General features: G+C 71.5%; 414 protein-coding genes, 2 tRNA genes and 4 riboswitches (2 of these 420 running past the window's edge). Of the genes, 218 read left to right on the plus strand and 198 right to left on the minus strand.

Going from position 1 to position 453,074, the window contains the following annotated elements:
- Together IZR02_RS04270 and IZR02_RS04275 are read left to right on the plus strand one after the other, a co-directional pair.
- Positions 1–37, plus strand: partial view of a hypothetical protein gene (locus IZR02_RS04270; RefSeq protein ID WP_025103767.1) — the end only. Its footprint begins 446 nt before the window's first position; 37 of the gene's 483 nt are visible here — the last part of the coding sequence; the start codon falls outside the window, past its left edge; its stop codon occupies positions 35–37.
- On the plus strand, positions 37–588 hold the full coding sequence (locus IZR02_RS04275; RefSeq protein ID WP_025103768.1) for a GNAT family N-acetyltransferase: 552 nt from the start codon (positions 37–39) through the stop codon (positions 586–588). Before IZR02_RS04270 ends, IZR02_RS04275 begins: the two co-directional genes overlap by 1 nt.
- Here IZR02_RS04275 and IZR02_RS04280 read toward each other — a convergent pair.
- From IZR02_RS04280 to IZR02_RS04315, 8 genes are all read right to left on the minus strand, one after another.
- Positions 585–1,820 (minus strand): acyl-CoA dehydrogenase family protein, encoded by a 1,236-nt coding sequence (locus tag IZR02_RS04280; RefSeq protein ID WP_025103769.1) that lies wholly within the window; start codon positions 1,818–1,820, stop codon positions 585–587. The genes IZR02_RS04275 and IZR02_RS04280 overlap by 4 nt on opposite strands.
- 67 nt (positions 1,821–1,887) lie before the next feature.
- Positions 1,888–2,553, minus strand: coding sequence for a TetR/AcrR family transcriptional regulator (locus IZR02_RS04285; RefSeq protein WP_025103770.1), 666 nt, complete (start codon positions 2,551–2,553; stop codon positions 1,888–1,890).
- Positions 2,554–2,562: 9 nt separating this feature from the next.
- Positions 2,563–2,850, minus strand: coding sequence for a hypothetical protein (locus IZR02_RS04290; protein ID WP_025103771.1), 288 nt, complete (start codon positions 2,848–2,850; stop codon positions 2,563–2,565).
- Complete coding sequence (locus tag IZR02_RS04295; RefSeq protein WP_025103772.1) at positions 2,847–3,290, minus strand: glycohydrolase toxin TNT-related protein; 444 nt, start codon at positions 3,288–3,290, stop codon at positions 2,847–2,849. The genes IZR02_RS04290 and IZR02_RS04295 overlap by 4 nt, the downstream gene beginning before the upstream one ends.
- A complete protein-coding gene (locus IZR02_RS04300) occupies positions 3,287–3,571 on the minus strand; it encodes a hypothetical protein (RefSeq protein ID WP_025103773.1) in 285 nt (94 codons plus the stop codon). Before IZR02_RS04300 ends, IZR02_RS04295 begins: the two co-directional genes overlap by 4 nt.
- Positions 3,568–5,046, minus strand: coding sequence for a TNT domain-containing protein (locus IZR02_RS04305; protein ID WP_025103774.1), 1,479 nt, complete (start codon positions 5,044–5,046; stop codon positions 3,568–3,570). Before IZR02_RS04305 ends, IZR02_RS04300 begins: the two co-directional genes overlap by 4 nt.
- Entirely contained in the window at positions 5,043–5,372 is a 330-nt protein-coding gene (locus tag IZR02_RS04310) for a type VII secretion target (RefSeq protein ID WP_025103775.1), read from the minus strand. The genes IZR02_RS04305 and IZR02_RS04310 overlap by 4 nt, the downstream gene beginning before the upstream one ends.
- On the minus strand, positions 5,372–5,785 hold the full coding sequence (locus tag IZR02_RS04315) for a YbaB/EbfC family nucleoid-associated protein (RefSeq protein WP_025103776.1): 414 nt from the start codon (positions 5,783–5,785) through the stop codon (positions 5,372–5,374). The genes IZR02_RS04310 and IZR02_RS04315 overlap by 1 nt, the downstream gene beginning before the upstream one ends.
- A 170-nt stretch (positions 5,786–5,955) precedes the next feature.
- Here IZR02_RS04315 and sucC point away from each other — a divergent pair, with 170 nt between their 5' ends.
- Complete coding sequence (gene sucC, locus IZR02_RS04320; RefSeq protein ID WP_025103777.1) at positions 5,956–7,122, plus strand: ADP-forming succinate--CoA ligase subunit beta; 1,167 nt, start codon at positions 5,956–5,958, stop codon at positions 7,120–7,122.
- Positions 7,123–7,150: 28 nt separating this feature from the next.
- Positions 7,151–8,053 (plus strand): succinate--CoA ligase subunit alpha, encoded by a 903-nt coding sequence (sucD, locus tag IZR02_RS04325; protein WP_025103778.1) that lies wholly within the window; start codon positions 7,151–7,153, stop codon positions 8,051–8,053.
- 146 nt (positions 8,054–8,199) lie between these two features.
- Here the strand turns inward: sucD and IZR02_RS04330 are convergent, their stop codons facing one another.
- A complete protein-coding gene (locus IZR02_RS04330; RefSeq protein WP_025103779.1) occupies positions 8,200–9,675 on the minus strand; it encodes an NCS2 family permease in 1,476 nt (491 codons plus the stop codon).
- Between the two features lie 91 nt (positions 9,676–9,766).
- Between IZR02_RS04330 and IZR02_RS04335 the strand changes: the two genes are divergently transcribed.
- From IZR02_RS04335 to IZR02_RS04370, 8 genes are all read left to right on the plus strand, one after another.
- Positions 9,767–11,146, plus strand: a complete 1,380-nt coding sequence (locus IZR02_RS04335; RefSeq protein WP_062766264.1) for a cell division protein PerM — start codon at positions 9,767–9,769, stop codon at positions 11,144–11,146.
- A 61-nt stretch (positions 11,147–11,207) separates the two neighbouring features.
- On the plus strand, positions 11,208–11,795 hold the full coding sequence (gene purN / locus IZR02_RS04340; RefSeq protein ID WP_062766268.1) for a phosphoribosylglycinamide formyltransferase: 588 nt from the start codon (positions 11,208–11,210) through the stop codon (positions 11,793–11,795).
- A 32-nt stretch (positions 11,796–11,827) separates the two neighbouring features.
- A complete protein-coding gene (purH, locus tag IZR02_RS04345) occupies positions 11,828–13,435 on the plus strand; it encodes a bifunctional phosphoribosylaminoimidazolecarboxamide formyltransferase/IMP cyclohydrolase (RefSeq protein WP_062766271.1) in 1,608 nt (535 codons plus the stop codon).
- Between the two features lie 144 nt (positions 13,436–13,579).
- Complete coding sequence (locus tag IZR02_RS04350) at positions 13,580–15,088, plus strand: DNA-3-methyladenine glycosylase 2 family protein (protein ID WP_062766274.1); 1,509 nt, start codon at positions 13,580–13,582, stop codon at positions 15,086–15,088.
- Positions 15,085–15,582, plus strand: coding sequence for a methylated-DNA--[protein]-cysteine S-methyltransferase (locus IZR02_RS04355; RefSeq protein WP_062766277.1), 498 nt, complete (start codon positions 15,085–15,087; stop codon positions 15,580–15,582). Before IZR02_RS04350 ends, IZR02_RS04355 begins: the two co-directional genes overlap by 4 nt.
- A 306-nt stretch (positions 15,583–15,888) precedes the next feature.
- A complete protein-coding gene (locus IZR02_RS04360; RefSeq protein ID WP_062766280.1) occupies positions 15,889–17,835 on the plus strand; it encodes an ABC transporter ATP-binding protein in 1,947 nt (648 codons plus the stop codon).
- On the plus strand, positions 17,832–19,643 hold the full coding sequence (locus tag IZR02_RS04365) for an ABC transporter ATP-binding protein (RefSeq protein ID WP_062766283.1): 1,812 nt from the start codon (positions 17,832–17,834) through the stop codon (positions 19,641–19,643). Before IZR02_RS04360 ends, IZR02_RS04365 begins: the two co-directional genes overlap by 4 nt.
- Positions 19,644–19,750: 107 nt before the next feature.
- Entirely contained in the window at positions 19,751–20,572 is an 822-nt protein-coding gene (locus tag IZR02_RS04370; protein WP_062766286.1) for a hypothetical protein, read from the plus strand.
- 85 nt (positions 20,573–20,657) lie between these two features.
- On the opposite strand, the gene IZR02_RS04375 is transcribed toward IZR02_RS04370, so the two are convergent.
- Positions 20,658–21,116: a GNAT family N-acetyltransferase gene (locus IZR02_RS04375; RefSeq protein ID WP_025103788.1), complete on the minus strand. Its 459-nt coding sequence runs from the start codon at positions 21,114–21,116 to the stop codon at positions 20,658–20,660.
- 153 nt (positions 21,117–21,269) lie between these two features.
- Here IZR02_RS04375 and IZR02_RS04380 point away from each other — a divergent pair, with 153 nt between their 5' ends.
- A complete protein-coding gene (locus tag IZR02_RS04380; RefSeq protein WP_025103789.1) occupies positions 21,270–23,489 on the plus strand; it encodes an NADP-dependent isocitrate dehydrogenase in 2,220 nt (739 codons plus the stop codon).
- Positions 23,490–23,574: 85 nt separating this feature from the next.
- Here IZR02_RS04380 and IZR02_RS04385 read toward each other — a convergent pair whose 3' ends face one another.
- Both IZR02_RS04385 and IZR02_RS04390 read right to left on the minus strand, forming a co-directional pair.
- Complete coding sequence (locus tag IZR02_RS04385; protein ID WP_231729407.1) at positions 23,575–25,062, minus strand: L,D-transpeptidase family protein; 1,488 nt, start codon at positions 25,060–25,062, stop codon at positions 23,575–23,577.
- Positions 25,063–25,177: 115 nt separating this feature from the next.
- A complete protein-coding gene (locus IZR02_RS04390) occupies positions 25,178–25,582 on the minus strand; it encodes a RidA family protein (protein ID WP_025103791.1) in 405 nt (134 codons plus the stop codon).
- A 25-nt stretch (positions 25,583–25,607) separates the two neighbouring features.
- Between IZR02_RS04390 and IZR02_RS04395 the strand changes: the two genes are divergently transcribed.
- The 5 genes from IZR02_RS04395 (at position 25,608) to nagB (ending at position 33,121) form a co-directional block, all read left to right on the plus strand.
- Positions 25,608–26,825: an alanine racemase gene (locus IZR02_RS04395; protein WP_082758484.1), complete on the plus strand. Its 1,218-nt coding sequence runs from the start codon at positions 25,608–25,610 to the stop codon at positions 26,823–26,825.
- Positions 26,816–30,085 (plus strand): family 20 glycosylhydrolase, encoded by a 3,270-nt coding sequence (locus IZR02_RS04400; RefSeq protein ID WP_062766289.1) that lies wholly within the window; start codon positions 26,816–26,818, stop codon positions 30,083–30,085. The genes IZR02_RS04395 and IZR02_RS04400 overlap by 10 nt, the downstream gene beginning before the upstream one ends.
- A 79-nt stretch (positions 30,086–30,164) precedes the next feature.
- A complete protein-coding gene (locus tag IZR02_RS04405) occupies positions 30,165–31,352 on the plus strand; it encodes an ROK family transcriptional regulator (protein ID WP_025103794.1) in 1,188 nt (395 codons plus the stop codon).
- Between the two features lie 31 nt (positions 31,353–31,383).
- The gene (locus IZR02_RS04410; protein ID WP_062766292.1) at positions 31,384–32,349 is read left to right on the plus strand and encodes an ROK family protein; all 966 of its coding nucleotides are present in this window, start codon (positions 31,384–31,386) and stop codon (positions 32,347–32,349) included.
- Positions 32,342–33,121 carry a glucosamine-6-phosphate deaminase gene (nagB, locus tag IZR02_RS04415; protein ID WP_025103796.1) on the plus strand — a complete coding sequence of 260 codons (780 nt, stop codon included), beginning with the start codon at positions 32,342–32,344 and terminating at the stop codon, positions 33,119–33,121. Before IZR02_RS04410 ends, nagB begins: the two co-directional genes overlap by 8 nt.
- Before the next feature lie 9 nt (positions 33,122–33,130).
- Here the strand turns inward: nagB and IZR02_RS04420 are convergent, their stop codons facing one another.
- From IZR02_RS04420 to IZR02_RS04445, 6 genes are all read right to left on the minus strand, one after another.
- Positions 33,131–33,538 carry an NUDIX hydrolase gene (locus tag IZR02_RS04420; protein WP_025103797.1) on the minus strand — a complete coding sequence of 136 codons (408 nt, stop codon included), beginning with the start codon at positions 33,536–33,538 and terminating at the stop codon, positions 33,131–33,133.
- Positions 33,531–34,895: an FAD-binding oxidoreductase gene (locus tag IZR02_RS04425; RefSeq protein WP_062766295.1), complete on the minus strand. Its 1,365-nt coding sequence runs from the start codon at positions 34,893–34,895 to the stop codon at positions 33,531–33,533. Before IZR02_RS04425 ends, IZR02_RS04420 begins: the two co-directional genes overlap by 8 nt.
- Positions 34,896–34,905: 10 nt before the next feature.
- Entirely contained in the window at positions 34,906–35,277 is a 372-nt protein-coding gene (locus tag IZR02_RS04430; protein ID WP_062766298.1) for a YrdB family protein, read from the minus strand.
- A 9-nt stretch (positions 35,278–35,286) separates the two neighbouring features.
- Positions 35,287–37,386: a sigma-70 family RNA polymerase sigma factor gene (locus IZR02_RS18020; RefSeq protein ID WP_217316570.1), complete on the minus strand. Its 2,100-nt coding sequence runs from the start codon at positions 37,384–37,386 to the stop codon at positions 35,287–35,289.
- Between the two features lie 519 nt (positions 37,387–37,905).
- Positions 37,906–39,078, minus strand: a complete 1,173-nt coding sequence (locus tag IZR02_RS04440; protein ID WP_062766304.1) for an N-acetylglucosamine-6-phosphate deacetylase — start codon at positions 39,076–39,078, stop codon at positions 37,906–37,908.
- A complete protein-coding gene (locus tag IZR02_RS04445) occupies positions 39,075–40,586 on the minus strand; it encodes a family 20 glycosylhydrolase (RefSeq protein ID WP_081811575.1) in 1,512 nt (503 codons plus the stop codon). Before IZR02_RS04445 ends, IZR02_RS04440 begins: the two co-directional genes overlap by 4 nt.
- A 117-nt stretch (positions 40,587–40,703) precedes the next feature.
- Positions 40,704–40,788, plus strand: a riboswitch (ZMP/ZTP riboswitch).
- 38 nt (positions 40,789–40,826) lie between these two features.
- Here IZR02_RS04445 and glyA point away from each other — a divergent pair.
- Together glyA and IZR02_RS04455 are read left to right on the plus strand one after the other, a co-directional pair.
- The gene (gene glyA / locus IZR02_RS04450) at positions 40,827–42,101 is read left to right on the plus strand and encodes a serine hydroxymethyltransferase (RefSeq protein ID WP_025103803.1); all 1,275 of its coding nucleotides are present in this window, start codon (positions 40,827–40,829) and stop codon (positions 42,099–42,101) included.
- The gene (locus IZR02_RS04455) at positions 42,098–42,976 is read left to right on the plus strand and encodes a bifunctional methylenetetrahydrofolate dehydrogenase/methenyltetrahydrofolate cyclohydrolase (protein ID WP_062766308.1); all 879 of its coding nucleotides are present in this window, start codon (positions 42,098–42,100) and stop codon (positions 42,974–42,976) included. The genes glyA and IZR02_RS04455 overlap by 4 nt, the downstream gene beginning before the upstream one ends.
- Before the next feature lie 80 nt (positions 42,977–43,056).
- Here the strand turns inward: IZR02_RS04455 and IZR02_RS04460 are convergent, their stop codons facing one another.
- The 8 genes from IZR02_RS04460 to IZR02_RS04495 form a co-directional block, all read right to left on the minus strand.
- The gene (locus IZR02_RS04460; protein WP_025103805.1) at positions 43,057–43,779 is read right to left on the minus strand and encodes a DUF6882 domain-containing protein; all 723 of its coding nucleotides are present in this window, start codon (positions 43,777–43,779) and stop codon (positions 43,057–43,059) included.
- Positions 43,780–43,801: 22 nt separating this feature from the next.
- Positions 43,802–45,046: an MFS transporter gene (locus tag IZR02_RS04465; protein ID WP_197426447.1), complete on the minus strand. Its 1,245-nt coding sequence runs from the start codon at positions 45,044–45,046 to the stop codon at positions 43,802–43,804.
- An 81-nt stretch (positions 45,047–45,127) separates the two neighbouring features.
- Complete coding sequence (locus IZR02_RS04470; RefSeq protein WP_062766314.1) at positions 45,128–45,931, minus strand: HpcH/HpaI aldolase family protein; 804 nt, start codon at positions 45,929–45,931, stop codon at positions 45,128–45,130.
- On the minus strand, positions 45,916–46,701 hold the full coding sequence (locus IZR02_RS04475; RefSeq protein ID WP_062766317.1) for a fumarylacetoacetate hydrolase family protein: 786 nt from the start codon (positions 46,699–46,701) through the stop codon (positions 45,916–45,918). The genes IZR02_RS04470 and IZR02_RS04475 overlap by 16 nt, the downstream gene beginning before the upstream one ends.
- Before the next feature lie 9 nt (positions 46,702–46,710).
- Positions 46,711–47,877 (minus strand): 3,4-dihydroxyphenylacetate 2,3-dioxygenase, encoded by a 1,167-nt coding sequence (gene hpaD, locus IZR02_RS04480; RefSeq protein ID WP_025103809.1) that lies wholly within the window; start codon positions 47,875–47,877, stop codon positions 46,711–46,713.
- A 30-nt stretch (positions 47,878–47,907) separates the two neighbouring features.
- Positions 47,908–49,407, minus strand: a complete 1,500-nt coding sequence (gene hpaE, locus IZR02_RS04485) for a 5-carboxymethyl-2-hydroxymuconate semialdehyde dehydrogenase (RefSeq protein WP_025103810.1) — start codon at positions 49,405–49,407, stop codon at positions 47,908–47,910.
- Positions 49,404–50,090, minus strand: coding sequence for a GntR family transcriptional regulator (locus tag IZR02_RS04490; protein ID WP_025103811.1), 687 nt, complete (start codon positions 50,088–50,090; stop codon positions 49,404–49,406). Before IZR02_RS04490 ends, hpaE begins: the two co-directional genes overlap by 4 nt.
- A complete protein-coding gene (locus IZR02_RS04495; protein WP_025103812.1) occupies positions 50,087–51,559 on the minus strand; it encodes a fumarylacetoacetate hydrolase family protein in 1,473 nt (490 codons plus the stop codon). The genes IZR02_RS04490 and IZR02_RS04495 overlap by 4 nt, the downstream gene beginning before the upstream one ends.
- A 143-nt stretch (positions 51,560–51,702) precedes the next feature.
- On the opposite strand from IZR02_RS04495, the gene IZR02_RS04500 reads away from it, so the two are divergent.
- Positions 51,703–53,082 carry an MFS transporter gene (locus IZR02_RS04500; protein ID WP_025103813.1) on the plus strand — a complete coding sequence of 460 codons (1,380 nt, stop codon included), beginning with the start codon at positions 51,703–51,705 and terminating at the stop codon, positions 53,080–53,082.
- 57 nt (positions 53,083–53,139) lie between these two features.
- Here IZR02_RS04500 and IZR02_RS04505 read toward each other — a convergent pair whose 3' ends face one another.
- Positions 53,140–53,847: an IclR family transcriptional regulator gene (locus IZR02_RS04505; protein ID WP_025103814.1), complete on the minus strand. Its 708-nt coding sequence runs from the start codon at positions 53,845–53,847 to the stop codon at positions 53,140–53,142.
- 128 nt (positions 53,848–53,975) lie between these two features.
- Between IZR02_RS04505 and IZR02_RS04510 the strand changes: the two genes are divergently transcribed.
- The 6 genes from IZR02_RS04510 (at position 53,976) to IZR02_RS04535 (ending at position 59,902) form a co-directional block, all read left to right on the plus strand.
- Positions 53,976–55,847 carry an FAD-dependent monooxygenase gene (locus tag IZR02_RS04510; protein WP_025103815.1) on the plus strand — a complete coding sequence of 624 codons (1,872 nt, stop codon included), beginning with the start codon at positions 53,976–53,978 and terminating at the stop codon, positions 55,845–55,847.
- A gap of 80 nt (positions 55,848–55,927) precedes the next feature.
- Entirely contained in the window at positions 55,928–56,902 is a 975-nt protein-coding gene (locus IZR02_RS04515) for an ABC transporter ATP-binding protein (protein ID WP_025103816.1), read from the plus strand.
- A 1-nt stretch (position 56,903) separates the two neighbouring features.
- Positions 56,904–57,665: an ABC transporter permease gene (locus IZR02_RS04520; RefSeq protein ID WP_025103817.1), complete on the plus strand. Its 762-nt coding sequence runs from the start codon at positions 56,904–56,906 to the stop codon at positions 57,663–57,665.
- A 29-nt stretch (positions 57,666–57,694) separates the two neighbouring features.
- Complete coding sequence (locus IZR02_RS04525; RefSeq protein ID WP_025103818.1) at positions 57,695–58,822, plus strand: sensor histidine kinase; 1,128 nt, start codon at positions 57,695–57,697, stop codon at positions 58,820–58,822.
- Positions 58,819–59,445, plus strand: coding sequence for a response regulator transcription factor (locus tag IZR02_RS04530; RefSeq protein ID WP_036292686.1), 627 nt, complete (start codon positions 58,819–58,821; stop codon positions 59,443–59,445). Before IZR02_RS04525 ends, IZR02_RS04530 begins: the two co-directional genes overlap by 4 nt.
- 76 nt (positions 59,446–59,521) lie before the next feature.
- Entirely contained in the window at positions 59,522–59,902 is a 381-nt protein-coding gene (locus IZR02_RS04535; RefSeq protein WP_025103820.1) for a VOC family protein, read from the plus strand.
- 541 nt (positions 59,903–60,443) lie between these two features.
- On the opposite strand, the gene IZR02_RS04540 is transcribed toward IZR02_RS04535, so the two are convergent.
- Positions 60,444–61,292: a PhzF family phenazine biosynthesis protein gene (locus IZR02_RS04540; protein WP_025103821.1), complete on the minus strand. Its 849-nt coding sequence runs from the start codon at positions 61,290–61,292 to the stop codon at positions 60,444–60,446.
- A 26-nt stretch (positions 61,293–61,318) separates the two neighbouring features.
- Entirely contained in the window at positions 61,319–63,046 is a 1,728-nt protein-coding gene (locus IZR02_RS04545) for a thiamine pyrophosphate-binding protein (protein WP_025103822.1), read from the minus strand.
- Between the two features lie 160 nt (positions 63,047–63,206).
- Between IZR02_RS04545 and IZR02_RS04550 the strand changes: the two genes are divergently transcribed.
- Complete coding sequence (locus IZR02_RS04550; protein ID WP_025103823.1) at positions 63,207–63,716, plus strand: phosphoribosyltransferase; 510 nt, start codon at positions 63,207–63,209, stop codon at positions 63,714–63,716.
- On the opposite strand, the gene IZR02_RS04555 is transcribed toward IZR02_RS04550, so the two are convergent.
- From IZR02_RS04555 to IZR02_RS04590, 8 genes are all read right to left on the minus strand, one after another.
- Positions 63,717–65,255, minus strand: coding sequence for an ATP-dependent DNA ligase (locus IZR02_RS04555; RefSeq protein ID WP_025103824.1), 1,539 nt, complete (start codon positions 65,253–65,255; stop codon positions 63,717–63,719).
- 67 nt (positions 65,256–65,322) lie between these two features.
- On the minus strand, positions 65,323–66,093 hold the full coding sequence (locus IZR02_RS04560; RefSeq protein WP_025103825.1) for an enoyl-CoA hydratase/isomerase family protein: 771 nt from the start codon (positions 66,091–66,093) through the stop codon (positions 65,323–65,325).
- Positions 66,094–66,102: 9 nt separating this feature from the next.
- Positions 66,103–67,266 carry a 1,2-phenylacetyl-CoA epoxidase subunit PaaE gene (paaE, locus tag IZR02_RS04565; protein ID WP_025103826.1) on the minus strand — a complete coding sequence of 388 codons (1,164 nt, stop codon included), beginning with the start codon at positions 67,264–67,266 and terminating at the stop codon, positions 66,103–66,105.
- Positions 67,266–67,769, minus strand: coding sequence for a 1,2-phenylacetyl-CoA epoxidase subunit PaaD (paaD, locus tag IZR02_RS04570; protein WP_025103827.1), 504 nt, complete (start codon positions 67,767–67,769; stop codon positions 67,266–67,268). Before paaD ends, paaE begins: the two co-directional genes overlap by 1 nt.
- Complete coding sequence (paaC, locus tag IZR02_RS04575) at positions 67,763–68,545, minus strand: 1,2-phenylacetyl-CoA epoxidase subunit PaaC (protein WP_231729604.1); 783 nt, start codon at positions 68,543–68,545, stop codon at positions 67,763–67,765. Before paaC ends, paaD begins: the two co-directional genes overlap by 7 nt.
- Positions 68,546–68,649: 104 nt before the next feature.
- Positions 68,650–68,979 (minus strand): 1,2-phenylacetyl-CoA epoxidase subunit PaaB, encoded by a 330-nt coding sequence (paaB, locus tag IZR02_RS04580; RefSeq protein ID WP_025103829.1) that lies wholly within the window; start codon positions 68,977–68,979, stop codon positions 68,650–68,652.
- Positions 68,979–69,974: a 1,2-phenylacetyl-CoA epoxidase subunit PaaA gene (gene paaA, locus IZR02_RS04585; protein ID WP_025103830.1), complete on the minus strand. Its 996-nt coding sequence runs from the start codon at positions 69,972–69,974 to the stop codon at positions 68,979–68,981. The genes paaB and paaA overlap by 1 nt, the downstream gene beginning before the upstream one ends.
- 87 nt (positions 69,975–70,061) lie before the next feature.
- On the minus strand, positions 70,062–70,481 hold the full coding sequence (locus IZR02_RS04590; RefSeq protein ID WP_025103831.1) for a pilus assembly protein CpaE: 420 nt from the start codon (positions 70,479–70,481) through the stop codon (positions 70,062–70,064).
- Positions 70,482–70,570: 89 nt separating this feature from the next.
- Here IZR02_RS04590 and IZR02_RS04595 point away from each other — a divergent pair, with 89 nt between their 5' ends.
- Entirely contained in the window at positions 70,571–72,697 is a 2,127-nt protein-coding gene (locus IZR02_RS04595; protein ID WP_025103832.1) for a RecQ family ATP-dependent DNA helicase, read from the plus strand.
- Positions 72,698–72,728: 31 nt separating this feature from the next.
- Here IZR02_RS04595 and IZR02_RS04600 read toward each other — a convergent pair whose 3' ends face one another.
- On the minus strand, positions 72,729–73,496 hold the full coding sequence (locus IZR02_RS04600) for an IclR family transcriptional regulator (protein ID WP_025103833.1): 768 nt from the start codon (positions 73,494–73,496) through the stop codon (positions 72,729–72,731).
- A 148-nt stretch (positions 73,497–73,644) separates the two neighbouring features.
- Here IZR02_RS04600 and dhaK point away from each other — a divergent pair, with 148 nt between their 5' ends.
- The 7 genes from dhaK to IZR02_RS04635 all read left to right on the plus strand — a co-directional run bounded on the left by dhaK (position 73,645) and on the right by IZR02_RS04635 (position 81,718).
- Positions 73,645–74,637, plus strand: coding sequence for a dihydroxyacetone kinase subunit DhaK (dhaK, locus tag IZR02_RS04605; protein ID WP_025103834.1), 993 nt, complete (start codon positions 73,645–73,647; stop codon positions 74,635–74,637).
- On the plus strand, positions 74,637–75,278 hold the full coding sequence (gene dhaL / locus IZR02_RS04610) for a dihydroxyacetone kinase subunit DhaL (RefSeq protein WP_025103835.1): 642 nt from the start codon (positions 74,637–74,639) through the stop codon (positions 75,276–75,278). Before dhaK ends, dhaL begins: the two co-directional genes overlap by 1 nt.
- Positions 75,275–77,812 carry a phosphoenolpyruvate--protein phosphotransferase gene (ptsP, locus tag IZR02_RS04615; protein ID WP_025103836.1) on the plus strand — a complete coding sequence of 846 codons (2,538 nt, stop codon included), beginning with the start codon at positions 75,275–75,277 and terminating at the stop codon, positions 77,810–77,812. The genes dhaL and ptsP overlap by 4 nt, the downstream gene beginning before the upstream one ends.
- Positions 77,813–77,870: 58 nt before the next feature.
- Positions 77,871–79,169 (plus strand): sensor domain-containing protein, encoded by a 1,299-nt coding sequence (locus IZR02_RS04620; RefSeq protein WP_025103837.1) that lies wholly within the window; start codon positions 77,871–77,873, stop codon positions 79,167–79,169.
- Positions 79,170–79,272: 103 nt separating this feature from the next.
- Positions 79,273–79,698: a hydroxyphenylacetyl-CoA thioesterase PaaI gene (paaI, locus tag IZR02_RS04625; RefSeq protein ID WP_025103838.1), complete on the plus strand. Its 426-nt coding sequence runs from the start codon at positions 79,273–79,275 to the stop codon at positions 79,696–79,698.
- Positions 79,699–79,729: 31 nt separating this feature from the next.
- Positions 79,730–81,046: a phenylacetate--CoA ligase PaaK gene (paaK, locus tag IZR02_RS04630; protein ID WP_029989374.1), complete on the plus strand. Its 1,317-nt coding sequence runs from the start codon at positions 79,730–79,732 to the stop codon at positions 81,044–81,046.
- Positions 81,047–81,109: 63 nt separating this feature from the next.
- Entirely contained in the window at positions 81,110–81,718 is a 609-nt protein-coding gene (locus IZR02_RS04635) for a TetR/AcrR family transcriptional regulator (protein ID WP_025103840.1), read from the plus strand.
- A gap of 84 nt (positions 81,719–81,802) precedes the next feature.
- Here IZR02_RS04635 and paaZ read toward each other — a convergent pair whose 3' ends face one another.
- The 8 genes from paaZ to IZR02_RS04675 all read right to left on the minus strand — a co-directional run bounded on the left by paaZ (position 81,803) and on the right by IZR02_RS04675 (position 91,829).
- Positions 81,803–83,884, minus strand: a complete 2,082-nt coding sequence (gene paaZ / locus IZR02_RS04640; RefSeq protein WP_025103841.1) for a phenylacetic acid degradation bifunctional protein PaaZ — start codon at positions 83,882–83,884, stop codon at positions 81,803–81,805.
- 14 nt (positions 83,885–83,898) lie between these two features.
- Positions 83,899–84,774, minus strand: coding sequence for a 3-hydroxyacyl-CoA dehydrogenase family protein (locus tag IZR02_RS04645; protein WP_025103842.1), 876 nt, complete (start codon positions 84,772–84,774; stop codon positions 83,899–83,901).
- Complete coding sequence (locus IZR02_RS04650) at positions 84,771–85,517, minus strand: enoyl-CoA hydratase/isomerase family protein (protein WP_082758488.1); 747 nt, start codon at positions 85,515–85,517, stop codon at positions 84,771–84,773. Before IZR02_RS04650 ends, IZR02_RS04645 begins: the two co-directional genes overlap by 4 nt.
- On the minus strand, positions 85,514–86,704 hold the full coding sequence (locus IZR02_RS04655; RefSeq protein ID WP_025103844.1) for a thiolase family protein: 1,191 nt from the start codon (positions 86,702–86,704) through the stop codon (positions 85,514–85,516). Before IZR02_RS04655 ends, IZR02_RS04650 begins: the two co-directional genes overlap by 4 nt.
- A gap of 119 nt (positions 86,705–86,823) precedes the next feature.
- A complete protein-coding gene (locus IZR02_RS04660) occupies positions 86,824–88,143 on the minus strand; it encodes an MFS transporter (RefSeq protein WP_025103845.1) in 1,320 nt (439 codons plus the stop codon).
- A 133-nt stretch (positions 88,144–88,276) separates the two neighbouring features.
- Positions 88,277–89,695 carry a dihydrolipoamide acetyltransferase family protein gene (locus tag IZR02_RS04665; protein WP_025103846.1) on the minus strand — a complete coding sequence of 473 codons (1,419 nt, stop codon included), beginning with the start codon at positions 89,693–89,695 and terminating at the stop codon, positions 88,277–88,279.
- Complete coding sequence (locus tag IZR02_RS04670; protein WP_025103847.1) at positions 89,692–90,720, minus strand: alpha-ketoacid dehydrogenase subunit beta; 1,029 nt, start codon at positions 90,718–90,720, stop codon at positions 89,692–89,694. Before IZR02_RS04670 ends, IZR02_RS04665 begins: the two co-directional genes overlap by 4 nt.
- Positions 90,717–91,829: a thiamine pyrophosphate-dependent enzyme gene (locus IZR02_RS04675; RefSeq protein ID WP_025103848.1), complete on the minus strand. Its 1,113-nt coding sequence runs from the start codon at positions 91,827–91,829 to the stop codon at positions 90,717–90,719. Before IZR02_RS04675 ends, IZR02_RS04670 begins: the two co-directional genes overlap by 4 nt.
- 150 nt (positions 91,830–91,979) lie before the next feature.
- Between IZR02_RS04675 and IZR02_RS04680 the strand changes: the two genes are divergently transcribed.
- The 4 genes from IZR02_RS04680 to IZR02_RS04695 all read left to right on the plus strand — a co-directional run bounded on the left by IZR02_RS04680 (position 91,980) and on the right by IZR02_RS04695 (position 97,307).
- Complete coding sequence (locus IZR02_RS04680; protein WP_025103849.1) at positions 91,980–92,417, plus strand: Lrp/AsnC family transcriptional regulator; 438 nt, start codon at positions 91,980–91,982, stop codon at positions 92,415–92,417.
- A 253-nt stretch (positions 92,418–92,670) separates the two neighbouring features.
- Positions 92,671–94,287: an HNH endonuclease signature motif containing protein gene (locus IZR02_RS04685; RefSeq protein ID WP_025103850.1), complete on the plus strand. Its 1,617-nt coding sequence runs from the start codon at positions 92,671–92,673 to the stop codon at positions 94,285–94,287.
- Positions 94,288–94,335: 48 nt separating this feature from the next.
- Positions 94,336–95,814, plus strand: a complete 1,479-nt coding sequence (locus IZR02_RS04690) for an aldehyde dehydrogenase family protein (protein ID WP_025103851.1) — start codon at positions 94,336–94,338, stop codon at positions 95,812–95,814.
- Between the two features lie 26 nt (positions 95,815–95,840).
- Complete coding sequence (locus IZR02_RS04695; RefSeq protein WP_025103852.1) at positions 95,841–97,307, plus strand: FAD-dependent oxidoreductase; 1,467 nt, start codon at positions 95,841–95,843, stop codon at positions 97,305–97,307.
- Between the two features lie 66 nt (positions 97,308–97,373).
- Here the strand turns inward: IZR02_RS04695 and IZR02_RS04700 are convergent, their stop codons facing one another.
- Genes IZR02_RS04700 through IZR02_RS04720 form a run of 5 tightly spaced genes read right to left on the minus strand, consistent with a single transcriptional unit; the run spans position 97,374 to position 102,134 of the window.
- The gene (locus IZR02_RS04700; protein WP_025103853.1) at positions 97,374–97,760 is read right to left on the minus strand and encodes a DUF202 domain-containing protein; all 387 of its coding nucleotides are present in this window, start codon (positions 97,758–97,760) and stop codon (positions 97,374–97,376) included.
- A gap of 13 nt (positions 97,761–97,773) precedes the next feature.
- Positions 97,774–98,130 carry a YidH family protein gene (locus IZR02_RS04705; RefSeq protein WP_025103854.1) on the minus strand — a complete coding sequence of 119 codons (357 nt, stop codon included), beginning with the start codon at positions 98,128–98,130 and terminating at the stop codon, positions 97,774–97,776.
- Positions 98,131–98,155: 25 nt separating this feature from the next.
- Positions 98,156–99,799: an amidohydrolase gene (locus tag IZR02_RS04710; protein ID WP_025103855.1), complete on the minus strand. Its 1,644-nt coding sequence runs from the start codon at positions 99,797–99,799 to the stop codon at positions 98,156–98,158.
- 1 nt (position 99,800) lies between these two features.
- Positions 99,801–100,640 (minus strand): molybdenum cofactor biosynthesis F family protein, encoded by an 840-nt coding sequence (locus tag IZR02_RS04715; RefSeq protein WP_025103856.1) that lies wholly within the window; start codon positions 100,638–100,640, stop codon positions 99,801–99,803.
- A gap of 39 nt (positions 100,641–100,679) precedes the next feature.
- The gene (locus tag IZR02_RS04720) at positions 100,680–102,134 is read right to left on the minus strand and encodes an APC family permease (RefSeq protein ID WP_025103857.1); all 1,455 of its coding nucleotides are present in this window, start codon (positions 102,132–102,134) and stop codon (positions 100,680–100,682) included.
- 243 nt (positions 102,135–102,377) lie between these two features.
- Between IZR02_RS04720 and IZR02_RS04725 the strand changes: the two genes are divergently transcribed.
- Positions 102,378–103,127 (plus strand): SDR family NAD(P)-dependent oxidoreductase, encoded by a 750-nt coding sequence (locus IZR02_RS04725; protein ID WP_025103858.1) that lies wholly within the window; start codon positions 102,378–102,380, stop codon positions 103,125–103,127.
- A gap of 53 nt (positions 103,128–103,180) precedes the next feature.
- Entirely contained in the window at positions 103,181–103,996 is an 816-nt protein-coding gene (locus IZR02_RS04730; RefSeq protein ID WP_025103859.1) for an SDR family NAD(P)-dependent oxidoreductase, read from the plus strand.
- 7 nt (positions 103,997–104,003) lie between these two features.
- Here the strand turns inward: IZR02_RS04730 and IZR02_RS04735 are convergent, their stop codons facing one another.
- Positions 104,004–104,561 (minus strand): TetR/AcrR family transcriptional regulator, encoded by a 558-nt coding sequence (locus IZR02_RS04735; protein ID WP_025103860.1) that lies wholly within the window; start codon positions 104,559–104,561, stop codon positions 104,004–104,006.
- A 118-nt stretch (positions 104,562–104,679) separates the two neighbouring features.
- Between IZR02_RS04735 and IZR02_RS04740 the strand changes: the two genes are divergently transcribed.
- Positions 104,680–105,714: an aldo/keto reductase gene (locus IZR02_RS04740; RefSeq protein WP_025103861.1), complete on the plus strand. Its 1,035-nt coding sequence runs from the start codon at positions 104,680–104,682 to the stop codon at positions 105,712–105,714.
- A gap of 27 nt (positions 105,715–105,741) precedes the next feature.
- On the opposite strand, the gene IZR02_RS04745 is transcribed toward IZR02_RS04740, so the two are convergent.
- The 8 genes from IZR02_RS04745 to IZR02_RS04780 all read right to left on the minus strand — a co-directional run bounded on the left by IZR02_RS04745 (position 105,742) and on the right by IZR02_RS04780 (position 114,402).
- The gene (locus IZR02_RS04745; protein ID WP_025103862.1) at positions 105,742–106,392 is read right to left on the minus strand and encodes an HAD-IA family hydrolase; all 651 of its coding nucleotides are present in this window, start codon (positions 106,390–106,392) and stop codon (positions 105,742–105,744) included.
- A gap of 111 nt (positions 106,393–106,503) precedes the next feature.
- Positions 106,504–107,196 (minus strand): ABC transporter ATP-binding protein, encoded by a 693-nt coding sequence (locus IZR02_RS04750; RefSeq protein ID WP_025103863.1) that lies wholly within the window; start codon positions 107,194–107,196, stop codon positions 106,504–106,506.
- A complete protein-coding gene (locus IZR02_RS04755; RefSeq protein ID WP_025103864.1) occupies positions 107,193–108,965 on the minus strand; it encodes a branched-chain amino acid ABC transporter ATP-binding protein/permease in 1,773 nt (590 codons plus the stop codon). The genes IZR02_RS04750 and IZR02_RS04755 overlap by 4 nt, the downstream gene beginning before the upstream one ends.
- The gene (locus IZR02_RS04760; RefSeq protein WP_025103865.1) at positions 108,952–109,812 is read right to left on the minus strand and encodes an ABC transporter permease subunit; all 861 of its coding nucleotides are present in this window, start codon (positions 109,810–109,812) and stop codon (positions 108,952–108,954) included. Before IZR02_RS04760 ends, IZR02_RS04755 begins: the two co-directional genes overlap by 14 nt.
- A gap of 196 nt (positions 109,813–110,008) precedes the next feature.
- The gene (locus IZR02_RS04765) at positions 110,009–111,175 is read right to left on the minus strand and encodes an ABC transporter substrate-binding protein (RefSeq protein ID WP_025103866.1); all 1,167 of its coding nucleotides are present in this window, start codon (positions 111,173–111,175) and stop codon (positions 110,009–110,011) included.
- Between the two features lie 33 nt (positions 111,176–111,208).
- Complete coding sequence (locus tag IZR02_RS04770) at positions 111,209–111,631, minus strand: nuclear transport factor 2 family protein (protein ID WP_025103867.1); 423 nt, start codon at positions 111,629–111,631, stop codon at positions 111,209–111,211.
- 157 nt (positions 111,632–111,788) lie between these two features.
- Positions 111,789–112,577 (minus strand): MoaF C-terminal domain-containing protein, encoded by a 789-nt coding sequence (locus IZR02_RS04775; RefSeq protein WP_029989382.1) that lies wholly within the window; start codon positions 112,575–112,577, stop codon positions 111,789–111,791.
- An 868-nt stretch (positions 112,578–113,445) separates the two neighbouring features.
- Positions 113,446–114,402: a helix-turn-helix domain-containing protein gene (locus IZR02_RS04780; RefSeq protein ID WP_025103869.1), complete on the minus strand. Its 957-nt coding sequence runs from the start codon at positions 114,400–114,402 to the stop codon at positions 113,446–113,448.
- A 104-nt stretch (positions 114,403–114,506) separates the two neighbouring features.
- Between IZR02_RS04780 and IZR02_RS04785 the strand changes: the two genes are divergently transcribed.
- Positions 114,507–115,649 carry a DUF998 domain-containing protein gene (locus tag IZR02_RS04785; protein WP_254385426.1) on the plus strand — a complete coding sequence of 381 codons (1,143 nt, stop codon included), beginning with the start codon at positions 114,507–114,509 and terminating at the stop codon, positions 115,647–115,649.
- A gap of 15 nt (positions 115,650–115,664) precedes the next feature.
- Here the strand turns inward: IZR02_RS04785 and IZR02_RS04790 are convergent, their stop codons facing one another.
- Positions 115,665–116,522: a MurR/RpiR family transcriptional regulator gene (locus IZR02_RS04790; protein ID WP_025103870.1), complete on the minus strand. Its 858-nt coding sequence runs from the start codon at positions 116,520–116,522 to the stop codon at positions 115,665–115,667.
- A 102-nt stretch (positions 116,523–116,624) separates the two neighbouring features.
- Between IZR02_RS04790 and IZR02_RS04795 the strand changes: the two genes are divergently transcribed.
- Together IZR02_RS04795 and murQ are read left to right on the plus strand one after the other, a co-directional pair.
- Positions 116,625–117,515, plus strand: coding sequence for a BadF/BadG/BcrA/BcrD ATPase family protein (locus tag IZR02_RS04795; RefSeq protein ID WP_025103871.1), 891 nt, complete (start codon positions 116,625–116,627; stop codon positions 117,513–117,515).
- On the plus strand, positions 117,505–118,437 hold the full coding sequence (gene murQ / locus IZR02_RS04800) for an N-acetylmuramic acid 6-phosphate etherase (RefSeq protein ID WP_025103872.1): 933 nt from the start codon (positions 117,505–117,507) through the stop codon (positions 118,435–118,437). The genes IZR02_RS04795 and murQ overlap by 11 nt, the downstream gene beginning before the upstream one ends.
- 104 nt (positions 118,438–118,541) lie before the next feature.
- Here the strand turns inward: murQ and IZR02_RS04805 are convergent, their stop codons facing one another.
- Complete coding sequence (locus IZR02_RS04805; RefSeq protein ID WP_029989386.1) at positions 118,542–120,527, minus strand: primary-amine oxidase; 1,986 nt, start codon at positions 120,525–120,527, stop codon at positions 118,542–118,544.
- Between the two features lie 103 nt (positions 120,528–120,630).
- Entirely contained in the window at positions 120,631–121,215 is a 585-nt protein-coding gene (locus tag IZR02_RS04810) for a TetR/AcrR family transcriptional regulator (protein WP_025103874.1), read from the minus strand.
- A 66-nt stretch (positions 121,216–121,281) separates the two neighbouring features.
- Here IZR02_RS04810 and IZR02_RS04815 point away from each other — a divergent pair, with 66 nt between their 5' ends.
- On the plus strand, positions 121,282–121,821 hold the full coding sequence (locus IZR02_RS04815) for a hypothetical protein (RefSeq protein ID WP_025103875.1): 540 nt from the start codon (positions 121,282–121,284) through the stop codon (positions 121,819–121,821).
- 36 nt (positions 121,822–121,857) lie between these two features.
- Positions 121,858–122,523, plus strand: a complete 666-nt coding sequence (locus IZR02_RS04820; protein WP_017204020.1) for an SDR family oxidoreductase — start codon at positions 121,858–121,860, stop codon at positions 122,521–122,523.
- Here the strand turns inward: IZR02_RS04820 and IZR02_RS04825 are convergent.
- The 6 genes from IZR02_RS04825 to IZR02_RS04850 form a co-directional block, all read right to left on the minus strand.
- Positions 122,517–123,737 carry a multidrug effflux MFS transporter gene (locus tag IZR02_RS04825; protein WP_240183565.1) on the minus strand — a complete coding sequence of 407 codons (1,221 nt, stop codon included), beginning with the start codon at positions 123,735–123,737 and terminating at the stop codon, positions 122,517–122,519. The genes IZR02_RS04820 and IZR02_RS04825 overlap by 7 nt on opposite strands.
- Positions 123,734–124,717 (minus strand): alpha/beta hydrolase, encoded by a 984-nt coding sequence (locus IZR02_RS04830; protein WP_025103877.1) that lies wholly within the window; start codon positions 124,715–124,717, stop codon positions 123,734–123,736. Before IZR02_RS04830 ends, IZR02_RS04825 begins: the two co-directional genes overlap by 4 nt.
- Positions 124,714–125,685 (minus strand): alpha/beta hydrolase, encoded by a 972-nt coding sequence (locus IZR02_RS04835; RefSeq protein ID WP_025103878.1) that lies wholly within the window; start codon positions 125,683–125,685, stop codon positions 124,714–124,716. Before IZR02_RS04835 ends, IZR02_RS04830 begins: the two co-directional genes overlap by 4 nt.
- A gap of 23 nt (positions 125,686–125,708) precedes the next feature.
- A complete protein-coding gene (locus tag IZR02_RS04840) occupies positions 125,709–126,668 on the minus strand; it encodes an aldo/keto reductase (RefSeq protein WP_025103879.1) in 960 nt (319 codons plus the stop codon).
- An 8-nt stretch (positions 126,669–126,676) separates the two neighbouring features.
- Entirely contained in the window at positions 126,677–127,777 is a 1,101-nt protein-coding gene (locus IZR02_RS04845; RefSeq protein ID WP_025103880.1) for a zinc-binding dehydrogenase, read from the minus strand.
- A gap of 95 nt (positions 127,778–127,872) precedes the next feature.
- A complete protein-coding gene (locus tag IZR02_RS04850; RefSeq protein ID WP_025103881.1) occupies positions 127,873–128,607 on the minus strand; it encodes an SDR family NAD(P)-dependent oxidoreductase in 735 nt (244 codons plus the stop codon).
- A gap of 100 nt (positions 128,608–128,707) precedes the next feature.
- Between IZR02_RS04850 and IZR02_RS04855 the strand changes: the two genes are divergently transcribed.
- The 8 genes from IZR02_RS04855 (at position 128,708) to IZR02_RS04890 (ending at position 138,406) form a co-directional block, all read left to right on the plus strand.
- Positions 128,708–129,670: an aldo/keto reductase gene (locus IZR02_RS04855; protein WP_025103882.1), complete on the plus strand. Its 963-nt coding sequence runs from the start codon at positions 128,708–128,710 to the stop codon at positions 129,668–129,670.
- 1,145 nt (positions 129,671–130,815) lie between these two features.
- Positions 130,816–132,345 carry an ABC transporter substrate-binding protein gene (locus tag IZR02_RS04860; RefSeq protein ID WP_025103883.1) on the plus strand — a complete coding sequence of 510 codons (1,530 nt, stop codon included), beginning with the start codon at positions 130,816–130,818 and terminating at the stop codon, positions 132,343–132,345.
- A 73-nt stretch (positions 132,346–132,418) separates the two neighbouring features.
- Positions 132,419–133,360 carry an ABC transporter permease gene (locus tag IZR02_RS04865; RefSeq protein ID WP_025103884.1) on the plus strand — a complete coding sequence of 314 codons (942 nt, stop codon included), beginning with the start codon at positions 132,419–132,421 and terminating at the stop codon, positions 133,358–133,360.
- Complete coding sequence (locus tag IZR02_RS04870) at positions 133,357–135,153, plus strand: dipeptide/oligopeptide/nickel ABC transporter permease/ATP-binding protein (RefSeq protein WP_025103885.1); 1,797 nt, start codon at positions 133,357–133,359, stop codon at positions 135,151–135,153. The genes IZR02_RS04865 and IZR02_RS04870 overlap by 4 nt, the downstream gene beginning before the upstream one ends.
- A complete protein-coding gene (locus IZR02_RS04875; protein ID WP_029989391.1) occupies positions 135,150–135,998 on the plus strand; it encodes an ATP-binding cassette domain-containing protein in 849 nt (282 codons plus the stop codon). Before IZR02_RS04870 ends, IZR02_RS04875 begins: the two co-directional genes overlap by 4 nt.
- Before the next feature lie 47 nt (positions 135,999–136,045).
- Positions 136,046–136,633: a TetR/AcrR family transcriptional regulator gene (locus IZR02_RS04880; protein ID WP_126894330.1), complete on the plus strand. Its 588-nt coding sequence runs from the start codon at positions 136,046–136,048 to the stop codon at positions 136,631–136,633.
- Positions 136,634–136,667: 34 nt separating this feature from the next.
- Complete coding sequence (locus IZR02_RS04885) at positions 136,668–137,342, plus strand: alpha/beta fold hydrolase (RefSeq protein ID WP_029989394.1); 675 nt, start codon at positions 136,668–136,670, stop codon at positions 137,340–137,342.
- A 74-nt stretch (positions 137,343–137,416) separates the two neighbouring features.
- Complete coding sequence (locus IZR02_RS04890) at positions 137,417–138,406, plus strand: methyltransferase family protein (RefSeq protein ID WP_025103889.1); 990 nt, start codon at positions 137,417–137,419, stop codon at positions 138,404–138,406.
- A gap of 87 nt (positions 138,407–138,493) precedes the next feature.
- Here the strand turns inward: IZR02_RS04890 and IZR02_RS04895 are convergent, their stop codons facing one another.
- Positions 138,494–139,837 carry an amidohydrolase family protein gene (locus IZR02_RS04895; RefSeq protein ID WP_025103890.1) on the minus strand — a complete coding sequence of 448 codons (1,344 nt, stop codon included), beginning with the start codon at positions 139,835–139,837 and terminating at the stop codon, positions 138,494–138,496.
- Between the two features lie 164 nt (positions 139,838–140,001).
- Here IZR02_RS04895 and IZR02_RS04900 point away from each other — a divergent pair, with 164 nt between their 5' ends.
- Together IZR02_RS04900 and IZR02_RS04905 are read left to right on the plus strand one after the other, a co-directional pair.
- The gene (locus IZR02_RS04900; protein ID WP_025103891.1) at positions 140,002–141,444 is read left to right on the plus strand and encodes a glyceraldehyde-3-phosphate dehydrogenase; all 1,443 of its coding nucleotides are present in this window, start codon (positions 140,002–140,004) and stop codon (positions 141,442–141,444) included.
- A gap of 98 nt (positions 141,445–141,542) precedes the next feature.
- Complete coding sequence (locus IZR02_RS04905) at positions 141,543–142,586, plus strand: winged helix DNA-binding domain-containing protein (RefSeq protein ID WP_025103892.1); 1,044 nt, start codon at positions 141,543–141,545, stop codon at positions 142,584–142,586.
- Between the two features lie 90 nt (positions 142,587–142,676).
- On the opposite strand, the gene IZR02_RS04910 is transcribed toward IZR02_RS04905, so the two are convergent.
- On the minus strand, positions 142,677–144,119 hold the full coding sequence (locus tag IZR02_RS04910; protein ID WP_025103893.1) for an XRE family transcriptional regulator: 1,443 nt from the start codon (positions 144,117–144,119) through the stop codon (positions 142,677–142,679).
- Positions 144,120–144,228: 109 nt separating this feature from the next.
- On the opposite strand from IZR02_RS04910, the gene IZR02_RS04915 reads away from it, so the two are divergent.
- Complete coding sequence (locus IZR02_RS04915) at positions 144,229–146,091, plus strand: phosphoenolpyruvate carboxykinase (GTP) (protein ID WP_025103894.1); 1,863 nt, start codon at positions 144,229–144,231, stop codon at positions 146,089–146,091.
- Between the two features lie 241 nt (positions 146,092–146,332).
- On the opposite strand, the gene IZR02_RS04920 is transcribed toward IZR02_RS04915, so the two are convergent.
- Positions 146,333–148,219 carry an ABC transporter ATP-binding protein gene (locus IZR02_RS04920; protein WP_025103895.1) on the minus strand — a complete coding sequence of 629 codons (1,887 nt, stop codon included), beginning with the start codon at positions 148,217–148,219 and terminating at the stop codon, positions 146,333–146,335.
- Between the two features lie 76 nt (positions 148,220–148,295).
- On the minus strand, positions 148,296–148,502 hold the full coding sequence (locus IZR02_RS04925) for a hypothetical protein (RefSeq protein WP_025103896.1): 207 nt from the start codon (positions 148,500–148,502) through the stop codon (positions 148,296–148,298).
- Between the two features lie 118 nt (positions 148,503–148,620).
- Between IZR02_RS04925 and IZR02_RS04930 the strand changes: the two genes are divergently transcribed.
- Together IZR02_RS04930 and IZR02_RS04935 are read left to right on the plus strand one after the other, a co-directional pair.
- Positions 148,621–148,866 (plus strand): FitA-like ribbon-helix-helix domain-containing protein, encoded by a 246-nt coding sequence (locus IZR02_RS04930; RefSeq protein WP_025103897.1) that lies wholly within the window; start codon positions 148,621–148,623, stop codon positions 148,864–148,866.
- Positions 148,863–149,249, plus strand: coding sequence for a type II toxin-antitoxin system VapC family toxin (locus tag IZR02_RS04935; RefSeq protein WP_025103898.1), 387 nt, complete (start codon positions 148,863–148,865; stop codon positions 149,247–149,249). Before IZR02_RS04930 ends, IZR02_RS04935 begins: the two co-directional genes overlap by 4 nt.
- Before the next feature lie 72 nt (positions 149,250–149,321).
- Here the strand turns inward: IZR02_RS04935 and IZR02_RS04940 are convergent, their stop codons facing one another.
- Positions 149,322–150,782 carry an MFS transporter gene (locus tag IZR02_RS04940; protein WP_025103899.1) on the minus strand — a complete coding sequence of 487 codons (1,461 nt, stop codon included), beginning with the start codon at positions 150,780–150,782 and terminating at the stop codon, positions 149,322–149,324.
- Positions 150,783–150,926: 144 nt separating this feature from the next.
- Here IZR02_RS04940 and IZR02_RS04945 point away from each other — a divergent pair, with 144 nt between their 5' ends.
- Both IZR02_RS04945 and IZR02_RS04950 read left to right on the plus strand, forming a co-directional pair.
- Positions 150,927–151,424: a metallophosphoesterase family protein gene (locus IZR02_RS04945; protein ID WP_025103900.1), complete on the plus strand. Its 498-nt coding sequence runs from the start codon at positions 150,927–150,929 to the stop codon at positions 151,422–151,424.
- On the plus strand, positions 151,421–151,924 hold the full coding sequence (locus IZR02_RS04950; protein WP_217316571.1) for a GAF domain-containing protein: 504 nt from the start codon (positions 151,421–151,423) through the stop codon (positions 151,922–151,924). Before IZR02_RS04945 ends, IZR02_RS04950 begins: the two co-directional genes overlap by 4 nt.
- Positions 151,925–151,932: 8 nt before the next feature.
- Here IZR02_RS04950 and IZR02_RS04955 read toward each other — a convergent pair whose 3' ends face one another.
- The 7 genes from IZR02_RS04955 to IZR02_RS04985 form a co-directional block, all read right to left on the minus strand.
- On the minus strand, positions 151,933–152,292 hold the full coding sequence (locus IZR02_RS04955) for a hypothetical protein (RefSeq protein WP_025103902.1): 360 nt from the start codon (positions 152,290–152,292) through the stop codon (positions 151,933–151,935).
- An 85-nt stretch (positions 152,293–152,377) separates the two neighbouring features.
- A complete protein-coding gene (gene ribH, locus IZR02_RS04960) occupies positions 152,378–152,851 on the minus strand; it encodes a 6,7-dimethyl-8-ribityllumazine synthase (protein WP_025103903.1) in 474 nt (157 codons plus the stop codon).
- On the minus strand, positions 152,848–154,116 hold the full coding sequence (gene ribA / locus IZR02_RS04965) for a GTP cyclohydrolase II (RefSeq protein WP_025103904.1): 1,269 nt from the start codon (positions 154,114–154,116) through the stop codon (positions 152,848–152,850). The genes ribH and ribA overlap by 4 nt, the downstream gene beginning before the upstream one ends.
- Positions 154,113–154,817 carry a riboflavin synthase gene (locus IZR02_RS04970; protein WP_025103905.1) on the minus strand — a complete coding sequence of 235 codons (705 nt, stop codon included), beginning with the start codon at positions 154,815–154,817 and terminating at the stop codon, positions 154,113–154,115. The genes ribA and IZR02_RS04970 overlap by 4 nt, the downstream gene beginning before the upstream one ends.
- A complete protein-coding gene (gene ribD, locus IZR02_RS04975; RefSeq protein ID WP_025103906.1) occupies positions 154,817–155,875 on the minus strand; it encodes a bifunctional diaminohydroxyphosphoribosylaminopyrimidine deaminase/5-amino-6-(5-phosphoribosylamino)uracil reductase RibD in 1,059 nt (352 codons plus the stop codon). Before ribD ends, IZR02_RS04970 begins: the two co-directional genes overlap by 1 nt.
- 65 nt (positions 155,876–155,940) lie before the next feature.
- Positions 155,941–156,085: riboswitch (FMN riboswitch) on the minus strand.
- 67 nt (positions 156,086–156,152) lie between these two features.
- Positions 156,153–157,016 carry an Fpg/Nei family DNA glycosylase gene (locus tag IZR02_RS04980; RefSeq protein ID WP_025103907.1) on the minus strand — a complete coding sequence of 288 codons (864 nt, stop codon included), beginning with the start codon at positions 157,014–157,016 and terminating at the stop codon, positions 156,153–156,155.
- 49 nt (positions 157,017–157,065) lie between these two features.
- Entirely contained in the window at positions 157,066–157,629 is a 564-nt protein-coding gene (locus IZR02_RS04985; protein ID WP_217316572.1) for a GNAT family N-acetyltransferase, read from the minus strand.
- 143 nt (positions 157,630–157,772) lie between these two features.
- Between IZR02_RS04985 and mfd the strand changes: the two genes are divergently transcribed.
- Positions 157,773–161,339, plus strand: a complete 3,567-nt coding sequence (gene mfd / locus IZR02_RS04990) for a transcription-repair coupling factor (protein ID WP_025103908.1) — start codon at positions 157,773–157,775, stop codon at positions 161,337–161,339.
- Positions 161,340–161,400: 61 nt separating this feature from the next.
- Positions 161,401–161,997 (plus strand): gamma carbonic anhydrase family protein, encoded by a 597-nt coding sequence (locus IZR02_RS04995; RefSeq protein WP_025103909.1) that lies wholly within the window; start codon positions 161,401–161,403, stop codon positions 161,995–161,997.
- Between the two features lie 73 nt (positions 161,998–162,070).
- On the opposite strand, the gene gdhA is transcribed toward IZR02_RS04995, so the two are convergent.
- Positions 162,071–163,441 (minus strand): NADP-specific glutamate dehydrogenase, encoded by a 1,371-nt coding sequence (gene gdhA, locus IZR02_RS05000; RefSeq protein WP_025103910.1) that lies wholly within the window; start codon positions 163,439–163,441, stop codon positions 162,071–162,073.
- Positions 163,442–163,573: 132 nt separating this feature from the next.
- Positions 163,574–166,219, minus strand: coding sequence for a phosphoenolpyruvate carboxylase (locus IZR02_RS05005; protein ID WP_430623515.1), 2,646 nt, complete (start codon positions 166,217–166,219; stop codon positions 163,574–163,576).
- Positions 166,220–166,393: 174 nt separating this feature from the next.
- On the opposite strand from IZR02_RS05005, the gene nhaA reads away from it, so the two are divergent.
- The 4 genes from nhaA (at position 166,394) to IZR02_RS05025 (ending at position 170,425) form a co-directional block, all read left to right on the plus strand.
- Positions 166,394–167,560: a Na+/H+ antiporter NhaA gene (gene nhaA / locus IZR02_RS05010; RefSeq protein WP_025103912.1), complete on the plus strand. Its 1,167-nt coding sequence runs from the start codon at positions 166,394–166,396 to the stop codon at positions 167,558–167,560.
- A gap of 19 nt (positions 167,561–167,579) precedes the next feature.
- Entirely contained in the window at positions 167,580–168,242 is a 663-nt protein-coding gene (locus tag IZR02_RS05015; RefSeq protein ID WP_025103913.1) for a MazG family protein, read from the plus strand.
- 67 nt (positions 168,243–168,309) lie between these two features.
- A complete protein-coding gene (gene hisS / locus IZR02_RS05020; RefSeq protein ID WP_029989396.1) occupies positions 168,310–169,560 on the plus strand; it encodes a histidine--tRNA ligase in 1,251 nt (416 codons plus the stop codon).
- Positions 169,561–169,630: 70 nt separating this feature from the next.
- A complete protein-coding gene (locus tag IZR02_RS05025; RefSeq protein WP_378871825.1) occupies positions 169,631–170,425 on the plus strand; it encodes an SGNH/GDSL hydrolase family protein in 795 nt (264 codons plus the stop codon).
- On the opposite strand, the gene IZR02_RS05030 is transcribed toward IZR02_RS05025, so the two are convergent.
- Positions 170,394–170,921, minus strand: a complete 528-nt coding sequence (locus IZR02_RS05030; RefSeq protein ID WP_025103916.1) for a VOC family protein — start codon at positions 170,919–170,921, stop codon at positions 170,394–170,396. The two genes, IZR02_RS05025 and IZR02_RS05030, sit on opposite strands and share 32 nt — an antisense overlap.
- A 92-nt stretch (positions 170,922–171,013) precedes the next feature.
- On the opposite strand from IZR02_RS05030, the gene IZR02_RS05035 reads away from it, so the two are divergent.
- Complete coding sequence (locus IZR02_RS05035) at positions 171,014–171,793, plus strand: helix-turn-helix domain-containing protein (RefSeq protein WP_025103917.1); 780 nt, start codon at positions 171,014–171,016, stop codon at positions 171,791–171,793.
- Between the two features lie 6 nt (positions 171,794–171,799).
- Here the strand turns inward: IZR02_RS05035 and IZR02_RS05040 are convergent, their stop codons facing one another.
- Both IZR02_RS05040 and IZR02_RS05045 read right to left on the minus strand, forming a co-directional pair.
- Positions 171,800–173,038 carry an APC family permease gene (locus tag IZR02_RS05040; RefSeq protein ID WP_025103918.1) on the minus strand — a complete coding sequence of 413 codons (1,239 nt, stop codon included), beginning with the start codon at positions 173,036–173,038 and terminating at the stop codon, positions 171,800–171,802.
- A 41-nt stretch (positions 173,039–173,079) separates the two neighbouring features.
- Positions 173,080–173,550, minus strand: coding sequence for a PaaI family thioesterase (locus IZR02_RS05045; protein ID WP_025103919.1), 471 nt, complete (start codon positions 173,548–173,550; stop codon positions 173,080–173,082).
- 99 nt (positions 173,551–173,649) lie between these two features.
- Here IZR02_RS05045 and IZR02_RS05050 point away from each other — a divergent pair, with 99 nt between their 5' ends.
- The 11 genes from IZR02_RS05050 to IZR02_RS05100 all read left to right on the plus strand — a co-directional run bounded on the left by IZR02_RS05050 (position 173,650) and on the right by IZR02_RS05100 (position 184,434).
- On the plus strand, positions 173,650–174,057 hold the full coding sequence (locus tag IZR02_RS05050; RefSeq protein ID WP_025103920.1) for a GntR family transcriptional regulator: 408 nt from the start codon (positions 173,650–173,652) through the stop codon (positions 174,055–174,057).
- Complete coding sequence (locus IZR02_RS05055; RefSeq protein WP_025103921.1) at positions 174,044–175,096, plus strand: hypothetical protein; 1,053 nt, start codon at positions 174,044–174,046, stop codon at positions 175,094–175,096. Before IZR02_RS05050 ends, IZR02_RS05055 begins: the two co-directional genes overlap by 14 nt.
- A complete protein-coding gene (locus tag IZR02_RS05060) occupies positions 175,093–176,055 on the plus strand; it encodes a CPBP family intramembrane glutamic endopeptidase (protein WP_025103922.1) in 963 nt (320 codons plus the stop codon). The genes IZR02_RS05055 and IZR02_RS05060 overlap by 4 nt, the downstream gene beginning before the upstream one ends.
- Positions 176,056–176,059: 4 nt before the next feature.
- A complete protein-coding gene (locus tag IZR02_RS05065; RefSeq protein WP_025103923.1) occupies positions 176,060–176,719 on the plus strand; it encodes an O-methyltransferase in 660 nt (219 codons plus the stop codon).
- Positions 176,720–176,831: 112 nt separating this feature from the next.
- Positions 176,832–178,112, plus strand: coding sequence for a phosphopyruvate hydratase (gene eno, locus IZR02_RS05070; protein ID WP_025103924.1), 1,281 nt, complete (start codon positions 176,832–176,834; stop codon positions 178,110–178,112).
- Positions 178,113–178,189: 77 nt separating this feature from the next.
- Positions 178,190–178,723, plus strand: a complete 534-nt coding sequence (locus IZR02_RS05075; protein WP_172400116.1) for an FtsB family cell division protein — start codon at positions 178,190–178,192, stop codon at positions 178,721–178,723.
- Between the two features lie 47 nt (positions 178,724–178,770).
- Complete coding sequence (locus IZR02_RS05080; RefSeq protein ID WP_025103926.1) at positions 178,771–179,313, plus strand: DUF501 domain-containing protein; 543 nt, start codon at positions 178,771–178,773, stop codon at positions 179,311–179,313.
- Positions 179,310–180,629, plus strand: coding sequence for a S8 family serine peptidase (locus tag IZR02_RS05085; protein WP_036292654.1), 1,320 nt, complete (start codon positions 179,310–179,312; stop codon positions 180,627–180,629). The genes IZR02_RS05080 and IZR02_RS05085 overlap by 4 nt, the downstream gene beginning before the upstream one ends.
- A gap of 25 nt (positions 180,630–180,654) precedes the next feature.
- Entirely contained in the window at positions 180,655–182,151 is a 1,497-nt protein-coding gene (locus IZR02_RS05090; protein WP_025103928.1) for an NAD(P)/FAD-dependent oxidoreductase, read from the plus strand.
- 196 nt (positions 182,152–182,347) lie between these two features.
- Positions 182,348–183,370 (plus strand): hypothetical protein, encoded by a 1,023-nt coding sequence (locus IZR02_RS05095; protein WP_085606664.1) that lies wholly within the window; start codon positions 182,348–182,350, stop codon positions 183,368–183,370.
- Between the two features lie 197 nt (positions 183,371–183,567).
- On the plus strand, positions 183,568–184,434 hold the full coding sequence (locus IZR02_RS05100; RefSeq protein ID WP_025103930.1) for a hypothetical protein: 867 nt from the start codon (positions 183,568–183,570) through the stop codon (positions 184,432–184,434).
- Between the two features lie 3 nt (positions 184,435–184,437).
- On the opposite strand, the gene IZR02_RS05105 is transcribed toward IZR02_RS05100, so the two are convergent.
- A tRNA-Leu gene (locus IZR02_RS05105) sits at positions 184,438–184,510 on the minus strand.
- Positions 184,511–184,574: 64 nt separating this feature from the next.
- On the opposite strand from IZR02_RS05105, the gene IZR02_RS05110 reads away from it, so the two are divergent.
- The 3 genes from IZR02_RS05110 to IZR02_RS05120 all read left to right on the plus strand — a co-directional run bounded on the left by IZR02_RS05110 (position 184,575) and on the right by IZR02_RS05120 (position 187,782).
- Positions 184,575–185,819 carry an alanine racemase gene (locus tag IZR02_RS05110; protein WP_025103931.1) on the plus strand — a complete coding sequence of 415 codons (1,245 nt, stop codon included), beginning with the start codon at positions 184,575–184,577 and terminating at the stop codon, positions 185,817–185,819.
- On the plus strand, positions 185,816–187,129 hold the full coding sequence (locus IZR02_RS05115) for a D-arabinono-1,4-lactone oxidase (protein WP_025103932.1): 1,314 nt from the start codon (positions 185,816–185,818) through the stop codon (positions 187,127–187,129). The genes IZR02_RS05110 and IZR02_RS05115 overlap by 4 nt, the downstream gene beginning before the upstream one ends.
- An 86-nt stretch (positions 187,130–187,215) precedes the next feature.
- On the plus strand, positions 187,216–187,782 hold the full coding sequence (locus IZR02_RS05120) for a LemA family protein (RefSeq protein WP_025103933.1): 567 nt from the start codon (positions 187,216–187,218) through the stop codon (positions 187,780–187,782).
- 9 nt (positions 187,783–187,791) lie between these two features.
- On the opposite strand, the gene IZR02_RS05125 is transcribed toward IZR02_RS05120, so the two are convergent.
- Positions 187,792–188,691 carry a hypothetical protein gene (locus IZR02_RS05125; RefSeq protein WP_025103934.1) on the minus strand — a complete coding sequence of 300 codons (900 nt, stop codon included), beginning with the start codon at positions 188,689–188,691 and terminating at the stop codon, positions 187,792–187,794.
- Positions 188,688–189,947 (minus strand): winged helix-turn-helix domain-containing protein, encoded by a 1,260-nt coding sequence (locus tag IZR02_RS05130; RefSeq protein ID WP_025103935.1) that lies wholly within the window; start codon positions 189,945–189,947, stop codon positions 188,688–188,690. Before IZR02_RS05130 ends, IZR02_RS05125 begins: the two co-directional genes overlap by 4 nt.
- A gap of 85 nt (positions 189,948–190,032) precedes the next feature.
- On the opposite strand from IZR02_RS05130, the gene IZR02_RS05135 reads away from it, so the two are divergent.
- Both IZR02_RS05135 and ilvA read left to right on the plus strand, forming a co-directional pair.
- Positions 190,033–191,229: an AI-2E family transporter gene (locus IZR02_RS05135; protein WP_025103936.1), complete on the plus strand. Its 1,197-nt coding sequence runs from the start codon at positions 190,033–190,035 to the stop codon at positions 191,227–191,229.
- Entirely contained in the window at positions 191,226–192,455 is a 1,230-nt protein-coding gene (gene ilvA, locus IZR02_RS05140) for a threonine ammonia-lyase (RefSeq protein WP_025103937.1), read from the plus strand. Before IZR02_RS05135 ends, ilvA begins: the two co-directional genes overlap by 4 nt.
- 61 nt (positions 192,456–192,516) lie before the next feature.
- On the opposite strand, the gene greA is transcribed toward ilvA, so the two are convergent.
- Together greA and IZR02_RS05150 are read right to left on the minus strand one after the other, a co-directional pair.
- Positions 192,517–193,008: a transcription elongation factor GreA gene (greA, locus tag IZR02_RS05145; protein ID WP_025103938.1), complete on the minus strand. Its 492-nt coding sequence runs from the start codon at positions 193,006–193,008 to the stop codon at positions 192,517–192,519.
- A gap of 97 nt (positions 193,009–193,105) precedes the next feature.
- Entirely contained in the window at positions 193,106–193,492 is a 387-nt protein-coding gene (locus IZR02_RS05150) for a DUF4307 domain-containing protein (protein ID WP_025103939.1), read from the minus strand.
- Positions 193,493–193,560: 68 nt separating this feature from the next.
- On the opposite strand from IZR02_RS05150, the gene IZR02_RS05155 reads away from it, so the two are divergent.
- On the plus strand, positions 193,561–193,848 hold the full coding sequence (locus IZR02_RS05155; RefSeq protein ID WP_025103940.1) for a hypothetical protein: 288 nt from the start codon (positions 193,561–193,563) through the stop codon (positions 193,846–193,848).
- Between the two features lie 7 nt (positions 193,849–193,855).
- On the opposite strand, the gene trhA is transcribed toward IZR02_RS05155, so the two are convergent.
- A complete protein-coding gene (gene trhA / locus IZR02_RS05160; protein WP_025103941.1) occupies positions 193,856–194,587 on the minus strand; it encodes a PAQR family membrane homeostasis protein TrhA in 732 nt (243 codons plus the stop codon).
- 96 nt (positions 194,588–194,683) lie between these two features.
- Here trhA and IZR02_RS05165 point away from each other — a divergent pair, with 96 nt between their 5' ends.
- From IZR02_RS05165 to IZR02_RS05175, 3 genes are all read left to right on the plus strand, one after another.
- The gene (locus tag IZR02_RS05165) at positions 194,684–195,463 is read left to right on the plus strand and encodes an isoprenyl transferase (RefSeq protein WP_025103942.1); all 780 of its coding nucleotides are present in this window, start codon (positions 194,684–194,686) and stop codon (positions 195,461–195,463) included.
- 33 nt (positions 195,464–195,496) lie between these two features.
- Positions 195,497–196,627: an aminotransferase class V-fold PLP-dependent enzyme gene (locus IZR02_RS05170; RefSeq protein WP_217316573.1), complete on the plus strand. Its 1,131-nt coding sequence runs from the start codon at positions 195,497–195,499 to the stop codon at positions 196,625–196,627.
- A 158-nt stretch (positions 196,628–196,785) separates the two neighbouring features.
- Positions 196,786–198,168: a PhoH family protein gene (locus IZR02_RS05175; protein ID WP_217316574.1), complete on the plus strand. Its 1,383-nt coding sequence runs from the start codon at positions 196,786–196,788 to the stop codon at positions 198,166–198,168.
- Positions 198,169–198,562: 394 nt separating this feature from the next.
- Here IZR02_RS05175 and IZR02_RS05180 read toward each other — a convergent pair whose 3' ends face one another.
- From IZR02_RS05180 to xseA, 6 genes are all read right to left on the minus strand, one after another.
- Positions 198,563–199,399 carry a type IV toxin-antitoxin system AbiEi family antitoxin domain-containing protein gene (locus tag IZR02_RS05180; RefSeq protein WP_025103945.1) on the minus strand — a complete coding sequence of 279 codons (837 nt, stop codon included), beginning with the start codon at positions 199,397–199,399 and terminating at the stop codon, positions 198,563–198,565.
- A 339-nt stretch (positions 199,400–199,738) separates the two neighbouring features.
- Positions 199,739–201,133 carry a class II fumarate hydratase gene (locus tag IZR02_RS05185; RefSeq protein ID WP_025103946.1) on the minus strand — a complete coding sequence of 465 codons (1,395 nt, stop codon included), beginning with the start codon at positions 201,131–201,133 and terminating at the stop codon, positions 199,739–199,741.
- Positions 201,130–201,804, minus strand: a complete 675-nt coding sequence (locus IZR02_RS05190; protein WP_025103947.1) for a carbonic anhydrase — start codon at positions 201,802–201,804, stop codon at positions 201,130–201,132. Before IZR02_RS05190 ends, IZR02_RS05185 begins: the two co-directional genes overlap by 4 nt.
- Complete coding sequence (locus tag IZR02_RS05195) at positions 201,801–202,445, minus strand: DUF4245 family protein (protein ID WP_025103948.1); 645 nt, start codon at positions 202,443–202,445, stop codon at positions 201,801–201,803. The genes IZR02_RS05190 and IZR02_RS05195 overlap by 4 nt, the downstream gene beginning before the upstream one ends.
- Positions 202,442–202,675 carry an exodeoxyribonuclease VII small subunit gene (locus tag IZR02_RS05200; RefSeq protein ID WP_025103949.1) on the minus strand — a complete coding sequence of 78 codons (234 nt, stop codon included), beginning with the start codon at positions 202,673–202,675 and terminating at the stop codon, positions 202,442–202,444. The genes IZR02_RS05195 and IZR02_RS05200 overlap by 4 nt, the downstream gene beginning before the upstream one ends.
- 36 nt (positions 202,676–202,711) lie before the next feature.
- The gene (xseA, locus tag IZR02_RS05205; RefSeq protein WP_217316575.1) at positions 202,712–203,989 is read right to left on the minus strand and encodes an exodeoxyribonuclease VII large subunit; all 1,278 of its coding nucleotides are present in this window, start codon (positions 203,987–203,989) and stop codon (positions 202,712–202,714) included.
- Positions 203,990–204,089: 100 nt separating this feature from the next.
- Between xseA and IZR02_RS05210 the strand changes: the two genes are divergently transcribed.
- The 3 genes from IZR02_RS05210 to IZR02_RS05220 all read left to right on the plus strand — a co-directional run bounded on the left by IZR02_RS05210 (position 204,090) and on the right by IZR02_RS05220 (position 206,685).
- Complete coding sequence (locus IZR02_RS05210; protein WP_164498174.1) at positions 204,090–205,136, plus strand: 4-hydroxy-3-methylbut-2-enyl diphosphate reductase; 1,047 nt, start codon at positions 204,090–204,092, stop codon at positions 205,134–205,136.
- A gap of 2 nt (positions 205,137–205,138) precedes the next feature.
- On the plus strand, positions 205,139–205,930 hold the full coding sequence (locus IZR02_RS05215; RefSeq protein ID WP_025103952.1) for an IclR family transcriptional regulator: 792 nt from the start codon (positions 205,139–205,141) through the stop codon (positions 205,928–205,930).
- Between the two features lie 233 nt (positions 205,931–206,163).
- Positions 206,164–206,685 (plus strand): DUF6264 family protein, encoded by a 522-nt coding sequence (locus IZR02_RS05220; protein ID WP_025103953.1) that lies wholly within the window; start codon positions 206,164–206,166, stop codon positions 206,683–206,685.
- Between the two features lie 64 nt (positions 206,686–206,749).
- Here the strand turns inward: IZR02_RS05220 and fbaA are convergent, their stop codons facing one another.
- Positions 206,750–207,778, minus strand: a complete 1,029-nt coding sequence (gene fbaA, locus IZR02_RS05225) for a class II fructose-bisphosphate aldolase (protein WP_025103954.1) — start codon at positions 207,776–207,778, stop codon at positions 206,750–206,752.
- A 187-nt stretch (positions 207,779–207,965) separates the two neighbouring features.
- Between fbaA and glpX the strand changes: the two genes are divergently transcribed.
- Together glpX and IZR02_RS05235 are read left to right on the plus strand one after the other, a co-directional pair.
- On the plus strand, positions 207,966–208,952 hold the full coding sequence (gene glpX, locus IZR02_RS05230; RefSeq protein WP_025103955.1) for a class II fructose-bisphosphatase: 987 nt from the start codon (positions 207,966–207,968) through the stop codon (positions 208,950–208,952).
- Between the two features lie 171 nt (positions 208,953–209,123).
- Positions 209,124–209,411 carry a hypothetical protein gene (locus IZR02_RS05235; protein WP_025103956.1) on the plus strand — a complete coding sequence of 96 codons (288 nt, stop codon included), beginning with the start codon at positions 209,124–209,126 and terminating at the stop codon, positions 209,409–209,411.
- 36 nt (positions 209,412–209,447) lie between these two features.
- Here IZR02_RS05235 and rmuC read toward each other — a convergent pair whose 3' ends face one another.
- Positions 209,448–210,716, minus strand: a complete 1,269-nt coding sequence (gene rmuC / locus IZR02_RS05240) for a DNA recombination protein RmuC (RefSeq protein ID WP_025103957.1) — start codon at positions 210,714–210,716, stop codon at positions 209,448–209,450.
- A 51-nt stretch (positions 210,717–210,767) separates the two neighbouring features.
- On the minus strand, positions 210,768–211,361 hold the full coding sequence (locus IZR02_RS05245) for an exonuclease domain-containing protein (RefSeq protein ID WP_025103958.1): 594 nt from the start codon (positions 211,359–211,361) through the stop codon (positions 210,768–210,770).
- 59 nt (positions 211,362–211,420) lie between these two features.
- Between IZR02_RS05245 and IZR02_RS05250 the strand changes: the two genes are divergently transcribed.
- From IZR02_RS05250 to IZR02_RS05270, 5 genes are all read left to right on the plus strand, one after another.
- On the plus strand, positions 211,421–212,161 hold the full coding sequence (locus IZR02_RS05250) for a class I SAM-dependent methyltransferase (protein ID WP_025103959.1): 741 nt from the start codon (positions 211,421–211,423) through the stop codon (positions 212,159–212,161).
- A gap of 113 nt (positions 212,162–212,274) precedes the next feature.
- Positions 212,275–213,348: a redox-regulated ATPase YchF gene (gene ychF, locus IZR02_RS05255; protein WP_062766410.1), complete on the plus strand. Its 1,074-nt coding sequence runs from the start codon at positions 212,275–212,277 to the stop codon at positions 213,346–213,348.
- 14 nt (positions 213,349–213,362) lie between these two features.
- Positions 213,363–213,701, plus strand: coding sequence for a hypothetical protein (locus IZR02_RS05260; protein WP_025102903.1), 339 nt, complete (start codon positions 213,363–213,365; stop codon positions 213,699–213,701).
- A gap of 172 nt (positions 213,702–213,873) precedes the next feature.
- A complete protein-coding gene (locus IZR02_RS05265; protein ID WP_157544441.1) occupies positions 213,874–214,416 on the plus strand; it encodes a hypothetical protein in 543 nt (180 codons plus the stop codon).
- Positions 214,417–214,481: 65 nt separating this feature from the next.
- Positions 214,482–214,823 carry a hypothetical protein gene (locus IZR02_RS05270; RefSeq protein WP_025102905.1) on the plus strand — a complete coding sequence of 114 codons (342 nt, stop codon included), beginning with the start codon at positions 214,482–214,484 and terminating at the stop codon, positions 214,821–214,823.
- A gap of 11 nt (positions 214,824–214,834) precedes the next feature.
- Here the strand turns inward: IZR02_RS05270 and IZR02_RS05275 are convergent, their stop codons facing one another.
- From IZR02_RS05275 to IZR02_RS05300, 6 genes are all read right to left on the minus strand, one after another.
- Complete coding sequence (locus tag IZR02_RS05275; protein WP_025102906.1) at positions 214,835–215,119, minus strand: hypothetical protein; 285 nt, start codon at positions 215,117–215,119, stop codon at positions 214,835–214,837.
- Positions 215,116–215,610, minus strand: coding sequence for a BLUF domain-containing protein (locus IZR02_RS05280; protein WP_051582182.1), 495 nt, complete (start codon positions 215,608–215,610; stop codon positions 215,116–215,118). The genes IZR02_RS05275 and IZR02_RS05280 overlap by 4 nt, the downstream gene beginning before the upstream one ends.
- Positions 215,607–215,864: a hypothetical protein gene (locus IZR02_RS05285; protein WP_025102908.1), complete on the minus strand. Its 258-nt coding sequence runs from the start codon at positions 215,862–215,864 to the stop codon at positions 215,607–215,609. The genes IZR02_RS05280 and IZR02_RS05285 overlap by 4 nt, the downstream gene beginning before the upstream one ends.
- Before the next feature lie 84 nt (positions 215,865–215,948).
- Entirely contained in the window at positions 215,949–218,309 is a 2,361-nt protein-coding gene (locus IZR02_RS05290; RefSeq protein ID WP_025102909.1) for a glycoside hydrolase family 65 protein, read from the minus strand.
- A 145-nt stretch (positions 218,310–218,454) separates the two neighbouring features.
- Positions 218,455–219,507, minus strand: coding sequence for an SDR family oxidoreductase (locus IZR02_RS05295; protein ID WP_025102910.1), 1,053 nt, complete (start codon positions 219,505–219,507; stop codon positions 218,455–218,457).
- Position 219,508: 1 nt separating this feature from the next.
- Positions 219,509–220,390 (minus strand): manganese catalase family protein, encoded by an 882-nt coding sequence (locus IZR02_RS05300; protein ID WP_025102911.1) that lies wholly within the window; start codon positions 220,388–220,390, stop codon positions 219,509–219,511.
- Between the two features lie 194 nt (positions 220,391–220,584).
- Here IZR02_RS05300 and IZR02_RS05305 point away from each other — a divergent pair, with 194 nt between their 5' ends.
- Entirely contained in the window at positions 220,585–221,982 is a 1,398-nt protein-coding gene (locus IZR02_RS05305) for a M20/M25/M40 family metallo-hydrolase (protein WP_025102912.1), read from the plus strand.
- Positions 221,983–222,126: 144 nt separating this feature from the next.
- Positions 222,127–222,696, plus strand: coding sequence for an alpha/beta fold hydrolase (locus IZR02_RS05310; protein ID WP_025102913.1), 570 nt, complete (start codon positions 222,127–222,129; stop codon positions 222,694–222,696).
- Positions 222,697–222,711: 15 nt separating this feature from the next.
- On the opposite strand, the gene IZR02_RS05315 is transcribed toward IZR02_RS05310, so the two are convergent.
- The 3 genes from IZR02_RS05315 to IZR02_RS05325 form a co-directional block, all read right to left on the minus strand.
- Entirely contained in the window at positions 222,712–223,374 is a 663-nt protein-coding gene (locus IZR02_RS05315) for a hypothetical protein (protein WP_025102914.1), read from the minus strand.
- 121 nt (positions 223,375–223,495) lie between these two features.
- Positions 223,496–223,795 (minus strand): Fe-S cluster assembly protein HesB, encoded by a 300-nt coding sequence (locus IZR02_RS05320; RefSeq protein ID WP_025102915.1) that lies wholly within the window; start codon positions 223,793–223,795, stop codon positions 223,496–223,498.
- Positions 223,796–223,903: 108 nt separating this feature from the next.
- Positions 223,904–224,359: a GNAT family N-acetyltransferase gene (locus IZR02_RS05325; RefSeq protein WP_025102916.1), complete on the minus strand. Its 456-nt coding sequence runs from the start codon at positions 224,357–224,359 to the stop codon at positions 223,904–223,906.
- A 152-nt stretch (positions 224,360–224,511) separates the two neighbouring features.
- On the opposite strand from IZR02_RS05325, the gene IZR02_RS05330 reads away from it, so the two are divergent.
- A complete protein-coding gene (locus tag IZR02_RS05330) occupies positions 224,512–225,072 on the plus strand; it encodes a Dps family protein (RefSeq protein WP_025102917.1) in 561 nt (186 codons plus the stop codon).
- Positions 225,073–225,106: 34 nt separating this feature from the next.
- Here IZR02_RS05330 and IZR02_RS05335 read toward each other — a convergent pair whose 3' ends face one another.
- Positions 225,107–225,652: a DUF6328 family protein gene (locus tag IZR02_RS05335; protein WP_025102918.1), complete on the minus strand. Its 546-nt coding sequence runs from the start codon at positions 225,650–225,652 to the stop codon at positions 225,107–225,109.
- Positions 225,653–225,733: 81 nt separating this feature from the next.
- Here IZR02_RS05335 and IZR02_RS05340 point away from each other — a divergent pair, with 81 nt between their 5' ends.
- Positions 225,734–225,937, plus strand: coding sequence for a hypothetical protein (locus IZR02_RS05340; RefSeq protein ID WP_025102919.1), 204 nt, complete (start codon positions 225,734–225,736; stop codon positions 225,935–225,937).
- 4 nt (positions 225,938–225,941) lie between these two features.
- Here IZR02_RS05340 and IZR02_RS05345 read toward each other — a convergent pair whose 3' ends face one another.
- Entirely contained in the window at positions 225,942–226,526 is a 585-nt protein-coding gene (locus tag IZR02_RS05345; protein ID WP_025102920.1) for a 1-acyl-sn-glycerol-3-phosphate acyltransferase, read from the minus strand.
- A gap of 23 nt (positions 226,527–226,549) precedes the next feature.
- On the minus strand, positions 226,550–227,143 hold the full coding sequence (locus tag IZR02_RS05350; protein WP_217316576.1) for a carboxymuconolactone decarboxylase family protein: 594 nt from the start codon (positions 227,141–227,143) through the stop codon (positions 226,550–226,552).
- A gap of 127 nt (positions 227,144–227,270) precedes the next feature.
- Between IZR02_RS05350 and IZR02_RS05355 the strand changes: the two genes are divergently transcribed.
- The gene (locus tag IZR02_RS05355) at positions 227,271–227,417 is read left to right on the plus strand and encodes a hypothetical protein (protein ID WP_197426449.1); all 147 of its coding nucleotides are present in this window, start codon (positions 227,271–227,273) and stop codon (positions 227,415–227,417) included.
- A gap of 30 nt (positions 227,418–227,447) precedes the next feature.
- Here IZR02_RS05355 and IZR02_RS05360 read toward each other — a convergent pair whose 3' ends face one another.
- Positions 227,448–228,923 carry an MDR family MFS transporter gene (locus tag IZR02_RS05360; protein ID WP_025102922.1) on the minus strand — a complete coding sequence of 492 codons (1,476 nt, stop codon included), beginning with the start codon at positions 228,921–228,923 and terminating at the stop codon, positions 227,448–227,450.
- A gap of 165 nt (positions 228,924–229,088) precedes the next feature.
- Between IZR02_RS05360 and IZR02_RS05365 the strand changes: the two genes are divergently transcribed.
- Positions 229,089–231,164 carry an ABC transporter ATP-binding protein gene (locus tag IZR02_RS05365; protein WP_025102923.1) on the plus strand — a complete coding sequence of 692 codons (2,076 nt, stop codon included), beginning with the start codon at positions 229,089–229,091 and terminating at the stop codon, positions 231,162–231,164.
- Between the two features lie 12 nt (positions 231,165–231,176).
- Here IZR02_RS05365 and IZR02_RS05370 read toward each other — a convergent pair whose 3' ends face one another.
- Genes IZR02_RS05370 through IZR02_RS05400 form a run of 7 tightly spaced genes read right to left on the minus strand, consistent with a single transcriptional unit; the run spans position 231,177 to position 238,506 of the window.
- On the minus strand, positions 231,177–231,950 hold the full coding sequence (locus tag IZR02_RS05370) for an SDR family NAD(P)-dependent oxidoreductase (protein ID WP_025102924.1): 774 nt from the start codon (positions 231,948–231,950) through the stop codon (positions 231,177–231,179).
- A gap of 22 nt (positions 231,951–231,972) precedes the next feature.
- Positions 231,973–232,920, minus strand: coding sequence for a glycosyltransferase family 2 protein (locus IZR02_RS05375; protein WP_025102925.1), 948 nt, complete (start codon positions 232,918–232,920; stop codon positions 231,973–231,975).
- Positions 232,921–232,943: 23 nt separating this feature from the next.
- Complete coding sequence (locus IZR02_RS05380; protein WP_025102926.1) at positions 232,944–234,080, minus strand: cysteine desulfurase family protein; 1,137 nt, start codon at positions 234,078–234,080, stop codon at positions 232,944–232,946.
- A 4-nt stretch (positions 234,081–234,084) separates the two neighbouring features.
- A complete protein-coding gene (nadC, locus tag IZR02_RS05385; protein ID WP_025102927.1) occupies positions 234,085–234,936 on the minus strand; it encodes a carboxylating nicotinate-nucleotide diphosphorylase in 852 nt (283 codons plus the stop codon).
- Positions 234,936–236,459, minus strand: a complete 1,524-nt coding sequence (gene nadB / locus IZR02_RS05390) for an L-aspartate oxidase (protein ID WP_025102928.1) — start codon at positions 236,457–236,459, stop codon at positions 234,936–234,938. The genes nadC and nadB overlap by 1 nt, the downstream gene beginning before the upstream one ends.
- Positions 236,456–237,793: a quinolinate synthase NadA gene (nadA, locus tag IZR02_RS05395; RefSeq protein ID WP_025102929.1), complete on the minus strand. Its 1,338-nt coding sequence runs from the start codon at positions 237,791–237,793 to the stop codon at positions 236,456–236,458. The genes nadB and nadA overlap by 4 nt, the downstream gene beginning before the upstream one ends.
- Entirely contained in the window at positions 237,790–238,506 is a 717-nt protein-coding gene (locus IZR02_RS05400; RefSeq protein WP_025102930.1) for an NUDIX hydrolase, read from the minus strand. The genes nadA and IZR02_RS05400 overlap by 4 nt, the downstream gene beginning before the upstream one ends.
- Positions 238,507–238,771: 265 nt before the next feature.
- On the opposite strand from IZR02_RS05400, the gene IZR02_RS05405 reads away from it, so the two are divergent.
- From IZR02_RS05405 to IZR02_RS05465, 13 genes are all read left to right on the plus strand, one after another.
- Entirely contained in the window at positions 238,772–240,469 is a 1,698-nt protein-coding gene (locus tag IZR02_RS05405) for an ABC transporter substrate-binding protein (RefSeq protein ID WP_025102931.1), read from the plus strand.
- A gap of 39 nt (positions 240,470–240,508) precedes the next feature.
- On the plus strand, positions 240,509–241,504 hold the full coding sequence (locus tag IZR02_RS05410; RefSeq protein ID WP_025102932.1) for an ABC transporter permease: 996 nt from the start codon (positions 240,509–240,511) through the stop codon (positions 241,502–241,504).
- Positions 241,497–242,477 carry an ABC transporter permease gene (locus tag IZR02_RS05415; protein ID WP_025102933.1) on the plus strand — a complete coding sequence of 327 codons (981 nt, stop codon included), beginning with the start codon at positions 241,497–241,499 and terminating at the stop codon, positions 242,475–242,477. Before IZR02_RS05410 ends, IZR02_RS05415 begins: the two co-directional genes overlap by 8 nt.
- Complete coding sequence (locus IZR02_RS05420) at positions 242,474–243,328, plus strand: ABC transporter ATP-binding protein (protein WP_025102934.1); 855 nt, start codon at positions 242,474–242,476, stop codon at positions 243,326–243,328. The genes IZR02_RS05415 and IZR02_RS05420 overlap by 4 nt, the downstream gene beginning before the upstream one ends.
- Positions 243,325–244,182 (plus strand): ABC transporter ATP-binding protein, encoded by an 858-nt coding sequence (locus IZR02_RS05425; RefSeq protein WP_025102935.1) that lies wholly within the window; start codon positions 243,325–243,327, stop codon positions 244,180–244,182. The genes IZR02_RS05420 and IZR02_RS05425 overlap by 4 nt, the downstream gene beginning before the upstream one ends.
- A 49-nt stretch (positions 244,183–244,231) precedes the next feature.
- Positions 244,232–244,326: riboswitch (glycine riboswitch) on the plus strand.
- 1 nt (position 244,327) lies between these two features.
- A riboswitch (glycine riboswitch) is annotated at positions 244,328–244,424 on the plus strand.
- 51 nt (positions 244,425–244,475) lie between these two features.
- Entirely contained in the window at positions 244,476–245,591 is a 1,116-nt protein-coding gene (gene gcvT / locus IZR02_RS05430; RefSeq protein WP_025102936.1) for a glycine cleavage system aminomethyltransferase GcvT, read from the plus strand.
- On the plus strand, positions 245,588–245,965 hold the full coding sequence (gcvH, locus tag IZR02_RS05435; protein WP_025102937.1) for a glycine cleavage system protein GcvH: 378 nt from the start codon (positions 245,588–245,590) through the stop codon (positions 245,963–245,965). Before gcvT ends, gcvH begins: the two co-directional genes overlap by 4 nt.
- 61 nt (positions 245,966–246,026) lie before the next feature.
- The gene (gene gcvP / locus IZR02_RS05440) at positions 246,027–248,867 is read left to right on the plus strand and encodes an aminomethyl-transferring glycine dehydrogenase (RefSeq protein ID WP_051582200.1); all 2,841 of its coding nucleotides are present in this window, start codon (positions 246,027–246,029) and stop codon (positions 248,865–248,867) included.
- Positions 248,868–249,082: 215 nt separating this feature from the next.
- On the plus strand, positions 249,083–250,732 hold the full coding sequence (locus IZR02_RS05445) for a peptide ABC transporter substrate-binding protein (RefSeq protein WP_025102939.1): 1,650 nt from the start codon (positions 249,083–249,085) through the stop codon (positions 250,730–250,732).
- A gap of 102 nt (positions 250,733–250,834) precedes the next feature.
- Entirely contained in the window at positions 250,835–251,761 is a 927-nt protein-coding gene (locus IZR02_RS05450; protein WP_025102940.1) for an ABC transporter permease, read from the plus strand.
- Positions 251,754–252,695, plus strand: coding sequence for an ABC transporter permease (locus IZR02_RS05455; RefSeq protein ID WP_025102941.1), 942 nt, complete (start codon positions 251,754–251,756; stop codon positions 252,693–252,695). The genes IZR02_RS05450 and IZR02_RS05455 overlap by 8 nt, the downstream gene beginning before the upstream one ends.
- A complete protein-coding gene (locus tag IZR02_RS05460) occupies positions 252,692–254,365 on the plus strand; it encodes a dipeptide ABC transporter ATP-binding protein (protein ID WP_025102942.1) in 1,674 nt (557 codons plus the stop codon). Before IZR02_RS05455 ends, IZR02_RS05460 begins: the two co-directional genes overlap by 4 nt.
- A gap of 1 nt (position 254,366) precedes the next feature.
- Positions 254,367–254,933 (plus strand): PH domain-containing protein, encoded by a 567-nt coding sequence (locus tag IZR02_RS05465; protein WP_029989178.1) that lies wholly within the window; start codon positions 254,367–254,369, stop codon positions 254,931–254,933.
- 7 nt (positions 254,934–254,940) lie between these two features.
- On the opposite strand, the gene IZR02_RS05470 is transcribed toward IZR02_RS05465, so the two are convergent.
- Positions 254,941–255,684 (minus strand): CPBP family intramembrane glutamic endopeptidase, encoded by a 744-nt coding sequence (locus IZR02_RS05470; RefSeq protein ID WP_036292450.1) that lies wholly within the window; start codon positions 255,682–255,684, stop codon positions 254,941–254,943.
- A 191-nt stretch (positions 255,685–255,875) separates the two neighbouring features.
- On the opposite strand from IZR02_RS05470, the gene typA reads away from it, so the two are divergent.
- The 4 genes from typA to IZR02_RS05490 all read left to right on the plus strand — a co-directional run bounded on the left by typA (position 255,876) and on the right by IZR02_RS05490 (position 261,638).
- Complete coding sequence (typA, locus tag IZR02_RS05475) at positions 255,876–257,789, plus strand: translational GTPase TypA (RefSeq protein WP_025102945.1); 1,914 nt, start codon at positions 255,876–255,878, stop codon at positions 257,787–257,789.
- A 184-nt stretch (positions 257,790–257,973) separates the two neighbouring features.
- Positions 257,974–258,858, plus strand: a complete 885-nt coding sequence (locus tag IZR02_RS05480) for an outer membrane phospholipase A (RefSeq protein ID WP_025102946.1) — start codon at positions 257,974–257,976, stop codon at positions 258,856–258,858.
- A gap of 105 nt (positions 258,859–258,963) precedes the next feature.
- Complete coding sequence (gene glsA, locus IZR02_RS05485; protein ID WP_029989180.1) at positions 258,964–260,016, plus strand: glutaminase A; 1,053 nt, start codon at positions 258,964–258,966, stop codon at positions 260,014–260,016.
- A complete protein-coding gene (locus IZR02_RS05490; protein WP_217316577.1) occupies positions 260,013–261,638 on the plus strand; it encodes an MFS transporter in 1,626 nt (541 codons plus the stop codon). Before glsA ends, IZR02_RS05490 begins: the two co-directional genes overlap by 4 nt.
- 3 nt (positions 261,639–261,641) lie before the next feature.
- Here the strand turns inward: IZR02_RS05490 and IZR02_RS05495 are convergent, their stop codons facing one another.
- A complete protein-coding gene (locus tag IZR02_RS05495; RefSeq protein WP_025102949.1) occupies positions 261,642–262,190 on the minus strand; it encodes a helix-turn-helix domain-containing protein in 549 nt (182 codons plus the stop codon).
- A gap of 105 nt (positions 262,191–262,295) precedes the next feature.
- Between IZR02_RS05495 and IZR02_RS05500 the strand changes: the two genes are divergently transcribed.
- The 6 genes from IZR02_RS05500 to IZR02_RS05525 all read left to right on the plus strand — a co-directional run bounded on the left by IZR02_RS05500 (position 262,296) and on the right by IZR02_RS05525 (position 266,700).
- Entirely contained in the window at positions 262,296–263,006 is a 711-nt protein-coding gene (locus IZR02_RS05500) for an AzlC family ABC transporter permease (protein ID WP_025102950.1), read from the plus strand.
- Complete coding sequence (locus tag IZR02_RS05505) at positions 263,003–263,317, plus strand: AzlD domain-containing protein (protein WP_025102951.1); 315 nt, start codon at positions 263,003–263,005, stop codon at positions 263,315–263,317. The genes IZR02_RS05500 and IZR02_RS05505 overlap by 4 nt, the downstream gene beginning before the upstream one ends.
- A gap of 40 nt (positions 263,318–263,357) precedes the next feature.
- Positions 263,358–263,768, plus strand: coding sequence for a hypothetical protein (locus IZR02_RS05510; protein WP_060922743.1), 411 nt, complete (start codon positions 263,358–263,360; stop codon positions 263,766–263,768).
- 9 nt (positions 263,769–263,777) lie between these two features.
- Positions 263,778–264,098, plus strand: coding sequence for a ferredoxin (gene fdxA / locus IZR02_RS05515; RefSeq protein WP_017203330.1), 321 nt, complete (start codon positions 263,778–263,780; stop codon positions 264,096–264,098).
- Positions 264,099–264,107: 9 nt separating this feature from the next.
- Entirely contained in the window at positions 264,108–265,220 is a 1,113-nt protein-coding gene (gene dapC, locus IZR02_RS05520; RefSeq protein WP_025102953.1) for a succinyldiaminopimelate transaminase, read from the plus strand.
- A 190-nt stretch (positions 265,221–265,410) separates the two neighbouring features.
- Complete coding sequence (locus IZR02_RS05525) at positions 265,411–266,700, plus strand: citrate synthase (RefSeq protein WP_025102954.1); 1,290 nt, start codon at positions 265,411–265,413, stop codon at positions 266,698–266,700.
- Between the two features lie 79 nt (positions 266,701–266,779).
- On the opposite strand, the gene IZR02_RS05530 is transcribed toward IZR02_RS05525, so the two are convergent.
- Together IZR02_RS05530 and dapD are read right to left on the minus strand one after the other, a co-directional pair.
- Positions 266,780–268,147 (minus strand): DEAD/DEAH box helicase, encoded by a 1,368-nt coding sequence (locus IZR02_RS05530; RefSeq protein WP_062766414.1) that lies wholly within the window; start codon positions 268,145–268,147, stop codon positions 266,780–266,782.
- A gap of 237 nt (positions 268,148–268,384) precedes the next feature.
- Positions 268,385–269,338, minus strand: coding sequence for a 2,3,4,5-tetrahydropyridine-2,6-dicarboxylate N-succinyltransferase (dapD, locus tag IZR02_RS05535; protein WP_025102956.1), 954 nt, complete (start codon positions 269,336–269,338; stop codon positions 268,385–268,387).
- A gap of 66 nt (positions 269,339–269,404) precedes the next feature.
- On the opposite strand from dapD, the gene dapE reads away from it, so the two are divergent.
- From dapE to IZR02_RS05550, 3 genes are all read left to right on the plus strand, one after another.
- Positions 269,405–270,478: a succinyl-diaminopimelate desuccinylase gene (gene dapE, locus IZR02_RS05540; protein WP_025102957.1), complete on the plus strand. Its 1,074-nt coding sequence runs from the start codon at positions 269,405–269,407 to the stop codon at positions 270,476–270,478.
- Positions 270,460–271,677 carry a hypothetical protein gene (locus IZR02_RS05545; RefSeq protein WP_025102958.1) on the plus strand — a complete coding sequence of 406 codons (1,218 nt, stop codon included), beginning with the start codon at positions 270,460–270,462 and terminating at the stop codon, positions 271,675–271,677. The genes dapE and IZR02_RS05545 overlap by 19 nt, the downstream gene beginning before the upstream one ends.
- Positions 271,678–271,769: 92 nt before the next feature.
- On the plus strand, positions 271,770–271,943 hold the full coding sequence (locus tag IZR02_RS05550; protein WP_071328210.1) for a DUF3117 domain-containing protein: 174 nt from the start codon (positions 271,770–271,772) through the stop codon (positions 271,941–271,943).
- Positions 271,944–272,025: 82 nt separating this feature from the next.
- On the opposite strand, the gene IZR02_RS05555 is transcribed toward IZR02_RS05550, so the two are convergent.
- A complete protein-coding gene (locus IZR02_RS05555) occupies positions 272,026–272,664 on the minus strand; it encodes an O-methyltransferase (RefSeq protein ID WP_025102959.1) in 639 nt (212 codons plus the stop codon).
- A 90-nt stretch (positions 272,665–272,754) separates the two neighbouring features.
- Here IZR02_RS05555 and IZR02_RS05560 point away from each other — a divergent pair, with 90 nt between their 5' ends.
- Positions 272,755–273,129 carry a twin-arginine translocase TatA/TatE family subunit gene (locus IZR02_RS05560; RefSeq protein ID WP_025102960.1) on the plus strand — a complete coding sequence of 125 codons (375 nt, stop codon included), beginning with the start codon at positions 272,755–272,757 and terminating at the stop codon, positions 273,127–273,129.
- 9 nt (positions 273,130–273,138) lie between these two features.
- Here IZR02_RS05560 and IZR02_RS05565 read toward each other — a convergent pair whose 3' ends face one another.
- From IZR02_RS05565 to IZR02_RS05580, 4 genes are read right to left on the minus strand one after another with little or no spacing between them, the layout of a single operon-like run.
- The gene (locus IZR02_RS05565; RefSeq protein WP_025102961.1) at positions 273,139–273,633 is read right to left on the minus strand and encodes a YcxB family protein; all 495 of its coding nucleotides are present in this window, start codon (positions 273,631–273,633) and stop codon (positions 273,139–273,141) included.
- 22 nt (positions 273,634–273,655) lie between these two features.
- Complete coding sequence (locus IZR02_RS05570) at positions 273,656–274,777, minus strand: Mrp/NBP35 family ATP-binding protein (RefSeq protein WP_062766417.1); 1,122 nt, start codon at positions 274,775–274,777, stop codon at positions 273,656–273,658.
- Positions 274,774–275,295, minus strand: coding sequence for a DUF1003 domain-containing protein (locus tag IZR02_RS05575; RefSeq protein ID WP_025102963.1), 522 nt, complete (start codon positions 275,293–275,295; stop codon positions 274,774–274,776). The genes IZR02_RS05570 and IZR02_RS05575 overlap by 4 nt, the downstream gene beginning before the upstream one ends.
- Entirely contained in the window at positions 275,295–276,563 is a 1,269-nt protein-coding gene (locus IZR02_RS05580; RefSeq protein ID WP_025102964.1) for a magnesium transporter MgtE N-terminal domain-containing protein, read from the minus strand. Before IZR02_RS05580 ends, IZR02_RS05575 begins: the two co-directional genes overlap by 1 nt.
- Before the next feature lie 87 nt (positions 276,564–276,650).
- On the opposite strand from IZR02_RS05580, the gene IZR02_RS05585 reads away from it, so the two are divergent.
- Both IZR02_RS05585 and IZR02_RS05590 read left to right on the plus strand, forming a co-directional pair.
- Entirely contained in the window at positions 276,651–277,361 is a 711-nt protein-coding gene (locus tag IZR02_RS05585) for a general stress protein (RefSeq protein ID WP_025102965.1), read from the plus strand.
- A complete protein-coding gene (locus IZR02_RS05590; RefSeq protein ID WP_231729422.1) occupies positions 277,358–278,035 on the plus strand; it encodes an alpha/beta hydrolase family protein in 678 nt (225 codons plus the stop codon). Before IZR02_RS05585 ends, IZR02_RS05590 begins: the two co-directional genes overlap by 4 nt.
- Positions 278,036–278,068: 33 nt before the next feature.
- Here the strand turns inward: IZR02_RS05590 and IZR02_RS05595 are convergent, their stop codons facing one another.
- Positions 278,069–279,490: an aminopeptidase P family protein gene (locus IZR02_RS05595; RefSeq protein ID WP_025102967.1), complete on the minus strand. Its 1,422-nt coding sequence runs from the start codon at positions 279,488–279,490 to the stop codon at positions 278,069–278,071.
- 35 nt (positions 279,491–279,525) lie between these two features.
- Positions 279,526–280,548, minus strand: a complete 1,023-nt coding sequence (locus IZR02_RS05600) for an endonuclease/exonuclease/phosphatase family protein (RefSeq protein ID WP_025102968.1) — start codon at positions 280,546–280,548, stop codon at positions 279,526–279,528.
- Positions 280,549–280,662: 114 nt separating this feature from the next.
- On the opposite strand from IZR02_RS05600, the gene IZR02_RS05605 reads away from it, so the two are divergent.
- Together IZR02_RS05605 and IZR02_RS05610 are read left to right on the plus strand one after the other, a co-directional pair.
- A complete protein-coding gene (locus IZR02_RS05605; RefSeq protein WP_025102969.1) occupies positions 280,663–281,526 on the plus strand; it encodes a PHP domain-containing protein in 864 nt (287 codons plus the stop codon).
- Between the two features lie 62 nt (positions 281,527–281,588).
- Complete coding sequence (locus tag IZR02_RS05610) at positions 281,589–282,497, plus strand: DUF817 domain-containing protein (protein WP_025102970.1); 909 nt, start codon at positions 281,589–281,591, stop codon at positions 282,495–282,497.
- Positions 282,498–282,503: 6 nt separating this feature from the next.
- On the opposite strand, the gene IZR02_RS05615 is transcribed toward IZR02_RS05610, so the two are convergent.
- Positions 282,504–284,024 (minus strand): DEAD/DEAH box helicase, encoded by a 1,521-nt coding sequence (locus tag IZR02_RS05615; protein ID WP_025102971.1) that lies wholly within the window; start codon positions 284,022–284,024, stop codon positions 282,504–282,506.
- A 193-nt stretch (positions 284,025–284,217) separates the two neighbouring features.
- On the opposite strand from IZR02_RS05615, the gene IZR02_RS05620 reads away from it, so the two are divergent.
- Entirely contained in the window at positions 284,218–284,931 is a 714-nt protein-coding gene (locus IZR02_RS05620; RefSeq protein ID WP_025102972.1) for a ferritin-like fold-containing protein, read from the plus strand.
- 1 nt (position 284,932) lies between these two features.
- Here IZR02_RS05620 and IZR02_RS05625 read toward each other — a convergent pair whose 3' ends face one another.
- Both IZR02_RS05625 and IZR02_RS05630 read right to left on the minus strand, forming a co-directional pair.
- A complete protein-coding gene (locus tag IZR02_RS05625) occupies positions 284,933–285,220 on the minus strand; it encodes a hypothetical protein (RefSeq protein ID WP_025102973.1) in 288 nt (95 codons plus the stop codon).
- 7 nt (positions 285,221–285,227) lie between these two features.
- Positions 285,228–285,452: a DUF3107 domain-containing protein gene (locus IZR02_RS05630; protein ID WP_025102974.1), complete on the minus strand. Its 225-nt coding sequence runs from the start codon at positions 285,450–285,452 to the stop codon at positions 285,228–285,230.
- 151 nt (positions 285,453–285,603) lie between these two features.
- Between IZR02_RS05630 and IZR02_RS05635 the strand changes: the two genes are divergently transcribed.
- Together IZR02_RS05635 and IZR02_RS05640 are read left to right on the plus strand one after the other, a co-directional pair.
- On the plus strand, positions 285,604–288,813 hold the full coding sequence (locus IZR02_RS05635) for an ATP-dependent helicase (RefSeq protein ID WP_025102975.1): 3,210 nt from the start codon (positions 285,604–285,606) through the stop codon (positions 288,811–288,813).
- Complete coding sequence (locus IZR02_RS05640; protein WP_062766426.1) at positions 288,810–292,292, plus strand: ATP-dependent DNA helicase; 3,483 nt, start codon at positions 288,810–288,812, stop codon at positions 292,290–292,292. The genes IZR02_RS05635 and IZR02_RS05640 overlap by 4 nt, the downstream gene beginning before the upstream one ends.
- Here IZR02_RS05640 and IZR02_RS05645 read toward each other — a convergent pair.
- Entirely contained in the window at positions 292,238–293,584 is a 1,347-nt protein-coding gene (locus IZR02_RS05645) for a hypothetical protein (protein ID WP_025102977.1), read from the minus strand. The genes IZR02_RS05640 and IZR02_RS05645 overlap by 55 nt on opposite strands.
- A 64-nt stretch (positions 293,585–293,648) precedes the next feature.
- On the opposite strand from IZR02_RS05645, the gene nudC reads away from it, so the two are divergent.
- Together nudC and IZR02_RS05655 are read left to right on the plus strand one after the other, a co-directional pair.
- Positions 293,649–294,530, plus strand: coding sequence for an NAD(+) diphosphatase (nudC, locus tag IZR02_RS05650; RefSeq protein WP_025102978.1), 882 nt, complete (start codon positions 293,649–293,651; stop codon positions 294,528–294,530).
- The gene (locus IZR02_RS05655) at positions 294,527–296,248 is read left to right on the plus strand and encodes an ATP-dependent helicase (RefSeq protein ID WP_025102979.1); all 1,722 of its coding nucleotides are present in this window, start codon (positions 294,527–294,529) and stop codon (positions 296,246–296,248) included. The genes nudC and IZR02_RS05655 overlap by 4 nt, the downstream gene beginning before the upstream one ends.
- 821 nt (positions 296,249–297,069) lie before the next feature.
- Here the strand turns inward: IZR02_RS05655 and IZR02_RS05660 are convergent.
- Positions 297,070–298,470, minus strand: a complete 1,401-nt coding sequence (locus IZR02_RS05660; RefSeq protein WP_025102981.1) for a zinc-dependent metalloprotease — start codon at positions 298,468–298,470, stop codon at positions 297,070–297,072.
- Positions 298,471–298,588: 118 nt separating this feature from the next.
- Here IZR02_RS05660 and IZR02_RS05665 point away from each other — a divergent pair, with 118 nt between their 5' ends.
- The 3 genes from IZR02_RS05665 to IZR02_RS05675 all read left to right on the plus strand — a co-directional run bounded on the left by IZR02_RS05665 (position 298,589) and on the right by IZR02_RS05675 (position 303,843).
- Positions 298,589–299,680, plus strand: coding sequence for a YlbL family protein (locus IZR02_RS05665; protein WP_025102982.1), 1,092 nt, complete (start codon positions 298,589–298,591; stop codon positions 299,678–299,680).
- Positions 299,681–299,754: 74 nt separating this feature from the next.
- The gene (locus IZR02_RS05670) at positions 299,755–302,661 is read left to right on the plus strand and encodes a UPF0182 family membrane protein (protein ID WP_025102983.1); all 2,907 of its coding nucleotides are present in this window, start codon (positions 299,755–299,757) and stop codon (positions 302,659–302,661) included.
- A 339-nt stretch (positions 302,662–303,000) separates the two neighbouring features.
- Positions 303,001–303,843, plus strand: a complete 843-nt coding sequence (locus IZR02_RS05675) for a universal stress protein (RefSeq protein ID WP_025102984.1) — start codon at positions 303,001–303,003, stop codon at positions 303,841–303,843.
- Positions 303,844–303,858: 15 nt separating this feature from the next.
- Here the strand turns inward: IZR02_RS05675 and IZR02_RS05680 are convergent, their stop codons facing one another.
- From IZR02_RS05680 to IZR02_RS05695, 4 genes are all read right to left on the minus strand, one after another.
- Positions 303,859–304,734, minus strand: a complete 876-nt coding sequence (locus IZR02_RS05680; RefSeq protein ID WP_025102985.1) for an aminoglycoside phosphotransferase family protein — start codon at positions 304,732–304,734, stop codon at positions 303,859–303,861.
- A gap of 61 nt (positions 304,735–304,795) precedes the next feature.
- On the minus strand, positions 304,796–305,482 hold the full coding sequence (locus IZR02_RS05685) for a TMEM175 family protein (RefSeq protein ID WP_025102986.1): 687 nt from the start codon (positions 305,480–305,482) through the stop codon (positions 304,796–304,798).
- A 24-nt stretch (positions 305,483–305,506) separates the two neighbouring features.
- Entirely contained in the window at positions 305,507–306,667 is a 1,161-nt protein-coding gene (locus tag IZR02_RS05690) for a glutathione-independent formaldehyde dehydrogenase (RefSeq protein WP_025102987.1), read from the minus strand.
- A 224-nt stretch (positions 306,668–306,891) separates the two neighbouring features.
- Positions 306,892–306,965: transfer RNA gene (locus IZR02_RS05695), tRNA-Met, on the minus strand.
- 78 nt (positions 306,966–307,043) lie between these two features.
- Between IZR02_RS05695 and IZR02_RS05700 the strand changes: the two genes are divergently transcribed.
- A complete protein-coding gene (locus tag IZR02_RS05700; RefSeq protein WP_029989311.1) occupies positions 307,044–307,853 on the plus strand; it encodes a carbon-nitrogen hydrolase family protein in 810 nt (269 codons plus the stop codon).
- A 10-nt stretch (positions 307,854–307,863) separates the two neighbouring features.
- Here IZR02_RS05700 and IZR02_RS05705 read toward each other — a convergent pair whose 3' ends face one another.
- The gene (locus IZR02_RS05705; protein WP_025102988.1) at positions 307,864–309,066 is read right to left on the minus strand and encodes an aminotransferase class I/II-fold pyridoxal phosphate-dependent enzyme; all 1,203 of its coding nucleotides are present in this window, start codon (positions 309,064–309,066) and stop codon (positions 307,864–307,866) included.
- Positions 309,067–309,161: 95 nt separating this feature from the next.
- Between IZR02_RS05705 and IZR02_RS05710 the strand changes: the two genes are divergently transcribed.
- Genes IZR02_RS05710 through IZR02_RS05720 form a run of 3 tightly spaced genes read left to right on the plus strand, consistent with a single transcriptional unit; the run spans position 309,162 to position 313,468 of the window.
- Positions 309,162–310,736: a S1C family serine protease gene (locus IZR02_RS05710; protein ID WP_029989186.1), complete on the plus strand. Its 1,575-nt coding sequence runs from the start codon at positions 309,162–309,164 to the stop codon at positions 310,734–310,736.
- A 45-nt stretch (positions 310,737–310,781) separates the two neighbouring features.
- The gene (locus IZR02_RS05715; protein ID WP_025102990.1) at positions 310,782–312,035 is read left to right on the plus strand and encodes a CDP-glycerol glycerophosphotransferase family protein; all 1,254 of its coding nucleotides are present in this window, start codon (positions 310,782–310,784) and stop codon (positions 312,033–312,035) included.
- Positions 312,032–313,468 carry a CDP-glycerol glycerophosphotransferase family protein gene (locus tag IZR02_RS05720; protein ID WP_025102991.1) on the plus strand — a complete coding sequence of 479 codons (1,437 nt, stop codon included), beginning with the start codon at positions 312,032–312,034 and terminating at the stop codon, positions 313,466–313,468. Before IZR02_RS05715 ends, IZR02_RS05720 begins: the two co-directional genes overlap by 4 nt.
- 10 nt (positions 313,469–313,478) lie before the next feature.
- On the opposite strand, the gene IZR02_RS05725 is transcribed toward IZR02_RS05720, so the two are convergent.
- On the minus strand, positions 313,479–314,504 hold the full coding sequence (locus IZR02_RS05725; protein ID WP_051582201.1) for a glycosyltransferase family 2 protein: 1,026 nt from the start codon (positions 314,502–314,504) through the stop codon (positions 313,479–313,481).
- Positions 314,505–314,653: 149 nt separating this feature from the next.
- Here IZR02_RS05725 and IZR02_RS05730 point away from each other — a divergent pair, with 149 nt between their 5' ends.
- The 6 genes from IZR02_RS05730 to IZR02_RS05755 all read left to right on the plus strand — a co-directional run bounded on the left by IZR02_RS05730 (position 314,654) and on the right by IZR02_RS05755 (position 320,560).
- On the plus strand, positions 314,654–315,937 hold the full coding sequence (locus tag IZR02_RS05730) for a CDP-glycerol glycerophosphotransferase family protein (protein WP_025102993.1): 1,284 nt from the start codon (positions 314,654–314,656) through the stop codon (positions 315,935–315,937).
- Positions 315,934–316,704 (plus strand): biotin--[acetyl-CoA-carboxylase] ligase, encoded by a 771-nt coding sequence (locus IZR02_RS05735; protein ID WP_025102994.1) that lies wholly within the window; start codon positions 315,934–315,936, stop codon positions 316,702–316,704. The genes IZR02_RS05730 and IZR02_RS05735 overlap by 4 nt, the downstream gene beginning before the upstream one ends.
- A 58-nt stretch (positions 316,705–316,762) precedes the next feature.
- Positions 316,763–317,311, plus strand: a complete 549-nt coding sequence (locus IZR02_RS05740; RefSeq protein ID WP_025102995.1) for a PH domain-containing protein — start codon at positions 316,763–316,765, stop codon at positions 317,309–317,311.
- Positions 317,312–317,395: 84 nt separating this feature from the next.
- Positions 317,396–318,520 carry a 5-(carboxyamino)imidazole ribonucleotide synthase gene (locus IZR02_RS05745; protein WP_025102996.1) on the plus strand — a complete coding sequence of 375 codons (1,125 nt, stop codon included), beginning with the start codon at positions 317,396–317,398 and terminating at the stop codon, positions 318,518–318,520.
- A 121-nt stretch (positions 318,521–318,641) separates the two neighbouring features.
- Positions 318,642–319,109 (plus strand): 5-(carboxyamino)imidazole ribonucleotide mutase, encoded by a 468-nt coding sequence (gene purE / locus IZR02_RS05750; RefSeq protein ID WP_025102997.1) that lies wholly within the window; start codon positions 318,642–318,644, stop codon positions 319,107–319,109.
- Positions 319,106–320,560 carry an LCP family protein gene (locus IZR02_RS05755; protein ID WP_025102998.1) on the plus strand — a complete coding sequence of 485 codons (1,455 nt, stop codon included), beginning with the start codon at positions 319,106–319,108 and terminating at the stop codon, positions 320,558–320,560. The genes purE and IZR02_RS05755 overlap by 4 nt, the downstream gene beginning before the upstream one ends.
- 177 nt (positions 320,561–320,737) lie before the next feature.
- Here IZR02_RS05755 and IZR02_RS05760 read toward each other — a convergent pair whose 3' ends face one another.
- Complete coding sequence (locus IZR02_RS05760) at positions 320,738–321,307, minus strand: hypothetical protein (protein WP_025102999.1); 570 nt, start codon at positions 321,305–321,307, stop codon at positions 320,738–320,740.
- Between the two features lie 142 nt (positions 321,308–321,449).
- Complete coding sequence (locus IZR02_RS05765) at positions 321,450–323,213, minus strand: DUF4012 domain-containing protein (RefSeq protein ID WP_062766430.1); 1,764 nt, start codon at positions 323,211–323,213, stop codon at positions 321,450–321,452.
- 122 nt (positions 323,214–323,335) lie between these two features.
- Between IZR02_RS05765 and IZR02_RS05770 the strand changes: the two genes are divergently transcribed.
- From IZR02_RS05770 to IZR02_RS05795, 6 genes are all read left to right on the plus strand, one after another.
- Positions 323,336–324,409, plus strand: coding sequence for a glycosyltransferase (locus IZR02_RS05770; RefSeq protein ID WP_062766433.1), 1,074 nt, complete (start codon positions 323,336–323,338; stop codon positions 324,407–324,409).
- A 101-nt stretch (positions 324,410–324,510) separates the two neighbouring features.
- Positions 324,511–326,721: a hypothetical protein gene (locus IZR02_RS05775; protein WP_194088848.1), complete on the plus strand. Its 2,211-nt coding sequence runs from the start codon at positions 324,511–324,513 to the stop codon at positions 326,719–326,721.
- A 107-nt stretch (positions 326,722–326,828) separates the two neighbouring features.
- Positions 326,829–330,188 carry a glycosyltransferase family protein gene (locus IZR02_RS05780; protein ID WP_062766439.1) on the plus strand — a complete coding sequence of 1,120 codons (3,360 nt, stop codon included), beginning with the start codon at positions 326,829–326,831 and terminating at the stop codon, positions 330,186–330,188.
- A gap of 64 nt (positions 330,189–330,252) precedes the next feature.
- A complete protein-coding gene (locus IZR02_RS05785) occupies positions 330,253–331,122 on the plus strand; it encodes an ABC transporter permease (RefSeq protein ID WP_062766442.1) in 870 nt (289 codons plus the stop codon).
- Positions 331,122–331,880 (plus strand): ABC transporter ATP-binding protein, encoded by a 759-nt coding sequence (locus IZR02_RS05790; RefSeq protein ID WP_062766445.1) that lies wholly within the window; start codon positions 331,122–331,124, stop codon positions 331,878–331,880. Before IZR02_RS05785 ends, IZR02_RS05790 begins: the two co-directional genes overlap by 1 nt.
- Positions 331,877–333,631, plus strand: coding sequence for a glycosyltransferase family 2 protein (locus IZR02_RS05795; RefSeq protein ID WP_082758491.1), 1,755 nt, complete (start codon positions 331,877–331,879; stop codon positions 333,629–333,631). The genes IZR02_RS05790 and IZR02_RS05795 overlap by 4 nt, the downstream gene beginning before the upstream one ends.
- Positions 333,632–333,656: 25 nt before the next feature.
- On the opposite strand, the gene IZR02_RS05800 is transcribed toward IZR02_RS05795, so the two are convergent.
- From IZR02_RS05800 to rfbA, 7 genes are read right to left on the minus strand one after another with little or no spacing between them, the layout of a single operon-like run.
- Positions 333,657–334,727, minus strand: a complete 1,071-nt coding sequence (locus IZR02_RS05800) for a glycosyltransferase family 4 protein (RefSeq protein WP_062766451.1) — start codon at positions 334,725–334,727, stop codon at positions 333,657–333,659.
- 18 nt (positions 334,728–334,745) lie between these two features.
- Positions 334,746–335,645, minus strand: a complete 900-nt coding sequence (locus IZR02_RS05805) for a glycosyltransferase (protein ID WP_082758492.1) — start codon at positions 335,643–335,645, stop codon at positions 334,746–334,748.
- An 8-nt stretch (positions 335,646–335,653) separates the two neighbouring features.
- Complete coding sequence (locus IZR02_RS05810) at positions 335,654–337,780, minus strand: acyltransferase family protein (protein WP_082758493.1); 2,127 nt, start codon at positions 337,778–337,780, stop codon at positions 335,654–335,656.
- A complete protein-coding gene (locus IZR02_RS05815) occupies positions 337,707–339,008 on the minus strand; it encodes a UDP-glucose dehydrogenase family protein (protein WP_062766460.1) in 1,302 nt (433 codons plus the stop codon). Before IZR02_RS05815 ends, IZR02_RS05810 begins: the two co-directional genes overlap by 74 nt.
- Positions 339,005–340,432: a sugar nucleotide-binding protein gene (locus IZR02_RS05820; RefSeq protein ID WP_062766463.1), complete on the minus strand. Its 1,428-nt coding sequence runs from the start codon at positions 340,430–340,432 to the stop codon at positions 339,005–339,007. The genes IZR02_RS05815 and IZR02_RS05820 overlap by 4 nt, the downstream gene beginning before the upstream one ends.
- On the minus strand, positions 340,429–341,427 hold the full coding sequence (gene rfbB, locus IZR02_RS05825; protein ID WP_062766466.1) for a dTDP-glucose 4,6-dehydratase: 999 nt from the start codon (positions 341,425–341,427) through the stop codon (positions 340,429–340,431). The genes IZR02_RS05820 and rfbB overlap by 4 nt, the downstream gene beginning before the upstream one ends.
- Positions 341,424–342,296, minus strand: a complete 873-nt coding sequence (gene rfbA, locus IZR02_RS05830; RefSeq protein ID WP_025103013.1) for a glucose-1-phosphate thymidylyltransferase RfbA — start codon at positions 342,294–342,296, stop codon at positions 341,424–341,426. Before rfbA ends, rfbB begins: the two co-directional genes overlap by 4 nt.
- A gap of 139 nt (positions 342,297–342,435) precedes the next feature.
- On the opposite strand from rfbA, the gene IZR02_RS05835 reads away from it, so the two are divergent.
- Genes IZR02_RS05835 through IZR02_RS05845 form a run of 3 tightly spaced genes read left to right on the plus strand, consistent with a single transcriptional unit; the run spans position 342,436 to position 345,504 of the window.
- Positions 342,436–344,367 (plus strand): DUF6541 family protein, encoded by a 1,932-nt coding sequence (locus tag IZR02_RS05835; protein WP_062766470.1) that lies wholly within the window; start codon positions 342,436–342,438, stop codon positions 344,365–344,367.
- Between the two features lie 16 nt (positions 344,368–344,383).
- A complete protein-coding gene (locus IZR02_RS05840) occupies positions 344,384–345,124 on the plus strand; it encodes a glycosyltransferase family 2 protein (protein WP_062766473.1) in 741 nt (246 codons plus the stop codon).
- The gene (locus IZR02_RS05845) at positions 345,121–345,504 is read left to right on the plus strand and encodes a DUF2304 domain-containing protein (protein WP_062766476.1); all 384 of its coding nucleotides are present in this window, start codon (positions 345,121–345,123) and stop codon (positions 345,502–345,504) included. Before IZR02_RS05840 ends, IZR02_RS05845 begins: the two co-directional genes overlap by 4 nt.
- A gap of 9 nt (positions 345,505–345,513) precedes the next feature.
- On the opposite strand, the gene IZR02_RS05850 is transcribed toward IZR02_RS05845, so the two are convergent.
- Positions 345,514–346,530 (minus strand): glycosyltransferase, encoded by a 1,017-nt coding sequence (locus IZR02_RS05850; RefSeq protein WP_062766479.1) that lies wholly within the window; start codon positions 346,528–346,530, stop codon positions 345,514–345,516.
- Positions 346,531–346,632: 102 nt separating this feature from the next.
- Between IZR02_RS05850 and IZR02_RS05855 the strand changes: the two genes are divergently transcribed.
- From IZR02_RS05855 to IZR02_RS05865, 3 genes are read left to right on the plus strand one after another with little or no spacing between them, the layout of a single operon-like run.
- Positions 346,633–347,583, plus strand: coding sequence for a glycosyltransferase (locus IZR02_RS05855; RefSeq protein ID WP_062766482.1), 951 nt, complete (start codon positions 346,633–346,635; stop codon positions 347,581–347,583).
- On the plus strand, positions 347,580–348,809 hold the full coding sequence (locus IZR02_RS05860; RefSeq protein WP_126894200.1) for a hypothetical protein: 1,230 nt from the start codon (positions 347,580–347,582) through the stop codon (positions 348,807–348,809). Before IZR02_RS05855 ends, IZR02_RS05860 begins: the two co-directional genes overlap by 4 nt.
- Positions 348,806–349,540 (plus strand): glycosyltransferase family 2 protein, encoded by a 735-nt coding sequence (locus IZR02_RS05865; protein ID WP_231729423.1) that lies wholly within the window; start codon positions 348,806–348,808, stop codon positions 349,538–349,540. Before IZR02_RS05860 ends, IZR02_RS05865 begins: the two co-directional genes overlap by 4 nt.
- Here the strand turns inward: IZR02_RS05865 and IZR02_RS05870 are convergent, their stop codons facing one another.
- On the minus strand, positions 349,541–350,413 hold the full coding sequence (locus IZR02_RS05870) for a glycosyltransferase (protein WP_254385429.1): 873 nt from the start codon (positions 350,411–350,413) through the stop codon (positions 349,541–349,543).
- Positions 350,414–350,579: 166 nt separating this feature from the next.
- Between IZR02_RS05870 and glf the strand changes: the two genes are divergently transcribed.
- The 3 genes from glf to IZR02_RS05885 are packed head-to-tail and all read left to right on the plus strand — an operon-like array spanning position 350,580 to position 353,279.
- The gene (gene glf / locus IZR02_RS05875; RefSeq protein ID WP_062766491.1) at positions 350,580–351,716 is read left to right on the plus strand and encodes a UDP-galactopyranose mutase; all 1,137 of its coding nucleotides are present in this window, start codon (positions 350,580–350,582) and stop codon (positions 351,714–351,716) included.
- Positions 351,717–351,726: 10 nt separating this feature from the next.
- Positions 351,727–352,545, plus strand: coding sequence for an ABC transporter permease (locus IZR02_RS05880; RefSeq protein WP_217316578.1), 819 nt, complete (start codon positions 351,727–351,729; stop codon positions 352,543–352,545).
- Positions 352,545–353,279 (plus strand): ABC transporter ATP-binding protein, encoded by a 735-nt coding sequence (locus IZR02_RS05885; protein WP_025103024.1) that lies wholly within the window; start codon positions 352,545–352,547, stop codon positions 353,277–353,279. The genes IZR02_RS05880 and IZR02_RS05885 overlap by 1 nt, the downstream gene beginning before the upstream one ends.
- A 33-nt stretch (positions 353,280–353,312) precedes the next feature.
- Here IZR02_RS05885 and IZR02_RS05890 read toward each other — a convergent pair whose 3' ends face one another.
- The 3 genes from IZR02_RS05890 to IZR02_RS05900 are packed head-to-tail and all read right to left on the minus strand — an operon-like array spanning position 353,313 to position 356,789.
- The gene (locus IZR02_RS05890) at positions 353,313–353,918 is read right to left on the minus strand and encodes a hypothetical protein (RefSeq protein ID WP_062766497.1); all 606 of its coding nucleotides are present in this window, start codon (positions 353,916–353,918) and stop codon (positions 353,313–353,315) included.
- Between the two features lies 1 nt (position 353,919).
- Positions 353,920–354,882 (minus strand): glycosyltransferase family 2 protein, encoded by a 963-nt coding sequence (locus IZR02_RS05895; RefSeq protein ID WP_062766500.1) that lies wholly within the window; start codon positions 354,880–354,882, stop codon positions 353,920–353,922.
- A complete protein-coding gene (locus IZR02_RS05900; RefSeq protein WP_062766503.1) occupies positions 354,879–356,789 on the minus strand; it encodes a glycosyltransferase in 1,911 nt (636 codons plus the stop codon). The genes IZR02_RS05895 and IZR02_RS05900 overlap by 4 nt, the downstream gene beginning before the upstream one ends.
- Before the next feature lie 146 nt (positions 356,790–356,935).
- On the opposite strand from IZR02_RS05900, the gene galE reads away from it, so the two are divergent.
- The gene (gene galE / locus IZR02_RS05905) at positions 356,936–357,925 is read left to right on the plus strand and encodes a UDP-glucose 4-epimerase GalE (RefSeq protein ID WP_025103028.1); all 990 of its coding nucleotides are present in this window, start codon (positions 356,936–356,938) and stop codon (positions 357,923–357,925) included.
- 10 nt (positions 357,926–357,935) lie between these two features.
- Here galE and IZR02_RS05910 read toward each other — a convergent pair whose 3' ends face one another.
- Together IZR02_RS05910 and IZR02_RS05915 are read right to left on the minus strand one after the other, a co-directional pair.
- Positions 357,936–359,234, minus strand: a complete 1,299-nt coding sequence (locus tag IZR02_RS05910; protein WP_231729425.1) for an O-antigen ligase family protein — start codon at positions 359,232–359,234, stop codon at positions 357,936–357,938.
- A complete protein-coding gene (locus IZR02_RS05915) occupies positions 359,231–360,646 on the minus strand; it encodes an O-antigen ligase family protein (protein ID WP_025103030.1) in 1,416 nt (471 codons plus the stop codon). Before IZR02_RS05915 ends, IZR02_RS05910 begins: the two co-directional genes overlap by 4 nt.
- 68 nt (positions 360,647–360,714) lie before the next feature.
- Here IZR02_RS05915 and manA point away from each other — a divergent pair, with 68 nt between their 5' ends.
- From manA to IZR02_RS05935, 4 genes are all read left to right on the plus strand, one after another.
- Positions 360,715–361,842 carry a mannose-6-phosphate isomerase, class I gene (gene manA / locus IZR02_RS05920; protein WP_025103031.1) on the plus strand — a complete coding sequence of 376 codons (1,128 nt, stop codon included), beginning with the start codon at positions 360,715–360,717 and terminating at the stop codon, positions 361,840–361,842.
- 154 nt (positions 361,843–361,996) lie between these two features.
- Entirely contained in the window at positions 361,997–362,314 is a 318-nt protein-coding gene (locus IZR02_RS05925) for a WhiB family transcriptional regulator (RefSeq protein ID WP_025103032.1), read from the plus strand.
- An 82-nt stretch (positions 362,315–362,396) separates the two neighbouring features.
- Positions 362,397–365,453 (plus strand): glycosyltransferase, encoded by a 3,057-nt coding sequence (locus tag IZR02_RS05930; RefSeq protein ID WP_025103033.1) that lies wholly within the window; start codon positions 362,397–362,399, stop codon positions 365,451–365,453.
- Complete coding sequence (locus tag IZR02_RS05935; protein WP_025103034.1) at positions 365,450–366,832, plus strand: DUF5719 family protein; 1,383 nt, start codon at positions 365,450–365,452, stop codon at positions 366,830–366,832. The genes IZR02_RS05930 and IZR02_RS05935 overlap by 4 nt, the downstream gene beginning before the upstream one ends.
- An 18-nt stretch (positions 366,833–366,850) precedes the next feature.
- On the opposite strand, the gene IZR02_RS05940 is transcribed toward IZR02_RS05935, so the two are convergent.
- Positions 366,851–367,276 carry a hypothetical protein gene (locus tag IZR02_RS05940; RefSeq protein ID WP_025103035.1) on the minus strand — a complete coding sequence of 142 codons (426 nt, stop codon included), beginning with the start codon at positions 367,274–367,276 and terminating at the stop codon, positions 366,851–366,853.
- A 77-nt stretch (positions 367,277–367,353) separates the two neighbouring features.
- Here IZR02_RS05940 and IZR02_RS05945 point away from each other — a divergent pair, with 77 nt between their 5' ends.
- Positions 367,354–367,560 carry a DUF3499 family protein gene (locus IZR02_RS05945; RefSeq protein WP_025103036.1) on the plus strand — a complete coding sequence of 69 codons (207 nt, stop codon included), beginning with the start codon at positions 367,354–367,356 and terminating at the stop codon, positions 367,558–367,560.
- 43 nt (positions 367,561–367,603) lie between these two features.
- Here IZR02_RS05945 and IZR02_RS05950 read toward each other — a convergent pair whose 3' ends face one another.
- The gene (locus tag IZR02_RS05950; protein ID WP_025103037.1) at positions 367,604–368,413 is read right to left on the minus strand and encodes an RDD family protein; all 810 of its coding nucleotides are present in this window, start codon (positions 368,411–368,413) and stop codon (positions 367,604–367,606) included.
- Positions 368,414–368,429: 16 nt separating this feature from the next.
- Between IZR02_RS05950 and IZR02_RS05955 the strand changes: the two genes are divergently transcribed.
- Entirely contained in the window at positions 368,430–369,422 is a 993-nt protein-coding gene (locus tag IZR02_RS05955) for a stage II sporulation protein M (protein WP_025103038.1), read from the plus strand.
- A gap of 18 nt (positions 369,423–369,440) precedes the next feature.
- Here IZR02_RS05955 and IZR02_RS05960 read toward each other — a convergent pair whose 3' ends face one another.
- The 5 genes from IZR02_RS05960 to IZR02_RS05980 form a co-directional block, all read right to left on the minus strand.
- A complete protein-coding gene (locus tag IZR02_RS05960) occupies positions 369,441–370,748 on the minus strand; it encodes a DUF58 domain-containing protein (RefSeq protein WP_025103039.1) in 1,308 nt (435 codons plus the stop codon).
- Positions 370,749–371,672: an AAA family ATPase gene (locus tag IZR02_RS05965; RefSeq protein WP_231729611.1), complete on the minus strand. Its 924-nt coding sequence runs from the start codon at positions 371,670–371,672 to the stop codon at positions 370,749–370,751.
- 97 nt (positions 371,673–371,769) lie between these two features.
- Positions 371,770–372,957, minus strand: a complete 1,188-nt coding sequence (locus IZR02_RS05970) for a DUF4350 domain-containing protein (RefSeq protein ID WP_217316579.1) — start codon at positions 372,955–372,957, stop codon at positions 371,770–371,772.
- On the minus strand, positions 372,954–373,625 hold the full coding sequence (locus IZR02_RS05975; protein WP_025103042.1) for a DUF4129 domain-containing protein: 672 nt from the start codon (positions 373,623–373,625) through the stop codon (positions 372,954–372,956). The genes IZR02_RS05970 and IZR02_RS05975 overlap by 4 nt, the downstream gene beginning before the upstream one ends.
- Positions 373,592–374,941 (minus strand): glycerophosphoryl diester phosphodiesterase membrane domain-containing protein, encoded by a 1,350-nt coding sequence (locus IZR02_RS05980; RefSeq protein WP_025103043.1) that lies wholly within the window; start codon positions 374,939–374,941, stop codon positions 373,592–373,594. The genes IZR02_RS05975 and IZR02_RS05980 overlap by 34 nt, the downstream gene beginning before the upstream one ends.
- Before the next feature lie 95 nt (positions 374,942–375,036).
- Here IZR02_RS05980 and mtrA point away from each other — a divergent pair, with 95 nt between their 5' ends.
- The 5 genes from mtrA (at position 375,037) to hpf (ending at position 380,646) form a co-directional block, all read left to right on the plus strand.
- The gene (gene mtrA / locus IZR02_RS05985; protein ID WP_025103044.1) at positions 375,037–375,717 is read left to right on the plus strand and encodes an MtrAB system response regulator MtrA; all 681 of its coding nucleotides are present in this window, start codon (positions 375,037–375,039) and stop codon (positions 375,715–375,717) included.
- Positions 375,718–375,724: 7 nt separating this feature from the next.
- Entirely contained in the window at positions 375,725–377,404 is a 1,680-nt protein-coding gene (gene mtrB, locus IZR02_RS05990) for an MtrAB system histidine kinase MtrB (protein WP_025103045.1), read from the plus strand.
- Positions 377,401–379,119, plus strand: coding sequence for an LpqB family beta-propeller domain-containing protein (locus IZR02_RS05995; protein ID WP_025103046.1), 1,719 nt, complete (start codon positions 377,401–377,403; stop codon positions 379,117–379,119). The genes mtrB and IZR02_RS05995 overlap by 4 nt, the downstream gene beginning before the upstream one ends.
- A gap of 91 nt (positions 379,120–379,210) precedes the next feature.
- Positions 379,211–379,858: a ComF family protein gene (locus IZR02_RS06000; protein WP_025103047.1), complete on the plus strand. Its 648-nt coding sequence runs from the start codon at positions 379,211–379,213 to the stop codon at positions 379,856–379,858.
- A gap of 131 nt (positions 379,859–379,989) precedes the next feature.
- Positions 379,990–380,646, plus strand: a complete 657-nt coding sequence (gene hpf / locus IZR02_RS06005) for a ribosome hibernation-promoting factor, HPF/YfiA family (RefSeq protein WP_025103048.1) — start codon at positions 379,990–379,992, stop codon at positions 380,644–380,646.
- Between the two features lie 64 nt (positions 380,647–380,710).
- Here the strand turns inward: hpf and IZR02_RS06010 are convergent, their stop codons facing one another.
- Both IZR02_RS06010 and IZR02_RS06015 read right to left on the minus strand, forming a co-directional pair.
- Positions 380,711–382,036: a hypothetical protein gene (locus IZR02_RS06010; protein ID WP_025103049.1), complete on the minus strand. Its 1,326-nt coding sequence runs from the start codon at positions 382,034–382,036 to the stop codon at positions 380,711–380,713.
- A gap of 80 nt (positions 382,037–382,116) precedes the next feature.
- Positions 382,117–382,749, minus strand: a complete 633-nt coding sequence (locus IZR02_RS06015; RefSeq protein ID WP_025103050.1) for a PadR family transcriptional regulator — start codon at positions 382,747–382,749, stop codon at positions 382,117–382,119.
- 188 nt (positions 382,750–382,937) lie between these two features.
- Here IZR02_RS06015 and secA point away from each other — a divergent pair, with 188 nt between their 5' ends.
- Together secA and IZR02_RS06025 are read left to right on the plus strand one after the other, a co-directional pair.
- Positions 382,938–385,742, plus strand: a complete 2,805-nt coding sequence (gene secA / locus IZR02_RS06020) for a preprotein translocase subunit SecA (RefSeq protein ID WP_025103051.1) — start codon at positions 382,938–382,940, stop codon at positions 385,740–385,742.
- A gap of 67 nt (positions 385,743–385,809) precedes the next feature.
- Positions 385,810–387,036: a pyridoxal phosphate-dependent aminotransferase gene (locus tag IZR02_RS06025; protein ID WP_025103052.1), complete on the plus strand. Its 1,227-nt coding sequence runs from the start codon at positions 385,810–385,812 to the stop codon at positions 387,034–387,036.
- Here IZR02_RS06025 and IZR02_RS06030 read toward each other — a convergent pair.
- On the minus strand, positions 386,927–388,207 hold the full coding sequence (locus tag IZR02_RS06030; RefSeq protein WP_025103053.1) for an AAA family ATPase: 1,281 nt from the start codon (positions 388,205–388,207) through the stop codon (positions 386,927–386,929). The two genes, IZR02_RS06025 and IZR02_RS06030, sit on opposite strands and share 110 nt — an antisense overlap.
- Positions 388,204–388,827, minus strand: coding sequence for an SAF domain-containing protein (locus tag IZR02_RS06035; RefSeq protein WP_025103054.1), 624 nt, complete (start codon positions 388,825–388,827; stop codon positions 388,204–388,206). Before IZR02_RS06035 ends, IZR02_RS06030 begins: the two co-directional genes overlap by 4 nt.
- Positions 388,828–388,926: 99 nt before the next feature.
- Between IZR02_RS06035 and IZR02_RS06040 the strand changes: the two genes are divergently transcribed.
- Positions 388,927–389,205, plus strand: a complete 279-nt coding sequence (locus tag IZR02_RS06040; RefSeq protein ID WP_025103055.1) for a helix-turn-helix domain-containing protein — start codon at positions 388,927–388,929, stop codon at positions 389,203–389,205.
- A 4-nt stretch (positions 389,206–389,209) separates the two neighbouring features.
- On the opposite strand, the gene IZR02_RS06045 is transcribed toward IZR02_RS06040, so the two are convergent.
- The gene (locus IZR02_RS06045; protein ID WP_025103056.1) at positions 389,210–389,821 is read right to left on the minus strand and encodes a hypothetical protein; all 612 of its coding nucleotides are present in this window, start codon (positions 389,819–389,821) and stop codon (positions 389,210–389,212) included.
- 154 nt (positions 389,822–389,975) lie between these two features.
- On the opposite strand from IZR02_RS06045, the gene IZR02_RS06050 reads away from it, so the two are divergent.
- Positions 389,976–390,362: an Rv3235 family protein gene (locus tag IZR02_RS06050; protein ID WP_062766506.1), complete on the plus strand. Its 387-nt coding sequence runs from the start codon at positions 389,976–389,978 to the stop codon at positions 390,360–390,362.
- Between the two features lie 24 nt (positions 390,363–390,386).
- Positions 390,387–391,871: a sensor histidine kinase gene (locus IZR02_RS06055; RefSeq protein ID WP_025103058.1), complete on the plus strand. Its 1,485-nt coding sequence runs from the start codon at positions 390,387–390,389 to the stop codon at positions 391,869–391,871.
- Between the two features lie 58 nt (positions 391,872–391,929).
- On the opposite strand, the gene IZR02_RS06060 is transcribed toward IZR02_RS06055, so the two are convergent.
- Entirely contained in the window at positions 391,930–392,178 is a 249-nt protein-coding gene (locus IZR02_RS06060; RefSeq protein WP_017203224.1) for a WhiB family transcriptional regulator, read from the minus strand.
- A 230-nt stretch (positions 392,179–392,408) separates the two neighbouring features.
- Between IZR02_RS06060 and IZR02_RS06065 the strand changes: the two genes are divergently transcribed.
- Positions 392,409–392,795: a hypothetical protein gene (locus tag IZR02_RS06065; protein ID WP_025103059.1), complete on the plus strand. Its 387-nt coding sequence runs from the start codon at positions 392,409–392,411 to the stop codon at positions 392,793–392,795.
- A gap of 15 nt (positions 392,796–392,810) precedes the next feature.
- Here the strand turns inward: IZR02_RS06065 and bcp are convergent, their stop codons facing one another.
- From bcp to aroA, 3 genes are read right to left on the minus strand one after another with little or no spacing between them, the layout of a single operon-like run.
- Positions 392,811–393,284 carry a thioredoxin-dependent thiol peroxidase gene (gene bcp, locus IZR02_RS06070; protein WP_025103060.1) on the minus strand — a complete coding sequence of 158 codons (474 nt, stop codon included), beginning with the start codon at positions 393,282–393,284 and terminating at the stop codon, positions 392,811–392,813.
- A 9-nt stretch (positions 393,285–393,293) separates the two neighbouring features.
- Positions 393,294–394,364, minus strand: coding sequence for a ribosome small subunit-dependent GTPase A (rsgA, locus tag IZR02_RS06075; RefSeq protein WP_025103061.1), 1,071 nt, complete (start codon positions 394,362–394,364; stop codon positions 393,294–393,296).
- Positions 394,365–394,367: 3 nt separating this feature from the next.
- Positions 394,368–395,684 carry a 3-phosphoshikimate 1-carboxyvinyltransferase gene (gene aroA, locus IZR02_RS06080; RefSeq protein ID WP_025103062.1) on the minus strand — a complete coding sequence of 439 codons (1,317 nt, stop codon included), beginning with the start codon at positions 395,682–395,684 and terminating at the stop codon, positions 394,368–394,370.
- A gap of 123 nt (positions 395,685–395,807) precedes the next feature.
- On the opposite strand from aroA, the gene IZR02_RS06085 reads away from it, so the two are divergent.
- The 3 genes from IZR02_RS06085 to IZR02_RS06095 are packed head-to-tail and all read left to right on the plus strand — an operon-like array spanning position 395,808 to position 398,004.
- Positions 395,808–396,413 carry a sigma-70 family RNA polymerase sigma factor gene (locus IZR02_RS06085; RefSeq protein WP_200839056.1) on the plus strand — a complete coding sequence of 202 codons (606 nt, stop codon included), beginning with the start codon at positions 395,808–395,810 and terminating at the stop codon, positions 396,411–396,413.
- Positions 396,410–396,655, plus strand: coding sequence for a zf-HC2 domain-containing protein (locus tag IZR02_RS06090; protein ID WP_025103064.1), 246 nt, complete (start codon positions 396,410–396,412; stop codon positions 396,653–396,655). Before IZR02_RS06085 ends, IZR02_RS06090 begins: the two co-directional genes overlap by 4 nt.
- A 47-nt stretch (positions 396,656–396,702) precedes the next feature.
- A complete protein-coding gene (locus IZR02_RS06095; RefSeq protein ID WP_025103065.1) occupies positions 396,703–398,004 on the plus strand; it encodes a GNAT family N-acetyltransferase in 1,302 nt (433 codons plus the stop codon).
- Between the two features lie 62 nt (positions 398,005–398,066).
- Here the strand turns inward: IZR02_RS06095 and IZR02_RS06100 are convergent, their stop codons facing one another.
- On the minus strand, positions 398,067–401,750 hold the full coding sequence (locus IZR02_RS06100) for a multifunctional oxoglutarate decarboxylase/oxoglutarate dehydrogenase thiamine pyrophosphate-binding subunit/dihydrolipoyllysine-residue succinyltransferase subunit (protein ID WP_025103066.1): 3,684 nt from the start codon (positions 401,748–401,750) through the stop codon (positions 398,067–398,069).
- Between the two features lie 161 nt (positions 401,751–401,911).
- Between IZR02_RS06100 and IZR02_RS06105 the strand changes: the two genes are divergently transcribed.
- From IZR02_RS06105 to IZR02_RS06115, 3 genes are all read left to right on the plus strand, one after another.
- A complete protein-coding gene (locus tag IZR02_RS06105) occupies positions 401,912–403,366 on the plus strand; it encodes a GuaB1 family IMP dehydrogenase-related protein (RefSeq protein ID WP_025103067.1) in 1,455 nt (484 codons plus the stop codon).
- A 113-nt stretch (positions 403,367–403,479) separates the two neighbouring features.
- Positions 403,480–404,799, plus strand: a complete 1,320-nt coding sequence (locus IZR02_RS06110) for a hemolysin family protein (protein WP_025103068.1) — start codon at positions 403,480–403,482, stop codon at positions 404,797–404,799.
- A complete protein-coding gene (locus tag IZR02_RS06115) occupies positions 404,796–405,857 on the plus strand; it encodes a hemolysin family protein (RefSeq protein WP_217316580.1) in 1,062 nt (353 codons plus the stop codon). The genes IZR02_RS06110 and IZR02_RS06115 overlap by 4 nt, the downstream gene beginning before the upstream one ends.
- 59 nt (positions 405,858–405,916) lie before the next feature.
- Here the strand turns inward: IZR02_RS06115 and IZR02_RS06120 are convergent, their stop codons facing one another.
- Complete coding sequence (locus tag IZR02_RS06120) at positions 405,917–406,984, minus strand: NADH:flavin oxidoreductase/NADH oxidase (protein ID WP_025103070.1); 1,068 nt, start codon at positions 406,982–406,984, stop codon at positions 405,917–405,919.
- A 56-nt stretch (positions 406,985–407,040) separates the two neighbouring features.
- On the opposite strand from IZR02_RS06120, the gene IZR02_RS06125 reads away from it, so the two are divergent.
- The 5 genes from IZR02_RS06125 to IZR02_RS06145 are packed head-to-tail and all read left to right on the plus strand — an operon-like array spanning position 407,041 to position 411,297.
- Complete coding sequence (locus IZR02_RS06125; protein WP_025103071.1) at positions 407,041–407,871, plus strand: NAD(P)H-hydrate dehydratase; 831 nt, start codon at positions 407,041–407,043, stop codon at positions 407,869–407,871.
- Positions 407,868–409,106, plus strand: coding sequence for a hypothetical protein (locus IZR02_RS06130; protein ID WP_036292375.1), 1,239 nt, complete (start codon positions 407,868–407,870; stop codon positions 409,104–409,106). The genes IZR02_RS06125 and IZR02_RS06130 overlap by 4 nt, the downstream gene beginning before the upstream one ends.
- 4 nt (positions 409,107–409,110) lie before the next feature.
- Positions 409,111–409,443 carry a thiamine-binding protein gene (locus IZR02_RS06135; protein ID WP_025103073.1) on the plus strand — a complete coding sequence of 111 codons (333 nt, stop codon included), beginning with the start codon at positions 409,111–409,113 and terminating at the stop codon, positions 409,441–409,443.
- Positions 409,444–409,452: 9 nt separating this feature from the next.
- Positions 409,453–410,682 (plus strand): MFS transporter, encoded by a 1,230-nt coding sequence (locus tag IZR02_RS06140; RefSeq protein ID WP_025103074.1) that lies wholly within the window; start codon positions 409,453–409,455, stop codon positions 410,680–410,682.
- A 9-nt stretch (positions 410,683–410,691) separates the two neighbouring features.
- The gene (locus IZR02_RS06145; RefSeq protein WP_025103075.1) at positions 410,692–411,297 is read left to right on the plus strand and encodes an NUDIX domain-containing protein; all 606 of its coding nucleotides are present in this window, start codon (positions 410,692–410,694) and stop codon (positions 411,295–411,297) included.
- Positions 411,298–411,303: 6 nt separating this feature from the next.
- Here IZR02_RS06145 and metX read toward each other — a convergent pair whose 3' ends face one another.
- A complete protein-coding gene (gene metX, locus IZR02_RS06150; RefSeq protein WP_025103076.1) occupies positions 411,304–412,509 on the minus strand; it encodes a homoserine O-acetyltransferase MetX in 1,206 nt (401 codons plus the stop codon).
- Between the two features lie 104 nt (positions 412,510–412,613).
- Positions 412,614–413,936, minus strand: a complete 1,323-nt coding sequence (locus tag IZR02_RS06155) for a bifunctional o-acetylhomoserine/o-acetylserine sulfhydrylase (protein WP_025103077.1) — start codon at positions 413,934–413,936, stop codon at positions 412,614–412,616.
- 160 nt (positions 413,937–414,096) lie between these two features.
- Between IZR02_RS06155 and IZR02_RS06160 the strand changes: the two genes are divergently transcribed.
- The 3 genes from IZR02_RS06160 to IZR02_RS06170 are packed head-to-tail and all read left to right on the plus strand — an operon-like array spanning position 414,097 to position 416,214.
- Positions 414,097–414,879, plus strand: coding sequence for an SDR family oxidoreductase (locus IZR02_RS06160; protein WP_025103078.1), 783 nt, complete (start codon positions 414,097–414,099; stop codon positions 414,877–414,879).
- Positions 414,876–415,595 (plus strand): uracil-DNA glycosylase, encoded by a 720-nt coding sequence (locus IZR02_RS06165; protein ID WP_025103079.1) that lies wholly within the window; start codon positions 414,876–414,878, stop codon positions 415,593–415,595. The genes IZR02_RS06160 and IZR02_RS06165 overlap by 4 nt, the downstream gene beginning before the upstream one ends.
- A 4-nt stretch (positions 415,596–415,599) precedes the next feature.
- Positions 415,600–416,214 carry a GNAT family N-acetyltransferase gene (locus IZR02_RS06170; RefSeq protein ID WP_025103080.1) on the plus strand — a complete coding sequence of 205 codons (615 nt, stop codon included), beginning with the start codon at positions 415,600–415,602 and terminating at the stop codon, positions 416,212–416,214.
- Positions 416,215–416,300: 86 nt separating this feature from the next.
- Here the strand turns inward: IZR02_RS06170 and IZR02_RS06175 are convergent, their stop codons facing one another.
- The 6 genes from IZR02_RS06175 to IZR02_RS06200 form a co-directional block, all read right to left on the minus strand.
- Complete coding sequence (locus IZR02_RS06175; protein ID WP_025103081.1) at positions 416,301–417,089, minus strand: ABC transporter ATP-binding protein; 789 nt, start codon at positions 417,087–417,089, stop codon at positions 416,301–416,303.
- The gene (locus IZR02_RS06180) at positions 417,086–417,877 is read right to left on the minus strand and encodes an ATP-binding cassette domain-containing protein (RefSeq protein WP_025103082.1); all 792 of its coding nucleotides are present in this window, start codon (positions 417,875–417,877) and stop codon (positions 417,086–417,088) included. Before IZR02_RS06180 ends, IZR02_RS06175 begins: the two co-directional genes overlap by 4 nt.
- Positions 417,874–418,743, minus strand: coding sequence for an ABC transporter permease (locus tag IZR02_RS06185; RefSeq protein WP_025103083.1), 870 nt, complete (start codon positions 418,741–418,743; stop codon positions 417,874–417,876). Before IZR02_RS06185 ends, IZR02_RS06180 begins: the two co-directional genes overlap by 4 nt.
- Positions 418,740–419,690: an ABC transporter permease gene (locus tag IZR02_RS06190; protein WP_025103084.1), complete on the minus strand. Its 951-nt coding sequence runs from the start codon at positions 419,688–419,690 to the stop codon at positions 418,740–418,742. Before IZR02_RS06190 ends, IZR02_RS06185 begins: the two co-directional genes overlap by 4 nt.
- 16 nt (positions 419,691–419,706) lie before the next feature.
- Positions 419,707–421,224, minus strand: a complete 1,518-nt coding sequence (locus IZR02_RS06195; RefSeq protein ID WP_025103085.1) for an ABC transporter substrate-binding protein — start codon at positions 421,222–421,224, stop codon at positions 419,707–419,709.
- 92 nt (positions 421,225–421,316) lie between these two features.
- Complete coding sequence (locus IZR02_RS06200) at positions 421,317–422,234, minus strand: alpha/beta fold hydrolase (RefSeq protein ID WP_025103086.1); 918 nt, start codon at positions 422,232–422,234, stop codon at positions 421,317–421,319.
- A gap of 177 nt (positions 422,235–422,411) precedes the next feature.
- On the opposite strand from IZR02_RS06200, the gene IZR02_RS06205 reads away from it, so the two are divergent.
- The 3 genes from IZR02_RS06205 to IZR02_RS06215 are packed head-to-tail and all read left to right on the plus strand — an operon-like array spanning position 422,412 to position 424,120.
- Positions 422,412–422,888 carry a carboxymuconolactone decarboxylase family protein gene (locus IZR02_RS06205; RefSeq protein ID WP_025103087.1) on the plus strand — a complete coding sequence of 159 codons (477 nt, stop codon included), beginning with the start codon at positions 422,412–422,414 and terminating at the stop codon, positions 422,886–422,888.
- Positions 422,885–423,616, plus strand: coding sequence for a tyrosine-protein phosphatase (locus IZR02_RS06210; RefSeq protein ID WP_025103088.1), 732 nt, complete (start codon positions 422,885–422,887; stop codon positions 423,614–423,616). The genes IZR02_RS06205 and IZR02_RS06210 overlap by 4 nt, the downstream gene beginning before the upstream one ends.
- A gap of 33 nt (positions 423,617–423,649) precedes the next feature.
- On the plus strand, positions 423,650–424,120 hold the full coding sequence (locus IZR02_RS06215; RefSeq protein ID WP_025103089.1) for an SIP domain-containing protein: 471 nt from the start codon (positions 423,650–423,652) through the stop codon (positions 424,118–424,120).
- 1 nt (position 424,121) lies between these two features.
- Here IZR02_RS06215 and IZR02_RS06220 read toward each other — a convergent pair whose 3' ends face one another.
- From IZR02_RS06220 to IZR02_RS06240, 5 genes are all read right to left on the minus strand, one after another.
- Positions 424,122–424,565 (minus strand): hypothetical protein, encoded by a 444-nt coding sequence (locus IZR02_RS06220; RefSeq protein ID WP_025103090.1) that lies wholly within the window; start codon positions 424,563–424,565, stop codon positions 424,122–424,124.
- Entirely contained in the window at positions 424,562–425,365 is an 804-nt protein-coding gene (locus tag IZR02_RS06225) for an arginase family protein (protein ID WP_025103091.1), read from the minus strand. Before IZR02_RS06225 ends, IZR02_RS06220 begins: the two co-directional genes overlap by 4 nt.
- 63 nt (positions 425,366–425,428) lie before the next feature.
- Positions 425,429–426,172: a PspA/IM30 family protein gene (locus tag IZR02_RS06230; protein WP_025103092.1), complete on the minus strand. Its 744-nt coding sequence runs from the start codon at positions 426,170–426,172 to the stop codon at positions 425,429–425,431.
- Between the two features lie 59 nt (positions 426,173–426,231).
- Positions 426,232–428,226 carry a TPM domain-containing protein gene (locus IZR02_RS06235; protein WP_051582183.1) on the minus strand — a complete coding sequence of 665 codons (1,995 nt, stop codon included), beginning with the start codon at positions 428,224–428,226 and terminating at the stop codon, positions 426,232–426,234.
- Between the two features lie 92 nt (positions 428,227–428,318).
- On the minus strand, positions 428,319–428,615 hold the full coding sequence (locus IZR02_RS06240) for a hypothetical protein (protein ID WP_157544445.1): 297 nt from the start codon (positions 428,613–428,615) through the stop codon (positions 428,319–428,321).
- A 586-nt stretch (positions 428,616–429,201) separates the two neighbouring features.
- Between IZR02_RS06240 and IZR02_RS06245 the strand changes: the two genes are divergently transcribed.
- Genes IZR02_RS06245 through IZR02_RS06260 form a run of 4 tightly spaced genes read left to right on the plus strand, consistent with a single transcriptional unit; the run spans position 429,202 to position 432,772 of the window.
- The gene (locus IZR02_RS06245; protein ID WP_217316581.1) at positions 429,202–430,041 is read left to right on the plus strand and encodes a DUF3097 domain-containing protein; all 840 of its coding nucleotides are present in this window, start codon (positions 429,202–429,204) and stop codon (positions 430,039–430,041) included.
- Between the two features lie 41 nt (positions 430,042–430,082).
- Positions 430,083–430,808: a tRNA (guanosine(46)-N7)-methyltransferase TrmB gene (gene trmB, locus IZR02_RS06250; protein ID WP_025103096.1), complete on the plus strand. Its 726-nt coding sequence runs from the start codon at positions 430,083–430,085 to the stop codon at positions 430,806–430,808.
- Positions 430,805–431,656 (plus strand): CPBP family intramembrane glutamic endopeptidase, encoded by an 852-nt coding sequence (locus IZR02_RS06255; RefSeq protein WP_025103097.1) that lies wholly within the window; start codon positions 430,805–430,807, stop codon positions 431,654–431,656. Before trmB ends, IZR02_RS06255 begins: the two co-directional genes overlap by 4 nt.
- Before the next feature lie 39 nt (positions 431,657–431,695).
- The gene (locus IZR02_RS06260; RefSeq protein WP_025103098.1) at positions 431,696–432,772 is read left to right on the plus strand and encodes a DNA polymerase IV; all 1,077 of its coding nucleotides are present in this window, start codon (positions 431,696–431,698) and stop codon (positions 432,770–432,772) included.
- A 1-nt stretch (position 432,773) separates the two neighbouring features.
- On the opposite strand, the gene IZR02_RS06265 is transcribed toward IZR02_RS06260, so the two are convergent.
- The 3 genes from IZR02_RS06265 to IZR02_RS06275 are packed head-to-tail and all read right to left on the minus strand — an operon-like array spanning position 432,774 to position 434,477.
- Positions 432,774–433,175 carry a RidA family protein gene (locus IZR02_RS06265; RefSeq protein WP_025103099.1) on the minus strand — a complete coding sequence of 134 codons (402 nt, stop codon included), beginning with the start codon at positions 433,173–433,175 and terminating at the stop codon, positions 432,774–432,776.
- Between the two features lie 43 nt (positions 433,176–433,218).
- The gene (locus tag IZR02_RS06270) at positions 433,219–434,052 is read right to left on the minus strand and encodes a mechanosensitive ion channel family protein (protein ID WP_025103100.1); all 834 of its coding nucleotides are present in this window, start codon (positions 434,050–434,052) and stop codon (positions 433,219–433,221) included.
- A 38-nt stretch (positions 434,053–434,090) separates the two neighbouring features.
- A complete protein-coding gene (locus IZR02_RS06275) occupies positions 434,091–434,477 on the minus strand; it encodes an SHOCT domain-containing protein (protein ID WP_025103101.1) in 387 nt (128 codons plus the stop codon).
- A gap of 183 nt (positions 434,478–434,660) precedes the next feature.
- Here IZR02_RS06275 and IZR02_RS06280 point away from each other — a divergent pair, with 183 nt between their 5' ends.
- The 4 genes from IZR02_RS06280 (at position 434,661) to IZR02_RS06295 (ending at position 440,081) form a co-directional block, all read left to right on the plus strand.
- Complete coding sequence (locus tag IZR02_RS06280; RefSeq protein ID WP_051582184.1) at positions 434,661–436,331, plus strand: SulP family inorganic anion transporter; 1,671 nt, start codon at positions 434,661–434,663, stop codon at positions 436,329–436,331.
- A gap of 106 nt (positions 436,332–436,437) precedes the next feature.
- Positions 436,438–437,418, plus strand: a complete 981-nt coding sequence (locus tag IZR02_RS06285; RefSeq protein WP_025103103.1) for an FUSC family protein — start codon at positions 436,438–436,440, stop codon at positions 437,416–437,418.
- 132 nt (positions 437,419–437,550) lie between these two features.
- Complete coding sequence (locus tag IZR02_RS06290) at positions 437,551–439,653, plus strand: AAA family ATPase (protein WP_302183167.1); 2,103 nt, start codon at positions 437,551–437,553, stop codon at positions 439,651–439,653.
- Positions 439,539–440,081, plus strand: coding sequence for a helix-turn-helix domain-containing protein (locus IZR02_RS06295; protein ID WP_254385431.1), 543 nt, complete (start codon positions 439,539–439,541; stop codon positions 440,079–440,081). The genes IZR02_RS06290 and IZR02_RS06295 overlap by 115 nt, the downstream gene beginning before the upstream one ends.
- Before the next feature lie 23 nt (positions 440,082–440,104).
- Here IZR02_RS06295 and IZR02_RS06300 read toward each other — a convergent pair whose 3' ends face one another.
- From IZR02_RS06300 to IZR02_RS06315, 4 genes are all read right to left on the minus strand, one after another.
- Positions 440,105–442,447, minus strand: a complete 2,343-nt coding sequence (locus IZR02_RS06300) for an arylsulfatase (protein ID WP_025103105.1) — start codon at positions 442,445–442,447, stop codon at positions 440,105–440,107.
- Between the two features lie 122 nt (positions 442,448–442,569).
- Positions 442,570–443,241 carry a GAP family protein gene (locus tag IZR02_RS06305; RefSeq protein WP_025103106.1) on the minus strand — a complete coding sequence of 224 codons (672 nt, stop codon included), beginning with the start codon at positions 443,239–443,241 and terminating at the stop codon, positions 442,570–442,572.
- Positions 443,242–444,921 carry a SulP family inorganic anion transporter gene (locus IZR02_RS06310; protein ID WP_025103107.1) on the minus strand — a complete coding sequence of 560 codons (1,680 nt, stop codon included), beginning with the start codon at positions 444,919–444,921 and terminating at the stop codon, positions 443,242–443,244. It lies immediately after the preceding gene.
- 120 nt (positions 444,922–445,041) lie between these two features.
- The gene (locus tag IZR02_RS06315; RefSeq protein ID WP_025103108.1) at positions 445,042–446,172 is read right to left on the minus strand and encodes an AI-2E family transporter; all 1,131 of its coding nucleotides are present in this window, start codon (positions 446,170–446,172) and stop codon (positions 445,042–445,044) included.
- Between the two features lie 88 nt (positions 446,173–446,260).
- Between IZR02_RS06315 and IZR02_RS06320 the strand changes: the two genes are divergently transcribed.
- Positions 446,261–448,807, plus strand: a complete 2,547-nt coding sequence (locus IZR02_RS06320) for a LuxR C-terminal-related transcriptional regulator (protein WP_231729429.1) — start codon at positions 446,261–446,263, stop codon at positions 448,805–448,807.
- A gap of 12 nt (positions 448,808–448,819) precedes the next feature.
- On the opposite strand, the gene IZR02_RS06325 is transcribed toward IZR02_RS06320, so the two are convergent.
- Complete coding sequence (locus IZR02_RS06325) at positions 448,820–449,248, minus strand: DUF6325 family protein (protein WP_139833334.1); 429 nt, start codon at positions 449,246–449,248, stop codon at positions 448,820–448,822.
- A gap of 141 nt (positions 449,249–449,389) precedes the next feature.
- Between IZR02_RS06325 and IZR02_RS06330 the strand changes: the two genes are divergently transcribed.
- The 4 genes from IZR02_RS06330 to IZR02_RS06345 form a co-directional block, all read left to right on the plus strand.
- Positions 449,390–449,824 (plus strand): DUF6325 family protein, encoded by a 435-nt coding sequence (locus IZR02_RS06330; RefSeq protein WP_025103111.1) that lies wholly within the window; start codon positions 449,390–449,392, stop codon positions 449,822–449,824.
- Position 449,825: 1 nt separating this feature from the next.
- Complete coding sequence (locus tag IZR02_RS06335) at positions 449,826–450,176, plus strand: SHOCT domain-containing protein (protein WP_025103112.1); 351 nt, start codon at positions 449,826–449,828, stop codon at positions 450,174–450,176.
- 28 nt (positions 450,177–450,204) lie between these two features.
- Positions 450,205–451,548 (plus strand): hypothetical protein, encoded by a 1,344-nt coding sequence (locus IZR02_RS06340; protein WP_025103113.1) that lies wholly within the window; start codon positions 450,205–450,207, stop codon positions 451,546–451,548.
- Between the two features lie 80 nt (positions 451,549–451,628).
- On the plus strand, positions 451,629–453,074 hold the 5' portion of the coding sequence (locus IZR02_RS06345) for an arylsulfatase (protein ID WP_062766509.1). The gene runs 888 nt beyond the window's last position; 1,446 of the gene's 2,334 nt are visible here — the first part of the coding sequence; the start codon lies at positions 451,629–451,631; its stop codon lies beyond the right edge, outside the window.

Below are 453,074 nucleotides of genomic sequence, written 5' to 3' on the forward strand. Positions count from 1 at the left end.
GGTGAAGACCCCCGCCGGCGGCTGCGGCTGCGACTGATGCCCGCCGCCTCCGCGTCGCGCCGCGGCGTCACCGTCCGCGAGGCGGAGTGGCCGGGTGACGCGGCCTTCGTCGGTGCCGCGGTGTCGACGTATCTCCGGCAGACCGAGCAGGAGAAGCACGACGTCCTGGGTGACCCCGCGGAGCCCGAGGCCGAACTCCCCGAGCGGTACCGGCCGGAGGTCCGCGATCCGGCGACCGCGTACGCCGGCGGACGGGTGCTCGTGGCGGAGCTCGCCGGGGCTCCGGTCGGCGTGGTGATCGCGCTTCCGCATGCCGGGTACACCGAGATCAAGCGGCTCTGGGCGGATCCGGCGGTCCGCGGTCGCGGCGTCGGTTCCGCGCTGCTCGACGCCGTCCTGGTGGAGGCCGAGGGCGCGGTGCGGCTGTCGGTCTGGGACTGGCGCGACGCCGCGATCCGGCTCTACACATCCCGCGGCTTCCGTCCCGTCGACCCCTGGGACGACCGCGACCGCCTCCTCTGCTTCGAGTCGCGCACTTCGCTGCATCCGGCCGCCGAATCCAGCACAGTGCGCGATTCGAAGGGCTAGGCGAAGGCGCTCATTCCGGTGATGTCGCGGCCGAGCAGCAGGGCCTGCACGGATTCGGTGCCCTCGTAGGTGTGGATGGCCTCGATGTCGGCCAGGTGCTGCATGACGCCGTTCTCCAGGAGGATGCCGTTGCCGCCGAGGAGATCCCGCGCCGTCGCGGCGATCCGCCGGGCCGCCCGGGTGTTGTGGAACTTCGCGAGCGAGGCCTGCGTCGGCCGCAGCGCCCCCGCCTGCTCCAGATCGGCCATGCGGCGGCAGTAGAGCTGCATCGCCGTCAGATCCTCCAGCATGTGCGTGAGCCGCTCCTGCACCATCTGGAACTTCGCGAGCGGCTTGCCGAACTGCACACGCTCCTTCGCGTAGGCCAGCGCCGCCTCGTAACAGGCCGTCGCGTGACCCAGCGCCGACCACGCGACCCCGGACCGGGTGGCGTACAGCACGGTCGAGGCGTCCCTGAAGCTCTTCGTCCCCGGCAGCACCGCGTCCCGCGGCACCCGAACGTCGTCCAGGCGGATGTGGGCCTGATGGATCGCGCGGAGGGAGGCCTTCCCGCGGATCACGGTGCCGGTGTATCCGGGGGTGTCCTGCTCGACGAGGAAGCACCGCACCGCGCCGTGCTCGGCGGCGGACTCGTCGTCGACCCGCGCCCAGACGAACGTGATCCCGCCCGAAGCGCCGTTGCCGATCCACTTCTTGGCACCGCGGAGCACCCAGGAGTCCCCGTCGCGGCGGGCCACGGTCTCCAGCGAGACGGAGTCGGAGCCGTGGTCGGGCTCGGTCAGGGCGAAGGAACCGAGCACCGTGCCGTCGGCGAGTGCCGTGAGCCAGCGGTCCTGCTGGGCGGGCGAGCCGAACAGCGCGAGCGTCCGCAGCGCGAGCCCGCCCTGCACCGCGAGGATCGTGCCGAGGGAGCCGTCCCCGCGCGAGATCTCCATGTTGACCAGGCCCGCGGCGAGCGGCGAGAGCCGGGTCAGCGCGGGGTGGTCGACGCCGTCGACGACGAGGTCCATCTCGCCCATGCGGCGGGCGGCGTCGAGCGGGTACTCGGCGCGGTCCCACGCCTCGGCCATCTGCGGGGCGACCTCATCGACGTACCCCTTCGCGCGGTCCCAGGCCTCCCGGTCGGCGGCGGGGATGTCGGCGAAGACCGCGTAGTAGTCGCTGTCCTGCCGCCCGGTGACGTCGTAGGACGAGACGCGCTCGCCGGGCAAGGGGGAGGCTTCAGTGCTCATGGGTGCTCCTTCGTGACACCAGGTATCGTACTCCTCGATACTCGGTACCACGACCGCCCCGGTCGGCTCAGTCGAGCTCGGAGCGGAGCCTCCTGGTCACCTCGGCGATCGGCATCGACCGGGGGAAGACCGCCACCACCACGTCGTCCGGAGCGCCCGCGTCGGCGGCCTCGCCCACGCCGTACCGCCGACGTGCATCCGCGAGCGCGGACTGGAGGGTGGACAGCGGCACCTTCTTCCGTCCGCGCAGGAGCTGCCGCAGCACGTGGTTGTGCACCGCCGTCACGAGCGCGGCGAAGCCCACCGCGTCCAGCGGATCCACCCCCGGCAGGGCACTGCGCAGGTACTCGTCGAACAGCCGCTCGTAGCGGAACACGGTGATGATCTCGCGTTCGCGGAGCACCGGCACCTCCCGCACGATCTGGTAGCGCCGTCGCGCGAGCTCCGGGTCGTTCGCGAAGTGCGTGAACACGGACTCCGATGCCGCGCAGACCGCGCCCCACGGATCGTCGTGCCCCTCGTCGAGGAACTCGCGGAGCTGCTCCAGCAGGACCTCGTGATCGGCGAAGACCACGTCCTCCTTGCCGCCGAACTGCCGGAAGAAGGTCGACCGGGAGACGCCGGCGGCCTTGGCGATCTGCTCCACGGACGTCTGGTCGAACCCCTGGGCGCTGAAGAGTTCGAGCGCGGCGGCGACGACGCCCCCGGTGCGCAGCTCTGCGGATTCGTGCATGGCGAAAGCCTAGACCGCCGTGGGGCTCGCGCCCGACGGCCCCGGCGAGAGCACGCCGCTGACGCGGTTCCAGAGTTGCACGCGATGGGCGAAGTCGGCCAGCGCCTCCTGCTCTGCGGTGAACACCCGCAGCGACCCCTCGATCGGCTGCGCGCGCTCGTCCTGGATCCAGGTCTGGTAGCCCTCTCTGCCGTACGACACCACGACGGTGTTCGTCTTGCCCCGGGGGTCGTCGAAGAAGCAGAAGCCGACGGAGCCTCGCGCGCGGAGGTCGGCGAGGACGGTGTCGCGGTTCATGCGGATGCTCCGGGGACGGCCAGCTCCCGGACCAGGCCGAGACGCAGGTAGAACGTGAGGGGGAGGGGCAGCAGGAGCTGGGTCGCGCCGCCGGGGTCGCCGAAGGCCGGGGCCACCGTGCCGCGGAAGATCGGGGCGTCCCAGCGGTAGTAGCCGATGTCCACGAGGTCGTCCAGGTCCCGTCGGAGGACGGCGTCCTCCGAGCACTCGTATGCTGCGCGGATGTGGACGCAATCGCCGACGACGAGGAATTGGTGGTACGCCGCGGGGTTCTCGACCCAGGGCAGGGAGCGCTCCGGATAGGCGGCCGGCCGTCCGTTCTCCACGAGGTAGACGTAGCGCGTGTTGAGCGGCCCGTACATGTCCCACACCTCCGCGCCGCGGGGGAGCGGCTCGCGATCGATCGCGACGCCGTCGGGTCCGATCCACAGCTCCGTCATTCCCGGCCCTCGATCCGTCGGACGGCGTGCGAGTCCGACGCCCGGTAGCGGCGCGCGATCCGCAGGAAGAAGTCCAACGCCTCCGACTCCGAGTCGAAGCGGACGGGATCGTGGAATCTGCCGCCACGCTCGTCCGTCTCCCACACGATCCACGCGTCGCCGTCGCGGTCGATCCACGCCGATGACTGTGGTCGACCGGTGAGGCCGAACCAGTTCGCGGTGGCGGTGAGCTTCTCATCGGCGATGATGCGCTGCACGTCGTCGGAGGTGAGCTCGGTCATGGAATCTCCTTCAATACGCCGAGTGTGATCAACTGTGCGGCCGTGAGGGGAAGCTGGACCTGCACCCCGCCACCCGTCGAGCCGAACCCGGGCGCGATGTCTCCTCGGTAGCCCTGCGAACCCAGATACTCGGGCTTGAACCCGCCCGCCAGGAGTTCGTCCTTGACGTCTTGCGGAGCGCGGTCGTAGACGCTCCGAAGATCGGACATGTCGCCGACCACTTCATAGCGGTGGTAGTGGGCCGGGTTCTCCACATACGGGAGGGACCGCTGATCGTAGGTATACGGGCCGCTCTCGGGGACCGGGGATGTGTAACGGCCCTCCGGAGGACCGTAGCGGTCGAGGACGTCCCCGACCTGTGGAGTGTGCGGCTGCCGGATCGGTTCCCCGCCCGAATCCAGCACGTACCCCTCGCCGGGAACCTGGCTCCAGTCGATGCTCCCGTCGGGCTGGAGCACGTCCGGTCCCTTGGGGATCTGGACGTCGGGCGGGAGCGTGCCGTTGTCCGCGAAGTCGTCAGCGTATTCCGGGTAGTTGCGGTCGAGGTACGTCTGGATCTGCTCGTCTGTGAGCGTGCTCTGGTCGCGCACGCTGGGGCCCGCGGGGCCGGAGCCGCCAGGCGAGGTGCCGTCGGGAGACGAGCCGGCGGGGGACGAGCCCCCGGGGGAACTGCCGTCAGGGCCGTGCGGGGCTCCGGGGCCGGACGGGCCATGCCCACCGCCCGGGCCGCGCGAGAAGAGGTCGCCGAGGCGCTGGAACAGCGACTTGAGCTCGTCGAGGTGCTTCGTGAGGGCCGTCACGGCATCCACGAGCTTGAGCACGGTGCCGGAGATCCGGGCGGTCATGGCCGAGACGCGACTCGTGGCCTGCGCGATGACGTACGGGGTGGCGGTGCCCAGCGACACGACGAGCGTGCTCGCATAGGAGATGAGGGAGCCGACCAGCTGCGACAGGGTGTCGCGGACCAGCTCGTGCACGATCTGCACGAGCATGGACGCGGTCTCCATGCCGGTCCTCATCCCGCCGGCCCAGGCAGCGGCCGCGGAGATGTGGGCGGCGACGTCGGACTGCAGCCGGAGGTAGGCCGCGATCGCCTCGCCCGACATCGAGCTGACGTCGGAGAGGCGGGCGTCGAGGGTCTCGCCCGCCTGCTGCAGCTGCTGCGCGATGTTGCCCCAGGTCGCCGCGAAACCGGCGACTTCGCCCGCATCGCCGGTCAGGTCGTTGAGCCAGCCCTTGAGCGGCTCGAGGTGGTCCATCAGCCACCCCAATCCCGCGGCGATCAGCGAGCCGAGCGGATCCATGGCCGTGGCCACGGTGTTCGCGAGGGCGGAGAAGGACGCGAGTCCTCCGGAGACCCAGTCCCCGCTCTCGATCGCGTTCACGAGGTCGTAGCCGTCCTCGAGCAGACCGGCTCCGCTGAACGGTGTCGTCGGGTCGATCGGTCCCGCCACCAGCGGGTTCGGCGGGGTCATCGGCGAGCGCCCTCCACGGACGACAGCAGCCCGCGGATCGAATCGAGCTGACGCTGCTCTCCCTCATCGAAGTCGTCCGCCAGGCCGCGGAGCTGCTCCTCGGACTTCTCCAGCATCGTCGCGGCGGCGGTGATCGCCCCGGCGGCGATCGACGAGACGATCTGTGCCGGGGGGACGAGGAAGGCGCACATCACGCCGAAGGCGCCGCCGCCCACGTTCATCGAGCCGGCGGCGTTCTCGGCGAGCCGGACGTCCGCGGCGATCTGCGCGACGCGCTGGGCGTGCTGGCGGACGGTCTCGGTGTCGACGGCGATCAGCTCGGCCATCAGCGGTACTCGATCTGCGGTCGGCCGTCCTGACTCGGGTCGGGGAGCTCGGCGATCTCCTCACGCAGATGCGCGACCGCCGCGTCCTCCGCGCCGAACGCCTCCGCCGCGATCTCGACCGCCCGTGCTCCCGCCGCCTTCTGCGCGGTGGCGGCGAGGGTGACGATGAGGGCGCCGAGGGCGGCGGGGGAGCGCTGCAGAGCGGCATCCGTGAGCGCGACGTCGGCGAGGCGCCCGGAGGCGTCCACCGTCACGGTGACGTCGCGGCCCGGAGAGGTCGCCTGCTCCCGCACGCCTGCGATGTCGTCGCGCACCTGCGCGGCCTGCGCGGCGCGGCGCTCCGCGTCCTTCACCTGCTGCTCGATGCGCGCGCGTGTCGCCACCGGATCCGACCAGTCGAAGGTGTCCGTCATCTCGTCTCCCCTGCCTCGACGCTCAAGAATCGTACCGGAGGCGTCGGCGCGTCGGGGAGGGCGTCGGGGCGTCGGAGCGCTCAGCCTGCGGTAGTAGGCTGGGGGACTGGTCGATGTCTCGACATCGAGAGAATCACCAGACCAGACCGCAGCCCAGTGAAGGAAGCACAGTGGATCTGTACGAGTACCAGGCACGAGACGTTTTCGAGAAGTACGGAGTGCCGGTCCTCGCCGGCATCGTCGCGGACACCCCCGAGGAGGTGAAGGCGGCTGCCGAGAAGATCGGCGGTGTCGTGGTCGTCAAGGCCCAGGTCAAGACCGGAGGCCGCGGCAAGGCCGGCGGTGTCAAGGTCGCCAAGACCCCCGACGAGGCGTACGAGGCCGCGAAGGCCATCCTCGGGCTCGACATCAAGGGCCACGTCGTCAAGCGCGTCATGGTCGCGCAGGGCGCCCGCATCGCCGAGGAGTTCTACTTCTCCGTGCTGCTCGACCGTGCCAACCGCTCCTACCTCTCCCTCTGCTCCGTCGAGGGCGGCATGGAGATCGAGCAGCTCGCCGTCGAGAAGCCCGAGGCGCTCGCGCGCGTCGAGGTCAACCCGCTGACCGGCATCGACAAGGAGAAGGCGGTCGAGATCGCCCGCGCCGCGAACTTCCCGGAGGACCTCGTGGAGAAGGTCTCCGACGTGTTCGTGAAGCTCTACGACGTCTACAAGGGTGAGGACGCGACGCTCGTCGAGGTCAACCCGCTCGTCCGCACCGAAGACGGCGACATCATCGCGCTCGACGGCAAGGTCACGCTCGACGACAACGCCTCCGAGATCCGCCACCCCGAGCACGAGGCGCTCGAGGACAAGGACGCCGCCGACCCGCTCGAGGCCAAGGCCAAGGCGTCCGGCCTCAACTACGTCAAGCTCGACGGCGAGGTCGGCATCATCGGCAACGGCGCGGGCCTGGTCATGTCGACGCTCGACGTCGTCGCCTACGCCGGTGAGAACCACAACGGCGTCAAGCCCGCCAACTTCCTCGACATCGGCGGCGGCGCCTCGGCCGAGGTCATGGCCGCCGGCCTCGACGTCATCCTCGGCGACCCGCAGGTCAAGAGCGTGTTCGTCAACGTGTTCGGTGGCATCACGGCGTGCGACGCCGTCGCCAACGGCATCAAGGGCGCCCTCGAGACGCTGGGTGACACGGCTTCCAAGCCGCTCGTCGTCCGCCTCGACGGCAACCGCGTGGACGAGGGTCGTGCGATCCTCGCCGACTACGCGCACCCGCTCGTGACCCTGGCCGCCACGATGGACGAGGGCGCCGACAAGGCCGCCGAGCTCGCCAACGCCTGACGCTTCGACAGGATTTAAGGAACAGAACATGTCGATCTACCTCAACAAGGACTCCAAGGTCATCGTCCAGGGCATCACCGGCGGCGAGGGCACCAAGCACACCGCGCTGATGCTCAAGGCCGGCACCCAGGTCGTCGGCGGCGTCAACGCCCGCAAGGCCGGCACCACGGTCTCGCACACGGACAAGGACGGCAACGCCGTCGAGCTCCCCGTCTTCGGCTCGGTCGCCGAGGCCATGAAGGAGACCGGCGCCGACGTGTCGATCGCCTTCGTCCCCGGCGCCTTCACGAAGGACGCGATGATCGAGGCCATCGACGCCGAGATCCCGCTGCTCGTCGTCATCACCGAGGGCGTCCCCGTGGGCGACTCGGCCGAGGCCTGGGCCTACGCGCAGAGCAAGGGCAACAAGACCCGCATCATCGGCCCGAACTGCCCCGGCATCATCACCCCCGGTGAGGCGCTCGTCGGCATCACGCCCGCCAACATCACCGGCAAGGGCCCGATCGGTCTCGTGTCGAAGTCGGGCACCCTGACCTACCAGATGATGTTCGAGCTGCGCGACCTCGGCTTCTCGACCGCCATCGGCATCGGCGGCGACCCGGTCATCGGTACCACGCACATCGACGCGCTCGCCGCGTTCGAGGCCGACCCCGAGACCAAGGCCATCGTCATGATCGGCGAGATCGGCGGCGACGCCGAGGAGCGTGCGGCCGAGTACATCAAGGCGAACGTCACCAAGCCCGTCGTCGGCTACGTCGCGGGCTTCACGGCTCCCGAGGGCAAGACCATGGGTCACGCCGGCGCGATCGTCTCCGGCTCGGCCGGTACCGCGCAGGCGAAGAAGGAGGCCCTCGAGGCCGCCGGCGTCAAGGTCGGCAAGACGCCGTCCGAGACCGCCGCTCTCATGCGCGAGATCATCGAGTCGCTCTGATCTGAGCTACGCTTGACCTGAAGGCCCCGGGCTCCACCCCGGGGCCTTCGTCATACCCCCGGTTCCTGCCGCCCCACCTCCCTCAGGTCGCGCAAATGGCCCCATTCCGTGTCGGAATGGGGCCATGTGAGCGATTCGAAGCGGGGTTAGATCCCGACGCCGAAGAGGGCCTCGATGGGACCGCGGGCGAAGAAGATGAGGAAGCCGGCGCCGACCACCCACAGCAGCGGGCTGATGGTCTTGGCCTTGCCGGAGAAGGCGTGGATGAGCACCCAGCTCACGAAGCCCGCCCCGATGCCGTTGGCGATCGAGTACGTCAGCGGCATGACGGAGACCGTGAGGAACACCGGCAGCAGCACCCGGAAGTCGCCGAAGTCGATGTGCCGGATCTGCGCCATCATCATCGCACCGACGATGATCAGGGCCGCGGCGGCGATCTCGGTCGGGACGATCGAGGTCAGCGGGGTGAGGAACATCGCGATGAGGAACACGATGCCCGTCACGACGTTCGCCAGTCCCGTGCGGGCGCCCTCGCCGATGCCGGCGCCGGACTCGATGAAGACCGTGCTGGAGGACGACGAGGTCGCACCACCGGCGATCGCGCCGACGCCCTCGACCACCAGCGCCGACTTGATGCGCGGGAAGTCGCCGTTGTCGTCGGCGAGGTTCGCCTCCTTCGCCAGGCCCGTCATGGTGCCCATGGCGTCGAAGAAGTTCGTGAAGAGGAGCGTGAAGACGATCATCACGAGCGCGACGAGGCTGACCTTGCCGAGGTCGAACGAGAAGTCGACGGCGCCGATGAGGCTCAGGTCGGGGACGCTGACGGGGGAGCCGTTCAGTGCCGGGACGGTGAGACCCCAGCCGCCGGGGTTGACGACATTGCCCTCATCGTCGACGCCGCGGGCGCCGATGTGCCAGATCGCCTCGACGACGACCGCGAGCACGGTGCCGCCGATGAGGCCGATGAGCATGCCGCCCTTGATGCGGAGTGCGACGAGGATGCCGGTGAGCAGCAGCGTGATCACGAACAGCAGGCTCGGCACGGTGGCCACGGAGCCGTTGACGCCGAGGCCGACGGGCGGGGACGAGGCGCCGGTCGCGGTGACGAAGCCGGAGTTGACGAACCCGATGAACGCGATGAAGAGGCCGATGCCGACCGTGATCGCGATCTTCAGCTGGAACGGTACGGCGTCGAAGATCGCCTTCCGCAGCCCGGTGGCGGCGAGGAGCACGATCACGACGCCGTTGATCATCACGAGCGCCATCGCCTCGGGCCAGGTGACCTGGCCGACGACGGAGAACGCGACGAAGGCGTTGATGCCGAGACCGGCGGCGAAGCCGAACGGCAGACGGGTGACGACGCCGAAGAGGATCGTCATGACGCCGGCGGTCAGGGCCGTCGCGGCGCCGACGGCGTTGAAGTCGAGCATGTCGCCGGCGACGTCCGGCTTTCCGGACAGGATGATCGGGTTCAGGATCACGATGTAGGCCATCGTGACGAACGTCACGAGGCCTCCACGGATCTCGGTGCCGATCGTCGATCCGCGCTTGCTGATCTCGAAGAAGCGGTCCAGGGTACCGGTGGGGCCGGTGGACGCCGGGGCGGGCGGGGCAGTTGTCATCGGGAAACCTCCGGAGAAACGCTACCGTGTCGCCGCCCCCGCGCGCGCCCACGGGGGACGGGAAGGAACTCGTCGTAGTCTCGGAAGCGCTATGCAACGCCTCCTCGTCGCGCTCCTCGCCGCCCTCGATGCCGCCATCGCGGCGGCCATCGGGCTCGTCGTGCTGCTGGCGCCGTTGACGCTCCTCTGGACGCTGGCCTTCGGGATCACGGCCGACTGGGGCGCACTCTGGCCGCTCACCGGCACGCTCTGGGAGTTCGGCCACGGCGTCCCCCTGGAGATCACGATCCCGGACACGCTGCTCGTCGCCCTGGCGATCCCCGCAGACGCCGCGCGGTTCGTCGTCTCGGTCACGCCGCTGGCCTTCCTGCTCCTCACCCTGCTCTTCGCCGCGCGCTCCGGGGGCCGCGCGGCGCGCTCCGGGGCATGGCTTCTGGGGTCGCTGTCGGGGACCGTCGTCTTCGCCGTCATCTCCACGGTCGTCGCCCTCACATCGGCGCTCGGGGCCGCGCGGGTCCCGCTGGCTCTCGCGATCTTGCTGCCGCCCGCTGTGTACCTCGTGGGCGCGGTGTGCGGCGCCGTGCGGGTGGCATGGGAGGACGGCGACGGCGGACTGCTCGACCGTGTCCATGACGTCCTGGACGCCAGGGAGGACTGGGCGCCGGTGCCCTCCTCGATCGTGCGCGGCGCCGCGTTCGCGCTCGTGGGCGTGACGGGAGCCGCCGCGTTGGCCGTCGCCCTGTCGGTCCTCACGCGCGGTGGAGAGGTCGTCGCGCTGTTCCAGGCGGCGCGGGTCGACGCCCTCGGCGCGACCGTGCTGACCCTCGGGCAGCTCGCGTATCTGCCGACCTTCGTGGTGTGGGCTGCCGCGTGGCTGGCCGGGCCCGGGTTCGCGGTCGGTGCGGGGACCGCGGTGTCGCCCGCCGGCACCCAGCTCGGCGTCGTGCCCGGCATCCCGGCGTTCGGCCTGCTGCCGGAGAACTCCTCGATCTGGATGCTCATCGTGGTCCTGATCCCCGTGGCCGCCGGTGCGTTCGCGGGGTGGGCCGTCCGCTCGCGTCTGGTGTGGGAGGGGACACCGCTCGGCATCCCGCAGCGGACCGTGATCGCCGTGGGGATCGCTGCGGTCGCGGCCGGTGTCGCCGCGCTCGCCGCGATGTTCGCGAACGGGTCGATGGGGCCGGGACGCCTCGGGACGGTCGGTCCGGCGGTGCTGCCGTTCGCGCTGTCCCTCGGCGCGGAGGTCCTCGTGGGTGCGGCGATCCTGCTGCTGTCGCCCCGTCACCGGGATGAACTCGCCGAGGAGCGCACGGACCGCTGGATCGCCGAGATGTCCACGCTGACCTCCGCCGACGCCGGCGACGACCGGAGCCCGCACCCGGGCTTCCCGTCCTCCGAAGACACCGCGCCGCTGGACGCGCTGCGCGACCGCGGGACACCGCGCGGACCCGTCGAGGACGATCGCCCCTAGCGGCCCTGCGCCGCCCCGCGGTCGGGACGGCGCCTGTGCGGCACGCCGGTAGACTGGGCGCGTGCTCACGGTCGCCGTACTCATCTCGGGCGCCGGCTCGAACCTTCGCGCCCTCCTCGAGGCCGCTCGTCACCCCGATTTCCCGGCGCGTGTCGTCGTCGTCGGGGCGGATCGCGAAGCCGACGGGCTGGCCCATGCCGAGGAGTTCGGCATCCCCAGCTTCACCGTGCCGTGGCACGAGCACGAGAGCCGCGAGGCGTGGGGCGAGGAGCTGGGCCGTCAGCTCGCCGTCTGGGCGCCGGACCTCGTGGTGCTCAGCGGCCTCATGCGGCTGCTGCCGTCCTCCCTCGTCGCCGCCTATGCGCCGCGGATCATCAACACCCATCCCGCGTACCTCCCGGAGTTCCCCGGAGCGCACGGTGTCCGCGACGCCCTCGCCGCGGGTGTCCGGGAGACGGGCGCCAGCGTGATCGTCGTGGACGACGGGGTCGACACCGGCCCCATCCTCGCGCAGGAGCGCGTGCCGATCCGGGCCGACGACACCGAGCACACGCTGCACGAGCGCATCAAGCCGGTCGAGCGCCGGCTGCTCATCGACGTCGTCCGGCGCATCGCGACCGGCGACCTCGCCCTGACCTCCGCCCCCTGACCCCCCGACGCCCCCGCACGAAGGAGCCCATCATGGCCGGCCCCCGCCACGACCCCACGCTCTACCGCGATCGCGACACCGTGCCGATCCGGCGCGCTCTCGTCTCGGTCAGCGACAAGACCGACCTGCTCGTGCTCGCCGCCGCGCTCGCCGAGGCGGGCGTCGAGATCGTCTCGACCGGGTCGACGGCGTCCACCATCCGCGACGCCGGCTTCGAGGTGACCGACGTGGCCGCGGTCACCGGTGTCGCCGAGATGCTCGACGGCCGGGTCAAGACGCTGCACCCGAAGGTGCACGGAGGCCTGCTCGCCGACCTGCGCCTGGAGGACCACGAGCGGCAGCTCGCCGACCTCGACATCGCGCCGTTCGAGCTCGTCGTCGTCAACCTCTACCCGTTCGTGGAGACCGTGGCCTCCGGCGCCGAGGGTGACGACGTGGTGGAGCAGATCGACATCGGCGGCCCCGCCATGGTGCGGGCGGCGGCGAAGAACCACGCCAACGTCGCGATCGTCGTGTCGCCGCAGTCCTACCCGGCGATCATCGCGGCCGTGGCGCAGGGCGGCACCTCGCTCGCCCAGCGGCGGGAGCTCGCGGCGCGGGCGTTCGCGCACACCGCGGCCTACGACACGGCCGTCGCGCAGTGGTTCGCCGAGGGCACCCTCAACGACCCGGGCGACCTCCCGGCGCACCTGACGATCCAGGCCGAGCGCCTCGCCACCCTCCGCTACGGGGAGAACTCCCACCAGCGCGGCGCCATCTACACCCGCGCGGGCGGCCACGGCATCGCCCAGGCCACGCAGCTGCAGGGCAAGGAGATGTCGTACAACAACTACGTCGACGCGGACGCCGCCCTGCGCGCCGCCTACGACATGGTCAAGCCGGCGGTGGCGATCATCAAGCACGCGAACCCCTGCGGGATCGCCACGACCGCGCCGAACGCCCTCGACCCGATCGCCAGCGCGCACCTCCGCGCCCATGAGTGCGACCCCGTGTCGGCGTACGGCGGCGTGATCGCCGCGAACGGCACCGTGACGCTGAAGATGGCCGAGAACCTCAAGGACATCTTCACCGAAGTCATCGTCGCGCCGTCGTTCGAGCCCGCGGCCCTCGAGGTGTTCAAGGCGAAGAAGAACCTACGTCTGCTGCAGCTCCCCGAGGACTGGCAGCAGGAGTGCATGGACGTGCGCCTCGTGTCCGGCGGCCTCCTGCTCCAGGACGCGGACCGCTTCCCGGACGACATCGTCTCCGTCGCCAAGAACTGGGAGCTCGTGTCGGGGGAGCGTCCGAGCGACGAGGAGATGGAGAACCTGATCTTCGCGTGGAAGGCCTGCCGGGCCGTGAAGTCGAACGCGATCGTGCTGGCGAAGGACAACGCGACGGTCGGCGTCGGCATGGGCCAGGTCAACCGCGTCGACTCGTGCCGCCTCGCGGTGGAGCGTGCGGGAGATCGTGCCGCCGGATCCGTCGCCTCGTCCGACGCGTTCTTCCCGTTCGCCGACGGTGCCCAGGTGCTCATCGACGCGGGTGTCACGGCGATCGTGCAGCCCGGCGGCTCCGTGCGGGACGAGGAGGTCGTCGATGCCGCGCGCAAGGCCGGCGTCACGATGTTCTTCACGGGGGAGCGTCACTTCTTCCACTGACCGAGACCCCGGTCTTCCGCCGAGGCCCCGGCGTGCGCACGTCTGCACGCCGGGGCCTCGGCGCGTAGGCGGGGTCTCGGGGAGGGAACCGCGATGTCCGATTTCCGCCAGCCGTAGCCGTGCGGGGGTGAGAGAGTGGAGGACATGAGCTACTCCTTCGACGAGCGCTACCGGGCGATCAGCGCTCGGGACACCCGCTTCGACGGGCAGTTCGTCACCGCCGTGCGCTCGACGGGGATCTACTGCCGGCCCAGCTGCCCGGCCCGCACGCCGAAGCCGCAGAACGTCACGTTCTATCCGACGAGTGCCGCGGCGCACGAGGCCGGCTACCGCGCGTGCAAGCGGTGCCTGCCGGAGGCCGCCCCCGGGTCGCCCGCGTGGGACGTCCGCGGAGACACGGCCGCGCGGGCCATGCGCCTGATCGCGTCCGGCGTGGTCGAGCGCGAGGGTGTGCCAGGACTCGCGTCGCGACTCGGCTACTCGAGCCGTCATCTCACGCGGCTGCTGACGACCGAGCTCGGCGCCGGACCGCTCGCACTCGCGCGAGCGCACCGCGCCCACACGGCCCGCATGCTCCTCGTGGGCACCGACATGCCCATCGCGGACGTCGCCTTCGCCGCCGGTTTCCACAGCGTCCGTCAGGGCAACGACACGATCCGCGAGGTGTTCGGTCTCACGCCGGGGGAGCTGCGTGCCCGCCGCCGCACGCCCTCCGCGGCCGTACCCGGAACGATCGACCTCGTCCTGCCGTACCGGGGCCCCCTGGATGCGGCCGGAGTCTTCGCGTGGATGGCCGCGCGAGCCGTGACGGGCGTCGAGGAGGCCACGGCGACGTCGTTCTCCCGTCATCTCCGGATGCCGGGCGGCCCCGCGTGGTTCGAGGTGCGTCAGGAGGAGACGGAGCGGTTGCATCTCCGGGCCCGGGTCGCGCAGCTCGGCGACCTCGCGCCGCTGGTGGCCACGGCACGCCGCATCTTCGACCTCGACGCCGACCCGCTCGCGGTCGACGAGGCCCTGGCCGCGCACCCGCCCCTCGCCCCCCTCGTGGCGCGGACCCCCGGCATCCGCGTGCCCGGGGCTGCCGATCCGCACGAGATGCTCATCCGCGCGATGATCGGGCAGCAGATCACGGTCGTCGCCGCCCGCACCACGCTCACCGCCCTCACCGACGCGCTGGGGGAGCGGACCCCCGACGGCCTGCTGTTCCCGACGATGTCGGCCATCGCGGCGCACGGGGCGGAGGTGCTGCGCGGCCCCGCCGCCCGGATCCGCGCCGTGACGGGAGCCGCCGCGGCCCTGGCGGACGGGAGCCTGACCCTCACCGTGGGCGATGACGGTCCGACGCAGCGCGCCGCCCTCCTCGCGATGCCCGGCATCGGACCCTGGACCGCCGATTACGTGCGGATGCGGGTGCTCGGCGATCCGGACGTGCTGCTCCCCGGCGACGTGGCTCTCCGTGCCGGTGCCGCGGCCTCCGGGCTGCCCGCCGACCCGAAGACCCTCACCGCCTGGGCGGAGCGCACCGCACCGTGGCGGAGCTACCTCAGCGCGCATCTGTGGCGTGCCGCCCCGATCCGTCCCGCCGGACCGCGGCGCAGATCCGCCGTCCGGCCCGCCCGCGACATCGCATCCGACACCGAGGAGACCTCATGACCGCTCTCATCCAGACCCTCGACACCCCCGACGGTCCCTTCACGATCCTCGCCGACGAGCGCCAGCGGGTGCTCGTGTCCGGGTGGACCGACGACGTCGAGGCGATCCTCGGACGTCTTCCCGCCCGCGTCCGCCCCGACGCCGTGCGCGACGCGGAGACGGAGGCGGCCGGCGCGGTCGGCGCGTACTACGCGGGTGACGTCGCGGCGATCGACGGGGTCGCCGTCGCGCAGACGGGCACCGCCCTCCAGCTCGCCGGCTGGGCGGCGCTCCGCGGCATCGCGCCGGGGGAGCCCCTGACCTACACCCGCTTCGCGGCCCGGCTCGGCAACCCGCAGGCGGTGCGGGCGGCGGCGTCGATCTGCGCCCGCAACGCCCCGGCGCTGTTCGTGCCCTGCCATCGGGTGCTCCGCACGGACGGCTCCCTCGGCGGCTTCGCGTGGGGGCTCCCGGTGAAGGAGAGCCTTCTGGCGCGGGAGCGCGCCGCCCGCTGACATTCCGATCCGAGGAGCCCGCCCCGCACGGAGCGGGCTCTTCGGCGTCCCGGGAATTCCCCTTGCGCTCAGCTGGTTCACAGGAATAGGCTGATGGGCTGTCGCGCCAACCGGACGACCTCGCCGAGCCCTTGAGGAGGACACCATGACTACGATCGCCACCGCGCGGATCGCCACCCTCGGCTCGACCCCGGCGCGCCCGCTCTCCTAGAGCCTCCGCCCCTCTTCTGCACCGGATGCCGGGCTCCGTGAGCCCGCTCTCGCATCCGTTCCCCGCTCTTCTCCCCTTCGACTCCTCTGAGAGACATGTCTTCCTCGTCTTCCGCGCAGAACCCGTCCCCCTCGTCCTCCCTCTCCACGCCCGCCGCGCTGTGGCGGCTCAAGCCGTTCGTGAAGCCCGTCATCTGGCGCCTCGCCGGCGGTGCCGCCAGCGCGCTCGCGGCCGCGCTCATCGCCCTGATGATCCCCATCGTGCTCGAGCAGATCATCGGCGGGCCGGTGCAGTCCGGAGCGCTCGACGCGATCATCTGGGGAGCGCTCGCCGTGTTCGCCCTCGGCCTCGGCGAGGCGCTCATGGTGTGGCTCCGCCGGCAGTTCGTGCTCTTCCCCGCCACGCAGGTGGAGTACCGCATGCGCACCGAGCTCTACGCGCGCCTGCAGACGCTTCCCGTCGCGTTCCACGACCGGTGGCAGTCCGGGCAGCTGCTGAGCCGCATGATGCAGGACATCGGCCTCATCCGCCGGTGGCTCGCCTTCGGCCTCGTGCTCCTCGTCGTGAACGTGCTGACGATCCTCATCGGCTCGGTGCTGCTGTTCCGCTGGCACTGGCTGCTGGGCACGATCTTCCTCGTGACGGCGGTCCCGCTGTGGATCCGCGGCTACCTCTTCGAGAAGCGCTACGGCGCACTCACCCGCCGCAGCCAGGACCAGGCGGGCGATCTCGCCACCAGCGTCGAGGAGAGCGTGCACGGCATCCGCGTGCTCAAGGCGTTCGGCCGCGGCACGCACGCCCTCCGCCGCTTCAGCCGTCAGGCCGAGACGCTGCGCGAGACCGAGATGAGCAAGGCCGGGGCCATCGCCTCGATCTGGTTCTGGCTCGACCTCATGCCGCAGATCGCCTTCGGCCTCAGCCTCATGTCGGGCATCTGGCTCATCTCGCAGGACGCGATCACGTCGGCGGAGCTCTTCGCCTTCTTCGCGATGGCCGTCGTGCTGCGCTGGCCGATCGAGTCGATCGGCTTCCTGTTCTCGTTCATGCTCGACGCGCGCACGGCGACGGACCGCGTCTTCGACATCTTCTCGGAGACGAACACCATCACCGATCCGGAGAACCCGGTGCACATCAAGAACCCGCGCGGGGAGCTCGCGTTCGAGAACGCGCACTTCCGGTACCAGGACGCGGCCGCCGACGAGCGGGACCTGCTCGACGGCATCGACCTCGTGCTGCGGCCGGGCGAGACCATGGCGCTCGTGGGCCTCACCGGCAGCGGCAAGACGACGCTGACGACGCTGCCGACGCGGTTGTACGACGTGACGGGAGGCCGGGTCACTCTCGACGGCGTCGACGTGCGCGACCTGACGCTCGCCGAGCTCCGGGAGCACATCGCGATGGCGTTCGAGGACGCGACGCTCTTCTCGGCGTCGGTCCGTGAGAACGTCCTGCTCGGACGCGCCGACCTCGACGTGCACAGCCCCGAAGCCGAGCGCGTCCTGCGCGAGGCGCTCGACGTGGCGCAGGCTTCCTTCGTCGACACGCTCCCCGAGGGTGTCGAGACGGTGATCGGCGAGGAGGGACTGAGCCTGTCCGGCGGACAGCGCCAGCGGCTCGCCCTGGCCCGCGCCGTGGCCGCCAACCCCCGCGTGCTCGTCCTCGACGACCCGCTGTCGGCGCTGGACGTCGACACCGAGGCGCTCGTCGAGGAGGCGCTGCGGCACGTGCTCGCCGACACCACCGCGATGATCGTCGCGCATCGTCCGTCCACCGTGGCCCTCGCCGATCGCGTGGCGCTGCTCGAGGACGGCCGGATCACCGCCGTCGGCACGCACGCCGAGCTGCTCCGGACGAGCCGGCACTACCGGCACGTCATCTCCAGTCTGGAAGCCGAGGAGGCCGCCCGCACCGGGGCCATCCCGATCATCCGCGACGAGCAGGCCGAGATCCACGAGACCGTGAAGGACGGCATCCGCGAGGAGGCCGATGACGAGGCGCCGGGAGGCGCCCCCCGATTCGCAGGAGAGGAGGTGCAGCGATGAGCTCCCTCACCGGAACCCAGGACGAGGACCGCTCCCGCCTCACCACGGAGGAGAGCAGGGCGATCCGCCGCCGCTCGCTGCGGCTGCTCGGCTCGCTCGTGCGTCCGCTCAAGCCGCAGATCGTGCTCGCCGCGACCGTGCTCGTCATCTCGACGGCGCTGCAGGTGGCGGGGCCGATCCTCATCAGCATCGGCCTCGACCGGGCGCTCCCCGCGGTGCTCGACGACGCCGACTGGATGCCGACGTTCGTCGTCGGCGGGATCTACCTGCTCGCGGGTGCTCTCGCCGCCGTGCTCATCGCCTGGTACGTCATCATCGCGGCGAAGCTGACCCAGGCCGTCCTGCTGGACCTGCGCAAGCGCATCTTCCTGCACACCCAGCGCCTGAGCCTGGAGTTCCACGAGTCGTACACCTCGGGGCGGATCATCTCGCGCCAGACGAGCGACCTGGACTCCATCAAGGAGCTCCTCGACGGCGGCCTGAACGAGCTCGTCTCCGGCGTGCTCTTCGGAGTCTTCACCTTCATCGCGCTGTGCGTGTGGGACTGGCAGTCCGGTCTCATCCTCGCGATCGGCGGCGTGCCGCTGTTCTTCCTCATGCGCTGGTTCTACTCGCGCTCGCAGCTCGTGTACCGCGAGTCCCGGGTGATCAGCGCGAAGGTGATCGTCCAGTTCGTGGAGACCATGACGGGCATCCGCGCGGTCAAAGCCTTCCGGAAGGAGCCGCGCAACGACGAGGCCTTCCAGGGCGTGGCCGGCGAGTACCGGGACGTGAACCGTCGCTCGATGCTGCTGTTCGGCACGTTCGAGCCGGGCCTCATGGGCGTCGCGGCGCTCGTGCTCGGGGTCGTCGTGCTGTGGGGCGGCATCCGGGTCTCGGAGGGAGCGCTGACGGTCGGCGTGCTGCTGTCCGCCGTGCTCTACGTGCGCAACTTCTTCGCTCCGATGCAGGAGATCGCGATGTTCCTCAACTCCTATCAGTCCGCCACCGCGGCGCTGGAGAAGGTGTCGGGCGTCCTGGAGGAGGTCCCGACGGTGCCGGACCCCGAGAAGCCGGTCGACCTCTGGGAGTCCCGCGGGCACATCCGCTTCGGCGAGGTCACGTTCGCGTACAACGAGGACAAGACGATCCTGCCGAACTTCTCGCTCGACATCCCGGCCGGGCAGACCATCGCGCTGGTCGGGACGACGGGGGCGGGCAAGTCCACGCTGGCCAAGCTCATCTCGCGGTTCTACGACCCGTCCGCGGGGACGGTGACGCTCGACGGCGTCGATCTGCGGTCGCTGCACCCGAAGGATCTCCGCCGGGCGATCGTCATGGTCACGCAGGAGGCGTACCTGTTCAGCGGGACCGTCGCCGACAACATCGCGCTCGGGCGCCCGGACGCGACGCTGGACGAGATCCGCGAGGCGGCACGGGCGGTGGGCGCCGACGCGTTCATCTCGGCGCTGCCGGACGGGTACGACACCGACGTGAACAAGCGCGGCGGTCGTGTCTCGGCGGGGCAGCGCCAGCTCATCTCGTTCGCCCGCGCCTTCCTCGCCGACCCGGCGGTGCTGATCCTCGACGAGGCGACGGCCTCGCTGGACATCCCGTCCGAGCGGCTGATCCAGGACGCGTTGCAGACGCTGCTGGCCGACCGGACGGCGATCATCATCGCGCACCGGCTGTCGACGGTGGCGATCGCGGACCGTGTGCTCGTGATGGAGCACGGCCGCATCATCGAGGACGACACCCCGGCCGCCCTGATCGGCGGCACCGGGAAGTTCGCCCAGTTGCACGCGGCCTGGCAGGAGACGCTCGTCTGACGCGCTGACGCGCTGACGCGCTGACGCGACTGAGGCCCCGGCATCCGCACGGATGCCGGGGCCGCTGCGTCCGGGCGCGGGCGCGCCGCGGTCGGTAGCATCGAAGGATGGACCCCTTCCTCCTCGTCGCGGAGTGGTGGTGGCTCGCGCCGACCGCCGCCGCCGGGGTGACCGCGGGGGCTATCGGGGTGCGTCATCGCAACACCCGCAGCGGCCGCCGTCTGGAGTACGACGCCGCCCGGCACGACCTCCGTGAGGCCCAGCAGCGCGCGGTGGTCCGACGGACGGCGCTGAAGGTGGCACGAGCCGACCTCGCGAGGGTCTCCGCCGAGCGGGCCGCGCAGCGCGCGAGCGCCGAGCAGGTGGCCGGCGCCCGGCGCATGCTCAAGGAGCGTGAACGCGATGCCAGGGCGGCGGCGGCCGACGTCCGCGCCCGACGAGTCCGGCTGAACGCGGCTCGCGCCGCGATCCCCGCCGGCTCCGCCCCGCGGCCGCTGGAGCGGCTGTATGCGGAGCACGAGGCAGTGACGGCGCGGTGGATGCGATACGAGACCGACCCCGCGCTGCAGATCACCTATCCCGAGATGACGGACGTGAAGCGCCCGGAGACGGCCGCCTACCTCCGGGCCGCCGGCGCGGCGGTCGAGGCGCGTCGGCAGACGACGGGCCGCGTGACCGCCGCCGAGTACGCGGCCTACCGCGACGCCGTCGCCGAGCTGGAGCGGGCGTTCGAGGCCGCCGAGCACGCCGCGAAGGTGCAGACGGGGGAGGCGCCGCCGACTCCGGCCTGGCAGGACGCTGCGCAGGACATGCTGCACCGGTCTGCGGAGGCCATCGACCGGGCGGCCGGAGCTGCCGCGTCTGCGCTCGCCGCGTGGAACAGCCGCCGGGGGAAGGGCACGCCTCCCGGCGACAGCGGTCAGCGCTGAGAGGGATCGAGGTCGCGCCGCCCGGCGGAATCCGAGGGCGACGGAGTCTCGATGGGGGAGGGGATTCGAGACCCCGCCGCCGGTCTCAGGAGGGGACCCGGATCTCGGCGATGACCTCGCCGTAGGCCGTCTCCCCGACGGGGGTGAAGCCAACGCGCCGGAAGAACGCCTCCGGGCCGTCCTCGCCGGCTTCGTAGATGACGTTGACGTGGTCGACGCCGCGGTTGCGTGCTTCGTCGATGAGACTCTCCACGGCGAAGCGGCCGACGCCGCGACCCTGGTCGTCCGCGTCGACGTTGATGCGCCACAGCACGGAGCGGAAGTGCTCCTCCGGGGCCTCGTCGTCGAAGTTGGCGCTCACGAAGCCCACGACCTCGTTGCGGTCCAGGATCACCCGCTGCCAGGAGGTCTGCGGGTTGATGACGGTGGCCGCGATGCCGTACGAGACGGGGGCGAGGAACTGCTCCTGTCCGGGCTTGAGCGACAGGTTGTTCACGGCGACGATCGTCGCGGCGGAGAGTTCGACCATGCGCAGTTCGGACATGTCCCCAGGCTAGCCCCTCCGGTCACCGCATTCATCACTCGGGAGGACTTTTCACGGACCGGGCGCCTCCCTCGGGGCCGCCGCTTCGGGGCCGACCCCGCTCAGGTATCTTGGTATCGAGACAAATAGACCTCGTGAACGGAGAACCTCCCGGTGACCGACGACGCCATCATCTACACCTACACCGACGAGGCACCGGCACTGGCCACCGCCTCGTTCCTGCCGATCGTCCAGGCCTACACGGGCCAGGCGGGCATCGAGTTCGAGACGCGGGACATCTCTCTGGCCGGCCGCATCCTCGCCGCCTTCCCGCAGAAGCTCACCCCCGAGCAGCAGGTCGGCGACGCGCTGGCCGAGCTGGGCGGCCTCGCCACCCTCCCCGAGGCCAACATCATCAAGCTGCCGAACATCTCGGCGTCGATCCCGCAGCTCAAGGCGGCCATCGCGGAGCTGCAGCAGCAGGGGTACGACATCCCCGACTTCCCGGACGAGCCCTCGTCGCTGGAGGAGAAGGACATCCGCGCCCGCTACGACCGCATCAAGGGCTCCGCCGTGAACCCGGTGCTGCGCGAGGGCAACAGCGACCGCCGGGCGCCGCTGGCGGTGAAGAACTATGCCAAGAAGCACCCGCACCGCAACAAGCCGTTCGCGGAGGGCTCCAAGACCCGCGTCGCCACCCTGGGCCACGACGACTTCAAGCACAACGAGCGCTCGTGGGTCGCCGCTCACGACGACGTCCTCTCCTTCCGCCACACCGCGAAGGACGGCACCGTCACGGTCCTCAAGGAGGGGCTCAAGGTCCTCCCGCGCGAGATCATCGACGCGACGTTCCTGTCCGCGAAGGAGCTGGACGCGTTCCTCGCCGACACCCTCGCGGAGGCCAAGGCCGACGACGTGCTCTACTCGGTGCACCTCAAGGCCACGATGATGAAGGTCAGCGACCCGATCATCTTCGGTCACGTCGTGAAGGCGTTCTTCAAGGACGTCTTCGACCAGTACGGCACCCAGCTCGCCGAGGCCGGGCTCAGCGCGAACGACGGCCTCGGCTCGATCCTCGCCGGCCTGGCCACCGTCGCGGGTGGCGAGGAGATCGCCGCGGCGTTCGACAAGGCCATCGCCGAGGGGCCGCGCCTCTCGTACGTGAACTCCGACAAGGGGATCACGAACCTGCACGTGCCGAGCGATGTCATCGTCGACGCGTCCATGCCCGCCCTCGTCCGCAACGGCGGGAAGCTCTGGGGCAAGGACGGCGAGGAGGCCGACACGATCGCGGTCATCCCCGACTCCTCCTACGCGAGCGTCTACCAGGCCGTGATCGACGATGTGATCGCGAACGGCCCGCTCGACCCCGCCACCATCGGCACCGTGCCGAACGTGGGTCTCATGGCGCAGGCGGCCGAGGAGTACGGCAGCCACGACAAGACGTTCGAGATCGCGGCGGACGGCATCGTCCAGGTGCTCGACAGCGAGGGCACCGTCCTCATCGAGCACGAGGTCGGCAAGGGCGACATCTGGCGTGCGACGCAGACCAAGCACATCCCGGTCATGGACTGGGTCAAGCTCGCGGTCGGCCGCGCCCGCGCGACGGGTGCCCCGGCGGTGTTCTGGCTCGACGCGAACCGCTCGCACGACGCGCAGATCATCGCGAAGGTGCACCAGGGTCTCGCCACGCTCGACACCAAGGGCCTGACGATCACGATCCTCGCGCCGGAGGAGGCGACGCGGTACACGCTCGCCCGCATGCGTCACGGTCTGGACACCATCTCGGTGACCGGCAACGTGCTGCGCGACTACCTCACCGACCTGTTCCCGATCCTCGAGGTCGGCACGAGCGCCAAGATGCTCTCCATCGTGCCGCTGCTCGCCGGCGGCGGACTGTTCGAGACGGGCGCCGGCGGCTCGGCTCCGAAGCACGTGCAGCAGCTGGTCGAGGAGAACTACCTGCGCTGGGACTCGCTGGGCGAGTTCTTCGCGCTGGCCGCCTCCCTCGAGCACTTCGCCGACCGCACGGGCAACGAGAAGGCCCGCGTGCTCGCGGAGACGCTCGACGCCGCGACCGGTACCTTCCTCGAGGAGGACCGCTCGCCCGGCCGCGCTCTCGGCACGATCGACAACCGCGGAAGCCACTTCTACCTCGGCCTGTACTGGGCGCAGGAGCTGGCCAAGCAGACGAAGGACCCGGAGCTCGCCGCCGCCTTCGCGCCCATCGCCGAGAAGCTCGCCGCGAACGAGGAGACGATCGTCTCCGAGCTGAACGCGGTGCAGGGCTCCCCGGTGGAGATCGGCGGCTACTACCGTCCGGACGAGAAGCTCGTCGAGGCGGTCATGCGCCCGTCCACGACGCTCAACGAGATCGTCGACGCCCTGCGCTGAGACGACGAGAAGGGGGCGGATGCTGCGGCATCCGCCCCCTTCTGCTGTCTTCCCCAGCCGGGTTCGCCCGGTGCAGGGCTCCGGATCAGTTGTAGACGGAGACCTCGAGGCCCACGGGGGACCAGTCGTAGACGTACTTGGCGAGGTCGATCGGCAGGTTCACGCAGCCGTGGCTCATCCGGTTGCCGAAGTTGTTGTGCCAGTAGGTGCCGTGGAAGCCGATGTTCGGGGCGAACCACGTGATCCAGGGCACGTCCTCGGTGCAGTACGGCGCGCCCTCGTAGCAGCCCATGTCCTGGATGGCGGTGTGCGCGAACACCTTGAAGTTGCCGGTCGGCGTGGGCGTTCCGGGAAGACCGGTCGACACCGCCCAGGACTGCACGACCTTGTCGTTCTCGAACAGGTAGGCGCGCTGCGTGCTGAGGTTGATCTCGGCGCGGCGGAACAGGTTCGTCGTCTCGAAGGGGGTCTCCGTCACGGAGAGGGCGAAGACGCCGTCTCCCGCGGCGAGTTGCGTCGCGAAGTCGTCGGCGATGTCCGCGGTGTCGCCGAGGGCGCGTCCGGTGGCGCCCTCCTTCTCGGCGCGCAGCACGTTCCCCGCGGAGTCCACGATGTTGGTCGCGTTGACGGGGGCGCGGTCCACCGCGGCGGGCAGCGTGTCCACCGTGGCCTGGATCGCCTCGGGGTCGGCCTCGATGCGGAGCTGGCCGTCGTCGTCGACCACGGTCAGCCAGGAGGCCGCGACCTCGGGGGAGACCGGGACGGTCCGCTCCTCGCCGACGTAGAAGCCGATGGTCGAGAGCATGGTGTTGAGCGTGGTCGCGGTCGCCGTGGCGTCGTCGTCGGACACGGCGGGCGCGGCCTCGGCCGGACCACCGGGGTACTCGAACGTCGTGCGGCCGTCGCCCACGGCCTCGACGAAGGCCGCGTTCAGTGCGGTCACGTCGATGCCCGTCCCGGGCGTGGACGGCGTGACGGCGTAGGTGCCCTTCGCGGCGTCGAAGACCACTCCGGCGTCGACCGGGTCGACGAAGCTGCCGGGGACGGCGCTGCGGAGCGCCGCGGCGGCGGTCTCCTGGTCGAGCACGATGTCGGCCGGCACGGGGTCGCCCATCCACGCGCCGAGGTTCCACATCGGGTGTGCGGCGAACGCGGCGTCGGCGAGCGCGGTGGCATCGGCGGTGGCGCCCAGGTCGGCGCCCGTGAGCACGGCGTCGTCGCCCTCGCCCGTGAGGGTCACCTCGGTCTGCGCGAGGCGGGAGCTGATCGCGTCGGCGGCGGCCCCGGGGGTCATCCAGCCGACCGGGATGCCCGCGACGGTGGTGCCGGGGGCGATGAGGATCATCGAGGCGGCGCCGGCGCCGAGCGCGACCACGCCGAGGCCGAGACCGATCCACAGGCCGAGGCGGCGCTTCTTCGGGGCGGGCTCGACGGGAGCCCAGGCCAGAGGCTGCTCGCCGGTCTGCGGCGGGGCCGTGTCGGTCGCCGCCTCCGGCGTCAGGACGCTCGTCGGTGTCGCATCGTCGGGCTGTGCCCCCGTCGCAGTGCCCGGCGTGGAAATCAGATCGGTCACGAACTACACCCCCCGCAGTCTCGACGTGTCCTGGCGTCCATGGTACGGGATGGCTGGTAACGGGGAGGCAACGGTCCTGATAAGGTGCCTCCCCGTTCGCCAGGGGTGTCGGGGGTCAGTCGACGACGGCGAGTCCGTCGATCTCGACGAGCATCTCCTCGCGGGGAAGTCCGGTGAAGACGGTGGTGCGGGAGGGCAGCACGCCGCTGGTCGTGTGGGCCTCGACGAACGCGCCGTAGGCCTCGTTCATGATCGGGAAGTCCTCGCGCTTGGTGAGGTACACGCGCAGCATCACGACATCGTCGAACGTGGCGCCGGAGGCCTCCACGATGGCCTTGACGTTCTCGAGCGTGCGGGTGGTCTGCGCCGCGACGTCGCCCGGGTACAGGTACTCGTTGGTCTGCGGGTCGACGGGGCCCTGGCCGGAGACCTGGACGATCGGGCCCTTGCGGACGCCCTGCGAGAAGGTGTGCGCGGGAGCGGGGGCGGCGTCGGTGGAAACTCGTGTCTTCGCGGTCATGCCGCCAGCCTAGTAGCCTTGTTAGATGCCTCTACAAATTCCGGATCCCGTCCTCGGCGCCTGGGCGAAGGGGTTCCCGGCGCACGCCGCGGGGCTGCGTCTGTCGGAGGTCGGCGCGGCCGGTCTGCACCTGTCGGACCTCGGCACCCCGGTGCTCACGGTGCACGCCGACGCGATCGCGCACAACGAGGACACGGTGTTCGGCTGGGCCGCGCGCGAGGGCGTCCGCCTCGCCCCCCACGGCAAGACCACCATGGCGCCCGCGCTCTGGCAGCGGCTGCTCGACGCGGGAGCCTGGGGGATCTCGGTCGCCACACCCTGGCAGGCCCGCGTCGCCGTCGACGCCGGTGTGCCCACGGTGCTCATCGCCAACGGGGTGACGGACGGCGCCGCGGCCCGGGAGCTCGGAGCGATGCTCGCGGCCGACGAGGGCCTGCGGATCCTCTGCGGCGCGGATTCCCTCGCCGGTGTCGCGATCCTCGCCGACGCCCTCGCCGGCGCCCCCCGACCGCTGGACGTGCTCGTGGAGCTCGGCGGCGCGCAGGGCAGGACGGGCGCGCGCACGGTGGCGGAGGGTGAGCGCATCGCCGCGGCGATCGCGGCCGCCCCTGGTCTCCGCCTGGCCGGGGTGACGGGCTACGAGGGGCCCTTCGGTCCCGATCGCTCCGCGGCCTCGGTCGCCGCGGTGGACGGCTTCCTGGCCACGCTCGTCGAGCTGCACAACCGTCTCGACTACCCCGACGGCGTCCGCCCCGTGCTCAGCGCGGGGGGCAGCTCCTTCCCCGATCGCGCCGCCGCGGTCCTCGGCGCTGCGGGAGGGGACGCCGAGGTCGTGCTGCGCTCCGGTGCGTTCCAGATCCACGACGACGGCTTCTACTCCCGCATGTCGCCGTTCGGTCCGCTGACGGACACCGCCCCGCTGCGCTCTGCGATGCACGCGTGGTCACGGGTGGTCTCGCAGCCCGAGCCCGGCCTCGCCCTGCTCGACGCCGGGCGGCGAGACGTGCCGTTCGACATCGACCTCCCGGTGCCGCAGTCGGTCGCCGGCGCCGTGACCGCCCTGAACGACCAGCACGCCTTCCTCCGACCCGCCGACGGGGCGACCGTCGCGGTCGGCGAGGTCGTGCGGCTGGGTCTCTCGCATCCGTGCACCGCGTTCGACAAGTGGCGCGTCGTCGCCGTGATCGACGACCCCGACGCCGAGGACCCCCGGGTGATCGACGCGGTGGCGACATGCTTCTGAGCGCCGAGAAGGCCGCGGCCGGCCTGGTGCGCGTCTATCGTCGGGCGACCGTCGTCGACGGTACCGGTGCTCCGCGCGTCGTCGCGGACGTTGCGGTGGAGGGGGCCAGGGTCGTCGCCGTCGTCCGCGACGGCGACGGGACGACGCTCGAGCTGCCGGACGGCGCGGTCGAGGTCGACGCGTCCGGCCTCGTCCTGGCGCCCGGTTTCATCGACATGCACGCGCACAGCGATCTCGCGGTGCTCCAGGGGGCCGCGCACGACGCCAAGATCCGTCAGGGGGTCACGACCGAGGTGCTCGGGCAGGACGGCCTGGGCTACGCGCCGCTGGACGAGGCGACAGCCGCCGTCATCCCCGCGCAGATCGCAGGCTGGAACGGGCGGCCGTCAGTGGTCCCGTGGCGGTCGATGGACGACCTCCTGCGGGCGATCGACGCTGCCGCGGTGGCCAACGCCGCGGTGCTGGTGCCGCAGGGCAACCTCCGGATGATGGTGGTCGGACACGACGACCGCCGGGCGACCCCTGCCGAGATCGCGGCCATGGCCGACCTGCTCGGGCAGGCCCTCGACGCGGGGGCCTTCGGCATGTCGAGTGGCCTGACCTACACCCCGGGGATGTACGCCGACACCGCGGAGCTCGAAGCCCTCTGCCGGGTGGTGGCGGAGCGCGGCGGCTACTGGGCGCCGCACACCCGCAGCTACGGGCGGGCGGCGCTGGACGCGTACCGCGAGGCCATCGAGATCGGCCGCCGCACCGGGTGCCCGGTCCATCTCACCCACGCGACCATGAACTTCGCCCCGAACCGCGGTCGCGCCGCCGAGCTGCTGGCGCTCGTCGACGCGGCGACGGCCGACGGCGTCGACGTGACCCTGGACACCTACCCCTATCTCCCGGGGGCGACGACCCTCGCCGCGCTCCTGCCGAGCCGGCTGGCGGCGACCGGCGACCTGCTCGGCGTCCTGGCAGCCCTCGACGCAGAGGGGCGCGAGGCGGTCCGGGTCGAGCTGGAGGAGATCGGCTGCGACGGGTTCCACGGCGAGGCGGCGGACTGGTCGGCGATCCAGATCTCCGGGACCGCCCACCCCGATCTGGCCGGGCTCGTCGGCCGGACGATCGCCGACATCGCGGCGGAGACCGGGCAGCGCGCCGTCGATGTCGTGATCGACACGATCCTCGCCGATGCCGGCGCCACGGGTGTGCTCATGCACATCGGCGACGAGGACAACGTCCGCGCCATCATGCGGCACCCCCGGCACTCCGGCGGCAGCGACGGCATCCTCATCGGCGCGCGCCCGCACCCGCGCGGCCGTGGCACGTTCCCCCGTTACCTCGGGCACTACGTCAGGGAGCTGGGGGTGCTGAGCCTCGAGGAAGCGGTGCGTCATCTCTCCGGCAACCCGGCCGCCCGCCTCCGCCTCGACCGCAGCGACGCACCGCGCGGCGTGATCCGCGAGGGCGCCACCGCCGACCTGGTGCTCTTCGACCCGGAGACGATCGCAGCCGGAGCCACCTTCGACGACCCGCACGGCGCGCCGCAGGGCGTGCATGAGGTGCTCGTCGGCGGTGTGCCGGTCGTCATCGACGGCGACCCCACGGGTGCCGTCGCCGGCCGTGCGCTGCGGATGCCTCCGTCCGCGCCGCGGGCGACGGTGCCGCACATCCCCGCAGAGATCGACTCCCTGGCGCCTGGTTTCCGGTGGACGCCCTCGACTCCGATCCTCGGCGCGCCGGAGCTGGCGGCCGCGGTCGCACGGCTCGGCGGCGGGGGAGCGGACGACACCCTGCCCGCGATCCGCCTCGTGATCGACGAGGAGCTGGGCGCCGCGGCCTCCGCCTCGGGGCGCCACGGTGCCGAGGCCTTCCGGGTGACCGTGACGGCCTCCGGGATCGAGATCGCGGGGGCGACGCCGGAGGGGGTCTTCCGCGGCGCGACCACGCTCCGGCAGCTCCGCGACCCGGATCACGACCGCGCCCTCCCCGCGATCATCCCGGCCGGGCGCTGGGAGGGCGCTCCCGCCTCCGCCTGGCGCGGAGCGATGCTCGACGTGGCGCGGCACTTCCGCCCTGCGGAGGACGTGCGTCGCCTCATCGACCTGCTCGCCGACCACCACCTCAGCATCCTGCACCTGCACCTGACGGACGATCAGGGCTGGCGCTTCGAGGTGCCCGGCTACCCGCGCCTGACCGAGGTCGGCGCGCGGCGCGAGGCCACCCAACGCGGTCACGGACCGGAGGCCACGGTCGAGCCCGGCGTGCACGAGGGCTTTTACACCTCCGCCGAGCTGCGCGACCTCGTGCGGTACGCGGAGGAGCGCTTCGTGACGCTCGTGCCCGAGGTCGAGCTGCCGGGACACATCCAGGCCGCGCTCGCCGCCTATCCGGAGCTCGGCAACCTCGACGTCGGGACGCCGCCCACCGGGCCGTGGGAGCGCTTCGGCGTGAACGCCCGCACCCTCGCGCCCACCCCGGAGGCGCTGGCCTTCGGCCGTGCCGCCATCGACGCGCTGTGCGACGTGTTCCCGTCCCCGTGGATCGGGATCGGCGGGGACGAGGTCCCGGTGACCGAGTGGGCGGAGAGCGCGGCCGCCGCCGCGCGCATGCAGGAGCTGGGGCTGGCCACGGCGCACGACGTGCAGCCGTGGTTCACGGCGCAGTTCGTCGACCACGTCCGCCGCCGCGGTCGGACCGCGCTGGCCTGGGACGAGGTGCTGGAGGGCGACGTGCCCGACGGCGTCCGCATCCTCGCCTGGCGCGGACCGGTCGCGATGCGCGAGGCGCTGCGCCGGGGGATCCCGGTCGTGGGGTGTCCGGATCTGGAGGTCTACCTCGACTACCCGCAGTCGGAATCGACCGAGGAGCCCATCCGCGTCGGTCCGCCGCTGACCATCGAGCGCGCGTACTCCTTCCAGGTCGTCGAGGGGGCGGTCGGCGGGCAGGCGAACGTGTGGACGGAGCACCTGCCGAGCAGGGACCGGGTCGACTTCGCGATGTTCCCGCGTCTCGCCGCGATCGCGGAGCGGCTCTGGGACGGGGGAGAGCCCGCCCCGTTCGCCGACTTCGCGCGGCGGCTGCCCACGCACTTGCGGCGCCTCGCCGCGGCGGCGGTGCGGTATCGTCCGCTGGACGGCCCGTCGCCCGAGCAGCGGCGCCCGGGGGTCCCCGGCAAGCCCATGACGGTGGAGACGCGGGAGGCGATCGTCGCCGGCCTCGTCGAGCGCCTCCTCCGCCGGGCCGCTGACGAGGATCCGCGGTCGGCGTGATGTCACGTTTCGGTAACCCTGCCCGCGGAATCGCGCGGAACAGTTGCACAATTCCTGTTCGTAAGGTCTACTAACAAACATGTCCGTTTCGGATGATCAGCGCCCCGCGGCGACGACAGACTTCGTCGCCGCGAACGCCCACGCCTTCGGCCCCGCGCGGCATCTCCGTTCGCGCACCAAGGTGCTCCCCGAGCACGCGCGTGGTCACAACCGCGCCCTCGTGCTGCAGACGCTCTATCACTCGGGGGCGATGAGCCGCGCCGACCTCTCCCGAGAGACCGGCCTCACGCGCGTCACGATCTCCGACCTCGTCGCGGAGTTCATCGCCGACGGCATCGTCGTCGAGATCGGCGTCCGCGAGGCGGTGGGCCCCGGAAAGCCGCCGATCCTCATCGACATCGACCGCGTGGGGCATCAGATCATCGGACTCGACCTGTCCGGTCCGACCGCCTTCGAGGGGGCCGTGCTCAGCCTCGACGGCGACGTGCTGGAGCGGCGTCAGGTGCCGCGTCCCGCGACGCCCGACGGCGATGCCGCGTACGACGCCCTCCGCGGCCTCGCGCAGACCCTCGTCGAGATCGCCACGCAGCCGGTGCTCGGCGTCGGCATCGGCACCCCGGGTGTCGTGCGTCCGGACGGCCTCGTCCTCAGCTCGCCCAACCTCGGCTGGACCGACTTCCCGTTGGAGGCGAAGCTCAGCGCCGAGCTCGACCTCCCCGTGCTGGCGCGCAACGACGCCAACGCCGCGGTGCTCGCGGAGTACACGTTCGGCGAGGCGGAAGCCGACTTCATGCTGATCAAGATCGGCCGCGGCGTGGGTGCCGGGCTCATCACCGGCAGCCAGCCGCTCCTCGGCAGCCGTTTCGCGGCGGGGGAGATCGGTCACGTCGTCGTCGGCACGGACGGCGGCCCCCGCTGCGCGTGCGGCAAGATCGGCTGCCTGGAGGCGTGGCTGAGCGTGAGCCGCATGCAGGAGGCGATCGACGCCGACCCGGCCGCGCGCGAGGAGATCCTCCGCGACTCCGGGACCCGCATGGCGATCGCGATCGCCCCGATCGTCGCCGCCCTCGACCTGTCCGAGGTCGTGCTCTCCGGACCCGCCGAGCTGCTGGACGGCACGCTCATCGACGCGGCCGTCGAGACGCTCCACGCCCGCACGCTCGAGGGCGTCTTCGAGGACGTCATGGTGCGGCTCACCCGCCAGGACGACATCGTGCTCCGGGGCGCCGCGGTGATGGTGCTCTCCGGGCAGCTGGGGGTGTCGTGATCTTCGCGACCATGACCGGGAACGGCATCCGATGATCGTCCCCGCCTCCGCCGACCGCGCCGGTCGGCCCCTTCGCGTGGGCCTCGACGTCGGCGGCACGAAGATCGACGCCGTCGCCGTCGACCCGGCGGGGACGATCCTCGCCCGCCTCCGCCGCCCGACCGGGTGGGGAGAGGACGCCGTCGTCGACAGCATCGTCTCGACCGTCGCCGCGCTCGCCGAGGAGAGCGGGCTGCCGCTGTCCGCCGTCGGATCCGCCGGCATCGGCATCCCCGGCCTCGTGGACGCGGAGACCGGACGTGTGCTGCACGCCGTGAACCTCGGCGTGGAATCCCTCGACCTCGCGGCGCGCGCCGAGCAGGCGCTGGGCGTCCCCTTCCGGGTCGAGAACGACGTGAAGGCGGCCGCGCTCGGCGCCGCCGTCCTGAGCGACGTCGCCGGATCGATGGCCTACCTGAACCTCGGCACCGGCGTCGCGGCCGGCATCGTCATCGACGGCCGCATCTGGCGCGGGGCGCGGGGGACCGCGGGCGAGGTCGGGCACCTCTCCGTCGACCCCCGCGGGCGTCTGTGCGGCTGCGGACAGCGCGGCTGCGTGGAGACGTTCTGCGGCGGCGGGGCGCTGGCCAAGGCCTGGGGACGCCCCGGCGCGCTCCCGGTCAAGGACATCGTGGAGGCGGCCGACGCCGGCGATCCGCACGCCCTCGCCCTGCAGGCGGACCTCTTCTTCGGGGCCGCGGCGGCCGTGCGCGTGCTCGTGCTCTCGGCCGACGTCGAGACGGTGGTCATCGGCGGCGGTCTCACCGCGCTCGGCGGTCGTCTCGCGGACGGCATCCGCGCGGCCCTGCATGCGGGTGCCCAGGCGTCACCGTTCCTGAAGTCCCTGCGGCTGGATGAGAGAATCGAACTGCTCCCCGCGGGTTCCCCCGCCGCCGCTTTCGGCGCCGCTCTGGTGGGCGCATCCATTTCTGAGAAGGAGATCGTTCCGCATGGCTGAGGTCGTCATCGTCGAGAATGCCGAGGCCGCCGGGGCCCTGGTCGCCACCGAGATCGTCGAGCTCATCGACCGCCGCCCCGACGCGGTGCTCGGACTCGCGACCGGCTCCACGCCGCTGCCGGTGTACCAGGCTCTCCGCAGCCGCCTCGCGGGCCGGGACGTCTCGCAGGTGCGGGGCTTCGCACTCGACGAGTACGTCGGGATCGACCCCTCCCACCCGGAGAGCTACCGCTCGGTGATCACCCGCGAGGTGGTGGAGCCGCTGGGCCTCGACCCGGAGCGCATCCACGTGCCGAACGGCGCGGAGGCGACCATCCAGCACGCGGGTGAGGACTATGACGCGGCCATCGCCGCGGCCGGCGGGGTCGACCTGCAGATCCTCGGCATCGGCACCGACGGGCACATCGGGTTCAACGAGCCCGGGTCCTCCTTCGCCTCCCGCACCCGGGTGAAGACCCTGACGGAGCAGACCCGCGAGGACAACGCCCGGTTCTTCGACTCGATCGACGACGTCCCGATGCACTGCATCACGCAGGGGCTGGGGACCATCCTGGAAGCGCGTCACCTCGTGCTGCTGGCGTTCGGCGCGGGCAAGGCCGAGGCCGTGGCCGGTGCGGTCGAGGGGCCGCTCACGGCCCTGCTGCCTGGTTCGGCCATCCAGCTGCACCCGCACGCGACCATCGTCGTCGACGAGGCCGCCGCGTCGAAGCTGCAGCTCGCCGACTACTACCGCTACACGTTCGCGAACAAGCCGGCCTGGCAGGGCATCTGATCCGAGGCGCTAGCGCGCTCCGGCCGGCCACGCGAGCGGCAGCAGATGCTCGACGCTCAGCGGGGCCAGCGGGAGCGCCGCGGCGTCCTCCGGGGTGATCCAGCGCAGCTCGGCGAGCTCGGCCTGCACGCGGACCCCGTCGGGATCGATCGAGGCCGAGAACGCGTCGGCCACCACGCGGTGCCCCGGCTCGTTGGCGGCCGCCGACACGAAGCGCCCCAGGGGCCGGAGGTCGGCGTCCGTGAGCTCGAGCCCGAGCTCTTCGTGCAGCTCGCGGATGAGGGTCTCGACGGGGGATTCGCCCGGCTCCGGCTTGCCCCCGGGCTGCATGAAGCGGGTGGTGCCGTGCTTGCGGACGACGAGGACCCGCCCCTCCGCATCGACGATCACGGCCGCGCTCACGTGGATGTCAGGCATCGAGAGAGAAGACCTTTCCGGGGTTGAGGATGCCGAGGGGGTCGAACACCGCGGCGATGTCGCGCTGGAGGCGCCATTGGTCGTCGCCGAGCTCGTCGGCCAGCCAGCGCCGCTTGAGGACGCCGATGCCGTGCTCGCCGGTGAGGGTGCCGCCGAGCCGGATCGCGGCGCGGAAGAGCTCGTCGGCCGCCGCCCACACCTGCGGCGGGGTCTCCGGACCCTCGAAGATGAAGTTCGGGTGCAGGTTGCCGTCGCCGGCGTGGGCCACGGTCGGGATCACCATGTCGAACTGGCGCTCGATCCGGGCGATCTCGTCGAACATCGCGGGCATGGCGCTCCGCGGCACCGAGACGTCCTCGATGAGGGTGGTCCCCAGCGACGCCATCGCGGCGTGCATCGACCGCCGGATCGCCAGCAGGCGATCGCCCTCGACGGGGTCGTGCGAGACCACGGGGACGCCCTCGTGGGCGCTCAGGATCGCGGCGATGGCGTCCGCCTCCGCACGCGCGGCCGGGCCGTCGGTCTGAATCGTCAGCTGTGCGGCGCCCGGGGTCGGCGCGGGGAGGGCGAGCAGGGCGTGGACGGCGGCGAGGCTCGCGGCATCCATGAGCTCCATGATCGCGGGCTGGATCCCCGCGGCGGTCACGGCCGCGGAGCCTGCGGCCGCCGCCCGGACGCCGGGGAAGGTCGCCGTCACGGTGCAGGTCTCGCCCGGCACCAGGCGGCGCAGCTTGAGCGTGGCTCCGACGACGACGCCGAGCGTTCCCTCCGACCCCACGACGAGGGCGGTGAGGTCGAGCCCGGTCACGCCCTTCACGCTGCGGTGCCCGAGGTGGAGCAGGCGTCCGTCGGCGAGGACGAGATCGACGCCGAGGACCGCATCGCGGACGACGCCGTACTTCGCGCAGAGCAGTCCGCCGGCTCCGGTCGCGATGTTGCCGCCGACGGTGGAGATGTCACGGCTGGCGGGGTCGGGCGGCCACCACAGTCCCTGGGCCGCCAGGTGCGCGTTGAGGTCGGCATTGAGGATGCCGGGCTCGACCACGGCGAGGAGGTCGTCCGGCCGCACCTCGAGGACGGCGTCCATCCGGCGGAGGGAGAGGACGATCTCCCCCTCACCGGCGTTGGCGGCCCCGGCGAGCCCGGTCCCGGCACCGCGAACGACGACGGGCGTGCGCGTGGCCGTGGCGATGCGCAGGGTCTGCTGCACGTCGTCCACGCTCTCGGCATGGACGACGGCCAGGGGGAGGCCCACCGCGGCATGACCGGAGCGGTCGGCTCTGGCCTCGCGCCGCGCCTGCTCGCTGACGTCCACGCGCGCCCCGAGGGCGTCGCGGAGCAGCGAGACGACGCTCACGACCGTGCGCTCATGCCAGCGCGCGGCGTCCGCTGAGGACCCCGGCGACGACGGCCACCAGCGCGAACGCCGTGCCGATGAGGGCCTGGCCCATGGACCACCACGCGATGGTCACGCCGACGTAGATGAAGAGCTCGACGACCGCGCGGAGGAAGGGGTGCACGCGGAGCACCGGGCGCGGGGAGAGGAACAGCGCCCACAGCAGGAGGGCGACGACGGGGGCGCCGACGCCGATCACGACGTTCCACGGCAGGTCCCAGCTCGCGAACCCCCACAGGGCGAGCGAGGCGATCGCCGCGATGAGGACGACGACGCGCACGATGTCGAGGGCCGTGAGGGCCGGACGGTCGACGCCGGCGACAGGGGCGGAATCCGGGGTCATACGACCAGTCTATTCCGCGGGCGGGGCGTCCTCGGCCGCGGCGTCCGTCGGTGCGTCTGCGGTCGGGGCATCGGTGGCCACGACCTCGGCGGGGGCGGCGTCCGTCGGTGCGGCTTCCGCGGGTGCCGGTTCGGCGGAGGCGGCGTCGGTCGGGGCCGCGACCTCGGCGACGGGGGCCACGGTCTCGGCGACGGGGGCCACGGTCTCGGCGACGGGCGCTTCGGGCGCCGGCGCCTGCTCGGCCTCCTCGATGACGACCGCCGGCTGCTCCTCGGCCGCCGTCGCCGCTGCGCGCTCGTCGGCGCCTGCCTCCTGGGGTTCGAGCGAATAGAGCGAGGTGGTGGCCGACGGGCCGGCCTCGCCGGACGGCAGCACGTAGCGGAAGGTCACCGGCACGAGGCTGGCGAACAGGAACTGGTCGAGGGAGGCCCGCAGCTGGACGAAGCCCGTGCCGTCCTCGCCGAGGACGATGCTGTCGCCCTCCTGGCCGCCGAGCAGTGCCTGAACGACGGTGCCCGGTGCTCCGGCGACCGGCACGACGTAGTACCAGTGCAGGTCCTCGCCGAGCCAGAAGTCGGCGGTGCTCCACGTGGGCGGATCCGTCGGGATCGCGGGGTCCACCGGATCGACGGGGTCCACGGGATCGACGGGGTCCACGGGATCCACAGGGTCCACGGGGTCCACCGGGTCCACGGGGTCCACGGGATCGACGGGGTCGACGGGGTCCACGGGATCGACCGGGTCCACCGGGTCCACGGGGTCCACGGGATCGACGGGGTCCACCGGAGCGACGGGCGGCACCGTGGCCTCGGGGAGCGCGGGGACGACCACGGGGGCGGCGGGAGCCGCATCGGGTCCGGCCTCCGAGGACACCGGCGGGGCCGTCTCGTCCTCCGCGGGGGGAGACGGCGGCTGCGTGGCATCCGGCGTCTCGATCACCACGGGCTCGTCGAGGTCGAGGGAGGAGTCGGGAGCGATGTCGGTCGTGATCGACGACGGGTCGGTGTCCGAGGCGCTGGGCAGGGAGGTCGCGGGGTTCGCGCCCGCGAGCCCGGGGACGATGGCCGCCGCGGCGACGACTCCGGCCACCACGAGGGCCGCCGACCCGGCGCCGACGACGGCGCCCATGCCCGTGAAGACGCCGCCCGTGCTCGCGCCCGTGCCCGCACCGCCGGCGGAGCCGGCTCCCGAACCCGCGGCGCTGACCCCGGAGGTGGCCGCCGCGGCCTGTCCGATGCCGCCGTCGCCGACGAACACCGCACCGGGGATGGTGGACGCCGCGCCCGCCACCGCCAGGACCGGTGCACCGCCCTGGAGGGCGGCGAGGTACCCGGAGGCGCCGGTGGCGCCGAGGACGAGCGGGAGCAGCACGAGGGCGAGGCGCTTGGAGACGTCCTTGGCCTCGGCGGCGACGATCATGCAGCGCGCGCACTCGTCGAGGTGCAGCTCCAGGCGACGGTGGTCGCGGGTGGCGAGGTTGCCGCGCGAGTAGGCGCCGAGATGCTCGATCGTCCACTGGCACTCGGAGCCGGGGCTCGCGCTGCGCAGGTGCGCCTGGATCCACGCCTCGCGGAGCCCTTCGCGGGCCCGGAAGGCGAGCTGCGACACCGCGCCGGCCTTCATGCCGAGGAGCGGAGCCACCTCCTGGGGCTTCATCTGCTCGATCTCGGTGTACCAGAGCACTTCCTGCCACCGGGAGGGGAGGCTGCGGAACGCCTGGGCGGTGAGGCTGCGATCGAGCGCCTCGTTCGTGGCGTGCTCGGTGCTGTCCGGGTCGGCGACCGTGTCGAGCTCGTCGATCGCGGTCTCGCGGCGCGCGCGTCCCCAGGCGGCCGCGGTGTTGCGGATGCTCGTGAAGAGGTACGCGCGGAACGAGCCGTTGGGGCCGCCGCCCTTGAGGATCGCCTGGTAGATGCGGGTGTAGGACTCCTGCACCAGGTCGTCCGGATCGATGGACGAGGTCACCGACCGTGCGACTGCCATCCCGGAGGGATAGTGCCGCCTCCAGAGTTCCCCGAACGCCCCCTTGTCGCCGGAGCGGACGCGGAGGATCAGGTCGGCATCGCCGATGGTGTCGTCTGGTGTGGTGTTCTCTCGGTGCACGGTCATCCATCTGGTCCCGGGGCACACAACCGTCCCCAGGAGGAGAGACGCGAGAAGGCGTCTTTCATTACGCGGTCCCTCCATTGTCTCGCGAAATCGGCATGCTGGCCAGCCCCAGGACGGACTCGGAGCCGATGCTCGGGATCGGCTCCTCGAGCGCGGTGACGACGCCCGCGGAAGGGAGCGGCGAAGAATTCTCAAACTTTTTCGGAGAACCGCGTAATGAACCGGGGACACCCTCGTCTCTTCCGGTAGAGACAGCCGAAATGGACTCCACCGGGGGGCGGAGTTCCGGCGCTGGTGCGGGGGGTACTGCACCAGTGGGCGGGTCGGGATCCTCGGGGGAGGAGCTCCCGGCCCCGCCCGCTCGAGCGGGAGGGAATGGGCCGCCGATCTGGGGAGAACGGCGGCCCACCACTCCCACACCTGCGAGACGCACGTCACCGATCTGGGGAGTCCGGTGACACCGTCTCGTCCGATCGACCGGAGACCGCAGTGCTGCGCGTCGCGCGGAGCGCTGTCGTCCTAGGCGGGCAGCGCCGGTCCCGTCCAGACCCGCGCGACGCGCAGCTCCGCGTCCAGGAGCACCGCATCGCCGAGCAGGCCGGGGCGCAGCGCGCCGAGGTGGGCGTCACGTCCGATCGCGCGGGCCGGGGTGTCCGTGAGCGCCCGCACGACCTCCGGCAGCGGCACGCCCGCCGCCACCGCCCGCTGCAGCGCGACGTCCTGGGTCAGGGTGGAGCCGGCGATCGAGCCGGTGTCGTCGGCGCGGGCCACGCCGTTCTCGACGGTGACCTTGACCGCACCGAGGTCGTACTTGCCGTCGGCGCTCCCGGCCGCGGCCATGGCGTCGGTGATGAGCGCCACGCGCTGCGGCGCCGCGTCGAACACGAGCTTGACGACGTGCGGGTCGAGGTGCACGTCGTCGGCGATGGCCTCCAGGATCACCCGGTGGTCGGCGGCCGCAGCCAGCACCGGTCCGGGCGCGCGGTGGTGGATGCCGGGCATCGCGTTGAACGCGTGGGTCAGCAGCGAGGCACCGGCCTCGAAGGCGGCGACGGCCATCGCGGCGTCGGCGTCGGTGTGCCCCACCGCGGCCGCGGCACCCGCCGCGACGATCTGACGGACCGCGTCGATCCCTCCGGGGAGCTCCGGCGCGATGGTGACCTGACGGACGGTGCCTTCTCCGGCATCCAGCAGACGGGCCACGTCGGCCGGGACGGGGTGCCGCAGCAGCGAGGGCTCATGGGCGCCGTGGTGCCCGGGGTCGAGGAACGGGCCCTCCAGGTGCGAGCCGAGGACGTCCGGGTCGGTCCTGGTCAGGGTGGCGATCAGGGCGACGCTGCGGGCGAGGTCGTCGATCGTGCCCGTGACGAGCGAGATGACGGCCCTGGTGGTGCCGTGCTCGCGGTGCAGATCCCGCCCGGTCCGGATGGCGTCCACACCGTCGTCGTACGCCGCACCCGCTCCGCCGTGACCGTGGATGTCGACGAAGCCCGGCGTGAGCAGCGCGCCCGCGCCCGCCACGGCGGTCGCGTCCACGACCTCCGTCGCGGGCTCCCAGTCCGTTCCGGTGCCGCGGGACGCTACGACGCCGTCCTCGATGCGCACCCAGCCGTCCTCGACGATCTCCCCGCGATCGACGAGGCGGGCGGAGTGGATGACGAGGGAACCGGTCGCGGAGGAGAGGGTCTTCAACGGGCGCTCCAGGGGATCTCGGGGGCGGGGTGGAAATCGACCCCCTCAGCCTTCCACAGCGGCGCGAGGGCGCCGACCCGGGCGCGGAAGGACTCCCACGTGCGGCCCACGCCCTCGCGCGGCGACCAGGCGATCTCGGCCTGCGCGGCGGCACGGGGGAACACGAGCTGCTCCACCTCGTCGAGCGTGCGGGTGGTCTCGGACCACAGCGGCGCCTCGATCCCCAGGATCGCCTCGTCCGGCACGTCGAGGACGGCGGTCGGCTCCCACTCGTACGCGCGGCGGACGTCGATGATGGCGGCCCAGGTGAGTCCGAGCGGGAACTCGGCCGTGTACTTCATGTCGAGATAGGTCGCATCCGCCGCCGACATGATGAGGGCTCCGCCGCGCTCGACGAAGTGCGCGGCCTCCTCGGCATGCGTGCCCGTCGGCGTCGTCATGCCCCAGTACTGCCCGATCGTGCCGCGGGCGATGCCGGCCGCCGACCCCATCTCGTGCCACGCGACCGGGGTCTTGCCCTCCTCGACGACGATCGCCGTCGCGCGCTCCGCGAAGAGGTCGAAGTCGGCCTGGGGCGTGCCGAGGGACTCGTCTCCTCCGATGTGGATGTAGGGCCCCGGGGTCATCTCGGCGAGCTCGCGGACGACGTCGCGGACGAACCGGTACGTCTCCTCCTCGTGGATGCGCACGCTGGAGTGCCCGACGCCCCAGCCCAGGTAGGGCTCTCCGGCCACGGGGAGCGGCTGGCCGAGCTGCTCGGACTGGGCGACCAGCGCGTCGTTCAGCACCGGGGCCTCGACCAGCTCCGGATAGGCCACGCCGATCGCGTGGGTGTGGCCGGGGAGGTCGACCTCGGGGATCACGATCATGTGGCGCGCCGCCGCGTACGCCACGATCTCGCGGTAGTCGTCCTTGGTGTAGAAGCCGCCGGGGGCGCCGTCGGCCGCGGTGGCGGCGGCGCGCTCGGTGAGCAGCGGCCAGGAGTCGATGTGCACGCGCCAGCCCTGGTCGTCGGTGAGGTGCAGGTGCAGGTGGTTGAACTTCAGCGCGCTGGTGCTGTCGATGAACCGCTTCACGTCGTCGACGCCGAAGAAGTGCCGCGCCACGTCGAGCATCACGCCGCGGCGGGCGAAGCGCGGGGCGTCGGCGATGTCGGCGCGGAGCAGCGCCCAGCCGGCGTCGTCCTCCCGGAGCAGCTGCAGCAGCGTCTGGACCCCGTAGAAGAGCCCCGCCTCATCGGCGCCGATGAGGATGGCGCGGTCGCCGACCTCGAGCGTGTAGCCCTCCGGTGCGGACGAGGCCGCGTCGACGAACAGCTCGATCTCGGCGGGGCCGGAGTCCACCGCGGTGAGGCGGAGGCCGGTGCGGCGTTCGACGGCGTCGATCAGCTGTCCGGCGGCGGGGGAGGAGCCGAGCACGCGCGTCGTCGCGGCGAGCGGCAGACGTCCCTCCCTGGCCTTCGCGGACACCGGAGCGGGGACGAGGGGCAGATCAAGAGGTAGGACCATGAACAAAACCTAGCCAACGAAACGCCGCAAGGGAACAGGGGGATCGAAACGATTCTGCAGACGGTGGGCACGATGCCCGAAACGACCGCGTGCGCGGCGTCGCGCATCGGCTATGCTCGTAACCGTCGCGACTGGCGTCTGGGTGGACAACCACCGGGGAGCGACTGACCACGGAATTCGACCGCGCGCCTGGGCCGATAGGAACACCCTTTTCGAATCCGTCGTCAAAAGGAGCACGTCATGACCGACCGTTACTTCAACGCCCCGCTGTCCGAGGTCGACCCGGAGATCGCCGAGGTCCTCGATCGCGAGCTGAAGCGTCAGCAGACCTTCCTCGAGATGATCGCCTCGGAGAACTTCGTCCCCGTCTCGGTCCTGCAGTCGCAGGGCTCGGTGCTCACCAACAAGTACGCCGAGGGCTACCCCGGCCGCCGCTACTACGGCGGCTGCGAGGAGGTCGACGTCGCGGAGGAGCTCGCCATCTCCCGCGCCAAGAGCCTGTTCGGCGCCGAGTTCGCGAACGTCCAGCCGCACTCCGGTGCGTCCGCGAACGCCGCGGTCCTGCACGCGATCGCCCGCCCCGGCGACACCCTGCTCGGCCTCTCGCTCGACCAGGGCGGCCACCTCACGCACGGCATGAAGATCAACTTCTCCGGCCGCCTGTACGACATCGTGGCCTACGGGGTCGACGCCGAGACCTCGACGATCGACATGGACGAGGTCCGCCGCCTCGCCATCGAGCACAAGCCCAAGGTCATCATCGCCGGGTGGTCCGCCTACCCGCGGACGATGGACTTCGCCGCGTTCCGTGCCATCGCCGACGAGGTGGGCGCGATCCTCTGGGTCGACATGGCGCACTTCGCCGGCCTCGTCGCCGCCGGCCTGCACCCCAACCCGGTGCCGCACGCGCACGTCGTGTCCTCCACCGTGCACAAGACCATCGGCGGCCCCCGCTCGGGCTTCATCCTCACCAACGACGCCGACCTCGCCAAGAAGATCAACACCGCGGTCTTCCCGGGGCAGCAGGGCGGTCCGCTGATGCACGTCATCGCCGCGAAGGCGACCGCCTTCAAGCTCGCCGGCACGCCGGAGTTCAAGGAGCGCCAGGAGCGCGTGCTGCGCGGGGCGAAGCTCATCGCCGAGCGCCTGTCGCAGCAGGACGTGAAGGACGCCGGCATCGCCGTGCGCTCGGGCGGCACGGACGTGCACCTGGTGCTCGTCGACCTCCGCGACGCCGAGATCGACGGCAAGCAGGCGGAGGACCTCCTGCACGACATCCACATCACCGTGAACCGCAACGCCGTGCCGAACGACCCGCGTCCGCCGATGGTGACCTCGGGCCTGCGGATCGGCACGCCCGCGCTCGCGACCCGCGGCTTCGGCGACGCCGAGTTCACCGAGGTGGCCGACATCATCGCCCTCGCGCTGCTCCCCGGTGCCGACATCGAGGCGCTCCGCGCCCGCGTGGACGCGCTCGCCGCGGCCTTCCCGCTCTACCCGGACCTGCAGCAGTGACCGCGGTCGTCCTCGACGGCAAGGCGGCGGCGGCCGAGATCCGCGCCGAGCTGACGGAGCGGGTCGCCGCGCTGAAGGAGAAGGGCGTCACCCCCGGCATCGCCACGGTGCTGGTGGGAGCCGACCCCGCCTCGCAGCTCTACGTGGGCATGAAGCACCGGCAGTCCGAGGCGATCGGGATGAACTCGATCCAGCGCGAGCTGCCGGCTGACGCCACCCAGGCCGACGTCGAGGCGCTGATCGACGAGCTCAACGCCGATCCCGCCTGCCACGGGTACATCGTGCAGCTGCCGCTGCCGAAGCACCTCGACACCGACGCGATCCTGGAGCGGATCGATCCGGCGAAGGACGCGGACGGGCTGCACCCGACCAACCTCGGGCGCCTCGTCCTCAACGTCAACGCGCCGATCCACACGCCGCTGCCATGCACCCCGCGCGGGGTCATCGAGCTGCTGCTGCGCAACGACTACGACCTCAAAGGCAAGCACGTCGTGGTCGTCGGTCGCGGTGTCACGATCGGGCGTTCGATCGGGCTGCTGCTGACCCGTCGCGATCTCAACGCGACGGTCACGCTGACGCACACCGGCACTGTCGACATGCCGCGTTACCTGCGGGAGGCCGACGTGATCGTGGCGGCGGCGGGGGTCAAGCACCTCATCCGCGCCGAGGACGTCAAGCCCGGAGCCGCGGTGCTGGACGTGGGGGTCACCCGCGAGACCGATCCGGAGACCGGGAAGAACCTCGTGTTCGGCGACGTCGCTCCCGAGGTCGCCGAGGTCGCCGGGTACCTGTCGCCGAATCCGGGAGGGGTGGGGCCGATGACCGTCGCCCTGCTCATGACCAACGTCGTCGAGGCGGCCGAGCGGTCGGTCTGACCTCCGCACCGCGTCGCAGATTCACGCGAACGCCGCAGGGACCCGAGTGATCCCTGCGGCGTTCGTGCGATTCTGCGGACTCAGCCCTGGCCGTGCAGCGAGCTCTCCACGCCGCTGATCCGGGCCTGCTCGTCGAAGCGGATCGTCGCGGTGCCCGAGGCATCCGTCACCGTGGCGCCGGAGAAGGACTCGTCCGTCCAGGTGAGGGTCCAGCCGGCGAGACGCGCGAGGTCCCAGACCGCCGTGCGGGCGTCGGGGAGGGGCGTCTGCGCGAGGGTGCGGGGCAGGGCCACCACCGTGTCGGCGACCGTGAGCGGGGCGAGCGGGGCGTCGAGCAGGAACACCGCGCGGGTGCCGCCGTCGACGGGGGCCGAGTAGTAGGGGGAGCGCCCGGTGAGCTCCACCGCCACGCCGCCGATCGTGTGCGCCGCGCGGGCGATCCACTCCGCGTCGCCCGAGGCATCGGCCGGGAACGGGACCTCGGGGGCGGTGAGCTCGGCGATCCCGTGCTGCTCGCCGTACGCGCGGAGCTGCGCCGCGACACCCTGGGGGTCGCCCTGGGGGTGCGCCCACGCCCACAGCAGCGAGCGGGGGCCGGGGGCGATCGTGGCGATGAGGTGCGCGCGGGTCACGAGCTGCCGGGTCGGGTCGTCGTTCGCGGTGAAGGTCAGCGTTCCCGCCGCGAGGTCGGCGTCCCACCGGTGCTCGCCGAGCGCATCGGCGGCCGCGGAGAGGGCGTCCTGGCGGAGCGCGGTGAAGAGGGCGGCACGGTCGGCGAGGGGCTGCAGCGGGGGGAAGGTCATGCCCACAGTCTCGCCGGGATTGCTATGAATCCGCCACTCCCGCGCGCTCCGGGACGGCCGCCGCGGGCCGCCCCATCCGCCACACCGCGGGGACGAGCAGGGTGATCAGGGCGATCGCCGCATAGAGGACCGCGGAGGTGGTGAGCACGGTGGCCGGCTCCGCGTGCGTGATGAGCCAGCCGTACACGAGCGTGCCGATGGGCATCACCACGAAGCTGCCGAGCATGTCGTAGCTCGCGACCCGCGAGAGCTTCTCCCCGGGGATGTTCTCCATCATCGCGAGATTCCAGCCTGTCGCGAAGACCTCGGCCCCGGCTCCGGCGACGAACGCCGCCATCGCCAGCAGGACCGCGGCCGGGTGCACGCCGAGGAGGGTGAGCGGCAGGGCGAACGCCGCCATCCCGATCATCCCGTAGCGCAGGGGCCGGCCGAGCGGGAACCACATCAGCAGCAGGGTCATCACCAGGACTCCTGCGCCCTCCGCGCTCACGACCCACCCCCAGCCGGAGATGCCGAGGCGATCGTCGTTCTTCGCGATGTACGGGCCGACGACGCCCCAGGCGCCGACGTGGATCGCGTTCATGATCATGAAGGCCAGCACGATGGTCCACAGCCAGGAGCGGCTCCAGAACTCGTGCCACCCCACCCGGAGGTCGTGGAACATCGTGGTGCCGCCGGACGCCGCGGGCGGCGGGAGCTTCACGAGCGCGAGGACCGGGATCGCGAGCAGCCACCCCGCCGCCTGCACGACCATGGCCCACGCGGGTCCCGCGGTGGCCACCAGGACCCCGGCGATGACCGGTCCGCCGATCGTGACGGCCGAGCGGACGAACGACAGCATCGCGTTCGCCTGCTGGAGGTGCGCGGGGGTGGTCAGCTGCGGGATGATGCCCTGCATCGCGGGGAGCACGAACGCGGACGAGGCGCCGTTGATCGCGGAGAGCACGGCGAGGAGGGGGACGGTGGCCGTGCCGGTGAACAGGAGAGCCGCCATCGCTCCGACCGACAGGATGTCCACGACGTAGCAGGACTGGATGATGAGAGCGCGGGGGAGGCGGTCGGCGACGACGCCCCCGAACAGGACGAACACGATGTTGCTGATCGTGAAGGCGGCCAGCACGATCGAGAGCGACCGGGCGTCGTTGTCGATCTCGAGCACCGCGAACGCCAGGGCGATGGCCGACATCGAGCCCGTGACGAGCGTCAGGGCGCGCGCGAGGAAGAACCACCGGAAGTTGCGGTCCTGCATCGCCGCCAGTCTGTGCACCGGCTCATCCTTCCCGGCCGCTTCGAATCGCGCAAATGGCCCCATTCCGGCCGCGGATGGAGCCAGGTGCGCGACTCGAAGTCAGTAGCTGGGGCGGCCGGAGGCGTCGGAGCGGGGGAGGAAGCGGGCGGCGAGGGCCTCGGAGGCACGGGCGAGGAGGGCGACATCGGCGCCCACGGCCACGAAGTCCGCACCCGCCGCGAGATACGCGTCGGCGGCGGAGGGGTCGAACGCGTTCACCCCCACGGGCTTCCCGGCGGCACGCACTGCGGCGAACACCGACTCCACGGCGGCGACCACGTCCGGATGTGTCTGCTGTCCGAGCAGGCCCATCGACGCGGACAGGTCGGAGGGGCCGACGAACACCGCGTCCACCCCGTCGACCGCGGCGATGTCGGCGGCGGCCTCGACCCCGGCGACCGTCTCGATCTGCACCGTCAGCGACACGTGCTGCGCCGACTCCTGCAGGTAGCGGTCGACGCGGTTCCAGCGGGCGCTGCGGGCGAGGGCGCTGCCGACGCCGCGGACGCCCTCGGGGGGATAACGGGTCGCGGCCACGGCGGCCCTCGCCTCGTCGGCGGACGACACCATCGGCACGATGAGGTTCTGCGCACCGAGGTCGAGCACCTGCTTGATCGCGACCGCATCGTTGAAGGGCACCCGGACGAGCGGGGTCACCGGATAGGCTGCGACCGCCTGGAGCTGGGTCAGCACGGACTCGAGCGTGTTCGCCGAGTGCTCCATGTCGATGAGCAGCCAGTCCAGCCCGGAGCCCGCGGCGACCTCGGCGAGCAGCGGGCTGCCGGAGCACACCCACATCCCCACGAAGGGACGATCGGACGCGGCGAGCTGCGCGCGGAAGGACGGGTCTAGACGAAGCGGCATGTGATGGTCCCCATCGGTCCGTAGTCGCACAGCACCTCGTCGCCGCGCGACACCCACATCGGGCGTGTGAACGATCCTGCCAGGATGATCTCGCCCGCCTCCAGACGCGCGCCGTGCTGATGGAACTTGTTCGCGAGCCACGCCACCCCGGTGGCCGGATGCCCGAGCACGCCGGCGGCGACACCGGTCTCCTCGATCTCCCCGTTGCGGGACAGCACGCCGGGCACCCACCGCAGGTCGATCTCGTCCGGGCGCTTGCGCACCGTCCCCAGCACCATCGCCCCGTACGCGGCGTTGTCGCTGATGGTGTCGACGATCGTGCGGCCCTCGAGCTCGATGTGCGAGTTCAGCACCTCGAGGGCCGGCACGGCGTAGTCGATCGCGGCGAGGGCGTCCTCCAGTGTGCAGTCGGGGCCCTCCAGCGGTTCCTTGAGCACGAACGCCAGCTCGACCTCGATGCGGACGTTGGAGAAGTGATCCGTGGGGATCTCCGCGCCCGACTCGTACACGGTGTCGTCGAACATCACGCCGTAGTCGGGCTCGGTGATCCCCGTCGCCTGCTGCATGGCCTTCGACGTCAGGCCGATCTTGCGCCCGACCAGCCGACGACCGGCCGCGACCTGCGAGTCCCGCCACACGCCCTGGATGGCGTAGGAGTCCTCCACGGTCGCCTCGGGGTACCGCGCGGTGATGCGCGGGATCACCCCGTGCGTGCGGTCGGCCTCCGCGAGCTCCGCGGCGATCTGCGCGATGGTCTCCTCAGGCAGCATGAGCGTCTCCTAGAGCTGGTGGCCGAGCTTGTACTCGCCCTGCTTGTACTCGGGCATCGAGGTCTCGCCCTCGTCCGCGCGGGTGTAGGAGAAGCCGTCGGCGCCGATCGTCACGGCCATCTCGCTGGAGTCCGTGCGGGCGACGACGGGCTGCGGGTTGCCGTCGAGGTCGAGCACGAGCGAGGCGTCGGTGTACCAGGAGGGCACCACCGGGGTGCCCCACCAGTCGCGGCGCTGGTTGTCGTGCACGTCCCAGGTGACGACCGGGTTGTCCGGGTCGCCGGTGTAGTAGTCCTGCGTGTAGATCTCGACGCGGTGGCCGTCCGGGTCGCGCAGGTAGAGGTAGAACGCGTTGGAGACGCCGTGCCGGCCGGGGCCGCGCTCGATGGCGTCGGAGCGGCGCAGCGCCCCGAGCTTGTCGCAGATCGCGAGGATGTTGTGCTTCTCGTGCGTCGCGAAGGCGACGTGGTGCATGCGCGGACCGTCGCCGCCCGTCGCCGCGGTGTCGTGCACGGTGGGCTTGCGGCGCATCCACGCGGCGTACACGGTGCCCTCGTCGTCCTGGATGTCCTCCGTCACGCGGAAGCCGAGGTCCTGGTAGTGGCGCACCGCGCGCGGCACGTCGGGGGTGACCTGGTTGAAGTGGTCGAGGCGCACGAGCTCGCCGGGGGTGTGCAGGTCGTACCGCCAGGACAGGCGCTCCACGTGCTCGGTGGCGTAGAAGAACTCGTACGGGAAGCCGAGCGGGTCGACGACGCGCACGGAGTCGCCGATGCCCTTCACGAAGCCGTTCTCCTGACGACGGACGTCGCAGCCGAGCTCGGTGTAGAACTCCACGGCGCGGTCGAGGTCCTCCGCGGCGCGCACCCGGTACGAGAACGCGGCGACCGCGGCGATGGGCCCCTGACGCAGGACGAGGTTGTGGTGGATGAACTCCTCGGTCGAGCGCAGGTAGATCGCCTCGTCGTCCTCCTCGGTCACGTACAGGCCCAGGATGTCGACGTAGAACTGCCGCGAGGCGGCCAGGTCGGTCACGACGAGCTCCATGTACGCGCAGCGCAGGATGTCCGGCGGCGTGCTCTTCGGCGTCGCGACGGGGTTGTCGCTCTGGATCGGGGCCTCCTGGCTCACGTAGTAGCCGGAGGAGGTGAGGGTCTTGGCGGTCTTGTCGGTCATGTCAGCGTCCTTGCTTGTGTCCGGCGGGCGTCAGTTCTTGCCGAACGTCGGGTTGTGCGGGGTCGAGGCGAGCGTGATGTGCACGCTCTGCTGGTCGGTGTAGAAGTCGATGGAGCGGTAGCCGCCCTCGTGGCCCAGGCCCGACGCCTTCACGCCGCCGAACGGCGTGCGGAGGTCGCGGACGTTGTTGCTGTTCAGCCACACCATGCCGGCCTCGACGGACTGCGCGAACGTGTGGGCACGCTTGAGGTCGTTCGTCCAGATGTAGGCCGCGAGGCCGTACTTCGTGTTGTTCGCGAGCGCCAGCGCCTCCTCGTCGGAGTCGAACGGGGTGATCGCGACGACCGGGCCGAAGATCTCCTCCTGGAAGATGCGGGCGTCGGGGGCCACGTCGGCGAACACCGTCGGGGCGACGAAATTCCCCTCCTCGAAGCCCTCGGGACGACCGCCGCCGGCGACCAGACGGCCCTCGGTCTTGCCGATCTCGACGTAGGACATCACCTTGTCGTAGTGCTCGGGGTGCACGAGAGCGCCGACCTCGGTCTCGGGGTCGTGCGGGTAGCCGACCTTGACGCGCTGCGCCTGCGCGGCGTAGCGCTCCACGAACTCGTCGTAGATCGAGCGCTCCACGATGATGCGGGACCCGGCGGTGCAGCGCTCGCCGTTGAGGGAGAAGACGCCGAAGATGGTCGCGTCGACGGCGGCCTCCAGGTCGGCGTCCGCGAAGACCACGGCGGGCGACTTGCCGCCGAGCTCCATCGACAGGCCCTTGAGGAACGGCGCGGCGTTGCCGAAGATGATCTGCCCCGTGCGGCTCTCGCCGGTGAAGGAGATGAGCGGCACGTCGGGGTGCTTCACCAGCGCGTCGCCGGCGTCTTCGCCGAGGCCGTTGACGAGGTTGAAGACGCCCTGCGGCAGGCCCGCCTCCTCGAAGATGCCCGCCCACAGCGAGGCGGAGAGGGGCGTGAACTCGGCCGGCTTGAGGACGACCGTGTTGCCGGTGGCGAGCGCGGGGCCGAGCTTCCAGGACTCGAGCATGAACGGCGTGTTCCACGGGGTGATGAGTCCGGCGACGCCGATCGGCTTGCGGTTGACGTAGTTCATCTGCTTGCCCGGCACCTTGAAGGCGTCGTCGGCCTGGGCGACGATCAGGTCGGCGAAGAAGCGGAAGTTCTCGGCGGCGCGGCGGGCCTGACCGAGGGCCTGCGTGATCGGCAGGCCGGAGTCGTACGACTCCAGCTCCGCGAGCCGGGCGTCGCGCGACTCCACGATGTCGGCGATCCTGTGCAGCACGCGCGAGCGCTCACGCGGGAGCATCCGCGGCCAGGGACCTTCGTCGAAGGCGCGCTTGGCGGCGGCGACGGCCCGCTCGATGTCGGCCTTCTTGCCGGCGGCGGCCGTCGTGTAGGTCTGGTTCGTCACCGGGTCGAGCACGTCGAACGTGTCGCCGTCGATCGAGTCGACGAAGGCGCCGTCGATGTAGTGCTGGATGTGGTCGGGCAGGTCGGCGGGGATGCGGGAGTCGGTCATGATGCTTCTCCTTCGGCGGGGACGGAACGGGTGTGCAGGGCGTCGAGGAACGCGTCCCTCGTGCGCCACCGGTGGTTGCGGGCGGCGAGCTCGATCTCCAGCGGCTCGGCGCCGTCGCGGATCAGCTCGAGGATCTGGGTGTGCTCGTCGACCGAGTGGTGGGCGCGGCCGGGCACGTAGGCGAAGGTCGAGTCGCGGATGCCGGACAGCCGGGCCCAGCCGCGGTGCACGAGGTCGAGCAGGTGCGGGTTGGGGCACGGCTCGAACAGCACGGAGTGGAACTGCCGGTTGAGCTCGGTGAACGTGTGCGGGTCGAAGTGGTCGAGCAGGCGGCTCATGCGCTCGTTGACCTCGGCGGCCTGCGCGAGCGCGTCCGCGTCGAGCAGGGGAGCGGACAGCGCGGTGGCCGCCCCTTCGACGAGTCCGAGCGTCTGCATCGTGTGGGCGTACTCGCCCTCGTCCACGAGGGTCACGCGGGCGCCGACGTTGCGCTCGAAGGTCACGAGCCCCTCGGCCTCCAGGCGGCGGATCGCCTCGCGCACCGGGACCACGCTCATCCCCAGCTCCTCGGCGATCGGACCGAGGACCAGGCGGTAGCCAGGGCCGTAGGTGTGCGCCGAGATGCGCGCGCGGATCCAGGCGTACGCCTGCTCCGACTTGCTGGCGCTCTCGACCGTGCTCACTTCCGCTCCGCTCCGGTGCCGGTCGCCTGCTCGTAGCGGGCGCGCCATTCGGCGTTCATCGGGAAGAGGCCGTCGACCGGGTGCCCGGCGGCGACCTGCTCGGCGATCCAGGCGTCCTCGATCTCCTGGGCCACGGCGTCGGCGGCGACCTCGGCGGCGAGAGCCGGCGGGATCACGATCACGCCGTCGCTGTCGCCGACGATGATGTCGCCGGGCTGCACGGTGGCACCGCCGCACGAGATCGTCACGTCGACGTCCCACGGCACGTGCTTGCGGCCGAGCACCGAGGGGTGCGCACCCTGCGAGAAGACGGGAAGCCCGATCTCGGCGACGGCCTGGAAGTCGCGGACACCGCCGTCGGTGACCACGCCCGCCGCGCCGCGGGTCTGCGCGCGCAGGGCGAGGATGTCGCCGAGCGTGCCGGTGGTCGCGTCGCCGCGGGCCTCGATGACGATGACCTCGCCTGCGGCGACCGCGTCGAACGCGCGCTTCTGGGCGTTGTACCCGCCGCCGTGACTGCGGAACAGGTCTTCGCGGAACGGCACGAAGCGGAGGGTCTTGGCGGTGCCGACGATCTTCGTATCCGGGAGGTTGGCGGAGACGCCGTCGATGAAGCAGGAGTGGTGTCCGCGCTTGCGCAGCTGGGCCGAGAGGCCGGCGGTGGGGGCTTCGAGGAGCTGGGCGCGGAGCTCGGGGGTGAGCGTGGGCGCGGTGTCCTCGGCGGGCAGGCCGGCGAGCTCGCGGGAGCCCCAGGCCTCGGTGCGCTGGAGGTCGTCCACCGCGGGGAGCGAGCCGAGGTCGCCGTCGAAGGGGACATCCCCCTGCGTGACCGTCGTGACCAGGCGGCCGGACGTGGGGGCGCCGGGGGCGTCCGGGGCGTCGACCTCGATCTCGACCACGTCGCCGGGGACGATGACCGACGAGCCCGCGGGAGTGCCCGTGAGGATCACGTCGCCGGTCTCCAGCGTGAAGTGCTGGGAGAGGTCGGCGACGAGCTGGGCCAGCGGGAAGATGAGCCCGGCGGTGGTGTCGTCCTGGCGGAGCTCGCCGTTCACCCAGGCGCGCACGCGGAGGGCCGCCGGGTCGACCGTGCGGGCGTCGATCAGCTCCGGACCGAGCGGGGTGTACCCGTCGCCGCCCTTGGAGCGGACGTTGGAGCCCTTGTCGTTGGCGCGCAGATCGTAGAGACCGAGGTCGTTCGCGGCGGTCACCCACTGCACGTGATCCCAGGCGTCGGCGAGGGCGACCCGGCGGGCCGGGGCGCCGATGATCAGCGCGATCTCCCCCTCGAACGCGAGCAGCTCGGTGCCGGCGGGACGCTCGACGGTGCCGCCGGAGACCCCGACCGAACTGGCCGGCTTGAAGAAATAGGAGGGGTGGGCGGGGCGTCGACCGCGCTGGTCGGCCCGCGAGGCGTAGCTCAGGTGGATCGCGATGATCTTCCCCGGGCGGGCGATGGTGTCCGTCACGGATGCGCCTCCTCGCGCTCGTCAGGACGCATTGTGCGTCGTATCCGAAATCATATATCATCGTCTCACCCCTCGGCAAGCGGATCGGATTCACGTCCGGGCGCGCCGTGACAACGCGGTCACAAGCACAAAGGAGACACCCCATGAGCGGGCAGTCACAGGGTGGGTTCACGCCCACCGGAACCATCGCGACGGCGGCCGACCGGCGTCGTGTCGTCTTCGCCACCGTCGTCGGGACCACCGTCGAGTGGTACGACTTCTTCATCTACGCCACGGCGGTCGGGCTGGTCTTCGGACAGCTCTTCTTCGCGCCGCTCGGCGCCAACAGCGCTCTCGTCGGCTTCGCCACGGTCGGTGTGAGCTTCCTCTTCCGGCCCCTCGGCGCGTTCCTCGCCGGCCACTACGGCGACAAGCTCGGCCGCAAGGCCGTGCTGATGTGGACGCTGATCCTCATGGGGGCCGCGACCGCCCTGATCGGTCTGCTCCCCACGTACGAGACCATCGGCGTCATGGCGCCGATCCTCCTCGTGCTGCTGCGCATCGTGCAGGGCATCTCGGCCGGCGGCGAGTGGGGCGGCGCGGTGCTGATGGCCGTCGAGCACGCCCCGCGCAAGAAGCGCGGCATCTTCGGCGCCTCCCCGCAGATCGGCGTGCCGCTCGGCCTGCTGCTCGCGTCGGGGGTCATGGCGCTGATGACCGTGATCGCTCCGGGGGACCAGTTCCTCGCCTGGGGCTGGCGCGTGCCGTTCCTGCTGAGCGTCGTGCTGATCCTCGTCGGCTACTACGTCCGCCGTCGCGTGGAGGAGAGCCCGGTGTTCGCCGAGCTCGCCGAGCGCAAGGAGAAGGCGAAGATGCCGATCGTGCAGCTCTTCCGCAAGCACCTGCTGCTCGTCATCATCGCCGCCCTCGTCTTCGCCGGGAACAACGCCGTGGGCTACATGACCACCGGCGGCTACATCCAGGGCTATGCCACGAACCCCGAGGGGCCCATCGGCCTCGAGCGCGGGCCCGTGCTGTGGGCGGTCACCGGATCGGCCGTCACCTGGCTGCTCACCACGCTGCTGGCCGGCTGGGTGTCCGACCGCATCGGCCGTCGCACGACCTACCTCATCGGCTGGGTGCTCCAGCTCGTCGGCGTGTTCACGCTGTTCCCGCTCGTCAACACCGGCGAGGTGGGGCTGCTGTTCGCCGGTCTCGCGATCCTCACGATCGGCCTGGGCTTCACCTACGGGCCGCAGGCGGCGCTGTACACCGAGCTGTTCCCCGCGAGCATCCGGTTCTCCGGCGTCTCCATCTCGTACGCGATCGGCGCGATCGCCGGTGGCGCCTTCGCGCCCACGATCGCGACGTTCATCGTCGATCAGACCGGCTCCACCGAGGCGGTCACCTGGTACCTCGCGGGCATGACCCTCCTCGGCCTCGTCGCCACGCTCCTGCTGCGCGACCGCTCGGGCATCCCGCTCGGTCCGGACCACGAGGAGGAGCAGTCCGTCAGCCCGATCCGCGGGCTCGCGAAGGCCTGACCTCCCTGCCACGAGAGCGCACGTCCCTGAGGGGCGTGCGCTCTCGTGTGTTCCGGCTCAGCCCTCGAGGGCCTCGCGGATGAGGTCGGCGGAGCGCCGGAGGCGCGCGGCGACCTCCCCGTCGTCCAGGTCGGTCGCGACGTGCACGACCGCGATCGCGGCGGGACGCTGGCCGCGCAGACGCAGCGGGACGGCGACGGACTGGACCGTGGGGATGACCTCGTCGTGGCTCGTGGCGTAGCCGCGCGCGGCGGCGCTGTCGACGTCGGCGCGCAGGGCGGGGGAGATGGCGACGGGAACCTCCGCGCCGTCGAGCTGCGCGAGGATCGCCTTCCCTGGGGCGCCGACCGTGACGGAGTGCCGCGCGCCGGGCCGCTGGGCGACGCTGGCGACGGCGTGCCGCGGCTCGACGCTGGCGAGGGTGATGCACTCGGCCCCGTCCAGGACGGCGAGGAAGCAGGTCATGCCGAGCTCGTTCGCGATGGCGGTGAGCTCCGGCAGGGCCTCGGCCTGGAGGTCGTGGGCGACACCGGCGGCGAGGGCGGCCATGCGAGCGCCGAGGCTCACGGCGCCGCTCGCGTCGCGGGTGACGAGACCGTGATCCTCGAGGGTGCGGAGAAGCCGGTAGGCGATGGAGCGATGCACCTCGAGGCGTCCGGCGATGTCGTCGATGGTCAGCGCACCGCGGGCGTCGGCGAGCACCTCGAGGATGCGGATGCCGCGGCTCAGCGTCTGCGAGGCGGGGGCGGCGGGGCGCTCGGACATGGCTCTCCTTGCGATGCGCGAGGCACCGGTCTAGGCTGTGTTCAATAGTAGAACACTGTGTTCGAATATAGAACACAGTGTTCCTGGACGCAACACCCGACGAAGACGTCCGGAAGGAATCGACGACGATGCAGTTCCACCACCACGGCTATGTGTCCGGAGACCCGCGCGTGCAGGACGCCGCCGGCACCGGGATCGACCGCCCCGCCGCCCTGCCCGACGAGGTCGACGTCCTCATCGTCGGCTCCGGGCCCGCGGGCATGCTGCTCGCGGCACAGATGTCGCAGTACCCCGACATCACGACCCGCATCATCGAGAAGCGCGAGGGCCGCCTCGTCCTCGGACAGGCCGACGGCATCCAGCCCCGCAGCGTGGAGACCTTCCAGGCCTTCGGCTTCGCCGAGCGCATCATCGCCGAGGCCTACAACATCGGCTGGATGAACTTCTGGGGCCCCGACCCCGAGCACCCCGATCAGATCGTGCGGACCACCCGCACCGCCGACTACGCCTACGACATCTGCGAGTTCCCGCACCTCATCGTCAACCAGGCCCGCGTGCTGGACTACTTCGCCGAAGCGGCGGCCGACGGCCCCGGACGGATCGTGCCGGACTACGGCGTCGAATTCCTCGGGCTCACCGTGCATGAGGAGGGCGAGTACCCGGTCGAGGTGCGCGTCCGCCATGTCGGCGAAGCCGACGAACGCGTCGTCCGGGCGAAGTACGTGGTGGGCTGCGACGGCGCCCGGAGCGGCGTGCGTCAGGCGATCGGACGCACGCACGTCGGCGCGAGCGCCGCGCACGCCTGGGGCGTCATGGACGTGCTCGTCAACACCGACTTCCCGGACTGGCGCACCAAGTGCGCGATCAACTCGAAGGCGGGCAACATCCTGCACATCCCGCGGGAGGGCGGCTACCTCAGCCGCATGTACATCGACCTCGGCGAGGTCGCGGCGGACGACGACCACCGCGTGCGCCAGACGCCCATCGAGGAGATCATCCGGCGCGCCAATGCGATCCTCCACCCCTACACGCTCGATGTGAAGCAGGTCGCCTGGCACAGCGTCTACGAGGTCGGCCACCGTGTGACCGACGGCTTCGACGACGTCGACCCCGGCGTCGACCGCAGCCCGCGCGTCTTCCTCACCGGCGACGCCTGCCACACCCACAGCGCCAAGGCCGGCCAGGGCATGAACGTGTCGATGCAGGACGGGTTCAACCTCGGCTGGAAGCTCGGTTCCGTGCTGAGCGGCCGTGCGCCCGAGTCGCTGCTGGCCACGTACGGCGCCGAGCGTCGTCCCGTCGCGCAGCAGCTCATCGACTTCGACCGCGAGTGGTCCAGCCTCATGGCGCGCAAGCCCGAGGAGATCTCCGACCCGAACGAGCTGGCCACGTACTACCTGGCGACGGCCGAGTTCCCGTCCGGGTTCATGACCCAGTACACGTCCTCCATGATCACCGGCACGGACGCCCACCAGGCGCTCGCCGTCGGGTACCCGCTGGGCAAGCGCTTCAAGTCGGCGGAGGTCGTGCGGGTCGGGGACGGCAACGTCGTCCACCTCGGACACCACGCGAAGGCCGACGGCCGGTGGCGGGTCTACGCGTTCGGCGACCGGACCGGCGAAGCGCTCGCCGCGTGGGCGGAGATGGCGGCGCCCGTGTTCGCACGGTTCACCCCGGCGGACGCCGACGCCGACGCCGTGTTCGACGTGAAGGCCGTGTATCAGCAGCCCTTCGAGGAGGTCGAGGTCACGACGACGCCCGAGCTCTTCCAGCCGAAGACCGGCCCGCTCGGACTCACCGACTGGGAGAAGGTCTACGCGGCCGGCCCGAGCAAGTGGTGCGGCACGGACATCTTCGAGGCGCGGGAGCTGTCCCGTGACGGCGTCGTGATCGTCGTGCGCCCGGACCAGTACGTCGCCGCGATCCTCCCGCTGGACGGGGTGGACGGCGTGGACGAGCTGGCGGGCTTCCTGGACGGGGCGCTGCTTCCCGCGCGCTGAACCTCGGCATGACACGTGTCATGCCGAGGAGATGACACCGCCCTCCGGACGGCCGCGCGCTCCGGCGCGAGGCTGGAGGCATGAACGAGACATCCGTGCAGGAGGCGGCACCGCGCGTCGCGTCGTCCTCCGCGTCCCCCGCCGTCGATGACGGACCCGTGGCGCTGGAGCTGATCGACGTGCGCAAGCACTTCGGCACCGGCGAGCGCCGCGTGCCGGCCGTCGACGGTGTCGACCTCTCCATCCGGCGCGGCGAGGTGGTCGCCCTGCTCGGCCCCAACGGCGCGGGCAAGACCACCACGCTCGACATGCTCCTCGGGCTCACCGCCCCCAGCAGCGGGACCGTGCGCGTGCTCGGGGCGGCTCCGGAACGGGCCACCGCGAACGGGGCCATCGGAGCCGTGCTGCAGACCGGGGGCCTGCTCGGCGACCTCACCGTCGGCGAGACCGTGCGGCTGATCGCCTCGCTGTACGGGCGGGAAGCCCTCGCACGCGTGCCGGAGGTGATGCGCCGTGCCGACCTCGCCGGTCTCGCGCGCCGCCGGGTGTCCAAGTGCTCGGGCGGCGAGCAGCAGCGCGTGAAGTTCGCGCTCGCGATGATCTCCGATCCCGACATCCTCGTGCTCGACGAGCCGACCGCCGGTATGGACGTCACCGCGCGGCGCCACTTCTGGGACGTGATGCGTGCCGACGCGGACGCGGGGCGCACGATCGTGTTCGCCACGCACTATCTGGAGGAGGCGGAGCAGTTCGCCCGCCGCACGGTGGTCATGCATCGGGGCGCCGTCGTCGCGGACGCGCCCACCGCCCTGCTCCGTGCGAGCCTGGGCGAGCGTACGGTCTCGGCCACCGTGCCCGACGTGTCGGACGCGCTGGTCGCCGCCCTGACCGCCGCGGAGGGCGTGACCGGTGTGCGCGTCGACGGGGACCGCCTCAGCCTCCGCGCCACCGACTCCGACGCCGCCGCCCGGCTGCTGCTCGACGGGGGAGCGCGCGACCTGGAGATCGCCGCCCCCACGCTCGAGACCGCCTTCACCGCCCTCACGGAGGACTGACATGACCACGACCGTCTCGCCCACCATGCTGCGCATCGAGGGGCTGCGCCAACTGCGCAACCCCTACACGCTCGCCTTCACCCTCGCCATGCCCGTGGCCATGTACCTGCTCTTCGGTGCGGGCATGGGGTACGGCACGCTCTCCGCCGGCAACGGCAACGTCTCCTTCTCCGTGATGGTCTCGATGGCGGCCTACGGCACCGCGGTGGCGATGAGCTCGCTCACCTCGCTCGCGGCCACCGAGGCCAAGCAGGGGTGGGGAAGGCAGCTCGCGATGACGCCGCTGACGACCACCGGGTACGCCCTGACGAAGCTGCTCACCGCCGTGTCGTTCGCCGCGCTCGCCCTCGTCGCGGTGTTCGTCGCCGGGCTGCTCACCGGCGCGGAGGCGGACGGCGCCTGGCGGTGGGTCGTGACCGCCGCCCTCATCCTCGGCATCGGCCTCATGTTCGGCCTCTACGGGCTCGGGTTCGGCCTGTTCTTCGGCTCCGACTCCGCCGCCGCGCTCGCGTCCATCTCGATGACCTTCTTCGCCTTCTTCGGCAACGTGTTCATGCCGCTCGACGGCGTCATGCTCGACATCGCCCGATTCACCCCGTTGTACGGCTTCGTCGCCCTGAGCCGTTGGCCGCTGACGGAGGGCGTGCTGACGACGGGGCAGACGGATGAGCTGTGGATGCTGCTCCTCAACGTCGCGGTCTGGCTCGTCGTCTTCGCGGTGCTGGTGACGGTGGGCGTGCGGCGCTCGCGGTCACGACGGTGAGCGCCCCGGCGCGACAGTAGGTTGGACGGATGACGATGCAGGAAGGCCGGGAGGCGGACGCCCGATCCGGGACGGGCAAGGACCCCTGGGCGCGGTTCGGCTGGCTGATGGCGGTCGTCTGGCTCGTGTTCCTGATCTATCCGGTCCTTGCGTTGCTCGCCTCCGCCGCTCCGCCGGCGTGGGTCGTCACGGGGTGGGTGGCGCTGGTCGCGTTCATCGTCCTCTATGTGACGGGGTTCCTGCACGGCATGCGCGGCGGAGGCGGCCTCGGTCGCACCCCCTCGCGGCGACAGTGGATCACGTTCGCCGCGCTCATCGCGTGCGCGCTGGTCACGATCCCCGCCGTGGGCGGGTCGGCGCTGAGCTTCCTGCCGTTCATCATGTCGTTCGCCTCGTACGGACTGACCCGTGCTTGGCACTGGATCACGACCATCGCCGCGCTCGTGGTGGCGGCCGGCTGCGTCTTCCTCATCCCCGACAACCTCTCCTACCTGTCCGTCCTCGCGATCGTCGCCCTCCTCGGCGTCGTGAACACGGTCTCGACCTGGCTCATCGTGCGCTCGGCGGAGGCGGAGCGGCTGGGCAGGGAGCTGGCGACCAGCGAGGGGCGGGAGGCCGTGGCGCGCGACGTGCACGACCTCATCGGCCACTCGCTGACGGTCGTCGGACTCAAGGCCCAGCTCGTGCGGCGGCTGATGGACTCCGACCTGGAGCGCGCCAAGGCCGAGCTCGCCGACATCGAACGTCTGACCGCGGAGGCCATCGCCGGAGTGCGGCAGACCGTCGCCGGTGCGCGGGCGACGACCCTCGTCGAGCAGCTCGCGTCGACCGAGGACTCGCTGCGCGCCGCGGACATCGCGCTCGTCGTGGACGGGACCCCGGACGCCCTCTCGCCGGTCCAGGCGATCACGGCGAGCTGGATCCTCCGCGAGGCGACGACCAACACGCTGCGGCACTCCGGTGCCGCGGCCGTCCGTGTGCGCATCGCTCCGGGCGTGCTCACCGTGGAGGACGACGGTGTCGGGCCCGCGTCCGCGACCGGGCATCGCGAGGGCAACGGCATCCGGGGGATGCGGGAGCGCGCGGCGGCGGCCGGCGCCGGGTTCGCCGTGCGGCCAGGCGAGGCGGCGGGCACGCGGGTGGAGGTGACGTGGTGACGGCGGCCCCGACGGTTCCGATCCGGCTGCTCATCGCCGACGACCAGGCCCTCGTCCGCGGGGCGCTCGGGGCCCTGCTCGACCTGGAGCCGGATCTCGAGGTGCAGGGCCTGGCGGCGGACGGCGCGGAGGCGCTGCGCCTGGCGGAGGAGCTGCAGCCGGACGTGTGTCTGATGGACATCCAGATGCCGGGGGTGGACGGCGTCGAGGCGACGAAACGGATCCGCGCGGCCAGCCCGCAGACGCGCGTGCTCGTGGTGACCACGTTCGCGCGACCCGGGTACCTGCGCGCGGCGCTCGACGCCGGGGCGAGTGGGTTCGTGGTGAAGGACACCCCGGCCGAGGAGCTCGCCGCGGCCGTGCGCCGCGTGCACGCCGGACTCCGGGTGCTCGATCCGAAACTCGCCGAGGAGAGCCTGTTCGAGGGAGCCAACCCGCTGAGCGACCGGGAGCGGCAGGTGCTGCGGCTGGCCGCCGACGGACGATCCGCGGCGGCCATCGCGGCGGAGGTCTTCCTGTCGGCGGGCACGGTGCGCAACCACCTCTCCGCCGCGATCGGCAAGACCGGCGCCGAGAACCGGGCGCAGGCGGTGCGGATCGCGTCCGACAAGGGCTGGCTCTGACGCCTCTGGCGGGTGTCGGAGGCCGCGCGTACTGTGAGGGCCGACGGGTGACGGAGCCCGACAGGAGGAGTGCGTGATGGACTGGAAGATCGAACTCATCTTCGTGCCGGTCAGCGATGTCGACCGGGCGAAGGACTTCTACGTGAAGATCGGTTTCCACGCCGACCATGATCAGGTGCCGTACGAGGGCCTGCGCTTCGTGCAGATGACCCCGCCGGGATCGGCCTGCTCGATCGCCTTCGGCACGGGGCTGACCAGCGGCTTGGAGCCCGGGCAGCAGAACACCATCCAGGTGGTCGTCCCCGACGCCGACGAGGCTCTCGCGCACCTGAGGGGTCTCGGCGTGGAGGCCGAGGGCGTGGACGAGCAGGACTGGGGCCGTTTCGTGCGCTTCGACGACCCGGACGGCAACACCTGGACCCTGCAGGAGCTCCCGGACTACAGCGCCCAGGGGTGACGACGGTCCCCGGGCCGGGTCTAGGGATGGGGTCGGGTCCGGTTCGGATTCGTCCCGGGTCTGGTTCGGTTCCGGGGGCTGGGGGTCCTGTGCGGTCACAGATGCACGACCTCGGGACGCATGCACGACCGGCGACAGTGTCTGGTCGTGCAGATGGAACGGGGTAGTGCATCTGTAGGCGGGCTCGGGACGCGGGTCCCCGTCGGGGCGGAGACGTACGACCTGGGGACGAGTGCACGACCGGGTGACGGATGCACGACCAGGGGACGAGTGCACGACCCGGGTGACGGATGCACGACCGGGTGACGGATGCACGACCGAGGGTGGGTATCGGTCGTGCGGGCGGAACCGGGGCGTGCGGGCCGAACCGGGGACGTCCGCGCGGAACCGCGTCGTGCGGGTGTGCCTGAGCCCGGGGGTAGGTCCGGAGTCGGGAGACGGGTGCACGACCGGGCGACGGACGCACGACCTGGGATGTGTATCGGTCGTGCGGGCGGAACCGGGTCGTGCAGGCGGTCCGGGATCAGGGAGGTCCGGGGGGTCAGGGGAGGCGGGTGGCCCCGCCCGAGACGACGAGGCCGCCGGAGGCCGGGATCGCGACGCGGAGTTCGCTCGGGCGACCGACGTGGGCGCCCTGATGGATCCGGACGGTGTCGCCCGGATAGCCCTGGGCGCGGAGATAGGCGCCGACCGAAGCGGCCGCGGACCCCGTCGCGGGATCTTCGGTGATGCGCCCCACGGGGAAGAGGTTGCGGGCCTGGATCTCGGCCGGATCCTCGGCGTGCAGCACCGTCACCGTGCCGTGCCAGCCCTGCGCGCGCATGAGAGTGGCGACCTCGGCGGGGGAGAAGCGGAACTGGTGGAAGAGCTCCCGGTCGGCGACGAAGACGATCGGATGCCAGTTGCCCGCGAACGCCTCACGGACCGGGAAGCGCGGGTCGACATCGGCCGGCTCCATCCCCAGCAGCGCGAGGAGGCGGTCACGCACGACGTGGTCGAGGTCGCGGACCTCCGGCTCGACACTCGTGAACGACACCGTGACCCGGCCGTCCGCGTCCGCGAAGGACTCCATCGACACGTCTCCGGCCGCGGTCGCGAACACGACCGTCCCCGGACCCTGCCGCTCGGCGAGGGCCACCGCGGTCGCGACGGTCGCATGCCCGCAGAACGGCACCTCCGCAGCCGGCGACCAGTAGCGCACGCGGAAACGGGAGCCGTCCGCCGCGGCGTCCTGCACGAACGCGGTCTCCGAGTAGCCGACCTCGGCCGCGATCCGCTGCATGTCCGCCTCGTCGAGCCCGTCCGCGTCGAAGACGACCCCGGCGGGGTTGCCGCCGTCCGGCGTCGCGGCGAAGGCGCTGTAGCGCAGGACCTCAGGAGCATCCGTCATTCCGGGAGCCTATCGGCCCGCACAGGTCAGGAGTTCACGCGGATGATCTCCTGCTGGTACGGCGCGATCACGTCGCCGGAGATCCGGAGGTCGAGGACGAGGAAGCGCCGGGTCGCCGGGTCCTCCTCGGACCACGCGGCGAGGCGATCCAGGTCGTCCAGCGTCCGCACCACGACGCCCTCGGCGCCGACCGCCGCCCCGAACGCGGCGAAGTCGACCTCGGGGATGCGCATCGGACCCTCGGCCAGGCCCTTCAGCCCGTAGAGGTTGACCTCGGCGCCGTACGCGGCGTCATTCCAGACCACGGCCATGCCGCGTCCGCCCGCCGCCCGGACGGCCGATTCGAGGTCGGCGATCGCCATGAGCCCGCCGCCGTCGCCCGAGGTGAGCACGATGGTCGCGTCCCGACGGGCGAGGGCCGCACCCACCACGCTGGGCCAGCCCTGTCCGATCGACTGGAACGCGGTGCCGATCATCATCATCCGGTCGGGCGCGGCCACCGGCCAGTACATGTTCGCCCAGCCGATGAAGTGCCCGCCGTCCGACACCACGACGCGGTCTTCGGGGAGGAGCTCGGCGATCCGGCGCGCGGCGGAACGCGGGTCGAGGCGGCCGTCCGGCGCGAGCTCGTCTCCCGGCTCGTACGCGCGGGCCGCGGCGACATCGACCGTCTCCCGCCACGGGCGGGCGGGCACAACTGCGGAGTCCGCGCCCGACACGCCGCCGGAGTCGGGGGCCGCCCCGGCGAGTCCGGCGGCATCTCCGAAGTCATGTCCGGAGGAGAGGCGGGTGACGAGGGCCTCGGCGGCGAGGCGGGCGTCGGCGCGGACGAAGCCGCCGACGTGGGCGTGCGTGGCGGCCGGAGCGGTGTCGATCTGGTACACCCGGGTGCCCGGGGCGAACAGGTCGCCGAAGCGCATCGTGAACTGGTTCAGGCTCGCGCCGAAGACCACCGCGACGTCCGCGGTCCGCACGAGCTCCATCGCCCCCTCGGCGCCGAAGCCACCGGTGACCCCGAGGTCGTACCGGGCGTCCGGGAAGATGCCGCGGCCGAGGGCGGAGGAGGCGGTGAGGGCCCCGGTCTGCGCGGCGAGGGCGCCGAGAGCCTCGCCCGCGCCGGCCAGCCACGCCCCGCGCCCGGCGAGGAGGAACGGACGCTCGGCGTCGCGCAGGGCGGCGGCGATCTCATCCAGCATGCCCTCGGCGAAGTCCCCGCGCGGGGCGAGCGGCGCGGGGAGCCGGGGAGCCGGCGCCGTCGGCACCGCGCCGGCCTCGAGGGCGGCCACGTCATAGGGGATGGCGAGCACGACGGGCACGCGATAGGTGAGGGCGTGCTCGACGGCGATGACGGTGGTCGCAGCGGCATCCGTCCGCCCGACGGTGTAGGTGCGGGCGCCGACGGCCGAGGCCAGAGCGATCTGGTCCACGTCCCACGGCCGCGGCCCCGATGTGGGCTCGTCACCGACGACGAGGACGAGCGGCACGTGCGCCTGCACGGCCTCGGCCAGCGCCGTGATCGTGTTCGTGAAGCCGGCGCCGTAGGTGGAGGTGCCCGCGGCGATGCGGCCGGAGGCGCGGAAGTGCGCGTCGGCGGCGACGACCGCGCCCTGCTCGTGACGGACGGCGGTGAAGGTGGCGTCGGTCTGCGTCTCGAGGGCGTCGAGGAAGTAGGCGTTGCCGTTGCCCATGACGCCGAAGACGGCATCGACGTGCTGGGCGAGGGTGAGGGCGACGTGCGCGGAGACGGAGGGCATGGAGAAGCCTTTCGAGACAGGGACGGAGAAGGGGGATCCGTATGTGTCTCGCCCTCGCGGCGATGCGAGGTGCTTCGTGCCTCTTTTTCAGGCACCGGCGGGGCCGGACCTGCTCAGTCTAGCGGCGGCCCGGACGGAGCGGATGCGCGAGAATGGACCGATGACGGATGCATCGATCGAGCGCGAGACGCTCACGTGGGACGGCTTCGGCGCGGCGACGCGCGATCTGGCGCGGGACATCATCGCGACGGGCTTCGAGCCGGAGGTCGTGGTGGCGATCGCGCGCGGCGGCCTGCTCCCGGCCGGCGCCATCGCGTACGGACTCGGCGTGAAGAACTGCGGCGCCATCAACGTCGAGTTCTACACCGGCATCGGCACCGTGCTGGACGCCCCGGAGGTGCTGCCACCTGAGCTCGACATGGCCTACCTCGACGGCCGCCGCGTGCTGCTCGTGGACGATGTCGCCGACTCCGGTCGCACGCTGGCGCTTGCGGTGCAGCTGCTGCAGGAGAAGGGCGCCGACGTGCGCTCGGTCACGATCTACACGAAGCCCTCGACGATCATCCAGCCGGACTTCGCGTGGAAGGACACCGACCTCTGGATCGACTTCCCCTGGTCGTTCCGCGGCACCGTGCGTCAGGAGGACGAGGGACTGCCGCCCACGGCCTGATCAGGAGTCGTCCGCCGCGCCGCGCCGCAGGGCCAGGAGGGTCTGGATCGTGTCGGCCTCCGCAGCGGTCTTGTCCGGGCGGTAGCCCTTGACCCTGGCGAAGCGGAGGGCGAGGCCGCCGGGGTAGCGCGGGGACCGCTGCACGCCGTCGATCGCGATCTCGACCACGAGCTCCGGCCGGAGGAACACCGTGGACGCGGAGCGATGGGTCTCGTGCGCCGGGAACTCGTCGGTCTGCCACTGCAGCAGCGCGTCGGTGAGGCCCTTGAAGGTCTTGCCCACCATCACGAAGCCGCCGGGGTCGCCGAAGTCGCCATCCGGGTCCCGTGCGCCGAGGTGCAGGTTCGACAGCCGTCCGCGCCGTCGCCCCGACCCCCACTCGGCGCCCAGCACGACGAGGTCGAACGTGAGGACCGGTTTCACCTTGACCCAGGACTTGCCGCGGCGACCGGCGGCATACGGCGCATCCACGGCCTTCACCAGCACGCCCTCATGACCGGCCGCCAGGGCTTCGCGGGACAGGCGCTCGGCCTCCTCCGCGCTGTCGGTCACGATGCCGGGCATGCGCCACTCGCCGGCGACCTCGGCCAGGACCTCCTGACGCACCGACAGTGGCTCGTCCAGCAGGTCGCGGCCATCCACGTGCAGGACGTCGAAGAACCAGGGCCGCAGGGCGAGCTCGCGCGCGGCATCCGCACCGAACCGGGACATCGTCTCCTGGAACGGCCGGGGACCGCCGTCCTCGTCGAGCGCCAGGGTCTCGCCGTCGAGGATGACCTCCTGCGCGGGAAGGCCGCGGACGACCTCGACGATCTCGGGCAGGCGGTGGGTGACGTCGGCGAGGCTCCGCGTGTAGATGCCGACCTCGTCGCCGCGGCGGTGCACCTGGATGCGCGCGCCGTCGAGCTTGTACTCGACCGAGGCGCGTCCGGTGATCTCGAGGGCGGCCGTGGGCGTCGGCGCCGTGGCCGCGAGCATCGGGAGCACGGGGCGACCCACCCGGAGCCCGACCTCGTCGAGCGCTCCCTCGGCACCGGTGAGCGCGAGGAGCGCCGTCTCGCCGAGGTCGCCGGAGAGCATGGCGGCCCGTCGCACGGTCGCGGCCGGAGCCTCGGCGGCGCGGGCGATCGCGTCGAGCAGCACGCCGCCCAGCGCCCCGGTGCGGAGCTCCCCGAGCATGGCCCTGGTCAGGAAGTCCCATTCGGGAGCCGTCGCGCGGGCCGCGAGATCGTGCAGGAGCGCGCTGCGGACACCGGCTGATCCGGAGCCGGACGTGTGCACGAGGGTGTCGAAGGCGTGGTCGACCTCCGCGATGGTCAGGGTCGAGGTCGCGCTGTGCTCGATCGCGAGAGCGGTCAGCCCCCGCCAGCCCACGCCGAGGCGACCCTGGCGGGGCGTGGCGAGGAGCAGCCCCACGAGAGGGGCGATGTCGTCGGCATCGGCCCGGCGGAGCAGCGCGGCGATCGCCTCGATCTTGGCCAGGCGGGACGAGGTCGCGGCGACCTGGTCGGTGGTGGTGACGAGCTCCGAGAGCAGCATGCGGGCATCCTCCCACCGGGGTCGGACACCACACGAGACGGTTGACAGCGACGACCGGGCCGTGGCGTCAGCGCCCGCGGAACTCCGGTTTCCGCTTCTCCTGGAACGCGGCGAAGCCCTCGCGGTAGTCCTCGGTGTCGCACAGGGCGGCCTGCGCCGCGTTCTCGACGTCGATGGACTCCCACAGGGTGAGGCGTTCGTCGCGGATGCGGGCGACGAGCTCCTTGCTCGCCCGGAAGGCGGCCGTGGCGCCGTGGGCGGCCTTCCCCGCAGCGGCCGTCGCGGCGGCGAGCACCTCGTCGTCCGGGAAAACCTGGGAGAAGAGCCCCGAGCGCACGGCTTCCGTGCCGCTCATGAGCCAGCCCGTGTAGATGAGGTCGAGGGTCTTGTGCGGGCCGAGCCGGTCGAGGAACAGCGCGTGCCCGCCGGAGTCCAGGGTCGCGCCGAGCGCTGCGAACGGCGAGCCGATCTTCGCCGATTCCGCGACGTACACGACATCCGTCGCGATGAGCAGGCCGAGTCCCACGCCCAGACAGGCGCCGTGGGCGACGGCGAACGTCGGCGCGGGGAAGCGGGACATCCGCTGCAGCAGCGGTGTCACCCGCCCGCCGAGGTAGCCGAGCACGTCGTCGTCGCGCGGATCGACGGCGGAGATGTCCCGCCCGGCGCAGAACGCCCGCCCTTCACCGCGGAGCAGCAGCGCGCGCACCCCGGCGGCCTCGGCATCCCGGTACGCGGCGTCGAGCTCCGCGAGGGCGGCCTCGTCCAGGGCGTTGAGCTTCGCGGGGGCGTCGAGCACCACGGTGGCGACGTCGTCGGCGATGGCGAGATCGATCATCAGGAGTCCTCAGACGTCGTAGTCCACGACCACGCGGTCGCTGGTGGGATGGGACTGGCAGGTGAGCACGTAGCCGCGCTCCAGCTCGTCGGGCTCCAGGGCGTAGTTCTCGGTCATCGTGACGCTGCCCTCGATCACGCGCGCGCGGCAGGTGCCGCAGACGCCACCCGCGCACGCGAACGGCGCGTCCGGCCGCACCCGCAGTGCGGCGTTCAGCACCGACTCGCGCGCCGCGACCGGGCTCTCCACCGTCGAGGACACGCCGTCGAGGTTCACCTCGATCCGTACCGTCTTCTCGCCCGAGCGCACCGTGACCGGCCGGGCGGCCCGCACCGGTTCGTCGCCGGTCGTGAACAGCTCGAAGCGCACGTGCTCGCGGGGTACGCCCACGTCGGCCAGCACCTCCCGGCAGAGGTCGACGAGCGCGAGCGGTCCGCACAGGAACCACTCGTCCACGTCGGCCGGGTCGATCAGCGCGTCGAGGATCGTCCGCAGCTTGGGCTCGTCGATGCGGCCGGAGAGCACCGGCGCGGTCCGCTGCTCGCGGGACAGCACGTGGTGCAGCGTGAGCCTCGTCGGGTAGCGGTCCTTGAGGTCGGCGAGGTCCTCCAGGAACATCACGTCCAGCGTCGACCGGTTCGTGTAGAGGAGCGTGAACCGCGAGGTCTGCGACCGGGAGAGCACGGTGTGCGCGAGGGCCATCAGCGGCGTGATCCCGGAGCCGGCCGCGATGCCGACGACGTGCTTCTCGTCCAGGTCGTCGAGGCCGGAGGTGAACGTGCCCTGGGGGCTCATGACGTCGATGCGGAAGCCCGGGCGCAGGCCGGTCTGGGCCCACGTGGAGAACGTCCCGCCCTCGTCGCGCTTCACGGCGACGCTCAGACGGGTCGGCATGCCGTCGGTGCGGTGCTCGGGCGCCCGGCACAGCGAGTAGGAACGCCGCACCTCCACGCCGTCCAGCGTCGTGCGCAGCGCCACGTACTGCCCGGGGAGGTGGTCGTAGTCGTCGGCGAGCTCCGCGGGCACCGTGAAGGTCACCTCGACGGAGTCCTCGGTGAGCGGGCGGACGTCCTCGACCTCGAGCGTGTGGAACCGGGCACGGGTGCGCGCCCGGGCGGGGGAGGCGGGAGAGGGCGCCGGCGTCGTCGCCGGGGCCGGGGAGAACAGCGACATCAGTGCACCTTGAAGTGATCGAAGGGTTCCAGGCAGGCCCGGCACTCGTACAGCGCCTTGCACGAGGTCGAGCCGAAGCGGGAGACCTCCCGGGTGTCGAGCGAGCCGCAGCGGGGGCAGCGCACGCTGAGGGCGAGCCGGATCGGACCGGCGGGTACGGCCGCGCGGCCGCTGGGCGGCGCGATCCCGTACTCGCGGAGCTTCTGCTTCCCGGCGTCGCTCATCCAGTCGGTGGTCCACGCGGGCGAGAGCACGAGCCGCACCTCGACGTCGGCGAACCCGGCGGCCGTGAGCGCGAGGACCACATCGTCGCGGATCGTGTCCATGGCCGGGCACCCGCTGTAGGTCGGCGTGATGTCGACGACCACGCGCTCGCCGCGGAGCTCGACCGCTCGCAGCACGCCGAGGTCCTCGATCGTGAGCACCGGCACCTCCGGGTCCGGCACGGCGGCGGCGATCCGCCAGGCCTGGGCCTCCGCGTCGGCGGCGGTCCGGGTCACCATGACGCCCCCGGGTGTCGTCGCGCCAGGACCTGCATCTCGGCGAGGAGGTGGCCGAAGGGGGTCGCGTGCGCGCCGTTCCGGCCGCCCGCCGACGACCCCGGAACCTCCGGCACCGTGAGCTCGGCCTCGGCGAACACGGTGGCGATGACCGCGTCGAACGGAGCGCGGAGGGTCGACGGGCGCACGGCGACGTCGCCGAGCCGGTCGATCAGCGGCTCGTCGCGGAACAGCTCGTCGACGTACGGCCACACATCCGCGAGGGCGCGGATCATCCGCCGCCGGGACTCCTCCGTGCCGCCCGCCAGGCGCAGCACCCACTGCACGGCGTGGTCGCGGTGGTAGTCGACCTCCTTGAGCGCCTTCTCCGCGATCGCGGCGAAGGTGGGCTCGGAGCTCGCGCGGAGGGCGGTGTACAGCTCCACGAGGTAGACCGAGGCGACGAGCTGGCGCGCGATGGTCTGCGCGAAGTCGCCGTTCGGCTGCTCCATGATCCAGGCGCTGCGGAACTCCGGCTCGTCGCGGAAGTACGCCAGGTCGTCCTCGGACCGGCCGTCCCACGTGCCCGCGAAGTGCAGGAAGGAGCGCGCGTGGCCGAGCAGGTCGAGGGCGATGTTGCCGAGCGCCACGTCCTCCTCGAGCTCGGGGGCGCGGGAGATCCAGGCGCCGAGCTGCTGCGACAGGATGAGGGCGTCGTCGCCGAGCCACAGGGCGTACTCGGCGATGTCGGCGCTCGCCGCGGTCGTGCCGGCGCCCGCGAGCTCCTCGCTGAGCCGCAGCTCGTCGACGGAGACCTCGCCGTGCGCCTCCCCGTGGACGTCGCCGACTCCCTCAGCGGAGCTGGGTCCCTGAGCAGGGCTGGGTCCCTGAGCCTGTCGAAGGGTCACAGGTGCGGCACCCCCTCGGAGGCGGTGTAGTACACTGCGTGCCGGTAGTTCTTGCCGGCGGGGCTCTCGAAGTACGCCCCCTTGGCGTCGGGGTCGCTCGTGGTGATCGCCTCGGCGGGGACCGCCCAGATCGACACGCCCTCGCCCCGGCGGGTGTAGAGGTCGCGCGCGTTGCGGATGGCCATGTCGGCGTCGGGGGCGTGCAGCGAGCCGACGTGCACGTGGCTCAGCCCGCGGTTCGCCCGCACGAAGATCTCCCACAGGGGCCAGACCTCCCGGCCCTGGGTCCCCGAACTCGTCGAAGGGTCGGCTCCGGGGGTCGCCATCACGCCACCGCCCCTTCGACACGCTCCCGGCTGAGGCGGGAACGCTGCTTGCGGGCGTACTCCGCGGCGGCCTCCCGCACCCACGCGCCCTCCTCGTGCGCCGTGCGGCGGCGCTCCAGACGCTCGGCGTTGCAGGGGCCGTTGCCGCGCAGCACCTGGAAGAACTCGTCCCAGTCGATCTCGCCCATCTCGTAGCGACCGGTCTCCTCGTCGAACCGCAGGTCGGGGTCGGGGAGGGTGACGCCGAGGATCTCGGCCTGCGGCACGAGCATGCCGACGAACCGCTGACGCAGCTCGTCGTTGGAGAAGCGCTTGATCTTCCATGCCATCGACTGGGCGGAGTTGGGGGACTGGTCGTCGGGCGGCCCGAACATCGCCAGGCTCGGCCAGTACCAGCGGTCCACCGCGTCCTGCGCCATCTGCCGTTGCTCGTCCGTGCCGCGCATGAGCGAGAGCAGGATCTCGAACCCCTGGCGCTGGTGGAACGACTCCTCCTTGCAGATGCGCACCATCGCGCGCCCGTAGGGGCCGTAGGAGGCGCGGCACAGCGGTACCTGGTTGCAGATCGCGGCGCCGTCGACGAGCCAGCCGATCGCGCCCATGTCGGCCCAGGTGGGGGTGGGGTAGTTGAAGATCGACGAGTACTTCGCCTTGCCGGAGATGAGCTGCTCCATCATCTCGTCGCGGGTGATGCCGAGCGTCTGCGCGGCGGAGTAGAGGTAGAGCCCGTGCCCGGCCTCGTCCTGCACCTTCGCCATGAGGATCGCCTTGCGCTTGAGGCTCGGGGCGCGGGTGATCCAGTTGCCCTCGGGCTGCATGCCGATGATCTCGGAGTGCGCGTGCTGGGAGATCTGCCGGATGAGGGTCTTGCGATAGGCCTCGGGCATCCAGTCGCGCGGCTCGATGCGCTGCTCGTTCGCGATCAGCTCGTCGAACAGGCGTTCCTCGTCGGAGGTCTCGCCGTCCACGAGGGACAGGTCTGCGGGACTGGTCATCGTCGACTCCTCGGGCTCCGGTCCTTCTTTACTGACCGATCGTTAGGTAATTCTGACACACGCGACGGCCCGATTCAACAGGGCGTGTCAGCGGGAGCGCGAGATCAGCGCCAGCAGCGCGCGGCCGTAGGCCTCCGCCGGGTCCGGGTGCTCGAACAGCAGGGGAGCGCCGCCGAGCTCGATCTCGACGCGGAACGTGTCGGGGAGGCGGGTGAGGGCGCGGAACGTCCCGCGGAGCAGGTCGCGCAGCTGGTCCTCGCGCGGCAGCCACACCGCATCGGCGAGGGTCACGGCGTCGAGCGCCCACTCCGTCGTGCCGTTGAAGGCGAGGTCCGTGCCGGCCGGCGTCTGCCGCGCCTCGATGGTCATCGCGCTCACCGTGAAGACGTCGGCCTCGGCTTCCAGCTCCACCTCGTCGGGCAGATCGAGCTGGAACCGGTCACCCTCCGCGGGCTTCCAGTTCAGACCGGCATCGCGGAGCGCGACGGCGAGTTCGCGGGTGATCATTCCTCCACGCTACGGCCATCCCACCGGTCATCCACCGAGAGCGGGCGGCGGGCGGAGTCCTGTCCGAGGTCTGCGGCAGAGTGGAGGGCATGACCTCTCCGACCGCCGTTCCCCTCCGCGAGGCCGCCCGCGCCGCCCTCGGCGAACTCGTCGGCCGTCCCGACGTCGACTTCCACGACGGCCAGTTCGAGGCGATCGAGGCGCTGGTGGAGGGGCGTCGCCGCGCGCTCGTGGTGCAGCGCACCGGGTGGGGGAAGTCGGCGGTGTACTTCGTCGCGACCCTGCTCCGCCGCCGGCAGGGAGCCGGCCCGACCGTGCTCGTCTCCCCGCTCCTGGCGCTCATGCGCGACCAGATCGCCGCGGCCGAGCGCGCGGGCGTGCGCGCCGTGGCGATCAACTCGACGAACGCCCACGAGTGGGCCGAGGTCCAGGAGCGGCTCGCCGGAGACGACGTGGACGTCCTGCTCGTCTCGCCGGAGCGGCTCAACAACCCGGCCTTCCGCGAGGAGCAGCTGCCCGCGCTGGTGGCGCGGCTCGGCATGCTCGTCGTCGACGAGGCGCACTGCATCAGCGACTGGGGGCACGACTTCCGTCCGGACTACCGCCGACTGCGCGACCTCATCGCGCAGATGCCCGCCGACGTGCCGGTGCTGGCGACGACCGCGACGGCGAACTCCCGCGTGGTGGCCGACGTGGCCGAGCAGCTCGGGGCGCTGCCGGGTGGCACGGGTGGAGCGGAGGCGGTGCGCGTGCTCACGATCCGGGGGCCGCTCGCCCGTACCTCGCTGCGGCTCGGGGTGCTCCGCCTCAAGGACTCGGCGAGCCGCCTGGCCTGGCTGCTCAGCCACCTCGACGATCTCCCGGGCAGCGGGATCATCTACACGCTGACGGTGGCGGCGGCGGTCGACACCGCGCGGTTCCTGCGCGACCACGGCCATGACGTGCGCGCCTACACGGGGCAGACCGACCCCGAGGAGCGTGCGGAGTCGGAGGGCTTGCTCAAGCGCAACGAGGTGAAGGCCCTCGTCGCGACCAGCGCCCTCGGCATGGGGTTCGACAAGCCGGACCTCGGGTTCGTCGTCCACCTCGGCGCGCCGTCCTCACCGGTGGCGTACTACCAGCAGGTGGGACGAGCGGGGCGTGCCAGCGAGAGCGCCGACGTGCTCCTGCTCCCCGGTGTCGAAGACCGCGAGATCTGGCACTACTTCGCGACCGCGTCGATGCCCGATCGGGAGCGTGCGGAACGGGTGATCGCGGCGCTCGGCGACAGCCCGATCTCGACGCCGGCGCTGGAGGCCCTCGTCGACATCCGCCGCACGCCGCTCGAGCTGCTGCTGAAGGTGCTCGACGTGGATGGTGCCGTGCGTCGGGTGCAGGGTGGGTGGGTCGCGACGGGACAGCCGTGGACGTATGACGCCGAACGCTACGAGCGCATCGCCGCCGAGCGGGTGGCGGAGCAGGAGCACATGCTCGAGTACGAGCGCACGGACGGCTGCCGGATGGCCTTCCTGCAGCGGGCCCTCGACGACGACACCGCGGCCCCGTGCGGCCGGTGCGACAACTGCGCGGGCGTGTGGTTCCCGGCGGAGGTCGCGCAGACGGCGAGCGCACAGGCGGCCGCCTCCCTCGACCGGGTGGGCGTGCCGGTCGAGCCGCGTCGCGCGTGGCCGACAGGGGCCGACCGCCTCGACGTGCCGGTGCGCGGCCGCATCCCCGCGGGAGAGCAGGCCGACGAAGGGCGTGCCCTCGCCCGGCTCACCGACCTCGGCTGGGGCGGCACGCTGCGCGAGATCTTCGCGGCAGGTGCCCCGGACGCGCCGATCAGCCCGGCGCTGCTGCAGGCCTGCGTGCGCGTGCTCGCGGGGTGGGGCTGGGCGGAGCGGCCGGTGGCTGTTGTCGCGATGCCGTCGCGGTCGCATCCGCAGCTCGTCGACTCCCTCGCCCGCGGGCTGTCCGAGATCGGGCGGCTGCCCTACCTCGGCGCGCTGGAGTGGCGCGGCGGAGGGCCTTCGGGGCAGGCGGGCGGGAACAGCGTGTTCCGGCTCGCGGGGGTGTGGGACCGCTTCGACGCGGCGCATCTCGAGGTCCCCGCCGGCCCGGTGCTGCTCGTCGACGACCTCATCGACAGTCGCTGGACCCTGACGGTCGCGGCGCGCACGGTGCGACAGGCCGGGGCCACGGCCGTGCTGCCGTTCGCACTCGCCCTGCGCGGCTGACCGCCGGGATCGAGGGTGGACGCGCCCGCCGTCAGTCCTCGGCGGGGGCCACGGGCGGTGGCCAGGACGTCGCGCCGAGTTCGCGGGAGATGTTCCGTGCCGTCTCGCGGAGCGCGTGCACGACGGCGTCGGATGCCGGTGCCTCCGCGGTCGGCAGCACGACGGCCACCGCGGCGACGATCGTGTTCGAGGCGTCGGCGATCGGTGCCGCGAGGGACGACTCACCGAGGACGGCCTCATCGCTCTCCGCCGCCGTCCCGCGCTCCGCGATCCCCGGCAGCTCGAGGGTCAGTCGGGCTACGTCGGTGACCGTGTCGCCGGTGAGACTGCGCAGGGGCTCGGCGAACACGCTCTGCTGGAAGCCCTGGTCGTACGCGAGGAGCACCTTCCCCATCGCGGAGGCGTGCGCGGGGACCGCCATCCCCGTCTCCAGCATCTGCGGGCTGTCGTCGGGGCGGAGGTTGTGGTGGATCACGAGGACGTCCGTGAGGTGCGGGGCGCCGAGGCGCACGGACATCCCCGTGCGTCGCGCCAACTCCTGCGTCCAGCGCATCGCCCGCGCCCGCACGTCCAGGGTGTCGAGGTACACGTTGCTCAGTCGCAGCAGGGTGGGGCCGAGCATGTACCGCTGTCCGCCGCGCTCCTTCGCGACGAGGCCGTGCGCGCGCAGCGACTTCACGAGGCCGTGCACGGTCGACGGCGGCAGGCTCAGGGCCGCAGAGAGGTCCGTGATGCCGAGGTGGCGGGCGCCCTGGAGCAGGTCGAGGATCTTCGCCGCGCGATCGATCGCCTGGATCATGCGCGTCCTCCTTCCGGTCGTCGTCGAGCCGGGTCTCCGGTCGCCGGATCGATCTTGACAACCCGGCAGGCTCCGAGCATATTCGACATTGACGAATTCCTTTCGGATTTTTGCTCGAGACTCACGCCGCATCAAAGGAGATCGCAGGATGAAGAAGCTCATCAACGCCCCGGAGGACGTCCTCGTCGAGTCCCTGAAGGGCGTCGCCGCCGCACACCCCGAACTCTCGGTCGACCTGGAGAACCACGTCATCACCCGGGCGACACCGAAGGCTCAGGGCAAGGTGGCCGTCGTCTCCGGCGGCGGATCCGGCCATGAGCCCCTGCACGGCGGCTACGTCGGCACCGGCATGCTCGACGCGGCCGTCGCCGGCGAGGTCTTCACCTCGCCCACCCCCGACCGCGTGCAGGTCGCCACCCAGGCGGTCGACCGCGGCGCCGGCGTGCTGCACATCGTCAAGAACTACACCGGCGACGTGCTGAACTTCGAGATGGCCGCCGAGCTCGCCGCCATGGAAGGGATCGAGGTGGGCACGGTCGTCGTGGACGACGACGTGGCCGTGCAGGACTCGCTCTACACCGCGGGGCGCCGAGGCGTCGGCCTCACGGTCCTGCTGGAGAAGCTCGTGGGGGCCGCTGCGGAGGAGGGCCGCGACCTCGCGGCCGTGGTCGACCTCGCGAAGCGCATCAACGGTCAGGGGCGCTCCATGGGCATGGCCCTCACCAGCTGTACGGTCCCCGCCGCGGGCAAGCCCACCTTCGACCTCCCCGACGACCAGATGGAGATCGGCATCGGCATCCACGGCGAGCCGGGACGCCACCGTGAGCCGCTCGCCCCCGCGTCGGAGATCGCGCGGCAGCTCGTCGAGCCGATCCTGGGCGACCTCGACGCCACCGGGCCTGCGATCGTGATGCTCAACGGCATGGGGGCCACGCCCCTGATCGAGCTCTACCTCATGTACGGCGAGGTCGCGTCGATCCTGGAGAGGTCCGGAGTGCAGATCGCGCGCAACCTGGTCGGCAACTACATCACGTCCCTCGACATGGCCGGGTGCTCCGTCACGGTGCTCAAGGCCGACGACGAGCTGCTGCGGCTGTGGGACGCCCCGGTGATCACCCCCGGCCTGCGGTGGGGCGCGTGATGGCGGCCGTCGGCACCGACGCCCTCGTCGACTGGATCTCCCGGTACCGGGAAGCCGTCACGGCGCAGCGGGACTGGCTCACTGAACTGGACTCCGCCATCGGGGACGCCGATCACGGCGCGAACATGGCGCGGGGCTTCTCGGCGGTCGGGGAGAAGCTCGCGGCGACGACGCCCGCGACGATCGACGAGCTGCTCAAGACCGTCGGCATGACCCTGGTGAGCTCGGTGGGCGGCGCGAGCGGGCCCCTCTACGGCACGTTCTTCCTGCGCATGGGGATGTCCGCCGGTGCGGTCACGTCGCTCGACGGACCGGCGCTCGCCGTCGCGCTCCGGGCGGGCCTCGAGGGCATCGTCGCGCGGGGCAAGCCCGAGGCGGGCGACAAGACGATGTTCGACGCCATGGCGCCCGCGGTGGACGCCTTCGACTCCGCCCTCGCCGGAGGAGCCGATGCCGCGGCTGCCGCCAGGGCGGCGGCGGATGCCGCGGCCGCCGGCCGCGACGCCACGGTGCCGCTCGTCGCCCGGAAGGGCAGGGCGAGCTACCTCGGTGAACGCAGCGCGGGCCACCTCGACCCCGGAGCCGCCTCGACCGCGCTCCTGTTCGAGGCGCTCGCGGCGGCCCTCGCGGACGCCGGATGATCGGGATCGTCGCCGTCTCCCACAGCGCCCGGCTCGGGGAGGCGGCGCTCGAACTCGCCCTGCAGATGGTGCCGGGCGGCGGCGCGCGGGTCCGCGTGGCGGCCGGGGCCGGCGTGGACGCGGACGGCGCGCCCATCCTCGGGACGGACGCCGTCGCGGTGTCGGCGGCGATCGATGAACTCGCCGCCGAGGTCGACGGCGTGCTCGTGCTCATGGACCTCGGGTCGGCCGTGCTGAGCGCCGAGCTCGCGCTGGAGCTGCGCAGCAGCGACGTGCCGGTGCGGCTCGCGCCCGCGCCGTTCGTCGAGGGGCTCCTCGCCGCGGTGGTGGCCGCGGCGGCCGGGGGCGACCTCGATGCGGTCGCCGCTGAAGCCGCGTCGGCCCTCGCCGCGAAGACCGGTCAGCTCGGCCCGACGGACGATGCGACGGCTGAGGACATCGTGACGTCGCCCGCGGAGCGCGCTCCTGACGGGTCGGAGCCGGCCGGGGAGACGGTGTCCCGTCGGGTGCGGGTGCGCAATCCTCTCGGCATCCATGCCCGCCCCGCCGCACTGATCGCGGAAGCGGCGGCGGGCGCGGACGTGCGTCTGCGGCGGTTGCCGGACGGCCCGGAGGCCGCGGCCGGGAGCCTGACCCGGTTGCTCGCACTCGGCGCGCGGCAGGGGACCGAGTTCGAGCTCACGGGTCGGGGAGCGGATGCCGAGGCGGCGATCGACCGCCTGGTCTCGCTCTTCCAGGGAGGATTCGGCGAGGGCGTCGAGACGGACGAGGGCGCCACCGGCGGCCCCGGAACCGCACCCGCGCTCGGCACAGCCGGGGACGACCAGACGGGAGCCCGGGCCGACCACGAACCGGCGCCGACGCCGGAGATCGTCTCCGGATCCGTGCTGCAGGGCCGCGGCGTCAGCCCGGGACGGGTGGCCGCGAGGGCGGTGTCCCTCGCACCGGCACTCCCGGAACCGGATGCCGAGACCGTCGTCCCGCCGGAGGGTCGGGAGGCCGAGGTCTCCACGATCGAGTGGGCGGCGGTCGCCGTCGCCGATCAGCTGCGTTCGCGCGCCGAACGGGCCCGCGGAGAGGCGCGGGCGATCCTGGACGCGTCCCGGCTCCTCGCCTCGGACCCGGAGCTCGTCGCGGAAGCCACCGCCCTCGTGCGCGCTCAGGGCCGCACGGCGGCGCGGGCAGTCTGGGAGACGTCCGCGGCACACGAGGCGGCGCTCGCAGCGCTCGGCGGGAGGATGGCGGAGCGCGCCGCCGACATCCGTGACGTCCGGGACCGCATGATCGCCGAGATCCTCCGGGTGGACATGCCCGGGGTCCCCGAGCGCGATGAGCCGTTCGTGCTCGTCGCGACCGACCTCGCACCCGCCGACACGGCAGCGCTGGACGGCGGGAGCTGCGTCGCTCTCGTGACCGCGGACGGCGGGCCCACGTCGCACACGGCGATCATCGCGCGGGCACTGGGACTTCCCGCCGTGGTCGGGGTGCCAGGGGCGACCGGCATCCCCGAGGGGGCCATGCTCCTCGTCGACGGGGATCGCGGCACGGTCCACGTCGACCCGGACGAGGCGGAGATCGCCGAGGCCCGGGCCGCGGCCGTCGTGGTGACCTTCGACGGGCGGGGTCGTCTCGCCGACGGGACCCGCGTGCCGCTCCTGGCCAACGTCGGGGGCGCCGCGGATGCCGGGAGCGCGGCCGCGGCGCACGCCGAGGGGGTCGGACTCTTCCGCACCGAGTTCTGCTTCCTCGACCGGACAGCGGCGCCGAGCATCGAGGAGCAGGTCGAGGCGTACCGCGGGGTGCTGCGCGCATTCCCCGGGCGGAAGGTCGTCGTGCGCACGCTGGATGCGGGGAGCGACAAGCCGTTGCCGTTCGCGAACGACGACGACGAGGAGAACCCCGCGCTCGGTGTGCGGGGCCTGCGCCTCTCCCGTCGCCGGCCCGCACTCCTCGACGATCAGCTCCGCGCGCTGGCCAGGGCCGCCGATGCGGAATCCGCCGAGGTGGAGGTCATGGCCCCGATGGTCGCCACGGTCGACGAGGCCGCGGACTTCGCGGCGCGGTGCCGTGCCGCGGGGCTGGACAGAGCGGGGATCATGATCGAGACCCCGGCGGCGGCGCTGCTGGCCGCCGAGCTGTTCGAGGTCGTGGACTTCGTGAGTCTCGGGACCAACGATCTCGCGCAGTACACCCTCGCCGCGGACCGGCTGTCCAGTGCGCTCGCCGATCTCAACGATCCCTGGCAGCCGGCGGTCCTGCGGCTCATCGGGACGGTCGGGGCGGCGGGACGCGCGGCGGGCAAGGCCGTCGGCATCTGCGGGGAGGCGGCCGGTGACCCGGCACTCGCCCCCGTGCTGGTCGGGCTCGGAGCGACCTCGCTGTCGATGACGCCGCGCGCCCTCGGGCGGGTGGCGGCCGCGCTCGATGCCGTGGACGCCGATGCCTGCCGGCGGGCGGCCGAGGGCGCGAGCGGCGCGAGAACCGCGGCGGACGCGCGGCGGGCGGCCGCCGGCGTCCTGAGTCCCGGATCCTGACCGCTATCCTTCCCTCAGGGGCGCGCATCGGTGCGCACGAGACCACTCGGAGGGGTTCATGACGGCTGCGGTGCCCGGGAGGCGGAAGAGGCGCGGCGCGGCGTTCCTCGCGGCGGCGACGGCAGCGGCGCTGATCGCCGTGCCCGGATGCGCGGCGACCCCGGAGGCGACGCCCACGACCGCCTCTCCGGTGACGGAGACGCCGACGCCGGAGCCGTACGACGGCCCGCTCCTGTTCGTGGGGGACGACCTCGACGCCTTCGCGCTCACGCCGGCCGAGGTCGCCGACCTGCTTCCGTCCGCGCCGCCGGCGGGTGAGGTCGACGACATTCTGCTGCAGTACGCGGACGGGGGCGGCCCGGACTTCACCCCGTCCGTGTGCGGGATGCTGATCATGGAGACCTCGATGTTCAGCATCGGGGCGCGCACGGTGCCCTGGGCGGACGCCGAGGACACGCAGAACAGCGGCAAGCAGGAGATCCTCCAGTTCGCGTCGGAGGACGTGGCGGCCGAGCGCATGGATCTGCTCGCCTCGACCGTCGACCGCTGCGCGCAGTTCGACGCTCGGGGTGAAGGCACCTTCAACGCGGTCGCCGTGCCCGATGAGGAGGGCGTGCGGGCTTTCGCCGGCGCGATGACCATGAACTCCGGCGGAAACCCCTGGCGCGTGCACCACGCCTTCGCCGCCGTCGGCAACGTCGTCGTGCACCTGCGGCAGCCGGCGCTCGACGGCTCCGCGTTCGACGCCGAGCGCGCGGCTCTGCTCCTCCGGGATCGGGCGGTCGAGGCGGAAGCCGCTCTCGTCGAGGAGCTCACGGACGACCCGCCGGTCGCCGAGACCCCGGCGCCCGCCGACCCCGCCGCTCCGTGGAGCGACTGGGAGATGACGACGACGGGTGTGGGCCCCCTCGTGCTGGGCACCTCGCGCGAGGAGGCGGTGGCGGCGATCCCGGGGGCCACCGTGGAGGAGTTCGACTGGTCCGACCGGCAGGTGCGCGTCGTGAGCGCCGACGGGACGTCCCGCCTCGTGCTGCACTTCGCCGAGCAGGGGGATGCGCTGGCGGCGGTCGCCGCCGGCATCGCGAACATCCAGGGCGACGTCGAGCCGGACGGCGCCGCGCTGCCCGCCGCCGAGGGAGTCCGGATCGGCGCTCCGCTGACGGAGGCGGTCGCGGCCTTCCCGGAGGGCACGTTCCTCCGCGTGGTCTCGTCCGGCGAGTACTTCTACGAATGGTCCACGCGGGAGGGAGGCACGATCCGCTTCCGCGCGGATCGCGACTTCTCCGACCCGGCGGCGGTGATCACCGGCGTCACCGTGGAGGACGCGACGCTGCGGACGCCGTTCCGGATCGAGTGACCCACCCGCGTCCCCGACACCCTTGCGTTACTGACCGATCGTTCAGTTAGTATGGGCGGACGGGACGCGGTCGTCCCGTCCCAGCGCGACGAGGAGGTCGGCGATGACGGAGGCGACGGATACGGCGGAGGCCGTGCGGCCGAACCGGGCCATGATGGAACGCGACCGGGCCTCGGCGATGCTCGGGCTCGTGGTCGAACGCGACGACCCGGGGCACGCGGTCGTGTCGATGCGCGTCCGTGAGGACATGACCAACGGCTTCCAGATCACCCACGGCGGGCTCGTGTTCGCGCTCGCCGACACCGCCTTCGCGATCGCCTGCAACGAAGACGACCGGGTGACGGTGGCCGCCGGTGCCGACATCTCGTTCCTCAAGCCCACCGTCGCGGGGCAGACGCTCACCGCGACGGCCGTCCGCCGCACCCGCACCGGTCGCTCCGGCCTCTACGACGTGACGGTCGTGGACGAGCAGGGCGACGCGGTCGCCGAGTTCCGCGGCCGCTCCCGCACCACCTCCCAGACCTTCTGATCCGCCGTTCCGAGGAGTCCCCGTGTCGACGATGACCGCCCCCGCCTCCGCCCTCCGCCCGCCGACGACCGACGAGCTCGACCCCGAGGAGCGGATGAGCCGCGCCGAGATCGAGCGCCTGCAGCTCGAGCGCCTCCGGTGGACCGTGCAGCACGCCTATCGCAACGTTCCGCTCTACACGCGGAAGTTCGACGAGGCGGGCGTGCATCCCGACGACATCCGCACGCTCGACGACGTGCACCGGCTGCCCTTCACCACTAAGGACGACCTGCGCGAGACGTACCCGTTCGGGATGTTCGCGGTGCCGATGGCCGACGTCGCCCGCATCCACGCGTCCAGCGGCACCACGGGCCGCCCGACCGTCGTCGGCTACACGCGCGGCGACCTCGACCGCTGGGGGACGCTGGTGGCCCGGTCGCTCCGCGCCAGCGGCATCCGGCGCGGCATGAAGGTGCACAACGCCTACGGGTACGGCCTGTTCACGGGTGGGCTCGGGGCGCATGCCGGCATCGAAGCCCTGGGCGCCACCGTGATCCCGATGTCGGGCGGACAGACCGCCCGGCAGGTGCAGCTCATCCGCGACTTCGAGCCGGACGCGATCCTGTGCACCCCGAGCTACCTCCTCACGATCGCCGACGCGATGGCCGCGCAGGGCATCGACCCGCGGTCCACCTCGCTCCAGGTCGCGGTGCTCGGCGCGGAGCCCTGGACCAACGAGATGCGGCACGAGCTGGAGCAGCGGCTCGGCATCGACGCCCTCGACATCTTCGGGCTCAGCGAGGTGATGGGGCCGGGCGTCGGCAACGAGTGCCTCGAGACCAAGGACGGCCCGCATCTGTGGGAGGACCACTTCCTGCCCGAGGTGATCGACGGCGACTCCCTGCAGGCGCTGCCGGACGGCGAACGGGGCGAGCTCGTCTTCACCTCGCTCACCAAGGAGGCGTTCCCCGTCATCCGCTACCGCACGCGCGACATCACCCGCCTGCTCCCCGGCACGGCGCGTCCGGGTATGCGGCGGATGGAGAAGGTCACCGGGCGCAACGACGACATGATCATCCTGCGCGGCGTCAACCTCTTCCCGACGCAGATCGAGGAGCTGGTGCTCGGGATCGAGCAGCTCACGCCGCACTTCATCCTGGAGCTGACGAAGGAAGGGCGGATGGACGCCCTCACCGTCCGTATCGAGCGACACCCCGACCTGTCCGTGGAGACGTGCGAGGCGGCGGCGCAGGTGCTGGTGCAGCGCATCAAGGTGTTCATCGGCTCGTCGGTCGCCGTACGGCTGGAGGAGCCGGGTGCACTGCCGCGCAGCGAGGGCAAGTACAAGCGCGTCTACGACCTGCGCTGACACGCGGGGGTCTCGGCGTCGACCTCCGCGATGCGCGCGGCGGGCGGTGCGAGACTGAGGGGGATGTCCGAGATGCAGACCACGCGGCGCGGCCGCCCCGGGTACGACCAGCAGGGGATCCTCGCCGTCGCGGTGGCCGCCTTCAACGAGCACGGCTACGACGCGACCTCGATCGGGATGCTCGCCGAGCGCCTCGGGCTGTCGAAGTCGGCGATCTACCATCACTTCGGGTCGAAGGACGAGATGCTCGACCGCGCCCTCGACAGCGCCCTCGGCGGGCTGGAGGCGGTGGTCGACGCGCCCCTCCCGGACAGCGGGGGAGCCGCCGATGCGGTCGCCCGCCTGGAGCACGTGCTCCGCGGGGCCGTTCATGTGCTCGTGGACCAGCTCCCCGCCGTGACGCTGCTGCTGCGCGTGCGCGGGAACACCGACGTCGAGCGCCGCGCCCTCACCCGGCGCCGGGCGTTCGACCGTCGCATCACGGCCCTCGTCGCGGAGGCGCAGGCCGAGGGCGCCCTGCGCTCCGACATCGACGCGGCCGTCGTCGCCCGCCTGACGTTCGGCATGATCAACTCGATCGTGGAGTGGTACCGTCCCGGCGGTCGCGAGGACGCCGATCGTCTCGCCGACGACGTCGTCGCGATCGCCCTCGACGGCCTCCGCCACCCCTGACCCCGAAACCCCGTCTTCGCGCCGAGGCCCCGCCGTGTCCGCGTGGGAAGGGCGGGGCCTCGACGAGAACCCGGGGGCTCGGGATCAGGCGGGGGTGAGCTCCTTCGCGACGAGAGTCAGGACGTCGTAGGTCGCGACGAGCTCGTCGTCCTGGTTCTTCAGGACCGCGTCCCAGCGCACCTCGCCGTACTCGTCGGTCTCCCGCGGCGTGATCTGCTTGGCGGTGAGCTCGACGCGGATCTCGTCGCCGGGGGACACCGGGGTCACGAAGCGCAGGTTCTCCAGCCCGGAGTTCGCAAGCACGGGACCGGGAGCCGGATCGACGAAGAGCCCGGCCGCCCACGACACCAGCAGGTAGCCGTGGGCCACGCGTCCGGGGAAGAACGGGTTCGCCGCCGCCGACGCCTCGTCCATGTGCGCGTAGAACGTGTCGCCCGTGAACGCCGCGAACGTCTCGATGTCGTCGAGGGTGACGGTGCGCGAGGGGCTGACGACCTGATCGCCGATGCGCAGCTCCGCCAGCGACTTCCGGAAGGGGTGCACGCCGTCGTCGGTGTCGAACGGGCGGGCCGAGGCCCCCTGGTGCCAGACGCCGGTGAGCGCGGTCATCATCTCCGGGGAGCCCTGCACCGCGGTGCGCTGCATGTGGTGCAGCACCGCCCGGATGCCGCCGAGCTCCTCGCCGCCGCCGGCGCGACCGGGGCCGCCGTGCACGAGGTTCGGGAGCGGGGAGCCGTGGCCGGTCGAGCTGCGGGCGTCGTCGCGGTCGAGGAAGAGCACGCGGCCGTTGTACGCGGCGATCCCCGCGGCGAGCGTGGTCGCGACCTCCGGGTCGTGCGTCGCGACACTCGTCACGAGCGAGCCGCCGCCCCGGGCCACGAGCGAGGCCGCCTCGTCCAGCGTGCGGTAGCCGAGGATGCTGGAGACGGGGCCGAACGCCTCGATCTCGTTCACGGCGGGGCTCGTCGCATCGGTGAAGCGCAGGAGCATCGGCGCCACGAACGCGCCGTCCTCCGCCGGGCCCTCGCTGCCGTCCGCACGGCGGACCGTCGGCGTCTCGGGGGAGCCGATCACGAGCTCGCCGCCGCCCTCGCGGAGTCGCGCCACCTGCCGGAGCACCTCGTCGCGCTGGGCCGTCGAGGCGAGCGGTCCCATGGTCACGCCCTCGGCGCGCGGGTCGCCCACGACGATCCGCGCGGCGAGCCGGTCGCGCACGGCGGCGATCACGTCGTCCACCGCGTCCTCCGGCACGATCGCCCGCCGGATCGCGGTGCACTTCTGCCCGGCTTTCGACGTCATCTCCGCGACGAGCTGCTTCACGTAGGCGTCGAACTCCGGCGTGCCGGTCGCCGCATCCGTGCCGAGGACCGAGGCGTTGATCGAGTCGGTCTCGCTGGTGAAGCGGACCCCGCCGGTCTGCACCGCGTCGTGAGCCCGCAGCCGCTCCGCCGTCGACGCCGAGCCGGTGAACGCGACGAGGTCGCCGAGGCGCAGGTGCTCGAAGAGGTCGGGCACGCTGCCGGACACGAGCTGCAGCGACCCCTCGGGCAGCAGACCCGATTCCACCATCACGCGCACCATGGCCTCGGTGAGGTAGCCGGTGGGGGTGGCGGGCTTCACGACCGTGGGGACACCGGCGAGGAAGGCCGGCGCGAACTTCTCCAGCGAGCCCCACACGGGGAAGTTGAAGGCGTTGATCTGCACCGCCACCCCGGGCAGCCGGGTGTAGATGTGCCGACCGAGGAAGGAGCCGTCCCGGGACAGGTTCTCCACGGCGCCGTCGACGTAGACCTTCGCATTCGGCAGCTCGCGGCGGCCCTTGCTGGAGTACGCGAAGAGCACGCCGATGCCGCCGTCGATGTCGACCCAGGAGTCCTGCGCGGTGGCGCCGGTGCGGCTGGAGAGCGCGTACAGCTCCTCCTTGCGGGCGGTCAGCGCGAGCGCGAGCTGCTTGAGCAGCACGGCGCGCTGGTGGAACGTGAGCTCGCCGAGCGCGGCCTGGCCGGTGGTGCGGGCGTAGTCGAGCGTCGCGCCGAGGTCGAGACCGGTGGTGGAGACGCGGGCCACCGTCTCCCCGGTCGAGGCGTCGCGCACCGCGGTGGCGTCCGCGTCGGAGGCGGGCGTCCACCAGGAGCCCTGCACGTAGCTGGGGAGGATCTCGGTCATGGGGGTTCCTTTCATCAGTCGTCCCATTCGTAGAAGCCGCGTCCGCTCTTGCGGCCGAGGTGCCCCTCCGCCACGAGGCGGCGCAGCAGGGTCGGGGGTTCGAAGCGCGAGCCGAGCTGCGCCGCGAGGTACTCGGCGATGCCGAGCCGGACGTCCAGCCCGACGATGTCGGTGAGTCGGAGCGGCCCCACCGGGTGCTTGTAGCCCAGGGTCATGGCGGCGTCGATGTCGGCGGCGGAGGCGACGCCGTCCTCGAGCATCCGGATCGCCTCGAGGCCGAGGGCGACGCCCAGCCGTGACGAAGCGAAACCCGGGGCGTCGGCGACGACGATGGGCGTCTTCCCCAGCGCGCGGACCCAGGAGGTGGCGTCCGCGACCAAAGTCTCCGCGGTCGCGCCGCCACGGACCACCTCCACGAGGGTCGAGGCGGGCACCGGGTTGAAGAAGTGCATCCCGAGGAAGCGCTCGGGGCGGTCGAGCACCGCCGCGAGCTCGTCGATCGAGATGGACGACGTGTTGGACGCGAGGGCCGCGTCGTCGGCGAGGTGGCGCTCGACGCGGGTGAGGGCGTCGATCTTGAGCGCCAGCTCCTCCGGGACGGCCTCGACGACGAGGGTGCAGTCCGCGAACAGGGCGGCGTCGGTCCCGGTCGCGAACCGGGCCCGGTAGGCCTCGCCCGTCTCGATCGCCGTGCCGCGGGCGAGCGAGGCGTCGATCGACCCGTGCACGCGGGCGGCGGCGGCCGCGGCGGCGGCGTCGTCCCGCTCGACCACCGTCACGGGGGCTCCGGCGAGGAGGAAGGCGTGGGCGATGCCGGCGCCCATGCGTCCACCGCCGAGCACGCCGACACGGGCCGGGGCTGCGGCTTCGGGGGAGGCGGGCGTGCTCATCGGTCTCTCCGTTCCAGGAAGGCGGTCATGCGACGGTGCTTCTCCGGGCTCTCGAACAGCGCGGCCTGCTCCTCGAGGTCGACCGCGGGGTGCTGGTCGCGCGGCGCCCGGAACACCCGCTTGGTCGCGATGGTCGCCGCGGGGTCGTTGCGGGCGATGCGGTCGGCGACCGCGTGGGCGGCGGCGAGGAGGTCGGCGACCTCGTGCAACGAGGAGACGAGACCGATGCGGACCGCTTCCTCGGCGTGCACCGTGCGGCCGGTCAGCAGCAGCTCGATGGCGCGGGCGTCGCCCACGATCTCCTTGAGGCGCCAGCTCGCTCCGGCGGCGGCGAGGATGCCCAGGCCGGTCTCCGGGTTGCCGATCTTCAGGGTCGGCGTCGCGAGGCGGATGTCGGCGGCATACGCGAGTTCCGCGCCACCGCCGAGCGCGTAGCCGTCGATCGCGGCGATGACGGGCATCGGCAGCTCCGCGACGCGGACGAACGCGTGGGCGTTGATGCCGCGGCGGGCGTCGTCGGCGCGACGGTCCCGGAGCTCGGCGATGTCGGCGCCCGCCGCGAACACCCCGTCGGCGCCGGTGAGGATGAGCGTGCGCGGCGTCTCCTCCAGCTCGGCGCACAGCGCGTGCAGCGCGTCGATCGTGGCCTGGTCGATCGCGTTGCGCTTGTGCGGACGGTTCAGGGTCGCGACGACGCGGTCCGCGGTGCGGGTGACGAGCAGCGGCTCGTCCGCGCCGCTCACACCTTCTCCAGGATCACGGCCGCGCCCTGGCCGACGCCGACGCACATCGTGGCGAGGCCGTAGCGGGAGTCCTCGCGCTCCATGCGTCCCATCAGCGTCACGAGCAGGCGCGAGCCGGACGAGCCGAGTGGGTGCCCGAGAGCGATGGCGCCGCCGTCGGCGTTCACGCGGTCCTCATCGAGGCCCAGCCGCCGGATGCAGGCGAGCGACTGCGAGGCGAACGCCTCGTTGAGCTCCACGGCGCCGATGTCGTCGAGGGAGAGCCCCGAACGGCGCAGCGCCTTCTCCGTCGCGGGGACCGGTCCGAGTCCCATGATCTCCGGAGCCAGGGCGGCGGAGGTGCCGACGACGATCCGGGCGCGGGGCGTCAGCCCGTGGCGCTCGACGGCTTCGGCGCTCGCCACGAGCACGGCCGAGGCGCCGTCGTTGAGGGCGCTGGAGTTGCCGGCCGTGACGACCTCTCCGCCGGCCACGACGGGACGGAGGCGCGCGAGCACCTCGAGGGTGGTATCCGGGCGCGGCCCCTCGTCGACGAGCACCTCGCCGTCGCGGACCGGCACGCCGACGATCTCCGGGGCGAAGCGGCCGGCGGCGATCGCGGCGGCGGCGCGCTGCTGCGAGCGGACGGCGAAGGCGTCGGCCTCGGCGCGTGTGATGCCGTCGACCCGGGCGACCTCCTCCGCGGTCTCCGGCATCGTGAAGGTGGCCTTGTCGCGTGCGGCGAGGCGCGGGTTCGGGAAGCGCCAGCCGATCGAGGTGTCGAAGGCGGCGCCGGGCTTCGCCCACGCCTTCTCCGGCTTGGCCTGCACCCAGGGGGCGCGGGTCATGGACTCGACGCCCCCGGCGACGAGGAGATCGGCGTCGCCCGCGCGGATCGCCTGTGCGGCCATGGTGACGGCGGACATCCCGGAGGCGCACAGGCGGTTGACCGTGATGCCCGGCACGGTGTCGGGGAGGCCGGCGAGGAGCACGGCCATCCGGGCGACGTTCCGGTTGTCCTCTCCGGCCTGGTTGGCGGCGCCGAGGATGACCTCGTCCAGCTCCGTACGCGCCGGGTCGAGCCCGGCGCGGCGCACGGCCTCGCCGACGACGAGCGCCGCGAGGTCGTCGGGACGGACGGCGGAGAGGGAGCCGCCGTAGCGGCCGACCGGGGTGCGGACCCCTCCGACGAGGTAGGCCTCTGGCATGCGGATCTCCTGACTTCGTCGTCCTGGTGTGGTCCGGGAGCGGCCGGTCGTGAATTACTGACCGATCGTAAGGTAATTATGGCACAGGCGCACGGCCGGCCGCGATCCCGGACCAGGAGTCAGACGCTGAGATCCACGCCCTTCGTCTCCTTCACCAGCGAGACGCCGATGAGCGAGATGATCGACGCGACCGCGATGTAGACGCCGATCGTCCACGCGGCGTGGAACTGGTTCAGCAGCGCCTCCGCGATCATCGGTGCGAACGCGCCGCCGAGGATGGCCCCGAGGGCGTAGCCGATCGAGACGCCCGAGTAGCGCACGTTCGCGGGGAACATCTCGGCGTACAGCGCCGCCTGCGGGCCGTACGAGAGTCCAAGCGCGAACGTCATGACGAACAGGGCGACGAAGTACCAGACGATGTTCGCGGTGTCGATGAGGAACCACATCGGGATGGCCCACACGGCGAGGGCGACGTAACCGATCTGGAACGTGCGGATGCGGCCGAGGCGGTCGGACAGCGCGCCGCCCCACAGTGTGAAGATCAGCCAGCCGAACGAGGCGAGCGTGGTCGCCAGCAGCACCGGCGGGCGCTCCATGCCGAGAGCCGTGACGGCGTACGTCGCGAAGAACGCGATCAGCAGGTATCCGGCGGCGTTGTTGGCGATGAAGATGACGGCCGTGAGCACGACCTGCTTCGTGTGCGCGCGGAAGAGCTGCCCGAGCGGCGCCGAGGCCTCCTTGCGGCGGCGACGGAGGTCTTCGAACACGGGGCTCTCGTCGACCGCGCGACGGATGACGTAGCCGACCGCGATGAGCACGATCGAGAGCAGGAACGGGATGCGCCAGCCCCATTCGAGGAAGGCCTCGGGGGACATCGAGCTCGTGAGGGCCCAGAGGGTGAACGTGGCGAGGATCATGCCGACCGGCACGCCGATCTGCGGGAACGCGCCGAACAGGCCGCGTCGCGCCGTCGGTGCGTGCTCGACGGCCATGAGGGCTGCGCCGCCCCATTCGCCGCCGGCCGAGAAGCCCTGCAGGATGCGCAGGAGGATCAGGAGGATCGGGGCGGCGACGCCGATGGCGGCGTACGTGGGCAGCAGACCGATGAGGGAGGTGGACAGCCCCATCATCACGAGGGTGAAGACGAGCATCTTCTTCCGGCCGAGCTTGTCGCCGAGGTGTCCGGCGACGATAGCGCCGAGTGGGCGGAACAGGAACGAGATGCCGATGGTCGCGAAGGAGAGCACCTGGGCGAGCCCGGGGCTCGACTCCGCGATGGGGGCGAGGAAGAGCGGGGCGAGCACGAGGCCCGCCGCCTGGGCGTAGATGAAGAAGTCGTACCATTCGATCGACGTCCCCACGAGGGTGCCGGCGAGGACGCGCCGCTCCTCGGCGGGCATCCTTCCGGTCGACGAGGCGGCTGCGGTGGCTGAGGTCATGCGAACTCCGTTGTTCTGCGAGGGGGAGCGCCGACGCGGGTACGTCGGCGATGACTTACCGAATGATCGGTCAGTAATCGCCGAGCGTAGCGTATCGGCGCTCCGCCCACGAGGGTTCGCCGGCCGGTCGACCTCAGACCCGCCCGAAGGCGCGGAGCGGATGCTCGATGAGCTCCACCACGCGGCGGAGGAATCCGGCCGCATACCCGCCGTCGCAGACGCGGTGGTCGAACACGAGCGAGAGCTGGACGATGCGACGCGGCACGATCGCCCCGTCCACGACCCAGGGCCGCTCGATGATCCGGCCGATGCCGAGGATCGCGACGTCGGGGTGATTGATGATCGCCGCGGAGCCGTCGACGCCGAGCCCGCCGTAGTTGTTGAGCGTGAAGGTCGATCCGCGGAGCCGCTCGGGCGGGAGCGTGCCGGCGCGCGCGGTGGCCGCGAGCTCGCGCAGGGCGGCGTCGAGGTCGGCGACCGTGAGCCGGTGCGCGTGCGGGACGACCGGGACGAGGAGGCCGCGTTCGGTGTCGGCCGCGACGCCGAGGTTCACGCCGTCGAACGAGATCAACTCGGAGCCGTCGTCGCTGAGCCGCGAGGCGAGGACCGGGTAGTCCTCCAGTGCGAGCAGCACGAACCGCGCGAGGAGCGCCGTGATCGACGGGGCCTTCGCGCCCTCGGGAGCCATCCGCCCGCGGAGGTCCCAGAGCTCGGTGGCGTCGACGTCGACCCACACGGTGGCCTCGGGGATCTCCGAGCGGCTCTGGGCGAGCCGGGCGCTCACGGTACGGCGCAGCGGGGACAGGCGCTCGCGGCTGCGGACCGGGAGGCCGTCGATCTCGCCGGTGGGAGCGGTCGCGGAGGTCGGCGCCGGGGCCGCGGCGACGCCGTCCACCGCATGGTCCACGGCGGCGCGCAGCACGTCGGCGCGCGTGATCGCCCCGTCCGCTCCGGTGGGGGAGATCGCGTGCACGTCGAGGCCCAGATCCCGGGCGAGGCGCCGCACGAGTGGCGACCGCACGGCGACCGGCGCGGGTCGCGCGGCGTCGCGGGGGGCCGGTGCGGGCGACTCCGGAGCGGTCGCGGCGGGTGCGGCGGGTGCGGGTGCTGACGAGGCGGGTGCCGGTGCGGGGCGTGGCGCCACGGGGCGGCGTCGCCGACCCGTCGAGGCGGACGCGGAGGTGCCGTACCCGATGAGGACGTTGCCCGACCCCGCCCGCTCCTCCTGCCGGTACGCCTCGTGCTCGGGCTGCGCGGCGGGGGCCTGCGGCGCGGACGTGGTCTCCTCGCTGCCGGGGTCGGCGACCTCCAGCACCGGGGCCCCGACGTCGATGGTGTCGCCGGGTGTGCCGTGCAGCGCCGTCACAACGCCCGCGAACGGCGAGGGCAGTTCCACGACGCTCTTCGCGGTCTCGACCTCGGCGATGGCCTGGTCGGTCGCGATCGTGTCGCCGACGGACACCAGCCACTGCACGAGGCCGGCCTCGGTGAGTCCCTCGCCGAGGTCGGGGAGGCGGAACACGCGGGTCGCGGTCTTCACCGGGGTGCTCATGCTTCGTCCTCCCAGTGCAGCGTGTCGATCGCGTCGAGCACCCGATCGACGTCCGGCAGGTACCAGTGCTCGAACTTCGGCGGCGCGTAGGGGGTGTCGAAACCGGTCACCCGCCGCACCGGGGCCTCCAGGTACTCGAAGCAGCGCTCGAACACCCGGGCCTGGATCTCGGAGGCGACGCTGACGAATCCCGGGGCCTCGGCGATCACGACCGCGCGTCCCGTGGACCGCACCGCCGCGGTGACCGTCTCGTCGTCGAAGGGGGAGAGGGAGCGCACGTCGACCACCTGCACGCTGCGCCCTTCGCCCGCGGCGACCTCAGCCGCCTCCAGCGCGAGCGGCACGGAGGCTCCGTACGCGAGGAGGGTCACGTCGGTGCCCTCCCTGGCGATGCGCGCCGCGCCGATCTCCGCCGTCACGGCGGTGTCGACCTCGCCCTTCGACCAGTAGAGCTTCTTGGGCTCGAGGAAGACCACCGGGTCCGGCGCGGCGATGGCCGCCCGGAGCAGCGAGTAGGCGTCCTGCGGGGTGGACGGGCTCACGACGGTGAGGCCGGGCGTGTGCGCGTAGTACGCCTCGGACGAGTCGCAGTGGTGCTCGACGCCCCCGATGCCGCCGCCGAACGGGATGCGGATCACGAGCGGCATGCGCATCCCGCCGCGGGTGCGGTTGCCGAGCTTCGCGACATGGCTGACGATCTGCTCGAACGCGGGCAGGGCGAAGGCGTCGAACTGCATCTCGACCACGGGGCGCATCCCGTTCATCGCCATGCCGACGGCGGTGCCGATGATGCCGGACTCCGCGAGCGGGGTGTCGAAGCAGCGGTCCTCGCCGAAGCGGGCGGTGAGTCCGTCCGTGATGCGGAAGACGCCGCCGAGGGCTCCCACATCCTCTCCGAACACGACCACGTCGGGGTCGGCGGCGAGGGCGTCGGCGAGAGCGCGGTTGAGGGCGGCGGCCATGGTCATGGTCGTGGTGGTGCCGGCGTCCGTCGCGACCGGCGTCTCGTGCTCGGCGATGGTCATCGGGGGCCTCCGGTCGTCATCGTCTCGGCGGGGTGGGAGCGCTCGATCTCCTCCCGGAGGAGCTGCCACTGCTCCTCACGCTGCGGCGAGCGGGTCGCGGTCACGAAGCGGAAGAGGTCTTCCGGGTCGAGCTCCGCATCGGTGTTCAGGGCGGTGCGCATGGCGGCGGCGATCTCCTCCGCACCCGCGGCGAAGCGCTCTTCTGCCTCGTCGTCCAGCGTCCCCGTCGCGGTGAGGTGCGCGCGCAGGCGGAGCAGCGGATCGCGGGCGAGCCAGGCCTGCACCTCCTCGCGTTCGCGATAGCGGGTGTCGTCGTCGGCGTTGGTGTGCGCCTGCATGCGGTACGTGTGGGCCTCGACGAGAGAGGGGCCGCCGCCGGCGCGGGCGCGGTCGACGGCCTCCGTGAGCACCGCGAGGACCGCGGCCACGTCGTTGCCGTCGACGCGCTGTCCCGGCATGCCGTAGCCGACCGCCTTATGGGCGAGGGAGGGGGCGGCGGTCTGCCGGGAGAGGGGGACCGAGATTGCGAACTCGTTGTTCTGCACGAAGAACACGACGGGCACGTGGAACACCGCCGCGAAGTTCATCGCCTCGTGGAAGTCGCCCTCGCTCGTCGCGCCGTCGCCGCAGAGCGCGAGCACCACGGTGTCCTCGCCGCGGTGCTTCGCCGCCTGCGCGAAGCCGACCGCGTGCAGCAGCTGGGTCGCGAGTGGGGTGGCCTGCGGGGCGACGCGGTGCGCACGCACGTCGTAGCCCGAGTGCCAGTCGCCCTTGAGGAGCACCATCGCCTCCGCGGGAGCGACGCCGCGGGCGATCACGGCGACCGAGTCGCGGTACGTGGGGAAGAGCCAGTCGGTGTCGCCGAGCACCATCGCCGCGGCCACCTGGCAGGCCTCCTGGCCGTGCGACGACGGGTAGACCGCGAGGCGGCCCTGGCGCACGAGCGCGCCGGCCTGATCGTTGATGCGGCGGCCTTCGACGAGGCCGCGGTAGGCCGCCAGCAGGACGTCGGCGGCGGGGAGCGCGTAGGTCTCGTCGGGGAGGGTGGTCCCGTCCTCGGCGACCAGTCGTACCGCGGTGTCCCGCGGGAGCATGTCGTGGGGGTGCATCCGTCCGCCTTCCTTGCCGAACTCGATGAGGACAGCATGCCGCGCGTGTGACAGTCATCCAAGATCCGTCGCGGGATCGTGGACGATTGCTCGCGACGTGCCACAATGGCTTCCGAAATGTCAGGATTTCCCGGACGGGAGAGGGGTGCCATGGCGGCGCTGGACGAGACGGATCGCGCGATCCTCGCGGAGCTGCGGCGGGATGCGCGGGCGTCCATGACCGCGATCGCCGAGGCGGTGCACATCTCCCGCGCGGGGGCGCATGCCCGCATCAAGCGGCTCAGCGACGCCGGGGTGATCACGGGGTACACCGTGCGCACCGACCCCGTGCTGCTGGGGCATCACGCGAGCGCGTACGTGACCCTCGCGATCGAACAGGCCACGTGGCAGGAGGTGAGCGCGCGGCTCCGGGCGATCCCGGAGATCGAGCACATGGCGCTCGTCGGCGGCGACTTCGACGTGCTGCTGCTCGTGCGCGCCAACGACGCCCGCGACCTGCGCCGCATCGTGCTGGAGGACATCCAGGCGATCCCGTCGATCCGCTCGACCCGGACGATCCTGATCTTCGAGGACTTCGACCGGGCGTGACGGTTGTGTCCTGCGACGGGGGTCGTTGGGGTGCGACGGGCGTCGGTGCCGCGGGTCGTGGGTGGGGTGCGGGGGTCGTGCCGGGAAGCGGCGGATTTCGGCGGCGGCATGCTGTGCGGATGGTGTTGTGATGCGGAGGGTTGATCACGGGTCTGTTCGTGTGCAGGAGGAGTCCTTCGCGCGTACTGGAATATCACTCTGAACAGGGGTAATCGGGCCTCGCAATGTCGGTGGCCCTCTGTTGAATCGTCGTATGGAAGGCACCCCGGCAGCGGTTCTCGACGACACGGTCGTCGCTCTCGACGCCGTGCTGCGATCCGGCACCGTGGGCGCTCTCGACGCACGGGAGCTGATGGACCTGCTGCGGGTCGCGGGAGAGATCCAGCGACGCGTGGAGGCCGTGATCGTGGATGCGGTGGCGAACGCCGATCCGCGTCCGGCGGGATCGGGGGAGCCGGCCTTCTGCGGCCGGTTCGGCTGTCGCTCGATGAACGAGCTGCTGCAGCGGGTGCTCCGCACCGACGGCGCGTCCGCCGCGCGGGTGGTGAAGGCCGCGCGGTTGGTGCGACGAGAGGTCGACCTCTCCTCCGGGGAGTGGCTGCCGGCGCGGTGGCCGGCGCTGCGCGAGGCCCTCCTCGACGGGGCGCTCGGCGTGACCGGGTTGCTGGCCGCGACCGGGCCGATCGAGCAGGCAGGCCCTCGCGTGCGCCTCGCCGACCGCTGGGAGGCCGACGCGTATCTCGCGGAGGTCGCTCGTGGCGAGGAGAGTTGCGACGGTGCCGAGAACAGTGATGGCGCCGAGAACAGTGATGACGCCCAGAACGAGCCCGGGCCGGCGCCGACACCCGAGGATCTGCGGGTGCGGGCGCAGCTGATCGTGCAGTACCTCGACCCCGACGGCGCGGAGCCTGCGGAAGACATCGCGCTTCGAGCGCGGGGTGTGGTGCTGGGGCGCGCCAAGGACGGCGTGATCCCGGTCCGGGGCGCACTGCTGCCCGAGGTCGCGGGGCAGCTGCAGCGGATCTGGGACGCATATCTGAACCCGAAGGTCGATGGTCCGCCGCTTCCCGGCGTGCACTTCGTCCCGTCCGCGGAACTCGCGGATGCCGCGCAGCGGAACACGGCGGTGTCCCCGGACGACGATGTGCTCCCGGCCGGCGACCCCGGCGGGATGGTCGACGGGCGCACGCGGGCACAGAAGCAGCACGACGCGCTCGCGGCGGCTCTGGGGATCGCGGCCCGGCACGACGACATGCCACGGCTGGGCGGTGCCGCCCCGACACTCGTGGTCACGGTCGCCGCCGAGGACTATGCCACCGGGCGCGGCTGGGCGCGGGTCGAGGGTGCCGAGACGCCGGTGTCGACGCGGGTGGCCGCGCACACCGCGTGCGGAGGGACGGTCCAGCGGGTCGTGCTCGGCGCCGGCGGGAGGATCGTCGGGCTCGGGTCGAGCGACCGGATCTTCACCCCCGCGCAGCGCCGGGCGATCGGCGTGCGGGACGGTGAGTGCCTGATCCCCGGGTGTCACGTCCCCGCCGCCTGGTGCGAGATCCACCACGTCACGGAGCACGCGCACGGAGGTCCGACGCACACCGACAACGGGGTCGCGCTGTGCTGGCACCACCACCGCACACTGGACACCTCGGGGTGGCAGATCCGCATGCGAGAGGGAGTGCCGCAGGTGCGAGGGCCGGCGTGGTGGGATCCGAGGCGTCGATGGCGCACGCCGCGCCCGGCGCTTCCCGGCTCCCCGGACCGGATGGGGGCCCGCTTCGCTCACGCGGGACCGGCTCGGGAGCGCATCCTTCGCGCGGGGACATCTCCGGCGCGCTCCGCGACAAGTGCGGCGGCAAGGGCCGACCGAGAATGAGAAGAAGACCGGCGTCCGCGCCGTGACCCGCTCGAAGGAGAGACACCGATGTCCGATTCCGCCGTTCCCGTAGCCGTCGACTCCGGATCCGCCGATGCCGCGGCGTCCGCCGCTGCGGCGCTGCTCGACCGCATCCAGCCCCCGCAGGGCGAGGGGCGCGAGATCCCCGACGCCGCGACGCGGGAGGTCATCGGACGCGCTCCCGTGGCCACGGTCTCCGACCTCGACGACGCCATCGCCCGCGCGAAGGCCGCGCAGCCCGCGTGGGAGGCGCTCGGACACGAGAAGCGGAGCGCACTCCTCCTCGCCGCGGCCGACGCCATCGACGCGAACGCCGAGGGGCTCGCCTACCTCCTGTCGCGGGAGCAGGGCAAGCCGCTGAACGGCCCCAACGCGCGGTTCGAGCTCGGCGCCTGCTCGGCCTGGCTGCGCACCAACGCCACCACCGTCCTGGAGTCGCAGGTGCTCGTCGACGACGAGACGCTGCACGCCGAGCTCGTCTACAAGGCGGCCGGTGTGGTCGGCGCCATCGGGCCGTGGAACTGGCCGCTCATGATCACGATCTGGCAGATCGGCCCGTCGCTGCGCATGGGCAACACGGTCGTCGCGAAGCCCAGCGAGTACACGCCGCTGAGCGTGCTGGCGATGCTCGCCGTGATGAACGACGTGCTGCCCGCCGACGTCCTCATCGGCGTCTCCGGCGACCGCGAGGTGGGCGCCCGCCTCGCCTCGCACCCCGACATCGCCAAGATCATGTTCACCGGCTCCACCGCGACCGGGCGCCGCATCATCGAGAGCTCCGCGGGCAACCTCGCCCGCCTCACGCTGGAGCTGGGCGGCAACGACGCGGGCATCGTGCTCCCCGGCGCCGATCCCTCCGCGATCGCGGAAGACCTCTTCTGGGGTGCGTTCATCAACACCGGACAGACCTGCGCCGCCATGAAGCGCCTCTACGTGCACGACTCCGTGTACGACGAGGTCGTGGACGCGCTCGCCGCCATCGCCGCGCAGGTGCCGATGGGCAACGGGCTCGACGAGGGCAACGTGCTCGGACCGTTGCAGAACCGCCCGCAGTTCGACATCGTCAGTCGCCTGGTCGACGATGCGCGGAGCCGCGGCGCCCGGATCGTCACCGGTGGAGAGCCGGCCGCCGACCTCGGCGAGCTGTTCTACCGGCCCACCATCGTCGCCGACATCGACAACGACGCGGCGCTCGTGCAGGAGGAGCAGTTCGGTCCCGCGCTCCCCGTCATCCGGTACAGCGACGTCGACGAGGCCTTCGCGCTCGCGAACGCCCTCGACGTGGGTCTCGGCGCGTCGGTGTGGGCGAGCGACCCGGAGGAGGCCCGCGCCGTCGCTGCGCGCATGCAGTCCGGCACGGTGTGGATCAACTCGCACGGCGGGCTGCACCCGATGGTGCCGTTCGGCGGCGTGAAGAGTTCGGGCTACGGGCTGGAGTTCGGCGTCGAGGGGCTCAAGTCCGTCGCCGTCACCCAGGTCGTCTCCGGACCCGGCCGGAAGGCGTGAGCGTGGCCGCGGCGAACAGTGGCGCGGTGCGCTCCGCCATCGTCGTCGGTGCCGGCACGTCGGGAGCCATCGTCGCGCGGCGTCTCACCGACGCCGGTGTCGCGGTGACGCTCGTCGAGGCGGGCGGCTACGACACGAACCCGGCCATCCACGACCCCGCGCGGGCGGGTGAACTCTGGCACTCCGCCGAGGACTGGGACTTCTTCACCGTGCCGCAGCCGCACGCGGCCGGTCGTCGGCTGCATCTTCCTCGCGGCAAGGTCACCGGTGGGTCGCACGCGCTGAACGCCATGATCTGGGTGCGCGGCGCGGCCTCCGACTACGACGCGTGGGAGGCGGCCGGCGCGACCGGATGGGGCTGGGCCGAGGTCGAGCCGATCTACGATGCGATCGAGAACGACCTGCTGCCCGTGACCGACGACTACGCGCTCGCACCCATCCAGGCCTCGATCATCGACGCCGCCGCCGAGGAGGGGCTGCCGCGCAACCCGAACTACAACGGGGGCACGCTCGACGGGGTCTCGCAGGAGCAGGTCACGATCACGGACGGCCGCCGCGTCAACACCTGGACCGCCTATGCGCAGCCCGTCGCCGACCGGATGACGATCCTCACCGGTCGCGCCGTCCACTCCGTGATCGTGCGCGACGGTCGTGCGGTCGGCATCCGGCTGGGGGAGGGCGACGACGCCGAGGAGGTGCTCGCGGACCAGGTCATCCTCTCGGCGGGAGCACTCGGCACTCCTGTCATCCTGCTGCGCTCGGGCATCGGTCCCGCCGACGAGCTGAGTGCCCTCGGCATCCCCGTCGTGCTCGACGCCCCCGCGGTGGGGAAGAACCTGCACGACCACCTCCTCTCCCCGGTGATCTTCGCGACCGAGAAGAAGCCCGTCGGCCCGCCGCAGCCGGGGGTCTCCGTCACGCAGAGCCACCTGTTCTGGCGCAGCCGGGACGGCCTCGCGCAGCCGGACACGCAGCCCATCCACTTCTCCGTCCCGATGTGGGGAGAGCTGGAGCCGCGGGGCACCGACGGGTTCACGCTCATGGCGGGCCTGGTCACGCCGTACAGCCGCGGCGAGCTCCGCCTCACCGGTCCTGGCCTCGACGACCTGCCGCACATCGACCTGGCGGCGCTGGAGGATCAGCGTGATGCCGATGCCCTGGCCGCCTCGGTGCGCCAGTGCCGCCGCATCGGCGCACAGCCCGCGCTCGCCGAGGAGTGGGGTGCGGTCGAGGTCTACCCCGGGCCGGATGTCGCGGACGACGACGTGGAGGAGTGGGTGCGCCGCACGGCCATCACCTACCACCACCAGGTCGGCACCTGCCGCATGGGCTCCGACCCCGAGTCCGTTGTCGACCCGCAGCTCCGGGTACGCGGGATCGAGGGCCTCCGGGTGGTCGACGCCTCGGTCATGCCGACCGTGCCGACCGGCAACACCAACGCGCCCGCGGCCATGATCGGCGAACGCGGCGCGCGGTTCCTCCTCGCGGACTGAGGGAGGGCGGCGAGGGGACGCGGGGCGGTCACGGCATCTGTCGCGTTCGCCCCGCGCTCCGGCGTGTCAGCGCGTGAGCAGCGTCAGCGCCACGAGCGCGAGGGCGACGAGACCGAAGCCGGTCGCGAACACCGTCAGCGCGAGCGGGAGTCCGCCGCCGGGCAGCGGCCCGCGCGCCCGGGCGGTGAGCACCGCGGTCGTCCGGCGCTGCCGATGGCGAGCGGCGATCCAGAGCAGCGCCGCCGTGCCGACACCCAGCACGCCCGGGACGAGGCCCCACCCCTCGGCGCCGGTCGGCAGCACGAGGGGGAACACCCGCAGCGACAGCAGCGAGCCGACCGCGATCGCGAGGGCCGTGCGCCGCCAGGCCAGCTCCGTGCGCTCCGGCTGCAGCCCGGGATCGTACAGATCGGGCGCCGAGGTGTCGGGCGCGGGAGTATCGGGGGCGGTCATCGGCAGGGCTCCGTCAGCGCCACAGCACCCCGGCGAGGACGAGCAGTCCCGTCGTCACGACGACCACGGCGAGCACCACCGCCGACAGCGCGCCCGGCAGGGGCCGTCCCTGTCGGAGGGCGCGTTCCGCCCGCATCCACTCGAACCAGGCGAGCGGGGCCACGGCCGTGCCGGCGATCATCAGCAGCAGCGAGGCGGCCAGCCGGAAGCCGGGGTGCAGGTCGAGGCCGAGGACCTCGAGCGCGACGCCACCCGCGATCAGCGCCAGTCCGGTCCGGGTCCAGGCCAGGAACGTGCGCTCGTTGGCGAGGGAGAACCGGGGATCGGGCTCGTCCCCGACCCGATAGACGGAGGCGGGGAAGCGGCGCATGCGCCCATCGTACGGCGCGTCGTGTTCAGCGCTCGTGCACCGCGCGCCCGGCGAACCATGTCGAGACGACCTCGGTGTGCACGATCTCCTCCGCCGGTCCGCCGATCGCATCCCGTTCCAGGATCACGAAGTCGGCGGACTTGCCGGGGGTCAGGGAACCGGTCTCCGCGCCGAGCCCCATCGCCGTCGCGGCGTTGATCGTGAAGACCTCCAGCGCCTCCTCGGCGGAGATCGCTTGTTCCGGCCACAGCGTGCCCGCGGCCCGACCGAGCGGATCGGCGCGTGTCACCAGCCCCTGCAGGCCCTCGAGCGTGTTCGGCGACTCGCTCACCGGCCAGTCCGAGCCGCCGGCCACGAGGGCTCCGGCGTCGAGGAGGGCACGGTTGGGCTGGGAGTGCTCGGCACGCTCTCCCAGCACGTCCGCCAGCGCCTGGGGGATGACGCCCGGGTACCAGATGAACGGGGAGATGTCGGCGGAGACGTCGAGCGCCGCGAGCCGGGGGATGTCGCTCTCCGCGAGGAACTGCCCGTGCGCGATCTGCACCGGCGTCGTGAAGCCCTCCCCGCGCAGGCGCTCGGCGGCATCGAGCACGAGCCGTGCCGACCCGTCGCCGGTGCAGTGCACCTTGGCCCCGAGACCGCGGGCGGCGACGGCCCGCAGCCAGTCGGTGAGCTCGTCGAGGGTCATGGTCGTCTCGCCATGGAAGTGCGCCCCGTGCACCGGATCCGCCGGATACGGGTCGAGGAAGGAGGCGGTGCGGGCGGGCGGCACGCCGTCGAGGAAGATCTTCACGAAGTCCGGGCGATGGTGCGGCGTGCGGAACTCCTCGCCCCGGTCGAGGAGGGGAGCGCCGATGGGGTCGAACCCGAAGATCTCGTCGTTGATGAGGAGCGAGGAGACGACCCAGGCGTGCAGCTCGTCGGCGCGGTCGAGCCCGGCGAGTGCGGCGAGGATGTCGACGGAGACCCCCGCGTCCTGGAACGCCGTGATCCCGAACGAGTTCAGCAGCTCGATGCCGCGGCGCGACGCGGCGACGTGCTGCTCCGGGGTGAGTCCGCCGCTGCGGTCGTACGCCTCCTGCACCGGGATGCCCGCGGCCTCCAGGAGCACCCCGGTGGGGGTGCCGTCGTCGGGGTCGAGCACCGTCACCCCGGAGGTCGGGATGCTGTCGGCCGTGATGCCGGCGAGCTCCAGGGCCCGGGTGCTGGCCCAGCGGTTGTGCCGGGAGTCCTCCATGAGCGCCACCGGCCGTCCGCCCGCCGCCACGTCCAGCCGGCGCCGCGTGGCGGTGTTCGCCAGCGTCGGGAGCAGGGTCGTGGCCACGGCGCCGCCGACGATCCAGGCGTCCTCGGGCAGGGTCTTCGCCTTCTCCCGCACCCGGTCGAGGATCTCGTCGAGCGTGAGGGAGGGGGCGAGCGACAGTTCGAAGAGCTCGGTCCGTCCGGCGAGCGCGTGGTGGTTGTGCACGTCCACGAAGCCGGGGTAGACGGCCGCGTCGCCGACCTCGACGACCCGCGTGCGGCGGCCCCGGAACGCCTCCACGTCGGCGCGGTCGCCGACGGCGAAGATCCGTCCGTCGCGCACGGCGAAGGCCTCGGCGCGCGGACGGGCGCGGTCGGACGTGCGGATCACGGAGCCGGTGACGAGGAGGTCGGCGACGTCGGTCATGTCAGGCGTCTCCGAAGGTCGCGGGCTCGAGCGCGGGCGTGTGGTGGGTGGTCGACAGCAGGCGGCCGTGCGCGCCGAACGTGAAGTGCGTCGGCACCTCACCGGTCTCGTCCAGACCGAACAGCACGCCGTGGGAGCGGATCGCGTTCACGTCGCGGTGGTCGGCGATCGTGACCGAGGCGCACGGGATCACCTTCTCGCGCCACGCGAAGACGTAGATCCCGGGGCGCACCTCCCACACGCTGTTCTCGTCGGTGTCGGCGAGCCCGCGCTCCGGACCGGCCAGGCACTGCCACGAGTACCAGCGCGGGGAGAGGTACACGTGCTCGTAGGCGTGCTCCTCGCTGTAGACCCACTCCACGCGGCGGCCGATGAGCGTGGTCGTGGGGGCGGCCTCGGCGCCGGTGACGTCGGCGCCCTCGATGGTGCCGGGGGCGAAGTGGTGCTGCACGCGGGTGCGGCCCTGCTCGGGCGCGGGAAGGATCTCGGAGATCACCGCGAGGGAGCGTCCGTGCCGCAGGTCGACCACGAGCGAGACGGCCTCGTTCGGGAGGTAGCGGTGGTGGAACTGCACGAAGTAGAGCTCGTCGTCGACCTCGAACGCCTCGTAGTCGTCGGTGTCGGACGCCGCCTCGGTCGGGTCCTCGGCGCCGGGCTGGTACTCCCAGGCCACCGTCGAGTCGTCGAAGCGGTGGACGATGCGGGTGCCTCGGGCGTCGACGACGGCGATCTCGCGGCCGCTCAGGGCGGTGGTGTGCGGGGCCTTGTTGGCGTCGAAGCCGGGGGCGAGCCCTTCGAGCGGCAGCCAGGTGGAGGTGTCGGCGGGGTTGAGGGTCGTCATGGGGATTCCTTCCTTCGGAGAACGGGGTCGGCGCGGGCGTCAGCGGTCGCTGAACCGCTCCAGGTCGGTCGCGAGACCGTCGTAGACGGCGGGCTTGGCACGGCGGAGGTAGGCGGCGTAGACGATGCCGCCGATCAGCGCGAGCACGAGCAGCAGCGGCATCAGGCGGATCGCGAGCTCCTCGGAGCCGGCCACGATGTTGAAGTTCACGATCGCCAGGATCGAGATGGCCGCGATGCCGAGGAAGCCGATGCCCGGAGCGATGAACGTGCTCCACCACCGCGGGTCGCTCCGGCGCCGGAAGTACACGACGATCGAGATCGCCGCGAGCCCCTGCAGGATCAGCACGCTGAGGGTGCCGAAGCCGAGCATCGCGGGCACGAGCGTGACGATGGGATCGGCGCCGGCGAGGGCGAACAGGATCGCCACGATCGCCGCGAAGCCGGCCTGCACGATGCCCGCGAGCTGCGGGGCGCCGTTCGGGCGGGTGCGTGCGAGGGCCTGCGGGAGGATCTTCGCGCGGCCCAGCGAGTACAGGTAGCGGGTGGCGGAGTTGTGGAAGGCGAGCATCGCCGCGAACAGGCTCACCAGGAGCAGCACCATCATCACGGTCGTGAGCGGTCCGCCCAGGTACTGCTGCGAGAGCGAGAAGATGAGGTCGCCCGTGGGCAGGTGCTCCAGCGCCGTGGCCTGCGCCTGCGCGACGCCGGTCGCGCTCACCACGGCCCAGGTCGTGACGCCGAGGATCACGCCGATCGCGATGATCGAGGTGTAGGTCGCCCGCGGGATCGTGCGCAGCGGCTGCTTGGCCTCCTCGCTGAAGAGCGCGGTGGCCTCGAACCCGAGGAAGCCGGTCGCCGCGAGCAGCAGGCCGATGGGCAGCGAGCCGGAGAACACGGCCTCCGGGCTGAACGCGGCGACGTCGTAGCCGGTCTGCACGAGCACCGAGATGTCGAACACGACGAGCATGAGCACCTCGAGCACGAGGCACACCCCGAGCACCTTCGAGCTGAAGTCGACGCCGATCCGGGCGAGCACGAAGCAGACGACGATCGACAGCAGGCCCCAGACGAGCCAGTGCACGTCGAGCCCGGTGAGGTCGCGGATGATCGTCTGCATGAAGAAGCCGCTGGTGCCAATCGTGCCGACCACGAAGAAGTTGTAGCCGAGCGTCGCGATGAGGCCCGCGATGAGTCCGCCGGTGCGGCCGAGGCCCTTCACGACGAAGGCGTAGAAGCCTCCGGCGTTCACGAGCTGCTTCGACATCTGGGCGTAGCCGATCGCGAACAGCAGCAGGATGGCCGCGACGAGGAAGAACGACATCGGGGTGCCGCCGCCGTTGCCCAGCGCGATGGCGAGGGAGGCGACGACGACGATCCCGGTCAGCGGCGCCACGGCGGCCAGGACGAGGAAGACGATGCCCGCGACACCGAGGGCGCCGGGGCGGAGGGAGGTGCGGTGCGGCGTCGTGGGTGCGGAGGTCTGCTCTGCCACGTCGGCTCCTTTGCTCGGGTGACGGCCGTGTGGACACGGCATCGACGACGAGGGGAATCGTCGATAGAGCGAGTCTGCTCGCCGCCCCGTTCCGACGCTTGACCGTGAGCGAAGGACGATGGTGCCACCGCGCACACCCCGGCGTCGAGCGTGCGGGCCCTCCGCACCGCGGAGCAGGATGACCGGGACGACACCGCTGTCTCGTCGGCGCCGCGCGGCGCCGGGCCGCGGTCGGAGGATGCGATGGACCTGCAGCTCGACGGCACGACGGCCCTCGTCACGGGGGCTGCCTCCGGCATCGGTCGTGCCGTCGCCCGGGCGCTCGCCGCCGAGGGGGTGCGGGCCGCGCTGCTCGACCGGGACGCCGCCGCGCTCCGGGACGCGGCGGGGGAGGCCGGCATCGATCCGGTGCTGCTCGCCGCCGACGTCACGGACGAACAGCAGGTGGCCGCCGCCGTCGCCGACGGTGTCCACGCGCTGGGTGGTCTCGACGCGGTGGTCTGCTGCGCCGGGATCTCCGGCCCGGTCGGGATGCCGATCGAGGAGACCCCCCTGGAGGCGTGGAACCGCGTCCTCGCCGTCAATGTCACCGGCGCGTTCCTCGTGCTCAAGCACGCGATCCCGGCGCTCCGGGAGTCCGCCGCCGGATCCGTCGTGCTGCTCGCGAGCGACTCGGCTGTCGTGGCCTCCCCGGGCATGGCCCCCTACGCCGCGTCGAAGGCGGCGCTCGTCCAGTTCGGAAGGGCGCTCTCGGTCGACCTCGCCGGCACCGGGGTGCGGGTGAACGCGGTGTCACCGTCCATCGTCGACACCCCGATGAGCCGGGGCGACCTCGGCGCCGCGGCGTTCGACGAGCCCGCCTTCCCCGTGCAGAGCGCCGACGAGGTCGCCGTGCACGTCGCCTACCTCCTCTCCCCGCGGAGCCGGGCGGTCAACGGCACCACCCTCCTCAGCGACTTCGGGTACACCGCCCGGTCGGGATTCCCCGCCTGACGCACCCGCGTCCGGCCCCACCGCGCACGCGCGCAGAACACACAGGAGCACACATGGCAACCGTGGTCGGATCGAGCGTCTCCGGACGCGTCGTCGTCATCACCGGAGGCGGCACGGGCATCGGCGCGGCGGTCGCGGAGCGGTTCGCCGCCGAAGGGGCGCACGTCGTCGTGGTGGGCCGCCGCCCCGAGCCGCTGCACGAGGTCGAGCGGGCCGTCGGGGCCTTCCCCGTCGTCGCGGACGCGGCGGACACCGCGTCGGCACAGGCCGCGATCGCCGAGATCCTCGCGCGGTTCGGCCGCATCGACGTCCTCGTCGCGAACGCCGGGGGACACGGGTTCTCCCCGGTCGCCGAGACCGACGACGCGAGCTGGGACGCCGCGATCGGTGCCAACCTCACCACCGCGTTCGTGATGGCGCGGGAGGCCTTGCCGGCGCTGATCGAGGCCAAGGGGCAGGTGGTGGTCGTCTCCTCGCTGGCCGGGCTCTTCGCGGGACCGTCGGTGGCCGGATACACGGTCGGCAAGCACGCCCTCATCGGCCTCACCCGGACGCTCGCGCGCGACTACGGGCGCCACGGCGTGCGCGTCAACGCGATCTGCCCCGGGTGGGTGCAGACGCCGATGGCCGACGAGGAGATGGACGAGTTCGCGGCGCACGCCGGTCTCGGCTCCCGCGAGGAGGGGTACGCGACGGTCACCGCCGACGTGCCGCTGCGCCGCCCGGCGCGGCCCGCCGAGATCGCCTCCGTCGTGCGGTTCCTCGGGTCGGGGGAGTCGTCGTACATCACCGGCGCCGTGATCGTGGCGGACGGCGGGTCCCACGTGGTCGACGTGCCGACCATCGCCTTCGACCACGCCGGAATGTAGCGCCGGGTTAGGGGCGGGCGGCGGCCGTCGCGCGGTAGCGGAGTCCGTCCACGAGCAGTCCGACCAGGGTCAGGCTCTGCTCCTCCGACCCTGCGGACTGGCAGAGGTTCGCCGCGGCGTAGAGCAGCTGCGTGGCGTCGACGTCGGCGCGGATGGTCCCGGCCGCTTCGGCGGCGCGCAGCAGGCCGTCGAGGGCGCCCCCGAGATGAGCCGTGAAGTACGCCGGCAGTGCCTCGAAGGCGGGGTCGCCGGAGTGCAGGGCAGCGGCGAGCCCCCGCTTGGTCGCGATGAACTGCGTGAACCGCTGCAGCCAGAGGGCGAGCGCCTCGTCGGGCGCGTGCGCGGCGGCGAGCTCGGCGGCCGCCTGCTCCGTGGCATCCACGGCGGTGCGGAAGACGGCCACCACCAGATCCGAGCGCTGCGGGAATCGTCGGTACAACGTGCCCACCCCGACGCCGGCGCGGTCCGCGATCGCTCTCGCGGGTGCATCGACCCCGTCGGTGGCGAAGACCTCGCGCGCGGCGTCGATGAGGGCGTCGGTGTTGCGGCGGGCGTCGGCGCGCATGGATCCTCCGGGGGTTGCATAAACGGAACAGCGTTCCGTATGCTTCCGGAAGAGCGTTCCGCTTCGGTCAACGATAGGACACCGGACGACGGGATGCCAGCCACGAAAGGAACCGCTCATGCACTACCGCACCCTCGGCCGCACCGGCATCCGGGTCAGCCCCTTCGCGCTCGGCGCGATGATGCTCGGCACCGACGGCCGCATCGGCAACGGCGACGAACAGGACTCGATCCGGATCGTCCACCGGGCCCTCGACGCGGGCATCAACATCATCGACACCGCCGATCGGTACTCGCAGGGCGGGTCCGAGGAGCTCCTCGGCAAAGCGCTCGTCGGGCGCCGCGACGACGTCGTGCTCGCCACGAAGTTCAACGGGCCGATGGGAGACGACCCCAACCGCCGGGGCAACTCCCGCCGCTGGATCATGCGCGCCGTCGAGGACTCGCTCCGTCGGCTCCGCACCGACCACATCGATCTCTACCAGGCGCACCGTCCCGATGACAGCGTCGACCTCGAGGAGACGCTCTCCGCCCTGACCGACCTCGTCCGCAGCGGCAAGGTCCGCGCGATCGGCAGCTCCGACTTCCCGGCCTCGATGCAGGTCGAGGCGCAGTGGACGTCCGAGCGCCGCGGGCTCGAGCGCTTCCGGACGGAGCAGCCGACGTATTCGATCCTCAACCGCGGCATCGAACGCGAGGTCCTCCCGGTCGCGCAGCGCTACGGCCTGGGGACGCTGGTCTGGAGCCCGCTCGCCGGCGGCATGCTGACCGGGCGGTTCCGGAAGGGACAGCAGACCGATCTCGCCAGGGCGACCATGTTCCGACACAACCAGGACGAGCGCCGGATCGACGCGGTGGAGCAGATCGTCGCCCTGTCCGAGGAGAGCGGCATCCGGATGACGCACCTCGCGATGGCCTTCGCGATCGCGCATCCCGGCGTGACCAGCGCGCTGATCGGGCCGCGGTCGATGGAGCAGCTCGACGACCTGCTGGAGGGCGTCGACGTGGCGCTGAGCGACGAGCTGCTCGACCGCATCGACGAGATCGTCCCGCCGGGCTCCGATGTCGGTCGTCTCGATCAGCAGTACAACCCGCCCGCGGTGCTCGAGCCGGTGCTCCGCCGGCGTCCGGCCGCCGACCGCTCCGCCGCCTAGTCGGCGGGGTCGTTCGGGCCCCGCGCGTCAGTCGATGCGGAGCTCGAAGCCCTCGTCGGTCGGGACCACGGCGACGTGCGTGAGGTCGTCGACGTGCACGGTCGGGGCGTGGGCGCCGGCGTGCGGACCGATTCCGATCACGCGCATGCCCGCCGCGTGGGCGGCCTGGATGCCGGCGCCGGAGTCCTCGAACACGACGCAGTCCGCGGGGTCGATGCCGAGGGTGCGGGCGGCGAGGAGGAAGCCCTCCGGATCGGGCTTGGAGGCCGAGACGTTCTCCGCCGTGACGGCGAGCTCGGGGACCGTGAGCCCGGCCTGGCCCATCCGCGCGGTCATGAGCGCGACGTTGGCCGAGGTGACCACCGCGTGCGGGAACGGCTGCAGCGCGGCGAGCAGGTCCTCGGCGCCCGGGATGCCGATCACACCGTCCACGTCGGAGGCCTCGGTCGCGAGCATGACCTCGTTCTCGCGGAGGTTGATCGCGTGGTCGCGCTCGGGGAGCAGGATCGCCATGCTCTGGTGCCCCTGGCGCCCGTGGACGGTGCGGAGCACGGTCTCCGGGTCGATCCCGTGCGGCTCCGCCCAGGCGAGCCAGAGGCGCTCCACGACGGCGGTCGAGTCGACGAGGGTCCCGTCCATGTCGAGGAGGGCGGCGCGCGCCTGGAGGATCTCGGTCACTCCCTCAGGCTAACCCCCACGCCGCCGACCCACCCCCTTTCGTGCGCCCCGGCCCCCTGCGCACGTACGCAAGGGGCCGGGAGGAACGCAACGGGGTGGGTCGACGGGGAGTCAGCCCCCGAGGTAGGCGCGGTGGAGGAGGGCGGGATCGTCTTGGAGGGCCTGCGGCGCACCCTGGAACGACACACGGCCGCCGGCGACGACCACCGCCTCCTGCGCGAGACCGAGTGCGAGTTGCGTGAACTGCTCCACCAGCAGCACCGCGACCCCGGACTCCGCGATCGACGACACGATCGGCATCAGGCGCAGGAACACCACCGGCGCGAGACCCAGGGACATCTCGTCGATGAGCAGCACCCGGGGCTTCGCCGCGAACGCCCGAGCCAGCACCACCATCTGCTGCTCCCCACCCGACAGCAGCGCCGTGGGGGAGTCGATGCGCTTCTCCAGCTCCGGGAACTGCGCGAGCACGGCCTCGATCTCCCCGGCGGTGCGCGCCGTGAGGGAGAGGTTCTCGCGCACGGTCAACGACGGGAACACGGCCCGCCCCTGCTCGATGTGCACGATCCCGCGCCGGGCCCGCGCCACGCGGGAGAGCCGGTCGATCGGCTCCCCGTCCAGCAGGATCGACCCCGCCGAGTGCGGCGTCACGCCGGACACGGCCTCGATCAGGCTCGTCTTGCCCGCCCCGTTGGGGCCGACCAGGGCCAGGACCTCGCCGCCGGCGACCCGCAGCGAGACGTCCGAGATGACAGGCCCGGCGCCGCGGCTCACCGTGACGCCGTCGAGCACCAGTGCGCTCATTTCAGCAGCTCCGTCTCTCCCATGTACGCCTTGACGACGTCGGGGTTCGCGAGGACCTCCGCCTGCGGGCCGCTCGCCAGGACGCGGCCGAAGTCGAGGACCGTGAGGGTCGGGCACACCGAGCGGACCAGATCCAGGTCGTGCTCGATGATGATGAGGGCCACGCCGTAGCGCCCGGGAAGTTCGCGGAGGCGAGCAGCGAGCGCCAGATGCTCCTCGTGCGAGAGGCCGGCGGCGGGCTCGTCGAGGATGAGCAGGCGCGGGCGGGCGGCGACGTTCGCCGCGACCTCCACGAGCCGCCGGGTGCCGACGTCGACGCTCGAGAGGCGCGCCCGGGCCGGCGGGCACCCGAAGAACGCGAGGACCTCGTCGATGTCCGCCGCGGCGAGCCGCCGTCTGGCCACGAAGCGCACGTAGCCACCCACGGTCAGCGCCGGAGGCACGCGGTCCTGCTGGAAGGTCCGTCGCAGTCCGAGTCGCGCGCGCCGGGTGGGGGAGAGCCCGGCGAGGTCGCGGTCGCCGAGGAGCACGCGGCCCTCGTGCTGGGGGAGGAAGCCGCTGATGGCGTCGACGAAGGTCGACTTCCCGGCGCCGTTCGGACCGATGAGCCCCATGATCGAGGCGGCGGGCACCGTGAACGAGACGTCGTCGAGGGCCTTGAGCGCCCCGAACTGCACGGTCAGGCCGTCGACCGTGAGCACCGGGGCGCCGTCGAGGGCCGCCTCGTCGACGGTGGCCGTCGTGGTCGTGGTGATCGCCGTCGCCTCGGTCCCCGCGTCGGGCGGGAGCGCCGTGAGCTCTGCGGTGGCCGTGCGCCGGTCGGCCCGTCGGTACAGGAGGTTGCGGATGCCCTGGCCGAGGTTCGTGCCGCTCGTGAGCGCCTGCACCCCCAGCACGCCGAACACGACGAAGCCCCAGTCCTGCGGCACGCCCCAGCGCTTGAGCAGCTCCGGCACGAGCACCCAGAGCAGTCCGCCGAAGATGGCCATATCGATGAGGTGCGCGCCGGACATGATGGCCAGCACGTACAGGGCGAGGGACTGCAGCGGTGTGAAGCTCGAGGCGAAGGGGAGCTGCACCTGACCGGCGAGCAGCCCACCGGAGATGCCGCCGAGGGCCGCCGACACCGCGAACGCCGTGAGCTTCGCGGTGCGCACGCTCTGCCCGGCCGCGGCCGTGCCCCGCTCGGAGAACGCGACGGCCTTCCAGCTCGCGCCCCACCGTCCGCGCTGCAGGAAGAACACCGCCAGACCGCAGACGGCGAGCACGACGATGGAGAGGAAGAAGAACTCCCGGTCGCTCCCGAACAGCGCCGGGCGCTCGATCGCGATGCCGTCCGCGGAGCCGGGGAACTGGATCTGCACGAGCGTGACGTCGGCCGCCGCGGCGAAGCCGAGCGTCACCACCGCGAGGTTCACCCCGCGCAGCCGCAGGGCGGGGAGCCCGACGAGGATGCCGACGAGTCCGGCCGCGACACCGCCGAGCACGAGCCAGACGAGGAAGCCGCCCGGCGCCTGCATCACGTTCAGCAGCGAGACGATCCACGCCCCGACCGCGGCGAACGTGAGCTGGCAGAGGGCGATCATGCCGGCCGAGCCGGTGACGATGCCGAGGCCGAGGATCGCGATCGCGGCCGTGACGGCGCTGATCGCGAGGAAGACGAAGTAGCCGGGAAGGGCGGCGCTGAGGAGCGCGCCGACGCCGATGCCGACGACGGCGACGGCGAACGGCCAGGTGATCCGGAACCAGGGGCGGTCAGCGAGCGGCATCCCACACCTCCTTGCGTTGCGTCCACAGCAACAGGACGACGATGAACAGGAACGGCAGGAAGTTGCGCACGAGCGCCACTTCGTCGATCTGCGCGACGAGTCCGCCGAGGACGCCGAGGAGCAGCCCGCCGACGACGGCGAGGTCGAGCCGGCGGAAGCCGCCGAGGAGCGCGGCCGCCGCGGCGGGGACGATGAGCATGGACAGGCTCGTGGCGTCGTTCGACTGCGAGGGCGCGACGATGATGATCGCGATGGCGCTGATGATCCCGGTGACGAACCAGACGGCGATCGACAGCGGCCGGGAGCGGATGCCGAGCAACTCCGCCGTGGTCGGCCGCTCCGACAGCGCGCGCAGCTGGGTGCCGACCCGGGTGCGGCGCAGCACGATGCGGACGGCGACGGCGGTGACGACGGCCATCGCCACCGTCGCGACGGTGACCTGGCTGATCACCACGCCGCCGAAGGAGAACGCGGGGCCGGCGATGATCGGGGTGAAGGGCTGCGGCTTGTTGCCGAACAGGATGAACGACAGCGAGATGAGCAGGAGGAGCGGGCCGACCGTCATGGCAGAGCGGGTCGTCGTCGAGGCCTCCGACAGCCAGGTCGCGGCGATGAACCCGATGGCCGCGGCGAGCACGCCCGCGACGAGGACGCCGAGGATCGAGCCCAGCCAGATGGGCAGCCCGATCTCGCGGACGAACCACACGGCGGTGAACGCGCCGAACATGCCGGTCGCGGCCTGGGCGAAGTTCACCACGCGCACGAGGCGCGACATGAGGGTGAGGCAGACGCCGAGGACGGCGTAGAGGCCGCCGGCGGCGAGACCGGCGATGGCGCCTTGGAGCATGAGGCGTCCTTTCTGGTGAGGGGGAGGGCCCTTCGACAGGCTCAGGGACCCAGATGTGGGTCGCTGAGCCTGTCGAAGCGCGGGGACCCCGGGTGGGTCGCTGAGCCTGTCGAAGCGCGGGGACCCCGGGTGGGTCGCTGAGCCTGTCGAAGCGCGGGGAACCCGGGTGGGTCGCTGAGCCTGTCGAAGCGCGGGGCTATTCGCCGATCCGGAGCCAGTCGTCGGCGACCTTCTCCCAGGCGTTCGTGCCCGACTTCAGGATGATCGGCCAGCCCGCGGTGTTCTGAGTGCCGAAGGCGTAGGGCGTGCCCACCATCGGGTTCTCGATCGGGTCCATGCCCTTCAGCGCCTCGGAGACGCTCTCCCGGGTGATGTCGCCGTCGATGCTCTTCAGCACCTCGATGAAGTACGTCGCCGCGAGGTAGCCGCCCTGGCTGAACGAGGTGAGCGGGATGTCGTTCTCCTCCATCAGCGCCCGCCAGTCCGCGTTGATGTCGCTGTCGTCCGTGAACGGGTAGAACTCGGCGGGGACGTAGATGCCGGCGCCCGCGTCGTCGATCGCGTCGGCGAAGTTCTCGCTGTAGACGCTCGTGAGGTAGAGCCAGGTCACGTCGTCCCAGCCCTGTGCGTTCGCGGCCTTGACCTGTCCGATCGCGTCGGGCTCGACGGGGTTGATCGCGAGGGCCTTGCAGCCCTGGTCGCGCGCCTTGACGATGTAGGGCGTGTAGTCGGAGGCGCCGTACGGCACGGTGTCGTCGACGTACTTCGGCTCCTTGCCCGTGATCTCGGTCCAGGTGTCGATCGCGGCCTGGTAGGTCGGACGGGTCGAGCCGGCGATCTCCAGCAGGATGCAGATGTCGTCGAGTCCGAGCACCTCGGAGCCGTACTGCAGCGTGAGGGTCATGTCGTTGAACGGGCCGACGTTCGCCGGCGAGATGTTCTCGCTGTCGAAGCAGCCCGTGTCGACGCCGATGCCGGGCACCGAGAGGATGCCCTCCTGCTCGTAGTACTTCGCGTTGATCTCGCACTCGATGAGGCTCGCGGAGCCCACGAGTGCGACGGCTTCGTCGCTGCCAACGATCTCCCGCGCCGAGGCGGTGGCCGTGGCGGGGTCGCCCTTGTCGTCGAGCATCTTGTACTCGATCTTCCGGCCGTCCAGGCCGCCATCCTCGTTGAACGCGTCGAAGACGGCGGCGGCCGCCTGCGACGCTTCCGGGAACGTCGCCGGGCCGCTGATCGTGTTCACGGAGCCGACGACGATGGGGGCGCCGTCGCCCCCGGCTCCGTCGCCACCGGCGCAGCCGGCGAGAGCGAGGGCGGCCACGGCGATGACCGCCGCGGTGCCGGATGCTCGTCTGTTCATGTGCTTCCTGCCTCTCCTGTTCGGGTCGTGCTGTCAGCTCGAAGGCTGGGTGTCGGTGCTCGTCGACGGCGCGCGCAGGGCGCGGTTCACGAGCTCCGTGTCGGTGAACTGCTCGAAGGCGACGATCTCGCCGCCCGCCACGCGCCAGACGTGGGCCACCCGGGCGGCGAAGAACCGCCCGGTGCGCTTGTAGGTGCCGGAGTAGGTGCCGATGCCGACCACGACGTCGCCGCCGTCGACGACCTCGTCGATCGCGACGGTGTAGTCGTCCCACTCCTCCTGGATGCGGCCGAAGACGTTCTCGGCGACCGCGTCCGGGCCGATGTAGGTCCCGGCGTAGGGGAACCCGGCGGCCTCCGTCCACTCGATGTCGGCCGCGAAGGGCGCGAGCATGCCGTCCAGGTCGCCGCGGTCGTTGGCGGCGTAGTGCTCGCGGATGAGGTCTGCGTTGCTCATGTGCTCTCTTTCGTTCCGGGTCCCCGAGCCCGTCGAGGGTGGGTCCCTGAGCCTGTCGAAGGGTGGGTCCCTGAGCCTGTCGAAGCTGGGTCCCTGAGCCTGTCGAAGGGTGGGTCCCTGAGCCCGTCGAAGCTGGGTCCCTGAGCCTGTCGAAGGGTCAGACGGGCTGCGCGTCCGGGTAGGCGACGGCGCCCAGGGGGTAGATGTGCCCGCCGGCGCGGGAGTGCTCGGACTCGCCGTCGCCGTTGAGTCCGAGGAAGATCCCCGTCGTCATGAGCTGGTAGCCGAGGTCGTGGAGCCAGACGCTCGCCACCGCGATCCGGAACTCGCGGAAGCAGAACAGGTAGAGGCCGTCCGCGAACTTCCACACCGTGGAGAGGTCCATGTCGCCGTGACCGCGCTGGACGCCCTCGAGGCACTGCCACGCGTAGCGCTGGCTGGAGACGTAGACGTGCTCGTACAGGTGGTGGGGGCTGTAGCGGTAGATGTTCCGCTTGCCGATGAGGTCGCGGCTCGGACCGGGGACCTCTCCGGTCGCGGGGCCGGCGTCGGTGGTCGCGGCCCAGAAGTCCTGCCCGACCTGCGGCGTGCCCTCGACGGCCTCCGCCGCGATGCGGGAGCGGATGACGGTGGCGCGGTGGGTCGTGGTGGAGAAGACGACGGTGAGGGCTTCGCGCTCGCGGGTCTCGAAGGGGATGTTCACGAAGACGACGTCGTCGCGCACGCGGACCGCGTCGTACGGGTCGCGTCCCGAGGAGCCCAGTCCCTCCCAGGTCACGGAGTCCTCGTCGAAGCGGAGCGCGAGCGTGGTGTCGTCATCGAGGGTGAGCGAGAGCGCGGTTCCGGCGAGCGTCGTGCTCGGCAGGCGGAAGGTGTCGATGCCCGCGGCGAACTCGTCGTACGTGCGCCATTCGTCCAGAGCGGGGTCGGTGGAGATGTCGGTCATGAGGGTCCTGACGTCGCACACGGCGGGGCCTCGTCGCCCCGGGCACCGCGTCGTCGCGATGCGCTTGCCTCATGCTCCGGCCGGCCCGGGGGAGCCCTCAAGCGCGCGGAGTCCATCCCGCACCGACAGTCAACCGGCGTGCCCTCCCGGGCAAGTCCCGCCCTCGCGGAGCTTCGCCCTCCCGGTTCCGTCCCCCGAATCCGCCCCTGGCCCCCGTGCGGGATTAAAAGCGCCCCTGCCGCGCCCAACGGCGGCCCGTTCCTGATCCCGCACCGGTGTGTCCCACCGGCCGCCGCCCCGGTGCGGGACGGAAACCGCCCCTGCCGGACGCGTTTGGGGTGCGTTCCTGATCCCGCACGGGCGTCCCGCCTGCGGCCACCCCGGTGCGGGACGGGAAAACGCCCCTCCCGGACGCGGATGGGGCGCGTTTCTGATCCCGCACGCGGGAGTCAGTCGTGTCCTCTGGCGCGCGGGAGTCGCGCCCTCCCGCGCACGGCGTGCCTTTCATCGGAGCGGGATCGAAAACGCCCCTGCCGGACGTGTGTGGAGTGCGTTTCTGATCCCGCACCGGCGTCCCGCCTGCGGCCGCTCCGGTGCGGGACGGGAAACGCCCCTGCCGGACGCGTGTGCGGCCCGTTCCTGATCCCGCACCCGAACGCGGTGTACCTCTGGTGCACGGGAGTCGTGCCCTTCCGTGCAGGGCGTGCCGCTCGTCGGTGCGGGGTCGAAACTGCACCTGCCAATGGCGTCTGGGGTGCGTTCTTGATCCCGCGCGCGGGGCGGGGGATGGTGCGGGATCAGGAACGTGCGCGGGGCGGGCGCTGGCGGGGCGGTTTTGATCCCGCGCGCGACGGGAGGAACGACGGGGTCAGTGGGTGGCGCGGTACTCGCTGGGGGAGACGCCGAAGGCGGTCTTGAACGCACGGCTGAAATGCGCGGCGTCGACGAAGCCCCAGCGCGCGGCGATCGCGGCGACGGGGCGGTCGGCGAGCATCGGGTCGAGGAGGTCGCGGCGGCACTGCTCAAGGCGGCGGGTGCGGATCCACGTCGACACGGTCACCCCCTGCTCCTGGAACAGACCGTGCAGGTGGCGGGTGGAGATGAAGTGCGCGGCGGCGATGGAGGCCGGACCGAGGTCGGTGGAGGCGAGGTTGCGGTCGATGTGCGCACGGATCCGCTGCATGAGGGCGCGGTGCGGGTCGGCGGAGGCCTGGTCGAGACCGAGCTCCCGTGTGAACACGGTGGTCACGAGGTCGAGGGCGCTGTGCGCGAGCCGGGCCCCCGTCGTGCCGGCGAGCTCGTCGAGGTTCCCGGCGAGCTGCGTCAGGTACGGCACGACCATGCCGCCCAGCCCCTCCTGCCCGGAGATGCGGACGGCCGTGAGCTGCCCGATCATGTCCGCGGGCAGGCTGATGAGGTGCTTCGGGAACATGACCACCATGGTGCGGAAGTCCTGATCGAAGACGAGGGAGTACGGCCGATCGGTGTCGTAGACGGCGAGGTCGCCCGGCTGCAGCACGGCCTCGCGGTCGTCCTGGATGAGCAGCCCGGTCCCGGCGAGCATCAGGCTCACCTTGAAGTACGAGCGGTCGCCGCGGGCGATGAGCTCGGTGGTGCGCTCGACGACGTGCGAGGTCGCGCGGATGTCGTTGACGTGGACCTCGTCGACGGCGGCACCGCGGATCACGCCGCGGAACTGGTCGGCGCCCGCGGAGGACACCTGCAGGGGGACGAACGACTCGGAGACGGCGGCGCGGAACTCGCTGATGTTGCGCGCGACGAGGGTCGACACCGATTCGGCGGGGGTGGTGAGGGCACCGTTCATGACTGATCACCTCGGGCTGGTGGGAACGACGACGTTGTATACGATCCGTTCCGCGATGCTACCACCGGCGACGGCCGCGCGGGGTGCCGTCTAGGATGTGGTCCGTGAACGGCGGGATGATGTCGACGGTGGGGCAGCGGATCCGGCACGTGCTCCGTCAGGTGCGTGGACCCGCCACCTCGGACGCGGTGTTCGAGGCGACGGCGCTGATCGTCGGCGCGGCGTTCCTGCTCGTGGGATTCGTCGTGGCCCTGCCGGTGTTCTGGGGGCACCAGCTCTCGATCAGCGGCACCGGATCGATCGGCATGTTCGCGGCGTACGGCGGTGCGATCGCGGCCGCGCTCGCCTTCGCTCTGGGGCGCCTCGCCGTGCGGGCCCCGGAGCCCGACCCGTCGGTCGCGAGGGACGGATTCGCGGTTCCCGGCGACCGGCTCCGCTGGTACGACCTCGCCGCCATCGCGTTCGCGCACGCCGCGATCGCCTACCTCGGCTGGCTCGGCATCGCGCAGCTCCTGGAGCAGAGCTTCGTCGACGCCCCGGTCTTCCCGTTCCCCGGGGCGATCCTCGTCGCGGTGGCCTTCGCACTCACCGGCTACGTCGCCTTCCTCAGCGCCGTCGCACTGACGCCGACCGTGCTGTCGCTGGTGCTGGCGGTGTTCCTCGTCGTGGGTGCGTTCGCGGCGATGCTGGCGTCGAGCGACGTGCACTGGTGGCGCGACAACCTGTCCGCGCTGGGCATGAGCAGCAACAGCGCCTCGGTGGCCTTCAACGTGACCCTCATCATCGCGGGGATCATGGTGACGACCATCTCCCGCTATGCGACCGCGGGGCTGGCCGTCGACGACCCGGTCGACCGCCGCGGCCGGACGATCGTGCGCGGGGGCCTCATCCTCATGGGGATCTTCCTCGCGTGCGTGGGCATCTTCCCGGTGGACGAGTTCTTCGGCCTGCACAACACGGTCGCGACGGGCATGGCGGTGGTGTTCGCGGTGATCGTCGTCGGCCTGCCGTGGTTCGTGCGCAGCATCCCGCGGGTGTTCGTGGGACTCGGCTGGGCGTACGTGCTGGTCATCGTGCTGCTGGGGGCGTTCTTCGCGGTCGGCTACTACAACCTCACGGCGGTCGAGCTCATCGCGGCCGTGCTGATCTTCAGCTGGATCATCGTGTTCCTGCGCACCGCCGGCACGATGGGACCCTCCACGACGCGCGCGGATGCCCGTGCCACCCCGGAGTCGGCGCTCGACTGACGGGGCGAGGCGTCGTCAGTCGCGGAGGAGGCGCGTCGCCTGACGCGTGCGCTGCAGGGCGTCGACGGTCTCGGCGTACCGGCGCTTGGCGACGCCGATGAACAGGCAGTCCACGAGGGCGAGCTGGGCGATCCGGCTCACCATCGCCCCGGCGCGGAAGGTCGACTCGCGCACCTCGGTGAACAGGGCGTGGTCGGCGACCTGGGCGAGCGGGGAGTCCTTCACGGAGGTGACGGCCACCGTCGTCGCGCCGTTGGCGACGGCGGCTTCGAGGAACCGCACCGTCTCGATGGTCGACCCGGCGTGCGAGAACCCGATAGCGACGGTCGTGCCCACGGGGAGCACGGCGGCGGCGATCGCCTCGTGGGGGTCGGAGAGGACGTGGGCGTTGCGGCCGACGCGGAGCAGCTTGTGCGCGAGGTCCTCCGCGACGAACTGGCTGGCGCCGATGCCGTACAGAAGGATGCGGTCGGCGCCGTCGATGGCCGCGACCGCCGCCGTCAGCACGGCGAAGTCGAGCTGTCCGACGGTCTCCTCGATCGCGAGGAGTTCCAGGGCGGCGAGCTTGGAGACGGCCTCCTCCAGGGAGTCCTCGTCGGAGATCTCGGAGCCGTAGGCGCCGCGGGCGGAGAACTGGGCGGCCTCCTTGCCGAGCTCGGTGGCCAGGGCCATGCGCAGCGGCGCGTATCCGGTGAAGCCGATCGCCCGACAGAATCGGACGACGGACGCGACCGAGGTGTGGCACTCCGTCGCGAGCTCGCTGATCGTCTTGTCGATCACGAGGCTCGGGTTCTCCCGCACGGCGGCCGCGACGCGGGCCAGGGACGGGGGCAGGGTCGCAGCGGCGGCTTCGATCGTCGACTGGATGCTCACGGTATCCTCCGGAACGGCGGAACGGGATGGTAAATTCTTTTCAGCGAGTTTACGTGTTGTGTAGTCGCTTTTCTTTCTTTCCGCCGGATCCGAGGAGTGCCGATGAGCGAGACGACCGCCACCGTCGACCTCGGCAAGTCCCGCTGCCGCCTCGTCGTGCACGGCGCGACGGCTGGGGAGCGCTCCGGGCTCGGAGCCCCGGGCCTCGCCGCGGCGGGCGGAGTGGAAGCGGCGCTCACCGCGATTCTCCCGCTGCTCGACGACGTCGGGCGCATCGACACGCTCGGCGTGGGGGCGGCCGGCGCCTGGTTCGCCCCGGAGGCGGCCGCGGAACTCGCCGCCGCGCTCGCCGCACGGACCGGCGCACGCGTGGCCGTGGCGTCGGACGTGGTCACCGCCCATGCGGGCGCCCTCGACGGCGCGGCCGGCGTGCTGCTCATCGCCGGCACCGGAGCCGTGGCGCTGGGCGTCGACCCCTCCGGAGCGCGTCTGGTCGACGGCTGGGGCCCCGAGCTGGGCGACTTCGGCAGCGGATCCTGGCTCGGCCGGGAGGCGTTGCGCGCCGTGCTCCGTGCCCACGACGGGCTGGCCGCGCCCACCGCTCTCACCGCGGCGCTCGCCGCCCCCGTCGGCCCGCCCTCGGCCGTCCAGGCCTGGCTCGCCGCCGACGGAGCCCTCGCCCGCCGCCTCGCGACCCTCGCGCCCCTCGTGCTCGCCGCGGCCGCAGACGGCGACGCGGTCGCCATCGGGATCGTGGACGAGGCCGTCCGGCTCCTCGCGGCGACGACCGCTGCGGCCGCCGGCGCGACAGCGGACGTCGTGTTGCACGGCGGCCTCACCGACCACGACGGCTTCCGCGCCACCCTGACCCGCGCCCTGGAGACGAGCGGCCACCGCGTCGTCCGCGCGCGAGGCGGCGCCATGGACGGGGCCCTGCTGCTGACCCGTCGCCTCGACCTCCCCCATGAAAGGTTCGTGCACCGTGCCGAATGACCCCCGTTTGACCACCCTCCTCGCCGAGCTCGCGGGCCTCGACACCGAGGCCTCCACCACCGAGCGCGGCGACCTCGACCTGCTGAGCACGACCGAGCTCGTCGAGCGCATGAACGCCGAGGACCGGCGCGTGCCCGAGGCCGTGGCCGGTCGCGCGGCGGAGATCGCGGCGGCGGTGGACGGCATCACGGAGCGGTTCCGCCGCGGCGGTCGCCTCATCTACATCGGTGCGGGCACGGCCGGCCGCATCGGCGTGCTGGACGCGAGCGAGTGCCCGCCCACCTTCGGCACCGACCCGTCGATGGTCGTGGGGCTCATCGCGGGCGGGGAGACGGCCATCCGCTCGGCGGTGGAGAACGCGGAGGACGACGACGAGGCCGCGGCCCTCGCTCTGCGCGACCTCGACCTCACCGACCTGGACACGGTGGTGGGGATCTCGGCATCCGGCCGCACGCCCTACGTCATCGGCGGGCTGCGGTACGCCCGGGGCCTCGGCGCGCTCACGGTGGCGATCGCGTCGAACGCCGGGTCGGCGATCGGCGCGGAGGCCGAGATCGCGATCGAGGTCGTCACGGGGCCGGAGTTCATCTCGGGCTCCACGCGGCTGAAGTCCGGCACGGCGCAGAAGCTCGTCGTGAACATGCTGACGACGCTCTCGATGATCAAGCTCGGCAAGACGTACCGCGGGGTCATGGTCGACCTGCTGGCGACGAACGAGAAGCTGCACGCCCGCTCGATCCGCACGGTGTCGCAGCTCGCGGGCGTCGACGTCGACGCCGCGTCCTCCGCGCTGGAGGCCGCGGACGGCTCCGTCAAGCTCGCGCTGCTCCTGCTCGCGACCGGAGCGTCCGCCGAGACCGCCGCGGCGGCACTGGCGGACGCCGACGGCATCCTTCGCGACGCGATCGCCGCCCTCACCTGAGTCGGTCGTCGCTCTCCCCGCGGTGGGGGATGCGAAAAGCTCCTGCCCGGAACGATCGGGGCACCTTTTCGCACCCGCGACGGCGCGGCACCGCCGGGCGGTCGCTAGTGGCTGCAGGCGCAGGAGTCGCCGCCGCAGCAGGAGGTCGCCGTCGCACCGCCGTGCGCCTGGGAGGACTCCGGCACGTCCATGGCCGGGTTCTGGTCGAGGAAGCCGTAGGGCTTGAACCAGAATCCCGCGTAGTCCACGGGCATGATCGGCCAGTCCTCCGGCCGGGGGAAGTGCGTGAGCCCGAAGGTGTGCCACAGCACCATGTCCTCGCCGTCGATCCGGCGGTCGCCGGCGGTGTACTCCGGGAGGCCGGCGCCGCCCTGGTGCGCGTTGGGATAGCGCCCGGCCGGCCAGATCTGGCCGTGCTCGTACCGGGTCGCCCAGAGGTGCTTCGTGGCGAAGGCCGCGCGCGCCGCGACGGACGACCCGGTGTCGGCCATCAGGAGAGCGGTCGGCTCCGGCACGAGGTGATAGGCGGTCGGGCGGCCGACGTGGTTCGTCCGCGAGGCGCTCTGCACCTCCCACACCCGGGCGACGGAGGAGTCGGCCTCGCGCTGGGCGGCGTGCTCGGTCTCCAGCACCGTCTCCGACCAGGTGAACGCGTTGCCGAACGGGTTGTCCGGCCCCATCGGTACCCGCTGCGCGTCCACCTCGACGAGGCGGTTGTCCTGGCCGTCGATCGCCACGTCGAGGCGCGCGCAGAACAGGTGCTGGTGGACCGGGGCGAAGACGCCCGGGGCGAGCTCGGTGGCGTGCTTCTGGCGGACCCCCGGCTCTCCGGCACCGGCGAACACGATGCCCGTGGCCTTGGCGACGACCTCGATCGAGCCGTCCAGGCCGAAGTTCCAGTAGAAGCCGTAGTCGTAGTTGCCGATGGTGGAGAAGTACGAGACGACGAAGCGCCGTGAGCGCCGCACGTCGGAGCGTCCGGAGAGGTCGGTGTGCTTCCAGAGGATGCCGAAGTCCTCCTCGTGCATGCAGATCACGTTCGGGATGCGCACCGGGTGGCCGTGGTCGTCGGCGACGTAGCCGTCGAGGTACCGGATCACACCGAGGCAGTCGCAGCCGAGCTCCAGGTGGTTGGCGTTCTTGCCGAGGAGGTACTCGCCCGCGTCGAAGTAGCTGATCCAGAAGCGCCCGGGGGCGGTGTCGCCGTAGGGCACGACCATCTCCGGCACGCTCGCCCGGTGCAGCACGGAGCGCCCCTGGAACGACACGTCATGCAGGACGAGACCCTCGCGGGCGTTGAAGCCCACGCGCATCGACCAGCCCTCCCACTCGACGAGCGAGCCGGACACGCCGAAGCTCGGCCCCTCCGGCTGGGTGATCTCGATGGGCTTCAGCGTCGTCCGTGCCGCGCCCTGCACCTCCGGGTAGTAGTTGCCGTGTCCGGCCGGGACCGGCACGTCGCCCTCGTCCTCGACGCGGATCACGCTGTCCGTGGTGAGGTCGATGTGCACGATCAGCCCCTCGACGGGGTGCGCCCACGGGGAATCCTGCTCGTCGTATCGGAGGAAGGTGAGGGACCGGATCACGCGGCGGCCCACCTCGTCGGCGCGGCCCGTGTAGCCCGGGGCCAGGGGGGAGCAGAAGGCGAGGGGCATGTGGTCCGTCAGGCCGCGGCGGCGCATGGCCGCCTGCCATTCCGGGGACGACTTGGCGATGGCCTCGGCCCGCTCGTACTCCTCGAACAGGTACTGCGGCTGGCCGTAGGGCGGGGCGTCGTTGGGCACCCGCTCCTGGCGCACGACCTCGCCGCGGGTGATCGAGACGATCACCTCGGTCGCGACGCCGGTGGCCGTGTCGAGCAGCGTCACGTCCACCCGGCGGTCGATGGGGGAGCCGGGGCGCCAGGCCGCGAGCTCCTCCTTGGTGGCTTCGTCGGGGAGCAGCATGGGCACGCGGGTGGTCGCCGTCAGCAGGCCGGCCGCGTCGAGCACCGCGCGCGCTGCGGCGATCTCGGCGCCGGTGAGCGGATCGAGCGGATGCGGAGCGGCGATGGGCTCGAGGGAGACGGGCTGCGGGGAGTGCGGGGACATCGTTGACCTCACTATTTTCGAGCGAATGCTCAAGAAACGGGTTGGCACGATGATACGACGGCGTGCACGGGTGCACAACCGTGGCGTGTGGGCGATGTCGAGGTCAGCGTCGCCAGGGAGCGAGGATGCTGTCGAGGACCGCGAAGTGCGCCTCCGGCGTCTGCGGCTCCGTGACCTCGACGACCTGCTGGCCGTAGGTGATCGAGCGCAGGAGGGCGAGGAGGTCGCCGGTGGGGGTGTCGGGGCGCAGCTCGCCGTCGGTCGCCGCCTCGTCCAGGGCCTCCCGGATGCTGTCCTGCCACGTCGCGAGAGTCGGCGCTCCGGCATTGGGGGCCGGGGCGAGAGTGGCCAGGCGCCCCCAGAAGCCGACGACCACGTGCGCCTCGGTGCGGGTGCGCTCGTCGACGGGGAGCACCTCGCCCATCAGGGCCCGCAGGCGGGCGAGTCCGCGGAGCCCGGTCGTGGCTGCGGCGATGCGCTCGTCGGTGCGGCGGGTGACCTCGGCCGCCGCGGCGCGCACGACGTCGTCGAAGCCGTCGAAGTAGTGCCACAGGGAGCCGGTTGCGACGCCGAGCTCCTTCGCGACCGCCCGCGAGGACACGCTCTCATGACCGTCCCTGGCGGCGACGACGAGCAGCGCGTCGGCGATCTGGCGGCGACGCTCATCATGGTCGACGATGCGGGGCACGTGCTCATTGTGTCGCATTGCGACCGGGTCTCGCTTTTTTGAGCGACCGATCAATATACTTCGGCTGTGGACCTCCTGCTCCCGGCAGCATCGTGGCTGATGGCGGCGGCGGCGCTCGTGTCGGCCGGCGCCTGCCTCGCTGCGCGCCGTGCCGTGCCGTGGCAGGGACGCCAGGCGGCAGTGGTGATGGCGTCGGGGATGCTGCTGATGGCCGCGGGGGTCCTCGACGCGCTGGGCGACATCATCTGGGGTGCGTTGCTGCTGCTCTCGGCCATGCTCGGGACGATGGGGGTGCGCGGAATGCCGTCCGCGCCCGCGTGCTGCCACCGGGCGCTGGGCTCGCTCGTGATGGCGGCGTGCATGTTCGAATCCGCCTCGACCCCGGGGTCGGTCGCCGGCGTCGAGGCCGCTCTTGGTCACGGCGGGCATGGTCTCGGCGGTGTGCTCTCGGCGTTCGTGCTGGTGGGTGCTCTCGGGGTCGTCGGGTGGGCGTTCGCGGCCTCGTGGCGCCGTTCCGAGCTGCACCGCGGGGGAGCGGCGCGGTCGCTGACGGTCGAGTCCTGGGCGATGGCCGGCGGTGTCGTCGTGATGTGCGCCGGGATGTGATCGTGGAGCGTGAGGGAGGTCCGCTACCGTGAACGCATGCCCCTCGCCCTGATCACCGGTGCCGCCCGCGCGAACAGCATCGCCGCCGGCATCGTCCCGCGCCTGCGCGCCGCGGGGTGGACGGTCGTCACCAGCGATCTGCGCGACGCCGACCACCCGGCGGACCTGTCGACGCCGGACGGCCCCGCATCCCTCGTGGCGGAGGTGAATGCACAGCACGGTCCGATCTCGGCGCTGATCCTCAGCCACGCGCACGATGTCGAGTCCGGAATCCTCGACACCACGGCGGAGAGCTTCGACCTGCACGTCGCTGTGAACGCGCGGGCGAGCCTGCTCCTGATCGCAGCGTTCGCACGCCAGGTCGGCGAGGACGGCGGCGCGATCGTGGCGCTCACGAGCGATCACGTCACCGGCAACCTCCCGTACGGCGCTTCCAAGGGCGCGCTCGATCGGCTCGTCATCTCCGCCGCCCGCGAACTCGGTCCGCGCGGCATCTCCGCGAACGTGCTGAACCCCGGCCCGATCGACACCGGCTGGATGGATGACGAGACCCGCACCTCCCTGGGCGAGATGACGCCGCTGGGCAGGCTCGGGCGACCCGCCGACATCGCCGCCGTCGTCGAGTTCCTCGTCTCAGAAGAGGGGCGATGGATCTCGGGTCAGCTCCTGCAGGCGGACGGCGCCTTCTCGGCCCGCTACTGACTGCGGGCCGCGGGCCGGACGAAGGCCCAGGCGGCGAACGCCGCTGCCGCAGCCGCGACCGTCATCGTCACGGCCATCGTGATGGCCGTGGTCCCGCCGAGACCGGCGGCCACGGGGGCCAGCACGGGGCCGAACAGGAATGTCGCCATCCCGAGAAGGGCCGAAGCGGTGCCGGCACGGACTCCGTGATGGGCGAGCGCCAGCGTCTGACCATTGGGCCCGCCGATGCCGGAGCACAGCATGAACGCGACCAACGCGATGACGACACCCCTCATGCCGACGCCCAGAAGCGCCAGCACGAGGAAAGCCGTCGTCACCAGGAGCGTCGCGGTGATCCCGCCCAGGTAGACGCGCAGGGGCCCCCAACGCCGCACCACGAGTCGGCTCAACTGGCTGCCCGCGATACTCGCCAGGGCGCCGGCCGCGAAGGCGACGCTGAACTCCTGCGGGCTGAGACCGAACTCGTCCTGCAGCACGAACGACGACATCGACAGGTAGGTGAAGAACGCGACACCGCCTCCGGCCGCGGCGCACAGCACGGCGACGAAGAGCCGGTCGCGGACGACCGCTCCGGCGTGCGCGCCCCAGACCCGGAGGCCCCCGCGGTGACGGGCGGATGGCGACAGGGTCTCCGGCAGGGCGAACACCACCACGAGCAGCAACAGCACGCCGACCGCGGACAGCACCCCGAAGATCCCGCGCCAGTCCATGATGCGGGCGAGCTGACCGCCCACCACCGGCGCGATGATCGGGGCGGTGCCCGAGACGAGGAACAGCAGCGAGAGCATGCGGGAGAGCTCGACCCCCTCGAACTGGTCGCGGGCGATCGCCAGGCAGATCACGATGCCCGCCGATCCCGCCAGCCCCTGCAGGAAGCGCGCGACGAGCAGCAGCTCGATGTTCGGAGCGACGGCGCACACCGCGGAGAGCACCGCGAACGCCGCGACGCCGACCAGCAGTGGCAGGCGTCTGCCCAGCCGGTCGCTGAGAGGACCGGCGACGAGCTGCCCCAGGCCGAGGCCGATCATGCACGCCGACATCGTCACCTGCGCCAGGGCCTCGGTCGTGCCGAGCGACGCCGCGAGCTGGGGGAGCTGCGGGAGGTAGAGGTCCATCGACAGCGGACCGAAGGCTTCCAGCATGCCCAGCACCAGCATCGCCCGCAGAGTGCCCATGCGGGGCCGCGGGGCGTCAGCGGCGAACGGAAGACTCATCCCTCGAGGCGCAGCACGCGGCGCAGCCAGCTCTCCCGCGCGGCCACTGCGGCCCGGGAGACCTCGGCATCGGGGGAGAACCCGGAGAAGCCGTGGTAGCCGCCCGCCCAGACGTGCAGTTCGGCCTGCCCGCCCGTGGCCCAGATCCGCGACGCGTAGTCGACGGCCTCGTCGCGGAAGGTCTCCGCGGCGCCCACCTCGATGAACGCCGGGGCGAGTCCCGATAGATCCGTGGCCCGGGCCGGTGCCGTGTACGGCGACACGCGGTCGGTGAACCGGTCGGCTCCGGCGATCGCGTCCCACGCGGTGTCGTTGTTGTTCCGGTCCCAGGCGCCGAAGCCGTCGTACTGGCGGCTCGACGGGGTCTCGTTGCGGTCGTCGAGCATCGGGCAGCCGAGGAGTTGCCCGGCCAGCCGGGGCCCGCCGCGGACACGGGAGAGCAGCGCGACCGCCGCCGAGAGCCCGCCCCCGGCGCTCTGCCCGGAGGCGATGATGCGGGAGGTGTCGATGCCGAGCTCGTCGGCTTGGGCGACCATCCACTCCAGCGCCGCGTAGCAGTCCTCCGCCTGTGCCGGTCCGGGGTGCTCGGGGGCGAGGCGGTACTCGACCGCGACCCCGACGACGCCGTGCCGCTCGGCGAGGTCGATGAGCTCGGCGGTGCCGAAGAAGCGCGTGCCGAGCACCATGCCGCCGCCGTGGATCGACAGCACCGCCGGTGCCGGGTCCGTGGGCGCCGGCGCCGGGCGCACGACCGTGATCTCGAGGTCCGGAGCCCCGACGGGGCCGGGAATGACCCGGTCCTCCCAGGTCACGGCGCGACCGTCCGCCTGCACGGCCATCGGCGGGATGATCGTGGCGAAGTGGTCGCGGTTGGCGTGGATCGTGTCCGCGCGCAGCGGGATGACCTCCACGAGGTCGACGAAGGCGTCGAGTCCGGCGACGAGCTCCGGGTCGTAGGGCACCGGCTCCGGCGTGCTCATGCGGCGGCCCGCCAGATCCGTCGCAGCCAGGAGGCACGGGCGGCGAGGGCGGCGCGGGTGATCTCGGCCTCCGGCATGTACATGTCGAAGCCGTGGGCGCCGCCGCCCCAGACGTGCAGTTCGGCCTGTCCGCCGGTCTCCCAGATCCGGAGGGCGTACGCGGTGTCCTCGTCGCGGAACATCTCCGCCTCGCCGACCTCGATGTACGCGGGCGGGAGGCCGGAGACGTCCGTCGCGCGGCTCGGCGCGGCGTAGGCCGGGGCCTCGGTGCTGAACGCGAGCTCCTCGCCGAGGACGCATGACCAGGCGAGGAGGTTCATGTCGCGCTGCCAGGTGCCGATGCCGTCATACTGCCGACTGGCGACCGTGGTGTTGGTGTTGTCGATCATGGGGCACAGCAGCAGCTGCCCGGCCATGACAGGGCCCCGCCGATCACGCGCCAGCAGGGCGACGGCCGCAGTGAGACCGCCGCCCGCGCTGCCTCCGCCCACGACGATGCGCGCGGGGTCGATGCCGAGCTCCGCGGCGTGGGCGTGCGTCCACACGAAGGCCGCGTAGCAGTCCTCCACGCCCGCGGGGTACGGGTCCTCCGGTGCGAGACGGTACTCGACGTTCACGGCCACGACGCCGTGCTCCGCGACGATGTCGACGACCCGCGCCGTCTCCCACGAGCGGTGGCCGACGATCATGCCGCCGCCGTGGATGTTCACGAAGCCCGGGAGCGTCGAGGTCTCGGAACCGGTGGGGCGGAAGATCGTGACCTCGATGTCCGGGGCTCCGGGCGGGCCGGGGATGACGCGGTCCTCCCACGTGATGTCCCGGCCGGCGATCACGGTGTCGTTGTCCGGGAACATCCGGTCGACGCCGTCGCGCGGCAGGGTTTCGCGGGTGAGCGCGGGCTGCGGGTTCTTCGCGATCTCGTCGAGCACGGCCTGCACGTCGGGATCGAAGGGGACGGGGATGGTCATGGTTCTCCTCGGGTGGGACGGCGTCAGGGGCCTTCGGGGTCGACGACCCCGCGGTCGGCCCAGAAGGGCTCGACGAGACGGCGTAGCTCGGCGGCGCCGATGCGGTCGACGAGGGCGGCCGCGTCGAGGTTCGCCTGCAGCTGCGCGAGGCGGGAGGCGCCGAACAGGGTGGTCGTCAGGGCGGGGTGGGTGAGGGTGAAGGCGATGCCGAGCTGGGCCGGGGTCACGCCGAGGTCCTCCGCGACCGCGGTGAACGCAGGGACGTCGGCGATGATCCGCTCGCGGATGTCGCCGGGGTCGCGCCCGATCTGCCTGTCGCCGTTCACCGTCCCGGCGAGGATCCCGCCCTCCAGGCAGTCCGAGGCCTGCAGCGTGAGGCCCTGCTCCCAGAGGCGCGCGAACGGCTCGCCGTCCGGGATCGACCGGCGCGAGACGCTGTACTTGAGCTGCGCGATCTGCGGACCGGGCACGCCTTCCGCGGCGGCGAGGTCGATCAGGGTCTGGATGCTCCCCGCCGACCAGTTGTTCACGCCCCACGCGCGGATGAGGCCGGCGTCGGTGAGGGCGGCGAGGTCGAGCACGAGATCGCGCAGCTCGAGGTCGTCGCGGCGCAGGTCGCCGAGGATCACGAGGTCGGCGTGCTCCGTGCCCACCCGCATCAGGGCGTTCTCGAGCTGCGGGCGGAAGCCGTCGGCGCCGAAGGCCTCCAGCCAGAGCTTCGACGACAGCAGCCACTCCTCCCGGCGCAGCCCCGCCGCGCGCACCATCGCCGAGAAGATCACGTCGGTGAAGACGGGCGGGGCGCCGGGTGCGGAGTACACGCCCACATCGAAGAGGTTCACGCCACGGTCGGTGGCCTCGCGCAGGAGTGCGACCGCGTCGGCGAAGTCCATGCGGTCGTAGGTGTGCCACGAGCCCAGCGAGAACAGGGAGGCATGCAGGCCGCTGCGGCCGATCTCGCGAAGGGGGAGGGGAGTGGTCATGATGCTCCTCAGAGGCTCGGGTCGATGACGGCCTTGACCTCATCGAGGTGGTGCATGTGGGCGATCTTCGCGGAGGCGTCGGCGAGTCCGACCGGGGCGCTGAACAGGTCGTCCCACGGGAAGCGGTCGGCGAAGGCCGTGAAGAAGTCGATCGCGCGGGCGTAGTCGGAGATGTCGCCGTTGAGCGAGCCGACCACCGTGAGCTCCTTGCCCATGATCGTGCTGAGGGCGAAGCCGTCTCCGGCGGGGCCGGTCGAGCCGACGATCGCGACGGTGCCGCGCTGGGCGGCCATGCCGACCGCGTCCGGCCCGACGCTCGGGGCGCCCGCGAAGTCGAACACGTGGTCCGCCCCCTGGTCTCCGGTCAGCGCCAGGACCTGGTCGACGACGGGTCCGTCGCGGAAGTCCACGACGGCGTCGGCGCCGAAGCGGGCGGCGAGCTCCAGACGGGCCGCGGGAGCGCCGACGGTGATGACCTGCCCGGCACCCGCGATCTTCGCGACTGCCGTGGCGAAGATGCCGAGGGCGCCGGAGCCCTGCACCACCACGCGGGAGCCGGGGCGGATGCGGCCGGCCCGCTCGAACGCGCGGAGGACGGTCTTCGCGGCGCAGCCTGCCATGGAGGCCCAGGTGTCCTTCACCGCCGCCGGGAGCAGGAGCTTGGCGGCACCCGGGGTCACGTACGCGTACTCGGAGAGCCCGGCCGTCGCGAACGGCGGCACGTCGGCGCGCTGGAGGAAGCCGTAGCCGCGGCGGGAGCAGGCGACCGGTTCCCGCAGCACGACGCACCCGTGGCACTCGCCGCAGGTGGACTCCGACCAGCCGATCCGGTCGCCAGGGGAGAGCGGGCGGCCGAGCGCGTCGCGGGTGTCGGGTCCGGTGGCCACGATCTCGCCGACCATCTCGTGACCGAGGACCATGGGCAGCATGCCGGGGAACGACATCCTCCCCTCCCAGATCTCGATGTCCGTGCCGCACAGCGTGGTGCAGGCGATGCGGACGAGGGCGGCGCCGGGTTCGATCTCGGCGGGCAGCGGGAGATCCTGCAGGGTGAGCGGCTCGCCGTGCGCGGTGAGCACCGCGGCGCGGGTGGTGGTGGGGAGGGTCATGGTTCTCCAGTCGCGGGGCGGGTGGCGGGATCGAAGACGGTCCTCCGCGGTGCCCGGGAGGGGCGGAATCGATCCCGCACGGAGGGGGTCGGGGGTCAGACGAGGAGCTGGCCGCCGTCGACGGGGACCGAGACCCCGGTGATGTGGCTGGCGGCCTCGCTCGCGAGGAACAGCACGAGCGGGGTGACCTGGTCGACCTCGGCGATGGTGCCGAGCGGGATGCGCGACTCCCACGCGGCGCGGGCGTCCGGGTTCGAGGCGAATCCGGCGGTCAGGGGCGTGAGCACGGGGCCGGGGGCGACGGCGTTGACCCGCACCCCGGAGCCGGCGAGCTCGATGGCCGCCGTCCGGGTGAGCGCGTCGACCGCGGCCTTCGTGGCCTCGTAGTGCCCGAGGCCGGGAGTGGGCTGCCGGGCGCCGATCGAGGAGATGTTGACGATGGCCCCGTGGCCGGCCGTGGCGAGCAGCCCGCCGAAGACCCGCAGCATGAGGAACGTGCCGCGGACGTTGACCCGCAGGGCCGCATCGACCGCGTCGACCGCGACCTCCTGGAGCGTTCCCCCGCCGGCGACGACGCCGGCGTTGTTGACGAGGACGTCGAGACCGCCGGACTCGCGGATCCGTCCGGCCGCCGCCTGCACCGACGCTTCGTCGCCGATGTCGAGGGGGAGGGCGGTGGCGCCGATCTCGGCGGCGACGGCTGCCGCGGCGCCCTCGTCCACGTCACCGATGAACACCTCGTCGCCTGCAGCGCGGAAGGCGGTGGCGATGCCGCGGCCGAGCCCGGAGGCTCCTCCGGTGACGAGGATACGGCGCGGGGAAGCGGTCATGGTCGTCCTCACTGACGGGTGTTCTGATGGGATTCCTCCGTTATATTCTACAAACATAGAAAAATACAACCCCGTGCCCCGAGACGGCGAAGGAGCCCTCATGCCTGATGCGACATACCCCCGCAAGCCGCTGTCTCCGGGAGGCGCGACGGTGCCGCCGCTCGCCCTCGGATCGTGGAACACCTGGGATCGCATGGAGTTCGACGACGCCGTGCAGCTCATCCACCGGGCGGTCGAGCTCGACGCCGGATTCTTCGACATCGCGTACTACAACATGGGACCGCACGCCGAGAACTCACGGACCGACATCCTCTTCGGGGAGGCCTTTCGCGCGAGCGGGGTGGACCGTGCCGACGTCGTGCTGTGCGGCAAGCTCTGGCTCTGGGACTGGCCGAACCAGGGCTTCCGTGGGCAGATCGAGGAGTCGCTCGAGCGGGCCGGCCTCGACCGCTTCGACACCCTCGTGGTGGGGGACTACCTCGACGCCCCGGACATGCCGCGACTCGTCGCCGACGTGAACGCCCTCCTCGTGGACGGCCTGGTCGACTCGTGGGGGATCAACAACTGGCGGATCGCGGACACCAGGGCGGCGCTCGCCGAGGCGGACGCGCAGGGGCTGATCGGCCCCGCGTTCGCGCAGCTCAAGTACGGCATCGCCCGACGGGCCATGGCGGAGGGTGACGCGTACGGCCCGCTGTTCGCCGACGGAACCCTCGCGCTGCAGGCCTCGGACGTGTTCGAGGGCGGAATCCTCGCCACGGGACGGATGCCTCAGCGCAAGATCGGTGCCGATGTCGGGGGTATCCGCGAGCGGATCCTCGCCGTGTACCCCGAGGTCGCGCGGGTCGCGGGGGAGTTCGGGGTGACCCCGGCCGCCCTCGGCATCGCCTTCTGTCTGGCGAACCCCGCGACGGCCACCGTGCTCTTCGGTGCCTCCCGCGTCGCGCAGCTCGAGGAGAACCACGCCGCCCTCGCCCTCGCCCGCGACCACGGAGCCGAGGTCCGCGCCGCCCTCGCCGACTGCCGCGTCGACCACGCCGTCCGGCCCGACGGCACCTGGTGACCTTTCGCGCCTGCCGCCGCTCCCGCCGCTCCCGCCGCTCCCGCCGGTGTCCGGGATCACTTCCGCACCTCCCGCGCGCCCCGCAGGCACGTTCCTGATCCCGCACTCGCTCGCCCTCGCGTCCCACTCCGCGTGCGGGATCACTTCCGCACCTCCCGCGCGCCCCGCAGGCACCTTTCCGATCCCGCACGGTGTGACCTACTGCGTCCCGGTGGGAAAACGTGCCTCGAGGAGAGAGAGTGCGCCGGGAGGCGACCCTGGTGCCCCGCCCTGTGCCCCTGAGGACCGCTTCGCCCGCGGGATCAGTTCCGCCCCTCGCGCGCGCTCTGCGGGCACGTTTGTGATCCCGTCTTGCTCCGCCTCCACCCCACCCCGCTGCGGGATCCATTCCGTGCCTCTCCGACGGCCCGCTGGCACGTTTCTGATCCCGCACGGCGTGAGGCTCCGCGCGCCGGTTCGAGAACGCGCCGCGTGGGGAGGATGTGTGGTCGATTCTGATCCCGCTTCTGGTGGCGGCTGTGGGTCCGTCGCCGAGTCTGCTGTTCCTGCACAACCGAACCGCTCTCCGGCACCCCGGATCAGAAACGCTCCTCGCCTCCGTGCTGAATCAGAAGTGCTCCTCGCCTCCGCGGCGGATCAGAAGTGCTCCTCGGATCGGGGTGGGAGGTGCGTTCTTGATCCCGGGAGGGTGGGTGTGGTCTCTCTCGGAAGCGGCAGCGGAGACCATTCCCGCCGTCACTTGCTCCGGTGCGGGGTGAAAAGGGTGCCTTGAAGGCGCCGCGGAGGGGTGTTTCTGATCCGGCCGGAGGGGTGCGCGCAGTGGCGGGATCAAGAACGGGCCCCTCGGGGAGGGGGCGGGTGCGGTATTGATCCCGGCACCGGCACCGGCACCGGTACCCGCACCGGCACCGGTACCCGCACCGGCACCGGCACAGGCACCCGGGGGGCGGGGGTGTGCGCGGGGGAGCAAGGTGCGTGCGCGCTGAGGCATCGGTCCGTGCGGCCGGGGTCGGAAACACGCTTGCGCTCTTTTTCCACGCATGTAGACTAACCAGCACGACACATCGAAGTGGCGTCGGTCCCGGTCCCCGGTCAGCGGCTCTTCGAACCTTCTTCACCACCCCCTGCACCCGAGAGAAGGAACCATGAAACGAATGCCCCTCGCGGTCGCCGCCGCCGTCGCCGCGACCCTCGCGCTCGCCGGCTGCAGCGGCGGCGGAACGCCCTCGCCGTCCGACGGCGGTGGCGCCGAAGGCCCCGACGCCCTCAACATCGGCAACTTCCTCGATGTCACGTCGTGGGATCCGTCCCTCGCCGACATCGGCTTCGACGGCCCCTACCTGTCCGCGGTGTACGACGCCCTGATCGCCCTCGACGCCGACGGCACCCCGATCCCGTCGCTCGCGACGAAGTGGACCGTGGCCGACGACGACCTCAGCATCGACCTCGACATCCGCACCGACGCCGTGTTCAGCGACGGCACCCCGGTCGACGCCGACGCCGTCGTCGCGAGCCTCGAGTACCTCAAGGCCGGCGCCCGGTCCGGTGAGGCCTACGTCAACGCGAAGGGCTTCGAGAAGGTCGACGACGACACCGTCCGCATCGCCCTCACGCAGCGCGACGACACGATCCTCTACCTGATGGGCCTCGGCCGCAGCTACGTCATGCTCCCGGCCTCCATCGAGGCCGGCACGCTCGGCAGCGATCCGGTCGGCTCCGGCCCCTATGTGCTCGACAGCGACACCAGCGTCGCGGGCGCCGAGTACCACTTCACCAAGACCGAGGACCACTGGGACGCGGAGACGTACCCGTTCGCCGAGCTCGCGATCTACCCGATCACCGATGCGACCGCCCGTCACAACGCGATGCTCAGCGGCCAGATCAACGTGCAGTACGGCGACGTGGCCAACCTCGACCAGGCCGAGCAGCAGGGCTGGAACACCGCCCAGCGCGTCTCCGGGTGGGCGGGCCTCGTCATCACCGACCACACCGGCGCGAAGAGCGAGCCCCTCGGCAAGCTCGAGGTGCGCCAGGCGCTGAACTACGCGTTCGACGGTGCGGCCGTCCTCGCGGCGGTCGGCAGCGGTGCGGGCGTGGCCACCAACCAGGTGTTCCCCGACGGCGGCGACATCAACGACCCCGAGCTCAACGACGCCTACGCGTTCAACATGGACAAGGCGAAGGAGCTTCTGGCCGACGCCGGCTACCCGGACGGCTTCGACATCTCGATGCCGATGTCCCCGATCTTCGAGATGTGGAAGCCGTCGGCCGAGCAGGCCCTCAACGAGCTCGGCATCACCGTCACCTGGGACAACATGCAGATGCCGGACTACCAGCTCAACGCACCGAACTACCCGATGTTCATCTCCTTCCTCGCGATGGACGGCAACGACGTGGCCACCGTCTCCCGGCAGCTGACGAGCGTGCAGTGGTTCAACCCGGAGCCCGACTACGCGAAGAACGAGGTCATCGCCCCGCTCGTCGAGAAGGTGCAGACGGAGCGCGGCGACGCGCAGACCGCCGCCATCAAGGAGCTCAACGAGGCCCTCGTCGACCAGGCCTGGTGGTCGGTCTGGTACCAGGCGAACAACATCTACTACACGGCGCCCGGCATCCAGCTGCAGCCCGTCGTGGGGATGATGTTCCCGACGCTGCGGTACATCACGCAGGGCTGAACGCCCGCCGGGGCGGTCGCGACGCGGCCGCCCCGGCACCCCTTCCCCTCCTCCTCACCCTCGAGAGGCCCCCATGCTCCTCTTCACGGCGAAGCGGGTGCTGTCCGGCATCCTCCTGCTCGTCGCGGTCTCGATCGGCACGTTCTTCCTCGCCCACCTCGCGATCAGCGATCCGACCGCCTCGCTCCTCGGGACCACGGCGAGTCCTGCGCAGCAGGAGGCGCTGGCGGCGAAGATCGGTCTCGACCGCCCCCTGATCGTGCAGTTCTGGGACTGGTTCTCCCACGCCGTGCTGCTCGACTTCGGCGTCTCGTGGCGCAACTTCCAGCCGGTCGGCGCGCAGCTCGCGGTCAAGGTCCCCGTCACGCTCTCCGTCGTGACCCTCGCGACCCTCATCACCGCGGTCATCGGCGTCGCCTTCGGCATGATCACCGGACTCCGCCCCGGCACCTGGTTCGACCGGATCATCAAGGGGATCTCCGTCGTCCTCTTCGCGCTCCCCGGGTTCTGGGTGAGCCTGGTCCTGGTGATGTGGCTGGCCGTGCAGCTCCAGTGGTTCCCCGCCGTCGGCTACGTCCCGCCGACCCAGTCCGTCGAAGGGTGGCTGCGCTCGATCACGCTCCCGGCGATCTCCCTCGCCCTGGGCGGCATCGTCGCCGTGTCCGAGCAGCTGCGGAACGCCGTGATCGCGCAGAGCCGCCAGGACTGGGTGCGCACCCTGCGCAGCCGCGGCCTGTCCGCCGCGCGGGTGAACCTGCACATCCTCCGCAACGCCTCGCCCGCCGCGCTCACGGTGATCGCCCTGATGTTCGTGGGCCTGCTCTCCGGCGCCATCGTGGTGGAGCAGATCTTCAGCCTCCCCGGTCTGGGGCAGCTCACGAACCAGTCGTCGCAGAACGGCGACATCCCCATGCTGCTCGGGATCACGGTGGTCTCCATCGTCTTCGTCGTCCTCATCAACCTCCTGCTCGACCTCGTGCTCGGCTGGATCAACCCGAAGGTGCGCGTCGCATGACCACGACAGACATCCGCGTCGCCTTCGACCGGGCCGCCCAGAAGCGCCGGTCGAGCCTGTTCCGACGCTTCCTCCGCCACCCCGGCGGCTCCATCCCGCTCGCCATCTTCGTACTCATCGTGCTCGTCGGGGTGTTCGCGCCACTGCTGGCGCCGATGGACCCGAACCTCGTCGACCTCGCAGCCGCGAAGGCCCCGCCCTCCCCGGAGCACCTCCTCGGCGGCGACTCCACCGGCCGCGACATCCTCAGCCGCCTCATCTACGGGACGAGGACGACGCTGTGGGGTGCGCTCATCACGATCGTCACGGCGCTCGTCATCGGGGTTCCGTCGGGTGTCGCAGCCGGGTACTTCGGCGGTGTCTTCGACCGGGTCGCGACCTGGATCAGCGACGCCCTCCAATCGATCCCCGGGATGATCATCCTCCTCGTGGTCGCCGCCGGCAGCCGCAACAACTTCGAGCTGCTGATGGTCACCGTCGGCGTCTTCATGGTCCCGGGGTACTTCCGCATCGCGCGGTCGCAGACGCTCGCCGTCCGCGGCGAGGCGTACATCGACGCCGCCCGTGTGTCGGGCCTGTCGGACGCGCGCATCATCTTCCGCCACGTCATCACAGCCGTCTATCCGCCGGTCATCATCCAGACCGCGCTCACGGCGGGTATCGCCATGGGCATGCAGGCGGGGCTCCAGTTCCTCGGCATCGGCGACTCGAACGTGCCGAGCTGGGGCGCGATGATGCTCGAGGGCTTCCGGCTCATGCTCACCTACCCGCTCATGCTGCTGTGGCCCTCCGCTGCGCTCGGTCTCACGATCGCCGTCCTCGCGATCATGGGCTCCACGCTCGCCGAGCTCGTGCAGGTGCGCACGCCGCGCGCGGCCCGACGGCGGCGGCGCGGAGTGCTCGAGACCGCGGACGAGGTCGCCGCGGCTCCCGCCACGGGCAGTGTCCGCCACGAGGCTCCGGCATCGGCCCTCCGCGTCGAGAACCTGCACGTCGTCCACGCGACGCCGACGGGGGAGACCGAGGTCGTGCACGGCGTGACGCTCGACGTCGCGCCAGGGGAGGTCGTCGGGATCGTCGGCGAGTCCGGGTCGGGCAAGTCGCAGACCGTGTTCTCGGTGCTCGACCTGCTCCCCGCGACCGGCCGGGCGACCGCCGACGCGATCTGGGTCGGTGGAGCGGAGGTCACCCACGCGACGCCGAAGGAGCGCCAGGCCCTGCTCGGACGAACGATCGGCTACGTGCCGCAGGAGCCGATGAGCAATCTCGACCCCTCGTACACGATCGGGCATCAGCTCATCGAGCCGCTGCGCCGCACGCACGGGCTCGCGAAGGCCGCCGCCCGGCAGCGCGCGCGGGAGGTGCTCCTGCGGGTCGGGCTGTCCGACCCCGATCGCGTGATGCGCAGCTATCCGCATCAGGTGTCCGGCGGCATGGCCCAGCGCGTGCTCATCGCCGGCGCGATCGCCGGTCGGCCGTCGCTTCTCGTGGCGGACGAGCCCACCACCGCCCTCGACGTCACCGTGCAGGCCGAGGTCCTCGAACTGCTGCGGGAGCTGCAGGCCGAGTACGGCATGGCGCTGCTCATCGTGACGCACAACTTCGGCGTCGTCGCCGACATCTGCGACCGCGTGATCGTCATGCGCGGCGGCGACATCGTGGAGACGGGGCCTGTGGACGACCTCTTCGCCGCGCCCACCCAGGAGTACACGCGCGAGCTCATCGCCGCGTCGCTCGATGAAGCCGACGGTCGCGCCGCGCTCGACGGACGGCGGACGGAGGTCCCCGCGTGAACACCGCTCCGGTGAACCCCCTGCTGCAGGTGGACGACCTCGTGGTCGAGTACGGCCGGGGTCGGCATGCCTTCCGCGCGCTGCACGGCGTCTCCCTCGACATCGCCCCCGGTGAGTGCCTGGGCCTGGTCGGCGAGTCCGGATCCGGGAAGTCGACGCTCGGCAAGGCCATCCTCGGCCTGGCCCCGGTGACGGCGGGCCGCATCCGCTTCGACGGCCGGGACATCGGCCGGCTCGGCGGCCGGGCCCGACGGGCGCTCGCCGACGACGTGCAGGTCGTGTTCCAGGACCCGTACGGCTCCCTCAACCCGGCACTGACCATCGGCGATATCCTCGCCGAGCCGCTGCTGACGACGGGGATCGGGGCGAAGGCCGCCGAGAAGCGCGTGCGCGACATGCTCGACCGCGTGCGGCTGCCCTCCGCGAGCATGGACCGGTACCCGAGCGAGTTCTCCGGCGGGCAGCGGCAGCGCATCGCGATCGCCCGCGCCCTCGTCCGCGGTCCGCGGCTGATCGTGTGCGACGAGCCGGTCAGTGCGCTCGATCTCACCACGCAGGCCACCATCCTCGACCTCTTCATCGAACTGCAGCGCGACACCGGCGTGGCCTACCTGTTCGTCTCGCACGACCTCGGCGTCGTCCGTCGGGTCTGTCACCGGGTCGCCGTGATGTACCGGGGCGAGATCGTCGAGATCGGAGACGGGGAGCAGGTCACGCGCGCGCCACGTCACCCGTACGCCGAGCGCCTGCGGCTGGCCTCGCCCGTCGCGGACCCGGTGGCTCAGCGGGAACGCCGGGCGCAATGGCTCGCTCTGCGGGAGGTGCCCGATGCGGCGGTACGGTAGCTCCAGGCCGGAACACGCCACACCCCGGACTCGGCCGGAAGGACGCCATGCCGAAGATCATCGACCACGACCAGCGGCGACGGGACATCGTCGAGGTGGCCAAGAGCATCATCCTGAAGGGTGGGTTCGAGGCGGCGACCATGCGCAGCATCGCCGCGGAGGCGGGCTTCGCGAACGGTGCGCTGAAGCACTACTTCCCCGGGAAGGAGAGCATCGTCGCGGCGACGTTCGAGACGATCCTGCAGCAGATGTCCGAGGGCGTGGAGGCCGCGGGGCAGGAGCCGGTGGCGGCGGACGACGCCCTGCGGGGCTTCCTGCAGGCCACCGTGCCGCGCGACCCGGAGCAGATCGCCGCGGGCCGGGTGCTCCTGGCGCTCTGGGAGTACGCGATGGCGAACGAGTCCCTGGCCGAGCTCTACCGCGGACACCTGGGCTCCTGGCGAGCCTCGCTCATCGCGCGCATGGAGGCGGCCCGCGACGAGGGGTCGATCCGCGATCAGGACTACGGCCCGCTGGCGGACGAGTACATCTCCGCGGCGGTCGGGGCGACGGTCATCAACCTCATGTACCCGGACGGCGAGCGCATCGCCGACTACGAGAACTACATCGACCGGTTCCTCGCGCGGCTGCGCTGAGGGTGAGGGGCCGGTCCCGAGAGGACGGTCCGTCATGACCCTTCCCCCCGAACGACCCGTGGTGTTCCTGCACGGCCTCGCCTCGCGCGGCACGCAGGACTGGCCGGACAGCGAGTGGACGGCGGTGCTCGGCGACCGGCCGCGCCGGGTCCTCGACCTGCCGGCGCACGGCGACGCCCCCGGGCTCGGCGTCGTGCCGACCTCCGCGGTGCTCGACGCGCTCGCCGACGCGATCGGCCCGGACGAGGTCGACCTCGTCGGCTACTCGCTCGGTGCCCGGCTCGCGTGGGACCTCGCGCGGCACCCGGGTGTCACGGTGCGGCGCCTCGTGCTCGGCGGCCTCAGCGCGGGGGAGCCCTTCGCGCTCGTCGACCTCTCCGCCGCGCGGGCCGCGCTCGCCGGCGGACCGGCTCCCGTCGACCCGCTGACCGGGATGATCGTGCACATGGTGAGCCTGCCCGGCAACCGCCCGGACGATCTGCTCGACCTCATCGAGGGGCTCGCGACCGAGCCGTTCGCGCCCGAAGCCGGAGCGCCGGCGGTGCCGGTGCTGCTCCTGGGCGGCGAGGACGATCCGATGGCCGCGGGCATCGACGAGCTCGCCGCGCGGCTGCCGGACGTCCGGGTGCGGCGCGTCCCCGGCGATCACCTCGTGGCGTTGCACACCGCCGCGTTCCGCGACGCCGTGCGCGGGTTCCTCGCGGACTGACCTCCGCGACCGCCGCCCGGCCTCTTCCTGCCCTTTATTTCCCACGTTCGTAGACATACCGAAAGGCATCCGCCATGACCGACACCCCCACTCCCGATGCCGCCCGCATCCTCGACATCGCCACCGGCTACATGGCCGCGAAGCAGCTCTTCCAGGCCAGCCGCATCGGCCTGTTCGCCGCCGTCGCCGCCGGCGCCGACACGGCCGCGGCGATCGCCGAGCGCTGCGGGGTGAGCGAGCGGATCGCCCGGCTGCTCGCCGACGCCCTCGCCGCGAAGGGTCTCCTCGTCCGGACGGAGGGGCGCTACGCCCTGGCTCCCGACGCGTCCGCCTACCTCACGGGGGACGACGCGGTCATCGACCTCGCTCCGTTCCTCACGTTCCTCGACGAGATCAGCTACCCGCACTGGCTGCAGTTCGCGCACACGGTCGACACGACCGAGCCCGGCGACCTGCAGATGGACGACGCCCGGTGGGGCACGTTCATGGCCGGCGTCATGACGTACAACCGCCTGCACGCGCAGGAGTTCGGCCGGCTCGTCGACCTCGCCGGCGCGACGAAGGCCCTCGACTTCGGTGGCCTGTCCGCCGAGTTCGCCCTCGCCGTCATGGCGCGCAACCCCGAGCTGCACACGACGTTCGTCTACGCCCCGGGGTTCGAGGACGGCGTGGCCGAGGCGGTCGCGGCCGCGGGCGTCGCCGACCGGGCTGCCGTCGAGGTGGGGGACACGGCGACCGCGGCCCCCGAGGGCGCCTACGACGCGGTGTTCGCCAACCACGTCATCCACCGCTTCTCCGCGGAGGAGAACGCGCAGATCTTCCGCCGGCTCCGTGCCGCAGCGCTCGACGGGGCGACGCTCACCGTGCTCGACTTCTTCCTCGACGACGACGACGAGCAGCGCGCGCTGGACGCCCTGCACGCGGGGGAGTACCTCGTGATCGACGGCACCGTCGTGTACCCCGAGTCGCAGGTCCGCGGCTGGCTGACGGACGCGGGATGGGCGGTGCGCGACACCGTCGCCCTGCCGGGGAGCCCGCGCGTGCTCCTGGCCACCGCGGTCTGACGACCGCGGTTCGAGACTGGTCCGAGGGGGATCAGAGGCGGGCGGCATGCGTGAACATGCCGCCCGCCGTTTTCGTGGGGCGGGTGGTCAGCCGCGCGCGAACACCGTGCGGCCGTCGACGATCGTGCGCTCGACCTGGAGGGCGGCGAACGGGCGCCCCGGGCTGCACGGATCCTCGTCGAGCACCGTGATGTCGGCGACCTTGCCGGGCTCGAGGGTGCCCTTCCAGCTCGCGGCGCCGTCCTGGATCGCGGCGTCGGCCGTCATGGTGCGCAGCAGCCGGCGCCGCGTCGCGGCGTCGTCCGCGCGGCCGTCGGCGGCGAGGAGGGCGAGGGACGCATCGAGGCTCGGGCGCCAGTCCGGCGTGGCGATCGGGGCGTCGCTGGTCACGGTGGTCAGCGCCCCGGAGGAGAGCATCTCGGCCAGCGGCCACGCGGCGGCGACGCGGGCCTCGCCGAGCTGCACCGCCGCCCAGGAGTGCGTGTGCGCGGCGATGAGGGGCTGCACGGCGAAGCCGACGCCGAGGCGTTCCGCGCGCCGGATCTGCGCGGGGGTCGCGAGGTCGCCGTGCACGATGTGGTGGGGCGCCGGCGGCGGGGGAGTCTGGCCGTGCCGTTCCAGTGCGGTGAGGAACTCCTCGATCGAGCGGTCGCCGGTGGCGTGCACCGCGATCTGGAGGCCGCGACTCGCAGCCAGCGCGATCATCTGCTGGAAGGCGCTGAGCGGATCGGCGTCGCCGCGCGTGAGCAGGTGCCCGGTCGTCCCGTCGGGGTAGGGGTCGGACGTCCACGCGGTGGCCATCGGCGGGATGCCGTCGGCGAAGATCTTCACGCCGGGGATCGCGAGCCAGCGGGAATCGGTCGACGGGGGCGGCACCGGGAGTCCGGCGGCGAAGTCGTCCAGGGAGCTCTCGCCGTCGATCGTCCCGAACAGGCGGAGCAGTGTCACGCGCGAGGTCTGCGCGGCCTCTTGGTGCAGCTCCACGTACGCGTCGAGCATGTCGGTGCCGAAGCAGCCGGTCTCACCGTGGTCCTCTCCGGGGCCGATGCCCGGCTCCGTGTAGCTCGTGACGCCGAGCTCCGCGAGCAGTGCCCAGGCCCGGCGCAGGGCCGCACGTCGCTCATCGGCCGTGGCCACGAGGCGGCCGGTGGGCTGCTCCTCGGGCGGGGTGTCGGAGAAGAACAGGTGCGGCCAGCGCGCGCCCAGCCAGGCGGCGTGGAGGTGGGCGTCGTTGAGGCCGGGGATCGCGGTGCGACCGTCGAGCTGCACCACTTCGCGGGCCGAGAGGGCTTCGGCAGCGGCGTCGGTGGCGACGATCACCCCGTCCCGGACGGCGATCGCGGTGGCGACGGAATCGGTGGCGTCGACGGTGTGGATGCGGCCGCCGCGGAGAAGGAGGTCGGCGTCGTCGCCGAGGAGTGCGCTGCTCATTATTCCACCAGTGTAGACGTAAAACTCTCGTGCCAGGGAGGTCCCGCCCCGGCCGATTCGGCGCGCGGTTCCGCGGCTTGTACCCTGGAGTCATCCCCCGAACACCCCGGCAACCTCGTGCGCGCCGGCGACCTCGGCGCGCGCTCACACATGCAAGGACGCAGATGAACGATTCCGCGGCACATCGCGACGAATGGACGGCGAGCGAAGAGCTGGCGGAGCGGATGATCCCGCTCATCGGGGCTCTCAAGCGCGAGCGCGACGTGGTCACCTCGTTGCACGGCCACCGCCTGCTCGGCCTCTCGGCGACCGGCCTCGTCGAGGTGCACGAGCGCGTGGCCCAGCTCGGGCACGAGCGTCTCGAGGTCGAGGACAGCCTGGCCGTGCTCGAGGGCATCCACGCCCTGGCCCCCGGCGCCTCGTCGATCGACGTGGCCCGCCTCGTGGAAGGGTACGCGGAGAGCGGCCGCCCGCTCGAGGAGTATCTCGCCGAGACCCTGGCCCCGGCCGTCGGCGCGGTCCCGGCATCGCCGACCGACGTCGTTCTCTACGGCTTCGGGCGCATCGGCCGCCTGCTGGCCCGCATCCTCATCGCTCACACCGGCGGCGGGAGCGGACTCCGGCTCCGCGCCATCGTCGTGCGCCGCGGCTCCGAGAACGACCTCGTCAAGCGCGCGTCGCTGCTGCTGCGCGACTCGGTGCACGGCCGCTTCGCGGGCTCGGTCACGGTGGACGAGGACGCCGAGCAGATCATCGCCAACGGCACGCGCATCCAGGTCATCTACTCCGACGACCCGGCCGCCGTCGACTACACCGCCTACGGCATCGACGACGCGATCGTCGTCGACAACACCGGCCGCTGGCGTGACGAGGCGGGGCTCTCCCAGCACCTCCGCGCGAAGGGCGTCGCCCGCGTGCTGCTGACCGCCCCCGGCAAGGGCCCGCTGAAGAACATCGTGCAGGGCATCAACGACGACACGATCACCGACGAGGACCGCATCGTCTCGGCGGCGTCGTGCACGACCAACGCCATCACCCCGGTGCTCGCCGCGATCGACGAGGCCTACGGCGTCGTGAAGGGCCACGTCGAGACCGTGCACTCGTTCACGAACGACCAGAACCTCATCGACAACTTCCACAAGGGCGACCGCCGCGGCCGCTCCGCCGTGCTGAACATGGTCATCACCGAGACCGGGGCTGCGAAGGCCGTGGCCAAGGCCCTCCCGCAATTGGAGGGCAAGCTCACGGGCAGCGCGATCCGCGTCCCCACGCCGGACGTCTCGCTCGCGGTGCTGCACCTCACGCTGGAGAGCCCCGCCACCAAGGACCAGGTCAACGACTACCTGCGCCGCGTGTCGCTGCACTCGAAGCTCCGGCAGCAGATCGACTACGTGGAGAGCCCCGAGGTCGTCTCCACGGACTTCGTCGGCTCGCACCGCGCGGGCATCGTCGACGGCCTGGCCACGATCGCCGACGAGGACACCCTCATCCTCTACGTCTGGTACGACAACGAGTTCGGCTACTCCTGCCAGGTGATCCGGGTGCTGGAGACCATGGCGGGTTCGCACCCCGTCGTCCTCCCCGCCCGCCGCGAAGTCACCCTCTGACCGTCGACCCACCCCCTTCCGCTCGACCCGGCCCCCTGCGCGCGCACGCAACGGGCCGGGGCGCGCGAAAGGGGGTGGGTCGCGGCATGATGAGGGGCATGAAGACCTCACGATGGCGGGAGGAGCGGCTGCGGTGGCAGGGGCTGACCGCGCCGGGGCGGGACGTGGTGGGGGCGGCGGCGCGGCTGCTCGCGGTGCAGAGCCAGGACTTCACGGCCGGACGGTGGGCGCTGGCCGTGCGGACGAAGGGCGATGTACGGCTTCGTGACGTCGACGCCGCGTTCGACCGTGGGGACCTCGTCCGGGCCTGGACCATGCGGGGGACGCTGCACACGATCCCCGCACGCGACCTCGGCTGGGTGCTGGAGGTCACGGCCGCACGACAGCAGCAGCAGGCGGCCTCCCGACAGCGGCAGCTCGGCATCGACGACGCCATGATCGACGCGGTCGTCCGGGAGCTCAAGCCGCGGCTCCGTGACGGCGGCCTCACCCGGAGCGAGATCTTCCCGGTGCTCGAGGGCATCGGCATCGACCCCTCGGGCCAGCGCGGCATCCATCTGCTGTTCGCGCTGACGGTCTCCGGCGTGCTCGTGCAGGGGCCGGTCGTGCCGCGGGAGGGCATCACGCGGGAGCAGCGGTTCGTGCTCGCGGCGGACCACATCCGCGACCACGCCCACCCGGAGCACCCGCTGGCCGAGCTGTTCGTCCGCTACGTCGAGGGACACGGGCCCGCCGGGGTCGCGGACTTCGCGTGGTGGTCGGGGCTGACGCTCGGGCGGTCCCGGGAGGCGGCGGAGCGGGCGGCGACCAGGGTGAGCGAGGTCGAGGACGGGGTCTTCGTCGGACGCACCCCGCCCCGGCGCGCGGCGGGCCGTCCGTCCGTGTTCGCCCTCGGAGCCTTCGACGAGTACTACATCTCCTACGCCGACCGCACCGTCGTCTGCGCTCCGGAACACCTCGCCGCCGTCGGCCCGGGGAAGAACGGGATGGTCCGGGCGACCGTGGTGGAGCACGGCCGCGTGATCGGCTGCTGGACCCACGCCGCCGCCGCCCACACCACCCCTCCGGCTCTCTTCGAGCCACCCGAGGACCCCGCCGCCGTCACCGCCGCCCTCGCCCGCTTCGCCGCGTTCCTCGCCTGACCCCTCGTCGACCCGCCCCTTCCGTGCCTCCCGGCCCCCTACGCCCGCGCGTAACGGGCCGGGGTGGACGCAAGGGGGTGGGTCGACGGGTCACTCACTCGCATGGCGACCGAGGAAGTTGTAGACCTCGTTGTCGTCCACGCCGGGGAACATGCCGCGGGGGAGCGGCGAGAACATGTGGGTGTGCACGCGGGCGCTCGGCCACGCCCGGCCCTTCCAGCGCTCCGTGAGCTCGGGCGACGGGCGACGGCAGCACGCCTCGTCGGGGCAGGTCGACACGGCCCTGTCGTTCGTCTCGCGTCCCCGCCACCAGCGGGCGTCGTCGAACGGCACGCCGACCGTGACGGAGAACTCGCCCTCGCTCGACGAGCCGGTCTGCGTGGAGCACCAGAACGTGCCGGACGGGGTGTCCGTGTACTGGTGGTGCTCGACGGTGCGGTTCTGCTCCGTGAAGGCGGAACGGGCCTGGAACTTCCGGCACACCCGCTGCCCCTCCACTGCTCCCGTCACGTCCATCGGCAGCGGCAGGTCGTCGTTCTCGTAGACGCGCGTGATGGCCCCGGTCGAGTCGACGCGCAGGAAGTGCAGCGACATGCCGAGGTGCTGCGTGAGCAGGTTCGTCATGCGCATGCCGGCGGCCTCGTGCGTCACGCCGAAACCGTCGCGGAAGTCCTCCACCGCGAGGTTGCGGTCCTTCTTCGCCTGCTGCAGGAAGGCCACCGCGGCGGTCTCCGGCATCAGGCAGCACGCGGCGAAGTAGTTGATCTCCAGGCGCTGCTGCAGGAAGTCGGCGTAGTCGGTCGGCGGCGTGTGCCCGAGCAGGCGGTGCGCCATGGCCTGCAGCGCCATGGACCGCAGGCCGTGTCCGCCGGGGATGGACGCCGGGGGCAGGTAGATGCGGCCGTTCTCGAGGTCGGTGACCGAGCGCGTCGAGTGCGGCAGATCGTTGACGTAGATGAGCTCGAAGCCGAGCTTCTCAGCCATGATGCTCACGGTGCGGTGGGTCAGGGCGCCCTGCGAATGGCCGGCCGCCTTGAGCTGCTTCTCCGCGAGCTTCTCGATGTCCGGCAGGTAGTTGTTCTGCGCGCGCATCCGCAGGCGCAGCTCCGTGTTGGCGCGACGGGCCTCCTCCGGGGTCGCGATGGCCTCGCGCTCGCGGCGCTGCAGCTCGCGGTGCAGCCCGAGGATGGACTCGATGGTCTCATCGCTCATGCCCTTCGTGACGCGGACGGGCGAGACCCCGAGCTGACGGAACACCGGACTCTCCTGCGCCCGCTCCAGCTCGATCTCCAGGGCCGCGCGGCGGTTCGGCGGCTCGCCGGAGATGAGATCGGTCACCTCCGTGCCGGTGGCCTGCGCGATCGCCTGGAGGAGTGACAGCTTGGGCTCGCGCTTGCCGTTCTCGATGAGGCTGAGCTGGGAGCCGGCGACCCCGACGAGGGCTCCCAGCTCGTCGAGCGTGTAGCCCTTCTCCAGGCGGCGGTGCCGGATGCGGTGGCCGAGGGTCGTGAGGTGGATGCCGGAGGACGCCATAGTTTGAGTCTAGCGAAAGAACTGTGATTCTTATCGCTCGATTCGGCCGAAAGTCCGCGCCGAGGGCGAAGAAGATGGAAGCAACGCCCCACACTTCGAAGGAGCAGTCATGGCCATGGCCGAAGTTCTCACCCCTCGCACGTCCCCTGTCGCCCCGACGCGCACGTTCGGCACCGCCCCCTCCTACGACACCCCTGCGATGGCGGAGCTCGCCGCCTGGGTCGAGGAGATCCGCGCGCTCACGCAGCCGGACGCCGTGCACTGGGTGGACGGCTCGCGTGCCGAGAACGACTGGCTGCTGCGCGGACTCGTCGACGAGGGCAAGCTCATCAAGCTGAACCCCGAGTGGCGTCCCGGCTCGTACCTGGCGCGCTCGCACCCCAGCGACGTCGCCCGCACCGAGGCGCGCACCTTCATCGCCTCGGAGCGCGAGGAGGACGCCGGCCCCACCAACAACTGGGCCGACCCCGCCGAGATGCACGCGAAGATGGACGAGATCTTCGAGGGCTCGATGCGCGGCCGCACGATGTACGTCGTGCCGTTCTCGATGGGTCGCGTCGGCGGCCCCCTGTCGCACATCGGCGTGCAGATCACCGACAGCGCCTACGCCGTCGCGTCGATCGGCATCATGACCCGCGTGGGCGACGAGGTCACCCGCCAGATCGCCGAGGGCGCGCCCTGGGTCAAGACCGTGCACTCCGTCGGCGCTCCGCTGGAGGCGGGCGAGCCGGACGTCGAGTGGCCCTGCAATGACGACAAGTACATCGTGCACTTCCCGGAGACGCTCGAGGTCTACTCGTACGGCTCGGGCTACGGCGGCAATGCGATCCTCGCGAAGAAGTGCTTCGCGCTGCGCATCGCGTCGGTGATCGCCCGTGACGAGGGCTGGCTCGCCGAGCACATGCTCCTCATCCGCGTGATCGACCCGCAGGGCAAGGCGTACCACGTCGCCGCCGCGTTCCCGTCGGCCTGCGGCAAGACGAACCTCGCGATGCTGCGACCGACGATCCCAGGCTGGAAGGTCGAGACCCTCGGCGACGACATCGCCTGGATCCGCCCGGGCGAGGACGGACGACTCTGGGCGATCAACCCGGAGGCCGGCTTCTTCGGCGTCGCGCCCGGCACCGGTGAGTCGACCAACGTCACCGCGGTCGAGACGCTGTGGGGCAACACGATCTTCACCAACGTCGCGCTCCGCCCCGACGGCGACGTGTGGTGGGAGGGCCTGACCGACGAGGCGCCCGCGAACCTCATCGACTGGGAGGGCAACGACTGGACGCCCGACTCCGGCCGTCCTGCGGCGCATCCCAACTCGCGTTTCACGGTGTCGGCGGCCCAGTGCCCGCAGATCTCCGAGGACTGGGAGGAGGCCGTGCCACTCGACGTCATCCTGTTCGGCGGACGCCGCGCGAGCAACGTACCGCTCGTGGTCGAGGCCACCGACTGGACCCACGGCGTGTTCCTCGGCTCGAACATCTCGTCCGAGCGCACGGCGGCCGCCGAGGGCACGGTCGGCGAGCTGCGCCGCGACCCCTTCGCCATGCTGCCGTTCTGCGGCTACAACATGGCCGACTACTTCGGTCACTGGCTGAAGGTCGGCCGCGGCCTGCGCTTCGACCGTGCACCGCGCATCTTCCAGGTGAACTGGTTCCGTCGCGGAGCTGACGGCCGGTTCCTCTGGCCCGGCTTCGGCGACAACTCCCGCGTCGTCGACTGGATCATCCGCCGCGTGGCCGGTGACGTGCCGGCGGTGGACAGCCCCATCGGACGCCTGCCGCGCGTGGAGGACCTCAACCTCGACGGCCTCGACATCCCCGCGGAAGACCTCGACGAGCTCTTCTCGGTCGACCCCGAGGCGTGGAAGGCCGAGGCCGACCTCACGGAGGAGTTCTACGACACCTTCGGCGACCGCGTCCCGGCGGCGCTGCGCACCGAGCTCGCTTCGCTGCGCTACCGCCTCGCGAAGGCGTAGCCCCCAGACCGGTGCCGGTTCGGGGGAGCCGGCACCCTCGGCCTCCGGGTCGAGACAGACCCGCGAAGGCGGGGCATCAGAGACCAACCCATGGCTGAGTGGTCTCCGACGCCCCGCCTTCGTGGCACCCACTTCCGACGAGACCCCGGTTTCGCGTCGAGACCCCGCACCGCACACGTGCGGAAGGCGGGGTCTCGGCGGAAACGCGGGGTCTCGGCGGTGTAGGTGGGGGGAGGGGGAGTCAGGCGAGGAGCTGGTGGCGGGCGAGGTCGCGGTAGAGCGGGGTCGACTCCACGAGCTCGGCGTGCGTGCCCTGTCCGACGACCACGCCGTCCTGCAGCACCACGATGAGGTCGCTGTCGACGACGGTGGACAGACGGTGCGCGATCACGACGAGCGTGCGGTCGGTGGCGACCGCGTCGATGGCCTCGCGCATGCGCTGCTCGTTCACGCCGTCGAGCGACGAGGTCGACTCGTCCAGCAGGAGGATCGGGGCGTCCGTGAGGAGCGCCCGGGCGATCGCGAGCCGCTGCCGTTCGCCGCCGGAGAGCATCACGCCGTCCTCGCCGACCGGAGCATCGACCCCGAGGGGGTTCCGCTCCAGCACGTCGCCGAGGTTCACGGCGCGGAGCACGCGCTCGCAGTCCGCATCGGTGGCGTCGGGGGAGGCGAGCCGCAGGTTCTCGGCGAGGGTGCCGGCGAGGGTCGGGGCGTCCTGCTCGACGTAGCCGAAGTGGGCGCGGAGCTCGTCGCGCGCGTAGGTGCGGGTGTCGTGTCCCTTCAGACGGATGGAGCCGCCCGTGGGGTCGTAGAAGCGCTCGATGAGGGAGAGGATGGTGCTCTTCCCCGCCCCGCTGGGGCCGACCAATGCCACCCGTGCCCCCCGGGGGACCGCGAAGGACACCCCGCGGAGCACCTCGTGGTCCTGGGGGTCGGGGGCGGCATCGGCCTGCTCCAGGTGCGCGTCGGCGAGCAGGGTCTGCGCCTCTCGCGCGGCGGCGCGGCGGGCCGCGACGACGTTCTCCGGGTAGCGGAAGCGCACGTCGCGGAACTCCAGGACCGGGGCGTCCGCACCGGGCTCCTCGTCGCGGGGGAGGGCGGCGGCGGTGGCCGCGTCGTCCTGGGTCTCGGTGGGCAGGTCGAGCACCTCCTGGATGCGGCCGAGCGCGCCGAGGGCCTGGTTGACGGAGGTGATCGCGCCGAACGTCGAGGCGAGGGGCATCACCAGCAGGAAGAGGAACATCACGAACGAGATGAGGGCCGCGATCGAGATGGCTCCGGCGGCGACGCGGAAGCCGCCCACGCCGAGCACGACGAGCAGGGAGAGCTGGAGGGCGATGCCGGCGACCGGCACCACGAGCGAGGAGATCTTCGCGATCCGCACGCCGATGCCGTACGCCTCGGAGGCCCGCTCCGTCACCGCCGCGGTCTCCCGCTCGGTCGCGCCGGAGGCTCGGATGGTGCGGATGGAGCCGACGGCCCGCTCGACGCCCGAGGCCAGCTCGCCGACCTTCTCCTGCTGAGCGGTGGACGCCGCGCGGATCCGGCCGCTGAGGGCGACGACGACCACGACGGAGACGCCGATCACCACGACGATGAGCAGCAGCAGCACGGGGTCGATGAGCAGCATCGCGATGAGCGCCCCCGCGAAGAGCACGACGTTGCCGACCGCGTCGGCGAGCCCCTGCGTGAGGACGGCATAGAGGAGCGTCGTGTCGGTGCCGACGCGAGAGACGAGGTCGCCGGTGCGCCGTGCGTCGAACTCGGATGTCGGCAGGTGCAGGATGCGGGCGATGAGCTTGCGGCGGCTGGAGTACACGACCGCGGTGCCGGTGCGCTGCAGCAGGTAGTGCTGGAACCCCGAGATGATCGACGACACGATCACGAAGCCGACGAGCAGCCACACGAGCACGCCGATCGTGCCGTCGGATTGCACGGCCTCGATGACCTGGCCGACGAGGAGGGGCTGCACGAGCGAGGTCGCGGCGCCGAACACGCTGAGGACGGCGACGACGACGAGGGTGCGCTTGTGCTCGAAGAGGAAGGGGAGGAGCTGGCGGAAGGTGGCGCGGGGCCCGTCGGCCGGTGCGCCCCGTCCGCGTCGGCGTGCTGTCGCCGTGCGGGACATGGGGGACCTCGATCTGGAGATGGTACTTCGACCGTACTCGGGGGACGGTCGTTTCCTATGGGGCGGCTGTATGGGCTCAGGTGCGACCGAAGCGCCGATGTGCCGCCTGCTTGGTGACGCCGAGGGCACTCGCGATCGCCTGCCACGAGTAGCCGCTCGTGCGGGCGCGGCGGACCTGCGCCTCTTCGGCGCGCGCGAGCTCCTTGCGCAGCGCGGCCAGGCGGTGGAGTTCGGCGAGGGGTTCGCCGCCCTCGGCAGCGGCGACGGTGGTCGGTTGAGACATGGGGACCTCCTTTGCGTCAATATTCGTTGACGTTTGGGCCGGTGTCAAGAAGTGTTGACGAGCACGTTGTCCACAGCACGGCCTTGCCCGCATGCGGAGCGCATGCGATCCTGACAGGATGGCTCGCATGCTGCAAGTGAGGAACCTGCCCGATGAGGTTCACGCCCGGCTCAAAGAGCGTGCCGCGGCGGAACGCATGAGCCTGTCGGACTACGTCGCGCGCGAGCTGGAGGACCTCGTCCGGTACCGCAGCAATGCCGAGGTCCTCGAGGCGTCGCGGGCACGGGCGCGCGCGGCCCGCGTCTCCCTGACGCGCGAGGGCATCCTCGCCGCCCGTGATCGCGAACGGGACGAGCGCGAGTGAGCGGGACGTCCGAGGCGGTCGTGCTCGATGCCTCGGCGGCGATCGAAGCACTGCTCGGCGAGGAGGTCTGGACGCACGGCGAGGAGTTCCACGCACACGCGGGTCTCGATATCGAGGTCCTCTCCGCGCTCCGACGCCTCACGATGCGGTCCTCGATGCCGGCGCATGCCGCTCGTGAGGCTCTCGACGCGTTCGGAGCGCTGGAGATCACCCGCCATCCGCTGCGTCGGCTCATCCCGCGGATCTGGTCGCTGCGCGGTGACGTCTCCGCGTACGACGCCGGTTATGTCGCGCTCGCGGAGGCCCTCGACGTCCCTCTGCTCACGGCCGATCGCCGGCTGGCGAAGACGGCGGGCCGGTACTGCCACGTCGTGGTGCTGTGAGCGTCTGGCGAGGAAGACGAGAACGGCTGCACCCCCGAGGGAGTGCAGCCGTTGCTGTCGTTCGGTCGGCCTCTAGAGCTCGACGGCGGAGGCGAGACCGAGATCGTCCTCGTAGTCGTGGTCCTTCGTCTCCGGGGTGAAGATGAGCGCGATGAAGGTCAGCACCGCCATCGACGAGAGGTACAGTCCCACGAGCCAGGGCTCGCCGCCGACGGCCGCCCACAGGGCCACCGCGATGAACGGCGCCACGGCCGCACCGAGGATCGACGACACGTTGTACGCGATCGCCGAGCCGGAGTAGCGAACGTTCGTCGGGAAGAGCTCCGGCAGGAGGGCGCCCATCGGGCCGAACGTCGTGCCCATGAGCATGAAGCCGAACACGAGGAAGGCCTGGGTGAGAGCGCCGGTGAACTTCGGGTCCGCCTGCGGGAGCAGGAAGATGTTGAACGACAGGCCGAAGACGACGATGAGTCCGGTGACCCACAGCAGCAGCTTGCGGCGCCCGACGGCGTCGGCGATCGGCCCGGACAGCAGCGTGAAGATGCCGAAGAACACGACGCCGATGATCTGCATGAGCACGAAGTCCGTGTAGCCGAAGCCGAGGCCCGGGTAGAACTGCGCCGCGAACGCGCTCGGGTCGAAGTCCTTTCCGGTGGCTTCCGCGGCAGCACGGGCGGCGGCCGAGGCGGTCTCCAGGTCGGCGGCCTTCGTGCCGTAGGTGAGCGTGAAGTTCGTCATCAGGTAGAACAGCACGTACGTCGCCAGCATGATGAACGTGCCGAGGATGAGCTGCTTCCAGTGGTGCCGGAACACGGTCGCGAGCGGGAGCTTGCGGATGGCCCCGGTCTTCTCCGCCTTCTTGAACGTGTCCGACTCGACGAGCCGGAGCCGCACCCACAGGCCGATGATGACCATGACGGCGGAGAACAGGAACGGCACACGCCAGCCCCAGGAGAGGAAGGCCTCCGACTTCAGCGCCGGGTCCTCCGGGTGGGGGAGCGCGAAGTTGATGGCGAGGAAGATGCCGTTCGCGATGATGAAGCCGAGCGGTGCGCCGAGCTGCGGGAACGAGCCGTACCAGGCGCGCTTGCCCTTCGGGGCGTTCTCGGTGGCCACCAGCGCCGCGCCCGACCACTCGCCGCCCAGCGCGAAGCCCTGGGCGAGACGGAGGATCAGCAGGAGCAGCGGGGCGACCCAGCCGATCTGCTGGAAGGTGGGCAGGAGACCGATCACGAACGTCGCGATACCCATGGTGAGGAGCGATGCGACGAGGGTCGCCTTGCGTCCGAACTTGTCGCCGAAGTGCCCGAAGACGACGGCGCCGATCGGGCGGGCGACCATCGCCGCGCCGAAGACGGCGAACGACGACAGCAGCGACGCGGTGTCGTTCGTGCTCGGGAAGAAGAGCGTGGGGAAGACGAGCACGGCTGCCGTCGCATAGACGTAGAAGTCGTAGAACTCGATGGTGGTGCCGACGAGGCTCGCGGTGATGACGCGCGAGCGGGGGTTCGCGGGGGTGGTGGCGGTGCTCAAGGGGTCTCCGATCCTCCGCCGGTATACCAGCGGACTCGGGCGAGTCTACGCCTTCCTGGGAGTTCGCTGGACGTTGATGACGGGACCGGGTCCAGCGCGTCGGTGCCCCGCGTAGAGTCGGGGGAGGCCGGCCGGAGGAGGATCATGACCACGCGGATGCTGCTCCTCGCCGACACGCACGTTCCGAAGCGGGCGAAGCGGCTGCCGGACGCGGTGCTCCAGGCGATCGACGAGGCCGATGTCGTCGTGCACGCGGGGGACTGGATCGATCTCGCCACCGTCGAGCTGCTCCAGTCCCGCGCGCGCGTGCTCCACGGCGTGCACGGCAACAACGACGGCCCTGAGATCCGTCGGGTGCTGCCCGAGATCGCGCGGTTCACCGTGGAGGACACCGCCGTCGCCGTCATCCACGAGACGGGCGCCGCGACGGGGCGGGAGAAGCGGATGGATCTCGCCTTCCCGGACTCCGACCTGCTGGTCTTCGGGCACTCGCACATCCCGTGGGACACCGTGACGCCGAACGGACTGCGGCTGCTCAACCCGGGCTCTCCCACCGACCGGCGCCGGCAGCCGGTGCACACGATGATGCACGTCGTGGTCGACGGACGCGATGTCGAGGCGACCCTGGTGTCGCTCCGATGACCGACGACGGAGCCGATGTCCCGATCGCCTACCGGGCGCCGATGCGCTCCCGCGACGACACCGTCGCCCCGGGGGTCGCGGTCGAGCGGGCGCTCGCCGGAGGGGTGTGCGGCATGGGTGGGCGGCTCGACAGCCCGCCCCGCTCCCTGACCGCGGCGCTCGCGGCCGTCGACGCCCGTCATGGCGAGCGAGCGGCGCGGCGGCTGAAGCGCTTCGCGGCGCTTCCGACGGGAACCCTCGTCTGGACGCGGGACGTCGACGGGTACTTCTGGCTCGGGACGCTGACGGGGCCGTGGCGCTACGACGACGATCCGGCGGCGGTGGCGGCAGACCTCGTGCATGTGCGCGACTGCACCTGGTCGTCGCGCCCGGTGGCGCCTTCCGATGTCCCGCCGGGCGTCACGGCCACGTTCGCCCGCGGGGGACGCAACGGCCAGCGCATCCGCACGGCCGAGGTCGGGGAGCAGTCAGCCGCACTCTGGGAGCGCGGCCTCCGCTGATCCGCGCCTCAGCGCCAGATCGCGGCGATGGCCGCGTTGACCGCGGTGAGGATGCCCACGAGCCAGAAGACCGCGGGCGGCACCACCTGGTCGCGCTTCTGGCGCGCCGTCCCGATCCCGAGCAGGGCGCCGATCGCGAGGAGGATGACGAGCTTCGTGCCGATCTTGGCGTAGTTCATCTCGACGCCCTCGGGAAGGCCCCACGGGGCGGCGAGGGCGAGGCCGGCGACCGCGGCGATCGTCATGCCGATGGTCATCAGACGCGTGAACACCCGCTTGCCACCGAACGCCTGCGCCGCCCAGGCCCCGAAGAGCACGGCGAAGCCGATGAGGTGGACGAAGAGCACGATGTGGCGCAGGGTCTCCATGCCCTCACCGTACGAGAGCGCGGCGTTCCGCGCCACCAAGGCACGCCTGACCTCGCGCCCGCGATCGGGCGCGAGGCGGAGGGGGTCAGCCGCGCAGCTCGCGGATCACGAGGGCGGTGCGCAGCGCGGCATCCGCGGCCTCCGCGCCCTTGTCCTCCTTCGAGCCCTCCAGGCCCGCGCGGTCCAGCCCCTGCTTCTCGTCGTCGAGCGTGAGGAGCCCGAACCCGACGGGCTTGCCGGCATCGAGGGAGACGCGGGTGAGGCCGTCGGTCGCCGCCGCCGAGACGTACTCGAAGTGCGGCGTGCCGCCACGGATGATGACCCCGAGGGCGACCACCGCGTCCGCACCGCCGGCGAAGGCGGCCTGTGCGGCCACGGCGAGCTCGAACGAACCGGGCACTCGCACGAGCCGATGCGTCGCCCCCGCCTCGTCGAGCACCCGCTGGGCGCCGGCGATCAGGCCGTTCGAGATCACCTCGTGCCAGGTGCCGGCGATCACGACGACCTCCAGCCCCCGCCCGTCGATGTTCCCCGTCTTCGGTGCTCCGGCGCCGCTCATTCCTCGTCCTTTCCTGCCGCGAGGGCCTCGGCGAGCTCTGCTTCGCCGATGATGTGGCCCATGCGGTCGCGCTTGGTCTCCAGGTACTGGTGGTTGTTCGGGCCCACGCCCACGATCAGCGGCACCTGCTCGACGACGTCGAGGCCGAGCTCGCGCAGCTTGTTCACCTTGTCGGTGTTGTTGGTGAGCAGCCGGACCTTCGAGACGCCCAGGTCGGTGAGGATCCCGGCCGCCGCGGCGTAGTCGCGGGCGTCCGCGGGGAGCCCCAGCGCCAGGTTCGCGTCGACGGTGTCCAGGCCGTCCTCCTGCAGGCTGTAGGCCCGCAGCTTGTTGATGAGCCCGATGCCGCGTCCCTCGTGCCCCCGCATGTAGATGACGATGCCGCCCTCGCGGTCGATCGCGTCCAGCGCGGCGTCCAGCTGCGGCCCGCACTCGCACTTCTGGGAGCCGAACGCCTCGCCGGTCAGGCACTCGGAGTGCACGCGCACGAGGGCGGTCTCGGTCGGCTCGCCGGACACGACCGCGATGTGGTCGGTGCCGGTGACGCGGTCCTTGTAGGCGAGGAAGCGGAACGTGCCGTGGTCGGTGGGCACGGTGGCGTCGGCACGGAGGCTCACACGGCGTCCACGCTGGGCGGCCGGTGTCGCTCCGTCCGGGTCGATCTCGTTGAGGTGCGCGATCAGCTGCTCGATCGTGATGACCGGCACGCCGTCGCGGGCGCCCAGTTCGAGAAGCCCGGGAAGCCGCATCATGCTGCCATCCTCGGCGACGACCTCCGCGATCGCGCCGACCGGCCGGAGGCCGGCGAGCTTCATGAGCTCGACCGCGGCCTCCGTGTGACCGCTGCGCTCGCGCACACCGCCGTCGACGGCCCGGAGCGGCAGCACGTGGCCGGGGCGGATGATGCTCGTCGCCGTCGAGGACGGATCGGCCAGGACGTTGAGGGTGTGCGCGCGGTCGCTCGCGCTGATCCCCGTCGTCACCCCTTCCGCGGCGTCGACGCTCACGGTGTAGGCGGTGGAGCGGGCGTCTTCACTGGCCGCGACCATCGGCGGGAGGTTGAGGCTGTCCGCGAGGTCGGTGGGCATCGGCGCGCAGATGAAGCCGGACGACCAGCGCACCGTCCACGCCACCCATTCGGGGGTGGCGAGCTCGGCGGAGAGGACGACGTCCCCCTCGTTCTCGCGGTTCTCGTCGTCGGCCACGAGCACGGGCCGGCCGGCGCGCAGCGCCTCCAGGGCCTCGGGGATGGTTGCCAGGCTCATCGCGAGCCCCCTTCCGGTGCGGCGCGGAACGCGAGCAGGCGCTCGACGTGCCGCGCGAGGATGTCGGTCTCGAGGTTCACGCGGTCGCCGACCGCGCGCGTGCCGAGGGTGGTCGCCGCCAGGGTCTCCGGGATGAGCGAAACTTCGAACCAGTGCCCGCCCCGGGCCCCCGAGCCGTCCTGGGTCCCCGAGCCGTCCTGGGTCCCTGAGCCTTCCTGGGTCCCTGAGCCTGTCGAAGGGTCCGGCGGGCTCACCGCACTCACCGTCAGCGAGGTGCCGTCGACCGAGATGGAGCCCTTGTCGACGACGAGCGGCGCGAGGTCGTCCGGAAGGCTGATGCGGAGCACGCTCCACTGCGCGCCCGGGCGCACCTCGAGCACGACACCGGTCCCGTCGACGTGGCCCTGCACGATGTGCCCGCCGAGCCGCGCGCCCACGGGCATCGCCTTCTCGATGTTGACCCTGGTCCCGACGCTCGCCGTAGCGAGGGCCGCGACGTCGAGCGTCTGCTTCATGACGTCGGCGTCGAAGGTCTCGGCCGTGGAGCCGACGACGGTCAGGCAGACGCCGGAGACCGCGATCGACTCCCCGTGCACGGCGTCGGCGGCCGCCTTCGGTGCGCGGACGGTGAGCCGCCAGCCGTCGCCCGACTCGGCGATGGCGGTGATCTCGCCGATCTCCTCGATGATTCCGGTGAACATCAGAGGCTTCCCTCCTTCTCCGGGCCCGCGTGGTCCGGGTCGTCCGCGTCCGCAGGATGCGCGATCGCGAGCAGGTCTGCGCCCAATGGCAGCCATTCGTCCACGACGAGGCGGCGCGCCTGGTCGATCGAGCGGACGCCGATGTCGGTCACGGCCAGGCGGCTCCCGCCCAGGAGGACCGGGGCGACATAGGCGAGCACACGGTCCGCGAGCCCGGCGGCGAGGAACGCGCTGGCGAGCGTCGGGCCGCCCTCCACGAACAGCGTCTGGATGCCGCGCTCGTGCAGCGCGGCGAGGACCGCCGACAGGTCGTGCGTGTCGAAGAACAACGGCGTGTGCGGATGACGGTGCACCGCCGCATCCGCAGGGGTGGGCCGCGCGCCGATCACGACCGGGACGGGCTGATGCGGAAGGAGCTCGTCGCTGGCGCGGGCGGTGAGCGCGGGGTCGTCGGCGAGCACGGTGCCGGTGCCGACCGCGATGGCGTCGGCCGCGGCGCGTCGCCGGTGCACGTCGGCACGCGCCTCGGGCCCGGTGATCCACTGGCTGGTGCCGTCGTCCGCTGCAGCCCTGCCGTCGAGGCTCTGCGCCCACTTGACGGTGACGTGCGGACGGCCGCGTCGCGCCGCGAAGAGCCAGTCGCCGATCAGCGCGCGTGCGTCCGCGGCCCGTTCGCCGGACTCGACGCTGACGCCCGCGGCGCGCAGCCGCTCCGCGCCGCCGCCGGAGACCTCACCCGGGTCGTCGAGGGCGTAGACGACCCTGGCCACCCCGGCCTCGATGAGCGCGAGCGCGCACGGACCGGTGCGACCGGTGTGGTTGCACGGTTCGAGGGTGACGACCGCGGTCGCGCCGCGTGCGGCGCCGGGGGCGAGCTTCGACAGCGCGTCGACCTCGGCATGCGGAGTGCCGGAGCCCCGGTGCCAGCCCTCGGCTAGCACCTCGCCGTCGGGGGAGAGGAGCACGGCGCCCACCTGCGGATTGACTCCGCGGGGGCCTCGGGTCGCGAGGGCGAGCGCGCGATCCATCGCGCGGCGCTCTGTCGCGGTCACTGCCATCCGTCGTCCTCTCTGGCGGCCTCGGGGTCGCTGCAGGGGGGCGGAACGGACGCACGCGCGTGCGCCTCGTGCTGCCTCCCTTCCGGACTAGCGAGGTGTCCCTCGCATCACCGTCGGTTCCGGAATTCCACCGGATCGGCATCCCGATCACTCGGAACGCTCGCGGACTGTCACCGCCGGTTCGGATTCCCACCGACCCCGGAGCACGTTGCTGCTCTGAGTGTACTCAACGCGTCCGCGCCCGTTTCATTCCGTGGCAGGGGCCCTTCCCCGCCCCTCACTTGAGCAGGCGGGAGAGCCGCCGATCGGCGAGCACCTTGCCGCCGGTCTGACAGGTGGGGCAGTACTCCAGGGAGCGGTCGGCGAAGAACACGCTGCGCACCTCATCGCCGCAGACCGGGCACGCCTCGCCCCGGCGGGCGTGCACCCGCATGCCGCGGCGCTTGGCGTCCTTGAGATCAGCCGGAGGTTTGCCCGCGGCGGCCGCGACGGCCTCGGCGAGGGTCTCCTGCATCGCCGCGAACAGGCGGTCGATCTCGGCGTCGTCCAGCGTGCCGGCGATCGCATACGGCGACATGCGGGCCGCGTGCAGGATCTCGTCCGAGTAGGCGTTGCCGATGCCCGCGATCACGCCCTGGTCGCGGAGCAGCCCCTTGATCTGCATCCGACGGTCGTCCAGCAGCGCGGCGAAGGCGTCGCGCGTGAAGGACGGATCGAGCGGGTCGGGGCCGAGCCGAGCGATGCCGGGCACCTCGGCGGGGTCGCGGACCACGTACACGGCCAGCGACTTCTTCGTCCCGGCCTCGGTCAGGTCGAAGCCGCTGCCGTCGTCGAGGGCGATCCGCAGCGCGATGGGCGACTTGCCCGGCTTGAGGAGCGTGGTCGGCAGAGTGTCGTACCAGCGCAGCCATCCGGCCTTCGCCAGGTGGAAGACGAGGTGCAGCTCGGACCCGCAGCACAGCACCACGAACTTGCCGCGGCGCTCCGCGCCGGTGATCGCCGCGCCTTCCAGTGCCGAGATCGGCGGGTCGTAGGTCTTGAGCGCGGCGATCGCGGCCACGGAGGCACGGGTGATCGTGCGTCCGGTGGTGCGCTCGCCGAGGAACGCGACGAGTCCTTCGACCTCCGGCATCTCAGGCATGCAGCCATCCTGTCACCGGGGTCCGACGCTGTCACGCGTGGACGTGCGGTCAGAGCACCGACCACTCGACCGGCGTCCGGTCGTCCTCACGCAGCAGCCCGGCGAGCCAGCCGTCGTCCCGTCCGCGCTGGCTGGTGAGTCCCTGGCGCATGGTGCCCTCGAAGCGGAAGCCGAGGGCGCGGGCGGCGCGGGCGGAGGGGACGTTGCCCACGACGGCCTGCCAGCGGATGCGGGCGAGGCCGAGCTCCGCGAAGCCCCAATCGAGCACGGCCCGCGCGGCCTCGACGAGGTAGCCGCGGCCGCGGGCGTTCGCGACGACCCAGTAGCCGAGCTCGGCATGGCCCCCGGCCGGATGCTCCCCGATGTGGTGGAGTCCGACCATGCCCACGAGGACGTCGTCGGCGTAGACACCCCAGACGGTCTGCGAGCCGTCCTCCCACCACTGCTCGACGAGGGCGACGAAGTCCTCCGCGTCCTGCCGGAAGTAAGGGGAGGGCACCGTCGTCCACCGCGCGATCTCCGGGTCCTGGCACGCCTCGGTGATCGCGTCGACATCCGCCTCCGTCGGGGCGTGGAGGACGAGTCGTGCGGTGGTGAGGGTGACCGGAAGCATCCGTCCAGCCTAAAACGCTCGACCCGGCCCCTTCGGTTCGCCCCGGCCTCTTCCGCGCGTCCGTAACGGGGTGGGAGGCACGGAAAGGGGTGGGATGCACGGAAGCCGACCGCAGTGTCGGTGGGCGCGATTAGGCTTGTCCGGTGACTGTTCCGGGGATTCTGCGCGCCTTGGAAGAGGCGTCTCTGTATCGTGACGCTCTCGCCTGGGCGCACACCGACGCCGACCTCGGCCTGGTCGACGGGCTCGACGCGCCCGTGCTCGCCGGTCTGCTCGCCAAGCGCGCGGCGGCCGGCCACCCGGCGGCGCTGCTGGCCGTGGTGCCCACGGGGCGCCGCGCGGAATCGGTCGCGCAGGCCCTGGAGACGTACGTCCCGGACGCCGAGGTGCTCACCTTCCCCGCCTGGGAGACGCTGCCGCACGAGCGCCTCAGCCCCAGCCCGGACACGGTCGGCCTGCGACTGCAGACCCTGCGGCGCGTCGCCGAGTGGTCCGGGGAGCGTCCCCTCGTGGTCGTGGCCTCCGTGCGCGCCGCGCTCCAGCCCATCGCCGGGAACCTCGGCGACATCGTGCCGCTCGAGCTGACCGTGGGCAGCCGCGGCAACGAGCTCGACCACGTCGCCGAGCAGCTCGTGGAACGGGCGTACTCCCGCGTCGACATGGTGTCGCGACGAGGCGAGTTCGCCGTCCGCGGCGGCATCCTCGACGTCTTCCCTCCCACGTCGGAGCACCCCTACCGCGTGGAGTTCTTCGGCGACGAGATCGATCAGATCCGCGCGTTCTCCGTGGCGGACCAGCGTTCCCTCCCCGGCGATGTGCCGCGCGTCGACCTCCCGCCCAGCCGCGAGCTCCTGCTCACCGCCGAGGTGCGGGAGCGCGCCAGGGCGCTCATCGGTGGCTTCCCGGCCATCAGCGGCATGCTCGAGAAGATGGCCGAGGGCATCCCGGTCGAGGGCATGGAGTCGCTGCTGCCCGCGGTCGCCGGCCCCCTCAAGTCGCTCGTCGAGTACCTGCCCGAGGGCACGGCGACCGCCGTGATCGACCCGGAGCGCTCGACCGCCCGCGCCCTCACCCTCGGCGAGACGAACCGCGAGTTCCTCGACGCCGCCTGGAGCGCGGCGACCTCCGGTGCCTCCGCCCCCATCGATCTCGGCGCCGGCGACTTCCTCACCATCGCCGACCTGCGCGAGGTCGTCCGCGACCGGGGCGGCGTGTGGTGGCGGCTGAGCCCATTCGGGATCGGCGATGCGACCGCGGAGAGCGTCGAGGCGGCCACCGTCATCCCCTCCTTCCACGGCAACGTCGACGGCGCCATCGCCTTCGTCGACGCGAAGGTCGCCGACGGCTGGCGCGTGGTCGTGCTCGCGACCGGACACGGCCTCGTCGACCGCGCCCGCGACGTGCTGTCCGACCGCGGCATCGCGGCGCGGGTCGTCGAGACCATCGCGGACGCGCCGGACCCGGGGGTCGCGACCCTCACCGTCGGCGGCGTCGAAGCCGGCTTCCAGGTGCCGGAGGCGAAGCTCGCCGTCCTCACCGACAACGAGTTCTACGGCCGCACCATCGGCGGCGACCAGCGCGTCGTCAAGAAGCTCGCCTCCCGTCGGAAGAACGTCGTCGATCCGCTGCAGCTCAAGCAGGGCGACTTCGTCGTGCATGCCACGCACGGCATCGGCCGCTTCGTCGAGATGACCCAGCGCGAGGTCTCCACCGGGGGCCGCAACGCCGCGAAGTCCGTCCGCGACTACCTCGTGCTGGAGTATGCGCCGTCGAAGCGCGGCTACCCCGGCGACAAGCTGTTCGTCCCCACCGACCAGCTCGACCTCCTGTCGAAGTACGTCGGCGGCGAGGCCCCGACGCTGTCGAAGATGGGCGGCAGCGATTGGGCGCAGGCCAAGGGCAAGGCGCGCAAGGCGGTCCGCGACATCGCCGTCGAGCTCGTCAAGCTCTACTCCGCCCGGATGAGCGCCAAGGGGTACGCCTTCGGCCCGGACACCCCCTGGCAGCGCGAGCTGGAGGAGGCGTTCCCGTTCGCGGAGACCCAGGACCAGCTGCAGACCATCGACGAGATCAAGGCCGACATGGAGCGGCCCATCCCGATGGACCGGCTGCTCTCGGGCGATGTCGGCTTCGGCAAGACCGAGGTCGCCGTCCGTGCGGCGTTCAAGGCCATCCAGGACGGCAAGCAGGTGGCGATGCTCGTCCCGACGACCCTGCTCGTCAAGCAGCACCTCGAGACGTTCACGGAGCGCTTCGCCGGGTTCCCGGTCAAGGTGCGGCCGCTGTCGCGGTTCCAGACCGACAAGGAGGCGCGGCTCACGCTGCAGGGCCTCCTCGACGGCTCGGTGGACATGGTGATCGGCACGCACCGCATCCTCACCGAGCAGGTGCTGTTCAAGGATCTCGGCCTCATGATCATCGACGAGGAGCAGCGCTTCGGCGTCGAGCACAAGGACGCGCTGAAGAAGATGAAGACCAACGTCGACATCCTCGCGATGAGCGCCACCCCGATCCCGCGCACGCTGGAGATGGCGGTCACCGGCATCCGCGAGATGTCGACGCTCGCCACACCCCCGGAGGACCGGCACCCGATCCTCTCGTTCGTCGGACCCCGCAGCGACAAGCAGATCGCCGCCGCCATCCGCCGCGAGATCCTCCGCGAGGGGCAGGTCTTCTTCGTGCACAACCGCGTGCAGTCGATCCAGCGGGTCGCGGCCGAGCTCGCCGAGCTGGTCCCGGAGGCGCGGATCGCCGTGGCACACGGGCAGATGGGGGAGCACGCGCTGGAGCAGGTCGTCGACGACTTCTGGGAGCGCAAGTTCGACGTCCTCGTCTCGACCACGATCATCGAGACCGGCCTCGACATCTCCAACGCGAACACGATCATCATCGACCGCGCCGACAAGTACGGGCTGAGCCAGCTCCACCAGCTCCGCGGACGCGTGGGTCGCGGACGGGAGCGCGCCTACGCGTACTTCCTTTACGACGACATGAAGCCGCTGAGCGAGACCGCGGCCGACCGGCTGCAGACCATCGCGGTCAACAACGACCTCGGCTCCGGAATGCAGGTCGCCCTGAAGGACCTCGAGCTGCGCGGTGCCGGAAACCTCCTCGGCGCGGAGCAGGCCGGACACATCGCGGGGGTCGGCTTCGACCTGTATCTGCGCATGATCGGCGAGGCCGTCGCGACCTTCCGCGGCGAGGAGGTCGAGACCGGGCAGGAGCTCCGCCTCGAGCTGCCGCTCGACGCCCGCATCCCCGAGGACTACATCGACAGCGAACGCCTCCGGCTCGAGGCGTACCAGAAGCTCTCCGCCGCCTCGGCCGCGACCGCGAAGGACGACGCCATCGACCTCGTGGTGGAGGAGCTCGTCGACCGGTACGGCACGCCGCCGGAGGAGGTCACCGGACTCGTGTCGATCGCACGGCTGCGGCGCCGGGCGGCCAGGGCCGGGCTCACCGACGTCGTGGCCATGGGCTCGAACCTGCGCCTCGCGCCCGCCCGCCTCGAGGACTCCATCAAGGTCCGGTTGCAGCGGCTGTATCCGAAGGCGAAGCTCGTCTCCGGCGGGGAGGCCCTGGTCGTGCCGATGCCCACGGTGCCCGCGGCGGTCGGCGTGGGCGTGGAGCCGCTGCCCGACGCCGAGCTGCTCGCCTGGGTCGACCAGCTGTTCACCGCCATCTTCCCCGAGCCCGCCAAGCCCGAGTGATCCGGTGGTGATGATCTCCGAAGTCGTGCACGCCGCAGACGCCGCGGACTAGTCTGGCCGCATGTTGTACGAGCACCTCGGGGCTCGCCCCCGCATCCACGACACCGCCGTCGTCGCTCCGACCGCCGTCATCTCCGGTGACGTGGAGCTCGGACCGGGCTGCCAGGTGCTGCACGGCGCCGTCATCACCGCGGAGGGCGGCCCGATCACCCTCGGCGCGCACGTCATCGTGATGGAGAACGCGCTGATCCGGGCGACCGCGGCGAACGCCGTCCACATCGGGGCGCACACCCTCGTCGGGACACTGGCCAGCATCGCCGGGGCGACCGTGGGCGAGGAGGTGTTCTTCGCGTCCGGAGCCCGGGTCTTCAACGGCGCGCTCGTCGGGGATCGGTGCGAGGTGCGGGTCAACGCCATCGTGCATCGCCGGGCCGTGCTGCCATCGGGGACGGTGGTGCCGATCGGGTGGGTCGCGGTCGGCGATCCGGTGCAGCTGCTCTCACCCGACCGGGACGCGGAGATCGCGGCGGCCCAGCCCGAGCTCGACTTCCCCGGACACGTCTTCGGCGTCGACCGGGACACTCCCGACCTCATGGTGCAGCTCACGGAGCGCTACGGCAGCTCCCTCGCGCGGCACGCCGACGACCGTCAGGTCTGACCCCACACCCTTCGAATCGCCCGAATGGTCGCATCTCGGCCGGATTTGGGACCATTCAGGCGATTCGAACGGGTCAGATGACGCCCTGGGCGAGCATCGCCGCGGCGACGCGCTCGAAGCCGGCGATGTTGGCACCCGCCACGTAGTCGCCGGGGACGCCGTGGCGCTCCGCGGCCTCGAAGGCGGCGCGGTGGATGTCGCCCATGATCTCGCGGAGCTTGTTCTCGCTGTCGCCGAAGCTCCAGCGCTGTCGCGAGGCGTTCTGGCTCATCTCCAGGGCCGAGGTCGCGACACCGCCGGCGTTCGCGGCCTTGCCAGGGGCGAACAGCACGCCGGCCTTCTGGAAGGCCTCGACGGCCTCGGGCACACACGGCATGTTGGCGCCCTCGGATACGGCGCGCACCCCGTTCGCGATCAGGGCCTCCGCATCGGCGAGGCTGACCTCGTTCTGGGTGGCGGAGGGCACCGCGATGTCGACGGGCACCTCCCACACGCTGCCGCTCTCCACGAACCGGGCGCTCGGGCGGCGGTTCGCGTACTCGACGATGCGGGCGCGCTCGACCTCCTTGAGCTGACGCAGCAGGTCGAGGTCGATGCCCGCGTCGTCGACGACGTAGCCGGAGGAGTCGGACGCCGTCACCGCGGTCGCGCCGAGCTGGGCGGCCTTCTGGATCGCGTAGATCGCCACGTTGCCGGAGCCCGAGATGCCGACGCGCTTGCCCTCGAGGGAGTCGCCGTGCACGCCGAGCATCTCCTGCGCGAAGAACACCGCGCCGTAGCCCGTGGCCTCGGTCCGCACCTCGGCGCCGCCCCAGCCGGTGCCCTTGCCCGTGAACATGCCGGACTCGTGGCGGTTGGTGACCTTGCGGTACTGGCCGAAGAGGTAGCCGATCTCGCGGCCGCCGACGCCGATGTCTCCCGCGGGGACGTCGGTGTGCTCGCCGAGGTGCCGGTAGAGCTCGTTCATGAACGACTGGCAGAACCGCATGACCTCGGCGTCGGACTTGCCGTGCGGGTCGAAGTCGGAGCCGCCCTTGCCGCCGCCGATGCCCTGACCGGTGAGCGCGTTCTTGAAGATCTGCTCGAAGCCGAGGAACTTGATGATCGAGAGGTTGACCGACGGGTGGAACCGCAGGCCGCCCTTGTACGGACCGAGCACGGAGGAGAACTGGATGCGGTAGCCGCGGTTGACCTGCAGCTTCCCGGCATCGTCGACCCACGGCACCCGGAACATGATCTGCCGCTCCGGCTCGACCAGGCGCTCCAGGATCCCGCCGTCGACGTACTCCGGACGCTGCTCCAGCACCGGGGCGATGGAGTGCAGCACCTCGTGGACGGCCTGGTGGAACTCCGGCTCGTGCGGGCTGCGCGCCAGCACCGTGTCGAAGACGGGCTGCACGGAGGGGACGAGCGGGTGGAAGTCGGTGGGGGTGGTGACGGTCACGCGGGAGGGCTTTCTGATGGGGGATGGGGTGCGGGCGATCGTGTCGCACGCGAAAGCAGAGCCGGGTGAGGCGGAGGTTTCACTCTAGCGTCGGCGACGAGGGCCTCCGCGCACGCGGCAGGAGGGCTCCGGTCACCCGGTGTTCTGCAGGCCGGCGGCGACCCCGCTGACGGACAGGAGGAGCAGGCGCTGCTGTTCGGCGTCCGCGCCGGAGCCCTCCGGCTGCTCCGGCGCCGAACGGAGCGCGCGGAGCGCCCGCAGCTGCAGGAGGGAGAGGGCGTCGACGTACGGGCTGCGCAGCTGCACGGCCCGCTGCAGCACGGGCTTGTTCTCCAGCAGGCCCTCGCCTCCGGTGAGACGGATGACCCAGCGACGGGTGAGCGCGAGCTCGTCGAGCACCAGGGCGGCGAGGTCGTCGCGGTCGCCGAGGGCGAGGTACTGCCGGGCGATGCGCTCGTCGGTCTTGGCGAGGCTCATCGCGACGTTGTCGACCATCGTGCGCAGCAGCGGCCACTCGCGATAGGCCTCCGTGAGCAGTTCCTCGTCGCCGACGGCCTCGAGCGCGGTGCCGAGTCCGAACCAGCCGGCGAGGTTGATCCGGGCCTGCGTCCACGCGAACACCCAGGGGATGGCCCGGAGGTCTTCCAGCGACTCCACCGAGAGGCCACGACGGGCGGGCCGCGAGCCGAGCGCGAGCAGGCCGATCTCCTCCATCGGGGTCACGGTCGCGAACCACGGGGCGAAGCCCTCGGCCTTGACGAGCGCGAAGAACCGCTCGCGGGAGGCGGCGTCCATCATCGCGGCGACCTCGGCGTAGCGGGCGGCCGCGCGGCTCGTGCGCTCCTCGACCGTGGGGGAGGAAGCGAGCAGCGTCGCGGCGGCGACCTGGTCGATGTGCCGCATCGCGATCGCGGGCTCGCCGTAGCGGGCGAAGATGACCTCGCCCTGCTCGGTGAGCTTGAACCGACCGTCGACGGAGTGCGGGGGCTGCGCGAGGATCGCGGAGTTGGCGGGGCCGCCGCCACGGCCGAGCGCACCGCCGCGGCCGTGGAAGAGGGTGAGCTCGATGCCCGATTCCTGTGCCCAGCGGGCGATCTTCTCCTGCGCCGTGTACAGCGCGAGGTTCGCGGCCACGGGCCCGACGTCCTTGGAGGAGTCGGAGTAGCCGAGCATGACCTCCAGCCGGTTGCCGGTCGCGGCCATCCGCTCGCGGAACTCCGGGAAGGTGACGGCCTCGGCGAGGATCCCCGGGGCGGCCTGGAGGTCGGCGAAGGTCTCGAACAGCGGCACGACGTCGAGCACCGGGGCGTCGTCGCCGAGCGCATGACGGGCCAGCTCGTACACGTTCGCGAGGTCGGAGGCCGCCTGCGTGAAGGAGACGACGTAGCGACCCGCGGCGCGCAGCCCGCGGTCGCGCTGGATGTCCGCGATCGCGCGGAACACCTCCAGCACCTCCTCGGTCTGCGTGCTGATCGGACCGCCGGCCTCGAGTTCGGCCAGGGCCTTGGCGTGCACCTGGGAGTGCTGGCGCACCTCCAGCTCCGTGAGGTGGAAGCCGTAGGTCTCGACCTGCCAGATCAGGTGCTGCACGCCGCCGAACGCGTGACGGCGGGCTCCGGCGGCGACGAGGGAGGACTGCACGGTGCGCAGCTCCGCGAGCAGCTCCTCCGGACCCGTGTAGCCCTCCTCGTCTCCGCGGCGCGTGGCCGCCACGCGGCGGGCCATGACGAGGACGACCCGGCGGTGCGGCTCGTCAGGGGAACGGGCCGCGAGCTCGTCGGCGACCGTCGGCTCCGCGGCCGCGAAACGCTCCCAGAGTGCCGTGACCTCGGCGCTGGGCGGGGTGTCGTCCGCGGCGAGCGTGAGGGTGCGGCCGATCCGGTCGAGCGCCCGCTCCAGGCCGCGGAGCACGTGGTCGGAGGCGATCTGCGACGCCTCGCGGGTGACCGCGGCGGTGACGAACGGGTTGCCGTCGCGGTCGCCGCCGACCCAGGAACCGATCCGCACGAACGCCGGGACGACCGGGGCGGTGGCGCCGGACTCCTCGCCGCGGAGGGCGTCGTCGATCCGGCGGTAGACGTGGGGGACCGTGGTGAACAGCGTCTCGTCGAAGACGCCCATGACGGTGCGGACCTCGTCGGTCGGGGAGGGCTTCTGCGCGCGCAGCGGCGCCGTGCGCCACAGGGTGTCGATCTCCTCGAGCATCCGGCGGCGCGCGCGGTGCTCCTCGGAGCCGCCTGCGCTTGCCACGTCGTGCTGGGTGAGCAGCTCCGAGAGGCGGCGGATGCTCGACGAGACCGCGCGGCGCCGGGCCTCGGTCGGGTGGGCCGTGAAGACGGGGTGGAAGCGCAGGCCGTCCAGACGACGGCGGGCCTCGTCGTCGCCGACCTCCTCGCGCAGCCGGGCGTACGCCCCCGCGACCGTGTCCGTCGCCTGGGCCCCTGAGCCCGTCGAAGGGCCCGAGCCCACCTGGGTCCCTGAGCTTGTCGAAGGGGTCTGCCCCGCCCGCTCCCGGAGCACGCGCACGCGCTGGTGCTCCTCGGCCAGGTTCACGAGGTGGAAGTAGCAGGTGAACGCGCGGGCGACCTCGTCGGCACGGGCGATCGTGAAGGAGTCGGCGATCGCCGCGGCGCGGTCGAACGCGTCGGAGCTGTGGTCCTCGTAGGCCTGGATCGTCGCGAGGCGCAGGCGCTCGACGTCCTCGAACAGGTCGTCGCCGCCGGCCTCGCGGAGCACCTGGCCGAGGAGCTGGCCCAGCATCCGCACGTCGGAGCGCATGGCATCGGGGATGCCGCGACCGGCTTCGAAACGACCGATCACGCGGATGGCCTCGGTGGGCGTCGGCTCGGAGAAAGCGGGGGAATCGGGGGTCACCCTCCGAGAGTAGCCGGGCGGATCGGGGTGTCCTGCACGCATGACGACCGTGTGACGCCGCGGCCTACGATGGACGGGATGCGCATCACAGCGAACCCCCTCCGCGGGCAGCAGTTCCCCGCCGTCCTCCTGCTCGTGGCCGCCGGCCTCGGACTCCTCTTCGCGAACCTGCCCACGCACGACGCGATCGCCGGGCTGTTGGAGACGCACCTCGCCGTCCCGGGGACGGCGCTGGACCTCTCGATCGCGCACTGGGTGTCGGACGGACTGCTCGCGATCTTCTTCCTCGTCGTGGCGATCGAGCTGCGGCACGAGCTCACCCACGGCGAGCTCGACTCCCCGCGGAAGGCCGTGCAGCCGGCCATCGCGGCGACCGGCGGCGTGCTCGTGCCGATCCTCGTGTACCTGCTGATCGCGGGAGGGCCGGAGACGGCGTCCGGGTGGCCGATCCCGACCGCCACCGACATCGCCTTCGCGCTCGGCGTGCTGGCGATGTTCGGACGCGGACTCCCGTCCCGGGTGCGGGTGTTCCTGCTGGCCCTCGCGATCCTCGACGACATCATCGGCATCATCTTCATCGCGGTGCTCTTCGCGCACGACGTGCAGTGGCTCCTGTTCGGGCTCGCGATCGTCGGGGTGGCGGTGTTCTGGCTGCTGAGCCGCCTGCTGCACGCCACCGGACACACGCTCGTCGCGGTCGGGATGGCCGTCGTCGGCGTCGTCACGTGGGGCCTCGTCGCCTCGTCCGGCATCCACGCGACCATCGCCGGCGTGATGCTCGGCCTCGTCATGGCGCCGGTACCCGCCGGACGCACCCGGCATGCGCTGGAGCCGACCGTAAACGGCGCGATCCTGCCGCTCTTCGCCTTCGTGGCGGCCTTCGTCGTCATCCCCGCCGTCTCGCCGACGGCCCTCTCCCCGGCCTTCTGGGCGATCGTGGTGGCCCTTCCGGTGGGGAAGATCATTGGCATCTCCCTGTTCGGCTGGCTCGCCATGCGCATCCGTCCGAAGGGGGCCGACCCGGCGCTGCCCTTCGCGGACATCCTCGCCGCTGGCGCCCTGGGCGGCATCGGATTCACCGTCTCGCTCCTGCTCGCGAACCTCGCGTTCGAGGGCGACGCGGTCATCCGCGACCAGGCGATCCTCGGCGTCCTCGTGGGGTCGCTCTTCGCGCTGATCCTCTCCGGCATCGTCGTCACCCTGCGCGCCCGGTGGTACCGTCGCGCTGCGCCCATCCCCGCCTGAGCCGGAGTCCGGAGGAAGCATGACCAGCGAGCAGCGAGGCCCCGAGGACATCGACGATCCGCTGCGCGCGGCCGCAGAGACCATGCGTGCGGTGCGGGAGCGGTGTGTGTGGTCGCAGCGCATCACGCACCGCGACCTCGTGCCGTACCTCATCGAGGAGTCGCACGAGGTGATCGACGCGGTCGAGGACGGCTCGCGCGCCGACCTCCGCGAGGAGCTGGGCGATCTGCTGTGGCAGGTGCTGTTCCATGCCGCGATCGCGGCACAGGATCCGGACGACCCGTTCGACATCGACGACGTCGCCCGCACGCTCACCGAGAAGATGGTGCGGCGGCATCCGCACGTGTTCGGCGACGAGGTCGCGGAGACGCCGGAGGAGGTGCTCGTGCACTGGAACGCGGCGAAGGCGGCGGAGAAGCGCACCCGCCGCAGCGTGCTCGACGGGATCCCGCGCGCGATGCCCGCCCTCGCGCGTGCGCAGAAGATGTCGGGTCGTGCCGCCGGTGCCGGCGTGGTGCCCGCGCCGCCGTCCGCCCTGCGCCCGTCGTCAGAGGAGGAGCTCGGCGATGCCCTCCTCGCCCTCGTGGACGCCGCTCGGGTCGAGGGCTGGGACGCGGAGCGCGCACTCCGGGAACGGTTGACGCGCCTGGAGGACGAGGTCCGCGCCGCCGAGGCCGGTTGACCCGACACGGACACCGCCGCCGACCTGGGAAGATAGACGGGTGGCTACCGTGAACGCGCCGCGCGGCATGCGCGACTTCCTCCCCGCCGACAAGGCCCGCCGTGAGCGGGTGCTCTCCGTCATCCGCGACCGCTATCGCGCGCACGGATTCGACGAGATCGAGACCCCCGTGGTCGAGGAGTACGACCGGCTGCACGCCGGCATCGGCGGCGACAACGAGAAGCTGTCGTTCAACATTCTGCGTCGCGGCCTGGATGCGGAGGCCGTCCGCGCCGGCGCCGACGATCCGGCGGAGCTCTCCGACCTCGGCCTGCGCTACGACCTGACGGTGCCGCTCGCCCGCTTCTACGCGAGCAACCGGGGACAGCTCCCCGGCGTCTTTCGATCCATCCAGATCGGTCCCGTCTGGCGGGCCGAGCGTCCGCAGAAGGGGCGCTACCGCCAGTTCGTCCAGTGCGACATCGACATCATCGGCGACGCGTCCGCGCGCGCCGAGGCCGAGCTGCTGGCCGCCTCGCTCGACGCCGTCGACGCCCTGGGGCTGGAGGGCGCGAGCGTGCGGATCAACGACCGCCGCGTGCTGGAGTGGATGCTGGAGCACTTCGGCTTCACCGAGGAAGAGCGCCCGCAGGTGCTGATCACGATCGACAAGCTCGACAAGATCGGGCCGGAGGGTGTGGCTGCCGAGCTCCGCGAGCGCGGGGCTACGACGACCGCGGTCGACGCGTTCCAGGCCTTCCTCGGTCGCCCGCAGACGCTCGAGTACCACCCGTTCGGCGACCGCCAGATCCGCAAGGCGCTCCCGGACGGCGCGCCCGACGAGCTCGTCGCCCACCTCGTCGGCATCGGCGAGGCCGTCGCGGCGGGTCGAGGGCAGGACGACATCCCGCTCGTGTTCGACCCGTTCCTCGTGCGCGGCATGGGGTACTACACGGGGACGATCTTCGAGCTCGCGCACCCGTCCGTCACGTACTCGCTCGGCGGTGGAGGACGGTACGACGGCATGATCGGCCGGTTCCTCCAGCAGGACGTGCCGGCGGTGGGCTTCTCCCTCGGGTTCGAGCGCCTGGTCGACCTCGTCTCGACGGACCCGGCCACCGCGGCGCAGGCGATCGTGCTCGTCCACGACGCGGCCGTGCCCGTCGCGGAGCTCGTGGCGCACAAGACGGCCCTCGTCGCGAAGGGCGCGCGGGTCCGCCTCGAACAGCGCACGAAGAACCTCAAGGCGCTGCTGGAGCGCTCCGCCGCGGACGGCTACACCCACTTCGCGAGCGTGCGCCCCGGCGACGACGAGCTCGAGGTCAAGACGCTGGCCTGAGTCGCCCCCGTCGGGACGAGGCGTTCACCGGACGTTCACGGCGGTCGGCTGGAATCGCGCCGTGCGTCGTCTGCCTCTGCTGACCCTGGTCGCGCTCGCCGCCGCGCTCGTCGTGGGCGCCCGCGCGGTCCTCGACCGGCAGGCCGCCCTCGCGCGCCGGCGCATCGGGAAGCCGCTGGGGGAGCAGTCGCTCGACGCCGACCGTGTCTGGCGCCCGGGGCTCGAGGGCGAGCCGCTCGACCTCCTGCTGCTGGGCGACTCCCTCGCTGCCGGCCTGGGAGCGGCACGGCGGAAGGAGACCCTCGGGGCGCGGCTCGCGAAGGCGACGGCACGCCGGCTCGGGCGTCCGGTACGGCTGCGCACCGCCGCGGTCGTGGGCGCGGAGTCGCGGGATCTCGCCGGGCAGCTCTCCCGTCTCCCCGCGGACTACCGCCCCGACGTCGCCGTGATCGTGGTCGGCGGCAACGATGTCACCCACCGCCTCCCGGCAGCGGAGTCGGCCGGCCACCTGCGCGCGGCCATCAGTCGCCTGCAGGCTCGCGGTGCCCGCGTCGTCGTCGGCACCTGCCCCGACCTCGGCGCCCTGCGCGCGGTGCCGCAGCCGCTGCGCCGCATCGCCTCCGGTCTGTCCCGACGGCTGGCGGAGGCGCAGGCGGAGGCCGCGCACCGGGAAGGAGCGGAGACGGTGGACCTGCGGCGGGCTGTCGGCCCGATGTTCTTCGACGAGCCGGAGGAGATGTTCAGCCTCGACCGCTTCCACCCGAGCGCCCTCGGCTACCGCCGCACCGCGGAGGCGCTGCTGCCGGCCGTCGAGCGGGCCTCCCTGGTCGCGCTCAGCTCCCAGCACTCTCCGGCGCGGCGCTGAACGAGGCCGCCCACTCCGCGACCCGTCGTGCGCTCTCCTCGTCGGAGAGGTCCTCCACGCGGGTCATGATCGACCAGCGGACGCCGAACGGGTCGCGGATGCTGGCGTAGCGGTCGCCGGAGACGAACAGGGACGGCGCCTCGCGGACGGTCGCCCCCGCCGCGACAGCGCGCGCGACCACGGCGTCCACATCCGGGACGTAGAGGCCCATCGAGTAGCAGTCGTCGTCGCCGGCGGGCGCGGGCACGAGGTGGTACTCGGGGCTGGGCTCACCGAGCTGGAGTCGTCCGAGCCCGAAGTCGAGGTCGGCGTGCGCGACGACACCGCCGAACTCCGTCACGTCGACCACGCGGGCGCCGAAGACGTCCCGGTAGAACTCGACGGCGCGGGCGGCGTCGGGGATCGCGAGGAAGGGGGTGAGCGAGGTCGCGCTGTGCGGGCGGCCGTCGGTGGTGTGTGCGCCGGTCACACCGGCCGGAGGTGTCTGTTCGGTCATGCGGCCACGCTAGACGCGGGAGGGCGCCCGCCGCTTGAAGATCCGCGACACGTCGCCGACGCCGCGTCGGTGGCGCGTTCTACGCTGGGCCCATGGTGGACCGGACGCGCGGAGTGCTCTATCCCGCACGGCTGCCCTCGTTCCATCGGGTACCCCCGCCCGCTGAGGCCGCCGCGCTCGTCTCCTGGTTCTGGATCCCGGAGTGGAGCCTCCCGGACGGCGAGGTGTCGCGGCAGGAGATCGTCTCGTATCCGGCCGTCAACCTCGTCGTCGCCCCGGAGGGCGTGTCGATCTCGGGCGCCACGACCCGCGCGTCGACCAGGGAGCTGCGGGGGTCGGGGTGGGCTGTCGGCGCTCTACTCCGCCCCGCCGCGGTCCCTGCCCTCACCGACGACCCTCCGGCCCTGATCGACGCGGAGCACTCCTTCGACGCCCCCGAGCTGCACGCGGCGGTGACGACGGCGATGCGGACCGCGCCCGAACGCCGGGAGCGCGCCGTCGCGGTCTTCGCCGCGTGGCTGTCACAGCGCGTCGGCCCGGTCGGCGCGGCGGGGCGGCAGGCCAACGCGATGCTCGACGTGCTGCTGGGGGAGGGGGCGGCGCTGACGCCGGAGGAGGCGGCGACCCGACTCGCGCTCTCGGTGCGCACGCTGCAGCGCCTCACACATCGCACCGTGGGACTGTCGCCGGGCGCGATCATCCGCCGTCGCCGGTTGCAGGAGGCGGCGCAGCGTCTCCGCGAGGAGCCGGAGACGGATCTCACGGCGCTCGCCGCCACGCTGGGGTATGCCGACCACGCGCACCTCACGCGCGACTTCGCAGCCGTCCTCGGTCTGCCGCCCCGCGACTATCGCGCCCGGGTCTCCGGCTGAGCGCGATCAGCCCGGCCGATGCTGCTGCCGCCGCACCCGCAGCGCCCGCCCCGCGACGCCGAGCAGCACGACGCCCATGCCGACCAGCGAGGCGAGGGCGGGAAGCGTGCTCACGAGCACGAGACAGCCGAGGGCGCCGCCCACCTGCAGTGCCCGGGGGTATCGTCGGGCCGCGCCGTGCTGGCGGAAGGCGGCGGCGTTCGCGATGAGGTAGTACAGCAGCACACCGAAGGAGGAGAACCCGATCACCTCTCGGAGATCCCCGACGAGCACGAGCGCGATCACGATGACCGCGAGGATGATCTCGGCGCGGCGCGGCACCTGATGGCGCTCGTCGATGCGGGCGAGGAACCGCGGGAGATCGCCCTCTCGCGCCATGGCGAGGGTCGTGCGCCCGATGCCGGTGAGCAGGGCCAGCAGAGCGCCGAGGGACGCGGCGGCCGCGGCGATCCGCACGACGGGGGCGAACGCCGACCAGCCGGCGGCGGTGAGGACGTCGGAAAGCGGTGCGGCCGCTCCGCTGACGGCGCCGCCGAGCACGAGGAGCACGACGACGCCTACGAGCCCGTAGACGACGACGGCACCGCCGAGGGCGAGCACGATGGCGCGGGGGATCGTCCGCGCCGGGTCCACCACCTCCTCGCCCATCGTCGCGATCCGGGCGTAGCCGGCGAAGGCGAAGAACAGCAGTCCGGCGCCCTGGAGCACGCCGTACACGGTCGTGTCGGGGAGCGGTGCGGGGGAGGCGGTGGGCGCGGCGCCGAGGCCGACCGCGACCACGACCGAGAGTCCGAGCAGCGAGCAGGCCACGAGGATGCGGGTCGCGAGCGCCGTCCGCGTCACGCCCAGGCAGTTCACGACCGCGAGGGCGACGACGGCGATCACGGCGACCGGGGTCTGCCACCCCGCGGGAGCGGCGTAGGCGGCGAAGGTCATGGCCATGGCGGCGCAGCTCGCGATCTTGCCGATCACGAAGCTCCAGCCGGCGACGAAGCCCCACCACGGTCCGATCTCCGCTCGCGCATACGCGTACGTGCCACCGGCGACGGGGTGGACGGCCGCGAGCTGTGCGGAGGCGGTGGCGTTGGCGTAGGCGACCGCGGCGGCGATTCCGAGCGCGACGAGCGTCGCGTTCCCGGCGACGTCGACGGCCGGGCCCCAGACCGCGAACACGCCGGCACCGATCATCGATCCGAGGCCGATGGCGACGGCATCCGGCAGCGTCAGGCGGCGGGCGAGGGGCACCCGGTCATCGTCGCACGCCGGGGTGAACGACGGGTGACGTGTCAGCCGCGGGACGCGGTGACGCGCTTCTTCTCGCGGATGTAGACCTCGCGGCGCACGGTCGCCACGACGTCTCCGTCGCGATCGGTGATGACCGTCTCGAACCACTCGAGCACCTTCGCGCCGCCGCGGGCGCGCTGCCGGAGCTCCTCCGCCTTCTCCCGCGTCACCTCGAACTCCGCGGTCAGCACCCCGCGCCCCGGCTTGAGGAACTCGATCTCGCCTCGGGTGTCCCACACGACGTAGTCCCGTCCGAGCTGATGCATGACGAGCATGAAGAAGTACGGGTCGGTCATCGCCGACATCGAGCCGCCGAACGCGGTCTTGACGTAGTTGCGGGTGAGGAGGTTCACGTGCAGCTCCACGGTCGCCTGGGTCCAGTCGTCGCTGAACCGGCGGACGCGGATGCCGCTGCAGAGATTGGGGATCCAGAGGCTCATGCCGAGGGCGAGGCGGCGGGGCGTGATGCGCATGAGGTCAGTGTGGAGGATGCGCCGAGTCCCCGCGAAGACGTCTGGAGGGTTGGCACAGTTGTTCTAGTTCACATAGAATAACTAGCGAAGGGAAGTGCCATGCTCATCCGCGTCGATGTCGACAGCCCGCTCGCGCTCTACGACCAGGTGGCCGCCTCGGTGCGTGCCGACATCCTCTCCGGTGCTCTCGCGCCGGGCGATCGTCTGCCGGCCGCCCGCGACGTGGCCGCCGCCCTCGACATCAATCAGCACACCGTCCTGCACGCCTACCAGCGCCTCCGCGACGAGGGCCTGGTCGACCTCCGGCGGGGGAGGGGCGCCGTGATCGCCGCCTCCGCCGCGCCGCTCGCCGCACTCTCTCACGAGATCGATGGGCTGATCCGGCGGGCGGCGGCCCTGGGTGTCTCCGCCGAGACCCTCGCCGGCATCGTCCGCACGCACCGCGCAGAAGCCGAACCTCCCACCCCCGCCGCGACCCCCCAGGAGGCCTCCCATGACGACGCCTGACCCCACCCGCACCCCTCCGGCCACCCTGCGCCGCGCACGACGGGCCTTCGTCCTCGTGGCGCTCGTCCTCCCGGTGCTCATCGTCGCGATCTCCGCTCTCGTGCTCACGGCCTGGCTGCCGTCGTTCCCCACCGACGTCGCGATCCACTGGGGCGTCGACGGGGCGGACGGTTTCGGCCCGGCCGCCACCTACCTCTGGGTGCTCCTCGGCGTCGGTCTCGGCCTCCCGGTGCTCCTGACCGTCACGACACTGGTCGCCGTCGGGGCGCACTGGGGCGCGACCGCCCGTCTGCTCGGAGCGACCGCGGCCGGCATGTCGGCGTTCGCGGGCGTGATCTGCCTGGGCTCCCTCGCGATCCAGCGCGACCTCCCGCCCTCCGGTGAGGTCCCGGGCATCGCGGGAGTGATGGCACTGGCCTGGGCGGCTCTCCTCGGCGTGGGCGCGATGGCGTGGTTCGTGCAGCCGCGCGTGCAGTCGGTGCCCGGCGCCGCTCTCGAGCCCCGCCACGACGTGCGGGTCGGCGACGGCGAGCGGGTCGTCTGGGTGGGCACCACGACCATGCCCACCGGTGCCCTCGTCTTCCTCCTGCTCGTGCTGCTCGGGCTCGTGGAGCTCGCCGTGGCGATGCTCATCACGGGCACCCCGCTGGCCTGGGTCTCGGGTCTGGTCGCCCTCGTCGTCGGGTTCGCGCTGGCGGCGACCGCCTCGTTCCGGGTGCGCGTCACGCCGGACGGCATCGACGCCCGTGCCGTGATCGGGTGGCCTCGGAAGACCATCCCGGTGGCGGAGATCGCGTCGGCCAGGGCCGTGCGCATCTCGCCCTTCGGCGAGTTCGGCGGCTGGGGGTGGCGTCTCGCTCCCGACGGCCGCAGCGGGATCGTGATGCGCCAGGGGCCGGCGATCGAGGTGCATCGCCGCGACCACGGACCGTTCGTCATCACGATCGACGGGGCGGAGGAGGCGGCGGCGCTCCTGCAGGCGTACGTGGACCGATCCGCGGGGCCTGCGCCCTCCGGAGGAACGGAGAGGACGGCATGATGAGCGCTCTGACGCCGACCCGCGTGCCCTGGCGCGCGGTCCTCATCTTCACCCTCACGGCCTGCGGGCTCGCGGCTCTCGTCTGCCTGCCCCTCTGGCTCGGCGACGGCCTCGCCGAACCCTTCGCGGGAGCGCTCCTCCCCGTGATGATGTTCACGCCCGCGGCCGCGGTGCTCGTCGTCATGCTCACCACGGGCGTACCGGAGAAGGGCAGTCGGGCGCGCTTCCTCGGGATGTGGCCGCTGCGGCCCGCGAAGCGCGTCGTCGGGCTGCTGGTCGCGGCCTGGCTCGTGCCGCCGCTGCTCGTCGCCCTCGGCGTCCTCCTCGCCGCCGCATTCGGGTGGGTGCGGCTCGACCTCACCTTCTCGACCTTCGCGGATCAGCTCGCCCAGGCTCTTCCCCCGGGGACACCGGTGCCGCCGGTCGGAGTGGTCGTGTTCGCGCAGCTCGCCGCGATCCCGGTCGGGGCGCTGGTGAACAGCGTGCTCGCCTTCGGCGAGGAGCTCGGCTGGCGCGGCTGGCTGCTCCCGGCGCTGCGTCCGCTCGGCACCTGGCCGGCGCTCCTGCTCAGCGGGGCGATCTGGGGGCTGTGGCACAGCCCCGTCATCCTCCTCGGCTACAACTTCGGCCGGACGGACGTCACCGGCGTGCTGTTCATGATCGGCGGCTGCGTGGCGTGGGGGGTCCTGTTCGGCTGGCTGCGGCTGCGCTCCGGCTCGCTGTGGCCGGCGGTCGTCGCGCACGGGGCCCTGAACGCCGCCGCGGGCCTGGTCCTGATCGTCGCCGCCGAGCAGCCCGACCTCGCCCTCGCCGGACCGCTCGGCGTCGCGGGCTGGATCGTCGCCGCCGTCGTGGCCATCGTCCTCATGCTCACGGGGCAGTTCCGCCGCCAGCCGGAGCTCGCCGCGCCGCGCACCCCGCCGACGCTTGACGGCCGGCCGGCGCCGGGGGTTGGCTGAGCACATGGAATCCACTCCCGCCGCCTGGGCCCGCGCCGACACCTTCCTCGCCGACATGCTCGTGGGTCCGGATCCGGCCCTGGCGTCGGCCTTGGAGGCGCAGCGGGCGGCGGGGCTGCCCGAGATCGAGGTCGCGCCGGTCGCGGGGAAGCTGCTGAATCTCCTCGTGCGGATGAGCGGTGCCCGCCGCGTGCTGGAGATCGGCACCCTCGGCGGCTACTCGACGATCTGGATGGCCCGCGCGGTCGGACCGGCGGGACAGGTCGTGACGATCGAGGCGGAGGCGGACAACGCCGCCGTCGCCCGGGCGAGCATCGACGCGGCCGGAGTGGGGGACCGCGTCGACATCCGGATCGGTCGGGGAGCCGACGTGCTGCCGACCCTCGCCGGCGCCTTCGACCTCGTCTTCATCGACGCCGACAAGGAGTCCAACACCGTGTACCTGGACTGGGCCGCGAAGCTCGGTCACCCGGGCACCGTTGTCGTGCTCGACAACATCGGCCGCGACGGCGAGATCGTCCGCGACGACTCGACGGACCCCAAGGTGAACGGCACGCGCGCGGGGCTGCGGATGCTCGGGGAGGACCCGCGCTTCGACGCCACGGCGCTGCAGACGGTCGGGATCAAGGGATGGGACGGCATCGCGCTCGCCCTCGTCGTCTGACGCGGGCGGATCCCCCCGGCTCGTCTCCGGGTGCGGTCCGACGCCGGGGATAGACTGGGCGCGGATCGACGACGCTCCACACACCCTTCCATCCTGAGCAAGGAGCACATCAGTGGCACTGATCGAGGCTGTAGGCGCACGCGAGATTCTCGACTCGCGCGGAAACCCGACCGTCGAGGTGGAGGTGCTCCTCGACGACGGCATCGTGCAGCGCGCCGCCGTCCCCTCCGGTGCCTCGACCGGCGCCTTCGAAGCGTACGAGCTGCGGGACGGCGACAAGAGCCGCTACGGCGGCAAGGGCGTGCTCAAGGCCGTCGAGGCGGTCATCGACGAGCTCGGCCCGGCCATCGAGGGCGTGGAGGCGAGCGAGCAGCGCATCGTCGACGAGATCCTCATCGAGGTCGACGGCACGGACAACAAGAAGCGCGTCGGCGCCAACGCCATCCTCGGCGTGAGCCTCGCGGTCGCGAAGGCCGCCGCGGACTCCGCCGACCTGCCGCTGTTCCGCTACCTCGGCGGTCCGAACGCGCACGTGCTGCCCGTGCCGCTGTTCAACGTCATCAATGGCGGAGAGCACGCTGACAACGGCATCGACATGCAGGAGTTCTTCCTCGCCCCGATCGGCGCGGAGACCTACTCCGAGGCGCTGCGCTGGGGCGTGGAGACCTACCACGTGCTGCGCGCGGAGCTGAAGGCCGCCGGCTACGCGACGGGTCTCGGCGACGAGGGCGGCTTCGCCCCCGACCTGCCCAGCAACCGCGAGGGCCTCGACTTCCTCGTCAAGGCGATCGAGAAGGCCGGCTTCACGCCCGGCACCGACATCGCCCTCGGCCTCGACGTCGCCGCGACCGAGTTCTTCAAGGACGGCGTCTACCGTCTCGACAACAAGGACTGGGACGCCGCCGCACTCACCGAGTACTACGTCGGGCTCGTCAACGACTTCCCGATCGTCACGATCGAGGACGCGCTCGCCGAGGACGACTGGGACAACTGGAAGCACCTCACCGAGGCCCTGGGCTCGAAGGTGCAGCTGGTCGGCGACGACCTGTTCGTCACCAACCCGCAGCGTCTCGCCGACGGCATCACGCGCGGCGTCGCCAACTCGCTGCTCGTGAAGGTCAACCAGATCGGCACGCTCACCGAGACGTTCGACGCCGTAAGCCTCGCGCAGCGCTCGGGCTACACGGCGATGCTCTCGCACCGTTCGGGTGAGACCGAGGACACGACGATCGCCGACCTCGTGGTCGCCACGAACGCCGGCCAGATCAAGGCGGGTGCCCCGGCGCGCAGCGAGCGCGTCGCGAAGTACAACCAGCTGCTGCGCATCGAGGAGGAGCTGGGCGACGCGGCGGTCTTCGCCGGCCGTTCCGCCTTCCCGCGCTACCAGGGCTGAGCGCCCGCGACAGCGACCACGCCGCATCCGCGGCACGACCGCGCCGCCCGGATGGCGGCTGACACGAAGGAGGAGCCGTGGCACGACGACCGGCTCCTCCTTCGCCGTCGATCGGGGCGGCGACGCCTCGCTCGACGTCCTCGTCGCGACAGCCGCGGAGCGGCGCCCCCGCCGCACCCCGCGTGGACGTGCGCGAGTGGGCCTCGGGCATGCGGCTCTCGGCCTTCTCCGTGATCATGCTCTCCCTCGTGGTGCTGGGAGCCTGGGTGCTCGTGCCCACGCTGGGCACCTTCATCGACCAGCGCCAGAAGATCGCGGCGCTGGAGCAGTCCGTGCAGGTGAGCGAGGACGAGATCGCCGCGCTGACCGCGGAGCGCGAGCGCTGGGACGACCCCGCGTACATCACGACCCAGGCCCGTGAGCGCCTGTACTACGTCAAGCCGGGCGAGGTCGTGTACCTCATCGACAACGACCTCGATCCCTCCACCCTCCCGCGCGAGCAGGAGCCGGTGAGCGACACCCTCGAGGAGAAGCCCGCCGACTGGATGCCGCAGCTGCTGCGCACCCTCGTCTCCGCGGGACTGAGCGACACCGCCGTCCCCGCAGGCTGAACCCGGGCTCCGAGCATCCTCCCGGACGGCTCCCCTACGCTGGTGGGGTGACCACCCCGCCGTTCCCCGCGCCCACCTCCGCCGAGCTCGCCGTCGTCTCGACCCAGCTCGGACGCCCCGCCCGCGGTGTCGTCGGCATCGCGGCCCGCTGTCGGTGCGGGAACCCCACGGTGGTGGCCACCACCCCGCGCCTGCCCGACGGCACGCCGTTCCCCACGTTCTACTACCTCACGCATCCGGCGGCGACCGCCGCGATGTCGACGCTCGAGGCGAACCAGGTCATGCCCGAGCTCGCGGCGATGCTCGCGGAGGACGAGACCGTGGCCGCCGCGTATCGGTCCGCCCACGAGGCGTACCTCGCCGACCGTGCGCAGTTCGGCGAGGTGCCCGAGATCGACGGGATCTCCGCCGGAGGCATGCCCACCCGGGTGAAGTGCCTGCACGCCCTCGCCGGCCACGCCCTGGCGGCGGGAGCCGGTGTGAACCCGATCGGCGATGCCGCGCTGGCCCGCAGCTCGTGGTCTCCCGAGGTCTGCCGCTGCGAAGAGCCCGGCGCCGCGCTCCGCGACGATCCGGCACGTTCGGCATGACGCGGCGGCGGATGCTGCGCGGCGCCGTCGCCCTCGTGGCGGTGGCGGCATCCGTCCTGCTCCTCGGTTCCACGGCGACGCCGACGCCGACGCCACCTCCGGTCGCCGACGACCCGGCCGATCCGGTGCGGGCGGCGGAGTACTGGCTGGACGGTGCCCGCATCCGCGACGCCTGGCAGACGACCCGCGGGGAGGGCGTCACGATCGCCGTCATCGACACGGGCATCGGCAAGGTGCCGCAGGTCTTCGACGAGGCGGTCGTCGGGGGGACGGACGTGTCCGGAGCCGGGACGCCGGACGGACGCACGCCGCTCGGCGCCGTCGACGGCAATCACGGCTCGTGGGTGGCGTCCCTCGCGGCAGGACGCGGCAAAGCCGACGGCACCGGCATGATCGGGGTCGCGCCCGAGGCGGAGCTTCTCTCGATCTCCGTGGGGTTCGGCGCCGCCGCGGCGGTGCCGTTCACCGAGCAGGTGGCCACCGGCATCCGCTGGGCCGTCGACCACGGCGCCGACATCATCAACCTGTCGTTCACGACGAACACGCTCGACTGGGATCAGAGCTGGGACGACGCCTTCCTCTACGCGTTCGAGCACGACGTCGTGGTCGTCGTCGCGGCCGGCAACCGGGGGAGCGGCACGAACATCATCGGCGCGCCCGCCACGATCCCCGGCGTGCTCACGGTCGGCGGCGTCGACCAGACCGGCACCGCGAGCATCGAGGCCTCGACGCAGGGCATCACCATCGGCATCTCGGCGCCGAGCGAGGGCCTGCTGGGGGTGTCGGCGGACGGCGAGGTCGTCTCCTGGAGCGGGACCAGCGGCGCGGCTCCGATCGTCGCCGGCGTCGCGGCGCTCATCCGCTCGGCGCACCCCGACATCTCCGCGAACGACGTCATCAACCGCATCATCAAGACGGCGATGCCGGTGGCGGATGCGAAGAAGCCGCGCGATCCGCTGTACGGCTTCGGCCTGGTGGACGCGGAGGCGGCGATCTCGGCGAACCTGCCGTCCGTGAGCGAGAACCCCATGGGCGATCTCGCGGAGTGGGTGCGGCTGTACCGCCGCGCCGACAGCGAGCCCACGCCCGAGCCGTCGCTCGCCCCCGTGGAGGTGCCGCCGCTGCCCGACGCGGATGCCCCCACCGACCCCGGTTCACCGCTGCTTCCCAGCGCCGACTCCCTGCGCTACGGTACCCTGCCGCTCATCGCCCTCACGGTCCCTGGTATCCTGGTAGCGCTTGGCGTCACCGCAGCTGCCCGGCGCATCCGATCGGCGCGCGTTCCCGTACGCCACAATCCCGACTCCGAGGAGTAGTTCTTCTGTGCCTCAGAACAGCACTGTGCCCAAGATCCTGATCGTCGGCGGAGGGTACGCAGGTTTCTACACCGCGTGGAAGCTCGAGAAGCATCTGCGCAAGGGCGAGGCCGACGTGACCATGGTCGACCCGCTGCCGTACATGACGTACCAGCCGTTCCTCCCGGAGGTCGCCGCCGGATCGATCGAGGCCCGGCACTCCGTCGTCGCGCACCGCCGTCACCTGAAGCGCACGCACGTGCTCACCGCCAAGGTGACGAACATCAACCACGCGCAGAAGGTCGCCACCATCACGCCGCCCGTCGGCGAGCCGTACGAGTTCGCGTACGACCAGATCGTCGTCACCGCGGGCGCCGTCTCGCGCACGTTCCCGATCCCCGGCATCGCCGACAACGCCATCGGGCTCAAGACGATCGAAGAGGCCGTCGCCATCCGTGACAAGGTCATGTCGAACTTCGACAAGGCCGCCTCCCTCCCGGCTGGCCCCGAGCGCGACCGCCTGCTGACCGTCGTCGTCGTCGGCGGTGGCTTCGCGGGCATCGAGGTCTTCGCCGAGCTCCGCTCGCTCGCCTCGTCGCTGGTGAGCAAGTACCCGCAGCTGACCTTCGACGACACGCACTTCCACCTCATCGAGGCCATGGGCCGCATCATGCCCGAGGTCTCGCTGAAGACGAGCGAGTGGGTCCTGAAGGACCTCGCCACGCGCGGCGCGAACGTCCACCTCGACACCCAGGTCACCGGTGCCATCGACGGCAACGTCGAGCTGTCGACCGGCGAGGTCATCCCGACGGACGTCATCGTCTGGACCGCGGGCGTCATGGCCAACCCGACCGTCGTGCGCGGCGGCGACCTGCCCGTCGAGGAGCGCGGTCGCATCCAGACCCGTGCCGACCTGCGCGTCGGTACCCCCGAGGCGTTCGTCGAGGGTGCCTGGGCCGCGGGCGACGTCTCGGCCGTTCCCGACCTCTCGGGCGGCGGCGTCGGCGGATTCTGCGTCCCGAACGCGCAGCACGCCGTCCGGCAGGCGAAGCTCCTGGCGAAGAACCTCGTCGCGGTGCTCCGCGGGGAGACCCCCAAGGAGTACTTCCACAAGAACCTCGGTGCCGTCGCCGGCCTCGGCCTGTACAACGGCGTCTTCCAGTCCGGCAAGATCGCGCTGAAGGGCTTCATCGCCTGGCTCGCGCACCGCGGCTACCACGGCTTGGCCATGCCGACGTGGGAGCGCAAGTGGCGCGTGCTCTGGGGCTGGTGGAACAACCTGTGGCTGGGCCGCGACCTCGTGAACCTGCAGACGGTGCAGAACCCTCGCTACGTCTTCGAGGAGTTCGCCGCCCGCCCGCGTCCCGCGGCACCCGCCGACGCCACCCCGGCCGCCAAGGCGCCGGCCGCTGAGAAGCCGGCCGCTGCGCCCGCGGCGGAGACGCCGTCTGAGATCAAGAAGCCGGCCGCCAAGCGGCCCGCAGCGAAGAAGGCTCCGGCCTCCGTTGCGAAGGACTCCGCGGAGACCGCTGCGGCGAAGTGACCGTCCGGTTCTGAGGAGAAGGCCCTGAGCGCGTGAGCGCCAGGGCCTTCTCCTATTGACCGGGGACGGGAGTTGGTCGCGTAACATCTCACATTGTACGCTCGCAGGGGTGCTCGGGAGGGGTGTGTGCGAGGCACCCCCGATGCGGGGAGGAGGTCCGGTGAGCGCGCACGGGGGAGAATCACCGACCGTCAGTGTGTCGATCCGGACGGGTCCGGGCGAGGACGCGCATGCGGCACAGCTCGCGGCACGGCTCGACGGCGCTCCCGTCCGCATCTGCCCGACGGGCGCCGCGGCATGGCGGCCCTGGACGCGACGAGCCACGCATCATCTCGTCCTCGACGCTGCGGTGCGCCCGCACCCTCACCTTCTCGCCCAGGTGCAGGAAGCCGTCGCCGCGCAGCCCCGGGCGGTCCTGAGGCTCTTCACCCGCAGTGACGGCTACGCCTCGCATGCGTCCCGGGTGGCGGCGTTCTCCGGGTGCTCGTGGTTCGTGCCGCCGGGCCCCGATCCGTCGTCCGTCGCCGTCGTGCTGCCGGTTCCCGAGGCGGCGGAGTTCGCGCGTTCCGTCCCGGGTGGCGATCTCGACCCCGTCGGGCTGCTGCTGCAGCGGTTCGCGGCGGAACAGGGCCTCAGCCTGCTCGCGAGCACGGCCGATCTCGTGCAGCTCGAAGGGGCGGGGGCGCACGCTCCGGCCACTGCCTTCCTGTCTGCGGCGATGGCGCCGGCGGACTGGTGGCGGCGGCCGTCGCTCGTGTCGCCGTCGTCGATCCCGGTGGTCCATCTCCGGGACGGCGAGCCGCTGTCGTACGAGTCCGTGCCGGGCACGCCGGATGGTTGGCGTCTCCGCACACGCCGGGAGGTGCCGACGCCGCACGCCCGACGGCTCGCACGAGTGATGCAGGAACGCCTTCTCGGCACGGAGGTGGCCCGCAGCCATCTCCGCGCAGCGGCCGTGCTCCTCGGGGTGGCGGGAGTGCTGCGCGACCAGCTCCTCCTCGCCGCGGGGTGGGGCCGGCCGTCCGATGAGTTCGGCACGGCGGTGGCGCGGGAGGCCGCGGCGACCCTCGCCCTCGGGACACTGGCGGAGGCGGTCCCGGCTGCGAGTCGACCGGATGGTGCCGCAGAGCTCCGCGACGCCTTCCGGGTGCTGTACGACGAGATGACCGCGATCCTGGGCACGGCGCCTCCCCGGGCCGCGCGTGGAGCCGATCCATAGGCCGCCTCGCTAGCGTGTCGACCGCAAGGGGAGTACTCCCGTCTGCAGCGACGTCGTCATGACGGGCATGTCATCGTGCCCCGGCCCGCTGGCCCGCGAGGGTGGAGGAGACCTTGGCACCCGAATCGCGGGCTGCCCGGAACCTTGCGTCGACAGAGGTCGCGGAGAACGGCGGTCCGTCCCACGAAGGGACCCCCATGTCGAAGCTCTCCCGCCTGATCCGCCTCGCCACCGACGCCATCGACGCGAAGGGGGGAAGCCCCGGGGTGCGCGGCGGCGAGGGCGCGCGTGCCTCCACCGACTGGAGCGGGATGATCCGCGGCGCGGTCGACGCCGTGCGGGGCACCGATCCTCAGGCGCAGCGCCCGACCGCGCCTCCTCCCGCGTCCCCGGCGCCCACCCCTCCCGCCGGACGAGCATCCGCCGCAGGGGCGTACGCCCCGCCGCCCGCTCCCGCGTCCGGTGGTGCGTCGGACGTCTCCGCGGCGGACCGCGCGGCCATCGCCCGGTACGACTACCTCCTGCAGACAGCGGATCCACATCGGATCGAGCAGATCCATCGCGAGGCCTTCGCGCGCCTCACGCCGTCGCAGCGCGCGCACGTCGACGCCCGCATGCGGGCGGAGCTCCCGGCGGAGGAGCGACCGCGCTCGTCGTCTGCGGACGACCTGGCCCGCGCGGCCGGACGGGCCGAGGCGATGCAGCCCGGCCGCCTGCGCGGACTCCTCTCCCGCGCCCGCGGCGGCGGGGCCGCGGTCGCCGCGGGCGGCGCGGCGGTCGGTCTCCTCGGCGTGGTGGCCGGCGGAGCCGTCGTGAGCACCGTGGCCGCACCGCTCCTGGAACAGGCGGCGGGGCTCGGGGTGGACTTCGACGCGCTGGCGCAGGGCATCGACCTGGATGCGCTCGCCTCCGGCGTCGACATCGACGCGCTGGCCGGCGGCGCCGACGAGATGCTCGGCTCGGCCGGCGAGGCCGTCTCGGGTCTCGGCGAGACGGCGACCGGCTGGGGGGAGCGGCTCGGCGATCTCGGTATCCCCGGGATCGGCGACATCCTCGGCCGCTGACGGTGCCCCCGCTGGGACTCGAACCCAGACTGAGGCGATTTTAAGTCGCCTGCCTCTGCCATTGGGCTACGGGGGCTGCGCCGCCAGCCTATCGTCGGCGGGGTCGTGACCCGGCGGGGCTCAGGCCGTAGGGTGGGGGAGTGCTCGACCTCACCGACGAACTGAGCCCCGTCCCGGGTGGCCCCGCGGTCGCCCCCGAATGGGAGGACCCGGGCCGCTACTGGCCGCGCCTGTCGGCCGCGACCGGGCACCTTCCGGCGCCCGTGGCGGTCATCGATCGCGAAGCGCTGCGCTACAACGCCATGGACCTGCTCGTCCGTGCCGGCGGACTGCCGATCCGCGTGGCGTCGAAGTCGGTGCGGGTGCGTGCGGTCCTGGATGCCGTGCTGCGGCTCCCGGGTTTCCGCGGGATCCTCGCGTTCACGCTGGAGGAGGCGCTCTGGCTCGCGGCGACGCACGACGACATCGTCCTCGGCTACCCGACCGTGGACCGGGCGGGCATAGAACGGCTGTGCGCCGACGAGCAGGCGGTGCAGCGCATCACCCTCATGATCGACGACCCCGTGCACCTGGACCTCGTCGACAGCGTGGTGGCCCCTTCCGCGCGCCCCGAGCTTCGCGTGGCCATCGACGTCGACGCGTCCTGGCGATCCGCGCTGCTCGGTCACATCGGCGTCCGCCGATCGGCCCTCTTCTCCGCCGGGGAGGTCGCCGCGTTCGCGCGGACGGTCGTCGCACGCCCCGGCTTCCGCCTCGTGGGGCTGCAGATGTACGACGCCCAGATCGCAGGACAGGGCGATGCCGGTCCCGATGGACCGCTGATCCGTCGCGTCCAGGCCCGCTCGCGCGAGGAGCTGCGGGAGCGAAGGGCGGCGATCGTCGCCGCGGTCGGCGCCGTGACGCCGCTCGAGTTCCTCAACGGCGGGGGCACCGGATCCCTGGAGTTCAGCGGCAGCGACGAGTCGCTCACCGAGGCCAGCGCGGGCAGCGGCCTGCTCGGCGGACACCTGTTCGACGGGTACCGGTCCTTCCATCCGGCGCCGGCCGCGGCCTTCGCCTTCGACGTCGTGCGCCGTCCCGCTGCCGACATCGCCACGGTGCTGGGCGGCGGCTGGATCGCCTCGGGTCCGGCGCTGGCCTCGCGACAGCCGCGCCCGGTGTGGCCGGCGAACCTGCGCACGCTTCCGCGAGAGGCTGCCGGCGAGGTGCAGACGCCGCTGCAGGGGCCGACAGCGGCGACGCTCGGCGTCGGCGATCGTGTCTGGTTCCGTCACGCCAAGAGCGGCGAGCCGGCCGAGCGCATCGCCGCGTACCAGCTCGTGTCCGGCGACGAGGTCGTGGACGAGCTGCCGACGTACCGCGGCGAGGGGAAGGCGTTCCTGTGACGAGAATCGGCGGCACCTGGCAGAACTGGGGCCGGTCGGCGTCCGTGCGCCCCGTGCGGGTCGAGCGCCCGCGCAGCCCCGAGGGCGTGCAGCGTGCCGTGCGGGCAGCGGTGCGACAGGGGCTCACGGTCAAAGCCGTCGGCGCCGGTCACAGCTTCACCGGGATCGCCATCGCCCCCGGTGTGCTCCTGGAACTGGACGACCTGCAGGGACTCGTGTCCGCGGACGTCGCGAGCGGACGGGTCACGCTCCTCGCCGGTACCCGGCTGCACCGCATCCCCGGGCTGCTCGCCCGCTACGGCCTCGCGATGGAGAACCTCGGCGACATCGACCGCCAGTCCATCGCCGGCGCGATCTCCACGGGCACGCACGGCACCGGCGCCGGTTTCGGCGGACTCGCCACCCAGGTCGTCGGGGTGACCCTCATCACCGCCGACGGGGAGTTCCTCCGCATCGACGAGGCGCACAGTCCGGAGCTCCTACCCGCGGTCGCTCTGGGGCTGGGCGCGCTCGGCATCATCGTCGAGGTCACCCTGCAGTGCGTGCCCACGTTCGTGATGCATGCGGTCGACGAGCCGCTGCCGCTGGACGAGGTGCTCGGCACGATCGACGAACGCGTCGCCGCCGCCGACCATTTCGAGTTCTACTGGTTCCCGCATACCGACGTCGCACTCACCAAGCGGCAGTCGCGTCTGCCGGAATCGACGCGACGGAGGCCGCTCCCGGTCGTGGGCCGGTGGGTGGATGAGACCCTGCTCGCGAACGGCGTCTATCGCGTCGTCTGCGCGGCGGGACAGGCGGTGCCGGCGATCACGCCGCCGTTCAACCGGCTCGCGGTGCGGCTCACCGGTGACCGTGAGTACACCGACCTCTCGAATCGCGTGCTCACCCAGAGCCGGACCGTGCGCTTCCGCGAGATGGAGTACGCGCTGCCGGCGGCCGAGGTGGTGCCGGCATTCCGCGCCCTCCAGGAGCTCATCGCCGAGCGCGGCTGGCGGATCGAGTTCCCCGTGGAGGTCCGCTTCGCTGCCGCCGACGATCGCTGGCTCTCCACCGCGTACGGCCGCCCCAGCGCCTACATCGCGGTGCACCGGTACTGGCGCGCGGACCCGACGGCGTACTTCGGTGCGGTCGAGGAGATCATGCGGGCCCATGGCGGCCGCCCGCACTGGGGCAAGCTGCACACCATGACCCGGGAGACGCTGCGGGGGAGCTACCCCCGCTTCGATGACTTCGTGGCGCTGCGCGACCGCCTCGATCCGGATCGCCGCTTCACGAACCGCTATCTGGAGCGGGTGCTGGGACGCTGATCGGCGGCGCTGGTCCGTCGCATCCCCAGTCCACGTGCAGGCACCGCGTCTAGGATGAGAGAAATACGGGAAAGGGTGGGGCACTGATGGAATGGCTCGTGCCGGTACTGATCGTCGTCGGGGTGATCCTGCTCGTCGGCGTCTATCTCTGGGCGACGTACAACTCGCTGGTGCAGCTGAACGTCCGCGTAGACGAAGCCTGGAGCGGCATCACCGTCCAGCTCAAGCGCCGAGCCGACCTCATCCCGAATCTCATCGAGACGGTCAAGGGCTACGCCTCGCACGAGAAGGCGGTGTTCGAGAACGTCACCCGCGCCCGCGCCGAGACCCTCTCCGCCGGCAGCCCCGGCGAGGCGGGGATCGCCGAGGGGCACCTGCAGCAGGCCCTGCGCAGCCTCTTCGCGGTGGCCGAGGCCTACCCGCAGCTGCAGGCCAGCCAGAACTTCCTTCAGCTGCAGCAGGCCCTCGTCGACACCGAGGACAAGATCCAGGCCGCGCGGCGCTTCTACAACGGCGGCGTCCGCGAGCTCAACACCAAGATCAAGGTGTTCCCCAACAACCTCTTCGCCAAGGGACTCGGCTTCACCGAGCGCGAGTTCTTCGAGGTCGCCGACAGCGGCGCCATCTCCGAGCCGCCGCGCGTGCAGTTCTGATTCTCGCCCTCACCACACGGTGAGGGCGAGTTCGTCTGCGGTGATATCCACAGCACCGCGAACGCTCCACGCGGTGCTGCGGTAGGTGACGGTGCGCGCAGCGCCGTCCTGGCCGGTGCCGGTCACGGTCGCCTCGAGGATGCCGTCGTCCGCGGTGAACCCGCCGGCGGAGAGCGTCACCGCGGGGAACCGCTCGACGCGGAACGCCACGTGGGAGACGTCCCGGAACTCCGTGCCCCACGGGATCCGGATGCCGCAGTTGTCGGGAATCGCGTGGCCGTCGGCGGTGCAGGTCTCCAGGTAGCCGTCGAGCTGCGTCTGCGCGGCCTCCGTCGCCTCCGGGCGGAGTTCCGCGGTCACGCGTGCGGTGGCGTCGTCGCCGGGGAGGACGACGGCCTCGGTCGTGCCGGCCAGCAGCGCCCGCGGCGCGGCCGCGACCGGGTACACGCCAGGGAGCAGAGCGGTGTCTTCGGTCACCGGGAGGACCGCATCGCCGACCTGGACCGTTGTCCCGATCGTCGTCGTGGCGCGGAGGGCACCGAGTCCGGAGGCGTCGACGGTCCAGCGGCCGCTCTCCGGCGTCAGCCGGACGCGCGCCTGGTGCTCGTCCCCGTCGAGTCGGAAGCGCACCGTCGCGGACGCGTCACCGTCTCCCTCACGCACATCGGTGACCTCGGCGTCCGCGATGGTCGACGAGGCTCCGGCGAACGCGGTGAGGGCGGCGTCGGACACCGCGGTCCCCGTCGCCGCGACCGCCTCGGGATCGCCCGACTCCAGCGCCCGGAGATAGGCCAGCGCTGCGTCCTCCGCGGTCGGCGAGCGGAGCGCGGACAGCCCCCACCACACCGCGCCGGTCAGGGCCACGGCCACGACGACACCGCCCAGGAGCCACCAGCGACGACGGCTCACGCGACGGCCTCCCGGACGTGGACGTGACGACGCACCGTGTCCGGGGCGGTGGAGGCGAGCGCGGTGTGGACGGCAGCGGTCGCATCGCCCCATCCGGAGACCGACACCTGTTCGAGACCCTGCCACCGCGCGGCGCGGAGGAGCTCCGCCGCGATCGCCTCGGCGTCGCCGGGACGCGCCTGCGGCTCCCACCACGCCGACTGCACCTGCAGCGTGGACGTGCCGCGGTCGGCCTTGAGGTCGACCCGCGCCACGATCCGGTCGCCGACGAGCACGGGCAGCGAGTAGTAGCCGTAGCGGCGCTTCGCCGCCGGCACGTAGATCTCGATGCGGTAGTCGAGCTCGAAAGCCCGCAGCGCGCGTTCCCGGAACCACACCACCGGATCGAACGGAGTCAGCAGGGCGGCGGTCTCGACCCGGCGCGGAAGAACTGCGTCGCGATGCCGCCAGGCGGGGAGGGGCCGGCCACCCCGCTCCCAGCCGCGGACGGTCACGGGCTGCACTTCCCCGGCGTCGACGAGGTCGGCGATCGCCCCGGTCACCGCGGCACGGTCGCGGAGGCGGTAATAGTCGGCCAGGTCGGCCGCCGTCCCGACGCCGCTGGACCGAGCGGCGCGTCGGACGAGCTCGCGGACGGCGTCCTCGCGCGGGATCTCGCGGGACCGGATGCGCTCGGGGATGACCTGCTCGGCGAGGGCGTAGGTGCGCTCGAAACCCCGGCGCCCGCTCACAGCGACGTCGCCCGTGCGCCACAGATGCTCGAGGGCGAGCTTGACCTCGTCCCAGTCCCACCAGGTGCCGCGCTCGCGCGGGGCGTCGGCACGGAGGGCGACCGGGCGGAGCGGTCCGCGCGCACGGAGCTCGTCCTGCACCCACTGCACCGTCCGGGCGTTCGTACGGAGCCAGGAGTCCTCCGCGGACCAGCGCCGCCGGAAGTCGTCCATGCGGAACCGCCACAGGGGCCAGTCCTCGACGGGGATGAAGGTCGCCTCGTGGGCGAGGTACTCCACATAGTGCGTCGTGCGCGACAGGAAGAGGCGGTCGAGGAGTGCGGGATCGTAGGCGCCGAGCCGGGAGAACAGCGGGACGTAGTGTGACCGGGCGAACACGTTGACCGAGTCGATCTGCAGCACGCCGAGCCGGTCCATCACCCGGTGCAGATGGCGACCGGAGACGGTGGCCGGGCGTGCGCGGGTGAAGCCCTGAGCGGCGAGGGCGATCCGTCGTGCCTGGGCAGGACTGAGGGTGTCGGTCACGCCGCCAGCGTATCCCCGCTCTCCGACATCGTCCTGGCGTGCAGGATGCGTCGAACGGCATACGGCATGACCGTAGACTGAGGCGATGAGCGAGGACCAGCGACCCCGGCTGCGCGATCTGTTCCGTCCGCGCCCCGTGGTGACCGATCGGACCGTGACCACCGAAGCCGACGAGGCGGTGCCGCTGCCCCTGCGCATCACGGCGAGCTACGCCTGGCGCCTGCTGCTCATCGCAGCGGCGGCCGGCGTCTTCATCTGGCTGGTGATGCTGCTCAAGCTCCTCGTCATCCCGCTGATGGTGGGCATCCTCATCACCGCCCTGCTGTGGCCGGCGTTCTCCTGGATGCTGCGTCACGGATTCCCGCGCTGGCTCGCGATCGCTGTCTCCCTCATCGGCACGATCGCCATCGTCACCGGGCTGATGTGGCTCGTGGTCTGGCAGGTGCGCGCCCAGCTCCCGGACGTGCAGCAGCGCACGACCGAGGCCTTCGACCAGTTCCAGGTGTGGCTGCACGACGGTCCGCTGAACCTGTCGGACACGCAGATCGCGAACTACCTGCAGCAGGGCCTCGACTTCATCAGCGAGCAGGCGCAGGTCCTCTGGACGGGTGCCCTCGCGATCGGCACGACCGTCGGGCACGTCGCCACCGGCGCGCTGCTGTCGCTGTTCATCCTCATCTGCCTCCTCGCCGACGGCGCCGGCATCTGGCGCTGGACGCTGCGCATCTTCCCCCGGAAGGCCCGCCCCGCCGTCGACGGCGCCGCGCGCAACGGCTGGACGACGATCGTCAACTACGCCAGGACGCAGCTCTTCGTGGCGACGATCGACGCGATCGGCATCGGCCTCGGCGCCTTCCTGCTCCAGGTCCCGCTCGCGCTGCCCGTCGCCGTTCTCGTGTTCCTCGGCTCGTTCATCCCCATCGTCGGTGCGGTGGTGACCGGTGCCGTGGCCGTCTTCCTCGCGCTCGTCTACAACGGGCCGTGGATCGCCCTCTGGATGCTCGTCGTCGTCCTCGCCGTCCAGCAGATCGAGGGCCACATCCTGCAGCCGATCATGATGGGCTCCGCCGTCAAGGTGCACCCCCTCGCCGTCGTCCTCGTGGTCGCGGGCGGCGCGATGATCGCGGGCATCCCGGGTGCCCTGTTCGCCGTCCCGCTGGCCGCGTTCGTGAACGTGGCGGCGGTGACCATCAGCTCGGGATCCTGGCGCACCGGCGTCGGGCCGAGTGGAGATCTGATCTGGAGCACAGTTCCGCGTGAGCGGAGACGGAGGAATCGATGAGCGCAGTCCCCAGCCTGACCGAGTTCCAGGACGCGGCTCGAAGTCTGGCTGAGGTGATCTCGCACACCCCGACGCTGCCCTCCCGGGCGCTGTCCGACGCGCTCGGTGCCCCCGTGCTGCTGAAGATGGAGAACCTGCAGCGCACGGGGTCCTTCAAGATCCGCGGCGCGGCGTACCGGCTCTCCCGCCTCAGCGCGGAGGAGCGCTCCCGTGGCGTCGTGGCGGCCTCGGCCGGGAACCACGCGCAGGGCGTCGCTCTGGCCGCCCAGGCGCTCGGCATCCCCGCGACGATCTTCATGCCGCTCGGGGTCCCCGTGCCGAAGCTCCTCGCCACCCGCGGCTACGGGGCCGAGGTGGTGCTCGAGGGGGAGACCGTCGCCACGTCGCTGCGCCTGGCCGCCGAGTTCGCGGAACGCACCGGCGCCGTCCTCATCCACCCGTTCGACCACCGGGACATCGTGATCGGGCAGGGCACCCTCGGTCTGGAGCTGCTGGAGGATGCGCCCGAGATCGACACCGTCGTCCTCGGCATCGGCGGAGGAGGGCTGATCGCCGGCGTCGCCGCCGCGGTCAAGGCCAAGGCCGCCGAGCTCGGACGGACGATCCGCGTGATCGGCGTGCAGGCGGAGAACGCGGCCGCGGTGCCGCCGTCGCTCGCGGCCGGGGAGCCGGTCGACATCGTCACGCGCCCGACCATCGCCGACGGCATCCTCGTCGCGCGCCCGGGAGCTGTGCCGTTCGAGATCATCAAGGACCTCGTCGACGAGGTGGTGACCGTCTCGGACGACGACCTCGCGCGCGCCATGCTCGTCCTCCTGGAGCAGGCCAAGGTCGTCGTGGAGCCCGCCGGAGCCGCGGGCGTCGCCGCGATCCTCTCCGGACGTGTGTCGGCGACCGGCACGACGATGGCCGTGCTGTCGGGCGGCAACATCGACCCGCTCCTGCTGCAGCGCGTGGTGTCCCACGGCCTCGCCGCCTCGGGGCGGTACCTGACGATCCGCATCCCGCTGCCGGACCGTCCCGGCCAGCTGGCCCGCGTGTCCGAGCTCATCGCGGAGGCGGGAGCGAACGTCATCGAGGCGATGCACACGCGTCACGGCCACGGACTGCAGATCAGCGAGGTCATCCTCGAGCTCAGCGTCGAGACCCGCGGCGCGGACCACTCGGCCCACACGCTCGACACCCTCCGTCGCGCGGGCTTCGCACCCATCGTCGTCCAGGACTGACCCCCGGACGCGAGACACCCCCTCGACCGTGGCGGTCGAGGGGGCGTCTCGTGAGGGGGCGTCAGCCCGTGTAGGTCTCCACCTTCACGATCTCGACGCTGATCGAGCGGCCGTTCGGCGCCTCGTACGACGAGGACTCGCCGACCTTGAGGCCGAGGATCGCCTGGCCCAGCGGGCTGGCCTCGCTGTAGACGTCGAGGTCGCTGCCGGCGGCGGCGATCTCGCGGCTGCCGAGGAGGAAGACCTCCTCGCCGCCCGCGACGATCGCGGTCACGACGGTGCCCGGCTCGACGATGCCCCGGCTGGCAGGGGCCTCGCCGACCTTGGCGGTCTTCAGCAGCGCCTCCAGGGTGCGGATGCGCGCCTCCTGCTTGCCCTGCTCGTCCTTCGCCGCGTGGTAGCCGCCGTTCTCCTTGAGGTCGCCCTCCTCGCGGGCCGCCTCGATGCGCTTGGCGATCTCGTCGCGACCGACGGTGGAGAGGTGTTCCAGCTCGGCGACGAGCCGGTCGTAGGCTTCCTGCGTGAGGAAGGGGACCTGAGCATCGGTGGACATGACGAAGCTCCTTCTATCGGGATCCCGCCGAGATGCCGCGGGGGATATGCCAAGACGCCCCGGCACGGTGCCGGGGCGTCGTCTGTCTGGCATCAGTCTAGGCGACCCAGCAGGTGTTCACCAAACCTGTCGTGGCCTCCGCGACGGTCGGGATGCGCTCCGCACGGGTGAGCGCATGGGCGTCTCCCGCCGGGATCTCCACGATCTTCCAGCCCACGACGCCGAACTCCTCGTCGAGGGCCTCGAGCACGCACACGACGTCCTTGCCCTGGACGCCGGTCACCTGGAAGCGCACGTCGACGGCGTGCTCGTCCACGAGCTCGAAGCCCAGATCATCGGCGTCGACCGAGCTCAGCGACTGGCCGACGATGGACCACGCGAGGGCCGCGAGGAGGAGGAGCGCGACGGCCCCGGCGAGGAACCACGGCCACCGGCGGCGGCGGGTGCGGCCATAGCGTTCGTCGAGCTGGAGGGCGGTCGTCACAGGTGGGGTCTTCCGGTCGTTAGGCTGGTGATACCAGGTTATGCGACCTGCGTACGAAAGGCCGATTCATGCGCTTCCTCTCCGAGACCCCGATGCCGACACCGTCGATGACGGTGGCCCCGGAGTCGGTCACGCCGGGCTTCGCGGGCTTCGCGGTGATCGTCATCGTGCTCGTCGCCGTGATCCTGCTGATCTGGGACATGAACCGCCGGATCCGCCGGGTGCGGTACCGCGAAGAGGTGCGCGAGGAGCTCGACGCGGAGGAGGCCGCCCGCGCCGCCGAAGACGCCCAGGACCAGGGTCGCACCGCACCGGACGCACCGGCCGCGCCCGACGAGGAGCCGCGCGAGCGCTGACCGCCGCTCAGGGCGCGCCGAGCGACGGCGAGAGCGGGTGCAGGGCGATCAGCAGGCATGCGGTCCAGTGGCAGAGGAAGGCCAGGACCGTGCACACGTGGAAGATCTCGTGGAAGCCGAAGTGGCCAGGCCACGGGTTCGGCCTCTTCAGCGCGTAGACGATGGCGCCGCCCGTGTAGAGCAGACCGCCGACGATCACGAGCACCATCATGGCGACGTTGGCCTGGAGCAGGTCGACGATGTACATCACCGCGGCCCAGCCGAGCAGCAGATACAGCGCGACGTAGAGCCAGCGCGGCGCATGGATCCAGAACACGCGGAAGAGGATGCCGAGCAGGGCCCCGCCCCAGACCAGGGTCAGCAGCAGGACGCCCTTGGCCGGCGGCAGCGCCAGGGTCGCGAGCGGGGTGTACGTGCCGGCGATGAGCAGCAGGATGTTGGCGTGGTCGATCCGCTTGAGGATGCCCTTCACCCGGGGCCGCCAGTGGAAACGGTGGTACAGGGCGGAGTTCCCGAACAGCAGCAGCGAGGTGGCCATGAAGACCACCGCCGCCCACTTGGCCGCCGCTCCTTGGGACAGGGTGACGAGGACGATGCCTGCGGCGATCGCGACGGGGAACGTGCCGGCGTGGATCCACCCGCGCCAGGTCGGTTTGATCTCGGTCGCCGCGTCGGCGGCGGCCGCTTCGAGCAGCGGCAGCTTCGGGAGGTCGGCGCCGGTCTGGTCGGAAGTGCTCACGTGCTCACTCTAGGCGGGAGCGCATGCCCGTCTCCGTACATGTCCCCAGGTTCTGCACCGGCGCGGACGGGCGGGGCAGGGTAGCGTAGGTGGGTGATGTCACGCGAGAGCCCGGGACGGGGACCGCTGTACCGGCTGTACACTAGCCGGCTGCGTCGCCACCTCGATCCGGCCTCGGTTCCGCACCACGTCGCCATGATGATCGACGGCAACCGCCGGTGGGCGCGCCAGCTCGGATTCGATACCCCGGCCGAAGGGCACCGTGCAGGCGCCGCCAAGATGCAGGAGTTCCTCGGCTGGTGCGACGAACTCGGTGTGCGTGTGGTCTCGCTCTACCTCCTCTCCAGCGACAACCTCCGCAAACGGGACTCGGCCGAGCTCGCCGACCTCATCGAGATCATCGCGGAGCTCGCCGAGGCGCTGTCCCAGAAGGGCAACTGGCGGGTCAAGCACGTCGGCCGCTCCGACATCCTCCCCGCGGAGCTGGCGCGCGTGCTCGCCGATGCGGAGGAGCGCACGAAGGACCACACCGGCCTGCACGTGAACCTCGCGGTCGGGTACGGCGGCCGGAACGAGATCGTCGACGCGGTGCGCAGCATCATCACCACACACGAGGCGTCGGGCGGGACGCTGGAGGACCTCGCGGCGCAGCTCACTCCGGAGATGATCGGGGAGCACCTCTACACGGGCGGCCAGCCCGATCCGGACCTCGTGATCCGCACGAGCGGCGAGCAGCGGCTGAGCGACTTCCTGCTGTGGCAGAGCGCGCACAGCGAGTTCTACTTCGTCGAGGCGCTCGGGCCCGATCTGCGACAGGTCGACTTCCTCCGCGCGATCCGCGACTACGCCGACCGCGACCGCCGCTTCGGTCGCTGATCCGGGAGCCGCGGGGCGTGGCACAATGACGCAGTGAGCGCTTTCGACGACTACCTGAGCGCGTTCGACGCGGAGCCCGGCTATCTGAACTGGGCAGCATTCGGCCCCGTGTCGCCCTCCGTCCGTGCCGAGGTCTTCGCCGACGCGGACCTCCTCGGGAACGGCCGGCCGTCGTCGCTGGCGCTCGTGGGGGAGCGGATCGGACAGGCGCAGGAGGTCGTCGCCGAGCTCCTCGGGGCCGAGGCCGCGGAGGTCACGCTGCAGCCGTCGTCGACGCACGGCCTCATGCACGCGCTCTACGGGGTCTCCGGCGCGGTCGTCGCGAGCACGGCGGAGTTCCCGAGCGTGAGCCTCACCCTGGAGCGCGCGGCGGCCGCGTCACAGCACGCGGTCACGCCCCGCTGGATCTCGCCCGACGACGGACGCGTCACCCCCGACGACATCGCCGCCGTCCTCGACGACGATGTCGTGGCCCTGGCCGTCAGCCACGTCGACTTCCGCACCGGGTACCGGGTCGACCTCGCCGCGCTGCGGGACGTCCTCGGCCCGGACCGCCTCCTCATCGTCGACGCCGTGCAGTCCTTCGGCGTGATCGACGCCGACTACAGCGTCGCGGACGTCGTCGTCGGGCACGGCTACAAGTGGCTGCGCGCGGGCCGGGGCACCGGGTTCGCCTGGTTCTCGCCGCGGGCGCGTGAACGGATCGTGCCCGTGCTCTCCGGCATCACGGGGACGGCGGCGACCGGGCTGGTCGTCGACGAGCGCCCGGCCCCGGCACCGGACGCGCGGGCCTACACGATCAGCATGCCGGACACGCTCGCCGCCGGCCGGCTCGCGATCGGCGCTCGGGACGTCAGGGACGCCGGGGTCGCGGCGATCGAGGAGCGGCTGTCCGCGCAGGTGGACGCGGTCATCGCCACGGCCGACCACCACGGGATCGCCGTCGTCTCCCCACGCGAGCGCACCGAACGCGCCGGGATCGTCGCACTCGCACCGGAGGAACCGGCGCGGCTCGCCGCGGCTCTCGCCAACGCCGGTCTCGTCGTCACCGCTCGGGGCGGATCCATCCGCATCGCGCCGCACGCCGGAACCGACGCCGAGACCCTCGGCCTGCTCGACGAAGCGCTCGGGGCCTTCGGCAGGGAATCGTTCATCGTCCCGTAACGAATCGCTGGCGTGTCGAGGCCGGGAAAGACCCTCGGGCGGCCGTACCTTCAAGGCATCGGGCAAGGCGCCCGGTCGGGTCGGCCTCAGGTTCGCGACTCGTGACCCCCTGGTCGACTCGTTCGAATAGCCGGGAATCCCCGGGTCGGGAGTGGGTCGTGACCACACGTACAGCGCAGCTGTCCACCAGCACCGCGCAGCAGTCCACCCGTCAGACGCCGAGTCAGGCCGCGGCCGCAGAACCCGCTCAGGATCTGCGCACCTACGTCCTCGACACCTCGGTCCTGCTGAGCGATCCGCAGGCGCTCTTCCGGTTCGCGGAGCATTCCGTGGTGCTCCCGGTCGTCGTCATCACCGAGCTCGAGGGCAAGCGGCACGACCCGGAGATCGGGTACTTCGCCCGCCAGGCGCTGCGGCACCTCGACGATCTCCGCGTCGAGCACGGCCGCCTCGACTTCCCGGTGGAGGTCGGCGAGGGGGGCACGCTCCGCGTCGAGCTGGGCAACGCCGACCTCTCGGTCCTCCCGGCCGGCATCCGCCTCAGCGACAACGACAGCCGCATCCTCTCCGTCGCGATGCACCTCGCGCAGGACGGCCAGGACGTGACCATCGTCTCGAAGGACCTGCCGATGCGGGTGAAGGCCGCGTCCCTCGGGCTGCGTGCCGAGGAGTACCTCGCGGAGCAGGCCGTGGACTCGGGCTGGACCGGCATCGCCGCCCTCGATCTCTCCGGCGACGACATCAGCGACCTCTACGAGAGCGAGGTCGGGCTCAGCGAGGACGTGCACGGGCTTCCCGTCAACACGGGCCTCATCATCCACTCCGAGCGCGGGTCCGCCCTGGGTCGGGTCACCGGTGACGGCGAGTTCCGGCTCGTCCGCGGTGACCGGGACATCTTCGGCATGCACGGGCGCTCCGCCGAGCAGCGCATCGCGATCGACCTGCTCCTCGACCCCGAGGTGGGCATCGTGTCCCTGGGCGGGCGCGCGGGTACCGGCAAGTCGGCGCTCGCACTGTGCGCGGGGCTGGAGGCCGTGCTGGAGCGCCAGCAGCAGAAGAAGATCATCGTCTTCCGCCCGCTGTTCGCCGTGGGCGGCCAGGAGCTCGGGTACCTGCCGGGCGACCAGGGCGAGAAGATGAACCCCTGGGGTCAGGCGGTGTACGACACCCTCGGCTCCGTGGTCTCGGGGAACGTCATCGACGAGGTGGTCGAGCGCGGGCTCCTGGAGGTGATGCCCCTCACCCACATCCGGGGACGGTCCCTGCACGACGCGTTCGTGATCGTGGACGAGGCGCAGTCCCTGGAGCGGAACGTGCTGCTCACGGTGCTCAGCCGCATGGGCCAGAACTCGCGCGTGATCCTCACCCACGACGTCGGGCAGCGCGACAACCTCCGCGTCGGCCGGCACGACGGTATCGCGAGCGTCATCGAGACCCTCAAGGGACACGGTCTCTTCGGCCACGTCACCCTGACCCGCTCGGAGCGCTCCGCCATCGCCGCCCTCGTCACCGACCTCCTGGAGGGCGGCGAACTCAGCTGACCCGAGCCGTCGGGCGGGCTCTGCATGACCCGGGCCCGCCCGCACGATCCCGTCCCGCCCGCACGGCCTCGTCCCGGCTGTGGGCCCCACTGGCCTCTCGGATCGTGCATCCGTGTCGGGCTCGTGCATCCGGAGATCCAGACGTCACGTCCCACGAGCCGGTGGATACACGGCCCCGTCGGATGCACGATCTCCCGGATGCACGATCCGACGACAACGGTGGGTCGATCAGGGGTGTCCCGCCGTGCAGGCGTATCCAGCTCGTGCATCCGTGCATCCGTGCCGCGGCCCTCGGACGTCGGTAGCGACACCTGCACGATCCTGCACCGTCGGCCGGCCGCTGCGGCCCGAGGGGTCGTGCGGGTGGAACGGGGTCGTGCGGGCGGAGCCGTGGTCAGAGGCGGTCGTGCGCTCGACGCAGGGCACCCTCGATCGCGGCCTGGACCGTCGGCCAGTCGTGCACGACCTGGGCGTAGTCGAAGCGCAGCGTCTCGTACCCGAGTCGCGAGGCGGCGGCGTCGCGGGCGAGGTCGCGGTGGCGCATCGCCGGGGCACCGTGGTGCTCGCGGCCGTCGACCTCGATGATGAGTCGACCGTCGACAACGAAGTCGACGCGGCCGACACCGGAGATCGTGACCTGCGTCGTGAGCTGTACGCCGAGGATGTGGAGACGGAGGCGCAGGAGGGATTCCAGGCCGCTGTCCGCGTCGGAACGGGCGAAGTCCACGAGCCAACGCGCGGACCGAGGCAGCGCGGCGCGGATCCGGGCCCGTGCGGCCCGCCCGATCAGTCCCTGCCGCCAGGCTGACTCGAAGGACACGAAGAAGGCCTCGTCACCCTCGCACACGTGCAGATGCCGAAGCGCATCCTCGACAGACACGATGCCGAACCGGGTGCGTCCCTCGAAATGATGCGGGATGCACCGGCACTCGATGTGCGGGTGCGCGCGGCCGTTGCGACCGAGCCAGACGTGCGGCGCATCGCTCTCCGACAGCACCCAGACTCCGTGGGCACGGAGCGCGGTGCCGCAGCTGATGGCCCCTCCGTGGGCAGCCGCCGTCAGCACCGTCGCGTCGAGGTCGTGACTGGCGAAGATTCCCGGCCGGACCCGATGGATCCGGCCGGCGCGCACCGCGCGGGACAAGGCGGAGCGGGAGATTCCGAAGGCCCCGAGGTCGCGGCCGCGGGCGATGCCTCCGAGACGGTGAAGGGTCGAGACGGGATCGAGCATTCGCCGATTCTGCGTCCTCCGGTGTCTCGGCGGGGCCCGAAGGGCGTCATGGGGACGAGTCGGGGTGTCCGGGGAGCCGTGGAGGAAAAGTCACCTGCACGATCCGGAGCCGCGGGTAGTCCTGATCCGGGGATGCCGTCGTGCATACGGAACGTGGTCGTGCATCCGGGGCAGGAACTGAGACGGACGGAGACGGGAACCGAGACGGACGGAGACGGGAACCGAGACGGACGGAGACGGACGGAGACGGACGGAGAACGGGATCGGAGACGGGACGCGGCCGGAGACGACGGATGCCGCCAGGATCGAGGTCCTCGCGGCATCCGTGTCAGGTGTGGATCAGCCCGGGTGGGTCATCGACAGGAGGTCGAGCTTCTCGTCCAGCTGCTCCAGCGTGAGCTCACCGCGCTCGACGTAGCCGAGGTCGATCACGGCGTCGCGCACCGTGATGCCCTTGGCGACGGAGTGCTTGGCGATCTTCGCGGCGGCCTCGTAGCCGATCAGCTTGTTCAGCGGCGTCACGATCGACGGGCTCATGCCCGCGAAGGCGGCGGCGCGGTCGAGGTTCGGCTGCAGGCCGTCGATGGTCTTGTCGGCGAGCACCCGGGAGGCGTTCGACAGCAGACGGATCGACTCGAGCAGCGCGGTGCCCATGACCGGGATGGCGACGTTCAGCTCGAACGAACCGGAGGCGCCGGCCCAGGCGACCGTGGCGTCGTTGCCGATGACGCGCGCGCACACCATGAGCACGGCCTCGGGAACGACGGGGTTCACCTTGCCCGGCATGATCGAGGATCCCGGCTGCAGGTCGGGGATGTGCAGCTCGCCGAGACCGGTGTTCGGGCCGGAACCCATCCAGCGCAGGTCGTTGTTGATCTTCGTGAGCGACACGGCGATGGTGCGGAGCGCACCGGAGGCCTCGACGAGACCGTCGCGGTTCGCCTGCGCCTCGAAGTGGTCCTTCGCCTCGGTGATCGGCAGCTCGGTCTCGGCCGCGAGCAGCTCGATGACCTTCTGCGGGAAGCCGAGCGGCGTGTTGATGCCCGTGCCGACGGCCGTGCCGCCCAGAGGCACCTCGGCCACGCGGGGGAGCGCCGACTGCACGCGCTCGATGCCCAGGCGGATCTGGCGGGCGTAGCCGCCGAACTCCTGGCCGAGCGTGACGGGCGTCGCGTCCATGAGGTGCGTGCGGCCGGACTTGACCGCGTCCTTCCAGAGCTCCGCCTTGGCCTCGAGCGCGACGGCGAGGTGGTCGAGCGCCGGGATCAGGGTGTCGATGAGTGCCTGGGTGACCGCGATGTGCACCGAGGTGGGGAACACGTCGTTCGACGACTGCGAGGCGTTCACGTGGTCGTTGGGGTGCACGGTCGAGCCGAGGATGCGGCTCGCGAGCGTCGCCAGGACCTCGTTCATGTTCATGTTCGACGAGGTGCCGGAGCCGGTCTGGTACGTGTCGACCGGGAACTCGCCGTCGTGGCTGCCCGCGGCGACCTGGTCGGCGGCCTGGGCGATCGCGTCGGCGATGGCGCCGTCGAGCGTGCCGAGCTCCTTGTTCGCCAGCGCGGCCGCCTTCTTGATGCGCGCGAGTGCGGCGATCTGCGTCGACTCCAGGCCCTTGCCGGAGATCGGGAAGTTCTCCACGGCGCGCTGCGTCTGCGCCCCGTAGAGCGCGTTCACGGGCACTCGCACCTCACCCATGGTGTCGTGTTCGATGCGGTACTCGGTGTCGGTCATTCCGAACCCTCCTTGGTTGCGGGGTCGATCCCCTCGGCTTCGATGCCGACCGTGATGACAGGCGCTGCCTCACCCTCGGCCAGACGATAGTTGGCGCCGACGATGCCGAGACGGCCTTCGGCGACGGCGTTGCTGATGATCTCGGACGACTGCAGCAGGTCGTTGACGGTGTTGCGCAGGTGCTCGCGTCCGACGAGCTCCGCATCGATGTCGGCCACCGTGCCGCCGCCGCTCTCCGCGAGGACCTTGCGCGCGGCAGGGACGATCGGCGCGATGAGCTTCCAGATGTGCGGGGGGAGCGGGTCGGCATCGATGGCGGTGCCGTCGATGGCGGCGCGCACCGCACCGCAGGAGTCGTGTGCGAGGACCACGATGAGCGGCACCTCGAGGACGGCGACCGCGTACTCCAGGCTCGCCACGATCGACTCGCCGATCACCTGCCCGGCGTTGCGCACGACGAAGAGGTCGCCGAGGCCGAGGTCGAAGATGATCTCGGCGGCCAGGCGGGAGTCCGAGCAGCCGAACAGCGTCGCGACGGGGTGCTGGGCCGCGGTGAGGTCCTTGCGGCGGTCGACGTTCTGGTTCGGGTGCTGGGGCTCGTCGCGGACGAAGCGACGGTTGCCGTCCTGCATCTGCTTCCAGGCGGCGGCGGGGGTCAGCGGGTGGGTCATCGGGCCTCCGAGACGGTGCGGATCTGGGGGATGAGCGACTCCGCGAGCTCGGCGGTGGAGTCGGCCGAGCGGGAGCCGTAGAGAAGCACGTAGTCGTCGCCGGCCTGGGTGCCGAGGGCATAGGTGACGTTCGCCTCCGCGCCGGCGGACCCGGGCCGATAGACGTCCCACTCCCGGCCGCCGATGCGGATGGTGTCGGTCGGGGCGACGCCGTTCAGGCGCTGCGGGGCCCACGAGGCGTCGGCGTCGAAGGCCTGGGCGAGCTTGATGAACCCGCGCTCGTCCTGGGCCGCGGGGGCGAGGGTGACCTCCCAGACGACGGGGGCTCCGCTCTGGAGCTCAGCGGCGTTCACCCGCCAGAAGTCGTCCGTCTCGGGGACGATCGCCGGGCTGCCCATGGACGACTCGACGTCCGCGGCGATGGCGGCGACGTCGATCGGCTTCGCCGCGACCGGCTCGCCCCGGGGGACGAGCGCGATGATGACGACGACGACCGCGAGGGTCACCACGAGCGCGGCGACGAGGTTGCGGACGGTCTGGCTCGACCGGTAGGCCTTGCTCGACGCGGCCTTGCGTGCGGCGGTCTCGTCGGGCGTCTCCGGTCGACCGAGGTCGGCGTTGATCGCGGGGCCCTTGCTCATGACGCGTCGCTCTCGTCGGTGGTGGCGGTGCGCGCGGCTTCGAGGCGACGCTTCGCGCCGAGCAGCCACTCCTCGCAGCGGGCGGCCAGGGCCTCGCCGCGCTCCCAGAGCGCGAGTGAGTGCTCGAGGGTGGGCGCCCCCTGTTCGAGCTCGGCGACGACCCGGACGAGCTCGTCACGGGCCGCCTCGAACGACAGCGTGTCCACAGAGGTGTCGTTCACGGCGCTCACTCCTCCATCCTACGTCGTGCCCCGGACGCCGCCCGCTCAGGCGCCTTCCGCGATCTCGCCCTCCGAGCGCACCGCGAGCGACCCTCGGTCCACCGTGAGGGTGAGCGCGCTGCCCGCAGGCGCATCGGCCGCATCGCGGAGGATGACGCCGCCCTCCAGATGCGCGATCGCGTAACCGCGGGCCAGAGTGGCGGCGGGGGAGAGGGCGCGCAGCGAGGCGCGCAGTTCACCGGTCCGCCGGCCGGCGTCGTCGAGCTGCCGGGTGACCGCGTCGCGACCGCGAGCGAGAAGCAGGAAGGTCTCCTGCGCACGGCTGTCGATGATCGGATCGGGCGAGCGCAGCACCGGCCGGGACCGCAGCTGCTCGAGCTGGGCGATGTCGTGCGTGAGGCGCTGCGTGAGGCGGGTGGTGGCCCGGGACCGCAGCTGCGCGATGAGTGCGCGTTGCTCCCCGACGTCGGGGACGACGCGCTTGGCGGCATCGGTCGGCGTCGAGGCGCGGAGATCGGCGACGTCGTCGAGGAGGGGGTGGTCGTTCTCATGGCCGATGGCGCTGACCACCGGTGTGGAGGCGGCGGCCACGGCTCGGACGAGGCGTTCGTCGCTGAAGCCGAGGAGGGTCTGCGGGTCGCCGCCGCCGCGAGCGATGATGATGACGTCGACCTCGGGGTCGGCGTCCAGACGGGCGAGAGCCGCCAGCGTGTCCGGCACGCAGCGATCGCCCTGCACCGCGGCGTACGCGGTCTTGAACCGCACCTGCGGCCAGCGCAGCTCGGCGTTGCGGTGCACGTCCTTCTCGGCGTCGGAGCGCTCGCCGGTGATGAGTCCGATGACATGGGGGAGGAACGGCAGGCGCTTCTTGCGTGCGGGATCGAAGAGGCCCTCCTGGCGGAGCTGCACCCGCAGCCGCTCCAGGCGCTCGAGCTGGTCGCCGAGCCCGACGTGCTTCATGGCCGAGACCGCGAAGCTGAAGTCCCCGGAGCGGACGAAGTAGTCGGCCTTCACGGCGGCGACCACGTGATCGCCCACGCCCAGGTCGGCGGGGATGCGGCCGCGCACGCTCGACCAGACGCGGATGGAGATCTGCGCGTCGGACCGGGTGTCCTTGAGGCGGGCGAAGACGTTTCCGGCGCGCACGTTCCAGGACGTGATCTCGCCCTCGACCCACACCGTGTTCCATCGCGCCACGAAGTCGCGGATGGTGGCGTTCAGTCGGGCGACCGACGTCGGTGCCTGGGCCGTGGAGTCGCGCGGGGCGACGACATCCGCCGGCGGGGTCTCGCCCGGTCCCGTCGTCGCTTCGAAGACTGTCATCTGCTCCCGTTCCTGCCTGCGCGCTCACCGGCCCCGCCCAGCCGCACGACGGTAGAATCGAGGGGTGACTTCGACTGCCGTTCATCTTCCCGCTCCTCGCATCCCACGAGTGCGCGCCGCGGCCGGGCGGCTTCAGGATAACCCGGTGCCCGGACACAAGCGCGTCCTGCTCGCCGCCCCCCGCGGTTACTGTGCAGGCGTGGACCGCGCCGTGGTCGCTGTGGAGAAGGCGCTCGAGCGCTATGGCGCCCCGGTCTACGTCCGCAAGCAGATCGTGCACAACATCCACGTCGTGACGGAGCTCGAGGCCAAGGGGGCCATCTTCGTCGAGGAGGTCGACGAGGTGCCCGAGGGCGCGCACGTCGTCTTCAGCGCGCACGGCGTCTCCCCGGCTGTCGTCAACGCCGCGTCCGACCGTGGCCTGCACGCGATCGACGCCACCTGCCCGCTCGTCACCAAGGTCCACCGCGAGGCCGTGCGCTTCGCGCGGGACGACTTCGAGATCCTGCTCATCGGCCACGACGGGCACGAGGAGGTCGAGGGCACGGCCGGAGAGGCACCGGATCACGTCACCGTCGTGAACTCCCCGGAGGAGGCCGACACCGTGCAGGTGAAGGACCCCTCGAAGGTGGTGTGGCTGTCGCAGACGACGCTCTCCGTGGACGAGACCATGGAGACGGTGAACCGGCTCCGCACCCGGTTCCCCGAGCTGCACAACCCGCCGTCCGACGACATCTGCTACGCCACGCAGAACCGGCAGGTCGCCATCAAGAAGGTCGCCCAGGGTGCTGATCTGGTGATCGTCGTGGGGTCCGCCAACTCCTCCAACAGCGTGCGACTCGTCGAGGTCGCGCTGGAGTACGGAGCCAAGGCCGCCTACCGCGTGGACTACGCCGAGGAGATCCGCCAGGAGTGGCTCGACGGCGTGGAGACGGTCGGCGTCACCAGTGGCGCGTCGGTCCCCGAGGTGCTCGTGCGCGAGGTGCTCGACGCGATCGGCGATGCCGGGTATCGCGACGTGGAAGAGGTCAAGACGGCGGAGGAGGACCTCATGTTCTCCCTGCCGAAGGAGCTCCGTCAGGACGCCACGGGCCAGCGCGACGCGCGCGCCCTCGGCGGACGCGCCTCCGCAGGAGGGGGTGCGTAGCGGTGAACGCCGCGGAGGCGGAGCCGACCCTCATCGGGTCCGTGCAACGCGCACTCCGCCTGGTCGACATCGTCGCGAACTCGCCGCGCCCGCTGCCGGCGAAGATGCTCTCGTCGATCACGGGCTTGACGCCGGGTACCACCTACAACCTCGTGCGCACGCTCGTGCACGAGGGGTACCTGAGTGCGGAGCCCGACGGCCTCGTGCTGGGGAACCGGTTCCCGTCCTTCCAGCAGCAGATCGGCTCCCGAGGCGTGTTCCTCGCCCGCGTGCGCGCCGCCTTGCGTGCGGTGACCGAGGACGTCGGCGCCACGGCCTACCTGTCGCGGTACGCGGATGGGGAGATCCACCTCGTCGACATCGTGGACGCCGTGCGGAACCCTCGGATCGAGCTGTGGGTCGGGCTGCACGCCAGCGCGCACGCGACCGCCCTCGGGAAGCAGATCCTCGCCGCCCTCTCGGAAGAGGACCGGCTGGACTACCTCGCCCGTCATCGGCTCGAGGAGCTCACGCCGCGGACGATCAGCGACCGGACAGCGCTCCTCACCCAGCTCGAGCAGACCCCGGGGTGGGCGATCGATCGCGAGGAGTACGCGATCGGCGCGACCTGTGTCGCGGTCCCGGTCATCGCCCCGGGCGTGACGGCATCGCTGGCCGTCTCCCTCCCGGCCGACCAGGCGGTGGTCAACCGGCGGCTCGTCTCGAACCTGCAACGCGCCGCCCGTCGGCTGTCGGTGCAGCTCGGGGCCGATGCGCTCGACACCGACGGGCCGGACGCCGAGTTCACCATCTGAATTCGTGACCCTGGTGCCCGCCACGTCGCTTATCTATGATCGAAGGCGTAGTGGCTGACAACGCCCTACTGATCGCCCATGGCGGCCCCAGCGCCGGCGACCGAACGGGATGAGGAGCGTCCCCAGCGCTCTCCGTCCGCGGCCCCGAGAAGTCCCCACTTCTCCGGGGCCGCTATCGGTTGGGCCCCCTTTTCCTGAACGGGCGGCTGAGCGCCGGCCGATACCATGGCGGCATGACCGACCAGCGCCCCCGCTACGGAGAACTCGCCACGCCCGAGGAGCAGCGGAGGGCCGCGGGGCTGCCGCCCGTGGCGGAGGTGGTCGCCCCGTCGGCTCCCGTCTCGGACCCCGCGCCCGCGGCTCCTGCTCCGGCGCGCCCCTCCTCGGTGGACCGCTTCGCGACGATCGCGCTGCTCGCCTACGGCCTCGTGAACGTCGTCGTCACCGGCCTGTCCTACCTCGACATCGTCCCGGTGATGAATCAGACCATGGGGATGCTGGGCATCGAGGGGGAGTTCACCAACTACGCCGCGGGCCGCACGTGGGGCACGATCGCGGCCGTCGTGCTGGCGGTCGGCTGGTGCGTCACGGCGGCCCTGTCGATCCGTCGCCTGCGTCGTGGCCGCCTCACCTGGTGGGTCCCGCTCGTCGGAGCCGTCATCACGCTGGGCATCGCCTCGTTCTGCCTCGTCGTGCCGATGATGGGCGACCCGGCCTTCATCGCCTACCTCGACCAGGCGACCGGGGTGCGTTGACCCCGTGCAGACAGACGAAAGGGGCCCGGCATGATGCCGGGCCCCTTTCCTGTGTCTGCGGGTGTCAGCTCTTCGACTGGCCGTACGATCCCAGCTGGCGGGTGGACTCGACCACGCGGGCGGCCATGGCCGACTCGGCGATCTTGCCCCAGGCGCGCGGGTCGTACTGCTTCTTGTTGCCGACCTCGCCGTCGACCTTCAGCACGCCGTCGTAGTTCTTGAACATGTAGTCGGCGATCGCACGGGTGTACGCGTACTGCGTGTCCGTGTCGATGTTCATCTTGATGACGCCGTTGGCGACCGCGAGGGCGATCTCCTCATCGGTCGAGCCGGAGCCGCCGTGGAAGACGAGGTCGAGCGGCTTCTCGCCGGTGTTGTACTTCGCGGCGACCTCGGCCTGGATCTCGCCGAGCAGCTCCGGGCGCAGCTTCACGCCGCCCGGCTTGTACACGCCGTGGACGTTGCCGAAGGTGAGCGCGGCGATGTAGCGGCCCTGCTCGCCGAGGCCCAGCGCCTGGACGGCCTGGTCCACGTCGGCGAACGTCGTGTAGAGCGCCTCGTTCGAGCCCTCGTGCTGCACGCCGTCCTCCTCGCCGCCGACGACGCCGATCTCGACCTCGAGGATGGCGTTGATGGCCTTCATGCGGGGGAGCAGCTCCTTGGCGATCTCGATGTTCTCCGCGAGCGGCACGGCCGAGCCGTCCCACATGTGGGACTGGAAGATCGGGTTGCGGCCGGCCTTGACCTCTTCCTCCGAGGCGGCGATGAGCGGCTCGACGAAGCCCGCGAGAGCGTCCTTCGGGCAGTGGTCCGTGTGCAGGGCGACGGTGACCGGGTAGTTCTTGGCGACCTCGGTGGCGTAGCGGGCGAAGGCGAGGGCGCCGGTCGCCCGGGCCTTGACCGTGTGACCGGCGAAGTAGTCGGCGCCACCGGTGGTGACCTGGATGATGCCGTCGGAGCCGGCCTCGGTCAGACCCTGGAGGACGGCGTTGATCGTCTGCGAGCTGGAGACGTTGAACGCGGGGTACGCGAAGCCGCCTGCCTTCGCGCGGTCGAGCATGTCGGCGTACTGATCCGGGGTGGCGACGGGCATGAGAACTCCTGCGGTAGGTGAAGCCGGGACAGCTGCCACTCTATCGGGGCGGGTGTCCGGCTTCGGCAGGAGGAGTCGCGCGCCGGCGGGGGCTGTCCTTCGGTGGTGTTAAGAACTGCGATTTCTTCCTCGCTCAGAGGCGGAAAACGAGCCGATCGATCCCCTGCTCGCGGATAGGCTGGGGATCATGGTGAGTCTGACTGCCGACCTGAGCCCGCTGCGTCCCGACCGTAACCTCGCGATGGAGTTGGTGCGCGCGACCGAGGCGGCGGCGATCCGTGCCGTTCCGTTCATCGGTCGCGGTGCGAAGGAGGCTGCCGACGGCGCCGCCGTCGACGCCATGCGGGCGTTCCTCGGGACGGTCGACTTCCAGGGCCGCGTGGTGATCGGCGAGGGCGAGAAGGACAATGCCCCGATGCTGTTCAATGGCGAGGTCGTCGGCACAGGACGCGGCCCGCTGTGCGATATCGCGGTCGACCCGATCGACGGCACGTCGCTGACCGCGGCCGGTCGGCAGAACGCGCTCTCGGTGATCGCCGTGTCCGACCGCGACACGATGCTCGACGCCTCCAGCGTCTTCTACATGGACAAGCTCGTCACCGGGCCCGCCGGTGTCGGCGTCGTCGACATCCGCCTGCCCATCGGCGAGAACATCCGCAAGCTCGCCGGCGCGCTGGACAAGCCGGTCGACGAGATCGTCGTCTCGGTGCTCAACCGCCCGCGGCACGAGCAGCTCATCCAGGAGATCCGCGACGCCGGTGCCGGTACGCGTCTCATGAGCGACGGCGATGTCGCCGGTGGCATCAACGCCGCCCGCCACGACGCCCGCACCGACATGTGCGTCGGCATCGGCGGCAGCCCCGAGGGCATCGTCACCGCGTGTGCGATCAAGGCCCTCGGCGGCCACATCCAGGGACGGCTCTGGCCGCGCGATGACGACGAGCGCCAGCGCGGTATCGACGCGGGGCTCGACATGGACAAGGTCTACGAGGCGGACGACCTCGTGCAGGGGAACAACACGATCTTCGTCGCGACCGGGGTCACGGACGGCCAGCTCGTGGCCGGCGTCCGGCGGGAGCGCGGTTACGTGTACACCGAGAGCGTGGTCCTGCGCGGAGCCTCCGGCACCCTGCGCCGCATCGCGTCGGAGCACCTCGTCTCGAAGTGGCTGTGACGGCTCTTCTGCCGGCATGATCGCGGGGAGGACTCTCGCCATCGTTACCGACCCGGTATCGCCTCCTGCACGGGTCGGGCCCGGTTCGGCGAGCCGCCGTGTCACAATTGTCACTGGGTTTGTCGCCGTCGACGGAGCCGCCAGGCACCGCAGGCACAGGAGGGCGAACGCATGACAACGCAGCACACGACCGGCTCGAAGAGCGCCGCGCCGACGAAGATCATCACCACGAACACCGGACGCATCCTCCGGGTGAGTGCCGATGCCGAAGCGGCCGCCGTGGCCCCGCCGGCACCCGTCGCTCAGCCGGCCGTCGATCCGGCTCGCCGCGCCGACGTGCTGTTCCGCGTCCGTCGCGCCGAGGGGCACGAGGTCAGCGCCTGGTGGATGATCGGTGCGTTCCTCGCGACGAGCGGCCTCGTCATCCTGCTGCTCAGCGGCGTGCCCGGCGTCGCCTGACGCTCCCGCGGTCGGAGGATCCGGTCGCTCCCGTCGTCACTGCTCCCGGTCGCGGAGCGCGGCGGCGTGGTCGAGACGCGCGCGTACCTCGCCGACGTCGGCCTGCATCGCATCGGCGGCCTCTCCGGCCTCGGTCGGGGCCAGGAGCTCCGGAGCGGTGAAGCGCCGCCCGTCCGCGGTGATCGGCGACGCCGGCGCCAGGGCCTCCGCATCGACGCCGGGGAACTGCCGGGCGGTCACGAGCACCCGGGACTCCAGGGATCCTGCGAAGCGGTTGTAGCTGTCGACCGTGCGCTCGATCGCCCGGCGCAGGTCGTCGGCGTGACCCGCGAGTGTGCCGAGGCGCTCGTACAGCTGCGTGCCGAGCGCGAGCAGACTCCGGGCCTCGGTGGACACCTCCTGCTGGGTCCAGGTGTAGGCGACCGTCTTGAGGACCGCCCAGAGGTTGACGGGGGAGGCGAGGGCCACGCGGCGGCTGAACGCGTAGTCGAGCAGCGTCGGATCCTCGTCGATGGCTGCCGCCAGCAGCGACTCGCTCGGCAGGAAGCAGATGACGAACTCGGGGCTCGCGTCGAGGCCCGACCAGTAGGCCTTCTTGGCGAGGGCGTCGACGTGGGCGCGGACGGCGCGGACGTGCTTCTGCATGTGGGCGCGACGCTGGGGTTCGTGGGCGTCGCCGAGGGGGAGCGCCGAGGCCTCGAGGTAGGCGTCGAGGGGAACCTTCGCGTCGACGGCGATCGACGTGCCCCCCGGGAGACGGACGACCATGTCGGGGCGCCCCTGGCCGCGGTCGGAGGTGATCGTCGCCTGGAGGTCGAAGTCGACGTGTCTGGTCAGCCCCGCCGCCTCGACGACGCGCCGCAGCTGGGTCTCGCCCCAGACGCCGCGCGTGGACGTGGAGCGCAGCGCACCCGCCAGTGACTCGGTCGTCGCGCGGAGCGCCTCATCCGACTCCTGGGCGCGCCGGAGCTGCTCGGCGAGCGTGCCGAACTGTGCCTGCCGCTCGCTCTCGATCGCGGCGACCTTGGACTGCATCTGCTGGAGACTCTCGCGGACCGGCGCCAGAGCCTGCAGCACGGCGTTCTGCTGCTGGACGCGCTGAGCCTCCGCCCGCTGCTCGGAGCGGGCGTGCTCGACGGCGTCCCGGTAGAGGTCGTACTGGCGATCGCGGTCGTCTCGCGCGGCCGCCAGCTCCGCCTGCGTGCGTGCGATGTCGGCGGCGCTGCGACCGGCTCGCAGGAACCACCCGAGAGCGACGCCCGCGGCGAGGGCCACGAGCAGGAGAACGATCGACAGGGCATCCATGGCTCCATGATGCCGGGGGCGTCCGACATCGCCGGGAGGACGCGAGGTGCGTCAGGCGACGGCGCGCTCCAGTGCCGGCACGGCGGGCTCGGTCACGCGGAGGCCGAGGACATCGGCGAGCGCGAAGACATCCGCGGCTCCGGCCCGCGCGGCCGCGTCCACGATGATCTGGGCGCAGGCGAGGGCATCCGCCAGCGCGTCGTGATGCGAGAACTCGGCGTATCCGGCCGCCGCGGCGGCGAGCGGCAGACGGTAGGAGTCGAGCTGGTAGGTCTTCCGCGCCACCTGGAGGCTGCACAGCGACCGGTACGGCGGACAGATCTGACCGGTGACCTCGGTCGCTCGCCGCAGGACGTTCAGGTCGAAGCCGGCGTTGTGGGCCACGAGCACGTCGGCACCCGCGAAGCCGCACAGACGGTCGAACTGATCGACCCACGTCGCCGCCGACAGCACGTGCTCAGGGCGGATGCCGTGGATGCGGACGTTCCACTCCTGGAACTCGTCGTGGCCGGGCGGAGGCTGGATCAGCCAGTTCGCGGTGGCGACGACCTCCCCGTCCCGCACCCGCACGAGTCCCACGGAACACGCGGAGGCCGGGCTGGAGTTCGCGGTCTCGAAGTCGATCGCAGTGAAGTCCAGTGGCACGTCCTCACTCTCTCCCGGGGCTCCGACGTCGCTGTGCAGGCTCGCCGTATGCTGGCCACATGGCGGACGAACTCGCGAGATCCTTCGGCGCGGCGGCCGGAAGCTACGAGGCCGGACGGCCCGAGTACCCCTTCGAGGCCGTCGCCTGGATGCTGGAGCCGATGGCGGACGGTGCGCGGCGGGTCGCCGATGTCGGCGCCGGTACCGGCAAGCTCACGCGGGCGCTCGTCGCGGCTGGGGATGCCGAGGTGGTGGCGATCGATCCGGACCCCGCGATGCTCGCGGCCCTTCGCGACGCCGTTCCCGGGGTGCCCACGTTCGTCGGGACCGCCGAGGCACTGCCGCTTCCGGACGCGAGCGTGGACGCCGTCGTGCTGGGCCAGGCGTGGCACTGGGTCGAGCCGGTCGCCGCCTCGGCGGAGATCGGTCGCGCGATGCGCCCGGGCGGTGTGCTCGGGCTCGTCTGGAACCTCCGCGACGAGCGCGTGGACTGGGTGCGCCGGCTCACCGAGATCATGCACGGCAGCAACGCCGAGATCATGCTCGCCGCGGGCGACCCCGTGGTGGCGGAGCCCTTCGGCGCCCTGGCGCAGGAGCGCTGGGAGTGGTCGCGCCCCATGACGCGGGAGCTCCTGCATCGTATGGCCGCGTCCCGCAGCGCCGTGATCACCGCCGACGATGCCGAGAAGGCACGGATCCGCCGCGAGATGGACGCCCTGTTCGACGAGCTCGGCCTGCGCGGGAACGGTGTGATCGAGGTGCCCTATGTGACGAGGGCCTTCCGCGCGGTCCGCGACTGAACAGGCGTCCGCGCCGCATCAGGCACTTTCCCACCCTGCCGCCTGACTCCGCGTGGGCGCCTGCCCTCGCGAGGGTGAGGTGGGGGAGAACAGCGCAGGTAGACTCATACCCCGTGGCTCTCACTATCGGAATCGTCGGCCTGCCCAACGTCGGCAAGTCCACCCTCTTCAACGCTCTCACCAAGAACGACGTGCTCGCGGCGAACTACCCGTTCGCGACGATCGAGCCGAACGTCGGCGTGGTGAACCTTCCCGACCCGCGGCTCCAGAAGCTCGCGGAGATCTTCGGGAGCGAGCGCATCCTGCCCGCCGCCGTGTCGTTCGTCGACATCGCCGGCATCGTGCGCGGGGCGAGCGAGGGGGAGGGGCTGGGCAACCAGTTCCTCGCGAACATCCGCGAGGCCGACGCGATCGCCCAGGTGGTGCGCGGGTTCTCCGACGACGACGTGGTGCACGTGGACGGTGCCGTGAACCCGGCGTCGGACATGGAGACCATCAACGCCGAGCTCATGCTCGCCGACCTGCAGACCGTCGAGAAGGCGATCACGCGGTACGAGAAGGAGGTGCGGGGCAAGAAGATCGACCCGTCGGTCCTCGAAGCCGCGAAGGCCGCCAAGGACGCCCTGGAGCGCGGGATCCTGCTCTCCACGAGCGGCCTCGACCTCGAGCCGATCCGCGAACTCGGGCTCCTGACCGTCAAGCCCGTCATCTTCGTCTTCAACGTCGACGAGTCCGTGCTGACCGATGACGCCCGCAAGGCGGAGCTCGCCGCCCTCGTCGCGCCGGCGCAGGCGATCTTCCTCGACGCGAAGATCGAGTCCGAGCTTAAGGACCTCGACCCCGAGGACGCCGCCGAGCTCCTCGCCTCGACGGGACAGGACGAGTCGGGCCTCGACCAGCTCGCCCGCATCGGCTTCGACACGCTCGGTCTGCAGACCTACCTCACCGCCGGCCCCAAGGAGGCCCGCGCCTGGACCATCCCCAAGGGATCGAAGGCCCCGCAGGCCGCCGGCGTGATCCACACCGACTTCGAGAAGGGCTTCATCAAGGCCGAGATCGTGTCGTTCGACGACCTCGTGGAGACCGGTTCCGTGCAGGAAGCCCGTGCGAAGGGCAAGGCGCGCCTGGAGGGCAAGGACTACGTCATGCAGGACGGCGACGTCGTGGAGTTCCGCTTCAACAACTAGGTATTCGGAGAGCGATGATCGATCACGACAGAGCAACGCTGGCGATCTACAGCGAGTCGCGCACTGTCGCGGAGATCACCGCCTCGCTCCGGCTCGAACCCACCGAAGCTGCGAACATCGGCGAACAGACCCGGTCCGGCCGAGCAGGACGAGCGTACAAGCCCGAGTATCTGACCTCTCAGCGGACGACGTGGCTTCTTGACGTGACCGCACGTTCAACGGGCGACGACGAAGGTGTCAATGCGAGCCTGATCACGGACCTCGCCGCCATTGGATGTGAGGTTCGTGGGACCGTCTTCCTCGATGATCATGATGCAGGACGTGACGGAGTGGAGTTCCGCTTCGACGACTGATAGGTTCCGGCATATCGGAAGGCGGGCGATGTCTCGATCGACAGCACGAACGGCAGCGCTCGCGTCCGTGGGGGTGGTGGCACTGCTCTTGGTCGGGTGCGCCGCGGAGGGAACCGGGGACACGTCGAGTGCTCCATCCCCGCCCGCGATCCGCGAGCCCGAGCCCGAGCCCGTGACGGCGGGGGCACCGGAGCCGACCACGACGGACCGCTGCGTCCGGATGTCCGAGGTCGTCAGCTACACCGACGACTGGCGGTGGGAGCGTCGGCAGCCGCTCGTCGACCTCGGCGCTAGGGAGTTCGCGCAGGGGGAGGTGACCCTCGATGACGACGGTCATGTCGTGACGTACACGGTCGCGCCCGGCGACGTCGAGGCGGTGATCGCCGAACGGCTCTGCGCCTACCCGTCCCTCGCCTTGCTGAATCACGTGCGCGATCTCTCCCCGGGGCAGGTGCTCTGGCTCACCCCGGATCCCGACTCGCCCTGGGTGCCGTACTTCAGCCCGCTGGACGCCGAGGCCGGATTCGCACAGATCGCCTACCAGAACGCCATGACCGCGGCGGGTCTCGCGGTCGACGCGGGCGACATCGACGGCGTGCGTGCGATCTGGAACGACACGCTGGCGGGCATGTTCACCGACCCCGCCACCATCGAGGCCATCCAGAAGGTGGTCGACGCCGGGGACCCCGACGCGCTGCGCCAGCTCTTCTCCTAAGTCCGCCGAACCCGCGGCCGGAGCGAGGTCTGGATCCCACTCGGTTCGCCTGGGAGAGTGGTGGGATGCAGCAGGCAGAGACGAGTCGACCGCGGCTCCTGAGGAGAGCCCTGCCGGCGGTCGTCGTCGTGCTCGTGACATGGCTGCTCCTCTGGCTGGCTCAGGGAGTGCCGACCGTGTGCGCCCTCGCGTTCCCCTGCCCCACGCCGGACGTCCGTGTCGCCCCGGCCCTGCTCTTCGGCGGGCTGTTGCTCGTGTCGACGGTCGTCCTGCTTCTCACGTCCGGATCGCGCCACGGGCGGAGCGGGGTCCGCGCTGTCGCGTGGGTGCTCCTGGTCGGCATGGCCGTCGTGGGCCTCGGCGCGGTGCTGTTCTCGGGCGGCTTCAGCATCGGTCTCGGTCGCTGACGTGCGACGGCTCAGCGCCGTACACCCGCGTCCGGCCCATGGCGATCCTCGAACGCGCGGAGCGCGCGCCTCGCGCGGCGAGTCTCGACGATACCGACGACGATCCCGGCGGCGAACACGATGATGCTGAGAACGCGCCACAACCCGGCGGGCGCATCCAGGAGGAACGCGACCGTCCAGCCGACCGTCATCACCGAGGAGAACACGATCGCGTAGACGCCCCAGTTCCGCCGCCGTTCCAGCGCCATGCGCTGCTGGATGAGCGACGGCTCCGGTCCGCCCGCGGGCCCGCTCATACCCGGAGGGAGGAACCCTCGTCGCTCGCGGTCGGAATCGGAACCGCAGCGCCGGAGCGGGTGCGGAACCACAGGGTGAGCTCGAACAGGGCGCGCTCCATCGTGGAGGCGTCCGCGCCGTCGACGAGGTCGTCGAAGGAGTCGCGGAAGCCCGCGGGGGCGGCGGTGCTCCCCGTGCGGAACGACCGATAGCCCATCGACCAATCGGAGAAGAGCCGGGCGGTGATCGGCGTCTCCAGCAGGATGCGCATCGCGCGGTGACGCGGATCGTCGGCGATCGCGTCGACGAGTCGGCGCACGGCCTCGACCGGTCCTTCGAGGACCTGGAGGAAGCGCCCCTGGCGGAAGAGGAGGAGGCCCGTGATGTCGCGGGCCGCGTTCGACCGGCGGCACTGCTCGAGCAGCTGCTCCAGAGCGGTCTCCCGGAACGGCTGCGCCGCCGTGCTGGTGTAGACGAGGCGGAGCAGCCCGTCGGCCCTGGCCGCCGTCACCCCTGCACCAGCTCCGGAGCGCCGAGGGCGGCGTCGCCCTCCGAGGGGCCGGCGTGGGCGACGACCTCCGTGGTCGCGTCGCTCAACGTGGCGTGCAGACCGAGCGGCTGCGCGGACGCGGAGAACGCGGCGAAGCGGCCGTCGGGCTGACGGTCGACGTAGCCGAGGAAGTCTCCGCCGCGGCTTCCGACATGGAAGCCGTCCTCGACGCACGCCCAGAGGACATCCGATGCGGGGTGGGGGGAATCAGGCACGGCTCCACACTACGGCGGGCGGCCGACATCGCCGCGGGCCTTGCGCTGACCCGCCTCGATATGGCACACGCACCGCATGCCGCCTCAGTCGCCGGCGCGCGGTCGTCCCGGTTCCCGCCAGCGCGGCGGCACCGGGGCCGGAGTGAGCGGCTCGACGCGGTCCGGCGTCGGCAGTTTCGACGGAACGCCGGCGTGCAGGACGAGCTCCTCGCCCGCGTGCCGGATCGTCACCGGTTCGCCAGCGCTCAGCCGGTAGGTCGTCTCCGCCGGCGTGATGTCGACGTGCAGGATGCAGCCGTGCAGCCGCACCCCGAACGCGAGACGGGTCACCCCGTCGGGGAGCTGCGGCCGGAAGGACAGGCCGTCGTCTCCCTCCCGCATGCCGCCGTAGCCGGCCGTGACTCCCGTCCAGATGCCGGCGAGGGCCGCGATGTGCAGTCCCTCGTCCGTGTTGCCGTGGAGATCGTCCAGGTCGAGGGCCGCGAGCTCCGCGAGGTACGCCGATGCGAGCTCGAGATGGCCCACCTCGGCGGCGATCACGGCCTGCGCGGCCGCGGAGAGCGAGGAGTCACGCACGGTGAGGGCGTCGTAGTAGGCGAACGCCCTGGCCTTCTCCTCCCACGTGAACTCCTCGTGCGCGGTGTAGAGCGCCAGCACGAGGTCGGCCTGTTTCAGCACCTGCTTGCGATAGAGGTCGAAGTAGGGGAAGTGACTGTGCAGCGGATAGTCGTCGGGGCCGGTGGCGTCGAAATCCCACCGGGCGTGCGCGGTGAACCCCGCCGACTGCGGGTGCACCTTCCGCTCCTCGTCGTAGAGCACGGTCATGCCGTCGGCGGCGGCCTCCCACGCGGAGATCTCGTCGTCGTCCACGCCGAGGCGGGCGGCGACGTTCGGATGCCGCCGGACGGCTGCCGCGGCTCCGCGGAGGTTCCGGCGGGCGGAGAGGTTGGTGTAGACGTTGTCGTCGACCACGGCGGTGTACTCGTCGGGCCCGGTGACCCCGTCGATGTGGAAGCCGCCGTCGTCGTCCCGGCGCCCGAGGGACACCCAGAGGCGCGCGGTCTCGACGAGGATCTCCGTGCCCGCCTCCCGCTCGAAGTCCTGGTCACCCGTCGTGCGGACGTAGTGCATCACCGCACCCGCGACGGCGGCGTTGATGTGGAAGGCCGCCGTGCTCGCCGGCCAGTATCCGGAGCTCTCCCGCCCGTCGATCGTGCGCCAGGCGAAGGACGCGCCGCGCAGGCCGAGCGTGCGCGCCCGCTCCCTGGCGTGATCCAGCGTCGCATGCCGCCAGCGCAGTGCCTGGAGCGCGGCATCCGGAGCGGTCGAGGTGAGCACGGGGAGCACGAACGCCTCGAAGTCCCAAAATGTGTGGCCCTCGTAGCCCGAGCCGGTGAGACCCTTGCCCGGCACGGATCGAGCCTCGGCGCGCGCCGACGCCTGGAACACCTGGAACAGCGCGAAGCGCACGGCCTGCTGCAGCCGGGCATCGCCCTCGATACGGACGTCGCCGCACTCCCAGTACCGATCGAGGACGGCGCGCTGTCCCGCCACGAGCGCGTCCCACCCCAGGCGAGCCGCTTCCTCCACGGCCTCCTCCGCGCGGTCACGCAGCGTCTGCGGTGCGAGGGACGCCGACCACTCGTGTCCGACGAGCTTGACGACCTCGAGCTCCTCGCCGGGGGCGAGGTCGACGCGGATGCGCGTGCGCGCCAGATCGTCGTCCACCTCGGTCGTCACCTCCGGCGTCCTCTTTCCGGAGATCTGCACGAGATGGTCCGCGCTCACCGCCACACGCAGACCGCTGCGGCGGGTGCGGTGCAACAGCGTGCTCCGCGCGCCGCGCTCCGATGCAGCGACGGCCTCCAGCGGACGGGCGAGGAGCTCCTGCACCCGCGGATCGTCATGGGTCACGGGAAGCGGCTCGTTCGCGAGCACCTCGGACAGCACGGTCACCGCGAGCGGAGCGTCGAGCGCCTGCACGCGGTAGCGCACGGCGGCCAGCGACCGGTGCTCCAGGGAGACCAGACGGGTCGAGTTGATGTGCACCCGACGTCCCTCCGCTGACTCCCAGTCCACCTCCCGATGCAGGGTGCCTTCGCGCAGGTCGAGGCGGCGGGTGTGCGCATGGACGGTCCCGTGCTCGACGTCGAACGGCTCGTCGCCGACCAGCAGGCGGATGAGCTGCCCGTTCGGCACGTTGATCACCGTCTGCCCCGTCTCGGGGTAGCCGTATCCGTCCTCCGCATACGGCATCGGATGCTCTTCGAACACGCCGTTCAGGTAACTGCCCGCCACACCCCGCGGATCGCCTTCGTCGAGATTGCCCCGCCAGCCGATGTGGCCGTTGGAGAGACCGAAGACGGACTCCTCCTGCGCGAGATGGGCCGGGTCGACGCTCTCGATGCCGACGGCCCACGGCTCGACCGTGAAGCGCGCCGTCATCGGCGCGCCCCGGCCCCGAGGCTTCTGTCCGCGGAGGAGCTGAGGATGCCGAGGAGCATGGAGTTCCCTTCTGCCGGAGACCGTGTGCCTCGACGGTATCCGCGCCGATGCACCGGCACGAGGGAGTTGCGCCGCGTCGACCCGGTCAGGTAGGCGGTCGGCGACGCGAGCGGCGCCAGGGCGAGAGCACCGCGCCGAGGAGGGCGACGACCGCTGCGGTCCGCCACCCCGGGTGCACCCGCAGCCAGGTGCTGACGCTGCCGCGTCCGCGGTGCGGCAGCCCGCCGCGCTGGTCGGTGTCGCGGAGCGGACCGACGAGGTTCCCGAACTGCGCCGGAGCGGCGTCGGCCGTGTGCATCATCCGCGGACCGAACCGGCCGAGGGCGGCATCGAGCACGCCCGGCGTGACGCGCTGGAGCCCGGTGAGCAGGAGAGCGCCGCCACCGACGTGGGTGGTGCGTGCGGGGTGCACGGCGGCATGGAGGATCGCTCGTGCCACGGACCGCGGACGGTAATGCGGATGCGGCCCGCTCGGCCGAAACGCCATCCGACTGCGGGCATGACGGTAGATCGGTGTGTCGATGACGGCGGGTCGGACCACCGTGATCGTGACCGGCGCGCGCTCGGCACGCAGTTCACGGCGCAGCGCGTCGATCGCTCCTTCCAGTGCGTGCTTGGAGGCGGCATACGCGCCGTGCCACGGCAGCGCCACCACGGCCTCGGCCGAGCTCACGACGATGATCGTCCCTCCCGAACGCCGGAGCGCCGGCAGTGCCGCCTGGACGCCGTTGAGCTGTCCGATGACGTTGATGTCGAGGACGCGACGGAACTCCTCCGGTGAGGTGTCGGCGACCGGGGCATAGAGGAGCACGCCCGCGTTGCCGACCCAGGTGTCGATCCGCCCGAACGCGTGCGTGATCTGGTCGACCGCGTCCTGCACGGCCCGGCGGTCGGAGACGTCGCACACGATCCCGCGGACGTCCCCGCCTCCCGCGGCGATCTCCTCGACCGTCTCGGTCAGCGCCTGCTCACCGCGGGCGAGCAGGACGACGGATGCCCCCGCTCGCGCGAAGCCGAGGGCCGCCTCCCGGCCGATGCCGCGGGAGCCGCCGGTGACGACGACCATCTGTGCGTCGAGGGGCGGCCGCCGTGCGCGTGTGCGCGGCGACCGCCCCTTCCGCGAGACCGATGGCGGCATCTCACTCCTTGTGGAGCGCGTCCTGCGCGGCGCCGGCCACCTTCTCCACGACGTTCGGCAGCTCGGTCGTGCCGTAGAAGCGCGCGTCGGGGTGGGTGGGCGGAGGCATCTCGGCCGTGGTCGTCGGGCCCTCGTGGTAGCTGAACTCGCCATGTCCGTCCGGCGTCGGTCCGGATGCCCATGTGCCTTCCGCGGCGGCAGGACCGTCGCTGAAGTTGAGGTACTGGTACGACACGTCGCGGTGCTCCTTGGACAGCGGGAAGTTGCTGGGCACGGGCAGCTTCTCGGCGCCCTCGGCCTTCAGCTCCTCCGCGGCGGCGAGCCACTGGTTCTGGTGCATGGTGTCGCGCGCCAGCAGGAAGCTCAGCAGATCGCGCACGCCGTGGTCGTCGGTCATGTGGCAGAGCCGGGCGACCTGCACCCTGCCCTGCATCTCGGCGTTCGCATTGGCCATGAAGTCGGCGAGGAGGTTGCCGCTCGCGGTGATGTACGAGCCCTGCCACGGGTTGCCGTTGCTGTCCACCGGGCGGGCGCCGGCACCGGCGACGATGCCCTGCTGCACGTCCGTACCGCCGACGATCGCGGCGACCGTCGGGTCGTCCTGCACGGCGTCCTCCGTGATGCCGAGCGGGGACTTCTCGAGGAGTTGCGCGATCATGACCGCGAGCATCTCGACGTGGCCCATCTCCTCGGCCCCGATGCCGAAGACGAGGTCGCGGTACTTGCCGGGGATGTGCATGTTCCACGCCTGGAACTGGTACTGCAGGGCGACGGTGATCTCGCCGTACTGCCCGCCGAGGACCTCCTGCAGCTTGCGGGCGTACACGGCGTCCGGGGCCTCGGGCGTCGCGGAGAATTGGAGCTCCTGTCGATGGAAGAACATATCGAGCCTTTCTCTTCTGGGGATGGGCTGGCCATGCAACGCCCGGTCGGCCGATCCACTCAGGCCCTTTCCAAACCCGGAAGCGCCTGGGACAATCACTCTCGGCCCGCTGCGCCGCGACGACCGTTAGCGGGTGCGCCGCGACGGCGTCAAGCCCCGTCCGGAGAACCGGTCCTCCGGGCAGGCTGTCCTCCATGACGGAGGAGACGGCGGCAGCGCAGGATGCGATCGGCGCCTTCCTCGGGTCCCACGTCGACGAGATGGTCGAGCGTCTGTCGGCCTGGGTCGGGATCCCCTCCGTGTCCGCGGACCCCGAGCGTCGCATTGACGGTGTGCGGTCTGCGCACTGGATCGCCGGAGAGCTACGCGATGCCGGCTTCACGACGACGCTGCTGTCGGCGGGTGACGCGATCACCGTGTTCGCCGAGCGGTCGGGCGCGCCGGGAGCGCCGACGGTCCTCTTCTACACACACCACGACGTCCGCCACGCCAAGCCGGAAGAGTGGAGCGAGACGGCGCCTTTCACTCCGGTGCTCCGCGACGGGCGGCTCTACGGTCGCGGTGCGTCGGACGCGAAAGGCCAGGCGCTCGCGCACGTCTGGGCCCAGCGCGCGCTCGCCGCCGCGGACGGACCTGATGCGGGGGTGCACCTCAAGCTGCTCATCGACGGCGAAGAGGAGATCGGCTCGCCTCACCTCCAGGGGTTGCTGGAGGGAGACCCCGCACGGTTCGCGTGCGACCTCGTGGTGTTCTCGGACACCCTCCAGTGGGAGGTCGATTCCCCGGCCCCGGTCACCACCATGCGCGGGACGCTCACGGCGACCCTCACGGTGCAGGGCCCTGACCGGGACGTGCACAGCGGTGCCGCGTCGGGCGTGACGGTGAACCCCGCGCTGGTGTTGTCCCGCGTGCTCGCGCAGCTGCACGCCGAAGACGGGAGCATCGCGATCCCCGGCTTCTACGACGACGTGCCGCCGCTCAGCGAGGAGCGTGCGGCAGAGCTGGAGGCGGTGCCGTTCGACCCGGATGACTGGGCGCGGCGCACCGAGACCAGGGTCATCGTCGGGGAGGAGGGCTTCACGCCGAAGGAGCGCCTCTGGGTGCGCCCGGCCATCGAGGTGATCTCGCTGCTCGCCGGTGACCCGGAGGGCATCGAGCGCTCCGTCATTCCGCGGGAGGCCATGGCCTCGCTGAGCATCCGGACCGTCGCCGACCAGCGCAACCATGACGTCGCCGACGCTCTCCGCGCCTTCATCGCCGACGTCATGCCCCCCGAGGCGACGTACCGTCTCGAGGTCGACGAGGACATCGCGCAGGAGCCGTATGTCTCTCCTCCGGGGCCGTACCGGGATGCGCTGGAGCGCGCTCTCGCCCTCGGGTACGGCCGACCGATCCAGGGGAGGATGGGCAATGCCGGGGGAGGGCCGGCCGAGCTGCTGTCCCGGGAACTCGCCGCCCCGGTGATCTTCCTCGGTACAGGGCTGCCCGAAGACCACTGGCATGCGAGCGACGAGAGCATCGATCTGCGCATGCTCGTCCGCGGCGCCGCGACGCTCGCGCATCTGTGGCGCGAGCTCGCCGCCGCCTCATGACTCCGCCGGGGGATGCGAGGAGGAGGCTCGTCCCCCGGCGGGCTACGCTGGACGCAGGCGCCACCGCCCGGTGCCCGGTCGCAGGAGCCCGGCGCGGACGACGCCTGCGAACCTGACACCGACGGCTTGAGGAGAACGACGCCGATGACCGACACCCAGATCTTCGAGCCCGAGGGCCGCGCCATCCCCTTCGTCGACGAGGGTGACGGGCCGGTCAGGCTCGTGCTCATCCAGGAGCGCGGCCTGGCCGCCGACGTGCTCGGAGTGGTCGGTCACTACCTCGCCGAGGAGGCCGGATTCCACGTGGTGCGGATCGGCCATCGCGCGGATGACGCCGACGTCTCGATCGACGACCGCGTCGCGGACGCGCTCGCCGTCATCGACCACCTCGGCCTCGGCGACACGTGGATCGGCGGACACGGCTTCGGCGGCACGATCGCACGGTCATTCGCGCTGGCTCATCCGGAGCGCGTGAACGGTCTCGCACTCCTCGGCGTGGAAGACGTGGAGACGCCCCTCGCCCCGGTGATCCCGGTGCTGCTGATCCAGGGGACGGCCGACGAGGTCACCCCGCCCGCGAACGCCGAGAGCCTGCGCGCCACGGCTCCGGAGCGCGCCAGCATCAAGGTCGTCGAGGGCGGGGATCACCTCTTCCCGATGACGCACCCCATCGAGACGGCCGTCGTGCTCGAGGAGTACCTGGACTGGGACTGAGGGTGACGCCGCGGGTCAGAGGTCGCTGAAGTCGTTCGCGGGGACCATGATCTGCGTGACGGTGTCGCCGTCGAGCACGAACATCGTGTAGATGATCCCGGTGGAGCCCGGGCGGGTCAGGGACTCGGTGTCCGGCACCTCGCGGCCGCCGAGCCCGAGTTCGCTCGCCGTCTCCGGGTCCTCCGCATCCGTCAGCGCCCAGGCATCGGCGGCGCGGAGCTCGGCGCGGGTGCTGCCGACGCGGAATCCGTCCTCGGTGACGACGGGGAGGCCCGCCACCTCGGCCGCGGTGACGGAGACGCTCGCCGGGGCCTCGCCGGTGCTGTCGGCCAGGACGCGCAGGCCCTCCCAGTCGTACGCCTCCAGCGTGGAGGCCTCGCCGGGGAAGATCTCCACGCTCTCCGGCTCGGGAAGCTGGCCGGTGACCTCCTGGAGGAGCTCGAGAAGGGCGGCGGCGTCCGTGTAATCGGCGCTCCGGTCTTCCGCGCCGGTGACCGTCAGACCGTCCAGCGTCACCACGATCTGCGCGGACGTGGTCTCCGTCGGCGTCGGCGATGCGCTGGTGGTCTCCGAGGGACGAGGAGACGCGGACGGCTCGGCCGAGTTCGCGGGAGCACAGGCCGTCACCGCGAGCGCGGTGGCGGCAAGGGCGAGAAGAAGAGAAGCAGGTCGTCGCATGCTCCGATGCTAGAGCGTTTGCGGCCGGGTGCCCCGAAGGCGCGGACCTCGTTATCAGAGCGTGCTCGGAGACGGACGGACGCCGCGGCCGGGGCGGCCGCGGCGTCCGAAGTCTGAGGTCTCAGGCGACCTGAGGGAGCACGGCGAAGGACACGGAGCCCTCGTCGTCCACGCCCGCGTCGAGGACCTTGTCGTCGAGCGCGGAGGCGGCGGCCTCGTCGAGGAACAGGCGCGTGCCCGACAGCTCGACGACCTGATCGGCGGGCTCCGGGTCGGCGGTCACGGCGACGGCGAGCCGGGCCGCGCCCGAATCGTCCTGCGCATCGGCGGTGTGGATGCGCAGCCCGGCGGCCGGCGCGTCGTTCTGTCGACTCACAAGGGTCGACACGATGGCGGTGGCGTTGTCGGTGAGGGTGAGCACGAGCTCTCCTTTCCGGTTGGGGCATGACGCGGTCGCGACATGTCCCGGCTACGATTCCCCATCGCCCCGGATCCCCTCGACCCCCTTGCGCCGACGGGGGCGATGCCCTTAACCTCGCAGCCGCTTGCGGAGGAAGACCTGGGCGGTGCCGTCGCCCTGCGGCACCCGTTCGCGCTCCTCGTATCCGCAGGACTCGTACAGCCGGATGTTCGCCTCGCTGAGGCTTCCGGTGAAGAGCTCGGACTCGCGGGCGTCGGAGGCCTGCTCCGCCGCCTCGAGGAGCTTTCGCCCGATGCCCTCGCCCTGCATGTCGGGGGCGATCGCGATCCGTCCGATCAGGAGCAGGTCGTCGTCCTCGACGAACCGGATGGCTCCGACCAGGCGGCCGTCGATCCGGGCACCCAGGCCGCGCTCCGAGGTGAGCTCGGCCTCCATCTCGGCGAGCGTCTGGGTCAACGGCGGCATGTCGACGCTCCCGTAGATCGCCGCCTCCGACACGAAGGCCGCCCGTTGGATCGTGAGCACTTCGCCGGCATCCGCCGCGGTCAGAGGGGCGATGACCACCTCGGGTCGATCCTCCTGTGCTGCTGTTCCCACTGTTCCGCCTCTCGTGATGGCCGTGTCGCCTCCCTCACGTTCGGGGGTGCGCCCGGTGGGTGTCAACCCCCTCGAATCGGCCGCGTGGCGGGGTTACCGTGACGGCAGGAGGTCACACCATGGCAGACACGAAGTCCACGAAGACCAGCAGCTCCCGCAGCAAGGACGGGGCGGCGAAGGCCGGCGTCAAGACCACGCGCCAGCAGAACGCGGAGAAGGGGTTCACGGCATCCCCGACCCTCGCGGCGAACCTGCAGGCCGTGCTCGTCGATCTGCTCGAGCTCTCGCTGCAGGGCAAGCAGGCGCATTGGAACGTCGTCGGACGGAACTTCCGCGACACCCACCGGCAGCTCGACGAGATCATCGAGGACGCCCGGACGTTCAGCGACACCATCGCGGAGCGCATGCGCGCGCTGCACGCCGTCCCCGACGGCCGCAGCGCCACGATCGCGAAGACGACCACGCTGCCGGAGTTCCCGACCGGCGAGGTGTCCACGACGGAGACCATCGACCTCGTGACCGCGCGCCTCGAGGCCGCGGTCGGGACGATGCGCGACGTGCACGACGCCGTCGACGAGGAGGACCCGACGTCCGCCGATCTGCTGCACGCCGTCATCGAGCGGCTGGAGCAGTTCGCCTGGATGGTGAGCGCGGAGAACCGCAGTCCCGCCGGTCGCTGATCGACCCGCTGTCCGACCGCCGCCCTCGTCGCGCTCACGCCGACGGGGGCGGCGGTCCGTCGTGTGATCGCGCCCGCGCTCGGGCGCGCCGCAGCCGGCCGGGCAGCGCCATCCACAGTCCGACCACGAGCACGAGGGACGCGACGAGCGCGATGATCCCGGCGGTCCGGCTGACCGTGAAGTCGATGATGAGGGTCGTGACGCCGATCGTGAGGGCGCCGATCACGAACAGGTCGATCTTCACCAGCCGCGCCGCCGTCCGGACGAGCTCGGGCTTCAGCCGGCTGCCGAACAGGGCCCGGTGGATGCCGACGGGGGCGAGGGCGAGGATCGTCGCGAGAGCGGCGAGGGCCACGAGGACGACGTACAAATCGCGCTGGAACTCGTCCATGTCGGTGAAGCGCGGCTGGAAGGCCACCGCCAGAAGGAATCCGGTGAGGATCTGGGTGCCGGTCTGCATGACCCGCAGCTCCTGCAGCAGCTCCTCCCAGTTGCGGTCCGCGCGCTCGTTCGGGGTCTCGTCGCGGCCGTCGTCGCGGTCGTCGCGCTCGTCCGCGGCGCCAGGGGGTTCTGCTCTCATGGCGATAGTCTCGTGGGCACGATCCGCCGCTGTCCAGGACCTTGCGCGGCCCGGCGGAGACGCCTCAGGAAAGGACCCGAGATGACCCTGCCCCCGATCGACGAATGGTGGCCCGAGCTGTCCGACGAGGCGCGCCGAGCGGTCATCGGCAGCGGCTCGCGGCACCTCGATGAGGACGTCCGCGAGGAGATCAGGGAGATCACCGGAGCGGTGGTCGGAATGATCGAGTCGCTGTCCGACGACGACCTCGCGTACGCCCGAGACCACGCCCCCGCGGAGGAGTGAGGCGTCAGCCCTCCGGCCGCTCGGCCGTCTCCTCGCGCAGCCGCGGCTCCGTGCGGCGCTCCGGACGCACGCCGTGCTTGTCGGCGTAGAACGCGCGGATCCGGTCCATGTCGGCGGCCACGTCTCCCGTGAGGTCGATCGTCGGCCCGAGGCCGGTCGTCATCGTGTGGCGGTCGACGAAGCCGAGGGTGACCGGCATGCCGGTGGCACGCGCGATCCGGTAGAAGCCGCTCTTCCAGTACTCGTTGCCGCCGCGGGTGCCGTCGGGGGTGACGACGAGGCCGAACACGGTCCCGGCGTGCACTTGGTCCACGACCTCGCCGACGATGCGTGCCGGATCCGCCCGGTCGACGGCGATGCCGCCGAGGCCGCGCATGATCGGGCCGCGCCAGCCGCGGAACAGGCTCTTCTTGCCCAGCCAGTGCACCTCGATGCCCAGCCGCCAGGCGATCGCGAGCATGAGCACGAAGTCCCAGTTCGAGGTGTGCGGGGCGCCGATAAGGACGGTCGGCCGCGTGGGGGCGGCGTCGGCGACGAGGGTCCACCGGCTGACGGCCCAGTACACGCGGGCGAGGAATCGTCGGAGCATCCGTCCAGATTAAGGGGAGCGGCCTATCGATCACCTGGCGGCTCGGCCGCGGAGGCGTGCGTGAGCGCCGCGGCGAGAGCGGGGTCCAGCCCGGAGACCTCCTCGACGGGGACGGCCAGCGCGAGCAATGCCCTGCTGAAGTAGTTGCGCGCCGCCGCCGCCAGGGTGATGTCCACGATCTGCCGGTCGCTGAACCCCGCCTCGCGCAGCTCCTGCGTGTTCGCATCGGTCATCGCCGACGGATCCGTCGACAGGCGTGCGGCGAAGCGGATCACGACCTGCTCCTGCTCCGTGAAACCGCGGTCGTCTCCGGCAGCGAAGGCGGCGAGTCCCGCCTCGTCGACGACTCCCGCGCGGAGGGAGCGGCGGCCGTGGGCGAGCAGACAGTGTGCGGAACCGAGGGCCCGTGCCGCACCGAGGGTCGCGGCTTCGTAGACTCCCACGCCGATCGAGGGGACGACCGCGCGGACGAGCGCCTCGAAGGCGGCGTGGGCTTCGGGGTTCACGGCCATGGCCCGGGTGTGTGCGAACACGATCCCGTCGTCGGCGAGGTCGCTCTCGTACATCGCCGCGACATGCCCGGTCGCGGTGGTCCGTTCGGGCGGGTGGATGATCATGGCGCCTCCTCGGCTCCGGGGCGCGCGGCGAGGGCGTGCACCCCCTCGCCGGGAACGATACGCCGCTGTCGGCTCCCAGAGAAGAGCGTGCGGCGCCCGGTGCTCCTGGCAGGCGTACGATCGAGGGATGACCGATTCGAAGCAGGAGAGCACCGGGCAGGACGCGCCGCTCGGTCTGCAGCCGCTGCCGGGTGCGATCGAGCTGCTCGACGGCGGTGCCGCCGGCTACTGCAGCAACGGCGTCTGCCACATCCCCGCCCCGAAGGAGCGGTGAGCAGCAGACGCCGTCGGTGTCTCTGTGCGGTCAGTGACCGCCGTGCGCCGCGTCGCCGATGTCGTCGGCGGGCTTGCGCACCAGCGGGCTGAGCGCGACCGCGGCGAGCGAGATGATCGCCGCGATGAGGAACGCCGTCCGCGCACCGGGGGCACCCGCCACCGCCCGCGACAGGCCCTCGTCCTCGCCGGCGTGCAGGATGGCCGAGTACGTGACCGTGAGCAGCGCGACGCCGGCGGCGCCGCCGACCTGCTGCAGCGTGTTCAGCACGGCCGAGCCGTGCGAGTACAGCGAACGGTGCAGCGACCCCAGCGACGAGGAGAAGAGGGGCGTGAACGACATCGCGAGGCCCACCGACATGGCCGCCTGCACGATGATCAGCAGCCACCACACGGTGTGCTCGCCGACCGTCGAGTAGAAGAAGAGCGAGGCCGAGACGAGGATCGTGCCGGGGATGAGCAGCGGTCGGGTGCCCTTCGCGTCGTACACGCGACCCATGATCGGTCCGAGGAGACCCATCAGCACCGAACCGGGGAGCAGGATGAGGCCCGACTCCAGAGCGCTGAGTCCGGCGACGTTCTGCAGGTACTGCGGCAGCAGCGTGAGCGTGCCGAACATCGACAGCGCCAGGATCGTCATGATGATGACGGCCAGCGAGAAGTTCGCCGAACGGAACACGCGCAGGTCGAGCAGCGCGTCGTCCACCCGCTGCAGCACGAGCTGGCGCCAGACGAAGAGGGCGAGCGAGACGGCGCCGACGACCAGGGCGATGACGCCGGTCGTGCCGCCCGCACCGCCTTCGCCGCCGAACTGGCTGAGGCCGAAGACGATGCCGCCGAAACCGAGCGCCGCGAGCGGGATGGACAGCACGTCGAGCGGAGCCTTGCGGGTCTCGCCGAGGTTCGTCATCCACTTCGCCCCCATGCCGAGCGAGATCAGGGCGATGGGAAGCACGATCGCGAACAGCGCGCGCCAGTTGAACGCGTCGAGCACGGCGCCCGCGAGCGTGGGGCCGATGGCGGGCGCGAGCGAGATGACGAGGCCGACGCGACCCATCATGCGGCCGCGCGACTGCGCGGGCACGACGTTCATGATCGTCGTCATCAGCAGCGGCATCATGATGCCGGTGCCGGCGGCCTGGATCACGCGACCCACGAGCAGCACGGAGAACCCGGGCGCGACGAGCGCCACGAGCGTGCCGAGCGAGAAGGCCGTCATCGCGGCGATGAAGACCTGTCGCGTCGTGAAGCGCTGCAGGATGAAGCCGGTGGTCGGGATGACCACCGCCATGGTGAGCATGAACGCGCTCGTCAGCCACTGCCCGAGCTCGGGCGGGATGCCGAGATCGGTGTTCAGGTGCGGGATCGCGATGCCCATCGTCGTCTCGTTGAGGATGGCGACGAAGGCGGCGACGAGCAGCAGCCAGATGACCCGCATGTCCTTGCGGGGGATGCCCCCGCTCGATGCGGGGGGCGTCGTGATGGAGCCGGTATCGACGGCAGACATGGGCGGCCTCCAGGGCATCGGAGAGAAGAGGAAGGTGCGAGAGTTCGCGAGAGTCATTCAGCGTAACGGGTCGGACGGACATTTCATTCCGAAATCTGGGATATCGCTGAACGCCGAGACAGCGGAGCCGGTGTCCTGGGGGGTGAGTACGCTGGCGCCATGAGCATGGGCGGGATGGGCGGTGGTCCGCGGGGCGGTTTCCGCGGCGTGGACGAGGACGCCCAGCGTCGGCTCAACGCGGAGGCTCCGAAGATCGACGGACTCGGCACCCGGGTCGTCGCCCTGTTCAGCGCCTACCGGTGGCGCATCCTCTTCACCGGTGTCCTCGTGGTGCTCGGCGCGGGCATCGCGGTCATCCCGCCGCTCCTCGTGCAGCGCATCTTCGACGACGCGCTGTTCCCCGTCGACGGCGGCGGCCCCCACCTCTCGCTGCTCGGCGTGCTCGTCGGCGCGATGGTCGGCCTCTTCCTCTTCTCGGCGGTCCTCGGCGTCGCACAGACCTGGCTCACGGCCACGGTCGGCAACAGCGTCACGGGCGATCTCCGGGTGCGGCTGTTCGAGCACCTGCAGGCCATGGAGCTCGGCTTCTTCACCCGCACGAAGACCGGCGTGATCCAGTCCCGGCTGCAGAACGACGTCGGCGGCGTCTCGGGCGTGCTGACGAACACGGTCACCAGCATCCTCGGCAACGCGGTCACGGTGATCGCCTCACTCGTAGCGATGATCCTCATCGACTGGCGCCTCACCCTCATCGCCGTCGTGCTCATGCCGTTCCTCGTGCTCGTGCAGCGACGCGTGGGACAGGTGCGCGCCCGCATCGCGGGGGAGACCCAGGAGTCGCTGTCCGAGCTGACCTCCATCACCCAGGAGACCCTGAGCGTCTCGGGCATGCTGCTGTCCAAGGCGTTCAACCGCCAGCGCACCGAGTCCGAGCGCTATCAGCAGGAGAACCGCAACCAGGTGCGCCTCCAGGTGCGGCGGGCGATGAGCGGTCAGGGCTTCTTCGCGGTCGTCCAGGTCATCATGGCCAGCGTCCCCGCCGTCATCTACCTCGTCTCCGGATACCTCATCGCGGGCGGCACGGGAGCGATCACCGCGGGGACGATCGTGGCCTTCACGACGGTCCAGGCGCGGCTGCTCATGCCGCTCATGGGTCTCATGCGGGTCTCGCTCGACCTGCAGACCTCGTCGGCGCTGTTCGCCCGCATCTTCGAGTACCTGGACCTCGTGCCCGAGATCACCGACGCCCCCGATGCGATCGCCGTGGCGCAGGCCCCCGGGCCGCGTGGACGCATCGAGTTCCAGGACGTCGTGTTCCGGTATCCGGATGCCGCGGCCGACTCGCGTCCCACCCTGCACGGGGTCTCCTTCGTGGCCGAGCCCGGGCAGCACGTCGCCTTCGTCGGCCCCTCCGGCGCGGGCAAGACGACGATCCTGTACCTCGCACCGCGCCTGTACGAGGCCAAGGGCGGCGCGGTACTGTTCGCGGGGGCCGACGTGCGCACCCTCACGCAGGAGTCGATCATCGACGACGTGGGCATCGTCTCTCAGGAGACCTACCTGTTCCACGCGACCATCCGGGAGAACCTCCGCTACGCGAAGCCCGACGCGACGGACGAGGAGCTGGTCGCCGCCTGCACCGCGGCCAACATCCACCACATCATCGCGGGCTTCGAGAAGGGCTACGGCACGGTCGTGGGGGAGCGCGGGTACCGGCTCTCCGGTGGCGAGAAGCAGCGCATCGCGATCGCCCGTGTGCTGCTGAAGGACCCGCCGGTGCTCCTGCTCGACGAGGCGACCTCCGCCCTGGACACCGTGTCCGAGCGCGTGGTGCAGGAGGCCCTCGACGAGGCGGCCAAGGGGCGCACGACCCTGTCGATCGCGCACCGCCTGTCGACGGTCATGGGGGCGGACGTCATCCATGTGCTGGAGGCCGGGCGCATCGTGGAATCCGGCACCCACGCCGAGCTGCTCGCGCAGGGCGGCCTCTACGCCGAGCTGGCGGCGCAGCAGGTGGCCGCGTCGCGCGTGCTCGACGCGGAGATCGAAGCGGAGGCCGAGGAGGAGGCGGCGATCCGGGGCGGTGTCGAGGAGGGCGTCGAGGCCGGCCTCGCCGCGCGCCGTGCGGATCGCGAGCCGGAGGATTCCGCCGCCGCCGATGCCGTCGTGGCGCTGACGACGGGCGTCCCGCTGCCGACGGCATCGAGCACCGACGCCCGGCCGCGCCCGACCGACGGGTGACGACCGCGAGGGTCAGTGCACGGAGAGCCCGCCGTCGATGAACAGCGACTGGCCGGTGACGTAGGCCGAACCCGGACCGGCGAGGAAGACCGCTGCCGCGGCGAAGTCCTCGGGAAGACCGTTGCGTCCGATCATCGTCCGGGCCGCGAGGGCCGCGATCGTCGCGGGATCCTCCTGCAGGCGGGCGTTCAGGGGTGTGAGGACGAATCCGGGGACGAGGGAGTTGCTCGTCACACCGGTGCCGCCCCAGGCCTCGGCCTCCGAGCGCATGAGCGACTCGACCGCGCCCTTGGAGGCGCCGTACACCCCGCTGCCCACGAACGCGCGGTGCGCCTGCTGGGAGCTGATGTGGATGAGTCGCCCGAACCCGCGCGCCGCCATGCCCTGCGCCCAGCGCTGACCGAGGAGGAACGGGGCGAGCGCATTGACGGTCATCGTCGCGTCCCAATCCGCCTCGGTGATCTCGGCGTAGGGCGGACGGATGTTGATGCCGGCGGAGTTGACGAGGATGTCCGGCTCGCCGAAGGGGACGGCCGCGGCCTCCGCGACCGCATGGATGCCTTCGCGTGTGTTCAGATCGCCGACCACGCCCGCGGCCCGGCACCCCTGCGCGTTCAGCTCCTCGACGGTCTCGGCGATGCGCTCCGCGCCGCGGGCGACGATCACCGTGGCCGCGCCGGCCCGGGCGAGCGCCGTCGCGATGCCGCGGCCGATGCCCGAGCTGCCGCCGGTCACGACCGCGGTGCGGCCGTCGAGCGCGAAGAGCGAGGAGAGGTAGTCGGTCATGCGGGGGTCCTTCCGGCGGGGCTCACCACGCGAGGGCGGCGGCGAGGGTGGGGTCGGGGCGGGCGTCGGCGAACTCGGGAAGGGCACGCAGCTCGGCCAGGAACGCGGAGACCTCCGCCGCGTAGGCGGGATCGGGATGGGTGTCCGCGATCTCCCGGAGCGGAGCGACGTCCATCGCGAGGATGAGGTCGAGCCGGGCGGTCACGGCGGCGTGTGCGCCCGCCTCCTGCAGCACGCGGATGCCGCCGCGGAGCGCGGCGAGGTAGTCGCGGAGCACGGGGAGCTGCGCCTTGCTCTGGGTGATCGAGGTGCCGTCCGCTCGGACGCGCCAGCGCACCACGACGTCCGGCAGCACGTCGAAGGCGCGTGCCCGGGTGTACATCGTCTGCGCGACGACCTGGTCCTCGTAGGCCACCCCTTCGGGGAACCGCAGGTCGGACCACATCTCCGTGCGGCTCACCTTGGACCACGCGACGATGTTCGACACGGCCTGCGGGTGCTCCGCCAGAGTGGTGCCGAGGCGGGCCGGAGAGGTCGCCGCGGCCACCCACGGCTGCACGCGGCCGGGCACGTATCCTCGCCCCTGGGGACGCAGCCGCACGTAGGCGCCGGCGGCGAAGTCGCTCTCCGTGCGCTCGAGCGTGCCCACGAGGGTCGCCAGCGCGTCCGGCATCAGCTCGTCATCCGCGTCGAGGAAGCCCGTGAAGGGCGTGTCGACCCGTGCGAGGCCGACATTGCGCGCGGCGCCGAGCCCGACGGAGACCTCATGCCGCACCACGGTGAAGCGGGCATCCCTCGCGGCGGCGTCGGCGAAGATCGCTCCCGTGTCGTCGGTGGAGCCGTCGTCGATGAGGATGGCACGCCACCGCTCGTCCGTCTGCGCGCGGAGGGAGTCGAGAGCGGCGGGGGCGAACGCGGCGATGTCGCGTCCTGGCACGATCAGCGTCACGATCGGGGTGGGGGCGGTCACTCCGCCGAGTCTAGAGCCGTCCGTCAGCCGCGGACCGCGGCGACCGCCTCCGCGACCAGTGCGGCGAGGCGCTCGGGAGCGTCCGCCGGGAGCGCCGTGCGCCCGAAGGTGAACCGCACGGCCGTCTGGGCGACCTCCGGGGTGATGCCGCAGGCGAGCAGCACGGGGGAGGGCTCGTCGCTGCCGGCCGCGCAGGCGGAGCCGCTGGACGAGATCACCCCGCGGCGCTCCAGCTCCAACAGCACCGCCTCGCCGCTCACACCCGCGATCGTGAAGCTCGCCGTCGCGGGGAGCCGATGCACGGGATGCCCGGTCAGCGTCGCATCGGGCACCCGCCGGGTCACCTCGGCGATGAAGCGCGCCGTGGCCTCTGCCGCTCGGGCCGCAGCGGCCGCGCGCTCCTGCTCCGCGAGCTCGAGCGCCGTCGCCAGGCCGACCGCTCCGGCGACGTCCACCGTGCCGGACCGCCGTCCGCGCTCCTGGCCGCCACCGTGCAGGAGCGGCTCCAGAGGGAGGCGTCCGCGGACGACGAGCGCCCCGGTCCCTTTGGGAGCGCCGAGCTTGTGCCCGGCGACCGACACGGCGTCGGCATCCAGATCGTGCAGGGGCAGCCAGCCGGCCGACTGCACGGCGTCGACGTGGAGGGGCACGCGGCGGGCGCGGACGACCTCGCGGAGCGCGGGGATGTCCTGGACGGTGCCGATCTCGTTGTTCGCGTGTCCGACGGACACGACGGCCGTGTCGTCGGTGAGCACCGTGTCGAGGGCGTCCGGCCCGATCCGCCCGGTCCCGTCCACCGCGGGCATCGCGACCGTCACCCCGTGGAACCGGGCGAGGTACGCTGCCGACTCCCGGATCGACTCGTGCTCGATGGGTGACACCACCACGCGCCGCCGCCCGGAGGCGAGCGCTGCCAGCGTGATCCCCTTCACGGCGAGGTTGTTCGCCTCCGTGCCGCCGCCGGTGAAGACGACGTCGCCCACCCGCGCCCCGAAGACGCGGGCGACCCTGGTGCGGGCGTCCTCCAGCGCCCGCGCCGCCGTCTCGCCCGCGGTGTGGTGGCTGGCGGGGTTGCCGAACACCGCGGTGAGGTAGGGCTCCATGGCCGCTCGCACCTCGGGGCGTACCGGCGAGGTCGCGGCGTGATCGAGGTACAGCACGGACTCAGTCGATCCGGAGGTCGAGTCCGAGATCCAGCGCCCGCGCGGAGTGCGTGAGGGCTCCGACCGAGATCACATCCACCCCGGTCTCGGCGATGGCGCGGACGGTGGTCAGGTCGACGCCGCCCGAGGCCTCCACGGTGGCGCGCTCGCCGATGAGGGCCACCCCGGCGCGCAGGTCGTCGAGGGAGAAGTTGTCCAGCAGCACCGTGTGGGCACCGCCGTCGAGCACCGCCGGGATCTGGTCGAGACGGTCGACCTCGACGACGACGTGGGCGGTGTGCGGCAGCCGCGAGAGCGCCTCGCGAAGAGCCGTCGCGAGGTCGAGCCCGGACCGCTGGAGCACTGCGAGGTGGTTGTCCTTCGCCATGACCGCGTCGGAGAGGGAGTACCGGTGGTTCCGGCCGCCGCCGGACACCACGGCGTGCCGCTCGAACGCCCGCAGTCCTGGCGTCGTCTTGCGGGTGTCGGCGATGCGCGCCCGCGTTCCCTCGACTTCGCGGACGTAGGCGGCGGTGAGGGTCGCGATGCCCGACATCCGCTGCACGAGGTTCAGGGCGACGCGCTCGGCGGTGAGGACCGCGCGGGCCGGTCCGGTCACGGTGGCCAGCACGTCGGAGGCAGTGAAGGCGTCGCCGTCGCCCACGTGCAGGTCGACCGTGACGTCGGGATCGGTGAGGAGGAACGCGGTGGCGAAGGCCTCGCCGCCGCTGAAGACCCCGTCCTCGCGGGCGACGAGGTCGGCCGTGGCCGTCGTCTGCGCCGGGAGCAGGGTGGTGCTGGTGAGGTCGCCCCAGGGGGCGTCCTCCTCCAGCGCGGCTCCGACGACGCGGTGCAGGGTGGCGCGGGTGAGCATCAGGCGGTCTCCAGGATCGGTGCGTGTGCCGCGGTCGGTGCGGCGGGGGCGTGGTCGTCGCGGTGGTGGGCGCCGACCGAGACGGGGCGGGCCAGGGCGGCGCGGATGGCGGCCTCGGCGACCCGCAGCAGGTTCCGGTCCTCGTGCGAGCGGACGTCGGAGGGGGGAGGCGTCTCGACGTCCCATCCGCGCACGATCCGGAGCGCGCGCTGCAGGCCCGATCCGGTCCTGTGCAGGCCGACCTCGTCCCACAGCAACCGCTGCAGCCCGGCGCGGTCGAACGGGGGGAGAGGCTCCGGTACGACATCCGCGTCCGCCGAGTCGGTCGGTGACGGAAATGGGGTGATGTCGACGGCAGCGGGCCACGGTCCGTCCAGCGCGGCGGCGGCCCTGGCCCCGAACACGGCCCCTTCGAGGAGCGAGTTGGAGGCGAGCCGGTTCGCCCCGTGCACCCCGGTGCGGGCGGTCTCACCGACGGCGTACAGCCCCGGGATCGTGCTCCGTCCGTGCCGATCGGTGACGACGCCGCCCATGAGGTAGTGCGCGGCGGGGGTCACCGGCACGGGCTCCGTGGACCAGTCGAAACCGCGAGCGCGCGTCACCCTGTCGATGGTCGGGAAGCGGCGGGCGAGCGCGTCCGCCCCCAGGGCCGTCGCATCGAGGTGCACGGGCGCCCCCTGCCGGGCGGCCTGCCGGGCGATGGCCCGCGCGACGACATCCCTCGGCGCGAGCTCGCCGTCGGGGTGGCTGTCGAACACGAACCGTCGCCCGTCCTGGTCGCGGAGCACGGCGCCCTCGCCGCGGACGGCTTCGGAGAGCAGGAAGACCGGGCTGCCCGGAAGCGCGGTCGGGTGGAACTGCACGAACTCCAGGTCGGCGACAGCGGCGCCGGCGCGCAGGGCCGCCGCGATGCCGTCGCCGGTCGTCTCCGCCGGGTTCGTCGTGTGCGCGTAGAGCTGCCCCGCCCCGCCCGTCGCGAGGATCACGGCGTCGGCGCGGATCTCGGCCGTGTCCCCGTCGCGGAGGACCGTGATCCCGCGGACCCGTCCCTCCTCGACGACGAGGTCGAGGAGCATCGTCCCCTCGCAGACGGCGATGGGCGTGCGGCGAACCGCTGCGCACAGCGCCGCGGAGATCGCGGCTCCGGTGGCGTCGCCTCCGGCGTGCAGGATGCGGGCATGGGTGTGCGCCGCCTCGCGCCCGCGGGCGAGAGCGCCGCCCGGAGCCCGGTCGAAGGCGACGCCGCGGGCGAGGAGCTCGGCGATCCGGGCCGCGCCGTCCGCCACGAGCGCGTCGACCGCGGCCGGATCGCACAGACCCCCTCCGGCGCGGATCGTGTCGGCGGCATGGGCGTCCGCGCTGTCGCCGGGCCCGTAGCTCCCGGCCACGCCACCCTGGGCGAGAGGCGTGCATCCACCCCCGAGGTCGCCCTTCGTCATGACGGTCACCGTGTGCCCGGCCTCGTGAGCGTGCAGCGCGGCGGTGAGCCCGGCGATACCGGAGCCGACGACGACGACGTTCATCGTGCCCCGGCGGCCACCGGCGGCTTGGCGGCCAGCATCCGCTCGAGCGCGAGGCGAGCCGGATCGGCGACATCGGGGGAGACCGTGATGCGGTTCGGTGTGCGTCCGGCGACCAGCTCCTCCAGGACCCACGCGAGGTAGCCCGGATGGATGCGGTACATGGTGGAGCACGGGCACACGACCGGGTCGAGGCAGAAGATCCGGTGCTGCGGGTACTGTGCGGCCAGGCGGCGCACGAGGTTGATCTCGGTCCCCACCGCGAACGTCGTCGGCTCCGTGGCCTCGGCGATGGCGCGGCGGATGTACTCCGTGGACCCGGCCTCGTCCGCCGCGTCGACGACCTCCATCGGGCACTCCGGGTGCACGATCACGCGGACCCCCGGGTGCTCCGTGCGGGCCTGGTCGATCTGCGCCACGGTGAAGCGCCGGTGCACGGAGCAGAAGCCGTGCCAGAGGATCACCTGCGCGTCGACGAGCTCCTCCGCGGTGGAGCCGCCGAGCGCTCGCCGCGGGTTCCACATCGGCATCCGGTCGAGGGGCACCCCCATGGCCTTCGCGGTGTTCCGGCCGAGGTGCTGGTCGGGGAAGAAGAGCACGCGGCGGCCGCGGGCGAACGCCCACTCCAGCACCGTGGCGGCGTTGGACGAGGTGCACACGATGCCGCCGTGTCGCCCGACGAAGCCCTTGATCGCCGCCGAGGAGTTCATGTAGGTGACGGGGATCACCGGCACGCGGCCGTCTTCGTCCGGGGTGTCGAGGTCGCCCAGCACGTCGGCGAGCTGCTCCCAGCACTCCTCCACCTGGTCGATGTCGGCCATATCCGCCATCGAGCACCCTGCGGCGAGGTTCGGCAGGATCACCGCCTGGTCGGGACGCGAGAGGAGGTCGGCGGTCTCGGCCATGAAGTGCACGCCGCAGAAGACGATCGCCTCCGCGTCCGGCCGCATCGTGGCGGCGGTGGCGAGCTGGAACGAATCGCCCACCTCGTCGGCGTGCGTCACGACCTCCTCGCGCTGATAGAAGTGCCCGAGGATCACCACGCGATCTCCGAGCGTGGCTTTCGCCGCCTCGATGCGTCGGTGGAGCTCCGCCTCGCCGGCCTCGCGGTAGGCCGCGGGGAGCTCTCCCTGCCGGGGAGCCCCGGTGGGGATGACATCGCCCATGGAGGAGCCGGGGCCGTAGCCGGGGCGTGTGTCGAAGTCCCAGGGGCCGACGGCGAGGTCGGTCGTGCAGGTGGCGTCGGTGGAGACCCCGCCGACGATGGCCTGGATGGCGTGGTCGACGGACGGATCCGACGACGGGACGGCGGGCATCGGGACGAAGGTGGTGCTCATCGGGTTCTCGTTTCCTCCGGGCGGAGCGGACCGCGGTCGGCCAGCTCGAGATCGGTGTCGTCGCGGTACAGGCGGGCCGGGCGGTGACTGCCGGTCCGGAAGCGGTCGGTGCGGGTCAGGTTGCCGGCGGACTCGACCTGCCGCCGGAAGTTCGCGGGGTCGAGTGCGCGCCCCAGGATCGACTCGTAGGCCTCCCGGAGCTCGGCGAGCGTGAACTCGGCGGGCAGGAAGCCCTGGGCCACGCGGCTGTATCCGACCTTGTTCCGCAGGCGCCAGAGCGCGTACTCGATGATCTCGTGATGATCGAAGGCGAGCGCCGGCAGATCGTCGACATCGAACCACTCCACGTTCTCCGGCGCGCGGCCCGATGCCCGGTGCGCGGTGATCTGGGCTTCGACGTCGTCCTGACGCAGCAGCGCCCAGTACACGATCGAGACGACCCGCGTGGGGGAGCGGTCGACGGCGCCGAAGGCATAGAGCTGTTCGAGGTAGGTGGGCGCGAGGCCGGTCGTCTCGGCGAGCGTGCGGGCGGCGGCGTCGACCGGCGACTCCTCGGGGGTGAGCCACCCGCCGGGGAGCGCCCACCGCTCGGCGAACGGCTCGCGGGTGCGGCGGACGAGGGGGAGCGCCAGTACGGGCGGACCGTCGTCACCGCGGCGCAGCGTGAGGATCACCGTCGAGACGGCGACGCGGATGTCCGCACTTCGAGTCATAGGCACCTTAACCTCCGGACTCGATCTTAGTGTCATCGGGACCTTTAGTGCGCGCCCATGACGAGGGAAGACGTCGAGTCCGAAACGTTATCTCCCGCCCGCGGGAAGGCTTGTCCCCCCGGGGCGGGTTTGTTAGGTTACTGTCCTAACAAACCCCTTCGAGGGCGGCCGCAGGCCACCTCCCGGGGTTCCCGTGAACCCCGCCCGGGGTTCGGCTCCAACCGGAGAATCCCTCCTGCAGTGCAGCACCGAGAGGAAATGAAGAATGATCCGTAACGGAAAGCGCAAGATCGCGCTCACGGCGGTCGCGGGGGCCTCGGTCCTCGCCCTGGGCCTGACGGCCTGCGGCAGCGGTGGAGGCGGCGACGACGGCGGCAACGCCGACGGCGACCGCGCACTCCGCGTCTGGGCAGGAAGCCAGACGCCGATCACCGCGAACTACAACCCGTTCGCGCCCACCGTGCTCCACGGTGCGCTCGGTCCCATCTACGAGCCGCTGTTCTTCTACAACAAGACGCAGGACGCCGAGCCCGTCGGCCTGATCGGCGACTCGTTCGAGTACAACGAGGACGGCACCCAGATCACGGTGAAGATCAAGCCCGACCTGAAGTGGAGCGACGGCGAGCCGCTCACCGCCGACGACGTCGTCTTCTCCTTCACGTACGAGGCCAACAACCCCGAGGGCAACGGACTCGTCTCAGCCGAGGCGACCGACGACACGACCGTCGTCCTCACCTACGCCACCGCCCAGTACACGACCGAGTTCCAGCGGATGGGGTCGAGCTACATCCTCCCGGAGCACATCTGGAAGGACGTCACCGACTTCGCGAACTTCGCGAACGAAGATCCCGTCGGCTCCGGTCCGTACGTCGTGGACAAGACCACGAGCGAGTCGTACACGCTGGTCGCGAACGAGAACTACCGCGGCGCCGACGAGCTCGCGGTCAAGAAGGTCCAGTACATCGCGGTCGACAACAACCAGACCGCGCAGGACCTGCTCGCCGCCGGCAAGCTCGACTGGACCGGCATGTTCATCCCGAACCCGGACGACGTCACGGGCAACGGCAAGATCGAGTGGATCAACACCCCGCAGGACCCGACCGTCCTCTACACCTGCTCGAACGCCGAGCTCGGCTGCACGGGCCCGCAGACCGACGTCGCGGTGCGCCAGGCGCTGAACGTCGCGATCGACCGCGCCACCATCAAGGACAAGGCGTTCGTCGGCCTGACCGGCGACATCTCGCCGGCGTACACGCTGCTGCCGCGCGACGAGAAGTGGCTCGCCGACCCGGCCAACGAGGTCAGCCCGCAGGAGGCGGACGCCGCAGAGGCCGGGGAGATCCTCGAGGCCGCCGGCTACACCAAGGGCTCCTCCGGGATCTACGAGAAGGACGGCGCTCCGGTCGAGCTCAGCCTGATCTCGGTCGACGGCTGGACCGACTACAACGACGCCGCGAAGCTCATCGCCGAGCAGGCCGAGGCCGCGGGCATCAAGGTGACCGCGTCGACCGTGCAGTGGCAGGAGTTCTCCGACGCCCGACAGGGTGGCGACTTCCAGCTCATCGTCGGCGGTGTCGTCGGCACGTCGGTCGCCGACCCGTTCCAGATCTACCGTGACTGGTTCGGCGGCACCGAGGTCGAGTCCACCAGCCCCGTCGGCACGGAGATCCCGGCCGGTCGCTGGAACTTCAGCCGCTACAGCAACCCGACGGTGGATGCCGCCATCCAGTCCGCGATCAGCACGAACGACGAAGCGGAGAAGAAGGAGCTGTACGGCACGATCCAGTCCGAGATCGTGCGCGACCTGCCGTACATCCCGCTCGTGATCAACGCGACGCAGACCTTCTACAACACGAAGGACTACACGGGCTGGCCGACGGAGGAAGACCTCTACGCCTTCCCGCCGTCCTGGGGTGCGATCGCGGCCGGCTACGTGCTGACGCAGATCAAGCCCGCCGGCTGAGTCGATGAGTCGGGGAAGTAGGAAGTCAGGACAGGTGACATGAAGTTCTATGCACGAAGGATCGGGTTCTACGCGTTCACGCTGTGGGCCGCGATCTCCATCAACTTCCTGCTTCCCCGGCTCATGCCGGGGGACCCCGCCGACATCATGATCGCCAAGATGCAGCGGGCCGGCGGAGAGGTCTCCGAGACCACCATCCGCAACATCAAGCTCCTGCTCGGCGGAGACGACTCGTCTCTCTGGGAGCAGTACCTCGCCTACTGGGGGCGCATGTTCCAGGGCGATCTGGGCGTGTCGGTGACGAAGTTCCCCACTCCGGTCACGGAGCTCATCGCGGGTGCTCTCCCGTGGACGCTGGTGCTCGTCGGAACCGCGACGGTGATCTCGTTCGTGCTCGGCGTCGTGCTCGGTGCGTGGGCCGGCTGGAAGCGCGGCACCTGGGTCGACCATCTCATCCCCGCGACCACCGTGCTGCAGTCCATCCCGTACTTCTGGCTGGCGCTCATCCTCGTGGCGGTCTTCGCCGTGGGCCTGGGCTGGTTCCCCATCTTCGGCGGCTACGACGTCTTCGACTTCCCGGACGGCCCGGAGCCGACCTGGGCGTTCTTCTCGGATGCCGTCGCGCACTCGATCCTCCCGGCGATCACGATCGTGATCAGCTCGGTGGGCGGCTGGATGTTCGGCATGCGCAACATGATGGTCTCCACGCTCGCCGAGGACTACGTCCTCACCGCCGAGGCGAAGGGACTGCGGCCGCGACGCATCATGACGACGTACGCCGCGCGCAACGCGGCCATCCCGTCGATCGCGGGCTTCTCGATCACGCTCGGGTTCGTCGTCGCCGGCTCCATCGTCATGGAGCAGGTGTTCACCTATCCGGGCGTCGGCAAGCTCATGTTCCAGGCCGTCACCAACAACGACTACGCGCTGATGCAGGGGCTGTTCCTCGTGATCACCCTCACGGTGCTCGTCGCCAACTTCTTCATGGACCTCGTCTATGGCTTCATCGACCCGAGGGCTCGCCAGAATGTCTGACACGAAGAACCCGCTCCTCGTGGAGGAGCCTCCCACCGTCGCCCCCGAGGGCACCGTCGCCCTGGCTACGCAGCGTCAGGAGCGCCGGCGCCGCCGGATCCTGCCCAGCACGTCGCCGAAGTTCATCGTCGGCTCCGTGCTCGTGCTCGCCATCGTGCTCTTCGCGATCATCGCGCCGTTCTTCACGCAGAACCCGCGCAGCACGGACAACCCCGCTCTCGCCGCGCCGTCGGCGGAGCACTGGCTCGGCACGACCAAGCTCGGCAACGACGTGTTCGCGCAGCTCGCCGTCGGCGCGCAGGGGTCGCTGCTCATCGGCGTGACGGCCGGCGGCATCGCCATCGTGCTGTCCCTCCTCTTCGGCGTCCTGGCCGGGTACCTCGGCGGCTGGCGGGAGGACGTCCTCGCTCTCCTGACCAACGTCATGATCGTCATCCCCGGACTGCCGCTGGTCATGGTGATCGCCTCCTTCGTGCCGCAGCGCAGCTGGCAGCTCGTGGCCTTCGTCCTCGGCATTACCTCGTGGGCCGGCGCGGCGTATGTGCTGCGGCTGCAGACCCGCTCGCTCCGCACCCGCGACTACGTGTACGCCTCGAAGGTGGCGGGGGAGAAGTCCCTCCGGGTGATCCTCGTCGAGATCATGCCGAACCTGCTCCCTCTGCTGACCGCGCAGTTCCTGTTCGCGATCATCTTCGCCATCCTCGGCGAGGCGGGGCTGTCGTACCTCGGCCTCGGTCCGAACTCCTCGATCACCTGGGGCTCGATCCTCAACGACGCCCAGTCCGGTCAGGCCCTCGGCCGCGGTGCCTGGTGGTGGTTCGTGCCGCCGGGCATCATGATCGCGATCCTCGGCGCGGGACTCGCGCTGATCAACTTCGCCATCGACGAGGTCATCAACCCGAAGCTGCGCAACGCGCCCGATGCGGCCCGTCGTCTGCGCAAGGCCGCGAAGGAGAAGGGGGTCACCGCATGAGCGACGCCGTGCTCACCGCCAGGAACGTCTCGATCGAGTACGAGGTCGATCCGCCCGTCAAGGCGGTCCGGGATGTCTCGCTGACCCTCCACCGCGGCGAGATCCTCGGTCTCGCGGGGGAGTCGGGCTGCGGGAAGACCACCCTCGCGTACGGGATGAACCGGCTGCTCAAGGCGCCCGCCCTGATGACCGACGGCGAGATCGTGTTCCACGACCGCGACGGCCATGACATCGACGTCGTCGGACTCGACGGAGACGGGCTGCGCGCATTCCGCTGGGACAAGATCTCGATGGTCTTCCAGGGGGCGATGAACTCCCTCAACCCCGTCATCTCGGTCCGCGCGCAGATCTTCGACATCTTCGACACCCACCGCCCCGGAATGTCGAAGAAGGCCAAGCAGGAGCGCGCCGAGGAGCTGCTCACGCTCGTCGGCGTGGACCCCGGCCGGCTGACGAGCTTCCCGCACGAGCTCTCCGGCGGTATGCGCCAGCGCATGATGATCGCGATGGCGCTGGCGCTCGACCCGCAGGTCATGATCATGGACGAGCCCACCACGGCGCTCGACGTGGTCGTGCAGCGCGGCATCATCCGGGAGATCATGCGCCTGCGCGAGAAGCTCGGCTTCGCGGTCATCTTCATCACCCACGACCTGCCCATGCTCATCGAGATCAGCGACCGCATCGCTGTCATGCTGCAGGGCCGGATCGTCGAGCAGGGCACCGCGGCGGAGATCTACCGCAACCCGCAGCACGAGTACACCCAGCGCCTGCTGTCGAGCTTCCCGTCCCTCACGGGCGAGCGGGGCGACTTCGTCCGCAGCGGCGGCGTCAACCAGGAGGTCATCCGATGAGCGTGGACGGGACGAGGCGCGGCGGCACCCTCGAGGCGAGGAACCTCGTGAAGGACTTCCACCTGCGATCGGGGTTCCGCACGAGCGTGCTGCACGCGGTGAAGGACGTGTCGTTCACCTTGGAGGCCGGGCGGACCACGGCGCTCGTCGGCGAGTCCGGGTCGGGCAAGTCGACCATCGCCCGGATGCTGATGAAGCTGGAGACGCCGACCTCGGGCAGCATTCTCCTCGACGGCGAGGAGTCCGGCATGCGGGGGTCGGCCCTCGAGCGCTACCGGTCGGACGTGCAGATGGTCTTCCAGGACCCGTTCGCCTCGCTGAACCCGTTCCACACGATCGTGCACCACCTGGAGCGTCCGATCCGGCTGCACCACCCCAAGCTCGACAGTCGCGAGGTGCGGGCGCGGGCGATCGAGCTGCTGGAGCGCGTGCGGCTCACTCCGGGCGAGAGCTTCGCCGAACGGCGCCCGCACGAGCTCTCCGGCGGACAGCGGCAGCGTGTGGCGATCGCGCGGGCCCTGGCCCCCGGCGCCCGGTTCATCGTGGCCGACGAGCCGGTGTCGATGCTCGACGTGTCGATCCGGCTCGGCGTGCTCAACCTGCTCGCCGAGCTGCAGCGGGAGGAGAACCTCGGCGTCCTCTACATCACGCACGACCTGGCGACCGCGCGGCACTTCTCCGACGACATCATGGTCCTCTTCCGGGGCGACGTCGTGGAGCGGGGATCGGCCGACGAGGTGATCCTGAACCCGCAGCACGAGTACACCAGGACGCTCCTGGCGGCGGCCCCCGAACCGGAGAACCTCGGCAGGCTCCGCGACGAGGTCAGGGCGGAGCTCGCGCTGGGCTCCTGAGCGGGCGGGGGAGACCGCTAGACTGAACCCACAATCGAAGACAGGCCGAACGACCGACGCGGGAGAGCCCCGGCGCATGCAGCCGGGCACCGAAGGAGCAAGCCTCCCCGCCAATCTCTCAGGTACGCGTACCGCGGAGGTCCGGCCGCTCTGAAAAGCGATCCCGAGCACCGGGGGATCCGCCGACGGTGAAAGCCCTGCGCTCGCGCGGGCGAAGCTCTCAGGCCCATGACAGAGGGGGAGTTCCCAGGGACGACGTCGTCGTCCCGCCCGACCCAGCCCGGGAGAACTCCATGTCCGACCCCCGCTACACCCCGTTGCGCGAGCGCCATGAGGCGCTCGGCGCCTCCTTCACCGATTTCGGCGGCTGGCAGATGCCGGTGCGCTACACGTCCGACCTCGCCGAGCACCACGCGGTGCGGCAGGCGGCGGGTGTCTTCGACATCTCGCACATGGCCGAGTTCACGGTCCGCGGCACCGGCGCGGCGGCCTTCCTCGACTACGCCCTCGCCGGGCGGCTGTCGGCGCTCGCGGTCGGCAAGGCGAAGTACTCCCTGCTGCTGACGGCGGAGGGCGGCATCGTCGACGACGTGATCGTGTACCGGCTGGCCGACGACGACTTCCTCATCATCTCGAACGCCGGCAACCGCGACGCCGTGCGTCGGGCTCTCACCGAGCGGATCGCGGACGCGGACGCGGGCGCCGTGGAGGTCGACGACGTCTCGGACGACTACGCGCTGATCGCCGTGCAGGGCCCGCAGGCCGAGGAGATCCTCGCGGCGACGGCGGGCATCGCCGACGTCAGCATCCCCTGGGCGGAGCAGAAGTACTACGCGTGGGCGACCGCGTCGTTCGCCGGCGAGCCGCTGCTCCTCGCCCGTACCGGCTACACCGGGGAGGACGGCTTCGAGCTCCTCGTCCCGGCCGCCCACGCGACCGCGCTGTGGGACGCCGTCCTCGACGCCGGCGCGCCGCACGGGCTCGTCCCCGCCGGCCTCGCCGCGCGCGACACGCTCCGCCTGGAGGCGGGCATGCCGCTGTACGGCCACGAGCTCAGCCTCGACACCGCACCCGCCCAGGCCGGCCTCGGCCGCGTCGTGGTCGTCGCGAAGGACCGTTTCGTCGGCAAGGATGCTCCGGCGCCCGCCGACGATGCCCGCATCCTCGTCGGCCTGACGGCCGAAGGACGACGCGCCGGCCGCGCCGGCTACGCGGTCGTCGACGCCGACGGCACCCCGATCGGAGAGATCACCAGCGGTGCCCTGAGCCCGACGCTCGGCCATCCCATCGCGATGGCGTACGTCGACCCTTCTTCCGCGGAAGAGGGAACCGCAGTATTCCTTGATGTGCGGGGGACCCGTATCCCCGCGACCGTGACCGCCCTGCCTTTCTACCGGAGGACAAAATGACCGACCTCAGCGCACTCCGCTACACCGACGAGCACGAATGGATCGCCGGTGACGGCGACACCGTGACGATCGGCATCACCGACTACGCCGCCGAGAAGCTGGGGGATGTCGTCTTCGTCGAGCTCCCCGCCGTCGGCACCGAGCTGACCGCCGGCTCCGTGGTCGGCGAGATCGAGTCCACGAAGTCGGTCGGGGAGCTCTACGCTCCGGTCGCCGGCACGGTCGTCGAGGTCAACGACGCCGTCGTCGACGACCCTTCGCTCGTCAACGCCGAGCCGTTCGAGGGCGGCTGGCTGCTCAAGGTGTCCGTCGCCGCCGGGGCGCTGGACGGACTGCTGGACCGCGACGCGTACGTCGCACTCACGGAGGGCTGATCCGGACGTGGTTGCATTCGCCGATCGTCACATCGGACCGACCGAGGCCGCCCAGCGCACGATGCTCGACGCGCTGGGTCTCGGCTCCGTCGACAACGGGACGCTGAGCCCGGTCGAGGAGCTCATGCGTCAGGCCGTCCCCGCCTCGATCTACACGGGACCGGAGGACGCGGTCGCCGACTCCCGCATCCCGGTCGCCGCGTCGGAGACCGAGGCACTGGCCGAACTGCGTGCCCTCGCCGCGCGGAACACGGTGAACCGCTCGATGATCGGCCTGGGCTACTACGGCACCGTCACGCCGCAGGTCATCCAGCGCAACGTGCTCGAGAACCCGTCCTGGTACACGGCCTACACGCCGTACCAGCCCGAGATCTCGCAGGGGCGCCTGGAAGCGCTCATCAACTTCCAGACCATGGTGGCCGAGCTCACCGGCCTCACCACCGCGAACGCGTCGATGCTCGACGAGTCCACCGCGGTCGTGGAGGCGATGCTGCTCGCGCGCCGGGCCTCGAAGACCTCCTCCAACGTCTTCGCAGTGGACGCGGATGCGCTGCCGCAGACGAAGGCCATGCTCGCGTCCCGGGCCGAGGCGCTCGGCATCGAGCTGGTCACGGTCGACTTCGCCGCGGGGGAGGAGCTTCCCGCCGAGCTCTTCGGCGTCTTCGTGCAGTACCCCGGGGCCTCGGGCCGTGTGTGGGATCCGTCCGCGGTGTTCGACGCCGCGCACGTCGCCGGCGCGCTCGCCGTCGCGGCCGCCGACCTCCTCGCGCTGACGCTCCTCACCGCGCCCGGCACCCTCGGGGCCGACGTGGCCGTGGGCACGACGCAGCGCTTCGGCGTGCCGATGGGCTTCGGCGGCCCGCACGCCGGCTACATGGCCGTGCGGGCAGGCCTGGAGCGGCAGCTGCCCGGACGTCTCGTCGGCGTGTCCGTCGACGCCGAGGGCAAGCCGGCCTACCGCCTCTCGCTGCAGACCCGCGAGCAGCACATCCGCCGCGAGAAGGCGACGTCGAACATCTGCACCGCCCAGGTGCTCCTCGCCGTGATGGCCTCGATGTACGCGGTCTACCACGGCCCGGATGGACTCCGCGAGATCGCCCGCGACGTCGCCGCCAAGGCGACGCTGCTGCGCGAGTGGCTCGTCGAGGCCGGCGCCGAGGTCGTCCACGAGCACTTCTTCGACACGCTGACCGTGCGCGTCCCGGGCCGGGCGGCGGAGTACGCCGACCAGGCGCGGGGCGGCTTCGGCATCCTCCTGCGGGTCGCCGACGCCGACACGATCGGCATCGCGGTGGACGAGACGACCACGGTGGCCGAGCTGCACCAGGTCGCGCAGGTCTTCGGCGGGAAGCAGGAGCGCGCCTTCGGCTTCGGCCTCGGCGACGCGGACGCGCTGCAGGACGCCCTCCGCCGCCAGGACGAGTACCTCACGCACCCGGTGTTCCACAGCCACCGCAGCGAGACCGCCATGATGCGGTACCTGAAGAGCCTGTCCGACCGGGACTACGCCCTCGACCGCGGCATGATCCCGCTCGGCTCGTGCACGATGAAGCTCAACGCCGCCACGGAGATGGCCGCCATCACGTGGCCGGAGTTCGCGGCCATCCACCCGTTCGCCCCGGAGGCCGACGTGCGCGGCTACCTGGAGCTCATCGACCAGCTCGAGGGCTGGCTCGCCGAGATCACCGGGTACGACGCGGTGTCGCTGCAGCCGAACGCCGGCTCGCAGGGTGAGCTGGCGGGCCTCCTCGCGATCCGCGGCTACCACCGCGCGAACGGCGACGACCACCGCATCGTGTGCCTCATCCCGTCCTCCGCCCACGGCACGAACGCGGCCTCCGCCGTGCTCGCCGGCATGAAGGTCGTCGTGGTGGCGAGCGACGCGCTCGGCAACGTCGACCTGGACGACCTCCGCGCGAAGATCGCCCAGCACGCCGACGACCTGGCGGCGCTGATGATCACGTACCCGTCCACGCACGGCGTCTACGAGGAGCAGGTCGTCGAGATCACCGGGGCGGTGCACGCGGCCGGCGGTCAGGTGTACGTCGACGGAGCGAACCTCAACGCGCTCCTCGGGTACGCGCGATTCGGCGACCTCGGCGGCGACGTCTCGCACCTCAACCTGCACAAGACCTTCGCCATCCCGCACGGCGGCGGCGGCCCGGGCATCGGCCCGGTCGCGGCGAAGGCCCACCTCGCGCCGTACCTGCCGTCGCACCCGCTCGCGCAGCGCGCCGAGCACTTCGGCGGCCACACGTTCGAGGGCGCGGTGATCTCCGCGGCACCGTACGGCTCTGCGGGCATCCTCCCGATCTCGTGGGCGTACGTGCGCATGATGGGGGCCGAGGGCCTCCGGCGCGCGACCGCCGCGGCGGTCCTCTCGGCGAACTACATCGCCGAGCGCCTCGGCGGGCACTTCCCGGTGCTGTACACGGGGGAGAACGGACGGGTCGCGCACGAGTGCATCCTCGACCTGCGTCCGCTCAAGGAAGCCACCGGCATCTCCGTCGACGACGTCGCCAAGCGCCTGATCGACTACGGCTTCCACGCGCCGACCATGTCGTTCCCGGTCGCCGGCACCCTCATGGTGGAGCCCACCGAGTCGGAGGACCTCGACGAGATCGAGCGCTTCATCGAGGCCATGATCATGATCAAGGCCGAGGCGGACGCCGTCGCCGCGGGGCGCTGGCCTGCGGACGACAACCCGCTCGTGCACGCCCCGCACACCGCGGTCTCGCTCATCGCGGGGGAGTGGGCGCACGCCTACACCCGCGAGGAGGCCGCCTACCCGGTGCGCTCGCTGGTGGCGGCGAAGTACTGGCCGCCGGTCCGCCGGATCGACCAGGCGTACGGCGACCGCAACCTCGTCTGCGCCTGCCCGCCGATCGAGGCCTTCGCCTGACACGGACCCGCACGACGAACGGCGTCGCGCCCGCCTCCCCGCGGCGCGGCGCCGTTCGCGTTGCGCCATGTTTCGGTCATGTGACAGATGGTCACCACTCAGTAACAGTTCGTTAGCCGAACGTCCTGGACGCGCGACCCCCGGGTTACGCTCAGGTATCCCTGCGCGCTCGATGATGAGCCGCGCAGAATTCCCACGTCCACAGGAGGACAAAAGTGAAGCGCAACAAGATCGCCCTCGCGGGCAGCGCACTGTTCGTGATCGGCGCCCTGACCCTGGCAGGCTGCGCCAGCGGCGGCGGCAACTCGGGAGACGACGGCAGCGGGGCGAAGGCTGACCCGGACGCCATCATCACCACGAACGGCTCCGAGCCGGAGAACCCGCTCATCCCGACCAACACCAACGAGGTCGGCGGCGGCAAGATCCTCGACGAGATCTTCGCCGGACTCGTCTACTACGACGCCGAGGGCAAGCCGGTCAACGACATGGCCGAGGAGATCGTGACCGAAGACCCGCAGCACCTCACGGTGAAGCTGAAGGAGGGGCAGACCTTCTCCGACGGTGAAGAGGTCACGGCCGACAACTTCATCAAGGCGTGGAACTACGGCGCCCAGGCGGAGAACGCCCACCTCTCGAACTACTTCTTCGAGGACATCGAGGGCTTCCAGAACACCGACGAGGTGTACGGCGCGCAGGGCGACATGACCGGCCTCGAGCAGGTGGACGACTACACCTTCAAGATCACCCTGAACAAGCCGGCCGCCGACTTCGCGCTGCGCCTCGGCTACTCGGCGTACTACCCGCTGCCCGACGCGGCGTTCGAGGACATCGACGCCTTCGGCGAGAACCCGATCGGCAACGGTCCGTACAAGCTCGACGGCGAGGGCGCCTGGCAGCACGACGTGCAGATCGACCTGGTCCGCAACGACGACTACGAAGGCGGGCGCCAGGCGAAGAACGGCGGTCTGACGATCAAGTTCTACGCGACCCAGGATGCGGCCTACGCCGACCTGCAGGGCAACAAGGTCGACGTCATCGACGTCATCCCCGCCGTCTCGCTGCCGACGTTCCAGGACGACCTCGGGGATCGCGCCGTGAACCAGCCGTCCGCCGTGTTCCAGTCGTTCACGATCGGGCAGTTCCTGCCGCACTTCTCGGGCGAAGAGGGCATCCTCCGTCGCCAGGCCATCTCGATGGCGTTCGACCGCGACCAGATCACCGACAAGATCTTCTTCGGCACCCGCACCACGGCCTCCGACTTCACGTCGCCGGTCATCGACGGCTGGTCCGACTCGATCGCGGGCAACGAGGTCCTGAAGTACGACCCGGAGAAGGCCAAGGAGCTGTGGGCCGAGGCCGACGCGATCTCCCCGTGGGAGGGCGAGTTCAAGATCGCCTACAACACCGACGGCGGCCACCAGGAGTGGGTCGAGGCCGTGACCAACGCGATCTCGAACACGCTGGGCATCGAGGCCTCGGGCGACCCGTACCCGACCTTCTCGGTCATCCGCGAGGAGATCAACAACAACAGCATCAAGACCGCTGCCCGCTCGGGGTGGCAGGCCGACTACCCCGGTCTGTACAACTTCCTCGGCCCGCTCTACGCGACCAACGCCGGCTCGAACGACGGTGACTACTCGAACCCCGAGTTCGACAAGCTGATCGCCGACGGCATCAGCAACACCGACACCGCGGCCCAGGTCGAGGAGTTCACCAAGGCGCAGGAGATCCTCTTCAACGACCTCCCCGCGATCCCGCTGTGGTACTCCAACGTGACCGGTGGCTACGCCGACACGGTGGACAACGTCACCTTCGGCTGGAACTCTGTCCCGCTGTACTACGAGATCACGAAGGCTGCCGAATAGGCCTGACGGAGCTCGCAACCGCGAGGCGGTGACGGTCTTCCGTCACCGCCTCGTCGGGTGCTTCCGTCCTGCCTGTTCGCGACCGCCCGAAAGCGACAGCGGATGCTCAGCTATATCCTCAGACGTCTTCTCCAGGTGATCCCCGTCTTCTTCGGGGCCACCCTGCTCATCTACTTCCTCGTCTTCGCGATGCCGGGAGACCCGATCCTCGCGCTGTTTGGCGACCGCACGCCCAGTGAGGCCCTCGTCAACGCGCTCCGCGAGGAGTACCACCTCAACGATCCGTTCCTGGTGCAGTACTGGTACTACATCACCGGTGTCTTCCAGGGCGATCTCGGCGTGACCTTCTCCGGCCGACCGGTCTCCGACGTCCTCGTCGACACCTTGCCCGTCACGGGGCGTCTCGCGATCATGGCGATCGGCATCGAGTTCACCCTCGCGATCTCCGTCGGCACCATCTCGGCGCTGCGCAAGGGGAAGCTCTTCGACACGACGGCCCTGCTCATCGCGCTCGTGGCTCTCGCCATCCCGATCTTCGTGATGTGCTTCCTGGCGCAGTACTTCCTGGCGATCCAATGGGGCTGGTTCAGTCCGACAGTCGGGTCCGACAACGACTGGGGCGGCCTGTGGCTCCCCGCGCTCGTCCTCGGGTTCAGCCTGTTCGCCGTCAGCATGCGCCTGATGCGCAGCTCGGTGATCGACACCCTCAACCAGGATTGGGTGCGCACGGCCTACAGCAAGGGGCTCTCGCGGCGACGCGTCCTCCCCGTGCACGTGCTGCGCAACTCCCTCATCCCGGTCATCACCAACTCCGCCACGAACTTCGGTGTCCTGCTCGTCGGGGCCACCGTGACCGAGGGGATCTTCAACATCCCCGGTGTCGGCAACACGCTCTATCAGGCGGCGATCCGCGGGGAGGGGCCGACGGTGGTCTCCTTCGTGACGGTGTTCGTCATCCTGTACGTGCTGGTGAACCTTGTCATCGACCTGCTCTACGGTCTGCTCGACCCGAGGATCCGCTATGTCTGACCCCACCACACAGAAGCACTACGTCGCCCCGGTCGAGACCGAGACGATCTCCGTCGATGCCGTCCGCGTCGGCGACAAGCCCAGCAACCTGTGGCGAGACGCCTGGCGCGACCTGCGCCGTCGACCGTTGTTCTGGTTCTCGGTGTTCCTCGCCGCCGTGTTCGTGCTGATGTCGTTCTGGCCGACCCTGTTCACGCAGGTCAATCCGCGCGCCTGCGACCTGATGTACAGCAACGAGGGCCCCACGCCGGGCCATCCGCTCGGCTACAACTTCCAGGGGTGTGACATCTACGCGCGTGTCGTGTGGGGTGCGCAGACCTCGCTGGCCGTCGGTCTGATCGCGACCGTGATCTCCGCGGTCCTCGGCCTCATCATGGGAGCCATCGCCGGTTTCTACGGCGGCTGGCTCGATGCCCTGCTCTCGCGCGTGGGGGACATCTTCTTCGCGATCCCGTACATCCTCGCTGCGCTCGTGGTGATGACCGTGCTGTCGGACTACCGGTCGGTGTGGACGCTCGCGCTCGCGATCGGTGGGTTCTCGTGGGCCTCGACGGCTCGCGTCGTGCGCGCCGAGATCCTGCGGGTGCGTCAGGCCGACTTCGTCATGGCATCGCGCGCTCTGGGGCTGTCGCAGTTCAAGACGCTGGTGACCCACGTGGTTCCCAACGGGATCGCACCGCTCCTGGTGGTGTCGACGCTCGGGCTCGCCGCCGCCATCGTGGCCGAGGCCACGCTGTCGTTCCTGGGCGTCGGGCTCGACGGCACCGTCGTCTCCTGGGGCAAGGACATCAGCCAGGCGCAGGCGGCTCTGCGCGTCGCTCCGATGTCCCTCATCTATCCGTCGATCGCGCTCACCCTCGCGGTGCTCGCTTTCGTGAGCCTCGGCGAGCTCATCCGAGACGCCATCGACCCGAAGGCGAGGGCTCGCCGATGAGCGACCGCACCACCCCACAGATGCCGCTGCTGAGCGTGCGCGACCTCACCGTCGCGTTCCGCACCCAGGGCGGGATGCGCGAGGTCCTGCACGGCGTCACGTTCGACGTGATGCCCGGTGAGACGGTGGCCATCGTCGGCGAGTCCGGCTCGGGCAAGTCGACCACGGCGACCGCCATCGTCGACCTCCTCCCGGGCACGGGAACGATCACGGGCGGGTCCATCACGCTGGAGGGCCGCCCGCTGACCGGGCTGAGCCGGCGCGACATGGAGGCGGTGCGCGGTCGAGACATCGGCTTCGTCCCGCAGGACCCGATGTCGAGCCTGAACCCCGTGTGGAGCATCGGCTTCCAGGTGAAGGAGGCCGTCCGCGCGAACGGCGTCGCCCAGGGGCGCGCCGCGGCGAAGGCGCGGACGATCGAGGTGCTTCAGCAGGCCGGATTGGCGGATGCCGAGCGTCGCCTGCACCAGTACCCGCACCAGTTCTCCGGCGGAATGCGCCAGCGCGCGTTGATCGGGATCGGCCTCGCCGCCGACCCGAAGCTCCTCATCGCCGACGAGCCGACCTCGGCTCTCGACGTGACGGTGCAGCGGGTCATCCTCGACCACATGGCGTCGCTCACGCGCGACAAGGGCACCTCGGTGCTGCTGATCACGCACGACCTCGGACTCGCGGCCGAACGCGCCGAGAAGATCATCGTCATGAACGGCGGCAACATCGTCGAGGCGGGCCCCAGCCGGCAGATCCTGGAGAACCCGCAGCACCCGTACACGAAGCGACTGGTCGCCGCGGCGCCCAGCGTCGCCTCGCAGCGGATCCAGGCGGTCGTGGAGGACCGGGGCATCGAGACGCTCGACGACCTGGCCGACATCCCGCCGACGGTCCGCGTGGCCGGCCTGACCAAGGACTACAAGATCCGGCAGGGCAACTTCCGCAGCGAGGCGTTCCGGGCGGTGGACGACGTGTCGTTCGAGATCCCGCGCGGAAAGACGCTGGCCCTCGTCGGTGAGTCCGGTTCGGGGAAGTCCACGGTCGCGAAGATGGTCCTCAAGCTGGAGGAGCCGACGAGCGGGACGATCGAGATCGACGGGCAGGACGTGTCCCATCTGTCGAACGCGCAGTCGTTCGGACTCCGCCGGCGCATGCAGCCGGTGTTCCAGGACCCCTACGGGTCGCTGGATCCGCTGCGGAACATCGGCAACACCATCGCGGAGCCGCTGCAGATCCACGGCGTCGGCGACCGGGCCTCGCATCGGGCTCGCGTGGAGGAGCTCCTGGAGCAGGTCGCCCTGCCGCAGGCACTGGCCACGCGCTACCCGAACGAGCTCTCCGGCGGACAGCGGCAGCGCGTGGCGATCGCGCGTGCGCTGGCGCTCAAGCCCGACATCATCGTCCTCGACGAGGCGGTGTCGGCACTCGACGTGCTCGTGCAGGACCAGATCCTGCAGCTGCTCGCCGAACTCCAGTCGGAGCTGAACCTGACGTACCTCTTCATCACGCACGACCTCGCGGTCGTCCGGGTCTCCAGCGACCTGGTCTGCGTCATGGAGAAGGGCAAGGTCGTCGAGCAGGGGACGGTCGACGAGATCTTCGCGAACCCGCAGGAGGAGTACACGGATCGTCTGCTGCAGGCGATTCCCGGTGCCTCGATCCCGCTCGGCGGCCTCTGAGGTGGCGTCTCCCGGACACCCCGAGGGCGCACGGACCTACCGTGCGCCCTCGGGCACCGTGGTCTTCGTCCTCAGCATCCTGCTGGTGCTGTTCCTGCTCGGGGACACCGTCGTCAACGGCAGCATCGTGCAGGCGCTTCTCGTGGCGCCCTGGCTGCTGCTCGGTCTGTGGATCGTCTACGAGACGGCTTTCGTCTCCTTCGTCCGCGTGGATCAGGACGGGGCCGTGGTGCAGAACCTGCTGCGTCGCACGACCGTCGGCTGGGCGCATGTGCAGGACATCGACATGCGCTGGCAGCTCGAGTTCACGCTGGACGACGGCCGCACCGTGAGCTGTTGGGGCGGACCGGCCAAGGCACGTCCGCCTCGTCGCTCCCGGGATGAGGATGCTGAGGTGAAGGTGCCGTCGGCGCTCCGGGTGCTCACCGGCATCCGCGACCTGTGGAGCGCGGCACCCTCGACGGCGGACGCCCCGGTCCGACGCAGCTGGGACGGCCCGGCCCTCATCGCCCTCGCCGTCATCGTGCTGTGGGCCGTCGCGGCGCTCGTCGTCGTCAACCTCGGCTGAGCGCGCCTCAGCCGGGAAGACCGAACAGGGCGGGCCAGGTCGCCGCGGCCCAGGGATAGCCGACGAACGCCGCCGCGTCGATGAGGAAGTGCGCCACCAGGAACGGCAGCAGCCGACCGGTGCGGTGGTAGAGCCACCCGAACAGCAGCCCCATCGCGAGGTTGCCGATGAAGGCACCGGGCCCCTGATAGAGGTGGTACGTCGCGCGGAGCACGGAGGTCGAGACGATGATCGTCCACGGCGACCATCCGAGCTGCCGCAGGCGGGCGAACAGGTACCCGAGCACGACGAACTCCTCCTGGAGCGATGCGCGGGCGGCGGCGAGCAGGAGGATCGGCACGGTCCACCAGTGCGCGTCCAGACCCGCGGGGTTCACGGCCACGAACAGTCCGAGCGCCCGCCCGCCGAGGTAGAGCGCCAGTCCCGGCACGCCGATCGCGAGGACGAGGAGCACGCCCCGGCCGACGTCGCCGGCCACGCGGGTGCCGTCGAGGCCGAGCCGCTCCAGGTGCGGGCGACGGCGCTGCCACAGCAGGAAGCACACGAGGAGCACCGGCACCAGGGCGAAGCCGATCGACAGCACCTGATAGATGAGGTCGAACACCTCCCGGTCGCTGCGGGAGGGGTTGAGGGTGGCGGTCTGATCCGCGAGGGGCGTGTCGTCCGTGAGCCGATAGGCGAGCTGCACGATCGCGTAGACCGCGGACTGGCCCAGACCCAGGGCGAGCACGATGGCGATCTCCCACCACAGGCGTGCCCGACCCTCACGCGGTTCGTCCCGCCGAGTGGGCGCGGTCGACGGCGTCTGCGGCGCCGGGGGAGTCGGATCGGGGAGGGTCACGGGACGATGGTACGACGTGCGTTCAGGAACCCGATCCGCGCGTACGTTATCCTGGAACGTCGGCTTCCCGGCGCAACCCCACACTCTTTGAGGACCCTTGTATGGCGCACGCCCTCCGCTCTGACCTCCGCAACGTCGCAATCGTCGCCCACGTCGACCACGGCAAGACCACGCTCGTCGACGCGATGCTCCGCCAGACGGGCTCCTTCGGCGAACACTCGCACGTGGAGGAGCGCGCGATGGACTCCAACGATCTGGAGCGCGAGAAGGGCATCACGATCCTCGCCAAGAACACGGCGATCACCTACAAGGGCAAGCACGCCGGCGGCAAGGAGATCACGATCAACGTGATCGACACCCCCGGCCACGCCGACTTCGGCGGCGAGGTCGAGCGCGGCCTGTCGATGGTCGACGGCGTCGTGCTGCTCGTGGACGCGAGCGAGGGCCCGCTGCCGCAGACCCGCTTCGTGCTGCGCAAGGCGCTCGAGGCCAAGCTCCCCGTCATCCTCCTGGTCAACAAGACCGACCGTCCGGACGCCCGGATCGCCGAGGTCGAGGAGGAGGCGCACGACCTCCTGCTGGGCCTGGCCTCCGATCTCGTCGACGACGTGCCCGACCTCGACGTCGACGCGCTGCTCGACGTGCCCGTGGTCTACGCCTCCGGTCGCGCCGGTGCCGCGTCGCAGAACCGTCCCGCCGACGGCTCGCTGCCCGACAACGACGACCTCGAGCCGCTGTTCGAGGCCATCCTCGAGCACGTCCCGGCCCCGGCCTACGACGACGAGGCCCCGCTGCAGGCCTGGGTCACGAACCTGGACTCCAGCCCCTTCCTCGGTCGCCTCGCCCTGCTGCGCGTCTTCAACGGCACACTCAAGAAGGGCCAGACGGTCGCGTGGGTCCGCTCCGACGGCTCGACCAGCAACGCCCGCATCACCGAGCTGCTGAAGACCCGCGCCCTGGAGCGCTACCCGGCCGAATCCGCCGGCCCCGGCGACATCGTCGCCATCGCCGGCTTCGAGGACATCACGATCGGCGAGACCATCGCCGACCCCGAGGACATCCGCCCGCTGCCGGCCATCACGGTCGACGACCCCGCGATCTCCATGACGATCGGCACGAACACCTCGCCGCTTATGGGCAAGGTCAAGGGGCACAAGCTCACCGCCCGCATGGTGAAGGACCGCCTGGACCGCGAGCTCATCGGCAACGTGTCGCTCAAGGTCGTCGACATCGGCCGTCCCGACGCCTGGGAGGTGCAGGGCCGCGGTGAGCTGGCCCTCGCGATCCTCGTCGAGAACATGCGCCGTGAGGGCTTCGAGCTCACGGTCGGCAAGCCGCAGGTGGTCACCAAGAAGATCGACGGCAAGGTGTACGAGCCGTTCGAGCACCTGACCATCGACACGCCGGAGGAGCACCTCGGCGCGATCACCCAGCTCCTCGCGAACCGCAAGGGCCGCATGGAGAACATGACCAACCACGGCACCGGCTGGGTGCGCATGGAGTTCGTCGTGCCCTCGCGTGGTCTCATCGGCTTCCGCAGCGAGTTCCTCACGACCACCCGCGGCACGGGTATCGCCAACGCGATCTCGCACGGCTACGAGCCGTGGGCGGGGCAGATCACCACCCGCCAGAACGGCTCGATCGTGGCCGACCGCTCGGGTGTCGTCACCCCCTTCGCGATGATCGCGCTCCAGGAGCGCATGTCGTTCTTCGTGCAGCCGACCGAAGAGGTCTACGAGGGCATGGTCATCGGCGAGAACTCGCGCGCCGACGACATGGACGTCAACATCACCAAGGAGAAGAAGCTCACCAACATGCGCTCCTCCACGGCCGACAACTTCGAGTCGATGACGCCGCCGCGCATCCTCACGCTGGAGGAGAGCCTGGAGTTCGCGCGCGACGACGAATGCGTCGAGGTGACTCCGGAGAAGGTCCGCATCCGCAAGGTGATCCTCGACCAGACCGTCCGCGGTCGCGAGGCCTCGCGTCTCAAGCGTCAGGACGCGAACGCCTGATCGCACCGCACTCCTTTCGAGAGGGCCCCACGCCGCCGCCTGGCCGCGTGGGGCCCTCTCATGAAAATCCCAGGTGAGGGCTAGTTTTCGTTCAGGTTGATGACGCAGACTCGTTGACTTGCGCCCGGGGCGAGCTCCCGATGAGTCCCCGATATGGGCGTACGACGACCCGAAAGTCAAAGCCTTGCTTCAGAAGACCCGTGCGCTTCGGCGCGCCTCCGACGCGGCAGCCGCTCGCGCCACCGTCACCCGTACACCCCTCATCGCCCTCGGCGCCGCCACGGCCGCGCTCGTCGGCATCACCCTCAGCGTGGGCCTCGCCTCCGCCCCGGCGGCCGGAGCGGAGCGCTCCGACGCCACCTCCGCCGTCACGAGCCACGACCTCGGCACCGAGCCCCTCACCCGCATCGCCGATCAGGCCGTCATGACGGTCTCGAACGCCACCGATGCGGTCGCCGCGGCGAAGAGCCTCTCCACGGAGGTCGCCGAGTCGGGCCTCGACGTGGGCGCGGCGGCGTCCGTCGACACCACCGCTCTCGAGGACGACCTGGAGACCCTCGCCGATCGATCCACCCTCCCGCTGGTCCTCATCACCGTGACAGCCGAGCAGGCCGAAGCCGAGACCGAGAAGGTCGTGACGGCCACCGCAGACCTCCAGAAGGCTTTCACGGCCGCGCAGGAGAAGAAGGCGGCAGAGGACGCCGCCCGCGCCGCCGAGGAGAAGGCGGCGGCCGCAGCGGCGGCGCTCGCCTCCGCGAACACGCCGGACGGGGCTCGGGCCACCGCACAGCAGATGATGGCCGACCGCTACGGCTGGGGCGGCGAGCAGTTCTCCTGCCTGAACTCGCTGTGGAACAAGGAGTCCGGCTGGAACTACCAGGCGTACAACAACGACGGGGGAGCGACCGGCATCCCGCAGGCGCTGCCCGGCAGCAAGATGGCCTCGGCGGGTGCCGACTGGCAGACGAACGCCGCCACCCAGATCGCCTGGGGCCTGCAGTACATCGCCGACGCCTACGGCACCCCGTGCAGCGCCTGGGGACACTCCCAGGCCATGAACTGGTACTGAGCCGCAGAGCGGGCCCCCTCGCGAACGATTGCCCCTAGCCGACACCCGACACGGACGCTACCGTGACAGGGAGACGGCTGGGGGCGTCGCGATTTCCGAGGAGGAATGGTGCTCGACCCCACCGTCTGGCTCGACGTCCCGCAGGAGGTCTCCACGGGCACGCTTCCCGGATGGGAGCGGGTGGACGAGCTCGTGCGGGAGGCGCACGCCCGCTACGCGGACGAGGTGTCCGGGGAGGTGGCGGACTACATCCCCGTCCTCGCCGCGGTGGATCCGGAGCTGTTCGGGCTCGCGGTGATCGAGGTGGGCGGCGGCATCCACGACGCCGGAGACGCCCTGCACGCTTTCTCCATCCAGTCGATCTCCAAGATGTTCGTCTACGCGCTGGCGATCCAGGAGCACGGCCACGAGCGGGTCCGCGAGATCGTGGGCGTGAACAACACCGGCCTCGCCTTCAACTCGGTCGTGGCGCTGGAGCTCAACGACGGGCATCCGCGCAACCCGATGGTCAACGCCGGGGCGATCGCGACCACGGCGCTGATGCCCGGCGCCACGGCGGTGGAGCAGTGGGAGCGCGTCCGCGAGGGGCTGTCCGCGTTCGCCGGACGACCGCTGAGCCTGGACGGCGAGGTCTACGCCTCCGAGGCCGAGTCGAACGAGCGCAACCGCGCACTCGGATGGCTGCTGCGCAGCTACGGACGACTGGCCGGCGATCCGGACGAGATCGTCGACGTCTACACCCGTCAGTGCGCGCTCAGCGTGACCGCGCACGACCTCGCCGTCATGGGGGCCACGCTCGCCGACGGCGGGGTCAATCCCGTGACGGGGGAGCGGGTGGTCTCCGCGGACGTCTGCCGTGACACGCTCGCCGTCGTCGCGGCGAGCGGGCTGTACGAGCGGTCCGGGGACTGGCTGTTCGAGATCGGGCTTCCGGCCAAGTCGGGCGTCTCGGGCGGCCTCGTCGCGGTCTCTCCCGGCAAGGGCGCCGTCGCCGGCTTCTCGCCCCGGCTGGACGAGGCAGGCAACTCGATCCGGTCGCAGATGGCGATCGGCCACCTGTCGCGGTCGCTGGGGCTGAACCTCTTCGCCTCCGCGCCCGCGCCCGCGCATTCCGACGATGCGCGTGTCTCGTCAGCCTTGGAAGGAGAGCGCTCATGACCCGCACGGCCCCCGCCCCCGCGAAGACGTCCTGGCTGCCGATGGTCAGCCTGTTCCTCGCACAGGTGCTCATGTCCTTCAACGTCGCGGCGCTGCCGATCTCGCTCGGCGGCATGGTGAGCGACTTCGGCGTCCCGCCGACCGTCGCGAGCACGACGATCGTGATGTACGGCCTCGCCGTCGCGGCGCTCGTGATGACCGGGGCCAAGCTCGGGCAGCGCGTCGGCTGGGTGCTGATCTTCCGCGTCGTCGTCGCGCTCTTCGCGGGGTCGGCCGTGATGATGCTCCTCGCCCCGACCGTCTGGTGGGCCATCGCCGGACAGGCCGTGGCGGGAGCGGCCGCCGCGATCATCGTCCCCTCGATCGTGGCCCTGATCGCCGAGAACTACCGGGGCGCGCAGCAGGCCACGGCCATCGGTGCGATCGGCTCGGCGCGCGCGATCTCCGGTGTCAGCGCCTTCCTCATCGGAGGGACGCTCGGGACGCTCGTCGGGTGGCGTCCGCTCTTCGTCATCGTGCTGGCGATCGCCGTCGCGGTCTTCGCCCTGAGCTTCACGCTGCGCGGCGACCGCGGCGATGCGGCGATCCGCATCGATCTCGTCGCGGCCCTCCTCATCGGCGCGGCGATCGTGCTGCTCACCCTCGGGTTCAACAACCTCAACAGCTGGGGAGCGCTCGCGGCGGCGCCGTCCGCCCCGTTCTCCATCCTCGGGCTCTCGCCGGCACCGATCTTCATCGTGTCGGGGATCATCCTGGGCCAGGGGTTCTTCCTGTGGACCCGGCGGCGGATGGCCGAGGGGAAGGTGCCGCTCATCGACCTGAGCGTGCTGGGGTCGTCCCGGGAGCGCGCCGCGGTGTACGCCATGTTCATCGTCGTGGCGCTGGAAGCCTGCGTGAACTTCACGGTGCCGCTGTACATCCAGATCGTCCAGGGGCGGACGCCGTTCGACACCGCCCTCGCGATGATGCCGTTCAACCTCACGGTGTTCGTCACGGCGACGCTCGTCGTGCGGTTCTACACGCGCTACCCGCCGCGCACGATCGGCGTCTTCGGGTTCATCCTCACGACGGCGGCGCTCGTCTGGTTGTCCGTCGTCGTGACGAACAACTGGGAGACCGTGCCGACCATCGCCGGCCTCATCGTGTTCGGCATCGGCCAGGGCGCGCTCGTCACCCTGGTCTTCAACGTGCTCGTGACCGCGGCGCCGCCCGAGCTCGCCGGCGACGTGGGATCGTTGCGCGGCACCACGCAGAACCTCGCCTCCGCGGTCGGGACGGCGCTCGCCGGGGCGCTGCTGGTCTCGCTGCTCGCGCTCAACGTCGGACGCGCGGTCGTGGAGCATCCGGACCTGCCGCCGTCGCTGGTGTCGCAGGTCGACCTGAACGAGGTGAACTTCGTCAGCAACGACGAACTGCGTGCGGTCCTGGAGACCACGTACGCGACGCCGGAACAGGTCGACGCCGCGGTCGCCGTGAACGAGGAGTCGCGCCTGCGCACGCTCAAGCTCGGCCTGCTGATCCTCGCCGCGGTGAGCGCGCTCGCGATCCTGCCGGCGTCGCGCCTGCCGAACTACCGTCCGCACGAGATCCCGGATCCCTCGCCGGCCGGGCCGGGGGAGTGACCCTCAGCGGAGCTCGGAGATGAGCACGGCGCTCGTCCCGGGCGCGATGGCCTCGAACACGTGCGCCGCATCGCCGGCATACGTCAGGTAGTCGCCCGGGTTCAGCACCACGGCATCCTCGGGCGGGCCGACCCGCGCCTGCCCGGCGATGAGGATCACGTGCTCGATCGTGCCCGCATGGTGGGGGTCCGAGCGTCGGGGGTCGCCGGGCTCCGCCTGGATGAGGTACACGTCGCGCCGGGCGCCCGGAGGGCTCGCCGAGAGGAGTGTGGCGCTGTAGGCGGCGGCAGAGGAGGGCACCCCCGCGAGGTCGTCGGCGCGGATGAGGGTGGGGGCGTTGGCCTGCTGGTCGACGAGCACCGCGAAGGGCACGCCGAGCGCGACGCCCAGCGCCCACAGCGTCTCGACGCTCGGGTTGCCGGCACCGCTCTCGAGCTGGGAGACCGTCGCCTTGGAGATGCCGGCCCGCCGGGCGAGCTCGGAGACGGACAGGTTCGCCGCCTCGCGCTCGCGGCGGAGCGTGCGGGCGATGCGGGTGCGGAGATCGTCCATGCGTTCATCATGGCAAACGATCGTTCGCTTGACTATGCATCCAGGCATGTTCAGAATGATGATCGTGTGTTCAGTGAAGCGAACGTCGTGGCGGAGCGGACCCCGATGACCGCCGAGCGCGAGGTGTGGCGCGAGGCGCTCGGCGTCGTGCTCGCGACGAGCGCCTACGGGATCTCCTTCGGCGCGCTCGCCGTGGCCGCGGGCCTCGACGTGTGGCAGACATGCGTGCTCAGTCTCCTGATGTTCACCGGGGGATCGCAGTTCGCCTTCGTGGGAGTCTTCACCGCCGGCGGACTGGCCGCCCTGCCCTCGGCGATCGCGTCCGCCGCCCTGCTCGGGGTGCGCAACGTCGCCTACGGGATGCGCATGTCGCCGGTCGTCGGCGGGGGACCGGCACGACGAGCGCTCGCCGCGCACTTCACGATCGACGAGTCCACCGCCGTGGCGATCGCGCAGGACGATCCGCGCCTGCGCCGGGTGGGATTCTGGGTCACGGGTGTCGGCATCTTCCTCGGCTGGAACCTCACCACGCTCGTCGGTGCGCTGGTCGGCGACGTGCTCGGCGACCCGAAGGCCTGGGGTCTGGATGCGGCGGCGGCCGCGGCGTTCCTCGCCCTGCTGTGGCCGCGTCTGCGTCAACGGCAGGCGGTCGCCGTCGGGATCGCGGCCGCCGTGATCGCGGCCGCCCTCACCCCGTTCCTCCTGCCCGGACTCCCGGTGCTCGTCGCCGCTCTCGTCGCGATCGTCGTCGGATGGTTCAACTGGCTCGGAACGCCGCGACCCGCAGGCGCCGGCGAAGGGGAGGGGTCCGCATGACCCTCTGGAGCGCCATCCTCCTCGCGGCCCTGATCTGCCTCGCCCTGAAGGCCGTGGGCTATCTCGTGCCGCCGAAGGTGCTCGAAGCGCCGCGCCCCGCCCGTATCTCCGATCTCCTCACCGTCGCGCTGCTCGCCGCCCTCGTCGCGGTGCAGTCGCTCGGCGACGGGCAGGCCATCACCGTCGACGCGCGTGTCCCCGCCCTGCTCGTCGCAGCGGGACTCCTCTGGCTGCGGCAGTCGTTCCTCGTGGTGGTGGCCGCCGCCGCCCTCGTCGCCGCGCTGCTGCGGCTGTTCGGTCTCGCCGCCTGACACGTCGTTCCGCCGGACAGCGCCCGGGTAGGATCGGGGGGTGCGCGGGAAGTGGTTGTCGAGGGTGCTGTCCTGGGTGGCTGCTGCCCTGGTGGGTGGGGTCTACGGCGTGGCCGGGACCATCGCACACAGCGTCATGTGGGGGCCGATCCCGATCGGCCTCATCGTCGCCGCCATCGCCTGCGCCGCGATCCTCATCGCCGTCCGTGCGCTCACCCACGACCGGGGAGCGGCCGTTGCCGCCGGTCTGGGGATGCTGGGCATGATCGTGCTCATCTCGGGCGTCGGCCCCGGCGGCTCCGTCGTCGTGCAGGACACCCTCGCCGGGCGCATCTGGACGTATCTCGCCGCCGGCATCGTGCTGCTGGTCATCGCGTGGCCGTCGTTCTCCCGGCAGCCGGTCCGCCCCGCCACGCCGTCCTCGGAGGAACCCGAGGTCCACGGGTCGTAGACTGAGGGGGTGACGTATGTGATCGCCCTCCCGTGCGTCGATGTCAAGGATCGCGCCTGCATCGACGAGTGCCCCGTTGACTGCATCTACGAGGGCGAACGGTCGCTCTACATCCACCCCGACGAGTGCGTGGACTGCGGAGCGTGCGAGCCGGTGTGCCCGGTCGAGGCGATCTACTACGAGGACGACCTGCCCGACGAGTGGCAGGACTACTACAAGGCCAACGTCGAGTTCTTCGACGAGATCGGCTCGCCCGGCGGCGCCGCCAAGGTCGGCGTCTACCCGTTCGACCACCCGATCATCGCCGCGCTCCCGCCGCAGGGCGAGTAGGCGCGCTCCGTGAGCGTCCGCGACCTCGCCGACTACCCGTGGGACGCCGTGGTCCCGTATCGTGAGCGCGCCGCCCGGCACCCGGGCGGTCTCGTCGACCTCTCCGTCGGCTCGCCGGTCGACCCCACGCCGGAGATCATCCGTCAGGCCCTCGCCGCGGCGACCGATGCCCACGCCTACCCGCAGACCGTCGGCACCCCCGCGCTCCGGGAGGCCATCGTCGACTGGTACGCCCGCCGCCGCGGCGTCCCGGACCTCCGGGTCGACAACGTGCTGCCAACGATCGGCTCCAAGGAGCTCGTCGCGCTCCTGCCCACGCTGCTGGGGCTCGGCGCCGGAGACATCGTGGTGCATCCTCGCGTTGCGTACCCGACGTATGAGGTCGGCGCGCGGGTGGCAGGGGCGACACCTCTCGCGGTCGACGACCCGGCGGAGTGGCCGGAGGGCGCCAAGCTCATCTGGATCAACACCCCGGGCAACCCCGACGGCCGCACCTGGACGGTCGACGAGCTCGCCGCGGCGGTGCAGCGGGCGCGGGAACTGGGCGCCGTGCTGGCCAGCGACGAGTGCTACGCCGAGCTCGGCTGGGACGGCCCCTGGGCGGACGAGGCTATCCCGTCGGTGCTCGACCCCCGGGTGACCGGCGGCACGCGGGCGAATCTGCTCAGCGTGTACTCGCTGAGCAAGCAGTCCAACCTCGCGGGTTATCGGGCGGCCTTCGTCGCCGGCTGCGCCCGCGTGGTCGGCGAGCTCCTCGCCGCGCGTAAGCACCTCGGCCTCATGCCGCCCGCGCCGGTGCAGCAGGCGATGATCGTCGCCCTCGGTGACGACGCACACGTCGCGGCGCAGAAGGAGCTCTACCGTGAGCGGCGGGCGCTGCTGCTGCCCGCCGTCGAGGCTGCCGGCTTCCGCATCGATGGCTCGCAGGCCGGGCTGTACCTCTGGGCGACCGAGGGGCGCGACGCCTGGGAGTCGATGGCGCGTCTCGCCGACCTCGGGATCCTCGCGGGTCCCGGGCACTTCTACGGCGCCTCGTCGCCTGCGCACGTGCGGCTGTCGCTGACGGCGCCGACCGACCGCGTCGCGGAAGCGGCGCGACGCCTGCGCGGCGCGGATCTGTAGGATCCCTCCCTGTTGCAGCCATCCCTTTGGCGGTTGTCACAGTAGGCCTGCGTGACGACTAGGCTGTAAAGGCGATTCGGTCGGCACCCGGCCCGGCGCTCGGCGCCAGAGATATCGCCAGTTCCGGCTTGATCAAGAACTTGCTGACGCCCGCGACGCCGGGGCGATCAGACAGAAGGAGGAGGTCCGCGTGAGCGCTGCGGCAGACCAGACGGCGAAGCTGACGATCGGCGACACCACCGCCGAATTCCCCCTGGTGCGCGGTACCGCGGGCCACGACAGCATCGACTTCTCGACGCTGACCCGTCAGACCGGCTACACCGGGCTCGACTACGGCTTCGTCAACACCGCCTCCACGAAGTCGGACATCACCTTCATCGACGGCGACAAGGGCATCCTGCGCTACCGCGGCTACCCGATCGAGCAGCTCGCCGGCAGCACCAGCTACCTCGAGGTCGCGTGGCTGCTCATCTACGGGGAGCTCCCGTCCGCCGGAGAGCTGGCCGAGTTCGACGAGAAGATCCGTCGGCACACGCTGCTGCACGAAGACCTCAAGCGCTTCTTCTCGGCGCTGCCGCACACCGCGCACCCCATGTCGGTGCTCTCCTCCGCCGTCGCCGCCCTGTCGACGTACTACGAGGGGCAGACCGACCCGCACAACCCCGAGCACGTCGAGCTGAACACCATCCGCATGCTCGCCAAGCTGCCGGTCATCGCCGCCTACGCGCACAAGAAGAGCGTCGGCCAGGCGTTCCTCTACCCGGACAACTCGCTCGGTTTCGTGGAGAACTTCCTCAAGCTGAACTTCGGCGTGAACTCCGAGCCGTACGAGATCAACCCGACCATGGTGAAGGCCCTCGAACTGCTGCTCATCCTGCACGAGGACCACGAGCAGAACGCCTCGACCTCCACCGTCCGCCTCGTCGGCTCCACGGGAGCCAACCAGTTCGCGTCCGTGTCGGCCGGCATCCAGGCGCTCTCGGGTCCGCTGCACGGCGGCGCGAACGAGGCCGTGCTGACCATGCTCGGCCAGATCCGCGACTCGGGCCAGAGCGTCTCGCGGTTCGTCGAGCGGGTGAAGAACAAGGAAGAGGGCGTGAAGCTCATGGGCTTCGGGCACCGGGTATACAAGAACTACGACCCGCGCGCCAAGCTCGTCAAGGAGGCCGCGGACGAGGTGCTGAGCTCGCTCGGCGTCACCGACCCGCTCCTGGACCTCGCGAAGGAGCTCGAGGAGATCGCCCTCGCGGACGACTACTTCCGTGAGCGTCGCCTGTATCCGAACGTCGACTTCTACACGGGCGTGATCTACAAGGCGATGGGCTTCCCCACGCGGATGTTCACGGTCCTCTTCGCGATCGGCCGCCTGCCCGGCTGGCTCGCCCAGTGGCGCGAGCTCCAGCTCGACCCGCAGACGAAGATCGGCCGTCCGCAGCAGCTCTACACCGGGTCGCCGGAGCGCGCCTTCCCGACGCGCTGAGCGCGGCGCCGCAGACGCCGAAGGCCCCCTCGCACCGGAGTGCGAGGGGGCCTTCGTCGTCGTCAGGCGCGAGCCGGGATCAGCGTCCCTGGCCGCCGCGCGCGCCCTGGCGGCCCTGGCCGCCCTGGCGCTGCGCACCCGGCGCGCCCTGGCCGGCCGAGCGCGGACGGCGACGACGGCGGGAGGGCGGGGTGGTCGCGGTGCTCTTCTCGCCGCCCGCGGGCCGCTGCTTCGCAGAGCGCTGCTGCTGCGGCTGCGGGGGAGCGGGGCGCACGTGCGGAGCCCGCTCGGGGACGAGCTCGGTGACGGCGTCGGCGGTGAGGTTCTCCAGCGGTGCGGTGATGGCGGCCTTGCGCAGGAGATCCTTCACGTCACGGCGCTGCTCGGGCAGGACCACGGTGACGACCGTGCCGGCGGCGCCGGCGCGAGCCGTGCGGCCCGAGCGGTGCAGGTAGGCCTTGTGCTCGACGGGCGGATCGACGTGGACGACGAGGTCGACGTTGTCCACGTGCACACCGCGGGCCGCGACATCGGTCGCGACGAGGACGCGCACGCCCCCGTCGGCCGGGTCGGTGGAGAAGGCGCCGAGGTTGCGCTCGCGTGCGTTCTGGGACAGGTTGCCGTGCAGGTCGACGGCCGGGATCCCGGCGGCGGTGAGCTGCTTGGCGAGCTTCTTCGCCTGGTGCTTGGTGCGAGTGAAGAGGATGCGACGGCCGGTGCCCGAGGCGAGATCGCGCACCAGCACGGTCTTGTTCTCGGGGGAGTCGACGACGAGCACCCGGTGGGTCATCTCGCCGACGGGCACGCTCGCCTCGTCGACCTCGTGGCTGACGGCGTTCGTGAGGAACCGGCGGGCGAGGGTGTCGATGCCGCGGTCCAGCGTGGCGCTGAAGAGCAGGCGCTGACCGTCGGCGGGCGTCGCCGACAGGATGCGGGTGACGCCGGGGAGGAAGCCCAGATCGGCCATGTGGTCCGCCTCGTCGAGCACGGTGACCTCGATCGCGCTGAGACGCACGACCTGCTGCTTCATGAGGTCTTCCAGACGGCCGGGGCAGGCGACGACGATGTCGACGCCGCCCTGCAGCGCCTGCTCCTGCGGACGCTGGCTGACGCCGCCGAACACGGTGGTGACCCGAAGGCCGACGGCCTCCGCGAGCGGGGCGACGGTCGCGGCGATCTGGGTGGCGAGCTCGCGGGTGGGGGCGAGCACGAGGCCGCGGGGAAGGCCGGAACGGCGCTTGTGGCCGGAGGCCGCCAGGCGGGCGACGAGGGGGAGCGCGAAGGCGATGGTCTTGCCGCTGCCCGTGCGTCCGCGACCGAGGAGGTCACGGCCGGCGAGCGAGTCGGGCAGGGTGTCGCGCTGGATCGCGAACGCCTCGGTCTTTCCGGAGGCGGCGAGAACGGTGGCGAGCTCGGCGGGAACGCCGAGATCGAGGAAGGAAGGCATGCAGAGAACTCCGTCAGCGCACGAGAACGGCGCGGGATAGTGGGGTGAGGTGGGCGAAGACGCAGCGAGTGCGCGTCCGTTCGCCGTGCGAATGGCCAGTTCGGGCTGGAGAGGGGAGCGCGGGCGCTCGCTTCGGTCCTCGGAGACCCCTAGACGACGACGATGCTGACCGGCCGGCGGCGCGGGCAACGGAGCCAGTCTACCAGCGGAGACCGGTCGAAGGCTGCAGGCGGGCTGTCAGGCGTGGAGCGCCTCGTTGAGCGTGACGCCGACGCCGGCCCGGCGGACCGCCTCGACGGCACCCGTGAGGGAGTTGCGACGGAAGAGGAGGCCGTCCTGGCCGGAGAGGTCGGCGCCCTTGACGGTCTTCCGTCCGCCGTCGGCCGTCGCGGGACCGTCGGCGAGCACGATCTTCGTCCCGGCGGTGACGTAGAGCCCGGCCTCCACGACGCAGTCGTCGCCGAGGGAGATGCCGATGCCGGCGTTCGCGCCGAGAAGCGTGCGGGCGCCGATCGACACGCGGTGCGACCCGCCGCCGGAGAGGGTGCCCATGATCGAGGCGCCGCCGCCGATGTCGCTGCCGTCGCCGACCACCACGCCCTGCGAGATGCGCCCCTCGACCATCGAGGCGCCGAGGGTGCCGGCGTTGAAGTTGACGAAGCCCTCGTGCATGACCGTGGTGCCGGGGGCGAGGTGGGCGCCGAGCCGCACGCGCGAGGCGTCGGCGATGCGCACCCCGGCGGGCTGCACGTAGTCGGTGAGACGAGGGAACTTGTCCAGGCCCTGGATCTGGATCCCGGCGCGCTGGAGCTGCGGACGCAGGCGCGCGGCATCGGCGGGGAGCAGCGGGCCGGCATTGGTCCAGGCGACGTTCGGCAGGTGACCGAAGATGCCGTCGAGGTTGAGGGCGTTCGGCCGCACGAGCAGGTGCGACAGCGCGTGCAGACGCAGATAGGCGTCCGCGGTGGAGACCGGGGCGGCGTCCAGATCGATCGTGAGCTCGACCACCGCGAGGGTGACGTCGCGGCGCTCGTCCTGACCGGTCTGTGCGTCGAGCGCGGTGCGCGCGGCGGCGACCTCGGTCTCGGACGGCGCGGACGAGCGGACCTCCGGGTACCACGCGTCGAGGACCGTGCCGTCGCTCGCGGTGGTCGTCAGGCCGAGTCCCCAGACAGATCGTGCGTCGCTCATGCCTCCACGGTATCGCGCCGGCGACGGTGTCCCGTCCCGCATGACGGGCATCAGTAGGCTGGGGGCATGGTGCTCGATCTGACCGCGTCCTCCGCCGACATCACCCGCGCGATCTGCGACGTCCCGAGTGTCTCCGGCGACGAGAAGACACTGGCCGACCTGATCGAGGAGGCCGTGTCCGGTCTGCCGCACCTGGAGGTCATCCGGCACGGCAACACGGTCGTCGCCCGCACGGATCTCGGTCGGGCGCAGCGCGTCGCGATCGCCGGGCACATCGATACCGTGCCCCTCAACGACAATCTGCCCACGCGCGACATCGAGATCGACGGCGTGCCGTATCTGTGGGGTCGCGGCACCGTCGACATGAAAGCCGGGGTCGCGGTGCAGCTCAAGCTCGCCGCCGAGCTCACCGACCCCGCGATCGACGTGACCTGGATGTGGTACGACAACGAGGAGGTCGCGGCCTCCCTGAACGGCCTCGGGCTTCTCGCCGCAGCGCGTCCTGACCTGTTCCAGGCCGATTTCGCCATCCTCGGGGAGCCGTCGAACGGCCAGGTCGAAGGCGGGTGCAACGGCACGCTGCGGGCGATCGTGCGGACCACGGGCGTCCGCGCGCACAGCGCCAGGGCCTGGATCGGCGAGAACGCGATCCATCGCGCGGCGCCCATCCTCACCCGGCTGTCCGAGTACCGGGCCCGGGAGGTGCTGGTGGAGGGCCTGCTCTATCGGGAGGGGCTCAGCGCGGTCCGCATCGCGGGTGGGGTCGCCGGGAACGTCATCCCGGACGCCTGCGAGGTCGAGGTCAACTACCGCTTCGCGCCGAACAAGTCCGCGGCCGACGCCGAGGCCCACGTCCGGGCGGTCCTCGCCGGCTTCGACGTCGAGATCACGGATGCCGCCGAGGGCGCCCGCCCCGGGCTGGACGCCGACATCGCGCGCCGGTTCGTCGCGGCGGTCGGCGCGGAGCCGCAGCCGAAGTACGGATGGACCGACGTGGCGCGCTTCTCGGCCCTCGGCATCCCGGCCGTGAACTACGGGCCCGGTGACCCGCATCTCGCCCATCACGACGAGGAGCGTGTGCCGCTCGCCCAGATCGACGCCGTCGAGCGGGGTCTGCGCGCATGGCTCACGTCGCACTGACGCTCGCACGGCGCTGGGCGCGGATGCCGCTGGCTCTGCGCATCGGCATCATCTACGTCCTCGCACGGGTCGTGACGACCGGATTCCTCATCGCCGCGGCCTCCCTGTCCACGGTGTTCTCGCGCTTCGGCGGCGACGCCGGGCTCGTGGACTTCGTCCTCGGATGGGATGCCCAGTGGTACTGGCAGGTGGCGGTGCACGGCTATCCCGCCGACCTCCCGCTGACCGACGAGGGGGAGGTGGCCGAGAACGCGTGGGCCTTCATGCCCGTGTTCGCGTACGCCGCGAAGGCGCTGGGCTTCCTGTTCGGCTCCTGGGGCGCCGGAGCGCTCGTGCTCGCGCTCGTCGCCGGCTATCTGGCCTGTCTCGCCCTGCATCGTCTGCTCCGCGACCGCATCGGGAACGCGGCGGCGCTGTGGGCCGTCGTCTTCTTCGCCGCCGGCCCCCTGGGCGCCCTGTTCCAGGTCGGCTACGCGGAGACGCTCTTCCTGCTGCTGCTCTTCCTCGCGCTGGACGCGACGATCCGCCGGAACTACGCCTGGCTGTACGTGCTCATCCCGGTGCTGGGATTCACCCGCCCCGGAGTGCTCGCCTTCGCCCTGTACCTCGGTCTGCACGGGATCCTCCGCTGGACGCACCGTCGCACGGATCCGCTCGGGGGCAGGGAGGTCGTGCACATCGTCGCCCTCGGCGCACTGGCGACGGCGACCGGGTTCGCGTGGCAGGTGATCGCCGGTGTCGTGACCGGGGACCCCGGCGCCTACCTCGCCACCGAGCTCGCCTGGCGCCGGCACTGGATCACCGGGGGCGTCGAGGGGTTCGTGCCCTTCGAGGGCTGGGTGCAGGCATCGCAGTTCTGGTTCGAGCTGTGGGGCCTGCCAGCCGGCTGGGGGCCGGTCGCGCTCATCGTGCTCGTGGTCGCGGCGGCCGCCGCGCTGCTGCTGTCCCCGCAGGTGCGCGCTCTCGGCCCCGACCTCCGTCTCTGGAGCGCGAGCTACCTGCTCTACCTGCTCGCGGTGTTCTTCCCGCAGTCGAGCACGTTCCGCCTGCTGCTGCCGCTCAGCCCGGCGTGGGGAGCGGTGGCGGTACCGCGCTCACGAGCGTGGCGGCTGGGCGTGCTGGCGCTGTGCCTGGTCGGCCAGTGGGTGTGGATCTATCACGTGTATGCCCTCGGCAGCACGTTCTGGCAGGTGCCCTGACGACGCCGGGGAGCGGATTGTGTCCCGTGACGTCCACGGCGCGGTCGCACCCGATAAACTCGTCCCATACCACCGGAGGAAAGGGAGCCACGATGGCAGCGATGAAGCCGAGGACCGGAGACGGACCCATGGAGGCCGTGAAAGAGGGACGACTCATCATCGTGCGTGTTCCGCTCGAAGGAGGAGGCCGCCTGGTCGTCTCCGTGAACGACGCCGAGGCCAAGGAGCTTCACGACGTGCTCGGTGCCGTCGTGGCCCCGGCCTGATCGTACCTGGTCCGCTGCAGCGCGACGCGAAGAGGGCGAGGGATCCGCGGATCCCTCGCCCTCTTCGCGTCGGCGGACCCGGTCAGGCCCGGTCGTCGAGGCGGATCAGCTGCAGCAGGCCCTCGCCCGCGGGCGAGACCGTGGCCAGCACCGCCGAGGATTCCTGCGTCTCCTGGACGAGCGATCGGTAGGCGGAGGTGACGTCGTCGCGCTGGACAGGGTCGGCCACCCGGCCCCCGGCGAGGATGCGCGGCACGAGCACCAGGCCGCCGGTGCGGGCGAGGCGGAGACCGTGCGAGACGTACTCGATGACGTTCTCGGGGTCGGCGTCGACGAGGACGATGTCGTACGACGCCTCGTTCATGCGGGGGAGCACGTCGATCGCGCGGCCGGCGATGAACCGCGCGCGGGTGGCGGGCACCTTCGCGTCCGCGAACGCCTGACGGGCGGCGGCGAGGTGCTCGGGCTCGTTGTCGATCGAGGTCAGCACCGCGTTCGGGGCCCCGCGCAGCAGCCAGAGTCCGGAGACGCCGGCGCCGGTGCCGATCTCGACGATGGAGCGCGCCGTTCCGGCGGCGGCGAGCACGGCGATCTGCGAGCCGACGACCGCGCTGATCGGGGCCGCTCCCAGCTCCACGGCGTGGGCGCGAGCGCGGGCGATGGTCTCCGGCTCGACGATGGACTCGCGAAGGAAGCGCGCGTTGGCGTCGTGCTCGCTCATGACCTGCCTCTCCCTGCGTGCATGGCTGATGTGTCCAGGGTATTCGCTCACCGCGCGCAGAGCCCGCAGGCGCGGCGGTAGCCTGGTCACATGACGTTCGGCCTCACCTTCGAGAAGCTGCTGCTCATCGGCCTGATCGCGGTGCTGATCATCGGCCCCGAGCGTCTGCCGCGTGCCGCGGAGGCCTTCGCGAGCATCGTGCGCAGGGCCGGCGAGTACATCCGCGACACGAAGTCCCGTGTGCGCGAGGAGATGGGACCGGAACTCGACGATGTGGACTGGCGCAAGCTCGACCCGCGGCAGTACGACCCCCGGCGCATCATCCGCGACGCGCTCCTCGAGGAGCCGGAGCCTGCGACCCCCGCGCAGGCGACGGCGACGATCGCCGAGCCGGTGGCCCCGCGCACCGCGCCGCCGACCTTCAGCGCGGAGGACCGCCCGCCGTTCGACAGCGAGGCGACCTGAGCCGTCCGGTCAGGAGATCCGCGTCCGCAGGGTCGCCAGCTCCTCGTCGCTGAAGAGCGAGCGCGGGATGGCGGTGGCGACGGAGGCGTCGCGCACCTTGAAGATCACGGCGTCCCGTCCGACGCGGAGACTCTGGAACGTGGCGTAGGGGATCTCGGAACGACGACGATCGCTTCCCAGCTGCAGCCGATCCTCTTCGAGTGCGACCCACACGACGCTCTCCACCGGCATCGCGGCCCGCACGGCGCGCCGGGCGCTCGAGGTGGTCAGGAGCACCGCGTAGGCGCCCAGTCCCACCGTGACCACGGGCATCCAGGCGACGATCGCGCTGACCTCGGCTCCCGTGGAGAGGAGGTCGTTGAGGGTGAAGACGGAGAGGACGAGTCCCGCCGCCAGCGCGACCCACATCACGATCGCGACGGGACGGGTGAGCGCGTAGACGGCCGCGTCGCGCGCCATCCTCCGCAGCAGTCCCTCATCCACGGTCACGGAGCGGTGCGGCATCCGTCCATCCTCCCACGCGTGCTCATCCGATCGACATGGGCAGCGAGCGGCCGGACAGGCCCCGGCCCCGTCGGGCGAGGGCGGCGGCCATCGTGCGGATCGCCTGCGCGGCGGCGTCGTCCGGCGCCGAGGTGACGACCGGGACGCCCTCGTCGCCGCCCTGGCGGAGCGCCGGGCTGAGCGGGATGGAGGCGAGCAGGGGGACCGGCGCGTCGGGCGCGGACAGGGCCTCCGCGACCGCCGCTCCGCCGCCCGCACCGAACAGGTCGATGACGGTGCCGTCGGGGAGGGTGTACGCGGACATGTTCTCGATCACGCCGATCACCCGCTGACCGGTCTGACGGGCGACGAGTCCGCTGCGGATGGCCACGTCGGAGGCCGCCGCCTGCGGCGTGGTGACCACGAGCACCTCGGCGTGGGGGAGGAGCTGCCCGATCGAGATGGCGATGTCCCCGGTGCCGGGCGGCATGTCGATGAGCAGGACGTCGAGATCGCCGAAGAAGACGTCGGTGAGGAACTGCGAGACCGTGCGGTGCAGCATCGGTCCGCGCCAGGCCACGACGGACTCCCCGTCGCGCAGGAACATCCCGATCGAGATGGTCTTCACCCCGTGGGCCACCGGCGGCAGCATGAGGTCGTCGATGCGCGTCGGCTGCGTGCCGGCCGGGATGCCGAGCAGACCGGGGATCGAGAAGCCGTGCACGTCCGCATCCACCAGGCCGACGGCGAGGCCCTGATCGGCGAGGGCGACGGCGAGGTTCGCGGTGACCGTCGACTTCCCGACGCCGCCCTTGCCGCTGGAGACGAGGATCACGCGGGTGAGGGAATCGGGCCCGAACGGCATGTGCCGGGCGGGGCGACCCGCGCGGAGCCGTTCGGTGAGGGCCTTGCGCTCGGCCGGGGTCATCACGCCCACCTCGACCTCGACGCCCGTGACCCCGGGGACCGTGGCGGCGGCACCGCGCACGTCGCGCTCGATGCGGTCGGCGGCGGGGCACCCCACGATCGTCAGCACGATGCCCACATGCGCCACGCCGTCTTCGACCGTGATGTCGCGCACCATGTCGAGGTCGCCGATCGGCCGCCGCAGCTCGGGGTCGGTCACCGCCGCCACCGCGGCTCTGACGCTCTCGGCCGCGGTCATGAGGCGGTGCCGCCTGCGGGCTTCTCCTCGGCGTCGCCCAGCTCGGCCAGCAGGGCACGGAGCTCCTGCCGCAGCACGTCGCGGGTGACCACCTGCGCGTTGCGCTCCTCCAGCGACATCCGCAGCGCGACGATCTCGCGGGCGAGGTACTCGGTGTCGGCGAGGTTGCGCTCGGCGCGCTGCCGGTCCTGCTCGATCTGCACGCGGTCGCGGTCGTCCTGGCGGTTCTGCGCGAGGAGGATCAGCGGTGCGGCGTACGAGGCCTGCAGCGACAGCATGAGGGTGAGCGCGGTGAAGCCCAGCGCGGCGTCGTCGAAGCGCACCTCGCGGGGCATGAGCGTGTTCCAGCCGATCCAGAGGATGCAGAAGAGGCTGAGGATGACGAGGAACGCCGGCGTGCCCATGGCACGGGCGACCCATTCCGTGAAGCGTCCGAAGCGGTCGCGCGAGGTCGACCGGGGGCGGGTGCTCGTCCGTCCTGGCGCGTCGAGGCGGGCGGCCCGCTCCTTGCGTGCCATCAGCGCGCCTCCGTCACGGGCGGGGCGACGTCGTCGCTGTCGTGCGTGCGCCAGTCGTCCGGCAACAGGTAGTCGAGGACGTCGTCGATGCTGATCGCGCCGACGAGGCGGTGGGCCGCGTCGATCACGGGCAGGGAGACGAGGTCGTAGCTGGCGAGCATGCGGGCGACCTCGGCGGCGGAGGCGGTGACGGGCACCGGCTCGAGGCTGTCGTCGAGGATGGCGCCGAGCCGCTCGTGCGGCGGATAGCGCAGCATCCGCTGGAAGTGCACGAGGCCGAGCAGCCGCCCGGTCGGCGTCTCGAACGGTGGGAGCGTCACGAACACCGCTGCCGCCAGGGCCGGGTGCAGCTCGTGGCGGCGGATGAGCGCCAGGGCCTCGGCGACCGTGGCGTCGGCGGACAGGATGATCGGCTCCGGGGTCATCAGACCGCCGGCCGTGTCGGGACCGTAGCGCAGCAGCATCCGCACGTCTTCCGCCTTCTCCGGCTCCATCCGCTGGAGCAGCTCCTCCAGCTGGGTGGGCGGAAGCTGGGCGAGGAGGTCGGCGGCGTCGTCCGGCTCCATCTGATCGAGGATGTCGGCCGCGCGCTCCTCGCCGAGGCGGTCGAGGATGTGCACCTGCTCGTCCTCCGGCATCTCCTCGAGGGCGTCGGCGAGGCGATCGTCGGAGAGCTCCTCCGCGACCTCGATCATCCGCTGCTGCGGGAGGTCGAGGAGCGTGTTGGCGAGATCCGCGGCGTGCAGCTCGGAGTACGAGGCGACGAGCTGCTCGGCGGACTGCGACTCGCCCGGTGCGTGCTCCTCGGTGACCTCGCTCCAGGCCGCGAACGTCGTCGGGCCCTTGGCGAACGGCGACGCGCCGGTCTTCGGGCGGCGCAGGAAGAGCTGACTGATCGCCCACTCGCCGAGACGGTTCGGCTCGATCGCCACGTCCTCGATCACCGCGGTGCCGCTGCCGTCGGTCAGACTCACCCGCCGGCCCAGCATTTCGGCGAGGACGCGCACCTCGCCGGCGCGGGGAGAGAAGCGCCGCACGTTGATGAGGCCGGTGGTGATGACCTGCCCGGACCGGATCGACGTGACCCGGCCGATCGAGAGGAACACATGGCGCCGGCCGGGGATCTCCACGACCAGTCCGATCACGCGCGGGGCCGCGGTACTTCGATACACGACGACGACGTCCCGGACCTTGCCGAGCCGGTCGCCGACGGGATCGAAGACGGCGCACCCTGCCAGGCGCGCGGCGAAAACCCGTTGTGTGCTCACCCGACCAGCGTAGCCCGCGGCGTGCCGGGGCGGCTGTCGGGGCGGTCGCTCGGCCGGCCGCGAGGCACGACGTGGAAGAATAGCCGGATGAGCATGCTGAATCGCCCCGCGAGCGGCACGGACACCGGTGAGATCGTCGCCTCCATGCGCGACTACGAGAGCGCGCAGAAGGCGGTGTCGAAGCTGATCGCCGGAGAGGTCCCTGCGCGCGACATCGCGATCGTCGGGCAGAGCGTGCGGACGGTCGAGCGGGTGACCGGACGGCTCGGCTACGCCGCGGCCGCGCGCTCGGGCGCGATCAACGGGGTGCTCATCGGCCTCTTCCTGTCGGCGATCCTCGTCCTGGGCAACCCCGAGGTGCCGATCCAGCTGTTCGTCGGCTTCGTCCTCATCGGCGTCGCGGTGGGCATGCTGCTGAGCCTCATCACCTACGCCATCGTGCGTCGCCGCCGTGACTTCGCGAGTGTGACGCAGTTCGCCGCGGATCACTACGAGGTGACCGTGCAGCCCGGGTCGCTGGCGAAGGCGCGGCAGGTCCTCGGCGCGCAGCGGGTCGCCCCCGTGCGTCCTCCGGTGAACCTGGACGAGCCGCCGAAGTACGGCGAGCGGATCCCGCAGGGCGCTCCTGCTCCGGCTCCTGAACCCGCTCCTGAGCCCGGCCCGGCCCCTGAGCCTGCTCCGGCCCCTGAACCGGCTCCTGAGCCCGGCCCGGCTCCTGAGCCCGCTCCCGCTCCTGAGCCCGGTCTTCCGCCGCGGCCCGCCGACCCGGAGACCGGCACCCCCGGATCCGTGCGGTGACCCCGGTGCCCTCCGCCGTCCGGATCGAGGTCGCCCTGCCCGCCGGCGCGACCCCGGTATCCGCCGACTGGACGCCGGGCACCCGCGATGACGTCGTGCTGATCGCCCACGGGGCCGGGGCGGGGAAGGATCACCCCTTCCTCGTCGGCTTCGACCTGGCCCTCGCCGCACTCGGCTACTCGACGCTGCGTTTCTCCTTCCCGTACGCCGAGCAGGGGCGCCGCATGCCCGGTCCCGCCGCCCACGCGGTCGCGACGTGGGAGGCCGCGGTCGCCGAAGCCCGTGCACGGGCGCCGCATGCGGCCGTGTGGGCGACCGGGAAGTCCTACGGCGGGCGCATGGCGTCCCTGGCCGTCGCAGAGGGGCTCGTCGTGGACGGCCTCGTCTACCTCGGCTACCCGCTCCACCCGCCGGGGCGTCCGGACAAGCCGCGGATCGCCCATCTCCCCTCGATCACCGTCCCGCAGCTCTTCGTGGAGGGCACCGCGGACCCGTTCATCCAGCCGATCGCCCAGCTCGAGGAGGCCGTCGCGTCCTGTCACGACGCGCGGGTGCACTGGGTCGAGGGTGGCGGCCACTCCTTCGAGGTGAAGGGCCGGCGGCGGCCGTCGGCGGACGTCGCCGCGGACCTGGCGCCCGTGGTCGACGCCTTCGTCAGCACGCTGCGGGGGTGAGGAGCGCGGCCGCGGCCCCACTCCCTCCCGTCGTCAGCCCTGCAGTCGCGCCATCCAGGCTTCGACCTCGTCGGCCGTGCGCGGGATGTCCGCGGAGAGGTTGACCGGGCCGTCCTCGGTCATCAGGATGTCGTCCTCGATCCGGACGCCGATGCCGCGCAGCTCGGCGGGTACCGTGAGGTCGTCGATCTGGAAGTACAGCCCCGGCTCGATCGTGAAGACCATGCCCGGCGTGAGGATGCCGTCGTAGTACATCTCGCGGCGCGCCTGCGCGCAGTCGTGCACGTCGATGCCGAGGTGGTGCGACGTGCCGTGCACCATGTAGCGCCGGTGCTGGCCGCCCTTGTCCGCGTCCAGGGCCTCCTCGGCGGTGACCGGGAGCAGGCCCCACTCCGCGGTGCGCTCGGCGATCACGGCCATCGCCGCGGCGTGCACGTCACGGAAGCGGACACCGACCTTCGCCGCCGCGAAAGCCGCGTCGGCGGCCTCGCGCACGGTCTCGTAGACGCGGCGCTGCACGTCCGTGAACGTCCCGGACACCGGCAGCGTGCGGGTGATGTCAGCGGTGTAGAGGCTGTCCGCCTCCACGCCCGCGTCGACGAGGATGAGGTCTCCCGGCACGACCGTGCCGTCGTTGCGCGTCCAGTGCAGGTAGCACGCGTGCGGCCCGGACGCGGCGATCGTGTCGTAGCCCTCGCCGTTGCCGTCCTCGCGGGCGCGGCGGTGGAAGACGCCCTCGACGACGCGCTCGCCCCGGGCGTGCGCGACCGCGGCCGGGAGCTCACGGATGATGTCGTCGAAGCCCTGCGCCGTGATCGCCACGGCCCGGCGCATCTCGGCGATCTCGAAGTCGTCCTTGATGAGGCGCAGCTCGGAGACGAAACGCGTGAGGGCCTCGTCCTCGTCGAGGACGAGCTCGCCGTCGACCGGGGTGAACTCGTGCAGGTGCGCCGTGGCCACCTGCAGGTCGGCGGCGACGCCGGCCAGCGACGGGCGCGGGCCGATCCAGAACTCGCCGACGGTAGCGTCGGCGTAGAACTCGGTCGTGGTGCGGTCGGCGCGCTCGCGGAAGTACAGGGTGATGTCGTGTCCGTCGGACGTCGGCTCGAAGACGAGCACCGAGTCCGGCTCCGCGTCGGAGGCCCAGCCGGTGAGGTGCGCGAAGGCGGAGTGCGCGCGGAAGACGTAGTCGGTGTCGTTGCTGCGCTGCTTGAGCGAGCCGGCGGGGATCACGAGGCGCTTGCCGGGGAACGCGGCCGAGACGGCGGCGCGGCGGCGCTCGGCGTACGGAGCCTGGGCGCGCGGCGCGGGCAGCGTCTCCGGACGCTCGGCCCAGCCGGTGGAGATGGTGTCGAGGAAGCCCTGCGGGAAGGGCTGCTTGCGGTTGGTCGAGCTGTTCTCGACGGGGGCTTCGACGGTCTCGTCAGCGATCGTGTCGTTTTCTCCGGTGCTCATCCGTCCAGTCTCTCACCTGGAGGCCCCCGGCGTGATCAGCCGGCCGGCTCGAGCTGCACGATGAGGGCGCGATGATCGCTGCCCCCGGCGTCGTCGAGCACGGCGGAGCCCGTGGGGCGCCAGTTGGCCGACGCCATCACGTGGTCGATGGGGGCGCCGGCGAGAGCGGGGAACGAGCTCGGCCAGGTGCCGGACATCCCGTTGCCGGTCCGGGAGGCGACGTCGCGGCAGTACCCGATGTCGCCGCCGTCGATGCCGAGGGAGGCCATATGATCCACGGTCGCATTGAAGTCGCCGGCGAGGATGAAGTCACCTGCGGGGCACTGGTCGGCGATCCACTGCAGGTCGCTCTGCCACTGCTGCATCTCCTCCATGCGCGGCGCGACGGCATGCACGGCGACGATCGTGGGGCCATCGCCGTCGATGGGCATGAGCACGGCGCTGGGCACGGATCCGGTGTTGTTGCTCCCGTCCTTCGACGACTCGATGACGGAGTACTCGCCGAGCTCCGGAGCCACGAGCACGGTGGTCTGCCACGACTGCGGGCCGTCCTCCACGTCCGGGCGGAACTGCACGTGGTGCACCCACATGGGATGCCCCTGCTCGCGCAGCATGAGCGCGATCCGCTCGCCGACCTCCTCGGTGGTCTCGGGCAGCGCCACCACGTCGGCTTCCTGCTCCAGGATCTCCCGGGCGATCTGCTCGGCGGAGACGGCCTCACCCGCCGTGTTCCAGGTGAGCACTCGCAGGCTCGTGTCGGTCCGCTCGGGGAGGGCAGCCACGCCGAACCCCCGCGTCGCCCCGATCACGCCGGTCGCGGCGGCACCGAGCAGCGCGACGATCAGGATGGACGCCGCGAAGCCCCGCAACGGCCGGGCGAGCAGGAGCAGCAGCGCCAGCACCGCGATGACCAGGAAGCCGCCGAGCACGAGGCCGCGGGCGGCGACGAGCTGAGCGAACGGGTAGGTCTGCTCGAGGCGGAAGAACTGCGGCCACACGACGACCGCCGTCGCGATCGCGAACAGGACGGTCAGCAGGATCCCCAGGAGTCGAAACATCCCGTCCAGCCTAGAAGCGCCGCCTGTGAAGTCCCTGCCTCAGGACCGGCTCGTCGCCGCGATCGGTGTCCGGGATTCCGCGCCACGCGCGTCGGCGCTCGGTACGCTCGGAGGATGCCCGTTCCGCCCGCCGGTCCCGCCGACCTGCACCTGCATTCCAACCACTCCGACGGCACCGAGACGCCCGCCGAGGTCATGAGACAGGCGCATCGGCACGGGGTGCGGACCGCGGCGCTCACGGATCACGACCGCACCACCGGCTGGGCGGAGGCCGGCGACGCCGCCGCCGCCCTGGGCATGACCTTCCTCCCGGGCATGGAGCTCTCCGCCAAGCACGAATGGCGCAGCGTGCACGTGCTCGGCTACCTCTTCGATCCGGAGGATGCGGCGCTGCGGGCCGAGACCGACCGGATCCGGAACGACCGGATCGGGCGCGCGGAGCGCATCGTCCGCAACATCGGCCGCGACTACGACCTGCACTGGGACGACGTCCTCGCCCAGACGACGCTCGACGCGACGGTCGGCCGTCCCCACATCGCCGATGCCCTGGTGGCCCGCGGCATCGTGCGCGATCGGGGGGAGGCCTTCGACGGCATCCTGCACCCGCGGGAGGGCTACTACGAGCCCCACTACGCGCCGGACCCGCTGACCGCCGTGAGACTGCTCACCGAGGCGGGAGGCGTGGCGATCATCGCGCATCCCGTGACGGCGGGCCGCGATCGGATGATGCCGATGCCGTACATCGAGCGGCTGCTCGACGCCGGGCTGGCCGGGTTCGAGGTGGACCATCGAGAGAACACGGCCGCCGGCAAGCGGCTCCTTCGCGAGCTGGCGGAACGGCACGACCTCATCGTCACCGGGTCCAGCGACTACCACGGCACGGGCAAGCCCAACGTGCCGGGGGAGAACACCACCACGGAGGACATGGTGGCCCGCATCATCGACCGGGCCACGGGTACCCCACCGCGGCGTCCCTGAGCCCGGCGGACTGTCGGCGGTCTCCCGGCGTTCTGTCGACCCCGACCGCTACGGTCCGAGGCATGCAACGTGCCACCTCCCTGGAGCGCCGCGTCGATGCGGCCGCCCGCCGTCTCCTCCGCGCGGTGCCGACGACGGGCTTCCGCGCCGGACTCGCCGAGTTCGTCGTGTTCGTGCTCAAGCAGGCGTGGGCGTGCGTGTTCGGCGCGGCGCTCCTGGTGGTGATCATCGCGGCCCGCCTCTGGTATCCCGACGACGCGGCGCTCGCCCGCAACGACGCCCTGACGATCGCGGCCGTCCTGATCCAGGTGGCGATGCTCGTGTTCCGGCTGGAGAGCGGACGGGAGCTCTGGGTGATCGTGCTCTTCCACATCACGGGGACCGCGATGGAGCTGTTCAAGACCGACGTCGGCTCCTGGGCGTACGCCGCGGACGGCATCCTGCGCATCGGCGGCGTCCCGCTGTTCAGCGGCTTCATGTATGCGGCGGTCGGCTCGTACATGGTGCGGGTGTACCGGCTGTTCGACCTCGGGTTCACCCGCTATCCGCGGCGGTGGATGACGGCCGTGCTGGCGGCGGCGATCTACATCAACTTCTTCACCCACCACTGGTGGTGGGACGCGCGGTGGGTGCTCCTCGCCGCCGTGGTCGTGCTCTGGCTGCCCACGATCCTGCACGCGCGCGTGTGGCGCCGCACCATCCGCCTTCCGCTCCTGGTCGTGTTCGCCGGCGTCGCGGTGTTCATCTACCTCGCCGAGAACATCGGCACGTGGGCGGGCGCCTGGGCCTACCCGGACCAGGCGGAGGGATGGCAGCCGGTGTCGCTGAGCAAGCTCAGTTCCTGGTTCCTGCTGATGATCATCTCGGTCGTGCTCGTCGCCTGGGTCTACCCGCCGCAGGTCCCGGCTGCGCTCCTGCAGAACGAGGGGCGCCGCACGGAAGACCGTGCGGCGCCCCTCGGACGACGATGATGCGGATCAGGCGCCCGTGACGGGTGCCGCTCCGCTGCCGGAGCCGCCGCGACGACGGCGGCGGCGACGCGCGGGAGCGGGCTTGCCGTCGTGGTGCTCCTTGCCGGCGCCGTCGTGCGTGCCGGCGCCCTCGGCGCCCCGGTCGGCGGTCTGCGCGGTCGAGCCCTCGGCGGACCCGCCCTCGGTCGCCCCTTCGGCGAAGGTCGAGCCGACGGGCGTGGAACCCGTCCGGCGGCGGCGACGGCGGCGCGTGCCGCCCTCCCCGGTCCCTTCGGCGGCGGCGTCGGCAGCGCGCTCCGGGCGACGGGAGCGCTCGGTCTTGACCGCCTCCTTCTTCGGCGCGCTCACGAGCCGGCCCTTCGTCCCCTCGGGGATGTCGAGGTCGGTGTAGAGGTGCGGGCTCGAGGAGTAGGTCTCGATGGGCTCGGGCTGGCCGAACTCGAGGGCGCGGTTGATGAGGGCCCACTTGTGCAGGTCCTCCCAGTCGACGAACGTGACGGCGATGCCGGTCTTCCCCGCGCGGCCGGTGCGTCCCGCGCGGTGCAGGTAGGTCTTCTCCTCGTCGGGGATCGTGTGGTTGATGACGTGCGTGACGTCATCCACGTCGATACCGCGCGCGGCCACATCCGTCGCCACGAGCACGTCCTTCTTGCCGGCCTTGAACGCGGCCATGGAGCGCTCGCGCTGGTCCTGGCCCATGTCGCCGTGCACGCCGCCCACGTTGAAGCCGCGGTCGGTGAGCTCGTCGACGAGGCGCTGGGCCGCGCGCTTGGTCCGCGTGAAGATCACGGTCTTGCCGCGCCCCTCGGCCTGCAGGATGCGCGCGATGACCTCGTCCTTGTCGAGCGAGTGCGCGCGGTAGACGAGGTGCTTGATGTTCGCCTGCGTCAGACCCTCGTCCGGATCGTTCGCGCGGATGTGGATGGGGTTGGTCATGAACCGCCGCGCGAGCGCGACGATCGGGCCGGGCATGGTCGCGGAGAACAGCTGGGTGTGCCGCACCGCCGGTACCTTCTGGAAGATCTTCTCGATGTCGGCGAGGAAGCCGAGGTCGAGCATCTTGTCGGCCTCGTCGAGCACGACCTCGGTCGCGTTCGAGAGATCGAGCAGGCGCTGGCCGGCGAGGTCGATGAGACGGCCCGGCGTGCCGACGACGATCTGCGCGCCGGCCTTGAGCTGGTCGATCTGGCCCTCGTAGGCCTTGCCGCCGTAGATGGCGACGACGCTCGTGGAGCGGTTGCTCGTGAGGAGGTCGATGTCCTCGTAGACCTGCACCGCGAGCTCGCGGGTGGGGACGACGATGAGGGCCTTGACGCCCGGCTCCGGGTCCTTCCCGAGTCGCTGCACGACCGGGATGCCGAAGCCGAACGTCTTGCCGGTACCGGTCTTGGCCTGCCCGATGATGTCCTGGCCGGGGAGGCCGAGGGGGATGGTCTGCTCCTGGATGGGGAAGGCATCGACGATGCCCTTCGCTGCCAGTGCGTCGACGATGTCCTGGTCGATGCCGAGTTCGGCGAAACTTGTCACTGTGTTCAGATGCCTGTCCGGCGACCTCGCGATCGCCTCGTAAACGGAGCCACGCCGTCTCGTGTGCCACAGGCGCGGGGCCCCGCTCCGACGGCGGGGACACGCCCAGCCTACCGGAGGGGCGGCTCCGGACAGGGAGGACGCCGTCGCCCGAGTATTGTGAACGACGTGGCCGACTCGGGAGGAACACCTCGTGGTTAAGTGGTTCTGGCAGCGCGATGCCGCGCCGCGACGCACCCTGGCGCTGCGCAGCCGCGGCGAGCAGAGCGATGCGACGCGTGTCGACTTCGCGGAGCTGGCGCCCGAGCTCGACCGGTTCCTCGGCCAGGCGGCCTACCTCCAGCTCGGGTACTTCGAGACGCTGACGCGGCTCATCCGCGCGACTCCCGAGCTGGCCGAGAAGGAGTCGCTGTCCCGGGCCGCCGGTGCCGCGCTCACCAAGCACCGGAGCATCGTCGACATCATCGCGGCACGCGGCCAGGACCCGACGCAGCTCATGCTCCCGTTCCGCGAGCACCTCGACGCGTTCCGGCGCAAGACCATCGGGGCGCGCCCGCGCGAGACCCTGCTCGCGGTCTACATCACGGCGGGCATGCTCGACGACTTCTACCTCGCGCTCGCCTCGAGCTACGGCGAGACGGGGCGGCGGGTCGCCGAGATCCTGCGCGAGGATGATGCGCGCCACGAGATCGTCGCGATCATCCAGGAGACGATCGAGAGCGACGAGGAGTGGCGCTCGCTGCTGTCCATGTGGGCACGGCGCCTCGTGGGGGACACGATCCTCGTCTGCCGTGCGGCCCTGCGGCCGGAGCTCCTCGCCGTGGAGGAGGCCCGGATCGAGCCGGTGTACACCGAGCTCATGGGAGCGCACGCGCGCCGCATGGATGCGATGGGCCTCGCGTCCTAGGTCAGATCCCGAGCGCGGCTCGCCTCTGCTCATCGCCGCGTCGACGCCCTGCGGTGAGAGCCGCGGTCGCCAGCGCCGCGACGACCACCGCGCCGAGGATGCTCGCGAGCCACAGCCAGACGCTGTCCTCGCCCACGCCGGCCCATTGCAGGCTCGTGTAGACGATCGCCGAGACGGCCGTCGCGATCGCCGGGGCGAGGGCGACGCCCCGCAGCTCGCGACCGCCGATCAGGAAGTGCGCGGCGATCCCGAGCACGCAGGCGCCGACGAGGGCGAGGAGGATGTACATGCGCGGGTCAGGCGACGAAGCCCACGCGACGCGACTCCTCGGTGCCCAGCTCGATGTAGGCGAGGTTCGCGGTCGGCACGATGTAGGAGTTGCCCTTCACGTCGGCGAAGCTCAGGTGCGAGGCGCTCTGCTCGAGTGCCGCGGAGACCTGGGTGCGGACCTCGTCCGCCGTGGCAGCGGTGTCGAAGCTCAGCTCGCGGCCGGTGTTGATGATGCCGATGCGGATTTCCACGGGTGCTCCTTGCAGGTCGTCGGACTCGCCCAACTCTATCGCGCAGCCGGCGGCGGAGACCGGTGACGGGAGCCGTTTCGCCCTGAGCGCACAACCCGCGAGCAGCCCCGCCCTCGACGCCGATGTCCGCGCCTCCCGATAGCGTGGAGGGATGATGTCGGATGCCGCGCAGCGAGCTGTGATCACGGCGCCGCCGACCGCGTCCGGCGTCGTGATCGGCGCCCCCGGCACGGGTAAGACGCGCACGCTCGTCGACCGGGTCGTGCAGCTCCTCGAGGTCGAGGGGCTGCGTCCGGAGGAGGTGCTGGCGCTCACCCCGAGCCGGCAGGCGGCCACCGCGCTGCGCGACCGGATCGGCGTGCGCATCGGCCAGGCGACGCCAGGGCCACTGGCACGCTCGCTCGGGTCGTTCGCGTTCCAGCTGGTCCGCGGGGCGATGGTCCGCGAAGGGGCCGAGCCGCCGGCGCTGCTCACCGGCGCCGACCAGGATCGCATCATCGCCGAACTGCTGGCCGGAGATGCCGAGGACGCCCGCATCTCCTGGCCTCCGGCGCTCAGCGAGCCCGTCCGCGCCTCGAAGGGCTTCCGCTCCGAGCTCCGCGCCTTCCTCGCGGAGTGCACGGAGCTGGGGGCGAGCCCGGCGGAGCTGCGCGCCACGGGCGACGCGGTGTGGACGGCGGCCGCCGACTTCGTGGAGGAGTACCGCGCGGTGCTCGACGCCCTGCGGGCCGCGCACCGTGACACCGCCGACCTCCTCAGCGAGGCGGCGGGGATCCTCCGCACCGCCGACGGCGCCACCCTCGGACCGCTCGCACCCCTGCGGGTGGTGCTCATCGACGACGCCCAGGAGCTCACGCGCGGCGGGATCGGCGTGGTGCGCGCGCTCCGGGAGCGGGGCGTCGCGGTGCAGGCGTTCGGCGATCCCGACATCTCCTCCGGTGCCTTCCGCGGGGCCAGTCCCGAGCTGTTCGCGCAGCTCACCGGCGCGCTCGGCACCGTGCACGTGCTCGACGGCGCGCACCGGCAGCGCCCCCTGCTGACCGCGCTGACGCGCACGGTGACGCAGGCGATCGGGGCGTCAGGACGGGTCGAGCACCGGCGGGCGCCGGCACCGGCGGCGGAGGACGACGAGGCCGAGGTGTCGACCTTCCTCGCCCCGTCGCCCTACGAGGAGTTCGACCGCATCGCCGGGGTCATGCGCGACTGGCATCTCCGCGCCGGGATCCCGTGGGAGCGGATGGCGGTCATCGCCCATGACACCCGTCAGGTCACAGCCCTCGAGACCGAGCTCGCCGCGCGCGAGATCCCGACGAGGGCCGCCGGTGTGCAGCGCCCGCTCGGCAGCGAGGGGATCGTGCGCGACATCGTCGGCATCGTCCGGCTCGCGCTGACCCCGGACGACGAGCGCACGGTGCAGGCCTGGGAGGAGGCGCTGCGCACACCGTTCGGCGGCATGGATGCGATCGCGCTGCGGCGGCTGCGCGCGCGGCTCCGCCACCTCGAGCTCGGGCAGGGCGGGTCGACCCCGGCGCGCGAGCTGCTGCGCGCGGCGATGTCGGCGCCGGCCACCCTGACGCTCATCGATGCGCCCGAGTCGCGGACCGCCGAGCGCTTCGCCGAGACGGTCGCCGGCGTCGCCCGTGCGGCGGCGGAGGGCGAGACGATCCACGACCTCCTGTGGCGCATCTGGGAGCAGGCCAGGGCCGTTGACGGGCGGCGGCTGCACGTCGCGTGGCGGGAGATCTCGCTGCTGCCCACCGGTGCCGAGACGGCGCGGTCGCTCGACGCCCTCGTGGCCCTCTTCGACGCGGCCAAGCGCTTCGTCGAGCGCACCCCGAACGAGCGTCCCGAGGTCTTCGTGCGCGACATCCTCGACAGCGAGGTGCCGGAGGACACGCTGTCGTCGCCCGAGCGGCCGGGCACGGTGACGCTGCTCACGCCGGCCACAGCGCTCGGCACGGAGTTCGACGCCGTGGTCGTCGCCGGGGTGCAGGACGGCGTGTGGCCCAACGTGCGGCTGCGGGGCGGGCTGCTCCAGACCTGGCGGCTCGCCGACGCGCTGATCGCGGCGCGCTCTGGCCTGCCGGCGGAGGTGCCCGGCGTGCTCGACCGGCGTCGCGCCGCTCTGCACGACGAGCTGCGCCTGTTCGTGCGGGCGCTCTCCCGGGCGCGCCATCGACTGCTCATCACCGCCGTGGACGACGACGACCTGTCGCCCAGCGCGTTCTTCGGATTCCTGCCGCCGCCGGAGCCGCCGGAGCGCCATGCCTCGGCGGAACACCCCCTCACGCTGCGCGGGCTCGTCGCGCGGCACCGTCGCGTGCTCACCACGGCTCCCGCCGAGCCGGCGCGGCGCGAGGCCGCCGCCCAGCTCGCCGTCCTGGCCAGGGAGGGGGTGCCCGGTGCGCATCCGCACGACTGGTACGGAGTGACGGCGCCGTCGACCGCGGCACCGCTCCGCGATCTCGCCGCGAACGGCGCACGGGTGTCGCCCTCGGCCGTGGAGTCGTATGAGGAGTGCGGGCTCAACTGGGTCGTCTCGGCCCTCGGGGGCGATACGGTCATGCCGCCGACGGCCGGTATCGGCACGATCGTCCACGAGGCGATGGAGCGCGTACCGGACGGCGATCTCGCGCGCATGCGGGAGATCGTCGAGGAGCACTGGCCGGAACTCGACTTCGAGACGGCGTGGATCGGACGCAAGGAGCGCCGCCGCGCCGACCTGTTCGTCGACCGGCTGCACAGCTACCTCGGCGAGGTGAGGAGAGACGGCGGGCGCGTCCTCGGCAGCGAGGTGGAGTTCCGGTTCGCCGTCGACGTGTCCGGTGCGACCGCCGAGCCCACGGTGCACCCGGTGGGAGAGGACCGTGGGCACCGTGCCATCGTGCACGGCTACATCGACCGGGTCGAGGCGTACCCGCCCGGTGCCGGCGAACACGGCCGGGCGCGCGGCCGCGGCTGGCAGACGATGGCCGGCGGGCCGGAGGGGACCACGGTGGTCGTCGACCTCAAGACCGGGAAGACCGATCCGGAGTCGGACGGCGGCGTCGTCGAGCACGCCCAGCTCGCGGCGTATCAGATCGCGGTGCAGGAGGGTCTCGTGCCCGGTGCCGCGCCGGGCTCGCTCGGGGGCGCGCGGCTCGTCATCGTCTCGAAGACGCTGGCCAAGAGCGACTACCGCGTCGCGCATCAGCATGCTCTGGACGCCGAGGCCCGATCGCAGTTCCTGCGCCGGGTCGCGGAGGTCGCCCGCGGCATGTCGGCGGCGAGCTTCACGGCTCAGGTCGAGGCGCACTGCGCCGACACCCAGCGCCGGGTGCATCCGTGCCGCATCCACACCGTGCCGGCGGTGAGCGCATGACCGCAGGACCCGCGGACGCCGTGCTCTCGGCGACCGATATCGCCGCCGCGCTCGGACTCCCGACCCCGACGCCCGCCCAGCAGCAGGTGATCGAGGCCCCGCTCGAGCCCGCCCTCGTCGTCGCCGGAGCCGGCAGCGGCAAGACGGAGACCATGTCGGCCCGGGTCGTCTGGCTCGTCGCGAACGGGCTCGTCCGCCGGGACGAGGTCCTCGGACTCACGTTCACGCGCAAGGCGGCGGGGGAGCTGGCGGAGCGCATCGGCGCCCGCCTCGCCGTCGTCGACGAGTACGGGCGGCGGGGTCTGCTCCCGCACCTCCCGGAGATCGTCGCCGGAGGAGCGCTGCGCCGGGTGGCGGACGCCGCGCCGGGGCGCCAGCGGGAGCTCGTGCGCGCGCAGGTCCTCGACGACCTCGCCCGGCAGCACGGCACGGGCGGAGAGCCGGCGGTCCGCACCGCCGACGACCTCCTCATCCGCCCGCGCGTGTCGACCTACAACGCCTTCGCGGACGGCATCGTCCGCGAGCACGCCGCCCGCATCGGCCGGGATCCGGATGTGGCGATGCTGAGCCAAGCGGCCTCCTGGATGCTGGCGCGGGAGGTCGTGCTCCGCAGCGACCTGCCGGAACTGGAGGAGGTCGACTACGCCCTGGGGACGGTCATCGACGCCGTGCAGCGGCTCGCCGGCGAGGCCCTCGACCACCGCGTCGACCTCGCGGAGGCGGAGCGCCTCGCCGCGGCGCAGGCCGCGGCGTTCGAGCCCTACCGCTCCCACGCCGACGTCGAGAAGGCGGCGGTCAACCTGCGTACCCTCTCGACCCTGACCCGCCTCGTGCGGGACTACATCGCCGAGAAGGATCGCCGCGGCGTGCTCGACTTCGCCGACCAGGTCTCCGGCGCGTACGACATCGTCGAGTCCGCGCCGGACGTCCGCGCCGAGCTGCGCGAGCAGCACCGTGTGGTGCTGCTCGACGAGTATCAGGACACCTCCGTGATCCAGACGCGCTTCCTCGCGGAGCTGTTCCGCGACACGGCCGTCATGGCCGTCGGCGATCCGCATCAGTCGATCTACGGCTGGCGCGGGGCCAGCGCCGACAACCTCTACGCGTTCCCCCGGTCGTTCTCGAGTGCAGGCGGCGTGCGCACCTACAGCCTCATGACGAGCTGGCGCAACGATCGGAGGATCCTCGACGTCGCCAACCGGGTGCTCGAACCTCTGCAGCGCCCCGGACTCGATGTGCCGCCGCTGGAGCCGCGGCCGGGCGCGGGGGAGGGCACGGTCGCCGTGCGCTACCCCTTCACCGTCGACGACGAGGCCGCCGAGGTCGCGGCCTGGTTCGCCGAACGCCGCGCCGCCCACGACGCGACCTCGGCCTCCCCGCACACCGGCGCCATCCTGTTCCGGTCCAAGCGCCACATGCAGACCTTCGCCGGCGCGCTCGCCGCGCGGGGCATCCCGCATCGCATCCTCGGTCTGGGCGGCCTGCTCGCCACGCCCGAGGTCGTCGACGTCGTATCGACCCTGCGGGTGGTGCACGATCCGACGGCGGGCTCGGCGCTGATCCGGCTCCTCACCGGCCCGCGCTTCGGCGTCGGGGTGGCGGACATGGCGGCGCTCTACGAGCTGGGGCGCGCACTCGCGGAGCGCGACACCGCCCTCATGCCCCTGCCCGAGGAGGTCAGGGTGCGGCTCCGCTCCTCCCGCGGTGCCGACGAGGCCGTCTCCATCGTGGACGCGGTCGACATCGTGCGCGCGGTCCGGGACGACTACCGCCTGCTGGAGGGGATCACGCCGGAGGGCCGCGCCCGGATCCGCGCGGCGGGGGAGATGCTGGAGCGTCTGCGTCGCGCGTCGTCCCAGCCCATCCCGGAGCTCATCCGGCTCATCGAGCTGGAGCTGCGGCTGGACATCGAGCTCGCCGCCAACGAGACCCGAGGCCCCGCGCGCGTCGCAGCGACCCAGCTGCGGGCGTTCGCCGACGAGGTGCGCGCGTTCCTCGCCGCCGACGAGCGCGGCACGATCGGCAGTCTGCTGGCCTGGCTCGACAAGGCCGAGAGCACCGACGAGCTGATGCCGCGTCCGGAGCCGCCGGAGCCCGGCGTCGTGCAACTGCTCACGATCCACGGGTCGAAGGGCTTGGAGTGGGACGCGGTCGCCGTCGTGCGCCTCGTCGTCGACGAGCTGCCGGGACGCGTGTCCGACACCTCCGGCTGGTTCGGCTTCGGCGTCGTTCCCTTCGCGCTGCGCGGAGACCGCGATGCGCTCCCGCGCTTCCTCTGGGATCCGGAGGAGGCGATGGAGGGGGAGACCGACCCCGGCATGCGGCAGAAGCGCGCCCAGGCGTCGCTGTCGGGCGGTGTGACGAAGGCGAATCCGCACGGTGGCGCGCTCAAGCGCTTCAAGGACGCCTACCGGGAGTATCAGCGCCAGGAGGAGCGTCGCCTCGCCTACGTGGCGATCACCCGCGCCAAGAGCGATCTTCTGCTCAGCGGAGCCCACTGGGCGGGCCAGAAGGCGCCGCGCACACCGAGCCCGTACCTCCTCGAGGCCATCGACGTCCTCGGCCTCGACGAGGTCCCGCCGGTCGATCCCGACGAGAACCCGTACGACGGTCCCGGGGCCACGCTCCACTGGCCGCTCGATCCCCTCGGCGGGAGGCGTGCCGTGGTGACCGCCGCGGCCGCGCTCGTCGAGGAGGCCCTGCACGACGACGCCGCCGTTCCGACGGAGGAGCTGCGCCGGCTCCTCGATGAGCGGGCGGCCCGCCAGCGCGGAACGGACGCCGAGGCTCCCACCCGCGTTCCCGCCTCCCGGTTCAAGGACTACGTCACGGATTACACCGGCACCCTGTCCTCGCTCGTGCGTCCGATGCCGGAGCGTCCGTACCGCCAGACCCGTCTGGGGACCCTGTTCCACGCGTGGGTGGAGCAGCGCTCCGAGCTCGTCGGCGTCGGGACCCGGGTCGATGAGGCGCTCTGGGAGATCGACGAGGACGAGCCGGAGGGCGACAGCGTACCGGGCGCTCCGGGGTCAGGGGCAGCGGCGGATGCCGCCGACCTCGCGGCGCTGCAGGAGACCTTCGAGCGGAGCGAGTGGGGGCCGCTGCAGCCTCTCGCCGTGGAGATCGAGATCGACTTCGCGCTGGGCGCCGGCCTTCCGGGGACGGGTGCCGGCGCCGCGGACGCGCACATCGTGATCTGCAAGCTCGATGCGGTGTACCGACGCGCCGACCGCGGCGGACGGATCGAGATCGTGGACTGGAAGACCGGGCGCGCGCCGCGGACGCCGCAGGAGCGCGAGGAGCGCATGCTGCAGCTCGCCCTCTATCGGCTCGCGTACCACCGACGGTTCGGTGTCCCGCTGGAGGAGATCGACGTGGCGCTGTACTACGTGGCCGACGACCTCGTCATCCGCGGGGATCGCGTCTACTCGGAGGAGGAGCTCTTCCAGCGCTGGAGCGCTGCCCGCGCCGCGCGCTGAGCCTCCTCGGAGTCGTCGTCGGCTGCGGGGGAGGACGAGGGGGCGGAGTGCTCAGCTCGTCCGCTCCCGCGCGTCTCGGCGAACGCCTGGGCGACGCCGGAGAGGTCTTCGGTCTCGATGCTCGCCACCGCGGCGCGGCGTTCCGCGTCCGGCTGCGACGGTGCATCCGCGGGCTTCTCCGCGTCCGTCGACGCCGCCGCCGGGGCGTCGCGGTCGGCGTCGTCCGCCTCCGCCGCCCAGAGTTCTTCGGGGTTGTAGGCGTCGGTCTGCATCGAGGTGTCCACCTCGGGGGCGGCCGCCACCGGCACGCGGTCGAGCGCGTCCATGGCGGAGTCCACGTCCGAACGTCGGTCGCCGGGCACGCCGAGGTCGTCATGGCGGAGGCCGTCGGCGAGAGCCTCGAGCAGCGCCGCAGCGTCCTCCACGATGTCCTCGCGCCGCAGCGCGTCGCCGTGGACGAGCCAGCGCGCGAACTCCAGCTCGGCGAGCAGACGCGCGCGGACCTCGAGCCCGGCATCGGGAGTGCGGTCCATGGCACGGGCGTAGGCGCCGTGCACGTCGGCCGCCGCGTCGGGAGCCGCGGACAGCCAGGAGAGATCGAGTGCCGGATCGCCGACCGCGAGACCGTGCCAGCCGATCACGCCGGTGACCTCGGGGCCGCGCTCGGGGTGGTCGTCGAAGAGGAAGGACGTCGCCTGCACGCCGCCGAGCACGACGGTCGACTCGAAGCGCCAGAGGTCGTCGTCGGCGACGGCGTCCCGCCACCGCACGGTGAGGCGGGCAGGGACGTGTCCGGTGGCGGCCGCGGTGTCGACGAGGCGCTCCAGCTCGGCGCGGCTCTCCTCGGCGCTGCGCATCACGAGCCCGGCGCCGCGGACGACCGACGTCGGCAGCCCGTGCACGGCGGCGATCGCGGCTCCCATGGATTCCGCCGCGCCGCGTCCGGCGGGCACCATCGACGCCTCGATCTGGAAGCCGGGGAGCAGCTCGGTCACGAGCGCACGCCCTTCGCCCACCCTGGTCTCGCCGATGTAGCCGGGGGCGCGGAACGGCAGCATGGCACGCGCACCGTCGGTGAGGGCGCGCAGCGCCAGGGCCTCCGCCGCCAGCTCCCGCGCCGCGTCATCGTCGTCAGCCACGCGGATCGCGAGTTCCCGGCCGTCGGCGAGCGAGGCGACGGCGGAGTCGAAGCGCCCGTCGCCGTCCGCGGTGAGCGCCCGGGTGCCCGTGACCTCCGCGCCGGGAAGTGCGGCCGTCACCGCCGCGGCTAGAGTGAATGGAGAGCGTCCCATGCCCCCAGGGTAGGTCGGCTCAGGGGCGGTCCCGCCTCCGCCACGCCCGCGAAAGGGGGAGTCGATGAGCATTCCGCGCCCGTTCTTCGACCGCGCCGCCGAACTCCGCGAGGAGGAGGGCGTGCTCGAGCGTCTGCGCGACGACGCGGGCTCGCGCGTCGTCGTCGTCCGGGAGGGACGTGTGCGCGTGGCGGCCTCCGCGCTGCTGCGCGTCTCGCCGGACGAGGTCGCGGACGGGACATGGGCGCTGCTCGGCCGGGATGCCGACGGCGCGGCGCTCCTGCTCGCCGCGCTGCCGCCGGAGACCGATGCCCTCGACACCGCGCCCGACGAGATCTGGCTCGGGCTCCGCGACCTCGGCGGGCGCCTGGACGCGGGGGAGTCCGAGGTCCTGGTCGCCGCCGTCGCCCTGGCCGGCTGGCTCCGCGACGCCCCGTTCTGCCCCACCTGCGGTGGAGGGACGGAGCTGCGCAACGCGGGCTGGTCTCGACGGTGCCTGGTGTGCGGGCGCGAGCACTTCCCGCGGACCGATCCCGCCGTGATCGTCGCCGTCGAGAGCGGGGACGGCGAGCGGCTGCTGCTCGGCGCCAACGCCAACTGGGGCGGACGCATGTACTCCTGCTTCGCGGGTTTCACCGAGGCGGGCGAGTCCCTCGAAGCCACCGTGCACCGGGAGATCGAGGAGGAGTCCGGCGTGCGGCTGTCGGCCCTCCGCTACGTCTCCTCGCAGCCGTGGCCGTTCCCGCGGTCGCTCATGGTCGGCTTCCGGGCGGTCGTCGAGGACGACGCGGCGGCGCGCCCGGACGGCGAGGAGATCATCGACGTCCGGTGGTTCACGCGGACGGAGATCGGCTCCGCGCTCGCGGGGAACGGTCCGGTCGGACTCCCGGGGCCGGCCTCGATCGCGCGGGCCCTCATCGTCGACTGGTTCGAGGAGCGCCCGTGAGCGCACTCGATGCCCTCGACGAGCGGCAGCGAGCGGCGGCCTCGGTCCTGCGGGGCCCGGTGGCGGTGCTCGCGGGGGCCGGGACGGGCAAGACCAGGGTCATCACGCATCGCATCGCGCACGGGGTGGACACGGGTGCCTACTCGCCGTCGCGCGTGATGGCGGTCACGTTCACCGCGAAGGCCGCCGGCGAGCTCCGCGGCCGCCTCCGTGCGCTCGGGGTCGAGGGCGTGGCCGCCCGCACCTTTCACGCGGCGGCCCTCGCACAGCTCAACTTCTTCTGGCCCACCCTGGCCGGTGCGCCCGCGCCGTCGATCATCGACAACAAGGTGCGCCTGCTGGGCCAGGCCGCCGATGCCATCCGCCTGCGTCCGAGTACGGCGACCCTGCGCGACATCGCCGCGGAGATCGAGTGGCGGAAGGTCTCGATGATCTCGATCGACCGGTACGCGGAGCTCGGTCGCCCGATCAGCGGGATCGACCCCACGCAGCTCGTGGAGCTGATGCGCGGCTACGAGGCGCTCAAGGACGAGCGTCATCAACTCGACTTCGAGGACGTGCTGCTCGCCTGCGCGGGGATGCTGGAGACCGAGCCCCGGGTCGCGGCCGCCGTCCACGAGCAGTACCGGCACTTCACCGTCGACGAGTTCCAGGATGTGTCGCCGCTCCAGAACCGGCTCCTGGAGCTCTGGCTGGGCGATCGGCACGACATCTGCGTGGTCGGCGACGCCAGCCAGACGATCTACTCGTTCGCCGGGGCGGAGCAGCGCTTCCTCCTCGAGTTCGAGCGGCGGCACCCCGACGCGACGGTCATCCGGCTGGAGACGAACTACCGGTCCCAGGCCCCCATCCTGACGGCGGCGAACGCCTTGATGCACGGCAGGCCCGGCGCGCTGGAGCTGGTCCCGGCCCGGGAGCAGTTCACGGCGGAGCCGCCGACGGTCACCGCGTACGACACGGAGGCCGAGGAGGCCGCGGGCATCGCCGCCGGCGTCGCGGCCCGGATCGCCGGGGGCGCGTCCCCGGCGGAGATCGCCGTGCTGTATCGCGCCCATGCGCAGTCCGCGGTGCTCCAGCAGGCGCTCGCCGCCGAGGGCATCGCCACCTCGGTGCTCGGGGGCACGCGGTTCTTCGCCATGCCGGAGGTGCGCCAGGCGATCCTCGCGCTCCGTGCGGCGGCGGTGGCGCCGACCGAGCACGGCTTCCTGCCCGGGGTGCGACGGGTGCTGCGCGAGCTGGGACTCACCGAGGAGCCTCCGGCAGCCGGGGGAGCCCAGCGCGACGGGTGGGAGGCGCGGCGTGCCATCCTCCGTCTCGCGGAGGAGGCGGGGCCGGAGACGACTCTGCGGTCCTTCAGCGACGACCTCATGGCCCGCGCGAAGGATCAGCACGAGCCGACGATGCGGACGGTGACGCTGTCGACGCTGCATGCCGCGAAGGGCCTGGAGTGGCCGCACGTGTACCTGGCCGGATGGGCGGAGGGGTCTCTGCCGATCTCCTACGCCACGACGTTCGAGGCCGTCGACGAGGAACGGCGTCTGGCCTACGTCGGGGTCACGCGGGCTGCGCGCACGCTGGAGCTGTCGTGGGCACGGACGGCGGGGCGCGGCGAGCGGGCGCCGTCGCGGTTCCTGGCGGAGATGGGCACGACGGCGCGCGGCACAGGCATTCTGCGCGAAACCGCACCGAACGCCACGCGATCCCGCCGTCCGCGCTGACCCTGGCGATGCGCGCCGGATCGGCCGCGCGCAGGAGATGCGCGGCGACGGCCCCGGCGGCAGCCACCCTGGCGAGCGTGAGGCGTCCGGGGTCGCGGCCGACGAGCTGACCGTGCAGGAGCGGCCAGGCCGGATCGCGAGCGGTGTCCTCGGCGTCCCGGCAGCTCAGACACGGCGTGACCCCGGGGATCACGAGCGGCCCCACGGTGATGCGCGCGGGCTCGACCGCGACGGGCAGGTGCGGGTGGTCGGCGCGCAGCATCGGGGCGAACTGCACGGCGGCCGCCGCGCCGGGGACGAGGACGACGGCGACCGCCGTCGACCCCCGCTCCTCGGCCGTCGCGAGCGGCACGCCCTCGTCCTCGAGCGTCTCGCACAGCCGCCCCTCCGCGCGCGTGTCGGTGAGGCCGAGCGCGGAGACGCGGGCGGCGCGCGGCGGAGCGGGCTCATCCTGCAGCGCGGGTTCGACGACGGCCAGCAGCCGTCGCGCCTCGGACCACGGTGCACCCGCGCGGTGCGCGATGACGTCGAACGCGCTGCGCCGGAATCCTCGGCGCATGCGGCTGAGGACCCGTTCGACCCACGGTGCGGAGGCCGGGACCCGGATGCCGGGGTCGTCGCCGATCTGGAGGGTCGTCCCATCGCGCCAGAGCAGCGGGAACGCGGGATCGAGACGGGTCAGGGTCGTCGGGGTGAGCGGCACCCCTCGATTCTGCGGAGCCGCGCGAGGCCGCAGACCGGTTCGAGGGATCGGTGGAGAAATCGGCGGGCTCTGCCCGGTCGGGGAGGGAGAGTGCTCAGTCGTCCTCGATGACCCGGGCTCAGACCGGGCGCTCGCCCTCCGGAGCGTCGTCGTCGCCGTCCTCGCCGCTGCCCTCGGCCGGCGTCTCCCCGGAGAAGTCGTCGCCGTCCAGCAGGCGCGCGAGCGCCTCGTCGAACTCGTCCGCCTCGGGCTGCTCCCCGCGCTCGGCGGCCTGCAGACGTGCGATCAGCGCCGTCGGGTCGTCGATGTCCTCGGCGGTGGGCATGAGGTCGGGGTAGTCCCACAGGGAATCCCGGGCGGCGACGCCGACGGCATCCGTGACCGCGCGCCACATGGCCGATGCCTCGCGGATGCGCCGCGGGCGGAGCTTGAGCCCGACGAGCGCGCCGAGGGCGTCCTCCGCCGGGCCGCCGACCGCGCGACGGCGGCGGGCCGCCTCGGCGATCCTGCCGCCGTCGGGCAGCCGGGTGGTGGCCTCCGCCGTGACCACGTCGACCCAGCCGTCGATGGTCGCGATGAGGTTCTCCAGGCGCGCGAGGGCCTCGCGCTGCGCCTCGGTCTGCGTGGGCAGGAGGGCGCCGCCCTCGATCGCCGCGCGCAGCTCCTCGGGGTTCGAGGGATCGAGGCGGCTCGCCACGTCCTCCAGGGCGTCGACGTCCACCGTCACGCCGCGGGCGAAATCGGTGATCTGCGCCATCACGTGCAGATGCAGCCACTTGGCGTGACGGTACAGGCGGGCGTAGGCGAGCTCGCGGGTGGCGATGTAGAGCGCGATCTGGTCCTCGGGGATCTCGAGTCCCTCACCGAAAGCCGTGAGGTTCTGCGGGATCACGGCGGCCGTGCCCGCCGGCAGCACGGGGATGCCCACGTCGCCGCCGGAGACGACCTCGAGCGAGAGGTTGCCGAGCACCTGCCCGAACTGGGCGGCGAAGACGGAGCCGCCCAGGCCCCGCATCAGGCGTCCCGCACCCTGCACGACACCGCGCATCTCCTCGGGGACCTGGGTGTCGAGCGCGGCCGTCAGGGCGTCGGCGATGCTCGTCGAGACGGGGCCGGCGATCTCCTTCCACACCGGCAGCGTCTTCTCGACCCACTCGCCGCGGGTCATCGCCACCGGGGGAGCGGCGAGTTCGGAGATGGTGGTCACCTCGCCCAGCCACAGGTTCGCCAGAGCGAAGGAGTCGGCGAGGGAGGATCGTGAGCCGTCGGCGATGCCCTGGCCCTCGCGGTTGGCGATGTGCAGGGCCTGCCGGAGCGAGTTCTCCCACGGATCGCCGCCGAAGGCACCCTGGAGCTGCGCCATGATCGTCTGCATCATCGCCGGGTCGAACGTGAAGCCGTCCATCCCCTGGAAGGCGCCGCGGAGCGCCTCGGGGTCGATGTCGCCGCCGCCCTGGTTCGAGAGCATCCGTCGCAGGAACTCCTGGAAGTCCTCCGGGTTCGGTTCGTTGTCTGCCATGTCGCTCGCCCTCTCAGCACGTCTGAAGCCGTGGCATCTACGCTAGTCACAGGTTTCAGTGCGCGACCCCGAAGCGGGCAGATCGCTGTACGCCGCTCGCGAACGACGGAGGATTGCTGTGGAACGACCGCGCGCAGGGAAGCTCGGACTCGGGGTCTGGGCGCTGGTGGTCGCGCTCGCGGCGCTCGCCGTCCTCACGTTCCTGCCCTCGCCGTACGTCATCCAGCGCCCTGGTCCCGTGTACGACACCCTCGGCACCGCGAAGAACGCGGACGGCGAGCAGGTCCCGCTCATCAGCGTGGAGGGGACGGAGACCTACGAGACGGGCGGAACGCTCGACCTCACCACCGTCCAGGTCGTCGGCAACCGGGAGCGCACGCCGAGCTGGTTCGAGCTCGCACTCGCCTGGATGGACGCGTCGCGGGCCGTCGTGCCGCTGGACGCGGTCTTCCCCGAGGGCGTCACCACCGAGCAGCGGGACGAGCGCAACGCGATGCTCATGGTCGACTCGCAGCACGAGGCGACGGCCGCCGCGCTGAACGAGCTCGGCTACGACACGGGAGCCGAGGTCGTCGTGGTCGATGCGGTCGAAGGGTCGCCGGCCGACGGTCTGCTCCAGGCGGACGACGTGATCACCGCGATCGACGGCACGCCCGTGACCTCGGCCACCGCGCTGCGCGAGGCCATCCAGGAGGCGGGCGGCGATCCGGTCGCGCTCACGGTGCGCCGCGACGGCGACGAGCAGACCGTGGAGATCACGCCAGAGGAGCAGACCCAGGACGGCACGACGACGTGGCTGATCGGCATCACGCTGCGCACGGACTACGACTTCGAGGTCGACGTCACGATCCAGCTCGACAACGTCGGCGGCCCCAGCGCGGGGATGATGTTCGCTCTCGGGATCATCGACACCCTGACGCCGGGCGAGCTGAACGGCGGCAAGGAGGTCGCGGGTACGGGGACGATCGACGCCGAGGGGACCGTCGGGCCGATCGGAGGCATCCGCCAGAAGCTCTACGGCGCCCGCGACGCCGGTGCGGACTACTTCCTCGCCCCGGAGGCGAACTGCGACGAGGTCTTGGGGCACGTTCCGGACGGCCTGCAGGTCATCCGCACCGCGACCCTCGACGAATCGCTCGCGGCGCTGGAGGTCATCGCCGAGGACGGCGACGTCGACGCGCTGCCGACCTGCGACGTCCCGGCCACCTGAACCGGCGCGGGTCGTGACCCCGCCGTGACCGGTGTGACAGCCCGCCCACAGCGAGCGGTGCCTAGGATGGAGGGGTGACCTCGACCCCAGCCCAGCCCCCGGCCACGCCTCGAACCTCCCGACGCATCCTCGGAATCTCCCTGGTGATCATCGCCGCGCTCATCGCGGCGTTCTTCGTCTTCGCGTCGCTCTACACCGAATTCCTCTGGTTCGACCAGGTCGGGTTCACCGGCGTGCTCACCACGCAGTGGATCGCGACGGCGGTGATGTTCGTCGTCGGCTTCCTCGGCATGGCCGTGCCGCTGTTCGTCGTCATCCAGCTCGCGTACCGGCTCCGCCCGGTCTACGTCCGGCTGAGCTCGCAGCTCGACCGCTACCAGGAGGTCATCGAGCCGCTGCGGCGCCTGGCGATGTGGGGCATGCCCATCTTCTTCGGCCTCTTCGCGGGGTTCGCGGCAGCGGGCAACTGGAAGACCGTGTGGCTGTGGGCCAACGGCGTCGCCACCGGTGAGGTCGACCCGCAGTTCAAGGTCGACACCGGCTTCTACATGTTCGCGATGCCGTTCTACTCGATCCTCCTCGCGTTCGTCTCGGCGGTCCTGCTGCTCAGCCTCCTCGTCACCGCACTCGTGTCCTACCTCTACGGCTCGGTGCGCGTCGGCCAGGGCGAGCTGCGCATCTCCAAGCCGGCCCGCATCCAGCTCGCGGTCATCGCGGGTCTCTACCTGCTCGTGCAGGCGGCGAGCCTGTGGCTGGACCGCTACAAGACCCTCGTCGAGCCGGACGACCGCATCACGGGTGCCGCCTACACCGGCGCCAACGCGACCATCCCCGGCCTCGGCATCCTCGCGATCATCGCCGCCGTCGTCGCCATCCTCTTCTTCGTCACGGCCGTCATCGGCCGCTGGCGCTTCCCGCTCGCGGCGACCGCGCTGCTGATCGTGGCCTCGCTCGTCATCGGCATCGGCTACCCGTGGGTGGTCACCACCTTCCAGGTCAAGCCGAACCAGAACGCCTACCAGGCCGAGTACTACCAGCGGAACATCGACGGCACGAAGGAGGCCTACGGCGTCGCCGACCTGGAGACCACGGCCTTCGAGGCCGAGACCGACGCCGAGGCGGGGCAGCTCCGCGCCGACGCCGAGACCACCGCGTCGATCCGCATCATGGACCCGAAGGTCATCCCGCCGACGGTCCGTCAGCTCGAGCAGTACCGCGGCTACTACCAGTTCCAGACGACCATGGACGTCGACCGCTACGAGATCGACGGCGTGAAGCAGGACACCGTCGTCTCCGTCCGTGACCTCGACATGTCGGGCCTCGGCGACGGCGATAACTGGAACAACCGCGTCGCGGTCTACACGCACGGCTACGGCCTCGTCGCCGCGGCGGGCAACCAGCGCACGACCGACGGCGAGCCCGTCTTCCTCGAGCGCGGCATCCCGACCTCGGGCTTCCTGTCCGAGCAGGGCGACTTCGAGCCGCGGGTCTACTTCGGCGAGAACTCCCCGGAGTACTCCATCGTCGGCGCCCCCGAGGGGGCCGACCCGGTCGAGATCGACTACCCGCGGGGCAAGGACGGCTCGAGCGAGACGAAGACGACGTTCTCCGGGAACGGCGGGCCGAAGATCGGCGACAGCTTCACCAAGCTGCTCTACGCGCTCAAGTTCCAGTCGGAGCAGATCCTGTTCTCGAACCTCGTCAACGAGGACTCCCAGATCCTCTACGACCGCGACCCGAAGACCCGCGTGCAGAAGGTCGCGCCGTACCTCGAGCTCGACAGCGACCCGTACCCGAGCGTCGTGGACGGCCGCATCGTCTGGATCGTGGACGGCTACACGACGAGCTCGACCTACCCGTACTCGACGAGCGTGAGCCTGTCCGACGCGATCGCCGACTCGAACGTGCCGACGCCGTCGCTCGCGATCGACGACATCAACTACATCCGCAACTCGGTCAAGGCCACGGTCGACGCCTACGACGGCTCGGTCACGCTGTACGCCTGGGACGAGGAGGACCCGGTCCTGAAGACCTGGCAGAAGGTCTACCCGTCCACCCTCAAGCCGATCAGCGAGATGTCCGGCGAGCTCATGAGCCACGTCCGGTACCCGACCGATCTGTTCAAGGTGCAGCGCGACATCCTCGGCATCTACCACGTCGACAAGGCCGGCTCGTTCGCCCAGCAGGACAACCGCTGGCAGACGCCGAACGACCCGCGCAGCGACGCGATGCTGCAGCCGCCGTACTACCTGACCATGCAGATGCCGGGTCAGGACGAACCGCGGTTCTCGATGTTCTCCACGTTCATCCCGGCCTCCCAGGGCGCGGGTGGCAGCCGTGACGTGCTGATGGGCTACCTCGCCGTCGACTCCGATGCCGGCGCCGAGAAGGGCGTGAAGGCCGAGGGGTACGGGCAGCTGCGCATGCTCGAGATCGACACCGACACCACGGTGCCCGGTCCCGGTCAGGTGCAGAACACCTACAACTCCGACACGGCCGTGGTCCCGCAGCTCAACCTGCTCCAGCAGGGGGAGTCCGAGGTCATCTACGGCAACCTGCTGACCCTGCCCGTCGGTGGCGGTCTGCTCTACGTCCAGCCGGTCTACGTGCAGTCGTCCGAGGGGACGCAGCTGCCGCGTCTGCAGAAGGTGCTCGTCGCCTTCGGTGACCGGGTGGCCTTCGAGAACACGCTCACCGAGGCGCTGGACACGCTGTTCGGCGGCGACTCCGGAGCGACCGGTGGTGACGACGAGGTCGAACCCACCGATCCGGGCACGACCGATCCCGACACCGGCGAGACGCCGACCACGCCGACGCCGACGGACGAGCAGGCCGATGCCCTGGCGAAGGCGCAGCAGGCGCTGCTCGACCGCCAGGCGGCTCTCGCCGAGGGCGACCTGGAGAAGTTCGGCGAGGCGGACAAGCGCCTCACCGCGGCCGTCGAGAAGCTCCTGGAGCTGGAGGCCGCCGCGGGAGAGTGATCCTCCCACGCACACGAAAGGGCACCCCCACGCGGGGTGCCCTTTCGCATTCCCGGAACCCGTGGTGCGCCGGAAGCCGGTCCGCCGCACCAGGCGCTCGCGCGAGATCAGGCGCCACCCTGCACGCGAGCCTGATTCCGCGCGGGTGCCTGGTTGCGCGCGTGGCGCGGCGGGACAGGCGTTCTCGCGGCATCAGGCGGGCGCGCGAGGTCAGGCGCCCTCTGGGCAGGAAGCCTGAACCGGCGCGCGTGCCTGAGCTGGCGGAGGGTTTTGTCCGGGACGGACCGTCGCGCGGGGAGGGGGTGGCATGGGAGGGTGGAGGGGAACAGGGAGGGTGTCGTGGCTGAGCGCATCGTTGTGGGAGTGGTGGACACGTCGGCGGGACGACGAGCACTGGAATGGGCCGCGCACCGCGCCCGGTCGCGGAAGGCCTCGCTGCTCCTCGCGAGCGTCGTCGGGGGAGCGGTCGGCGCCGTCGGGGAGGGCCCTGTGGTCGACGCTGCGATCGCGGCGGCGCGGAGTCTGCTGGAGGAGCACGCGGAGACGCTGAAGGATCAGGGCCTGGACGTCGACATCGTCGTGCTCCGCGGCGACCCTGTCCGTCAGCTCGTCTCGACCACCGCGGGCGCGAACCTCCTCGTGATCGGCAGCGACTTCCGTCCCGATGACGCGGACAGCCCGCGGCGCGGGGCCCACGGGCTGCGCATCGTCGCCGACTCCTCCTGCCCGGTCGTAGTGATCCCCGACATCGAGACGAGCGACCGTCGCAGTGTGGTCGTCGGGGTGGACGGGTCTCCGATCTCGGAAGCCGCCGTCGCCTTCGCCGCTGCCGAAGCCGACCGTCTCGGCGAGCCCCTCGTCGCGGTGACGGTATGGACTCCCGTCCCCCTCCCGCGCGGAGCGAGGGCGTATCCCGAGCAGTACCTCTCCTCCATGCAGGAGCTGTCCGAGGAGACCCTCGCCGTCGCTCTCGGCGGATTGCGCTCGACCTATCCGGATCTCGAGATCCAGCCCCGAGTCGAACGCGGATATCCGTCCGAGGTCATCAACCGCGCCGCCGCCACCGCGAGCCTCGCCGTGGTCGGCTCGCACGGGCGGGGCGCGGTCGCCCGCTTCCTGCTCGGCTCCATCAGCCACGAGGTGCTCGCCGCGCTCGTGGCGCCCACCGCCGTCGTGCGCTGACCGGGGGCCGCAGGCCTAGAGCGGGCTGGTCAGCACCTTGTGGAGCACGCGTCGGCTGTCGTCGCCGCCCGGCCCTGACCCGTCGGAGAGAGTCACCAGGGCCTTCCAGAGTGCCCAGCCGCGAGCCCGTCGCCAGGTCGCGGCATCGAGGTCGACGGCGTCGCGGAACGTATCGCGCGCGTCCCCGTCGAAGTACGTCCATGCCATGACGAGGTCGCACGCCGGATCGCCGACGCCGCAGGTGCCGAAGTCGATCATGGCCGACAGGCGGCCGTCGCTGACGAGCAGGTTGCCGACGGCGACGTCGCCGTGGAACCAGACCGGCGAGGACTCCCACGCGCTGCTCGTCGCGTCGAGCCAGACGCTCCGGCAGAGTTCCGCGTCCAGGATGCCGTCAAGCCGCTGGAGCGCGGCGTGGACCTCATCGCTGTAGACGCTCGGATGCGAACCGCGGAAGAACGAGTGCCGACCGGCCGCCCAGCCCGCGTCCACGGGCAGGGATCTCACGGTGCGGAGAAGAGCCCCGAGATCGACGGCGAGGCGAACGCGATCGAGACCCGCGGCGCGCTCGACGGTGTCGCCGTCGAGCCACCGGCGGATCGACCACGGAAACGGGTAGCCCGGGCCTGGCGCCCCCAGCGCCACGACGGAGGGAACGGCGACGGGAAGCCTTCCGTCGAGGAACTCGAGCGCTCCGCTCTCCTTCGGCACGGCCGCGGCGTAGGCCTCGGCACGAGGAAGTCGCACCGACAACTCGTCGCCGAGACGGAACGTCCTGTTGTCCCATCCCTGACGCGCCACGGCGCGGACGGGCAGGTGCGCCCAGCGGGGGAACTGCTCCGCGATGAGGTCGGCGACGAGCCGCTCATCGATGTCGACCGGTCGGTTCACCCCTCGATACTCGCAGACGACGGCTCGACCGGCCTCCGAGCACCGGGATGGGGCGCACGCTCTAACGGCGGGACAAGGAGAACAGCCGGGGCCCCTCGTCGTGACTGTGGCTCGTGAAGCCGTAGAACGCCGGGAGGAGCAGGAAGACGATCGACGCGACGAGCGGGTGTACGGCGACGCCGAGAACCCCGGCGGCGAGGTACAGGGCGACTCCGATGAGCGCGCGCGGGCGCTCGTGGGCGAAGTAGGAGTCGTCGACGTCGTCCTGCGTGAGGTCGGGGTGACGAGCCAGGTACGAGAAGAAGACCAGCCACGCGGAGCACAGCAGAGCCCCGACGAGAGCGTAGAGCGCCACGGCGACCCGCTCGTCTGCGAGATTCCCGGTCCTCGCCGTCTCCGCGATCACCGCGGTGGGCCAGGGGACGAGCGCGAGAGTGGCGAGGATGCCGAGGTTGGCCCACTGCAGGCCGCGGTCCATCACCCGGATCCGTGTGAAGGCGGCCTTGTGGTTCAGCCAGATCACCGCGAGATAGACGTACGAGCCGGCGTACGCCAGATAGGTCGGCCACTCCTCGAGGAGGGCGGGCAGCAGCTCGCCCTCCTCGGCTCGGGGAGGTCGGAGATCGAGCACGAGCAGCGTGATGACGATGGCGATGATCGCATCGCTGAACGCGACCGCGCGGCCGGGATCCGCACGTCCCCCGGCACGCGCCGGCGAGCGCCGGTCCCGTCGGCCGTCCGTGTCCATCCTCGTCACCCCGCACCCGTCGGGTCACGCCGCCGTCGAAGTGCGATCCGGGTGCAGCACGACCTTCGTCCAGCCGTCGTCCCGATTGTCGAAGTGCTCGTACGCCTGCGGTGCCTCTTCGAGAGGCAGATCGTGGCTGACCACGCGGGAGGGCGTCGCCTTGCCGCCGGCGATCAGGTCGCGCAGTCGTCGGTTGTACTTCTTCACCGGACACTGACCGCTCCCGAGCTTCTGGCCGCGGAACCAGAACTCCCCGAAGTCGAAGGCGAGCTTGCCCTGCTTCGCCAGCTCATCCGTGGCGCCCGGGTCCTGCGGGATGAACACTCCCACGACGCCGATCTCGCCCGTGAACCGGACCGACCTCACGAGCCGGTTCAGGGTGAGGGTCGGGTCCTCGGTGCCGCTCGGATCGTGCGCCTGATAGCCGACGCATTCGCAGCCGTTATCGGCGCCCAGGCCCATCGTCATCTCGTTGACCGCCTCGACGGGGTCCACCGCGGAGTCGTCGATGGCGATCGCGCCGAGCTCCTCGATCGTGCGCAGGCGGTCGGGATGCCGGTCCACGACCATGACCTTTCCGGCCCCCTTGAGGATCGCGGAGTAGGCGGCCATGTAGCCGACGGGGCCCGCGCCGTAGATCACGGTCTGGTCCCCGGGCTTCACGTGGGCGAGCTCCGTGGCGTGATAGCCGGTGGGGAAGATGTCCGCGAGCATCACGTAGTCGTTCTGCTTCTCCTCGGCGTCCTCTCCCAGGCGGAGACAGTTGAAGTCGCCCCACGGCACCCGGAGGAGCTCGGCCTGACCGCCGGCCCACGGCCCCATGTCGGCGAAGCCGTAGGCGGCTCCCGCCCACTCCGGGACGGGCTGCGCGGTGAGACAGTAGTTGGTGAACCCGCGCTCGCAGTTCTTGCAGTGCCCGCAGGCGACGTTGAAGGGCAGCGCGACGTAGTCGCCGACCTTCACCTTGTCGACGCCCTCGCCGACCTCGATGACCTCGCCGAGGTTCTCATGGCCGAACCATCGGCCGGTCTCGAAACTCGTCCGGCCCTCGTACATGTGCAGGTCCGAACCGCAGATGTTCGTCGTGGTGATGCGCACGAGCACGTCGGTGGGGCGTTCGATACGGGCATCCGGTACATCGGTGACGCTCACCGTATGCGGGCCTTCGTACACTACTGCTCTCATGTCCTCTTCCTTTCCGTCCCGGGCAGGCCATCACGTTTCGGCTCTGCCGCTGAGCCGGGCCATCGTGGCTCCGCGGCGGTGCGTGACGGAGGGCCTTCCCAGATCCGGGGCGGGGGAGGAGAATGCGGGAAGCGCGCGGCGAGAGTGGCCGACCCGCGGTGACGCCGGACATGCGAAAGGCCCTCCGGCCTGGGATTTCTCCCGGCCAGAGGGCCTTTCATTTGTTGCGGGGACAGGATTTGAACCTGCGACCTCCGGGTTATGAGCCCGGCGAGCTACCGAACTGCTCCACCCCGCGGCACAAGAGATAACTTATCACGGATCCGGGGAGCCGTCGAATCGAGCGCGGCGGCAGCGGGTGCGAGAGGATGGCGTCATGTCTGAGAACACCGCCGTGCCCGTCGCCGTGTGCCAGTTCGCCCCCACGGATTCCCGCGAGGCCAACCGGGAACGGATCGCGGAGCTGGCGACGGAGGCCGCGCGCCTCGGGGCGAAGCTGATCGTGTTCCCCGAGTACTCGAGCTACTTCGTCGACCCGATGGACGAACGCCTCGCGGCGAATGCGGAGGGTCTCGACGGCGAGTTCGTGACCGGGCTGATCGGTCTGGCCGCGGAGCTCGCCGTCGTCATCGTCGCGGGCGTCACGGAGAGGGCCTCGGACGAGGGGCGCGTGCGCAACAGCGTCGTCGCCGTGCGCGGCGACGGCATCCTCGCGGTCTACCGGAAGCAGCACCTCTACGACGCGTTCGGGCAGACCGAGTCGGACTGGGTGGAGCCGGGGGAGATCGGCGAGCCCGCGGTGTTCGAGGTCGGCGGACTGCGCTTCGGGCTGATGACCTGCTACGACCTGCGGTTCCCCGAGCTGTCGCGGCTTCTCGCGGTCGCCGGTGCCGATGCGCTCGTGGTGCCCGCGGAGTGGGTGCGCGGACCGCTCAAGGAGCAGCACTGGACCACCCTGCTCGCCGCGCGGGCCATCGAGAACACGGTGTTCGTGATCGCCGCCGACCACCCGGCGCCGATCGGCGTGGGCCACTCGCGCATCGTCGACCCGCAGGGCGTCGTCCGCGCCGGCATCGGCTCCGAGCCCGGAGTGGCCCTCGGCGTGGTCGACGGCGCGGCGATCGCCCGCGTCCGTGCGACCAATCCCTCGCTGCGGGCCCGCCGCTACGCTGTGGTGCCGCGCTGACCGGACCCGCTCACGGGTTCAGGCCGGCGAGGCGCGCCGCCGCCTCCTCGAGGACATCGATGCGCTTGCACGCCGCGAAACGCACGAGCCCCGCGTACGCCGAGCGCTGCGCGGGGGACACGAAGGCAGTGAGCGGGATCGCGACGACGCCGGCCCGGTCAGGAAGCGTGCGGCAGAAGCCCGCCGCATCGGCGCCGCCGAGCGCCGTCGCATCGGCCACCGTGAAGTAGCCGCCCTGCGGTGCGTGGACCGTGAAGCCGGCGGCGCGGAGACCGTCGCCGAGGATCGCGTGCTTGCGGGCGAGCACGGCTGCCGCGTCCGTGAAGAACGCGTCGTCGAGGCGGAGCCCGACGGCGACGGCGGGCTGGAAGGGGGCGCCGTTGACGTAGGTGAGGTACTGCTTGACGGTCAGGACGGCCGTGATGAGTGCGGCGGGGCCGTGCACCCAGCCGATCTTCCACCCCGTGGTCGAGAAGGTCTTCCCCGCCGATGAGATGGTGAGCGTCCGCTCCGCGGCACCGGGCAGGGTGGCGATCGGGACGTGCGGGGCGTCGAAGGTGAGGTGCTCGTACACCTCGTCGGTGACGATCACGGCGTCGTGCCGCGCGGCCAGGCGCACCACCTCGCGGCGCACCTCCTCGTCGAAGACGGCTCCGGTGGGGTTGTGCGGGTCGTTGACGAGGATGATCCTGGTCCGGTCCGTGACGGCCTCCGCCAGCTGATCCAGGTCGGGCTGGAACCCGGGCGCCCGCAGGGGCACCGTCCGGAGCCGGGCACCCGCGAGCGCCACCGCGGCGGCGTACGAGTCGTAGTAGGGCTCGAAGACGACGACCTCGTCCTCCGACCCGTCGATGAGGGCGAGCAGGGTCGCGGTGAGGGCCTCGGTGGCGCCGGCCGTCACGATGACCTCGGTGCCCGGGTCCACCTCGAGTCCGTAGAACCGCCGTTGGTGCTCGGCGATGGCCGTCAGGAGGTCGGGGAACCCGCGTCCCGGCGGGTACTGGTTGACCCCGTCGGCGATCGCGGCGCGTGCGGCGTCGAGCACCGCCTCCGGGCCGTCCTCATCCGGGAAGCCCTGCCCCAGGTTGATGGCTCCGGTTCTGACCGCCGCGGCGGACATCTCTGCGAAGATGGTGGGCGCGACGGTTCCGTCCGCGTCGAGCAGACCGGCACCGGCCGCCGTGCGACGCCATGCGCCGGGGATGACACTCATGAAGAACAGGCTAAGGCCATAGCGGAAACTCACGCTGGGCATAAGGAACGCACAGGGATGCGGGGCATCCTGGAGGGGCGTTGAAGGAGCACACCATGAACCAGGACAACCCGCAGGACCGCCCGGCACCGGCGTCGGACGACGCCGTGTCGGCCGGACACACCCCCCAGACCCCTCAGACCCCCGAGGCCGCGCCGAGCGCGCCGTCTCCGGCCGCCGACGGCACCCCTGCGCCGGGCGCTCCGGCCGCTTCCGGCCCGATCGCCCCGCAGGGCCACCACATGCCGCCGACGTTCGCGTCGCACGCCGCCGGCACCCCGACCGTGGCACCCGTGCCGCACGGGCTGGCCGCGCCCGGTCCCGCCGCGGCGGGCGTCCCCGGTGCCGCATTCGGCGTCCCGGCGCAGGACACCCGGCCGCTCGACGGCACCGTGCCGCCGGCCGAGCAGGCCCCCGCGGCCACGAAGGAGAAGTCGCGCGGCGGCACCCGCGTGGCGGCGTTCATCGTCGCGGCCGCCCTCGTCGGCGGCGTCGCCGGATTCGGCGGCGGCGCCCTGCTCACCGGGCTGCAGGACTCCCCGTCCTCCGGCACCGCCCAGGGCCCGCAGACCGTCACCGTCAACAACCCCGGCTCGGTCAACGAGACCACTGCCGTCGCGACCGAGGCCCTGCCCTCCGTCGTCACCATCGAGGTGGCCGGATCGCAGGAGGCCGGCAGCGGCTCGGGCGTCATCATCAGCAAGGACGGCTACGTCCTCACCAACACCCATGTGGTCACCCTCGGTGGGGCGGCGGCCGATCCGACGATCCGCGTCACGACCTCCGACGGCCGTATCTACGACGCCACCGTGGTCGGCACGGACCCGATCTACGACCTCGCGGTGATCAAGCTCACCGACGCCGAGGGCCTCACGCCGATCGAGTTCGCGGACTCGTCGAAGCTCAACGTCGGCGACACCGCCGTCGCGCTCGGCGCCCCGCTGGGCCTGGCGAACTCCGTCACCACGGGCATCGTGAGCGCGCTGAACCGCAGCATCCAGATCGCCTCGTCCGCGCTTCCCGACTCCTCCTCCGAGGACGCCCCGCAGCAGCAGGCGCCGGAGGACGGGCAGAGCGAAGGGCCGTTCCAGTTCGATCTGCCCGGGAACAGCGGGCAGCAGGCCACCGAGTCGATCTCGATCGCCGTGATCCAGACGGATGCCGCGATCAACCACGGGAACTCGGGCGGCGCCCTCGTCAACAGCAAGGGCGAGCTGATCGGCATCAACGTCGCCATCGCGAGCTCGGGCAGCTCCGAGGAGTCGGGCTCGATCGGCATCGGCTTCGCCATCCCGTCCAACATCGCCAAGCGCGTCGCGGACGAGATCATCGCCGACGGCGCGGCCACCCACGGTCTGCTCGGCGCATCGGTCCGCGATGCCTCCGGCGTCGAGGGCGCGACCGAGGCCGGTGCGTACATCGCCGAGGTCACCGACGGGGGCGCGGCCGCGGCCGCCGGTCTCCAGGCCGGCGACGTCGTGACGAACTTCAACGGGGTGCCGATCACGAGCGCGACCGACCTGACCGCTCAGGTCCGCGCGGCGGCAGCCGACAGCACGGCCGACGTGACCTACGTCCGCAACGGCAAGCAGAGTCAGATTGAGGTGACGCTCGGCACGCTCGCCGGCTGATCGCCCCGTCAGAGAAGGACGCCACCCGCGCGATAGGCTCGCCGGGTGGCGTCCTTCTCTTTCGGCACCGGCAACGCGGCCAAGCTGCTCCGGATCCCGCTGTACGCCCTCGGTCGCCTGGGCACGCTCGTCGTGCCGCGCGGCCGGCGCTGGGTCTTCGGCTGCGGCGCCGGCGTCGGCGACGGCGCTCTCGCCCTGCACCGGCATGCGGCAGCGGAGGGACATGACACCCTCTGGCTGACCGGGTCGGCGCGCGAAGCGGCCGACGCCGAGGCCCTCGGCCTGCGGACCGTCCCGCGGGGCGGCCTCCGCGGCTGGTGGGCCACCGCCCGTGCCGGCGTGCTGGTCGTGACGCACGGCCTCGGCGACGTGAACCGCTACGGCAACGGCGGTGCCTTCGTCGTGCAGCTCTGGCACGGCATCCCGCTCAAGCGCATCGGACTCGACTCCCCGGCCACGACGCAGGTGCCTGCCGTCCCCGGCGCCCCGATTCTGCGGCGCCTCGTCGGGCTGCTGTACCGCGGCGCCGCGCAACGGATCCGCGTGCTCCCCGCGGCGTCGCACCGGGCCAGGGCACGCCTCGAGTCCGCGTTCGGACTGAGCGACGACCGGGTCGTGGTCACGGGGGAGCCGCGCGTCGACGTGCTGTCGATCGGCGCACCCCAGGAACGCCGCGCCCACGCACGGGCTCTGCTCGCCGAGGCCGTGGGTGCGATCGGCGACGCCGACCGCGTCGTGCTCTATGCCCCGACGTGGCGGGACGGCGCCCCCGACCCGTCCGTGCCGACGGCCGAGGAATGGATGCGGATCATCCGGGTGCTGGAGGAGCACGACGCCGTCCTGCTCGTGCGCTCTCATCCGCTCGGCGACGGCAGCTACGCGCCGCCCCTGCCGACGACACGGGTGCGGGCGCTGCCCAGCACGGTCGTCAGCGATGTCACGCCGCTCCTTCCTGCCGTCGACATCCTCATCACCGACTACTCCTCGCTCGCCTACGACGTGGGCCTCCTCGCCATGCCGGTCGTCTTCCTCGCGCCGGATGTGGCGGAGTACGCCCGGACCCGCGGTTTCTACGGCCGCTTCGAGGAGGTCGCCGCGTCGGGCGTCGCGACCGGGTGGGAGCCCGCACTCGCGCGGCTGGCATCGCTGCTGGGCGACGCGGCCGCGTTCGACGAGGCCGCCGGGCGTTCCGCTACGCTCAGCGCGGAGATGCACGCGTTCCGCGACGGCCAGAACACCCGTCGGGTGTACCGCGCGATCCGTGCGCGGGGGGTCCCCGCGCCGAAGGGAGCAGAATGACGACGGCCCGCATCGATGACACGGCACAGGCGCTGGTCATCGCAGGGACCGGGGAGCGTCCGACGAGCGCCGAGCTCATCGGGCCGCGAGCGCGGGTGGAAGCCCGCCTCACCGGCGGGGGAAAGACCTGGAAGGCGACGTTCGCGCTCCGTGCGTCGCGATGGGGCGGTCCGGAGCTGCCTCTGCCATCCGGGGAGTACGAACTGCGCATCGAGGGCGTCGATCTGACGGCCCTCCGTCTCGCGCCGGTCGTGCTCCCGGGCGTGCGGATCGCCGTCGACGGCGCCGTCGCCCGCATCGGCGCTCCCCTCGACCCGGTGTACGACACGGCGGAGGGACGCTCCACGCTCGAGGAGCGGTACGTGGCGCAGGCCGGCGGCACGGAGAACGCCGTATTCTTCGAGAGCTTCTACGGCCGGAGCGTGGGCTGCAACCCGCGCGCCATCGACCGGGAACTCGCCCGGCGCGCCCCGCAGGTCCGCCGGTACTGGAGCGTCGTGGACCTGTCGGTCGAGGTGCCGGACGGCGCGATCGCGGTGATCGAGGGCAGCCCGGAATGGTGGCGTGCTCGCGGCGCCGCGCGGCTCCTGATCGTGAACGACTGGATGCGGCGCCGCTTCGTACGCAAGCCGGGGCAGAAGGTGCTGCAGACCTGGCACGGCACGCCTCTCAAGCGTCTGGCCCTGCACCGTCCCGGCTTCGACCCCCGCCGGATGGCGGCGGTGGTCAAGGAGTCGCGGCGGTGGGATGTGCTTCTGGCGCAGAACGCGTACGCCGCACGGATCCTCCGTAAGGCCTACGCGTTCTTCGGGCGGCCGATCTGGATCGACGGCTATCCGCGCAACGATGCGCTGCGCACGGGTGACCCGGTCGCGGTGCGCGCGGCGCTCGGCATCGGGGCGGACGAACGCGTCCTGCTCTACGCGCCGACCTGGCGGGACGACCGGGCGGAGATGGTCGACTTCGTCGATCCCGAGCTCCTGGCGCGGCAGACGAACGCGGTCGTGCTGGTGCGCGGTCACTCGCGCACGCTGGGGGAGGGCAGGGACCGTGCCGGCGCGCGGGTGATCGACGTGACCGGCTACCCCGAGACGTCGCAGCTCCTGCTCGCCGCCGACGCCCTCGTCACGGACTACTCCTCCGTCATGTTCGACTTCTCCGTCACCGGCAAGCCGATGTACTTCCTCGTGCCCGACCTCGACCACTACCGCGGCCAGCTCCGGGGCTTCTACTTCGACCTGGCGGAGCGGGCCCCCGGCCCTCTGGTCCGCACCCAGGACGAGCTCGTGGCGGCGATTGCGGACGAGGGCCACCGGGAGCGCTACGCCGAGCGCTACGCCGCCTGGCAGCGGCAGTTCAACGCGCTCGACGACGGCCGGGCCGCGCAGCGGGTGGTCGATCGGATCCTCGACCTCGGATTCGTCACGCCGTAGTCGTCGGAGGTCAGGGCAGCGGGGTGTTGCGCGTGCCGAGCCGGGACGCGTCCACGGTGTCGCCGGCTCCGCGCAGCACGCCCCCGAGGAATCCCAGGCCCCACGAGAGGTGCATGGTGGGCAGCACGAGCAGCGTCCACAGGCGCTGCCGCACGCCGCCCCCGCCCGGGGCGAGGGCCACGCCGATCACGAGCAGCACGTAGAGCGCGAGCGGGAGGTAGACCAGGCCCGCGGCGATGAGGGAGACCGTGCCGGACACGACCCCGGTGAGCTGCAGGATACCGAGCACGACGGCGAGCACGACGAACAGCAGGAGCACCGGCGGGGCGAAGTAGCGCAGACCGTTGCGGCGCCCGAAGCGGCGCACCAGCTCTCCTCGCCAGGCCCCCGTCGCGCGGAACTGCCTGGCCAGTCGCAGCCAGCTCTCCCGGGGCCAGTAGGTCACCGCCAGCTCGGGGTCGAACCATACGCGGTGACCGGCCTGACGGATGCGCAGGTTCAGCTCCCAGTCCTCGCCGCGGCGGATCGACTCGTCGAAGAGACCGACCTCGTCGAGGACCTCTCGTCTCATCACACCGAGGTAGGCCGACTCGGCCTCGCCCTCGACCCGGCCGCCGTGGTACGCGCCGCCGCCGAGGCCGACGGGGGAGTTGTACAGCCGGGCGACGGCCTTCTGGAACGGGGTGCGGCCCTCCGCGTGCATGACGCCGCCGACGTTGGCCGCTCCCGTGCGCTGCAGGGTCTGCAGGGCACGGGCGGCGTATCCGGGGGCGAGCTCGGAGTGCGCATCGACCCGGATGACGGTGCGGTAGCGGCTGGCCCGGATGGCGGCGTTGAGCCCGACGGGGATGTGCGCGGCGGGATTGTCCACCAGCCGGATCCGGTCGTCGGCGGCCGCGAGGCGGCGGGCGAGGTCGGTGGTGCCGTCCGACGACGGTCCCAGCGCGAGGACGAGCTCGGTCGGAACCCCCACCTCCTGGGCTAGCACCGAGGCGACGGCGTGCTCCAGGTAGGCGCGTTCGTTCAGCACCGGCATCACGAAGGACACCCCGGTGACGGGGGCGGGGATCCGTTGGCTGGCACACGTCGATCATGTCACGCGCGCCTCCCCGCGCTCTCCCAGGCGGAGCATCGGGACCCCGGGGCGCCCAGGGGGACGACAGCGGGACGAACTATCCTGGAGGGATGGGTGCACTGTCTGACGCGAACAAGGCCTATCGGCTCCTGCGACGGGCGCTCGCGTCCCGGTCCGCGGTGCAGCGCGTCCGTCGCCGCCTCGCGGCCCAGGAGCCCTATCCCGCCGATCACTTCCGGGTCGCGGTGTACTTCGCCGACGGCGCGGTGAACATGTACCAGATGCGCCAGTGGTACCGCCCGCTCGCCGCGCTCGCGGAGCGCTGGCCCGTCGTGGTGCTGGCCCGCCAGGCGACCGGAGCGGAGAAGCTCCTCGAGGAGGACGCGCCGCCCGTCGCCTTCGTGCCGACCGTGCGGGATCTCGAGCGTTTCCTCGCCACGCAGGACATCCGCGTCGTGCTGTACGTCAACCAGAACACCCGCAACTTCCAGATGTTCCGCTACGGCCGCCGCTGGCACGTGTTCATCAACCACGGCGAGTCCGACAAGATGTACATGACCACGAACCAGTACAAGGCGTACGACTACGCCTTCGTGGCCGGGCAGGCCGCCAGGGACCGCCTCTCGCGCACGCTGTGGGACTACGACGTGGAGCGCCGCACGATCGAGATCGGCCGTCCGCAGGCGGATCACTACTCGGGCTCCCTGCCGTACACCCCGGACGACCGCCTCGTCGTGCTCTATGCGCCGACCTGGGAGGGGGACCGCCCGAGCGCCCACTACGGCTCGATCGCGTCGCACGGCGAGCGGCTCGTCGCCCGACTGCTGGAGACCGGTCGTCACCGGGTGATCTACCGCCCGCATCCGCGGAGCGGCGTCGTCGACGACGCCTACGGGGCCGCCCATCGCCGGATCATCGCCGCCATCGCCGTAGCGAACGCGGCCGATCCCGCCGCTCAGCACGTGTACGACGACGGTGCGGAGCTGGGATGGCAGCTCGCGGCCGCCGACGTCGCCGTGGTCGACATCTCCGCGATGGTCTACGACCGGCTCGCGGCCGGGAAGCCGCTCATGATCACGCGCCCGGTCGACGACCGTGCGGCCGTCGACACCACCGGCTACCTCTCGGACTGCGAATGGCTGACCGCGGAGTCTGCGGACGACATCGTCGCCGAGCTCGAGCGCGTCCGGGCCGACGAGGCGGCGGTCGCCCGCCTGCAGATGTGGGTCCGCCACTACTTCGGGGACACGACGCCGGGGGTCGCCACGGAGAAGTTCCACGCCGCCGTCGACGGGCTCATGGCGGAGTGGGAGCGCTGGCGCGACCGCGAGATCGGCGCCGTCCGCGGCGACGAGGACGACGATGACGACGAGGCGGACGACGAGGACGTATGAGCACCGGGTTCCCGCGCGCCGCCGCGCTCGCACCGCGTCTCGAGGTCTTCGCCGCGACCGGATCGACGAATGCCGACCTCCGAGCGAAGGCGCACGACGCTCGCGCCTGGCCGCACCTCTCCGTCCTCCTCACCCGTGGCCAGACGGCGGGACGGGGGCGCCTCGACCGCCGCTGGACCGCTCCGGCGGGCACCGCGCTCGCGGTGTCGGTGCTCCTGCGCGACCTCCCGTCGGATCCCCGCGCCCGGGGATGGATCCCGCTCGCAGCCGGTGAGGCGATGACGGCCGCTGTCGCCGCGCAGCTCCCGGATGCCGAGGTGGCGCTCAAGTGGCCGAACGACGTGCTCGTCGACGGGCGCAAGATCTGCGGGATCCTCGCCGAGGCGGGCCCGGACGCGGTCATCGTGGGGGCGGGGGTCAACACGGCCATGGCGGCCGCCGAGCTCCCGGTGCCGACGGCCACGTCGTTCGCGGTGCACGACGTCGTCGCCGACGAGGACGCGCTGCTGCACGACTATCTCGGTGGGCTCGACGGGCACCTGCGCGCGCTCGCCGCCGCGGGAAGCGCGGTCACGAGCGGGCTGCGCGAGGCGGTGACGGCACGCTGCGCCACGATCGGACAGGCCGTGCGGGTGTCCCTCCCCGGCGGACGGATCCTCGAGGGCATGGCCGTCGGCATCGATGCGGAGGGGCGCCTGCTCGTCGCCGCGGAGGGGACCGCGCAGGCCGTCTCCGCGGGCGACGTCGTGCACGTGCGGCCCGCGTGACGCGGGGACACGCCGCCCCGCGGACGGCGTTGTCCGCGATCCCGGGCACAATGGGGGTGTGACCCAGCCCGTGACGCTCGGCGGAAGACCGCTGATGCCGCCGCCCGGCACCCCCGCCGAGGAGCTGCTCATCGCGCGCTTCCGCAGCCACGCGCGTCGCCTCTTCTGGTCTGCGCTGGTGCTCATCGCGGTCTTCGGGGTCACCGCGTACTTCTACGGCAACCTGCCGGCCGGGTTCGAGGACTGGATGCTGCTCGCCGCCGCCGGCCTCGTCGTCCTCGTGGCCGTCGTGATCCCCTTCATCGTCTGGTACTCGCGGACGACGACGATCACCACCCGTCGTGTGATCGCGGCGCAGGGGCTGGGTTCGCGGCATCGCCGGGAGATGTCCCACGCGCGCGGCTACACGATCGGCGTGCGCCGCGGTCCGCTCCAGCGGATGTGGGGCTGCGGCACGATCACGCTCTCCAACGGCGTCGACGCCCCGCTGCGCCTCGTCAACGTGCCCAACGTCACGCTCGTGCACGAGACGCTGGCCGACCAGATCGAGGTCGGCCAGATCCTGGCCCACCGCGACGCCCAGGCGAGCGGCGACGACCTGTCCTGACCCGCCGGGGGCGTCCCCGGTGCCCGAGCGTTTCCGGTGCCCTCGCGTGTGCGGAAGAATGGGCATGACGAATGGAGGCGGCACATGGCGCTGCGCGTGGGCGTGATCGGCGGAGGACAGCTGGCACGGATGATGATCGCTCCGGCGGTCGAGCTCGGACTCGATCTGCGGGTCCTCGCCGAGGAGGAGGGGATGGCCGCGGGGCTGGCCGCCACGGCGGTCGGCGACTACCGCGATCTCGAGACCGTTCGTGCCTTCGCGGCCGACGTCGACGTCATTACCTTCGACCACGAGCACGTGCCGCAGGAGGTCCTGCGCGCCCTCGTCGCCGAGGGCGTCGCCGTGCATCCGGGTCCGGACGCCCTCCAGTTCGCGCAGGACAAGCTCGTCATGCGCGCGCGCCTGGCGGAGCTCGGCGTGCCCCAGCCGGAGTGGGCACCGGTCCGTTCGTCAGAGGAGCTGCAGCGCTTCCTCGACGACCACGACGGTGCGGCTGTGGTGAAGACGCCGCGCGGCGGCTACGACGGCAAGGGCGTGCGCGTCGTGCGTTCCGCCGCCGAGGCGCAGGACTGGCTGGACGCGCTGGACGACACCGACGCGCTTCTCGCCGAGGAGCTCGTGCCGTTCGTCCGCGAGCTCGCCCAGCAGGTCGCACGGCGCCCCGGGGGAGAGATGATCTCCTATCCGGTCGTGGAGACCGTCCAGCGCGACGGCGTCTGCGCCGAGGTCATCGCCCCGGCCCCCGCCGCCACCGACCGGCTCGCCGACGTCGCCGAGGACATCGGGCGTCGCATCGCCGAGGGTCTCGGCGTGACCGGCATGCTCGCGGTGGAGCTCTTCGAGACCGAGGACGAGCGCATCCTCGTGAACGAGCTCGCGATGCGTCCGCACAACAGCGGCCACTGGAGCCAGGACGGCGCGATCACGGGGCAGTTCGAGCAGCATCTCCGGGCCGTGGCCGATCTGCCGCTGGGGAACACCCAGCCGCGCGCCGCCTGGTCCGTGATGGTGAACATCCTCGGCGGTCCCGCGGAGGGCACCCTGGGGGATCGCTTCGAGGCGGCGATGACCGCGCACCCGGACGCGAAGATCCACACCTACGGCAAGGCCCCTCGCCCCGGCCGCAAGGTCGGGCATGTCAACGTCGCCGGGGACGACCTCGACGATGCGGTGTACGAGGCCAGGGCCGCGGCGGCCGCGTTCGACTGAGTCGGCGGCAGGACACGGGAAAAGAGGTGTGCCGCTCGGGGATTCTCCCAGTGCGAGACCGTAGCCTGATCTGGTGACCGAGCCACTGCACTCCTCCGCCGCCCCGTTGGTCGGCGTCGTCATGGGATCCGATTCCGACTGGCGCGTCATGAGCGACGCCTCCCAGGCGCTCACCGACTTCGGGATCCCGCACGAGGTCGAGGTGGTCTCCGCCCACCGCACGCCGGACAAGCTCATGTCGTACGCACGGGAGGCCCGGTCCCGCGGGCTGCGCGTCATCATCGCCGGCGCCGGCGGTGCCGCCCATCTGCCCGGCATGCTCGCGTCCATGACAGCGCTGCCCGTCGTCGGGGTGCCTGTGCCGCTGGCGTACCTGGACGGCATGGACTCGCTCCTCTCGATCGTGCAGATGCCCGCAGGGATCCCGGTCGCGACGGTCTCCATCGGCGGCGCCCGCAACGCCGGTCTGCTCGCGGCCCGGATCCTCGGTGCCGCGGACGACGAGCTGGCCGACCGCGTCGAGGCCTACGCCGCCGACCTCGAGGCGCAGGTCGAGGAGAAGAACGATCGGCTGAAGGGCTCGCTGTGACCCTTGCGCCCCCGCGCGCGACGCGGCGCCCGCTCATCGAGACCCGGCCGCTGCGGCACCCCGACTCCGGCGATGCCCGGCTCATGTCGAAACGCGCCTGGTGGCTCGTCGGGCTCAACGTCCTGCTCCCGGGCTCGGCCCAGGTCCTGGCCGGGAACCGCCGTCTGGGGCGGTTCGGTCTCGGCGTCACCCTGACCACGTGGGTCCTCGCGATCGTCGCCCTCGGCCTCGCGCTGTTCGCGCGCCCCGTCTTCCTCTGGCTCGCGATCGGCGGCGGCCTCGTGTCCGCCGCGCTCCTGACACTCGTGCAGGTGCTGCTCGTCGGCGTCGTCGTCCTCTGGATCGTCCTCACCTTCGACACGCTCCGACTCGTCCGGCTCGTGAAGGTCCCCGCCCCGTCGCGCTTCCTGCTCCCCGTCGTCGCCCTCGTCCTGCTGGGACTGGTCGGCGGCGTCACGGGGTACGCGGCGACGGCGGTGGGCTCCGTGCGCGGCAGCGTCGGTGCCATCTTCGGGCAGAGCGGCCCGAGCCTGCCGCCGAGCGACGGATACTACAACATCCTGCTGCTCGGTGCGGACAGCGGTGACGGGCGCGACTCGATGCGATTCGACAGCATCTCGGTGGTCTCCGTGAACGCCGAGACGGGCGCGGTCACCATCACCGGCATCCCGCGCGAGCTCCCGCACGCCCCGTTCAGCGACGGCAGCCCGATGCAGGAGCTCTATCCGGACGGGTTCCAGGGCTTCGCGTCGTCGTCCTGCGGCTGGAACGGCTGGATGAACCACGTCCGGAATGCCGCCGAGGTGTGCCGCGAGGATAAGGGGACCGGGCTCTACCCCGGGGCGGACGCCGCCGGCTCGGCGCCCGGCATCGAGGCGACCAAGGACGCCGCGGAAGGGGCGCTCGGCATCGAGATCCCGTACTACGTGTTCGTCGACATGCACGGCTTCGCCGATCTCGTCGACGCTCTGGGCGGTGTCGACATCACGGTCACGGAGCGCCTGCCCAAGGGTGGGCCGCCCGACGGGTGGTCCGGGACCGACGTCAACGAGTGGGCCATCGGTTGGATCGAGCCGGGTGCGCAGCACATGGACGGCGACACGGCGCAGTGGTACGCCCGCTCGCGCTACACGACCAGCGACTGGGACCGCATGAAGCGGCAGCGGGAGCTGCAGGAGGCGATCCTCGCCCAGTTCACTCCGCAGACCGTCCTCACGCGGTTCAACGAGGTGGCGGCCGCGGGGACGGCGCTCATCAGCACCGATCTCCCGCAGGGCAAGCTGCCGGAGTTCTTCGATCTGATGCTCAAGGCGAAGGAGCAGCCGGTCCAGACCGTCGAGCTCACCCCCGAGAACGGTGTCGACGAGTTCGACCCGAACTACGACTTCATCCACGAGCTCATGCAGGAGAAGCTGCACCCCCCGACGGAGACGCCGACGCCTACTCCGTGAGCGTGCCGCGGGCATGACGCAGCCCACGGATGATGTTCCCGGGAATATCACCCGTGGGCGTCCGGTTCATGACCGGATTCGCCAGACGACGGTGATCGGAGGGGGAGGGATCACCGTCGTCCAGCCGACCACCGCACGAGGCGGCAGCCAGGCTCAGGCGCGCGTGCGGCGCGCGGCTCAGGCGCGCTTGCGGCGCGCGGCTCCGACGGCGACGAGGGCACCACCGGCGACCAGAGCGACCGCTCCACCGCCGAGGACCCACGGCGACACCGAGCCGCCGGTGAGGGCGAGTTCCATGCCCCCGCCGGTGAGCGGAAGCTCGGTGCCGGCCGGCGCGGCCACTCCCGGATCGTGGTCGCAGCTCGATGCGGCCGTGTTCCCGTGCGAGACCGTCACCATGGCGGTGTACGGTCGCGAACCGGCGAAGTCGAGGGCGTAGGCCCCCTGTCCGTCGGACGGCGGGCGGAACGTCACCGTCAGGCTGCCGTCGGAAGCGGCGGTGTTGCCCGAGATGGCGGCGGCGCCGGCGTTCTGGCCGGACACGGACACGCCCACGGTCTCCGACGGCTCGAAGAACCCGGCGCCGAACGCGACGGTCGAGACCTCGCAGGTGTCGATGATCGCGTCACCCACCTTCGCGCTCGGCGGAGACGGGTACGAGTCGCTCGGCGCGGCAGAGGCGACGGTCGGCGCGGCCAGGATGAGCGCGCCAGCGGTAAGGCTGATGGCAGCCAGTTTCTTCAGCATGATTTCTCCCCAGAATTTCACGCGGAATCGCCTCCGGATACACCCCTGCATCCGACTGCGCGAGGCCCTCTGCCCCCACGGCAGGTTCACGGACCCCGGTTATTCCCCAGTGAGATGACAGTACCTCATCCGTCGGCGAATGTCACGAGCCGCAACGCAGGGTGTCGCGCGTCAGCTCCGGATCGACGATCAGCGGCGTGTGCCGCACCTCCGTCAGCCGTTCTCCCGCGCCCTCGCCCTGGAACTCCACCGTGATGGTCGTGGACTCTCCCGGGGCGAGCAGCACCTCGTGCTGCACGACGGGCCGGTCCTGAATGGTCGTCGTCTGGACGCCCTCCTCGGCGCCGTCGCGATCGATGTGCGAAGGCAGGGCGCCCTGGGGACCGTAGACGGCGATCAGGGTGCGCACGCTCCCCGCGGGCACTCCGTAGACGCCGTCGCCCGTGACGTACGCCGGCAGGGAGGTGGCGGCTTCGGCGGGTGCGGTGTTCGTCCAGGTCACGCGCACCTGCGTCGTCGGCGCTCCGGCGCACGTCCCCACCGCCGTCGCGATGGACGCGCGGGTGTAGTAGTCCATCTTCCCGCCGGTGCCGTCGTTGAAGAGCACGCCCACGGCCGCGGCGTCGGCGTCGTCCTGGGGGAGTGTGCCGCCCAGGGCGCTCGCCGCGAGGAGCTCCTCCTCCGGCTCGTGCGCGCTCCAGATCCGGACGCGTCCTTCCCCCGCGGCGTCCGCGAGAGCGCGGACGAGGTCCTGAGGCTTCGCGTTCGACAGCGCGGCCGCGAAGAGCCCACCGGCGGCCTGCGCGAAGATGTCGTCCTGGACGGCGGGATCGGGGACCGCGGCGTAGATCTCCGAGAGCAGGATGTCGGTCACGGTGTCCGCCGTCGCGGTGAAGGGGCCGAACGTCAGGTCGCCGGTGGCGCGCATGAGATGCGCCGCCACCAGCGCGTCGACGGCGATGACGCCGTCGACCTTCCCGCCGAACCGGCCCTCCCACCGGGCGGCGATGGTCTCGCCGGCCTCGCGGAAGTCCGGGATGCTCGTGATGTTCTGCAGATAGCGTCCCGGGCGGTCCTCGAAGAGCGCGACGGTGCTGTCGCTGAGGGGCAGCGCGGTGTCCAGCGGGGGGAAGTCGCGCGTGGAGGCCTGCTGCTGCAGCGTGATCCTGCCGTTCTCGGCGCGCAGCAGCGCGATGGAGCCGACGATGCCGCCCGACGACCGCAGCTCGGCATTGTTCTGCATCGCGAGCACGTAGGTGCGCGGTCCGTCGCCACCCAGCATCGTGGGCAGGAGCACGGATGCGCCGTGCAGGGCGCCCACGGCCGTCGCGGCCTGGGTGACCGCGCCCCGCATCTCCCGGACGGCGTCGGCCAGGGGTGGGAGGGTGGCGTCGGCGTCGATCCGCCGCGCCCGGTCCTCCGCCGAGGTCAGAGCCGCGCTCGCCGTGCCGAGCGGTTCCTCGATCTCCGCGAAGGGGGCGAGGTCGATCGCGCCGCCCGAGAAGCCGAGACTGGAGAGGTCGACCGCGTCGGCGACGTCGAGCAGCGGGTCCAGCGCGTCGGTGGAGACGTCGTCCGCGATCACGGCGATCTCGCTCACGGCGCGGAAGTTCGGTCCGAGCCAGGGGAGGACGCCGAACGCCTGCCAGATCGGGTCCCCGGTGAGAGACCGGGCCGACTCCGCGTGGTGGGAGATGCGTCCGGCGATGGGCCCGGCGGCGTCGAGATCGCCGGCGGCGATCGCCTGCTTGAGCTGCGTCGTCCCCTTCGAGATCTGCTGCAGGTTGTCCACCGCCCCGATGCCGCGCACGGCCACCCAGCCGAGAGCCAGGACGAGCAGCGTGATGAGGAGGCCGATGGTCCACCCGATCCACCGGCGCCGGACGGGAAGTCGACCATCGCTCACCCTGGCATTCAAGCACGCCGGCGGCATCCGGCGAGAGCCTCATTCTGTGGGAACGCTGAGTACCGCCCCGGGAAGGTGATGCGCTCCCCGCCGGGCCGGGGTCGCGCGGTTAGCCTGATCCCATGGGTGCTCGGCTGCGTGTTGTTCTGGATCAGCTCGTGCATGTCGTCGATCCCGACCAGGCGTCGGCGTCGCGCGATCTCGCCGTCGGTCTCGTCCAGACGGCGCCGCCGAACTGCACGGTGGACGCGATCGTGCCCGCGGGCGCGGAGGTCGGGATCCGCGGGATCGGCGAGGTGCGCACGCTCGCGGTCGGGCGGCGGGAGCTCGCGGCGTCCTGGCAGCTCGGCATCGCTCCCGGCGTCGGCGGCGGTCTCATCCATGCGCCGACGCTGCTGGCCCCGCTGGTCCGCCATGACCGCGTGCACGACAACGACCAGACGACGGTCACACTGTGGGACCTGCGCGCGTGGGAGGCGCCGTCCCAGCTGTCCCGGGGCGCGGTCGCCTGGCACCGGGGGATGCTGCGGCGCGCGGTGAAGCACGCGGACGCCGTGGTCGTGCCCTCCCATTCGATGGCCGAGAAGGTCTCGCGGCTCGCGAAGCTCGGCGACCGCGTCCGCGTGATCGCCGGCGCGCCCGCGCAGGATCTGGTGGTCCCCGCCGCCGCGTCCACGCACCGAGACGACCTCGGCGTCCCCGCGGACTACCTCGTGCTGTCCGGCCCGGAAGACGGCCTGGCCGCCGGCTTCCGCGGGGCCGTCGCCGCCGGCCTCGATGCCGTGGTGATCGGCGCGGCGGAGGGGAGTGAGCCGCGCATCGCCGAGATCGCCGCCGCCGCCGGACTGCCGGAGCGGCGTGCGCATATCCGCGGCGTGCTCGACGTCCCCGCACGTGCGGCCGTGATAGCCGGCGCGCGGGTCTTCGTGTCGACGGATGCCGTCGCCGGGTGGCCGTGGCGGGCGGTGGAGGCGATGACCCTCGGGATCCCCGTGGTCGCTACCGAGTCGGGGTGCCATCGCGATGTCATCGCCGACGGGGGAGCCGTGGTCGCGGCGGAGGATCTCGCGGAGGCCGTGGAAGATGCGGCGACCGATGGGGCGGCGCGGCTGCGCGTTCTCGCCGGCGATCGCGCGCGAGCCTTCTCGTGGGCGAGTGCCGCGGAGCGCGTGTGGAGTCTGCACGCGGACCTCTGAACACCTGAGAGCGGGCTCCGCATCGGTGCGACACGCCGAGCGGCGATCGCGTTTTCCCGGCAACAGTGGCATCATCTCGCAACTTCCGTCACACTGGTCACATGTCTCGACGTGCCCCACGCTCGCGAAACACCACGAAGGTCACCCGCCTTCTCACCTGTTTCCTCGCTGCCTCCGCTCTGGTGATCGGTACGGTGGTCCCCGCCACCGTCGCCTCCGCCGCCGTCTCCGCCGCCGCTCCGGCCGCCGCTGCGGCGGCTCCCGACCCGGTGCAGACAGGTCTGTCGAAGACGACGCTCGCGGGCTTCACTCCGGGCAACATCATCAGCGATGCCGTGTTCACCAACAAGGGCACGATGACCGAGGCGCAGATCCAGAGCTTCTTCAACAGCAAGGTGGCCCGCTGCCTCGGCGGGCGCGACGAGAACAACGAGCCGATCGTCTGTCTCAAGGACTTCCGGATGAACACGGTGTCCCGCCCGGGCGACCAGTACTGCAGCGGATACTCGGGTGCGGCGAACGAATCCGCGGCACGCATCATCTATCGCGTGGCACAGGCCTGCAACATCAACCCCCAGGTGCTGATCGTCATGCTCCAGAAGGAGCAGGGGCTGGTCACGCACACGTGGCCGAGTGCTTGGCGGTACCGCATCGCGCTGGGCCAGGGTTGCCCCGACACTGCTCCGTGCGACCCGAACTACATCGGGTTCTTCCATCAGATCTACGGCGCCGCGCGCCAGATGCAGATCTATATGGAGGGCAAGTGGTTCCAGTGGTACGCGCCCGGCCGCACGTGGAACATCCTCTACAACCCGAACACCGGGTGCGGCTCGGCGCCGGTGTACGTGGCCAACAAGGCCACCTCCGCGCTCTACTACTACACGCCGTACCAGCCGAACGCGGCCGCTCTCCGCGCGGGATATGGCAAGGGTGACGGCTGCTCCGCGTACGGCAACCGCAACTTCTACAACTACTTCACCGACTGGTTCGGATCCACGCAGGGCTCGCGTGGTGAGAACCTCCGGGTCGGCGGGGACATCTTCTTCGTCAGCGCAGGGGTTCGTTATCATGTCACGCCGGACGACTGGCCGGAGTACGAAGCCAAGTTCGGCGCGTTCCGCACCGTCGCCTCCGTGTCGCAGTACGCCGATGGCGGCACGACATCCCGTTTCGTGCGGAACATGTCGACCGGGGTCATCGCCTACTTCGACGGCGGCAAGACCCACCGGTTCCCGACGTGCGACCTCGTCGCTGCGTGGGGCGGTTCCTGCGACCGCCTCGTGCAGATGGCGGACAGCGATTTCGCGCGGATCGGTGCCGGACCGGAGATGACTCCGTTCGCGCGGGTCGCTCACGCCGGCACGGTGCACGTGATCTCGGGCAAGACCCTCATCCCGCTGTACGACGCTGCGGCCCGGGTCGCGGCGAACGGCGGGAAGGCCGATCCCTACGCCGCCGTGATGGCTCCCGTCTCGCGTGCGAAGTTCACAATGAGCTCGCGTATGCAGTTCGCGCCGGGACAGTTCGTCACCGCGTCCGGGACGTCGGAGGTGTACCTTGCGACGCAGGACGGGCGACTCCTGCATCTCCCCTCCTGGGATCTGGCGCAGGACCTCGGCCTCAGCCGGACGAAGGTGACCGTCCCGGCCTCGGCGCTGAACGGCTACAAGAAGGGCGTGCTCGGGGCGGTCTTCACCTGCGCCGGGAAGACGTACATGCCCTCGGGTTCCGGTCTCAGTGTCCTCACGCGAGGGAACACGACCGGCATCGCTGCGACCGCACTGGACGCACCGACCTGTGGCCGGCTCAACCTCTCCGGAGCACAGGTCACGACCGAGGCCTTCGTGCGCTTCGCCGGCTCCGACGCGGTGTTGCACGTCACCGCGGGGACGACTCGACACGTCGCGTCCGCGGGGCAGGTGCGTTCGCTCGCGGGTGGCGTCTATCCGAAGGTGACGCAGCTGCGCGCCGGAACAGCGAGCGCGTTCGTGGTGGGCGCCCCCTACATGCAAGCGGGAACACTCGTGCGCGCCGACGGAACGTCGGAGGTGTACCTCGTCGACGGGCTCACGCTCATCCACCTGCCGACGTGGGACATGGCCGCGGCGTTCGGCCTGGCGAAGACCTCGCGCCTCGAGTCCGCCGCCGCGCTGTCCTCGTTCGAACGCCGGCCCGCACTGACGACCTCTGTGTCGTGCAACAACGTCACTTTCGTCGCTGCAGGCGGCCGATTCGCCCCGTCTGCACCGCCTGCCGGGACCACGGTCACCACGCTCGCCCCCGCGACCTGCACAGCGCTCGGCATCAAGTAGGGCCGGTGCGCGGCGTCGAAGATGCCGGGCACCGGACCCCGATGCGAATAGGCTGAGAACGAGTAGCTGGTTCCGTCGATGCGGCGGATGTCGATGGGATGACGCCAATGGCCCTGTGGAAGCGGAAGCTCGCTGCGCGCGAAACCGACATCGAACGGGCGGATCTCGCGTATCCGGAGCGCGTCACGTCTCGCGAATACTACGGAGCCCTGGTGGGCATCCGCTTCGAGGACGACCTGGCCGCCGCTGAGCACTACCTCGCGGACGGGTGGCGGGAGGGCGTGGTCCCGCACCCGTTCCTGCATCGGCCGATGGTGCGCGCGTCCATGGACGCTGCCGTCACGCTGCGAGACGAGCTCCGCGCATTCGCGACCGAGGCGAACGCGCTGCCGCAGTTCGGGGCGATCGGCGGACTCATCAACGGCGAAGGCCTGCGGGAGAACAGAAAGCTCTCGCATCTCGCTGACGTCGCCGAGTTCCTCCGCGCGCCCCGCTCCGAACAGGACGCCGCTCCGGTGCGATCAGGCGGGAGCTGGGGGCGGCTGCGGGCCATCCTCGCGGACGCCGCTCACGTCGTCGCGCGCATCCACGAGGCGGAGATGTTCGACGCCGCGCGCTACGCCGGCGATCGTCCCTTCCTCACGTGGCGTGCGGCCCTCGATGACTATCTGGTGGACGGGGAGACGGCGGGACGCACGCCGAACTGGGCCTTCGAGCCCGAGTGGCACAGCGCTCACGACCGCGCGCAGGCGCGCGGAACTCGCACCTTCAACCAGCTCTTCTCGTATGTTCTCGGGGGTGAGCGGACACAGACCACACCCGCCGACGCGAGCAGCCGTCCCCTCGCCGAGCTGCTTCGACTCGCCGACAGCGACGAGATCGAACCGGTGGGCGGTGGGCGCGTGACGGTGGGAGCGCTGAAGAGCGCCACGCTCGCCGCTCAGCAAGGCCTCCCCGAAGCTCGCGCCGGGAGGCGGCTGTCTCTGCGCGGCGGGGAGAACACCCAGGTCGTCGTGATCGTGGATGGTCGTCACCTGGTGACAGCGGCGCACTACGAGGATCTGCGTGGGCTGGCACGAACGCAGGATGCGGAGTTCCGAGAGATCGTCGTCGTGTGCGATGCCGACGACGGGCACACGCCGCCCCTCCGCACGATCTTCGACGAGGAGCGGTTCTACTTCCGCTCGTCGGCACTCGGGCAGCCGTTCGGTGCTGTCGCCGCCGCGATCGTCGAAGAGGGCGCCTTCTCCGGCTGGACGCTCTGGAGGCCGGGACAGCAGTGGAAGCCGGGCGGCCTGGCGGACGTGTCACGGGCGTTGGACGTGCATCCCGAGGCGTCAGCCGTCGGTGCGTACACACCGTTCGCTCCTCAGAACTGGGGGGATCTCGACGGGGCGCTGTGGAACTCCCGCCTCGATGCCGCCGGGATCGTCTTCCGCGCTGACCGCATCGCTCCCGATCCTGCCCTGGACTATGGAGTGAACGCCGATGCGGTCGCGCGGCTCGCGATCGAAGGCGACGGCATCGTGCTGGAGGGGGATCGGTTCTGGGCGCGCCGTTACGACGGTTCCGTCTTCGCGAATCGTGCGGGCGCCAACAGTGCGCGGAAGCGACACCACCCGGCGGCCGACTGTACGCTGCCGTCGTCGGTGACGGCGACGGTCGTGATACCGACGTTCGAGGACTGGCGGATGACCGTGGACGCCGTGCGAGCGGTGCGCGCGACGAGCACGGCCGGGGTCATCGTCATCGACAACGGTTCGCGCCGCCCTGTCGGGGCGATTCTGCGCCAGGCGTTTCTCGGGGATCCGTACGTGCAGTACGTCCGGTTGCCGGCGAATGCCGACTTCGCGGTGGCGAGCGATGTGGGGGCTCGGATCGCGACATCGGAGACGGTCGTGTTCCTTAACAACGACACCGTCGTGCAGCCGGGGTGGTTCGACGGGCTGGCGGCCGCGCTCCCCGACGCCGCTGCGGCGCAGCCGCTGCTGCTCTTCGCGGACCGCACGGTCCAATCGGCTGGGACCGTGTTCGCCGGCGGGCTCGCGACTCCCCGACACCTGCTCACAGGATTCCACCTGACCGACGTGCCGCCGCACGTCGCCTCCTACTCCTTCTCCGCGGTCACCGCCGCGTGCATGGCCGTGCACAGGGCCGATTACCTTGAAGTGGGCGGCTTCGATGCGGAATACGTCAACGGGATGGAGGATGTCGATTTCTGTCTTCGACTGAAGGCGTATACGGCCCGTCCTCTGCGTGTCGTGCCGACGTCGACCGTCCTTCATCTCGAGAGCAAGACGGCGGGGCGGTTCGCCCATGTCCTGCCCAACCGCCGGCGTTTCTCGCAGGTGTGGAGGGAGGAGCTCCTCACCGAGCTGGACGACCGCTCGGTGTTGGATGGCGGGCCGTTGCGGGTCGCCGAGGTGAGGTGGGGAGAGCAGCGAGGATTCCCGCTGCGCGAGCCCGAATGGCAGATCGAACGTGTCGTGACGCCGCTGCAGACGAACGAGCGCACTCCCCGTCTTCGGTGGGCCCTCAAGACCTCGAGCCCCGGCACGATCCTGGGTGACCGCTGGGGTGACACGTTCTATGCCGATGATCTGGCGGCAGCTCTGCGGCGTCTCGGCCAAGACGTGGTCGTCGATCGAACGAGCTCCTGGCAGCGACCCGCGAGCAGCGGATGGGACGACGTCACGCTGACCCTGCGCGGCCTGCACCGGTTCACGCCTCAGCCGGACGCCGTCAACCTCCTCTGGGTGATCTCGCACCCGGACAAGGTGACCGTGGATGAGCTGAACGAAGGATGGGACGCGGTGTACGCCGCGGGGCCCCAGTGGGCGGCGGAGCAGGGACGGCGCTCGGGCGTCGCCATCAGCCCGCTGCTGCAGGCGACCGACCCCTCGCGCTTCCGTCCGTCGCAGGACAGACCGCGCGACGGCGGCGTGCTCTTCGTCGGCCGCACGCGGGGAGAGCGGCGGCCGGTCGTGCTCGACGCGGTGCAGGTCGCTGAGGACGTCGAGGTCTACGGCGATGACGGCTGGGAGCAGTACATCCCCGTAAGCCACGTGCGTGGCCTGATCCTGCCGAACGCCGAGCTGCCTGCGGCCTACGCGAGCGCGCGCGTCGTCCTCAACGACCACTGGGTCGACATGCGGCGCGGCGGCTTCCTCTCCAATCGGCTCTTCGACGCGGCGGCGACGGGGGCACGCATCGTCAGCGACGACGTCCCCGGGATGCGGGAGGTCTTCGGCGATCAGGTACACACCTATCGGGACCGCGCGGAACTGCAGCAGCTGCTCGCGCCGGGATCGACGATGTGGCCTTCGGCGTCGGACCTCGCGGCGGCGGGTTCCCGGATCGCCGCGGAGCATTCCTTCGACGCACGCGCTCGCCGGCTTCTGGACGACGTCCTCCCGCTCGCAGCCCACCGGGCTGCCGCGCACGGACGGACCTCTCAGGTCGGCTGAGTAGGATAGCCGGGTTGCCCGCGACAAGCCCGGTCGCCGAGCCCACCCCTCGAGAGGACTGCAATTGGCAGGAACGTTTGTCGATGTCGCGGACTATGATCGCCCGGGCCGTGGAAGCGGTCTCCTCGACGTCTTCCGGTGGAACTATCTGCTCCGGGTCCTGATCCGCAAGGGAACAGCGACGCGGTATCGGAACTCGACCCTCGGCTGGATATGGTCCTACGTCAAACCGGCGTCGCAGTTCGTCATCTACTACTTCATCATGGGCATCGTGCTCCAGAACCACCGCGTTGACAACTTCGCGGTCTATCTATTCAGCGGGATCGTGGTGGTGAATCTCTTCAATGAAGCCTTCGGCAACGCGACGAACTCGATCGTGGACAATCGCGCCCTCGTGCGGAAGATCTACATGCCTCGGGAGCTCTTCCCCGTGGCAGCGATCGTGGGCTCGGTGATCCACTTCCTCCCGCAGCTCGCCATCCTCGTGGTCGTCTGCCTGCTCATCGGCTGGGTTCCGACCGCAGCCGGCCTCGTCGGCGCCGTGCTCGGGTTCCTCCTCATCCTCGCCTTCGCTCTCGGTCTCGGCCTTCTCTTCAGCGGGCTGAACGTGCGCTATCGCGACGCGCAGAACTTCGTCGATCTCATCAAGATGTTCTCCACCTGGACCTCTCCGGTGCTCTACAGCTGGATCCTCATCGCCGAAGCGTTGCGGAACTATCCGTGGGCATCGTTCCTGTACACCGCCAATCCGATCACGATCGCGGTGGAGCTCTTCCATGTCGGGTTCTGGGAGCCGACGGTCGTCGAGCCGCAGGGGCTTCCGGAGTACTTCTCCTGGGCTGCTCTGTGCGCGATCGCGATCACGATCGTCTTCCTGATCGTCGGACAGGCCGTCTTCCGTCACTACGAGCGCACGTTTGCGCAGGACCTCTGATGCCGCAGATCGAAGTTCTCACCCAGTCCACGCCCAGCATCATCGTCGATCACGTGACGAAGCGGTTCCTGAAGCGCAACTCGCATTCGTTCAAGGAGGCGTTCGTCGGCTGGATCCGCGGTCGACGGGTCCGCGCCGACACCTTCACCGCCCTTGACGACGTCACCTTCCAGGTCGGCGAAGGCGAGTCGGTCGCCGTCCTCGGTTTCAACGGGTCGGGCAAGTCCACGTCGCTGAAGCTGGTGTCCGGCGTGCTCGAGCCGGACGAGGGCATCGTGCTGACCCGCGGCCGGGTCGCCGGGCTCATCGAGGTCGGTGCGGGGTTCCACCCCGACCTCACGGGTCGCGAGAACGTGTTCCTCAACGCCGCGATCCTCGGGATGAGCCGTGCCCAGACCGAAGCCCGCTTCGACGAGATCGTGGAGTTCTCCGAGATCGGGGACTTCATCGACCAGGAGGTCAAGCACTACTCCTCCGGCATGTTCATGCGCCTCGCCTTCTCCGTGGCGATTCACGTCGACCTCGACATCCTCCTCGTCGACGAGGTCCTCTCCGTCGGCGATGCACCCTTCCGTGAGAAGTGTCGGATCCGGATCAAGGAACTCGCGGAGAGCGGCGTGACCATGCTGGTCGTCAGCCACGATACCCGTATGGTGGAGGAGCTCTGCGAACGCGGAATCGTCATCAACCGCGGACGGAAGATCTTCGACGGGCCGATCCGCGACGCTGTCCAGGTGCTCAGGGAGGGGGAGCGATGATGGCGGCGACGGCCGAGAACGGTGGGAACGCTCGCCCTCTCTCGGTCATCGTTCCGACGCACAACGTGCGCTCCTGGATTTCGGAGACGATCCGCTCGATCCTCGCTCAGGACGTCGACGATATGGAGGTGATCGTCGTAGACGACCACTCCGACGACGGCACGCCGGAGCTGATCGAGCGAGTCGCTGCCGCCGATTCCCGCGTGACGGTCGTCCGAGCGACGAACCGCGGCGGCGGCTCCGCCAGGAATGAAGGGGTGGCGCGCGCGACCGGACGCTACATCGTCTTCGCGGACGGTGACGACATCGTGCCAGAGGGGGCGTACCGAGCGCTCGTCGAATCCCTGGAGGCCAGCGGATCGCAGATCGCCGTCGGCGACTATCTGAAGTTCTCGCCGACAGCGACGTGGCGCCCGACCGCCAGTATGCGCGCCTTCGACGCTCCCGTGCGCGGGGCGACGCTGACAGACATCCCCACGCTGATCTTCAGCCGCCCCTGCTGGAACAAGGCTTTCGATCGCGCGTTCTGGGTCGAGAACGACATCCGCTTCCCCGACGTTCCTCGCTCGAACGACATCGTGCCGATGGTGACCGCGTACGTCAAGGCGGACCGCATCGACGTCATCGAAGATGTCGTCTACCTGTATCGTGATCGACCGGGCGGGACCTCGATGACATCGCGAGCATCGTCCGCGGCCTCGTTCCTGAGTTACGTCACGCAGGAACGACAGTGCGCGGATCTCGTGGCGTCGGTCGGTGACGACGGTCTGCGTGCGCGTTATGCCTCCTTGATCCACGACCGCGACGGCTTCTTCCACGTGCGAAAGTTCCTGGCGTCGTGGACTCAGCCGCAGGATGACGATGCCGAGGCGGTCCGACTGCTCGCTGATCTCTTGGCGATCGCCGGCCCTGCGGCGACGTGGATCGACATCCGCAAGCGCGTAACGCTGCGTCTCTTCGCCGCCGGCGACATCCTCGCGGCGCGCGCCACGGCACAGACGGTGGACGGGGGGACGTGGAGCAGTGCTGACGGCCTGATCCGTCTGCGTTCCCTGGAGGCGCTCCTCCGGCACGCCGCTTCCGATCTTCTCGTCATCGCCCAGGGAGATCGCGCCTCCGACGGCGATGCCGATGCCGCCGAGGAGAGGTTGCTGCGGGGCGTGGCCGAGGCTCTGGAGAACGTTCGTATCGTCGACGCTCCGACCGAAGAGGCCTGGGTCCGCCTCGCGCAGGCAGCCGAGGAGGGGTTCGGAGAGCGTATCCGTGCGCTCGTGCCGGAGCTCGCTGCGGGTGACGTCGCCGCCGCTGCTGCCCGGCAACGCGGATTCGCGGCCACCGTGACGCCGCTGTTCGGTCGAGACCCCATTCGCCTACACACGAGGGCTTCGTCGCCGGACGCGATTCCGGTGCTGTGGAGTGCGGGGTCGGTCGTGCGACCGCTCCGGTGGTCGTGGAGCGAGAAGGACGGAGGATGGACGTGCGAGGCTGATTTCTCGCGTTCCCGCCTGCCGCGAGCGGTCCTCCTGCAGCCCGCTTTCCTCTTCGCTGACGGCGTGGTGGTTTCCGGTTATGCGGACTCCGACGTCCCGGAGTACCACCCGTTCGACAACCTCCTGTATGAGCAGAGCGGCGCCTGGGTCCGACTCGAGCGTCGTGCGCACTGGGTGTTCCGTGCGCCGCGCCGCCTCGTGATCCGCACGGTGTCCGCCGCCCGCACCCTGACTCGGCGTGTGATCCCTGCTCGGCCCTGACGCCTTCCGGCGTCTCGGCGGAGCATTAGTCTCCGAGCGTCCGTAGGGCTCTGAGGTACGACAGCGAGACCGTCCACGGGCTGATGCCGTCGTTGAACCGTTCGAAGTCCGTCTCGCCCACGCCTGCGAACAGGTCGTCATCACTGAGAAGAGCAGTGAGGGAGTCCACGGGCGCGTCGACGTCGAAGAACGTCACCCAGGGCTCGGCACCGAACTGTTCCCGAAGATGGGGAAGACCCGGCAGGATCGAGGGGACGTTCATCGTCGCCGCGAGATGCAGACTTCCGGAGTTCAGGATGGCGCGATACGGGAACACGGCGACGTCGGCGGCGCGATACCACCTCGCGACATCGGCATCGGGCACGGACTCGAAAGCAGTGATCGTGCGGATGCCGGACGGCTTGAGCGCATCGTATTGCGCGATCGATTCGGAATTGGCGGAACCGGCGAGCAGGAGGACGGGTCGACGCCCCCCTGCGCGCTGCGCGTGCGCGGTCGCCTGGAGGAGGAGGTCGATGCCCTTGTACGGTCGGATCTGACCGAGGAAGAGGATCGCATGGTCTTCCGGGTCGAGACCGAAGCTGGCGCGCGCGTCGTCCCGCGAGATGTCGGAGTCGTAGACGCCGAGGTAGCTCGGGTGGGGGATCGTCACGATCTTCTCCGGCGGCAGCACGACGACGTCGGAGACCAAGTCGGACGTCGCCGGTGCCATCACGTGGATGAGGTCGGCCGCCTCGGCGAGAACCGCATAGAGCCGACGCTCCGCATCCAGATGCGTGAGCTCGTGGGGGAGGCGATTGTGGACGGTCCACACGATCTTCACGCCCCGTGCGCGAGCCTCCGCAAGACTCTCGGCGACCACCTGCACGCGTTTCGCCGCCTCGCGGTGAGATCGTGCGGATTGTGCGATCGGTGCCGTCCAATGGAGGTGCAGCACGTCTCCGGCGTCGAGCGCCGCGACGGAGGCCAGCAGAGACGAGTACGCCGATCGCTCGATGAAGCGGTAGCCGGCAGCCCGGGGCGCGAGGCCCATCAGGTTGAGGTAGGGGTTGCCGTTCCAGGCCGGGAACACGCAGAGCCGGGGACCTGTCTTCATCTCGTCACACTTCCGATCTCACTTCTGGAACCTGTTCCGCAGGCGGCGGTACGCCGACCGTAGCGGGTGGAGCGCTTCTTTCCGCAGGGAGGCGAACTCCCGCTTCATCAGTTCCTCCGTCTCGCGCAGCCGGCGCTCGAAGTACAGCGCCGCTCCCGCTCCCTCTCGGGCGACCAGGCGCCGGAACTCCTCGTCGCGGAGGAGCGCGTCTGTCCGCCGGTGGTCCTCGCTTGCGGCGATCACACTGTTGCCGTCCACCCCGATACCCGACGGGCGCTGGTGCCAGTACACCAGCGGCGCGGGATCGAGGTACTCCAGAGCGCCGAGCTCCAGGACCCGGGTGTTGAAGACCCAGTCGCCGACGACAGGGAGGGATTCATCATAGAGTCCGAGGCGTTCGTGGAGTTCCCGCCGATAGACGAACGCGATAGGCACGAACTGATTGAACCGCTGCTGATCCATCAGCAGCGGGGCCACCGATTCGGGGAGGAACGCTTCGCGGCCGAGTTCTCTGAGCTCGTCGCCGGTGCGCTGCTCCCACACGATCTCGATGCGCGAGACGACGCCGAGGCGATCGGGGTGCTCGTGCAGGTAGGCGACGGCGCGGGCGAGGAACTCCGGTGCCCAGGAGTCGTCGTCATCGTGCAGGACGAGCAGATCCCCGCGCGCGGCGCGCACTCCGGCGTTGGCCGCCTGCCAGCGCCCGAGTGAGACCGGGTGCGAGATGATCCTGGTTCGTTCCCGCACCAGAGGGCTGCTCTCGGCCACGACCGCCTCGACGACCCCGGGAGCACCGCCGTCGTCGACGATGATCAGTTCCCAATGGGTGTGGGTCTGCGAGCCGATGCTCCGAAGAGCACGCCGGATGAAAACCGGACGGTCCTTCGTGCGCATCACAATCGACACGAGTGGGGGCATGGCGGTTCCTAAGAAGTGGGGGCCGAGTCGGGGACAAGTGCGGTGATCTCCCGGCGAAGGTACGGAGCGAGGGAATGGCTGAAGGTGGCGGTGATGTGATGGAGGTCGCGGTACACGACGACGCCTCCTGCGACCATGGGGCACACTCCTTCCGGATCGCAGAAGGCGCCCCGGAGGTCGATCGGCGTGATGCCTGCGTCACGGGCGGCTATCGAAAGAGGATCCTCGCGGAGGAAATCGGCGGCGGAGAACGCGCACGTCTCGTAGGAGAAGTCGCGCTGCTCCGCCAGACAGTCCGCGGCAGCCTGCGGGACAGCCGGGTTGTCGAGCACGGGGATCACGCGGACTCCGGCCTCCTGCGCGGCGCGCCAGCGGTCGGCGAACTGCGCGCCGCGCTCCGCGCGCTCCGAAGCGTCGGCGTCGATCTGGTTCCACGCGGTCACGAGGATTGCGTCGTATCCGCCGGCGAGCAGGTCGGCGTCCAGGGCCGTGCGACGCTCAGCGCACGCGGGGTCGGGATCGCTCGACCACGCGCACCCTCGGCCCACGTAGACGTCGATGGACCACCCGGCGTCCTCGGCGACGTCTCGCAGAGCCGGGACCAACATGGCGGCGTGCGAGTCTCCGGTGACGGCGATGCGCACGGCATCGGGCGCCTCGGATCCGAGGTGGCAGGGCTCGATCGGCGCCGCACTCTGCGTGTAGCAGGCGAAAGCGCCGTCTGTGTCGTCGTACAGCCCAGCGAGCCCGGGGATCAGTTCGGCGCGGTCGACGATCTCGCTCTTGGCGCCGGCGCAGTCGGGGCCCAGGAGGAGATTCGCGCCTCGGCACGCGTCGGGATCCGCGATCTCTGTCTGCGCCTGGGCCGTCCTTTCCTGCTCGGACGCGGAGATGGCGAGCGCGGGAACGCCGGCGGCGGCCGTGACCACGACCATTGCGGCCGCCGTCCCCCACAGGATCGTCCGAGGGCGGAAACTGGTGAGCCTGCCGAACCGCAGCGGATCCTCGACATATCTCTTGCCGAGCGCGGCGAGGACCGCAGTCAGCACGACCAGCAGGACGTTCTGCCAGAGGTCGAGCTCCGCCCCGAGGACGGCGGGAGCGATCACGATGAGCGGCCAGTGCCACAGATAGATGCCGTAAGAGTTGTCGCCGAGCCATTGCACAGGACGCCAGGCCTGGAGGCGGGCCGCCGCGAAGGGCGGGGTCGGGCCGATGAGGATCAGCGCGGCCGTCGCCGCGACGGGGAGGATTGCTGCGTATCCCGGGAAGGGCGTCGTCGGTCCGAAAATGAGGGCGGAGCCGATCAGCGCGAGCCACCCGGCTAGCCAGATCACGGCGCGCGCTGCGCGGGGGACGGCGATCGCCGGGAGCACAGCCACCAGGGCACCGAATCCGAACTCCCACATCCGCACCGGCGTGGCGAAGTACGCGAAGGAGGGAGCGGTGAATGTCGTCACCAGACTCAGCACCAGACTCGCCGCCGTGACGGTGCCGAGGGTGACGAGGAGGGCCCTGCGGCCTCGTCCCCTGGCGATGGCCGCGCTGGTCGCGGCGATCACGAGCAGCGGCCAGAGGATGTAGAACTGTTCCTCCACGGAGAGCGACCAGTAGTGTTGGGCGATCGGAGGAGCGTTGTCCGCGCCAAGGTAGTCGACGGCGTCGGCGGCGAGCACCCAGTTCTCGACGTAGAGAGTGCTTCCGACGATGGAACGCAGGTACTGCGTGACCAGAGCCGGAGGCGCGAAGAGCAGAGTGAGCACGGTGCTCGCGGCGAGCACGAGGAGCGCCGCAGGAAGCAGGCGACGCGCCCGTGCCGCCCAGAACGCACTCAGCCGGAGGCCGCCCCGCTCGCGCAGTCGGACCAATTGCCCGGTGATCAGGTAGCCGGAGATCACGAAGAAGACGTCGACTCCGATGTACCCGCCGGTGAGCGCATGCGGCCAGACATGGAAGACGACGACGGCCGCTACCGCGAACGCGCGCAGCGCCTGGATGTCCGCGCGAGGCGGGTGGGGTAGCCGGGACGAAGCGGTTCTCTTCGTTGCGCGGACGCGCGGGTCAGCGCCGACCGAGGCCACGGTAGCTCCACCCGGCAGCGCGCCAGCGGCCGGCGTCGAGGCAGTTGCGGCCATCGATGATCAGACGGTCCGCCACCAGATCCGCGGCCGTCTCCGGGTCGAGCTGCCTGAACTGCTCCCATTCGGTCACGACGACCGTTGCTTCGGCACCGGCGAGAGCCTCGTCCGCGGTACGCGCGTACGTCAGGTGAGGACGAACACGACGCGCCGTCTCGATCGCTTCCGGATCATAGGAGATGACGTCCGCCCCGAGCCCGTGCAGGCGCGTGGCGATATCCAGCGCGGGGGAGTCGCGCGTGTCGTCCGAATTGGGCTTGAATGCCAGCCCGAGGATCGCGATGCGACGTCCGGCGACGGAGCCACCGAGTTCCTCTGACACGACATCGACGAGGCGGTTCCGCTGGCGTAGGTTGATCTCGTCCACTTCGCGGAGGAATCGCAGAGCTCTCCCGTGCCCGAGCTCCTCAGCTCGGGTGGCGAACGCGCGGATGTCCTTCGGCAGGCAACCGCCACCGAAGCCGACGCCGGCGTTGAGGAAGCGGCGGCCGATGCGGACGTCGTGTCCGATCGCATCCGCGAGCTGCGTCACATCCGCGCCCGTGGCGTCGGCGATCTCCGACATCGCGTTGATGAAGGAGATCTTCGTGGCTAGGAACGCGTTGGCCGCCACCTTGACCAGTTCGGACGTCGAGAAGTCGGTGACGAGACGCGGGATCCCGGCCGCGAGAGCCTTCGCGTATACCTCGTCGAGGATCGCGACCCCTGGACCCTCCGGGTCTGCCGTTCCGTAGACGATGCGGTCGGGCTCAAGGGTGTCCTGGACAGCGAAGCCCTCGCGGAGGAACTCCGGGTTCCAGAGCAGCATGGCGCCGGTGGGAGCGACGATGTCGGCGAGCCGTTGTGCGGTGCCTACGGGAACCGTCGACTTGCCGACCACGACGTCCCCCTCGGAGAGCACGGGGAGCAAGCCCTGAACGGCGGCATCGACGAACCGGAGGTCGGCTCCATCGCCGTCCTCGCGCTGGGGTGTTCCGACGGCGATGAAGTGGACCTGTGCGGCGGCGAGGTCGGAGGGTTCGGTGGAGAACGTCAACCGCCCTGTCGCCAGCGTGTCGCGCAGCAGTTCGTCGAAGCCGGGCTCGAAGAAGGGCGCTTCTCCCGCGGCGAGGCGACCGATCTTGTCGGCATCGACGTCGAAGCCGACGACCTCGTGGCCGATGGACGCCATGGCCGTGGCGTGCACTGCCCCCAGGTACCCGCAGCCGATGACACTCAGCCTCATCGGATCTCCTCCTCGACAGCAAGATACGCCGCGAGTGACTCGTCGGCGTCGGCGGGGACGAACCCGGTCGCGGTGATCTTCGCGAGATCCAGAACGCTGTTCCGCGGGCGCGGGGCGACCGGGCCGGTCGCTGATGCGAAGTACTCATCCGTGCTCACGGCGGTGACGCGGTCCGCGTCGTGGCCGCTCAGGCGGAACACCTCGCGTGCGATGTCCGCCCAGGAGCGGGGGTCGCCCGATCCTGTCACGTTGTAGACGCCGTATGGGGCCCGCGTCTCGACGAGATGCGCGATCGCGGCTGCGATGTCGGAAGTGAAGGTCAGGCGTCCGATCTGGTCGCCCACGACCCGCGGGTCGATCCCGCGCTCGGCGAGGGACTGCATGGTGCGGACGAAGTTCCCGCCCTCGCCGATCACCCAGGACGTCCGCACGATGTAGTGCCGCTCGGCGGTCGATGCCGCGAGGTCGCCGGCGGCTTTCGTCTGCCCGTAGACGCCGAGGGGGCGCAGCGGCGCGTCCTCGGGGTAGGCACCGTCGTGCGTGCCGTCGAAGACGTAGTCGCTCGACACGTGGACGAACGTGATGCCGTGGTCGTCGGCGATCCGCGCGAGCGCGGCGACCGCGGAGGCGTTGGCGGCCCATGCCTGCTCCCGGCCGTCCGCTGTCTCCGCCTGGTCCACAGCGGTGTAGGCGGCCGCATTGACGATGAGGCCGTAGTCACGCCAGCGGCGTGCCGATGCGAGGTCGGTCGCCGACACGTCGATGTCCGCGCGGGTGGCGTACTCGATGTGCGCCGCGTCGCCGAGCCGCGCGCGCAGGGCGCGACCCAGCTGGCCCGAGGCTCCGAGGACGAGCACCTTCCGCGGAGGGATCGGCGTGACGTCCGCGAGGCGCGGGTGCGCCTTGTCCTTCTCCGAGATCTCCACCTCGGAGAGCGGGATCGGCCACGCGATGGCGGCCGTCTCGTCGGCCAGGTTCAGGAACGAGTACGAGGCGTCGGGGGACCAGTGGTCGTTGACGAGGTAGGTGTACGCCGTGTCCGTTTCGAGGGTCTGGTACGAGTTGCCGACGCCTCGGGGGACGAAGATCGCCCGTGACGGATCGAGTTCGGTCGTGTACACCGCCCCGAACGTGGGGCCTTCGCGCAGGTCCACCCAGGCGCCGAAGATGCGCCCGGTCGCAACCGACACCCATTTGTCCCAGGGCTCCGCGTGGATGCCTCGCGTCGTGCCGACGGCGTCGTTGAAGGAGATGTTGTTCTGCACGGGACCGAAGTCCTCGAGACCGAGGGCGACCATCTTCTCGCGCTGCCAGTTCTCCTTGAACCAGCCGCGAGAGTCTCCGTGGACGGGCAGCTCGAACACCACGAGACCGGGAATGGGGGTCTCGATCCGCTCCAGCTGCTTCCCGAACGCGGCGCTCACTGGCCCTTGCCCGCGTAGAACGCCTCGACGGCGTCCTTGCTCGGCGCCCACCACGACTCGTTGTCCCGGTACCAGTCGATCGTCGCCGACAGGCCGGCCTCGAAGTCGGAGAACTGCGGACGCCAGCCGAGCTCGGTGCGCAGCTTCGTGGAGTCGATCGCGTAGCGGAGGTCGTGGCCCGCGCGGTCGGTGACGTGGTCGTAGGCGTCGGCGGGCTGCCCCATCATCGTGAGGATGAGCTCCACGACGTCCTTGTTGTTGCGCTCGCCGTCCGCACCGATCAGGTAGGTCTCGCCGATGGCGCCCTTGTCCAGGATCGTGAGGACAGCGGAGGAGTGGTCGTCCGCGTGGATCCAGTCGCGCACGTTCTCGCCGGCGCCGTAGAGCTTCGGACGGATGCCCCGGAGCACGTTCGTGATCTGCCGCGGGATGAACTTCTCCACGTGCTGGTACGGGCCGTAGTTGTTGGAGCAGTTCGAGATCGTCGCCTGGACGCCGAACGACCGGACCCAGGCGCGGACCAGGAGGTCGCTGCCGGCCTTGGTCGAGGAGTACGGCGACGACGGGTTGTACGGCGTCGACTCGGTGAAGCGCTCCGGGTCGTCCAGCTCGAGGTCCCCGTACACCTCGTCCGTCGAGATGTGGTGGAAACGGCGATCGTGGCGACGCGCCGCCTCGAGCAGCGTGTAGGTGCCGACGATGTTCGTGTCGAGGAACGGACGCGGGTCGTTCAGCGAGTTGTCGTTGTGCGACTCCGCGGCATAGTGGACCACCGCGTCGGTTTCGGCGAAGAGCCGGTCGACGAGGGCGGCGTCGGTGATGTCGCCCTCGACGAAGGTGACCCGGTCCTCGGGCAGGCCCTCCAGCGAGCGCCGGTTGCCGGCGTAGGTGAGCGCGTCGAGCACGGTCACGTGGTGGTCCGTGTGCGCCACCACATGGTGGACGAAGTTGGAGCCGATGAAGCCGGCGCCTCCGGTCACGAGCAGACGGCTCATGCGTGTCCTCTCTTCAGGATGTCGAGCAGGTAGACCCCGTAGCCCGACTTGACCAGCTTCTCGGCGCGCTCGCGCAGTTCGTCGTCGCTCAGGAAGCCCTGCCGCCACGCCACCTCTTCGGGAACGCCGATCTTCAGCGCGGTGCGTCGTTCCATCGTGCGCACGTACTCCGCGGCGTCCGTCATCTGGTCGAACGTGCCGGTGTCGAGCCACGCGGTGCCCCGCGGGAGGACCTCGACCTGCAGCTTGCCGCGCTCCAGGTAGGCGCGGTTGATGTCGGTGATCTCGTACTCGCCGCGAGCACTCGGCTCCAGGTTGCGGGCGATCTCGACGACGTCGTTGTCGTAGAAGTACAGACCGGGTACGGCGTAGTTGCTCTTGGGCTGTGCGGGCTTCTCCTCGAGCGACACCGCGCGGCCCTCGTCGTCGAACTCGACCACGCCGTAGGCCTGGGGCTCCGCCACCCAGTAGGCGAAGACCGCGCCGCCGTCGATGTCCTCGAACCGCTGCAGGCGGCTCCCGAGGCCGGGGCCGTAGAGCAGGTTGTCGCCGAGGACCAGGGCGACCGAGTCGTCGCCGATGAAGTCCGCGCCGATGGTGAAGGCCTGGGCGAGGCCGTCCGGCGACGGCTGCTGCGCGAACTGCAGGTTGATCCCGAACTGCGATCCGTCGCCCAGCAGCCGCTCGAAGTGCGCGGCGTCGTGCGGGGTGGTGATCACCAGGATGTCGCGGATGCCGGCGAGCATCAGCGTCGACAGCGGGTAGTAGACCATCGGCTTGTCGTACACCGGGATCAGCTGCTTCGAGACCCCCAGTGTGATCGGGTGCAGACGCGTGCCGGAGCCCCCGGCGAGAATGATGCCTTTCACGCCTCTATGTTGACACACTGTTCCCGGAAGTCCCGGGCGCGAGCCGAGGCAGCGGCGTCCCGCCGGACCACGCAGGGGATCGCCATGGCCCCGGGATATCCTGATCCGGTTGTCCTCGAGAGATCTGGAACTAATGGGAATGCTCGAACTGCTGTGGCCTGCCGTCGTCCTCCTCGCGGTGTACGCGGTTCTCGGAGGGTCGCTCGCCTGGGTGATCGGGCTCCGGGGACTCTGGGCCGTCGCCGCGGCCCCCGCCTTCGCGACGACCGTGATCGGCGGCGCGAGCGTCGTCGCCGGATGGCTCGGTCTCGGGTGGTCGATCCTTCCGAGCCTCGTCCTTGCGGTCGTGATCGGCGCCGGCGTGCTGCTCGTGCGACGCAGGACGACGCCGCGCCCCGTGGCGCCGCGCTCCTTCTCGCCGTGGTGGACGGTGCTCGCCCTGGTCCTCGCCGCGATCGTGATCGGCGGGCAGACACTCTCCGTGATCGGAGCGCCGACGGCGATCTCCCAGACGTTCGACAACGTCTTCCACCTCAACGCGATCCGCTACATCCTCGACACCGGCGCCGCCTCGCCCCTTCAACTCGGCCAGATGACGAGCCCTAACGGCGGCGTGCCGTTCTACCCGTCGGTCTGGCACGCCACCGCCGCCATCGTCGTCCAGCTGAGCGGCGCGAGCATCCCCGCCGTGGTCAATGCGCAGACGCTCGTGATCGCCGCGGTGCTGTGGCCGCTCGGCGCCGTGCTGCTCTCGCGGGTGCTCGCCGGGGCGACCGCGGCCGTCACGGTCAGCGCGGCGCTCGTCAGCGCGTCGGTGCCGATGTTCCCGCTGCTCCCGATGGACTACGGCGTGCTCTACCCGTTCCAGCTCGCGCTCGCGCTCGCCCCGGTCGCGCTCGCCGCGACCGCCTCCCTGCTCGGGATCGGGGCGAGCGCCGGGGAGCGGGCGCCGGGCTGGTGGGGCTTTGTCCTCCTGGGCGCGATCCCCGGGGTCGCCCTCGCTCACCCCGGCGGGTTCGTCGCGTGGCTGGCGCTGTCCGTCCCGATGGTCGGCGTCTTCGCCGTCCGCTTCTGGCGCGGACACCCCGCGGGTCGGGCACGCATCGGGCTGGTGGTCGGAGTGCTCGCGTACCTCGGCCTGGGGCTGCTGCTGCTCAAGATCCTCCGCCCGCCGCTGCCCACGCGCCTGTGGCCGACCGCGCTCAGCCCGGCCGAGGCCGTGCAGGAGGTGGCGCAGGTGTCGATGTTCTACGGCACGGTGTCGATCGGCGTCGCCCTCGCGATCCTGCTGGGTCTGGTGTGGGCCGTCCGGGAGCGCACCGGGCCGATCTTCGTGACGGTGGCGTCGTGGATCATCGGCGCCGCCCTGTTCGTGATCGTCATCGCCTCGCCGTTCGGCACGCTCCGTGACGCGCTCACCGGGAGCTGGTACAACAACTGGCCGCGGCTCGCCGCCGTCTTCGGCGTGGCGCTCGTCCCGCTCGCGGCGTTCGGTGTCGCGCGCACCGTCGAGGCGGTGGCACGACGCTGGGCGGCGGCGCGCCCCGAGGCCGTGAGGGTCCGCACGCTCACGGGCGCGGCCCTGGCGGTCGTGGGCGCGGTCCTGCTGCCGTTGCCCGCTCTGCCGCACGCCGTGGAGCAGGCGCACGGACGGTTCGCGCTGGACGACGACTCCGCACTGGTGAGTGCCGATGAGATGGCGCTGCTCGAACGACTCCCCGCCCACGTGCCGGCGGGGGAGACGATCGCGGGGAACCCCTACACGGGCACCGCGCTGGCCTATGCGATCGGCGGCCGCGAGGTGCTCATGCCGCACATCCTCGTGGACGTCTCCGAGGACGCCCAGACGGTGAACGACCATCTCGCCGACGCCGAGACGCAGCCCGACGTGTGCGATGCCCTCCGCGAGACCGGCGTCGGCTTCGTGCTGGACTTCGGCGACCGGGAGGTGCACAACGGCTCGCATCCGCTCCCGGGCCTGGAGGAGCTGGAGGATTCCGGGGTGGTGCGTCTGGTCGACAGCGAAGGCGATGCCAGACTGTACGAAGTGACCGCGTGCGGTCTGGGCTGAACTCGGAGATCCTGACATGACCGACAAGACACGTGCGAACCGTGTCCTCGTCCTCGTGCCCGCGTGGAACGAGGAGCACAACGTCGGGACGACCGTCCGCGAGATCCGCGCCGCGTCGTCGCGCTACGACGTCGTCGTGATCGACGACGGCTCCACCGACGCCACCGCCGCGGCGGCACGGGAGGCCGGCGCCGCCGTCCTGTCGCTGCCGTTCAACCTGGGCGTGGGCGGGGCCATGCGCACCGGGTTCACCTATGCGGCGCGCGAAGGGTACGCCGCGGCGATCCAGGTGGACGCGGACGGGCAGCACGACCCGGGCGACATCGAGCGGGTGCTCGGCGGCCTCGAGAAGGCGGACATCTCGATCGGCGCGCGTTTCTCCGACGTCGGCGACTACTCCGTCCGCGGGCCGCGCCGGTGGGCGATGGTCTTCCTCGCCTCGGTGGTCTCGCGGATCGCGAAGACCCGGCTCACGGACGTGACGAGCGGATTCCGCGCCGCCAACGCGCGGGCCATCGACCAGTACGTCCGGTACTACCCCGCGGAGTACCTCGGCGACACGCTCGACTCGCTGGTCGCGGCGCTGCACTCCGGCCTCACGGTGACTCAGGTCGGTGTCGCGATGCGTCCCCGCGCCCACGGCACCCCCAGCCAGGGTCCGCTCGGCTCCACCGTCTACCTGCTGAGGTCGGTGTTCGCCCTGCTGCTGGCAGCGATGCGACGCACCGGCTCGCGGAAGGGAGAACCGCGCGCATGATCGTCCTCGTCGGCATCGCCCTCGCCGTCCTCATCCTCGTCATCGTCCTCTGGATGCTGCTCACGCGACGGCTCCGCGAGAAGTACGCGGTGCTGTGGCTCATCATCGCCGTCTCGGTGCTCATCGTCGGGCTCTTCCCGGGGCTCCTGGCCGGTCTCACGGCGTTCCTCGGCGTGCAGGTGCCGTCCAACCTGCTCTTCGCGACGGCGATCCTGCTGCTGCTCGGGGTCGCGCTGCACCTGTCCTGGGAGCTCAGCCAGGTCGAGGAGGAGACCCGCCGTCTCGCGGAGGAGTCGGCGATCCTGCGCACTCAGCTGGAGCGGCTGGAGCAGCGGACCTCGAGTCTCGAGGAGCGCAGCGCGCCGGGAGAGCGCGACTGAGCTCCGCCGTCAGACGCCGGTCGCGTCGACGGCACGACGGACGGCGCGGCGCCCGCCGCTGACCGCTCCGCACAGCCAGCTCGCGCGATACTCGAGCGCGAAGCGCGCCGGCACGATGCCACGCCGCCGCGCCACCCGGAGCAGGGCGGATGCCGCGCGGAACCGACGGTCGTCGCCGAAGATCCGGTCACGACGGGCGTCGACGCGGGACGCCGGGATCCGTCGATCGAGCGTGTCGACCAGCAGCTGTCGCCAGCCCACATAGGTCCAGAAGGTCATCCGGGCGATCGCCCGCGGGGAGCGGGAGCCCTCGTAGCGCTCCGCCTGGTCGCGGATGTTGCGCACCGACTGGCGGATGCTGCCGCCGCCGAGCCGGCTCGGGTCGCCGAAGACGTTGGCGTCGTGCTGCACGTAGTCCTGCACGACGTCGTCGACGATGCGCGTGCCCCGGTGGGCCGCCGCGACGACTGCGAGCCAGTGGTCGTGGGTCGCGACTCTCGTCGAGGCGCGGGGGAAGGGGAGGGCGGTCGCCAGCAGCTCCGGGGCGAAGAGGCACAGCGAGCCGGTGAACTCGTTGGAGAGGAGGGTGAAGAGCGGGCCGTGATCGCGGCGGGCCGTGCGCTCGGTCTCCTTCTCGGAGGGGTACGAGACGATCCGCGCCTGGGCGGAGACGAGCGAGACCTCGTCGAGGTGGGGCAGCAGACGCTCGATCTTGTCGGCGTCCCAGCGATCGTCCTGGTCGCAGAGCGCGATCCACGTGCTGCGCTCGGACACGGCGAGGAGGCCGCGCTCGAAGTTCAGGTAGAAGCCCAGCCGCGATCCGTCGCCGACGATCCGGAAGCGACCGTCCCCTTCGGTGATCTCCTCGACCAGGGCGGCGACGGGCGCGGGATCGCCGTCCACCGAGATCACGCATTCCCAGTTCTCCACCGTCTGTGCCCGCAGGGAGGCGAGCTGACGACGGAAGAGCTCCGGATCGGGGGAGTAGGCGGCCAGCACGATGGTGCCGAACGGGGAGGTCGACACGAGAGGGCCTTCCGGGTCTGCGGGGTCGATCAGCGAATGAGGCTAGTCTAAAGGCGCCATGCTGGAGTCTCTGCTTTCCGTCCCCCGTCCGGTGCGCCTCGGATGAGCGCCTCGCGTGTCTGGGCCGTCTTCTCGACCTTCCGGCCCGGTGAATCCGCGAGAGAGGCGGTCGCCTCGGTCGCCCCGCAGGTCGACGGCGTGATCGTCGTCGACGACGGCTCCGGCCCGACCTCCGACCCCGTGCTGTCGGCGCTCGCCGCGGACGGCGCCACGGTGGTGCGACGCCCCGCCAACGACGGCATCGCCGCGGCGCTGAACGACGGCATCGCCAGGGCGCAGGAGGCGGGCGCCGGGTTCGTGCTGACGTTCGACCAGGACTCGCACATCGAGCCGGGCTTCGTGGCCGCGCTGCTCGCGGCCCACGACGCCGCGACGGCGGCGGGCGCCCGCGTCGGCGTCGTCGTCCCGGAGTTCTTCGCCGGGGTGCGGCAGCAGCGCGGGCCCGAGGCGCCCTACGGCGACGCCGCCAACGTCATCCAGTCCGGGATGCTCCTCCCCGTGCCGGTGGTCGAGGCCGTCGGAGCGCTGCGCGAGGACTTCTTCATCGATCTCGTCGACACGGAGTTCGAGCTCCGGCTGCGCCGCCGCGGATGGCGGGTCCTCGCCGCCGGCGGCGTGCGGATGGAGCACGCCCTCGGGGCGAAGTACCGCCGTGAGCTGTGGGGACGCACGGTGCGGCTGCCCGGCATCCCGCCCGAGATCACCCTGAGCACCCCCTTCCGCTACTTCTACCGTCTCCGGAACCGGATCGTGCTCAACCGCGAGTACCTCCTCGTGGCTCCCCGCCAGATCATCCGGGACTCCCTCCTCGACGGCATCCACTTCGTCAACGCCGTCTGGGTCGCGCAGCCACGACGGGCGCTGCTGCGCGTGTACCGAGCCGCGGCCGTCGCCGCGTTCCGGGGACGGATGGGCCGGATGCCCGCGGCGCTCGCCCCCGTCGCCGCCGAGATCCGGTGGACGGCACCCGTGATCGCGCAGGAGCCGGCGTGAGCGGGGCCGTGCGCTCCGCGGCCGGCCGCCTGAGCGGGTTCACCGTCTCGGTCGGCGTCGTCACCCTCATCGGCATCATCTCGATCCCGCTCCTCACGGCCTCTCTCGGCAAGACCACCTGGGGCACCCTCGCGCTCATCCAGACGGTGTCGCAGTTCGGCGGCATCCTCGTGGCCTTCGGCTGGGGCGCGACCGGCGCCGCGACCGTCGCCGGCATCCCCGTCGAGGGGCGGCAGGCCTTCTACCGCACGTCCCTCCGCGCTCGCGCCCTGCTCTACCTGCTCGTGCTCCCGGTGATCGCGCTCATCCTCGCCCTGCTCACCCGCGGCGACGTCCTCGTCTCCGTGCTCGGCGCCGCGGTGTACCTGCTGCCGAATCTCGGGGCGGCGTGGTACTTCACGGGGGAGGGCAAGCCCCTGCGGCTGCTCCTCTGCGACACGCTGCCGACCGTCCTCGGGGCCGTCGTCGGAATCGTCGGCGCCGTCCTGACCGGCGAGCTGTGGGTGTATCTGGTCGCCCAGGGACTCGGTTTCGTCGGCGCCGTCGTGATCGACGCCGTGACCGTCCTGCGCGGCTCCACCGCCTCGTCGCACAGCCGGGTGCCGCTGCGGGTGGTGCTCGGCGGACAGCGTCATGCCGTCTCCGCCACGCTCGTCAGCGGTCTCTACGTGACCCTGCCGATGGTGGCCGTGCAGGCGTTCCTCCCTGCGCTGCAGCCGATGTACGCCTTCGCCGACCGTCTGTTCAAGTACGCCTCGATCGCCCTTCTGCCCATCCAGCAGTTCTTCCAGGGGTGGGTGCCCGACCCGGAGGCCGACTACCGGCACCGGGCGCGGATCGCCGCCGGCGCCGCCGTCGTCATCGGGATCATCGGCGGCGCGTGCATCGCGGTGCTGAGCCCGTGGGCGTCGACGATCCTCTCCGTCGGCGCGATCACCGTCCCCTGGGAGGTGTCGCTGCCGCTCGGCGTCGCCTTCATCGGCATCGCCACGGCGGCCATCGTCGGCTACTCCTGCCTGGTCGTCGTCGGGCGGGTGCGCGCACTGGCCGTCTCGACGCTCATCGGTGCGCTCGTCGGCGCTCCGCTCATCCTCCTCTTCGCCGCGGCCGGATCCGTGCCGGCGGTGGCGTGGGCGGTGGCGGTGTCGGAGCTGTGCGTCGCGGGGTATCAGGTGCTCGTGCTCCGTGCCGAGCTGCGCAGACCAGCGAAGGAGGCCGCGTCGTGAGCGCGATCCGGGTGAGCGTGTGCATGGCCACGTACAACGGCGAGCGGTACCTCGCGCCGCAGCTCGAGTCGATCCTCGCGGAGCTGGAGCCCCAGGACGAGGTGGTCGTCGTGGACGACGCCTCGACCGACGGCACGGTCGACGTGCTGGCGGGCTTCGACGATCCGCGCATCCGGGTGCACGCGCGGGGAGACAACCGCGGGTACGTCCGCACCTTCGAGGAGGCGCTGGGCCGGGCCACGGGCGACGTCGTGATGCTGTCCGATCAGGACGACGTCTGGATCCCCGGTCGGCGCGCCCTGTTCCTCGCTGCGCTCGAGGACTCCGCGGTCGCGGCGTCCAATCTGGTGCTGCTCGGCTCCGACGATCCGCTCCCGAACCCGATCACCCGCCGGCCCTGGCGGCTGCGGGCGGCATGGTCACGGCAGGGCGTGCGCAACGCGCTGCGGATCCTCGCCGGGATGGCGCCGTACTACGGCTGCGCCATGGCGATCCGCCGGGACGCCCTCGACCGGGTCTTGCCGTTCCCGTCGTACCTCGACGAGAGCCACGATCTCTGGATCGCGCTCGTCGGCAACGCGCACCGCACCATGACGCACATCGAGGCCCCGACGATCCGGCGGCGGATCCACGATGCGAACGCCTCCCCGTCCCGGCCCCGCGGGATCGGGGCGGTGCTCCGCGCCCGCGTGATGCTGCTGCGGGCGTGGGGGTCGGCCGTCCGGCGCTGATCAGCGCAGGATGTGCGCCCAGAGGGCGCGGCGGCCCTCGGCGTCCCCGCGTCGCATGACGGTCGGCACCGTCGTCAGGGCATGCAGGCGCGCGAACACCCGGGCCCGGGCCGCGCGGGCGGTCGTCGTCCAGCCGCGCTCCTCGGCCCGTCGCGCCGTCTCCAGGAAGAACCGGCGGTCGTCCCGGAAGCGGGAACCGTCGAGGATGGCCTTCTGCGACGCGCTCTCGGTGTGCCGTCGGTAGGCGAAGACCTCGTCGTCGATCACGACGAGCGATCCGCCCGCGAAGACGATGTCGAGGAGGATCGCCAGATCCAGGACGATGGGCAGGTCGTCGCGGAAGTCGTGCGCACGGATGGCGTCGGTCCGGAATACGAGCGACGGCCAGTAGAGCCAGTTGCCCCGCACCAGGCTCGTCGCGAGCCGTTCCCCGCTCAGCTCGACGTCGCCGGCACGGGTGTCCGGTCGCAGCATCCGCTGCTTTACCCGGTCGACGAGCGGCAGCGACGGCGCGCCGTTCTCGTCGATCACCTGAACGCCCGGCTGGACCACGGCGGCGTCCGGATGGCGGGAGATGGCGGCGCGGACGGCGGCGACGTAGCCCGGCAGCAGGAGGTCGTCGCTGCCCAGCACCACCAGATGGTCGGCGTCGGCCAGACGCACGCTCTCCCGGAAGTTCTCGATGATGCCGACGTTCTCGTCATGCCGCCGGTACCGGATCCGCGGGTCGTCGAGGCGGGCGAAGGCCTCCGCCACCGCGGGGTCCGGGTAGGCGTCGTCGATCACCGTGAGGCGCCAGTCGCCGTCGGTCTGCGCGCGGACGGACTCCACGGTCTGGCGCAGCAGCGTCGGGTCCCCCCAGAAGGGCAGCATGATATCTATCGTCATCGTCCCTTCAGCATACGAAGTGAGGGCGCGGGCGGACGCCCCTGACCGGTGCCGACGGCAGTCACGGGTAGCATGGGAGGGCCAACGGCTGCCTCCAACGGGCTGCCGCGACGGGTCCCCGGCTGGGGCTCCAGACAGGAAAGAATCACGCATGGACCTCCTCATCGTCGGCTCCGGCTTCTTCGGCCTCACCATCGCCGAGCGCGCCGCGGAAGCGGGCCGTAAGGTGACCGTCATCGACCGCCGCTCGCACATCGGCGGCAACGCCTACAGCGAGGCCGAGCCGGCGACCGGGATCGAGGTGCACCGCTACGGCGCGCACCTGTTCCACACGTCGAACGCGACGGTGTGGGAGTACGTCAACCGCTTCACGTCGTTCACGAACTACGTGCACCGGGTCTACACGACGCACAAGGGCGTCGTGTTCCCCATGCCGGTGAACCTCGGGACGATCAACCAGTTCTTCCAGGCGGCGTACACCCCCGACCAGGCCCGCGCGCTGGTCAAGGAACAGGCCGGCGAGTTCGACGTGAAGTCCGCGGCGAACTTCGAGGAGAAGGGCATCGCCCTCGTCGGCCGCCCGCTGTTCGAGGCGTTCTTCCGCGACTACACCGCCAAGCAGTGGCAGACCGACCCGCAGAGGCTCTCCGGCGACATCATCAGCCGCCTGCCCGTGCGCTACACCTACGACAACCGGTACTTCAACGACACCTGGGAGGGCCTGCCCACCGACGGCTACACGGCGTGGCTGGAGCGCATGGCCGATCACCCGAACATCGAGGTGAAGCTCGGCGTGGACTACTTCGACGAGTCCCAGCCGCTGAGCAAGACGGCGACCGTCGGCCAGGTCCCCGTGGTGTACACGGGCCCTGTCGACCGGTACTTCGATTATGCGGAGGGGGCGCTGAGCTGGCGCACGCTCGACTTCGAGCAGGAGGTCCTCGACGTCCGCGACTTCCAGGGCACCAGCGTCATGAACTACCCGGACATGGACGTGCCCTACACCCGGATCCATGAGTTCAAGCACTTCCACCCGGAGCGGAAGGACGTCTACGAGTCCGACAAGACCGTCATCATGCGGGAGTTCTCGCGCTTCGCTGAGCGCGATGACGAGCCGTACTACCCGGTGAACACCCCGACGGACCGTGAGGGTTTGCTGGCCTACCGCGAGCTCGCGAAGGGGGAGCAGGACGTGCACTTCGGAGGCCGCCTCGGCACCTACCAGTACCTCGACATGCACATGGCCATCGGGTCGGCGCTGTCGCTCTGGAACAACACTCTCTCCTAGACTCGGAACCGTGAGTCACGCTGCTGTCGGGGCGCCCGGGACGCCCCGGCGCTATCTGCATTCGCTGTGGCTGCTGTCCGCCCGCGACCTCAAGGTCCGGTATGCGACCAGCTTCCTCGGTTACTTGTGGTCGGTCCTCGATCCGCTGGTGATGAGCGCGATCTACTGGTTCGTCTTCACCCAGGTGTTCCGGCGCGACGTCGGCGAGGAGCCGTACATCATCTTCCTCATCAGCGCGCTGTTGCCGTGGGTATGGTTCAACAGCTCGGTGTCGGACTTCACCCGCGCGTTCAAGAAGGACGCGCGACTCGTCCGCTCGACGTCGATCCCCCGCTCGATCTGGGTCAACCGCATCGTGCTCAGCAAGGGCATGGAATATCTGTTCTCGCTGCCGGTCCTGGTGCTGTTCATCGTCGTCAACCTGCTGTTCGAGAGCCATGCCGACCAGGTCGTGCAGATCGGCTGGGGCGTGCTGTGGCTGCCGGTCGCCGTCCTCATGCAGACGGTGCTGCTCGTCGGCCTCGGCCTGCTCGTCGCGCCGCTGTGCGTGCTGTATACGGACCTCGAGCGCACGACCGCCCTCATCCTGCGGGCGATGTTCTACGCGACGCCGATCATCTACAACGTCACCGATCTCCCGGGGATCTTCCAGACCCTCGGCGCTTTCAACCCGCTCGCCGGCATCTTCATGCTCTACCGCATGCCGTTCTTCCCCGACCAGTGGAACCCGTTCACCCTCGCCGTCAGCGTCGCGATGTGCCTGCTGATCCTCGCGTTGGGCGTCTGGGCGTTCCGGCGTCTCGAGCGCCCCGTGCTGAAGGAGCTGTGATGGACGCCGCGATCGATGTCCAGGGTCTCGGCGTCCGCTTCCGGCGCAACCGGCGCGGGCGGCGGAGCTTCAAGGATCTCTTCGGCGGCGCCTCCCGCCGGTCGCGCCCCGGGGAGTTCTGGGCGCTCCGCGACGTCTCGTTCACCGTGCAGCCGGGGGAGTCGATCGGCGTCGTCGGACGGAACGGACAGGGCAAGTCGACGCTGCTGCGTCTCGTCGCCGGCGTCCTGCTTCCGGACGAGGGGCGCGTGCGGGTCAACGGCGGCGTCGCACCCCTCATCGAGATCACCGGCGGCTTCGTCGGCGACCTGACGGTGCGGGAGAACGTGCGGCTCACGGCAGGGCTGCACGGCATGGCCAAGGACGAGATCGCGCGCCGCTACGACGACATCATCGGCTTCGCCGAGCTCGCCGGGTTCGAGGAGACGCCCTACAAGCACCTCTCCAACGGGATGAAGGTACGGCTGGCGTTCTCCGTCGTCTCCCAGCTCGACGAGCCGATCCTGCTCGTCGACGAGGTGTTGGCGGTGGGCGACAAGGCGTTCAGGGAGAAGTGCTACAAGCGCATCGACGAGCTGCTCTCCGACGGTCGGACCCTGTTCTTCGTGAGCCACAACGAGCGCGACCTCCGGCGCTTCTGCACGCGCGGTCTCTACCTCGACCGCGGCACGCTCGCGCTGGACGCGCCGATCGCCGAGGTGCTGGACCGCTACAACGCCGACTACGCCGTCTGACCGGCCCCGCGGCGCGGGCGGACGGGGGCGACGTCAGAACCCGGCGACGCTGCTCAGCTCGGCGACCGCGGAGCGGGCGCTGTCGAGAGCGCCGGAGATGCCGGAACCGCTCTCGAGCGCCGTCCGAAGGGCGGTGAGGCGCTCCGCGTAGGTCTCGACCCCGGAGCGCCAGGCGTCCTGGATGGACGACGGGGGGACCGCGTCGCCCAACCGCTGGGCGTCCTCCTGGAGGGAGTCCACGACGGGGAGGGCGTCCTGGTTCCGGTTCTCGTCCACGATGTCGAGGCCGCGCTCGGCGGCCGTTAGCCACCCGCCGACCTTGTCCCGGAAGACCTCGAGAGAGGGGTCGCCGACAGGCGGAGGCGTGGTGATGGGCGTGGGTTCCGGCGTCGCGGCTCCCGACGGCGCGGTCGGGGACGACGGCGCGGTCGTCGGGGTCGACGAGGCGGTGGCGGACGGCGAGGCGCTCGCGCTCGCGCCAGGCGCCGGGGCGCCGTCACGGGGGAGGAGGAAGAAGAGCAGCAGCCCGACGATCGCGAGGGCCGCGACCACGAGGCCGACGATCAGCCAGATGCGTCCGCGGTTCCGGGGGCGCGGCGGAAGCGGCGCCCACCGCACCTCGGGCTGCGGTTCCACCATCTCAGGCCTCCAGGGGGCTCATCGGCTGCCAAGTGCGGTCGCGCCCGATGCGCCCGCCGTCCCGGAGACCACGGAGCAGGTTGCTCGTGCCGCGCACCGTGCGCTCGACGAAGACGAGACGGATCAGCTCCTTGAAGAACGTGGCGGTCGTCCCGAGGCCGAAGAGCACGGGGTTGTAGACGCCGTGCACGCGGTAGTACTGCTTGATGAAAGCGCGGTTGCGCATGATGTAGTAGCGGTACGCGTTGCTGGACGCGTTCATGTGGCGGATGCCCATGTCCCACTGCCGGATCTCGCGGGTGCGGCGCAGCACGAACTCGTCCACGATGACCGCGGTGGTCAGGCGCGAGGCGAGCCAGCCGTACATCTGGTCGTCCCAGTAGATGAAGAACCGGGGGTCGGGGAGACCGATCTGCTTCACGATCGAGCGATGGATGAACATGCCCTCGAAGCAGCCGCTGTTCATCTCCTTGTAGCCGGAGGAATCGAAGCCGGCCGGTGCGAAGGGAATCGGGATCCCCATCCGCTCCGCGATACGGTACTGCCAGTAGAACTCGCTGCCGTCGTAGTCATAGCGTCGGCCCTGGATGCTCTTGAACCGGGGGGCCCAGGCCCCCATGCGGGCGAGGCCGTCCGGCAGGACCTCCACGTCGTCGTCCATCATCCAGATCCACTCCGCGCCGAGATCGTAGGCGGTGCGCATGCCCTCGCTGAAGCCACCGGATCCGCCCGTGTTCACGTCGAGCCGGCGATAGACGATCTCCGTGCCGATGTCGTCCCGGAAGGACTCGACGACGTCCGTGGTGTCGTCCGAGGAAGCGTTGTCGATCACGACGACGCGACCCGGTTTCGGGTCCATCGCGGCGATGCTCGTCAGCAGTCCCGACAGCAGGTGCGACCGGTTGAAGGTCACGATGACGATCGCCGTGCTCGCGGGGTCGAACACGGGGGTCTCGACGGTCATGCCTTCTCCTCGAAGATCTGCTGCCAGGAGGACGGCGAGACAAGCTCGGGCAGCGCCTCCCGATACTGCCGCTGGAGCTCGGGCCACCGTCGGCGCAACTCGGCGTGCAGGCGGACTGTCTCGAGCAGCATCCGGCGGTACTTGGCGCGATCGCGCGTGTAGATGTTCTTCCCGGAGCCGTCTGCGGCGCTGACGAGCGCGCTGTCGAAGTGCGGCACCCGCCACCAGTGCGCGTCGTCCTTGCCGAACTCGACCTCGGGCTGGGCGACGTTCGCGGGGTCCGGTCGATGCATCCAGTGCGACAGCAGCGTCCGCAGGGTGAACACACGGAGCTGCAACCCGGTGGGGCTGTCGTACTCGTGCCGCCGCAGCCGCTTGTAGACCTGGCGCCCGTGGCGGGAGTGCAGGACCCGGGCGGGATCGCGGTGGACCACGGTCTCCGGGTACTCGGCGGCCAGAGCCCGTGCGGCCGGCATCGCGGTGGCCAGGTTCCGGCGCATGTGGTCGGGGCCGGACAGCACGTCCCGCAGTGCTTTCGCGCGCAGGGCCACGGGGTAGTACTGCATCATCATGAGGTGCTTGAGGTCCACCCGGCGGCTGTGCACGAGCAGGCGGCCGCCGCGGGGAGCGTTCGAGTGGAGCAGGCCGGCGACGATGCGGTTGCGGGCGTGGAAGTAGGCCTGCCAGTCGATGGAGTCGTCCTTGTTCACCCACGACACGTGCCAGAGGGCGACTCCGGGCATCGACACCGTCGCGAAGCCCGCTTCGCCGGCGCGCAGGCAGAACTCCGCGTCGTCCCACTTGATGAATGCGGGGAGCGACAGCCCGACCTTCCGGACGGCGTCGAGCGGGATCAGGCACATCCACCAGCCGTTGTAGTCGGCGTCCATGCGCATGTGCAGGAGAGGGGACTGCCGCAGATTGGCGGCCCCGAAGTCGTGCGGCATCTTCTCCTGGTAGAGGTTGCGCCACATGAACGGCTCTTCGTCGACGACCTCGGCCCAGCCGTGCAGCTTGGGGCGGTCGAGGAGGTCGAACATGTGCCCGCCGACGAGGACCGGCGTGGTCGCGAACTGCCCGAAGACGATGGAACGGCGCAGGGACTCCGGCTCGATGCGCACGTCGTCGTCGAGCAGCTGGACGAAGTCGCTTTCCGGCCGCTGGAGGGCCTCGTGCATCGCGCGGGCGAAGCCGCCGGACCCGCCGAGGTTGCCCTGCCGGATGACCTGGAGGGTCTCGCCCAGCCGCTCGGCGACCTCGGCGTACCCGTCCTGATCCGCGACGAGCTGCGTGCCCTGGTCGACGAGGAAGATGCGGTTGACGAACTCGAGCGCGTCCGGCGACGCCGCGAGCGCCCGCAGCGTCTCGACGCAGTAGTCGGGCTTGTTGTAGGTCGTGATCCCGAGCGACGCCTTGCCGGTGCGGGCGGGCTCCTGCTCAGTGGTCCACTCGGCGCCCTCGAGGACGGCGGGCTTCTCGTCCGCGACGATGTCGAACCAGATCCAGCCGCCGTCGCTGTACTGGGTGAGGTCGAGGTCGAAGGAGGTCGTCGCCTCGCCGGTGACCTCGCGCGTGGCCACGCGCTGACGCACGCCGGAGCCGTTCGAGCGGTACACGAGGACCGTCGCCGGGCCGGTCGTGCGCACGGTGAGGCGGACCTCCCGGACGCTGGTCCAGTGCTGCCAGTAGGAGGCGGGGAAGGCATTGAAGTAGGTGCCGAGCGAGACCCGGCGCCCGGCGACGATGCGGGCGCGGTGGCGGCCGAGGATGTTGCCGAGATGTGCGCGGCTGGAGACGCGGACCGGCTCGTCCTCGATCACGGACCACGTCTCGGGGTCGGCGTACAGCGGGAGTAGGTCGGGGTCGCGATCGAGCGGGAAGACGACGTTCTGAAGGACGTGGGCCACAGGGAGGTTCTCCGTTGTTGGTGCCGCAGCCGCTGCCGGAGGGCAGCGCGCGACTCGACGAGCAGTGAGTAGCCTACCGTTGGTCTCCTTCGGATCTGCGGAGAGCCCCGCCTGCGCGCACGACGCGCCTGGCTAGACTGACCGCGATGAAGGTACTGATCACCGGCGGGGCCGGCTACATCGGATCGACCGTGGCGACCGCGTGCCTGGAGGCCGGGATCGAGGTCGTGCTGCTGGACGACCTGTCCACGGGCCTCGCCGCTTTCGGCGCGGGGCGCGACCTGTACGTGGGCGACATCGCCGACGCCGCGGTGCTCGATCGGCTGCTGGGCGATCATCCGGACATCGACGCGGTCGTGCACTGCGCCGCGCGTGTCGTGGTGCCGGAGTCCGTGGCGGACCCGCTCGGGTACTACGACACCAACGTCGGCCGGTCGATCGTCCTGTTCCGTCGTCTCCGCGACGCCGGCATCCACCGCATCGTCTTCAGCTCGTCGGCCTCGATCTACGCGGGGGAGACGGGGGACGGGGTCGACGAGAGCGGCCGCATCGCTCCCTCCAGCCCGTACGCCACCACCAAGGCCATGGTCGAGCAGATCCTCGCCGATGCCGCAGCCGCGGGCGAGGTCCGCGCCATCGCTCTCCGCTACTTCAATCCGATCGGCGCCGACCCCCAGCTACGCACCGGCCTGCAGAACCCCCGGCCGACCCATGCGCTCGGGAAGATCATGCAGGCGCGGGCGGCCGGCGAGCCCTTCACGATCACCGGGACGGACTGGCCGACCAGGGACGGCTCGGGCCTGCGCGACTACGTGCACGTCTGGGACCTCGCGCTGGCGCACGTCGCCGCGGTGACGCGGTTCGACGAGGTCGCCACGCCCACCGAGCCCTACCGGGTGATCAACCTCGGCACCGGCGACGGGGTCACCGTCCGTGAGCTCGTGCAGGCGTTCGAGCGGGTGACCGGCGCCCCGCTGCCGGTCGTCGAGACGGAGCGGCGGCCGGGGGACCAGGCCGGCGCCTTCGCGGTCGTGGAGCGCGCGCGCGACGTGCTGGGCTGGCGCGCGGAGCGCTCCGTCGACGACGGCGTGCGCGACGCGCTGGCCTGGGCCGAGAAGCTCCCGACGGTCCGCTGAGCCCGACGCCTCACTCCTGCGGGCGCAGCGTCGGGATGGCGCCCGTATGGGCGGCGTCGATGTTCTCCCGCCACGACCGGGACTGTCCGGCCCGCAGGGCGCACAGCACGAGCATGAACCAGCCGGCGTCCACGAGCGTGAAGCTCTCGAACATCGAGTCGACCGCTAGGGTGACCAGCGTGATCGGCGTCCACGCGTAGACGACCGAGCGGCGCACGCTCGCGACCAGCCACGAGCGGATCAGCGCGATGCCGCCGAGCAGGAGGAAGAGCACCAGACCCGCGGCGCCGAGCTGGAGCAGCACGTCGAAGAACGCGTTCAGCGCGCTCTGGTGGCGGTCGTCGAGCTGGAAGTTGATGAACGTGAACGGGTACTCCCCGCGCGCCCAGTCGCCGAACCACCCCCACCCGGTGATCGGCTTGACCGCGACGAAGTCCAGGATCATGTTCCACAGCTCTGCGCGCATGGAGAAGTCCGACCCGGCGTCGAGGAGGGCGATGATCTGGTGGCGCAACGCGAACGCCACCGTGAGGGCGAGCGCGACGAGCACCCCCAGGGCCCACTGCACGACGTTGCGACGCGCCGGCGGGGTGTGGCGGACGATGGTGAGGGCGACCGTGACCACCCCGACCGCGCCGGCGAGCACCAGCACGGTGGGCGACGCGGACAGGAACGCGAGGCCGCCGGCGAGGGCGACAGAGCCGACGGCGAGGGGCGGGTCGACCGACTGCGTGCGCCATTCGATCACGAACGTGATGAGGGCGAGCACGGCGATGAAGCCGAGCATGTTGCGACTGCCGAACAGGCCCTGGATGGGTCCGCCGGCCGCGAGGTTGCCCTGGATGCCGAGGAACGCGAAGGGGAGGTCGAGGAGGATCCCGGACAGGATCTCGACCCCGAGCGAGATGCCGAGGAGCACGCGGAGGGTGTCGCCCAGCGCCCGCACGGTCTGCAGGGTGTCGCGGACGTGCCCGATGGTGATGGCGAGGAAGGCGTAGCCGAAGAGCGACAGCCAGCCCAGGATCGTGTCGGAGCGGTCGGTCGTCCACAGCAGGCTCACGAGCGCCCACGCCAGGAACGCCAGCAGCGAGGACGGCGCGATCCGCAGCGCGGACAGCTCCTCCCGCCGCACCCACAGGATCGCCGCGCCGAGCAGGCAGAGCGCGGTGATGACGGTGGCGAGCGTGACCGCCGACGTCATCCGCTCGATCGCGAACGAGCCGAACACCGCCAGCAGCGCCGCGAGCGTGAACGCCCTGGCCATCTCCGCCGAGCCGAGGAGGCGGGCGAGGCGATGCCCCGTCGTCACGGCACCCGCCGTGGCGTCGCGCCGCGCTCGAAGACGAGGTCCCGTTCGCCGACGCCGACCAGCGGCACCGACTTGAGCTTGAAGGACAGGAGCACCAGGAGCAGCCAGCCCCACAGCATGATCGGGGTGGACTCCGTGAGCCCCTGCACCAGCAGCACGACGGTGAACAGGCTGGGCAGCAGCGTCAGCGGAGAGTAGGGGCGATGCGCGTCGAGATCCCATCGCGGCCGGTCGACGGCGAAGAACCAGGAGCGCCAGAGCAGGCTGCCGTACGCGACGGCCATCAGCACGAGGCCGACGATGCCGAGCTGCAGCAGCACGTCCAACCACATGTTGTGGGCGTGGAAGACGGTGATGCCGTGGTCGACGATCCAGCCGTCGAATGCCGGGTCGGTGGGCACCCAGGGGCTCGAGAACCCGTTGCCGATCACGGGGTGCTCCGCGACGCGCTCCAGGACCTTCTCCCAGATCTTGCTCGACCGGCCGGTCAGATCCGCGCTGCGGCCGAGCAGGCCGAGCAGCGGTTCGCGCAGCAGCCAGAGCACGAGGGCGCCCACGGCGATCGACCCGATCGCGATGACGTAGATCCGGGTGCGCGCGCCCGGTGAGGCGGCGCGCCGCATGAGCAGGGCGACGAGGAGCACGACGGCGGCGGCCCCGGCGCACGCGAGGGCGGTGGCCGACGCCGTGCGGAACAGGAAGTACGCGGCCAGCAGCATCCACAGCGCGAGCGTCGTGCGCCAGCGGGACCTCGCCGCGAACAGCACGCCGAAGGTGATGAGGGCGAAGAGCGACACGATGCCGAGCAGGTTCGCGTTGCCGAGGATGCCCTGGATGCGCCCTCCGTCGAAGAGGTTGTCGCGGACCCAGTACCACTGCGGGTCGATCTTCCCCGGCGGGAGGTCGACGAAGTTCGGCAGCAGCGGGCCGTGCAGGACGAGCGAGACCCAGAGCTCGAGGGCGAGGGACAGCCCCAGGATCCACTTGAACGCGGAGGACAGGGCGCGGACGATCTCGTGCCACGTGAGCACGTGCGCGATGAAGAGGCCGTTCACGGTGACCGCGGCGAACAGGACGCCCGTCGCCACGGTCGGCACACGCCACTGCGACCAGACGACGGAGAGGAGGGCGAGGGCCGCGTAGCCGAGGGCCGCCCACGGCAGCCGGCGCCAGCGGAACGGCTGCGGACGGTTCCGGGCGAGCATCGGGATCCCGATCGCCAGCGTGGCCGCGGTGAAGAGTGCGAGCGTGATCGCCGCGCCGACCTCTCCCAGCAGGTTGTAGACCGCGGAGTGGGCGAACGCCACGAAGAGGACGGCGATCACGTACCCGCGCAGCAGGAGGTGCCCCGTGGATTCGCGCTCGGGCGCGGTGGGCGGGGCGGCCACCGGGTGCTTGGTGTACTGGGCCATCGCGACTCAGGCTACCTCGACGGGCCCGGATCCGACCCGTCCGTCGCCCCGGGCTCTACGCTGGGGGCATGCTGCGCAGCCTCACGAACGTGCCCCGCGACTACGCCTGGGGGTCGCCGTCGCTCCTCGCCGAACTCGAAGGGCGCGAGCCGTCCGGGGTGCCGGAGGCCGAGGTGTGGTTCGGCGACCACCCGGGCGACCCCGCCGACCTCGACGGCGGAGGGACGCTGGACGAGGTGACGGGTGGCACGCTGCCCTACCTGCTGAAGCTGCTCGCGGCCGCGCGGCCGCTGTCGATCCAGGTGCACCCGACGAAGGAGCAGGCGAGGGCCGGCTGGGCGCGGGAGAGCGCCCTGCCGCTCGACGACCCGCGACGCAACTACCGCGACGACAACCACAAGCCGGAGCTCCTCGTGGCCCTCAGCGAGCGCTTCGAATCGCTCAGCGGTCTGCGTCCGGTCGCCGACACCCTGCGTCTCCTCGACGCCCTCGACGACGTCCCGGGGGTGCGGTCCCTGCGCGAGCGGCTCACGGGCGCGGCGGACCCGCTCGGAGACGCGATCGGGTGGCTGCTCGGGGGAGAGGCGCAGACCGCGGTGGACGAGGTCATCGCCGCCGTCCGCCGCGCCGCGGACGGACCCGCGGGTCAGGAGCACCCGTCGCTGCGCGCCGTCGCCGCCATCGCCGAGACCTCGCCCGGAGATCCGGGGGTCGTGGTCGCTCTGCTCATGAACCATCTCGTGCTGCGTCGCGGCGAGGGCGTCTTCCTGCGGGCGGGCCTGCTGCACGCGTACCTCTCCGGTCTCGGCGTGGAGATCATGGCGGCCAGCGACAACGTGCTCCGCGGCGGCCTGACGCCCAAGCGCATCGACGTGCCGGAGCTGCTCGCGATCCTGGACACCACGCCCGGCGAGGTGCCGGTGCTGCGGCCGGAGGGCGACGAGGCCGTGACGACGTACTCCGTGCCGGTGCCGGACTTCGCCCTCCGCCGGGTGCGCCTCGACGGTGAGCCGATCGCCGTGGAGGTGGACGGCCCGACGATGGTGCTGGCCACCGGCGGTGCGGTCCGCGTGGCCACGGAGTCGGGAGCGGACATCGCGCTCCGGGTCGGTGCGGTCGCCTTCGCCGATGCCGAGGAGCGCCGCCTGACGCTCTCGGGCACGGGGGAGGCCTTCGTGGCCACCCCCGGGCACTGATCCGCGCGGGCGCGACACGCCGAGAGACGTCCATGAACCTTCAAGAATCGCTTGAGGGTTTACGATCCGCGACTTGACCGGAGCGAATGACACGGGTGTAATTAGGTGAGCACGGCCCGCCAGGGGGGCGGTTTTTGAAGGGTTGGAGGTCGAGATGACGGGATACCGTTCCGATGTGCCGGAGAACTGGTTCGTCGATCCGGTCAACCTCGGTGTCCCCGGGGTCCGCCGGTCCGACCCGGACGACGACAACGCGCTCGCGTGGCAGAGCGACGCCCTGTGCTCGCAGACCGACCCCGAGGCCTTCTTCCCGGAGAAGGGCGGCTCCACGCGCGACGCCAAGCGCATCTGCACCTCGTGCGACGTGCGTGGCGAGTGCCTCGAGTACGCGCTGGCCAACGACGAGCGCTTCGGCATCTGGGGCGGCCTCTCCGAGCGCGAGCGTCGCAAGCTCAAGCGCCGCGCCAGCTGACGCCTCTCCGCCGCGCGGCTTCGTGGGCGCGCCGGGAGCGGTGCGCTACCCGGCGTGACAGCGCGCATAGGCTGACCACGTCATGCCAGCCCGAGTTCATGCCCTCATCGTCGCGCGCCCCGGCCCCTCCGCACGCGCCCAGCTTCTCCGCACGCTCGACGCCGTGCGCGCCCAGACCGTCCCGCCCGCGGCCGTCACGCTGATCATGTGCGGCGACGCCGCCACCGCTCGGGAGAGCGAAGCGGTCGCCGCCACGGTCGAGGGCATCATCGAGGCGCGGCCCTCGACGTCCTTCGCAGAGGCCATCGACCTGGCGCGCCCCCGCATCCTCGACGGCTCCGCGATCTGGATCCTCGCGCAGGACACCGCGCCGCACCCGCGCGCCCTGGAGCGCCTCACCGGCATGCTGGAGCGCTCGCCGTCCGCCGCGATCGTCGCGCCGAAGCTCGTCGCCACCGACAACGACCGCGAGATCGTGTCCCTGGGTGTGAGCATGACCACCTTCGGCCGCGCGGTGGAGCTCGCGGCGGGGGAGCTGGATCAGGGCCAGCACGATCGGATGGACGACGCTCTCGGCGCCGACATCCGCGGCCTGCTCATCCGCGGCGAGGTGCGCGAGGCCCTGCGCCCCGACCCCGCCCTGGCCGGCGCGGACGAGGGTCTCGATCTCGGCGTGCGCGCTCGGCTCGGAGGCGGTCGGGTCGTGCTCGCCCCGGCGGCGCGGGTCTCCGCCGCTCCGGACGGTCCGGCGGCACTGCCGACAGGACGATCCCGCCGTGCCTTCGTCACCCGTCTCGCGCAACTGCATCGGCGTCTCGCTTACGCCCCGGCGGCCGCAGTCCCCCTGCACTGGCTGACCTTCCTGCCCCTCGCGCTCTGGCGCTCCCTCGCCCATCTCGTCGGCAAGCGGCCGGAGGCGGTGTTCCCGGAGTGGGGAGCCGCCCTCACCGCCATGCTCCGGTTCGGGGCCGTCGCCCGATCGCGGGCTCGGATCCGGTCCTTCCGCTCCTCCACCTGGGCGAGCATCGCCCCGCTGCGGGTCACGCCGTCGCAGTTGCGACGCCGGCTCGACGACGGGCACGGCAGCGAGCACGGAGCCGTCAGCGAGCTCCGCTTCTTCTCCGGCGGCGGGGCGTGGGCGGTCCTGGCCGCTCTCGTGGTGAGCATCGCCTCCTTCACCAGCCTCCTCGCCTGGCCGGCGCTGGGCGGGGGCGGCCTGCTTCCGCTGCGGGAGACGGTCGGCGCGCTGTGGCGGGACGCGGCCTGGGGGATGCGCGGGGTCGGTCTCGACGTCGTCGGCCCCGCCGATCCGTTCGCCGCCGTCGTCGCCCTGCTCGGCTCGCTGTGGCCCGGTGCGCCCTCCTTCGCGGTGGTCCTGCTGTGGATCCTCGCGCTTCCCCTCGCCGTCCTCGGCGGGTGGTTCGCCGCCACCCGGGTCACCGATCGTGCCGGTCTGCGCATCTTCGCCGGTATCGCGTGGGCCCTCGCGCCGACCTTCCTCACCGCGCTCGTCGACGGCCGACCGGCCGCGGTCCTCGTGCATCTGCTGCTGCCGTGGCTGTTCCACTCCGCGGTCGTCGCACACCGCTCCTGGGGCGCCGCCGGCAGCGCGTCCCTGCTCCTCGCCGCCGTCGTGGCGTGCGCACCGGTGCTCGCGCCGGCGCTCGCCGTGCTGTGGGTCGTGGCGCTCGGGATCGTGCTCGGCACCGCGCAGTTCCGCGGCGCCGGCCGCCTCCTCTGGCTGCCCCTGCCCACGGCTGCCCTGTTCGCGCCGCTGATCTTCTGGCAGCTCGCCCACGGCACCCCCCTGGGCCTGTTCGCGGACCCCGGGCTGACCTGGCTCGGGCCGCAGGCCGCGGCCGATGCCGCCGGGCGTCTCGCCCTCGCCACCGGGTTCCCGACCGAGGATCTCGCCGGCTGGGCGACGGTCGTCCCCGGCACCTGGGCGGCACTGCTGTGCGCTCCGCTCGCGCTGCTCGCCCTCGGGTCCGCCGTGTCCCCGCGGTGGCGCGCCGGCATCACTCTCCTGGTCGTCGCCCTGACCGGCCTGGCGACCGCGTTCCTCGCCGTGGGCGTCAGCGTCGCCTTCACGCAGGGCACCGCCGTCCCGATCTGGCCGGGCACCGGATTGAGCCTCGCGTGGATCGGCGTGGTCGGCGCCGCGACGGTCACCCTGGACACGGCCTTCCCGCTGCCTCGGCTCCGCGTCGCCGCGACGGGTGTGGCGGCTCTCGCACTCGTCGCCTGCGCCGTACCTGCCCTCACCGCGCTCCACACCGATCGATCCGCGCTGACCAACGGTCCCGAATCGACGCTTCCGGCGTACGTGCGCGCACAGGCGGCCGGAGACCAGCCCGTCGCGACCCTCATCCTCACGCCGCAGAACGACGGCGGGCTCGCCGTCGAGGTCGTCCACGGCGCCAGTGAGACCCTGGGCGCACAGACGACGATGCTCTCGACCGCGGTCGAGCCCCAGGGCGACGACGTCTCCACCCTCGCGGTGGACCTCATCTCGGCCCGCGACTTCGACGCGCCCTCGGAACTGCTCGACCGGGGGATCAGCTACGTGCTCCTCGCGGCGGTGGACGATGAGGGGGATCGGGCCCGGTCGCTGCGGACCGCGTCCGTGGCGGCCATCGACCAGCGCGCCGGTCTCATGCAGGCCGGGTCCACCGACCGCGGCGTCCTGTGGCGTCTCGAGGGGGAGCCCGCCGCGCCCGCCGAGCTGAGCGGGAGCGCGGAGGGCACGGCGCGCCTCGTCGTGACCGTCCAGCTGCTGGTCGTCCTCGCCGCCCTGCTGCTGTCCATCCCGACCCGTGCGTCGCGGCGCGCCGCGCGGGCGCGGTCCCGCATCGTCGGCCGAGCGCCCGAGGAGCCGCTGGTGCTCCCGCGGCACGCCGAGGATCGCGAGCCGGAGACCGTGGACGAGCCCCCGGTGGGTGCCGTGGAGGACCCGCAGGACGAACCGGCTCTCCGCGACGAGGCCCTTGCCCCGATCGCGGACGCCGAACCAGGGGACGACGGCGCGGATCCGCCGCAGGCGGCGGATGAGGACGACACCACGGGTGCTCCCGACGCGCACGGCGGCCCGGTCGCCGCACGCCAGGACGACGCCCGCACGGCGGAGGAGGACCGATGACCGGCACGCGCGCATTCCGAGTCGTCGCCACGAGCGCGCGCCTCGCCACCGGCGTCGTGGTCGCGGCGGCGTGCGTCGTCGGGGTGGTCGCGGCGGTGCACGCCCCGTGGCCCACGGTGACCCATGAGCCTGCACAGGAACAGGTGACGCCGCTTCCCGGGGACAGCGTCCTGCTGTGCTCCGGCGACTTCCGCGCCCTCGGCCGGAACACGGCGGCGCCGCTGGAGATGCGCGCCGCGGGCACGCCACGGGTGACCGCGGGAGGCACGTCGGGTGCACCGACGTCGTCCGGGCTCGCCGCCCCCGACCTCGTGGACGGCGACGACGTCCCCGTGCTCACCGGCGCGGTGGAGGGCCGGTCGGCGCCCCTGATCGCCGGAGCGGAGTCGGTGAGGCTCGCCGCCGACGACCTCGCGGGCCTCGCGGCTTCGCCCTGCGGCGTGCCGCGCCTGGAGTCGTGGTTGATCGGCGGGTCCGTCGGCACCGGCGCGGAGGACGTCGTCCTGCTCGCGAACGCCTCCGATGTCGCGGCGACCGTGACCCTCGCCGTCTACGGGACCGCTCGGGGCGGCCGCACGGTGATCGTGCCGCCGCGCACGCAGACCGCCCTTCCGCTGACCTCCGTCGCGGCGGGCAACGACGTGCCCGTCGTCAAGGTCAGCGCCGTCGGAGCCCCCGTGCGTGCCGTGCTGCAGTCCGCCCTGATGCGGGTGCTCGACCCCGTGGGCGCGGACCAGCAGGAGGCGGTCGCCGGCCCGCAGCAGCACCTCGTCCTCCCGGGGGTGCAGGCCTTCGAGACCGAGGGCGACCAGGGCGACATGACCGTCCTCCGCCTGCTCGCCCCCGGAGCGGACGCCACGGCGCGCGTGCGGGTCACGGGGCAGAGCGGTGCCGCCGGACTCGACGAGTTCGTCGTGCCGCTCACCGCGGACGAGCCGACGCAGGTGTCGCTGAGCGGACTGGAGCCCGGGACCTACACCGTGGAGATCGATGCGGACGCACCGGTCGTCGCCGGAGTCCGGCAGCAGGACGGCTTCGGGGCGGACTCCGACTTCGCCTGGGTGACGCCCGCACCGCAGATCGACACCGAGGTGGCCTTCGCGGTCCCCGCGGGGCCGAGCCCGAAGCTGCAGCTGGCCAACCCCGCGGACGAGGAGGTCACGGTCACCCTCCGCACGATCGAGGGAGACGCTCCGCAGGAGATCACCGTTCCGGCCGGCGGCACCCGCGCGGTCGAGGTCCGCGCCGATCGGTCCTACCTGCTCCAGCCCGCGGGGCCGGTGCACGCGGCGGTGACGCTGACGGGAGCCGGGGCGCTGGCGGTCCTGCCGGTCCCCGCGCCCGCCGGGGTGGAGAACTCGATCACCGTCTATCCCTGAGCAGGGCGGGCGGCGCGTTCAGTGATCGTGCCCCAGGTCCCACGGCTCGCGGCCGACGTATTCGGCCGCGGCACGGAAGACGGCGCTCTCGATCGCCAGCCGGCGATGGGTGGCGTCGTCGTGGCCGGGGGGAAGGAGGCGCTCGATCGGGATGCGGAAGAGCACGATCCTCCGCCGGTCCCGGTCCAGGTGCCAGCGGGGCACCACGCCGTCGGCCTCGGCGCTCGGCAGCGCACCGATCTCGAAGCGGACGTCCTGGAGCTCCGGCCACGTGCCGCGGAGGAACTCGACGGCGGTCCCGACGGTGAGGTCGAAGCGGTCGATGCGCCCGTCCAGCGGGGCGAGCGGGGGCTTCACGACCTCGCTGCGGCCGAGCCGTCCGTGCCGGCCGTGTCGCGCGCCGCGACGGACACCGGAGACGGAGGCGGATCGACGACGGGGCATGCCGAAAGTCTAGGCGCTGCGTACCCGCCCGGCGCGGCACCGCCGCCCGCGCGGCCGGGAGCCGTACGCTGACGGTGATGGACGGACGACTGTGCTCGAAGGTCGGCTGCGCGCGCGAGGCCGTGGCCACCCTCACATATGACTACGGCGACCAGATGGCCGCGCTCGGCCCGCTCGGCGCGGCCAACGACCCGCAGGCGCATGATCTGTGCGCCCCGCATGCCGATCGGCTGTCGGTTCCCGCGGGCTGGCTGGTCGTGCGCCACGAGGCGCTCCGCGCCTGACCGAAGACCGCCGCTCGAGGAGAACCACGGGTGCGGGCCGCCCTCAGACGCCCAGGCGCCGCCCGGTGAGCTTCTCCGCCCGACGGTCGGCGTTCTCCAGCGCCCGCCGCTCCCGCTCCCGCCGCAGCACGGTGACGCCGACCAGGACGAGCTCCGCGGGCGCGGCCGGCACGGGGGAGACGTACGGTGTCGCCTCGGCCAGCAGGTCGGCCGCCACGCGCTCGCGCGCCGCCGGGAGCATGCGCGGGGCGCTCACGAGGAACTGCGAGATGCGGCGGGCGAGGCGGTCGGGGAGACGGGCCACGTCGGCGACCTGCGCCCACCCCGCCAGCGCTGGGGGCAGGACGGGAGCCGGGGTGAACAGCTTCGGCGTGCGCACCCGCTGGCTGTAGGTGCCGGCGACGAGGTCGCCCAGCCGCTGGGATCGCGCCGTGAAGGCGCCGACCAGGACCGCGAGGCCGCCGAAGGTGAGGTAGATCTCCAACACACCGAGCAGGGCGCGGATGAACGCATGCCGGAACCCCGCCGCGCCGCCGTCCATCCGCACGATCCGCCCGCCGACCGCGAGCTTGCCGAGGCTTCGGCCCTTGAGGGCCACCTCCATCGTGATCGGCAGGACGACGAAGCTGACGACGAGGGAGGCCACGAGGGCGATGCGATCCGTGGCCGGGTCGAGCACGCCGATGTCGAGGAGCCAGAGGCGCAGGAAGATCGATCCGACGAAGACGGCGTAGCCCAGCAGCATGTCGATCACGGCCCCCGCCGCCCGGAGGAGGAACCCCACGGGCTGCACGTCGATCGCGACCGCCTCTCCGGAGAGCACCTCGTCGGAGACGTCGATCTGCGCGGACATGAGTACAGTAAATCAGGTGGATGCCGATGCCCTCGCCGATGCACGCCGGTCCGAATGGGAGCGGTTGGACGCCCTGAGCCGGGCTCGTCTCGACGGCGCCGGCGTCGACGAGCTCATCGTGCGCTATCGCGCCGCCTCGGCCGACCTCGCGGAGCTGAAGACCTCCATCGGCGAGTCGCCGCAGGGCGCCTACCTCTCCACGATCCTCGTGCGCGCGCGACTCCGTCTCACCGGCGCCGCGGACAGCATCCTCACCCAGACGGCGCGCTTCTTCCGGCTGCAGCTGCCGGCGGCGCTGTACCGGCTGCGATGGACGACCCTCGTCATCGCTCTCGCCTTCGTGGCCGTCGCCGTCGGGACCGCCGCCTGGATCGCGAGCGATCCCGCCCTCGTCGCCACCCTCGGGCCGCCCGACGCCCTCCAGCAGTATGCCGACGAGAGCTTCACCGGGTACTACACGGAGAACCCCGCCGCGGTGTTCATGGGCATGGTCTGGACGAACAACGCCTGGATCGCGATGCAATGCGTGCTGTTCGGCGTGACCGGGATCTGGCCCGTCTACATGCTCGTGCAGAACGCCCTGGGCCTCGGCACGTCCGGGGCCGTGATGGCGATCCACGACAAGGCCGACCTCATGGTCCTCTACATCCTGCCGCACGGCATGCTGGAGATGACGTGCATCTTCGTCGCCGCGGCCGCCGGCCTGCACATGTTCTGGGCGTGGGTGGTGCCCGGCCCCCGCACGCGCGGTGAAGCGCTCGCCGCGGAGGGGAGGGCGCTGGCCACGGTCGCCCTCGGACTCGTGTTCGCGCTCTTCCTCTCCGGACTCGTGGAGGGCTTCGTCACCGGCTGGGCGCTGCCCTGGCCGGTCAAGATCGGCATCGGGGCGGCGGCGCTCGCGGTGTTCCTCATCTACATGCTCGTCGTCGGCCGCCGGGCGCACCTGCGGGGCGAGACCGGCGATCTGGTGGAGTACGAGTCGGGCACGCCACGGCTCGTCGCGGGCTGACGCCTCCGCGGACCGCGGTCAGAGCCGTCCCGCCGCCTTGAGCTCGAGGTAGCGGTCGGCGATCCGGGGCGGCAGATCCTCCGGGTCGGCGGCGATGGCCTCCCCGCCCGCCCGGCGGATCGCGTCCGCGACGTTCTCGGCGTCGCGAAGCGTGCGCTCGGCGGCGGCGGCGAGGTAGACCTCCTCGCGGGACCCCCGGGCACGGGCGAGCGCGGCGATGCCGTCATCGGTCACCGACCCGACGAGCACCGTGGTGGCCCGGGAGGCATCGGGGAAGGCCCCGAGGAAGCCCCGGGCGGACTCGGCCGCGTCCTGAGCGGTGAGCACGACGATGAGGGAGGGGCGGGTCGTCAGGGTGCGCACCGCCGCGAAGGCCGCGTGCCAGTCCGTGTCGACGAGACGGGCGTGCACCGGGGCCATGGCGTCGGTCAGCGCGGGCAGGAGCCCGGTGCCGTCCACGCCGGTGACCCGCGCCCGGGTGACACGGTCGTGCATGAGCAGGTGCACGTGATCACCGGCGCGGGAGGCGAGCGCGGAGAGCAGCAGGGCCGCCTCCAGCGCGGCGTCGAGTCTCGTGCCGTCGCCCACGCGTGCGGCCGCCGTCCGTCCGGTGTCGACGATGAGGACGACGTGCCGATCGCGCTCCGGGCGCCAGGTGCGGAGCATCGTGGTGCCCGCGCGTGCCGTCGCCCGCCAGTCGATCGAGCGCACATCGTCGCCGCGCACGTACTCGCGCAGAGAGTCGAACTCCGTGCCCTGGCCGCGTACCTGGATGCTCGTGTTCCCGTCGAGCTCGCGCAGGCGCGCGAGCCGCGACGGCAGGTGCTTGCGCGAGGAGAACGCCGGCAGCACGCGGATCGCGCCGCGGACGGGGTGCCGCGCCTGGCGGCCGGCGAGGCCCAGCGGGCCGCGGGAGCGGAGCACGACGAAGGCGCTGACCAGCTCGCCGCGGCGTCGCGGACGGAGGGGGATGTCCACGCGCCGGCGCTCGCCAGGCGGGATGCGCAGGTGCTGTCGCGACTCCGGCGCGCCGGCGGTGGGCTGCCAGGCGTCGCGGAGGAGGACGTCGAGCAGTCGGGCCCCGCGGTTCTCCACCGCCACGCTGACCGGGATCTGCTCGCCGAGACGCGCACGCGCCGGGACGCGCCGGGTGACGGTCGCCGCGCGGGGGTCACCCGCGAAGACGAGATCGACCACGACGAGGAGCACGCAGAGCCCGATCCATCCGCCCAGCACGGCGTACGGCGGGTACCCCGCCAGTCCCGCGAGGACCAGCGGCACGATGCCGACGGCGAGGGCGACGGCGAGGCGGCCCGTGACGAACACCTAGATCGGCACCCGGGTCTGCTGGACCACCGACGTCAGCACGGCGTCGGCGGACACGCCCTCCATCTGGGCGTCGGGGCGGAGCTGCAGGCGATGCCGCCACACCGGGACGAGCATCGTCTGGACGTGGTCCGGGGTCACGGCGGTGGAGGCGTTGAGCCACGCCCATGCCTTCGCCGCGGCGAGCAGGCCGGTCGAGGCCCGGGGACTGGCGCCGAGCTCGACGGAGGGGGACTGCCGGGTCGCGCGGGCGAGGTCGACCACGTAGCCCAGGACATCGTCCGTCACGTCGACCCGCGCAGCCGCCTGCTGCGCGGCACGGATCTCGTCGGCGCCGATCACCGCCTCGACGCCGGTGAGCTCCCGCGGGGAGAAGCCCTGGGCGTGGCGTCGCAGCACGGACACCTCCGCGTCCCGCTCCGGCATGCCCACGACGAGCTTCATCAGGAAGCGGTCGAGCTGCGCCTCCGGCAGCGAGTACGTCCCCTCGTGCTCGATGGGGTTCTGCGTCGCCGCGACGAGGAAGGGATCGGGCAGCGCGCGGCTGACGCCGTCCGCGGAGACCTGGCGTTCCTCCATCGCCTCCAGGAGCGCCGCCTGGGTCTTGGGAGGCGTGCGGTTGATCTCGTCCGCGAGCAGGATGTGCGTGAACACCGGTCCGGCGCGGAAGTCGAACTCCCCGGTCCTGGCGTCGTACACGAGGGATCCCGTGACGTCGCCCGGCATCAGGTCGGGGGTGAACTGGACCCTCTTGGTGTCGAGCCCCAGAGCCCGCGCGAACGAGCGCACCACGAGGGTCTTCGCCACTCCGGGCACCCCCTCGAGCAGGACGTGGCCGCGGGCCAGGAGCGAGACGAGCAGGCCGGTGACCGTACCGGCCTGGCCGACCACCGCCTTGTCGACCTCGGTGCGGACGCGGTGCATGGCCTGGCGCAGCGCGGCGTCGTCGGCGGGACTGTTCTCGTCGGTCACGGGGTCTCCTCGGCTTCGGTCGGGAAAAGGATGCGGGGTGGGCAGGTGCTCATGCGTCGCTCCGTGGGGTCTGCGCGCTCGTCTCCACGGCGGTCTCCAGCTCGTCGAGGCGTCGGGCGAGGGTGACCAGTGCCGCGTCGTCGGTGGGCGGCGGTCCCGCCAGCAGGCTCTGCAGCGTGCCGCGCGGGATCCGCAGCCGGTCGGCGGCGGCGTCCGCCACCTCGTCCGCACTCGCGTGCGCGGCCAGGCCCAGCCGCCGCGCCAACCGCCGACGGGTTCCCTCTCGGAGCGCCTCGGCCGCGTGCGGGGCGTCGGCCGCCCTCGCCGTCAGACGGGCGCGTCCGTGCATCGTCTCCGAGGCGCGCACGGTGACCGGCAGGGTCTCGGCGACGAGCGGACCGAATCGTCGGCCCCGGGCCACGGCCACGGCCAGGCCCGCGGTGAGCAGCAGCAGGATCGCCGGGGTGACCCAGTCCGGGGTGAGGGTGCCGAGCGTATCGGGGGTCGCGCCCTGGATGTCGGTGTCCTCGTAGGACGGCACGTACCAGACCACGCGCGCGGTCTGTCCGAGCAGGGCGAGACCGAGCGCGGCGTTGCCGTCCTCGGCGAGGGTCGCATTGCTGAAGAGCTTGACGCCCTCGACGACGGCTCGGTGTCCGTCACGGTCGTCCACGAGCACGGCGGCCGCATCGCCGTCGGCGAAGCAGCCGGTGACACCGTCGGCGGGGGCGAAGAGTCGATCGGGACGGATGTCGCCGACCTCGGCGAACGCGGGCACGGCGCACGCGGCCGGCCGGGGGGCCGCCGAGCCGGAGGCATTCTCGCCGATCGCCAGCTCGGAGAGGAGGTGCGTGCCGGTGGAGAGGAAGACCACACGGTCGGCCGGCGCGAGCAGATCCGCCAGAGCCTCGTCGGAGAGCGTGTAGGGGTTGGTCAGGGCGAGCGTGCTGTCCTCGTCGAGGGCGGCCGCGGCTGCCGCCCGGGAGCGGACGACCTCGACCTCGACGCCCTGATCCCGGAGGAGCTCGGCGAGCGCCAGGGCGCCGGTGTCGGACCGGCTCTCCGGGTCGAGCGCGCCCCGCGCACCGGGACCGGTCGCGGCGAGCTGCGAAGCCGCGAGGGCCACGGCGATCACGAGCACCGCGACGAGGACCCATCCCCACAGGGACGCGGTGCGACGCTTCGGCCGCTCCGCGGTGGTGTCGACGGCCTCGTCGGGAGGGGCGGTCGTCGTCATGCCGGCACCGCCTCTGGGCGGTGGGCGCGGAGCCGCTCGTCGGTCGCGGCGAGGTGGCGGTAGTCGTCTTCGGCGGCGGGATGGCGCAGGTACCGCACATCGTCGAAGGACGCGGCGGCGCGGCGCAGGGACTCGGCCTCCTCGGCGAACACCGCGCTCGCGGACCGGGCGATCGACTGCGCGGTCGCGCCGGGTGCCGGATCGATGAGATCGCGCTCGAGCAGGCTGCGGGCGATGGCCCGATAGCGCAGCACGACAGCCGTGTCCCAGTCGTTCTGCCGTGCGCTGCGCTCGGCATCGACGCGGAGCTGCGCGGCGCTGCGATCGTCGGCGGCGCCGAGCAGGTCGCCCTGGGGGCGGCGGATCGCTCGCGACCGTCGGGGGCGTCCCCAGACGAGCAGAGCGGTGACCAGGGCCGCGGCGATGAGCACCGTGACGACGATGAGCGCGGTGGGGCCGACGTTCGCGCCGTTGTCCCCGCTGAAGAGGTCGCCGAGGAAGCGCATCACGTCGCGCGCGAACAGATCGAACCAGGTGGGCTTCGCGTCCGCGTACCGCGGGTTGGACAGCTCCTCCTCGGCCCAGCGTCGTGCCTCCTCCCCGTCCGGGACGAAGACGTCGTCGAAGCGCCGCATCATGGCTGCCGGGAGCTGCCCGGAGCCGTCCATCCGCCTCCCGCATCGGCATCGGCGGGGGGCGAGGCCGGGGGTGCCGGCGCGGGTGGGGGCGGCGGGGCGAAGGAGGGAGGCGCCGTCTGCGCACCCGGCGCCGGATATCCGGGAGCCCCGTATCCGGGAGCCCCGTATCCGGGAGCCCCGTATCCGGGCGCGCCGTACTCGGGGGCGCCGTATCCGGGGGCGCCGTACGCCTGCGTCATCATGACGTGCTCCGGCACCTGACGCGGCGGGGGAGCACTGGTGACGGCCCGCGAGGGATCGACCGCGAAGGGATCGCCGAGCTGATCCTCGGGGACGCCGAGGTCGCGGCGCTCGACATGGGAGAGGAGGGCCTGGTCGAGACCCTCATAGCGCATCCGGCAGTCGAGGTAGACGAGCACGCCGCCGGTGCTCTGCACGACGATGGCGATCGCCTGCAGGATCAGCAGGAGAACCTGCGGGGCGAGGAGGGCGAAGACGTACCCGACCACCGCGCTCGGCTCACTGGCGCCGGTGGGCGCGATGACGGTGCCGAGGAACGAGGAGAGCATGGCGGTCGGGAAGCTGACCACCTGCATCGCCAGGCCCATGATCAGGCTGATGAGGAAGGTCACGCCGAATGCGACCCAGAAGCGGCCGCGGGTCAGGCGCCAGGACCGCACGAACGCCTCGCGGAACCGGGCGCGCTCCAGCACGAGGATCGACGGGACGAGCAGCAGCTTGGTCGACAGCCACACCGTGAGCGGGATCGCGGCCAGGCCCAGGAGGACCACGACGAGCACCACGATGCCGATCATCTCCGGGGTGCCGCCGAGGCCGCCGGCGATGAGCGCGCCGATGACGCCCGCGACGATGGCGAGGCCGCCGAAGAGGGCGAGCACCGAGAGGGAGGCGAATCCCGCGAGCCGCCAGAACGCCGGGGCCATCCGGCGCCACAGCATGCGCAGCGTGGCCTTGACGCCGACCGTGGCGTAGCCGACCTCGGCGGCCACGACGCCCTGCATGATCGCGGTGAACGCGATGGACGCGAGCCCGACGAGGAGCCCGGCGAGGAGGTTGATGGCGATCGTGCCGGCGAACACGGCCTCGAAGTCGGGGGAGGAGGGGGAGACCGTCTCCAACCGGGAGAACGTCGTGAACAGGACGACGCCCATCACCCCGGCCGTGGCGATGACCACGATGAGCTGGATGACGACGGCGAACCCGAACAGGACCTTGGGGTTGTGCCGCAGCGCCGCGAAGGCCTTGCCCAGCAGCATGCCGAAGGTCAGCGGGTGAAGGGGGATGATGCCCTTCCGGGGAGCTGGGGTCCACGTCTGGCCGCTCACGGGCCTCCCTCCGTCGTGCGCTCCCATCGTGTCATATCCTCGCGCTGAGGCGCAGACCTGCGGAGGGCGGGACTCGGTGCCATAAGGTAACAGTTATGACCTCACGCATCCTTGTGGTCGACGACGACACCGCGCTCGCCGAGATGATCGGCATCGTGCTGCGCACGGAGGGATTCGAGCCGGTGTTCTGCGCGGACGGCGCGCGCGCCGTCGACGAGTGGCGCGCGCAGCGTCCCGACCTGGTGCTCCTCGACCTGATGCTCCCCGGTATGGACGGCATCGAGATCTGCACGCGGATCCGCGCCGAGTCGGGGGTGCCGATCATCATGCTGACGGCACGCAGCGACACGGCCGACGTGGTGCGCGGTCTCGAGGTCGGCGCCGACGACTACATGGTCAAGCCGTTCAATCCCAAGGAGCTCGTGGCCCGCATCCGCACCCGGCTGCGGCCGACACCGCAGGCCTCCAGCGAGCAGCTGCGGATCGGCGACCTCACCGTCGACGTGGACGCGCACGAGGTGCGCCGCGGGACGACGCCGATCGCCCTCACGCCGCTGGAGTTCCAGCTCCTCGTGGCCCTCGCCTCCAAGCCGCAGCAGGTGTTCTCCCGCGAGATGCTCCTCGAGCAGGTCTGGGGCTACCACTACAAGGCCGACACGCGGCTCGTGAACGTGCACGTGCAGCGCCTGCGGGCGAAGGTCGAGCTCGACCCGGACAACCCCAAGATCGTCATGACGGTCCGCGGCGTGGGCTACCGCGCCGGCAGCGTCACCTAGAGACCCCATGGCCGCGACGACAGCGACCACGGCCGTCGCCGTCCTCCGCGACTGGCGCGGCTGGCCGGACGTGCTGGCGGCGCTGTGGCGACGGTCGCTCCGGTTCCGCACCCTCGCGATCACCCTGGTCGCCACGTCGCTGGCGATCTTCATCACGTGCGTCACGATGGCGCTCGTCATCCAGAACGACCTCTTCGTGTCGCGGAAGAACGTCGCGCTGGAGGATGCCCGCCGGGCGGTGGACCAGGCGCAGTCGCTCCTGGACGTGGCGGAGGTGGGCGACGACCCCGCGGCGCTGACCGATCTCTGGAACGGCATCCCGGACACCCTCTCGCGCACGTCGAGTGCCGACCAGCTCGCCGGCTTCAAGATCCAGGACGGTTCAGGGACGGTACGGCTCAACGGCTTCACCGCCGGGCTGACGCCGGATCTGCTGAGCCCCGAGCTGCAGGCCCGGGTCCGCGAGTTCGACGACCGGCAGGCCTGGCAGTCCGTCGCCCTGCCCACCGAGGATGGCGGCGTCGTGCCGGGCATCGTCGTGGGGCAGCAGCTCCAGGTGCCGCAAGCCGGATCCTTCGAGATCTACTTCGCCTACGACCTCGCCGACGCCGACCAGACCCTCGTCTTCGTGCAGAGGACCCTGTGGATCGCCGGCATCGGGCTGGTCGCCATCGTCGCGGCCATCTCCTGGATCGTGCTGCGGACCGTGTCCACCCCGATCGTCCAGGCGGCGGAGACGAGCGCACGGCTCGCGGCGGGCGATCTCGGCGTGCGGCTGGAGGTGCACGGCGAGGATGAGCTCGCGACCCTCGGCCGCTCCTTCAACGCGATGGCCGACAGCATCGAGGCGCAGATCAAGGAGCTCGGCGAGCTGTCCATGGTGCAGCAGCGCTTCGTGTCCGACGTCTCGCACGAGCTCAGGACCCCGCTGACGACGATCCGCCTCGCCGCCGACATGCTCAACGACCAGCGTGACGAGTTTGATCCCACGACCGCACGCACCGCCGAGCTCCTGCACGCGCAGGTGCAGCGGTTCGACACGCTGCTGGCCGACCTGCTGGAGATCAGTCGCTACGACGCGGGGTCCGTGCAGCTCGAGCTGGAGGCCACGAGTCTCGCGCAGCTCGCGGAGGACGTGATCGAGCAGATGCGGCCGCTCGCGGAAGGGCACGGCACGGAGATCCGTCTCGTGGCACCCGGCGGCTACTCGCCGGTCGACATGGACCCGCGCCGCGTGCGGCGGGTGCTGCGCAACCTCATCGGCAACGCGATCGAGCACGGCGAGGGACGCCCGGTCGTCGTCACGGTGGACAGCAACCAGCACGCGGTGGCGGCCGGCGTCCGGGACTTCGGGCTGGGCATGGACCCCGGAGACGCGGAGCGGGTGTTCGACAGATTCTGGCGGGCGGACCCGTCGCGTCAGCGCACGATCGGCGGCACCGGGCTCGGGCTGTCGATCGCCCTCGGCGACGCCACCCTCCACGGCGGGACCCTGGCGGTCTGGTCCGAGCTCGGCGTCGGCTCCCACTTCGTCCTCACCGTGCCCCGCCACGACCGGGTGCTCGACGGACCCAGTCCGATCCCGGTGGAGCCGCAGGAGCCCCTCGCCGAGCTCGGTGATGCCACGCAGCCGATCTCCATCGCCGAGACGTACTCTGATCTCCTCGACGGGAAGGACCAGTCATGAGCACGCGCGCGTCACGTCGCCTCCTCCGCGCCGCTGCCGTGGCGGTCGTGGCCCTGCTGCTGCCGGCCTGTGCGGGGCTGCCGACGAGCGGAGACGTGGCGGTCGGCCTCGAGCTCGGGGAGTCGCCCGACGACGTCGACGTCCTCCCCGTCGCCTCCGGACCGATCGCGGGCGCGGGGCCGGAGGAGATCGTGGAGGGCTTCCTCGAGGCGGGCATCACGACCTCGGACAACTGGGCCACGGCGCGCGAGTTCCTGGCGCCCTCGCTGCAGCGGAGCTGGCGCCCGTCGGCGGGCGTCTCCATCGACGCCGGAGCGGAGACGCGGACCCTGACCTCGAACGTCGCCGACGACCAGGTCGAGGACGCCGACGAGGCCGAGGTGCAGGTGCTGCTCGAGCTGCTCGCGAGCGTGGACGACTCCGGGGCGTACAGCGGCGCCCCCGGGGATTCGAGCATCCCGTTCGCCCTGGCCCGGGACGAGGACGGCGAGTGGCGCATCACCCAGGCACCGGACGGCGTCGTGATCGACGAGGCGCGGTTCCCCAACGTTTTCGAGGGGTACTCGCTGCAGTGGTTCGATGCGGGCTGGTCGCGACTGGTCCCGGACATACGGTGGTTCCCCCGCCGTCAGAGCCCGGCGACCACGGTGACTCAGGCGCTCGTCGCCGGAACCCCGGCGGAGTGGCTCGACCCGGCGGTCCAGACGGCCTTCCCCGCCGACGTGCAGCTGGCGCAGGACGCGGTGCTGATCACGGCGCAGGTCGCCGAGGTGTCGCTGACGCGTCCCGCGGCTGGTCTCGACCGGACGACCCTGGCGCGCATGCGCACCCAGCTGCAAACCACGTTGAGGGCCGCCGGCGTGAACGTCACCCAGGTGCGCTTCAGCGTCGACGGGAGGGCTCTCGACGCGGGGGTCGTCGAGCTCGCCGACTCCACGCCGGAACCGGGGACGCTGGTGCTGAAGGACGGCGTGTTCGGGCGCATCGTCGGCGACGAGATCGCGTCGATCCCCGCGATCAGCCCGCAGATCCAGTCCGTGTCGCAGCCGATCGAGGCGATCGACGTCGCCGCGGACGATGCGAGTGCCGCGCTCCAGCTCGATGACGGCCATGTGTACCTCGTGGGCAAGAGCTCGCGCGACGAGCTGGATGCTCGTCCTGGCCTGGTGCAGCCGTCCCTCGACCCCTACGGCTACGTGTGGTCGGTCCCCGCGGGCGCGCCGCAGGCCGTGCAGGCCGTCGGTCCGGACGTGGTCGCCCACAAGGTCGCCGGTGCCTGGCCGAGCGCCTCCTCCATCTCCGACCTGCGGGTGGCGGCGGACGGCGCCCGCGTGGCGGCGGTGATCGTGGTCGGCGGCCAGCGCTGGCTCGCGGTCGCGTCGGTGGTGCGGGACGGGTCCGGTGTGCCGACGGACCTCGGCGAGATGCGCCCGCTGCTCCAGCTCACCGAGGCGTCGACGGGACTCGCCTGGCTGGGTCCGGATCGCCTGGCCGTCCTGACCGATTCGTCCACCCCGCGGCTCCTGGTGCAGCCGGTCGGCGGTCCCGGGTCGGCGGAGACCGCACCCAGCGACGCCGCGTCGGTCGCCGGCGCCCGCACTCCCGCGGGCGTGCGCATCCTCGATGCCGATGGTCAGCTGTTCGCTCACGCCGGCTCGGCGTGGCGCGAGGTCGCGGAGGGCGTCGCGATCCTCGCCACCCGCGCCGGGGAGTGACCGCTCCTGCACAGCGGCGGATGACGTCCATCCGCCCGCACCTCGTCCCCTTCGTGGCCCGCGCGGCGGCTCCGGGCGACAGGATGCCCGCATGGGGATCACGACACGGACGCACGCGCTCCTCGCCGAGATCGGCGCCCTTCTGCTCGCCGCGCGGTGCGCCGGGTGCGAGCGTCCGGGGACGCTGCTCTGCGACGACTGCCGGCACGCGCTCGATCCGTCGCCGCGCGAGGTGCGCACGCCGGCGGGCCTGCGGGTCCGAGCCGCGCTCGCTCTGGAGGGTCCCGCAGCGTCCTGCATCCGGCGGATGAAGGGGGAGGGCGAGACGCTCCTGGCCCGGCCGCTCGGCGCCGCGCTCGCCGCTGTCCTGACGCCCGTCCTCGTCCCCGGGGTCTGGGTGATCCCGGTGCCGACCTCGCGCGCCGCGTTCCGTCGTCGGGGCACCCGCGTTCCGGAGCTCCTCGTCCGGCGCGCCGGAGCCGATCCGCAGCGCGTCCTGACCCTCACGCGCCGGGTGCGCGACCAGCGCGAGCTGGCTGCCCCGGACCGCGCCGCGAACGTCCGCGGGGCGATGATCTCGCGGCGCCGGGGATCCGGGGCCCCGGCGGTGGTCGTGGACGACGTGGTCACGACGGGAGCCACGCTCGACGAGGCGGTCCGGGCGCTCGTCGCCGCCGGGTTCGTGGTCGTCGGGGCCGTCGCGCTCGCCGCCACGCCGAAGTCGCCGGAATCCGGATGAGGTTCATCGAAGACTCACCGGAGACACAGGGTCGAGGGCCGTGACATCCGCCGCGCGTCGGACTACGGTGGGGTGTCACAAGGCGACCACGGTCCGCCCTTGGCCGGGTGGACCGGGACAAGGAGGCAGCAATGGAAACGAGCATCGTGGGCGTCGGAGTGGGCATCACCGATCGCTTCCGCACCGTCGTCGAAGAGAAGATCGCCAAGATCCAGACACTCGCCGCCAAGGCGCAACGTCTGGACGTGAAGGTCACGCACCGGGTCTACCGCAACGGGCGCATCCCGGACGAGACGGTCGAGCTGACGCTGGTCGGCAAGGGCCCCGTGGTCCGTGCCGAGGCCGTCGACGGCGACAAGTTCGTGGCTCTCGACCTCGCGATCGACAAGATGACGGAGCAGCTGCGCCGCGCGAAGGAGAAGCGCGTCGACGGACGACAGCATCCGCGCGGCCCGCACTTCGAGAAGGGCAGCGGATCGCTCGAGGGCATCGACGTGCAGCCGGCCTCCGCCGAGGTGCTGCACGCCGTCGCGACCGGCAGCATCCCGGTGCAGAGCGAGGAGGAGGAGGACTACTCGCCCGTCGTCATCCGCACGAAGAGCTTCGAGGCGGAGTGGATGACGGTGGAGGAGGCCGTCGACCGGATGGAGCTCGTCGGGCACGACTTCTTCCTCTTCGTCGATGCGCGCACCGACCACCCGAGCGTGGTCTACCGCCGCAAGGGCTGGGACTACGGTGTCATCGCCCTGAGCACGCAGGCTCCGCCCGCCGAGGCGCTCGCCTCCTGATCCGACCGAGAACGGCCCGATCCCCGCGGGGGTCGGGCCGTTCTCGTGTGAAGACCGGACGGCGTCAGTCGAAGATGCCGTCGAGGATGCTGCCGATGACGAGCCCGCCGAGGATGCCGGAGGCGAGGTCGCCGCCGCCCATCCCGCCGCCGCGACGAGGACCGCCGCCCCATCCGCCGCCCCAGTCCTGATCCTGCGGGCGGGACGAGTCGATGTCGCGCTGCGCGAGCTGGAGGGCCTCCGCGGCGAGGCGCGCGACGCGGCGGGCCTGGGCGAGCGCCGCCTCGCGGGTCTCTTCGGCAGGAAGCAGGGCCGGGAGATCGACGCGGAGTCGTTCCGCCTCGGCGAGACGGGTGCGCGCATCGGCGCCGATCCATCCGCGATGCCCGGCGATGAGCCCGCGGGCCACGCCCAGCTGGCGGTCGGCGTCGTCGATCGCGTGCTGGACCTGCGCGATGCTCGGCAGCGGATTCTCGGCGCGATGCCGGGCGGTGGCGATCGCGTCGTCGAGACCGGCGTTGGCTTCGCGCAGACGCGAGAGCTCGGCGAACGGGTCGTTGGGCTGGCCCGAGGGGGTGAGGGCGGCCAGGGCCGCCTGCAGCCGGGCGACGGCCTCCGCCACGGCGGGCGTGGAGGGAGCGGTCCGGGCGGCGATGAGGTCGTTGCGGGAGTCCGCGATGACCTCGGCCAGCGTCGACTCGGCGCGCAGGGCCTCGATCTCGAAGTCCTCCACCGCGTCGAGCAGGGCAGCGGCGCGACGCGTCGCCTCGGTGGCCGTCTCCAGCGCGAGGTTCGCCTCCTCGTTCTGCTTCGCGGCGCGGCGACGCTCCGAGATGTCGGCGCTGTGGGTCGCGAAACGGATCAGCTGCTCCGCCTCGGCCGCGCTGGCGGTGATCTGATGCATGGCGGAGTCGGAGTAGCGGGCGGACAGCCGGGACACCGTCTCGTCCGTCTGCGGGATGCGGGCGCTCAGCGCCTCGGCGTCCGCGCGGACCTGGGCGATGATCTCGGGCGCGCGCCGCACCTTCGCGACGGACTCCGCGAGCACGGTGGTCTTCTCGTCGAGGAGGTCCTGGGCCCAGTCGCAGAGCTGCAGGATGCGCGCGTTCCGCGTGCGCAGCTCCTCGTCGGTGTCCGGGATCTCGTCGTGGTTGAGCTGGTGGAGCTGGAAGGCCTCCCGCAGGTGCGTGCGCACCGACAGCAGCGCGGCCTTGAGGTCGGCGGTCAGGGACTCGCCGAGCTCGGCCTCCGCGAAGACGAGCTCATCGGAGGTGGTGCGGATGCGCTCGTCGGCGGCGACGAGTGCCTGTTCCGCACGCCGGGCGAGGTCCGCGTCCTGTGCGGCGAGTTCTTCCTGTTCGCGTTTGCGTCTGCCCCAAAATCCAGCCATGTGCCGATCCTAGTTTCCCGGGCGCGTGCGCGGGCTGAGCATCCGCTCCAGGCGAACGGCGGGCATCGTCGGCCGGTGCGTCAGGCGGGGAGGGCGACGGGATCGCCGCCGACGACGGGGGAGGGCGCCGCCTTCGCGGGGCGTCCTCGCTTGGGGCGTTCGGTGGTCAGCTCCAGGGCCATCTCGGGATGGGGGTGTTGCGCGAGTCGGGCCTCCGCCTGGTCGAGCCACCGGAGCTCGGCCTCCGCGGCGCAGACGAGCGAGTCGAGGACGAGCGACCACGCGAGATCCTCGGGGCTGCCGGCGGCGAGGCCGGGGGAGGGCGTGCGCCGCAGGTCCTCGAGCCGCTGCCGCGAGGCGTCCCGCTGGCTGCGGAGGATGGCGGCGGCATCGACTCCGGGCAGCGTGGCCGCGACGGCGAGCTTCACGGCGAGCTCCTCGCGCGTCGCGGGAGCGCGGAGCACGGGGGTGGTGAGCCAGCGTGCCGCCTCGGCCGAGCCCGCGGGCGTGATGCGCCAGTACACGTGACCGTGGTCGTCGGCCTCCCCGCGCTGGACCAGCCCATCCCGCTCGAGCCGCTCCAGGGTGTTGTAGATCTGGCCGACGTTGAGCGGCCAGGTCGATCCGGTCCGGCGGTCGAACTCGTGGCGGAGCTGGTAGCCGTAGCAGGGGCCCTGGTCGAGGATGGCGAGCAGGCTCTGGCGTACGGACATGACCGGTCTCCCGAGGATGGCGGATGGAAAGCAGTGCCGAGTATATGCATACCGGGCAATTTCCCGGACGCGGCGCGGCGGCCCCATGCAGGCGACGTGGAGGTCACAGGCCGGTAACATGGCAAAGTATGCCTGGCGCTCGCCTCACGGCGGCCGGCGAATGACCCAATGACAGGGAGATGACATCCGTGGCGAATCCTCTTGAGAAGCTGCTGCGCGCAGGTGAGGGGCGGATCATCCGCCGTCTGAACCAGGTGGTGAAGGCGGTGAACGCCCTCGAGGAGGACATCTCCCAGCTCACGGACGACGAGCTGCGCAACGAGACCGCCGAGCTGCGCGCCCGCTACGAGAAGGGTGAGACGCTCGACCAGCTCATGCCCGAGGCCTTCGCCGCGGTGCGCGAGGCCGCCAAGCGCACGCTCGGCATGCGCGCCTACGACGTGCAGATCATGGGTGGCGCCGCCCTCCACCTCGGGAACATCGCCGAGATGAAGACCGGTGAGGGCAAGACGCTCGTCGCCACCTTCCCCGCCTATCTGAACGCCATCGCGGGCAAGGGCGTGCACGTCATCACCGTGAACGACTTCCTCGCGAGCTACCAGGCGGAGCTGATGGGCCGCGTCTACCGCGCCCTCGGCATGACGACGGGCATCATCGTCTCCGGCCAGACACCCGCCGTGCGCCGGGAGCAGTACGCGGCCGACATCACCTACGGCACGAACAACGAGTTCGGCTTCGACTACCTCCGCGACAACATGGCCTGGCGCAAGGAGGACCTCGTCCAGCGCGAGCACTTCTTCGCGATCGTCGACGAGGTGGACTCCATCCTCATCGACGAGGCCCGCACGCCGCTCATCATCTCCGGGCCGTCCTCGGGCGAGGCGAACCGCTGGTTCGCGGAGTTCGCCAAGATCGCGCGCACGCTCGTCGCCGGCGAGGACTACGAGGTCGACGAGAAGAAGCGCACCGTCGGCGTCCTGGAGCCGGGCATCGAGAAGGTCGAGGACTACCTCGGCATCGACAACCTCTACGAGTCCGCCAACACGCCGCTCATCTCGTTCCTGAACAACTCGATCAAGGCGCTCGCGCTGTTCAAGAAGGACACCGACTACGTCGTCATGAACGACGAGGTCATGATCGTCGACGAGCACACCGGACGCATCCTCGTCGGACGCCGTTACAACGAGGGCATCCACCAGGCGATCGAGGCGAAGGAGGGGGTGCCGGTCAAGGCCGAGAACCAGACCCTCGCCACCGTCACTCTGCAGAACTACTTCCGCCTCTACGACAAGCTCGCCGGCATGACCGGTACGGCCGAGACCGAGGCCGCCGAGTTCATGTCGACGTACAAGCTCGGCGTCATCCCGATCCCCACCAACAAGCCGATGATCCGCAAGGACCAGCCGGACCTGGTGTACAAGAACGAGGCGGCGAAGTTCGCGCAGGTCGTGGAGGACATCGCCGAGCGCCACGCGAGCGGGCAGCCGGTGCTGGTCGGCACCACCAGCGTCGAGAAGAGCGAGTACCTGTCGCGCCTGCTCGCCAAGAAGGGCGTCAAGCACGAGGTCCTGAACGCGAAGAACCACGCCCGTGAGGCGGAGATCGTCGCCCGCGCCGGCCGCCTCGGCGCCGTGACGGTCGCGACGAACATGGCCGGCCGAGGCACCGACATCATGCTCGGCGGAAACGCCGAGTTCCTGGCGGTGCAGGAGCTGAAAGCGAAGGGACTCGACCCGGTGGAGACGCCGGAGGAGTACGAGGTCGCGTGGGACGAGACCTACGAGACCATGAAGAAGGTCGTCGAGGAGGAGGCCGAGAAGGTCATCGAGGCCGGTGGCCTCTACGTGCTCGGCACCGAGCGCCACGAGTCGCGCCGCATCGACAACCAGCTGCGCGGTCGGTCCGGTCGTCAGGGCGACCCCGGCGAGAGCCGCTTCTACCTGAGCCTCACCGACGACCTCATGCGGCTGTTCCAGTCCGGCGCCGCCGAGGCGATCCTCGCCCGCACGAACTTCCCCGACGACGTGCCGATCGAGTCGGGTCTCGTGTCCCGGGCGATCCGCAGCGCCCAGTCGCAGGTCGAGGCCCGCAACGCCGAGATGCGCAAGAACGTCCTCAAGTACGACGACGTCCTCAACCGTCAGCGCGAGGCGATCTACGCCGACCGCCGCCACATCCTCCAGGGCGACGACATCGCCGATCGGGTGCAGCACTTCATCGAGGACGCGATCAGCGGCGTCGTGAAGGACCACACCGGCGAGGGCCACAACGAGAGCTGGGACTTCGACGCCCTCTGGACCGAGCTGAAGACGCTGTACCCGGTGAGCGTCACGATCGACGAGGTCGTGTCGGAGGCCGCAGGACGCAAGGGCGGCATCACCGCCGAGGGCCTGACGCGTGAGCTGCTGTCGGACGCGAAGATCGCCTACGAGAAGCGCGAGGAGTCGCTGGGCGAGGCCGCGACCCGGGAGCTCGAGCGTCGCGTCGTCCTGCAGGTGCTCGACCGCCGCTGGCGCGACCACCTGTACGAGATGGACTACCTCAAGGACGGCATCGGCCTCCGGGCGATGGCGCAGCGCGATCCGCTCATCGAGTACCAGCGCGAGGGTTACGCGATGTTCCAGTCGATGATGGGCCAGATCAAGGAGGAGTCGGTCGGCTACCTCTACAACCTCGAGGTCGAGGTCCGTCGCGCCGGCGACGCCGAGACGGCGGAGGTCGAGGCCAAGGGGCTCGCCACCGACGGTGGAGAGCAGCGCCTGGAGTACTCGGCGGCGAACGACGCCGGCGAGGTCGAGGTCCGCAACGACCGCGGGCAGGTCCAGCAGGCCGCGACCGACCGGATGCGCCAGGCCGCGGCCCGGGCGCAGGCTCCGCAGCAGGCCGAGCCGGAGGAGGCCCCGCGCGGCGCCTTCGGCCAGCGCACGGAGCCGGCCGCCCCGGCGGCGGGCAACCGCGAGCAGCGGCGCGCGCAGAGCAAGAAGAAGAAGTAGCCTTCGGGTGACGAGGAGGGCCAGTCCGTGCGGATTGGCCCTCCTGTCGTCCCTGTAGGCTTGATCGATGACACCATCGCGCACCTTCGACCAGTCGTCGAAGCTCAAGAACGTCCTGTACGAGATCCGCGGAAACGCCCTCGTCGAGGCGGCGCGATTGGAAGCAGAGGGCCACCGGATCCTCAAGCTCAACACCGGCAACCCCGCGATCTTCGGCTTCGACGCCCCGCACCAGATCGTGCACGACATGCTCGCGGCGCTCCCCACGGCCCACGGCTACAGCGACAGCAAGGGCATCATCTCCGCCCGGCGTGCCGTCGTGAGCCGGTACGAGGAGATCGACGGGTTCCCCCGTTTCGATCCCGACGACGTGTACCTCGGCAACGGCGTCTCCGAGCTGATCACCATGACCATGCAGGCGCTGCTGGACGAGGGGGACGAGGTCCTCATCCCCGCTCCCGACTACCCGCTCTGGACGGCCATGACGAGCCTCGCGGGCGGCACGCCCGTGCACTACCTCTGCGACGAGGAGCAGGGCTGGCAGCCCGACCTCGAGGACATCCGGTCCAAGATCACGCCGCGGACCAAGGCGCTCGTGATCATCAACCCGAACAACCCCACCGGCGTGGTCTACTCCCGGCAGGTGCTGGAGGGCCTCGTGCAGATCGCGCGCGAGCACCAGCTGCTCATCCTCTCCGACGAGATCTACGACCGCATCCTGTTCGACGACGCCGTGCACATCCCGACGGCGACCCTGGCCCCCGACCTGCTCTGCCTCACGTTCAACGGGCTCTCCAAGACGTACCGCGTGGCCGGCTACCGGTCCGGCTGGATGGTCGTCACGGGACCGCAGGACCACGCCAAGGGCTTCATCGAGGGCATCACGCTGCTGGCCTCGACCCGGCTCTGCCCGAACGTCCCGGCGCAGCACGCCGTCCAGGCGGCGCTGTCCGGGGTCCAGTCGATCGACGCCCTGGTCGCCCCGACCGGGCGGCTCCACGAGCAGCGCGACATCGCCTGGGAGGGGCTGGAGGCCATCCCCGGCGTGTCCTGCGTGAAGCCCCAGGGTGCGCTCTACGCCTTCCCGCGACTGGACCCGAACGTGCACGAGATCCGCGACGACGCCAAGCTCGTCTACGACCTGCTGGTATCCGAGCACATCCTGCTCGTGCAGGGGACGGGCTTCAACTGGCCGACGCCGGATCACCTGCGCCTCGTGACCCTGCCAGAGCCGCGAGTGCTGAGCGAAGCCGTCGAGCGCCTCGGGAACTTCCTGTCGAGCTACCGGCAGTAGCCTCCGCGGGCACGGACGCATCGAGGTCGGCCGCCAGCCGGCGCACGGCGGCGACCATCGTCGAGCGCGGGGCGACGTCGGAGATCGGCCGGGCGTGGAGCAGCGCCGCATCGACGGCACGACGGTCGTAGGGCAGGAAGGCGATGTCGGTGAGGCCGGCGAACCTCTCCAGCGTGCGACGGATCTGACTCCGGGCGTCGAGGCCGAGGGGTCCCGGTCGCACCTGATTGACGACCACCGTCATCGGCGTCCGCCCCACGAGGCGGCGGACCTCGGCGTGGTCGCGGAGGAAACGGCTGATCCCCACCGGGTCGGCGGGAGCCACCGCCACGACCCGGTCCGCTGCGCCCAGTGCCGCGGTGGTCGCGGCGTGCCGACGGGGGCCGACGACATCATGGGTGGCTTCGTCGTCGGCGTCGATCGCCGCGGAGACGTCGACGATCGTCTCGTCCCGCCAGGTGCGGCAGGCCTCGAGGGCCGCCCGCAGCCGCGCATCCGACAGCTCCGGCCAGCGGCTCGGACGGTTGAGCCCGGCGAGCACGTCGACCTCGGTGCCGCCGGCGAGCAGCCGGACCGAGAGCCGGGAGAGCTCCGCGGGATCCAGCGCCCCGGTCCCCGCGCGGCGGCAGGCTCCGGCGAGCCCCGGGGCGTCGTCGTCCATGCCCAGGAGCAGGGCGAGCGAGGGAGCCACGGTGTCCGCATCGGCCAGGGCTGTCCGCCGACCGCGACGGGCGAGCTCGACGGCGAGCTGGATCGCGACCGTCGACCGTCCGGGCGCCCCGTGCGGGCCCCAGACCGTCGTGATGCGCGACGGGGAGACCGGCAGTCGCGGGGCGTTGAGCGCATCCGCGGACAGTGCCGCGGCGATCTCCCAGCCCGCCGCATCGGTGCGCAGTGGCGGGGCGAGCCCGAGCCGGGCCACCGCTCGGCTCTCCGGGTCGCCGAGCGTGAGGATGCGGACGCCCGCGCGGTCGCAGGCCGCCCGCAGCTCGACCGTCAGCGTCTCCCTGGTCGCGGGTACCACCACCGCCTCCACGTCCGGTTGCAGGCGCGCGATGAGGGCCGCGGGCGCGGCGGACGGCAGGGCTATCCCCGTGATGCCCTCCCACTCCAGCTCCGCCACGAGCGCATCCACGCGGGGTGCGGCCACGGCCAGGAGGACGACGCTCACGATCCGGACCCGACGGGGACGACGGAGAGCGCCGCCCCGCCGGTGACCGCGCCCAGCACGGCGGCGACGTCGCTGCGGTCGATCACGATCTCGACCTCCGCCGCCCCGTCGGCGAGGAGCCCGTCCGGTTCGAGGATGGTGCGGACGGCGACGTCCCCGACGAGGATGCGCGGCTCGTCGTAGGAGCGGCCGTCGTCGCGCAGCGGCGCCTGCCAGACCTCGACCTCCGTGCCGGTCGCCACATCCTCCGGGAGAGCGACGCTGCTCTCGACGACGACCGTGGTCGTGTGGCTGCTCTCCGCTCCGGCCGTCGCCGTCCGCGGCAGGAGCTCCCCCTTCGTCAGGGTGCGGGCCGCAATCCGCCCCGCGGCGAGCTGCTCCGGCCGGAGGTAGTCGTCGGAGACCGCCCCGAGCGCCACGTCGACGGTCTGGAAGTCGGAGGCACGGAGGACCTCGCCGCGGACGATCGTGCGCCGGGCCTGGAGCACGGGACTCGCCTGGTCCGCAGCGGTGACGATGGACCAGACGCCGGCGACCGAGGCGAGCACGAGGACGATGCCGACCGCGAAGCGGAGGTCGCCCCGGAGGCGGCGACGAGGGGAGCGGAAGAGCGGGGCCATGGCGACATCGTCACAGAAACGCCGTCCGGGGCGACCGAGTTATCCACAAGGTCCCGCCGATCTCCGACACCGTGCCGGACGGCCGCCCAGAATGAGGGCATGACACCCCCGCACCCGCAGACCCCCCGTTTCCTCGCGCCCGCCCAGGTCGCCGAGCTGCTGAGCATCGACGTCGACGAGGTGATCGCCCTCGTGCACGCCGGGCATCTGCGCGGCGCCCCGCTCGGGGCACCCGCCCGGTGGCGCATCGAGGAGCCGAGCATCGAGGAGTACCTCGCCGCGCAGACGGAGGAGGCGCGGCGCATGGCGCTGTGGCGGCAGTCCCAGGCGGCCAGCTTCCCGGAGCTCTGGGGTCGTTCGGTCACGCCCTTCGCGTGAGCGTTCAGATCGACGCGGTGCCGAGGACGCGCACCGCGGAGAGCGCGGCGTACGGCACCATCCGGAAGCCGTGCACCGCATCCGCGCGGCGGGCAGCGCCGCTGTCGTGCTCGGCGAGATCCAGGTGATCGACGGCGGCACGGTCGATGGTGCCGTGCAGGTCGTCCCCGACCAGCAGCCGGAGCTGCACGGGGAGGCGACGCCGGGCGAGGTCGCGGAGCACGAAGCCCAACGTCATCCGCTCGCGCAGCGTCGACGCGCCGGGGCTCTCCGCGGCGAGGCTCGCCAGCATCGCCCCGTGGTCGACCGTGAGCCCGCGCACCGCCGCCATCGGGACGAGCAGGACGGCGCTCTGCAGCCGTGCGCCCTGCGGCACCCGGGGGAGCGCGGCCACCCAGTCCACCCCCAGCGACCGCAGCCCCACGGGCACCCTGGCGCCGTCGGCGAGGTGGAGGATCGCCTCGGCCTGCGCCGCGCACAGGTGCCGCAGACGCGAGCGGAGATCGAGTCGGGCGATGCGGAGGCGCTCGGACTCGGCGTCGCGAGCGGCGCGTTCCGCCTCCCATTCCGCGGCGAGCTGCCCTTCCAGGTCGTCGAAGAGGGATTCCCAGTGCATCCGACCGAGCGTACGGCCGCGCGCCGCCGCACCCGAGTTATCCACATCGGCACCGTCGCGTACGGGTTGTCCACAGACCTTCGCCGTCGTCCCCGCCGGCGGTCCACGCCGTGGTCTACTGACGTCTCGCCGACGCCTTCGAGGGGAGAACCCGATGATGCTGGCCGAGTTCTTCGGACCACAGCCCACCCCCGCCGATCAGCTTCCCGACCCCGCGCTCCTGGTCCGGAGCCTCACACGGGGCGCGCTCGAGGCGCTCGCCGGGATCCGCGAGGTGGATCAGCTGGCGCGGTGGTTCAGCGAGGAGGCGTACCGCAGCCTCGTCACCCGTGCGAACCTCGCCGCTCGCGCCCGCAGCGCACGCGGGGTGCCGCCGGCCCGGCCGACCTTCGTCATCCGCACCGTGCGGGTGACCCATCCGCGCGACGGCATCGTCGAGGCGGTCGTCGTGGTGGCGGGGCCGGGGCGCACGCGCGCGGTGGCCCTCCGGCTGGAAGGGCTCGACCACCGGTGGCGCGCGACGTCGCTCGCCATCCTCTGAGGTGCGGGACTCTAGGCTGGGGAGGTGTCAACCCTCAGTGATCTCGCCCAGGCCCAGGGCCTTCTGACCGACGACGACGTGGAGTGGCTGCATCGGCTCGCCGGTGACGGACAGCTCCTCGCCGACCTCGCCTCCGCCGACATCGTCCTGTGGATCCAGACCGAGGACGGCTCGTTCATCGCCGTCGCGCACGCGCGGCCCAGTGGCGCGGCGACGCTGTTCTACCGCGACATCGTCGGCGAGCGCGTGCGGCCGCAGTGGCGGACGCAGGTGCAGGGCGCCTTCGAGTCCGCGGAGATCGTGGACTCGTCCTCGCCGGACTGGTTCGAGGAGACGCCGACGCGGGTGCGCGCCGTGCCGATCGTGATCGAGCGCCGCGGAGAGGACAAGGCTCCCCGCGTGATCGGCGTGGTGACGCGGCACACGAATCTCGGAGAGGTCCGCACCCCTTCCCGTCAGCAGATCACCTTCGACGAGTGCGCCAACGACCTGTTCCGGATGATCGCCGACGGGAGCTTCCCCGACCCGGCCGCGCCGACGTCGCCTCGACGCGGGGCGCCCCGTGCGTCGGACGGCCTGATCCGCATCGACGTCGACGGCATCACCACGTTCGCGAGCCCGAACGCGCTCTCCGCGTTCAACCGGATGGGATTCGACGACGAGCTGGAGGGGGAGTCCCTGGCGGAGGTGACCACCCGGCTCGTGCCGCCGTCCCGTCAGGTCGACGAGTCCCTGCCCGTGGTCGTGACCGGACGGGCGCCCTGGCGCACGGACATCGAGGCGCGGGGCGTGACCGTCTCGCTCCGTGCCATCCCCTTGAAGGACCACGGCACGCGCATCGGCGCCATCGTGCTCTGCCGCGACGTCTCGGAGCTGCGTCACCAGGAGCAGGAGCTCATCACCAAGGACGCGACGATCCGCGAGATTCACCACCGGGTGAAGAACAATCTGCAGACGGTCGCCTCGCTGCTGCGGATCCAGGCGCGGCGCACGCACTCCGACGAGGCGCGCGACGCCCTCACCCAGGCCATGCGCCGCGTGGACGCCATCGCGGTCGTGCATGACACGCTCGCGCAGGGCCTCACGCAGAAGGTCGACTTCGACGAGGTCTTCCACCGGGTCCTCAAGCTCGTCGCCGAGGTCGCCTCGGCGCCGAACACCCGAGCGCGCACGCAGTCCACGGGGCGTTTCGGTGTGCTCCCCAGCGAGTACGCCACCCCGCTGGCGCTGGCGCTGACGGAGGTCGTGACGAACGCCGTCGAGCACGGTCTCGCCGGACAGGAGGGCGTCGTCACGATCGATGCGAAGCGCACGGAGGACAACCTCCGGGTGACGGTGCGCGACACCGGTCACGGGCTTCCCGAGGGTCGGGTGGGGCAGGGTCTGGGGACGCAGATCATCCGCACCCTCATCCAGGGCGAGCTCGGCGGCACCATCGACTGGCAGGGGAGCGAGGGCGAGGGCACCGAGGTGGTCATCGACATCCCGCTGCGCTGGCTGGAGCGCTGAGCCCGCCCGTGCACGCAGAAGCGGCCTGAGACCGGGTCTCAGGCCGCTTCCGTGAATCTCAGGAGGCGCGGCGGGCGCGGGCCGCGCGACGCTTGAGAGCGCGACGCTCGTCCTCGGAGAGGCCGCCCCAGACGCCGGAGTCCTGGCTGGTCTCCAGGGCGTACTGCAGGCAGATCTCGGTGACCGTGCAGGTCGCGCAGACCGTCTTGGCCTTCTCGATCTGGTCGACGGCCGGGCCGGTGTTCCCGACGGGGAAGAACAGTTCGGGGTCGACGGTCAGGCAGGCGGCCTTGTCACGCCAGTCCATGGGGGCTCCTCGGTGTGGATTTCATGAGATGTCGCGATGCGACCTCTCGATTCGGGTGACGGTTCGGGTTCCGCTACCATGTTGAGATACGGGCGGATGCCCGCTGATTGTGATGCGAACGCGAACGTTCGCCCCACGCCGCTGTGGGAGCACATGACTTTCTCTATTCTGTTACATGAATACCCTGAAATCAAGGGTTTTCTCGTCATTCGATCCCCGGGAGGACACCCGTGCGCGCACCGGGAATCGCCCGCGCCGCCGCCGCCGTGCTGGCGGTGGAAGCCATCGCCCTGCTCGTGTTCGCCGCGATCGAGATGGCCGGACTCGGGGCGGGGGACGCCGCGTCGCTGCCGACGGCCATCGCTCTCATCGTCCTGACGCTGATCGGCGCCGCCGCACTCGCGGCCTTCGCGTTCGGCACCCGCGCGGGACGCTCCTGGGCGCGATCCGGGGGCGTGGTGTTCCAGGTCCTCGCGATCGCCCTGGCGCTCGGAGCCCTCACGCTGCCGCCCATCCCGTGGGCCTTCGTGCTCGGACTCGGCATCCCGGCCGTCGCGGGCTTCGCACTCCTCATCGCGAGCGCACGCCGGGAGGGCTCACGCCGCGAAGCGGAGTGAGCGGGACCCGACCCGTCAGGCGTCGATGCCGAGCTGCTTGCGCAGCCGCGCGACGTGGCCCGTGGCCTTCACGTTGTACTGCGCGCTCGTGATGATGCCCTCCTCGTCGAGGACGAACGTCGAGCGGATCACACCTTCGACGAGCTTGCCGTAGTTCATCTTCTCGCCCCAGGCGCCGTACGCCTCGTGCACCGCGTGGTCGGGGTCGCTGAGCAGCGGGAACGTGAGGCCGTCGCGGTCGCGGAAGGCGGCGAGCTTCGCCGGCTCGTCCCGCGAGACGCCGACGACCTGATACCCGGCGCCCTGCAGCGACGAGATGCTGTCGCGGAAGTCGCAGGCCTCCGTCGTGCACCCCGGCGTCATGGCAGCCGGGTAGAAGTACAGCACCGTCTTCGTGCCGCGGAGGTCGGCCAGGCGGATGGTGTTCCCGTCCTGGTCGAGCAGGGAGAAGTCGGGGGCGGCGGTTCCGGTTTCCAGGCGTTCGGTCACCCGTCCAGCCTATCGTCCGGGGGGCTGCTCCGCCTTGTCGGCGAAGGTCTGCAGGAGGCGCTGCAGGGAGTCCAGCCGGGCGCGCCCCGTCTCGCTCAGCTCGCCGCGCTCCGCCGCCTCGATGAGGGCGCAGTCCGGCGCGTCGGGGAGGTGGGTGCAGCCGCGCGGGCAGTCCTCGGCGATGACGGCGAGCTCGGTGAAGGCGGCGAGGATGTTCGCGGGGTCGACGTGCCCGAGGCCGAAGGAGCGGACGCCGGGGGTGTCGATGACCCAGCCGGAGCCGTCGGCGCTCTCGTAGCGTAGCGAGACGGTGGAGGAGGAGGTGTGTCGCCCGCGGCCGGTGACCTGGTTCACGTGTCCGGTGGCGCGGCCCGCGGTCGGCACCAGGGCGTTCACCAGCGTCGACTTGCCGACACCGGAGTGTCCGACGAACACCGTCGAGTGGCCGATGAGTGCGGCGCCGATCTCGTCGAGCGGCATCTCGTCCTGTGCGCTCGTGAAGACCCGGAGATCGAGGCCCTCGAAGTGCGCGAGGAACGGCGCGGGGTCGGCGAGATCGGTCTTCGTCACGACCAGGAGGGGACGGATGCCGGCGTCCAGTGCGGCGACGAGGTAGCGGTCGACGAGCCGGGCGCGGGGCTCGGGGTCGGCCGCCGCGACGACGACGAGCATCTGGTCGGCGTTCGCGACGATCACCCGCTCGACCTCGTCGGTGTCGTCGGCGCTGCGGCGGAGGAGCGAGGTGCGCTCGACGATGCCCACGATCCGGCCGAGCGTGCCCTCGTCGCCCGAGGTGTCGCCCACGACACGGGCCTGGTCGCCCGTCACGATGGGCGTGCGCCGCAGCTCCCGCGCGCGCGCTGCGGTGATCGTGCGCTCCTGCGGGGTGTCCTCGTCGAGGAGCACGGAGTACCGGCCACGGTCGACGCCGAGGACCCGGCCGATCTGCGCGTCCTCGTGCGCGGGACGGCGTTTGGTGCGCGGCCGGTTGGCCTTCGGGTTCGGACGCGTGCGGATGCTGCTCTCGTCGTAGTCCTCGAAGTCGTCCTCGAGGTCGTCGGCGTCGTTCAGCCAGCTCACCCGTCAGCCTCGCAGCATCCGCTCCCAGAGCATGGTGAACTCCGGGAGGGTCTTGGCGGTGGTGCCGATGTCGTCGATGACCACGTCGGGGACGCGGAGGCCGATCAGCGCGCCGGTCGTCGCCATCCGGTGGTCGTGGTGCGCGGCCCAGGTGCCGCCCCGGAGTGGACCGGGAACGATGCGGATGCCGTCGGGGAGCTCCTCGGCGGTTCCGCCGAGCGCGCGCAGGTTCCCGACGAGCGCCGCGATCCGGTCGGTCTCGTGAAGACGGATGTGGCCGATGCCGCGGATGGTCGTGGGGCCGTCGGCGAAGGCCGCGAGACCGACGAGGGTCGGCGTCAGCTCGCTGGCGGCGGAGAGATCGAGATCCAGTCCGCGGATTCCGGAACCGGCCCGCACGGTGAGCACGCCGCCGTGACGGCTGACGTGTGCACCCGCTGCCTGCAGGATCTCGGGGAGCATCGCTCCGGGCTGGGTCGAGTGCGCCGGCCAGCCGGTGATCGCGACGGAGCCTCCGGCGACGAGGGCCGCCGCCAGGAACGGGGCGGCGTTGGAGAGATCCGGCTCGATCGGGATCTCCTTGGCGCGGGGGACTCCGGCCTCCACCAGCCATTCGCCCACCGCGGGGCGCTCGATGCGGATGCCGCGGCGGCTCAGGGCCTCGATGGTCATGTCGATGTGCGGCAGGCTCGGCAGCCGCTCGCCCGTGTGCACGAGGTGCAGGCCGACGTCGAAGCGTGGGGCCGCGAGCAGCAGCCCGGACACGAACTGGCTGGAGGCCGACGCGTCGATCTCCACGCGACCGCCGCGGATGTGGCCGTGGCCGCGGATGGTGAACGGGAGGGCCCAGGTGCCCTCGTCGTCGATGTCGACGCCGAGGTCGCGCAGGGCGCTGATGAGCCCGCCCATGGGCCGGTGCAGAGCCGTCTCGTGCGCGGTGAGTTGGACGTCCTGTTCCGCGAGGCCGGCCAGCGGTGCGATGAAGCGCATGACGGTCCCGGCCTGGCCGCAGTCGATCGTCGTGCCGCCGCGGAGCTTGCCGGGCGTGATCACGAGGTCGGGACCGAACTCATGACCGGCGTCGACCTCCTCGATGCCGACGCCGAGCGCGCGGAGGGCCTCCACCATGCGCTGCGAGTCGTCGGAGTGCAGCGGCGCGATCAGGCGGCCGGGGCCGTCCGCGATTGCCGCGATGAGGAGCTCGCGGTTCGTGAGGGACTTGGAGCCGGGGATCGTGAGCTCGGCGTGCACCGGGCCGTCGATCGTGGGCGCGGGGTAGGCGCCCTGCACACGGGTGGGGGAATACCTTTTGGCGCTCATCGGTTCTCACCTTAGTAAACGCAACGCCGTCCTCGTGAGAGGCGGCCCCCGTGCGAAGGGAAGAGGATGCCTGCGACGCTGGAACGCGAGGTGATCGACCTCAGCCGCCTAGACTGGCCGGTGATGGACGACACCGCAACCGCAGCCACCGTCGGCGACCCTCGGCGCGAGTTCGAGGAGCAGGCGCTCCCCTTCATGGACCAGCTCTACGCCGCCGCGATGCGCATGACGCGCAATCCCGCTGACGCTGCCGATCTCGTGCAGGAGACCTTCGTCAAGGCCTACGGCTCGTGGTCGACCTTCGCGCAGGGCACGAACCTCAAGGCGTGGCTGTACCGCATCCTCACCAACACGTACATCAACATCTACCGCAAGCGGCAGCGCGAGCCCTTCCAGGGCACCATCGACGAGCTCGAGGACTGGCAGCTCGGCGGCGCGGAGTCGACCACCGCTTCGCACAGCCGGTCGGCAGAGGCGGAAGCCATCGACCGCATGCCGGCGTCGGTCGTGAAGGACGCCCTGCAGGCGGTTCCGGAGGACTTCCGGCTCGCGGTGTACCTCGCCGACGTCGAGGGCTTCGCGTACCAGGAGATCGCCGACATCATGAAGACCCCCATCGGCACCGTGATGAGCCGTCTGCACCGTGGCAGGCGGATGCTGCGGGAGCTGCTGGCCGACTACGCCGCGGAGCGGGGAATCGCCGCGGCTGACCCGAGGAGCAAGAAATGAGCGACTGCGGCTGCGACAAGGCCCGTCAGGATCTGGAGGAGTACCTCCGCAACGAGGTGTGCAAGACCGAGCACGCCGAGATCCGCGAGCACCTGGAGAACTGCCCGGCGTGCCGGGACGAGGCTCTGGTGGCGACGACCCTCACCGAGGTCATCGCCCGCGCCTGCAAGGAGACCGCTCCGGAGGAGCTGCGCGACCAGGTGTTCGCCCGGCTCCGCGAGGTCCAGGCCGCGCAGCACTGAGCGCCCCCGGGGCGCGGAGCGTCGGAGACCGCCCGTAGGCTGTGTGCATGGCCCTCATCGATGCGCGCGGGATCCCCGCTGACCAGACGTCCGTCGACCGCCTCGCGGGGGAGGGCCTCGAGTACCGGGTCCTCGATACGACGGATTCCACGCGCGTCGCCGCCTTCCAGAGGGCGATGGCCCGCGGGTTCCTCGGCGCCGACCCCTCGGAGGCGGCTCGTGAGGAGGGCGTGGGCACGCTGAGGAGCCGGCGCAACATCGGCGTCTACGAGCCCGACGCCCCGGCCGACCGCTTCCCGGTGGCGACCATCGACTCCTGGGTGACGCCGCTGACGATCCCCGGCGGCGAGATCGGGATGTGGGCGATCAGCGGGGTCACCGTGGCCGGCACGCACCGCCGCCGTGGCATCGCGCGCGCCCTGCTGGAGGGCGAGCTGCGCGCCGCCGTCGATGCCGGCCTCCCCGTCGCGGGCCTCACGGTGTCCGAGGCGACGATCTACGGCCGGTACGGCTTCGGCTCCGCCGTCCCCGTGGCGCGGTTCACCGTGGATGTGCGCCGCGCCGGCTGGGCGGGCCCCGTCCCGGCCGGCCGCGTGGAGTACCTCGAGCGCGAGGAGCTCGCCGAGGCGCTGGCGGAGGCGCACGAGCGCGCCCGTACCGCGCGGTCCGGTCAGGTCCCGGGGTGGGCGGCCCGCTGGGCGGGCATCAGCGGGCTCGCGAGCACCGACACCGACCGGGATCGGGTGCGCGGCGTCCGCTATCGCGACGAGTCCGGTCAGGTGCGCGGCGTGATGGCCTTCCACCTCAGCGAGCGCGGCGGCACGTTCCGGTTCGCAGCGCACGTGCGCCTGCTCGTCGGCGAGACGGCGGAAGCGACGGCTGCGCTCTGGCGGTTCGCGCTGCAGCACGACCTCGTCGACGAGGTGACCGCCGATCTCCGACCGCTCGACGACGCCCTGCCGTGGCTGGTCGCGGACCCGCGCGGCGTCACACAGGAGGTGCACGACCACGGTTGGCTCCGCGTCCTGGATGTCCCCGCCGCGCTCACGGCCCGGACCTACGCCGCGCCCCTGGACACCGTGCTCCGCATCGAAGACGCCCTGGGATTCGCCGCGGGCACCTGGCGCCTGCACTTCGACGCGGAGGGGCGGGCGCACATCGAGGATGCTCCGGGCGCCGAGGCGGACCTCGTCCTCGACGTCTCCGCGCTCTCGTCGATCTACGCCGGCAGCATCCGCGTCGCCGCGCTGCACGGAGCGGGCCGGATCTCGGGCCCGGTCGACGCGGTGGAGGCACTGGACCGTGCGTTCGTCGCCTTCCCGGCGCCGTCCCTCGACATCTGGTACTGACCCGCGGACCGAGAAGGGCGCCCCGGCCGGAGCCGGGGCGCCCTTCGTCGTCAGAGAGGCGGTCAGCCCAGGGTGACCGCCGCGCGGATGAGCGCGGCCTGCTCGGTCGCGTGCACCTTGGACGAGCCCGTCGCCGGCGAGGCCGACGCCGGACGCGAGACCGGGCGGAACGAGCGGTCGCCGGGGACGTCCGCGAAGGCCAGAGCCAGGAACGGCCACGCGCCCTGGTTCTCCGGCTCCTCCTGCACCCACACGAGCTCGGCGTTCGGGTACGAGTCGGTGATCTTCTTCAGCTCGTCGATGGGCGTCGGGTAGAGCTGCTCCAGACGCACCAGGGCGATCTCCGGGTTCGGGTTCTTCTCCAGCTCGGCGCGGAGGTCCCAGTGCACCTTGCCGCTGTGCACGAGCACGCGCTTCACGGCGGAACGGTCGAGACCGCGGTCGTCGTCGAGGACCGGCTCGAAGCGGCCCCCGGTGAACGCCTCCACCGGGCTCGTCGCGCCGCGCAGGCGCAGCATGGCCTTCGGCGTGAACACGATGAGCGGCTTGCGCGGGCGGGCGTAGGCCTGCCGGCGCAGCAGGTGGAAGTGCGACGCGGGGGTCGACGGACGGGCCACGATCATGTTGTCCTGCGCGCACAGCTGCAGGAACCGCTCGATGCGCGCGGAGGAGTGGTCCGGTCCCTGGCCCTCGTAGCCGTGGGGGAGCAGGAGCGTGACGCTGGACTGCTGACCCCACTTCTGCTCCGCGGCGGAGATGTACTCGTCGATGACCGACTGGGCGCCGTTGACGAAGTCGCCGAACTGCGCCTCCCACAGCACCAGGGCCTCTGGCGCCTCCACGGAGTAGCCGTACTCGAAGCCGAGCGCGGCGTACTCGCTGAGCAGCGAGTCGTAGACGAAGAAGCGGCCCTGCGCGTCGGACAGGTTCGACAGCGGCAGCCACTCCTGGCCGTTCGCACGGTCGTGGAGCGCGGCGTGCCGCTGTACGAAGGTCCCGCGGCGCGAGTCCTGGCCGGCGAGGCGCACCGGGGTGCCCTCGACCAGAAGCGAGCCGAAGGCGAGCAGCTCGCCGAAGCCCCAGTCGATGTTCCCGTTGCGGCTCATGTCGAGGCGCTTCTCCAGCAGCTGCTGGATCTTCGGGTGCACCGTGAAGCCCTCGGGCTTGTTCACGAACGCGTCGCCGATGAGGCGGATGACCTCGGCGGGGACACCGGTGACCTCGGGGGCTCCGACCTGGTCCTCGACCTGCGGGGCCTCCTCGGGGGCGATCGGGGTCGCGCCGGTCTCGGCGGCGTGCGTCTCGGCGAAGGCGATCTCCAGACGGTTCTGGAAGTCGGCCTTGGCCTCGTCGTACTCCTCCTCGGTGATGTCGCCGCGACCGACGAGGGACTCCGTGTACAGGCGGCGGACGGAGCGCTTCGCCTGGATGAGGTCGGTCATCAGCGGCTGCGTCATCGAGGGGTCGTCGCCCTCGTTGTGCCCGCGTCGGCGGTAGCAGACGAGGTCGATCACGACGTCGCGGTGGAAGCGCTCGCGGTACTCGAACGCGAGCTGCGCGACGTGGATGACCGCTTCGGGGTCGTCGCCGTTCACGTGGAAGACCGGAGCCTGGATCGTCTTGGCGACGTCGGTGGCGTAGACCGAGGTGCGGGCGTCGCTCGGCGTCGTGGTGAAGCCGACCTGGTTGTTGACGACCACGTGGATCGTGCCGCCCGTGCGGTAGCCGCGCAGCTGGGACATCTGCAGGGTCTCGACGACGACGCCCTGGCCGGCGAAGGCCGCGTCGCCGTGGACGAGGATGGGCAGCCAGGCGAAGGTGCCGATGGGCTTGCGGTCCTGCTTGGCGCGGACGATGCCCTCCAGCACGCCGTCGACCGTCTCCAGGTGGGAGGGGTTGGCGGCGAGGTACACCGGCAGCGCGGAGCCGTCGTCGGCGACGAACGTGCCCTCGGTGCCCAGGTGGTACTTCACGTCGCCCGAGCCGCGCTGGTTGCCGGGGGTCTGCGTGCCCTCGAACTCGCGGAAGACCTGGCCGTACGTCTTGCCGGCGATGTTGGTGAGCACGTTCAGGCGGCCGCGGTGGGCCATGCCGATCGCGGCGCCCTCCAGCCCGGCCGTGGCCGCGCCCTGGAGGATCTCGTCGAGGAGCGGGATCAGCGACTCGCCGCCCTCGAGCGAGAAGCGCTTCTGGCCGACGAACTTCGTCTGCAGGAAGGTCTCGAAGGCCTCGGCCTCGTTGAGCTTGCGCAGCACGCGCAGCTGCTCGTCATGGCCGGGCTTCTGGTACTTGACCTCGACCTTCTCCTGGAACCAGCGGCGCTGCTCCGGGTCCTGGATGTGCATGTACTCGATGCCGAGAGTGCGGCAGTACGAGTCGCGCAGCACGCCGAGGATGTCGCGGAGCTTGGCGACGCGGCGTCCGCCGAACCCGCCCGTGACGAACTCGCGGTCGAGGTCCCAGAAGGTCAGGCCGTGGCTCTCGATCTCCAGGTCGGGGTGCGAGCGCTGACGGTACTCGAGCGGGTCGATGTCGGCCATGAGGTGACCGCGCACGCGGAAGGAGTTGATGAGCTCCTGCACGCGCGACTGCTTGTCGACGCGCTCGGCGAGGTCGACCGCGATGTCGGGGTTCCAGCGGATGGGCGCGTACGGGATGCGCAGCGCCGCGAAGATGTCGTCGTAGAAGCCCCGCTGCCCGATGAGCAGCTCGTGCACCTTCTTCAGGAACTCGCCGGAGCCGGCGCCCTGGATGACGCGGTGGTCGTAGGTGCTCGTGAGCGTGATGGTCTTGCCGATCGCGAGCTCGTTGAGCGTCTTGTCGCTCGCGCCCTGGAACTCGGCGGGGTACTCGAGGGCGCCGGCGCCGATGATGCAGCCCTGGCCCTTCATGAGACGCGGGACCGAGTGCACCGTGCCGATGCCGCCCGGGTTGGTGAGCGAGACCGTGGTGCCCTGGAAGTCGGCGGCGGTGAGCTTGTTGGCGCGGGCGCGGGTGACGAGGTCCTCATAGGCGGCGAGGTACTCGGTGAAGGTCATGGTGTCGGCACGCTTGATGCTCGGGACCATGAGGGCGCGGGTGCCGTCCGGCTTCGGCAGGTCGATCGCGATGCCGAGGTTGACGTGCGCCGGGGCCACGACGGAGGGCTTGCCGTCGATCTCGGCGTAGAAGACGTTCTGGCTGCGGAACTCGTCGAGGGTGCGGATGAGCGCCCAGCCGATGAGGTGGGTGAAGCTGACCTTGCCGCCGCGCGTGCGGGCCATGTGGTTGTTGATGACGATGCGGTTGTCGATCATCAGCTTGGCCGGGACCGTGCGGACGCTCGTCGCGGTGGGGACGGTGAGCGATTCGTCCATGTTCGCGGCGAGGGTCTTCGGCAGACCGCGCAGCGGGGTGACCTTGTCCTCTTCGGACGGCTGCTGCGTCTCCTTGGACTCCTGCTTCGGCTTCGGCGCCTGGGCGGGGATCGGCGCGGCCGCCGCCGGCTTCGCGGTGGTGCGGGCGACGGGCTGTGCTCCGATCACGGGGATGGGAGCGGTCACGGGGTGCGCCGGGGCCGCGGTCGCGGCGGGAGCGGCAGCGCCTCCGGCGGCCGTGGTCTCGGAGTGGTACTTCTCCAGAATGGGCCACCACTCCTTGTCGACCGAGTCGCGGTTCTCCTTGAACTGCTCGTAGAGCTCTTCGACGAGCCAGGAATTGGCTCCGAACCCCCCGTCGCCACCGACGCCGGTCACCTGGTTCGACACGCTCTATCGCCCTCTTTCATCGCTGAAGATCTCCGATGCGGACGCACGACGCAGGATGCGCTCGGGCCCGCACACTCTCGACCACCAAGCCTAACCTGTTTCGACCGAGGAGACGTCGAACAGCACGACCCGTGGCGCGCCGATCTGGGTACCGTGGAGACATGGAGTTCTCAGGTGCGCAGCCGACCGTCGATCTGACCTACTCGGACGTCTTCCTGGTGCCGCGCCGCTCGGCCGTCACCAGTCGCCTCCAGGTCGATCTCGCTCCGCACGACGGCACCCCGGCGACGCTGCCGCTCGTCGCCGCGAACATGAACTCGGTGACCGGGCCGCGGATCGCCGCCGTGCTCGCGCGCCGAGGGGCGCTGGGCGTGCTGCCGCAGGACCTCCCGCTCCAGGAGCTCGACGCCGCGATCCGCGACGTGAAGGGGCAGCCGGTGCTCTGGGACACGCCGCTCGTGCTGCCCCCGGAGGCGACCGTCGCCGACGCCCTCCGCCTGCTCCCCGCCGCCCGCGGCCACGGCATCGTCGTGGCCTCCGGCGCGGCGCCGATCCCCGTCGACCGCATCGTCGGGGTGCTCCCGGCCACCCGTCTCGCGACCGCGCTGCCCGACGCGCAGCTCGGCGACCTCGTGCACCGGGGCACGCCGTCCATCGACGCGGACGACATCGGCTCCGAACGGCACGCCTTCGACGTCATCACCGAGGCGGACGTCGAGGTCGTCACGGTCGTCCACCACGGCCACCTCGTCGGGACGCTGAGCGCCCGCAGCGCCCTCCGCGCCACGCTGTACCGGCCGGCCGTGGACGCCGACGGGCGCCTCGCCGTCGCCGCGGCGGTCGGCATCAACGGCGACGTCGGGGCGAAAGCGAAGGCGCTCGCGGCGGCCGGGGTGGACGTGCTCGTCGTCGACACCGCGCACGGCCACCAGGAGGGCATGCTCCGGGCGCTGCAGGAGGTCGCGTCCCTAGGGCTCGGGCTCCCCATCGTCGCGGGGAACATCGTCACCGCGGACGGCGTGCGGGATCTCGTCGACGCGGGTGCCTCGATCCTCAAGGTCGGCGTCGGACCAGGGGCGATGTGCACGACGCGGATGATGACGGCGGTCGGTCGTCCCCAGTTCTCCGCGGTGCTGGAGACCGCGCAGGCCGCCGCCGAGGCCGGAGCGCATGTCTGGGCCGACGGCGGGGTGCGCTACCCGCGGGACGTCGCCCTCGCGCTCGCGGCCGGTGCGGCCTCCGTCATGGTCGGCTCCTGGTTCGCCGGGACGATCGAGGCCCCGGGGGAGCTCCAGCGCGACGCGGACGGGCGCCTGTTCAAGGAGTCGTGGGGGATGGCCTCGACCAAGGCCGTGCAGGCGCGGTTCGGTCGGCTCGATGCCTACGAGCGCGCGCGCAAGGAGCTGTTCGCCGAGGGCATCTCCTCCTCCAAGATCTACCTCGACCCGCTGCGCCCGGGAATCGAGGACCTGCTCGACATGATCACGTCGGGCGTGCGGTCGTCCTTCACCTACGCCGGGGCCGCGACCGTGCCGGAGTTCCACGACCGCGCTCTCGTCGGACTGCAGTCGGCGGCGGGCTACGAGGAGGGCAAGGCGCTGCCGGTCAGTTGGTGATCACCTGCCGCGACCACAGTCCGCTTCTGTAGAATCGAGCGCACTATGGACGACCCTCCCAGTTGCCGAACATTGCCCCACCGTCCCGTTCTCTCCCCGGAGAGGAAGATCTGATGGACTACATCATGTTGGGCGTGGGGCTTCTGCTCACGGTCGGCACCGGCCTCTTCGTCGCGAGCGAGTTCGCCCTCGTGAACCTCGACCGCGCGGATCTGGAAGCGCGGCAGGCGCGAGGCGAGTCCCGCCTCTCCCTGACGATCAGCGCCCTGCGGCACACCTCGACGCACCTCTCCTCCGCGCAGCTCGGCATCACGCTGACCACGCTGCTGACCGGATACACGATGGAACCGGCGCTGTCCAACCTCCTGCGCCCCACGCTCGTCGCCTGGAGCATCCCGGAAGCCGCCGTCGCTCCCATCGCGACCGTGGTGGCGATGTTCGTCGCGACGGTGCTCTCGATGATCCTCGGCGAGCTCGTCCCGAAGAACTTCGCGCTGGCGCTGCCCCTGGCCACGGCGAAGCTCGTCGTGCCGTTCCAGATCGCCTTCACGACGGTGTTCAAGCCGGCGGTGGTCGTGCTCAACGGCAGCGCCAACGGGGTGCTGCGCAGCATGGGCATCGAGCCCAAGGAGGAGCTCTCCGGCGCCCGTAGCGCGGAGGAGCTCTCCTCCCTCGTGCGACGGTCGGCGAGCGCCGGAGTGCTGGAGGCCGACACCGCGACGCTGCTGGACCGCACGCTCACGTTCTCGCGGCTCACCGCGGCCGACGTCATGACGGCGCGCCCGAGCATGCACGCGATCGCCGCCGGCGACTCGGTCGACGACGTGATCCAGCTGGCGCGGCGCACCGGCCACAGCCGCTTCCCGGTCTTCGACGAGGACCTCGACGACATCACCGGCGTCGTGCATCTCAAGGCCGCCATCTCGGTGCCGCGGGAGCGCCGGGCCGAGGTGCCCGTCGGTGCTCTCGCGACCGATCCGCTGCGCGTGCCGGAGACCGCCCACGTCGACGCGCTGATCTCCGACCTCCGCGGTCGCGGATATCAGCTCGCGGTCGTCGTGGACGAGTACGGCGGGACGGCGGGGATCGTGACGCTGGAGGACCTCGTGGAGGAGCTGGTCGGCGAGGTGTCCGACGAACACGACCGGACGAGGGCCGGCATCATCCGCAACCGCGACGGGGTGACCTTCCCCGGCGAGCTGCGTCCGGACGAGCTGCGCAGCCGCGCAGGCGTCGAGGTGCCGGAGGGCGATGTGTACGACACGGTCGGCGGCTACGTCATGAGCGTCCTCGAGCGGGTGCCGGTCGTCGGCGACGAGGTGCCCCTGGAGAGCGGCACGCTGCAGGTGGTCCGCATGGACGGCCGCCGCGTGGATCGGGTGCGCTACGTCCCGAGACCGGATGCCGTCGTCATCGAGGGGGTGTCCCTGTGAGCGATTGGGGAGGCCTCGCCTGGCTCGTCGTCCTGCTGGCGGCGAACGGATTCTTCGTCGGCGCCGAGTTCGCGGTGATCTCCGCGCGGCGTTCCCAGATCGAGCCGAAGGCGGAGCGCGGCTCGCGTCCGGCCAAGACGGCGCTGTACGCAATGGAGCACGCGACGCTCATGCTCGCGACCTCGCAGCTCGGCATCACGATCTGCTCGCTGCTCATCCTGAACGTGTCCGAGCCCGCCATCCACCACCTGCTCGCCGTGCCGCTGCACGCGCTGGGCTGGTCGGACGGCGCGGTGGACGTCGTGTCGTTCACGATCGCGCTGCTCATCGTGTCGTTCCTGCACGTCGTGTTCGGCGAGATGGTGCCGAAGAACCTCGCGTTCTCGATTCCGGACCGGGCCGTGCTGCTGCTGGCGACGCCGCTGGTGTGGGTGTCGAAGGTGTTCATGCCGGTGATCTGGCTGCTGAACGCGGCGGCGAACGGCGTGCTGCGCCTCTTCAGGGTGGAGCCGAAGAACGAGGCGGCGTCGACGTTCACGCTCGACGAGGTGGCGACCATCGTCAACCAGTCGCGCCGCGAGGGCGTGCTCATGGACACCGCGGGCACGGTGACGGCCGCGGTCGAGTTCACCGACAAGAAGGCGCGCGACGTGGCCGTTCCGCTGAGCGACCTCGTCACGCTGCCGCAGACGACCACGCCCGACGACATCGAGAAGGCGGTGGCCCGCTACGGGTTCTCGCGCTACGTGATCGTCGACGACGAGGACGTCCCGATCGGCTACGTCCACCTCAAGGACATCCTGCGGGCCTCGGAGGGCCCGGATGCCGAGGCCAAGGTGCTCGAGCCGATCCCCGGCAAGCGCATCCACCACATGGTGCCCGTGCAGGAAGACACCGATCTGGAGGACGCGCTCGCCGTCATGCGACGGGCGGGTCGCCACCTCGCCAAGGTCCGCGACGCCCGCGGGGAGACCACGGCCGTGCTGTTCCTGGAGGACATCCTCGAGGAGCTCGTCGGCGAGGTGCAGGACGCGACCCGTCGCGTCCGCGGCCACTGACATCCGGATACGCGAAGGCCGCCGGCTCCCTCGGGGACCGGCGGCCGTCGTCGTGGGCGTCAGCGCCAGTGCGCCCGCTCGTACTGCGGCGGCCAGGCGACCTCGTCGCCCAGCTCGTGCGCGGCCCGGAGCGCGAAGTGCGGGTCGCGCAGCCACTCCCGTCCGGCGAAGATCGCGTCGGCCGCCCCGTCGGCGAGCACCTGCTCGGCCTGGGCGGCGGCGGTGATGAGGCCCACGGCCGACACCGGGATCCGCCCGCCCTGGCGGACGGTCTCGGCCAGCGGGACCTGGTAGCCGGGGGAGACGCTGATGCGCTGGTGCGCGACGAGGCCGCCGCTGGAGACGTCGATGAGGTCGGCGCCGCGCGCGGTCGCCCAGCCGCCGACCGTCGCGGCCTCCTCGGGCGTGAACCCGCCCTCGGCGTGATCCGTCGCCGAGATCCGGACGAAGACCGGCACGCCCTCGCCGGCCGCGTCGCGCACCGCGTCCACGACGCGCAGCAGCAGCCGGGCCCGGTTCTCCAGCGAGCCGCCGTACTCGTCCTCGCGGAGGTTCGACAGCGGCGACAGGAACTGGTGCAGGAGGTAGCCGTGGGCACCGTGGATCTCGATGACGTCGAAGCCCGCCTCGAGCGCCCGACGGGTCGCCGCGGCGAACCCGTCGACCACGCGGTCGATGCCCTCCGCGTCCAGCGCGACCGGCGCGGCGAACCCCTCGTAGGCCACCGCGGACGGGGCGGTGGTCGTCCACCCGCCCGCGGCGGCGGGGACCGAGCCGCGCTCGTCGGCCCAGGGCCACCAGGTGGAGGCCTTCCGCCCCGCGTGCGCGAGCTGGATGCCCGCGGCGGCCCCGCGGTCGTGGATCGCTCGGACGATCGGGCCGAGGGCGTCGCGCTGGGCGTCGTCCCACAGCCCGAGGTCGCGCGGGGAGATGCGCCCCTCCGGCAGGACGGCCGTGGCCTCGGCCACGATGAGCCCGGCGCCGCCCGAGGCGAACTGCGCGAGGTGGGTGTGGTGCCACTCCTGCGCCACGCCGTCGACGGCGCTGTACATGCACATGGGGGAGACCCAGAGGCGGTTGCGGAACGTGGTGGACCGGATGGTCAGCGGGGAGAAGAGAAGACTCACCGTTCGACGGTACCGCCGACGCGGACGGGACAGGGCCGTCGGGCTAACGTGGAGTCATGAGCGACGTGCGCGAGTGGACCCGCAGCGACGCGGCGCGGTTCTTCCGCGCGCCGACCGCCGAGGACGACAAGTACTCGCGGGGCGTCGTGGGCATCCGCACCGGATCGGCCGCCTACCCCGGCGCGGCGGTGCTGGGCGTCGAGGCCGCCTGGCGCACCGGTGCCGGATTCGTCCGCTACATCGGCGCGCCGTCGGCGGTGGCGGCGGTGCTCGCCCGGCGCCCGGAGACCGTCGGCGGGCCGGATGCCGGACGCACGCGGATCGGCGCCTGGGTGATCGGCTCCGGGACCGATCCGGACGACCGGAGCGCCGCGGAGGCGCAGGCGCTCCGGGAGATCGTCGACGGCGACGTCCCCGTGGTCATCGACGCCGGAGCGCTCGATCTGGCGCCGACCGCCCGCGCCCCGTTCGTCGCCACGCCGCACGGCCGCGAGTTCGCGCGGCTGCGCGAGCGTGTCGGCATCGACGGGACCTCGGACGACCTCGCCGACGTCCGCGACGTGTCCGCCGCGATCGACGGCGTGGTGCTGCGCAAGGGCGCGCGCACCGTCCTCGCCGCACCTGACGGCACGCTCATCGCCGTCGAGGCGGGGACCGGCTGGCTCGCGACGGCCGGGACGGGGGACGTGCTGGCCGGGATCGTCGCCGCCGTGATCGCCGCGAATCCGGACGGCCCGCTCGTCGAGTCCGCCGCGGCGGCCGTCTGGCTGCACGGGCACGCCGCCCGCCTCGCCGCCGCGGCGACCGGGGGTGCGAGCGGTCATCCGATCGTGGCGCTCGACGTCGCGGAGGCGCTGCCCCGCGCAGTCGCGGACCTCCTGTCGTGAGGACAACGGCCCGGGGGAGCGTGCTCGCGCTGTGGATCGCCTTCCTCCTCGTCCACGTCCTGACCGCATGGATGGGCTGGGTCTACCCGAGCCAGCCCATGGGGGACGTCGTGCTGGTCTACGAGCCCTGGGCGACGGCCGCGTGGAGCGGCGGGGAGATCGTGGGTGTCACGGAGTCCTGGGTGTATCCGCAGCTCGCGCTCCTGCCGATGATACTCGCGGCCGTGCTCGCCGCCCCATTCCTCCCGCTGCTCGGCGTCTCCGGCGCCTACCTGATCGGGTGGGTGCTGCTGGTCACGGTGCTCGACGCCGTCGCCTTCGCCGTCCTCGTCGGGCGTGGACACGTGCGGTCGCGGCGCACCGCCGCGTGGTTCTGGTGCGCCGCGCTGCTGCTCCTCGGACCCATCGCGCTGTACCGCATCGATGCCGTCACCGTGCCGATCGCCGTCGTGGCCGGCCTCTGGCTGGCGACCCGCCCGACCATCGCCGCGGCGCTGCTGGCCATCGGCGCCTGGATCAAGATCTGGCCCGGTGCGCTCCTCCTCGCGGCGGTCGTGGCCGGGAGGGCGCGGCTGCGGATGCTCCTGGCCGCCGCGGTCGTCACCGCCGGTGTGGTGGTGGTGCTCCTGCTGCTCGGTGCCGACACCGAGATCCTCGGCGTCCTCACCGCGCAGACGGGCCGGGGACTCCAGATCGAGGCGGTCGCCGCGACGCCGTTCCTCTGGATGGCCGTGACGGGGGCCGCCCGCATCGAGTACAGCTACGACATCCTCACCTTCCAGATCGTCGCGCCGGGCGCGGAGGCCCTCGCGACGATCCTCACCCCGCTCCTGGTGCTCGCCGCCGCCGTCGTCACCGGCGTCGGCGGGGTCAAGGCCGTCCGTGGGGCGTCGTTCGCGCGACTCTTCCCGCCGCTGGCCCTGCTCCTGGTGACGGTGCTCATCGCCCTGAACAAGGTCGGCTCGCCGCAGTTCCAGACCTGGCTGCTCGCCCCCGTGATCCTGTGGCTCGTGCTCGACCGCCGCCGGGCGCGCACCGCCGCCGCCCTCGTGCTCGCCCTGTGCCTGCTCACCTGTCTCGTGTATCCGCTGAGCTATGACGGGCTGCTGCGTGCCGAAGCCGCCCCCGTCCTGCTGCTCACGATGCGCAACGTCCTGCTCGTCGTCCTCGCCGCCGTGAGCGCCGTCGCGCTCGCGCGGGTCCCCGCCGTCCGTCGTCCCCGAACCCAGGAGTGAACCCATGCTGATCGCCTTCTCCGTCGCCCCCAGCGGCACGCCCGCCGACGGTGCCGAGCGCACCGATGCCTCCGTGCACGACGCGGTCGCCGCGGCCGTGCGCGTCGTCCGCGCGTCGGGCCTCCCGCACCGCACGACGAGCATGTTCACCGAGATCGAGGGGCCCGACTGGGACACCGTCATGGACGTGGTCAAGCGCGCGACCGAGGCGGTGATGCCGTTCGGCTCCCGGGTGTCGCTCGTCCTCAAGGCGGACATCCGCCCCGGGTACACGGGAGAGCTCGACGCCAAGGTCGAGCGCCTGGAGGCGGCGATCGAGGAGTCCGACGACCGGTAAGCTGAACCGGTGAATCCCTCGACACCTTCGAGGGGTGCGGCGAAGTGGGCGCTCCTCTCCCTCGCCATAGGCAGTTTCGGCATCGGCATGACCGAGTTCGTGGTCATGGGCCTGCTGCCGAACATCGCCGCCGACCTCCTCCCGTCCGTCTGGGCGTCGAGCCAGGAGGAGGCACTGAGTCAGGCCGGCTGGCTGATCTCGCTGTACGCACTCGGCGTGGTCATCGGCGCCCCGACCATCGCCGGCTTCGTCGCCCGCTATCCGCGGCATCGGGTGATGATCGTGCTCGCCCTCGCGCTGACCGTCTTCAACGCCCTCACCGTGGTGCTGCCGACGTTCGAGCTCGTCGGGGTCTCGCGCTTCCTCGCCGGACTCCCGCACGGCGCCTACTTCGGCATCGGCGCGCTGGTCGCCGCCGACGTGATGGGGCCGGGAAACCGTGCCAAGGGCGTCGCGTTCATCCTCACCGGTCTCACGGTCGCCAATGTCGTCGGCGTGCCGCTGGGCACCTTCCTCGGCCAGGAGTGGGGCTGGCGGGCCGCCTTCGCGGTCGTCGCGCTCGTCTTCGCGCTCGCCACCGTCTTCATCGCGCTGTTCGTGCCCGCGCACCCGGGGAACCCCGGACGCACGATGCGAGCGGAGCTCGGGGTGTTCCGCATCGGTCAGGTCTGGTTCACGCTCGGCGTCGGGGCGATCGGCTTCGGCGGGTTCTTCGCCGTCTACAGCTACATCGCCCCGCTCGTGACGGAGGTGGCCGGATCGCCGGACTGGGTCGTGCCGATCGTGCTCGTGCTCATGGGGCTCGGCATGACGGGCGGGAACCTCGTCGGCGGTCATCTGGCCGACATCGACCTCCGTCGGACGCTGCTGCTGGGCCTCGCCGCGATGGCCGTCGTGTTCGCCCTCCTCGCCGTGCTCTCGTTCTGGATCGTGAGCCTGAGCCTCGTGGTCGTCCTCGTCGGGTTCGTCTCGTCCGTGCTCAGCCCGACGATCCAGACGCGGTTGATGGACGTGGCCGGCGACAACCAATCCATCGCGGCGGCCATGAACCACTCCGCTCTGAACATCGGCAACAGCCTCGGCGCCTTCCTCGGCGGCATCGTGATCGCGATCGGCTGGGGCTTCACGGCACCGGCGTGGACCGGGGCGGTGCTCGCGGTGGCCGGACTCCTCATCGCCCTGGTGTCGTACCGCGTGGAGGCACGGCGGGTCGCGCAGACGCCGGTCCTCGCGTCGTAGAGTGACGGGGTGACCGCTCCCGACGACGACCTCCCGCTCGCCGGAACCGTCGTGCTGCTGCGCCCGAGTCCCGGTGGCTTCGAGGTGCTGCTGCTGCGCCGTCCGTCGCGGGGCTCCTTCGCGGACGCCTGGGTGTTCCCCGGGGGGAAGGTCGAGCCGGAGGATCGGCGGGCGGGCGCGGCGGACGTCGAGGACGCGCGCCGGGCCGCCGCCCGGGAGACCGCGGAGGAGGTCGGACTCGTCGTCGACGACCTGGTGCCTCTGTCGGAGTGGCGCCCGCCCGCGGAGGCGCCCGTGCGGATCCGCACCTGGTTCTTCCTCGCCCTCGCGCCGGACGTCGAGCCGTCGCCTGCCGCCGACGAGGTCGTCGAGCTCGCCTGGGTGTCACCGGACGCGGCCTTCGAGCGGCACGCGGCAGGGGAGTGGCGGCTCTTCCCGCCCACCTGGCTCACGCTGCACCGGCTCTCCGCCTTCACCGACGTCGAGGCCGCGCTGGCCTCCGGCGGGGCGGTCGAGCTGTTCCAGACGGAGGTGCGCGACGGGGGTCGGGCGTTCGGCTGGGCGCAGGGGACCCTCCACGCCCACACCCTGCCGTGGCGGTTCGACCCGGCCTGACGCGGGTCAGGCGTCGAGCACGCGCCGCAGGTGCGTGCCGACGGCCTCGGTCTCGATGAGGAACCCGTCGTGGCCGAAGTCGCTCGTGAGCACCACCGCCTCGCCGTCGAGCACGTTCCGGATGCTCCGGGCGATCCGCTGCTGACCGTCGACGGGGAAGAGGCGGTCGCTGTCGATGCCGAGGACGAGGGTCGTCGCGGTCACCGCCTTCAGGGCCTCCTCCACGCCGCCGCGGCCCCGGCCGACGTCGTGCGAGTTCATGGCCTCGACGAGGGTGATGTAGCTGTTGGCGTCGAAGCGGCGCGTGAACTTGTTCCCGTGGAAGTCGAGGTAGGACTCGACGGCGAAGCGTCCGCCGTGGCCGAGCGGCGACACGTCCGACTGCCAGGAGCGCTGGAACCGCTGGTTGAGTTCGATCGGGCTGCGGTAGTTCAGCAGCGCCATGCGGCGGGCGAGGGCCAGGCCGCGGTGCGGGCCGTCGCCGTCCGCGAGGTCGTAGTACTCGCCGCCCTGGAAGCGCGGGTCCATGCGGATGGTCTCGAGCTGCACGGTGTTGAGCGCGATCTGGTCGGCGGTGGTGACCGGAGGCGAGGAGAGCACGGCGAGGCGCTGCACGCGGTCCGGCTGCGCCACGGCCCACTCGAGCGCATGCATGCCACCCATCGAGCCGCCGATCACCGCCGCCCAGCTGTCGATGCCGAGCGCGTCGGCCAGGCGCACCTGCGCGGCGACCTGGTCGCGGATGGTGAGGTAGGGGAAGCGCGACGCCCACTCGTAGCCGTCCGGGGCGATGCTCGCGGGGCCGGTCGATCCCTGGCAGCCGCCGAGCATGTTCGGCGCGATCACGAACCACTCGTCGGTGTCGAGGGGCGCACCGGGGCCGACGACGTCCTCCCACCAGCCGGCGGTCGGGTGGCCGGCACCGGCGTCTCCACGCACGTGGCTGTCCCCGGTGAGGGCGTGCAGGACGAGCACGGCGTTGTCGCGTGCGGCGTTGAGCTCGCCCCAGCTCTCGTACGCGAGGCGGATGCCGGGGAGCCGGGCTCCGCTCTCCGTGTCGAAGGCGCCGAACGCGGCGAACCGGCGGCCGCCGACGGGGTCGCCGTCGCGCCAGGCGCCGGTGGCCGGTGGCCGGGCACGGAGCAGCCGGACGTCGGCCTCCGTCACCGGTGCCGACGGCACCGTGTCCTCGGAGGTCGTCTGCCAGTCCATGTCTCCATTCTCGCCTGGCCGGTCGGTCCCGGCCCGCAGGTTACGACACCGGGGACGACGAAGGCCCCGGACCGTGCGGTCCGGGGCCTACGCGGAGAGGGTGCTCAGGCGCGCGCGGCCTCGGAGACGGCGCGGGCGGCGGCGAGCGCCTGGTCGAGATCGGCCTTGAGGTCCTCGATGTTCTCGAGTCCCACGGACAGGCGCACGAGGCCGGGGGTCACGCCCGCGGTGAGCTGCTGCTCCGGGGTGAGCTGGGCGTGCGTCGTGGAGGCCGGGTGGATGACGAGCGAGCGCACGTCGCCGATGTTGGCGAGGTGGCTGAACAGGGAGAGGCTGTTGACGAACTCGCGTCCGGCCTCGACACCGCCCTTGAGTTCGAACGACAGCACGGCGCCGACACCCTTCGGGGCGTACTCGTTCGCCTTGGCGTACCAGGGCGAGGACGGCAGGCCGGAGTAGTTGACCGCGGCCACGTCGTCGCGGCTGTCCAGCCACTCGGCGATCTCCTGGGCGTTCTGCACGTGGCGCTCGATGCGCAGCGACAGCGTCTCGACACCCTGGATGAGGTTCCACGCGCTCTGCGGGGCGATGGCCGAGCCGAGGTCGCGGAGCAGCTGGACCCGGGCCTTGATGATGTAGGCGAGCGGGTCGCCGACCGCGGCCGTGTAGCTGGCGCCGTGATACGACGGGTCCGGCTCGGTGAGTCCGGGGAACTTCTCGACGTTCTCCGACCACGCGAACGAACCGCCGTCGATCACGACGCCGCCGATCGTGGTGCCGTGGCCGCCGAGGAACTTCGTGATCGAGTGGACGACGATGTCGGCGCCGTGCTCGAACGGGCGGATGAGGTACGGGGTCGCGATCGTGTTGTCGACGATCAGCGGGACGCCGTTCTCGTGCGCGATGTCGGCGACCGTGCGGATGTCGAGCACGTTGATCTGCGGGTTGCCGATCGTCTCCGCGAAGAAGAGCTTCGTGTTCGGGCGGACGGCGCGACGCCACTCCTCGGGGTCGTCCTGGTTCTCGACGAAGGTGACCTCGATGCCGAGCTTGGCGAGGGTGTACTTGAAGAGGTTGTAGGTGCCGCCGTAGATCGAGCTCGACGCGACGAAGTGGTCGCCGGCCTGCGCGATGTTGAGGATCGCGAAGGTGGAGGCGGCCTGACCGCTGGAGAGGACGAGGGCGCCGGTGCCCCCTTCGAGCGCGGCGAGGCGCTGCTCCAAAACGTCCTGGGTCGGGTTCTGGATGCGGGTGTAGATGTTGCCGAACTCGGCGAGCGCGAAGAGGTTCGCGGCATGGTCGGCGCTGTCGAACACGTAGGACGTGGTCTGGTAGATCGGGGTCGCCCTGGCCTTGGTGACGGGGTCGGGGGCGGCGCCCGAGTGGATCTGCTTGGTCTCGAAACGCCAGGTCTCGGGTGCGGACATGTGTTCCCCCTGGAACGGTCGGAAGGTCGGATGGGCTGGTGCCCTTGCAGTGAGAGTACGGAATATCGGTCCGTGTCAACAACGACCGGGAAATGTGACGTAACACGGCGAGGGGGCCGGGAACGGGCGGAACCCGCGCGGACATCGTACGGTGGAGGACATGGCCAACAGACGTGCAGTGGTGACAGGTGCGAGTTCCGGGATCGGTCAGGCGACGGTGCGGGTGCTGCGGTCTCGGGGGTGGGACGTCGTCGGCGTCGCCCGCCGTGCGGACCGGCTCGCCGCGCTGTCCGCCGAGACCGGGGCGTCGACGATCGCCTGCGATCTGACCGACGACGCGGCGGTGGCGGCGCTCCTCGGGGAGCTCGAGCGCACCGGACCCGTGCACGCCCTCGTCCAGGTCGCCGGTGGCGCGCGGGGGACCGACCGCGTCGAGGATGCCGCGCTCGCCGACTGGCAGTGGATGTACGACGCGAACGTCCTCGCGACCCAGCGCCTCGTCGCCGGACTGCTCCCGATGCTCCGTCGCACCGCGGACGTGGACGGCCATGCCGACCTCCTGTTCGTGACCTCGACGGCCGCGCAGACCGCCTACCCGGGCGGCGCGGGCTACAACGCGGCGAAGGCGGCCGAGGCGATGCTCGTCCGTGCGCTGCGTCAGGAACTGAACGGCGAGCCGCTCCGGGTGGCCGAGATCGCTCCCGGGATGGTGCACACGGAGGAGTTCACGCTGAACCGGCTCGGGGGCGACGCCGTCGCCGCGGAGGCCGTGTACTCCGGGGTCGAGGCGCCCCTTCGCGCCGAGGACGTGGCGGACGTGATCGCCTACGCCCTGGACGCTCCTGCCCACGTGAACCTCGACCTCGTCACGATGCGGCCCGTCGCCCAGTCGGCGCAGCACCTGCTCGCGCGAGGCCCGCTGCGGGTCCGGCCGGTCGAGTGAGCGGAGGACGCACCCTCGCGGAACTCGCCGACGAGGGACTGATCGACGCGGGATGGGCGGAGGCGCTGGCCCCGGTGCAGGACACCATCACGGCGCTCGGCGAACGGCTGCGCGCCGAGCAGGCGGCCGGTCACGGATACCTTCCTGCGGGGCCGAACGTGCTGCGCGCCTTCCAGCGACCACTCGCGGACGTGCGTGTGCTCATCACGGGCCAGGACCCCTATCCGACTCCCGGGCACCCGATCGGGCTGTCGTTCGCCGTGGACCGCGACGTGCGGCCGCTGCCCCGGAGCCTGACGAACATCTACAAGGAGCGGGAGGCCGACCTCGGCCTCCCGCCCGCCCCGCACGGAGACCTCACCGCGTGGAGCGATCAAGGCGTGCTGCTGCTCAACCGCGTCCTGACGGTGCGCCCCGGAGCGGCCGCCTCCCACCGCGGCTGGGGATGGGAGCAGGTGACGGAGCTCGCGATCCGCACCCTCGTGGCCCGGGAGCAGCCGCTCGTCGCGATCCTCTGGGGGCGTGACGCGGCGAACCTCCAGCCCCTTCTCGGCGACACCCCCGTGATCGCCTCCGCGCATCCGTCCCCTCTCTCCGCGAGCCGTGGCTTCTTCGGCTCCCGGCCCTTCTCCCGCGCGAACGCGCTCCTGGAGGGACTCGGCAGTGCTCCGGTGGATTGGAGGGTGGAGGGCGAGGCGTCCGGCTCTCTAAGCTGAGCGCATGCAGTTCGAGCCGGGGGACCGCCGCCGCGTTCTCCCGCGTCATCTGCGACCGGCGACAGCGCCGGACACGTTCTCCTACGTCATCAGACCGGCACGCGCGGCCGATCTGCCGCACGTGCGGGAGATCTACAACCACTTCGTCAGCAATTCGGCCGTCACCCTGGACGAGCGCCGCAGCAGCATCCCGTACTGGCGGGACAAGTTCACCCTGCTGGAGCGGCTCGGGCTGCCGTTCCTCGTGGCGGTGTCGCCCTCCGGCGCCATCCTCGGGTATGCGCTCGCGCAGCCGTGGGCGGGCAAGAACGCGTACCGGTACACGGTCGAGGACTCGATCTACCTCGGTCCCGGCGCGGCCGGCAAGGGTCTCGGGTCGGCCCTTCTGCAGGCGCTGATCGCGGCGTGCGAGCAGCGGGGGCTCCGGGAGATGGTCGCCGTCATCAGCGACCAGGGTGCGGAGGCCTCGATCCGGCTGCACGAGAAGCTGGGCTTCGTGGAGGCCGGTCGCATGGGGCGCGTCGGCCACAAGTTCGGCCGCGACCTCGGCACCGTCTACCTGCGCCGGGTGCTCCGCCCATCCCGCCCTCGCCGTCGCCTCTCGCTCTTCCCGCGCTGACCCCTCGCCCCACCCCTTGCGTGCCTCCCACCCCGTTGCGGGCGCACGCAACGGGCCGGGGCGGCCGCAAAGGGGTGGGTCGGCGATCAGGCGTCGGGGATGACGGGGATCGCGGAGAGCAGCGTGCGGGTGTAGTCGGCGGTCGGGTGGAGCAGCACGTCACGGGTCGGACCGCGCTCGACGATGCGGCCGTCCTTCATGACGACGACCGTGTCGCAGAGGTTCTGCACCACGCCGATGTCGTGTGACACGAGCAGCAGCGTGAGCTCGTCCGCGACTCGGAGTTCCGCGAGCAGCTCGAGGATCTGCGCGCGCACCGTGACGTCCAGCGCCGACAGCGGCTCGTCGCCCACGAGGATCCGCGGACGATGGACGAGCGCGCGGGCGAGAGCGATCCGCTGCCGCTGCCCGCCGGAGAACTCGTGCGGATAGCGATCGCCCATCTCCGGGTCCAGGCCGACCCGGGCGATGACCTCGCGCACCCGTGCCCGATGGTCGCCGTCGATGCCGAGGGCCCACAACGGCTCCCGCACGATCTGCCCCGCCGTCATCCGGGGGTCGAGCGAGGCATAGGGATCCTGGAAGACGAGACCCGTCTGCCGGCGCAACCAGTGCAGCGATCGCGCGGAGGCGCCGGCGTCGACGAGCCGACCGTCCACCGACACGGTGCCCGCGGTCGGTCGGTCGAGGCCCAGCAGGAGTCGCACGAGCGTCGACTTCCCCGAGCCGGACTCGCCGATGATCCCCAGGGAGGCGCCCTCGGGCACGTCGAGGTCGGTCGGCTGGAGCGCCGTCTGCCGCCGCGTGCGCTCGAACGCCGTCCGCTTCGGCACGACGAAGTCCCGTCGCAGCCCGCGCGCTTCGATGAGGCTCATGCCTCTCCTCCCTCGGGCCGCCACAGCGTCGCGGTCGCGTCCCGCAGCAGCCCCTGCGTGACAGGAGAGGTCGGCGCGGTCAGCAGCCGCGACACCGGTGCGCTCTCGACGACCCGACCGTGCTCCAGCACGACTCCCTCGGTCGCCACCTGGGACAGCACCGCGAGGTCGTGCGTGATGAACAGGAGCGACATGCCCTCGTCGGCGACGAGCCCGAGCAGCAGCGACAGGATCTCGGCCTGGATCGTCACGTCGAGGGCCGTCGTGGGCTCGTCCGCGATCAGCAGCCGCGGACGGCAGGCGAGGGCCATCGCGATCGCGACGCGCTGCCGCTGGCCGCCGGAGAGCTGGTGCGGATACCGGTCGACGATGGTCTCCGGGTCGGGGAGTCGCACGCGGGCGGCTTCCGCGATCGCCCGGTCACGGGCCTCGCGCCGGCCCAGGCCTTCGTGGATGCGGATGGACTCCGCGATCTGGCGGCCGACCGTCCGGATCGGGTTGAGCGCCGTCCGGGGTTCCTGGAACACGATGCCGATGTCGTCGCCGCGCAGCCGGGCGAGTTCACGGTCCGGCATCCCGATCAGCTCGGTGCCGTCCCACCGGATGCTCCCGCGTGCCGTCGCCCCCTCCGGCAGCAGCCCGAGCGCGGCGAGCGCCGTGAGGGACTTGCCGGAGCCCGACTCGCCGATCACCCCGAGGCGGGTGCCGTCGGGGACCTGGAGCGAGACGCCGTCGACCACGCGGCGTCCGTCGATCTCGATGACGAGATCCTCGACCGTCAGACTCATGCGACCACCGCCGGTGTGTGCGTCTCGGCGGCACGGTGCCGCAGGGTGGGGTCCGTGGCTTCGCGGAGCCCGTCGCCGAGCAGGTTGAGGGCGAGCACGGTCAGGGTGATCGTGAGCCCGGGCCAGATCACGGTGAGAGGGTGCACGCCGATGTAGCGCTGGAGATCCGCGAGCAGCAGCCCCCAGCTCGGTTCGACGACCGAGGCCCCGAAGCCGAGGTACGACAGGCCGGCCTCCGCGAGGACGGCCACGGCCATCGACCACGAGAGCTGCACGATGAACACCGGAGCCACGTTCGGGAGGAGGTGGCGGACGAGGCTCTGCGCGGGGGTGAGGCCGGACGCGCGCGCGGCGAGCACGAAGTCGCTCTGCTGCACGCGGCGCAGCTCCGGCCGCGTGACCCGTGCGATGTTCACGCCGAACCCGATCCCCACCGCCCAGATCACGACCCAGAGCGATCCGCCCCACACCGACGAGATCATCATCGCGATCAGCAGCACGGGGAAGGCGATGAGGATGTCGACGAACACGGCGACCGTCTCCCGCACGAGCCGGGTGGTCAGGGCGCCGAGGGCGGCGAGGGCGATGCCGACGACGGTGGCCACGAGTCCCGCGCCGACACTGACGAAGACCGTGGTCCGCGCCCCCGCCATGAGCAGGCTCAGGATGTCGCGTCCGGTGTCGTCCGTCCCGAGCAGGTGCGGCCAGCCCGGCGGCAGCCAGCGGTCGCCGATGTCCGAGGCCCGCGGGTCGAACGGCGTCCAGAAGAGGGACACGACGGCCGCCAGGGCGACGATGGCGATGACGATCAGTCCGAAGCGGCCGGTCGAGGTCCGCCAGAGCCGAGGGAACCAGCGCGCGCTCATGCGGCCTCCCGCTGTCGAGGGTCGATCGCCCGGTGCAGCAGATCCACGAGGAAACCGACCACCAGCACGAAGCCGGTCAGCACGAGCAGCTCGCTCTGCACCTTGACCAGGTCGCGGGTGCCGACGTCGGTCACGAGCATGCGGCCGATGCCCGGAAGCGTGAACAGCTGCTCGATCACGACCGAGCCGACGATGATCCCGGCGACCTGGAGGCCGAGGACCGTGATGATGGAGAGCCCGACCGCCGGGATGCCGTGCTGGATGAGGGCGCGGGTCTTCGTCAGACCCTTGGCGGCCGCGGTGCGGACGAAGTCCTGTCCGGCGGCCTGCAGGGTGGCGCTGCGCACGAAGCGCATGAGCATGGCGCCCTCGACGATGCCGATCGTGAGGGCGGGCAGCAGCAGCGCCTCGATCGCTCTACCCGGTGTCGACCACCCGGTGCGGGGGAAGCCCTGGGGCGGCAGCCAGCCGAGCCACACGGAGAACACGACGATCAGCATCATGCCCGCCCAGACGACGGGGACGGCCGCGAGAGCCTGCGCGCCCACGCTGAGCGCCGTGCCGTCGCGGTGGCCACGACGCAGGGCGGCGAGGATCCCGAACGGCACGGCGATGAGCACGGCGATCACCAGCGACATGATCCCGAGCGGAACCGTGACCTGTGCCTTCAGCAGCAGCTCCTCGCCGACGGAGGCGCCGGACAGCAGCGACGTGCCCAGGTCGCCGCGGAGGATGCCGCCGATCCAGTCGGCGTACTGCGCGAGCAGAGGCTGGTTCAGCCCCAGCGACTCCCGCAGCGCCTCGACCTCGGCGGGGGAGGCCTGGGTGCCGGCGATGAGCTGGGCCACGTCGCCGGGGAAGACGCGCAATGTGAGGAAGATGAGCGCGCTCGACACGAGGAGCCCTGCGATCAGCAGGACTCCTCGGACGAGCGCGTAACGCAGCACGGAGCGTCGACCGTCGTCAGCTCGCGGCGGAGACGGTCACACCCGCGAGGTTGATGCGCGAGTTGATCGAGTCCTCCGGGAACCCGCTGACGACCGGATTCACGGCGGTGATGGTCTGACCGTTGTAGAGCCAGTCCGCCGCGTGGTCCTCGGAGACGATCCGGGCCGCCTCTGCGAGGAGCTTCGCGGAGGCCTCGGGATCGACCTCGGCCAGCGCCTGCGTGTAGAGGTCCTGCACCTCGGCGTTGTCGTAGCCGAAGTAGTAGTCCGGGTTGGCGAAGTTGCCGAAGTCCCGCGGCTCGACATGCAGGACGAAGCTGAGGTCGTAGTCCTTGTTGGTGTACACGTCCTCGAGCCAGGTCGGGAACTCCACGGAATCGACCTCGAGGTTCACACCCACCTTGTCGAAGTCCGAGATGAGCACCTTCGGGACGGTGGTGCCGTAGAACGACGGGATCGTCAGCGTGAGGTCGAGGTCTTCCTGGCCGGCCTCGGCGAGCAGCTCCTTGGCCCGCTCGGGGTCGTAGGAGATGACGTCGGAGAGGTCCTCGTAGCCGGGGTCGAGCTCGGGGATGGGGCCGTACAGCGGGGTACCGGCGCCGACGGCCTCGATGAGGGCCTCATGGTCGATCGCCAGGCGCAGGGCCTCGCGCACCCGGACGTCGTCCAGCGGCGCCTTCTTGTTGTTGAAGGCGAGCGTGGCCTTGTCGGTCGTGCGGCCCGTGGTGAGCGTGAAGTCGCCCGAGTCCTCGAGCTGCGGAGCCAGGTTCGGGTCGACGGCGGTGAGGACGTCCACGTCACCGGCGAGAGCCGCGTTCACTCCGGCCGTGAAGTCGGGGATGTACTGGAACTCGACCTCGGCCACGCCGGCCGGGTCGCCCCAGTAGTCGTCGTTGCGGGCGAAGGTGATCGTGCTGCCCTTGTTCCAGCGCGTGAGGGTGAACGGTCCTGTGCCGTTCTCCGCGGTCTTCAGGTCGGTGGTGTCGCCGTCCTTGAACACGAGCCCGGCGGGGCCGGTGAGGGCGAAGAGGAAGTTCTGGTTCGGCTCGGACAGCACGATCTCGACGGTCGTGTCGTCGGGAGCCGAGATCGAGGAGACGGACGCGAACTCCGCGTTGCCCTGCACCGTGTCATCGGTGCGGACGGTCTCATAGGAGGAGACGACGTCGGCCGCCGTCAGGGGCGAGCCGTCGTGGAAGGTGATCCCGTCGTTGAGGGTGAAGGTGTACGTGAGGCCGTCGTCCGACACCTCGTACTCCGAGGCGAGCCGCTCCACGATCTCGTTCTCCTGGGTGCGGCTGACCAGTCCCTCGTAGATGTTGTCGATGAGGATCTGCTCCAGCGCGGCACCGCTGGTGTGCCGGATGTCGAGGTTGGTGGGCTCGAGCACGAGACCGACGTGCAGGGTGGCGTCGGGGTCGGGCTCGCCGCCCGTGGACGGGGCAGGCTCGGCGGAGCCGGAGCAGGCGCTGAGGATCACGGCGGTGGCCGCGAGCGCGGAGATCAGCGCGAGGCGTCGATGACGTCGGAACATGGGTGTTTCCTCTCGGTGCGGCAGGTGCTGTGTGCCGGTGGGACGAGCCTAGGGTCGGGCGGGATTCGGCGCGGCGGACGTGGAACGGAGCGTCATATTCCGGCCGCGGTCGCCGAACCGACGAGCAGGGCGAGGTCTCGGGGCGCCGTCTCCTGCACGTTGTGCGTGGCGTCCATCGCGACGACCCGCGCTTCCGGGAGGCGGTGCTGGAACTCCTCCGCGTCGGCAGCGCTCACGAAGCCCCGCTCGGCGCGGACGAGCGTGACGGGCGCGGTGACCGCCGCCAGATCGTCCCAGCCGGTCTCATGCAGGACCGACGGCGCCGTCGGGGTGCCGGGGTCGTGGGCGGCCAGAGCGGTGGCGGCGAGGTGGGCGAAGTGGTGCTTCCACTCGACGCGGCCGTCCGCGCGGACACGGGTGTTGAGGAAGACACCGCGCTCGGTCTCGGGGCGAGTGCCACCGAACCCCAGGGCCATCGCCTTGTCGACGAGCTCGTCGCGGGTCGCGAAGTCCGTGGGCCCGGCGTAGAACTCCCGGAGCGCCGCGGGGCCGGCGGACACGTCGATCCCGGGCGTGATGTCGACGATGATCAGAGCGGCCACGAGGTCCGGCCGCGCCGCGGCGACGGCGGCGCCGGTGAGACCGCCGAGCGACTGTCCCACCAGGATCTGCGGTGCGGAGACCCACGCGTCCAGAGCGGCGACGACGTCGGCGGCGAGGGTGCGGGGGGAGTAGTCCGCGTCGTCGCGCCAGGAGGAGTCGCCGTGGCCGGCGAGGTCGATCGCCAGGAGCGGCTGCCCCAGCGCCAGCGCCGTCGTGTCCCAGGTGTGGGCGTTCAGACCGGCGCCGTGCAGCAGGGTGATGCGCGGCGGCTCGGACCCGAAGCGCAACCCGCTCACGACGCGACCCTCGGGGAGGGGGAGCGTCAGGCGCTCCACGGTCGGAAGCGGAACGCCGAGCGCGTCGGCCTGCGCGGGAAGATAGGAGAACTCGCTGGTGTCGATCGCCACGCGGCTATTCTGCGCCCCGTTTCGACCTCGCGGGAAATGCCGGAGCAAACTGACAAGATGTGAGGGGGATTAACAGGGCGATATGCAGCAGGATCGCGCCTAGAGATTGGCAGCGTGCATTTCGGTGAGGCCGGTCCCACGCCGTCTCCCGCGCCCGGCGCCGAATATCATGGAGGTATGACCGAACAGCGCGTGCACCTGTCCAAGACGGAGCCTGCGGCCTATCAGGCCCTCGACGCCTTCTCGAAGACGGTCGGCACGATCTGCGCCGAGAATGGGATCGACGACCGCCTGAAGGAGATCGTCATGATCCACTGCTCGCAGCTGAACGGCTGCAGCTACTGCACGCGGGTGCACGTGGACCGGGCGGTCGCCGCCGGGCTGGACGTCGACACGATCAGCCAGATCGCCGTGTGGCGGGAGAGCGGTGTGTTCAGCGATCGGGAGCGTGCCGCGCTCGAACTGGCGGAAGCCTTCACCTTCATCGCGGAGGACGGCATCTCGGACGAGGTCTACGACCTGGTCGGGAGTGTGTTCACCGAGAAGGAGTACGCCGCGTTGAGCTGGGCGTGCGTGTCGATCAACGCCTTCAACCGCATCGTCATCGCCGGGCGCTACCCGGTGCCCCCGCGCGGCCCCCAGGCGGGCGCGTGACGATCCTGGACGTCGAGGGCGTCACGAACGTCCGCGACGTCGGCGGGATCCCCGCGGAGGGTGGACGCATCCGCCCCGGCGTCCTGCTGCGTTCCGGCCAGCTCTCCACGGCGACCACGAACGGCGCGGCGCTCCTGCGGGCGACGGTGCGTCACATCGTCGACCTCCGCGACGGGGAGGAGGTCGCCGCGGAACCGAGCGAGATCGAGGGCCCGGAGACGACTCACCTGCCGCTGTTCCTCGGGTCCGTGCGCTCCTTCTTCGAATCCGATACGAGTCTCGACGACCTGTACCTGCATCTCCTGGAGGAGAGCGGGGAGCGCCTGGTCGCCGCTGTCCGGGTGATCGCCGCGGGCGAGCCGACCCTGGTGCACTGCACGGTGGGCAAGGACCGCACGGGCGTGACGGTCGCGCTGGCGCTCTCGGCGGTCGGCGCCGATCGTGATGCCGTCATCGCCGACTACGCCCTCACCGAGTCGCAGCTGCCCGCCGAACGGTCGCGGCGCATCGCCGCCTATCTGCGGAGCCAGCACCCTGAGGCGCTGCACGCGGTGGATCTGGCCACCCGCTCGCCCGCCGAGGTGATGCGTCGCCTGCTGGCCCAGGTCGACGAGCGGTGGGGGTCGGCCGCCGGCTACCTGCGTGCGAACGGCATGACAGAGGAAGAGCTCACTGCGCTGCGCGAGGCCCTCGTCGAGCCCGTGACGGAAGAAGGCGTCGAAGGTTAGGCAAGCCTTCGCTTGGTGTACAATGGGATCACCATGGACACCACGCTCGACACCCGAGGCACGCGTGCGGCTCGCCGCGCGGCGCGCCGTCGCGCACACCACCTGGTGACCGCCGACGAGCACTCCCTGCTCGACCTCGAGGCGTTCCTCGCGACCCTCCCGCTGTGCGCGTCCGGTCGCATCTTCATCGAGGTTCCCGACGTCTCCGACATCGGCGTCATCCATGCTCCCGGTCGCATGACGGTCACCTGGCTCGCCCGCTCCGCCCGCTCCGGAGCCCCGGGAAGCGGTCGCGGCTGCGCGCCAGGGCAGGCCCTGGCCCGAGCCACCTGCGCATGGGCCGACGAGATGCTCGTCGACGACGAGGTCGAGACGCACGTCACGCTGCTCGGGGGCTACCTCGGCACGGCCGACATCGTCGAGCACCTCACCGACCGCCTCGGCGTGGCCGTGAACCGGATCCGCGTGCCGGAGCGCTTCGGACTGCTCCCCGTCGAGGGCTGAGTCAGCGGGGGCGGCGCACGTAGTTGCCGTCTTCCAGCCCCGCTTCGATCTCGAAGCGGTTCCGCAGCGGGTCGCGTCCCGCGAACAGATAGAGCACCGGCATCAGGAAGCCGTAGCGCAGCCACTGCTGCTTGTGCACGGCCTCGTGGCGCAGCACCGCGTCCGTGGGCCGCGCGTCGCCGGTGAGGAAGCACCCGCCCACGCAGACGCCGCCGCGGTGGAAGGTCCATCGGGGCATGCCCCGGAACACCCAGAGACCGCCGCGCCGTTCGATCGGGCCGGTGCTCCACAGAGCGCCCCAGATCCAGCCGACGGCCGTGCCCCAGAGGTAGCCCAGGCGGCTGATCGGGGAGCGCAGCAGGAAGGAGGGGATGCGGCGGTCCGACCGTCGTCCGCGGGCGAGGCGTTCCGCCGCGACGGCCTCCCACCCCGGCGCCGGGCTCACGCGACGGCTCCGACGAGACGCAGGATCGCGCCGAGGTCGTCGACGGCGTCGGCCGGCGTGCGAGGGGCGAAGCCCGCGATGGTCGCCCCGGCGAGGGGGACGCGGCTCCGGAGCTCTCGGATCGCCGTGCTCAGGGACGAGGGGGTCACGCCGAAGGGCACGGCGGCGGAGACTCCGGTGAACGACGCCGGGTCGAGGACGTCGACGTCGATGTGCACCCACACCCGCTGCGCCCCTGTGGCCTGCACGGCGTCGGCGAGCGCCGCCGGGTCGTCCAGATCGGCCACCCCGAGATTCCGGAGGCGGTCCCATTCGCCGGTCTCGGCCTCGTCGAGGTTCCGGACACCCACGGTGACGACACGATCCCGGGGGATGCCGGGGGACAGGGCGAGCTGCGGTTCTCCCTCACCGAGGACGGCACGCAGCGCCATGCCGGAGAAGGCCCCGGACGGCGAGGTGTCCGGCGTGTGCAGATCGCCGTGCGCATCGCACCAGACCACGGCGAGGTCGTCGGTCCCGCCGGGGAGCGTGTCGAGTGCGGCGACGGTGATGCTGCAGTCGCCGCCGATCAGCACGGTTCCGGCTTCGAGATGTCCGGCGACGAGCTCCCGCGTACGTGCGAGGGCGCTGAGCCGCCGGACGCCCGTGCCCAGCGCCTCGCCGGCTTCGACCGGAACGTCGAGGACGGTCGTCGCCGCACGCGGCAGATCGCCGGCGATCGCCGACGCGCCGTCGACGAGGAGCATCGCGCGCGCGGCGGGTGAACCCTGCCACTGCGGCACGACCAGGAAACGCACCATGGGAGACCTCCCGGAGACGGAACCGCGGATGCCCGGGCGTGCGCCCGGGCATCCGCGTCGGTGTCAGTTGCCTTCGAGCGCCTGGCGCGGCGCGGTGCCGCCGGCCTTCAGCTCGGCGAGGCGCGCCTCGACCTCGGTCAGCTCGCCGAGATCCTCGAGGCTCTCGAACTGGGCGTCGAGGCTCGACGCGGCCAGCTCCGCCTTGCCCTGGGCGAGAGCCTCCTGGCGGCGGACCTTGTCCTCGAACCGGCCGAGCTCGCTGGTGGGGTCGAGCACGTTGATGGAGCTGACCGCGTCCTGCACCTTGGTCTGCGCCTCGGCGACCTTGGCGCGGGCGAGCAGCTCGCTGCGCTTGTTCTTGAGCTCGTTGAGCTTGTCCTTCATGCCGTTCAGGCCGCTCTTGAGCTTGTCGACGATCTCGGTCTGGGCCGCGATCTGCGGTTCGGCGCTCGTCGCCTCCCGCTCGGCGCTGATCTGGCGCTGCAGGGCGATCTTCGCGAGGTTATCGAACTTGTCGGCGTCGGCGGTGTTGCCCGCGCCGCGCATCTCGTCGGCCTTGCGGCTGGCAGCGAGGGCCTTGTTGCCCCACTCGTTGGCCGCCTGCACGTCTTCCTCGTGGTCGCGCTCCAGCAGCCGCAGGTTGCCGATGGTCTCCGCGATGGCGGACTCGGCGTCGGCGATGCTGTTGGTGTAGTCGCGGACGAGCTGGTCGAGCATCTTCTGCGGGTCCTCCGCAGAGTCCAGGAGGGCGTTGATGTTCGCGCGGACGAGGGTGGAGATCCGTCCGAAGATGGACTGCTTGGTCATGCGTGGTTCCTTTCAGAGGGGCGTCTTCGAGAGCTTGGCGTATGTGTCTGTGCGGGGGATCAGAAGCGTCGACCTCCGGAGCGTCCGCGTCCGCCGCCGCGGGATCCGCCTCCGCCGAAGCCGGAGCTGCGGAAGCCGCCCGAGGAGCGCCAGCCGCTGCTGCGCCGGGACGAGCCGCCGCCCCCGCCGCCGGCGAGCAGTCCGCCGATGATCCCGCCGAGGATGTCCCCGCCGATGCCGGAGCCGCCGGAACGGGACCCGGAGCCGCCGAAGACTCCGCCCCAGCCGTCGTCCGGATAGCCGCCGGGGGTGTATGCGCGGAGATCGGCCTCCGCGGCGGACGTGGCCTGGCGCGCGAGGTCGAGGGCGCGCTGGGCCTCGGCCAGGGCGTTCTCGACATTCGACGTGCGCAGGGTGAGGGCCTGGGTCAACGCGGTGTCGGCGGTCGCCAGGCGCGTGCGGGCGGTGGAGCCCACGGTGCCGCGGCGCGTCTCGATGAACTCCCGGGCGGCCCGGATCTCGGAGGCCGCCTGGGCCAGGGTCTGCTCCAGGAGCTGCTGGGCCCGTCGGGCGCGCTCCACGGCTTCGTGTCCCTGCGCGATCGCGCCGTCGATCTGGGCGTTCGCCGCCGTGAGGGCGTCGAGGGCCCGCTGCGGGTTGCGTGGCGTGGCGACGAGGTCGGCCTGCGCCGTCTGCAGCTGTGCGGTCACCGTGTGGGACGCACTCGCCAGGGCGCCGGTCGGGTCGGGCAGCTGCGCCGCCGCAGCCACATCGCCCTGGAGCTCGGTGACGAGCGCCTGCGCCTGCGCCTCGACCCCGGTCAGCTCGGTGCCGAGCGCGGTGATCGCCTGGACCAGCTGCGCGGCCTGCGCCACGGCCTGCTCGGCCGTGCGGATCGCGAACGCCGCCTCGCCCGAACGTCCGCTCGTCAGCGCCTGTGCTGCGGCATCGATCGCCCGATCGGCCAACGCCGCGCGCTCCTGGGCCTGCGCCGGGTTGTCCGTCACGGTGCTCAGGGCGGCCGGGTCGTAGGTCGCGGTGAGAGCAGCGAGGGAGGGAGCGGCCGAGGCGAGGAGCGGCGTCAGGTCGGCGCGCTCTCGTCGCACCCGCTCCAGCTCCTTCGGTGCGTTCTGCTCGAGCTGGCGCAGCTCGTCGAAGGCCTCGGTGTTGTCGTCGAGGATCTCGTCGATCTCGTCGGCCAGTCTGATGATGCGGATGTGCCACGCACGGCGGTCGTGGACGGAATCCTCGATCTCGTCGTCGAGCTTCTGCCGGAGGTCGAACGCCTCGGCGATCTTCGCCTTCGCCTCGTCGATGGCGCGGGAGAACTCCGCGGTCGCGCCCTCGCCGTACTGCGCCACGGCGAATCCCAGCTCCTCCCGGCTGGAGGTGATGGCGTCGTCCGCGCGCACGAGCGCGACGCCGGCCTGTTGCTCGACCTGGGCATCGGTGAGCGTGGAGAACGGATCGGCGGGATCCGGGGTCTCCGGCATGGCGCCTCGCTCGCGGATGGCTGCGGTGCGGCGTGCGCGTCGGACCAGAGCGACGACGAGCCAGACGAGCAGGGCGGCCGCGACCACCCCGACGACGATCAGCGTGACGCGGAGCGCTCCGGCGCCCCCGTCCCCCTGGATCTCGTCCGCGGCCAGCGTGATCGCGCCGACCCAGTCGCCGTCAGCCGCGAGGGGGACCATCTTGTCCTCGATGCTGTCGAGCTGGCTGAAGCTCACCGGGCCGTCGGGTGCAGCGGAGATGTAGTAGCTGCGCCCTTCGACCGCGATCGCGAGGAGATACTGCTCGGTACCGATACCGTTCTTTTCGGCGACCGTGTCTGCCCAGGCGGGGCCGTCGCTCGGTTTGGTGAATTCGTCGACGAGCACCACGAATAGGTCGGTGTTGGAGTTGGCCGTCAGGTCTTTGAGCCTGGCTTCTACCGTGGCTTCCTCATCGGCGCTGAGAACGTCGGCTTGGTCGGTGACGTATCCGGAATCGAGCGTGAGCGGATCAGTTGCGAAAGCGGCGGAAGCACTGAAAACTCCCGTCACGGCGGCCATGGCAAGTGCAGCCAGCGTAAGCCACCGTTTCGTCATCGTGTTCCCTCCGACTGGCAGCAGAGCCCCATGCCATGAGTCTATGCGTTGATGAACTACCCCCGCATTGCGAGGAGGGCCTCGGCGTTGGGATCTAATCGCGGAGTCGCGTCCCACAGTGCAACAATCGGCTCATATCGCTTGATGAAGGCGTGGTAGTTCAGCCGCCCGAGGGAGGCCAGACGCTCGTCGGACAGTGGTTCTCCGGCGAGAAGTTGGTCGATCGCCTCTTCTGCTTGCGACGCCTGAATCAACAAGCAGAGGTCGTCGAAGAGCTCTCTTGTGTGACCCATGTCCTCCCATGGTCGCAGGCCTGCTTCGGGCGCGGGCAGGTTCCATGTAGATTCGCGCATGTCAGAAATGCTGTCCTCCTGGCCGGCAGCGGGTGGGGCTAAAGGGCACCGATGCTGAACCGATGATTCCGTCAATCTTCACTCGCACCATTACTGAGCCTGCGCCGCTCGGCCAAGTTGACGTGATGGTACCCGTGGAGCCGATCCCGAAGCTCCCATTCGTGGAGACGTTTGAGGTCCGGTGCCAGGCTCCGTTGTTCACCGAATAGTACGCAGGTAGAGAGGCGTTCTTTCGCGCTCCGTCCGTGCTGCCGTGAAAGGCCACGTAGTGGCCGCCATTACTGGCTGTGCACCGCTGCCCCCAGACCAGTATCTGGAACCGCGAGCACTGAGATTGACAGGATAAGGGCAAGAGCAGCAGCGATCCCGCCGCGCCTTTTGCGCTTAGAAGCTACGAGATCCGAAACGAGTTCCATAATGATTCCCCTCACTGAGAGCTGGAAGCTAATGAGTGAAATGTTAGCGAGGGAAGCCGCGAGTGGCTGTAGGGCAAATGGGGGACAGAAGCGAGTTGCCTAGTCCGACGCGACAACACTCGCGCACGTTTCGGCGTTCGCCCTCAGCGGAGACACATACGCTGGAAGGCATGGACGACAGGTACGGATCCGACGTGCTGGCAGCGGGCTGGCGCGAGCGCGGCGTGAAGCCGGTGCCGCAGGTGCCCGCCGAGGTCGACCTCGTGGTCGAGGTCGCGGCGGACGGATTCTGCGGCGCCGTGACGAAGGTGCAGGGCGGTGCCGTGGAGCTCGAGGACCGCGTCGGGCGACGGCGGCTGTTCCCCCTCGGCGGCGGCTTCCTCATCGACGGGGCACCGGTGCGCCTCACGGCGCCGGCGGCGTCGGCACAGGGCCCTCGTCGCACCGCCTCCGGCTCCTTCGCCGTGGCGGATCAGCGGGCGCGGACGGCGCTGCCCAGCCGCATCCTCGTCGAGGGGCGGCACGACGCCGAGCTCGTGGAGAAGGTATGGGGGGCCGACCTGCGTGTCGAAGGCGTCGTCGTCGAGTACATCCAGGGCGTGGACCTCCTCGACGACCTCCTCGCGGCGGAGCCGCCGAGTGCGCGCCGGCGGTACGGCGTCCTCGTCGACCATCTCGTGCCCGGGTCGAAGGAGTCCCGTATCGCCGAGGCGGTGGCCCGCGGACCGCACGGTCGCCATGTCCGTATCGTCGGACACCCGTTCGTCGACGTCTGGCAGTGCGTCACCCCTCGGGCCCTCGGCATCGCGGCGTGGCCCGAGATCCCGCGCGGCGTCGACTGGAAGACGGGCATCTGCCGTGCCTTCGGCTGGCCGCACGAGACGCAGGCCGACACGGCCAGGGCCTGGCAGCACATCCTGTCGAAGGTGACGACCTACCGCGACCTCGAGCCCGCGCTCCTCGGCCGGGTGGAAGAGCTGATCGACTTCGTCACCGAGCCCGCGGGCTGACCGCGTCCGGCGGCGGCGGCCCCGGCGGCTACCCTGGATCCATGCCCGAACCGCGTACCTTCCGCGACGAGCCGGTGTCCTTCGTGCGTCGGAGCGGCCGGATGTCCGAGGCGCAGGAGCGCGCCTTCAGCGACCTCGCCCCGCGCTATCTGCTGGATGTCCCGCGCGCCGTGGCATGGACCTCCGTGCACCCCGAGGCGCGGTTCGACGTCGCCGCCGAGTACGGCAGGGAGGCGGACCTCTTCGTCGAGATCGGCTCCGGCCAGGGGCATGCAATCGTCGCCGCCGCATCGAGCCGGCCGCACGACGACTTCCTCGCCGTCGAGGTCTTCCGCGCGGGCCTCGCCCGGACCATGCTCGACGCCGACCGTGCGGGTGCACAGAACCTCCGCGTCGTGGAGGCCAACGCGCCGGAGGTGCTCTCCTCGTACCTGCCGGAGGCCGCGGCGGCCGAGGTGTGGATCTTCTTCCCCGATCCGTGGCACAAGAAGCGCCACACGAAACGTCGTCTGGTGCGGCCCGGATTCGGTGACACGGCGGCCAGGGCGCTGCGCGACGGCGGCCTCCTGCGGCTCGCGACCGACTGGGAGGACTATGCGCTCCAGATGCGGGAGGTGCTCGACGCCGAGCCCCTGTTCGAGCGGGCCTTCGAGGGCGACTGGGCCGAGCGGTTCGACGGTCGGGTCATGACCGCGTTCGAGCGGAAGGGTCTCGCGAAGGGGCGCGATATCCGCGACCTCGTGTACCGCCGACGGGATCGTGCATGACGCAGGCCCCTCCGAGCGCGCCCGTGGGGGTGCGCCTCGTCCCGGCGGCGCTGGTGTGTGCGGCCGCCCCGGCCTTCTTCGTCGTGGCGTTGCCCTGGCTCGGTTGGCTGCTGCTGGCGCTGGGCGTCGGTGCCGCTCTGTTCGTGGAGCGCCGCGGCGAGCCGCTCACCGGGGCCGACGGGTCCCGGCAGCCATCGCTCACGCGAGACCTCTCGCTGATCGCGCTCGGCATGCTCATCGTGAGTGTCATCCCGCTCGCGGCGGAGCTGGACAACCTGGCCATGCTGCGCTTCACGCTCGCGCTCGGCGGCGCGGTGCTGGTGCCGTATCTGGTCTCGCGGTTCGTCTATCGCGACCGGGCGATCCGGTTCCCCTGGCGCACCGGGCAGCGCTGGGGAGTGCTCCACTGGGGCTGGCTCGTCGCGGTGCTGGTGCTCGGCTGGCTGATCCTGCCCTTCTACTTCATCACCAGCGGCGTCTATCAGAACTGGCCCGTGGTGGACACGCCCGATCTCATCGCGCGGCTGTTCGTCGGCGTCGGCGCCGTCGGCATCTGGGATGAGCTGTTCTTCATCTGCACCGTCTTCGCGCTGCTGCGGCGCCATTTCCCCGATGCGCTCGCGAACGTGCTGCAGGCCGTCGTGTTCGTCTCCTTCCTCTGGGAGCTCGGGTACCGCGAATGGGGCCCGCTGCTGACCATCCCGTTCGCGCTCCTGCAGGGATTCATCTTCCTCCGGACGCACTCGCTGGCCTACGTCGTCACGGTGCACCTCCTCTTCGACGCGGTCGTCTTCGCCGTCCTCGTCCACGCCCACAACCCCGGGCTCCTGCCGATCTTCCTCGTGTGACGGGGTGACTTCCCGGGCGTCAGCGGCCACACTCGATGCATGGCCGAGTGGGTGCTGCACGTCGACATGGATCAGTTCATCGCCGCGGTCGAGGTGCGGCGTCGGCCGGAGCTGGCCGGGCGGCCGATCATCGTCGGGGGCCGCGGTGATCCGACCGAGCGGGCAGTCGTCTCGACGGCGTCGTACGAGGCGCGTGCGTTCGGCATCGGGTCGGGGATGCCACTGAAGATCGCGGCGCGCAAGGCACCGGAGGACGCGGTGTTCCTGCCGGTGGATCACGCGGAGTACGAGCGGGCCTCCGAGGAGGTGATGACGGCGTTGCGGACCCTGCCGGACGTGGTGCTGGAGGTGCTCGGATGGGACGAGTGCTTCCTCGGCGTCGCGACCGACGATCCGGAGGGCGTCGCGCGGGCCGCGCAGCGGGCGGTGGAGGAGGCCTCGGGCCTGCACTGCTCGGTCGGCGTGGGCGACAACAAGGTGCGCGCGAAGATCGCGACGGAGTTCGGCAAGCCGCACGGCGTCTTCCGGCTGACCGCCGACAACTGGTTCGCCGTGATGGGCGACCGGCCCACCCGCGATCTCTGGGGCGTGGGGCCGAAGGTGCAGAAGCGGCTCGCGGCACACGGCATCGCCACGGTGCGCGAACTCGCGGCGGCGGACGAGGAGACCCTCGTCACGGAGTTCGGCCCCAAGATGGGGCGGTGGTATCTCGGCCTGGGCTCCGGGCTGGGGCCGCGGATCGTCGACGACACTCCGTGGGTGGCTCGGAGCCACAGCCGGGAGACCACGTATCAGCAGAACCTCACGACACCTGAGGCGGTGCAGGACGCGCTGCGGGAGCTCGCGGGACACGCGTTCGACGACTGCGCCGCCGAGGGGCGCCCGGTCATGCGGGTGCATCTCAAGGTGCGGTACGCCCCGTTCGAGACGAGGACCTTCGGCCGGAAGCTCCCGGCTCCCACGGCGGATCGAGAGGACGTGGTCGCGATGGCGCTCGCGCTCGGTGAGACTCTCGACCCCGCCCGGGAAGTGCGTCTGCTCGGCGTCCGTGCCGAGATGACCATGCCCGACGAGCCGGACGGCGTCGAACGCACCCCCGTGCGCGGTCGCATCTGACTCAGTCGCGGATGGTCGCGGCGATCGCGCTCACCTCGATGAGGGCTCCGGGCACGCCCAGGCTCGCCACCCGGGCGGCGGTGACCAGTGGCGGGGCGCCGTCCCTGGCGAGGGTGGCGGCCACGGCGCCGTACGCCGCGCGCAGATCGGCATCCTGATCGATGAGGATGGTCCAGCTCACGACGTCGTCGAGCGTCGCCCCCGCCGACTCCAGCGCGACCCGGGCGTTGTCGAGAGCGCGAAGCGCCTGCGCCCCCACGTCCGGGGAGACGACGGCGCCGGAGGCGTCGACGCCGTTCTGCCCTCCGATGTAGACGGTGGTCGCGCCAGGAGGGATGACGGCGGCATGGCTGAAGGCGGGGCTGCGGACGAGGTCGTCCGGCTGCAGGAAGGTGATGTCCATGCGCAGATCATGCCCGAGGGCACCGACATCGCGCACCCCGTTCTCACACGGCGTCGGACGGCACGAGGGGTGGCGGGGCCGGGACGCTGGTGACCGTGCCGGTCGTGCCGAGAGCGCCGAGGGCGTCGAAGACGGCGACCACGACCGCGGCGCTGACGAGGGCGCCGTGCAGCGGGTGGTGCCAGAACTGCAGGCGGGCGATCAGCCGGTCTCCGCTCACGCCGACCACGAGCGCCCGCACGCCCTCGTGCCGGTGCACGCCCTCCGCCGTCCGCGCGGCGTCGACGAGCGGTGCGAGCACGCCGTCGATCCCGGTCGTCCCGTCCCGTCGCACCCTGACCTCCACCTCGCTGCGCCGGGCTCCGCGGGTGGAGTCGTTGACCACGGGGTCGGAGAGCAGCCGCGCGTTGGGGATGTGCAGGGTGCGCCCGTCGACCGTGTGCAGGATCACCGCGCGGGCGTTGAGCTCGGTCACCGTCCCCGCGATCACGGAGTCCAGCGCCTCCACGACGATCTCGTCTCCGATGCGGACCGTCTGCCGTGCCTGCAGCAGCACCCCGGCCGCGAAGTTGTCGGCCACACCGCGGAGGACGAGGATCGCGACGATGCCGAGGATGACGACGATCGCGAGCAGGGGCTGCACGTTGGCGCCGAGCATCGCGAGCGCGATGCCGAAGCCCAGCAGGAGGATGGCGTAGCCGACGAACTGCGCGATGGCCGTCCCGACGGCGGGGGAGATCCCGGGTGCACGCCGGAGCAGGGCGATGGTGCCCCGGCGTGCGAACCGCGAGATGATCCAGGTGGCGAGGGCGACGAGCAGGGCGAGCAGGAGCTGCCACCAGTCGATGTCGGTGGGCAGCAGATCCTGCACGTCCATGCCGCGGGCTCCTCGCGATGGTGGGGCGGGCCCTGGGCCTACTGCAGCGCCTTCGCCTTGATGAGGGAGTACTCGTCCGGCGTGATGGTGCCGGCGTCCAGGAGCGCCTTCGCCTTGGCGATCTCCTCGCTCGGGCTGCTGCCGGCGACCTGCTGGATGTAGGCGTTCGCGGCCTCTTGTGCCCGACGGGCCTCGGCGCTGCTGCGTTCGGCCATGCCGTTGCCGCGGGCGATGAGGTAGACGAGGGCGGTGAGGAACGGCACGAAGATCAGGAAGAAGATCCACACGGCCTTCCACCAGCCGCTCAGCTTGTGATCGCGGAACAGGTCTCCGATGATCGCGAACAGAGCGAAGAGATACGCGGTGAAGGCGAAGATCCACAGGAACCACCAGATGATGTCCCAGAACGATGCCCAAAATCCCATGACTGCTCCTTTCTCGGTGCCGCCGTCGCCGGGGGCACGCTCGGACCATACCGGCGGGCGCGGTCGCTGCGCACCGCTTCCGTCGGGAGTTCACCCGGGTGACTCACGGCCCGTCCGGTGTCCCCGGAGGGTCGCTGCGGGAGCGTCGGCAGTACGCTTCCCTCGACGGCGGAGGGAGCCCCCATGAGCGCAGCGCGCAGACCGTCCTGGCTGCTGAGCACGCTGGACGGGTACCAGCGCCGCTGGATCGTGCGCGACGTGCTCGCCGGCCTCTCCGCGGGCGCCGTCGTGGTGCCGCAAGCCATGGCGTATGCGACGATCGCCGATCTCCCGGTGCAGGTCGGCCTCTACACCTGCATCGTGCCGATGCTCGTCTACGCCCTTCTGGGCGGCAGCCGGGCGATGAGCGTCTCGACGACGTCGACCATCGCCACCCTCACGGCGACCACGCTGGTCTCGGCGGGGGTCGCCGCGGGCGCAGACGACGCCATCGGGGCGCTCATGATGCTCACCCTCCTGGTGGGGGTGGTGCTGCTGCTCGCCCGGGCGTGCCGCCTGGGCTCGCTCGTCGAGAACATCAGCGGGGCCACTGTTCTCGGGTTGAAGATCGGGGTCGGGGCGACGGTCGCCGTCGGGCAGCTCCCGAAGCTCCTGGGGGAGACCTTCGACTTCTCCGGCCACGGATTCCTCCGCTCGCTGGTCGCCGTGGGAGAGGCGCTCGACAGCGTCAACGTCCCGACGCTCCTCGTCTCGGCCGGGTCCATCGCCACGCTCCTGCTCCTCAAGCGGTTCGCCCCTCGGGTGCCGGGAACCCTCGTCGTCGTCGCGGCCGGCATGCTGCTCGTCGGGGTCGGCGGGATCGATGATCTCGGGGTCGACCTCATCGCCCCGGTGACCGGCGGTCTGCCGGTCCCCGGGATCCCGGACCTGTCCGCGGCCGCGGCTCTCGTGCCGGGAGCGCTCGCCATCGCCGTCATGGCGTTCCTCGAGTCCGCCGCCGTCGCGCGCAGCCTCCGTCAGGCGACGGAGCCGCAGATCGACAGCGACCAGGAGCTCTTCGCCACCGGCGCGGCGAACACGGTCGGCGCGTTCTTCTCGGCCATGCCCGCGGCGGGGGGATTCTCGCAGAGCGCCGTGAACCAGGGGGCCGGAGCCCGCTCCCAGCTGGCGACGCTGACCACGGTCGCGCTCGCCGTGGCGGTCGCGCTCTTCCTCGCCCCGGTGCTCAGCCTGCTGCCCGAGGCCACGCTCGCGGCGATGGTCTTCACGGCGGTGGCCGGACTCGTCAACATCCCGGAACTCGTGCGGTGGGCGCGCATCAGCCGGATCGACTTCTGGGTCGCGACGGCCGTGGCGGCGATCGGGCTCACCGCGGGACTCCTCCCCGCTGTCGCCGTCGGGGTGGTGGTGACCCTCGTGCTCGTCCTCCGGGAGCTCAACATCCCTCGGATCCGGGTGGTGGGCAGGAGGGGGAGCGCCCTCGGGGTGGAGCCGGAGCGGGGCCTGTACACGGCGAACGCGCTCGCCAACCAGCGGCTCATCGTCCAGACCGTCTCGGCTCAGGCCGAGCCGGTCCGGACGCTCGTCCTCGGGCTGCCGCAGCAGGTGGTGATGTCCATCACCGTGCTCGACACCCTCGAGGCGCTCGACCGGGAGCTGTCCCAACTCGGCGTGCTGCTCCACCTCGCGGCGGTGCCGGAGGCGGCGGCGGCCGTCGCGGCGCGGACGCCGTGGTACTCCGGGCTGGTGGAAGCCGGCCGGGTGCACCCCACCGTCGACATCGGGCTCCGGGCCGCTGCGGATCGGGAGGGGAGCGGAGGCGTTCACCCGGGTGAAGTGGCCGACGAGCGGTGACGTGCGGTTATCGCCTGCCTAGGCTGACGGCACGGAGGATCCGAGGGGCGATCGAGAACGGGGAGCGCATTCCCGACCGCAGCCGGAGCCGGAGAGCGAGACGGTGATGGCGGCGCGCGGGGGACTGACCTGGCGGTGGTCGCGGTTCGGTCTCGGCCTCCTGTACGCGGTGCCTTCGATGGCGGTCGCCCCGTTCGATCCTGCCGTCGCCCTGGCCCTCAGCATCGGCGTCCTTCCCGCGGCCGCCATGGGACTGCCGGCGCGGCGGCGGGCCCGGTCGGCGATCCCGGTGCTCGGGACGCTGGTCGCGCTGGGGCTCCTGCTCGGCGCGACCCTCGCGCTCGCACCGGTCCTCGCCGTGCCCGCCCTCGCGGTGCTGGCGGTGCTGGCCAGCATGCTCGCCGCCCGCGAGCGTGCCGGCCCGCTCGCGCTGACCCTGGTCCTGCCCATGGTCGGGCTCGGGTTGAGCTTCCCTCTCTCGGCGACGACCATCCTCCTGGCGGGCGCGATCGTCGCGGGTTCGGTGTACGCGTGGCTCATCGCCCTGCTGTGGCCGGAGCACGGGGCGGGCGCGCGGGTCCCGGCCGCCATGCCCAAGGGACGAGCTCTGCTGGTCTACGGCGTCCTGCTGGGTGCGGCCGCGGGGACGGCCGCCGCGATCGGCTTCGCGACCGGGGTCGAGCACGTGGGCTGGGCGACCGGCGCCGTGCTGCTCGTGATGCGTCCGGTGCGCGGGCAGCTCGTCCTGCGCAGCGTCGGTCGGGCGGCATCGGTGCTCATCGGGGCCCTGGCGGCCGCCGGTTTCGCCCTGCTCTCTCCGAGCGGCGTGGTGGTCGCACTCGCGATCGGTGTCGTGGTGGGCGGCCTCGGCGCGGTCCAGGAGAGTCGGTGGTACGTCGCGCCGGCCTTCACGACCTTCCTCGTGCTCTCCCTGCTGCTGTCGACGTCGGACGAATCGCCGACGTCGCGGTTCCTGGAGCGGACCCTCGAGACGCTGCTCGGTGTGGCTCTCGCCCTGTTCTTCGGCGCCCTCGTGCCGGCGCTTCTCGCGATGCGGCGGCCGTCGCGGGCGGACGTCTCCGAGTGAGCCCCTCTTGCGGGACCGCTCCCACCTTGCAATAGACTGCCCGCGAGGGGGAGCAAGATCGAAATCGGGGGGTTTCGAGTGCTGCACAGTGCAAGAACGGCGGGAACGAGCGAGAGCCCGGGACCCGCAGCGGTGAAGGGCGAGGTCCGTCGAGAGCGCCTGCTCTCGCGGTTGACGGCCGCGATGGACGGGCCGTGGACGCTCACGCTCGTGAGCGCGCCGGCGGGATCCGGCAAGACGAGGCTGCTGTCGCAGTGGGCGCAGGGTCTGCGTGCCGATCCCGGCATCGACCTCGTGTGGGTGTCCCTGGAACGCGGCGAAGCGGACCTGCCGCTCCTGCGTGCCGCCCTCGAGAGGATCGACGATCCCGGACTCCAGGACGCGCTCGCGGCCGTGCCCGCCGTGCGCTCCGCGACGACGGCGCGTGCGTTCGCCAGGGCCCTCCGAGAGGCGAGGAACCGGATCGTCCTCATCGTCGACGACGTGCACCGCGTCGAGGACGAGCACACCGCCCAACTGATCTCGACGTTCGTGCAGAGCGCTCCCGGCACGGTGCACGTGGTGCTCTCCGGACGCGGGACGCGCGCGATCCCGCTGGCACGACGCCGCATCGCCGGCGTGGCCCTCGAACTCGACGCCCGTGCGCTCGCCTTCACCCCGGCCGAGATCCGCGCCTTCTTCGGCGCGCGAGGTCTCCGGCTCTCTCAGGGCGAGGTCAGCACCGTGCTCGCCCGTACCGAGGGGTGGGCGACCGGGCTGCAGCTCATGATGCTCGACGCCGCCGGGGCGCAGACCGTCCTCGGGCCCACGCTGCGCGGGGACGCCCCCGAGGTCGCGGACTACTTCGTCGAGGAGGTGCTCGCCGACCTCGACGGCGAACTGCGCTCCTTCCTCGAGGCGACCGCGGTCGTGGACCGCTTCACTCCCGAGCTCGCCGCCGTGCTCTCCGGGGCCGATTCCGTGACCGCCATGATCGACCGGCTGCTCCGCCTCAACGTGCTCGTGGGCCCGGACGCCGAGGATCCGTCCCGCTACCACTATCCGCCGCTGCTGCGGGAGTTCCTCCTCGGCCGGCTGCGGGAAGGCGGTGCCGGCCGCGAGGAGCGGCTCCACCGGCGGGCCGCCGACTGGTTCGCGCAGCAGGGGCAGCCCCTCCGCGCGCTGCAGCACGCCGTCCGTGGCGGGGAGACGGCCTGCACGGCCGGCGTCCTGCGGCGCTGCGGGATGCAGCTCGTGCTGGACGGCCGGGCGGACACGGTGCGGCGGATGATGGCGGAGCTGCCGACCGCCCTGCGCGCCGTGCCCACCGTCCGGATGCTCGTCGCCGCGGCGGAGCTGTCCTGCGGAGATCCGTCGGCCGCCGTGATCGTGCCGCCCGTGGGCGCGGGGGAGTCCGACGCCGACCGGCGCTGGCGCCGCGGGATCGAGATGCACACCGCGCTGCGGCGGGGCGGGATCGCCGAGACCCTCGACGGCGCCGGAGCCGAACTCCGCGATCTCAGCGGAGAGGAGCAGCTCGACACCTATGCCCTCCTGGAGACCGCGACGGCGGAGCTCTATGTGGGACGACTCGATCAGGCGGAGGCGACAGCGCGCCGTGCCGGTGACCTCGCCCGAGCGATCGGTGCCCGCGCGGCGGAGCTGCAGGCGGAGGCGGTCCTCGCCACCAGCGTGCTGTTCCGCGGCCGGCTCCGTGACGCGATCGAGGCGGGAGCCGCCCTGGAGCCCCGCTGGCACGAGTTCGGCGAGCCGGACAGCCCGTTCTTCGAGGTGACCAGGGTGTGGCGTTTCTGGGGCCCCTACGAGGGCATGCAGATCCTGGAGGAGGCCGAGACCCTGGAGTCCTCGGCGCAGGTGATCGCCGCGGGCGGAGAGACCGCGATCGCGCGGGGCCTGGAGGGGATGCGCGCGCTGCTCGGCGCGGAGCAGGGCGGCGATCCCCACGACGCGGCCGTGCGGCTCCTCGACACCCTGACTCCCCGTGACGATCTGCCGCTTCCGCCGCACTGGTACGCCATGATGGGGCCCTTCGCGGTGCACGCCTTCGACCGGTTGGGGGAGCCGACGCTCCGCGACCGGTTCATCGCCGACATCGAGGATGCGCTGGGGACACGGGAGACGTGTTCCTGCTCCGGGCCATCGCCGCCGTGCACGACCGCCGTGACGGCATCGCGCGTGGCGCGCTGGCGCCGGTGCTGGAGGGCGCCATCCCGTGTCTGCTCCCGGCGTCGATGATCGACGCGTGGCTGGTCGAGGCCGAGCTCGACGTGCACGACGGGGAGCCGGACCGGGCGCAGCTCGCGCTCGCCACCGCGCTCGCCCTCGCGGAGCCGGAGGACCACGTGCGCCGCGTCGCCGAGTCCGGCCCGATCGTGTCGCGGCTGCTCGCCGCGCGGGCGACGGCGGGCGCGCGCACGCACTTCGCCGATCGGGTGCGCGAGCGGCTGTCCGCCGCCGGAGTCCTCGTCGAGGAGGAGCTGACGCAGCGGGAGCGCATCGTGCTGAGCGCGCTGAGCCGGAATGCGACGCTGCGGCAGATCGCACAGCAGGAGTACATCTCGCCGAACACGGTGAAGACGCACGTGCGGAACATCTACCGCAAGCTCGGCGTCTCGGATCGGGACGGCGTGACGGCGGCCGCCCAGGCCCTCGGACTGCTCTGAGGGCCCGGGCGGCCGCGGGGTCGTCAGTCGCGGGCCATCGCGGCCGCCAGGTGCGCCTCCAGGTCGATGTAGGCGTCGTCGGCGACGTCGAAAACGACCTGCGTTATGTGGCCGCCGCGGAAGTCGAACCCGTAGCCGTACAGGGACGACACGGGGTCGGCGCTGTCCCGCCCGATCGTCAGGCCTTCGCCGCAGAGCGAGAAGTGGCCGAGAGTGGTGTGGAGCTCCATTTCGCCTACGACGGCGTCATTGATGTGAAGTCGGAGGGGGCCCACGGCCTCCAGCGAGTCTCCAGTGTGCGTTTTCGTGAACTCGATCCCGACGATGTGGGAACCGGGTGCCGGAATCGGTGCAGATACGTGATTCTCAGGAGGGATGCCGAGGTAGTTGTAGACGTAGTGCACTTCGCCGTCCTTGACAAAGAGTGTGTGTCCGCCGAAGCGGGAGCCGTGCGCGAAGATGACGCCCTCGGTGTCTGGCGTGAACTCGACCTCCGCGGCGATCTTGAAGGAGACGCCGTGGGTGTTCGCCGCCGATCGCTCGGGCACCTCACTGGTGCCCGGGTAGTAGACGAATCGACCGGACGGCGGTACGGGTTGGTGGAACTCCATGTTGAGGAAGGTCTGCAGGTCTTCGGGGTTGCCGATGATCTGGAGGTCGTTCAGTGGGAGCACCGCGTTCGCCTTCGCCTCCTCCATCCAGAGGGCCTTGAGCTCCTCCAGCTTGTCGGGATGCTCGGCGGCGAGGTTGACGGCCTCGGCGCGATCGACGTCCGTGTGATAGAGCTCCCACTCGTCGTCGAGAAAGTGACCGCCCCCGCTCATCGGGCCATGCACGGCCACGGCCTTCCACCCGTTGTGCCAGATGCCGCGCTGTCCAAGCATCTCGTAGTACTGCGTCTCCTTCGCTGTCGGCGCGTCTGGGGCGGCGTCGAACGAGTAGGCCATCGAGACGCCGGAGAGCGGCGTCTGCTCGATGCCGTTGTAGACCTCCGGGAACTCGACGCCGCAGGCTTCGAGGATCGTCGGCACGATGTCGGTGGAGTGGTGGTACTGATGACGCACCTCGCCGCGGGCCTTGATGCCGGCGGGCCAGTGGATCACCAGCGGATCGCACACGCCGCCCTGGTAGGTGTAGCGCTTGAACATCTTGTAGGGCGTGGAGAAGGCCGCGGCCCATCCGGTCGGGTAGTGGTTGTAGGTGTCAGGGGACCCCAGCGCATCCCTCATCGTGATGTTCTGCGTGATGTCGTCAGGTACCCCGTTGAAGAACTTGCCCTCGTTGACGGAGCCGTTGGGGCTGCCCTCGCCGGACGCGCCGTTGTCGGCGCAGTAGATGATGAGGGTGTTGTCGAGCTGCCCGGACTCCTCCAGGTAGTCCACGATGCGGCCGACCTGGGCGTCGGTGTACTCGCTGAAGCCGGCGTAGACCTCCGCCATGCGCGAGAAAAGTGCCTTCTCCTCGTCGTTCAGGGTGTCCCAGGGACGCACCTCGTCGACAGGTGTGAAGGTGCCCTCCGGCATCGGGTTGAGCGCGGTGAGCTCGGTGCCCTCCGGGACGATGCCCTTCTCGATCATCCGGGCGAGGACCCACTCGCGGTAGGCCTCGTAGCCGTCGTCGAACACGCCCTTGTACTTGTCGATGTACTCCTGCGGCGCGTGGTGCGGGGCATGGTTCGCGCCGGGGCAGAACCACATGTACCAGGGCTTGTCCGGCTCGGTCTGCTTGACGTCGCGGATCATCGACAGCGCGCGATCGGCGAGGTCCTTCGAGAGGTGGTAGCCGTCCTTGGGGAGGTATGGCTGGTCGATGTAGTGGTTGTCCTCGGCGAGGGACGGATACCAGTTGTTCGTCTCGCCGCCGATGAAGCCGTAGAAGCGGTCGTACCCCTGCGCCAGCGGCCAGTGCTTCTTGGACGCGCCGGCCGTCCACTCATCGATCGGGACGTTGTGGTTCTTGCCCACCCAGAACGTCGACCAGCCGGCGTCGCGGAGGACGTGGGCCATCGTGGTGTTCGAGTCGGGGATGTGGGAGTTGTAGCCGGGGAAGCCGGTCGACGACTCCGAGATCGTCGCGAAGCCGTTGAGGTGGTGGTTGCGTCCGGTGAGGAACGTCGAGCGGGTGGGGGAGCACAGCGCCGTCGTGTGCCACTGGGAGTACGTCAGACCGTTCTGCGCCAGGCGATCCATGGTCGGCATGTTGATGCGTCCGCCGTACGGGGACCAGGCCGCCATGCCGGTGTCGTCATAGAGGACGACCAGCACGTTGGGTGCTCCCTCGCGGGGCTTCGCCGGGAGGAACGCCTCCCAGTCGGCCTCCGAATCGCGGACGTCGAGTTCGATTCTGCCCTGGAAGTCACGGGCCATGTCCATCTCCTTTATCTCTGCCGAACCGCCTTTCCCCGCACAGTACTGCCGGGTCAGGGCCGGGGTCACGGGTCCCGTGACGCGTTCATCCGGGTGATCTCCGTGGCGCGGCGGCGGCGCCCTCAGAAGCTGCCGATGCCCTTGCCGATCAGGGACATGCCGATCACGAGCAGTAGCACGGCCATGATGACCGCGTTCTCGGCGGCGAGCCATCCGCGCAGGGCGTCGAGCGGGGCGCGCAGCCGTGCAGCGGCGACGAGGTAGCCGACGACGGGCACGAGCACGGTCGACGCCCCGATCAGGGTGAAGACCGCGATCACGAGGATCGTGGACCCCCCGTCGAGCGCCGCGCCCCCGATGTCGACCCCGGCTCCGGCGGCCAGGAGCAGGTTCTTCGGATTCACCGCCGACAGCAGGAACCCCAGTCCGAGCGCCGTGCCGAACGACATCGTGTCGATCGCCTTCATCCACGACGGCAGGGCCGCCGGTTGCCCCGCCTGCGGGCGCTTGCGCCACTGACCGACCGCCAGCACCAGCAGCAGGAGTCCGAGGACGAGCTGGATGACGCCGCGGATCGGGCGGGAGGCATCCGGACCCTCCTCGGGGAGCACCGCAGACAGCAGGGTGAAGAGGCCGACCGCCACGACGATGCCCGCGATCCAGCCGAGCAGGAATCCGACGCTCGTGACCCGTGCCTTCGGGGACAGGAGCATGAGGATCGCGGCGATGATCGGCACGGGGCTGATCGCGACGCCCACGGCGAGGGGGAGGATCTCCCCGATGACGGCACCCATTCAGCTGCCCTTCCTGTTCGGAGCCGGCGAAGCGGCATCGGTCGGCGCGAGCTCGGTGATGGCGGCGCGGTTGGTCGCGTAGACCGGTTCCCGGTCGAGGATCCCCAGCGAGCGGAGGCGGCGGAGCGTGTTCGGCCGGACGCGGCTGAAGGCGAGGGAGATCGACTGCGGGTCGAGCCACTCCCGCAGCGCCTGGAAGGCCTCGGCGCCCGTGACGTCGACGTCCGTCACCGCCTCCATGTCGACGACGACGTGCTGGACGGCGGACGGGCCTGCGGCGCGGACCGCCTCCTTCACGGCGGCCGAGAACACGGCGCCGTTGGCGAAGAACAGGGGTGCCGCGAGCCGGACGACGATGACTCCCGGCGCGGTCGTCGTGCCGGCGGGAGCGTCCTCCAAGAGGGATTCGCCGGGGTCGCCGGAGGTCTCCAGCACGTCGATCGCCGGGTGCGAGGCGCGTTGCGCGAGGTTGACGAGGGCGAGCACGAACGCCACGAGGATTCCCGCGATCGAGCCGACGAACAGGGTCACGAGGAAGCAGACCGCACCGATGACGAACTCGAACCGGTCGAGGCGCCAGAGGCGGATGAAGTCGCGGATGCCGAGGAGCGGGATGATCGCGACGCCGACGATGGCGCCGATCGCCGGGGAGGGGATGTCGGCGAGCAGCGCGGTGCCGAAGAGCAGCAGCAGGAGCGTCCCGACGGCGAGCACGAGCGCCGGGAGCTGGGTGCGCGAGCCGGCCTGGTCCATCGCCGCGGTGCGCGACGTCGAGGATCCGACGGCGAAGCTGCCCTGCGCGCCGGCGGCGACGTTCGCGACGCCGAAGGCGAGCAGGTCGCGGTTGGCGTGGAACGGGTAGCGATGCTTCTCGGCGTAGGAGCGCGACACGAGCAGGCCCTCCGCGGTGGTGACGAGGGTCAGGGCGATCGCGGACGGGACGAGAGCGAGCCACAGCGACCAGTCGATGATCGGCCAGGTGAGCGCGGGAGGGCCGGCGGGGACCTCGCCGAGCACATCCACACCCCGTCCGTCGAGGCCGGTGAGGACGACCGTGATGGTCGTGGCGACGAGCACGATCAGCGCCCAGGGAACGGCGCGGAGATAGCGCTGTCCGAGGAGCAGCACGGCGACGGAGACGGCGGCGAGGAGCACGGACCAGCCGTTGAGCGAGGGGAGGCCGGTCACCAACGCGACGACCTTGTCCACGAACTCGGCTCCGGAGTCGATCTTCACCCCGAGCATCTTCGCGATCTGGCTGATCATGATGTCCAGGGCCAGCCCGCCGACGAAGCCGACGAGGATCGGCTTCGACAAGAAGTTCGCCAGGAATCCGAGCTTGAAGACGGCGAGCAGCACGAACATCCCGCCGCAGAGGATCGCCTGGGCGAGGGCCAGGGTGGCGTAGTCGGCGCTGCCGGCGACGGCCAGACCGCCGATGGAGGAGGCCACGAGGGCCGCGGCGGCGGCATCGGGGGAGGCGACCAGCTGGCGCGACGACACCACGAGCGCGTAGACGACGGTCGGGACGATCAGCGCGTACAGCCCGGCGGTCGCGGGGAGCCCGGCGATCTGCGCGTAGCCGATGTTGAGCGGGATGGCGATCGCCAGGAGGGTGACCCCCGCGGTGAGCTCGGTCACGAGGGTGCGTCGGGTCAGGCCCGCGAGCGGACGCGGCATGCGCTCTCCCTTCGTCGCCGGTGGTGTCCGGCTTCACGATGGCATCGTCGGACGGCGACGACCAGAGCGGCGGGCAACCTCGCCCTGGTGATTTCGCGGTGCGGTGCCGGCGGAGCAGCGTCAGCGTCGGCGGAACCGGCGCCGGGTCGGCGCCGCGGACGGCTCCGGCGTGGGCTCGGGGACGGCCGTGCGGTCGCCGGTGACCCAGCGCGCCCAGGTCGCCCCCGGGTCGCCCTCCAGCACGACGGCGCGCACGAGCAGGGTCAGCGGGATCGACAGGATGGCGCCGAGCGGACCGATCACGAAGGTCCAGAAGATGACGGAGAAGAAGCTCAGGGTCAGGCTCAGGTCGACGGCGTCGCTGACGAACTTGGGCTGGACGAGGACCTGGAGCACGACGTTGACCACGCAGTACACGGCGATGACACCGAGCAGCAGCGGCCAGCCGCCCACGACGAAGGCCAGGATCGCCGGCGGGATGAGCCCCAGCGCGAACCCGATGTTCGGGATGAAGTTCGTCACGAACGCGAGGATCGCCCAGACCACCGGGGCGGGGACGCCCATCCACCACAGGGCGAGGCCGTCGACGATCGCCACGACGGCGCCGAAGGCGGCGTTCACGACGTAGTAACGACGGACCCCCGTCTGCAGCCGAGCGATGCGCTGCAGGGCGGGGCCGTGCGTGGCGCCGAAGAGCGCCGGAGCCGTGCGATAGCGGGCAGCGTCCGCGGCGAGGAAGATGATGTAGGCGCAGACGAAGAACAGCGCTGTCGCCACCCCGAGCACCGCGCCGCCCAGGCTCCCGGCCAGGCCGAGGAGGGTCTCGGGGTCGAGGATCGAGGCCGCGGCGTCCGCCGCCTCCTGGTCCAGCCCGAGGGACTGCAGCCAGGCGACGATCTGATCGGCGGCGCGCACCAGGCCGTCCTGCGATGCGAGGTCGCCGACGAGCCGGGCGAACTGGGTGCCGGCGAGCCACAGCAGCGCCGCCATCGCCAGCAGGATCACGTAGGCGAGCACGATCACGGCGGTCGTCCCGATCCAGGCGGGCCGGCCGGGGCGCTGGAAGGGACGACGGACGGGTTCGCAGATCACCACGATGACGATCGCGAGGGCCAGCGGGCCGAACACCTCGCGCGCCAGCGAGATCCCGGCGAGGACGATCGCGCTCGCCGCCAGGATCAGCAGGGTGCGCAGAGCAGGGGCGGGCGCGTGGTCCGCTGCGGAGCGCGGAGGAGTGGGGAGCGAGGTCACGCGGCCAGCGTAGCCCGCCGCACTTTCATCCGGGTGATTGCGCCTCCGCCCCCTGGAAGGGCGCGCGGACGCGTGGTTTCGTGTTGCCATGTCGCCTCCCGTACGTTCCACGAGGCCGGGACCGGCGATGCGCTTCCGGCCGCCCGCCACGCCCATCGGCGTCGTGCCGCGGGAACGCGTGACCGCAGCGATCGCGGCTGCCGTCGATGCGGACGGTGTGACGGTGCTCAGCGCACCCAGCGGCTATGGAAAGACCACGGCCGTCGCCGCCTGGGCGTCATCGCGCGACGACGTCGCCTGGCTCGCGCTGAGTGCGTCCGACGACGATCCCGCACTGCTGACCGCCGGCGTCCTGAACGCCCTGGCGCTCGCGGCGGAGCGCGCCGGTCGGGCGTTCGTCGTGCCGCGGGACATCGAGGATCCGGTGCGCGCCTACCGGCAGGTCTGTGCGGCGTTCCAGGACGCCGAGCACCCGGTGCACCTCGTCGTCGACGATGCCCATCGTGCCGGGGAGGCGTGGAGCGATGGTCTCCTCGGGCTGCTGGCCGACCAGCCTCCGGACGGACTGCGGCTCCTCCTGGTGGGGACGACCCTGATCGAGGTCACCCTGTCCCGCCACCGCCTCATGAACCCGGGAGCCTTCGTCGGCGTGGACACCCTCCGGTTCTCGGCGGACGAGATCCGGAGTCTGACGCGATCGGCGCCCGGTGGGCTCGATGCGACCGCGGTGCGCGACGAGACCGGAGGCTGGCCCATCGCGGTGCGGCTGGTCCTCGTCGGCGGCTCCCTGCCGTCGAGCCCGGCATCGACGGCCTCGTCCTTCCTCGGCGCGTACATCCGTGAGCACGTCCTGGATGCGCTGCCGCCCGCGCTCGCGGACTTCGTCCTCGAGGGGACGGCCTGCGCGGAGCTCACGCCAGACACCGCCGCACAGGTCACGGCGAGGGACGACGCCGCCGACCTCCTGGAGACCTGCGTCCGGCTCGGGCTGTTCCTCGACCGGTTCGACGGCCCGGAGGGCCCCACGTACCGCTGGCACCCCGCGTTCGCGCGTCGGTGCGCCGACCTCGCGCGGACGGATGCGGCGCGTTTCGCCACGGTGCACCGCCGGGCCGCTCGTGCTCTGGAGCACACGGATCCGATCGCCGCCGTGACGCACGCGCGGCGCGCCGCTGATCGGGCCGGTGCCAGGGCCATCCTCCTGCGGCACTGGCTGGGCCTCGTGGTCGGCTCCTCGGCCGTCGACGTGGAGCGGACGGCGACGGCTCTCCTGCGCGACAACCCGGATGATCCGCACTTGCTGCTCGTGCGGGCCGGAGCCAGCGACGTCCTCGGCGACCATCGCGTCGCCCGGGAGCTGTGTCGACGGGCCGAGGCCCTCCTCGATCGCACGCCGGGGCAGGCCGACCCCGCCGTCCTGCTCATCGTCCGCCTGCTGCTCGCGGAGTCGTCCGTCGAGGTGGCCGCGTCGGGTCCGGAGATCCGCGCGCTGCTGGATGCCGAGGACGACAGGATGTACGGCGGACGGGTGGCGCTCAACCATCTGCTGGGGTGGACCGCGCTGCGCAATCGCGAATCGCCGGACCTCGCGATCGAGTACTTCTCGGCGGCGGCGCGCGAGGCGAGGGAGGCCGGCGATCGGGAGCTCACGTCCCGCGCCGTCGGACATCTCGCCTACGGCCTCGCCACCTCCGGCCGGCTCACGGAGGCCGCGGCCGTGCTCGCCGAGGCCGAGACCACCCGGGAGGCTCTTCTTCCGCGGAACACCTTCGCGCGCGGAAGCGCCGTGGCCGCCGCGGGGTGGGTGGCGTACTGGTCGGGCGAGGCGGAGGAGGCGGTCCGGATCTTCGACGCGGCGCGTGAGGAAGCCGCGTCCGGCCGCGATCTGGCCGGACATGCACGCATGATGGGAGCCTATGCCGCCGCGCTCACGGGAGACCCCGCGATCTGCCGCCGAGCGGCCATCAGCGTGCAGGAGCTCCCCATCGACGTCGTCCAGGGGGTGGAGTGGCCGGCGTTCCGGGAGTCGTCGGTGGCCCTGCTCGAAGAGGCGGTGGGGCGGAGGGAGCGCGCACTGCGCATCGCGAAGAAGTATGCCAGCGGTACCGACCTCCCGCTCGTGGGCGTCGCCCTGTCCGGGATCCTGCGTCGCGCCGAGGAGCATGCGGCGGCGCTGGAGATGCTGCGGTCGTTGCGGGGTGCGTCCGAGCTGTCGTACGTCAAAGCCGCCACGTTGATCACCGCGGCCACGCTCCGGAGGGCGACGGGGCACCAGGAGGACGCGCATGACCTGTGCGAGGCCGCCCTCTCGGTCGCGTCCGCGGAGAACCTCGTCGTGCTCTTCGGCCCGCGCGAGGTCGCGGTGCGCCGGCTGCTGCAGGCGCATGTGCATCACGGCACGCAGTTCGAGGAGTTCATCGAGACATGCCTCGCCGTCGACGCGGTCGGCTCCGTGACCGATCGGCTGTCGGAGCGGGAACGCGACGTCTTCCACCAGATGCAGACGGCGCGCACGCTGCCGGAGATCGCCCAGGAGCTTTCCGTGTCGGTGAACACGGTGAAGACGCATCAACGAGCGATCTACCGCAAGCTCGGGGTCTCGTCCCGGCGGGAGGCCGTCCACGCGACCGTGTGAGCAGGCACGGCGTCAGGGGCCCGCACCGAGGGTGGCGACGAGCGCGGCGTTCGCGACCGCGGAGGGGATCGCCTGTGTCGCCAGGATCCGGTCCCCGGCGTCCTCGACCTCGCGGATGAAGCGGACGTCCCAGCGCTGTTCGACGAGGATGACGGCCGCGACGGCGTCGGGAGGCACCCACGGGAGGAAATGCCGGACATCGTCGAGGGAGATCAGTCCCGGTGCGTACAGGGGCAGGCCGGCGAGCGAGAAGTCGTCGCCGTCGACCTCCGTGATGCGCTGCCCCTCGGCGGCGTCGCGGCGGACGATGAGGAAGTCGAGCACGCGCAGCGTGCCGTCCTCGACCTGACGCAGCAGCGGTTCGAGGACGGGCGGTCCCGGGTGTGCGCTGCGGAGCTCGACCACGACGAACGCCACGTCGCCCAGCACCCGGCTCCTCATAGCCACCCTCGATTCGTCCCGTCCTCCGATGGTGACAGCCGCACGGAGAGGGAGTCCCGAATCCTCACCCGGAGCGGGTGAGGACCGGCGCGCGGGCGACGACGGCGGTGCCATTCTGGACCGCGGATGAAGGGTGGCGACATGAAGGAGTTCCGATTCGGGCCCGTCGAGTTCTATCTCGTGGGCTTCGACGGTGATCGGCCGGATCCGTCCACGTTCGGCGCGCTGACCGACCTGGTGTCGAAGGGCGTGGTGCGCGTGCTGGACTTCGTGCTGGTGACGCGGACGGCGGAGGGGGATCTCGACATCCTCGAGGTGGAGGAGGACGACGGCACTGCCGTCCTCGACGGCCTCGAGCCGATCGTCGCCGGGCTCGCGAGCGAGGACGACGTCCGCGCCCTGGCGGAGGTCGTGCCGCCGGGACGGTCGGCGGCGGTCGTGGTCCTGGAGCTCCTGTTCGCCCGGACCCTCGCCCAGGATGTGGCCGCCGCGGGAGGCCAGGTGCTGCGCAGCGAGCGCGTTCCGGCACCCGTCGTGAACGCGGTGATGGACATCCTCGAACAGGAAGGTGAATGAAATGCCCTTGCGGAGATTCGGCCGGCCGGGGCTCATCGGTCTCGCCGCGCGGACCGCGGTGGTCGCCGGGACGGCGACCGCGGTGCAGGGAGCCGCGGTGCGGCACCAGGAGCGCCGCGCACAGAGCGAGTACGAGCAGCAGCAGTACGAGGCCGCCCAGCAACAGGCCCAGATGGACGATGCGGCCCGCACCGCGGCCGCGCAGTATGCGCCGCCCACGAGCCCGCCGGCCGCGCCGCCCTCAGCGGCGGACGACCTGATCGCCAAGCTGCAGGAGCTCGGATCGCTGAAGGCCTCCGGCGTGCTGACGGACGAGGAGTTCACGGCCGCGAAGCAGAAGCTGCTGAGCTGAGCGTCGCGACGATCGAGACGAGGCGGCGATGAGCGAGATCGAGGACCTGCGGGCACGGCTGCGTGCGCTGGAGCAGGAGAACGAGGCGCTCCGACGCCCTCGACGCCGGATCTCCGCCCGCAGCATCATCGCCGGGATCGTGCTCGTGGTCGCCGTGCTCCTCGCGCCGATCGCGGCGATGGGGACGTGGGCGCGGCTGCAGCTCGTCGACGCGGACCGGTTCGTCGCGACCTTCGCCCCGCTGGCCGAGGATCCGGACGTGCAGGACTTCGTCGCCGATCAGGTGACGGCCGCCATCGACGAGCAGGTCGACCTGGATGCGGTGGTCGGCGAGCTCTTCGACGGCCTGCGTGCCCTCGACCTCCCGCCGCGCGCCGCCGCCGCCCTCGGCCTGTTGGAAGCGCCGGCCGCCTCCGGCCTGTCGTCCCTGATCGACGGCGTCGTGCACGAGGTGGTGTCGTCGCAGCAGTTCGCCGACATCTGGGCGGAGACGCTCCGCTTCACCCACGAGCGCGCGGTCGCCATCCTGCAGGACGAGCCCGGCACCGCGCTGGACCTCAGCGACGACGTCCTCTCGGTGGACGTGGGGGCGGTCGTCGAACGCGTCAAGGAGGCTCTGGCCGAGCGTGGGGCCGGGGTCGCCGACCTCATCCCGGTGATCGATCGCACCATCCCGGTGGTGCAGGCCGACGCCCTGGTGCTGGTCCGCACGGTCTACCAGATCGCGGTGACGGCGGGCTTCTGGCTGCCGTGGGTCGTGCTCGGTCTCGTCGTCCTCGGTGTGCTGCTCGCGGTGAACCGGCCGCGGGCGCTGTTCTGGACGAGCGCCGGGTTCGCCGTCGTCTTCCTCCTCCTCGCCGCCGGGATGGGGATCGGACGCGGGTTCTTCGTCAGCGCCGTCAGCCCGTCGATCATGACGGCGTCGGCGGCCGAATCCCTCTTCGATCAGCTCACGGCCCTCCTCGGGTCCACCATCGTCGCGCTTGCTCTGGTCGGGGTCCTCATCGCGCTGTGGGCCTGGCTCGCCGGGTCGAGCCGCAGCGCGCGCACGGTGCGCGGCGTCACGGAGAGCGGGTTCGGGGCGCTGCGCGAGACGGCGGAGGCACGGGGGCTCTCCACCGGGCGGTTCGGGAGAGCGGTCGACCGCTATCGCGGCGCGATCCTCATCGCCGGGATGGCGATCGGGGTGCTCATCCTCCTGGCGACGCGTCCGGTCACCTTCGGCGCCGTCCTCGGCGTGGCGATCGGCGTGCTCGTGCTGACGATCCTCGTGGAGCTGCTGCGACGGCCCGGCCCCGCCACGGCGCCGGAGGGGCAGGACGCCGCCGTCGGCGCGGACGCGAGCGACGCGGAGATCACCCGGGGCGGGTGAGGGCCCCTGTCGGCACGCACGCGGGGTCGGAAGACTCAGGCCGAGGAGAGCGCGGACGCGCCCTGAGCGAAGGAGAGACGATGTCGGAATTCAACGCGGACTTCTCGGGCGAGATCACGCTGGACGTCCGCGACGCCCGACCCGACTGGTCGCCGTACGAGCTGCGGAAGGCGCCGGACGGAGCGCCGAACGTCCTCGTGGTGCTGTATGACGACACCGGTCTGGCCTCGTGGTCGCCGTATGGCGGCCGCATCGCGATGCCGACGATGGACCGTCTGGCCGCCGGGGGTCTCACCTACACGCAGTGGCACACCACGGCGCTGTGCTCTCCCACGCGGTCCACCATGCTCACGGGCCGTAACCACCACGTCAATCGCGCGGGCGTCATCATGGAGGGCACGAACGGCTTCCCCGGCTTCGCGGGGCGGCTCCCCGCCGAGTGCGCGACCATCGGACAGGTTCTGCAGGAGAACGGGTACAGCACGTTCTGGCTCGGCAAGAACCACAACGTCCCGGAAGAGGACATCGCGCCGGGGGGCAGCCGCTCGATGTGGCCGCTGCAGCTCGGCTTCGACCGCTTCTACGGCTTCCTCGGCGGGGAGACCAACAACTGGTACCCCGACCTGGTCGAGGACAACCACTTCATCGAGCAGCCGTACCGCCCGGAGGACGGCTACCACCTGTCGAAGGACCTCGCCGACCAGGCGCTCGCGATGATCCGGAACCAGCAGGCCTCGAATCCCTCGAAGCCCTGGTACATGTGGTTCTGCCCGGGCGCGAACCACGCGCCGCACCACGCGCCGCAGGAGTACATCGACAAGTACAAGGGGGCGTTCGACGACGGCTACGACGCCTACCGCGAGTGGGTGCTCGCCCGCATGATCGAGAAGGGCGTGCTGCCGGAGGGCACGCAGATGACGCCGTTCAACCCGCTGCCGGAAGAAGCGGCGAACCCGGCCGATCACGTGCGCCCGTGGGCGGAGCTGAACGACGACGAGCGGAGGCTGTTCGCGCGGATGGCGGAGGTCTTCGCGGGCTTCTCCGAGTACACGGATGCCCAGGTCGGCCGGATCGTGGACTACCTGGAGGAGACGGGGCAGCTGGACAACACGATCATCTTCTACTGCGCCGACAACGGCGCCTCGGGGGAGGGATCGCCGGACGGCTCCGTGAACGAGAACAAGTTCTTCAACGGCTACCCCGACGACCTCGCCGAGAACCTCGCGATGATCGACACGCTCGGGTCCGCCGACACCTACAACCACTACCCGACGGGGTGGGCGGCGGCGTTCTCCACGCCCTTCCAGATGTTCAAGCGGTACTCCCAGTACTCCGGCGGCACCTGCGACCCGATGGTCGTGCACTGGCCGAAGGGGATCGCGGCGAAGGGGGAGCTGCGCCACCAGTACCACCACTCGGTGGACGTCGTGGCGACGGTGCTCGACGTGATCGGCATCGCGATGCCGGAGTCCTACCGCGGAGTGCCGCAGCGACCGCTCGACGGCGTCTCGATGAAGTACTCCTTC

It is taken from the genome of Microbacterium paraoxydans, assembly GCF_019056515.1.
In the GTDB taxonomy this organism is placed as follows: Bacteria; Actinomycetota; Actinomycetes; order Actinomycetales; family Microbacteriaceae; genus Microbacterium.

Bases quoted from the DNA above. Each gene is read 5' to 3' on its own strand.
- IZR02_RS04275 (WP_025103768.1), top strand. From the start codon at position 37: ATGCCCGCCGCCTCCGCGTCGCGCCGCGGCGTCACCGTCCGCGAGGCG.
- IZR02_RS04280 (WP_025103769.1), bottom strand. From the start codon at position 1,820: ATGAGCACTGAAGCCTCCCCCTTGCCCGGCGAGCGCGTCTCGTCCTAC.
- IZR02_RS04285 (WP_025103770.1), bottom strand. From the start codon at position 2,553: ATGCACGAATCCGCAGAGCTGCGCACCGGGGGCGTCGTCGCCGCCGCG.
- IZR02_RS04290 (WP_025103771.1), bottom strand. From the start codon at position 2,850: ATGAACCGCGACACCGTCCTCGCCGACCTCCGCGCGCGAGGCTCCGTC.
- IZR02_RS04295 (WP_025103772.1), bottom strand. From the start codon at position 3,290: ATGACGGAGCTGTGGATCGGACCCGACGGCGTCGCGATCGATCGCGAG.
- IZR02_RS04300 (WP_025103773.1), bottom strand. From the start codon at position 3,571: ATGACCGAGCTCACCTCCGACGACGTGCAGCGCATCATCGCCGATGAG.
- IZR02_RS04305 (WP_025103774.1), bottom strand. From the start codon at position 5,046: ATGACCCCGCCGAACCCGCTGGTGGCGGGACCGATCGACCCGACGACA.
- IZR02_RS04310 (WP_025103775.1), bottom strand. From the start codon at position 5,372: ATGGCCGAGCTGATCGCCGTCGACACCGAGACCGTCCGCCAGCACGCC.
- IZR02_RS04315 (WP_025103776.1), bottom strand. From the start codon at position 5,785: ATGACGGACACCTTCGACTGGTCGGATCCGGTGGCGACACGCGCGCGC.
- sucD (WP_025103778.1), top strand. From the start codon at position 7,151: ATGTCGATCTACCTCAACAAGGACTCCAAGGTCATCGTCCAGGGCATC.
- IZR02_RS04330 (WP_025103779.1), bottom strand. From the start codon at position 9,675: ATGACAACTGCCCCGCCCGCCCCGGCGTCCACCGGCCCCACCGGTACC.
- IZR02_RS04335 (WP_062766264.1), top strand. From the start codon at position 9,767: ATGCAACGCCTCCTCGTCGCGCTCCTCGCCGCCCTCGATGCCGCCATC.
- purH (WP_062766271.1), top strand. From the start codon at position 11,828: ATGGCCGGCCCCCGCCACGACCCCACGCTCTACCGCGATCGCGACACC.
- IZR02_RS04350 (WP_062766274.1), top strand. From the start codon at position 13,580: ATGAGCTACTCCTTCGACGAGCGCTACCGGGCGATCAGCGCTCGGGAC.
- IZR02_RS04355 (WP_062766277.1), top strand. From the start codon at position 15,085: ATGACCGCTCTCATCCAGACCCTCGACACCCCCGACGGTCCCTTCACG.
- IZR02_RS04360 (WP_062766280.1), top strand. From the start codon at position 15,889: ATGTCTTCCTCGTCTTCCGCGCAGAACCCGTCCCCCTCGTCCTCCCTC.
- IZR02_RS04365 (WP_062766283.1), top strand. From the start codon at position 17,832: ATGAGCTCCCTCACCGGAACCCAGGACGAGGACCGCTCCCGCCTCACC.
- IZR02_RS04370 (WP_062766286.1), top strand. From the start codon at position 19,751: ATGGACCCCTTCCTCCTCGTCGCGGAGTGGTGGTGGCTCGCGCCGACC.
- IZR02_RS04375 (WP_025103788.1), bottom strand. From the start codon at position 21,116: ATGTCCGAACTGCGCATGGTCGAACTCTCCGCCGCGACGATCGTCGCC.
- IZR02_RS04390 (WP_025103791.1), bottom strand. From the start codon at position 25,582: ATGACCGCGAAGACACGAGTTTCCACCGACGCCGCCCCCGCTCCCGCG.
- IZR02_RS04395 (WP_082758484.1), top strand. From the start codon at position 25,608: ATGCCTCTACAAATTCCGGATCCCGTCCTCGGCGCCTGGGCGAAGGGG.
- IZR02_RS04400 (WP_062766289.1), top strand. From the start codon at position 26,816: ATGCTTCTGAGCGCCGAGAAGGCCGCGGCCGGCCTGGTGCGCGTCTAT.
- IZR02_RS04405 (WP_025103794.1), top strand. From the start codon at position 30,165: ATGTCCGTTTCGGATGATCAGCGCCCCGCGGCGACGACAGACTTCGTC.
- IZR02_RS04410 (WP_062766292.1), top strand. From the start codon at position 31,384: ATGATCGTCCCCGCCTCCGCCGACCGCGCCGGTCGGCCCCTTCGCGTG.
- nagB (WP_025103796.1), top strand. From the start codon at position 32,342: ATGGCTGAGGTCGTCATCGTCGAGAATGCCGAGGCCGCCGGGGCCCTG.
- IZR02_RS04420 (WP_025103797.1), bottom strand. From the start codon at position 33,538: ATGCCTGACATCCACGTGAGCGCGGCCGTGATCGTCGATGCGGAGGGG.
- IZR02_RS04430 (WP_062766298.1), bottom strand. From the start codon at position 35,277: ATGACCCCGGATTCCGCCCCTGTCGCCGGCGTCGACCGTCCGGCCCTC.
- IZR02_RS18020 (WP_217316570.1), bottom strand. From the start codon at position 37,386: ATGACCGTGCACCGAGAGAACACCACACCAGACGACACCATCGGCGAT.
- IZR02_RS04445 (WP_081811575.1), bottom strand. From the start codon at position 40,586: ATGGTCCTACCTCTTGATCTGCCCCTCGTCCCCGCTCCGGTGTCCGCG.
- glyA (WP_025103803.1), top strand. From the start codon at position 40,827: ATGACCGACCGTTACTTCAACGCCCCGCTGTCCGAGGTCGACCCGGAG.
- IZR02_RS04460 (WP_025103805.1), bottom strand. From the start codon at position 43,779: ATGACCTTCCCCCCGCTGCAGCCCCTCGCCGACCGTGCCGCCCTCTTC.
- IZR02_RS04470 (WP_062766314.1), bottom strand. From the start codon at position 45,931: ATGCCGCTTCGTCTAGACCCGTCCTTCCGCGCGCAGCTCGCCGCGTCC.
- IZR02_RS04475 (WP_062766317.1), bottom strand. From the start codon at position 46,701: ATGCTGCCTGAGGAGACCATCGCGCAGATCGCCGCGGAGCTCGCGGAG.
- hpaD (WP_025103809.1), bottom strand. From the start codon at position 47,877: ATGACCGACAAGACCGCCAAGACCCTCACCTCCTCCGGCTACTACGTG.
- hpaE (WP_025103810.1), bottom strand. From the start codon at position 49,407: ATGACCGACTCCCGCATCCCCGCCGACCTGCCCGACCACATCCAGCAC.
- IZR02_RS04500 (WP_025103813.1), top strand. From the start codon at position 51,703: ATGAGCGGGCAGTCACAGGGTGGGTTCACGCCCACCGGAACCATCGCG.
- IZR02_RS04505 (WP_025103814.1), bottom strand. From the start codon at position 53,847: ATGTCCGAGCGCCCCGCCGCCCCCGCCTCGCAGACGCTGAGCCGCGGC.
- IZR02_RS04510 (WP_025103815.1), top strand. From the start codon at position 53,976: ATGCAGTTCCACCACCACGGCTATGTGTCCGGAGACCCGCGCGTGCAG.
- IZR02_RS04515 (WP_025103816.1), top strand. From the start codon at position 55,928: ATGAACGAGACATCCGTGCAGGAGGCGGCACCGCGCGTCGCGTCGTCC.
- IZR02_RS04520 (WP_025103817.1), top strand. From the start codon at position 56,904: ATGACCACGACCGTCTCGCCCACCATGCTGCGCATCGAGGGGCTGCGC.
- IZR02_RS04525 (WP_025103818.1), top strand. From the start codon at position 57,695: ATGACGATGCAGGAAGGCCGGGAGGCGGACGCCCGATCCGGGACGGGC.
- IZR02_RS04535 (WP_025103820.1), top strand. From the start codon at position 59,522: ATGGACTGGAAGATCGAACTCATCTTCGTGCCGGTCAGCGATGTCGAC.
- IZR02_RS04540 (WP_025103821.1), bottom strand. From the start codon at position 61,292: ATGACGGATGCTCCTGAGGTCCTGCGCTACAGCGCCTTCGCCGCGACG.
- IZR02_RS04545 (WP_025103822.1), bottom strand. From the start codon at position 63,046: ATGCCCTCCGTCTCCGCGCACGTCGCCCTCACCCTCGCCCAGCACGTC.
- IZR02_RS04550 (WP_025103823.1), top strand. From the start codon at position 63,207: ATGACGGATGCATCGATCGAGCGCGAGACGCTCACGTGGGACGGCTTC.
- IZR02_RS04555 (WP_025103824.1), bottom strand. From the start codon at position 65,255: ATGCTGCTCTCGGAGCTCGTCACCACCACCGACCAGGTCGCCGCGACC.
- IZR02_RS04560 (WP_025103825.1), bottom strand. From the start codon at position 66,093: ATGATCGATCTCGCCATCGCCGACGACGTCGCCACCGTGGTGCTCGAC.
- paaE (WP_025103826.1), bottom strand. From the start codon at position 67,266: ATGTCGCTGTTCTCCCCGGCCCCGGCGACGACGCCGGCGCCCTCTCCC.
- paaD (WP_025103827.1), bottom strand. From the start codon at position 67,769: ATGGTGACCCGGACCGCCGCCGACGCGGAGGCCCAGGCCTGGCGGATC.
- paaB (WP_025103829.1), bottom strand. From the start codon at position 68,979: ATGGCGACCCCCGGAGCCGACCCTTCGACGAGTTCGGGGACCCAGGGC.
- paaA (WP_025103830.1), bottom strand. From the start codon at position 69,974: ATGACCAGTCCCGCAGACCTGTCCCTCGTGGACGGCGAGACCTCCGAC.
- IZR02_RS04590 (WP_025103831.1), bottom strand. From the start codon at position 70,481: ATGATCACCCGCGAACTCGCCGTCGCGCTCCGCGATGCCGGTCTGAAC.
- IZR02_RS04595 (WP_025103832.1), top strand. From the start codon at position 70,571: ATGACCTCTCCGACCGCCGTTCCCCTCCGCGAGGCCGCCCGCGCCGCC.
- IZR02_RS04600 (WP_025103833.1), bottom strand. From the start codon at position 73,496: ATGATCCAGGCGATCGATCGCGCGGCGAAGATCCTCGACCTGCTCCAG.
- dhaK (WP_025103834.1), top strand. From the start codon at position 73,645: ATGAAGAAGCTCATCAACGCCCCGGAGGACGTCCTCGTCGAGTCCCTG.
- dhaL (WP_025103835.1), top strand. From the start codon at position 74,637: ATGGCGGCCGTCGGCACCGACGCCCTCGTCGACTGGATCTCCCGGTAC.
- ptsP (WP_025103836.1), top strand. From the start codon at position 75,275: ATGATCGGGATCGTCGCCGTCTCCCACAGCGCCCGGCTCGGGGAGGCG.
- IZR02_RS04620 (WP_025103837.1), top strand. From the start codon at position 77,871: ATGACGGCTGCGGTGCCCGGGAGGCGGAAGAGGCGCGGCGCGGCGTTC.
- paaI (WP_025103838.1), top strand. From the start codon at position 79,273: ATGACGGAGGCGACGGATACGGCGGAGGCCGTGCGGCCGAACCGGGCC.
- paaK (WP_029989374.1), top strand. From the start codon at position 79,730: ATGACCGCCCCCGCCTCCGCCCTCCGCCCGCCGACGACCGACGAGCTC.
- IZR02_RS04635 (WP_025103840.1), top strand. From the start codon at position 81,110: ATGTCCGAGATGCAGACCACGCGGCGCGGCCGCCCCGGGTACGACCAG.
- paaZ (WP_025103841.1), bottom strand. From the start codon at position 83,884: ATGACCGAGATCCTCCCCAGCTACGTGCAGGGCTCCTGGTGGACGCCC.
- IZR02_RS04645 (WP_025103842.1), bottom strand. From the start codon at position 84,774: ATGAGCACGCCCGCCTCCCCCGAAGCCGCAGCCCCGGCCCGTGTCGGC.
- IZR02_RS04655 (WP_025103844.1), bottom strand. From the start codon at position 86,704: ATGCCAGAGGCCTACCTCGTCGGAGGGGTCCGCACCCCGGTCGGCCGC.
- IZR02_RS04660 (WP_025103845.1), bottom strand. From the start codon at position 88,143: ATGACCTCAGCCACCGCAGCCGCCTCGTCGACCGGAAGGATGCCCGCC.
- IZR02_RS04665 (WP_025103846.1), bottom strand. From the start codon at position 89,695: ATGAGCACCCCGGTGAAGACCGCGACCCGCGTGTTCCGCCTCCCCGAC.
- IZR02_RS04670 (WP_025103847.1), bottom strand. From the start codon at position 90,720: ATGACCATCGCCGAGCACGAGACGCCGGTCGCGACGGACGCCGGCACC.
- IZR02_RS04675 (WP_025103848.1), bottom strand. From the start codon at position 91,829: ATGCACCCCCACGACATGCTCCCGCGGGACACCGCGGTACGACTGGTC.
- IZR02_RS04680 (WP_025103849.1), top strand. From the start codon at position 91,980: ATGGCGGCGCTGGACGAGACGGATCGCGCGATCCTCGCGGAGCTGCGG.
- IZR02_RS04685 (WP_025103850.1), top strand. From the start codon at position 92,671: ATGGAAGGCACCCCGGCAGCGGTTCTCGACGACACGGTCGTCGCTCTC.
- IZR02_RS04690 (WP_025103851.1), top strand. From the start codon at position 94,336: ATGTCCGATTCCGCCGTTCCCGTAGCCGTCGACTCCGGATCCGCCGAT.
- IZR02_RS04700 (WP_025103853.1), bottom strand. From the start codon at position 97,760: ATGACCGCCCCCGATACTCCCGCGCCCGACACCTCGGCGCCCGATCTG.
- IZR02_RS04705 (WP_025103854.1), bottom strand. From the start codon at position 98,130: ATGCGCCGCTTCCCCGCCTCCGTCTATCGGGTCGGGGACGAGCCCGAT.
- IZR02_RS04710 (WP_025103855.1), bottom strand. From the start codon at position 99,799: ATGACCGACGTCGCCGACCTCCTCGTCACCGGCTCCGTGATCCGCACG.
- IZR02_RS04715 (WP_025103856.1), bottom strand. From the start codon at position 100,640: ATGACGACCCTCAACCCCGCCGACACCTCCACCTGGCTGCCGCTCGAA.
- IZR02_RS04725 (WP_025103858.1), top strand. From the start codon at position 102,378: ATGGACCTGCAGCTCGACGGCACGACGGCCCTCGTCACGGGGGCTGCC.
- IZR02_RS04730 (WP_025103859.1), top strand. From the start codon at position 103,181: ATGGCAACCGTGGTCGGATCGAGCGTCTCCGGACGCGTCGTCGTCATC.
- IZR02_RS04735 (WP_025103860.1), bottom strand. From the start codon at position 104,561: ATGCGCGCCGACGCCCGCCGCAACACCGACGCCCTCATCGACGCCGCG.
- IZR02_RS04740 (WP_025103861.1), top strand. From the start codon at position 104,680: ATGCACTACCGCACCCTCGGCCGCACCGGCATCCGGGTCAGCCCCTTC.
- IZR02_RS04750 (WP_025103863.1), bottom strand. From the start codon at position 107,196: ATGAGCGCACTGGTGCTCGACGGCGTCACGGTGAGCCGCGGCGCCGGG.
- IZR02_RS04755 (WP_025103864.1), bottom strand. From the start codon at position 108,965: ATGCCGCTCGCTGACCGCCCCTGGTTCCGGATCACCTGGCCGTTCGCC.
- IZR02_RS04760 (WP_025103865.1), bottom strand. From the start codon at position 109,812: ATGCTCCAAGGCGCCATCGCCGGTCTCGCCGCCGGCGGCCTCTACGCC.
- IZR02_RS04765 (WP_025103866.1), bottom strand. From the start codon at position 111,175: ATGAACAGACGAGCATCCGGCACCGCGGCGGTCATCGCCGTGGCCGCC.
- IZR02_RS04770 (WP_025103867.1), bottom strand. From the start codon at position 111,631: ATGAGCAACGCAGACCTCATCCGCGAGCACTACGCCGCCAACGACCGC.
- IZR02_RS04775 (WP_029989382.1), bottom strand. From the start codon at position 112,577: ATGACCGACATCTCCACCGACCCCGCTCTGGACGAATGGCGCACGTAC.
- IZR02_RS04780 (WP_025103869.1), bottom strand. From the start codon at position 114,402: ATGAACGGTGCCCTCACCACCCCCGCCGAATCGGTGTCGACCCTCGTC.
- IZR02_RS04795 (WP_025103871.1), top strand. From the start codon at position 116,625: ATGAGCGAGACGACCGCCACCGTCGACCTCGGCAAGTCCCGCTGCCGC.
- IZR02_RS04805 (WP_029989386.1), bottom strand. From the start codon at position 120,527: ATGTCCCCGCACTCCCCGCAGCCCGTCTCCCTCGAGCCCATCGCCGCT.
- IZR02_RS04820 (WP_017204020.1), top strand. From the start codon at position 121,858: ATGCCCCTCGCCCTGATCACCGGTGCCGCCCGCGCGAACAGCATCGCC.
- IZR02_RS04825 (WP_240183565.1), bottom strand. From the start codon at position 123,737: ATGAGTCTTCCGTTCGCCGCTGACGCCCCGCGGCCCCGCATGGGCACT.
- IZR02_RS04830 (WP_025103877.1), bottom strand. From the start codon at position 124,717: ATGAGCACGCCGGAGCCGGTGCCCTACGACCCGGAGCTCGTCGCCGGA.
- IZR02_RS04835 (WP_025103878.1), bottom strand. From the start codon at position 125,685: ATGACCATCCCCGTCCCCTTCGATCCCGACGTGCAGGCCGTGCTCGAC.
- IZR02_RS04840 (WP_025103879.1), bottom strand. From the start codon at position 126,668: ATGACCACTCCCCTCCCCCTTCGCGAGATCGGCCGCAGCGGCCTGCAT.
- IZR02_RS04845 (WP_025103880.1), bottom strand. From the start codon at position 127,777: ATGACCCTCCCCACCACCACCCGCGCCGCGGTGCTCACCGCGCACGGC.
- IZR02_RS04850 (WP_025103881.1), bottom strand. From the start codon at position 128,607: ATGACCGCTTCCCCGCGCCGTATCCTCGTCACCGGAGGAGCCTCCGGG.
- IZR02_RS04855 (WP_025103882.1), top strand. From the start codon at position 128,708: ATGCCTGATGCGACATACCCCCGCAAGCCGCTGTCTCCGGGAGGCGCG.
- IZR02_RS04860 (WP_025103883.1), top strand. From the start codon at position 130,816: ATGAAACGAATGCCCCTCGCGGTCGCCGCCGCCGTCGCCGCGACCCTC.
- IZR02_RS04865 (WP_025103884.1), top strand. From the start codon at position 132,419: ATGCTCCTCTTCACGGCGAAGCGGGTGCTGTCCGGCATCCTCCTGCTC.
- IZR02_RS04870 (WP_025103885.1), top strand. From the start codon at position 133,357: ATGACCACGACAGACATCCGCGTCGCCTTCGACCGGGCCGCCCAGAAG.
- IZR02_RS04880 (WP_126894330.1), top strand. From the start codon at position 136,046: ATGCCGAAGATCATCGACCACGACCAGCGGCGACGGGACATCGTCGAG.
- IZR02_RS04885 (WP_029989394.1), top strand. From the start codon at position 136,668: ATGACCCTTCCCCCCGAACGACCCGTGGTGTTCCTGCACGGCCTCGCC.
- IZR02_RS04890 (WP_025103889.1), top strand. From the start codon at position 137,417: ATGACCGACACCCCCACTCCCGATGCCGCCCGCATCCTCGACATCGCC.
- IZR02_RS04895 (WP_025103890.1), bottom strand. From the start codon at position 139,837: ATGAGCAGCGCACTCCTCGGCGACGACGCCGACCTCCTTCTCCGCGGC.
- IZR02_RS04900 (WP_025103891.1), top strand. From the start codon at position 140,002: ATGAACGATTCCGCGGCACATCGCGACGAATGGACGGCGAGCGAAGAG.
- IZR02_RS04905 (WP_025103892.1), top strand. From the start codon at position 141,543: ATGAAGACCTCACGATGGCGGGAGGAGCGGCTGCGGTGGCAGGGGCTG.
- IZR02_RS04910 (WP_025103893.1), bottom strand. From the start codon at position 144,119: ATGGCGTCCTCCGGCATCCACCTCACGACCCTCGGCCACCGCATCCGG.
- IZR02_RS04915 (WP_025103894.1), top strand. From the start codon at position 144,229: ATGGCCATGGCCGAAGTTCTCACCCCTCGCACGTCCCCTGTCGCCCCG.
- IZR02_RS04920 (WP_025103895.1), bottom strand. From the start codon at position 148,219: ATGTCCCGCACGGCGACAGCACGCCGACGCGGACGGGGCGCACCGGCC.
- IZR02_RS04925 (WP_025103896.1), bottom strand. From the start codon at position 148,502: ATGTCTCAACCGACCACCGTCGCCGCTGCCGAGGGCGGCGAACCCCTC.
- IZR02_RS04930 (WP_025103897.1), top strand. From the start codon at position 148,621: ATGGCTCGCATGCTGCAAGTGAGGAACCTGCCCGATGAGGTTCACGCC.
- IZR02_RS04945 (WP_025103900.1), top strand. From the start codon at position 150,927: ATGACCACGCGGATGCTGCTCCTCGCCGACACGCACGTTCCGAAGCGG.
- IZR02_RS04950 (WP_217316571.1), top strand. From the start codon at position 151,421: ATGACCGACGACGGAGCCGATGTCCCGATCGCCTACCGGGCGCCGATG.
- IZR02_RS04955 (WP_025103902.1), bottom strand. From the start codon at position 152,292: ATGGAGACCCTGCGCCACATCGTGCTCTTCGTCCACCTCATCGGCTTC.
- ribH (WP_025103903.1), bottom strand. From the start codon at position 152,851: ATGAGCGGCGCCGGAGCACCGAAGACGGGGAACATCGACGGGCGGGGG.
- ribA (WP_025103904.1), bottom strand. From the start codon at position 154,116: ATGAGCCTGGCAACCATCCCCGAGGCCCTGGAGGCGCTGCGCGCCGGC.
- IZR02_RS04970 (WP_025103905.1), bottom strand. From the start codon at position 154,817: ATGTTCACCGGAATCATCGAGGAGATCGGCGAGATCACCGCCATCGCC.
- ribD (WP_025103906.1), bottom strand. From the start codon at position 155,875: ATGGCAGTGACCGCGACAGAGCGCCGCGCGATGGATCGCGCGCTCGCC.
- IZR02_RS04980 (WP_025103907.1), bottom strand. From the start codon at position 157,016: ATGCCTGAGATGCCGGAGGTCGAAGGACTCGTCGCGTTCCTCGGCGAG.
- IZR02_RS04985 (WP_217316572.1), bottom strand. From the start codon at position 157,629: ATGCTTCCGGTCACCCTCACCACCGCACGACTCGTCCTCCACGCCCCG.
- IZR02_RS04995 (WP_025103909.1), top strand. From the start codon at position 161,401: ATGTTGTACGAGCACCTCGGGGCTCGCCCCCGCATCCACGACACCGCC.
- IZR02_RS05005 (WP_430623515.1), bottom strand. From the start codon at position 166,219: ATGCGCTCCGACGTGCGGATGCTGGGCCAGCTCCTCGGCCAGGTGCTC.
- nhaA (WP_025103912.1), top strand. From the start codon at position 166,394: ATGCGCATCACAGCGAACCCCCTCCGCGGGCAGCAGTTCCCCGCCGTC.
- IZR02_RS05015 (WP_025103913.1), top strand. From the start codon at position 167,580: ATGACCAGCGAGCAGCGAGGCCCCGAGGACATCGACGATCCGCTGCGC.
- hisS (WP_029989396.1), top strand. From the start codon at position 168,310: ATGCGCGACTTCCTCCCCGCCGACAAGGCCCGCCGTGAGCGGGTGCTC.
- IZR02_RS05030 (WP_025103916.1), bottom strand. From the start codon at position 170,921: ATGACCGAACAGACACCTCCGGCCGGTGTGACCGGCGCACACACCACC.
- IZR02_RS05035 (WP_025103917.1), top strand. From the start codon at position 171,014: ATGGTGGACCGGACGCGCGGAGTGCTCTATCCCGCACGGCTGCCCTCG.
- IZR02_RS05045 (WP_025103919.1), bottom strand. From the start codon at position 173,550: ATGCGCATCACGCCCCGCCGCCTCGCCCTCGGCATGAGCCTCTGGATC.
- IZR02_RS05050 (WP_025103920.1), top strand. From the start codon at position 173,650: ATGCTCATCCGCGTCGATGTCGACAGCCCGCTCGCGCTCTACGACCAG.
- IZR02_RS05055 (WP_025103921.1), top strand. From the start codon at position 174,044: ATGACGACGCCTGACCCCACCCGCACCCCTCCGGCCACCCTGCGCCGC.
- IZR02_RS05060 (WP_025103922.1), top strand. From the start codon at position 175,093: ATGATGAGCGCTCTGACGCCGACCCGCGTGCCCTGGCGCGCGGTCCTC.
- IZR02_RS05065 (WP_025103923.1), top strand. From the start codon at position 176,060: ATGGAATCCACTCCCGCCGCCTGGGCCCGCGCCGACACCTTCCTCGCC.
- IZR02_RS05085 (WP_036292654.1), top strand. From the start codon at position 179,310: ATGACGCGGCGGCGGATGCTGCGCGGCGCCGTCGCCCTCGTGGCGGTG.
- IZR02_RS05100 (WP_025103930.1), top strand. From the start codon at position 183,568: ATGTCGAAGCTCTCCCGCCTGATCCGCCTCGCCACCGACGCCATCGAC.
- IZR02_RS05120 (WP_025103933.1), top strand. From the start codon at position 187,216: ATGGAATGGCTCGTGCCGGTACTGATCGTCGTCGGGGTGATCCTGCTC.
- IZR02_RS05135 (WP_025103936.1), top strand. From the start codon at position 190,033: ATGAGCGAGGACCAGCGACCCCGGCTGCGCGATCTGTTCCGTCCGCGC.
- ilvA (WP_025103937.1), top strand. From the start codon at position 191,226: ATGAGCGCAGTCCCCAGCCTGACCGAGTTCCAGGACGCGGCTCGAAGT.
- greA (WP_025103938.1), bottom strand. From the start codon at position 193,008: ATGTCCACCGATGCTCAGGTCCCCTTCCTCACGCAGGAAGCCTACGAC.
- IZR02_RS05155 (WP_025103940.1), top strand. From the start codon at position 193,561: ATGCGCTTCCTCTCCGAGACCCCGATGCCGACACCGTCGATGACGGTG.
- IZR02_RS05165 (WP_025103942.1), top strand. From the start codon at position 194,684: ATGTCACGCGAGAGCCCGGGACGGGGACCGCTGTACCGGCTGTACACT.
- IZR02_RS05180 (WP_025103945.1), bottom strand. From the start codon at position 199,399: ATGCTCGATCCCGTCTCGACCCTTCACCGTCTCGGAGGCATCGCCCGC.
- IZR02_RS05185 (WP_025103946.1), bottom strand. From the start codon at position 201,133: ATGACCGACACCGAGTACCGCATCGAACACGACACCATGGGTGAGGTG.
- IZR02_RS05190 (WP_025103947.1), bottom strand. From the start codon at position 201,804: ATGACCCACCCGCTGACCCCCGCCGCCGCCTGGAAGCAGATGCAGGAC.
- IZR02_RS05195 (WP_025103948.1), bottom strand. From the start codon at position 202,445: ATGAGCAAGGGCCCCGCGATCAACGCCGACCTCGGTCGACCGGAGACG.
- xseA (WP_217316575.1), bottom strand. From the start codon at position 203,989: ATGACAGTCTTCGAAGCGACGACGGGACCGGGCGAGACCCCGCCGGCG.
- IZR02_RS05220 (WP_025103953.1), top strand. From the start codon at position 206,164: ATGACCGACCAGCGCCCCCGCTACGGAGAACTCGCCACGCCCGAGGAG.
- fbaA (WP_025103954.1), bottom strand. From the start codon at position 207,778: ATGCCCGTCGCCACCCCGGATCAGTACGCCGACATGCTCGACCGCGCG.
- glpX (WP_025103955.1), top strand. From the start codon at position 207,966: ATGGTGAGTCTGACTGCCGACCTGAGCCCGCTGCGTCCCGACCGTAAC.
- IZR02_RS05235 (WP_025103956.1), top strand. From the start codon at position 209,124: ATGACAACGCAGCACACGACCGGCTCGAAGAGCGCCGCGCCGACGAAG.
- rmuC (WP_025103957.1), bottom strand. From the start codon at position 210,716: ATGGATGCCCTGTCGATCGTTCTCCTGCTCGTGGCCCTCGCCGCGGGC.
- IZR02_RS05250 (WP_025103959.1), top strand. From the start codon at position 211,421: ATGGCGGACGAACTCGCGAGATCCTTCGGCGCGGCGGCCGGAAGCTAC.
- IZR02_RS05260 (WP_025102903.1), top strand. From the start codon at position 213,363: ATGATCGATCACGACAGAGCAACGCTGGCGATCTACAGCGAGTCGCGC.
- IZR02_RS05270 (WP_025102905.1), top strand. From the start codon at position 214,482: ATGCAGCAGGCAGAGACGAGTCGACCGCGGCTCCTGAGGAGAGCCCTG.
- IZR02_RS05275 (WP_025102906.1), bottom strand. From the start codon at position 215,119: ATGAGCGGGCCCGCGGGCGGACCGGAGCCGTCGCTCATCCAGCAGCGC.
- IZR02_RS05290 (WP_025102909.1), bottom strand. From the start codon at position 218,309: ATGACGGCGCGCTTCACGGTCGAGCCGTGGGCCGTCGGCATCGAGAGC.
- IZR02_RS05295 (WP_025102910.1), bottom strand. From the start codon at position 219,507: ATGCCGCCATCGGTCTCGCGGAAGGGGCGGTCGCCGCGCACACGCGCA.
- IZR02_RS05300 (WP_025102911.1), bottom strand. From the start codon at position 220,390: ATGTTCTTCCATCGACAGGAGCTCCAATTCTCCGCGACGCCCGAGGCC.
- IZR02_RS05305 (WP_025102912.1), top strand. From the start codon at position 220,585: ATGACGGAGGAGACGGCGGCAGCGCAGGATGCGATCGGCGCCTTCCTC.
- IZR02_RS05310 (WP_025102913.1), top strand. From the start codon at position 222,127: ATGACCGACACCCAGATCTTCGAGCCCGAGGGCCGCGCCATCCCCTTC.
- IZR02_RS05315 (WP_025102914.1), bottom strand. From the start codon at position 223,374: ATGCGACGACCTGCTTCTCTTCTTCTCGCCCTTGCCGCCACCGCGCTC.
- IZR02_RS05330 (WP_025102917.1), top strand. From the start codon at position 224,512: ATGGCAGACACGAAGTCCACGAAGACCAGCAGCTCCCGCAGCAAGGAC.
- IZR02_RS05335 (WP_025102918.1), bottom strand. From the start codon at position 225,652: ATGAGAGCAGAACCCCCTGGCGCCGCGGACGAGCGCGACGACCGCGAC.
- IZR02_RS05340 (WP_025102919.1), top strand. From the start codon at position 225,734: ATGACCCTGCCCCCGATCGACGAATGGTGGCCCGAGCTGTCCGACGAG.
- IZR02_RS05345 (WP_025102920.1), bottom strand. From the start codon at position 226,526: ATGCTCCGACGATTCCTCGCCCGCGTGTACTGGGCCGTCAGCCGGTGG.
- IZR02_RS05350 (WP_217316576.1), bottom strand. From the start codon at position 227,143: ATGATCATCCACCCGCCCGAACGGACCACCGCGACCGGGCATGTCGCG.
- IZR02_RS05355 (WP_197426449.1), top strand. From the start codon at position 227,271: ATGACCGATTCGAAGCAGGAGAGCACCGGGCAGGACGCGCCGCTCGGT.
- IZR02_RS05360 (WP_025102922.1), bottom strand. From the start codon at position 228,923: ATGTCTGCCGTCGATACCGGCTCCATCACGACGCCCCCCGCATCGAGC.
- IZR02_RS05365 (WP_025102923.1), top strand. From the start codon at position 229,089: ATGGGCGGGATGGGCGGTGGTCCGCGGGGCGGTTTCCGCGGCGTGGAC.
- IZR02_RS05370 (WP_025102924.1), bottom strand. From the start codon at position 231,950: ATGACCGACTACCTCTCCTCGCTCTTCGCGCTCGACGGCCGCACCGCG.
- nadC (WP_025102927.1), bottom strand. From the start codon at position 234,936: ATGCTCACCCGCGCCACCCTGCACCGCGTCGTCGGAGCCGCGCTGGAG.
- nadB (WP_025102928.1), bottom strand. From the start codon at position 236,459: ATGAACGTCGTCGTCGTCGGCTCCGGTATCGCCGGGCTCACCGCCGCG.
- nadA (WP_025102929.1), bottom strand. From the start codon at position 237,793: ATGAGCACCACCTTCGTCCCGATGCCCGCCGTCCCGTCGTCGGATCCG.
- IZR02_RS05400 (WP_025102930.1), bottom strand. From the start codon at position 238,506: ATGACTCGAAGTGCGGACATCCGCGTCGCCGTCTCGACGGTGATCCTC.
- IZR02_RS05405 (WP_025102931.1), top strand. From the start codon at position 238,772: ATGATCCGTAACGGAAAGCGCAAGATCGCGCTCACGGCGGTCGCGGGG.
- IZR02_RS05410 (WP_025102932.1), top strand. From the start codon at position 240,509: ATGAAGTTCTATGCACGAAGGATCGGGTTCTACGCGTTCACGCTGTGG.
- IZR02_RS05415 (WP_025102933.1), top strand. From the start codon at position 241,497: ATGTCTGACACGAAGAACCCGCTCCTCGTGGAGGAGCCTCCCACCGTC.
- IZR02_RS05420 (WP_025102934.1), top strand. From the start codon at position 242,474: ATGAGCGACGCCGTGCTCACCGCCAGGAACGTCTCGATCGAGTACGAG.
- IZR02_RS05425 (WP_025102935.1), top strand. From the start codon at position 243,325: ATGAGCGTGGACGGGACGAGGCGCGGCGGCACCCTCGAGGCGAGGAAC.
- gcvT (WP_025102936.1), top strand. From the start codon at position 244,476: ATGTCCGACCCCCGCTACACCCCGTTGCGCGAGCGCCATGAGGCGCTC.
- gcvH (WP_025102937.1), top strand. From the start codon at position 245,588: ATGACCGACCTCAGCGCACTCCGCTACACCGACGAGCACGAATGGATC.
- gcvP (WP_051582200.1), top strand. From the start codon at position 246,027: ATGCTCGACGCGCTGGGTCTCGGCTCCGTCGACAACGGGACGCTGAGC.
- IZR02_RS05450 (WP_025102940.1), top strand. From the start codon at position 250,835: ATGCTCAGCTATATCCTCAGACGTCTTCTCCAGGTGATCCCCGTCTTC.
- IZR02_RS05455 (WP_025102941.1), top strand. From the start codon at position 251,754: ATGTCTGACCCCACCACACAGAAGCACTACGTCGCCCCGGTCGAGACC.
- IZR02_RS05460 (WP_025102942.1), top strand. From the start codon at position 252,692: ATGAGCGACCGCACCACCCCACAGATGCCGCTGCTGAGCGTGCGCGAC.
- typA (WP_025102945.1), top strand. From the start codon at position 255,876: ATGGCGCACGCCCTCCGCTCTGACCTCCGCAACGTCGCAATCGTCGCC.
- glsA (WP_029989180.1), top strand. From the start codon at position 258,964: ATGGTGCTCGACCCCACCGTCTGGCTCGACGTCCCGCAGGAGGTCTCC.
- IZR02_RS05490 (WP_217316577.1), top strand. From the start codon at position 260,013: ATGACCCGCACGGCCCCCGCCCCCGCGAAGACGTCCTGGCTGCCGATG.
- IZR02_RS05495 (WP_025102949.1), bottom strand. From the start codon at position 262,190: ATGGACGATCTCCGCACCCGCATCGCCCGCACGCTCCGCCGCGAGCGC.
- IZR02_RS05500 (WP_025102950.1), top strand. From the start codon at position 262,296: ATGACCGCCGAGCGCGAGGTGTGGCGCGAGGCGCTCGGCGTCGTGCTC.
- IZR02_RS05505 (WP_025102951.1), top strand. From the start codon at position 263,003: ATGACCCTCTGGAGCGCCATCCTCCTCGCGGCCCTGATCTGCCTCGCC.
- IZR02_RS05530 (WP_062766414.1), bottom strand. From the start codon at position 268,147: ATGCCTTCCTTCCTCGATCTCGGCGTTCCCGCCGAGCTCGCCACCGTT.
- dapD (WP_025102956.1), bottom strand. From the start codon at position 269,338: ATGAGCGACGCACGATCTGTCTGGGGACTCGGCCTGACGACCACCGCG.
- dapE (WP_025102957.1), top strand. From the start codon at position 269,405: ATGGTGCTCGATCTGACCGCGTCCTCCGCCGACATCACCCGCGCGATC.
- IZR02_RS05545 (WP_025102958.1), top strand. From the start codon at position 270,460: ATGGCTCACGTCGCACTGACGCTCGCACGGCGCTGGGCGCGGATGCCG.
- IZR02_RS05550 (WP_071328210.1), top strand. From the start codon at position 271,770: ATGGCAGCGATGAAGCCGAGGACCGGAGACGGACCCATGGAGGCCGTG.
- IZR02_RS05555 (WP_025102959.1), bottom strand. From the start codon at position 272,664: ATGAGCGAGCACGACGCCAACGCGCGCTTCCTTCGCGAGTCCATCGTC.
- IZR02_RS05560 (WP_025102960.1), top strand. From the start codon at position 272,755: ATGACGTTCGGCCTCACCTTCGAGAAGCTGCTGCTCATCGGCCTGATC.
- IZR02_RS05565 (WP_025102961.1), bottom strand. From the start codon at position 273,633: ATGCCGCACCGCTCCGTGACCGTGGATGAGGGACTGCTGCGGAGGATG.
- IZR02_RS05570 (WP_062766417.1), bottom strand. From the start codon at position 274,777: ATGACCGCGGCCGAGAGCGTCAGAGCCGCGGTGGCGGCGGTGACCGAC.
- IZR02_RS05575 (WP_025102963.1), bottom strand. From the start codon at position 275,295: ATGGCACGCAAGGAGCGGGCCGCCCGCCTCGACGCGCCAGGACGGACG.
- IZR02_RS05585 (WP_025102965.1), top strand. From the start codon at position 276,651: ATGAGCATGCTGAATCGCCCCGCGAGCGGCACGGACACCGGTGAGATC.
- IZR02_RS05595 (WP_025102967.1), bottom strand. From the start codon at position 279,490: ATGAGCACCGGAGAAAACGACACGATCGCTGACGAGACCGTCGAAGCC.
- IZR02_RS05600 (WP_025102968.1), bottom strand. From the start codon at position 280,548: ATGTTTCGACTCCTGGGGATCCTGCTGACCGTCCTGTTCGCGATCGCG.
- IZR02_RS05605 (WP_025102969.1), top strand. From the start codon at position 280,663: ATGCCCGTTCCGCCCGCCGGTCCCGCCGACCTGCACCTGCATTCCAAC.
- IZR02_RS05610 (WP_025102970.1), top strand. From the start codon at position 281,589: ATGCAACGTGCCACCTCCCTGGAGCGCCGCGTCGATGCGGCCGCCCGC.
- IZR02_RS05625 (WP_025102973.1), bottom strand. From the start codon at position 285,220: ATGTACATCCTCCTCGCCCTCGTCGGCGCCTGCGTGCTCGGGATCGCC.
- IZR02_RS05635 (WP_025102975.1), top strand. From the start codon at position 285,604: ATGATGTCGGATGCCGCGCAGCGAGCTGTGATCACGGCGCCGCCGACC.
- IZR02_RS05640 (WP_062766426.1), top strand. From the start codon at position 288,810: ATGACCGCAGGACCCGCGGACGCCGTGCTCTCGGCGACCGATATCGCC.
- IZR02_RS05645 (WP_025102977.1), bottom strand. From the start codon at position 293,584: ATGGGACGCTCTCCATTCACTCTAGCCGCGGCGGTGACGGCCGCACTT.
- nudC (WP_025102978.1), top strand. From the start codon at position 293,649: ATGAGCATTCCGCGCCCGTTCTTCGACCGCGCCGCCGAACTCCGCGAG.
- IZR02_RS05660 (WP_025102981.1), bottom strand. From the start codon at position 298,470: ATGGCAGACAACGAACCGAACCCGGAGGACTTCCAGGAGTTCCTGCGA.
- IZR02_RS05685 (WP_025102986.1), bottom strand. From the start codon at position 305,482: ATGGACACGGACGGCCGACGGGACCGGCGCTCGCCGGCGCGTGCCGGG.
- IZR02_RS05690 (WP_025102987.1), bottom strand. From the start codon at position 306,667: ATGAGAGCAGTAGTGTACGAAGGCCCGCATACGGTGAGCGTCACCGAT.
- IZR02_RS05700 (WP_029989311.1), top strand. From the start codon at position 307,044: ATGTCTGAGAACACCGCCGTGCCCGTCGCCGTGTGCCAGTTCGCCCCC.
- IZR02_RS05705 (WP_025102988.1), bottom strand. From the start codon at position 309,066: ATGAGTGTCATCCCCGGCGCATGGCGTCGCACGGCGGCCGGTGCCGGT.
- IZR02_RS05710 (WP_029989186.1), top strand. From the start codon at position 309,162: ATGAACCAGGACAACCCGCAGGACCGCCCGGCACCGGCGTCGGACGAC.
- IZR02_RS05720 (WP_025102991.1), top strand. From the start codon at position 312,032: ATGACGACGGCCCGCATCGATGACACGGCACAGGCGCTGGTCATCGCA.
- IZR02_RS05725 (WP_051582201.1), bottom strand. From the start codon at position 314,504: ATGCCGGTGCTGAACGAACGCGCCTACCTGGAGCACGCCGTCGCCTCG.
- IZR02_RS05730 (WP_025102993.1), top strand. From the start codon at position 314,654: ATGGGTGCACTGTCTGACGCGAACAAGGCCTATCGGCTCCTGCGACGG.
- IZR02_RS05735 (WP_025102994.1), top strand. From the start codon at position 315,934: ATGAGCACCGGGTTCCCGCGCGCCGCCGCGCTCGCACCGCGTCTCGAG.
- IZR02_RS05745 (WP_025102996.1), top strand. From the start codon at position 317,396: ATGGCGCTGCGCGTGGGCGTGATCGGCGGAGGACAGCTGGCACGGATG.
- purE (WP_025102997.1), top strand. From the start codon at position 318,642: ATGGGATCCGATTCCGACTGGCGCGTCATGAGCGACGCCTCCCAGGCG.
- IZR02_RS05760 (WP_025102999.1), bottom strand. From the start codon at position 321,307: ATGCTGAAGAAACTGGCTGCCATCAGCCTTACCGCTGGCGCGCTCATC.
- IZR02_RS05770 (WP_062766433.1), top strand. From the start codon at position 323,336: ATGGGTGCTCGGCTGCGTGTTGTTCTGGATCAGCTCGTGCATGTCGTC.
- IZR02_RS05775 (WP_194088848.1), top strand. From the start codon at position 324,511: ATGTCTCGACGTGCCCCACGCTCGCGAAACACCACGAAGGTCACCCGC.
- IZR02_RS05780 (WP_062766439.1), top strand. From the start codon at position 326,829: ATGGCCCTGTGGAAGCGGAAGCTCGCTGCGCGCGAAACCGACATCGAA.
- IZR02_RS05790 (WP_062766445.1), top strand. From the start codon at position 331,122: ATGCCGCAGATCGAAGTTCTCACCCAGTCCACGCCCAGCATCATCGTC.
- IZR02_RS05795 (WP_082758491.1), top strand. From the start codon at position 331,877: ATGATGGCGGCGACGGCCGAGAACGGTGGGAACGCTCGCCCTCTCTCG.
- IZR02_RS05800 (WP_062766451.1), bottom strand. From the start codon at position 334,727: ATGAAGACAGGTCCCCGGCTCTGCGTGTTCCCGGCCTGGAACGGCAAC.
- IZR02_RS05805 (WP_082758492.1), bottom strand. From the start codon at position 335,645: ATGCCCCCACTCGTGTCGATTGTGATGCGCACGAAGGACCGTCCGGTT.
- IZR02_RS05810 (WP_082758493.1), bottom strand. From the start codon at position 337,780: ATGGCCGCAACTGCCTCGACGCCGGCCGCTGGCGCGCTGCCGGGTGGA.
- IZR02_RS05815 (WP_062766460.1), bottom strand. From the start codon at position 339,008: ATGAGGCTGAGTGTCATCGGCTGCGGGTACCTGGGGGCAGTGCACGCC.
- rfbB (WP_062766466.1), bottom strand. From the start codon at position 341,427: ATGAGCCGTCTGCTCGTGACCGGAGGCGCCGGCTTCATCGGCTCCAAC.
- IZR02_RS05835 (WP_062766470.1), top strand. From the start codon at position 342,436: ATGCTCGAACTGCTGTGGCCTGCCGTCGTCCTCCTCGCGGTGTACGCG.
- IZR02_RS05840 (WP_062766473.1), top strand. From the start codon at position 344,384: ATGACCGACAAGACACGTGCGAACCGTGTCCTCGTCCTCGTGCCCGCG.
- IZR02_RS05845 (WP_062766476.1), top strand. From the start codon at position 345,121: ATGATCGTCCTCGTCGGCATCGCCCTCGCCGTCCTCATCCTCGTCATC.
- IZR02_RS05855 (WP_062766482.1), top strand. From the start codon at position 346,633: ATGAGCGCCTCGCGTGTCTGGGCCGTCTTCTCGACCTTCCGGCCCGGT.
- IZR02_RS05870 (WP_254385429.1), bottom strand. From the start codon at position 350,413: ATGCTGCCCTTCTGGGGGGACCCGACGCTGCTGCGCCAGACCGTGGAG.
- glf (WP_062766491.1), top strand. From the start codon at position 350,580: ATGGACCTCCTCATCGTCGGCTCCGGCTTCTTCGGCCTCACCATCGCC.
- IZR02_RS05885 (WP_025103024.1), top strand. From the start codon at position 352,545: ATGGACGCCGCGATCGATGTCCAGGGTCTCGGCGTCCGCTTCCGGCGC.
- IZR02_RS05890 (WP_062766497.1), bottom strand. From the start codon at position 353,918: ATGGTGGAACCGCAGCCCGAGGTGCGGTGGGCGCCGCTTCCGCCGCGC.
- IZR02_RS05895 (WP_062766500.1), bottom strand. From the start codon at position 354,882: ATGACCGTCGAGACCCCCGTGTTCGACCCCGCGAGCACGGCGATCGTC.
- galE (WP_025103028.1), top strand. From the start codon at position 356,936: ATGAAGGTACTGATCACCGGCGGGGCCGGCTACATCGGATCGACCGTG.
- IZR02_RS05915 (WP_025103030.1), bottom strand. From the start codon at position 360,646: ATGGCCCAGTACACCAAGCACCCGGTGGCCGCCCCGCCCACCGCGCCC.
- manA (WP_025103031.1), top strand. From the start codon at position 360,715: ATGCTGCGCAGCCTCACGAACGTGCCCCGCGACTACGCCTGGGGGTCG.
- IZR02_RS05925 (WP_025103032.1), top strand. From the start codon at position 361,997: ATGACGGGATACCGTTCCGATGTGCCGGAGAACTGGTTCGTCGATCCG.
- IZR02_RS05930 (WP_025103033.1), top strand. From the start codon at position 362,397: ATGCCAGCCCGAGTTCATGCCCTCATCGTCGCGCGCCCCGGCCCCTCC.
- IZR02_RS05935 (WP_025103034.1), top strand. From the start codon at position 365,450: ATGACCGGCACGCGCGCATTCCGAGTCGTCGCCACGAGCGCGCGCCTC.
- IZR02_RS05940 (WP_025103035.1), bottom strand. From the start codon at position 367,276: ATGCCCCGTCGTCGATCCGCCTCCGTCTCCGGTGTCCGTCGCGGCGCG.
- IZR02_RS05945 (WP_025103036.1), top strand. From the start codon at position 367,354: ATGGACGGACGACTGTGCTCGAAGGTCGGCTGCGCGCGCGAGGCCGTG.
- IZR02_RS05950 (WP_025103037.1), bottom strand. From the start codon at position 368,413: ATGTCCGCGCAGATCGACGTCTCCGACGAGGTGCTCTCCGGAGAGGCG.
- IZR02_RS05965 (WP_231729611.1), bottom strand. From the start codon at position 371,672: ATGCACCGCGTCCGCACCGAGGTCGACAAGGCGGTGGTCGGCCAGGCC.
- IZR02_RS05970 (WP_217316579.1), bottom strand. From the start codon at position 372,957: ATGACGACGACCGCCCCTCCCGACGAGGCCGTCGACACCACCGCGGAG.
- IZR02_RS05975 (WP_025103042.1), bottom strand. From the start codon at position 373,625: ATGGACGGCTCCGGGCAGCTCCCGGCAGCCATGATGCGGCGCTTCGAC.
- mtrA (WP_025103044.1), top strand. From the start codon at position 375,037: ATGACCTCACGCATCCTTGTGGTCGACGACGACACCGCGCTCGCCGAG.
- mtrB (WP_025103045.1), top strand. From the start codon at position 375,725: ATGGCCGCGACGACAGCGACCACGGCCGTCGCCGTCCTCCGCGACTGG.
- IZR02_RS05995 (WP_025103046.1), top strand. From the start codon at position 377,401: ATGAGCACGCGCGCGTCACGTCGCCTCCTCCGCGCCGCTGCCGTGGCG.
- IZR02_RS06000 (WP_025103047.1), top strand. From the start codon at position 379,211: ATGGGGATCACGACACGGACGCACGCGCTCCTCGCCGAGATCGGCGCC.
- hpf (WP_025103048.1), top strand. From the start codon at position 379,990: ATGGAAACGAGCATCGTGGGCGTCGGAGTGGGCATCACCGATCGCTTC.
- IZR02_RS06010 (WP_025103049.1), bottom strand. From the start codon at position 382,036: ATGGCTGGATTTTGGGGCAGACGCAAACGCGAACAGGAAGAACTCGCC.
- IZR02_RS06015 (WP_025103050.1), bottom strand. From the start codon at position 382,749: ATGTCCGTACGCCAGAGCCTGCTCGCCATCCTCGACCAGGGCCCCTGC.
- IZR02_RS06025 (WP_025103052.1), top strand. From the start codon at position 385,810: ATGACACCATCGCGCACCTTCGACCAGTCGTCGAAGCTCAAGAACGTC.
- IZR02_RS06035 (WP_025103054.1), bottom strand. From the start codon at position 388,827: ATGGCCCCGCTCTTCCGCTCCCCTCGTCGCCGCCTCCGGGGCGACCTC.
- IZR02_RS06040 (WP_025103055.1), top strand. From the start codon at position 388,927: ATGACACCCCCGCACCCGCAGACCCCCCGTTTCCTCGCGCCCGCCCAG.
- IZR02_RS06045 (WP_025103056.1), bottom strand. From the start codon at position 389,821: ATGCACTGGGAATCCCTCTTCGACGACCTGGAAGGGCAGCTCGCCGCG.
- IZR02_RS06050 (WP_062766506.1), top strand. From the start codon at position 389,976: ATGATGCTGGCCGAGTTCTTCGGACCACAGCCCACCCCCGCCGATCAG.
- IZR02_RS06060 (WP_017203224.1), bottom strand. From the start codon at position 392,178: ATGGACTGGCGTGACAAGGCCGCCTGCCTGACCGTCGACCCCGAACTG.
- aroA (WP_025103062.1), bottom strand. From the start codon at position 395,684: ATGAGCGCCAAAAGGTATTCCCCCACCCGTGTGCAGGGCGCCTACCCC.
- IZR02_RS06085 (WP_200839056.1), top strand. From the start codon at position 395,808: ATGGACGACACCGCAACCGCAGCCACCGTCGGCGACCCTCGGCGCGAG.
- IZR02_RS06090 (WP_025103064.1), top strand. From the start codon at position 396,410: ATGAGCGACTGCGGCTGCGACAAGGCCCGTCAGGATCTGGAGGAGTAC.
- IZR02_RS06095 (WP_025103065.1), top strand. From the start codon at position 396,703: ATGGCCCTCATCGATGCGCGCGGGATCCCCGCTGACCAGACGTCCGTC.
- IZR02_RS06105 (WP_025103067.1), top strand. From the start codon at position 401,912: ATGGAGTTCTCAGGTGCGCAGCCGACCGTCGATCTGACCTACTCGGAC.
- IZR02_RS06110 (WP_025103068.1), top strand. From the start codon at position 403,480: ATGGACTACATCATGTTGGGCGTGGGGCTTCTGCTCACGGTCGGCACC.
- IZR02_RS06125 (WP_025103071.1), top strand. From the start codon at position 407,041: ATGAGCGACGTGCGCGAGTGGACCCGCAGCGACGCGGCGCGGTTCTTC.
- IZR02_RS06135 (WP_025103073.1), top strand. From the start codon at position 409,111: ATGCTGATCGCCTTCTCCGTCGCCCCCAGCGGCACGCCCGCCGACGGT.
- metX (WP_025103076.1), bottom strand. From the start codon at position 412,509: ATGGACTGGCAGACGACCTCCGAGGACACGGTGCCGTCGGCACCGGTG.
- IZR02_RS06155 (WP_025103077.1), bottom strand. From the start codon at position 413,936: ATGTCCGCACCCGAGACCTGGCGTTTCGAGACCAAGCAGATCCACTCG.
- IZR02_RS06160 (WP_025103078.1), top strand. From the start codon at position 414,097: ATGGCCAACAGACGTGCAGTGGTGACAGGTGCGAGTTCCGGGATCGGT.
- IZR02_RS06170 (WP_025103080.1), top strand. From the start codon at position 415,600: ATGCAGTTCGAGCCGGGGGACCGCCGCCGCGTTCTCCCGCGTCATCTG.
- IZR02_RS06175 (WP_025103081.1), bottom strand. From the start codon at position 417,089: ATGAGCCTCATCGAAGCGCGCGGGCTGCGACGGGACTTCGTCGTGCCG.
- IZR02_RS06180 (WP_025103082.1), bottom strand. From the start codon at position 417,877: ATGAGTCTGACGGTCGAGGATCTCGTCATCGAGATCGACGGACGCCGC.
- IZR02_RS06185 (WP_025103083.1), bottom strand. From the start codon at position 418,743: ATGAGCGCGCGCTGGTTCCCTCGGCTCTGGCGGACCTCGACCGGCCGC.
- IZR02_RS06195 (WP_025103085.1), bottom strand. From the start codon at position 421,224: ATGTTCCGACGTCATCGACGCCTCGCGCTGATCTCCGCGCTCGCGGCC.
- IZR02_RS06205 (WP_025103087.1), top strand. From the start codon at position 422,412: ATGACCGAACAGCGCGTGCACCTGTCCAAGACGGAGCCTGCGGCCTAT.
- IZR02_RS06215 (WP_025103089.1), top strand. From the start codon at position 423,650: ATGGACACCACGCTCGACACCCGAGGCACGCGTGCGGCTCGCCGCGCG.
- IZR02_RS06225 (WP_025103091.1), bottom strand. From the start codon at position 425,365: ATGGTGCGTTTCCTGGTCGTGCCGCAGTGGCAGGGTTCACCCGCCGCG.
- IZR02_RS06230 (WP_025103092.1), bottom strand. From the start codon at position 426,172: ATGACCAAGCAGTCCATCTTCGGACGGATCTCCACCCTCGTCCGCGCG.
- IZR02_RS06235 (WP_051582183.1), bottom strand. From the start codon at position 428,226: ATGGCCGCCGTGACGGGAGTTTTCAGTGCTTCCGCCGCTTTCGCAACT.
- IZR02_RS06240 (WP_157544445.1), bottom strand. From the start codon at position 428,615: ATGCGCGAATCTACATGGAACCTGCCCGCGCCCGAAGCAGGCCTGCGA.
- IZR02_RS06245 (WP_217316581.1), top strand. From the start codon at position 429,202: ATGGACGACAGGTACGGATCCGACGTGCTGGCAGCGGGCTGGCGCGAG.
- trmB (WP_025103096.1), top strand. From the start codon at position 430,083: ATGCCCGAACCGCGTACCTTCCGCGACGAGCCGGTGTCCTTCGTGCGT.
- IZR02_RS06255 (WP_025103097.1), top strand. From the start codon at position 430,805: ATGACGCAGGCCCCTCCGAGCGCGCCCGTGGGGGTGCGCCTCGTCCCG.
- IZR02_RS06260 (WP_025103098.1), top strand. From the start codon at position 431,696: ATGGCCGAGTGGGTGCTGCACGTCGACATGGATCAGTTCATCGCCGCG.
- IZR02_RS06265 (WP_025103099.1), bottom strand. From the start codon at position 433,175: ATGGACATCACCTTCCTGCAGCCGGACGACCTCGTCCGCAGCCCCGCC.
- IZR02_RS06270 (WP_025103100.1), bottom strand. From the start codon at position 434,052: ATGGACGTGCAGGATCTGCTGCCCACCGACATCGACTGGTGGCAGCTC.
- IZR02_RS06275 (WP_025103101.1), bottom strand. From the start codon at position 434,477: ATGGGATTTTGGGCATCGTTCTGGGACATCATCTGGTGGTTCCTGTGG.
- IZR02_RS06280 (WP_051582184.1), top strand. From the start codon at position 434,661: ATGAGCGCAGCGCGCAGACCGTCCTGGCTGCTGAGCACGCTGGACGGG.
- IZR02_RS06285 (WP_025103103.1), top strand. From the start codon at position 436,438: ATGGCGGCGCGCGGGGGACTGACCTGGCGGTGGTCGCGGTTCGGTCTC.
- IZR02_RS06300 (WP_025103105.1), bottom strand. From the start codon at position 442,447: ATGGCCCGTGACTTCCAGGGCAGAATCGAACTCGACGTCCGCGATTCG.
- IZR02_RS06305 (WP_025103106.1), bottom strand. From the start codon at position 443,241: ATGGGTGCCGTCATCGGGGAGATCCTCCCCCTCGCCGTGGGCGTCGCG.
- IZR02_RS06310 (WP_025103107.1), bottom strand. From the start codon at position 444,921: ATGCCGCGTCCGCTCGCGGGCCTGACCCGACGCACCCTCGTGACCGAG.
- IZR02_RS06320 (WP_231729429.1), top strand. From the start codon at position 446,261: ATGTCGCCTCCCGTACGTTCCACGAGGCCGGGACCGGCGATGCGCTTC.
- IZR02_RS06325 (WP_139833334.1), bottom strand. From the start codon at position 449,248: ATGAGGAGCCGGGTGCTGGGCGACGTGGCGTTCGTCGTGGTCGAGCTC.
- IZR02_RS06330 (WP_025103111.1), top strand. From the start codon at position 449,390: ATGAAGGAGTTCCGATTCGGGCCCGTCGAGTTCTATCTCGTGGGCTTC.
- IZR02_RS06335 (WP_025103112.1), top strand. From the start codon at position 449,826: ATGCCCTTGCGGAGATTCGGCCGGCCGGGGCTCATCGGTCTCGCCGCG.
- IZR02_RS06340 (WP_025103113.1), top strand. From the start codon at position 450,205: ATGAGCGAGATCGAGGACCTGCGGGCACGGCTGCGTGCGCTGGAGCAG.